This is a genomic window from Thermophilibacter gallinarum (assembly GCF_014982725.1).
GTDB lineage: Bacteria > Actinomycetota > Coriobacteriia > Coriobacteriales > Atopobiaceae > Thermophilibacter > Thermophilibacter gallinarum.
This window is the reverse complement of sequence record NZ_JADCJZ010000001.1, coordinates 1-459857: the sequence shown is the minus strand read 5'-3', so window position 1 is coordinate 459857 and position 459857 is coordinate 1. Positions and strand designations below refer to the sequence as shown.

Annotated in this window: 412 protein-coding genes, 22 tRNA genes and 1 other RNA gene (1 of these 435 running past the window's edge); 138 read left to right on the top strand and 297 right to left on the bottom strand. The window is 68.2% G+C overall.

What is annotated here, in order from left to right; translation table 11 throughout:
• The 3 genes from INF26_RS02165 to INF26_RS02155 all read right to left on the bottom strand — a co-directional run.
• Positions 1–796, bottom strand: the beginning of a protein-coding gene (locus tag INF26_RS02165) for a heavy metal translocating P-type ATPase (protein ID WP_193529085.1). 1112 nt of this gene lie to the left of the window's left edge; only the first 796 of its 1908 coding nucleotides appear in the window; the start codon lies at positions 794–796; its stop codon lies off the left edge, out of view.
• A gap of 107 nt (positions 797–903) precedes the next feature.
• The gene (locus INF26_RS02160) at positions 904–1179 is read right to left on the bottom strand and encodes a metal-sensing transcriptional repressor (protein WP_075280486.1); all 276 of its coding nucleotides are present in this window, start codon (positions 1177–1179) and stop codon (positions 904–906) included.
• A 91-nt stretch (positions 1180–1270) separates the two neighbouring features.
• Positions 1271–1642: a heavy-metal-associated domain-containing protein gene (locus INF26_RS02155; RefSeq protein ID WP_193529084.1), complete on the bottom strand. Its 372-nt coding sequence runs from the start codon at positions 1640–1642 to the stop codon at positions 1271–1273.
• A gap of 189 nt (positions 1643–1831) precedes the next feature.
• Between INF26_RS02155 and INF26_RS02150 the strand changes: the two genes are divergently transcribed.
• The gene (locus INF26_RS02150; protein WP_193529083.1) at positions 1832–2884 is read left to right on the top strand and encodes a hypothetical protein; all 1053 of its coding nucleotides are present in this window, start codon (positions 1832–1834) and stop codon (positions 2882–2884) included.
• A 194-nt stretch (positions 2885–3078) separates the two neighbouring features.
• Here the strand turns inward: INF26_RS02150 and INF26_RS02145 are convergent, their stop codons facing one another.
• Both INF26_RS02145 and INF26_RS02140 read right to left on the bottom strand, forming a co-directional pair.
• Positions 3079–4308 carry an MFS transporter gene (locus tag INF26_RS02145; protein ID WP_193529082.1) on the bottom strand — a complete coding sequence of 410 codons (1230 nt, stop codon included), beginning with the start codon at positions 4306–4308 and terminating at the stop codon, positions 3079–3081.
• Between the two features lie 69 nt (positions 4309–4377).
• A complete protein-coding gene (locus tag INF26_RS02140) occupies positions 4378–4947 on the bottom strand; it encodes a winged helix-turn-helix domain-containing protein (protein ID WP_193529081.1) in 570 nt (189 codons plus the stop codon).
• Positions 4948–5079: 132 nt separating this feature from the next.
• Between INF26_RS02140 and INF26_RS02135 the strand changes: the two genes are divergently transcribed.
• On the top strand, positions 5080–6291 hold the full coding sequence (locus tag INF26_RS02135; protein ID WP_193529080.1) for a putative ABC transporter permease: 1212 nt from the start codon (positions 5080–5082) through the stop codon (positions 6289–6291).
• Between the two features lie 158 nt (positions 6292–6449).
• Here INF26_RS02135 and lgt read toward each other — a convergent pair whose 3' ends face one another.
• From lgt to tyrS, 4 genes are all read right to left on the bottom strand, one after another.
• Entirely contained in the window at positions 6450–7265 is an 816-nt protein-coding gene (lgt, locus tag INF26_RS02130) for a prolipoprotein diacylglyceryl transferase (RefSeq protein WP_193529079.1), read from the bottom strand.
• Positions 7266–7282: 17 nt separating this feature from the next.
• Entirely contained in the window at positions 7283–7519 is a 237-nt protein-coding gene (locus INF26_RS02125; protein ID WP_087226890.1) for a NifU family protein, read from the bottom strand.
• A gap of 41 nt (positions 7520–7560) precedes the next feature.
• Entirely contained in the window at positions 7561–10086 is a 2526-nt protein-coding gene (locus INF26_RS02120; protein WP_193529078.1) for a U32 family peptidase, read from the bottom strand.
• A gap of 185 nt (positions 10087–10271) precedes the next feature.
• On the bottom strand, positions 10272–11489 hold the full coding sequence (gene tyrS / locus INF26_RS02115; RefSeq protein WP_193529077.1) for a tyrosine--tRNA ligase: 1218 nt from the start codon (positions 11487–11489) through the stop codon (positions 10272–10274).
• Positions 11490–11608: 119 nt separating this feature from the next.
• Between tyrS and INF26_RS02110 the strand changes: the two genes are divergently transcribed.
• Both INF26_RS02110 and INF26_RS02105 read left to right on the top strand, forming a co-directional pair.
• The gene (locus INF26_RS02110; RefSeq protein ID WP_193529076.1) at positions 11609–13690 is read left to right on the top strand and encodes a transglycosylase domain-containing protein; all 2082 of its coding nucleotides are present in this window, start codon (positions 11609–11611) and stop codon (positions 13688–13690) included.
• 264 nt (positions 13691–13954) lie between these two features.
• A complete protein-coding gene (locus INF26_RS02105) occupies positions 13955–15037 on the top strand; it encodes a cysteine peptidase family C39 domain-containing protein (protein ID WP_193529075.1) in 1083 nt (360 codons plus the stop codon).
• A gap of 30 nt (positions 15038–15067) precedes the next feature.
• On the opposite strand, the gene INF26_RS02100 is transcribed toward INF26_RS02105, so the two are convergent.
• The 7 genes from INF26_RS02100 to INF26_RS02070 all read right to left on the bottom strand — a co-directional run bounded on the left by INF26_RS02100 (position 15068) and on the right by INF26_RS02070 (position 24532).
• Positions 15068–15892, bottom strand: coding sequence for a MurR/RpiR family transcriptional regulator (locus tag INF26_RS02100; RefSeq protein ID WP_193529074.1), 825 nt, complete (start codon positions 15890–15892; stop codon positions 15068–15070).
• Positions 15893–15902: 10 nt separating this feature from the next.
• Positions 15903–16697, bottom strand: a complete 795-nt coding sequence (locus INF26_RS02095; RefSeq protein WP_193529073.1) for a PHP domain-containing protein — start codon at positions 16695–16697, stop codon at positions 15903–15905.
• Positions 16698–17531, bottom strand: coding sequence for an energy-coupling factor transporter transmembrane component T family protein (locus tag INF26_RS02090; protein ID WP_193529072.1), 834 nt, complete (start codon positions 17529–17531; stop codon positions 16698–16700).
• On the bottom strand, positions 17528–19264 hold the full coding sequence (locus tag INF26_RS02085) for an ABC transporter ATP-binding protein (RefSeq protein WP_193529071.1): 1737 nt from the start codon (positions 19262–19264) through the stop codon (positions 17528–17530). Before INF26_RS02085 ends, INF26_RS02090 begins: the two co-directional genes overlap by 4 nt.
• A 10-nt stretch (positions 19265–19274) precedes the next feature.
• Positions 19275–20111: a cell division protein FtsQ gene (locus tag INF26_RS02080; protein WP_193529070.1), complete on the bottom strand. Its 837-nt coding sequence runs from the start codon at positions 20109–20111 to the stop codon at positions 19275–19277.
• A gap of 347 nt (positions 20112–20458) precedes the next feature.
• The gene (locus INF26_RS02075; RefSeq protein ID WP_193529069.1) at positions 20459–22180 is read right to left on the bottom strand and encodes a phospho-sugar mutase; all 1722 of its coding nucleotides are present in this window, start codon (positions 22178–22180) and stop codon (positions 20459–20461) included.
• Positions 22181–22315: 135 nt separating this feature from the next.
• On the bottom strand, positions 22316–24532 hold the full coding sequence (locus tag INF26_RS02070) for a THUMP domain-containing protein (protein ID WP_193529068.1): 2217 nt from the start codon (positions 24530–24532) through the stop codon (positions 22316–22318).
• Positions 24533–24711: 179 nt separating this feature from the next.
• On the opposite strand from INF26_RS02070, the gene INF26_RS02065 reads away from it, so the two are divergent.
• Complete coding sequence (locus INF26_RS02065) at positions 24712–26976, top strand: KUP/HAK/KT family potassium transporter (RefSeq protein WP_193529067.1); 2265 nt, start codon at positions 24712–24714, stop codon at positions 26974–26976.
• 97 nt (positions 26977–27073) lie between these two features.
• On the opposite strand, the gene INF26_RS02060 is transcribed toward INF26_RS02065, so the two are convergent.
• From INF26_RS02060 to INF26_RS02030, 7 genes are all read right to left on the bottom strand, one after another.
• Complete coding sequence (locus INF26_RS02060) at positions 27074–28525, bottom strand: citrate synthase (protein ID WP_193529066.1); 1452 nt, start codon at positions 28523–28525, stop codon at positions 27074–27076.
• An 82-nt stretch (positions 28526–28607) separates the two neighbouring features.
• Entirely contained in the window at positions 28608–28904 is a 297-nt protein-coding gene (locus INF26_RS02055) for an ACT domain-containing protein (RefSeq protein ID WP_193529065.1), read from the bottom strand.
• A 119-nt stretch (positions 28905–29023) separates the two neighbouring features.
• Positions 29024–29524 carry a CarD family transcriptional regulator gene (locus INF26_RS02050; RefSeq protein ID WP_193529064.1) on the bottom strand — a complete coding sequence of 167 codons (501 nt, stop codon included), beginning with the start codon at positions 29522–29524 and terminating at the stop codon, positions 29024–29026.
• Positions 29525–29697: 173 nt separating this feature from the next.
• Positions 29698–30717 carry a dTDP-glucose 4,6-dehydratase gene (gene rfbB / locus INF26_RS02045; RefSeq protein WP_193529063.1) on the bottom strand — a complete coding sequence of 340 codons (1020 nt, stop codon included), beginning with the start codon at positions 30715–30717 and terminating at the stop codon, positions 29698–29700.
• A gap of 103 nt (positions 30718–30820) precedes the next feature.
• Positions 30821–31489 carry a peptidylprolyl isomerase gene (locus INF26_RS02040; RefSeq protein ID WP_193529062.1) on the bottom strand — a complete coding sequence of 223 codons (669 nt, stop codon included), beginning with the start codon at positions 31487–31489 and terminating at the stop codon, positions 30821–30823.
• Positions 31486–32805, bottom strand: a complete 1320-nt coding sequence (gene brnQ, locus INF26_RS02035; RefSeq protein ID WP_332307282.1) for a branched-chain amino acid transport system II carrier protein — start codon at positions 32803–32805, stop codon at positions 31486–31488. Before brnQ ends, INF26_RS02040 begins: the two co-directional genes overlap by 4 nt.
• Before the next feature lie 72 nt (positions 32806–32877).
• A complete protein-coding gene (locus INF26_RS02030) occupies positions 32878–34776 on the bottom strand; it encodes a subtype A tannase (protein WP_193529060.1) in 1899 nt (632 codons plus the stop codon).
• A 118-nt stretch (positions 34777–34894) separates the two neighbouring features.
• Between INF26_RS02030 and INF26_RS02025 the strand changes: the two genes are divergently transcribed.
• Positions 34895–35233: an acylphosphatase gene (locus tag INF26_RS02025; protein WP_193529059.1), complete on the top strand. Its 339-nt coding sequence runs from the start codon at positions 34895–34897 to the stop codon at positions 35231–35233.
• A 62-nt stretch (positions 35234–35295) separates the two neighbouring features.
• On the opposite strand, the gene INF26_RS02020 is transcribed toward INF26_RS02025, so the two are convergent.
• From INF26_RS02020 to rsgA, 15 genes are all read right to left on the bottom strand, one after another.
• Positions 35296–35371: transfer RNA gene (locus tag INF26_RS02020), tRNA-Phe, on the bottom strand.
• Positions 35372–35411: 40 nt separating this feature from the next.
• Positions 35412–35915, bottom strand: a complete 504-nt coding sequence (locus INF26_RS02015) for an FHA domain-containing protein (protein WP_193529058.1) — start codon at positions 35913–35915, stop codon at positions 35412–35414.
• 18 nt (positions 35916–35933) lie between these two features.
• A complete protein-coding gene (locus tag INF26_RS02010; RefSeq protein ID WP_193529057.1) occupies positions 35934–36305 on the bottom strand; it encodes a DUF192 domain-containing protein in 372 nt (123 codons plus the stop codon).
• Positions 36306–36315: 10 nt separating this feature from the next.
• Entirely contained in the window at positions 36316–36807 is a 492-nt protein-coding gene (locus INF26_RS02005) for a hypothetical protein (RefSeq protein ID WP_226371802.1), read from the bottom strand.
• Entirely contained in the window at positions 36804–38861 is a 2058-nt protein-coding gene (locus INF26_RS02000) for a hypothetical protein (RefSeq protein ID WP_193529056.1), read from the bottom strand. Before INF26_RS02000 ends, INF26_RS02005 begins: the two co-directional genes overlap by 4 nt.
• Positions 38836–39279, bottom strand: coding sequence for a pilus assembly protein (locus INF26_RS01995; protein WP_226371801.1), 444 nt, complete (start codon positions 39277–39279; stop codon positions 38836–38838). The genes INF26_RS02000 and INF26_RS01995 overlap by 26 nt, the downstream gene beginning before the upstream one ends.
• Before the next feature lie 31 nt (positions 39280–39310).
• On the bottom strand, positions 39311–39433 hold the full coding sequence (locus tag INF26_RS08550) for a hypothetical protein (protein WP_269747144.1): 123 nt from the start codon (positions 39431–39433) through the stop codon (positions 39311–39313).
• A 41-nt stretch (positions 39434–39474) separates the two neighbouring features.
• Positions 39475–39921, bottom strand: coding sequence for a hypothetical protein (locus tag INF26_RS01990; RefSeq protein ID WP_193529054.1), 447 nt, complete (start codon positions 39919–39921; stop codon positions 39475–39477).
• The gene (locus INF26_RS01985) at positions 39918–40106 is read right to left on the bottom strand and encodes a hypothetical protein (protein WP_408647509.1); all 189 of its coding nucleotides are present in this window, start codon (positions 40104–40106) and stop codon (positions 39918–39920) included. Before INF26_RS01985 ends, INF26_RS01990 begins: the two co-directional genes overlap by 4 nt.
• Positions 40107–40148: 42 nt before the next feature.
• Positions 40149–40790: a type II secretion system F family protein gene (locus INF26_RS01980; RefSeq protein WP_193529052.1), complete on the bottom strand. Its 642-nt coding sequence runs from the start codon at positions 40788–40790 to the stop codon at positions 40149–40151.
• Complete coding sequence (locus tag INF26_RS01975) at positions 40781–41719, bottom strand: type II secretion system F family protein (RefSeq protein ID WP_193529051.1); 939 nt, start codon at positions 41717–41719, stop codon at positions 40781–40783. Before INF26_RS01975 ends, INF26_RS01980 begins: the two co-directional genes overlap by 10 nt.
• On the bottom strand, positions 41686–43026 hold the full coding sequence (locus tag INF26_RS01970) for a CpaF family protein (protein WP_193529050.1): 1341 nt from the start codon (positions 43024–43026) through the stop codon (positions 41686–41688). Before INF26_RS01970 ends, INF26_RS01975 begins: the two co-directional genes overlap by 34 nt.
• On the bottom strand, positions 43027–44280 hold the full coding sequence (locus INF26_RS01965; protein ID WP_193529049.1) for a nucleotide-binding protein: 1254 nt from the start codon (positions 44278–44280) through the stop codon (positions 43027–43029).
• Positions 44277–44996 carry an SAF domain-containing protein gene (locus tag INF26_RS01960; protein WP_193529048.1) on the bottom strand — a complete coding sequence of 240 codons (720 nt, stop codon included), beginning with the start codon at positions 44994–44996 and terminating at the stop codon, positions 44277–44279. The genes INF26_RS01965 and INF26_RS01960 overlap by 4 nt, the downstream gene beginning before the upstream one ends.
• Positions 44997–45235: 239 nt before the next feature.
• Positions 45236–46372, bottom strand: a complete 1137-nt coding sequence (gene rsgA, locus INF26_RS01955) for a ribosome small subunit-dependent GTPase A (RefSeq protein WP_408647502.1) — start codon at positions 46370–46372, stop codon at positions 45236–45238.
• Positions 46373–46544: 172 nt separating this feature from the next.
• Between rsgA and INF26_RS01950 the strand changes: the two genes are divergently transcribed.
• Entirely contained in the window at positions 46545–47855 is a 1311-nt protein-coding gene (locus INF26_RS01950; RefSeq protein ID WP_193529046.1) for a GntP family permease, read from the top strand.
• A gap of 283 nt (positions 47856–48138) precedes the next feature.
• Here the strand turns inward: INF26_RS01950 and INF26_RS01945 are convergent, their stop codons facing one another.
• On the bottom strand, positions 48139–50817 hold the full coding sequence (locus INF26_RS01945) for a cation-translocating P-type ATPase (RefSeq protein ID WP_193529045.1): 2679 nt from the start codon (positions 50815–50817) through the stop codon (positions 48139–48141).
• A 286-nt stretch (positions 50818–51103) separates the two neighbouring features.
• On the opposite strand from INF26_RS01945, the gene INF26_RS01940 reads away from it, so the two are divergent.
• Both INF26_RS01940 and pyk read left to right on the top strand, forming a co-directional pair.
• Complete coding sequence (locus tag INF26_RS01940; protein ID WP_193529044.1) at positions 51104–52105, top strand: 2-hydroxyacid dehydrogenase; 1002 nt, start codon at positions 51104–51106, stop codon at positions 52103–52105.
• A 55-nt stretch (positions 52106–52160) separates the two neighbouring features.
• The gene (pyk, locus tag INF26_RS01935) at positions 52161–53612 is read left to right on the top strand and encodes a pyruvate kinase (protein WP_193529043.1); all 1452 of its coding nucleotides are present in this window, start codon (positions 52161–52163) and stop codon (positions 53610–53612) included.
• Between the two features lie 220 nt (positions 53613–53832).
• On the opposite strand, the gene INF26_RS01930 is transcribed toward pyk, so the two are convergent.
• The 6 genes from INF26_RS01930 to INF26_RS01905 all read right to left on the bottom strand — a co-directional run bounded on the left by INF26_RS01930 (position 53833) and on the right by INF26_RS01905 (position 62685).
• A complete protein-coding gene (locus INF26_RS01930) occupies positions 53833–55164 on the bottom strand; it encodes an alpha-amylase family glycosyl hydrolase (protein ID WP_193529042.1) in 1332 nt (443 codons plus the stop codon).
• A gap of 93 nt (positions 55165–55257) precedes the next feature.
• The gene (locus INF26_RS01925) at positions 55258–56214 is read right to left on the bottom strand and encodes an NAD(P)-dependent oxidoreductase (RefSeq protein ID WP_193529041.1); all 957 of its coding nucleotides are present in this window, start codon (positions 56212–56214) and stop codon (positions 55258–55260) included.
• 212 nt (positions 56215–56426) lie between these two features.
• Entirely contained in the window at positions 56427–57080 is a 654-nt protein-coding gene (locus INF26_RS01920; RefSeq protein WP_193529040.1) for a hypothetical protein, read from the bottom strand.
• Positions 57081–57196: 116 nt separating this feature from the next.
• Entirely contained in the window at positions 57197–59662 is a 2466-nt protein-coding gene (gene pheT / locus INF26_RS01915; protein WP_193529039.1) for a phenylalanine--tRNA ligase subunit beta, read from the bottom strand.
• Between the two features lie 46 nt (positions 59663–59708).
• A complete protein-coding gene (gene pheS / locus INF26_RS01910; protein ID WP_269747143.1) occupies positions 59709–60788 on the bottom strand; it encodes a phenylalanine--tRNA ligase subunit alpha in 1080 nt (359 codons plus the stop codon).
• A 574-nt stretch (positions 60789–61362) separates the two neighbouring features.
• A complete protein-coding gene (locus INF26_RS01905; RefSeq protein ID WP_193529038.1) occupies positions 61363–62685 on the bottom strand; it encodes a lipase family protein in 1323 nt (440 codons plus the stop codon).
• A gap of 144 nt (positions 62686–62829) precedes the next feature.
• Between INF26_RS01905 and INF26_RS01900 the strand changes: the two genes are divergently transcribed.
• Both INF26_RS01900 and INF26_RS01895 read left to right on the top strand, forming a co-directional pair.
• Positions 62830–63831, top strand: coding sequence for an AAA family ATPase (locus tag INF26_RS01900; RefSeq protein WP_226371799.1), 1002 nt, complete (start codon positions 62830–62832; stop codon positions 63829–63831).
• Complete coding sequence (locus INF26_RS01895) at positions 63828–66977, top strand: transglutaminaseTgpA domain-containing protein (RefSeq protein WP_193529037.1); 3150 nt, start codon at positions 63828–63830, stop codon at positions 66975–66977. The genes INF26_RS01900 and INF26_RS01895 overlap by 4 nt, the downstream gene beginning before the upstream one ends.
• 135 nt (positions 66978–67112) lie before the next feature.
• Here INF26_RS01895 and htpG read toward each other — a convergent pair whose 3' ends face one another.
• Together htpG and INF26_RS01885 are read right to left on the bottom strand one after the other, a co-directional pair.
• Positions 67113–69137 carry a molecular chaperone HtpG gene (gene htpG / locus INF26_RS01890; protein ID WP_193529036.1) on the bottom strand — a complete coding sequence of 675 codons (2025 nt, stop codon included), beginning with the start codon at positions 69135–69137 and terminating at the stop codon, positions 67113–67115.
• A gap of 76 nt (positions 69138–69213) precedes the next feature.
• Entirely contained in the window at positions 69214–70065 is an 852-nt protein-coding gene (locus tag INF26_RS01885; RefSeq protein ID WP_193529035.1) for a spermidine synthase, read from the bottom strand.
• Positions 70066–70126: 61 nt separating this feature from the next.
• Between INF26_RS01885 and yaaA the strand changes: the two genes are divergently transcribed.
• The 3 genes from yaaA to INF26_RS01870 all read left to right on the top strand — a co-directional run bounded on the left by yaaA (position 70127) and on the right by INF26_RS01870 (position 74064).
• The gene (yaaA, locus tag INF26_RS01880) at positions 70127–70903 is read left to right on the top strand and encodes a peroxide stress protein YaaA (protein ID WP_226371798.1); all 777 of its coding nucleotides are present in this window, start codon (positions 70127–70129) and stop codon (positions 70901–70903) included.
• Between the two features lie 266 nt (positions 70904–71169).
• Positions 71170–72723, top strand: coding sequence for a TerB N-terminal domain-containing protein (locus tag INF26_RS01875; protein ID WP_193529034.1), 1554 nt, complete (start codon positions 71170–71172; stop codon positions 72721–72723).
• 48 nt (positions 72724–72771) lie between these two features.
• Positions 72772–74064, top strand: a complete 1293-nt coding sequence (locus tag INF26_RS01870; RefSeq protein WP_193529033.1) for an ATP-binding protein — start codon at positions 72772–72774, stop codon at positions 74062–74064.
• Here INF26_RS01870 and INF26_RS01865 read toward each other — a convergent pair.
• From INF26_RS01865 to INF26_RS01855, 3 genes are read right to left on the bottom strand one after another with little or no spacing between them, the layout of a single operon-like run.
• The gene (locus INF26_RS01865) at positions 74061–74978 is read right to left on the bottom strand and encodes a DUF5104 domain-containing protein (RefSeq protein WP_193529032.1); all 918 of its coding nucleotides are present in this window, start codon (positions 74976–74978) and stop codon (positions 74061–74063) included. The genes INF26_RS01870 and INF26_RS01865 overlap by 4 nt on opposite strands.
• Positions 74979–75031: 53 nt before the next feature.
• Positions 75032–75526 carry a type II toxin-antitoxin system VapC family toxin gene (locus tag INF26_RS01860; protein ID WP_193529031.1) on the bottom strand — a complete coding sequence of 165 codons (495 nt, stop codon included), beginning with the start codon at positions 75524–75526 and terminating at the stop codon, positions 75032–75034.
• On the bottom strand, positions 75523–75897 hold the full coding sequence (locus INF26_RS01855) for a translation repressor RelB (protein WP_193529030.1): 375 nt from the start codon (positions 75895–75897) through the stop codon (positions 75523–75525). Before INF26_RS01855 ends, INF26_RS01860 begins: the two co-directional genes overlap by 4 nt.
• 117 nt (positions 75898–76014) lie before the next feature.
• Between INF26_RS01855 and INF26_RS01850 the strand changes: the two genes are divergently transcribed.
• Entirely contained in the window at positions 76015–78399 is a 2385-nt protein-coding gene (locus INF26_RS01850) for a DEAD/DEAH box helicase (protein ID WP_193529029.1), read from the top strand.
• Between the two features lie 70 nt (positions 78400–78469).
• On the opposite strand, the gene INF26_RS01845 is transcribed toward INF26_RS01850, so the two are convergent.
• Positions 78470–80194, bottom strand: coding sequence for an NADH-dependent [FeFe] hydrogenase, group A6 (locus INF26_RS01845; protein WP_193529028.1), 1725 nt, complete (start codon positions 80192–80194; stop codon positions 78470–78472).
• The gene (locus INF26_RS01840; protein ID WP_193529027.1) at positions 80188–82014 is read right to left on the bottom strand and encodes an NAD(P)-binding protein; all 1827 of its coding nucleotides are present in this window, start codon (positions 82012–82014) and stop codon (positions 80188–80190) included. The genes INF26_RS01845 and INF26_RS01840 overlap by 7 nt, the downstream gene beginning before the upstream one ends.
• 259 nt (positions 82015–82273) lie before the next feature.
• On the opposite strand from INF26_RS01840, the gene INF26_RS01835 reads away from it, so the two are divergent.
• Positions 82274–82852, top strand: coding sequence for a hypothetical protein (locus INF26_RS01835; RefSeq protein WP_193529026.1), 579 nt, complete (start codon positions 82274–82276; stop codon positions 82850–82852).
• Positions 82853–82907: 55 nt separating this feature from the next.
• On the opposite strand, the gene INF26_RS01830 is transcribed toward INF26_RS01835, so the two are convergent.
• From INF26_RS01830 to INF26_RS01815, 4 genes are all read right to left on the bottom strand, one after another.
• Positions 82908–85349: a homocysteine S-methyltransferase family protein gene (locus tag INF26_RS01830; protein ID WP_193529025.1), complete on the bottom strand. Its 2442-nt coding sequence runs from the start codon at positions 85347–85349 to the stop codon at positions 82908–82910.
• Positions 85350–85658: 309 nt separating this feature from the next.
• The gene (locus INF26_RS01825; RefSeq protein ID WP_193529024.1) at positions 85659–86372 is read right to left on the bottom strand and encodes a vitamin B12 dependent-methionine synthase activation domain-containing protein; all 714 of its coding nucleotides are present in this window, start codon (positions 86370–86372) and stop codon (positions 85659–85661) included.
• Positions 86373–86375: 3 nt separating this feature from the next.
• Positions 86376–87245 carry a methylenetetrahydrofolate reductase gene (locus tag INF26_RS01820; RefSeq protein ID WP_193529023.1) on the bottom strand — a complete coding sequence of 290 codons (870 nt, stop codon included), beginning with the start codon at positions 87243–87245 and terminating at the stop codon, positions 86376–86378.
• Positions 87246–87479: 234 nt separating this feature from the next.
• The gene (locus INF26_RS01815) at positions 87480–87983 is read right to left on the bottom strand and encodes a prepilin peptidase (RefSeq protein ID WP_193529022.1); all 504 of its coding nucleotides are present in this window, start codon (positions 87981–87983) and stop codon (positions 87480–87482) included.
• Positions 87984–88060: 77 nt separating this feature from the next.
• Here INF26_RS01815 and INF26_RS01810 point away from each other — a divergent pair, with 77 nt between their 5' ends.
• The 4 genes from INF26_RS01810 to epsC all read left to right on the top strand — a co-directional run bounded on the left by INF26_RS01810 (position 88061) and on the right by epsC (position 91442).
• Positions 88061–89239: a cation diffusion facilitator family transporter gene (locus tag INF26_RS01810; protein ID WP_193529021.1), complete on the top strand. Its 1179-nt coding sequence runs from the start codon at positions 88061–88063 to the stop codon at positions 89237–89239.
• Between the two features lie 11 nt (positions 89240–89250).
• Positions 89251–89685 (top strand): aminoacyl-tRNA hydrolase, encoded by a 435-nt coding sequence (gene pth2, locus INF26_RS01805; protein ID WP_193529020.1) that lies wholly within the window; start codon positions 89251–89253, stop codon positions 89683–89685.
• Positions 89686–89916: 231 nt separating this feature from the next.
• Entirely contained in the window at positions 89917–90828 is a 912-nt protein-coding gene (gene cysK, locus INF26_RS01800; RefSeq protein ID WP_193529019.1) for a cysteine synthase A, read from the top strand.
• Positions 90828–91442 (top strand): serine O-acetyltransferase EpsC, encoded by a 615-nt coding sequence (gene epsC, locus INF26_RS01795; RefSeq protein ID WP_193529018.1) that lies wholly within the window; start codon positions 90828–90830, stop codon positions 91440–91442. The genes cysK and epsC overlap by 1 nt, the downstream gene beginning before the upstream one ends.
• Positions 91443–91708: 266 nt before the next feature.
• On the opposite strand, the gene INF26_RS01790 is transcribed toward epsC, so the two are convergent.
• Genes INF26_RS01790 through INF26_RS01780 form a run of 3 tightly spaced genes read right to left on the bottom strand, consistent with a single transcriptional unit; the run spans position 91709 to position 94631 of the window.
• On the bottom strand, positions 91709–92179 hold the full coding sequence (locus INF26_RS01790) for a GNAT family N-acetyltransferase (RefSeq protein WP_193529017.1): 471 nt from the start codon (positions 92177–92179) through the stop codon (positions 91709–91711).
• Entirely contained in the window at positions 92154–93380 is a 1227-nt protein-coding gene (locus tag INF26_RS01785; RefSeq protein WP_193529016.1) for an ATP-grasp domain-containing protein, read from the bottom strand. Before INF26_RS01785 ends, INF26_RS01790 begins: the two co-directional genes overlap by 26 nt.
• A complete protein-coding gene (locus tag INF26_RS01780) occupies positions 93381–94631 on the bottom strand; it encodes an alpha/beta hydrolase-fold protein (RefSeq protein WP_193529015.1) in 1251 nt (416 codons plus the stop codon).
• Between the two features lie 190 nt (positions 94632–94821).
• Between INF26_RS01780 and INF26_RS01775 the strand changes: the two genes are divergently transcribed.
• The 3 genes from INF26_RS01775 to INF26_RS01765 are packed head-to-tail and all read left to right on the top strand — an operon-like array spanning position 94822 to position 98171.
• Positions 94822–96303, top strand: a complete 1482-nt coding sequence (locus INF26_RS01775; protein ID WP_193529014.1) for a DUF1846 domain-containing protein — start codon at positions 94822–94824, stop codon at positions 96301–96303.
• A gap of 39 nt (positions 96304–96342) precedes the next feature.
• Positions 96343–97170, top strand: coding sequence for a Cof-type HAD-IIB family hydrolase (locus INF26_RS01770; protein WP_193529013.1), 828 nt, complete (start codon positions 96343–96345; stop codon positions 97168–97170).
• Positions 97167–98171, top strand: a complete 1005-nt coding sequence (locus tag INF26_RS01765) for an asparaginase (protein WP_193529012.1) — start codon at positions 97167–97169, stop codon at positions 98169–98171. Before INF26_RS01770 ends, INF26_RS01765 begins: the two co-directional genes overlap by 4 nt.
• A gap of 3 nt (positions 98172–98174) precedes the next feature.
• Here INF26_RS01765 and INF26_RS01760 read toward each other — a convergent pair whose 3' ends face one another.
• The 6 genes from INF26_RS01760 to INF26_RS01735 all read right to left on the bottom strand — a co-directional run bounded on the left by INF26_RS01760 (position 98175) and on the right by INF26_RS01735 (position 107014).
• Positions 98175–99923, bottom strand: coding sequence for a Tat pathway signal sequence (locus INF26_RS01760; protein ID WP_226371796.1), 1749 nt, complete (start codon positions 99921–99923; stop codon positions 98175–98177).
• A 221-nt stretch (positions 99924–100144) separates the two neighbouring features.
• Positions 100145–101944: a putative ABC transporter permease subunit gene (locus tag INF26_RS01755; RefSeq protein WP_193529011.1), complete on the bottom strand. Its 1800-nt coding sequence runs from the start codon at positions 101942–101944 to the stop codon at positions 100145–100147.
• The gene (locus INF26_RS01750; RefSeq protein WP_193529010.1) at positions 101944–102696 is read right to left on the bottom strand and encodes an ABC transporter ATP-binding protein; all 753 of its coding nucleotides are present in this window, start codon (positions 102694–102696) and stop codon (positions 101944–101946) included. The genes INF26_RS01755 and INF26_RS01750 overlap by 1 nt, the downstream gene beginning before the upstream one ends.
• 156 nt (positions 102697–102852) lie before the next feature.
• Positions 102853–103821 (bottom strand): L-lactate dehydrogenase, encoded by a 969-nt coding sequence (locus INF26_RS01745; protein WP_193529009.1) that lies wholly within the window; start codon positions 103819–103821, stop codon positions 102853–102855.
• Between the two features lie 150 nt (positions 103822–103971).
• Positions 103972–105651, bottom strand: a complete 1680-nt coding sequence (ettA, locus tag INF26_RS01740) for an energy-dependent translational throttle protein EttA (protein WP_193529008.1) — start codon at positions 105649–105651, stop codon at positions 103972–103974.
• A gap of 292 nt (positions 105652–105943) precedes the next feature.
• Positions 105944–107014: a hypothetical protein gene (locus INF26_RS01735; RefSeq protein WP_193529007.1), complete on the bottom strand. Its 1071-nt coding sequence runs from the start codon at positions 107012–107014 to the stop codon at positions 105944–105946.
• A gap of 424 nt (positions 107015–107438) precedes the next feature.
• Between INF26_RS01735 and INF26_RS01730 the strand changes: the two genes are divergently transcribed.
• From INF26_RS01730 to INF26_RS01710, 5 genes are all read left to right on the top strand, one after another.
• Positions 107439–109106 carry a putative manganese-dependent inorganic diphosphatase gene (locus INF26_RS01730; RefSeq protein WP_193529006.1) on the top strand — a complete coding sequence of 556 codons (1668 nt, stop codon included), beginning with the start codon at positions 107439–107441 and terminating at the stop codon, positions 109104–109106.
• Positions 109106–109747 (top strand): 5'-deoxynucleotidase, encoded by a 642-nt coding sequence (gene yfbR / locus INF26_RS01725; protein WP_332307281.1) that lies wholly within the window; start codon positions 109106–109108, stop codon positions 109745–109747. Before INF26_RS01730 ends, yfbR begins: the two co-directional genes overlap by 1 nt.
• Before the next feature lie 21 nt (positions 109748–109768).
• A complete protein-coding gene (trmB, locus tag INF26_RS01720) occupies positions 109769–110608 on the top strand; it encodes a tRNA (guanine(46)-N(7))-methyltransferase TrmB (RefSeq protein WP_193529005.1) in 840 nt (279 codons plus the stop codon).
• A gap of 56 nt (positions 110609–110664) precedes the next feature.
• Complete coding sequence (locus tag INF26_RS01715) at positions 110665–111912, top strand: DUF3825 domain-containing protein (RefSeq protein WP_193529004.1); 1248 nt, start codon at positions 110665–110667, stop codon at positions 111910–111912.
• Between the two features lie 146 nt (positions 111913–112058).
• The gene (locus INF26_RS01710; RefSeq protein ID WP_193529003.1) at positions 112059–113273 is read left to right on the top strand and encodes an NADP-dependent isocitrate dehydrogenase; all 1215 of its coding nucleotides are present in this window, start codon (positions 112059–112061) and stop codon (positions 113271–113273) included.
• A 3-nt stretch (positions 113274–113276) separates the two neighbouring features.
• On the opposite strand, the gene INF26_RS01705 is transcribed toward INF26_RS01710, so the two are convergent.
• The gene (locus tag INF26_RS01705) at positions 113277–113984 is read right to left on the bottom strand and encodes a YdcF family protein (RefSeq protein WP_193529002.1); all 708 of its coding nucleotides are present in this window, start codon (positions 113982–113984) and stop codon (positions 113277–113279) included.
• A gap of 110 nt (positions 113985–114094) precedes the next feature.
• Between INF26_RS01705 and amrA the strand changes: the two genes are divergently transcribed.
• Together amrA and amrS are read left to right on the top strand one after the other, a co-directional pair.
• Complete coding sequence (amrA, locus tag INF26_RS01700; protein WP_193529001.1) at positions 114095–115525, top strand: AmmeMemoRadiSam system protein A; 1431 nt, start codon at positions 114095–114097, stop codon at positions 115523–115525.
• Positions 115522–116421 (top strand): AmmeMemoRadiSam system radical SAM enzyme, encoded by a 900-nt coding sequence (gene amrS / locus INF26_RS01695; protein WP_193529000.1) that lies wholly within the window; start codon positions 115522–115524, stop codon positions 116419–116421. The genes amrA and amrS overlap by 4 nt, the downstream gene beginning before the upstream one ends.
• Before the next feature lie 30 nt (positions 116422–116451).
• On the opposite strand, the gene INF26_RS01690 is transcribed toward amrS, so the two are convergent.
• Positions 116452–117873 (bottom strand): amidophosphoribosyltransferase, encoded by a 1422-nt coding sequence (locus INF26_RS01690; RefSeq protein ID WP_193528999.1) that lies wholly within the window; start codon positions 117871–117873, stop codon positions 116452–116454.
• A gap of 231 nt (positions 117874–118104) precedes the next feature.
• On the opposite strand from INF26_RS01690, the gene INF26_RS01685 reads away from it, so the two are divergent.
• Both INF26_RS01685 and INF26_RS01680 read left to right on the top strand, forming a co-directional pair.
• Positions 118105–119205, top strand: a complete 1101-nt coding sequence (locus INF26_RS01685; RefSeq protein WP_193528998.1) for a glycerol dehydrogenase — start codon at positions 118105–118107, stop codon at positions 119203–119205.
• A gap of 128 nt (positions 119206–119333) precedes the next feature.
• Positions 119334–120521 (top strand): diphosphate--fructose-6-phosphate 1-phosphotransferase, encoded by a 1188-nt coding sequence (locus INF26_RS01680; protein ID WP_193528997.1) that lies wholly within the window; start codon positions 119334–119336, stop codon positions 120519–120521.
• 17 nt (positions 120522–120538) lie between these two features.
• Here INF26_RS01680 and INF26_RS01675 read toward each other — a convergent pair whose 3' ends face one another.
• The 4 genes from INF26_RS01675 to INF26_RS01660 form a co-directional block, all read right to left on the bottom strand.
• On the bottom strand, positions 120539–120949 hold the full coding sequence (locus INF26_RS01675; protein ID WP_193528996.1) for a PaaI family thioesterase: 411 nt from the start codon (positions 120947–120949) through the stop codon (positions 120539–120541).
• The gene (locus INF26_RS01670; RefSeq protein WP_193528995.1) at positions 120946–121626 is read right to left on the bottom strand and encodes a pentapeptide repeat-containing protein; all 681 of its coding nucleotides are present in this window, start codon (positions 121624–121626) and stop codon (positions 120946–120948) included. The genes INF26_RS01675 and INF26_RS01670 overlap by 4 nt, the downstream gene beginning before the upstream one ends.
• Positions 121626–122288, bottom strand: coding sequence for a copper homeostasis protein CutC (locus INF26_RS01665; RefSeq protein WP_332307280.1), 663 nt, complete (start codon positions 122286–122288; stop codon positions 121626–121628). The genes INF26_RS01670 and INF26_RS01665 overlap by 1 nt, the downstream gene beginning before the upstream one ends.
• A 227-nt stretch (positions 122289–122515) precedes the next feature.
• Entirely contained in the window at positions 122516–122878 is a 363-nt protein-coding gene (locus INF26_RS01660) for an arsenate reductase family protein (protein WP_193528994.1), read from the bottom strand.
• 142 nt (positions 122879–123020) lie between these two features.
• On the opposite strand from INF26_RS01660, the gene INF26_RS01655 reads away from it, so the two are divergent.
• Positions 123021–123413 (top strand): (deoxy)nucleoside triphosphate pyrophosphohydrolase, encoded by a 393-nt coding sequence (locus INF26_RS01655; RefSeq protein ID WP_193528993.1) that lies wholly within the window; start codon positions 123021–123023, stop codon positions 123411–123413.
• Here INF26_RS01655 and INF26_RS01650 read toward each other — a convergent pair.
• Positions 123410–126349: a DUF3427 domain-containing protein gene (locus INF26_RS01650; protein ID WP_193528992.1), complete on the bottom strand. Its 2940-nt coding sequence runs from the start codon at positions 126347–126349 to the stop codon at positions 123410–123412. The genes INF26_RS01655 and INF26_RS01650 overlap by 4 nt on opposite strands.
• Positions 126350–126550: 201 nt before the next feature.
• Here INF26_RS01650 and INF26_RS01645 point away from each other — a divergent pair, with 201 nt between their 5' ends.
• Positions 126551–127642 carry a hypothetical protein gene (locus INF26_RS01645; protein WP_193528991.1) on the top strand — a complete coding sequence of 364 codons (1092 nt, stop codon included), beginning with the start codon at positions 126551–126553 and terminating at the stop codon, positions 127640–127642.
• A 73-nt stretch (positions 127643–127715) separates the two neighbouring features.
• Entirely contained in the window at positions 127716–128324 is a 609-nt protein-coding gene (locus INF26_RS01640) for an HAD family hydrolase (RefSeq protein WP_193528990.1), read from the top strand.
• Here INF26_RS01640 and INF26_RS01635 read toward each other — a convergent pair.
• The 3 genes from INF26_RS01635 to INF26_RS01625 all read right to left on the bottom strand — a co-directional run bounded on the left by INF26_RS01635 (position 128321) and on the right by INF26_RS01625 (position 130606).
• A complete protein-coding gene (locus INF26_RS01635; RefSeq protein WP_193528989.1) occupies positions 128321–129508 on the bottom strand; it encodes a serine/threonine protein kinase in 1188 nt (395 codons plus the stop codon). The genes INF26_RS01640 and INF26_RS01635 overlap by 4 nt on opposite strands.
• Before the next feature lie 129 nt (positions 129509–129637).
• Complete coding sequence (locus INF26_RS01630; RefSeq protein ID WP_193528988.1) at positions 129638–130057, bottom strand: XRE family transcriptional regulator; 420 nt, start codon at positions 130055–130057, stop codon at positions 129638–129640.
• 27 nt (positions 130058–130084) lie between these two features.
• The gene (locus INF26_RS01625) at positions 130085–130606 is read right to left on the bottom strand and encodes a DUF5067 domain-containing protein (protein WP_193528987.1); all 522 of its coding nucleotides are present in this window, start codon (positions 130604–130606) and stop codon (positions 130085–130087) included.
• A 147-nt stretch (positions 130607–130753) separates the two neighbouring features.
• On the opposite strand from INF26_RS01625, the gene INF26_RS01620 reads away from it, so the two are divergent.
• From INF26_RS01620 to INF26_RS01610, 3 genes are all read left to right on the top strand, one after another.
• A complete protein-coding gene (locus INF26_RS01620) occupies positions 130754–131026 on the top strand; it encodes a hypothetical protein (protein ID WP_193528986.1) in 273 nt (90 codons plus the stop codon).
• Positions 131027–131150: 124 nt separating this feature from the next.
• On the top strand, positions 131151–132353 hold the full coding sequence (locus INF26_RS01615; RefSeq protein WP_226371795.1) for a Wadjet anti-phage system protein JetD domain-containing protein: 1203 nt from the start codon (positions 131151–131153) through the stop codon (positions 132351–132353).
• A gap of 103 nt (positions 132354–132456) precedes the next feature.
• Positions 132457–132533, top strand: a tRNA-Met gene (locus INF26_RS01610).
• A 63-nt stretch (positions 132534–132596) separates the two neighbouring features.
• On the opposite strand, the gene INF26_RS01605 is transcribed toward INF26_RS01610, so the two are convergent.
• The 8 genes from INF26_RS01605 to INF26_RS01570 form a co-directional block, all read right to left on the bottom strand.
• Positions 132597–133904 carry a hypothetical protein gene (locus INF26_RS01605; RefSeq protein WP_193528985.1) on the bottom strand — a complete coding sequence of 436 codons (1308 nt, stop codon included), beginning with the start codon at positions 133902–133904 and terminating at the stop codon, positions 132597–132599.
• 172 nt (positions 133905–134076) lie between these two features.
• Positions 134077–134871 carry an HAD family hydrolase gene (locus tag INF26_RS01600; RefSeq protein ID WP_193528984.1) on the bottom strand — a complete coding sequence of 265 codons (795 nt, stop codon included), beginning with the start codon at positions 134869–134871 and terminating at the stop codon, positions 134077–134079.
• Positions 134868–135722, bottom strand: a complete 855-nt coding sequence (locus INF26_RS01595; RefSeq protein ID WP_193528983.1) for an HAD family hydrolase — start codon at positions 135720–135722, stop codon at positions 134868–134870. The genes INF26_RS01600 and INF26_RS01595 overlap by 4 nt, the downstream gene beginning before the upstream one ends.
• Positions 135723–135731: 9 nt before the next feature.
• Positions 135732–136268 carry a hypothetical protein gene (locus tag INF26_RS01590; protein ID WP_193528982.1) on the bottom strand — a complete coding sequence of 179 codons (537 nt, stop codon included), beginning with the start codon at positions 136266–136268 and terminating at the stop codon, positions 135732–135734.
• A gap of 1 nt (position 136269) precedes the next feature.
• Positions 136270–137526, bottom strand: coding sequence for a peptidase T (pepT, locus tag INF26_RS01585; RefSeq protein ID WP_332307279.1), 1257 nt, complete (start codon positions 137524–137526; stop codon positions 136270–136272).
• Between the two features lie 229 nt (positions 137527–137755).
• Positions 137756–138586, bottom strand: coding sequence for an HAD family hydrolase (locus INF26_RS01580; protein WP_193528981.1), 831 nt, complete (start codon positions 138584–138586; stop codon positions 137756–137758).
• Positions 138587–138596: 10 nt separating this feature from the next.
• Complete coding sequence (locus tag INF26_RS01575) at positions 138597–143228, bottom strand: 2-hydroxyacyl-CoA dehydratase (protein ID WP_193528980.1); 4632 nt, start codon at positions 143226–143228, stop codon at positions 138597–138599.
• Positions 143228–143893: a TetR/AcrR family transcriptional regulator gene (locus INF26_RS01570; protein ID WP_332307278.1), complete on the bottom strand. Its 666-nt coding sequence runs from the start codon at positions 143891–143893 to the stop codon at positions 143228–143230. The genes INF26_RS01575 and INF26_RS01570 overlap by 1 nt, the downstream gene beginning before the upstream one ends.
• A gap of 338 nt (positions 143894–144231) precedes the next feature.
• Here INF26_RS01570 and INF26_RS01565 point away from each other — a divergent pair, with 338 nt between their 5' ends.
• Positions 144232–145203, top strand: coding sequence for a serine hydrolase (locus INF26_RS01565; RefSeq protein WP_193528978.1), 972 nt, complete (start codon positions 144232–144234; stop codon positions 145201–145203).
• Between the two features lie 3 nt (positions 145204–145206).
• Here INF26_RS01565 and INF26_RS01560 read toward each other — a convergent pair whose 3' ends face one another.
• On the bottom strand, positions 145207–145992 hold the full coding sequence (locus INF26_RS01560) for a type III pantothenate kinase (protein WP_193528977.1): 786 nt from the start codon (positions 145990–145992) through the stop codon (positions 145207–145209).
• Between the two features lie 110 nt (positions 145993–146102).
• Between INF26_RS01560 and INF26_RS01555 the strand changes: the two genes are divergently transcribed.
• Positions 146103–147746 carry an OPT/YSL family transporter gene (locus tag INF26_RS01555; RefSeq protein ID WP_193528976.1) on the top strand — a complete coding sequence of 548 codons (1644 nt, stop codon included), beginning with the start codon at positions 146103–146105 and terminating at the stop codon, positions 147744–147746.
• 50 nt (positions 147747–147796) lie between these two features.
• Complete coding sequence (gene yihA / locus INF26_RS01550) at positions 147797–148384, top strand: ribosome biogenesis GTP-binding protein YihA/YsxC (protein ID WP_193528975.1); 588 nt, start codon at positions 147797–147799, stop codon at positions 148382–148384.
• A 216-nt stretch (positions 148385–148600) separates the two neighbouring features.
• On the opposite strand, the gene INF26_RS01545 is transcribed toward yihA, so the two are convergent.
• Positions 148601–149182: a manganese efflux pump MntP gene (locus tag INF26_RS01545; protein WP_193528974.1), complete on the bottom strand. Its 582-nt coding sequence runs from the start codon at positions 149180–149182 to the stop codon at positions 148601–148603.
• Between the two features lie 164 nt (positions 149183–149346).
• Between INF26_RS01545 and INF26_RS01540 the strand changes: the two genes are divergently transcribed.
• The 3 genes from INF26_RS01540 (at position 149347) to INF26_RS01530 (ending at position 151714) form a co-directional block, all read left to right on the top strand.
• Positions 149347–150213: a transporter substrate-binding domain-containing protein gene (locus tag INF26_RS01540; protein WP_193528973.1), complete on the top strand. Its 867-nt coding sequence runs from the start codon at positions 149347–149349 to the stop codon at positions 150211–150213.
• A 75-nt stretch (positions 150214–150288) separates the two neighbouring features.
• Positions 150289–150942: an amino acid ABC transporter permease gene (locus INF26_RS01535; protein ID WP_332307277.1), complete on the top strand. Its 654-nt coding sequence runs from the start codon at positions 150289–150291 to the stop codon at positions 150940–150942.
• Positions 150935–151714 carry an amino acid ABC transporter ATP-binding protein gene (locus tag INF26_RS01530; protein WP_193528972.1) on the top strand — a complete coding sequence of 260 codons (780 nt, stop codon included), beginning with the start codon at positions 150935–150937 and terminating at the stop codon, positions 151712–151714. The genes INF26_RS01535 and INF26_RS01530 overlap by 8 nt, the downstream gene beginning before the upstream one ends.
• A 331-nt stretch (positions 151715–152045) precedes the next feature.
• On the opposite strand, the gene INF26_RS01525 is transcribed toward INF26_RS01530, so the two are convergent.
• Together INF26_RS01525 and INF26_RS01520 are read right to left on the bottom strand one after the other, a co-directional pair.
• On the bottom strand, positions 152046–155894 hold the full coding sequence (locus INF26_RS01525) for an FtsX-like permease family protein (RefSeq protein ID WP_193528971.1): 3849 nt from the start codon (positions 155892–155894) through the stop codon (positions 152046–152048).
• Between the two features lie 3 nt (positions 155895–155897).
• Positions 155898–156599 carry an ABC transporter ATP-binding protein gene (locus INF26_RS01520; RefSeq protein ID WP_193528970.1) on the bottom strand — a complete coding sequence of 234 codons (702 nt, stop codon included), beginning with the start codon at positions 156597–156599 and terminating at the stop codon, positions 155898–155900.
• A 138-nt stretch (positions 156600–156737) separates the two neighbouring features.
• On the opposite strand from INF26_RS01520, the gene INF26_RS01515 reads away from it, so the two are divergent.
• On the top strand, positions 156738–157283 hold the full coding sequence (locus INF26_RS01515; RefSeq protein ID WP_193528969.1) for a TetR/AcrR family transcriptional regulator: 546 nt from the start codon (positions 156738–156740) through the stop codon (positions 157281–157283).
• A gap of 10 nt (positions 157284–157293) precedes the next feature.
• Here the strand turns inward: INF26_RS01515 and INF26_RS01510 are convergent, their stop codons facing one another.
• Both INF26_RS01510 and INF26_RS01505 read right to left on the bottom strand, forming a co-directional pair.
• Positions 157294–158139, bottom strand: a complete 846-nt coding sequence (locus INF26_RS01510) for a DegV family protein (protein ID WP_193528968.1) — start codon at positions 158137–158139, stop codon at positions 157294–157296.
• Between the two features lie 39 nt (positions 158140–158178).
• Positions 158179–158625 carry a MarR family winged helix-turn-helix transcriptional regulator gene (locus INF26_RS01505; RefSeq protein WP_193528967.1) on the bottom strand — a complete coding sequence of 149 codons (447 nt, stop codon included), beginning with the start codon at positions 158623–158625 and terminating at the stop codon, positions 158179–158181.
• 163 nt (positions 158626–158788) lie between these two features.
• On the opposite strand from INF26_RS01505, the gene INF26_RS01500 reads away from it, so the two are divergent.
• Entirely contained in the window at positions 158789–159934 is a 1146-nt protein-coding gene (locus tag INF26_RS01500) for an Mbeg1-like protein (RefSeq protein ID WP_193528966.1), read from the top strand.
• A gap of 66 nt (positions 159935–160000) precedes the next feature.
• Here INF26_RS01500 and INF26_RS01495 read toward each other — a convergent pair whose 3' ends face one another.
• The 3 genes from INF26_RS01495 to INF26_RS01485 all read right to left on the bottom strand — a co-directional run bounded on the left by INF26_RS01495 (position 160001) and on the right by INF26_RS01485 (position 162560).
• Positions 160001–160963: a PepSY domain-containing protein gene (locus tag INF26_RS01495; protein ID WP_193528965.1), complete on the bottom strand. Its 963-nt coding sequence runs from the start codon at positions 160961–160963 to the stop codon at positions 160001–160003.
• A 101-nt stretch (positions 160964–161064) separates the two neighbouring features.
• A complete protein-coding gene (locus INF26_RS01490; protein ID WP_193528964.1) occupies positions 161065–161823 on the bottom strand; it encodes an anti-sigma-I factor RsgI family protein in 759 nt (252 codons plus the stop codon).
• Positions 161820–162560 (bottom strand): sigma factor, encoded by a 741-nt coding sequence (locus INF26_RS01485; RefSeq protein WP_193528963.1) that lies wholly within the window; start codon positions 162558–162560, stop codon positions 161820–161822. Before INF26_RS01485 ends, INF26_RS01490 begins: the two co-directional genes overlap by 4 nt.
• A gap of 197 nt (positions 162561–162757) precedes the next feature.
• On the opposite strand from INF26_RS01485, the gene recQ reads away from it, so the two are divergent.
• Positions 162758–164626: a DNA helicase RecQ gene (gene recQ / locus INF26_RS01480; RefSeq protein ID WP_193528962.1), complete on the top strand. Its 1869-nt coding sequence runs from the start codon at positions 162758–162760 to the stop codon at positions 164624–164626.
• A gap of 243 nt (positions 164627–164869) precedes the next feature.
• Here recQ and thpR read toward each other — a convergent pair whose 3' ends face one another.
• On the bottom strand, positions 164870–165394 hold the full coding sequence (gene thpR, locus INF26_RS01475; protein WP_193528961.1) for an RNA 2',3'-cyclic phosphodiesterase: 525 nt from the start codon (positions 165392–165394) through the stop codon (positions 164870–164872).
• 74 nt (positions 165395–165468) lie between these two features.
• On the opposite strand from thpR, the gene INF26_RS01470 reads away from it, so the two are divergent.
• The gene (locus INF26_RS01470) at positions 165469–166797 is read left to right on the top strand and encodes a Y-family DNA polymerase (protein ID WP_193528960.1); all 1329 of its coding nucleotides are present in this window, start codon (positions 165469–165471) and stop codon (positions 166795–166797) included.
• Positions 166790–167122, top strand: a complete 333-nt coding sequence (locus tag INF26_RS01465) for a YolD-like family protein (RefSeq protein WP_193528959.1) — start codon at positions 166790–166792, stop codon at positions 167120–167122. Before INF26_RS01470 ends, INF26_RS01465 begins: the two co-directional genes overlap by 8 nt.
• On the opposite strand, the gene INF26_RS01460 is transcribed toward INF26_RS01465, so the two are convergent.
• Complete coding sequence (locus INF26_RS01460; protein WP_269747147.1) at positions 167119–168594, bottom strand: aminotransferase class I/II-fold pyridoxal phosphate-dependent enzyme; 1476 nt, start codon at positions 168592–168594, stop codon at positions 167119–167121. The genes INF26_RS01465 and INF26_RS01460 overlap by 4 nt on opposite strands.
• A gap of 185 nt (positions 168595–168779) precedes the next feature.
• The gene (locus tag INF26_RS01455) at positions 168780–169835 is read right to left on the bottom strand and encodes a zinc ribbon domain-containing protein (RefSeq protein ID WP_193528958.1); all 1056 of its coding nucleotides are present in this window, start codon (positions 169833–169835) and stop codon (positions 168780–168782) included.
• Positions 169836–169990: 155 nt separating this feature from the next.
• Between INF26_RS01455 and nth the strand changes: the two genes are divergently transcribed.
• Complete coding sequence (nth, locus tag INF26_RS01450; RefSeq protein ID WP_193528957.1) at positions 169991–170653, top strand: endonuclease III; 663 nt, start codon at positions 169991–169993, stop codon at positions 170651–170653.
• Positions 170654–170678: 25 nt separating this feature from the next.
• Here nth and INF26_RS01445 read toward each other — a convergent pair whose 3' ends face one another.
• Together INF26_RS01445 and INF26_RS01440 are read right to left on the bottom strand one after the other, a co-directional pair.
• Positions 170679–173192, bottom strand: coding sequence for an excinuclease ABC subunit UvrA (locus INF26_RS01445; RefSeq protein ID WP_193528956.1), 2514 nt, complete (start codon positions 173190–173192; stop codon positions 170679–170681).
• Position 173193: 1 nt separating this feature from the next.
• Entirely contained in the window at positions 173194–173613 is a 420-nt protein-coding gene (locus tag INF26_RS01440) for a peptide deformylase (protein ID WP_193528955.1), read from the bottom strand.
• 324 nt (positions 173614–173937) lie between these two features.
• On the opposite strand from INF26_RS01440, the gene INF26_RS01435 reads away from it, so the two are divergent.
• Complete coding sequence (locus INF26_RS01435; RefSeq protein WP_193528954.1) at positions 173938–174504, top strand: tRNA (cytidine(34)-2'-O)-methyltransferase; 567 nt, start codon at positions 173938–173940, stop codon at positions 174502–174504.
• A 6-nt stretch (positions 174505–174510) separates the two neighbouring features.
• Positions 174511–174951 carry an acetyltransferase gene (locus tag INF26_RS01430; protein ID WP_193528953.1) on the top strand — a complete coding sequence of 147 codons (441 nt, stop codon included), beginning with the start codon at positions 174511–174513 and terminating at the stop codon, positions 174949–174951.
• 19 nt (positions 174952–174970) lie between these two features.
• On the opposite strand, the gene INF26_RS01425 is transcribed toward INF26_RS01430, so the two are convergent.
• A complete protein-coding gene (locus INF26_RS01425; RefSeq protein ID WP_226371794.1) occupies positions 174971–175549 on the bottom strand; it encodes an alpha/beta hydrolase in 579 nt (192 codons plus the stop codon).
• A gap of 102 nt (positions 175550–175651) precedes the next feature.
• Between INF26_RS01425 and INF26_RS01420 the strand changes: the two genes are divergently transcribed.
• A complete protein-coding gene (locus tag INF26_RS01420) occupies positions 175652–175852 on the top strand; it encodes a VOC family protein (protein ID WP_332307275.1) in 201 nt (66 codons plus the stop codon).
• A gap of 62 nt (positions 175853–175914) precedes the next feature.
• Here the strand turns inward: INF26_RS01420 and INF26_RS01415 are convergent, their stop codons facing one another.
• Positions 175915–176442 (bottom strand): PTS sugar transporter subunit IIA, encoded by a 528-nt coding sequence (locus INF26_RS01415; RefSeq protein ID WP_193528951.1) that lies wholly within the window; start codon positions 176440–176442, stop codon positions 175915–175917.
• Positions 176443–176557: 115 nt separating this feature from the next.
• On the opposite strand from INF26_RS01415, the gene INF26_RS01410 reads away from it, so the two are divergent.
• Together INF26_RS01410 and INF26_RS01405 are read left to right on the top strand one after the other, a co-directional pair.
• Positions 176558–176815, top strand: a complete 258-nt coding sequence (locus INF26_RS01410; RefSeq protein ID WP_193528950.1) for a hypothetical protein — start codon at positions 176558–176560, stop codon at positions 176813–176815.
• A 57-nt stretch (positions 176816–176872) separates the two neighbouring features.
• Positions 176873–177343, top strand: coding sequence for a flavodoxin (locus INF26_RS01405; protein WP_193528949.1), 471 nt, complete (start codon positions 176873–176875; stop codon positions 177341–177343).
• An 87-nt stretch (positions 177344–177430) separates the two neighbouring features.
• Here INF26_RS01405 and INF26_RS01400 read toward each other — a convergent pair whose 3' ends face one another.
• Complete coding sequence (locus tag INF26_RS01400) at positions 177431–178972, bottom strand: helicase HerA-like domain-containing protein (protein WP_193528948.1); 1542 nt, start codon at positions 178970–178972, stop codon at positions 177431–177433.
• Between the two features lie 214 nt (positions 178973–179186).
• On the opposite strand from INF26_RS01400, the gene INF26_RS01395 reads away from it, so the two are divergent.
• Together INF26_RS01395 and INF26_RS01390 are read left to right on the top strand one after the other, a co-directional pair.
• A complete protein-coding gene (locus tag INF26_RS01395; RefSeq protein WP_193528947.1) occupies positions 179187–179474 on the top strand; it encodes a hypothetical protein in 288 nt (95 codons plus the stop codon).
• A gap of 22 nt (positions 179475–179496) precedes the next feature.
• On the top strand, positions 179497–180222 hold the full coding sequence (locus tag INF26_RS01390) for a helix-turn-helix transcriptional regulator (RefSeq protein ID WP_193528946.1): 726 nt from the start codon (positions 179497–179499) through the stop codon (positions 180220–180222).
• 38 nt (positions 180223–180260) lie between these two features.
• Here INF26_RS01390 and INF26_RS01385 read toward each other — a convergent pair whose 3' ends face one another.
• The 5 genes from INF26_RS01385 to INF26_RS01365 form a co-directional block, all read right to left on the bottom strand.
• On the bottom strand, positions 180261–180599 hold the full coding sequence (locus tag INF26_RS01385) for a type II toxin-antitoxin system RelE/ParE family toxin (protein WP_193528945.1): 339 nt from the start codon (positions 180597–180599) through the stop codon (positions 180261–180263).
• Positions 180599–180886, bottom strand: coding sequence for a type II toxin-antitoxin system Phd/YefM family antitoxin (locus INF26_RS01380; protein WP_193528944.1), 288 nt, complete (start codon positions 180884–180886; stop codon positions 180599–180601). Before INF26_RS01380 ends, INF26_RS01385 begins: the two co-directional genes overlap by 1 nt.
• A 71-nt stretch (positions 180887–180957) precedes the next feature.
• The gene (locus INF26_RS01375; protein WP_193528943.1) at positions 180958–181584 is read right to left on the bottom strand and encodes a sugar O-acetyltransferase; all 627 of its coding nucleotides are present in this window, start codon (positions 181582–181584) and stop codon (positions 180958–180960) included.
• Between the two features lie 82 nt (positions 181585–181666).
• The gene (guaA, locus tag INF26_RS01370) at positions 181667–182653 is read right to left on the bottom strand and encodes a glutamine-hydrolyzing GMP synthase (RefSeq protein WP_193528942.1); all 987 of its coding nucleotides are present in this window, start codon (positions 182651–182653) and stop codon (positions 181667–181669) included.
• Positions 182654–182739: 86 nt separating this feature from the next.
• A complete protein-coding gene (locus INF26_RS01365) occupies positions 182740–183402 on the bottom strand; it encodes a class I SAM-dependent methyltransferase (RefSeq protein ID WP_193528941.1) in 663 nt (220 codons plus the stop codon).
• 325 nt (positions 183403–183727) lie between these two features.
• Here INF26_RS01365 and INF26_RS01360 point away from each other — a divergent pair, with 325 nt between their 5' ends.
• A complete protein-coding gene (locus INF26_RS01360; RefSeq protein WP_193528940.1) occupies positions 183728–184411 on the top strand; it encodes a YoaK family protein in 684 nt (227 codons plus the stop codon).
• A 65-nt stretch (positions 184412–184476) separates the two neighbouring features.
• On the opposite strand, the gene INF26_RS01355 is transcribed toward INF26_RS01360, so the two are convergent.
• The 7 genes from INF26_RS01355 to fic form a co-directional block, all read right to left on the bottom strand.
• On the bottom strand, positions 184477–186159 hold the full coding sequence (locus tag INF26_RS01355) for an MFS transporter (RefSeq protein ID WP_226371793.1): 1683 nt from the start codon (positions 186157–186159) through the stop codon (positions 184477–184479).
• Between the two features lie 76 nt (positions 186160–186235).
• Complete coding sequence (bsh, locus tag INF26_RS01350; RefSeq protein ID WP_193528939.1) at positions 186236–187201, bottom strand: choloylglycine hydrolase; 966 nt, start codon at positions 187199–187201, stop codon at positions 186236–186238.
• Positions 187119–188027: a 4Fe-4S binding protein gene (locus INF26_RS01345; RefSeq protein WP_193528938.1), complete on the bottom strand. Its 909-nt coding sequence runs from the start codon at positions 188025–188027 to the stop codon at positions 187119–187121. The genes bsh and INF26_RS01345 overlap by 83 nt, the downstream gene beginning before the upstream one ends.
• Positions 188028–188036: 9 nt before the next feature.
• The gene (locus INF26_RS01340) at positions 188037–188732 is read right to left on the bottom strand and encodes a B3/B4 domain-containing protein (protein ID WP_193528937.1); all 696 of its coding nucleotides are present in this window, start codon (positions 188730–188732) and stop codon (positions 188037–188039) included.
• Between the two features lie 13 nt (positions 188733–188745).
• The gene (locus INF26_RS01335) at positions 188746–189243 is read right to left on the bottom strand and encodes a pyridoxamine 5'-phosphate oxidase family protein (RefSeq protein WP_226371792.1); all 498 of its coding nucleotides are present in this window, start codon (positions 189241–189243) and stop codon (positions 188746–188748) included.
• A gap of 21 nt (positions 189244–189264) precedes the next feature.
• Positions 189265–191421, bottom strand: a complete 2157-nt coding sequence (locus tag INF26_RS01330) for a Tex family protein (RefSeq protein WP_193528936.1) — start codon at positions 191419–191421, stop codon at positions 189265–189267.
• Between the two features lie 80 nt (positions 191422–191501).
• Positions 191502–192113: a protein adenylyltransferase Fic gene (fic, locus tag INF26_RS01325; RefSeq protein ID WP_193528935.1), complete on the bottom strand. Its 612-nt coding sequence runs from the start codon at positions 192111–192113 to the stop codon at positions 191502–191504.
• Between the two features lie 669 nt (positions 192114–192782).
• Here fic and INF26_RS01320 point away from each other — a divergent pair.
• The 3 genes from INF26_RS01320 (at position 192783) to INF26_RS01310 (ending at position 194950) form a co-directional block, all read left to right on the top strand.
• Positions 192783–193412, top strand: a complete 630-nt coding sequence (locus tag INF26_RS01320) for a class I SAM-dependent methyltransferase (RefSeq protein WP_193528934.1) — start codon at positions 192783–192785, stop codon at positions 193410–193412.
• Positions 193399–194004: a class I SAM-dependent methyltransferase gene (locus tag INF26_RS01315; RefSeq protein WP_193528933.1), complete on the top strand. Its 606-nt coding sequence runs from the start codon at positions 193399–193401 to the stop codon at positions 194002–194004. The genes INF26_RS01320 and INF26_RS01315 overlap by 14 nt, the downstream gene beginning before the upstream one ends.
• Positions 194005–194146: 142 nt before the next feature.
• Positions 194147–194950, top strand: a complete 804-nt coding sequence (locus tag INF26_RS01310) for a class I SAM-dependent methyltransferase (protein WP_332307274.1) — start codon at positions 194147–194149, stop codon at positions 194948–194950.
• A 154-nt stretch (positions 194951–195104) separates the two neighbouring features.
• Here INF26_RS01310 and guaA (INF26_RS01305) read toward each other — a convergent pair whose 3' ends face one another.
• Complete coding sequence (guaA, locus tag INF26_RS01305; RefSeq protein WP_193528931.1) at positions 195105–196694, bottom strand: glutamine-hydrolyzing GMP synthase; 1590 nt, start codon at positions 196692–196694, stop codon at positions 195105–195107.
• Positions 196695–196864: 170 nt separating this feature from the next.
• On the opposite strand from guaA (INF26_RS01305), the gene INF26_RS01300 reads away from it, so the two are divergent.
• A complete protein-coding gene (locus tag INF26_RS01300) occupies positions 196865–198379 on the top strand; it encodes an LCP family protein (protein WP_226371791.1) in 1515 nt (504 codons plus the stop codon).
• A gap of 203 nt (positions 198380–198582) precedes the next feature.
• Here the strand turns inward: INF26_RS01300 and ychF are convergent, their stop codons facing one another.
• Genes ychF through INF26_RS01285 form a run of 3 tightly spaced genes read right to left on the bottom strand, consistent with a single transcriptional unit; the run spans position 198583 to position 202015 of the window.
• Positions 198583–199659 carry a redox-regulated ATPase YchF gene (ychF, locus tag INF26_RS01295; protein ID WP_193528930.1) on the bottom strand — a complete coding sequence of 359 codons (1077 nt, stop codon included), beginning with the start codon at positions 199657–199659 and terminating at the stop codon, positions 198583–198585.
• A gap of 41 nt (positions 199660–199700) precedes the next feature.
• On the bottom strand, positions 199701–200975 hold the full coding sequence (locus INF26_RS01290; RefSeq protein ID WP_193528929.1) for a 4Fe-4S dicluster domain-containing protein: 1275 nt from the start codon (positions 200973–200975) through the stop codon (positions 199701–199703).
• 47 nt (positions 200976–201022) lie between these two features.
• On the bottom strand, positions 201023–202015 hold the full coding sequence (locus INF26_RS01285) for a glycosyltransferase (protein WP_193528928.1): 993 nt from the start codon (positions 202013–202015) through the stop codon (positions 201023–201025).
• An 89-nt stretch (positions 202016–202104) separates the two neighbouring features.
• Here INF26_RS01285 and INF26_RS01280 point away from each other — a divergent pair, with 89 nt between their 5' ends.
• Entirely contained in the window at positions 202105–203220 is a 1116-nt protein-coding gene (locus tag INF26_RS01280) for a glycosyltransferase (RefSeq protein WP_193528927.1), read from the top strand.
• A 1-nt stretch (position 203221) separates the two neighbouring features.
• Here the strand turns inward: INF26_RS01280 and INF26_RS01275 are convergent, their stop codons facing one another.
• The 38 genes from INF26_RS01275 to thrH all read right to left on the bottom strand — a co-directional run bounded on the left by INF26_RS01275 (position 203222) and on the right by thrH (position 226824).
• Positions 203222–204295, bottom strand: a complete 1074-nt coding sequence (locus INF26_RS01275; RefSeq protein WP_193528926.1) for a glycosyltransferase family 2 protein — start codon at positions 204293–204295, stop codon at positions 203222–203224.
• A 116-nt stretch (positions 204296–204411) separates the two neighbouring features.
• On the bottom strand, positions 204412–205209 hold the full coding sequence (locus INF26_RS01270; protein WP_193528925.1) for a hypothetical protein: 798 nt from the start codon (positions 205207–205209) through the stop codon (positions 204412–204414).
• Between the two features lie 34 nt (positions 205210–205243).
• A complete protein-coding gene (locus INF26_RS01265; protein ID WP_226371790.1) occupies positions 205244–206146 on the bottom strand; it encodes a putative manganese transporter in 903 nt (300 codons plus the stop codon).
• Positions 206147–206460: 314 nt separating this feature from the next.
• On the bottom strand, positions 206461–207255 hold the full coding sequence (gene truA, locus INF26_RS01260) for a tRNA pseudouridine(38-40) synthase TruA (RefSeq protein ID WP_193528923.1): 795 nt from the start codon (positions 207253–207255) through the stop codon (positions 206461–206463).
• Positions 207256–207314: 59 nt separating this feature from the next.
• Positions 207315–208073 carry an energy-coupling factor transporter transmembrane component T family protein gene (locus tag INF26_RS01255; RefSeq protein WP_193528922.1) on the bottom strand — a complete coding sequence of 253 codons (759 nt, stop codon included), beginning with the start codon at positions 208071–208073 and terminating at the stop codon, positions 207315–207317.
• Positions 208066–209382, bottom strand: coding sequence for an ABC transporter ATP-binding protein (locus INF26_RS01250; protein ID WP_193528921.1), 1317 nt, complete (start codon positions 209380–209382; stop codon positions 208066–208068). Before INF26_RS01250 ends, INF26_RS01255 begins: the two co-directional genes overlap by 8 nt.
• Positions 209383–209452: 70 nt before the next feature.
• Positions 209453–209980, bottom strand: coding sequence for a 50S ribosomal protein L17 (rplQ, locus tag INF26_RS01245; RefSeq protein WP_193528920.1), 528 nt, complete (start codon positions 209978–209980; stop codon positions 209453–209455).
• 27 nt (positions 209981–210007) lie between these two features.
• Positions 210008–210949, bottom strand: coding sequence for a DNA-directed RNA polymerase subunit alpha (locus tag INF26_RS01240; protein WP_193528919.1), 942 nt, complete (start codon positions 210947–210949; stop codon positions 210008–210010).
• Positions 210950–210973: 24 nt separating this feature from the next.
• Positions 210974–211567, bottom strand: a complete 594-nt coding sequence (gene rpsD, locus INF26_RS01235; protein ID WP_193528918.1) for a 30S ribosomal protein S4 — start codon at positions 211565–211567, stop codon at positions 210974–210976.
• Between the two features lie 15 nt (positions 211568–211582).
• Positions 211583–211984, bottom strand: coding sequence for a 30S ribosomal protein S11 (rpsK, locus tag INF26_RS01230; RefSeq protein WP_087218572.1), 402 nt, complete (start codon positions 211982–211984; stop codon positions 211583–211585).
• Positions 211985–211994: 10 nt separating this feature from the next.
• Positions 211995–212366 (bottom strand): 30S ribosomal protein S13, encoded by a 372-nt coding sequence (gene rpsM, locus INF26_RS01225; RefSeq protein ID WP_193528917.1) that lies wholly within the window; start codon positions 212364–212366, stop codon positions 211995–211997.
• A 15-nt stretch (positions 212367–212381) separates the two neighbouring features.
• Entirely contained in the window at positions 212382–212495 is a 114-nt protein-coding gene (gene rpmJ / locus INF26_RS01220) for a 50S ribosomal protein L36 (protein ID WP_013252436.1), read from the bottom strand.
• A gap of 87 nt (positions 212496–212582) precedes the next feature.
• Positions 212583–212801, bottom strand: a complete 219-nt coding sequence (infA, locus tag INF26_RS01215) for a translation initiation factor IF-1 (RefSeq protein WP_075575875.1) — start codon at positions 212799–212801, stop codon at positions 212583–212585.
• Between the two features lie 103 nt (positions 212802–212904).
• Positions 212905–213696, bottom strand: a complete 792-nt coding sequence (gene map / locus INF26_RS01210) for a type I methionyl aminopeptidase (protein WP_193528916.1) — start codon at positions 213694–213696, stop codon at positions 212905–212907.
• Positions 213693–214319: an adenylate kinase gene (locus tag INF26_RS01205; RefSeq protein ID WP_193528915.1), complete on the bottom strand. Its 627-nt coding sequence runs from the start codon at positions 214317–214319 to the stop codon at positions 213693–213695. Before INF26_RS01205 ends, map begins: the two co-directional genes overlap by 4 nt.
• A gap of 50 nt (positions 214320–214369) precedes the next feature.
• Positions 214370–215647, bottom strand: coding sequence for a preprotein translocase subunit SecY (secY, locus tag INF26_RS01200; protein WP_193528914.1), 1278 nt, complete (start codon positions 215645–215647; stop codon positions 214370–214372).
• Positions 215641–216090, bottom strand: coding sequence for a 50S ribosomal protein L15 (gene rplO, locus INF26_RS01195; protein WP_193528913.1), 450 nt, complete (start codon positions 216088–216090; stop codon positions 215641–215643). The genes secY and rplO overlap by 7 nt, the downstream gene beginning before the upstream one ends.
• 9 nt (positions 216091–216099) lie before the next feature.
• On the bottom strand, positions 216100–216285 hold the full coding sequence (gene rpmD / locus INF26_RS01190) for a 50S ribosomal protein L30 (RefSeq protein ID WP_193528912.1): 186 nt from the start codon (positions 216283–216285) through the stop codon (positions 216100–216102).
• A gap of 2 nt (positions 216286–216287) precedes the next feature.
• A complete protein-coding gene (gene rpsE / locus INF26_RS01185) occupies positions 216288–216809 on the bottom strand; it encodes a 30S ribosomal protein S5 (protein WP_193528911.1) in 522 nt (173 codons plus the stop codon).
• 9 nt (positions 216810–216818) lie between these two features.
• Positions 216819–217187, bottom strand: coding sequence for a 50S ribosomal protein L18 (gene rplR, locus INF26_RS01180; RefSeq protein ID WP_193528910.1), 369 nt, complete (start codon positions 217185–217187; stop codon positions 216819–216821).
• Positions 217188–217246: 59 nt separating this feature from the next.
• Entirely contained in the window at positions 217247–217783 is a 537-nt protein-coding gene (gene rplF, locus INF26_RS01175) for a 50S ribosomal protein L6 (RefSeq protein ID WP_193528909.1), read from the bottom strand.
• A 28-nt stretch (positions 217784–217811) separates the two neighbouring features.
• Positions 217812–218210 (bottom strand): 30S ribosomal protein S8, encoded by a 399-nt coding sequence (gene rpsH / locus INF26_RS01170; RefSeq protein WP_075575866.1) that lies wholly within the window; start codon positions 218208–218210, stop codon positions 217812–217814.
• A gap of 89 nt (positions 218211–218299) precedes the next feature.
• Positions 218300–218485 (bottom strand): type Z 30S ribosomal protein S14, encoded by a 186-nt coding sequence (locus INF26_RS01165; protein WP_012809232.1) that lies wholly within the window; start codon positions 218483–218485, stop codon positions 218300–218302.
• 62 nt (positions 218486–218547) lie between these two features.
• The gene (gene rplE, locus INF26_RS01160; RefSeq protein ID WP_193528908.1) at positions 218548–219105 is read right to left on the bottom strand and encodes a 50S ribosomal protein L5; all 558 of its coding nucleotides are present in this window, start codon (positions 219103–219105) and stop codon (positions 218548–218550) included.
• Positions 219106–219586: 481 nt separating this feature from the next.
• Entirely contained in the window at positions 219587–219904 is a 318-nt protein-coding gene (rplX, locus tag INF26_RS01155; protein WP_226371789.1) for a 50S ribosomal protein L24, read from the bottom strand.
• A gap of 13 nt (positions 219905–219917) precedes the next feature.
• Positions 219918–220286, bottom strand: coding sequence for a 50S ribosomal protein L14 (gene rplN / locus INF26_RS01150; RefSeq protein ID WP_075575863.1), 369 nt, complete (start codon positions 220284–220286; stop codon positions 219918–219920).
• A gap of 76 nt (positions 220287–220362) precedes the next feature.
• Entirely contained in the window at positions 220363–220629 is a 267-nt protein-coding gene (gene rpsQ / locus INF26_RS01145) for a 30S ribosomal protein S17 (RefSeq protein ID WP_087352619.1), read from the bottom strand.
• Positions 220630–220643: 14 nt separating this feature from the next.
• A complete protein-coding gene (gene rpmC, locus INF26_RS01140; protein WP_075575861.1) occupies positions 220644–220859 on the bottom strand; it encodes a 50S ribosomal protein L29 in 216 nt (71 codons plus the stop codon).
• Between the two features lie 3 nt (positions 220860–220862).
• On the bottom strand, positions 220863–221288 hold the full coding sequence (gene rplP / locus INF26_RS01135) for a 50S ribosomal protein L16 (protein WP_193528907.1): 426 nt from the start codon (positions 221286–221288) through the stop codon (positions 220863–220865).
• Entirely contained in the window at positions 221288–221998 is a 711-nt protein-coding gene (rpsC, locus tag INF26_RS01130) for a 30S ribosomal protein S3 (protein WP_193528906.1), read from the bottom strand. Before rpsC ends, rplP begins: the two co-directional genes overlap by 1 nt.
• 6 nt (positions 221999–222004) lie before the next feature.
• The gene (gene rplV, locus INF26_RS01125; RefSeq protein WP_193528905.1) at positions 222005–222364 is read right to left on the bottom strand and encodes a 50S ribosomal protein L22; all 360 of its coding nucleotides are present in this window, start codon (positions 222362–222364) and stop codon (positions 222005–222007) included.
• A 15-nt stretch (positions 222365–222379) separates the two neighbouring features.
• Positions 222380–222640 carry a 30S ribosomal protein S19 gene (gene rpsS, locus INF26_RS01120; RefSeq protein ID WP_087227318.1) on the bottom strand — a complete coding sequence of 87 codons (261 nt, stop codon included), beginning with the start codon at positions 222638–222640 and terminating at the stop codon, positions 222380–222382.
• Between the two features lie 30 nt (positions 222641–222670).
• Complete coding sequence (rplB, locus tag INF26_RS01115) at positions 222671–223507, bottom strand: 50S ribosomal protein L2 (RefSeq protein WP_087227317.1); 837 nt, start codon at positions 223505–223507, stop codon at positions 222671–222673.
• A 136-nt stretch (positions 223508–223643) separates the two neighbouring features.
• Positions 223644–223946, bottom strand: a complete 303-nt coding sequence (rplW, locus tag INF26_RS01110; protein WP_193528904.1) for a 50S ribosomal protein L23 — start codon at positions 223944–223946, stop codon at positions 223644–223646.
• Positions 223946–224572: a 50S ribosomal protein L4 gene (gene rplD / locus INF26_RS01105; protein ID WP_193528903.1), complete on the bottom strand. Its 627-nt coding sequence runs from the start codon at positions 224570–224572 to the stop codon at positions 223946–223948. The genes rplW and rplD overlap by 1 nt, the downstream gene beginning before the upstream one ends.
• 37 nt (positions 224573–224609) lie before the next feature.
• Positions 224610–225230 (bottom strand): 50S ribosomal protein L3, encoded by a 621-nt coding sequence (gene rplC, locus INF26_RS01100; protein ID WP_193528902.1) that lies wholly within the window; start codon positions 225228–225230, stop codon positions 224610–224612.
• Between the two features lie 384 nt (positions 225231–225614).
• Entirely contained in the window at positions 225615–226223 is a 609-nt protein-coding gene (locus tag INF26_RS01095) for a histidine phosphatase family protein (protein WP_193528901.1), read from the bottom strand.
• Between the two features lies 1 nt (position 226224).
• A complete protein-coding gene (gene thrH, locus INF26_RS01090; RefSeq protein ID WP_193528900.1) occupies positions 226225–226824 on the bottom strand; it encodes a bifunctional phosphoserine phosphatase/homoserine phosphotransferase ThrH in 600 nt (199 codons plus the stop codon).
• A gap of 394 nt (positions 226825–227218) precedes the next feature.
• On the opposite strand from thrH, the gene INF26_RS01085 reads away from it, so the two are divergent.
• A complete protein-coding gene (locus INF26_RS01085) occupies positions 227219–227461 on the top strand; it encodes a glutaredoxin family protein (protein ID WP_193528899.1) in 243 nt (80 codons plus the stop codon).
• Positions 227462–227542: 81 nt separating this feature from the next.
• Positions 227543–228472, top strand: a complete 930-nt coding sequence (locus tag INF26_RS01080) for a helix-turn-helix domain-containing protein (RefSeq protein WP_193528898.1) — start codon at positions 227543–227545, stop codon at positions 228470–228472.
• Between the two features lie 117 nt (positions 228473–228589).
• Here the strand turns inward: INF26_RS01080 and rpsJ are convergent, their stop codons facing one another.
• From rpsJ to INF26_RS01005, 15 genes are all read right to left on the bottom strand, one after another.
• Complete coding sequence (gene rpsJ / locus INF26_RS01075; protein ID WP_075575844.1) at positions 228590–228898, bottom strand: 30S ribosomal protein S10; 309 nt, start codon at positions 228896–228898, stop codon at positions 228590–228592.
• A gap of 40 nt (positions 228899–228938) precedes the next feature.
• Positions 228939–231035, bottom strand: a complete 2097-nt coding sequence (gene fusA / locus INF26_RS01070; protein WP_193528897.1) for an elongation factor G — start codon at positions 231033–231035, stop codon at positions 228939–228941.
• A 24-nt stretch (positions 231036–231059) separates the two neighbouring features.
• Positions 231060–231536: a 30S ribosomal protein S7 gene (gene rpsG / locus INF26_RS01065; protein WP_087227308.1), complete on the bottom strand. Its 477-nt coding sequence runs from the start codon at positions 231534–231536 to the stop codon at positions 231060–231062.
• Between the two features lie 42 nt (positions 231537–231578).
• Entirely contained in the window at positions 231579–231950 is a 372-nt protein-coding gene (gene rpsL / locus INF26_RS01060; protein ID WP_075279247.1) for a 30S ribosomal protein S12, read from the bottom strand.
• A 308-nt stretch (positions 231951–232258) separates the two neighbouring features.
• Positions 232259–233065 carry a DegV family protein gene (locus tag INF26_RS01055; RefSeq protein ID WP_193528896.1) on the bottom strand — a complete coding sequence of 269 codons (807 nt, stop codon included), beginning with the start codon at positions 233063–233065 and terminating at the stop codon, positions 232259–232261.
• A complete protein-coding gene (accD, locus tag INF26_RS01050; RefSeq protein WP_193528895.1) occupies positions 233053–234774 on the bottom strand; it encodes an acetyl-CoA carboxylase, carboxyltransferase subunit beta in 1722 nt (573 codons plus the stop codon). The genes INF26_RS01055 and accD overlap by 13 nt, the downstream gene beginning before the upstream one ends.
• Positions 234767–236104 carry an acetyl-CoA carboxylase biotin carboxylase subunit gene (accC, locus tag INF26_RS01045; RefSeq protein ID WP_193528894.1) on the bottom strand — a complete coding sequence of 446 codons (1338 nt, stop codon included), beginning with the start codon at positions 236102–236104 and terminating at the stop codon, positions 234767–234769. Before accC ends, accD begins: the two co-directional genes overlap by 8 nt.
• Before the next feature lie 47 nt (positions 236105–236151).
• On the bottom strand, positions 236152–236580 hold the full coding sequence (gene fabZ, locus INF26_RS01040; RefSeq protein ID WP_193528893.1) for a 3-hydroxyacyl-ACP dehydratase FabZ: 429 nt from the start codon (positions 236578–236580) through the stop codon (positions 236152–236154).
• 13 nt (positions 236581–236593) lie between these two features.
• Positions 236594–237067, bottom strand: coding sequence for an acetyl-CoA carboxylase biotin carboxyl carrier protein (gene accB, locus INF26_RS01035; protein ID WP_193528892.1), 474 nt, complete (start codon positions 237065–237067; stop codon positions 236594–236596).
• 2 nt (positions 237068–237069) lie between these two features.
• Positions 237070–238317, bottom strand: a complete 1248-nt coding sequence (gene fabF, locus INF26_RS01030) for a beta-ketoacyl-ACP synthase II (protein WP_193528891.1) — start codon at positions 238315–238317, stop codon at positions 237070–237072.
• 55 nt (positions 238318–238372) lie between these two features.
• Positions 238373–239143, bottom strand: a complete 771-nt coding sequence (gene fabG / locus INF26_RS01025) for a 3-oxoacyl-[acyl-carrier-protein] reductase (protein ID WP_193528890.1) — start codon at positions 239141–239143, stop codon at positions 238373–238375.
• A gap of 2 nt (positions 239144–239145) precedes the next feature.
• The gene (locus INF26_RS01020) at positions 239146–240081 is read right to left on the bottom strand and encodes an ACP S-malonyltransferase (RefSeq protein ID WP_193528889.1); all 936 of its coding nucleotides are present in this window, start codon (positions 240079–240081) and stop codon (positions 239146–239148) included.
• Complete coding sequence (fabK, locus tag INF26_RS01015) at positions 240069–241013, bottom strand: enoyl-[acyl-carrier-protein] reductase FabK (RefSeq protein ID WP_193528888.1); 945 nt, start codon at positions 241011–241013, stop codon at positions 240069–240071. The genes INF26_RS01020 and fabK overlap by 13 nt, the downstream gene beginning before the upstream one ends.
• A gap of 2 nt (positions 241014–241015) precedes the next feature.
• On the bottom strand, positions 241016–241252 hold the full coding sequence (locus tag INF26_RS01010; protein WP_193528887.1) for a phosphopantetheine-binding protein: 237 nt from the start codon (positions 241250–241252) through the stop codon (positions 241016–241018).
• Between the two features lie 69 nt (positions 241253–241321).
• Positions 241322–242278 carry a beta-ketoacyl-ACP synthase III gene (locus INF26_RS01005; RefSeq protein WP_193528886.1) on the bottom strand — a complete coding sequence of 319 codons (957 nt, stop codon included), beginning with the start codon at positions 242276–242278 and terminating at the stop codon, positions 241322–241324.
• 132 nt (positions 242279–242410) lie between these two features.
• Here INF26_RS01005 and INF26_RS01000 point away from each other — a divergent pair, with 132 nt between their 5' ends.
• Entirely contained in the window at positions 242411–243256 is an 846-nt protein-coding gene (locus INF26_RS01000; protein ID WP_193528885.1) for a biotin--[acetyl-CoA-carboxylase] ligase, read from the top strand.
• A 245-nt stretch (positions 243257–243501) separates the two neighbouring features.
• On the opposite strand, the gene INF26_RS00995 is transcribed toward INF26_RS01000, so the two are convergent.
• The 26 genes from INF26_RS00995 to tatA all read right to left on the bottom strand — a co-directional run bounded on the left by INF26_RS00995 (position 243502) and on the right by tatA (position 270321).
• Positions 243502–247923, bottom strand: a complete 4422-nt coding sequence (locus INF26_RS00995; protein ID WP_193528884.1) for a DNA-directed RNA polymerase subunit beta' — start codon at positions 247921–247923, stop codon at positions 243502–243504.
• Positions 247924–247928: 5 nt separating this feature from the next.
• Positions 247929–251447 carry a DNA-directed RNA polymerase subunit beta gene (gene rpoB / locus INF26_RS00990; protein ID WP_193528883.1) on the bottom strand — a complete coding sequence of 1173 codons (3519 nt, stop codon included), beginning with the start codon at positions 251445–251447 and terminating at the stop codon, positions 247929–247931.
• Positions 251448–251859: 412 nt separating this feature from the next.
• A complete protein-coding gene (rplL, locus tag INF26_RS00985) occupies positions 251860–252243 on the bottom strand; it encodes a 50S ribosomal protein L7/L12 (protein WP_193528882.1) in 384 nt (127 codons plus the stop codon).
• A gap of 82 nt (positions 252244–252325) precedes the next feature.
• Complete coding sequence (rplJ, locus tag INF26_RS00980) at positions 252326–252847, bottom strand: 50S ribosomal protein L10 (protein ID WP_193528881.1); 522 nt, start codon at positions 252845–252847, stop codon at positions 252326–252328.
• A gap of 269 nt (positions 252848–253116) precedes the next feature.
• Entirely contained in the window at positions 253117–253824 is a 708-nt protein-coding gene (rplA, locus tag INF26_RS00975; protein WP_193528880.1) for a 50S ribosomal protein L1, read from the bottom strand.
• An 88-nt stretch (positions 253825–253912) separates the two neighbouring features.
• Positions 253913–254341, bottom strand: coding sequence for a 50S ribosomal protein L11 (gene rplK / locus INF26_RS00970; RefSeq protein ID WP_193528879.1), 429 nt, complete (start codon positions 254339–254341; stop codon positions 253913–253915).
• A gap of 92 nt (positions 254342–254433) precedes the next feature.
• The gene (nusG, locus tag INF26_RS00965; RefSeq protein ID WP_193528878.1) at positions 254434–254982 is read right to left on the bottom strand and encodes a transcription termination/antitermination protein NusG; all 549 of its coding nucleotides are present in this window, start codon (positions 254980–254982) and stop codon (positions 254434–254436) included.
• Positions 254983–254984: 2 nt separating this feature from the next.
• Positions 254985–255350 carry a preprotein translocase subunit SecE gene (gene secE / locus INF26_RS00960; protein ID WP_193528877.1) on the bottom strand — a complete coding sequence of 122 codons (366 nt, stop codon included), beginning with the start codon at positions 255348–255350 and terminating at the stop codon, positions 254985–254987.
• A 73-nt stretch (positions 255351–255423) separates the two neighbouring features.
• A tRNA-Trp gene (locus tag INF26_RS00955) sits at positions 255424–255499 on the bottom strand.
• A gap of 18 nt (positions 255500–255517) precedes the next feature.
• Positions 255518–255667, bottom strand: coding sequence for a 50S ribosomal protein L33 (rpmG, locus tag INF26_RS00950; RefSeq protein ID WP_193528876.1), 150 nt, complete (start codon positions 255665–255667; stop codon positions 255518–255520).
• A gap of 185 nt (positions 255668–255852) precedes the next feature.
• Entirely contained in the window at positions 255853–257058 is a 1206-nt protein-coding gene (tuf, locus tag INF26_RS00945) for an elongation factor Tu (RefSeq protein ID WP_193528875.1), read from the bottom strand.
• 91 nt (positions 257059–257149) lie between these two features.
• Positions 257150–257226: transfer RNA gene (locus INF26_RS00940), tRNA-Met, on the bottom strand.
• A 25-nt stretch (positions 257227–257251) separates the two neighbouring features.
• Positions 257252–257327 (bottom strand) — tRNA-Thr (locus INF26_RS00935).
• A 3-nt stretch (positions 257328–257330) separates the two neighbouring features.
• Positions 257331–257414, bottom strand: a tRNA-Tyr gene (locus INF26_RS00930).
• 157 nt (positions 257415–257571) lie between these two features.
• A complete protein-coding gene (locus tag INF26_RS00925; RefSeq protein ID WP_193528874.1) occupies positions 257572–258063 on the bottom strand; it encodes a hypothetical protein in 492 nt (163 codons plus the stop codon).
• 56 nt (positions 258064–258119) lie between these two features.
• Positions 258120–258194: transfer RNA gene (locus INF26_RS00920), tRNA-Thr, on the bottom strand.
• Positions 258195–258370: 176 nt separating this feature from the next.
• Complete coding sequence (locus tag INF26_RS00915; RefSeq protein ID WP_193528873.1) at positions 258371–258910, bottom strand: NYN domain-containing protein; 540 nt, start codon at positions 258908–258910, stop codon at positions 258371–258373.
• On the bottom strand, positions 258903–259820 hold the full coding sequence (rlmB, locus tag INF26_RS00910) for a 23S rRNA (guanosine(2251)-2'-O)-methyltransferase RlmB (protein ID WP_193528872.1): 918 nt from the start codon (positions 259818–259820) through the stop codon (positions 258903–258905). Before rlmB ends, INF26_RS00915 begins: the two co-directional genes overlap by 8 nt.
• Before the next feature lie 6 nt (positions 259821–259826).
• Positions 259827–261305 carry a cysteine--tRNA ligase gene (cysS, locus tag INF26_RS00905; RefSeq protein ID WP_193528871.1) on the bottom strand — a complete coding sequence of 493 codons (1479 nt, stop codon included), beginning with the start codon at positions 261303–261305 and terminating at the stop codon, positions 259827–259829.
• A 65-nt stretch (positions 261306–261370) separates the two neighbouring features.
• On the bottom strand, positions 261371–261850 hold the full coding sequence (gene ispF / locus INF26_RS00900; protein WP_193528870.1) for a 2-C-methyl-D-erythritol 2,4-cyclodiphosphate synthase: 480 nt from the start codon (positions 261848–261850) through the stop codon (positions 261371–261373).
• Positions 261851–262159: 309 nt separating this feature from the next.
• A complete protein-coding gene (gene ispD / locus INF26_RS00895; RefSeq protein ID WP_193528869.1) occupies positions 262160–262930 on the bottom strand; it encodes a 2-C-methyl-D-erythritol 4-phosphate cytidylyltransferase in 771 nt (256 codons plus the stop codon).
• The gene (disA, locus tag INF26_RS00890; RefSeq protein WP_193528868.1) at positions 262930–264006 is read right to left on the bottom strand and encodes a DNA integrity scanning diadenylate cyclase DisA; all 1077 of its coding nucleotides are present in this window, start codon (positions 264004–264006) and stop codon (positions 262930–262932) included. Before disA ends, ispD begins: the two co-directional genes overlap by 1 nt.
• Before the next feature lie 149 nt (positions 264007–264155).
• Positions 264156–266741, bottom strand: a complete 2586-nt coding sequence (locus tag INF26_RS00885; protein ID WP_193528867.1) for an ATP-dependent Clp protease ATP-binding subunit — start codon at positions 266739–266741, stop codon at positions 264156–264158.
• Positions 266742–267180: 439 nt separating this feature from the next.
• The gene (gene lysS / locus INF26_RS00880; protein WP_193528866.1) at positions 267181–269388 is read right to left on the bottom strand and encodes a lysine--tRNA ligase; all 2208 of its coding nucleotides are present in this window, start codon (positions 269386–269388) and stop codon (positions 267181–267183) included.
• Positions 269389–269475: 87 nt separating this feature from the next.
• Positions 269476–269952, bottom strand: coding sequence for a transcription elongation factor GreA (greA, locus tag INF26_RS00875; protein ID WP_193528865.1), 477 nt, complete (start codon positions 269950–269952; stop codon positions 269476–269478).
• A 39-nt stretch (positions 269953–269991) separates the two neighbouring features.
• Positions 269992–270321 (bottom strand): twin-arginine translocase TatA/TatE family subunit, encoded by a 330-nt coding sequence (gene tatA, locus INF26_RS00870; RefSeq protein WP_193528864.1) that lies wholly within the window; start codon positions 270319–270321, stop codon positions 269992–269994.
• A gap of 141 nt (positions 270322–270462) precedes the next feature.
• On the opposite strand from tatA, the gene INF26_RS00865 reads away from it, so the two are divergent.
• Positions 270463–271311: a spermidine synthase gene (locus INF26_RS00865; protein ID WP_226371788.1), complete on the top strand. Its 849-nt coding sequence runs from the start codon at positions 270463–270465 to the stop codon at positions 271309–271311.
• Positions 271312–271464: 153 nt separating this feature from the next.
• Here the strand turns inward: INF26_RS00865 and INF26_RS00860 are convergent, their stop codons facing one another.
• Positions 271465–272313, bottom strand: a complete 849-nt coding sequence (locus INF26_RS00860) for an HAD family hydrolase (RefSeq protein WP_193528862.1) — start codon at positions 272311–272313, stop codon at positions 271465–271467.
• 233 nt (positions 272314–272546) lie between these two features.
• Between INF26_RS00860 and INF26_RS00855 the strand changes: the two genes are divergently transcribed.
• Positions 272547–273692: a glycerate kinase family protein gene (locus tag INF26_RS00855; protein ID WP_193528861.1), complete on the top strand. Its 1146-nt coding sequence runs from the start codon at positions 272547–272549 to the stop codon at positions 273690–273692.
• Positions 273693–273762: 70 nt separating this feature from the next.
• Here INF26_RS00855 and INF26_RS00850 read toward each other — a convergent pair.
• The 7 genes from INF26_RS00850 to INF26_RS00820 all read right to left on the bottom strand — a co-directional run bounded on the left by INF26_RS00850 (position 273763) and on the right by INF26_RS00820 (position 277958).
• Positions 273763–273839 (bottom strand) — tRNA-Pro (locus INF26_RS00850).
• Positions 273840–273854: 15 nt separating this feature from the next.
• Entirely contained in the window at positions 273855–274730 is an 876-nt protein-coding gene (locus tag INF26_RS00845) for a 4-(cytidine 5'-diphospho)-2-C-methyl-D-erythritol kinase (protein WP_332307273.1), read from the bottom strand.
• Between the two features lie 2 nt (positions 274731–274732).
• Positions 274733–275029, bottom strand: a complete 297-nt coding sequence (locus INF26_RS00840) for a Veg family protein (RefSeq protein ID WP_193528860.1) — start codon at positions 275027–275029, stop codon at positions 274733–274735.
• Positions 275030–275191: 162 nt separating this feature from the next.
• The gene (nagB, locus tag INF26_RS00835) at positions 275192–275926 is read right to left on the bottom strand and encodes a glucosamine-6-phosphate deaminase (RefSeq protein WP_193528859.1); all 735 of its coding nucleotides are present in this window, start codon (positions 275924–275926) and stop codon (positions 275192–275194) included.
• 257 nt (positions 275927–276183) lie between these two features.
• Positions 276184–276807, bottom strand: coding sequence for an RdgB/HAM1 family non-canonical purine NTP pyrophosphatase (gene rdgB / locus INF26_RS00830; protein WP_193528858.1), 624 nt, complete (start codon positions 276805–276807; stop codon positions 276184–276186).
• A 280-nt stretch (positions 276808–277087) separates the two neighbouring features.
• Entirely contained in the window at positions 277088–277828 is a 741-nt protein-coding gene (gene rph / locus INF26_RS00825; RefSeq protein ID WP_269747142.1) for a ribonuclease PH, read from the bottom strand.
• A gap of 54 nt (positions 277829–277882) precedes the next feature.
• Positions 277883–277958, bottom strand: a tRNA-Val gene (locus INF26_RS00820).
• Between the two features lie 54 nt (positions 277959–278012).
• Here INF26_RS00820 and INF26_RS00815 point away from each other — a divergent pair.
• Positions 278013–279554, top strand: coding sequence for a Mur ligase family protein (locus INF26_RS00815; protein WP_193528857.1), 1542 nt, complete (start codon positions 278013–278015; stop codon positions 279552–279554).
• Positions 279555–279562: 8 nt separating this feature from the next.
• Positions 279563–280417 (top strand): hypothetical protein, encoded by an 855-nt coding sequence (locus tag INF26_RS00810; protein ID WP_193528856.1) that lies wholly within the window; start codon positions 279563–279565, stop codon positions 280415–280417.
• A gap of 96 nt (positions 280418–280513) precedes the next feature.
• Here INF26_RS00810 and INF26_RS00805 read toward each other — a convergent pair whose 3' ends face one another.
• Positions 280514–281728: an iron-containing alcohol dehydrogenase gene (locus INF26_RS00805; RefSeq protein WP_193528855.1), complete on the bottom strand. Its 1215-nt coding sequence runs from the start codon at positions 281726–281728 to the stop codon at positions 280514–280516.
• A gap of 233 nt (positions 281729–281961) precedes the next feature.
• Between INF26_RS00805 and INF26_RS00800 the strand changes: the two genes are divergently transcribed.
• Both INF26_RS00800 and INF26_RS00795 read left to right on the top strand, forming a co-directional pair.
• Positions 281962–283035, top strand: a complete 1074-nt coding sequence (locus INF26_RS00800; protein WP_193528854.1) for a tetratricopeptide repeat protein — start codon at positions 281962–281964, stop codon at positions 283033–283035.
• Entirely contained in the window at positions 283032–283991 is a 960-nt protein-coding gene (locus tag INF26_RS00795) for a hypothetical protein (protein ID WP_193528853.1), read from the top strand. The genes INF26_RS00800 and INF26_RS00795 overlap by 4 nt, the downstream gene beginning before the upstream one ends.
• A gap of 514 nt (positions 283992–284505) precedes the next feature.
• On the opposite strand, the gene INF26_RS00790 is transcribed toward INF26_RS00795, so the two are convergent.
• Positions 284506–284581, bottom strand: a tRNA-Glu gene (locus INF26_RS00790).
• A gap of 108 nt (positions 284582–284689) precedes the next feature.
• Between INF26_RS00790 and INF26_RS00785 the strand changes: the two genes are divergently transcribed.
• Positions 284690–285289, top strand: coding sequence for a zinc ribbon domain-containing protein (locus tag INF26_RS00785; protein WP_193528852.1), 600 nt, complete (start codon positions 284690–284692; stop codon positions 285287–285289).
• Positions 285290–285343: 54 nt separating this feature from the next.
• Here the strand turns inward: INF26_RS00785 and INF26_RS00780 are convergent.
• The 5 genes from INF26_RS00780 to mfd all read right to left on the bottom strand — a co-directional run bounded on the left by INF26_RS00780 (position 285344) and on the right by mfd (position 291542).
• A tRNA-Leu gene (locus tag INF26_RS00780) sits at positions 285344–285428 on the bottom strand.
• A gap of 31 nt (positions 285429–285459) precedes the next feature.
• A complete protein-coding gene (locus tag INF26_RS00775) occupies positions 285460–286473 on the bottom strand; it encodes a Ppx/GppA phosphatase family protein (protein ID WP_193528851.1) in 1014 nt (337 codons plus the stop codon).
• 9 nt (positions 286474–286482) lie between these two features.
• Complete coding sequence (locus tag INF26_RS00770) at positions 286483–287049, bottom strand: hypothetical protein (protein WP_193528850.1); 567 nt, start codon at positions 287047–287049, stop codon at positions 286483–286485.
• A gap of 97 nt (positions 287050–287146) precedes the next feature.
• Positions 287147–287998, bottom strand: a complete 852-nt coding sequence (mazG, locus tag INF26_RS00765) for a nucleoside triphosphate pyrophosphohydrolase (protein WP_193528849.1) — start codon at positions 287996–287998, stop codon at positions 287147–287149.
• Positions 287999–288101: 103 nt separating this feature from the next.
• Complete coding sequence (mfd, locus tag INF26_RS00760) at positions 288102–291542, bottom strand: transcription-repair coupling factor (RefSeq protein ID WP_193528848.1); 3441 nt, start codon at positions 291540–291542, stop codon at positions 288102–288104.
• Between the two features lie 708 nt (positions 291543–292250).
• Between mfd and INF26_RS00755 the strand changes: the two genes are divergently transcribed.
• On the top strand, positions 292251–293126 hold the full coding sequence (locus tag INF26_RS00755) for a hypothetical protein (RefSeq protein WP_193528847.1): 876 nt from the start codon (positions 292251–292253) through the stop codon (positions 293124–293126).
• A gap of 200 nt (positions 293127–293326) precedes the next feature.
• Here the strand turns inward: INF26_RS00755 and INF26_RS00750 are convergent, their stop codons facing one another.
• The 11 genes from INF26_RS00750 to INF26_RS00700 all read right to left on the bottom strand — a co-directional run bounded on the left by INF26_RS00750 (position 293327) and on the right by INF26_RS00700 (position 311477).
• The gene (locus INF26_RS00750; protein ID WP_332307272.1) at positions 293327–296152 is read right to left on the bottom strand and encodes a 4-alpha-glucanotransferase; all 2826 of its coding nucleotides are present in this window, start codon (positions 296150–296152) and stop codon (positions 293327–293329) included.
• 475 nt (positions 296153–296627) lie between these two features.
• On the bottom strand, positions 296628–298127 hold the full coding sequence (gene glgA, locus INF26_RS00745) for a glycogen synthase GlgA (RefSeq protein WP_193528846.1): 1500 nt from the start codon (positions 298125–298127) through the stop codon (positions 296628–296630).
• Between the two features lie 14 nt (positions 298128–298141).
• Positions 298142–299233 (bottom strand): glucose-1-phosphate adenylyltransferase subunit GlgD, encoded by a 1092-nt coding sequence (gene glgD, locus INF26_RS00740; protein ID WP_193528845.1) that lies wholly within the window; start codon positions 299231–299233, stop codon positions 298142–298144.
• Between the two features lie 2 nt (positions 299234–299235).
• Positions 299236–300384: a glucose-1-phosphate adenylyltransferase gene (locus INF26_RS00735; RefSeq protein ID WP_193528844.1), complete on the bottom strand. Its 1149-nt coding sequence runs from the start codon at positions 300382–300384 to the stop codon at positions 299236–299238.
• A gap of 64 nt (positions 300385–300448) precedes the next feature.
• Positions 300449–302881 (bottom strand): glycogen/starch/alpha-glucan phosphorylase, encoded by a 2433-nt coding sequence (locus INF26_RS00730; RefSeq protein WP_193528843.1) that lies wholly within the window; start codon positions 302879–302881, stop codon positions 300449–300451.
• Between the two features lie 95 nt (positions 302882–302976).
• Complete coding sequence (gene glgB / locus INF26_RS00725) at positions 302977–305163, bottom strand: 1,4-alpha-glucan branching protein GlgB (RefSeq protein WP_193528842.1); 2187 nt, start codon at positions 305161–305163, stop codon at positions 302977–302979.
• A gap of 405 nt (positions 305164–305568) precedes the next feature.
• Positions 305569–306447: a 3-hydroxy-5-phosphonooxypentane-2,4-dione thiolase gene (lsrF, locus tag INF26_RS00720; protein ID WP_193528841.1), complete on the bottom strand. Its 879-nt coding sequence runs from the start codon at positions 306445–306447 to the stop codon at positions 305569–305571.
• 161 nt (positions 306448–306608) lie between these two features.
• Complete coding sequence (locus INF26_RS00715) at positions 306609–307736, bottom strand: substrate-binding domain-containing protein (protein ID WP_193528840.1); 1128 nt, start codon at positions 307734–307736, stop codon at positions 306609–306611.
• Positions 307737–307777: 41 nt separating this feature from the next.
• A complete protein-coding gene (locus INF26_RS00710; RefSeq protein ID WP_332307271.1) occupies positions 307778–308830 on the bottom strand; it encodes an ABC transporter permease in 1053 nt (350 codons plus the stop codon).
• Positions 308827–309861 carry an ABC transporter permease gene (locus tag INF26_RS00705; protein WP_193528839.1) on the bottom strand — a complete coding sequence of 345 codons (1035 nt, stop codon included), beginning with the start codon at positions 309859–309861 and terminating at the stop codon, positions 308827–308829. Before INF26_RS00705 ends, INF26_RS00710 begins: the two co-directional genes overlap by 4 nt.
• Before the next feature lie 59 nt (positions 309862–309920).
• Positions 309921–311477 (bottom strand): sugar ABC transporter ATP-binding protein, encoded by a 1557-nt coding sequence (locus tag INF26_RS00700; RefSeq protein ID WP_193528837.1) that lies wholly within the window; start codon positions 311475–311477, stop codon positions 309921–309923.
• Between the two features lie 341 nt (positions 311478–311818).
• Here INF26_RS00700 and INF26_RS00695 point away from each other — a divergent pair, with 341 nt between their 5' ends.
• The 4 genes from INF26_RS00695 to INF26_RS00680 are packed head-to-tail and all read left to right on the top strand — an operon-like array spanning position 311819 to position 315382.
• Positions 311819–312742: a sugar-binding transcriptional regulator gene (locus INF26_RS00695; protein WP_193528836.1), complete on the top strand. Its 924-nt coding sequence runs from the start codon at positions 311819–311821 to the stop codon at positions 312740–312742.
• A 57-nt stretch (positions 312743–312799) separates the two neighbouring features.
• Positions 312800–314371, top strand: coding sequence for an autoinducer-2 kinase (gene lsrK, locus INF26_RS00690; protein WP_193528834.1), 1572 nt, complete (start codon positions 312800–312802; stop codon positions 314369–314371).
• A gap of 51 nt (positions 314372–314422) precedes the next feature.
• Complete coding sequence (locus tag INF26_RS00685) at positions 314423–314782, top strand: cupin domain-containing protein (protein ID WP_193528833.1); 360 nt, start codon at positions 314423–314425, stop codon at positions 314780–314782.
• Positions 314783–314824: 42 nt separating this feature from the next.
• Positions 314825–315382: a DJ-1/PfpI/YhbO family deglycase/protease gene (locus tag INF26_RS00680; RefSeq protein WP_193528832.1), complete on the top strand. Its 558-nt coding sequence runs from the start codon at positions 314825–314827 to the stop codon at positions 315380–315382.
• 56 nt (positions 315383–315438) lie between these two features.
• Here INF26_RS00680 and tadA read toward each other — a convergent pair whose 3' ends face one another.
• Positions 315439–315921, bottom strand: coding sequence for a tRNA adenosine(34) deaminase TadA (gene tadA, locus INF26_RS00675; protein WP_193528831.1), 483 nt, complete (start codon positions 315919–315921; stop codon positions 315439–315441).
• 59 nt (positions 315922–315980) lie between these two features.
• On the opposite strand from tadA, the gene INF26_RS00670 reads away from it, so the two are divergent.
• The 5 genes from INF26_RS00670 (at position 315981) to INF26_RS00650 (ending at position 322285) form a co-directional block, all read left to right on the top strand.
• Positions 315981–316073: transfer RNA gene (locus tag INF26_RS00670), tRNA-Ser, on the top strand.
• Between the two features lie 25 nt (positions 316074–316098).
• Positions 316099–316665 (top strand): LemA family protein, encoded by a 567-nt coding sequence (locus INF26_RS00665; RefSeq protein ID WP_193528830.1) that lies wholly within the window; start codon positions 316099–316101, stop codon positions 316663–316665.
• 291 nt (positions 316666–316956) lie between these two features.
• Positions 316957–318831, top strand: coding sequence for a magnesium transporter (locus INF26_RS00660; RefSeq protein ID WP_193528829.1), 1875 nt, complete (start codon positions 316957–316959; stop codon positions 318829–318831).
• On the top strand, positions 318832–320082 hold the full coding sequence (locus INF26_RS00655) for an Nramp family divalent metal transporter (protein ID WP_193528828.1): 1251 nt from the start codon (positions 318832–318834) through the stop codon (positions 320080–320082). It abuts the gene before it with no gap.
• A gap of 175 nt (positions 320083–320257) precedes the next feature.
• Positions 320258–322285, top strand: a complete 2028-nt coding sequence (locus INF26_RS00650; RefSeq protein WP_193528827.1) for an FUSC family protein — start codon at positions 320258–320260, stop codon at positions 322283–322285.
• 169 nt (positions 322286–322454) lie between these two features.
• On the opposite strand, the gene INF26_RS00645 is transcribed toward INF26_RS00650, so the two are convergent.
• From INF26_RS00645 to ffs, 15 genes are all read right to left on the bottom strand, one after another.
• Positions 322455–323492, bottom strand: a complete 1038-nt coding sequence (locus tag INF26_RS00645) for an NAD(P)H-dependent glycerol-3-phosphate dehydrogenase (RefSeq protein WP_226371787.1) — start codon at positions 323490–323492, stop codon at positions 322455–322457.
• 351 nt (positions 323493–323843) lie between these two features.
• Positions 323844–325130, bottom strand: coding sequence for a PTS ascorbate transporter subunit IIC (locus INF26_RS00640; protein WP_193528826.1), 1287 nt, complete (start codon positions 325128–325130; stop codon positions 323844–323846).
• Positions 325131–325145: 15 nt separating this feature from the next.
• Positions 325146–325442, bottom strand: a complete 297-nt coding sequence (locus INF26_RS00635) for a PTS sugar transporter subunit IIB (protein ID WP_193528825.1) — start codon at positions 325440–325442, stop codon at positions 325146–325148.
• Between the two features lie 14 nt (positions 325443–325456).
• A complete protein-coding gene (locus INF26_RS00630; protein ID WP_193528824.1) occupies positions 325457–326206 on the bottom strand; it encodes a sugar isomerase domain-containing protein in 750 nt (249 codons plus the stop codon).
• Positions 326206–326937 carry an N-acetylmannosamine-6-phosphate 2-epimerase gene (locus tag INF26_RS08445; RefSeq protein WP_226371786.1) on the bottom strand — a complete coding sequence of 244 codons (732 nt, stop codon included), beginning with the start codon at positions 326935–326937 and terminating at the stop codon, positions 326206–326208. Before INF26_RS08445 ends, INF26_RS00630 begins: the two co-directional genes overlap by 1 nt.
• Complete coding sequence (locus INF26_RS08440) at positions 326924–327391, bottom strand: PTS sugar transporter subunit IIA (RefSeq protein ID WP_226371785.1); 468 nt, start codon at positions 327389–327391, stop codon at positions 326924–326926. The genes INF26_RS08445 and INF26_RS08440 overlap by 14 nt, the downstream gene beginning before the upstream one ends.
• Before the next feature lie 5 nt (positions 327392–327396).
• Positions 327397–329220, bottom strand: a complete 1824-nt coding sequence (locus INF26_RS00620) for a BglG family transcription antiterminator (protein ID WP_193528823.1) — start codon at positions 329218–329220, stop codon at positions 327397–327399.
• An 8-nt stretch (positions 329221–329228) separates the two neighbouring features.
• Entirely contained in the window at positions 329229–329963 is a 735-nt protein-coding gene (locus tag INF26_RS00615; RefSeq protein ID WP_193528822.1) for a sugar isomerase domain-containing protein, read from the bottom strand.
• 451 nt (positions 329964–330414) lie between these two features.
• The gene (locus INF26_RS00610; protein ID WP_193528821.1) at positions 330415–331293 is read right to left on the bottom strand and encodes a hypothetical protein; all 879 of its coding nucleotides are present in this window, start codon (positions 331291–331293) and stop codon (positions 330415–330417) included.
• Between the two features lie 15 nt (positions 331294–331308).
• On the bottom strand, positions 331309–331917 hold the full coding sequence (gene recR, locus INF26_RS00605; protein WP_193529413.1) for a recombination mediator RecR: 609 nt from the start codon (positions 331915–331917) through the stop codon (positions 331309–331311).
• 18 nt (positions 331918–331935) lie between these two features.
• Positions 331936–332271 (bottom strand): YbaB/EbfC family nucleoid-associated protein, encoded by a 336-nt coding sequence (locus INF26_RS00600; protein ID WP_193528820.1) that lies wholly within the window; start codon positions 332269–332271, stop codon positions 331936–331938.
• A 65-nt stretch (positions 332272–332336) separates the two neighbouring features.
• Positions 332337–334643 (bottom strand): DNA polymerase III subunit gamma/tau, encoded by a 2307-nt coding sequence (gene dnaX, locus INF26_RS00595; protein WP_193528819.1) that lies wholly within the window; start codon positions 334641–334643, stop codon positions 332337–332339.
• A gap of 252 nt (positions 334644–334895) precedes the next feature.
• Positions 334896–336596 carry a PH domain-containing protein gene (locus INF26_RS00590; protein ID WP_193528818.1) on the bottom strand — a complete coding sequence of 567 codons (1701 nt, stop codon included), beginning with the start codon at positions 336594–336596 and terminating at the stop codon, positions 334896–334898.
• Complete coding sequence (locus INF26_RS00585; RefSeq protein ID WP_193528817.1) at positions 336593–337072, bottom strand: PH domain-containing protein; 480 nt, start codon at positions 337070–337072, stop codon at positions 336593–336595. The genes INF26_RS00590 and INF26_RS00585 overlap by 4 nt, the downstream gene beginning before the upstream one ends.
• A 248-nt stretch (positions 337073–337320) precedes the next feature.
• An RNA gene (gene ffs, locus INF26_RS00580) (signal recognition particle sRNA small type) lies at positions 337321–337416 on the bottom strand.
• 89 nt (positions 337417–337505) lie between these two features.
• Here ffs and INF26_RS00575 point away from each other — a divergent pair.
• A complete protein-coding gene (locus INF26_RS00575) occupies positions 337506–339317 on the top strand; it encodes an adenine deaminase (RefSeq protein WP_193528816.1) in 1812 nt (603 codons plus the stop codon).
• A 12-nt stretch (positions 339318–339329) separates the two neighbouring features.
• On the opposite strand, the gene INF26_RS00570 is transcribed toward INF26_RS00575, so the two are convergent.
• On the bottom strand, positions 339330–339917 hold the full coding sequence (locus INF26_RS00570) for a hypothetical protein (protein WP_193528815.1): 588 nt from the start codon (positions 339915–339917) through the stop codon (positions 339330–339332).
• 426 nt (positions 339918–340343) lie between these two features.
• Here INF26_RS00570 and INF26_RS00565 point away from each other — a divergent pair, with 426 nt between their 5' ends.
• Positions 340344–341201 (top strand): alpha/beta hydrolase, encoded by an 858-nt coding sequence (locus INF26_RS00565; RefSeq protein ID WP_193528814.1) that lies wholly within the window; start codon positions 340344–340346, stop codon positions 341199–341201.
• Positions 341202–341237: 36 nt separating this feature from the next.
• A complete protein-coding gene (locus INF26_RS00560; RefSeq protein WP_193528813.1) occupies positions 341238–342104 on the top strand; it encodes an alpha/beta hydrolase in 867 nt (288 codons plus the stop codon).
• A 185-nt stretch (positions 342105–342289) separates the two neighbouring features.
• Here the strand turns inward: INF26_RS00560 and INF26_RS00555 are convergent, their stop codons facing one another.
• From INF26_RS00555 to INF26_RS00535, 5 genes are all read right to left on the bottom strand, one after another.
• On the bottom strand, positions 342290–343258 hold the full coding sequence (locus INF26_RS00555; RefSeq protein ID WP_193528812.1) for a nucleoside hydrolase: 969 nt from the start codon (positions 343256–343258) through the stop codon (positions 342290–342292).
• A complete protein-coding gene (locus INF26_RS00550) occupies positions 343255–344166 on the bottom strand; it encodes a ribokinase (RefSeq protein WP_193528811.1) in 912 nt (303 codons plus the stop codon). Before INF26_RS00550 ends, INF26_RS00555 begins: the two co-directional genes overlap by 4 nt.
• Before the next feature lie 43 nt (positions 344167–344209).
• Positions 344210–345394 carry a DUF362 domain-containing protein gene (locus INF26_RS00545; protein WP_193528810.1) on the bottom strand — a complete coding sequence of 395 codons (1185 nt, stop codon included), beginning with the start codon at positions 345392–345394 and terminating at the stop codon, positions 344210–344212.
• 144 nt (positions 345395–345538) lie between these two features.
• Positions 345539–347233: a glucose-6-phosphate isomerase gene (gene pgi, locus INF26_RS00540; RefSeq protein ID WP_193528809.1), complete on the bottom strand. Its 1695-nt coding sequence runs from the start codon at positions 347231–347233 to the stop codon at positions 345539–345541.
• 82 nt (positions 347234–347315) lie between these two features.
• Complete coding sequence (locus INF26_RS00535) at positions 347316–347870, bottom strand: hypothetical protein (protein WP_193528808.1); 555 nt, start codon at positions 347868–347870, stop codon at positions 347316–347318.
• 87 nt (positions 347871–347957) lie between these two features.
• Here INF26_RS00535 and trxA point away from each other — a divergent pair, with 87 nt between their 5' ends.
• Together trxA and INF26_RS00525 are read left to right on the top strand one after the other, a co-directional pair.
• A complete protein-coding gene (gene trxA / locus INF26_RS00530; RefSeq protein WP_193528807.1) occupies positions 347958–348275 on the top strand; it encodes a thioredoxin in 318 nt (105 codons plus the stop codon).
• 3 nt (positions 348276–348278) lie between these two features.
• Positions 348279–348986 (top strand): phosphatase PAP2 family protein, encoded by a 708-nt coding sequence (locus tag INF26_RS00525; protein WP_193528806.1) that lies wholly within the window; start codon positions 348279–348281, stop codon positions 348984–348986.
• Positions 348987–349011: 25 nt separating this feature from the next.
• On the opposite strand, the gene INF26_RS00520 is transcribed toward INF26_RS00525, so the two are convergent.
• The 5 genes from INF26_RS00520 to INF26_RS00500 form a co-directional block, all read right to left on the bottom strand.
• Positions 349012–349473: a YfcE family phosphodiesterase gene (locus tag INF26_RS00520; protein ID WP_193528805.1), complete on the bottom strand. Its 462-nt coding sequence runs from the start codon at positions 349471–349473 to the stop codon at positions 349012–349014.
• 9 nt (positions 349474–349482) lie between these two features.
• Positions 349483–350199, bottom strand: coding sequence for a LytR/AlgR family response regulator transcription factor (locus INF26_RS00515; RefSeq protein ID WP_193528804.1), 717 nt, complete (start codon positions 350197–350199; stop codon positions 349483–349485).
• 69 nt (positions 350200–350268) lie between these two features.
• Complete coding sequence (locus tag INF26_RS00510) at positions 350269–351624, bottom strand: GAF domain-containing sensor histidine kinase (protein WP_193528803.1); 1356 nt, start codon at positions 351622–351624, stop codon at positions 350269–350271.
• Positions 351624–352910: a hypothetical protein gene (locus tag INF26_RS00505; RefSeq protein WP_193528802.1), complete on the bottom strand. Its 1287-nt coding sequence runs from the start codon at positions 352908–352910 to the stop codon at positions 351624–351626. The genes INF26_RS00510 and INF26_RS00505 overlap by 1 nt, the downstream gene beginning before the upstream one ends.
• Positions 352911–352913: 3 nt before the next feature.
• Positions 352914–353471, bottom strand: coding sequence for a QueT transporter family protein (locus INF26_RS00500; RefSeq protein ID WP_193529412.1), 558 nt, complete (start codon positions 353469–353471; stop codon positions 352914–352916).
• Positions 353472–353766: 295 nt separating this feature from the next.
• Between INF26_RS00500 and INF26_RS00495 the strand changes: the two genes are divergently transcribed.
• Positions 353767–355914 (top strand): MurT ligase domain-containing protein, encoded by a 2148-nt coding sequence (locus INF26_RS00495; protein WP_193528801.1) that lies wholly within the window; start codon positions 353767–353769, stop codon positions 355912–355914.
• A 350-nt stretch (positions 355915–356264) separates the two neighbouring features.
• On the opposite strand, the gene INF26_RS00490 is transcribed toward INF26_RS00495, so the two are convergent.
• The 9 genes from INF26_RS00490 to purH all read right to left on the bottom strand — a co-directional run bounded on the left by INF26_RS00490 (position 356265) and on the right by purH (position 369220).
• Positions 356265–357701 (bottom strand): glycoside hydrolase family 1 protein, encoded by a 1437-nt coding sequence (locus INF26_RS00490; RefSeq protein WP_193528800.1) that lies wholly within the window; start codon positions 357699–357701, stop codon positions 356265–356267.
• A 34-nt stretch (positions 357702–357735) separates the two neighbouring features.
• Entirely contained in the window at positions 357736–359049 is a 1314-nt protein-coding gene (locus INF26_RS00485; protein ID WP_193528799.1) for a PTS sugar transporter subunit IIC, read from the bottom strand.
• 29 nt (positions 359050–359078) lie between these two features.
• Complete coding sequence (locus INF26_RS00480) at positions 359079–359375, bottom strand: PTS sugar transporter subunit IIB (protein WP_193528798.1); 297 nt, start codon at positions 359373–359375, stop codon at positions 359079–359081.
• Positions 359376–359430: 55 nt separating this feature from the next.
• Positions 359431–359775 (bottom strand): PTS lactose/cellobiose transporter subunit IIA, encoded by a 345-nt coding sequence (locus INF26_RS00475; RefSeq protein WP_193528797.1) that lies wholly within the window; start codon positions 359773–359775, stop codon positions 359431–359433.
• A 91-nt stretch (positions 359776–359866) separates the two neighbouring features.
• A complete protein-coding gene (locus INF26_RS00470; RefSeq protein WP_332307270.1) occupies positions 359867–361870 on the bottom strand; it encodes a BglG family transcription antiterminator in 2004 nt (667 codons plus the stop codon).
• 328 nt (positions 361871–362198) lie between these two features.
• Positions 362199–365735, bottom strand: a complete 3537-nt coding sequence (gene nifJ / locus INF26_RS00465) for a pyruvate:ferredoxin (flavodoxin) oxidoreductase (protein WP_193528796.1) — start codon at positions 365733–365735, stop codon at positions 362199–362201.
• 192 nt (positions 365736–365927) lie between these two features.
• Positions 365928–366617, bottom strand: coding sequence for a DUF6264 family protein (locus tag INF26_RS00460; RefSeq protein WP_193528795.1), 690 nt, complete (start codon positions 366615–366617; stop codon positions 365928–365930).
• Positions 366618–366653: 36 nt separating this feature from the next.
• Entirely contained in the window at positions 366654–367343 is a 690-nt protein-coding gene (locus INF26_RS00455) for a hypothetical protein (RefSeq protein ID WP_226371783.1), read from the bottom strand.
• 239 nt (positions 367344–367582) lie between these two features.
• Positions 367583–369220 (bottom strand): bifunctional phosphoribosylaminoimidazolecarboxamide formyltransferase/IMP cyclohydrolase, encoded by a 1638-nt coding sequence (purH, locus tag INF26_RS00450; RefSeq protein WP_193528794.1) that lies wholly within the window; start codon positions 369218–369220, stop codon positions 367583–367585.
• Between the two features lie 69 nt (positions 369221–369289).
• On the opposite strand from purH, the gene INF26_RS00445 reads away from it, so the two are divergent.
• From INF26_RS00445 to INF26_RS00430, 4 genes are all read left to right on the top strand, one after another.
• Entirely contained in the window at positions 369290–369940 is a 651-nt protein-coding gene (locus INF26_RS00445; protein ID WP_193528793.1) for a GNAT family N-acetyltransferase, read from the top strand.
• Positions 369912–370901, top strand: a complete 990-nt coding sequence (gluQRS, locus tag INF26_RS00440) for a tRNA glutamyl-Q(34) synthetase GluQRS (protein WP_193528792.1) — start codon at positions 369912–369914, stop codon at positions 370899–370901. Before INF26_RS00445 ends, gluQRS begins: the two co-directional genes overlap by 29 nt.
• Before the next feature lie 71 nt (positions 370902–370972).
• A tRNA-Ser gene (locus tag INF26_RS00435) sits at positions 370973–371064 on the top strand.
• Between the two features lie 127 nt (positions 371065–371191).
• Positions 371192–371268, top strand: a tRNA-Arg gene (locus INF26_RS00430).
• A gap of 40 nt (positions 371269–371308) precedes the next feature.
• Here INF26_RS00430 and INF26_RS00425 read toward each other — a convergent pair.
• Both INF26_RS00425 and serS read right to left on the bottom strand, forming a co-directional pair.
• On the bottom strand, positions 371309–371668 hold the full coding sequence (locus INF26_RS00425) for a hypothetical protein (protein ID WP_193528791.1): 360 nt from the start codon (positions 371666–371668) through the stop codon (positions 371309–371311).
• Between the two features lie 102 nt (positions 371669–371770).
• Complete coding sequence (gene serS / locus INF26_RS00420) at positions 371771–373054, bottom strand: serine--tRNA ligase (RefSeq protein WP_193528790.1); 1284 nt, start codon at positions 373052–373054, stop codon at positions 371771–371773.
• 102 nt (positions 373055–373156) lie between these two features.
• Here serS and INF26_RS00415 point away from each other — a divergent pair, with 102 nt between their 5' ends.
• Together INF26_RS00415 and INF26_RS00410 are read left to right on the top strand one after the other, a co-directional pair.
• On the top strand, positions 373157–373345 hold the full coding sequence (locus INF26_RS00415; protein WP_193528789.1) for a DUF6724 family protein: 189 nt from the start codon (positions 373157–373159) through the stop codon (positions 373343–373345).
• A 136-nt stretch (positions 373346–373481) separates the two neighbouring features.
• Entirely contained in the window at positions 373482–374591 is a 1110-nt protein-coding gene (locus INF26_RS00410; protein WP_193528788.1) for a hypothetical protein, read from the top strand.
• Positions 374592–374704: 113 nt separating this feature from the next.
• Here INF26_RS00410 and INF26_RS00405 read toward each other — a convergent pair.
• Positions 374705–374791, bottom strand: a tRNA-Leu gene (locus INF26_RS00405).
• A 143-nt stretch (positions 374792–374934) separates the two neighbouring features.
• Here INF26_RS00405 and INF26_RS00400 point away from each other — a divergent pair.
• The 6 genes from INF26_RS00400 (at position 374935) to pknB (ending at position 384398) form a co-directional block, all read left to right on the top strand.
• Positions 374935–376701, top strand: coding sequence for a serine/threonine-protein kinase (locus tag INF26_RS00400; RefSeq protein ID WP_332307269.1), 1767 nt, complete (start codon positions 374935–374937; stop codon positions 376699–376701).
• Positions 376685–377770, top strand: a complete 1086-nt coding sequence (locus tag INF26_RS00395) for an FhaA domain-containing protein (protein WP_193528787.1) — start codon at positions 376685–376687, stop codon at positions 377768–377770. The genes INF26_RS00400 and INF26_RS00395 overlap by 17 nt, the downstream gene beginning before the upstream one ends.
• Positions 377767–378180 carry an FHA domain-containing protein gene (locus INF26_RS00390; RefSeq protein WP_193528786.1) on the top strand — a complete coding sequence of 138 codons (414 nt, stop codon included), beginning with the start codon at positions 377767–377769 and terminating at the stop codon, positions 378178–378180. The genes INF26_RS00395 and INF26_RS00390 overlap by 4 nt, the downstream gene beginning before the upstream one ends.
• Positions 378177–379412 (top strand): Stp1/IreP family PP2C-type Ser/Thr phosphatase, encoded by a 1236-nt coding sequence (locus INF26_RS00385; protein ID WP_226371782.1) that lies wholly within the window; start codon positions 378177–378179, stop codon positions 379410–379412. Before INF26_RS00390 ends, INF26_RS00385 begins: the two co-directional genes overlap by 4 nt.
• A 50-nt stretch (positions 379413–379462) precedes the next feature.
• Entirely contained in the window at positions 379463–382378 is a 2916-nt protein-coding gene (locus tag INF26_RS00380; RefSeq protein WP_332307298.1) for an FtsW/RodA/SpoVE family cell cycle protein, read from the top strand.
• A 61-nt stretch (positions 382379–382439) separates the two neighbouring features.
• Positions 382440–384398, top strand: a complete 1959-nt coding sequence (gene pknB, locus INF26_RS00375; protein ID WP_193528785.1) for a Stk1 family PASTA domain-containing Ser/Thr kinase — start codon at positions 382440–382442, stop codon at positions 384396–384398.
• Positions 384399–384576: 178 nt separating this feature from the next.
• On the opposite strand, the gene INF26_RS00370 is transcribed toward pknB, so the two are convergent.
• From INF26_RS00370 to INF26_RS00305, 14 genes are all read right to left on the bottom strand, one after another.
• A tRNA-Arg gene (locus tag INF26_RS00370) sits at positions 384577–384652 on the bottom strand.
• A 50-nt stretch (positions 384653–384702) separates the two neighbouring features.
• Positions 384703–385353, bottom strand: coding sequence for a G protein-coupled receptor family protein (locus INF26_RS00365; protein ID WP_193528784.1), 651 nt, complete (start codon positions 385351–385353; stop codon positions 384703–384705).
• 8 nt (positions 385354–385361) lie between these two features.
• A complete protein-coding gene (locus INF26_RS00360; protein ID WP_193528783.1) occupies positions 385362–386246 on the bottom strand; it encodes a phosphoribosylaminoimidazolesuccinocarboxamide synthase in 885 nt (294 codons plus the stop codon).
• Positions 386247–386318: 72 nt separating this feature from the next.
• The gene (locus INF26_RS00355) at positions 386319–387842 is read right to left on the bottom strand and encodes a sensor histidine kinase (RefSeq protein ID WP_193528782.1); all 1524 of its coding nucleotides are present in this window, start codon (positions 387840–387842) and stop codon (positions 386319–386321) included.
• A gap of 15 nt (positions 387843–387857) precedes the next feature.
• On the bottom strand, positions 387858–388568 hold the full coding sequence (locus INF26_RS00350; protein WP_193528781.1) for a response regulator transcription factor: 711 nt from the start codon (positions 388566–388568) through the stop codon (positions 387858–387860).
• An 89-nt stretch (positions 388569–388657) separates the two neighbouring features.
• Positions 388658–389869 (bottom strand): twin-arginine translocation signal domain-containing protein, encoded by a 1212-nt coding sequence (locus tag INF26_RS00345; RefSeq protein ID WP_193528780.1) that lies wholly within the window; start codon positions 389867–389869, stop codon positions 388658–388660.
• Between the two features lie 2 nt (positions 389870–389871).
• The gene (locus INF26_RS00340) at positions 389872–390135 is read right to left on the bottom strand and encodes a TIGR03905 family TSCPD domain-containing protein (protein ID WP_193528779.1); all 264 of its coding nucleotides are present in this window, start codon (positions 390133–390135) and stop codon (positions 389872–389874) included.
• A 101-nt stretch (positions 390136–390236) separates the two neighbouring features.
• Entirely contained in the window at positions 390237–391583 is a 1347-nt protein-coding gene (gene purB, locus INF26_RS00335; protein ID WP_193528778.1) for an adenylosuccinate lyase, read from the bottom strand.
• 41 nt (positions 391584–391624) lie between these two features.
• Complete coding sequence (gene argH, locus INF26_RS00330) at positions 391625–393016, bottom strand: argininosuccinate lyase (RefSeq protein ID WP_193528777.1); 1392 nt, start codon at positions 393014–393016, stop codon at positions 391625–391627.
• A 97-nt stretch (positions 393017–393113) separates the two neighbouring features.
• Positions 393114–394343 (bottom strand): argininosuccinate synthase, encoded by a 1230-nt coding sequence (locus INF26_RS00325; RefSeq protein WP_193528776.1) that lies wholly within the window; start codon positions 394341–394343, stop codon positions 393114–393116.
• 663 nt (positions 394344–395006) lie between these two features.
• Positions 395007–395082: transfer RNA gene (locus tag INF26_RS00320), tRNA-Lys, on the bottom strand.
• A 14-nt stretch (positions 395083–395096) separates the two neighbouring features.
• Positions 395097–396377, bottom strand: a complete 1281-nt coding sequence (locus INF26_RS00315) for an aminopeptidase (RefSeq protein ID WP_193528775.1) — start codon at positions 396375–396377, stop codon at positions 395097–395099.
• Between the two features lie 72 nt (positions 396378–396449).
• Positions 396450–396524, bottom strand: a tRNA-Gly gene (locus tag INF26_RS00310).
• 468 nt (positions 396525–396992) lie between these two features.
• On the bottom strand, positions 396993–399089 hold the full coding sequence (locus INF26_RS00305) for a hypothetical protein (protein WP_193528774.1): 2097 nt from the start codon (positions 399087–399089) through the stop codon (positions 396993–396995).
• Positions 399090–399231: 142 nt separating this feature from the next.
• Between INF26_RS00305 and INF26_RS00300 the strand changes: the two genes are divergently transcribed.
• Positions 399232–400200, top strand: a complete 969-nt coding sequence (locus INF26_RS00300) for a helix-turn-helix transcriptional regulator (RefSeq protein ID WP_193528773.1) — start codon at positions 399232–399234, stop codon at positions 400198–400200.
• Positions 400190–401113, top strand: a complete 924-nt coding sequence (locus INF26_RS00295) for a WYL domain-containing protein (protein WP_193528772.1) — start codon at positions 400190–400192, stop codon at positions 401111–401113. The genes INF26_RS00300 and INF26_RS00295 overlap by 11 nt, the downstream gene beginning before the upstream one ends.
• A gap of 33 nt (positions 401114–401146) precedes the next feature.
• Here INF26_RS00295 and INF26_RS00290 read toward each other — a convergent pair whose 3' ends face one another.
• Positions 401147–404092 (bottom strand): helicase C-terminal domain-containing protein, encoded by a 2946-nt coding sequence (locus INF26_RS00290; protein ID WP_193528771.1) that lies wholly within the window; start codon positions 404090–404092, stop codon positions 401147–401149.
• A gap of 3 nt (positions 404093–404095) precedes the next feature.
• Positions 404096–405067: a D-alanine--D-alanine ligase family protein gene (locus tag INF26_RS00285; protein ID WP_193528770.1), complete on the bottom strand. Its 972-nt coding sequence runs from the start codon at positions 405065–405067 to the stop codon at positions 404096–404098.
• A 97-nt stretch (positions 405068–405164) separates the two neighbouring features.
• On the opposite strand from INF26_RS00285, the gene rlmN reads away from it, so the two are divergent.
• The gene (gene rlmN / locus INF26_RS00280; RefSeq protein WP_193528769.1) at positions 405165–406226 is read left to right on the top strand and encodes a 23S rRNA (adenine(2503)-C(2))-methyltransferase RlmN; all 1062 of its coding nucleotides are present in this window, start codon (positions 405165–405167) and stop codon (positions 406224–406226) included.
• 88 nt (positions 406227–406314) lie between these two features.
• On the opposite strand, the gene INF26_RS00275 is transcribed toward rlmN, so the two are convergent.
• The 9 genes from INF26_RS00275 to rpmH all read right to left on the bottom strand — a co-directional run bounded on the left by INF26_RS00275 (position 406315) and on the right by rpmH (position 411329).
• The gene (locus tag INF26_RS00275) at positions 406315–406551 is read right to left on the bottom strand and encodes a hypothetical protein (protein ID WP_193528768.1); all 237 of its coding nucleotides are present in this window, start codon (positions 406549–406551) and stop codon (positions 406315–406317) included.
• Positions 406551–407420 carry a ParB/RepB/Spo0J family partition protein gene (locus INF26_RS00270; protein ID WP_193528767.1) on the bottom strand — a complete coding sequence of 290 codons (870 nt, stop codon included), beginning with the start codon at positions 407418–407420 and terminating at the stop codon, positions 406551–406553. The genes INF26_RS00275 and INF26_RS00270 overlap by 1 nt, the downstream gene beginning before the upstream one ends.
• Positions 407413–408213, bottom strand: a complete 801-nt coding sequence (locus tag INF26_RS00265) for a ParA family protein (RefSeq protein WP_193528766.1) — start codon at positions 408211–408213, stop codon at positions 407413–407415. Before INF26_RS00265 ends, INF26_RS00270 begins: the two co-directional genes overlap by 8 nt.
• Positions 408214–408341: 128 nt before the next feature.
• On the bottom strand, positions 408342–409064 hold the full coding sequence (rsmG, locus tag INF26_RS00260) for a 16S rRNA (guanine(527)-N(7))-methyltransferase RsmG (RefSeq protein WP_193528765.1): 723 nt from the start codon (positions 409062–409064) through the stop codon (positions 408342–408344).
• Between the two features lie 106 nt (positions 409065–409170).
• Entirely contained in the window at positions 409171–409758 is a 588-nt protein-coding gene (locus INF26_RS00255) for a Jag family protein (protein ID WP_193528764.1), read from the bottom strand.
• A 74-nt stretch (positions 409759–409832) separates the two neighbouring features.
• Positions 409833–410606: a YidC/Oxa1 family membrane protein insertase gene (locus tag INF26_RS00250; RefSeq protein WP_193528763.1), complete on the bottom strand. Its 774-nt coding sequence runs from the start codon at positions 410604–410606 to the stop codon at positions 409833–409835.
• A gap of 23 nt (positions 410607–410629) precedes the next feature.
• Complete coding sequence (gene yidD, locus INF26_RS00245; RefSeq protein ID WP_193528762.1) at positions 410630–410866, bottom strand: membrane protein insertion efficiency factor YidD; 237 nt, start codon at positions 410864–410866, stop codon at positions 410630–410632.
• Positions 410867–411190 (bottom strand): ribonuclease P protein component, encoded by a 324-nt coding sequence (rnpA, locus tag INF26_RS00240; RefSeq protein ID WP_193528761.1) that lies wholly within the window; start codon positions 411188–411190, stop codon positions 410867–410869. It lies immediately after the preceding gene.
• Positions 411191–411194: 4 nt separating this feature from the next.
• A complete protein-coding gene (gene rpmH / locus INF26_RS00235) occupies positions 411195–411329 on the bottom strand; it encodes a 50S ribosomal protein L34 (protein WP_072373740.1) in 135 nt (44 codons plus the stop codon).
• A gap of 371 nt (positions 411330–411700) precedes the next feature.
• Here rpmH and INF26_RS00230 point away from each other — a divergent pair, with 371 nt between their 5' ends.
• The 7 genes from INF26_RS00230 to gyrA all read left to right on the top strand — a co-directional run bounded on the left by INF26_RS00230 (position 411701) and on the right by gyrA (position 422305).
• Positions 411701–412648, top strand: coding sequence for an ATP-binding protein (locus tag INF26_RS00230; RefSeq protein WP_193528760.1), 948 nt, complete (start codon positions 411701–411703; stop codon positions 412646–412648).
• A gap of 73 nt (positions 412649–412721) precedes the next feature.
• Complete coding sequence (gene dnaA / locus INF26_RS00225) at positions 412722–414281, top strand: chromosomal replication initiator protein DnaA (RefSeq protein ID WP_193528759.1); 1560 nt, start codon at positions 412722–412724, stop codon at positions 414279–414281.
• 236 nt (positions 414282–414517) lie between these two features.
• On the top strand, positions 414518–415618 hold the full coding sequence (dnaN, locus tag INF26_RS00220) for a DNA polymerase III subunit beta (protein WP_193528758.1): 1101 nt from the start codon (positions 414518–414520) through the stop codon (positions 415616–415618).
• Between the two features lie 7 nt (positions 415619–415625).
• Complete coding sequence (recF, locus tag INF26_RS00215) at positions 415626–416720, top strand: DNA replication/repair protein RecF (RefSeq protein ID WP_193528757.1); 1095 nt, start codon at positions 415626–415628, stop codon at positions 416718–416720.
• Positions 416713–417282, top strand: a complete 570-nt coding sequence (locus INF26_RS00210) for a hypothetical protein (protein ID WP_193528756.1) — start codon at positions 416713–416715, stop codon at positions 417280–417282. Before recF ends, INF26_RS00210 begins: the two co-directional genes overlap by 8 nt.
• A gap of 134 nt (positions 417283–417416) precedes the next feature.
• On the top strand, positions 417417–419456 hold the full coding sequence (gyrB, locus tag INF26_RS00205; protein ID WP_193528755.1) for a DNA topoisomerase (ATP-hydrolyzing) subunit B: 2040 nt from the start codon (positions 417417–417419) through the stop codon (positions 419454–419456).
• A 128-nt stretch (positions 419457–419584) separates the two neighbouring features.
• A complete protein-coding gene (gyrA, locus tag INF26_RS00200) occupies positions 419585–422305 on the top strand; it encodes a DNA gyrase subunit A (RefSeq protein ID WP_193529406.1) in 2721 nt (906 codons plus the stop codon).
• A 101-nt stretch (positions 422306–422406) separates the two neighbouring features.
• Here the strand turns inward: gyrA and INF26_RS00195 are convergent, their stop codons facing one another.
• Positions 422407–422937, bottom strand: coding sequence for a bifunctional nuclease family protein (locus INF26_RS00195; RefSeq protein ID WP_332307268.1), 531 nt, complete (start codon positions 422935–422937; stop codon positions 422407–422409).
• A 133-nt stretch (positions 422938–423070) separates the two neighbouring features.
• Here INF26_RS00195 and INF26_RS00190 point away from each other — a divergent pair.
• The 4 genes from INF26_RS00190 (at position 423071) to typA (ending at position 425851) form a co-directional block, all read left to right on the top strand.
• Positions 423071–423147, top strand: a tRNA-Ile gene (locus INF26_RS00190).
• Between the two features lie 61 nt (positions 423148–423208).
• A tRNA-Ala gene (locus tag INF26_RS00185) sits at positions 423209–423284 on the top strand.
• Between the two features lie 236 nt (positions 423285–423520).
• On the top strand, positions 423521–423943 hold the full coding sequence (locus INF26_RS00180; RefSeq protein ID WP_193528753.1) for a hypothetical protein: 423 nt from the start codon (positions 423521–423523) through the stop codon (positions 423941–423943).
• Between the two features lie 69 nt (positions 423944–424012).
• A complete protein-coding gene (gene typA, locus INF26_RS00175) occupies positions 424013–425851 on the top strand; it encodes a translational GTPase TypA (RefSeq protein WP_193528752.1) in 1839 nt (612 codons plus the stop codon).
• Positions 425852–425881: 30 nt separating this feature from the next.
• Here the strand turns inward: typA and INF26_RS00170 are convergent, their stop codons facing one another.
• Positions 425882–426610, bottom strand: a complete 729-nt coding sequence (locus INF26_RS00170; protein ID WP_332307267.1) for a trimeric intracellular cation channel family protein — start codon at positions 426608–426610, stop codon at positions 425882–425884.
• Positions 426611–426772: 162 nt separating this feature from the next.
• Between INF26_RS00170 and INF26_RS00165 the strand changes: the two genes are divergently transcribed.
• The 14 genes from INF26_RS00165 to INF26_RS00100 all read left to right on the top strand — a co-directional run bounded on the left by INF26_RS00165 (position 426773) and on the right by INF26_RS00100 (position 440949).
• Positions 426773–426863 (top strand) — tRNA-Ser (locus tag INF26_RS00165).
• 40 nt (positions 426864–426903) lie between these two features.
• Positions 426904–426993: transfer RNA gene (locus tag INF26_RS00160), tRNA-Ser, on the top strand.
• A gap of 103 nt (positions 426994–427096) precedes the next feature.
• The gene (locus INF26_RS00155) at positions 427097–428170 is read left to right on the top strand and encodes a DUF4013 domain-containing protein (RefSeq protein WP_193528750.1); all 1074 of its coding nucleotides are present in this window, start codon (positions 427097–427099) and stop codon (positions 428168–428170) included.
• 272 nt (positions 428171–428442) lie between these two features.
• On the top strand, positions 428443–428733 hold the full coding sequence (rpsF, locus tag INF26_RS00150; RefSeq protein ID WP_193528749.1) for a 30S ribosomal protein S6: 291 nt from the start codon (positions 428443–428445) through the stop codon (positions 428731–428733).
• A 42-nt stretch (positions 428734–428775) separates the two neighbouring features.
• On the top strand, positions 428776–429246 hold the full coding sequence (locus INF26_RS00145; protein ID WP_193528748.1) for a single-stranded DNA-binding protein: 471 nt from the start codon (positions 428776–428778) through the stop codon (positions 429244–429246).
• Positions 429247–429288: 42 nt separating this feature from the next.
• Positions 429289–429561 carry a 30S ribosomal protein S18 gene (rpsR, locus tag INF26_RS00140; protein WP_072373695.1) on the top strand — a complete coding sequence of 91 codons (273 nt, stop codon included), beginning with the start codon at positions 429289–429291 and terminating at the stop codon, positions 429559–429561.
• Positions 429562–429624: 63 nt separating this feature from the next.
• Positions 429625–430155 carry a 50S ribosomal protein L9 gene (gene rplI / locus INF26_RS00135; protein WP_193528747.1) on the top strand — a complete coding sequence of 177 codons (531 nt, stop codon included), beginning with the start codon at positions 429625–429627 and terminating at the stop codon, positions 430153–430155.
• Between the two features lie 499 nt (positions 430156–430654).
• Entirely contained in the window at positions 430655–432037 is a 1383-nt protein-coding gene (gene dnaB / locus INF26_RS00130) for a replicative DNA helicase (protein WP_193528746.1), read from the top strand.
• Positions 432038–432280: 243 nt separating this feature from the next.
• Complete coding sequence (locus tag INF26_RS00125) at positions 432281–433561, top strand: adenylosuccinate synthase (RefSeq protein WP_193528745.1); 1281 nt, start codon at positions 432281–432283, stop codon at positions 433559–433561.
• A 255-nt stretch (positions 433562–433816) separates the two neighbouring features.
• Entirely contained in the window at positions 433817–435106 is a 1290-nt protein-coding gene (gene purD / locus INF26_RS00120) for a phosphoribosylamine--glycine ligase (protein WP_193528744.1), read from the top strand.
• Between the two features lie 182 nt (positions 435107–435288).
• Positions 435289–436008: an NUDIX domain-containing protein gene (locus INF26_RS00115; protein ID WP_193528743.1), complete on the top strand. Its 720-nt coding sequence runs from the start codon at positions 435289–435291 to the stop codon at positions 436006–436008.
• An 8-nt stretch (positions 436009–436016) separates the two neighbouring features.
• The gene (locus INF26_RS00110) at positions 436017–437753 is read left to right on the top strand and encodes an ABC transporter ATP-binding protein (protein ID WP_193528742.1); all 1737 of its coding nucleotides are present in this window, start codon (positions 436017–436019) and stop codon (positions 437751–437753) included.
• 438 nt (positions 437754–438191) lie between these two features.
• On the top strand, positions 438192–438992 hold the full coding sequence (locus tag INF26_RS00105; protein ID WP_193528741.1) for a hypothetical protein: 801 nt from the start codon (positions 438192–438194) through the stop codon (positions 438990–438992).
• A 139-nt stretch (positions 438993–439131) separates the two neighbouring features.
• Entirely contained in the window at positions 439132–440949 is a 1818-nt protein-coding gene (locus tag INF26_RS00100; RefSeq protein ID WP_193528740.1) for a DUF6273 domain-containing protein, read from the top strand.
• A gap of 82 nt (positions 440950–441031) precedes the next feature.
• Here INF26_RS00100 and INF26_RS00095 read toward each other — a convergent pair whose 3' ends face one another.
• Positions 441032–441913 (bottom strand): bifunctional hydroxymethylpyrimidine kinase/phosphomethylpyrimidine kinase, encoded by an 882-nt coding sequence (locus tag INF26_RS00095; protein WP_193528739.1) that lies wholly within the window; start codon positions 441911–441913, stop codon positions 441032–441034.
• A 368-nt stretch (positions 441914–442281) separates the two neighbouring features.
• Here INF26_RS00095 and brnA point away from each other — a divergent pair, with 368 nt between their 5' ends.
• The 6 genes from brnA to purN all read left to right on the top strand — a co-directional run bounded on the left by brnA (position 442282) and on the right by purN (position 447449).
• Complete coding sequence (gene brnA, locus INF26_RS00090; RefSeq protein ID WP_193528738.1) at positions 442282–442614, top strand: type II toxin-antitoxin system BrnA family antitoxin; 333 nt, start codon at positions 442282–442284, stop codon at positions 442612–442614.
• A 62-nt stretch (positions 442615–442676) separates the two neighbouring features.
• Positions 442677–443138 (top strand): 5-(carboxyamino)imidazole ribonucleotide mutase, encoded by a 462-nt coding sequence (gene purE, locus INF26_RS00085; protein WP_193528737.1) that lies wholly within the window; start codon positions 442677–442679, stop codon positions 443136–443138.
• 48 nt (positions 443139–443186) lie between these two features.
• Positions 443187–444230, top strand: a complete 1044-nt coding sequence (locus INF26_RS00080; protein ID WP_193528736.1) for a class B sortase — start codon at positions 443187–443189, stop codon at positions 444228–444230.
• Positions 444231–444248: 18 nt separating this feature from the next.
• Complete coding sequence (gene purF, locus INF26_RS00075; protein WP_193528735.1) at positions 444249–445718, top strand: amidophosphoribosyltransferase; 1470 nt, start codon at positions 444249–444251, stop codon at positions 445716–445718.
• Positions 445719–445750: 32 nt separating this feature from the next.
• Positions 445751–446845, top strand: coding sequence for a phosphoribosylformylglycinamidine cyclo-ligase (gene purM / locus INF26_RS00070; protein ID WP_408647493.1), 1095 nt, complete (start codon positions 445751–445753; stop codon positions 446843–446845).
• On the top strand, positions 446835–447449 hold the full coding sequence (purN, locus tag INF26_RS00065) for a phosphoribosylglycinamide formyltransferase (RefSeq protein WP_193528734.1): 615 nt from the start codon (positions 446835–446837) through the stop codon (positions 447447–447449). Before purM ends, purN begins: the two co-directional genes overlap by 11 nt.
• A gap of 81 nt (positions 447450–447530) precedes the next feature.
• On the opposite strand, the gene rlmD is transcribed toward purN, so the two are convergent.
• Together rlmD and INF26_RS00055 are read right to left on the bottom strand one after the other, a co-directional pair.
• A complete protein-coding gene (rlmD, locus tag INF26_RS00060; RefSeq protein ID WP_193528733.1) occupies positions 447531–448697 on the bottom strand; it encodes a 23S rRNA (uracil(1939)-C(5))-methyltransferase RlmD in 1167 nt (388 codons plus the stop codon).
• 275 nt (positions 448698–448972) lie between these two features.
• Positions 448973–449941, bottom strand: coding sequence for a hypothetical protein (locus INF26_RS00055; RefSeq protein WP_193528732.1), 969 nt, complete (start codon positions 449939–449941; stop codon positions 448973–448975).
• A 203-nt stretch (positions 449942–450144) separates the two neighbouring features.
• On the opposite strand from INF26_RS00055, the gene INF26_RS00050 reads away from it, so the two are divergent.
• Together INF26_RS00050 and INF26_RS00045 are read left to right on the top strand one after the other, a co-directional pair.
• Positions 450145–451164: an SPFH domain-containing protein gene (locus INF26_RS00050; RefSeq protein ID WP_193528731.1), complete on the top strand. Its 1020-nt coding sequence runs from the start codon at positions 450145–450147 to the stop codon at positions 451162–451164.
• A 12-nt stretch (positions 451165–451176) separates the two neighbouring features.
• On the top strand, positions 451177–451365 hold the full coding sequence (locus tag INF26_RS00045; protein ID WP_193528730.1) for an Arc family DNA binding domain-containing protein: 189 nt from the start codon (positions 451177–451179) through the stop codon (positions 451363–451365).
• 40 nt (positions 451366–451405) lie between these two features.
• Here the strand turns inward: INF26_RS00045 and INF26_RS00040 are convergent, their stop codons facing one another.
• The 7 genes from INF26_RS00040 to INF26_RS08610 are packed head-to-tail and all read right to left on the bottom strand — an operon-like array spanning position 451406 to position 456222.
• Positions 451406–452479, bottom strand: coding sequence for a type IV pilus twitching motility protein PilT (locus INF26_RS00040; RefSeq protein ID WP_193528729.1), 1074 nt, complete (start codon positions 452477–452479; stop codon positions 451406–451408).
• A gap of 11 nt (positions 452480–452490) precedes the next feature.
• Positions 452491–452973, bottom strand: coding sequence for a S4A5 electrogenic sodium bicarbonate cotransporter 4 (locus INF26_RS00035; RefSeq protein WP_193528728.1), 483 nt, complete (start codon positions 452971–452973; stop codon positions 452491–452493).
• Positions 452970–453350, bottom strand: coding sequence for a hypothetical protein (locus INF26_RS00030; protein ID WP_193528727.1), 381 nt, complete (start codon positions 453348–453350; stop codon positions 452970–452972). Before INF26_RS00030 ends, INF26_RS00035 begins: the two co-directional genes overlap by 4 nt.
• Positions 453347–453865, bottom strand: a complete 519-nt coding sequence (locus tag INF26_RS00025; RefSeq protein ID WP_193528726.1) for a DUF4860 domain-containing protein — start codon at positions 453863–453865, stop codon at positions 453347–453349. Before INF26_RS00025 ends, INF26_RS00030 begins: the two co-directional genes overlap by 4 nt.
• An 8-nt stretch (positions 453866–453873) precedes the next feature.
• Positions 453874–454143: a hypothetical protein gene (locus INF26_RS00020; RefSeq protein WP_226371780.1), complete on the bottom strand. Its 270-nt coding sequence runs from the start codon at positions 454141–454143 to the stop codon at positions 453874–453876.
• Positions 454144–454188: 45 nt separating this feature from the next.
• Entirely contained in the window at positions 454189–455280 is a 1092-nt protein-coding gene (locus INF26_RS00015) for a type II secretion system F family protein (RefSeq protein ID WP_193528724.1), read from the bottom strand.
• Between the two features lie 9 nt (positions 455281–455289).
• On the bottom strand, positions 455290–456222 hold the full coding sequence (locus INF26_RS08610; RefSeq protein WP_193528723.1) for a transglutaminase-like domain-containing protein: 933 nt from the start codon (positions 456220–456222) through the stop codon (positions 455290–455292).
• A gap of 714 nt (positions 456223–456936) precedes the next feature.
• On the opposite strand from INF26_RS08610, the gene INF26_RS00005 reads away from it, so the two are divergent.
• Positions 456937–459857, top strand: a 2921-nt coding sequence (locus tag INF26_RS00005) for an Ig-like domain-containing protein (protein ID WP_193528722.1), incomplete at its 3' end; no start/stop codon positions are given.

The following is a 459857-nucleotide window of genomic DNA, read 5'->3' as shown; positions in this document are numbered from 1 at the left end:
TCACGAGATAGGTGAGAACTGCTGCCACAAGGGCGATAGCGACGATCCACACCGCCCAGCGGTCGGCGAGGTTCACGATCTTGGCCTTGCCGGCGTCGGCCGACTGCACGAGGCGAATCATCCGCTGGATGGACGAGTCCTCGCCCACGCGCGTCGCGGCCATGTCGAACGAGCCGAACTGGTTGACCGTGCCGGACGACACCTCATCCCCCGGGCCCTTGTCCACCGGCAGGCTCTCGCCGGTCATGACCGCCTGGTTGACCGAGGTCTGACCGGAGACGATGACGCCATCTACGGGCACGGCCTCCCCGGGCAGCACGCGTAGGATGTCGCCCACCTGAACGGCTTCCGCCGCGATGGTCTCCTCCGCCACGGGGCGCGGCTCGGCCCCCTCGGCGGACGCGCGGGCGATGCGCCGCGCCGTGCGCGGCGTCAGATGGACGAGCCGTTCGATGCCGGCACGGGCGCGCGCCACGGTGAGCTCCTCGAGCAGGCCGCCGAGCTGCATGATGAAGGCGACCTCGCCCGCAGCGAAGTCCTCGCCGATGAAGACGCTCGCGATGAGGGCGAGCGAGACGAGCACGTCGGCCGTGACGTCGAACTCGGTCACGAGGCCGATGACGGCCTCTAGGATGATGGGCACGCCGCACAGGATGATGGCCACCCACGCGATCGAGAACGGGAACGGCTCGACGCCCGCGAGCGAGAGCACGAGTGCCACGCCCGAGACGGCGAGAAAGGCAATGTCGCGCCTGGTTCCGCCCCACGCCAGCAGTTTCTCTAGGCCTTCGATCATGAGCGTCCCCGTCCTTCTCGCCGGCGCGTTTTGATACCTATACCCCTATGGGTATATCGCTTTGAGGAGGAGGGGTCAAGCCGAAGTTCTTTTTTTCAGCTGGGGCACTAGATCATGTTGGCGAAGCGCTCGACGGCCTTGGTGAAGTCGGCGACGGTCTTGTCCGCGTCCCCGTGCTCGATGCCGTCGCGCACGCAGTGCTGGATGTGCCCTTCGAGCACAACCTGGCCGCACCGATGCAGGGCGCTTTTCGCAGCGTTAATCTGCGAGAGGATGTCCTCGCACGGCACGTCCTCGTCTACCATGCGATCAATGGCCTGCACCTGGCCGATGATCTTGTGCAGGCGCCTGTGGAGGTTCGCCGCATCCATGCACTGCCTCATCGAGTCTCCTCCCCGCACGCGCACTGCCGCAATAGCATCCTGCCATCATAGCGCGTCGGGTGATTCAAAGGGGGGGGCGTCTCCTTTTGAATCACCCTTGGGTCACCCGGTAGCCGGCGGACTCCACGGCTGCGGCCAGCGCCGCAGGGTCGATCGGGTCCTTGGAGAGCACGCGCACGCGGTCGGGCAGGCTCGCACGCGCCCACACGCCGCCGATGTCGTCGAGAGCGGCCTCCACCGTGGCGAGGCAGTGCTCGCAGTGCATCCCCTCGACGGTGAGGTCTGCCGCGTAGGGGTAGTGCGCCTCGTTGGTGTCGGCGACCTGCGGGCGCGCGACGTGGGACCCAGCGTCCCCGCCCGAGCACCCGCAGCCGCAGCCGCCCCGGCGGAGCGTCCGCAGGTAGCGCTGCACAGCGAGAAGGACGACCGCCACCACGGCCAGGACGATAATGACGTTGATCATGGCAACCCCCTTACGAGCCCACGTTCTTCTCGCCCGCCGAATGATTCAAAAGGGGTCTGTCCTCTTTTGAATCATGTTAGACATAGTAAACTATTTTGAGGCAACTGTTAACCGCCCATAACTTTCAGACTCCCTTGCACTACGGCCGCGGGATATAATCTGTCCAACCTACGCGCAGGGGAGGGCCCTATGAACGCAGACGTCACAGGCTGGGAGCGGCTGCTCGTCCGCTGGTACTACGTCATGGGCCCGCTCCCGCGGCGCGGCTTCACCTGCATCCTCATTGTCATGGGCGAGTTCCTCTTCCTCAGCATGCTCGACGACCTCGTCTTCCACAACACCGGGCTGTACCTCGTCGGACTCTTCACCATGCTCGCCATCGTGGTCGCATTCACGGTCGCGACCAGCTACGCCATGCTTGCCTCGCGCTGCGACCTCAACAAGAAGACGTGGGGCTCTGTCGCCGCCAAGGCAGAGGCTGCGCTTCGCGAGAACCCGTCCCGCGAAAAGCCCGAGGCGCCCTTTACCGCACGGGAGGATGGGAGCGGCCTCCTGCGGGCGTCCTGGGAGATCGCCGAGCCGCTCGGCATCTCGCTGCCCGACCACCGGCGCTTCCTCCGCCGCGTGCTCGCGGTCGCTCTCGTCCTTCTCGCCGCCGTGTACGTGCCGCACTTCGTGGGGCGCGCCCAGACCATGCGACAGGAGATGGAGACCGCCGCTCAGACCACCCGTGCGCTCGAGGCCTCCTTTGCGGACGCCGGGCTGGACCCGTTCAGCATCGACCCCACCAGGGAGCACGATAAGGTCAGCTACTACGTGACCGGTGACGTCGTGGACGAGGCGGGCGAGGAGACCGGCAGCAGCATACGCGTCGACATCAACAACGACGGGCAGGTCATCGAGACCGGGTACCACCTCGCCGTCGACCCCGCACTGAGCCAGGAGGAGAACCTCGCGCAGGCCGAGAAGGACCTGGCGCTCCTGCACGACGCCCTCGCCGCGGCGGACGTCCCCGCCCTCGTCCCCGGGCTCGTCACCGCGCACGAGCTCTTCCCGGAGTTCCGGGAGGCCTTCCTTGCGGGCTCGCCGTACGAGGGCATCTCCCTCGACCACTACGACGTCGGCGAGACGGCGCTCGTCGACGGCGCCGAGGTGGCATGCTACTTCTTCACTGACGCGCAAGACGAGTGGGACGAGCACTCCGAGGCGTACCTGTGGATTCGCGTCGAGCCGGCCGACTAGCGGGACCAGGTCCTTCTCGCCAGAGGGCGCTTCCCGGTCAGGGTGTGTGCACCCCCCGTTCAGGGTATGTGCACCCCTCCCGTTCAGGGTATGTGCACCCCATCTTAGGGTATGTACACTGTTGCAGAATTGATACGGTACCATGCAATCGTGAAACCGCAGGTCAGCGCATTGGCGAGAAGTACATCATATTCTTAATCTCGTACACACCCTGTGAGGGAGCGGCGGCGGGCGCCGAGGGCAGCAAGCACGGCCGCGAGCGCGGCGAGGACCGGCCACGCACCAGCAAGCGTGAGCGCCGCCACGGCCGGCCCGCTCGCCGCCGAGCCCGCGAGGCCGCCAGCGCGCAGGGCGATTGACTGCACGGATGCCATGCCGGAGCGCTCGCGCGAGGGGACGGCGTTGTGGAGCACGGTCTGCTCGATCACGCTGCGCGCTCCGAGCGCGAGGTAGAGCGCCACGTAGACGGCCACGAACACGGGCACGCTCGCGGCGGCCGAGAAGAGCGCCAGGCAGACGATCGCCGCCGCCTGCAGCGCCAGGTAGAGCCCGCGCCGACCGTGCGCCCCGGACGCCGCGCTCCCCCAGCGCATCGCCGCCGCGCTGCCGAGCGCCGCCGCACCCATGCCCGCGCAGTTGACGAAACCGAGCAGCCACGTGCCGCCCTCGCCCACAAGGCTCTCGAAGGCGAGCTGCCAGTACGTCTCCACGACGACCATCACCACGCCCGCGGAAGCTGAGGCGGCGAGCACCAGGCGGATGTCGCCCGGCCGAGCGAGCGTCGCGCGCATGTCGGCGAGGGTGGAGCGCAACCGCTCGCACACCGGAACGCTCGAGCGCTCGTCCGGCGGGAAGAGGGCCAGGCCACCCGCCAGCGCGGCCGCCCCGGACGCAATGATGCAACCAATGAGCAGCACGTAGCTGGGGTCGAGCATAGCCAGCACGCCGCCAGCGATGGCACCCGCACCCACGCCCGCTGACTCCAGCAGCGCGAGCCTCCCGTTGAGGGCGTCGAGTGCGGCAAGCCGCCCCGCCGCCTCCGGGTGCCCCGCCACCACGCGGTCCAGCTCGACCGCCTCGAGCGTCCCCGTGCGCGCCGCGAGGGCGAGGCCGCGCAGGAGGCCCGAGACTGCCACCACGGCGAGGCTCGGGGTCGCGAGCAGCACCACGTAGGTCGCCACCTGCAGCGCCATCGAGAGCGCGAAGACCCGCCGGCGCCCCAGAACGTCCGCGGCGATCCCGCTCGGCACCTCGAGAAGGCACGTGACCACGGTCGTCACGCCCACGACGAAAGGCAGCGTCGCCAGCGTGGCGCCGCGGGCGAGCAGCATGAGCGAGAGCACCGGCGCGGCAAGCCCCGTCCCCAGATGGATCAGCAGGAACACGATCGCGTGCGAGACGGGCAGAACGCGGTTCTTCTCCATGACGAACCCCTCCCTTGTCGGGCCTTCTACGAGTTAGGTTGTGCGGATGATCGCGCGGGCGGCCGGCGCCTACTCCGGGAAGCTCCGATGCGGGTAGCAGGCCACGCTGAACTCCCAGGGCACCGTACCCTCCTGCGGCTGGTCGTACTTCTCGACAAACGCGCGCACCACGTCCTGGAACTCCCGCGCCGCGTCCTCCGTGAGGTACATCACGCCGCTGAGCAGCTCGCCGTGGGCAAGGCCCAGCTCCTTCTCGCGCTCCACCGCGTCCGACGCCGCGTAGGTGCGCAGCCCCGCGAAGACCTGCTGGTTGAGGTAGTCCACGAGGAACATCTTCTCCTCCTGGAGGTCCCCGCCCTCGTTGGCGCGCAGCGACACGTCCGTGGGCACGGCCCGCCAGTAGCGCGCGGTGATGCCGCGGATGACCTCGGTGTGGTCGAGCTCCACCAGGCCGAGCGACTCGAGCTTCTTCATGTGGTGCGTGACCGAGGAGGCGGAGATGCCCATGGCGTCGGCCAGCTGCTTGCACGTGGCCGGCTGCGCGAGGACCTGCATCTCGTGCAGCAGGCGCTGGCGCTGCGGGTTCATGTAGACGTCCAGCTGCTCGCGCGTCGTGATGTCCAGCGTCTTCTTGGCCATGGGACCTCCTTCTCTTATGGTTTCACGCTATAGTACGTTACATATTCTGTAATGTCAACAGTCCGCGTCTCCAGTTGGAAGCGAGAAGAACGGGGTACGATGGTGCCAATGCACCCAGCCCGAAGGAGCCCCATGAGCAACCACGAAGCGCCCGCACCCGCGGAGAGCCGCAAGATCTCCGTGCTTCTCAAGGTCTATGGCGTCTACTGCCTGATCACTGCCGCGGCCGTGCTCGTCCTTCTCGCGCTCATCGCGATTCCGCTCGTGCAGTACGGCGCGGACCTCTACCGTGAGCGTCACGACGTCACGCTCACGATGACGCTCGTCGCCGTCCAGCTCGTCACGATGTTCCTGGCGTCGGTCGGCTACGTCGCCTTCGGCGTGCTCGTGCTCAAGAACCGCCGCCGGCACGTGGCGCAGATCGCCTACGCGCTGCTCGGCGTGGGCATCGTCAACCTGATCCTGGAGATCATGCTCAACGGCTTCGGCGACAACCTGATCTATGACGGCGTGCGACTTGTGGTTCTTCTCGTCATCTCCGTGACCGTCGACCCCACGCTGATCTCCGAGCGCCAGCTCCAGCGCAAGCTGCGCGACATGGAGACCGAGGAGGAGGCTGAGGCGGGCACGCTCGGCCGCGCCAAGGGAGACCGCGGCTTCATCGAGCTGGACTTCTTCAACCTGTTCTGGGTCTTCGTGGTCTGCTGCGTGCTCGGACTCATCATCGAGACCGTCTACCACATGGTCGTCGTGGACCCGGGCGTCTACCAGGACCGCGCCGGCATGCTCTACGGGCCCTTCTCGCCGATCTACGGCTTTGGCGCCGTGCTCATGACCGTGGCGCTCAACCGCTTCTATCGCGCGAACCCCGTGGTCATCTTCCTGGTCTCCGCCGTGATCGGCGGCCTCTTCGAGGCGGCGGTCTCCTGGTTCATGCAGGTCGGCTTTGGCGCCGTGGCCTGGGACTACTCCGGCTCCACGATCTTCGGGCTCTTCCCGGACCCGATCGCCGCGCTCTTTGGCGGCCGCACGTCCACGCTCTTCATGTGCATGTGGGGCGCGCTCGGCTTCGTCTGGATCAAGGTCTGCCTGCCGTGGCTGCTCAAGCTCATCAACCTCATCCCCTGGCAGGCGCGCTACTCGTTCACCGCGCTCTGCGCCGTCCTCATGCTGGTGAACGGCGTCATGACGCTGCAGTCGCTTGAGTGCTGGTACCAGCGCGAGAGCGGCCTTCCGCCCAGCTCGCCGGTCGAGGAGTTCTACGCCGAGCACTACGACGACGCCTACATGGCGCACCGCTTCCAGTCCATGAGGATCACGCCCGAGGACGCCGCCCGCGGGTAGGGCGCGAGCGCGGCGTCCTTCTCACCGGACCGGTCCCGCTCCATGATTGAGTGACAAGTTCTGCGGCTCGCGGGCAACCGAGAGCGCGCATGGACGGTAAAACCTGTCAGTCAACAGAGGCCGGCGCGGTCACCGGGACACCGGACGACACGGCGGGACTAGCTCAGGTAGCCGCGCTGCGGGCGACCCAGCCGATGCGCGCCCACCAGGATCGCGATGCCGAGAAGGACGAGCGGCAGGCTCAGCAGCTGGCCCATCGTGATGGGACCGAAGAGGTAGCCGAGCTGGGCGTCCGGCACGCGGACGAACTCCACGAGAAAGCGGAAGACGCCGTAGAGCGCGAGAAACGCGCCCATGAAGGTGCCCTGCGGGCGCGGCGGCACGCGGCGCGACAGCGCGTAGAGCACCACGAAGATCACGAGGCCCTCGAGCACGGCCTCGTAGAGCTGCGAGGGATGGCGGTAGACCGCGCCGCCCGTCTCGAACATCACGCCCCAGGGCAGGTCGGTCTCCTTGCCCCAGAGCTCACCGTTCACGAAGTTGGCACAGCGGCCGAAGAACAGACCGATCGGCGCTCCGATAACGCCCAGGTCGCAGACTGATGCGATGGAGATGCCGTAGCGCCGGCACACCAGGCTGCCGCCCACGACGGCGCCTACGAGGCCGCCGTGGAAGCTCATGCCGCCGTGGTTGAGCATGAAGATCTCGAGCGGGTTCTCGAGGTAGTAGCCCGCGCCGTAGAACACCACGTAGAACAGGCGCGCGCCGATGATCACGCCGAAGACGATGCCGAGCACGATCGAGAGCAGGTCGTCGAGCGTGAGGCCGAGCCCCCAGCGCCTCTGCGTGCGCCACATGACCACGCCCGCGCAGACGAAGCCGGCGAGGTACGCCAGCGCGTACCAGCGCACGGAAATCGGGCCCAGCGAGAAGGCCACGGGATCGAGGGCGTGATAGATCTCGTTCAGCAGCACGTTCTTCTCGCCCCGCGCTAGAAGGCGGCCGGCTGGACGCGCGTCACGCCGGGGACGTGCTCCATGAGGATGCGCTCGATGCCCTCGGACATGTCGAGGGAGGAGAGCGGGCAGCCGGCACAGGCGCCCTGCATCTCCAGGGTGACGACGCCGTCGTCGGTCACGTCGATGAGGGCCACGTCGCCGCCGTCGGCCTGGAGGCTCTGGCGGATAACGTCGAGGGTTGCGTCGAGAAGCGCGCGATCAACAGCCATGGTGTTCCTTTCGCTGGGCTGGAATGGTTCCGTGAGACATCTTACCCAATGGGTGAGAAGAGATGACCTGACGTGGCGCCCTTCATGCGCGGGGCGGGACGGCGGCCGTCGCGCGCGGCCCCGAGCGCGGCGGCGACGCGGGCCACGGCGGCGGAGACCTCGTCGGCGCCCATGAGCTGGCCGTCGACGAGCAGACGGGTCACACCGGCAGCGACGAGCTCCGGGACCTGCGGGGTCGCGTCGAGCGGCTGGGCGCACCAGATGCGCGAGCGGCCGTTGACGTCCGTGCGCACGGGCAGGAGGTTGCCGTCGATGTCGCGCAGGGAGAGCGCGCGGGCGCGCTCCGGGCAGCGAGCGCAGTCGTGGCGGCAGCGGCCGAGCGCCTGCAGGACGCAGTGCTCGCTCGTCATCACGCGCTCGCGGCCCAGGACCGAGAGGCCCACGGGAACGGGCGAGGTGCGGGCGAGCGCGCAGACCTCCTCGAGCGTGAGCTCGGGCGAGAGCCAGACGCCCGCGGCACCCGCGGCGGCGAGGGCGGCGAGCGCGGATGCGTTGTGGACGGGGATGCAGGAGCGGAGCTCGGGCAGCGCACCACGCTCGGCGGCGAGGGCCAGCTCGGAGACGTTGCCCACGGCGACGGGCTCGCCCGTGTGGACCCACGGGTCCAGGCGGGCGTGGTCGGCCTCGCGGCATACCTCGTCCAGCCAGGGAATGACGCCGTCCGGCCACGAGCCCCGCGCGAGGTCGTCGGCGGACGCGTAGACGCGCGTCGCCCCGGCGGCGAGCGCGGCCTCGGCGCACTCCGGCGTCGTCACGACCACGCACACCTGGGTGTTTTGGGGGTCGTTCGGGGGGAAAACCGACGGGTGTGCATGGTCGGGCTCTCCAGCAGAGAGCGCACGATCGGCATAGGGCGCGAGCAGGGCCTCCTCCAGAAGGCGACACGCCTCGGCACGGACCTTGTGCACGGCCGAGAAGGGCATGCCGCAGCCGGCGTCGAGCGAGACGTCCCAGCCCACGGGCTCGAAGGCGCTCTGCCCCATGCGTCCCACGTGCTCCACGAGGTCCGCCTCGGCGACCGGTCGCGTGCGCGCGGCCTCCACGACGAAGCCCTCGGCGCGCGCGACCGCGGCGCCGTCGGCGCACTCCAGCTCCACCGCAAACGGCTCACCCAGGCGCGCCGTCACGCGCACGTGCACCGGCCGGCGGCGCACGACGTCCTTCTCGGCCACGCGCTCGGCCTCGTCGAGCGCCGCCTGGGAGCGAATCACGCGCACGAGCGAGCCGGCCTCCATCGGGCGGGCGGTGCGGCAGGTGATGGTCTCCCCCGCCGCCGCGTCGGCCGCCGCGTGCGCGGTCAGGAACTGCGACGGGTCGTCGACCGGGCGGATCTCCAGCAGGTCGCCGGCACCCACCGGCTCGTCGAGAAGGACCTCGACGTCGGCGCGCGTGACGCGCCGCATGCGCTCGCGACCGCCGTTGCCGCCGCCGCGCCGCACGAGCGCGTCCTCGAGCGCTCGCGACCCCACGACGCGGCCGACCAGCTCGCCGCGGTTGTTGGAGCGCTCGTAGCTCATCATGTCGTTGTCCGAGCCGCCCCAGAGGTAGCTCTCGGTGAAGTCGCGGTTGAACGCGCGGCGCAGGCGCCGGTCGCGGGCCGCGCGGGCGGCGTCGTCATCTCGGCCGTCACGCAGGGCGTCGAGCGCGCCGCGGTAGGCCGCCACCACGGAGAACACGTAGTCGGGCGCCTTCATGCGCCCCTCGACCTTGAGCGAGCCCACGCCGGCGTCGCGCATCTCGCGCACGCGGTCGACCGTGCGGTAGTCCTTCGGGCACAGCAGCCGCGTGCCGCCCACGCCGCGGCTCGTCTCGGGGATGCCCTGCGTGGCCACGCCGGGAATCTCCAGCACCTCGCCCTTCTCGTCCACCAGGTCGTACGGCAGGCGGCACGGCTGGGCGCAGAGGCCTCGGTTCGCCGAGCGGCCGCCCCGCATCGAGCTCATGAGGCACACGCCCGAGTAGCAGAAGCACAGCGCCCCGTGGCCGAAGCACTCCAGCTCCACGCCCTCCTCGGCGATGCGGGAGATCTCCGCCAGGGAGAGCTCGCGCGAGAGCGTCACGCGGTCCACGCCCCAGACGTCGCGGCACCAAGCCACGCCGCGCGCGTCATGGACGTTCGCCTGCGTGGAGACGTGGGTCTCCACTTCCGGCCACCGGCGACGGATCTCCGCCATGAGGCCCCAGTCCTGGATGATGAAGGCGTCGGCGCCGAGCCCCCAGGCGCGGCGCACGAGCTCCAGCACGCGCGGCAGCTCCTCGGAGGACACCGCCACGTTCACGGTCACGTAGACGCGCGAGCCGGCCAGGTGCGCCCGGCGGCAGGCGGCCGAGAAGGACTCGTCGTCGAAGTTCCCCGCGCCGCGGCGGGCGTTGAAGTCGCTTCCGAGGCCGCAGTAGATGGCGTCCGCCCCGGCCGCGAGCGCCGCGTTGAACGCCGCGGGCCCGCCGGCAGGCGCCAGCAGCTCGGGCACGCCGTGCCCCTCCAGGAACGTGGTCCTTCTCGCCATCTGCGCCGCCCTTCGGAACTCATGGCCTTCAAACTCTGGCGTATGCGAGAGCGCACCGTCCCCTTTGGATGTCGAGAAGGACGGCGCGCCCAATCTAGCTGTAGATATAGAACACGAAATCACCTTCGACCCCGGAGCGCTTTCGCATACGCCAGAGTTTGCGCGCAGCGGCGGGATCCGCAGTCCTAGACCAGACGCGCCCAGCGCTTCTTGCCGGACTGGACCGTCGTGCCGGCCGAGAAGAGCGACGCCTCCACGTTGTAGCACTTGGGCGCCACGGCCTCGCCGTTGATCTTGACGCCGCCGCCGTCCACGAGGCGGCGCGCCTCGCCGGCGGACTTGGCGATGCCCACCTCCACGAGGAGCTTGCCCAGGTAGACCTTGCCCTCGTCGTTGACCTCGGCCACGCTCACGGGGAACTCCGGCATGTCCTCGGGGGCCTCGGCGCGCTTGAACTGCGCGTCGAAGGCGGCGCTCGCCGCGGCGCCGGCACCCTCGCCGTGGTAGAGGTCCACGATGTTGGCGGCCAGCTCGCGCTTGAGCGCGTACGGGTCGGCGGAGCCGTCCGCGAACGCGGCGTCGATGGCGTCGAGCTTGTCCATGTCGGCCGTGGAGCACAGGCGCCAGTAGAGCGGCACCAGCTCGTCGGTGATGGACATGACCTTGCCGTACATGTCGGCCGGCTCGTCGGTGAGGCCCACGTAGTTGCCGTAGCTCTTGGACATCTTCTTGTGGCCGTCGGTGCCCACCAGAAGCGGCATCGTGAGGGCCACCTGCGGCTCCATGCCCATGGCGCGCATGAGGTCGCGGCCGGCGAGGAGGTTGAAGATCTGGTCGTTGCCGCCCATCTCGAGGTCGGCCTTGATGACCACGGAGTCGTAGGCCTGGAGCACCGGGTAGATGAACTCGTGCAGACCGATGGACTTGCCCTCGGTGTAGCGGTTGTGGAAGTCCTCGCGCTCGAGGATGCGGGCCACGTTGAACTGGCTCATGATCTTGAGCATCTCGGCGAGGTTCAGGCCCTTGAGCCACTCGCCGTTGTGCAGGACCGTGGTCTTCTCAGGGTCGAGCACCTTCATGGCCTGCTCGACGTAGGTCTGGGCGTTGGCCTCGACCTGCTCCTCGGTGAGGGGCGGGCGGGTGGAGTCACGGCCGGACGGGTCGCCGATGAGCGCCGTGCCGTTGCCGATGATGAGCGTCACGCTGTGGCCGAGGTCCTGGAACTGGCGCATCTTGCGCAGCGGCACCGCGTGGCCGAGGTGCAGGTCAGGGCTGGTGGGGTCGACGCCGAGCTTGATGTTGAGCGGCGTGCCCTTCTCGAGCTTCTTCTTGAGCTCCTCCAGCGGCACGATCTGCATCGTGCCGGACGTGATCACCTTGAGCTGTTCGTCAACTGGCAGCAAGTCTCTGTCCTCCACAGGGTCTTCGTCTCTCCAAACCGCCCGCGGGCGGCGGCATAGCAAACTAGCATAGTATAATGACGAATGACTGTGGACGGAACGTCCCGGACAAGGAGTGATAGATGGGAATCAGAACGCGTCGGGCGCGGTCGCACTCGAAGACCCACTTCGTGGGCTTCAGCCTCGCGGGAGCGCTCGGCTTCATCGCGCTTCTCTGCGTGACGCTGGCCCTCTCGCTGGGAGCGGTGGTCTCCACCTGGCTCGAGGACCTGCCCGACTACACCTCTGCCGACGCCTTCCTCGTGGCCGAGCCCACGCGCGTCTTCGACGCCGACGGCAACGAGATCGTGGCGTACTACCTGCAGAACCGTCGCTCGGTCGAGCTCGACCAGATCTCCGACTACGTCAAGAAGGGCACGATCGACACCGAGGACAAGCGCTTCTACCAGCACAACGGCGTCGACCCCGAGGGCATCGCCCGCGCGGCCGTGGGCCAGGTGTTCGGCGGCGGCGAGCAGGGCGGCGGCTCCACGATCACCCAGCAGCTCGTCCGCTGGACGGTCCTCTCCGACGAGCAGTTCGAGAACTCGCTGCGCCGCAAGGTCCGCGAGGCCTACATCGCCATCCAGATGGAGAAGACGTACACCAAGGACCAGATCCTCAGCATGTACCTCAACACCATCTACTACGGCAACGGCGCCTACGGCATCGAGGCTGCCTCGATCACCTACTTCAACAAGAGCGCCACCGACCTCACGCTGAACGAGGCCGCCACGCTCGTGGGCATCCCCAACTCCCCCACGTACTACGACCCCTTCGTCAACTACGAGAACTGCAAGAGCCGCCGCAACCTCGTCCTCTCGCGCATGCTCGAGGCCGGCGACATCAGCCAGGAGGAGTACGACACGACCGTCGCCGAGGAGATCCCGCTCAACCCCGGCGAGCTCACCGACTCCGACAGCAAGTACCCCTACTTCACCGACTACGTGCGCAACCTCCTGCTTCAGGACTTCTCGTCCGACACGATCGCCCAGGGCGGCCTCAAGGTCTACACCACGCTCGACCCCGACATGCAGAAGGCCGCCGAGAAGGCCGTCAAGAACCGCATCGAGGCAGCCAACAACGACGACGTGAACGGCGCCCTCGTCGCCATCGACAACTCAAACGGCTACATCGTGGCCATGGTGGGCGGCACGAACTACGGAAACGACGCCGAGGCCGGCCAGAGCACCATCAACCTCGCCACGAGCCGCAACCAGACCGGCTCCAGCTTCAAGGCGGTCGTGCTCATGGCCGCCCTGAACGAGGGCATGAGCCCCAACACCAAGATCAACTGCCCGTCCACGATCCAGGTCACGCCCACCTGGGCCCCGAGCAACATCTACAAGGCCAGCTACGGCGTCATCACGCTCCAGCGCGCGACCGCCGTCTCCTCCAACACCGGCTACGTCCAGGTTGCGGAGGCCATCGGCATGGACAAGGTCGCCGACATGGCGGCCAAGCTCGGCATCGACTCCCCCATCGAGCCCGGCCTGTCCTCGGCGCTGGGCACCTCGCCCATCTCCCCGCTCGAGATGGCCGAGGCCTTCTCGACGATTGCCAACGGCGGCGTGCACCGCAACCCCGTCGCCATCACCAGGATCGAGGACCGCAACGGCAACGTGGTCTACGAGCACGAGGACTCCTCCGAGCAGGTCGTCGACTCCGCCATCGCCGCCGACGCGATCGAGGTCCTGAAGACCGTCGTCACGCAGGGCAGCGCCACGAGCGTGAGGAGCTACTTCACCCACGACCAGCCAATCTTCGGCAAGACCGGAACCGCCGAGAACTGGTCCAACCTCTGGTTCTGCGGCGCCACTCCGCAGATCTCCTGCGCGGTGTGGGTCGGCAACCCCAACGCCAGCAGTAAGAGCGTCCGCTACCAGGGCGCCGTGGCGACCACCGCCAACACCGCGATTCCGATCTGGGGCAACTTCATGGATGACGCCCTCGAGGGGGTCGAGCGAGGCGACTTCCCCAAGTCCGACCACAAGGCGGAGTACAAGCCCAACAACTCCTGGACCTTCCTCGCCACCTCCAAGGGCTCGAACTCCGAGAAGGACGACGAGGAGAGGACCGAGGAGGAGGCGCCCGAGACCAACGAGCCCACGACGACAACCGAGCCGGAGACGCCGCCCGAGGAGGAGACCCCCGCCCGAGACTGAGCAGCCCGATCCCGAGCCCGAGGAGCCCCAGCCCGATCCTGATCCCGGTCCCGAGGAGCCCGAGCCCGAGCCGGAGCCCGAGCCCGAGCCCGAGCAACCCGAGGGCAACCAGAACTAGACCGCCTGACCCGGTCCAACCGCACATAGGCCCTGCTGCGCGGGCGCCGCTCCCCGATTGGGGGCGGCGCCCGCTTTCGTTGGCGGCACGCGGGGACGTATCATGCGATAAGTGGCTTTCTGCGAAACGCACGTCATGGAGGAGCTATGACCTACAACGATCACGGCGGCCGTCCCCGCCAGGACTCCGGCTCGCTCAGGGGGCCCTCACGCCCGCACGCCCAGGGCGGCCGCCCCCGCGTGACGCCCCAGGGCACCTACCACGGGCCGCGCGGGACGAGGTCGCGCGCCCAGGGCCCGCACCGCTCCTCCGGCCCGGGCTACCCGCTCCGCGCCCGCAGCATCAACTTCCAGAGCGGCCGGGCGCGGCGGCTCACCGCCAACCGCCGGCTCCTCATCCTCGCGGCCATCGCCCTTCTCGTCATCATCCTGCTCGTGGTCGGCATCTCGAGCTGCGTGAGCAGCTGCAGCTCCGGCCAGGGCGGCGAGACCAACCCCGCCGACGCCCGCGTGGCCGCCGGCGTCCCCGAGGAGCTCACGAGCTCCTTCACGACCGAGCTCAACCAGGGCGAGAAGCTCGCCCAGATCGCTGCCAACGCTGGCGCCTACGAGAACCAGGGGCTTCTCGAGCTCGCGCTCTCCGAGCCCTCCGCCATCGACTTCGTCGCCGCTTACCCGGACGCCGAGAAGGCCGCGCAGCCCTACGAGGACACCGTCGAGAAGGGCACGGTCCCGCAGCTCGTCTGCTGGGATGGCCGCTGGGGCAACGTCGACTACGCCGGCGGTCCCCTCGCGCTGACCGGCTCGGGCCCGGTTGCCCTCTCGATGGCCCACATGGCGCTCACCGGGACCGCCGACCAGACGCCCGACAAGATCGCCCAGGCCGTCACCGAGAAGGAGCTGGCGAGCGGCGACTCCTACCTGTCGGGAAGCTTCCTGACCGATTCGCTCGGCGACCTCGGCCTCGCCTGCTCCACGTACACCTCCAAGGAGGACAACCTCACCCAGGTCATAAAGGACGGCGTTTACGTGCTCATCGAGACCAAGGCCGACACCCTCTCCGCCTCCCCGCACTGGGTCATAGTCGTGGGAACCAACGCCGACGGTTCGCTCAAGGTCTACGACCCCACCTCGCCCGACGTGAGCGCACACCCCTGGGACCCCGCCACCGTGGCCTCCTGGGGCGACACGCTCTACGAGCTAAGCGCCGCGAAGGCCGACGAAGAGTAGCCTCGCGTCCGCGCGCCCTTCTCGCCGAAGCTAGCGAGGCAGACGCATCTCGTTGCGTCGCTTGAGCGCCCTGAGGTCGTCGAGACGCCGGATCGCCTCCTCGCCCATCCGTGCCGCAACGGCAACGACCAGCGCATCCACCAGAGCGACGGCACTCGTCATCGAGTGATAGTCGCATGGATCGCCGCGGTAGGCCGTCAATGTGACGTCGGCGGCTGGCTCAGACGGCAGGACGCGGCGTCCTGTGAACAGCACCGATCGGGCACCGACGTCACGGGCGTGGTCGATCGCCACCTCGACCTCAGCGGGCATGCGCTGGAATCCAAAGGCGACCAACACCGTTCTGTCGTCGGCGAGCGCGAGCCCCTCGGCAACATCCGAACCCGGGGCAAGCCGCACGACCTGCTTCCCGAACCGCATGAGCCTGAACGAGAGCAGCTCGACCAAACACGACGCGGCGCCCTTTCCCAGCAACAGGACCCTCCTCGCCGCGGCAAGCTCGTCGGCGACACGACTGAAGGCCTCCTCGTCGATCGCCTCCATCGTGTGGGCGAGGTTGGCACGCTGAACCTCGAGATAGGCGCTTGCCGAAGCGCCACCCTCGATGCTCGTCCGGATCTTCTCCGCCGGACCGAGCGTGGATGCCGCAACCGTGGACCTGAGCTCCTTGAAGTCCCTGAATCCCGCATGTCGGGCAAACCGCGAGACCGTGGCGTCGGAGATGCCCAGCCGCGCCGAGAGCTGTTGGATCGACATGACGAGAAACTCCGCCGGACACGCGGCGATGAAGTCCATGATCATGCGCTCCGCCTCGGTGTAAGAGACGTCGCCGCGGAAGAGCGAGAGCGGTGACATGCGTGCCCCCCTAGAGCGCCTGGCCGGCCAGGATCGTAGCCACGTAGTCCCCGCCGAGACGATCGATCTCCTTGAGGGCGCGCTTGAGATAGCCTGCGGTCTTCACGCGGAAGGCGGCGTCCTCGGCAAGGACGATCTCATACTCTCCCGCCTCGACCTGTTCGAAGAGGTCGTCGTAGGTCGTGCAGCGCCGCGCCATGCGCGTGACCACGCAACCATACTGGAACGCCTGGTGCGTGTCGCTGCCGGAAATCACGGGAATTCCCAGGCGCTCTCCGAGGCCGTGCGTGAGCCGCTCGGCGCGCTCGCGGTCGCGCGCGAGGTCCTTGCCGTTAAGGTCTATGAAGTCGAGGCGCGAGAGCTGCTCGTCGGCGAGCTCGGGGATGTGGCCCGGCGCGCGAAAGGGGTGTGCCGCGCCAAAGCGCAGGCCGCGACGGTGGACCTCGGCCTCGAGTTCGTCAAAGGGGAGAAAGTGTCCCTTTGCCTTGTGCGGCTCGAGCCACGCGTTCAGCTCGAGGATCTCCTCCATGGGGCCGAGCGCCAGTGTGTGACCACCCTCGGCCACGTCCGTCTCCATACCGGGAAAGACCAGCAGGCCATTCACGTCAAAGGCGTCGCCCACGCGCGAGTAGCGCGCAACGATGTCGGAGTAGACGTCGTGGAAGCCCTGCGTGTTGAAGTGCTCGGTGAGACACAGGGCGTCCAGTCCCGCCTCTATGGCCTCGTTGAAGAGCCAGTCGGTGTAGTCGGGCGAGAAGGCAAGGTACTTGGCGAGCTTCCCGTGCGTGTGAAAGTCGATGTCCATCTAGAGTCCCACAATCCTTGAAACGACGAAGCAGAGCACGACCCAGGCGACGCTCACGGCGACGAAGATCGCCTCCCGCGTCCCCGCGTGCAGCGAGGAGAGCTTGATCTTGAGCACCTTGAGGTTGGTCGCCGCATAGCGATACCCCTTGAGCTCGAGCGCCTCCACCGTGGTGCGCGAGCGCTTCGCGGTGTTGAGCATCAGCGGGTAGAACGACTGGATGATGATCTTCACCTGGTAGACGATCCAGCGAATCTTTCCCCTGAAGGTGTCGTGCGTCGGGGCACGCCCGCGCAGACGATACGACAGCAGGATGTTCTGCAGCTCCTCCATAAGAATCGGCAGCACGCGATACGCGAAGGCGATCGAGAAGGACAGGCGCTCGGGAACGCCGAACCACAGGAGGCCGTTGGAGAGCTTGTCCGGGTCGAGTCCCGAGAAGACCGTGATGCTCGCGAGCGAGCACGTAGCCACCTTGAGCGTCAACACGAGCAGCGAAAGGAGCGTGTCCATGTTGCCCTCGAAGAACAGCGACACGATGAACGTGTAGCCCGTCTGCGAGAACACACCAAGCGCAAAGACAAAAAGCACGAGCGGCGCCACGCGAGCCACACGCGTGGTGGCAACCGTCAGGACGAAGAGGCCGAGCAGCACGATAACGTCGTTCAAGAACCATGGCACGATGCCAAAGAAGAGGTACCACAGCAGCAGCACGCGCGGGTCGAGCGCCGCGATCGGCGTATCGTCGTTGCCATAGGCGTTCTTGAGCACCTGGTCGCGCAGAAAGTCAATGGAAACCTTGTCCAGCACGCTCTCGGAGATCTTCTCAATCATGCGCACATCACTTCCCCCACGTCCTTCTCGCCTTGGACGGCCTCCCACGCGGGGAAGCAGACGAGAAACTCGTCAAGTGTGTAGCAGGCGGCACGACAGTCGAGCGCCCGGCCCATCTGGAAGATCTCCGGCGGGCGGATGCCCGAGCGCTCGACCACGTCCTCGTCCATGAAGACCTCGTCTGGCGCGGCGTCTCCAATGACCTCGCCTCCGGTGAGCACGATGACGCGCTCGGCGAACTGGCAGACGAGCTGCATGTCATGCGTGGCGATGATCACGGTGTCCGTGACGCCGCGCAGGTCGGAGACCAACTTGGTAATCTCCTGGCGGGTGCCGATGTCGAGGTTGGCGGTGGGCTCGTCGAGCAGGAGGATCGGCGGGTCGAGCGCAATGCCCACGGCGAGCGACGCGCGGCGCATCTGTCCGCCCGAGAGCAGGCGACCGTCCCGCTCGGCGAACTCGGTGAGACGAAATCGCTCGAGCAGGGCCGCGGCGCGCTCTGCGGCGTCCTCAACACCGCGGGCACGCATGGCGAACTCAACGTCCGCACGAATCGAGTCCTTGATGAACATCTGCTCGGGGTTCTGGTAGACGAGGCTGATCTTGTCGGAGAGCTCGTCCGGGCCGATGTCACGCGTGCGCACGCCCTCGAGAAGGACCTCGCCCGCCTGAGGCTTTATGAGCCCGCACATGAGTTTCATGAGCGTGGACTTGCCTGCGCCGTTGGCGCCCACAAGCGCGACCTTCTCGCCGCGGTGGATGTCCAGGTCAAGTCCGTGAAACACCTGTCGGGGGGCGCCCTTGACGCTGCGGTAGCTCACGTCGACGCCCCGGAACGAGACGGCCGGCTCCGCGGTAGAGGCGGGGGCGTGCTCGCGCACGCGCGGGACGAACGGGACGCCCCAGAACGCCGTGGCGCCCTCGTCCACCGTGGTGGGAAGCACCGTGTCCTCAGGCAGCGCCCCAGCGCGGACGAGCTCGCGTGCGGCGAGCGCGATCTGAGGCGGGTGCACGTCGCTTGCCGCCAAATCGTCGATGCGACGCAGCGCCTCGTGCGCGGGGAGCTTCCAGGCGATGCCTCCGTCCACCATGAGGGCGGCGGTTGTGCAGTACTCGGCGATGAAGTCGGTGTGGTGCTCGATGACGATGATCGTCTTGCCGTACCTCTCGTTGAGCTCGCGCAGGACTCGGTAGGTCTGGTCGGCGTGATAGGGGTCGAGCTGAGCCACGGGCTCGTCGAGGACGATCACGTCGGGCTCGAGGGCAATGGCGCCCGCGAGCGCGAGCAGGTGCTTCTGACCACCGGAGAGCTGCCAGATGTAGGACTCGGCGCGATCGGCAAGACCGCAGAGCTCGAGCGCACGCATGCCGCGCTCTGCATAGTCGTCATAGGCGAAGTTCAGGCACGAGAAGGACGCCTCGTCGATGACCGTGGGACGCACGATCTGGTTCTCAAAGTCCTGATAGACGTAGCCAATGTGCTGTGCGAGCTCGCCGATCTGGGCGCCCGACACGTCAACGCCCGCCACCGTGATCTCCCCCTCGAGGTCGCCGACGATGAACTGCGGGATGAGCCCGTTCATGGTCTTGCAGAGCGTGGACTTGCCGCACCCGTTGGCACCCATGACGGCGAGAAACTCGCCCTCCGCCACGTCGAGGTTCACGTGGCGGAGGGTGGGTGCGGTCGCGCCGGGATAGGTGAAGGTAACGTCTCTGAGCGTGACTGCGGACACGTGACGCCCCCTACGCGGCCTTGATCTGGGCGTTGCGGTGGGCCCAGAAGGCGGCGACGGCGGCAACCACCGCGGCGACGGCGATGCCCGCGAAGAGCGCCGCCTCGCTCTCGGCCCAGTCGGCCTCCCACTCGATCAGGGAGAAGCCGGCCTCAGAGAGGCAGGCCACGGCGACGGCGACGGCAAAGCATGCGACGGCGCCGATCACGAGCTTGGCGGAGGGAGCCTCGGGGGCATTCTCGGGAGTGCGCGGCTTCATGCCGAGCAGCGGCTCGATCTTGCCGTAGAGGCGCGGGACGAGGAACATCGTCGGCAGCATGCAGAACAGGATGCCGGAGAAGAGCAGGTCGTTCACAAAGGCAAAGCCCTCGGTGAAGTAGACGGACTCGGGAAGGCCGGGCACCGCCTCAAACTCCTCGACGGCGAAGGCGACCTTGCAGATGTCCACGCCGGCGCTCATGGCGAGCTGGAGCGCGGTGCAGCCAAAGGACACGAGCGCGACGGTCCTCATGTTGCGCGGGTCCTTCACCAAGGTACCCGCGATATAGAGGGCGATGGTGACGGTGAGGAACTTCTCGAGCTCACCGATGCCGCCGAACTGGCCGAGCATGATCTCGGAGAACACGAGCTCACCGGTGGCGGCGCCGAGGGCGGCCGAGAGCGGATCGAAGAGCATGGCGATGGTGAGCGGGATGAACAGGAAGAACTCGACGGAGAACTCGACGATGCCAACCTGGACGGACGGAATCAGCTCGGAGATGAGCGTAGCGAGACCGTAGAGAGACATCGAGAGCACAAACGTCATGAGCTTTTGGGACTGGGTGTAGATTCCCCTCGTGGCAGACATTGGTTTCCTCTCCTTGTGCGAATCTATGCCGGCATGTCGCACGTTAGCGGGAGAAAACCCCTGTTCGCGTCAGTCGCCTGTAAGATGAAAATTAGCTTTCGTCGCTCTGCTCTATGAAATAATTCATGTCATGAGGTGAGCTCGGTCCCGATACGGGCCGCTATGCGAGAAAACCGCCCTCTCTGCGAACTTACACAGCGATTACGACACGTCTGTCCGATACGCGACTTCCGACGTTTTGGGGGCCGGAAACGTCGGAAGTCGCGTATTGCAGCAGCAGCCCCAAAGCAAGCGGCCCCGCCGAACCATGGGTCCGGCGGGGCCAGCGTCACTGATGTGTCAGCCCGCTACGACAGGATCTCCTTGGACGCGGCCTCGAGCTTGGCGCGCACGGCCTCGGACTCCTCGCGCGTGGCACCCTTGGAGAAGAGGTAGGCCTTGACCTTGGGCTCGGTGCCGGACGGGCGGAAGATGACCTTGTTGTCGTCCTCGAGGCGGAACTCGATGACGTTGGCCGGCGGCAGCACCTGCGCCGCCTCCTTCTGCAGGCCGGAGACGCGCGGCATCTCGGGGCCGACGGCGTAGTCGGTCATGCCCGTCACCTTGTAGCCGGCGATCTCTGCGGGCGGGTTCTCGCGCAGCCCGGTCATGATGGCGGCCATCTTGTCGGCGCCCGCCGCACCCGGGAAGGACGCGTTGACGGTGCCGTTCAGGTAGTAGCCGTACTTCTGGTAGAGGACGTCCATGGCCTCGTAGAGGTCCATGCCCTTCTCGGCGTAGTAGGAGGCCATCTCGACGCAGAGCATCGTGGCGACGATGGCGTCCTTGTCGCGGGCGTGCGTGCCCACGAGATAGCCGTAGGACTCCTCGAAGCCCATGAGGAAGCGGTCCTCCTCGCCCTCGTCCTTGAGCTGGTCGATCTGGTCGCCGATGTACTTGAAGCCGGTGAGCACGCGCCTCATCTCGAAGCCCCAGTCGCGCGCCAGCGCGTCCGGCATGGAGGACGAGACGATCGTGGAGACGGCCACCTTGCGCGCCACGTCCTCGCCGCGGTCGCGCGCCATCGTGGCGAGCCAGTCCATGAGCAGGACGCCCATCTCGTTGCCGGAGAGCAGCACGTAGTCGCCGTCGTGCGGGATGGCGGTGCCCATGCGGTCGGCGTCGGGGTCGGTGGCGACGACGAGGTTGGGCTTGACCTCCTCGGCGAGCTTGAGGGCCAGGTCGAGCGCCTCGCGGAACTCGGGGTTGGGGTAGGTGCAGGTCGGGAAGTTGCCGTCCGGCTCGGCCTGCTCGGGAACCACGGAGACCTTCTCGACGCCGATCTCGGCGAGGATGCGGGTCACGAGCTCCATGCCCGTGCCGTTGAGCGGCGTGTAGACCACGGAGTAGTCGTCGGACGCCTTGAAGCCGGGGACGGAGACCTTCTTGATGCTCTCGATGAAGGCGTCGAGGACCTCCTCGGGCGTCCACTCGATCAGGCCCTTCTCGAGGCCCTCGTCGAAGTCCATGACGCGCACGGCGAACGGGTCGACCTTGGCGATGTTCGCGGAGATCTCGGCCGCGGCCTCGTCGGTGATCTGGCCGCCGTTGTCGTTGTAGACCTTGTAGCCGTTGTAAGGCGCGGGGTTGTGGGAGGCCGTGAGGACGATGCCGGCGGAGGTGTGCAGGTGGCGCACCGCGAAGGAGAGCGTGGGGACCGGCTCGATGCGCGGGTAGACGTAGACGTGGATGCCGTTGGCGGCAAGGACGCCCGCCGCCACGCGCTGGAAGTCCTCGCCCTTGTTGCGGGAGTCGCGCGCAAGCGCGAGCGTGGGGTTGTCGTAGTGCGCGTTCAGGTAGTCCGCGACGCCCTGGGTGGCCTGGGCGACCACGTGGACGTTCATGCGGTTGGTGCCCACGCCGAGCGTGCCGCGCAGGCCGGCGGTGCCGAAGGCGAGGTCGCGGTAGAAGGCGTCGAAGAGCTTCTCCTCGTTGCCCTCGCGGCAGAGGTCGTCGAGCTCGATCACCAGGTCGGACTCCGTGACGTTGTCCTGCCAGGCGCTGACCTTGGCCTCGATGGATGCGTCCATTGTTCCCCCAATGCTCAGGGCGCGGACATGCCGCGCCGTGTCCACACGTATGTAGCCATAGTAGTCGCCACGGGGCCCGCCGCGTGCCTCGCCTTGTCCGATGGACGCCCCGCGTCGGCGGACGGAGCGCCTCACCTACGCGCGCTCCACCAGATAGGCGTGGTGAATCCTCCGGTTGCGCGAGAAGTCCTCGGGGATCGTCTCCTCCGTGATGTCGGTGAGGCGAACCCCGGCACGCTCGAGCTTCTCGACGTCCGGCTTGAAGCTGCGCAGGTTGCACGAGAAGATCGCGCACCCGCCGCGCACGAGCAGGCGCGACACGCCGATGACCAGCTCCGCGTGGTCGCGCTGCACGTCGAAGGAGGCCTTGCGCATGCGCGCCGAGTTGGAGAACGTGGGCACGTCGCAGAAGATCAGGTCCCAGCGGTTGCGCGTGTGACGCTGCTCGGAGACCCAGGCGAGCACGTCGGCCTGCACGAACTCGTGCTCCGGGCCGGCAAAGCCGTTGCGCGCCATGTTGCGCCGAGCCCACTCCAGGCTCGGTCGGGAGAGGTCAACGGTCGTGGTGTGCCTTGCGCCGCCGTCCGCCGCGTAGCAGGTCGCGGTGCCCGTATACGCAAAGAGGTTGAGGAAGCGCTTGGACCCCTTGGTCCGCTTCATCATCTCGCGGATGCGCGAGCGCGTCTCGCGATGGTCCAGGAAGATACCGCAGTCGTGGCGCGCGTCGAAGTTGACCTCGAAGGTGAGGCCGCCCTCGTCCACCAGGTGCGAGCCCCTCGGGAGCTCGACGCCGTCGGGCCGGCGAGAAGGACGGTCCCGCCGCGACGCCCTCTCGGACGGCCGCGCCTCGTCGGCGTACTGCGAGCCGCCGCGGGAGCGCGTCCGCACGCGGACGCTCACGTCGCCCGGCGCCACGTCGAGCACACGCGGCGCGATCGCCAGCACGTCGAGCAGGCGGCGGCGCGCGAGCTCGGGGTCCACCCCGCGCGGCGCGGCGTACTCGGAGATCTGCAGCCAGCGCCCCGGGGTCTCGGAGCCCTCGTAGAGCTCGATGGCGACGGCGTAGTCGGGCAGGTCGGCGTCGTAGACGCGGTAGCACGTCACGTCCTCGCGACGCGCCCACTTGGCACGCTGCTTGGCCACCTTCGCGAGGCGGCGGGCAAACTGGTCGGAGGCGGGCACGAGCACGCTCGCACTCCCGACGCCCGGCAGCTCCACCGAGGGTGCGGGTTCGACGGAGTCGCTCTGCTCGTAGACGCGGATGGCCGCCGGGTCGCGCCCGACGATGACCTCGGTCACGGACGCGGGATCGGAGCGCAGCGCGGCGTCCGGGGCGGCATCACGGGAGAGCACGACGAGCCTTTCCCCCGCGTGGGCCGCAAGGTCGGAGAGTGCCGCCGCCTCCGTCGCGAGCGCCGTCTCGCCCACCCACGACAGGTCCGCCACCGCAAGGTGACACGAGGGGACGGCCCCGTCGCACCCCTCCGGCTCCAGGGCGATCCCGGCGCCGCGCAGGGCCTGGCGACAGGCCGAGAGTGCGCCCGGGCGGCTGTCGTGGACGAGCAGCGAGCAGGGGTTCTTCTCGCCCGCGGCGGAACGCGCCTCAGCCTCGGCGAGAAGCGTCTGCCAGGCGTCCGCGTCATGCCCCGCCCAGCCGGCGAAGCCCCAGCGCGAGCGCAGCAGGCCCGGCGCGCGGTCGAGCGCCATGCCCGCGGCCTCCACGAGTACGCTGCCCTGGCCCGGCCAGAGCGCGGCGAGGCTCGGCGAGCCGGAGCGCGCGAGCTCAGCCCAGCCGCCGGCGGCGAGAAGGGCTGCCGCGTAGTCGGGCCGCAGCGAGCTCAGGCGAGCGTCCGGGCGCGTCGCGTAGCCGCGGTGGAAGAGCGGCTCGCCCGCGAGGTCGACCGCCAGCGTCGCGCGTCGGCCGGAGAGCCGCACGGAGACGGTCAGGTCGGCGCGGGCCGTGTCCACCACCGGTCGGGCGCCGCGTGCGGCGAGCAGGCGGTCGACGACGGCGTCCTTGGTGCGCAGGGCCACGAACTGCGTGTTGCGCAGCTGGGCGTTGGTGCCATGGGCGTCCACCGCGAAGGTGGCGCCGGGCGCGAGGTGCTCCTCCCAGGCGACTCCCGAGGCACCCTCGTAGAGCTCGTCGGCATCCGCCGCCCCCACGCGGGCGAGCACGAGCAGCACGCGCGAGGCGAGCCGCGACCATAGGCACGCCCGGTAGGCGTCGGCCAGGCCCCCGTCGAAGCTCACCTGGCCCTGCAGCGGGCGCACCCGGGGAACGCCCAGGCCCTCCAGCTCGTCCGCCAGCAGCCGCTCGAAGCCCTTGGGACACGTCGCCACAAACTCCATCGGGTCACCTCTCGCCCGTCATTCTCGGATCTGCCTAAGTCTATCCGAGCCAACCATACATACCTATCGATTTTTGCCCCAAACCGCCCGCAAACCGACGGGTGTGTATGGTTGGGCCGCCCACGCGACCGAGAAACGCTACACTTGTCGCGTCTCTACAACCCCGAGTTTGGAGTTCCATGGCAACGAAGGCCACGCCCGCTCGCAAGCGCTACACGGGCATTCCTCTTTCCGCAGCAATGATCCTCGTCACGCTGGGCGTCGTGTACGGAGACATCGGCACGAGCCCGATGTACACCCTCAAGGCGATCATCTCCGGAAACGGCGGCCTCCCCACCATGTCCCAGGACGTGGTGCTGGGCGCCCTCTCGCTCATCATCTGGACCCTCACCCTCATCACCACGGTCAAGTACGTGCTCGTGGCCATGAAGGCCGACAACCACAACGAAGGCGGCATCTTCGCCCTCTACAGCCTGGTCAAGCGCTGCGGCCGCTGGCTCATCATCCCCGCCATGATCGGCGGCGCCGCGCTTCTCGCCGACGGCATCCTCACCCCGGCCGTGACCGTCACCACCGCGATCGAGGGCCTGCGCACCGTCGACTTCATCTACTCCCTCATCGGCGACAACCAGGGCATCGTCGTCGCCATCGTGATCTGCATCCTCTGCGTGCTCTTCTTCCTCCAGAAGGCGGGCACCTCCACGATCGGCAAGCTCTTCGGCCCGGTCATGACCGCGTGGTTCGTCTTCCTCGCGGCCGCGGGTCTCATGAACATCGGCCTCGACCTGAGCGTCCTGCGCGCCTTCAACCCGGTGCGCGGCATCATGTTCCTTTTTGACGGCAACCTCAACGCCGCCGGCCTCATGGTCCTGGGCAACGTGTTCCTGTGCACCACCGGCGCCGAGGCCCTCTACTCCGACATGGGCCATGTGGGCAAGCCCAACATCTACGCCACCTGGCCGTTCGTGAAGGTCTGCCTCATCCTCAACTACCTCGGCCAGGGCGCCTGGATCATCGCCAGCTCCGGCAACGCCGAGCTCGCCGCGATCCCCGACCTCAACCCGTTCTTCCAGATGCTGCCCGAGCAGATCCGCGTCTTCGCCGTCCTGCTCTCCACCTTCGCCGCGATCATCGCCTCCCAGGCGCTCATCACCGGCTCCTACTCCATCGTCTCCGAGGCCGTGCGCCTGGACCTCATGCCGCACATGCGCATCAACTACCCCTCCGAGACCAAGGGCCAGATCTACATTCCGCTGGTCAACAGCATCATGTGGATCGGCTGCATCTGCGTCGTCCTGCTGTTCCAGACCTCGGCGCACATGGAGGCCGCCTACGGCCTGGCCATCACGGTCACCATGCTCATGACCACCGTCCTGCTGACGATGTACCTCTCCAAGGTGCGGCACAAGACCGCGCTGGCGGTCCCGTTCGCGGTCTTCTTCGGCGCCATCGAGTTCATGTTCTTCTTCTCGAGCCTCACGAAGTTCTTCCACGGCGGCTACGTCACCGTGATCATGAGCTTCGCCCTCTTCGTGGTCATGTACGTGTGGCGCCGCGGCACGGCCGTCGAGCGCACCCAGACGGTCTACCTGCCGGTGGACAAGTACCTCGACCAGATCTTCGACCTGTCGCACGACGAGGACTACCCGCTGCTCGCCGACAACCTCGTCTTCCTCACCAACGACTCGTCGTTCGACAAGCTCGACCGCGACATCCTCTACTCGATTCTGGACAAGCGCCCCAAGCGCGCCAAGGCGTACTACTTCCTCAACGTCCAGGTCACCGACGAGCCGCACACCCACGAGTTCATCGTCAACGACTTCGGCACCGACTTCCTCTTCAAGGTGCAGCTGCGCCTGGGCTTCAAGGTCAACCAGCGCATCAACACCTACCTCTACCAGATCGTCGCCGACCTCATGGAGCGCGGCCAGCTGGCCCCGCAGAACCACAAGTACTCGATCTACCGCGAGCACAGCACCGTGGGCGACTTCCGCTTCTGCCTCATCCGCAAGATGCTCTCCCCCGAGACGGACATCTCGGGCTTCGACCAGCGCATCATCGAGATCAAGTACTTCATCCGCGGCTTCTGCGGCTCGCCGGCGCGCTGGTACGGCCTCGAGAACTCGAGCGTTATCTTCGAGTACGTGCCGCTCTTCTCCAAGACCAAGCGCCAGCACAAGCTCTCCCGCCGCGCGCTCGAGGAGGTGGCGCCGCAGGTCGCCGCCAAGCTCGCCGAGAGCCGCGAGAGCGCCGAGGAGGACGAGGACATCTTCTCCGTCCAGATGCGCGACGAGCGCGAGGCTCAGGCCGAGGAGGCCATGCGCGGGCTCGTCGGCGGAGACACCGCCAGCTTCCGCCCGCTCGTCATCGACGAGGAGGACGAGGGCGACGAGGGCGAGATCGAGGACGGGGGCTCCGAGACCGTCCAGGAGGGCGAGGAGTAGACGTCCTCCTCGCCTGCCCGTCGCAGCAAGGGCCCGGTCTGCCTGAGCAGACCGGGCCTTTTTTCGCGCGGGGCGAGAAGGACGAGCGGGCGTGACCCTAGCGCTCGGCCATGGGGACGTAGTCGCCGCCGTGGGGCATGACGGAGTTGTAGGCGGGGCGGATGATGCGGCCGGCGCCGTAGAGCTCCTCCATGCGGTGGGCGGTCCAGCCGGCGAGGCGCGCCATGGCGAAGATGGCCGTGTAGAGGTCCGGCTCGATGCCGAGCATGGAGTAGATGAAGCCGGTGTAGAGGTCGATGTTGGCGCAGATGGCCTTGCCCGACCCCTTGACGTCGTGCATGACCTGCGGCCCCAGGCGCTCGATGCTCTCGATGAGGTCGAAGCGGTCGGACAGGCCCTTGTCGGCGGCCACCTTGCGCGCGTACTTCTTGACGATGACGGCGCGCGGATCGGAGAGCGTGTAGACGGCGTGGCCCAGCCCGTAGATCAGGCCGCTCTTGTCGAAGGCCTCCTTGCGGACGATCTTCTCGAGGTAGCTCGCCACCTCGTCCTCGGAGTCCCAGCGGCGGACGTGGGAGGCCACGTCGTCGATCATCTGGCTCACCTTGAAGTTGGCGCCGCCGTGCTTGGGGCCCTTGAGCGAGCCGATCGCCGCGGCGTAGGCGGAGTAGGCGTCGGTGCCCGACGACGACAGGACGCGCGTGGTGAACGTCGAGTTGTTGCCGCCGCCGTGCTCCGCGTGGAGGATGAGCATGACGTCGAGCAGCATGGCCTCCTCGTGCGTGAAGCCCTCCTCGCTCTTGAGGACGTCGAGCACGGTCTCCGCCATGGTGTAGCCCTCGCGCACAGGGGGCACCATGAGCTTCTCGTCCGCGAGCTGGGCCTTGTGCGCCGCGTGCGCCACGGCTGCCGTCCGCGGCCAGCGGCCGAGCAGCGAGAGCGCCACGTCGACCTCGTGCGTGGGCGAGGTGTCGTCCGGGTTGGGGTCGAAGGCGTAGAGCAGGAGCGTCGCACGCTGCAGCACGTTCATGATGTTGTGGCTGTAGGTGGCGCGCGGGAAGATACCGAGGTAGCCCTCGGGGAGCTGCTTGCGCGCGTCGATGCGGGCGCGGAAGTCGTCGAGCTCCTCGCGCGTGGGCAGCTTGCCGGCGATGAGCAGGTACGCGACCTCCTCGTAGCCAAAGCGGTCCTCGGCCTGGGAGTGGTCGATGAGGTCGGCGACGCGGTAGCCACGATAGATCAGGTCGCCTTCGTCGGGCTCCACGCCGTGCTCGGTCTTGTTGTAGCCGTGGACGTTGGAGATCGTGGTGAGGCCCACGAGCACGCCGGAGCCGTCGGCGTTGCGCAGGCCCCGCTTCACGTCGTACTTGGCGTAGAGCTCCGCGGGCACCACGTCCACGTCCTCGTAGCCGTGGTAGAGCCCGTCCGAGACGGGCGGCAGGCCCAGGCCCACCGACGGCATGGGATAGGCGTCGGCGACGTGGTCGAAGGCGGGGGTGTCGCGCGGGGTGAGGATGGGCCGACCGTTCGACCTGGTGATGTGAAGCATGCGTGCCTCCTCCCTCGGGCTGCGGGGCGAGGGGCGGGGCCCGACGCGCCGTCCGAGTCTGAGCTTCCCTCCGGCGCGGGGCCTAGAGGCGGTACATGTAGCGGAAGACCTTCTCGCGCTGCATCGTGATCTGGACGCCAAGACCCTCGGCAAGCTCGTCGAGGCAGTCCTTGAGTGACGAGAAGTCCGTGCCCGCGAGGTCCACGAGCATCGTCATCGTGAAGATGCCCTGCAGGATGGTCTGGGAGATGTCGAGGATGTTGGCCTCGCGCTCGCTGAGCGCGCCGGCGACGGCGGCGACGATGCCCGGGCGGTCACCGCCCAGGACGGTGATCACGGCCCTGTCGTCAGAGGTCTTCGTAGCGTCGGATATGGTCATGGCGTTCCTCGCCTCCTGTCTCGAATCCGTTCAGCCCCACCATTGTACGGGCAGGGGCAGGATTCTCACAGCACCCACACGGCAAGGAACGCAAACGGTAACCGGCGCGCGGGGCGCGGCTAGTTCTCCCCGGGCTCCTCGCCCATGCTGCGCCGGAAGAGCATCACGACGTCGTCGGGCGTGCAGTCCAGCGCGACGGCGAGCTCCGCGCACGAGCGCTCCCGGGCCTCCTTGAGAATGCGCTCGTAGGCGACGGGGGGCTTCTTGTTGCGGGCGGAGAGCTCCTCGATGCGCAAGCGGAACGTCTTCAGGACGCGAACGGAGTCCAGGCAGGTGCCCTGTCGCATCTCGGCGCGATAGTGCTCCTCCTCGAGGGAGTTGTTGCGGGCCTGGAAGCGCTCGACCTCGATGGTCGGGTAGTCGTCGATGATCTGCCGCGCCTCCTCCCGCGAGAGGACCGGGCGCAGGCGAGACTCGTTGGCGACGGGGAAGCTGATGTGAACGGGATGGCGCTTGCCGATGGGAAGCAGCTGGTAGACCGCCTGCGAGCCGGACGTCACATCCTTCACCTGGCAGACACCCTGACCGGGATGAACGAGGTAGTCCCCAACGGAATACATACGCCGCTCCTTTCACGTGAGGAAAGTATAGCACGTAAAAGGGCATATTCACGCCGTTTGCGGATAAGGTGTTGTCAAGATTGGGTCATATGTATAGCTTATTGCGTTTACCTTTTTGGCCGAAGGCTGCGTCCGCGCCCGCGAAGACGCGCACGGCGAGAAGGACGGGCGCCCTACTGCCCCCGCGCGGCGCAGGCGGCCTCGGTGGCCTCCTTGGCCGGGCGCCACCAGGCCTCGTTGTCGCGGTACCACGCGATCGTGGCCTCGAGACCGGCCTCGAAGTCGGTGTGGAGCGGCTTCCAGCCGAGCTCGCGGCGCAGCTTGGAGGGGTCGATCGCGTAGCGGCGGTCGTGGCCGGGGCGGTCGCGGACCCAGTCGAAGTCGTCCTCGGGCCGGCCCATGAGGCGCAGGATCGTTCGGAGCACCGTGAGGTTGTCCCTCTCGCCGTCGGCGCCGATGAGGTAGGTCTCGCCGCAGCGGCCGCGCGTGAGGACCTCCCACACCGCGGAGCTGTGGTCCTCGGCGTGAATCCAGTCGCGGACGTTCCTCCCGTCGCCGTAGAGCTTGGGGCGGGCGCCGCACAGGACGTTGGTGACCTGCCGCGGGATGAACTTCTCCACGTGCTGGTAGGGGCCGTAGTTGTTGGAGCAGTTGGAGATCGTGGCGCGCAGCCCGTAGGTGCGGGCCCAGGCGCGGACGAGCATGTCGGAGCTGGCCTTGGTCGAGCTGTAGGGGCTGCTCGGGCGGTACGGCGTCTCCTCGGTGATGCGCGTCGGGTCGTCGAGGGCCAGGTCGCCGTAGACCTCGTCGGTGGAGACGTGGTGGTAGCGCACGTCGTGCCTGCGGCAGGCCTCGAGCAGGCGGTAGGTGCCCACGACGTTGGTCCGCACGAAGGGCTCCGGGTCGGCGATGGAGTTGTCGTTGTGGGACTCCGCCGCGAAGTGGACGATCGCGTCGTGGCCGGGCACCAGGCGCTCCAGCAGCCCCTCGTCGCAGACGTCGCCCACCACGAGCTCCACGCGGTCCTCGGGCAGACCGGCGATGTTCTCGGGGTTGCCGGCGTAGGTGAGCTTGTCCAGCACCGTCACGTGCACGCCGGGGTGGTTGTCGACCACGTGGCGCACGAAGTTGGAGCCGACGAAGCCGCACCCGCCGGTGACGATGATGCTTCTGGGCTCGAAGGTGTCGGGCATGTCGGGCCTCCCGTCGCTCGCTCGCTGGGGCATGGCACCTACCAAGAAGTATATCCGGAGCCCCACGGCGCCCCGGCGCCGCCGCGGCGCCTCGGCGGACGTGCTAGTCCAGGATCTCGATGGTGGAGATGACCGGCTGGTCGTCCGCCGCCACCAGACCGCTCGCCTCGTCCGCCACGGGGACCTCGGCGCAGATGGCGTCGACGACCTCCATGCCCGACGTCACGTTGCCGAAGGCGGCGTATTGCCCGTCGAGCGAGGACGCCGTGTCCACGCAGACGAAGAACTGAGAGCTGGCGGAGTCGGGGTCGGACGAGCGTGCCATGGAGATCGTGCCGCGCACGTGCGGGATGCTGTTCTCCACGCCGTTGTCGGAGAACTCCCCCTTGATCGTGGCGTCCGAGCCACCCGTTCCGTCGCCTGCCGGGTCGCCGCCCTGGACCACGAAGCCCGGCACCACGCGGTGGAACGTGAGGCCGTCGTAGAACCCCTCCTCCGCCAGATGGCAGAAGTTGGAGACCGTGATCGGCGCGACGTTGGCGTTGAGCGTGACCTCGATGGTCCCGTAGCCCTCGACCTCGATGCGGGCGTGGTGCACACCCGTGGCGTAGGGGTCGTCCGGGTCAACGGCATCCTGGGCGGTCGTGGCGGCGTCCTGCGCGGCACCGTCGCCGCCAGCGGTCGACGAGCCGCAGCCCACCAGGGCGAGGGCGACGAGCAGGACGGCGAGAAGTGCGGCGGGGATCGCCCGGGGCCTCAGGGCCTCGGTCATGGCGTCTCCTTTCGGGGAGGGTCTTGTCGTTGTTCCTCGGTGCCGGCGGGACGGTCCTTCTCGCCCGACGGGGCGAGGCAGGCAGCCGCGGCGGCGAGAAGGGCGGGGACCACCCAGCCGAACCCGGCGTCGGAGAGCGGGAGCGCGCCGGTCGGCAGCCCGAGCAGCGGGAGGGCCACCTCGGCCACGCTCACCAGCGCCGTCACGGCGACGACCCAGCGCCAGACGCGCGGGCGGGAGAGCGTCCAGCGACGCAGCATGCCCAGCAGCACGAGCACGATCGCGACGGGGTACATCACGCCCAGCAGCGACCCGGAGAAGGCGAGGATGGCATCGAGCCCGAGGGTCGAGACCGCGCAGGAGAAGGCGGCGAACGCGAGGGCGCAGACGCGGTACGAGAGATGCGGGATCTCTCCCGAGAAGTACGTCCCGCAACAGCTGATGAGGCCGATGCAGACGTTCAGGCAGGCGAGCAGGAAGATGGCTGCGACGACGACGGTGCCGACGACGCCGAAATGCCCCGTCGCCGAGGCGGTGATCACCGTCGCGCCGTTGGTGGCGCCGGCGAGCGAGGCGCACTGCTCGAAGCCCACGAGCGCGAGGCCCGCGTACACGGCGACCATGAGCACGCCGGCGATCGCGCCCGCGCGGCACACCTCGCGCATGACGCCCCTGTCCTCGGTCACGCCCAGGGCGCGCACGTTCTTGGCGATGACGATGCCGAACGTGAGCGACGCGAGCAGGTCCATCGTCTGGTAGCCCGTGAGGAAGCCCTGCGTCGCCGCCCCGGCGTCGTAGGGGGCGACGGGCGCGGCGGCAGGAAGGTCGGAGGCTCCGGCGAGCGCGAGGGCGGCCGAGGCCACCACGACGACGATGAGCATGATGAGCGCGGGGCCGGTCACGCGGCCCAGCAGGCGGGTGAGCCGACCGGGGTGCATGGCCAGCACGTACGCCGCGACGAAGAACGCGGCGGAGAACGCGACGCGCCAGGTCTCGAGCGACAGGGTGGCAGGGAGCAGCGGCGCGAGCATCTCGAACGCGGTCGAGGCCGTGCGCGGGATGGCGAGGCACGGGCCGATGGCAAGGTAGACGAGCGCGACGAACGCACGCGCGAAGACCGGGTGGACCCTCGAGGCGAGCTCCCGCAGGGTTCCGGAGAGCGCCACCACGACGATGCCCAGGACGGGCAGGCCAACACCCGCCACGAGGAAGCCGAGCAGCGCCGGCACGACCTCGCTGCCCGCCTGGACCCCCAGCAGGGGCGGCAGTATGAGGTTTCCCGCCCCGAAGAACATCGAGAAGAGCGTGATGCCCACGAAGAGCGACTTTCTCGGGGAGAGTCTGGGCCCCCCCTGCCCCCGTGTCGTCCCGACCATGCGATGCGCCCCTTACGAGGAGCAGCAGGAGACGACCCAGTCGAGGAGGTTGGCCGCGGCCGAGCCGCTTCGCTCGGCGAGCACGTGGCCGCGACCCCAGACCGGGTTGTGATCGACCTCGGCGACCCCGTCGTACTTCCTCAGCGCGAACACCAGGTTCGCCGCCGCGCACAGCGAGACGTCCGTGTCGAAGAGGCCCTCGTTGACGCGCCAGTGGGGCGCTACGGTGGACTGGCCGTAGGCGTCGTAGTGGCCGCTCAGCCATGTGAGCGGCTCCATCATGGCGACGCGGCTCGCCATGTCCGTCTCGAGGGCGTCGACCTTCTCGAGGTCCTCGGCCCAGGCCGTCTCGTACTCCTCGTCCCACCCGTCGCAGGCGGCGTAGTCCTGCGCGCCGGCGGAGAGCGTCTGCGCGACGCACGAGGAGAAGTGAAGCGTGGACTCCTCGCCGATGCCGAAGAGCTGGTTCGCGCGGGAGCTGCGGTCGGGCCGGTCGAAGGGCGCGGCCTCGGGCGCGGCGGGGCGCATGTGGAGGACGAAGTCGCGCAGGCTCGAGACCGAGACGCTCGTGGAGCGGTGGTTGTAGTTGATCCACCACGAGTCCTCGTTGAGGGACGAGAAGTAGCTCTGGGCGGAGTCGTAGATCGTCGACTGGACCTGGGACACGCCGACCGGCTGCGCAGGCTCCTCGCCCGTCCCCGTCCCGTCCGCGGGCGCGTCGCCCGAGGCCCCGGGCTGGGACGCGGGGTCGGCGGCGCGTGCGGTGGCGAGGTTGGGGTCGCCGGGGAACATCGGGTTCTCGAGGCGCTGGGGCGTGTAGGTGTAGGGGAAGGCGGTGTTCTGCACAAAGTGCGTGGCCGCCTCGTCGATCTCGTCGAGAAGGGCCGCGGCATAGGAGCCCATCGTGTAGACGCCGGCCTCGGTCTCGTCGAGCGTGAGCTGAGAGTCGTCGGAGCTGCGCAGGTCCATCTCGTTGACCCAGGCGGCGTAGGCGCCGGCGAGGTCGCGAGAGAGCTCTCGGGTCCACGTCCCCTCGGCGCGCTCCCCGCCGTCCGCGTACTGGCCCTGGCACCACTCGTAGGCGGCGTCGGCCATGTCGTAGGAGGTGACGGGGCACCACGACGCGCTGCCCGCCAGGGCGTCGGAGACGGCGACGCCCGTCGCGTCGTGCGTCACGGCGCCGATCTCCTCGAGGTAGGGGTCGAAGAGGGCGGAGTCCCCGGAGGCGCCGAGGACCGCGCTCACGCCGCCGCCGGCGCCGAAGCCGAAGACGTAGACGCGGTTGGCGTCGCAGGGCAGCAGGGAGGCGTTATAGCGCAGGTAGCGGATCGCCGCCTTGAGGTCCACGACGGGCCAGGGGGCGCCGCCGGGTATGAGCGCGTCGGAGCCCGTCGCGGTGTCCACCGCGGCGGAGCGGCCACGGAAGCCCGCGTAGACGTAGACGCAGCCGCGCTCGAGGTAGGGGGCCAGCCCCTCGGATCCGTAGGCGGTCGGACTCGCCTGGGCGGAGAGCGCGCCGGAGTTGATCGGCATGAGGATGGGCGCGGTGGCGGCGGTGAAGTTCCCCACCACGGCCTTCTGGTTCACGGTGCAGGTGTACGTGTCGCCGTTCTTCTCGGCGTCGAAGTAGGCGCCGGGCACGAAGATCGCCAGGGACTCGTAGGTCTCGGTCGCGGGGGCGAGGCAGTAGGTGAGGCCAAGCTGGTAGTAGATGTCCCCCTCCTCGTCGTAGTGCCACGCCGAGGGGTCGAGCGCCAGGCTCTCGAACTCGGCGAGGTCGACGGGGGGCGTCTCCTGGGCGGCGTCGTCTGCCGGGGGCTCCGTCTCCTTCTGGGCCGGCGTGCAGCCCGCCACGCCGGCGAGCGTCCCCACGGACGCCAGAGCGAGAAACTCTCTTCGTGTGCAGCCCATCGTTCTCTCCCGTATGCGTAGGCCTGAAGGCGCGGGTACTATTGTAGCAACGGGCCACGGGAGCGCCGGGGCGCCATGGGAGCGCCACATACTTGACGGGTCGAGACGGGAGGCCGCGATGGCTGCGTTCTGGAGGAGGCGCGACGACGACGGGGCGGAGACGCCCGAGAACGCCGTGAGGCTGCGCGTGCGCTTCGTCGGCAGGGTGCAGGGCGTCGGCTTCCGCTGGACCGCGGCGATGGTCGCGCGCGGGCTCTCCGTCACCGGCTGGGTGCGGAACGAGCCCGACGGCTCCGTCACGGCCGAGGTCCAGGGCGAGCCGGAGCGCGTGGGGGCGTTCTTCTCGCGGATGCTCGAGGAGATGGGCCGGCGGGGAATGCGCCCGAGCTACTCCATCGACCAGCGCGATGAGATCGACGTGGTGCGCGGAGAGCGGGACTTCGAGGTCCGCTACTAGGGCGACGCGCCGAGAAAAACAAAGCAGGCCGGAGACACACGGCCTCCGACCTGCGAAAGTTCTGGTGGCGGGGAAGGGAGTCGAACCCCTGACACGGGGATTTTCAGTCCCCTGCTCTACCAACTGAGCTACCCAGCCATTTGGTGCGGGAATTACTATACCAAACTCGCCCCGCGTGTCAAAGACTTTTCTGGGCGCCCTTCGGTCCGGTCATGGTGAGGACGCAGCCGCAGACGTCGACGGAGTCGCCGTACGGCACGATGACGGCGCCCCGCAGGTCCCTACCGCGGTAGCGGGTCGGGTTCGTGGCGTCGAGGTCGGTCGCCTCCATGCCGTCCGGCGTGGGGACGAGCCGGAGGTGCCGGCGCGAGACCGCGGGCGAGTGGAGGACGACGTCGTTCGAGGGGTCGCGCCCGAGCGAGAGCCCCTCCGGCGGGACGCCCACCCACGCGTCCACCGAGGCCGTGCTCAGCCGCAGGCCGACCTCCTCCGGGACGCGGGCGAGCGCCTCGCCCAGCGGGACCGTGTCCTGGCCGCCCTCGTCGACGAGCGGGGGCTCCGGCAGCAGGCGATCGCGACGAGACCCGTCCCTCGTGAAGTCGTACAGGCATCCGTAGCACACGCCCATGTCCTCGTAGAGCTCCGCGCCGCAGCGCGGACAGGTCTTCTTCCGGTACTCCATCTCTCCTCTCCTCTCTGATCACGCCTCGCCCCCGGCGGCGCAGGCCCCCTCGAACCCCAGGACCAGGGAGGTGACCCGAAGGTGCTCCCCCTCCTCGACCCACGGCTCCGCCGACGCCGGCCGCTCGAGGACGCAGCACGCCCGGGGATGCGAGAGCGTCGTTCGCGGCTCGAGGGCGCGGCGCACGGCGAGCACCTTGCCCCGCTCCCCCACGAGCGCCACGTCGAGCGCATACCCCATCCCGAAGGTGTGGATCGAGCGACAGCGCACGAGCATGACGGGTGCCGCGTCGGGCCCCGTGCCGAGCAGCCCGCGAAGGCGCTCGAGCCAGGTTCCCAGGACGCGCAGCTCGTAGACGGTCCCCGGGCGCTCGTCCGACACCAGCCTCACCAAGCCCACCTCACATCACCACCCCCGGCCTGAACCGATCGACGACGAGCTCGCACTCGTGACGCAGCGCGAGGGGAGCCTCGTAGGTCACCCCCGGCATGCGCAGCAGGCGCGGCCACGGGCGATAGGTCAACGTGCACACGTAGCGCGTGAGCAGCGGCGACATGACCAGCCCGGAGGAGGTCGCCCCCATGCCGACCGCCTCGGCGCGCACCTCCACCTCGCAGCGCCCCTCCCTGCCGAGAAGCTCCTCGATCGCGGAGCGGACCTCCGCGGCGGCGCGGCCCTCGCTCTGCTCGCCGGACGGTGCCACGCCCTGCGCCACGACGGCGTCGAGGGCCACCTGGTCGAACGCCGCGCAGGCCTCCACGAAGCCCATGAGGTTGAGCACGACGAGCGCGACCACGATGACGACGGGCGTGACCACCGCGAGCTCGACCGTCATCTGGCCCTCCCGGGACGCGAGCGGCGCGAGGCAGCGCCCTCCCCCGACGCCGCTCATGACGCCGCCCCCAGGAACGAGAGGTCGACCTCGAGCGGGATCGAGACGCCCGTCCCGGGTATCTCCAGCTCCGCGATCGTGAGCGTGCCACCCTCCCCGCCCGTGAGGAGCACCCCGACGGCGCGCGCGAAGTCGTACGGCGTCGCGGCGTCCGGCAGCCGCGCCACGAGCGAGCGAACGGTGGACGTCCGCTCGAATCCGGCCCGGTCGAGGACGTCCTGGGTGTTCGTGAGGACCGGCTTTCTGAGGCGCATGTCGACGGGGTCGAACCCGAGCCCCTCCATCACCCCCTCGAGCCTCCCCTTCAGCCAGGAGCCGACGCTGCCGCCCAGGACCCCGTCGACGCCGTCGAGGAACCTCGACCCCGCGTCGGCGACGCTCCCGTACGCCGACCCGTACCCGACCAGCAGCTCGCCCCAGAGGTCGGTCACGCCGTCCAGGGCGCCCCCGATCGCGGAGTCCCCCGCCGAGACGGAGTCGAGGAAGCGCGAGAGGACGTTGTTCTCGGCGGTCGCCTCGTCCGGGGCGAGCGTCGCCGCGGCGACCGCCGACCCCGCGGGAAGCTCGGCAGACTCGAGGAACGAGGCGGTGAGCTCGGTGGGGACGACGGCACCCTCCCCGCGCGCGACCACCGCCACGCAACCCCAGGCGCCCGGCGGGCACAGCGTGGGGCGCTCCACGGAGAGCTCCTCGAGCGCGTCGGAGAAGGCGTCCTCCCCCTCCTCCGCGAGCTCCCTCGTCCTCCTCTCGGCCTCCGCGAGCTCGGCGCGGGCGGCCTCGTAGTCCTCGGACGCCTCGACGATGATCCGCCAGTGGTGCTCGAAGCCGTTCTCGATGGAGGTCGACGCGGCCGCCACGCGCCCGAGGTCCCCCACGTCCATCCGGCACTCGTCGCAGGCAGAGACCGTGCCGGCCTCGAGCTCCTGGAGCGACGCAGTCCCGGACGCCCCGCCCAGCGCGCCCGGGCAGGCGAGCGAGCAATGGAGCGTGCGGGAGCCGCCCTCGGTCGTGCAGGGCCAGTCCCGGCGCGTGTAGAGCTCGCACGCCCGGGTCTCGTCCGCGTTTCTCGGCAGGCTCGGGAGGTCGGAGACGACGGTCCCGTCGGCGAGCTCGGCCCAGGAGCCCGCACGGACCCTCTCGAGGGCGTAGGCGTAGAACGCACGCCGGCAGGCCGCGTCCGTGAGCTCCTCCGGCGTGCGCCCGTCGACGCGAGCCGAGGCGAGCCGAGCGGCGTAGTACTCGCGCGCCCGCATGAGCGCGACCCCGAAGGTCCAGCTCTCCGGAGAGGCATAGTAGGGGTTCGCGGAGCCGTCGAGGCCCGCAAGCGAGGACGCGCGCTCGTAGAGCGAGTAGGGCCGCGAGCCGCAGTCCGCCATCCAGCCGCGCAGGAGCGCGTCGTCCGCGGCGTCCTTCGCCTCCTCGGCCTCCGCAGACGCGTCCCGCATCCGCTCAGAGAGCTCCCCCATCCGCGCGTCGTCGACGTCCGCCTCGAAGGCGGAGAAATCGGACGCGGACGTCGTGGGGAACGGGAGCGCGCAGCCCGCGTAGGAGAGCCCGTCCTCGGAGTTGGCGGCGACGCACGAGGAGGAGTTCGCCACCACGAGCGCCGGGAGGGCCTTCTCGAGCCGCGCGAGGCCGTCGGCCGCCGAGCTCGCGAACGTGCGCCGCGCCTCGAGTATCCTCCCCCCGGCGGCGCACAGCTCGAGGCCCGTCGAGGTGAGCCCGGGAACGCACGACGCCACCAGGCCCCCGCCGTACACGACGACCCCCGTGAGCCCCATGCTCAGGACGCAGGCGTCCGTGACCTGGGCGATGGTGGAGAAGCGCGCCACCACGTTGGCACCCGCCATCGCCGCCGCGTCGGCCACGCGCTGGACCTCGGCCGAGCGGGCCGACACCCAGGCGGCCGAGGCGGACGCGAAGACCAGCGTCAGGCTCAGCAGGAGCGAGACCGCCGCGGCGACCGTCGTGAAGCCGCCCTCGTCGTCCCGGAACAGGGAGACCGCCTCCCGGACGGAGGGACCGCCCTCACTCCCAGATCTTGATCCACGCATCGTATCCCCCTTCGACCCATTCGGCCCGCGCCCGCCCCGAGACCTCGACCTCGAGGACGACCGACCCTTCCTCGACCCTGCCGAGCGCCGACGCGAGCACGCCGAGCACGGGCAGGGGCCGCACGCGGCCCGCTATCGACGCCGTCACGACCCCGCCGTCGTCGGGCCCCGACACCTCGACCTCCCACGAGTCGGGACCTCCCTCGTGGAACACGGAGACGTCCGGGACGGCCGCGAGGCGGCGCAGCGCGAACGCACGCAGCGACTCGCCGGACTCCCGCGAGGTGGCGGCAAGGCGGACGAGCTCGCTCGCCGTCGCCGCCATGACCGACCTCGTGTAGAGGACGCAAGCAGGCTGCACGAGCAGCGCGACCAGGACGAGCGCCACCGGCAGGAGCACGGCCGCCTCGACGCTCATCTGCCCCCTCCTGTCACCACGGCCGACCATCTCAGTACCCCAGGACGTCCTTGAGCAGGGCGACGGCCCCCTGGCCGGCACCGTGGGAGGCCGAGGCGGTCGCGAGGCCCACGAGCGCGCCGTCCCTCCCCGCATGCCACAGCAGCCCCAGCACGATGACCGCCGAGACGAGCGCGGCGAGAATGACCAGGTACTCTACTGTGGACTGGCCGAGACGCCCGAGGTCGCCCCGAGCTCCCGCACGGCGTCGTCGACGTCCATGCGCCAGACCCCCACGACGCATCCGTCGCCCTCCTCCCCGACGAGACAGATCTCCACCCAGTCGACCCCCTGCAGCACGCATCCCCATGTCCCTCCAAAGAGGTCGAGGTATCCCGCGCGCATGAGCACGCAGCCCCCTTCCTCGCGACGGTCGGCGAGAAGCTCCGACGCCTCCTCGCGCACGTCTCGGTCGCTTCGAAACCCGGTCCTCCTGAACGGGACGCCCTTCTCCTCGAGCACCCCGTCGACCTCGTCGGACCATGACGGCGTCTGGTCCTCCGCGCCCGTCCCGTCCTCGGCGGGGCGGCCCTCCCCGACGAGCGCCGCGACCCCGCAGGCGGCGACGAGCAGCACGACCGCGGGGAGGGCCCACCTTCTCACAGCGAGTTGATGCCGCTGGCGATCGCGTCCCACAGCTCCGAGACGCGGTCCCTGAACGCCAGGATGGCCACGATCGCGATGACCACGAGCACGCCGACCAGGATCGCGTACTCCGTCGTGCCCTGGCCCGACGTGTCCGCGAGCACGGACCGGACGGCCTTCGCCCTCTCCCCGAGACGACCCATTCCCATCACCTCTCCCTTCCGCCGGTCTCCCCGGCACCTCCGTCACCCAACCGCCACCGACCCCAGCAGGGGGCCGAGGATCGCAAGGAACATCGCGGGAACGATGAGCGTCCCCAGCGGGATCAGCATCTTCACCGGCACACGCTCTATCTCCTCCTCGACCTGGGCGCGCTGCTCGTCGCGGATGGCTTCGGCCTGGCGTTCGAGCGCGCCCGCCAGGGGGACGCCGAAGGCGAGCGACTCGCCGACGACCGAGGCGAAGCGTCGGAGCGCCTGGAGGCCCAGCTCGTCCGCCAGGCCCCAGAGCGCCTCCTCCCTCCCCCGGACGCCCATGCGCCAGGCGAGCATCGCCTCCGAGAACGCCCGCGCGAGCTCCCCGTCGCTCCGCGCGCAGTACAGCTCGAGGGAGGCGTCGAACGAGAGCCCGGCGGAGAGCCCGAGCGTCACGACGTCGAGAAGGGCCGGCAGCTCGGAGAGGCACGCCTCCCTCCTGCGGGCGGAGGCCTCTCCCTCGCGCGCCCTTCTCGCCCAGGGAAGCCTCATGAACAGGTCGCGTGCCGCCGCGAGGGCGGCGCCCGCCCGGCCAGACGCCGGGCGCCTCGTCCCACGTCCGCCCAGGAGCAGCGGCAGGCATCCCGCGAGAACGGACGAGCCGCCCACGAGGACGACGGCACTCACGTCCATCTCAGCACCCCTCTCATGAGACGCCTGATCAGCAACAGGGCCAGGCCGTCGAGGAGGACGGCCAGGGCGACGCATCCCGTGCCCGCCGGGGTGAGCAGCCCCTCCTGGAAGTCGGGCGAGATGAGCGCCAGCACGCAGATCATGACGACGGGCAGCAGGCACACCACCCGGACGGAGAGCCTCACCTGGGCCGTCTTGACCCCGAGCATCCGCTCGAACTCACCCTGTCGCTCCGCGAGCGCGGCCGAGCGCCTGAGCAGGTCCCGCAGGGGGCTCCCCGTCCGGTGCGAGACGACGAGCGCGGTGGCGAGAAGCCCGGCACCGGGGACGCCGAGCTCCCGTGCGAGAAGGTCGACCGCCTCCTCGGTCGAGACGCCGCAGCTCAGGCGCAGCGACATGCGCGAGAAGACGCGCGCCGCCGGCCCCCGCTCGTGCGAGCCGACGTAGGAGACCGCCTGCGCGAGCGTCTGGCCCGAGGCCAGCGCGACGGACAGCGTCCGGTAGATCCCCGGCATCGCCGCGACGACCTCACGTCGCTCGCGCTGGCCCCGTGCCGCGTCCCGGGCGACGACGGAGGCGACCATGACCACCGCGCTCGATGCCGCCGCCACCGGGGAGGCGAGGAGGAAACCCATGACCGCGGAGAGCGTCGCGACGGCACAGCCCGCCGCTGACAGGCAACACCCCGCATCCGCGTCGACGCCGTGCTCAGAGGCGCGCTCGGAGAGCTCGCACGCAGCCCTCTCGAACGGCCCGTACGCGAGAAGCCGGACGACCGGCCGTGATCGCCCCGCTCGCCCGAGGCACCTCAGGGCGGCGAAGCCCCAGTGCCCGAGGCGACGGGAGAGCGAGCCCCCTCCCTCGCCCAGGAGCACGAGCACGGCGAACCCCGAGCTCACGCCCGCGCATCCGAGAAGCAGAGCCTCCATTCCCGCACCTCCTCCGACGACAGGACCCCGTCCTCCTCGGCCCTCCGGACGAACGCGGGCTCCGCCTCGAGCGACCACGACCGCTCCGCGAGGCTGAAGCTCACCCGCTCGTCGAGCCGAGCCGAGCCATCCGAGGCCCGCGACGCCTCGGTCAGCGACGAGACGACCCTCGACCCGTCGGCAAGCCTCCTCATCACCACGATCAGGTCGATCGCGGTCGCTATCTGCTCCTCGATCAGCGCCGTGGGGAGGTCCATGCCGAAGCGCGCCATGAGCACGAGACGCATGACCGCCTCCTCCGCGCTCCCCGCGTGCAGGGTGGTGAGCGAGCCCGCATGCCCAGTGGAGAGGGCGTTGAGCATGTCGATGCACTCCCCGGAGCGGACCTCGCCCACCACGATGCGGTCCGGGCGCATCCTCAGGGCGTTCTTGACGAGGTCTCGGATCGTCACCTCACCCGACCCCTCGATCGAGCTGTCCTGCGCCTCGAGGCGCACCACGTTCGGGTGCGCGTCGAAGCGCAGCTCGGCGCTGTCCTCGATCGTCACGACCCTCTCCGTGACGGGTATCTCGCACGAGAGCGCGTTGAGCAGCGTCGTCTTCCCCGAGCCGGTCCCGCCGGCAACGGCGATCGAGCGCGAGCATCGGACCGCCCACGAGAGGAGCCGCGCGTACCATGCGGGCAGCGAACCGAGCTCGACCAGGCGGTCCAGGGTCCTGATGCGGTCCGAGAACTTCCTGATCGTCACTGCAGGCCCGTCTATCGCGACGGGCGCCGCGACGGCGTTCACGCGATCGCCGTTGGGAAGGCGCGCGCTCACGAGCGGGCTCGCACGGTCGAGCCGTCGGCCCAGCGGGGCGAGGATGCGGTCCATGACGATCATGATCTGCTCGGGGGAGTCGAAGACCACGTCCGCCGGGTGCAGCTCCCCGTCCCGCTCGAAGAAGAGGGCGGCGGTCCCGTTGATCATGACCTCGGAGACCTCGTCGTCCTCGAGGAGGGGCTGTATCGGGCCGAGGCCGCAGACCTCGTCGACGACCTGCCGCAGGAGCATCTCGCGGTCGACCCCGACCGACGCGATCGCGTCATGCGTGTTCAGGATGGCCTCGAGGACCACGAGAAGCTCGGAGCGGGCGCGCTCCGGGTCGGCCCCGGAGACCATGGCGGCTATCGTCCTGAGCCCCATGCGCTCGACGAGCTCTCCCTTCAGCCGCTCCCGAGCCCTCCTGAGCTCAACGTTCGAGGCACCGGGCACGACGCCGGCACCGCTCGCCTCGGCCGCCCTGACCAACTCGAGGACTGACATCTACCTCGCCTCCCTCCGCGACCCGAAGAGGGGCCACCGTCGCTGCTGCCGGGGGGACTCGTAGGCCCTCCGCGCCTCCTCGCACTCGGGCAGGCACCCGAGCTCGGCCATGAGCTGCGCGAGGGTAGCGGCGAGCGAGTCGGCGAACGGGTAGCCTGGCTCGCAGAGCTCCCCCACCCTGCCGGACGAGAGGTAGTCGGCAACCTCGCGGCCCCCGTCGACCACCCGATAGCAGCGCGCCGCCTCGAGGCCGGCCTCCGCGCGGCCGGAGGACAGGTCCGGACGCGCCCGCGGGTCGGCGCGGTTCTCGATCCGTGCCATCCTCGTCCTCGCGACGCCGAGCCGGATGGCGAGCCCGCTCATGCGCGCGACGGCGGAGAGCGACCCCTGCCTGCCGTCGCTCACGAGCAAAAGCCGGTCCGCACGCTGCGCCGCCTGGGCGACCGCCTCGGAGAACGTGGTCGAGGTATCCACGACGACCAGGTCGCACTCGTGCGCCGCACGCTCGATGAGCTCGCCGGCGTGAGGGGCCGCCACCTCCGCCATCTCCGGCCTCGCGCAGGGCCCCGCGAGGCTCACCCCCGGCGAGGCGGGGACGAAGACCCTCGAGAGGGCCTCCGTCGTCGCGCCGCCCCCGAGGCACGCGAGGTCCCCGCCCCCGCCCAGACCGAAGCACGAGCACGCGTTGCCACACGAGAGGTCCAGGTCCAGGAGCCGGACGCGCAGCCCCCAGCGGGCGGCGATCGCCGCCGCGCCGGCCGCGAGCGCCGTCTTTCCCACGCCGCCCCGACCCGAGCAGAACACGAGGACGGGGGCGCGGCGGGACCCCTCGCCGGGACGCACGACCTCCTGGGCCGCACCCCGGGCCCTCTCCGTCTCCGTCGGATACCCACCCGCCGCCGGGCGGGACGCGGGGACGGGCACCTCGTCGAAGTCCTCGAGGTCGAGCACGAGGTCTATCCCCGCCCGCGCGGCGCGGGAACGCAGCGAGCCCGATGCCTCTCGGACGGCGAGCACCACGCGGCGCGCATTCCCGTCGTTAGCGACCGCCGCCGCGAGGTTGACGTCCGAGACGCTCTCGTCGAGCGGGCCCACGATGACCTCGTAGGTCCCCGGCTCGGAGGTCGCCACCTGGTACCGGAGCTCGTCGGGGCCCTCGACGACCCTCACGCGCGCACCGGCGTCGAGCGAGTCGACGAGCCGCTCGACGGCCCCGCGGTCCTTCTCGGCACATGCCGCAAGCCAGCCACTCATTCGCCACCATCTCCCTCGTTGACCTCTCCCTGCCCCTCGGCGGGCACGTTCGTCGGAGTTTCCTGGACGCCCCCTTCGGACGAGATGGCGTCGCTGCCCGGCAGGGCGAGGCGCAGGCTTCCCTCCTCGCTCGCCGCGAGCATCGCCGGCACGTCCTCGGGAGACACCGCCACGGTGAGGGAACCCGAGGAGAGCACCCCCGTGCCGCCCTGCGGCGCGGAGAGGACCCTGAGGTCGCCCACCAGCAGGCGCACGGCGCCCTCGCTCACCTTGTACGCGGCAAGGACGTCGCCCGGCCCCGTCCCGGGTGGGACGCCGAGCCCGCCGTCGATCGGGACGGTGAGCGCGACCTGGTCGGCCGGGACCTCGACGACCTCCGTCTCGTCACGGAAGTTGAGCCCCGTGAGCGGGACCCCCTCGGCCACGGGCACGCTGACCTCGGTGCCGGCGACGTCGTCCAGATCCGTCACGGCACCGGCCGGTGCGAGGTCGGCAAGCCAGTCGCGCTCGACGACGTTGGTGCGGTCCACGACCTCCCCCGCCTCGATGCCGCGCGCGGCGACCACGAGCGTCACGACCTCGCCGCCGTAGCGCTCGAGCGCCTCCGTACGCTCGCGCTCGACCTCCTCCCGGACCTGCTGCCCGTACGCCAGACAGAGCGCGGTCGCGAGAAGCGCGCACGCCCCGGACGCGACGAGCCTGTAGCGACGTCTCACGGCAACCCTCCCCTCGTCCCGATGACTGCGGTAGGGGGATTCTCTCCCCGAACAAGGACGCAAGGCCGGTCGTCCGAAGAAAGTCGGACGCGAATCTGACGCAAGCTTTCACGAAACTGACCGACGCTCTTCTCGCGCCTGTTAGACGGCTATGGGCAGCGACGTCGGCAAGAACAAAGTTCGAACCGTCAGCTCACGGAATCTCCACGTGACGCCACGTCGGTGGGTTGATGTTTTATCTAGATGACCACGTCCGGGTCCAGCGTGCGGGCACTCTCGCGCATCTCGTTGGCCAGGGCAAGGTAGCCCCGGAGCCGCTCCTCGCAGAAGTCCCCCTCGGAGAATCGCGACAGAACGGCACAACCCGGTTCGTGCGTGTGCGTGCAGTCGTTGAACCGGCACTCCAGGGCCGCCTCCGCGATCTCCGGGAACGCCTTGGCGAGACCGCGCTCATGACCCACGAGCGGCAGGCTCCTGAGCCCCGGCACGTCGGCGATGACCCCGGCGCCCGGCAGGCTCACCATGACGCGCGCGACGGTGGTGTGGCGACCCGCGTCGTCCTTCTCGCGCACTTCTCCCGTGGCGAGCGCCTCGTGGCCGAGAAGGGCGTTCAGCAGCGTGGACTTGCCCGCGCCGGACTCCCCGAGGATCATGGCGCAGCTCCCGTGCGGCACGCAGGCGCGGACGTCCTCGACGCCGGCGCCCGTGGCGGACGAGGTGACGATCACGCGGACGTCCTCCCCCACGAGTCGGCGCACGCGCTCGACCTCGTGCGTGAGCTCCTCGTCCGAGCTGCGGTCCGCCTTGGTGAGCACCACCACCGGCGTGAGGCCGCAGTCGCGGGCCAGCACCAGCGAGCGGGCTACGCGCCCGAGCAGCAGCTCGCCGGCACCGAGGGGCTGCACCACGAGGATGGTGTCGACGTTGGCGGCGAGCACCTGGCGCTCGCCGCGGTTGCGGCCGCGCCAGCGCTCGAACGACGTGCGCCGCGGCAGCACGCGCTCGATGACGCCCATGTCGTGACCCGGAGCGCGGCGCACCGCCACGCAGTCGCCCACGGCGGGCAAGAGGCCCTCGTCCTTCTCGGCGTCCTGCTTCGCAAAGGAGACGGAGTGCTCGGCCCGGAAGACGTCGTCGGCGGTGACGATCAGCGGGTAGCCACGGTCCAGGCGCACCACGAATCCCAGGCCCATCTCGTCGGCGTTCTCGGCCGTGCCAAGAAACGCGTCGAAGGCGGCGCGCTGTGCGTCGTCGAGACGGAGGTCGTCGAAGGCGGGGAGGTCCCTCAGTGCGTCGATCGCGGGCAGCGTCACCTGCTGCTGGCGGCTCGACCGGCGCTTGCGCGCCGCCGCGACCCGCTGACCTCGCTTTGCCACGCACGACCTCCCGAACTCGACGTTCTTCTCGGCAATCTTACCGCAAGCCGGCCGCGCGCCGCCCGTGTCCGCCGTGTAACGCGTCGTGGACGAGCTGTTTTCGGCTCGCGCGCGCCCCGCCGGCCGCCCGTACACTGACAGGAACCTTGTGAGACCACGGATTGGAGCCCCCATGCTCGGTATCGCCGGACTCGTCCTCGCCGTCGTCGCCATCGTCGCCCTCATCTGGCGCGGGTGGCACATGGTGGTGGTCTCGCTCGTCGCCTCGCTCGTCGTCATCCTCGCCAACGGGATGGACGTCCTCCCCGCCATCAACGAGAGCTACATGGGCGACATGTCGGCGTTCGTGGGAAGCTGGTTTCTGCTCTTCGCCTTCGGGTCCGTCTTCGGGCGCGTCATGGGCGACTCCGGGGCATCGGCGGGCATCGCCAGCAGCATGCTGCGCCTCGTGGGCGAGAGGCACGCGCTGCTCGTGATCATGGTCACCGGCCTCGTGCTCTCCTACGGCGGCATCAGCGCGTTCATCATCGCGTTCTCGGTCTACCCCATCGCCGCGGAGCTCTTCGAGCGCGCGGACATCCCCAAGAAGCTCATCGTGGCAGCCATCATGGTCTGCCCCGCCACGCTCGGCATGGTCATGATGCCGGGCATCCCCTCCACGCAGAACCTCATCCCCGCGAGCTTCCTCGGGACGGACGCCTACGCGGGCGCGGCGCTCGGTGTCATCTGTTCTGTGGTGATGTTCGCGCTCTCCTACATCTACCTGCAGTGGGAGATCGGCCGTTGCCGCAGGCGCGGGGAGCGCTTCTCCCCCAGCCCCGGGGAGACGCTCTCGCGCCCGGACGACGCCAACACCCCGCCCGTCTGGGCGTGCTTCGCGCCGATCGCGCTTCTCGTGGTGCTGGTCTTCGTGCTGCAGCGTGCGATGTCGATGTCTGCCACCGACGCCGTGACCGTCTCGATGCTCGCCTCGGTGATCGCGGCGTGCCTGCTCTACCGCGGGCGGCTGGCAAACGTCAAGCGCGCCGTCGGCGAGTCCTGCACGAGCGGCCTGAGCTCGCTCGTCTCTGTTGCCGCCATCATGGGCTTCGGTGGCGTGGTGGTCGCCTCGCCCGCCTACCAGGGCATCATCGAGGCGCTCATGTCCACGAGCCTGAACCCCCTCTGGCAGGGCTTCATCACGATCTTCGCCATCGCCGGCATCACGGGCTCGGCCATCGGGGCGCTCAACATCTACCTCGGCAGCATGGCGCAGACGCTGCTTGCCACCGGGCTCGACCCGGCGATGATGCACCGTGTGCTCTGCATGGCGTCGGTGGGCCCGGCCACGCTGCTGCCCCACACCTCGGCGATGCTTGCCGCCAACCAGGCCGCCAAGACCGAAGTCCGCGATACCTATCGCTACGTGCTCGTCTCGTGCGCGCTGCTGCCGATTCTCGTGTCGCTTCTGGGCATGGCCCTCGGACTTGCCGGCGTGGCGTAGCGTCCAGGGGCGCACCGGGGCAGTTTTCCGCCCGGGCTGTGTCACTTTTCCCCTCATCTGAGTGGGTTTGCCGTGCCCAACGTGCAATCTGCACCTCTTGGGAAAACAACTTCGCTGGTAACGGCTACGACTTTGGGCGGCCCATTCCACAAGGAATAAAAACTCACTCAGACGCCGCAAATTGTGACACAGCCCGCCTCGAATTCTGCCTTGGGCACCCTTCGCGCAAAGAGGCCCCGCTCCACCGGGAGCGGGGCCTCTGGCAAAGCTTTGTCGAAGGCGTCTACTTGTCCTTCTCGACCGCGCGCATGACGGCCTTGTAGACCTCCATGATCGGGATGATCAGGAACGCCAGGCCGAGCGCCGTGAGCAGCGCCTCGGGGTTGAGGGTCATGAAGCCGAAGACCTCGGCGAGGAAGTCGACCTCGACGACGACCACGGTGAGCAGCAGCGCGAGGATCGCGGCGCCCCACAGCCACTTGTTCTGGCGCTTCATCGTGAACAGCGACGCGCGGCGGCTACGCATGTTGAAGGAGTGGAAGATCTCCACCATGGACAGCGTGATGAACGACATCGTCACGCCCTCGGGGTCAGGAATGCCGTCGAGAAGGTCGGTGATGTCAATCACGCCGTTGTTGTGGAAGTACATGCCGGCGAAGAAGGACGCGAGCACCAGGGCGGTGATCACGATGCCCTGGAAGATGATGTCGACGCCCATGCCGCCGGCGAAGACGCCGTCGGAGGCCTTGCGCGGCTTGCGCTTCATGACGTCACCCTCGGCCTCCTCCATGCCGAGCGCCAGCGCCGGGAAGCAGTCCGTGATGAGGTTGATCCAGAGCAGCTGGACCGGCTGGAAGATCGTGAAGCCGACCATCGTGGCCACGAAGACCGAGAGCACCTCGGCGATGTTGGCGGAGAGCAGGAACTGGATGACCTTGCGGATGTTGTCGTAGATGCGACGACCCTCCTCCACCGCGTTGATGATGGTGGCGAAGTTGTCGTCCGCGAGGACCATGTCGGCGACGTTCTTGGTGACGTCGGTGCCGGTGATGCCCATGCCCACGCCGATGTCGGCGCGCTTGATGGACGGGGCGTCGTTCACGCCGTCGCCGGTCATGGCGACGATGTTGCCGCGCTTCTTCCAGGCGTCGACGATGCGGGCCTTGTGCTCGGGCTGGACGCGGGCGTAGACGGAGATCTCGGTGACCTTGTTGTAGAACTCGTCGTCGGAGATCTTGTCGAGCTGGGCGCCGGTGATGGCCTGAGAGGCGTCGGACACGATGCCGAGCTCCTTGGCAATGGCGACGGCGGTGTCGATGTGGTCGCCGGTGATCATGACCGGGCGGATGCCGGCCTCCTTGGCCTCGACGATGGCCTGGGTGACCTCCGGGCGGACCGGGTCGATCATACCGGAGAGGCCGCAGAAGACGAGGTCGTGCTCGAGGGCCTCCGGGCTGCAGTCGGACGGAACCGCGTCGTAGGTGCGGCTGGCCAGAGCGAGCACGCGCAGGGCGTCGTCGGCCATGGCCTTGTTGGCGGCGAGGAGCTCGGTCTTGCGCTCGGCCGTCAGCTCGACGACCTCGTCGCCGTCGTAGATCTTGGTGCAGAGGTCGATGACCACGTCGGGCGCGCCCTTGGTGTACTGCTCGAAGGTACCGTCGGCCTCCTCGACCACCACGGACATCATCTTGCGGCCGGAGTCGAACGGGGCCTCGCCCACGCGCGGGTGCTCCACGTCCAGGCCGGTCATGCCCGCCTTGGCGGCGTCGTTGACCAGGGCGCACTCGGTGGGCTCGCCCACGGCCTCGCCCTTCTCGGCATCCCACTTGGCGTCGGAGCACAGCGCCATGCCGGCGAGGAACTTCTCCTCGGGGGCGGCGAGCTCGTGGCGGACGACCGTCATCTTGTTCTGGGTGAGGGTGCCGGTCTTGTCGGAGCAGATGATCTGCGTGCAGCCCAGGGTCTCGACGGCCGTGAGCTTGCGGATGATGGCCTGGCGCTTGGACATCTTGGTGACGCCCATGGAGAGCACGATCGTGACCACGGCCACGAGGCCCTCGGGGATGGCCGCGACGGCCAGCGACACGGCGACCATGAAGGTGTCGAGGATGAGGCTCGGGTTGGCCGCCATCTCGCCGCCGTGACGGATGAAGTCGACCGCGAAGATGACCACGCAGATCACGATGACCATGATGGTCAGGATCTTGGAGAGCTGCGCGAGCTTGATCTGGAGCGGCGTGAGCTCCTTCTTGGCGGTGGTGAGGGCGTCGGCGATCTTGCCCATCTCGGTCTTCATGCCGGTGCCGGCGACGACCGCCTTGCCGCGGCCGTATACCACGGTGGAGCCCATGTAGCACATGTTCTTGCGGTCGCCGAGGGGCACGTCGTCGGCGTCGGCGGCCAGCGCGATGGCCTCGACGTGCTTCTCCACGGGCACGGACTCGCCGGTGAGGGCGGCCTCCTCGATCTTCATCGAGGCGCTCTCCAGGACGCGGCAGTCCGCGGGCACGGAGTCGCCGGCCTCGAGAAGGACGATGTCGCCAGGGACGAGCTCGGCGGAGGGCAGGTGCACCATCTTGCCGTCGCGCATGACCTTGGACTGCGCGGCGCTCATCTCCTGCAGGGCCTCGAGCGCCTGCTCGGACTTGGCCTCCTGCACGACGCCGAGGACGGAGTTGATGATGACGACGACCATGATGATGATGACGTCGGCCCACTCGGGCTCGCCCTGCACCATGCCGGTCACGGCGGAGATGACGGCCGCCACGATTAGCATGATGACCATCGGGTCGGCCATCTGCTCGAAGAAGCGCTTCCAGAGCGGGGTCTTCTCCTCTTTGTCGAGCTCGTTGCGCCCGTACTGGGACAGGCGGCTCGAGGCCTCGGCAGAGGTGAGGCCGCTCTCCTCGTTAGAGGACAGCTCGCTCAGCACCTCGTCAGCGGACGAAAGGTACTCTTTCAACGTTTTCCCTCCTGGGTTGACGCGTTCCACCCGACAGGTTGACGCCCGATCGTAACTCCCCAGGAGGGGCAAGGGCTCGTCAAGGCTGCCGTGTCGGGCAGCTGACATAACAGTTGCCTATTGTACCCGAAATGCCGAGAGAGGCGCGTCCTTCTCGCGTTCCAGAAAAAACGCGCGAGCGCAAGCCCTTTTCGGCGGGCGCAGGGCTTACACGTGCCTTGCCTGCGCTAAACTTGGACCCGGTAGGTTTACAAGCGCGCCCCGTGCGCAGGAAAGGAAGCATCTGATGAACATTCTCTTCTTTGGTACCGCCAGCTATGACAAGGCGTCGTTCACCAAGGAGCTCGCCGACTACCCCGAGATCAAGATCGACTTCACCGAGACCAACCTCACGCCCATGACCGCCGCCCTCGCCCGCGGCTACGACGCCGTCTGCGCCTTCGTCAACGCCGACTGCGGCGCCATGACGCTCGAGATCCTCGCGGGCTTCGGCGTGAAGCTCGTCCTCATGCGCTGCGCCGGCTTCGACGCCGTCAACGTGCCCGTGGCCGAGGACCTGGGCATCCGCGTCACGCGCGTCCCCGCCTACTCGCCCGAGGCCATCGCCGAGCACGCCATGGGCCTGGCCCTCGCCGCCAACCGCCGCATCTGCAAGGGCTACATCCGCGTCCGCGAGAACGACTTCTCGCTGAACGGTCTCGTGGGCAACACCCTCTACGGCAAGACCGCCGGTATCGTCGGCACCGGCCGCATCGGCGCCGCGCTCTGCCGCATCTGCAAGGGCTTCGGCATGAAGGTCCTGGGCTCCGACCTCTACCCCAACCAGAAGCTCGTGGACGAGGGCGTCGTCGACGAGTACGTCGACTACGACGAGCTCTACCGTCGCTCCGACCTCATCTCGCTGCACGCCTTCCTCAACGAGGAGAGCCGCCACATGATCAACGACGACTCCATCGCCAAGATGAAGGACGGCGTGATCTTCGTGAACACCGGCCGCGGCGGCCTCGTGGACACCCAGGCCCTCATCCGCGGCATCCTCTCCGGCAAGATCGGCGCCGCCGGAATCGACGTCTACGACGAGGAGGGCCCGAACGTCTACCAGAACCGCGCCGGCGAGGTCATCGACTCCGTCACCGCGCGCCTGTGCTCCTTCCCCAACGTCGTCATGACGAGCCACCAGGCGTTCTTCACCCACGAGGCCCTCGGCGAGATCGCCCGCGTCACGCTCGACAACGCCCGCGCCTTCGCCAACGGCACCGACTTCGTGGACCGCAGCGTGGTCTGCTAGCGCGCCCCACGGCACGTCCCCTCGCATGTCCCGCCCCCGATAAAGAGAGGCTCACATGTCAGCTTTCAAGAAGAAGAAGACCAAGATCGTCTGCACGATGGGTCCGGCCGTCGAGGACGAGGAGGTGCTGCGCCAGCTCATCCTCCACGGCATGAACGTCGCGCGCTTCAACTTCTCCCACGGCAGCCATGAGTACCACCGCAAGAACATCGAGCGCGTGCGCAAGCTCTCCCGCGAGCTGTCCATCCCGGTGGCCATCCTGCTCGACACCAAGGGCCCCGAGGTCCGCACCGGACTTCTCAAGGACGGCGAGAAGGTCCAGCTCGAGACCGGCAAGACCTGCATCGTCACCACCGACGACGACGTGGTGGGCACCGCCGAGCGCTTCTCGCTCGACTACAAGCAGCTGCCGAGCGAGGTCGAGAAGGGCTCCGTCATCCTGATCGACGACGGCCTGATCGGCCTCGAGGTCGACCACGTCGAGGGCTCCGACATGTACTGCAAGATCACCAACGGCGGCCTGCTCGGCGAACGCAAGGGCGTGAACATTCCCAACGTCAACATCAGCCTGCCCTCCGTCACGGCGCAGGACCGAGCTGACATCATGTTTGGCTGCGAGCTGGGCATCGACGCCATCGCCGCCTCCTTCATCCGCGACGGCGCCGCCGTCAACGAGATCCGCAAGATCTGCGTCGAGATGGGCACCCCCGACGTCCTGATCTTCCCCAAGATCGAGAGCGCCCTGGGCGTCCGCAACTTCGACGAGATCCTGCACGAGGCCGACGGCATCATGGTCGCCCGCGGCGACCTGGGCGTGGAGGTCCCCGCCGCCGAGGTCCCGCACATCCAGAAGACCATCATCAAGAAGTGCAACCAGCACTACAAGCCAGTCATCACCGCCACGCAGATGCTCGACTCCATGCAGCGCAACCCGCGCCCCACGCGCGCCGAGATCACCGACGTCGCCAACGCCATCTACGACGGCACGGACTGCGTCATGCTCTCCGGCGAGACCGCGGCCGGCAAGTACCCGATCGAGGCCGTGAAGACCATGTCCGAGATCTGCAAGGAGACCGAGAAGTACCTGCCCGAGCGCAAGGAGTACCACGACCGCGGCGGCGTGCGCAACGTCAACGGCGCCACCGGCTTCGCCGCGCTCGAGATGGCCGACCGCGTGAACGCCAAGTGCATCCTCGCGCCCACCAACTCCGGCCGCTCCGCGCGCCTGATCTCCACGTTCCGTCCGAAGATGCCGCTCTACGCCACCTCCCCGCGCGAGCAGACCATCCGTCGCACCTGCTTCTACTGGGGCGTCTACGCGTACCGCACCACCGAGCAGGGCTCGCTCTCCAGCACGCTCTACGACGCGCTGACCACCGCCAAGAAGAACGGCCTGGTCGAGACCGGCGACATCGTCGTCATCACCGCCGGCGACCCACAGACCTCGCCGCGCCTGGGCGACTACACCACCTCCACCAACATGGCGATGGTGGCGCAGGTCCAGTAGCCGAGAAGAACGTCGACTCACGGGGCCCCGGGCACAGCGCCCGGGGCCCTTTTGTTTGGACGGGAGGCTCTTCTCGCCCACCACTTTGCGATTGGTAGCGTTTTGGACGCCAATTCCGTTACCAAACGCAAGGCGGCCCTGGGCACAATGCGAACGGTAACGTTTTGGACGCTAAAAACGTTACCGTTCGCAAGGAAGCCGGTGTTGCGGGCTGCCAGCCCTACCGCTCGCAGCGCCAGTAGCAGGCCGAGAAGGGCGCCAGCTCGCTGCCGCCGCCGAAGTCGTGCTCCTCGCCGGTGACGAGGTCGACGCCGCGCCCGCACTGCGCGTCGAAGTGGACGGTCGCGGGCTCCGCCGCGGTGTTGATCGCCACGATCACGCGCTCGCCCTCGCTGCGGCGCTGGAACACCAGCTGCTGCGGCTGGCACTGGAGCTGCGTGTAGTCGCCCCACACGAGCGCCTCGGACTCGGCACGCGCGGCCGCCAGCGCACTGATCCAGTCCGTGAGCTCGTTCCACTCCGGGGCGTCCAGCGCCGGGCGCAGCTCGTGGTCGCCGGGAAGCTGCTCGCCCTCGATGCCCCACTCGCTGCCGTAGTAGACCGCCGGCACGCCGCACATGGCAAACAGCAGCCCGTAGAGCGGGCGCAGGTGCCGCGCGTCGTCCAGCTTGGTGGCGATTCTCGGCACGTCGTGGTTGTCCACGAAGTCGAGCATGTGGCGGCCGGTGTAGAGGTCCCACGGGTGGCTGCCGCTCTGGCGCTCCAGCGCGTAGGCGATCTCGTGCATGTTGGCGGAGTTCATGGACGACCACAGGCCCTTGTACGCCTCGTAGTTGGTCACCGAGTCGCACAGGTCCTCGCCCATCCACTGGTTGTAGTCGCCGAACATGGTCTCGCCCACCAGCGGGAACTTCTCGCCGCGCTCGCGGCCGATCTCGTCGGCCAGGCCGCGCAGGGAGCGCAGGTAGCCCTGGTCCAGGCAGTACGCCACGTCCAGGCGCAGGCCGTCGATGTCAAACTCGCGCACCCAGCCGCGTATGACGTCGGCCAGGTAGGCGTTCAACTCGGCGTTCCAGTGGTTGAGCTTCACCAGGCTCTGCGCGCCCTCCCAGCAGCTGTAGGAGAGGCCGTCGTTGAAGCAGTTGTTGCCGTTGAAGTCAATCTCGAACCAGCCGACATACGGGCTCTCTCCGCGGCGCTCCAGCACGTCCTGAAAAGCCCAGAACCCGCGCCCCACGTGGTTGAACACGCCGTCGAGAAGGACCTTGATGCCGGCGGCGTGGCACGCGTCCACCACCGCGCGCAGGTCCTCGTTGGTGCCCAGGCGGCAGTCCACGCGCGCGTAGTCGCGCGTGTCGTAGCCGTGCGCGTCCGACTCGAAGACGGGGTTGAGCAGAAGGCACGTGACCCCAAGGCGCGCCATGTGGTCGACCCAGCCGTCGTCGATGATCTTGAGCAGCCGGTGCTCGAGCACCCCGTCGTTCTCGTGCGGGGCCCCGCAGAGGCCGAGCGGGTAGATCTGATAGACGAAGGACGGCTCGAACCAGCTCATGCGGGGGTTCCTCTCCACGGGGCCGACGGACCCGTTCATTCTACATGCGCGCCGCTCGCCTAATTTGTGCGCGGCGAGCGGTCGGCGGCCTGCTTACGCCAGGCGCAGGGCGGCGTCGACCGCGTGCGAGACCATCTCGTCCACAGCCTGTTGCGTGTAGAACGCCACGTGCTGCGTGAGCACGGTGTTGGGGAACTGCCGCAGGTAGGCCATGTCGCGGTTGGCAATGATGTCGTGCATGCGGAACGCGTGGTAGATCTCGTCCTCGCCCTCGAACACGTCCATGGCCAGCGCGCCGATCTTGCCGGACTCGATGCCCGTGATCAGCGTGCTCACGTCCATGAGGCTCGCGCGGGCGGTGTTCACCAGCACTACGCCGTCCCGCATGCGCGCGAGGGTCTCGTCGCGCACCATGTGGAAGTTGTCGGGCGTGGACGGCGCGTGGAAGGTGATGACGTCGGCGGCCGAGAAGAGCTCATCCAGGGATACGTAGTCGCCCAGCTCGCGGAACTCGTCGCGCGGGACGGGGTCGTAGCCGATCACGCGGGCGCCGAAGCCCCGCAGGCGACGGGCCACCGCCCGCCCGATGCGGCCCGTTCCCACGACTCCCACGGTGAGCGAGGAGAGCGTGCGACCCATGAGGCCCGGCAACGAGAAGTCGTTCACGTTCTGCCGGTAGACCATCTGCTTGTACTTGCGCAGCGCGACCAGCATGAGCATGAGCGTGAAGTCCGCCACGCTGTCGGGTGCGTAGCTCGTGTTGGAGACGCTGATTCCCAGACGCTCTGCGGCGGCGAGGTCGATGTGGTCGGTCCCGATGGTACGGGTGACGAGGACGCGCATCCCGTGGCCGGCGAGAAGGGCGAGAAGATTGGCGTCATAGCCGACCATGCCCTGCGTGAGAACGGCGTCGAACCCGCTCACGAGCTCGGCGTTCTCCGCCGTGAGCGGCTCGTCGCGGCAGACGAGCTCGTCGACGCCCTCGCGGGCGGTCTGCCGCGCGAACTCCGCGCGCTCGTCCGGACGCACGTCAAACGCAATGATTCTCATTGGGCCTCCATTTCTGACGGTGTTTGTATCAGTATACGAACCCAAACCCTATCGCATGCGCGGTCTCCTCTTGAGGGTTTGGGTTCAGGGACGCGCCCAAACGTCGGAAAGACAAGGGGCGATCCTGCGGTTTCTTGCTGACTGAGCGCACTCGGGGGCGAAACTTGAACCCAAACCCGCAACGGGTTTGGGTTCGACATCGAGCAGCGGCGCTACGCGCGCGAGGTGAGGCCGGCCACGATCGTGGCGTGTGCCTCCTCGCGGGCGACGTCGAAGAAGTCCGCGGTGAGCAGCTGGTAGTCGGGCGTGCCGGTCAGGTGCTCGTTTCGGTTCTTCTCGACGATGCGCGCCGCGGACTCCATGGCACCACGCACGTCGTGCGGCAGGATCGTGTACGGCGGAAACTCCGCGCACTGGGCGAGAAGCGCCTCGTTCACGCGCGGCACCATGGAGATGTCGAGCGTGCGCCCGAAGAGCGCGAAGTCCCCCTGCTTGCCGATGCGCGCCCGCTCGCCGGGCTCCATGCCGATGCTCGCCAGATAAGCGCGGGTGTGCGCGTTGTAGACGTGGTCGGCCACGAGGTGCGCCCAGGCCCCGAGCGTCATGTCCGAGACCCGGCGCTGCCGGGCGATGTAGTACTCCCAGAACTCGTCGTAGCGCGGCAGGGGGATGTGCTCGCGGATGGTGTGGTGCGTGAGCTTGTAGTCGATGCGGAACGTGATGTCCGGCACCATGTAGCCAACGTAGATGTCCGGGGCGAGGTTGCCCAAGAGGAACGCGTTGGTGTCGCGCACGCCCAGGGCGGCCGCCCCCTCCTCGCGAAGGAGCCGCTCGACGTGCGCGGTATGTATGTTCCAGCTCGGCATGAAATCATCCTAGCACGGCAGCCGCGCGGCCAGGCACCCTGCAGCGGATGCCCGGCCGCGCCTGAAGGAACCTGTCCCGTTTTCTCTGAGAGAAAAAACACGTCCCCAATTTGCGGTTAGCTGCGGACCTCGCCGCCGGTGGCCTTGCAGACCTTGGCCACGAGCTTGGCGTGCGCCTTCTCGACCTCGTCGGAGGTGAGGGTGCGGTCGGCCGCGCGGTAGGTGAGCGAGAAGGCCATGGACTTCTTGCCCCTGCCCACGCGCTCGTCGTCGCGGTAGACGTCGAAGAGGCGGACGTCGGCGAGCAGCTTGCCGCCGGCCGAGGTGATGCGCTGCATGAGGGTCTCGCAGGTGACGGACTCGTCCACGACGATGGCGAGGTCCACGTCGACGCCGGGCAGCGTGGGCACGTCCTCGTAGGGCAGCTGGTCGGCGGCCAGGCGCAAAAGCGCCGCCTGGGAGAGCTCGAAGGCCACCACCGGCGCGTCCACACCCGTCGCGCGCAGGCCGCGCGGGTGGACGTTGCCCACCCAGCCGATGACCTCGCCGCGAGCCAGGACCTCGGCGGCGCGGCCGGGCTGGAGCCACGGGTACTGCTCGGGGTCGGCCGCCTTGAAGCGGACCTTGGTCACGCGCAGGGCGTCCAGCAGCTCCTCGACCACGCCCTTGGCGTCGAAGAAGTCGTACTCGTCGAAGCGCTGGTTCCAGGCGTCGTCGGCACGCTTGCCGCACAGGACGCCGCAGACGTAGCTGGGCTCGTCGGGGAGGCTCCTGGTCTCGTGGCCAAAGAAGACGCGGCCGATCTCGTAGAGCGCGACGTTGGCGACGCCATGGTCGAGGTTGTACGCCACGGAGCGGAGCAGCCCCGGCAGCATGGAGCGGCGCATCTCGGACTGCTCGGCCACGAGCGGGCGGATGATCTTCACGGGCACGCCGCGACCCACGTCGGGGATGCCCAGGCGCGCCAGGTCGTCCGGCGCGGCGAAGTTGTACGTGGAGGTCTCGGAGAGGCCGCAGGCGCGCAGCACGGCGCCGATCTTGCGGACGCGGCGCTGCTCCACGGTGAGGCCACCGGCGTGGTTCTTGGCGGCGGGCAGGGTGGCCTCGATGTCGCCCTCGCCCCAGAGGCGCACGACCTCCTCGATGAGGTCGACCTCGCGGGTGAGGTCGGGACGGTTGGTGGGGGCGGTCACGGCCAGGGCGTCCTCGCCGGCCTTCTCCACCGCGCAGCCCAGGCGACGCAGGCGGGAGACCATGAACTCCTCGGGGATGTCGGCGCCGCCGATGAGGCGCGCGCGGCTCGGGCGCAGCGTGATCTGCGCCGGCGCGTCATCGGCCTCGCCAGGGTAGACGTCCACGATGCCGGGGCAGACCTCGGCGCCGCAGCACTCCTCGAAGAGCGCGGCCGCGATCTCGGCCACGTTGGCGCAGTTGGAGCCGTCGACCTTGCGCTCGTAGCGGATGGAAGCCTCGCTCATGAGGTCGAGGTTGCGCGAGGTGCGGGACGTGTGGCCGGACGAGAAGTTCGCGCTCTCGAGAAGGACGTCGACGGTCTCCTTCGTGATCTCGGAGTCCAGGCCGCCCATGACGCCGGCAAGCGCGATCGGGGTCACGCCGTCATCGGTGATGAGGCACATGTCGTGCGTGAGCTCGCGCTCCTGGCCGTCGAGCGTCACGAGCTTCTCGCCGTCGTGCGCAGCACGGACCACAATGTGGCGGCGTCCGTCGCGTTCGGTGAGCTTGCCCAGATCGAAGGCGTGGAGCGGCTGGCCGGTGAGGTACATCACGTAGTTGGTCACGTCGACGACGTTGTTGATCGAGCGCCCGCCGGCGGCGGCCACGCGCTGCGCGAGCCACTCGGGCGAGGGGCCGATCTTCACGTTGCGGACCACGCGCGCGGTGTAGCGCGGGCAGAGCTCGGGGTCGTCGATCGTCACGTCGACGAGGTCGGCGGCGTTCGGGCCCTGCTCGGCCTTCACGGCGGGCAGCTCGATGTGGGTGTCCTCGTCGAGGATGGCAGCGACCTCCACCGCCATGCCGGTCATGGAGAGGCAGTCGGGGCGGTTGGGCGTGATCTCGCAGTCGATCACGGTGTCGGACATGCCGAGGTAGTCAGTGAAGTCCATGCCCACCGGCGCGTCCTCGGGCAGGATCATGATGCCCTCGTGGTCTGTGCCCAGGCCCAGCTCGCGGGCCGAGCAGTTCATACCGCAGGACTCCACGCCGCGCAGCTTGCTCTTCTTGATCTTGAAGTCACCGGGCAGCACCGCGCCGATCATGGCGGTCACGATGTGGTCGCCCTCGTTGAAGTTCTGGGCGCCGCAGACGATCTGCAGGGGCACGGGGTTGCCGTCGGCATCCACGTTCTTGTCGCCCACGCTGACCTGGCAGAGCCACATGTGGTCGGAGTCGGGGTGGGGCTTCTTGCTCACGACCTGGGCCGTGACCACATGCTCGAGGTTGGCGCCGACCTTCTCGACTGCCTCGACCTCGGTGCCGGTGCGGGTGAACTCGGCCACGAGCTCGGCGGGGTCCGCCGGCACGTCGACCATGCTCTTGAGCCACTCATATGAGACGCGCATGTTCTTCTCCTTCTCGCGCGATCTGATCAGACGGTTGGGACGGACCCTAGAACTGCCTCAGGAAGCGCATGTCGCCGGTCATGAGCATGCGCAGGTCGGGCAGGTCGTAGCGCAGGGCCGCCACGCGCTCGACGCCGATGCCAAAGGCGAATCCGGTGTACTTCTCGGGGTCGATGCCGCAGAACTCGAAGACGTTGGGGTCCACCATGCCGGCGCCCAGGATCTCCAGCCAGCCGGTGTTCTTGCAGAAGCGGCAGCCCTTGCCGCCGCAGACGCCGCAGGAGACGTCGACCTCGCAGCTGGGCTCGGTGAACGGGAAGAAGTGCGGGCGGTAGCGCGTGGCGCGGTCCTTGCCGAAGATCTCGCGCGTGAAGTAGTCGAGCGTGCCCTTGAGGTCGCCGAAGGTGATGCCCTCGTCCACGACGAGGCCCTCGACCTGCGTGAACTGCGGCAGGTGGTTGGCGTCGGCCGTGTCCGGGCGGAAGACCGTGCCCGGGCAGATCATGTAGATGGGCGGCTTCTTGTTCTCCATGACGTGCACCTGGACGCCAGAGGTCTGGGTACGCAACAGGATGTCGGACTCGCCCTGGACGTTGGTCTCCTCGGCGTGGAGCATCGTGCCCGGCGCGTTGTCCACCACATAGAAGGTGTCCTTGGCGGAGCGGCTGGGGTGGTCCTCGGGGGCGTTCAGCGCGGTGAAGTTGTACCAGGTGCTCTCCACGTAGGGACCGTCCTCGACGGTGTAGCCCAGGCCGCAGAAGATGTCCTCGATCTCCTCGCGGATCTGGTTGATGAGGTGCTGGGTGCCGGAGCTCAGGCGGCGGCCCGGCAGCGTGACGTCAACGGCGTCGGCGACCATCTTCTGCTCCAACAGCGCCGCGGAGAGCTCCTCCTTGCGCGCCTTGAGCGCGGCGTCCACGGTGGCGCGGACGGTGTTGGCGAGCTGGCCCATGGCGGGACGCTCCTCGGGCGGCACCTGGCCCATCGAGCGCATGATGGCCGTGAGCTGGCCCTTCTTGCCCAGGTAGCTCACGCGCAGGGCCTCGAGGGCCTCCATGGTCTCGGCGGCGGCCAGGCCCTCCTGGAACTGGGCCTCGATCGCCTTGAGGTCGTCGGACATCGACATCGTGCAATCCCTTCTCTACTAAAAAAACCGCCCTCCGGCAGCCGTAGCTCTGCCCAAGGACGGAATGATCCGCGGTACCACCTCGGTTGGCGCGTCGGGTTGTCTCCCCCGAGCGCCCGCTCTTCTCGCCCCGTTCCGTGGGGCCGACGGCTTCCCTACTGAGCTGGCGAGAAGAACCTCGCGCCGTTCAGGTCGCGGCTGGTGGAGTGAACTCCGGGCCTCTGCCTTGGAGGGGGCTCTCAGCCGGTGACCCCCATCTCTTGTCCGCTGGCAACGCGACGCCCAGACCTCTCCGTCATCGCCTGCGGGACATGGTAGCACATTGTCAGCCGCACAGAATGGGCTCGCGGCACTCCACGGGAGGGGCTGTGTCACTTTTCCTGTCATCTGTGGGCCTCGGCGGAGAAGGCGGACCCGAGAGACTTCCCGCCTTTGATAAAACCGCAGCTCACGTTTCCCGGAAAACAGCAGCCCGACGAAACAACCTCGCTGAGGCCCACAGACGGCGCAAATAGTGACACCGCAGCCGCCGAAAACTGCCTTGGCCTACCGCACCCAGAAGCGGCACACCAAGCTAGGAGATGGCAAGGTCCTCGGGGACGGCGGCGTCCAGCCAGGCGATGTAGGAGTTAGGGTAGTGGCTGGCGAGCAGCTGCGGGACGTCGGCGGACACGCACGCCTGCGCAAACGCCAGGAGCCCGCCCGGCGAGAAGAGCTCCTCGAGGCTCCCGACCGCCGCCGTCACGTCCTTGACCAGGCCCTCCGCCTGCGCGCGGTCCTCGGCCCGCACGGGGCACTCGACGCCCATCGACGCCTCGTAGGAGGCCCGCATGGCGTCCGAGAGCGCGTCGTCGCCCGTCTGCGGCAGCCACACGTCACGACCGTAGCGCCCGTAGCCCCACGCGGCGGGCGGCAGCATGGTCACCACGTCAGAGGGGTTGAGGACGTTGAAGATGTTGTCGTAGCGCGCGGTGCGGGCGTCCGTCGCGGAGGTGCAGTTGGGCGTGGCCAGACCGTAGGCGCACACGGAGTCCGCGGACGCGATGGCATCGGCGCGCGTGCCGCTCGGGCCCACCGCGCCGTCCGCGTAGCTCGCGAGCAGCGTCGCCACCGCGGCACCGCGGCTGTGCCCGCAGAAGAGGTAGGCGCGCCCCACGCCCGGGTCCGTCTCGGCGGCGCGCGCCTCCAGGTCGGCGACGATCTCCTCGGCGGCGAGCGTGAAGCCCAGGTGATCGCCCGAGCCGGCCTCGTCGCTCGCGTCCTCGATCTTGGCGTTGGAGAGCCACTCGGACCCGTACGAGCCGCGCACCACCACGACGGTGAGCAGCCGCTCCTCCCCCGTCACTGAAGAGCGCACGTGCTTGGTCGCCACGGTGTAGGCCACCACGTCCGTCCCGTCGAGCAGGCCGAGCACCTCGTCGACGACCTCGCTGCGATAGCGGTAGGACGTCGTGGAGACCTCCTCGAAGCCCAGCTCGGCGAAGGCATGCTCCGCATACGCGGGCGACGTGGAGCCCTGCTGGTAGTAGGCGCTCTCGGCGTTTGCCACGGCGGAGAGAACGGCGCAGGCGTGCGCGAGCTCGTGGTTGTAGCTCGTGGGGTCCTGGAAGAACCAGTCGTCGTCCCAGGCGACCTTGGAGGACACCTGGTGCCCCTCGGCCGAGAAGAGCGACGCGTAGTCGATCGTCGCGGTGAAGGCGCCCGTCCTGCGCTCGGAGGTCACGCTCGGCGCCGTGACGGCGTTCGTCCCCGAGACGCGCTCGAGGTGACGGGCGTGGAGCACCGCCGCGCCGGCGAGGGTCGCGCTGTCCGCGAGGGCCACGGTGACCAGCAGGACGAGGAGCGCGCCGCGCGCACGCCCGCGTCGTCCTCGCCTCCTGTGCGGCAGCCGTAGCATCGCACCCGCTCCCTCCGTCGTTTTGGCCATGATAGCGGGACGACGCCCGCTTGGGGCGCTCTTCAGAAAAGGTGACGAAACCCTAAGGCGCGAACGGCCGCCCGGCGATGGGACTATCATGGAGCAGAGCAAGGAGGTGCGCCCATGACCCCCAACCACGCCGCCCCGGCACCCGACCACGCGACGATCGGCGTCGACGAAGCCGCGCGCCTCGGCCACGCGATGGCCGAGCAGCTGGCAGAGGCGCTCGCCACCCGCCAGGAGACCGTCGCCCTGTCCGTCATGTGCCTGCTCTCGGGCGGGCACCTGCTGCTCGAGGACGTGCCCGGCGTGGGCAAGACCACGCTGGCCCGGGCGCTCGCGCGCGTCGTCCGCGCACGCGTGACCCGCGTCCAGTTCACCCCCGACATGCTCCCGAGCGACCTCACCGGCGTGAGCGTGTGGGACCCGCAGTCCCGCGCCTTCGCCTTCCACCCCGGCCCGCTCTTCTCGGACGTGGTCCTCGCCGACGAGATCAACCGCGCCAACCCTAAGACCCAGTCAGCCCTGCTCGAGGCCATGGAGGAGCGTCGCGTCTCGGTGGACGGGACGACCTACGACCTCCCCGACCCCTACTTCGTCATGGCCACGCAGAACCCCGTGGAGATGGAGGGGACCTATCCACTGCCGGAGGCCCAGCTCGACCGCTTCATGGTGCGCACGAGCCTGGGCTACCCGGACGCCGCCGCCGAGCAGGCCATGCTCAGGGGCGCCTCGGGCGTTGACCCCGTCTCCCGCGTGAGGGCGGTCTGCGGCCTCCCCGACGTCCGCGCGTTCCGCGCGATCGCCTCCGAGGTGCACGTGAGCGAGGAGGTCGCCGCCTACGCGCTGGCCATCCTCGACGCCACGCGCCGCGCCCCGGAGGTGCGCCTCGGCGCCTCGCCGCGCGCCGGGCTGGCGCTTCTGGCCATCAGCCGAACCCATGCCCTGCTCGACGGCCGCACCGCCGTCTTCCCCGAGGACGTCCGCACGCTCGCCCCGGCCGTGCTCGCGCACCGTCTCGTGCTGCGCGACGCGGTCCCCGGGACCCCGCAGGCCGAGCAGCAGCGCGCCGTGCTCGTGCGACTGATCTCGCGGGTGAGCGCACCGGGCTCCCGTCGCGGATGAGCGCGCGGGGCGAGAAGGACGCCCGTCCCCCGGCCCTCACGGGGCGCGGGGCGGCCCAGCTCGCCCTTGCCGCCGCATGCCTTGCCGCGGGCCTCGTCGGCGGCTGGGCGGCGCCGACGGCGGCCGGCATCGCCCTTCTCGCCGCCTGCGCCACGGGGCTCGCCGAGGTGCTGCTCGCCCGGCGTACGGGCGGGCGCGGGGCGTGGTCGCGCCTCGTCGAGACGAGCGCTCGCGTCGAGTCGTGGGTCCGCGTCGACCACCGCGGCCAGGTGATCGAGAGCGTGGACGGCCCCGGCGGGCGCCGCGGTCTCTACCGACAGCAGAGCGTTCGCCTGACCTGGACCGACGCCTTCGGCTTCTGGCGCGCCACGCGCGTCGAGCCCGCGGCGCGCGAGCTGCGCGTGCCGCCCGTCGTGACCCCGGAGCTGCTGGGCGCCGTCATGGGACGGCCCGTCGCGCGACTCGCGGACCAGAGCCTCGAGATGGACCCCTCCGGCGTGCGCCCCTACGAGAAGGGCGACGGCATCCGGCAGATCTCCTGGCGCCAGACCGCCCACCACGGCGAGCTCATGTCATTCGAGCGCTCGGGCCGCGAGGCGCCGGCGGTGCTCGTGATCGCCGACACGCTCGGCGCGGGCGCGGGCGACGAGCTGGCGGCCACGACGAGCGCCCTGCTCCAGGGTCTGAGGAGGAACCCGGACGTCCTGCTGACCGACGGCACCCTCGCCCTGAGGACACCGGTCCAGCAGGAGCGCTTCTGCGCCGCCGTCGTGGGCGAGCCCGCGGGCGAGGGCCTTGCCGAGGAACGCGCGCGGGAGGCGGCGCGACTCGCCGGGGGAGGCACCGCGCGGCGGCACGTGCTGCTCGTCACCTGCGAGCCGGACGGAGAGCTGGCGCGCGCCCTGCGTCGCGGCCCGCTCGGGGGCTCCGTCACCGTCGTGCGCGCGGAGGGCCCCGCGGAGGCCGGCGCCGCGCGCGAGGGCGTGGCCAAGAAGGGCGCCGTCGTCGCGGAGGCGACACCCGCTCGGGGCGTCGGCACGCGCGGCGCGGGCGGCGTGCTCGCGGAGCTGCTGGCCCTTCTCGCCTGCGCGGCGCTGGCGCTGCTCGCCGGCGCCGCGCTCGCCGGGGTCTTCTACGAGGGCGTCTGGCAGCGGAGCGTGCCCGTGCTCCTCGTGGCGGGGACGGCGGGCGGCTCGCTCCTCGGCGCGCTGCTCCGTCGGCGCGGGGCGGGGCGCGGCGCGCGGGCGGCGCTCGTCGCGCTTCTCGCCGTCCTGCTCGTGGCTGCGGGCGCCGTCGTGGCGCTGGCGGTCTTCGACGGCCGGCACGGACCCCTGACCGAGGGCCTCCCCCAGGCGCGCACCGCGTTCGAGGCGCCGGCCGCCGCGCTCGCGCTCATCTTCGAAACGGGCGTCGAGCAGCTCGGCGGCGCGGCGTCGAGCGACGCGGACATGACCTGGGACCTGCTCGTCATCCTCATGGGCTCCGGCCTCGCCGCGCTTCTCGCCGCCCTGTCGTCCTCGCGGGCGCTTCGGCCCGCGGTCGCGCTCGTCCCGGTCGCGCTCTCCGCGGCGGGACAGTCGGTCATGGGCTCGGCGGCGCACACCGAGTGGGGATGGGCGGCCGTCGCGCTGGGGCTCTTTCTCGTCTGGCTCTCCGTGACCGCGCGCCCGCGGCCCGCGCGCGGCGCGGTCGTGGCGCTGCTCGCCCTGGTGCTGGGCTGGGGGGCGGACGCCGTGGCGCTGTCGGGAGACTTCCCCGCCTGGCCGGGCTCTGCCTCGGGCGGGACGCGCGCGGAGACGCTCGTGGACCTCTCGCGCGACCTGCAGAGCCGCTCAGGCGCGCGGGCGCTCACCTATGAGACCTCGGCCGACGAGCCTCTCTACCTGCGCATCGGCGTGCTCGACAGCTTCGATGGCGGCACGTGGCGCTTCTCCGGAGAGGACGCCGACGCCCTCGTCGACCGCTCCCCGCTCGCCCAAGCCGCCCTCTCCGACGACACCGCCGCCGGCGTTCCCTCGCCCGTCACGACCGTCGTGCGCGGCGCGGGCGGCGACGCGGCGGCCCCGCCCGGGACGGCCACGCTCTCCGCGTCCGAGGACGGCACCTGGCGCGCCGTCGGGTGCTACCTCGCGCCCGTCTCCAGCGTCGACGAGGTCGACGGGCTCCCCGCAGTGAGGTCTTCGCTCGCGCGGAGAAGCTACGTCGCCGACGCCGAGGCGCCCGCGGAGGCGCTCGAGACCCCCGAGGGAAACCTTCCCGACAGCGTGGCCCAGGTCGTGGCCGCGGCAGCCGCCGACGGCGTCGGCGGGCGCGGATTCCTCGACCAGCTCGCGACCACGCGCTGGCTCGTCGGCTTCTTCACGGACGGGAGCTTCTCGTACTCGCTCGACGCCCCGGGCGGCGGCGAGGGCAACCTCGCCGCGCTCGGTGACTTCCTCGAGTCCCGGACCGGCTACTGCACGCATTACGCCACCGCGTTCGCGCTGCTCGCACGCGAGCTCGACGTGCCGTCGCGCGTGGTGCTGGGCTACGCGCCCGGACCGGACGCGGGGGACGACGGGACCTACGAGGTCACCATGCGCCAGCTTCACGCCTGGGCCGAGGTCTGGCTCGACGGCATCGGCTGGGTGGGCGTGGACGTGACGCCCGCGTCCGGGGGCGCGGCGGCGGAGGGGGCAGACGAGCCGTCGCAGACGCCCGAGGCCGAGGCGCCGAGCGCCCCCGAGCAGACGCCCGTCGAGCCCGAGGTTGAGACCCCTCAGCAGAACGCACCCGCCACGGAGGGCGAGAGGGACGAGGGCTCGCGAATCCCCTGGCACACGCTCGCGCTCGTCGGCGTGGCGGTCGCGGCGGCAGGCGTCGGCGCGGCCATCCTCGTTCGCCGGGGCAGGGTCTTGACGTGGCGCGCGGCCTGGGCGCGCGTCTGCCGTGCGGCGCGACGCGCCGGCGTGGCCTGGGACGAGAGCGCCACCGAGGACGAGGTGTGCGAGCGGATCTGCGAGCACCTGGACGACGCCGCCCTGTCCGCCGAGGTCCGCACGATCGCCCGCAACGCCTGCCAAGAGCGCTACGGCGGCCGCCCCGCGCCCTTCAGACAACCTTCGCTGCAAGCAATCGCCCACACCCTGAGGCACCGCCGCAAGTAAGCCTTTCACGCAAAGCGTTGCAACCAAGCGAGCCCCTGCCCAGGTCCGCCGCGAGTTCTTGCCCGCATCAAAGATGCGGGCAAGCTGTCCGAGCGCCGGACCTTGGTAGGGGCCCACCCCGCATGGGGGCGATCGCTACATCAGCTCGCAGACCTGGGACGCAAAGGCCACGGGATCCTCGGGCAGGATGCCCTCGACGAGCAGCGCCTGGTTGTAGAGCAGGCCCGCGTAGAGCTTGACCTTCTCGGCGTCGCCCGCCTCCTGCGCAGCGCGGAGCTTCTCGAAGACCGGGTGCTTGGCGTTGACCTCGAGTACGCGGACGGCCTTGGGGGCGTCGCCCACCTCGGGACCAGCCGCCAGGACCTTCTCCATCTCGAGCGTGAGCGGGCCCTCGGAGGTGATCACGGCAGGAGCGCCGTCGGCAGCGAGGCGCGTGGACACCGCGACCTTCTCGACCTTGTCGCCCAGCGCGTCCTTCATGGCTCCGAACAGGCCCTCGTTTGCCTTGGTGGCCTCCTCGGCCTCCTTCTTCTCCTCGTCGCTCGCGAGGTCAAGGTCGCCGGAGTTCACGTTCTTGAGCTCGACGGTGCGGTCCTCGACCTCGGGCTCGGCGCCGTCGGCCACTGCCTTCTCGGCCGCCTCGCGGGCGGCGTCGTCGGCGTAGGTCTTGGGCAGGCCCTTGGCCGTGAAGTCGCGCATGGCCTGGAAGCAGAACTCGTCCACGTCCTGCGTGGCGAGAAGGACGTCGTAGCCCTTGGCGAGCACGGCCTCGACCACCGGCATCTTGGCCAGGCGCTCGCGGTCGTCGCCGGCGGCGTAGTAGATCGCCTTCTGGTCCGCGGGCATGGCGGCCACGTACTCCTGGAGCGTGACCATCTTCTGCTCGCGGGCGCTCCAGAACAGCAGCAGGCCGGCGAGCTCGTCCTTCTTCATGCCGTAGCTGGAGTAGATGCCGTACTTGAGGCCGCGACCGAAGTTCTCGAAGAACTTCTCGTACGCCTCGCGGCTCTGGTCGCGCATGGCCTCGAGCTCGGAGGTGATCTTCTTCTCGATGCGGCGCTCCATGGCCTGGAGCTGGCGGGTCTGCTGGAGGGTCTCGCGGGAGATGTTGAGGGAGACGTCGGAGGAGTCCACGACGCCGCGGACGAAGTTGTAGTAGTCGGGCAGCAGGTCGGCGCACTTCTCCATGATGAGGACGTTGGAGCTGTAGAGCTCGAGGCCCTTCTCGTAGTCGCGGCTGTAGAGGTCGAAGGGCGCCTGACCGGGGATGAAGAGCAGGGCGTCATACTCGAGCGTGCCCTCGGCGTGCAGGCTGAAGGTGCGCGCCGGGTCGGTCCAGTCGTGGAACGTGGACTTGTAGAACTCGGCGTACTCCTCGTCGGTGACCTCGGAGGCGCGTTTCTTCCAGATGGGGGTCATCGAGTTGATGGTCTCGAGCTCGGTGTAGTCCTCCCACTCCGGCTGGTAGTCGTCGCCGGCGTCCGCGGGCCTCTCCTTCTCGCGGCTCTTGGTCACGAGCATCTGCACGGGGTAGCGGACGTAGTTGCTGTACTTCTTGATGAGCTCGCGAAGCTTCCACTCGGAGAGGAACTCGTCGTAGTCGGCGTCCTCGGCGTTGTCCTTGAGGGTGAGGACGATCGTAGTGCCGCAGGTGGAGCGATAGGCGGGGTCGTCGGCGGAGACGGGCTCGATCGTGTAGCCCTCCACGCCGTCCGAGGTCCAGCGGTTGCACTCGTCGGAGCCGTAGGCGCGCGTGACGACGCTGACCTCCTTGGCGACCATGAAGGCGGAGTAGAAGCCCACGCCGAAGCGGCCGATGATGTCCACGGCGTCGCCCTGCGCCTCGGCGTTGGCGGCCTTGAACTCCTCGGAGCCGGAGTGGGCGATGGTGCCGAGGTTCTTCTCGAGCTCGTCGGCCGTCATGCCGATGCCGTTGTCGAAGACGGTGATGGTGCGCGCGTCCCTGTCAAAGGCGACGTTGATGGCGAGGTTGGCCTGGTCGACCTGCACGGAGCTGTCCGTGAGACTCTTGAGGTAGAGCTTGTCGATGGCGTCGGATGCATTGGACACCAGCTCGCGGAGGAAGATCTCGCGGTTGGTGTAGATGGAGTTGATCATGAGGTCGAGGAGCTTCTTGCTCTCTGTCTTGAACTTGCGCATGCGACGCTTCCCTTCCGAACGGGTTGTTGAACGTCGGGTAGTCTACCCGAATTTAGATAATCTTAGTCGCGCGCGCTTAGATATCGAACAGGGGCTCGCCGAGGAAGCTCTCGTCGAAGGGTATGGCGTCCGCGAGGTCGAGCGGTGCGTCGGAGGCGACGACGAGGTAGTTGTCCTCGCCGGAGTGGTCGGCGTCGGCCGCGGGAACCACCCTCACCTGGTCGAAGACCATGAGGGCGGTGGCCACGACCGAGCGCAGGAAGCTCACGTCGGCGCCCCCGGCACGGGAGACCACGTTCATGAGGCAGACGCCGCCCGGGACCAGCGCGCGCCGGACGAGGCGGAGCGCCTCCGCGGTGGCGAGCGAGCGCACCGGGGTCTCGCCGACGAAGGCGTCGAGGACCACGGCGTCATAGGGGCCGACCGCGCGCTCGAGGAAGCGACGGCCGTCGTCGCAGACCACGTTCAGGTCTCCGCCGCCGGCGCGGGCCAGCTCGACGGCCTCGTCGAGGAAGAACCAGCGTCTGGCCGCGCGGATGACGGCGGGGTCGATCTCCACGACGTCGGTGCGAACGCCGGGATGGCCCGCGGCGACGAGCTTGGGGAAGGCGAATCCCCCGCCCCCGACGGCGAGCAGGCGGCGCGCGTCGGGACGCAGGTCGAAGACGCGGCCGAAGGCTCGGTAGTACTCGAAGACCGGCTCCATCCTACGGGCGCCGAGGTAGGTAGCAGACTGGTAGACGCCGCCGGTGCGCAGGACGCGGACCGGGTCAGCGAAGCCGCGTCGCACGGTGTAGACGAGGGCGATGCCCGAGGAGGTGCGCACGACATGCGGGTCGAGCAACGTCGCGCGGCGGACGAGCGCCGCCGTCGCGGCCGTCGCCGCGAGGGCGAGCCGCACCGGCGTCAGGTTCCTCTCGCCAGCCATATGACCACCTCCGTCTCTCCCATGATAGTGGGCTGCTAGGATGGTCCCCGAGAGGAGCGCCATGTCACTGAGATTCATCATCTCGCCGGCAAAGAAGATGCGTGCGATGGACGCGCCGCCCTGGCCCGTGCGCGAGCCCAGGTTCCTCGCCCGAACCGCCGAGCTCATGCGCGCCGTCCAGGCACTCTCGCGCGACGAGGCGCAGGGACTCTGGGCGTGCAGCGACCGGCTGGCGGACCTCAACTACGGGCGGTTCCGGGACATGGACCTCGCGCGCGACACGACGGCGGCCGTCATCTCCTACGAGGGCATACAGTACACGCACCTAGCAGCGGAGGTCATGAGCGAGGGGGAGCTCGACTGGCTGGACGAGCACCTGCGCATTCTCTCGGGCTTCTACGGGATGTTGCGTCCGCTCGACGGCGTGGTGCCATATCGGCTCGAGATGCAGGCGCGGCTCGCCGTCGGCGACTCCAGCGACCTGTACGAGTTCTGGGGAGACACGCTGTACGAGTCGCTTGCCGCGGAGGGCTGCGACACCATCGTGAACGTCGCCTCGGTCGAGTACGCCCGTGCCGTCACGCCGTGGGCCCGACCGGGCGGCCCCCAGGTCCTGACCTGCCTCTTTGGCGTGCTGCGCGACGGTCGCCTCCGGCAGCCGGCAACCGAGGCCAAGGCGGCCCGGGGCACCTTCGTCCGCTGGTGCGCCGAGCGCCGCGTGGAGGACGTGGCCGACCTGCGCGGCTTCCACGAGCGCGGCTACGCGCTGGACGAGGCCCGCTCCGACGAGCGCATGCTCGTCTTTGCGCGAGTCCCCGTGCAAAACTGCCGCTCGTGATGAAACGGGCCGCGTCGGGCCGCAAAAGTCTCGCTCGTGATGAAGGTTTTTTGCGCCGGAAGGCCGCACTCTTGCCCGCGGGTCGCGTTTTGCCTGGTAAGAGAATAAGACTTGGAATCAGATATCGGGATGATCGCGAAAACCTTCATCACGAGCGAGACTTTTGCAGGGCGAAGGCCGTTTTTTCATCACGAGCGAGACTTCTGCAGAATCGGATTGGCACCTCGATTGACTAGTATGGACTCACGCCGGGCGCGGGAGGTGAGATGGCGAACGTCGACGCGATCATAGAGCAGATTCTCGCTGCCAGCCGCGCAAAGGGCGGCCGGGCGCTCTCGAGCGAGCGCACCTACGCCGACGAGCCCATACTCCTGCGCGGCTCGCAGCTCGCAAGCTACCTGCCCGAACCCATCCGCCAGATGCGAGCCCTCGCGCGCCGCAGCGAGACTCGGACGTGGTCGGATGCGCGGCTCTTCGTGGAGCAGGGGCATCTCATGGAGGGCTTCGAGGACGACTTCCCCTACGAAGGGGAGTTCTCCAGCTACTTCCCCACCTACGAGTCCATGACCAACCCGCAGCTGCGCGGGTACTTCACCTGGCGCGCCCGCGTGCGACGGGGGGAGGTTGAGCAGACCTCGCTCTCCTTCGCTTTCGTCTACCTCTACGAGCTGGTCAACGGCATCGGGGCGACGCCGGGCGAGGAGGCGTTCCGGGCCATCGAGTCCTTCTGGCAGGCCTATCGCGCCTTCGACCCCACGCTCGACCGCTACGTGCGCCCCTGGCTCGTGGACTACGTCGCCTATCACGGCCTGCCCGTCGCGTGGGCGAGACCCTACCTCAACAGCGCGCACGACCGATCCGTGGCCGTCCTCCGGCGGGCAGAGCAGCGTGCGCTCGAAGGGGCCCCGCCGAAGGGCCGGCGCCGCGCGCCGCGCGCCTTCGACGTCGACCCCGCCGCCGACGATGCGCTGCTCGCCGCACTTGACGCCCTCTCGACCCACCGCATCTGCGAGGGACGCCTCTACCGGGACGACCCGGACGCCGTCCGTGGCGTGACCTGCGCCGTCTTCGCCGACCTCGCGAGGCACTACGCCTCCAACCGTTCCCAGGGCCTCACGGAGAGCCTCTTCGGCACGAGGCACGCGATGCCCCACCTCATGTTCGCCTCCGCCGTCTTCTATCCCGGCGGACGTCACGCGGACTGCGTCGTCGAGCTCGACGAGACCTGTCGCTACATCTGCCAGAACGGTATCTGGACCTGCGACTCACTGCACGACGGGGGCGTCCGCAGCGCCAAGCTCGGCCAGGTCCTGCGAGCCGTCGACCGTCAGCTGCGCCTGGCCCTCGACCATCCGAACCCGCTCAAAGGGCACGCCGACCCCAAATACCTGGTCAAGATCATTGACCGTGCCATCGGTGACTACCTCGCATGGCGCTCCGCCCACGCGCCGCGCCGCATAGAGATCGACCTCTCCAAGCTTGCCGGGATCCGCTCGACGGCAGCCGAGACCCGCGAGGCCCTGCTCGTGGACGAGGAGCGCTCGCAGGACGAAGTTCCCATCGACGTTACGAAGCCGGTCGACACTCAGGATGGTCCGGCACCCGACCTCGGCCTCACGGCAGAGGAGCTCTCGCTCCTTCACGACCTGCTCGGCGGCCGTCCTCCTTCCGCGGCGGGCACGGACCTCCTCGTCGACTCGATCAACGAGAAGCTCTTCGACCTGCTCGGCGACACGGCCGTCGAGTTCGACGCAGACGGGCACCCCGCGCTCGTCGAGGACTACGTCGAGGACATCTCCGACGCCCTTCTCCCAAAGTAGAACACCTGTGCTAGAATTGCTAATCCACAGGCAACGGAGGGGGTCGACATGGGCGACGTGCGGGTACCCAAGCGCATAGCGGCGGTCATCATCAACTCGCTCAAGGGCGGCGTGGTGCCGCGCGTCGGGCTGCCGTACATCACCGTGGGCCGCGAGCGCGAGATCCAGGCGCTCCTGCACGACCTCGAGCTCGTCGCGGACGGCGGGGCGAGCTTCCGCTTCCTTGTCGGCCGCTACGGCGCCGGCAAGAGCTTCCTGCTGCAGACCATCCGCACGCACGCGATGGGCAACGACTTCGTGGTGGCAGACGCCGACCTCTCCCCCAAGCGCCGCCTCCAGGGCGGGCAGGGCCAGGGGCTCGCCACCTACCGCGAGCTCGTCCGCAACCTCTCCACCAAGACGCGGCCGGAGGGCGGCGCGCTCCAGCTCGTGCTCGACCGCTGGGTGGCGGCCCTGCGCGAGCAGCCGGATGCCGAGGCGGCCCTCGCGGCACAGCTCTCCCCCATCCAGGAGCTCGTCTGCGGCTTCGACTTCACGCAGGTCCTGCGTCTTTACTACCAGGCCAGCCTCGAGGGGAACGACGACGCTCGTGCCGGCGTGGTCAAGTGGCTGCGCGGCGAGTTCCGCACCAAGACCGAGGCCCGCACCGAGCTGGGCGTCAACGCCTGCATCACCGACGACACCTGGTACGAGTACCTCAAGCTCTTCGCGCGGTTCCTCGTCGGCGCCGGCTACAAGGGCCTCGTCGTCCTCATCGACGAGCTGGTGAACCTCTACAAGATCCCCAACGCCACCTCGCGCCAGTACAACTACGAGAAGATCCTCACCATGTACAACGACACGCTCCAGGGCAAGGCGCACCACCTGGGCATCATCATGGGCGGTACGCCGCAGTCCATCGAGGACCGCCGCCGCGGCGTCTTCTCCTACGAGGCCCTGCGCAGCCGCCTCACGCAGGGACGCTTCGCGAGCGCGGGCCTTGCCGACATGCTCGCCCCGGTCATCCACCTGGAGCCGCTCACCTACGAGGAGCTGCTCGTCCTCATCGAGAAGCTCGCCGACATCCACGCCGGCTACTTCGGCTACGAGCGCACGCTCACGGAGGAGCACCTCGTGGGCTTCCTCAAGGCGGAGTTCGGCCGCGTGGGCGCCGACACCCACCTCACGCCGCGCGAGGTCATCCGCGACTTCATCGAGCTTCTCGACATCCTGTGCCAGAACCCTGGCGCGGATGTGGACGCGCTGCTCAAGACCGACGCGTTCTCGGGGGCCGTGAGCGCGCCTGCCGTTGCTGCCGGCGCCCAGGACGTCGACGACGCCTACGCCGAGTTCACGATCTAGGCGTCGCCGTCCTCGTCCCACACCTTCTCGACGACGCCACGCTCGTCCACCACATACGCCGAGTAGACCGGCTCGTCCGGCGCGGTCGCGTTCACCTCCAGATAGCGAGGGCCCTCCCCGTCGTCGGTGAGTTCGTAGTAGATGCGTCCGTCGCCCGTCCACGACACGCAGCACGGCCGTCCAAAACGCCCCTCAAAGTCGGCGGCGGTCTTCTCACCCTCGTCGAGAAACGCGGTGGCGTCGTCAACGTCAGAGATGGCGTCCCCGGCCTCGTAGCGCAGGGGGTCGTCATTCACGAGGCGCGTCTCCCACTGGAGGGGATAGCTCAGCCGGAGGTGCAACCCCGTGCCCTCGGGCCAGTCCGTCTCGCGCGCGTCGTAGAGCATCGCCGAGTACGCGTCCTCGGACCACACGATGACGGTGGAGACGCCCACCTCGGCCTCGTCAAAGTCGTTCTCCTTCACGAGCGTCATGAAGCACCAGTAGTTCTCGCCGTCGAGGGCAAACGAGAAGTCGGTCGAGAGCTCCACGCGGCGCTTGCCGTGGTCGATCCTCTCGGACTCCTGGGGCTGGGTCACCGAGTGGGTGTCCAGATAGTCAACGTGGCCGGAGCAGCTCTCCACCAGCTTGTCGGCCTGCGCCTCGAGGTCGTCGGAGCCCGCGCGGACCTCGGGCGAGAAGAGCCCGACGATCGCGTCCCGGTCTCCCGTCTCAAGGGCGTCGAGAAGGCCCTCCGCCGCGTCGAGGCAGGCCTGTCCCCGCGGGCTCACGTACTCCTCGCCCGTCACCTGGCTTTCGACATAGCGGACGAGGGAGTCGACGCGCTCGGAGCATCCCGCACACAAGGCGACTACGGCCAGCGCGAGGGCACACGTCGCGAGCGCCCTTAAGCGAAACCCGTCTTTCGTGCTCATGACGCCTCCTTCACACGAGGTCGCATCAAGCCGCTGCGCGCGACCGATACCCTCTATTCTTGCCGAATCTCAAGCAACCTGCACATGTCCGTCACGCTGAGTGCCGCCACGGGACAGTGTCGCAGAAGCGTTTCGTCGTTGGTCACGAGATGGTCGACCTTGCCTCGCATCGCCGCTGCGATGAGGAGGTCGTCCTCGAAGTCCCCGTGCAGGGCGCGCTGCTTGGAGGCCATCCACACGTCCGTGTGGTCGAGCGGTAGGGAGCAGGCGATTTCCTGCATGTTGTTGATACAGCCCCATGCCGTGACGGTCGCTGCCTGAACGGCGGACTCGCTGAGCGAGCCAGCCGCTGCGCGCTCGGCGCGCTTGTGTTCCGCCGCAACCATGTAGTAAACGTCCTTGGCGGCTGAGACGGCGTAGGCCAAGGTCTGATCATCCTCGAGGGCACGCTCTATGAGCTGCCTGGCCGCCGCGTGACCACCTCTCCAGGGGAGATAGTAGTCAAGCCAGACATTGGTATCCAGGAGCATCGATGGCTGCGGGCTCACGAATCCAGCCCCCTCTCGCGAAGACGCTCGAGCAGGACCTGATCTCTGAGCTCGTCATAGGAGAGCTCCTCAAGGTCCTCGGGCACCGATATGCCCCGAGAGGTCAGCGAGCGCGCTACTATCTGACTTCCCTCTCGTGCCAGCGCGAGCTTGCGATCCCGCTCGACACGCGCTGCGGAAGACGACTCTGCCTGCTGGCCGGACACGAGCTCCCTGATCTTCTCGGGTTGGTCCGCCAGGCTGGAAAAACGCCCCCACATCGCACGAATGGCCTTCGTGGGCGTGAGCCCCGCCTCGGCAAGGGCCGCATCTCCCGAGACCTTGAGATTCGCATCTATACGTGCATTGATCTGCGCGAGCGTGGTATCCATTGGTCTCCTTTCCAATGTAAAGCATATGCTAGCATCTTCTGCTAGCAATAGCTAGGTTCCCTCCTTGCAATCAGAAACATTTGTTCGTATACTGACTGTCACCGAAAGGAGGTCGCCGTGGGCGTCTTCGACCGATACGCGCCGTTCGTGCAGGACTTCATCTACGCGCACGAGTGGGAGAACCTGCGCGGCGTGCAGGTGGCCGCCGGCGAGGCGATCTTCGACACGGACGACCACGTGCTGCTGTGCGCCTCAACGGCCTCCGGCAAGACCGAGGCGGCCTTCTTCCCCATCCTGACCGAGTTCTGGGAGAACCCGCCCGCCTCCGTGGGCGCCCTCTACATCGGTCCCACCAAGGCGCTCATCAACGACCAGTTCTATCGCCTCACCGACCTCTGCGAGGAGGCGGGGATCAACGTCTGGCACTGGCACGGGGACGTCTCCGCCTCTCACAAGGCCCGGCTCGTGAAGCGGCCGTCCGGCATCCTGCAGATCACGCCGGAGTCCCTCGAGGCGCTGCTCATGCGCCGGCACGCCGTGGTGTCCAAGCTCTTCTGCGACCTGCGCTACGTCGTGATCGACGAGGTCCACTCTCTGCTGCGCCAGGACCGCGGCGGCCAGTGCCTCTGCCTCATCGAGCGCCTGGCGAGAATAGCGGGCGTGCAGCCGCGGCGCATCGGCCTCTCCGCCACGATCGGCGACCCCGAGGCCGTGGGCGCGTTCCTCGCCGCCGGCACCGGCCGCGACACGATCGTCCCCCTCATCGAGGAGCCCCCGCGCACCTGGCGCCTCTCGATGGAGCACTTCTACCAGAGCGGCCCGCAAGCCGACGAGTCCGAGATTCAGACAACGGACGGAAACGTCGAGGCAGACGTCGTCGCCCTGGAGCCCGAGGAAACCTCGCCAGAGAGCCGGGGCTTATTGCCGCGCGCAGTTCCGCACGAGCCGGACGAGCCAGTGGCTCGTCCGTGCGAGCAGGACTGTTTGAGCACGGCGATAAGCCCCAGCCCTCCCGAGGCCCCCACGGACCTGGCGCCCGCGAACGCCGACCCGGGCATCGGCTACATCTTCGAGCACACTCGTGGCCGCAAGTGCCTGATCTTCTCGAACTCGCGCGAGGAGGCGGAGGAGGTCTGCACGACGCTGCGCGCCTACTGCGAGTTCAACGGGGAGCCAGACCGCTTCCTCATCCACCACGGCAACCTCTCGGCCGCCATTCGCGAGAGCGCCGAGGAGCAGATGCGCGACGACGCCTCCGACCTCTCGATCGTTGCCACCGCGACGCTCGAGCTGGGCATCGACGTGGGTCGCCTCGAGCGGGCGTTCCAGATCGACGCACCGTTCACCGTCTCGGGGTTCCTGCAGCGCATGGGTCGCACGGGCCGGCGCGAGGCCCCGCCGGAGATGTGGTTCGTCATGCGCGAGGAGCAGCCGGAGGCCCGCACGCTGCTGCCGGAGACCATTCCCTGGAAGCTGCTGCAGGGCATCGCGCTCGTCCAGCTCTACCGCGAGGAGCGCTGGGTCGAGCCGCCCAACCTCAACCGCCTGCCCTACAGCCTGCTCTGCCACCAGACGCTCGCCACGCTCGCAGGCGAGGGCGAGCTCTCCCCCGCCCAGCTCGCGAGCCGCGTGCTCACATTGACGTACTTCCATCGCGTGACGGCTGACGACTTCCGCGTCCTTCTCCGCCACCTGCTCCAGCACGACTACGTCGAGCAGACCGAGGGCGGCGGCCTCATCGTGGGACTTACGGGCGAGCGCATCACGAGCTCCTACAAGTTCTTCGCGGTCTTCCAGGAGAACGTGGAGTACACCGTGCGCTCGGGCTCCGAGGAGATCGGCACGCTCTGCGCCCCGCCCCCGCCCGGCGAGAAGGTCGCCATCGCGGGGCACGTCTGGATCGTGGACGAGGTGGACCACGAGCGACACCTGCTCTACGTCACGCAGGTCAAGGGCAGGGTCCCGGCGTACTTCGGCGACGTGGCGGGAGACATCAACACGCACATCCTCGAGCGCATGCGTCGCGTGCTCGAGGAGAGCGCACCCTACCCCTACCTGCGCGACCACGCCCGCGCCCGCCTGCGCGAGGCGCGGCGCGTGGCACGGAACTCCCGGCTCACGGCAGGACCGCTCGTCTGCCTCGGCGAGAACGACAAGGAGCAGACCATGTGGTGCCTGCTGCCGTGGCTCGGCACCTACGCGTTTCTCGCCCTGGAGCGCCTGATCAAGATCAAGTGCGCCGCGGAGCTCGGCATCAAGGGCGTCAACTCCTCGCGCCCCTATTTCATGACGTTCGTGATGGCGGCCGACGAGCAGACGTTCCTCTCGGTGGTGAAGGACGCGGCGGAGCGGCTCGAGGACCCGATGGAGCTCCTCTATCCCGCCGAGATCCCCTACTTCGAGAAGTACGACGAGCTGGTGCCCGCAGAGCTCGTGCGCAAAGGCTTCGCCGAGGGCGTCCTCGACGTCGAGGGCATGCGCGAGCGCGTGGCCGCCTGGTAGAAGGGGGCCCGAGCCGCGGGGGTGACGGCTCGGGCCCAGATGATCCAGAAGGGGTCTGTCCCCTTTTGAATCAGTGAATGCTCCAGGCGTGGTGGTCGGTGTGGAGCAGGTCCTCGGCGCGCTCGGAGAGCGGCTCGCCCAGGTAGTCCTCGTAGATCGCCTTGATCGACGGGTTCTCGTAGGAGTTGCGCAGCTCGGCGTTGTGGTCGAGGCCCCAGAGGACGTCGCCGCGCACGCCGGCGAGCTCCTCGCCGTCGTGGATGGGCTGGCCGCCGCCGCCCGCGCAGCCGCCGGGGCAGGCCATGACCTCGACGAAGTCGTACTCGACCTCGCCCGCCGCGATGGCGTCGAGCAGGTAGCCCGCGTTGGCCAGGCCGCTCACCACGGCGACGCGCACCGGGGTGCCCGCCAGGTCGTAGGTGGCCTCCTTCCAGGCGTCCAGGCCGCGGACGTCGGAGAAGGCGTCGGGCTCGGGCGTCTTGCCGGTGACCACGTGGTAGGCGGTGCGCAGCGCGGCCTCCATGACGCCGCCGGTCGCGCCGAAGATGACGGCCGCTCCCGTGGAGGTGCCCAGCGGGTCGTCGAAGTCCTCCTCGGGCAGCATCGTGGCATCGATGTGCTCGGCGCGGATCATGCGGTCGACCTCGCGCGTGGTGATGGAGACGTCGACGTCGGAATCGCCGCAGGCGTCGTTCATGACGGGGATGGCGACCTCGGCCTTCTTGGCCGTGCACGGCATGATCTCCACGCAGAAGATGTTGTGCGGGTCGATGCCCTTGAGCTCCGCGAAGTAGCTCTTGGTCACGGCGCCGAACATCTGGCCCGGCGACTTGGACGTGGAGAGCTGGTCGGTGAACTCGGGACGCACGGCCTTGACGTAGCGCACCCAGCCCGGGCAGCAGGAGGTGAACATCGGGAACGTGTTCTCCTCCTTGTGGGCGAGCTTGTGCAGGAGCTCGGTGCCCTCCTCCATGATGGTGAGGTCGGCCGAGAAGTTCGTGTCGAAGACGTAGTCTACGCCCATCTGGCGCAGCGCGGCCACGAGGCGGCCGACGGTGGCGTCCTCGCGCGCGAGGCCGAGGCTCTCGCCCCAGGCGGCGCGCACGGCCGGCGCGATCTGGACCACGACGACCTTCTCGGGGTCAGCCAGCGCGTCGAAGACCTTCTGGGTGTCGTCGCGCTCGCGCAGCGCGCCCGTCGGGCAGTGCGTGATGCACTGGCCGCAGAGCGTGCAGTCGGACTCCTGGATCGTCATGCCGCCGCGGACGTTCACGCTCGTGTGCGTGGCGCGGTTGGCGAGGTCCCAGACGCCGATGCCCTGGATCTTCTCGCACACCTGGATGCAGCGCAGGCAGTTGATGCACTTGTCGTTGTTGCGGATGAGCGGGTAGGACTTGTCCCACTCGTCGTGCATGAGGCGCTTCTCGTACGGCAGGTCGGAGATGCCCAGGTCGTTGGCGAGCGTCTGCAGCGTGCAGTTGCCGGAGCGCACGCAGCTCGTGCACTCGGAGTCATGGGTGGCGAGCAAAAGCTCCATGTTCATGCGGCGCGCCACGCGGACCTTGGGGCTGTTGGTGTGCACGACCATGCCCTCGAGCACCGTGTTGTTGCACGCGGCGACGAGCTGGTCGATGCCCTCGATCTCGACCACGCAGACGCGGCAGGCGCCGATCTCGTTGAGGTCCTTGAGATAGCAGAGCGTCGGGATCTTGATCCCTACGGTTGCGGCGGCGTCGAGGATGGAGGTGCCCTCCTCCACGGTGACGGCGCGGCCGTCGATAGTGAGGTTTACCACTGCTCGATCCTCCCTCCGCGGAACGCGCCGAAGCCGAAGTGGTCGCAGCGCAGGCAGCGGGATGCCTCCTGGTGCGCCTCCTGGTCGGTGAGGCCGTTCTCGACGATGTCGAAGTCGTTGATGCGCTCGGACGCCTCGCGCTCGCGCATCTCGCAGCGCGCGCAGGAGATCTTGCCCTTGAACTGCACGGGCGGCAGCTCCACGTCGAGCTCGATCTTGTGGTTGAAGCCGAGGTAGTTGTCGATGTTGCCGGCCGCGACCTTGCCCGCGTTGATCGCGCGGATGACGGTGGCCGGGCCGCTCTGGCAGTCGCCGCCGGAGAAGAGGCCGTCCTGGCCGGGCACGGCGCCGTCCGGGTCGGTGACGATGCGGCCCCACTTGCAGGGCACGCCCTGCTCCTCGAAGGTGGCGGAGTCGATGTCCTGGCCAATGGCCACGATCACGCGGTCGCACGGCACCACGACGTCGCCGCCCTCGGCAGCGCGCGGCGCGGGGCGGCCGCGCTTGAGGCCGCCGATGATCTGCGGCTCGACCTTGAGGCCGGCCACGTGGCCGCTCTCGTCGACGACGACCTCCTTGGGCGCGTGCAGGTCCATGACCTCGCAGCCCTCGGCCTCGGCGCCGGCGATCTCCTCGTCCTGGGCCGTCATGTCGGCCACGCGGCGACGGTACGCGATGATGACCTTCTCGGCGCCCAGGCGCACGGAGGTGCGGGCCACGTCCATGGCCACGTTGCCGCCGCCGACGACGGCGACCGTGAGGCCCTTGAAGTCGGGCGGGTTGTTGTCGCCCATGTCGCGCAGGAGCTGGACGGCGGACATAACGCCCTCGGCGTCCTCGCCCGGAAGGCCGAGCTTCTTGTCCGCGTGCGCGCCGATGGCTAGGTAGACCGCGTCGTACTCGGAGCGCAGACGGGTCATCTCGTCACCGTCGACGCTGTGGTTGAGCTCGACGTCGATGCCGCAGTCGAGGATCCACTGGATCTCGGAGTCGAGCTGCTCGCGCGGCAGGCGGTAGTTGGGGATGCCGTAGCGGAGCATGCCGCCGAGGTGCGCGCGCTGCTCGAAGATCTTGACCTTGTGGCCCATGAGCGTCAGGTAGTACGCGCACGAGATGCCGGCCGGGCCGCCGCCGATCACGGCGACGCGCTTGCCGGTGGCCGGCTTGACGACCGGGCGGTAGTCGCCGGCGTGGTCCACGGCGTAGCGCTTGAGGCCGCGGATGTTCATCGGGTCGTCCACCATGCCGCGGCGGCAGTGCATCTCGCAGGGGTGCTCGCAGACGAGGCCGCAGACCAGCGGCAGCGGGTTGTCCTTGCGGATGAGGCGCACGGCCTCGGTGTAGCGGCCGGCCTCGACGAGCGCGATGTAGCCGGGGATGTCCACGCCCGCCGGGCAGCCGGAGACGCACGGCACCGTCTGGTGCTGCGAGAAGCCGCAGGCGTGCTTGGTCACGTGGTGCTCGAAGTCGTCGCGGAAGCCGCGGATGGCCATGAGGGCCACCTCGCCGGCCTCGTAGCCGATCGCGCAGTCGCTCGACAGGTACACCGTGCGGGCGGTGGACTCGATGAGGTCGAGCGTCTCCAGCGTGGCGCGGTTGTTCAGGACGTCGTTGAACAGGTGGCGCAGCATGCGCAGGCCGTTCCTGCACGGCGTGCACTTGCCGCAGCTCTGCGTCGCGCACATGGCCACGTACGAGGCCGTGAACTCGACGGGGCACGGAGCGAGCGAGCTGACCGAGAGGCGCTTCTCGAGCATCTCGTGCATGCTCGACATGATCGCCTGGGTCTCGCTCTGCTCCATGACGTGCATTCTTGCCATAGGCCCTCTCCTTGCACTCACGGAGTTCGGTCGTCGTGGCCCCCTCGGCCACGACATAGTTGGTTTACATTACGTCGAAGATCTGACACCCGTCAGAAACATTCGGCGAGAAGGACTACCGCTCGGCAAGCGGCACGGACCTCAATCTTTGCTCACCACTGGGGCGACCAAAACCGACCAGCAGCCGGACCGTGCGCGCAAACCTGAAACGAATCTGAGAAACTGGGCGAACGCAAGCACCGTCACTAAGGAGTCACCCATGAAGAACACATCCCTCCGGGCCCTCACCTGCACGCTCTGCGCCACGCTCGCCCTCGCCGGCGGCCTGGTGCTGGGCGGCTGCTCGAACGGCCCGAGCGTCGAGGAGCTCGTCCGCGAGGACATCACCACGAACTTCGACGAGCTCAAGAACATGGACGAGGAGGCGCTCGAGGAGTACGCGGGGGCCGTCGAGGGCGCGGGCCTCGAGGCCTACGGCATCGAGAACACCGAGCTCGTGGCCGCGATGGTCGAGGGCTTCGACTACACGATCGACTCCGTCGAGGTCGACGACGAGAGCGCCGTGGCAACCGTCACCGTCACGTCCAAGTCCATGGGCGAGCTCACGAACATGGACTCCGACGCGATGGTCGAGGAGCTCATGAACGCCATCAACTCCGGCGAGCTCGACGTCAACGACGACGATGCCGTCAACGCCTGGGCCGGCGAGTACGTCATGGGCCTGGTCGCCGAGATCGAGCCCTCCGAGAAGACCATCGAGCTCGTCTACAACAAGACGGACGACGGCTGGGAGATCGACAACAGCGCCAACACCGAGATCAGCAAGATCTTCGTGTAGCCCGCGCGACGAGAGGCACGACCGAGGGGCGTCGGCTGCGGCCGGCGCCCCTTCCCTATGCGATCACCTCGCCGGCTATGCGCACGGTCTCCATCGCGTCGCGGGCGTAGAAGTCCGCCCCGACCATGCGCGCGTACTCCGGCGTGAGCACGGCCCCGCCCACGACCACCTTGCACCAGGGGGCGCGCTCGCGCAGGAGCTCGATCGTCTCGCCCATGGCCGGGACCGTCGACGTCATGAGCGCGGAGAGCCCCGCGAGCGGCGCGTGGCGCGCCACCACGGCGTCCGCCACGGCCTCCGGCGCCACGTCGCGGCCGAGGTCGACCACCTCGTAGCCGTAGTTCTCGAGCAGCATCCGCACGATGTTCTTGCCGATGTCGTGGATGTCGCCGCGCACGGTGCAGACCACCACGGGGCCCTTCTCTGTCGCGGGGGCGCCCGAGGCCGACGCGGCCTCGCGGAGCACCTCGAAGCCAGCCTTGGCCGCCTCGGCGGAGGCCATGAGCTGGGGCAGGAAGAAGCGCCCGTCCTCGAAGCGCCGGCCGACCTCGTCCAGCGCCGGCACGAGGACCTCGTTGACGGCGTACAGCGCGTCGTGGTCGAGAAGGACCTCGCGCACGGCGTCCGCCATGGGTCCGCTGCGACCGTCGAGCACCAGCGCGCGGGCGCGCTCGACCGGGTCGGCGGGGGCCGCGGCGGGCCCGTCCTTCTCGGCACGGCCGCCCTGGTCGCCCGGGACGGGGGCGGGGGCCGCGTCGCTGCGGTCGGCGTAGTGCTCCACGTAGAAGCGGGCGCTCTCGTCCTCGCCGGAGAGCACGCGCCAGGAGTCCACGACGTCCATCATGCGGCGCACGCCGGGGTTGACGATCGCGAGGTCGAGTCCGGCGCCGAGGGCCGCCGCGAGGAACGTCGCGTTGACGAGCGGGCGGAAGGGCAGGCCGAAGCTGATGTTGGAGACGCCGAGCACCGTGCGCACGCCCGGGAGCTCGGCCTTCACGAGGCGGATGGCCTCGAGGATGGCGCGTGGCGCGGTCTGGTCGGTGGAGGCCGCCATGGCGAGGCAGTCGATCGCCACGTCGCGGCGCGGGACGCCGGCGGCGTCCGTGGCGGCCACGATCTTGCGCGCCACGGCGAGGCGCCCCTCGGCGGTGGCGGGGATGCCGTCCTCGTCGAGCGTGAGGCCCACGAGCGCGCAGCCGTAGCGCGCGGCGAGCGGGACCACGGCGGCGAGCGACTCAGCCTTTCCGTTCACGGAGTTGACGAGCGCCTTGCCGGGGTAGCGACGGATCGCCGCCTCGATGACCGCGGGGTCGGAGGCGTCGATCTGCAGCGGGAGCGTGGTCACGGCCAGGAGCTCGTCGACGAGGCGGCACATGACCGCGCGCTCGTCGATCTCCGGCAGGCCGGCGTTGACGTCAAGGATCTGGGCACCTGCGCGCTCCTGCGCGATGGCCTCGGCGACCACGTGGTCGTGGTTGCCGCTGCGCAGGGCCTCCTGCATCCTGCGCTTGCCCGTGGGGTTGATGCGCTCGCCGATGACCCCCACCTCGCCCGGCGCGAGCGCCACCAGCCGCTGGGGGCCGCACACGGCGAAGCGGTCGAGGGGCACGCGACGCACGGGGGCGCGTCCGGCAAGAAGCGCCCGCTCGGCGGCGACGTGCGCCGGCGTGGTCCCGCAGCAGCCGCCCAGGACGGTGACGCCCGCATCGAGCATGGGCTCCACGGCGGCGGCGAACTCCTCGGGGCCGATGTCGTAGACCGTGACGCCGTCCTCCACGCGCGGAAGGCCCGCGTTGGGCTGCACCATGAGCGGGCAGCGGGCCCAGGGGGCCATGCGCGCCACGAGCGGCGCGACCTCGGAGGGTCCGAGCGAGCAGTTGATGCCCACCGCCGCGGCGCCGAGCGAGGAGAGCGTGAGCGCGGCGACCTCGGGGGTGGTGCCCAGGAAGGTGCGACCGTCCTCCTCGAAGGTCATGGTGACGAGGGCGGGCAGGCCCGAGTTCTCGCGCACGGCGAGCAGCGCGGCCTTGGCCTCGGCGAGGTCGGACATGGTCTCTATGACGAAGAGGTCCGCACCCGCGTCCGCGGCCGCGCGGACCTGGCGGGCGAAGAGCTCGTAGGCGTCATCGAAGGCGAGCGGTCCCATGGGCGCGAGCAGCTGACCCGTCGGACCCAGGTCGGCGGCCACGTAGCGGGGCCGCGCCGCGCGGGCGCAGGCGACGGCGGCCGAGAAGACCTCCTCCACCGTGGCGGCGTCGCCGAGCTTGGCCGCGTTGGCCCCGAAGGTGTTGGTGGTCACCACGTCGGCGCCCGCCGCGACGTAGGCGGCGTGCACCTCGGTCACGACCTCGGGGTGCGTGAGGCACAGGAGCTCCGGCATCTCCCCGGCGGCGAGGCCGCGCTCCTGGAGCTGGGTGCCCATGGCCCCGTCGAGCAGCAGGAAGGCCTCCCCCGCCAGGGCGGAGGCGAGAAGGTCGTTGTTCGCATTGTCAGGCATGGCGCTCCCGTCGTCGTTCTTCTCGCCCATCCTAGCAGGTCGAGTGTGGGGGTCCGGCGAGAAGAACGGCGTCACGCTACGTCGTCTCAGAATTCCGGACGTTCCCGCGTCTGGCGAGCTAGGCGTCTTAGAATTCCGGAGGTTCCCGCATTCAAATGGCGAGGCGTCCCAGAATCCCGGAGATTCCCGGTCGAGAGAGCGATTCCGTCCGAATAATGGCGATGTTCCCACGCTCTGAACGCCCCGGCGGCGGGAACCTCCCCTATTCCAGGACGCACAGGCGGCCGGGGACGGAAACCTCCCGAATTCCTAGACGCGGCCGCAGCCGCGACCGGAGCGCCGCAGCACGCAGAAGTCGGCGCACGGACAGGCGGCACAGCTCGGACGCTCCGCCGCGCGCGGCCCCTCGAAGAGGCCGACCACGGCAGTCACGCTCTTGGTGGGCGACATGAGCAGCTCGGCGGAGAGCGTTATCCCCAGCGCTCGCTGCGCGTCGAGGGCGGCGAGAAGCACCGGCTGCGTGGCGAGCGGCAGGTCGCCGTAGCCGGGCGAGAAGCGCGAGCCGCAGAAGAGCCCCCGGTCCGCGGCGGCCGCCACGACGCCCGCCTCGGCGGCGTCCGCCGCACGCTCGACGAGCGCGGAGCCCGCCGCGTCGAACACGACCTGCGCGACGCGGTCGGTGAACGAGAGGCGACGCAGCTCCGCGTCTATCCCCGCCCCCGCCGTCACCGCGATCACGCCCACGGCCACGGCGCCGTCGAGGTGCTCCGAGATGGACCTCCCCCGCAGCTCGAGGGCCGTCCCCCCGAGACGGACCACGGGGGCGCCGTCCTTCTCGCCCCGCCCCGCGACCTCGAAGACCCGCACAGCTCCGCGCGGCCGCGCCACGTCCAGACAGCGGGCGACCACGTCGTCAACCCGCGCGTCGAGCTCCGGCGAGAACTCCTGTCCCGCATACCCCAGGTAGCGCAGGACCTCGGCGCGGTCCACCGAGCGGATGTCGTAGGACTGGACGACGTCCACGCGCTAGGCCCCCAGATACCCGCAGGCGAGAAGCGCCTCGTGGGCGGCATGCGCCACGGCGGGCTTGTTCATGCTGTAGACGTGCAGGCCGTCGACGCCGTTGGCCGCGAGGTCGACGAGCTGCTCGCACGCGTATTCCACACCGGCGCGCGCCTGGTCGGCGGGGTCGTCGCCGGCCAGCACGAGACGCTTCACGACCTTGGCCGGGATGGACGCGCCGCAGGTGAAGGCCATGCGCTGGATCTGCTTGACGCTCGTGAACGGCATGATGCCCGCGACGATGGACAGGCGCACGCGATGGCGCAGGCACTTCTCGCGGAAGCGGTAGAAGTCCTCGTTGTCGAAGAAGAGCTGGGAGACCAGGTAGTCGGCACCAGCCTCCTGCTTCTTGTAGAGGCTCTCGAAGCTCTCCTCCTCGGTGGGGGACTCGACGTGCCCCTCGGGGTAGCAGGCGGCACCGATGCAGAGGTCGGCACCGGAGGCGCGCAGGTGCTCGATGAGGTCGGAGGCGTGCTCGAAGTCGATCGCCTCGCGCCCCGGCGCGCGGTCCCCGCGCAGGGCGAGCACGTTCTCGATGCCGGCGTCCGCGAGGCCGGACACGTAGGCGTCGACGTCGGCGCGGGTGGAGCCGAGGCAGGTGAGGTGCGCGAGCGCGGTGACGCCGAGCTCGTGCTCGATCGAGGACGCGATGGGAACGGTGTTGGCCGAGTTGCCCGACCCGCCCGCCGAGTACGTGACCGAAATCCAGTCGGGCCGGTCGGCCGCCAGCTCGGTCGCGACGGCGCGCGCCTCCTCGAGGGGGAGCTCTCCCTTCGGCGGGAAGATCTCGAAGGAGAACGTCTGGCGAGCAGCGATCTTGTCGGCAATCCTCATGGTGTCACCCAGCCCCGTGACGGCGAACGTGTCGGACCAATTGTCACACAAACGAATCGGGCGCGACGGTCGGGGGCCGTCGCGCCCGGAATGCGCCGCACGTCACCGCGCCATGGCGGGAACCCGCGACCATCCTAGATATAACCCGGCGCATCGTACGCAAATCGTAAAATGTCGCAGACGGTAGAGGCTGAACGTCAGAGGGTCGTCGCGCACGAGTGCCGGGCGGGACCCTCACAACACCCCCACGAGCACGATAAACACGGAGACGACGGCGATCGACGGGGCGAGCGGGATGCCCGGGCGCACGGGGCGGTCGGCATCGCGCAGGGCGACGGCCACCCGGTACGCGAACCACCCGGCAACCCCCACGAGACACGACAGCCCCACCGTCGCAAGCCCCAGGACCGGGCCCGTCCAGGCGCCGACAGCCGCGAGGAGCTTGACGTCCCCGCCGCCCACGCCCCGTCCTCGGCCCCCGCGGGACGAGACGAGCGCCGCGCAGAGCATGACGGCAAACACGACGACCACGCCGAGAAGCGACGAGACGAGCGCGCCAGCACCGGCGCCGCCCGCCGTCGCGCGCACGAGCGCGCGCAGGATGCCGGCCGCGGCGACGGTCGCCGCGCAGCCGTTGGGCACGATGCGGGTCCGCAGGTCAGAGACAGCGGCAACCACCAGGGCGGCGACGAGCGCCGCCAGGCAGACGAAGTCGGTCGTCGCGACGAGCCGGTCCACGGAGCCCCCTTCCGCTGCGTCCAAAGGCGTGCGGCGATTGTATACTCTTTGACTGCCCGAAAGAGAGAGGACGCGGCATGACTGGCTGGCTCGTAAGGACCTTCGTACCAAACGCGGACAACACGTCCGACGCCGCGGTGCGCACGCGCTACGGTCTTCTCGCCAGCGTCACCTGCATCGTCTGCAACGTCGCGCTCTGCCTGGGAAAGGGCATCGTGGGCCTGCTCGCCGGCTCGGTCTCCATAGTCGCCGACGCCGTCAACAACCTCTCCGACGCCTCGAGCAACGTGGTGAGCCTGCTGGGCTTCAAGCTCGCGAGCCGCCCCGCCGACGAGGAGCACCCCTACGGCCACGGCCGCTACGAGTACCTGGCCGGCCTCGTCGTCGCGGTGCTCGTGTGCGCGATCGGCATCAACCTGCTGGGCTCCTCCGTCGAGAAGATCCTCCAGCCCGAGCCCACCGAGTTCGGGCCCGCCGTGGTGGTCGTGCTCGTGGGGTCCATGCTCGTGAAGCTGTGGATGGCGTCGTTCAACCGCCGGCTCGGCCGCGCGATCGACTCCGAGACCCTCGAGGCGACGGCGGTGGACTCGAGAAACGACGTCATCTCCACGGCGGCGGTCCTCGCCTCGGCGGTGGTCTCGCAGGTGAGCGGCTTTGACCTCGACGGCTGGGCGGGCCTCGCCGTGGGGGCCTTCATCTGCTGGAGCGGCGTCGAGCTCGTGCGCGAGGCGGTGAGCCCGCTTCTGGGCCGCGTGCCCGACCCCGCCTACGTGGAGCACATCCGCGACAAGATCATGAGCTACCCCGGCGTCCTGGGAACGCACGACCTCATGGTCCACGACTACGGCCCCGGCAGGCAGTTCGCGAGCGCCCACGTGGAGATGGCCGCCGAGGGCGACCCCCTCGAGCAGCACGATCTTCTCGACAACATCGAGCAGGACTTCAAGGTGGACGAGGGCCTGGTCATGACGCTGCACTACGACCCCATCGTCACCGACGACCCCGAGGTCCGCGACATGCGCCACTGGATCGACCTCACCGTGAAGGGCATCGACGAGCGCCTCTCGATCCACGACCTGCGCTGCGTCCCCGGCCCCACGCACACCAACGTGATCTTCGACTGCGTGCGCCCCGCGGGCTTCTCGCTCTCCGCTGCCGAGCTGCGCGAGCGCATCTCCGGGCTCGTTCGCGAGCGCTACCCGCGCGCCGTCTGCAAGATAACGATCGACGACTCCTACGTCTCCTCCCGCCAGTGATCGGAGCCCCCATGCCTTCCAGCAGCTACCGCGCCAAGCAGATGATCGTCATGCGCCGCGACCTCAGGATGCGCAAGGGCAAGATCGCGGCACAGGCGGGTCACGCGTGCGTGGAGGCCGTCCTCATGGCGCTCGTGCGCGAGGGGCGCGGGGCGGACCTGCGCGCCAGCGACGGCTGGGCGTGGGTCGAGCACGCGGAGGACGACGTCACCCCGCTCACCGACTGGTTCGACGCCGGTGTCGCCAAGGTCTGCGTCTACGTGGACTCCGAGGAGGAGCTGCTCGACCTCGCGGAGCGCGGGCGCGAGCAGGGCTTTGCCGTCGCCCTGGTCCGCGACGCCGGGCACACCGAGTTCCACGGCGAGCCAACCTTCACCTGCCTCGCCTTCGAGCCCCTCCCCGCCGAGAAGATCGATCCGCTGACGGGCGAGCTTCCGCTGTACTAGGCACCGCCATCCCCCACTCTCTTAGGGTGTGTACGAAGTTTCTAAGTTGATGTTCTTCTCGTCAACGTATCTGCCTGCGGTTTTATGATTGCTAGGTACCGTATTAGTTTTGAAACAGTGTACATACCCTAAATGAGGGGGCGGCGACGTGGCGTTTGTTTCCGCTCCGTAATTCCTACTTGAGAGGTGGGTTTATCGGTGGCACGCTGGAGGCCCGGAGAAGGAGGAGCCATGCACGTCGCCCACACCGTCGAAGACCTCATCGGATCCACCCCGCTCGTCGACCTCTCGGCGCTCGCCGGGGGCGCGGCCCGCGTCCTGGGGAAGCTCGAGGCCGCCAACCCCGGCGGCTCGGCAAAGGACCGCGTGGCGCGTGCCATGGTGGACGACGCCGAGCGCACCGGCCGCCTCTCCCCCGGCGGCACCATCATCGAGCCCACGAGCGGCAACACCGGCGTGGGCCTCGCCATGGTCGCCGCCGCGCGCGGCTACCGGCTCGTCCTCACGATGCCGGACACCATGAGCGTGGAGCGTCGCGCGCTTGCCGCCGCCTATGGCGCCCGGATCGAGCTCACGCCCGGTGCCGAGGGCATGGCAGGCGCCGTCGCGCGCGCCGAGGAGCTTGCCGCCGCGACGCCCAACTCGATCATCGCCGGGCAGTTTGACAACCCCGCCAACCCGCGGGCGCACTACGAGACCACCGGACCGGAGATCTGGGCCGACACAGACGGCACCGTGGACGTGCTCGTGGCCGGCGTGGGAACGGGCGGCACGCTCTGCGGTTCAGCGCGCTATCTCAAGGAGCAGAACCCCTCGGTGCGCGCCGTCGCCGTGGAGCCCGCCGAGTCGCAGGTGCTCGCCGGCAGGGCGGCGGGCCCGCACGCCATCCAGGGCATCGGGGCCAACTTCGTGCCCGGAAACTTCGACCGCACCCTCGTGGACGAGATCATGGCCGTGAGCTCTGCCGACGCGCTCGCCACCTGGCGTCGCCTCGAGCGCGAGCTGGGCCTCCTCGTGGGCATCTCCTCGGGCGCCGCCGTCGCCGCGGCGCTGCGCCTCGCCGCGCGCCCGGAGTGCGCCGGCAGGACCGTCGTCGCCGTGCTCCCGGACACCGGCGAGCGCTACCTCTCCGTGGAGGCGTGATGGCTGGCGAGAAGATAACCTGGTCGGAGCTGCGCAGGCTCATCCGCGAGGACGCCGAGGCCGCCTTCAAGCGCGACCCCTCCGCCGGCTCGGTCGCCGACGTCACGCGCTTCTCGGTGGGATTTCGCATCGTGCGGGCCTACCGCCGCCAGCACTGGCTCTACGAGCGCGGGCACCGCACGCTCGCCCTGTGGCTCGCCAAGCGCTCGCGCATCCGCTACGGCGCGGACATCCACCCCGCCGCGAAGATCGGTCGCCGCTTCACCGTCGACCACGGGATCGGCGTGGTCATCGGCGGGACCGCGGTCATCGGCGACGACTGCCTCATGTACCAGAACGCCACGCTCGGCATGACCGGGAAGCATGGCGGCAAGCGCCACCCGACGGTGGGCGACGGCGTCCTCATCGGCGCCGGGTCCATCCTGCTCGGCGCCATTACCGTGGGCGACGGGGCCTACGTCGGGGCGGGCTCGGTCGTGGTGGACAACGTGCCCGCCAACACCACGGTCGTGGGCAACCCGGCTCGCGTCGTGCGCACGCACGTGTGCCCGCTCGTCAGCGACATGGTCCGCGTCACCGACGACTTCGGCAAGAGCTGGGTCATGGAGGCGTGAGCGCCGCCCAGGACCTTTTCTGCTTAGGATTTCAGGGTAGTTGCAGGGCAAGACAGGTCTGCTGCTTAGGCTTTTGGGGTTGTTGCACCCTGCACGGCACCCTGCGGCATCACGTTCTTCTCGCCACCTGCGGTTTATTGCTCGCACGGCGAGAAGGACGCGCCCCTGAGGCTCCGCGGACCTACAACAACCCCAGATTCTTAAGCGCGGAGACCATCGCGCCCTGCAACTACCCCAAAATCGTAAGCAGTCCGCCCAGGCGCTCGCTACAGCACCTGCTCCAGGCAGGTCTTGAGCGGGGTCATGCCCATCGCGTCGTAGAACGCGCGGGCGCCGGGGTTGCACTCCCAGACGTTGAGCGTCACGTTGTGGCAGCCCAACTCGCGCGCGAAGGCAATGACGTGCTGGTAGAGGGCGGTGGCGACGTGGCAGCCGCGATGGGCCTCGTCCACGCAGATGTCGTCGATGTAGAGGCTCACGATGGGCTGCCAGCTGTTTGACGCCCGGTAGTCCTGGACCTCGCAGAAGGCGTGCCCGAGCACGGCGCCATCGTCGTCCACGGCCACGAACACGGGATGGGCGTCGTCCTCGAACAGGGCGAGAAGCTCCTCGTCGGTGTACTTGCGCGTGCCGGAGCGGAAGATGTCCGGCCTGCCCGCCGCATGCACCTCGAGCACCTGGCTCAGCAGGCTGTGCACGCCCGCCAGGTCCCTACTCGTCGCTCGCCTGATCTCCATGACCGAAGCGCCTCCTCGCCTGAACGTAGGCCACGAACTCGTCGGCATCCTCCGAGGTCGCGAAACGCGCCGTGTACTGCTGGTTGCCCAGGTCGTCCGAGAGCGCGTCCGCCACGCGGCCGCACGAGACGATCGCGTCGCCCCAGCGCGCCAGGACGTCCTCGTGCGCGTGGACGTAGCGATGGGCGTCGCGACGCGCGGCGTAGACGCAGACGGAGGGCTCGCCGGACGGCTCACACCGCAGCTCATCGTAGCAGACCATGTCCGCCCAGGCCTGAAAGACGTCCAGGCCGTGGGCCCAGCCAACCATCTCGGGCGTGGAGCCGCCGGGCGGTCGGACGTTGACCTCGAGGCCGACGTAGTCGCCCGCGGACCCCAGGCCCGGCCGGTCCTGGGAGAGGCGGAAGAACTCGAGGTGGACGAAGCGGCTGGCAAGGCCGAAGGCGCGCGCCACCGCGCGACCCGCCCGCGCCAGCGCGGGGTCGACCTCGGGCAGCGAGCGATAGGTCAGGTCGAGCTGCCTCTGGGCGACGTCGGCCATCGAGGGCGGGAACTCCTCCTGGTTCTCGAAGAGCGGCTCACCGCGGCTGTCCAGGATGGCGTCCCAGGAGCAGATGTCCCCCTCGACGTACTGCTCGACCACGTACGGGACGTCGCCGTGGTCGGCGAGAAGGGCGCGCAGGTCGTCGTCGCTCGTGAGCAGGCGGGTCCCGCCGGACCCCACGCCCACCTCGGGCTTGGCGAACACCGGGAAGTGGCCCATCTCCCCGATGAACCAGCGCGTCTCGTCAAAGGTGGTGAGGCTGGTCTGGCGGGCGGTCGGGACGCCGGCAGCGACATAGAGCGGCTTCTGGGCCGCCTTGCTTTGCCAGACGGCGAGCTGCCCGGGACGCGGTCCGTTCGCGACGTTGAAGTCCTCGCGAAGCCGCGCGTCCTGGGCGAGCCAGAACTCGTTATTCGACTCGATCCAGTCCACCTTGCCGTACTTGAACGAGAAGAACGCGACGGCCCGGTAGACCTGGTCGTAGTCCTCCAGGCTGGAGACCCAGTAGTACTCGTCGAGAGACGAGCGGACCTCCGGGGAGAGAAGGTCGTAGGGGGTGTCGCCGATGCCGAGGACTCGCGCCCCGTCTCGCCGCAGCGCGGCGCAGAACCGCCAGTAGACCTCGGGGAACTGCGGCGAGACGAAGACGAAGTTCATTTACTTGGTGGCCTTGCCCTTGGTGGCGGGCTTGGTCGCCTTGGCCGGGGTCGCGGGCTTGGTCGCCTTGGCGGGAACGGCAGCCTTGGTGGCCTTGGCCGGGGCGGCGGGCTTCACGGCCTTGGCGGGCGTGGCCGCCTTGGTGGCCTTCGCCGGGGCAGTGGCCTTGACCGCCTTGGCGGGCGCCGCAGGCTTCTCGGCCTTGGCAGGAGTCGCGGCCTTCGCGGTCTTCTCGGCGGCCGGCTTGGCGGCGACCTTCTTCGGGGCGGCAGCAACCTTGGCAGCGGTGGCTTTGGTCGTCGTGGCAGCCTTCTTGGCGGCCGGCTTGGCAGCGGCCTTGGCCGTCGTGGCGGCCTTCTTCGGGGCGGCGGCCTTGGCCGTCGTCTTCGTGGCCGTGGCGGCCTTGGCGGCAGCCGGCTTCTTCTCGGCGGCGGCAGCCTTGGGGGCGGCGGCCTTCTTGCGCGTGGTGGCGCGCTTCTTCGCGGGCTTCTCGGCAGCCGTGGTCTTCTCGACGTCGGCGAGCACGATGGGCAGGAAGTAGCGCAGCTGCTTCTTCCACCAGAACCAGGTGTGGGCCACGTCAGCGCCCCAGTAGTCGCACCAGGCCTCGACGCCCAGGCGCGCGAGCTGCTCGTCCATCACGCGCGTGGAGCGCAGCGAGTCGGCCTCGGAGGCCTCCTGGCCGGTGCAGAACAGCAGCTGACGCTGGTTGTACACCGCCACGTAGGGGTGCTCGGGCGTCATGTTGGGCAGGAACGCGCAGGGCGTGTTCTCGTAGAGCGTGGCATCCATCCAGTCGCCGAAGTAGCGACGGGCGTCGTAGCAGCCGGAGAGGCAGACGCAGCCCTGGAACAGGTCCGGGCGGCGCAGCGCGACGATGGAGGCCTGGGTGGCGCCGGCGTCGAAGCCGAGCGCGAGCGGGCGAGCGCCGGACTTGCTGACCTTGTTGACCAGCGGCACCAGCTCGTCGACGACGTAGTGGTAGTAGCTCTCCTGGCGCGCGGCGCGCTCGGCGGGATCGCCCTGGCCGCCCCAGGACTCGTCGTCGACGGTCTCGGTGCAGAAGAGCTGGATGACGCCGGAGTCGATGTAGTCGGCCAGCTCGTCGACGACGCCGACCTCCTCGAGGCTCTCCGGCTCCTGGCCCTGCGTCGGGAAGACGACGACCGGCAGGCCCTTCTTGCCATAGGTGATGACGTGCATGTCAGCCCCCAGAATGGAGCTCGTGCACACGATGTTCTTCTTGTCCATAACTTCCCCCAAAAGTTCTCGCACCCTTATGTGCATCAGTCATGATACCGCTTGACGCCCTGAAGCGTGTTTTCCCCGCGTAAGCGTGACACAATTCGGAAATCTCCCCGGTTAGGGCCTCAATTGTTGCTGGAAGCGGGCGGTCCTCGTGCTACCCTTTCCTATCGTTGAGACTGACGAGAGGAGCCCCATGCGCATCGGCTTTGACAACGACAAGTACATCTCCCTCCAGGCGGAGAAGATCCGTGAGCGCATCGGGCAGTTCGGCGGCAAGCTCTACCTCGAGTTCGGCGGCAAGCTCTTCGACGACTACCACGCGAGCCGCGTGCTGCCCGGCTTCGAGCCCGACTCCAAGATCCGCATGCTCGAGAGCCTGGCCGACGACGTCGAGGCCATCATCGTCATCAACGCCGACAACATCGAGAACGCCAAGCGCCGCTCCGACATCGGCATCACCTACGAGGAGGACGCGCTGCGCCTCATGGACTCGTTCCGCGCGCGCGGCCTCACGGTTGGCGGCATCTGCATCACCCACTTCACCGGCCAGCCCCACGCCGAGGCCTTCCAGCGCCGCCTCGAGGGCATGGGCGTCTCGGTCTGGCGCCACTACCTGATCGACGGCTACCCCTCCGACGTCGACCACATCGTCTCCGACGAGGGCTTCGGCAAGAACGACTACATCGAGACGACCCACCCGCTCGTCGTGGTCACGGCGCCCGGCCCCGGCTCGGGCAAGCTCGCGACCTGCCTCTCCCAGCTCTACCACGAGAACAAGCGCGGCGTTCAGGCCGGCTACGCCAAGTACGAGACCTTCCCCGTGTGGAACCTCCCGCTCAAGCACCCGGTGAACATCGCCTACGAGGCCGCCACCGCCGACCTCGACGACCGCAACATCATCGACCCCTGGCACCTCGAGGCCTACGGCGACGTCACGGTCAACTACAACCGCGACGTGGAGACCTTCCCCGTGCTCAAGGCGATGATGGAGAAGATCGCCGGCGAGAGCCCCTACCAGTCCCCCACGGACATGGGCGTCAACATGGTCGGCCTGTGCATCTCCGACGACGACGCCTGCCAGGAGGCCGCGAAGAACGAGATCGTGCGCCGCTGGTTCGCCGCCGCCGAGGAGCTGCGCCGCACCGGCGAGGGCGAGGACGCGCTCGCCAAGATCGAGCTGCTCATGAGCCAGGCGGGCGTGACCTGCGACTACTCCCCCGCACACCAGAAGGCCCTCGAGAAGGAGGAGGCCACCGGCGGCCCGGCGGCCGCCATGGTGCTTCCCGACGGGGAGCTCGTGACGGGAAAGACCTCCGACCTCATGGGCGCCGCGGCGTCGCTTTTGCTCAACGCCGCCAAGCACATGGCGGGCATCCCCAAGGAGACCTACGTGGTGAGCAGCGAGGCCCTCGTGCCCATCTGCCACCTCAAGACCGACCACCTGCGCAGCCACAACCCGCGCCTGCACTCCGACGAGATGCTCATCGCGCTCTCCCTCTCCTCCGCCACCAACGACCAGGCGGAGGCGACGGTCGACGCGCTCGAGCAGCTGGCCGGCTGCGACGCGTACTTCTCGGTCATCCTCTCCGAGGCCGACAAGAGCACCTACCGCAACCTCGGCATCAACGTCTGCTGCGAGCCCAAGTACGAGCGCCGCGGCTACTACCACCGGTAGGCCTGCGCCGACCGGCGCGTCCTGCGGAGCGGAGCGCCCATGACCTACGAACTCATAGCCTTTGACATGGACGGGACGCTGCTGGACTCTAGGAAGCGGGTCCTGCCCTCGTCCACCCGCGCCCTCGAGCGCGCGGCCGAGGCCGGCAAGGTGGCCGCCATCAGCTCCGGGCGCTGCCCGCAAATGGTCGAGCTCAACCAGGAGAGCTTCGCCTCGGTCCGCTACGCGATCTGCTGCAACGGGACCGTCCTCTACGACCTCCACGAGCACCGCGTCCTCTCGGCGGCCCCCATGGACCGCGAGGCCATCGTGCGCGCCCTGGAGGCCCTGGGCGACGAGGACGCCATGATCGACGTGTTCCAGGGCTGGGGGTTCTACTGCCAGACCTCGCACGTCGAGAGCATGCCTCGCTACAACATGGGCATCTACCAGGACATGTACCGCATGACGGCACGTCAGGTGGAGGACATCCGCCCCGTGATGCTGGACCCGGGCGCCACCTACCAGAAGTTCATCTTCCACTTCACCAGCGCCGAGGCCCGCGAGCGCGTGGCGGCGCGCCTGGGGGACCTTCCGGCGGAGATCGCCCGCTCGGAGGAGTCCAGCCTCGAGTTCTCGCCCAAGGGGGTGACCAAGGCCACCGGGCTTCTCGCCCTGGCGGACCTCCTGGGCATCGACCACGCGGCGACGATCGCCGTGGGCGACGCTGACAACGACCTCGACATGCTGCGCGCCGCGGGGCTCGGCGTGGCCATGGGCAACGCCAACGACAACGCGCGCGCGGCGGCCGACGTCGTCGTCGCCGACAACGACCACGACGGCTGCGCCGAGGCGATCGAGCGCTTCCTGCTGGGCGATGCCCGATGAGCCGCGTCCTGGTCATAGCCACCGGCGGCACCATCGCCTCCACGCCCGAGCGCGACGGGTTGGCGCCCACGCTCACGGGCCGCGAGCTCGCCGAGCGCGTGCCGCTGCTGGACACCCTCTGCGAGCTGGACTTCGTTCAGCCCATGAACATCGACAGCACCAACATGCGCCCGCGCGACTGGCTTCGGATCGCCTCCGTGGTCCGCGACTCCTACGACCGCTACGACGGCTTCGTCGTCCTCCACGGCACCGACACCATGGCCTACACCGCCGCCGCCCTCTCCTACCTGGTCCAGGACAGCGAGAAGCCCATCGTGCTCACCGGCTCGCAGCAGCCCATGGCCAACCCCTTCACCGACGCCAAGCTCAACCTCTACCACAGCGTCCTCTACGCCTGCGACCCCGCCTCCTGCGACGTGAGCGTGGTCTTTGGCGGCGAGGTCATCTGCGGCACGCGCGCCCGCAAGCAGCGCACCATGAGCTTCAACGCGTTCACGAGCATGAACTTCCCGCCGCTCGCCTACGTCCGCGGCGAGCGCGTGGTCCGCGCGACCGGCGTGGCGCAGGCCGAGAAGGACGGGCGGGCGCCGCGCTTCTACGACGCGCTCGACGACCGCGTGATCGTCCTCAAGCTCACGCCGGAGCTGCGGCCGAGCATTTTCGAGCTGCTGGCCTCGGACTACGACGCCGTGATCCTGGAGACCTTCGGCATCGGCGGCATCCCGGCCTACGACGGGGCGTACCAGCGCGCCATCTACGACTGGGTCGAGTCCGGGCGCACGCTCGTCGTGACCACCCAGGTCCCCGAGGAGGGCCTCGACCTCGGCGTCTACGAGGTCGGGCGCGCCTACGCCGATCGGTGCGGCATCCTGCGCGGCGACGACATGACCACCGAGGCGCTCGTGGCCAAGACCATGTGGGCGCTCGGCCAGACCCGCGACCCCGCCGAGGTCGCACGCCTCTTCTACCAGCCCGTCAACAACGACCGTTCGGCACGCTAGCGGCTACAGCAGGTCGGCCACCGTGACGGTGGCGGCCTCCTCGGTCTTCTCGCCGCAGCGGAACGCGATCTCATCACCCGGCTGGTAGGTCACGATCTCGAGCAGGCCCGGCAGGGCGAAGTCGTAGATCGTCTCGTCGCCCTCGAGCATGACGTAGAAGTGCGAGTTGCCGTCCACCACGGCCTGCGCGATCGTGGCGATCGTGCCGGAGACCTCAACCGTGACCGAGGCGTCGGCCGCCTCCTGCTCGCTGAGCAGGCCGTCCGCCGCCAGCAGCGAGAGGTACGCCTCCTGGCACTCCTCCACCGTGGAGCCGGTGGCCACGCTCTGGTACTGCTCGATGTTGATCATCGCGAACATCTTGACCAGGCCCGCGTCGTCCTTGAGGCTCACGAAGTAGGTGGGCTGGCCGGCCACGTTGAGCAGGATCGGGTAGGTTGCCTGGTAGCGCAGGTTCTGCAGCTGGCCCTCGGCGCTCGCCATGGCCGAGGCCTCCGTCGCGCCCGCCACCGGGTAGAAGTGCGACTCGCCGGTGCGCTGGTTCACCAGGATGAAGCCCACGCTCGAGTCGTCGGCCGTCACGGAGGTCACGCCCGTGTAGAGGTAGATGTCCTCGCCCTGCGCGATATAGTTGTAGCCCAGCTGGCCGTTGGTTCCCGGCGTGGTGCACACCACGCCCTCCTGGCCGAGCCACGAGTTGAGCCAGCCGTTCGCGTACATGCCGCTCCAGTTGTACTGCTCGATCAGCAGGTCGGAGGGATAGGCGCGGTCCACCCACGTGGGGACCTCTTCCACGGCGTAGAAGTCCGTCTCGCCCGTGCAGGCGTCCACGAGCACCACGGCGTAGATGTCCGTGCCGCCAAAGGTGCCGATCGTGCGGCGCTGGACCGGGTAGACCCACCAAGGGTGGCCGTCCTCGTCCAGCTCGAAGGACTTCTGGTCGAACATGAGGCTGGGATAGGAGAGCTGCACGTGGCGGTCCACGTTGCGCGCGAGGGGCTCGGAATCGGAGTAGAGGATCGGCTCGTCCAGCCGCACGACCTTGGCCTCCTGGGTCACCATGTCCACGAGCACGTACGCCGGGATGCCGGAGTCGCGGTTGGAGAACCACTTGAAGAGGTCCGCGTAGACGAGCGGGCTCACGCGCACGGGGCGGCCCTGGTAGTTGATCTGGCTGTAGGTGTCCGCGATCTCGAACTGGCTCACGTACTCCGGGATGGAGCCCATCGCGCGGTTGCCCAGGAGGATGGCGGAGTCGCGGTCGATGACGGGGACCTCGGAGTAGTCGACCTCCTCGATGTCCTGCTCGAAGACGCCGTCGGTGGTGCTGAGCACGCTCGCGTAGCGCTCGGCGTTGCCGGGGAAGAAGGGCTGGGAGAGCAGCAGGCCCACGACGAAGCCCACGATCGGCGCCGCGGGGATGACCATGAGGCGCCGGAACAGCTTCGCGCTCTTTACGCTGCGCGCCGCCAGCACGGACAGGACCAGCAGGGCCGCGAGGCAGATTCCCACGATCCAGGTCCAGATCTGCATGCTCTGCAGGCTGAGCGAGGGGTGGAACCACCAGTAGCACGCGACGAGGGCGACCACGACCGCGATCGCGAGCACGATGAGCGCCCGCCGGCTCCACGTGGCGAGCCGGTCGAAAAGCGAGCTACCGGGGCGCGGGATGTCGCCGGGGCCACCGCCCTTCTCGCCGCCACGGCGCATCTGGTCGAACAGGTCCTTCAGGCTCGGGCCTTCGCTGGGCATCGGGGGTTCCTTCCTCGGTCGCACGACGCGGAGATTGTACCCGAAGCCACCCGAGCGCATGCACCCGGCGGGCGCGCGTCGCCCCCTCCTCTTCCGAGTGTGTACGAAGTTGCGATATTAATACGGTACCTTACGATCACGTTTCCGCAGATAGGCGAGTTGCCGAGAAGAACATCAAGGTTGATATTTCGTACACACCCGGAAGGAGGTCGGGCGACGCATCAGCGCTCGCGACGGGAGAGGCTCCTCGCGCAGGGGCCGAGCACCCACCACGCGAGCACGGCGCACTCCGCGACGAAGACCGCCAGCGCAAGGCCGAGCGCAACCGGCATCGCCAGGACCTCCCAGAGCGCGCCGGCGAGCAGCGCGAGCGCGGGCAGCGCCATCACGGCCACGCCCACGAGGAGCCCCGCGAAGACCATCAGCGTGGCACCGCCACCCTTGACGAGCTGCGCCTCGTTGTCCCACGCGAGCCGCGGGAAGAGCGCGCCGAGACCGAGCGACAGCAGGCCGAGGGTGACCGTGGCGCCCAGGTAGATGCCCACGAGATAGGCGCCCGGAGCCGCGGGGACGCCCAGCACCACCAGCGCCACCACGATGAGCACGAGCATCGGGACCGTGGAGAGCGCGAACGGCGCGACGAACTTCGCCGCCAGGTACGCGCTCCAGTTCATGGGCAGGCCGCGCATGAAGAAGAAGTCCTCGCCGTCTCGGCTCACGCCCATCGTGAACGAGTAGGCCGAGAAGCCCAGGAAGAGGCCGAAGACGAGCACGCCCACGGCACACCACGCGAGCGCGGGGCTGTCGAAGGCGAGAAGCGCGGTGAGGGAGCGGGCCATCTCGAGCAGAGCCATCGGCTCGATTCCCGCGTCGGACGCCTGCGAGACGCCCACCATGCCGCTCACCACCATGATGACCACGAAGTAGAGTGGCATGAGCAGCGAGCTCAGGACGAACTGGTTGAAGAAGACGGGCACGCGGACCATCGTCTTCCAGTCGCGGCTGAGGTTGGCGGCGAACGCGCCGCGCGTGCGCGTGGCCTGGGCGAGCTCGGCGCCCTCGACGCGGCGGCCGCGCTTCCCGCCGGCGCCCTGGAGCGCCTGGACGCCCTCGAAGTACCAGCGCCGCGCCACCGCGGAGAGCACGACTGCGTAGACGGCGACGCACGCGAGCATGCCAAGCAGCCCGCCGAGCGCGGCCGGCAGGTCGCCCTCGATGACCGGCCTTCCCAGCAGCGAGGGCGGGCACAGGATCCCCATCACGACCGCGGGGACGCCGCCCGAGAGCAGCTGCCCCGAGCCGGATGCCAGCGACGCCAGGCCGTCGCCCTGGAGCGCAAACTGGCTGCCCACGCCGATGACGAGCGCGAGCACGACGATGAGGCCGCCGAAGAGGCGCGAGAAGCGGTCCTTGTCGTGCGCGAGGCGCGAGAAGCGCATGATCGGCACGCAGACGATCACGAGCGCCAGGTTGACGGCCACGGCGCTCAGCACGAAGGCCAGCGCCATGGCGACCCACGCCCCGGGCGCGGCGCCCGCGGCGAGCAGGGAGCCCAGGCCGATCGGCAGGATAATGAGATCGCCGAGCAGCGACATCCCCAGGAAGTGGACCAGCTTGGCCCACATGACGGTGGTCGCCGAGACGGGCAGCGTGAGGTAGTAGCCGAGGTCGCGGACGAAGTAGAGGATGTTCACGGCCTGGTAGAGGCCCGTGAGCACGGTGAGCCCCACGAGGCACACCACGCAGAGGCTGAACGCCAGGTACGGCGTGACGCCGGCCTCGCCCAGCATGTAGCCCATCATGAAGAACATGGCAGCGAGCAGCAGAAACAGGAAGCCCATCGCCACCTTGCGCGCGCCGGCGCCGAGCCTGCCCCACAGCCCCTTGCGCTTCTCGGCCACGTCGTCGCCGAGCCCCATGCCGGTGCTGTCCAGGTGCTGCTCGCCCTTGCGGATGACGCGCAGCATCACGCGGAACTGGCGCCAGGAGAGACCCTGGGAGGCCGCGGCCGCGCGCGCCATCACTCGGCCTCCGCGGCGAGCGGGGACTCGTCCGAGGTGAGCTCGAGGAACATCTCCTCGAGCGAGCCGTTGCTCTTGAAGTGCTCGCGCATCTCGTCGACGGTGCCCACGAAGAGCAGCTCGCCGTGCGCGATCACGCCCACGCGATCCACGACCTTCTCGGCCACGTCGAGCACGTGGGTGGAGAAGAGCACGGTCTTGCCCGCATCCGCGTGACGGCGCATGGACTGCTTGAGCAGCCACGACGCCTTGGGGTCCAGACCGGTCATGGGCTCGTCGAGAATCCAGACGGCCGGGTCGGGCAGAAGTGCGCCCATGATCATCATCTTCTGGCGCATGCCGTGGGAGTAGGACTGGATCTGGTTGTCCAGCTCGCCCTCCATGCCGTACTCGCGCGCGAGCTCCGCGATGCGCGGGCCGCGCACGGCGTCGGGCACCTCGTAGACGTCCGCGATGAAGCGGAGGAACTCGTGCCCCTTGAGGCGCAGCAGGTGGTCGGGCGAGTCGCTCACGTAGCAGAGGTTTCGCTTGGCGGCGAGCGGGTCGGTCGCCACGTTGACTCCGTCGAGCTCGATCACGCCCGAGCTGGGCGCGAGCACGCCGGCGAGCATGTTGAGCAGCGTGGACTTGCCCGCGCCGTTGGGGCCGAGAAGACCGAAGATCTCGCCGGACTGTATCTCGAGCGTGAGGTCGCGCACCGCGTTGGTGGCGCCCCCGTCGTAGGACTTGGACACGTGGTCGATGCGGATCATGGCTCTCCTGTCGTCGCTGCCACATGGGACCGCGCAATTCTACTCCAGGAGAACCCCCCCCCCCGGCAAGATTGACGTTACGGCTTGGTCAAGAAACGGGCGGGGTCAGCTCTCGCTGTTCCCCGCCCGCGGCTCGTCGTCCTTGTCGCCCCGAGGCTACTCCTCGGCGGGCAGCGCCTTCTCGCAGTAGTCGCGGATGATCGAGCAGGACTTGCGCATGGCGCGGCGCTCGTCATACGAAAGGTCAATCTCGAGCACGGCGTCGACGCCCGTGTCACCGATGATGCAGGGCACGCCGGCCGAGATGCCGGACTCGCCGTACTCGCCGTCGAGGTGGGCGGAAAGCGGAACCACGCGCCGCTCGTTGTGCAGGATCGAGGTAACGAGGTCGGCCACCACCGAGGCGATGCCGAACTCCGTGCAGCCCTTGCCGGAGATGATCGCGGCGCCGGACTCGCGCACGCGGCGCATGACGTCGTCGAAGTCAATGGAATCCACGACGTCGTTGCGCAGGGAGAGGTACTCGCGCAGGCCGATGCCCTCGACGGAGATGCGCGAGGTGGGGATGAACATGGAGTCGCCGTGCTCGCCCATGCAGAAGGCCTGGATCTGATGGCTGGAGACGTCGATCGTCTCGGAGAGCACGCGGCGCAGGCGCGCGGAGTCGAGCGAGGTGCCGGTGCCGAAGACCTGGTTGCGGGGCAGGCCCATCTTTCGATAGAGGTACTCGACCACGATGTCGGCCGGGTTGGAGACGCTGATCAGGATGCCGTGGAAGCCGGAATCGCGCAGCGGGCCGACAATGCCGTCGAGCACCTTGATGGTGCCGTCGAGCATCTGCAGGCGGGTCTCGCCGGGACGGCGGCTGCGGCCGGCGGTGAGGATCACGAAGTGGGCGTCGCGGCAGTCGGAGTAGTCGCCCACGCGGATGGTGAAGGAGTCGCCGAGGCCGGAGGCGAGGTCGTCGAGGTCGAGGGCCTGGGCGCGCGCGGCCTCCTGGTTGACGTCGAGGAAGACGATCTCGTTCACGAGGTGCTGGAACATGAGGCACAGCGCCACGTGGCTGCCCACGCGACCAGCGCCGATGATGACGGCCTTACGGGTGCGGATGTCTTCTCCGTGCATGCGAGCTCCCATCGTCATGGCGCGCGGCGCCGTTACTCACAAAAAGGGCGTCCCCTGGGGACGCCCCTTCATTCTAACTGGTTGTGGACGTTCTGTGACGGTAATGTTTCAGATGAGAGACGCCGTTCGCCGAGAGGTGCCGCGCCGCCGCTAGTCGCGGGTGAGCTTGCGGTGGAGGCGGTGCGGCTTGGCGGCGTCCGCGCCGAGGCGCTTCTCGCGGTCGGCCTGGTAGGCCTCAAAGTTACCCTCGAACCAGTGCCAGCGGCCGGGGTTCTCGTCGTCGCCCTCCCAGGCGAGGATGTGCGTGGCCACGCGGTCGAGGAACCAGCGGTCGTGGGAGATCACCACCGAGCAGCCGGGGAACTCCTCGAGCGCCTCCTCGAGGGACTCCAGCGTCTCGACGTCGAGGTCGTTGGTCGGCTCGTCCAGGAGCAAGAGGTTGCCGCCCTGCTTGAGCGTGAGCGCGAGGTTCAGGCGGTTGCGCTCGCCGCCGGAGAGGACGCCCGCGCGCTTCTGCTGGTCGGAGCCCTTGAAGCCGAAGGCCGCTACGTAGGCGCGGCTCGGGATCTCGGTGTCGCCCACGTTGATGTAGTCGTTGCCGCCCGAGACGACCTCCCAGAGGGTCTTGTCGGCGTCGATGCCGGCGCGCATCTGGTCGACGTAGGAGAGCTGCACCGACTCGCCCACCTCGAGAGTACCGGACGTGGGCTCCTCCTGGCCGACGATCATCTTGAAGAGGGTGGACTTGCCCACGCCGTTGGGGCCGATCACGCCCACGATGCCGTTGCGCGGCAGGGAGAAGGACAGGTCGTCGATCAGCACGCGGTCACCGAAGCTCTTGCAGAGGTGCTCGGCCTCGAGCACCTTGGCGCCCAGGCGCGGGCCGACGGGGATGTGGATGTCGGTGAAGTCCACGCGCTTGGAGGCGCGGGCCTCGGCCTCCATCTGCTCGTAGCGCTCGAGGCGGGCGCGGTTCTTGGCCTGGCGCGCCTTGGGGCTGGAGCGCACCCACTCGAGCTCGGCCTTCATCTTCTTGGCGCGGCGGGCGTCCTGCTGGCTCTGGGCCTCCAGACGCGCGGCCTTCTTCTCGAGGTAGGTGGAGTAGTTGCCCTCGTAGGGATAGAGCTGGCCGCGGTCGACCTCGCAGATCCACTCGGCGACGTCGTCGAGGAAGTAGCGGTCGTGCGTGACGGCCATGACGGCGCCCGGGTAGCGGTGCAGGAACTGCTCGAGCCAGAGCACCGACTCGGCGTCCAGGTGGTTGGTGGGCTCGTCAAGGAGCAGCAGGTCGGGGGCCTCGAGCAGCAGGCGGCACAGCGCCACGCGACGACGCTCGCCGCCGGAGAGGATGTTCACGGGCGCGTCCGGGTCCGGGCACTGGAGAGCGTCCATCGCCTGCGAGAGCTGCGAGTCCAGGTCCCAGCCGTTGGCGGCGTCGATCTCGGTCTGGAGGGTGCCCATCTCCTCCATGAGGGCGTCGAAGTCGGCGTCCGGTTCGGCCATCTCGGCGCTCACCTGGTTGAAGCGCTCGATCTTGGCCAGGACGTCGCCGAAGGCCTGCTCGATGTTCTCGCGGACGGTCTTGTCCTCGTCGAGCGGGGGCTCCTGCTCGAGGATCCCGACGGTGTAGCCGGGGCTGAGCATGGCCTCGCCGTTGGAGACGTCCTCGAGACCGGCCATGACCTTGAGCAGCGTGGACTTGCCCGCGCCGTTGGGGCCCACCACGCCGATCTTGGCGCCCGGGAACACGCCGACCGTCACGTCGTCGAGGATGACCTTGTCGCCGACGGCCTTGCGGGCGCGGATCAGCTGATACACGAACTCTGCCATGGGGTTTCTCGCCTTCTCGCGGGGAACTTCGTGGCTCCATCTTACGGCATGGCAGCATCGTTCTTGCAAAATCCAGGGCCTCCCCTGAACGTGTCGGCCTTGCGGCAGAATTCCGTAGGGGCTGTGTCACTTTTTTGCTCATATGAGTAAGTCAAATCCGGAAGCCTCTTAATCCCCTAATGCTCAACTGGCATTATGCAGAGGCAGTCAGGACACCCGGTTGTCTTCCACGCGTCTCTCCACACAGGCGAGCCAAAAAGTGACACAGCCCCTGCGGAATTCTGCCGCAAGGCTATAGCACGAGACGCTCTGCACCGAGCACCCGATTCCAGAGCTCGAACTGTCTCGAACGAACCCCTGCAACGAGCCGTCGGTTGCGCTCTGAGTCGGGGCTGCCTGCCAGGCGAGGCTTCTGGCGTTGTCCCAGCGCACGCCGGATCCGGTCCACCTCTCTACAGAACGCAACATAGTTGTCGACTTGTGCGGATCCGAGCGTAATGTGCGTGAACGTGGGATCGGGTGCCATGAGGTTCCTCCGGTCCACATCCCTGTACCCGCGAACGGGTCCCTCGTGGGTCGATTTGGCATCAAAGTCAACGCCCACACGCCGTTCACGGCCAGCCCGGTCGCGTGCCACCACGAGAATGTCCGGGATGCGCGTGAGCCAGCGGGGCTCCCCACGAGTGTCGACGCCGTCATATACCCTGATCTCCTGGTTCATGCTCGTCTCCCCGAGCTTGTGGCCCCCAAGGAGGGGTGGGAGTCCTATCACCATCGCAATCCCCGCCTCGCGCGGAGACCGGGCGCGCGGGCGCACGTGTTTCAGGGCCCGTAGGGCGACGGCCCGGTTCTTTGTGCCCTCGGGAAGGCGCTCGAGGTAGGCGCGAATCCTATCGACAGTGGTCAGCGGAGTGTCGAAACCCTCGCGCTTCACGCAGCCCCCAGGCTCCCAACTATCCAATCTGAATGACGAGCAGAGCGCAAAGCCAACGTAGATGAGATGGTCGAGCTCAACTTCCCCCGCCATCTGAAGGAACACGAGCTCCGGCGAGCAAACGTGGAACTCAACCCCCCAGGCATCCGTTGGGATGAACGACCCGGGAGGCAGGTCCATCGTGCACAGGTGCGCCCGAACGGACTTCGTGTTGTGGCGGCCAGCTTCGGTCGAAACAAGAACATCCAGCCGATCATGCCCTTCCGGAAGGCAGCCCTCGAGCGCAGCATGCAGCTCTCGGACGACGTCCGCCCCCGGCACGCTCCTGGGGACAGCACTCGCCCGGCTCTGCCGAACCCCCGGCTTCCTGAGGTTTGGCACCCTGAGCATGTATGAAAGTGCGGTTTGATGAGAGATGCAGACGTCCACATCGCCTCTTTCTCGAGCTAGGTTGTACGGGGATTTTGGTTCTCACTTTCTACCCATATCGCCGAGTCCCCAGTCGCTCGATTCCCAAGGCGGATTCATCGGATGGCTGTGTCACTTTTTGGCTCGTGTGGGTGCGTCTGGAACTGCAGCCGTCCACCCTCCTCAATTCTCGCGCGTATTATCCCAGCTCATAGATCTATCAGTTTCTGAACTTTTGTTCTTTTGAGAACTCGGTCACACAAACGAGGCAAAAAGTGACACAGCGCTCAGGGAAAACTGCCCCTAGGCCAACATCTCTCTCAACGCACGCCCTCCGGCGTTCACACTGCCTGCACGAATGTTGCCGTTTGGCAGGCCGCCCCGGAAAACCCCCGTCCGGCGTGGCACAATCAGGCAAAAGAAACGCCACGCTCGAGGAGCACCCATGCCAGAGGGAATCCGCAAGATCAACGTCATCGGGCACCTGCATCCGGACACGGACAGCATCTGCTCGGCGATCGCCTATGCCCACCTCAAGAACGAGGTCGAGCACACCAACATCTTCGAGGCACGCCGCGCGGGGGCCATCAACCGCGAGACCGCGTTCGTCCTCAAGCACTTCGGCTTCGAGGAGCCCCAGCTCATCACCTCCGTCACCCCGCAGATCAAGGACACGGAAATCCAGCGCCAGGGCGGCATCGACGGCGAGATGAGCCTCTTCTCGGCCTGGAACCTCATGCGCGACACCAAGGTGGACACCCTCTGCATCACGGACGAGGAGAACAACCTCGAGGGCCTCATCGCGGTCAAGGACATCGCCAACGCCAACATGGACGTCTTCGACACGGCGGTGATCGGCGAGTCGCACACCTGCTACGCCAACATCATCGACACGCTCAAGGGCGAGATGATCCTCGGCGACCCCACCGCGCGCGTCGAGGGCGGCAACGTGCGCGTGGGCACCACGCCCGAGCTCATGGAGGACACCGTCCAGCCCGGCGACATCATCCTCACCACCAACCGCTACGAGACCCAGCAGTTCGCCGTCGAGTGCGAGGCCAGCTGCCTGATCGTCTGCTGCAGCGCGCATGTCTCGCACCGCGTGATCGCCTCCGCCGAGCGCCACGGCTGCGCCATCATCACCACGCCCTACGACACCTACGCTGCCGCGCGCCTCATCTCCATGTCCATCCCCGTGCGCGCCAAGATGCTCTCCGAGAACATCCTCAAGGTGAGCGTCAACACCGCGATTGACGACGCCCGCAAGATGATGGCGCGCTCCCGCCACCGCTTCTTCCCCGTCATCGACGAGAACAGCAAGTACGTGGGCCTCATCAGCTCGCCCAACCTGCTCTCCGCCAAGAAGAAGCACGTCATCCTCGTCGACCACAACGAGCGCTCGCAGTCCGTGGAGGGCCTCGAGCAGGCGGAGATCATGGAGATCATCGACCACCACCGCATCGGCTCCATCGAGACGAGCGGCCCGGCCTACTTCCGCAACATGCCCGTGGGGTGCACCTGCACCATCGTCAACATGATGTACCACGAGAACGGCGTCGAGGTGCCCAAGGACATCGCCGGCCTCATGCTCTCCGCGATCCTCTCCGACACGCTGGCGTTTCGCTCCCCCACCTGCACGGGCGTCGACCGCGCGGCGGCCGAGGAGCTCGCGGCCATCGCGGGCGTCGACATCGCCACGTATGCGGACGAGATGTTCGAGGCGGGCGCCGACCTCACCGGCCGCACCGCCGAGGAGGTCTTCGGCGGCGACTTCAAGGTGTTCAGCCGCGGCAACGTCAAGTTCGGCGTCGGCCAGGGCAGCTACATGACCGACCGCAGTCGTCTCGCGGCCGAGAAGCTCGTGGGTCCCTACCTCGGCGAGGCCGCCCGCGAGGAGGAGCTCCCGCTCGTCTTCTACCTGTTCACCGACGTCAAGACCTCCTCGAGCGAGATCATGTGGTACGGCGACGGTGCCGAGAGCATCGTGGCGCGCGCCTTCGACGTCGAGCCCGAGGGCGACAAGGCGCGCCTACCGGGCGTGGTGAGCCGCAAGAAGCAGGTCATCCCCGCACTCATGGCAACGCTCCAGAGCATTCAGGAGGACCAGGACTAGTGGCCGAGAAGAACCTTGCATCCTTCGACTCCGCAGAACCTGCGGAGTCCCATTTCCTCGCGATCCTCTCGCGGATGAAGTACATCGAGCGCTGGTCGCTCATGCGCAGCTCGCGTCCCGAGAACCTCTCCGAGCACTCACTCGAGGTGGCGCTCATCGCGCACATGCTGTGCGTCATCGGCAACGTGAGGTTCGGCCGGGAGCTCGACGCCGAGCGCGCCGCACTCGTGGCGCTCTACCACGACGCGTCGGAGATTATTACGGGCGACCTTCCCACGCCGGTCAAGTACCACGACGGAACCATCCGAGACGCCTACAAGGCCGTCGAGCGCAGCGCCGAGGAGCGGCTGCTCGGCTCGCTTCCCGCCGACCTGCGGCCCTCCCTCGAGGACGTGCTCTGGCCCGCCGAGGACGCGGGCGAGGACGAGGCGTACCTCCGCCGCCTGGTGAAGGCGGCCGACAAGATCTCCGCGCTCATCAAGTGCGTTGAGGAGGCGCGCTCGGGCAACACCGAGTTCGCGAGCGCCGAGGCGAGCTGCCGCGCCGCCGTGGACGAGATGGCCTCCGAGCTCCCCGAGGTCGCGGACTTCCTACGGGAGTTCCTCCCCTCCTACGGCGCCACCCTCGACGAGCTGCTGTAGCGCGAAACGGAGTCCCTCCCCATGCCCCACGCCCTTCATGCCCGCCTGCCGAAGAACTTCGTGCTCGAGGAGCGTCTCGAGCGCTACGGCAGCGTCATAGAGCTCAAGCCCGAGAACCTGCGCGGTCGTTGGGCGGAGTCCTGCGCGCCCCTCGGGGCGGCGCCCTTCTCCGAGATGAGGCTCGACCTCGGCTGTGGAAAGGGCGCCTTCGCCGTCGAGGCGGCCCGCCGGGAGCCCGACGTGCTCTTCGTCGCCATGGACTCCGAGCCCATCTGCGTGGCATACGCAGCGCAGCGCGTCTTCGAGAGCGGACTTCCCAACGTCGTCGTGGTCCCGAGCACGGGCATGCGCGTGCGCGAGTTCTTCTCGCCCGGCGAGCTCTCCGTGATCCACCTCAACTTCCCGACCCCGTTCCCGCGCAAGCGCGACGCCGGCAAGCGCATGGCCTGCATGGAGCGGCTGATGGACTTCCGCGAGGTGCTGGCCCCCTCGGGCGAGGTCCGGCTGCGCACGGACAGCCAGCCGCTCTTCGACTTCATGCTCACGCAGGTCCCGCTCGCGGGCTACGAGCTGCTCTGGGAGAGCCGCGACGCCCGCTCCGAGCGCCCCAACGACCCCGCGAGCGAGTACGAGCGGCGCCTCGGCGCGCAGGGAGCGCGGGTGCTCGCGCTCACGGCGAAGCCCGGCCCGGTCCCGGAGCGCGTGGAGCAGACCGCCGAGCTCTCGCTCGCCGCCTACCTGCCGCACGACCTGGAGACGCTCCAGGGACTTGCCTACGCTCCGCACGGCATGGAGGCCACGGTGGAGAACCTCCGCAACCGCGCCGCACGCGAGGGCCGGCAGAACGCCTCCACAATTTGAGAGTAAGGTAGGGGTCCCGCCCGCGCCGCGGGCACGCCCCCCGAAAGAGGACCCTCATGCCTAAGATCACACCGGGCAATCGCCTGTACCTGTACCAGCTGCTCTCCCGCGAGGTCGGCGTGGGGAGGCAGACGCTGCTCCCGCGCCTCGAGGAGGTGCTCGAGGCGGACGGCCTCGCGCCCCAGGATCTGGGCTGCGACGACATGCGCGGGCTCTGCGAGGAGCTCTCGGAGTTCGTCAAGCTGACGGTCTTCAAGAAGGGCTACGTCTACGGGACGGTCCTCGCCTGCGAGGAGTACGACCGGGCACTCGAGCTGCTGGGACGCGAGGAGCCCAAGGTCGCGGGTGGCAAGCCGTGGAAGCGCCGGCGCGGCGCGAAGGCGCTGAAGCCCGTGAAGCCGCGGCACGTCGAGAAGGTCGTCGAGCCGGAGCCGGAGCCTGAGCCCGAACCCGTTGTTGACGCGACGCCCGAGCCCGAGCCGGAGCCGGAGCCCGAGCCCGAGCCCGAACCCGAGCCAGAGCCGGAACCCGTGCCAGAGCCGGAACCCGTGCCCGAGCCCGAGGCTGCGCCGGAACCCTCGATCTCGCTCACCATCACCTACGTCCCGGAGCACGTCCGTGAACAGCCCGCGTCGGAGGCCTCCCCCAAGCCGGCCGCCGCCCAGAGCGACCTCCCGCAGGACTTCCATCGCGACGTCCGCTGCTCCGACGAGCAGCTCAGCACGCTCTACCAGGTCCTCCCGCCCGACGTCGACCCCATGGCGACGCTCGAGGAGGACTTCCGCGTCGCCCGCTCCACCGGATCCGTCGAGGGAACGCGCAGCAACGCGACCTTCCCGCTTCGCTACCGGCAGCCCGACGGCGTCACGCCCGTGAGGGTCTCGCTGCGCCGCTCGGCCAAGCCCGTCGCCGGGAAGCGCTGGACGCTCGTCGACGTCGATGCCGGAGAGCCGGGCGAGGTCGGCCTCGAGGGCCTCGGCGAGGCGACCGGGCCGCTCGCGCGGGCGGAGCGGCTGCTCGCCACCACCGTCCAGCTCGGGTCCTGGGACGAGGCGCTGGCCAGTCTCGCCGACAGCCTCGCCCCCGACTCCTGGGGCCCCGACCGCTGCGTCCTGCGCGGCTACCTCGCGCTCACGTTCGCGCGCGTGCAGGCCGAGGGCCTTCTCAGCGTGTCGGAGGACGGGAGCCGCGCCTGGTTCGAGACGGGAATCCTGGCCGTCGAGGGCAAGCCGCTCTACGCCAGGCTGAGCGCCTGCGACGGCGACATCCCCTGGCGCCTGGACGGCTTCTCGACCGAGCTTTAGGGCACATCGTCCTTCTCGCCAGATCGCTGCGGTGAGTCCGGGCCCTCGTGTGTCCGGCGTGTCTCAACTTGCGCACGTTTTACCGCCCCGACCCACGCACCGTGATACATTTCTCCCCGTGACCACAGCGACCCCGGGAGGCTCCCATGGCCAAGATCGAGATGAAGACCCCGCTCGTCGAGATGGACGGCGACGAGATGACGCGCATCATCTGGCAGATCATCAAGGACGAGCTCATCTGCCCCTACGTCGACCTCAAGACCGAGTACTACGACCTCGGCTTGGAGCACCGCGACGAGACCAACGACCAGGTCACCGTGGACTCCGCCGAGGCCACCAAGCGCCTGGGCGTGGCCGTCAAGTGCGCCACCATCACCCCCAACGCCGCGCGTGTGGAGGAGTACGGCCTGAAGCAGATGTGGAAGAGCCCCAACGGCACCATCCGCGCGCTGCTCGACGGCACGGTCTTCCGCGCCCCCATCGTGGTCAAGGGCATCGACCCGGTGGTGAGCTGCTGGAAGAGGCCCATCACCATCGCACGTCACGCCTATGGCGACGTCTACAAGAACTCCGAGATGCGCATCGACGCGCCCGGTAAGGTGGAGCTGGTCTACACCGCCGCCGACGGCACCGAGCACCGCGAGCTCGTCCACGTCTTTGACGGCCCCGGCGTGGTCCAGGGCCAGCACAACCTCGACGCCTCCGTCGAGAGCTTTGCCCGCAGCTGCTTCGAGTACGCGCTCTCCACGGGCCAGGACCTGTGGTTTGCCACCAAGGACACGATCTCCAAGACCTACGACCACCGCTTCAAGGACGTCTTCGCGGACATCTACGAGGCGGAGTACCGCGAGAAGTTCGAGGCGGCCGGCATCGAGTACTTCTACACGCTGATCGACGACGCCGTGGCGCGCGTGGTCAAGTCCGAGGGCGGCTTCATCTGGGCGTGCAAGAACTACGACGGCGACGTCATGAGCGACATGCTGTCCTCGGCCTTTGGCAGCCTGGCGATGATGACCTCCGTGCTCGTGAGCCCGCACGGCTACTTCGAGTACGAGGCGGCCCACGGCACCGTGCAGCGCCACTACTACAAGCACCTCAAGGGCGAGCCCACGTCCACCAACTCCGTGGCCACGATCTTTGCCTGGACCGGCGCCTTGCGCAAGCGCGGCGAGCTGGACGAGCTGCCCGAGCTCGTGGACTTTGCCAACCGCCTGGAGGCGGCCACGGTCCACACGATCGAGTCCGGCCGCATGACCGGCGACCTCGCGCGCATCACCAGCCTCCCCAACCCGGAGACGCTCGGCACGCGCGAGTTCATCCTCGCCATCCGCGAGACGCTGGACGCCGAGGCTGCAAACTAGGCGCTAGATGTTGCCGACGAGGGCGTCCTTCGCGACCGCAAAGCACTCGCGCAGCGTCGCCTGAGGAAGATAGAGCGGGTTCGTACGGGCTGCCAGGCCATACGCCTCCGGCAGCCCGTTCTCGTGCGCGATGCGCAGTGCGCGGTAGAGGTGGAAGTCGTTGGTGACCACGGCGACCGACGCGCCCGGGGCGAGAAGCCCCGCGGAGTTGCGGATGTTCTCGGCCGTGGTGGTCGAGAGCTCCTCCTTGGTGACGCGCTCAGCGTCGAGCCCCCTTCCCACCAGGTAGTCGGCCATGGCGTCCGCCTCGGTCCGCGACTCGCCGAAGCCCTGGCCGCCCGACACGATGCAGGTGGTCTCGGGGTTCTCCTCGAGATAGTCGAGCGCGGCGTCGAGGCGATACCGGAGCGTCTCCGTCGGCGTCCCGTCGGGGCGAAGCCCCGCGCCGAGCACGACCAGGCAGTCGAGCCCGGCGGGCGGGGTCGCCGCCGCGGTGGTCACGATCAGCGCGGAGAGCGCGCCCACGGCGAGAAGGCCGACCACGCAGACGGCGCATATCGCCAGCCGGGCGGGCTGGAAGCGCCATGCCGCGAGCAGCGCCGCGCCCAGGACGACCCACACGAGGAAGAAGCCGCCCGCCGGGTAGAGCGCGGCCATGAGCAGGCCGTAGGCGATCGAGAGCACGCCCAGCACCACAAGGACAACGGTCATGCGCTTCTCCCCACTCTCCGCGTCTTGACTGGGCACAATAGTACCAACTGCGCCCGGCGGGCCGCCGACCATGACGGAAGCGTCACACCGGGCATCCGGGAGGTGGTCGCATGTCCGTCGTCATCGCAGTCGCCGTTCCGCACCCGCCCCTCATCGTCCCCGGCGTGGGCCACGGCCGCGAGCGGGGAATCCAGTCGACCGTGGACGCCTACCGCGAGGTCGCGCGGCGCATAGCGGCACTTCAGCCGGACACGATCGTCATCTCCAGCCCGCACACGGCGATGTACCTCGACTACCTGCACATAGCCCCGGGACCCGGCGCCCGTGGGACGTTCACGCAGTTCGGCGACACCGCGGACGGCTCATACGTCGCCTACGACGAGGAGCTCGTCGCCGAGCTCTGCCGGCTCGCCCGCGGGGAGGACCTTCCCGCCGGGACCTCCGGGGAGCGCGAGCCCGACCTCGACTGGGGCGTGCTCGTGCCGCTCCACTTCATCCAGCTGGCCTACGACGAGCTCCGCGCCGCGGGGACCGAGACCGCGCCGTACCGCGTGGTCCGGATGGGCATCTCTGGCCTCTCCCCGCTCCAGCACTACCGCATGGGTCAGCTCGTCGCCCGCGCGGCGGGGCGCCTCGGCCGCCGCGTCGCCTACGTCGCGTCCGGAGACCTGTCGCACAAGCTCGCCGCGGACGGCCCGTACGGCTTTTCGCCCGACGGACCCGTCTTCGACCGTCTGACCTGCGACGCGTTTGAAAGCGGCGACTTCCTCGCGCTGCTCACGGCAGACCCCGGCCTCTGCGAGCGCGCCGCCGAGTGCGGCCTGCGCTCCTTCCAGATCATGGCCGGAGCCCTGGACCGCACACCCGTCGAGGCCGAGCTGCTCTCGCACGAGGGACCCTTCGGCGTGGGCTACGGCGTCGCGTGCTTCTCGCCCACGGGGCCGGCGGGCTCGGACCCCGACCGCGCCTTCGGCGAGAAGTACGAGGCGTGGCACGCGGCGGACATGGAGCGCCGCCGCGCCGGAGAGGACGACCTCGTCTCGCTCGCCCGCGCCTCGCTCGAGCACCGCGTGCGCACCGGCAGCCGCCTCCCCCTGCCGGACGGCCTCCCGACGGACCTTCTCTCCCGCCGCGCCGGCTGCTTTGTCTCGCTCACAAAGAACGGCCAGCTCAGGGGCTGCATCGGGACCATCGCGCCCACGCGGTCGAGCCTCGCGGAGGAGATCGTGGCCAACGCGGTCTCCGCCGGCCTGCACGACCCGCGCTTCCCGCCCGTCACGGCGGACGAGCTCCCCGAGCTCGTCTACGACGTCGACGTCCTCGGCGAGCCCGAGCCCGTGGATAGCCGCGAGGGGCTCGACCCGCGCCGCTACGGCGTGATCGTGAGCGCGCCGGACGGCCGCCGCGGCCTGCTGCTCCCGGACCTTGACGGCGTCGATACCGTCGACGAGCAGCTGCGCATTGCCGCGCGCAAGGGCGGCATCGCGCTCTCGGAGGAGGGCGTCGCGATAGAGCGCTTCGTCGTGGAGCGCCACAGATGAGCGCGGGCGAGAAGGACCGCGCGCCCGTTGCCGGCACCGCCACCTGCGACGTCTGCCCGCGCCGCTGCCGCCTCGCCCCCGGCGCGCTCGGCGCCTGCCGCGCCCGGCGCAACCGCGACGGCCGCGTCGTGCCGGAGGGCTACGGCCGCCTCACGTCGATCGCGCTCGACCCCATCGAGAAGAAGCCGCTCGCCCGCTTCATGCCCGGCACGTACGTGGTCTCCGTGGGCGGCTACGGCTGCAACCTTCGCTGCCCTTTCTGCCAGAACTGGGAGATCTCGCAGGCGGGCGAGAAGGACGCGCGCTGGCGCGAGGTCTCCCCCGATGAGCTGGTGGCGCTCGCGCTCGACGCGCGCGAGCGGGACGAGCGCGTCTCCGGCATCGCCTACACCTACAACGAGCCGCTCGTCACCTGGGAGTACGTCCGCGACTGCGCGCGGCTGGCACGCGAGGCGGGCCTCGTCAACGTGCTCGTGTCCAACGGGTGCGTGGAGCCGGCCGTCATCGACGAGCTCGAGGGGCTTCTCGACGCGGCGAACATCGACCTCAAGGGTTTCTCGGACGCGTTCTACGAGGCCTGCGGGGGCGCACCGGGCTCGCTCGCGTGCGCGCGCGGCACGATCGAGCACCTTGCCGCCGACCCGAGCTGCCACCTCGAGGTGACCACGCTCGTGGTGCCGGGCATGAACGACGGCGAGGACGAGATGGACGCGCTCGCGGGCTGGCTCGCGAGCCTCGACGGCGGACGTGGTCGCGAGACGATCGTGCATCACGTCACCCGCTTCTTCCCGCGCTGGCACCTCACGGACCGACCGCCCACGCCCGTCGAGGTCGTGCGGGGGCTCGCCGAGGTGTCGCGCCGACACCTCGACCACGTCTACGTGGGCAACTGCTAGCGGCGCGGGCCCGGGGCCCGCCGCCCGCACCTAGTCGCGGCCGGTCCAGCAGTAGGTGCAGATCTTCTTGCGGTCGATGCCGATGGCCTCGAGCATGCCGTCCAGGCTCTGGTACTCCAGCGAGTCGAACCCCATCTCCTCGCAGATGGAGCGCAGGAGGCAGCGGCTGCGCTCGCTGCGGCCGTCGGCGTACTCGTCGAGGTGCTTCTCGCCCTCGTCGCCCTCGAGCTCGCGAACCTTGCGGCGCGCGATGAGCTCGTACTCGGAGCGGCTGCGGGAGAACGAGAGGAACTTGCAGCCGTACATGATCGGCGGGCAGGCCGAGCGCATGTGGACCTCGGAGACGCCGGTGTCGCGCAGGAAGTCGATCGTCTCGCGCATCTGGGTGCCCCGGACGATGGAGTCGTCGACGAGCAGCAGGCGCTTGTCGCGGATGAGCTCGGGCACCGGGATCTGCTTCATCTTGGCGACGCGGTTGCGGACCTCCTGGTTGGCGGGCATGAAGGAACGCGGCCAGGTGGGCGTGTACTTCACGAAGGGGCGCGCGAGCGGCACGCCGGACTCGTTGGCGTAGCCGATGCCGTGGGGCAGGCCCGAGTCGGGCATGCCGGCCACGTAGTCGACCTCGGGGAGCAGCCCCGCCGCACGCTCGTCGCGGGCCATGATGGCGCCGTTGCGATAGCGCATGCACTCGACGTTGACGCCCTCGTAGTTGGAGTTGGGGTAGCCGTAGTAGACCCACAGGAACGCGCAGATGCGCATCTCGTCGCGCGCCGGGGAGAGGGTCTCGTAGCCGTCGGCGGTGAGCTTCACGATCTCCGCGGAGCCGAGCTCGTACTCATCCGTGTAGCCGAGCTTGCCGTAGGCGAAGGACTCGAAGGAGACGCAGTAGCCGTCGTCGTCCTTGCCGATGAGGACCGGCAGGCGGCCCATGGCGTCGCGCGCGGCGATGAGCTCGCCGGACTCGGTCATGATCAGCAGCGTGAGCGAGCCCTCGATCGAGTCCTGCGCATAGCGGATGCCCTCGACGATGTTGGCCTGGGTGTTGATGAGCGCGGCGACGAGCTCGTTGACGTTCACCTCGCCCGAGCTCTGCGCCATGAACTGGTGGCCATCCTCCTCGAAGCGCGCCACGAGCTCGTCGGTGTTGGCGATGGCACCCACCGTGGAGATGGCATAGAGACCCAGGTGGGAGCGGACGAGCAACGGCTGCGGGTCGTTGTCGGAGATGCAGCCCATGCCGCAGGTTCCGGAGAGGGCGGGCAGGTCGTGCTCAAACTTGGTGCGGAACGGCGTGTTCTCGATGGAGTGGATCTGGCGGTTGAAGCCGCCGCCCTCGCGGCAGGTGACCATGCCCGCACGGCGCGTGCCCAGGTGAGAGTGGTAGTCGACGCCAAAGAAGACGTCCAGTGCGACGTCGCGATGAGAAACCGCGCCGAAAAATGCTCCCATGCTGCCTCCCGTCCTCCGCGGTCGCACGAGCGGCCGCACGTCAGTCCAAGGGAGAATTATACGTCGAGACCCGACCCGCTCGTAGTCCCAAAGACATCCGTGTTGCTCTGTTTCGAGTTCGTGTTGATAGCCGACCACACACGACACCGCTCGCACATCGGAACTAGAATTGCGGCGAATTTGGAGCCGACTGCCAAGATGCCGACGCCACCTGAGAGAAAGAGGCCTTTCATGAAGCGTTTGCGTGCGATGCGGGAGCCCCTGAAGTATGTCCAGGGCAAGGGCGCCCTGCTCAAGTTCACCGAGGAAATGGGCTACATGGGCCATCGCTGGCTCTTCGTCTGCTCCAAGAGCGGCCACAAGGCGTGTCACGACAAGATCGAGCAGAGCTTCGAGGACGCCGGGTCTGATGACTACCGCCGCTATGAGATCTTCGGGGGCATCTCCAGCAAGAGCGAAATCGCCAAGATGCAGGCCATCGTCGAGCAGGACGAGATCGACACCGTGGTCGCCGTCGGAGGCGGCTCGGCCGTCGACACCGCCAAGGCGACCGCCTACTACACGGGCAAGCATGTCGTGATCATCCCGACCGTCGCCGCGACCGACGCCCCCTGCACCGGCCTCTCCGTCATTTACAACGATGACGGCACCTTCGACAAGTACCTCTTCTATCCCACCAACCCCGACGCCGTGATGGTTGACAGCGAGGTGATTGCCAACGCGCCCGTGAGCTTCCTGGTGGCCGGAATGGGCGACGCGCTGGGCACCTACTTTGAGGGCCGCGCCTCCATCCGCACCGAGTCTCCCAGCCTCGAGGGCACCGGCATCACCCGCGCCGGCATGGCCCTGGCGCGCCTGTGCTACGAGACCCTGCGCGATTACGGCTCTCAGGCCATCGCCGCATGCGAGAAGAACGTGGTCACTCCGGCTCTCGACGCAATCATCGAGGCCAACGTGTACCTGTCCGGCGTGGGTGCCGACAACGTCAACTGCGCGGCTGCGCACTCCTTCTACAACGGCCTCACCGCCCTCGGCGGCCACAGCGCGCCGCACGGCTGCTGCGTGGCCTTTGGCACGCTGGTCCAGCTGGTCCTCGAGGGTGTCTCGCAGGACGAGTTCGACGAGGTCCAGGACTTCTGCCTCGAGGTCGGCCTGCCCGTGACCCTGGAGGAGCTGGGCGTCACCACCGACGAGCAGATCCACACGATCGCCGAGAACGCCTGTGCCCCCGGGGAGACGATCCACAACCTGGCGGGCGACGTCACGCCCGACGAGCTGCACGCGGCCATCGTCGCCGCCGACGCCCTGGGCCGCAAGGTGCTCGGCAAGTAGCGAGCAGCAGGCAGCACAAAGAGCCACGAGAGGGCGTCCGGCACCGATGCGTGCGGGACGCCCTCTCGCAAGACGGTGGCGCGCTTGCGGTATGCTGGGTTCACAGCAGTCGCGACCAAGGAGGCGCCATGACGGCCGAGAAGTGCGTGCTGGTTGGACAGTCGGGCGGGCCCACCGCCGCCATCAACGCGAGCCTTGCGGGCGCCATCGCGGCGGCCCGTTCCCAGGGGGTCCGCGTCACGGGCATGCGCTACGGCATCCAGGGATTTCTCGCCGGCCGCACGGTCGATCTGGACGAGAAGGTCCCCGACGCGCGCAGCCTCTCGCTGCTCAAGCAGACGCCGGCGAGCTGGCTGGGCAGCTGCCGCTTCAAGCTGCCCAAGGCCACGGAGAACGAGGCCCTCTACCAGGACCTGTTCCGTCGCTTCGAGGAGGTCGGCGCGTCCTGCGTGCTCTACATCGGCGGCAACGACTCCATGGACACCATCGCCAAGCTTGGCGACTACGGCCAAAGCGTCGGCAGCGAGATCCGCTTCATGGGCATCCCCAAGACCATCGACAACGACCTCGTGGGCACCGACCACACGCCCGGCTACGGCAGCGCGGCGCGGCTCGTGGCCACCTCGATGGCCGAGCTGGCCCTCGACGCCGACGTCTACGACCTCAAGAGCGTCACCTTCGTGGAGATCATGGGCCGCGACGCCGGCTGGCTCGCCGCCTCCTCCGCGCTCGCCAGGCCCGACCTCGTGCTCCTCCCGGAGGTCCCACTCGTGGAGGACGTCCTCATGGAGCGCCTGACGCAGCTCCTCGAGCAGAAGAACACCGTCATGGTGGGCGTCAGCGAGGGTGTCCGCACGCCGGATGGCACGCTCTACTGCGAGCTCGCCGCCCCTGGCGCCGGCGTGGACGAGTTCGGCCACCTGGCGACGCTCTCCGGCACCGGTCGCTACCTCGCGTCCGTCACCAAGGAGCGCCTCGGCTGCAAGACGCGTGCTGTGGAGCTCTCCACCCTGCAGCGCTGCGCGAGCCAGGTCGTGAGCCGCACGGACCTCGACGAGGCCTACATGATCGGCGGAACGAGCGCCCGCGCCGCCCTCGACGGGGAGAGCGTCAAGATGTGCGCGCTCCAGCGCATCGCAGACGACCCCTACGAGGTGCGCACCAAGCTCATCGACGTGCTCTCGGTCGCCAACCAGGTGCGCCACGTCCCCGCGGAGTGGATCTCCGAGGACGGCATGGGCGTCACCGAGGACTTCCTGCGCTACGTCCGCCCGCTCGTGGGCGACATGCCTGAGCAGCTGCCGCCGCTGCCGTAGGGCGGCACGCGACCGCGCTACTTCTGCAGGTGCATGCAGGTCTGCGTGGCGCGGGCGACGGGCGTGCCCAGCTCGTCGGTGACCAGGCAGGTATAGAAGCCCAGCGTGCGGCCGTTCTTGTCGGCGTCCGCCGTGGCGATGAGGCGCGTACCGCGGGCCGCGCTCATGAACTCGATCGAGCTGCTCACCGAGACGGACGTGGTCTCGCCCACGTTGGACGCCACGGCGAAGGCCAGGTCGGCCACCGTGAAGATGGCGCCGCCCATCACGCCGCCCTTCTCGTTGCGGTGGCGCTCGGTGATGTCGAACTCGCAGACCGCGTGGCCGCGCGCAGCCTCAACCACGCGGCAGCCGCAGGCGTCGGTGGCGAAGTGGTCGTTGCGAAAGACGCGCTGGACCTCCTCCAGCGGGGCGTTCTCGTCGATCATGCCCAGTCCTCCTCCTTGATCTGGATGCCGAGAAGCCCGATGAGCTCGACGGCCTGGTCGGAATCTATGACGGCGCCGCGCAGCTCGCGCAGGTCGCTCGAGACGCGCAGCCCTGAGACGTCGCACGTGGAAAGGTCCACGCCGGAGAGGCTCGTGCGAAAGAACGTCGCACGAGAGAGGTCGCAGCCGTCGAGCGCCAGGTGGCGCAGGCGCGTGGCGTGGAAGCTCGCCTCGGAGAGCTTGGTCTCGCTCGCCACGAGCTGGTCGACGGCCGCCTCCGAGAAGTCCGCGTAGGCGAGCTGGCTGTCCGCCAGCGAGACTCCGGAGAGCCGGCCCTTGAGGAAGGACAGACCCGGCGCGGAGCAGCTGCGAAGGTCCACGCGGTTGAGCCAGCTGCGCCCCATGTCGCAGCGCACGAAGCGGCATCCCGAGAAGAGCACGTCGGTGAACGTGCAGTTGGAGAGGTTGGCGCGCTCGAACGTGCAGCCACGGAAGACCACGTTCTCGAAGACCGTCCCGTTTGCCGCCACGTCCGAGAGCTCCAGACCCGAGAAGGCCGTGTTGGCCACATGCGCGTCCGGCGCGGACAGGGCCGCGAGCAGCTCGTCCTCGCTCAGGTTGCAGCCGAGGTCGTCGCGGACCTGGGCGAAGCGACGCGCCCTGCGGGGCCGCGCCATTACGGGAGCCTCACGATCTTGGTGCCGTGAACCTCGCTGACCCCCAGCTCGGCGGCGATGCGCTCGGCGTTCTCCCAGGTGATGCCGCCGCCAGGCAGAATCGTGATGCGGCCGGCCGCGCGCTCGACGAAGGAGCGCAGGCGGTCGAGGTTGTCCTCGATCGGCGTGCCCGCGGGGCCGCCGTGCGTGAGGATGCGCGTCACGCCCTGCTCGGCGAGCCAGTCGATCGCGTCGAGCTGCTCGTCTGCCGGCAGCGCGTCAAAGGCCATGTGAAAGGTCACCTCGACGCCATGCCTGGGACCGAAGCCGGGAGCGTGCGCCATGTCGACGAGCTCGGACGTGAGCTCGTGGTCCAGGTGCCCGTCGCGCAGGCAGCCGAAGACCACGCCCGTCACGCCGAGGCTGGCGGCGGTGAAGAGGTCGCTCCGCATGATCTTTACCTCGTCGCGTGTGTACTCGAAGCTTCCGCCGCGCGGGCGGACCATGCACATGACGTCAAAGCCACGACGCTCGGCAAGGTGCGTCGCGGCCTCGATGACGCCGTAGCTGGGCGTGGTCCCGCCCACGGCGAGGTTGTCGCAGAGCTCGATGCGCGCCGCGCCGGCCGCGACCGCCGCCGGCACCAGCTCCATGTTCTCGGCGCAGAACTCGCGCGTCAGCATAGCCTTCTCCCCTCCCCGTTCTTTTCACTCAGTATGCCACGGACACCAGACACGATATCCTCGCGCCCCGCTTGATAAGCATGTGATAACTAGAAGGCAACTAGAATCGAGCACGCCGGGCGAGAAGAACCGCAGGCAGGAGGCTTACAAAGAAATCGGGACCCGTCCCTCGAGCCCCGATTTGTGATTCACGCGCAACTAGAAAACAAATGTTCGCCTAGCGTTCGCTACAGCAGCGCCTTCTCCCACTCGGCCTCGCGGAAGCCCACGAGCACGAAGTCCTCGCCCACGACGATCGGTCGCTTGACCAGCATCCCGTTCTCGGCGAGAAGCGCGAAGGCCTCCGCATCCGACATACCGCCGTCGAGCTGCGCCTTGATGTTGCGCTCGCGGTAGAGCATGCCGCTCGTGTTGAAGAAGCGGCGCACGGGGAGGCCGGAGCGCTCCTGCCAGACAGCGAGCTCCTCGGCCGTCGGGTTGTCCTCGACGATGTGGCGGTCGGTGTACGCAACACCATGCGCGTCCAGCCACGCCTTCGCGCGCTTGCAGGTACTGCACTTCGGATACTCAACAAACAGCACGTCAGACATGGTGGGTCCTTTCTCGCGGTTGTCGGCCTCACCAGTGTAGCAAGCACCATCTAGCAAAGGAGGCCAAACGTCTTGCATGGTGAACACAATGAGACCGTCGTCCTAATCGCATATACTTTCCTGCGGACTCAAAGGAGGCACAATGAAGACGGTGCACGTAGCGGCAGCAATTATACGGAAAGATAATAAGATTCTCGCAGCTCAGCGTGGTTATGGTGAGTTCAAAGACGGTTGGGAGTTCCCCGGAGGCAAACTCGAATCCGGCGAGACCGGCGCCCAGGCGTGCATTCGCGAAATCGACGAGGAGCTGCATGTAGCCATCGGAGACCTTGAGTACCTGTGCACTGTCGAGCACGACTACGAGTCATTCCATCTATCAATGGAGTGCTTCACCTGCAAGATCTCCTCCGGCACCATCAACGATTCCGAACACGAGAATCTCTGTTGGCTCGAATCTGACCAACTCTGGGACGTTGATTGGCTTCCTGCTGACATCCAGGTGGTCAAGGAGCTCGAAAAAGCTTTTGGTCACTAGAACTGTTGCTCGACCAAATCGATGTTGCTGGTCAGGTAGTCGTATAGATCGTGCCGAACGGGATCCATCAGCTCATAAGTAATCTCAACAGCAGCAGTGTTCGCCCCAGGCATCACGATTTCCTTGTACTCCCCTGTGGGGAACATCTCCCCCAAGAAGTAAAACTCCTTGCCGCCGTCTCCGTCGTTCTTGTTCTTGCGAACAAATAGGAAGACACGCATGCCATTGCCTGGCCACGCTCTTAGCCGTTCGATCTCGGGAGAGTCCAGATGGCGTGGCTGCTTTGATATGGCCACGAGTTCCCTGTCCGTAATGAACCTGTCCTCGTACTTCGTGCTATCTGATATGTCAGGGTCCTTCTCGTAGTTGATAAAAACCGGGAAGGTGTTGGTCGCACGATCGAACTTATAGCCACCGATATTCTGGCCGTTGACGTTCTTTTCCCAGTTGAGGAGATAGCAGACCTCCTCATAGGTGTACTTAGCATTAAGCACGAGAGCCGTATCCTTGTACGGTGCCCCATAGTTCTGCGCATGGCGAGAGATGCCAAAGTCGACGACTTCAAGTACCTGACGTTTAAACTCGGCATCCGCTAAAGAGCTCGCAAAAGCTCGAGAGAGCCTCAGATCGTCGCTTTGTCCCTCAACAAGGGGAATGAATGACCCCGAGCCAGAGAAGGAGCCAGAAAGCAAAGACACGGCAGAGCGGCGAGCCCTCTCGAGCGCCGCTGAATCATACGCACGCTCAAGCTCTTGGTCACACCAGCTAAGGGAGCCCGACACCAAGCGTTTGACGATCAGGAGGTCCTCAAGCTGTTTGCCGCTCCCAAGCTTCTGGGATAGAAACTTGAGTATGCGTTCCTGTGTGTCGTTGAACTTGACGTCATAATCAGGGTCATATTTCGAGAGGAACGAGTGATACGACCCGAACTTGTCAAAAAGACGAAGCGGATCGATGGCGTTGTTCGCGTCAAACTCCTCAAGCGCAGGAATTCTCCCAAGCATCTGCCTAAGGTCGAAGTACTCATCCTTCAACAGCCTTGTCGCGTTGAATCTTCCACCGTCGATCGCCTCATAGATGCGCGCTTCAGCAATTCGATCGAAGCTCACTGTTGAGGCTCCGGGAATGACCGTCGAGCCCTCTTTGACCAGCTTCCTCATATTGTCCTTGTTAAAGGTCCTATCACCGGAAAGCGCCACCGGCACGAAAAAGTTCTTCTGGTAGTTGCCAATAAAGTCCAGGATCAGTGCGTAGTCCTTCTGATCGTCCTTCCTCAGACCGCGCCCGAGCTGCTGAACAAAGACGATCGCCGACTCAGTGCGCCTGAGCATAATGATCTGATTGAGGCTGGGGATGTCGACGCCCTCGTTTAGGATGTCAACCGAGAAGATGTATTCGAGCTCGCCTCGCTCCAGCCTCGCAATGGCTTCATTCCTCTCCTCATCGCTGTTGGCCCCGCTCAGCGCACACGTTCTATAGCCCAGCTCATTGAAGCGCCGCGACAGCTCCGCCGCCTCATCGTTTCGGTTACAGAAGATGAGACCCCGTCGTTGGCTTTTGCCAACGGTGTACTCCTCGATCTTGGAGACGACGTGCTTGATGCGCTCATCTGAGGTCAGCTTCGAGAAAAGTGCCGGATCGTCGATATCGTCATCGTTGATCTTTAGATCTGCAATTCCGAAGTAATGAAAGGGCGCCAGCATGTCGTTCTCGAGAGCATCCTGCAAGGTAATCTGAAATGCAATAACGTGATTGAACAGGGCGAAGACGTCATAGCCATCAGTGCGGTTAGGCGTTGCCGTCATGCCCAAATAGAACGACGGCTCAAAGTACTCCATGATCCTTTGATAGCTGCTCGATCCCGTACGATGGGCCTCATCCACCACAATGTAGTCGAATGCCGAAGGGTCAAACTCTTCCAAGTGGCGAACGATCGTCGAACACATGGCAAACAGACAGGTAGGACGAACTCCTCCCTGATCGCGGCCAGGCTGATAGATGCCATACGTATAAGCATCACCCAATAGCTTGCTGTAGCTAGCAAGCGAGGCCTCCAGTATGCGTTGGCGATGTGCGAGAAACAGAACGCGCGCAGGTCTTTCCGCCTCGATATCAAAAGCCGAGAGATACGTCTTGCCTGTACCCGTCGCAGACACAAGGAGAGCGCGTCGCTCGCCACGTTCGTGCAGCTTGGATAGCGCCTCAAGCGCAAGCCTCTGCATTTTGTTGGGAGAGATTTTCGTAGAGATGCTTTCGGTCGCCCCGTCATAGGTTATGTAGGGGCGTGCCTTTGGCGGCTCGGGAGGTGTCCATGTCTCGCGATAGAGCTCGATCCATTCTGGGGTCAGGCGGATTGTCTGGGGATCTTGCCAGATTGACTCGAACTCATCCCCAAGCGAGATGAGCATATCGCCAGTTCCATAGGAGCGGAATAGTACGTTCCATTCACGGTTGCAGGTGAGCGCCATCTGGGTCAGATTGGAGCTTCCGACGATAATCGTGCTCGTCGCACCGTAGTCGAATATATACCCCTTCGCATGCAGGTTTCCCTGGTACACACGGACTTCTACGTTGTCATACTCGAGCAGCTTTCCGTAGGCATCCGGCGTATTGAACGCAAGATAGGTCGAAGTGAGGAAGCGCCCCTTGATGTTGCGGCGTTTGAGTTCAGAGAGGACTTCCACTAACGGCTGCAAGCCGCTATTTGCCACGAACGCAACACAGATGTCGAAACTATTACACTGGGAAAGCTGCTGCTTGAGGACCGTCAGAAGATTGGTGCCGGTACTCTTGTCGTTTGCTATCAAGCGAGGGCGATACTGTTCCTTAGCCTCTTGATCGGCATCGATGAATCCGGCGCGCAGCCCTCGCTCAACGTCTGCCCGCTCTGACTGAACCGTATTCGACATGTGCCGCCCGGAGAACAACTCGCCCATATGTTCGCTCCCGTTTAGATGCTTATCGCCAGGATAGCAAAGCCAGAAACGGCTCAGCAGCATAGCAGCCGACACGTCCCACCACCGTACTCCGGCAAAAGGGTCCAATGAGCGCTCCGGTGGGGGCACCGCTGACCTTCTCGCACGTTATTCGACGTCGAGCGCGCTCTATACTGGTCCCACCCCACGTTAGGAGCGCCCATGTTCAGTGACGACGAGAAGCGCGCGATTCGCCGGCTCTACCTCTGGCCCAAGCTCGGGACGTACTTCCTCTTCTCGCTCTTTCCGGGGCTCGCCGCATGGGTCGCCTGCATCGCGGTGGACGACGCCATTCTCAAGTCCCAGGGCGTCTACCTGCTGGGGCTCTACTCGCTGCTGCCCTTCGTGATCGTCTACGTGGCGCTCTGCCTCGTGTTCTCCATAGGCACGCGCGTGATGGCAAACCGACCCGCCTGGCGCTCCGTGGAGCGGAAGGTCTTCGGCGAGGCCGCGGACACTCCCCTGCCCGGAGAGCTCTACGCGGGCATCGGCACGAGCGCCGCCGGTCGCCTCATGGACTCGCGCGACGGCGGGACGCCGGCCGGCGAGGCGCTGGAGGTCGTGGGCAGCGCCCTGGGCTTCATCGGGTTCTGGCGCCTCATGCGGGCGTTCCACGAGACCGCACGGATCGCCGCAGAGAGGGGCGGCGTGCGCCTGCCGAGCCTCGGCGCCTGGCGCACGGCGATCGTGCTGGTGCCGATCCTCGTGTTCGCGGCGATATTCACCCCGCGCCTCGCCTCGTCCGCGCAGGCGGGGGCGGAGGCGCGCGCCGAGGCGGCGGAGCGCGTGTCGGCCATCGAGGCGGCGTTCGAGGACGGCGGGTGCGCCTACGTCTCGGCGGACGACCCGACCCAGCGCCAGACGTCGTACGGCTACTCCGTCTACGGTTACCTGGACGCCCTCGACGAGCCCCTGGTCTCGTACGCATGCGTCGACACGGACGCCTCGGGCGCCCTGAAGGAGATCAGCTATCACGCGGACATAGACGCGACGCTCTCGAAGGAGAAGAACCTCGCCGCCGTGCAGGCGGACTTCGACCGGCTCGCGGGCATGCTCTCCGGTCTCGGCATGCCGTCTCCGACGCTCCCCGCCGAGTTCACCGAGCAGTTCCTGGCGGGAACCTACTACGACGACGTCTCCGTGTACGAGGGCACCGAGGACGGGCTCACGGTCTACGCCCACTTCGCGACGGACCCCGAGGACGAGTTCGACGAGGACAGCGACACCTACGTCTTCCTGAGCATCGAGGTCTAGGCGCCGGCGTCTCCGCGCCTCTTCTCGCCGGCACGGCTATACTTCGGCCTAGGAGAGCGTCGAAGGGAGAAGCATGGGAAAGCCGGTACGCAACGTGATCTTTGACATGGGCAACGTGCTCATGACGTTCAACGGCCCCTACTTCGCCTCGTGCTTCACGGACACGCCCGAGGACGCCGCCCTGCTCAACGCCGCGCTCTTTGGCAGCCCGCTGTGGACCCTGCTCGACTCGGGCACCATCGGGCACGAGACCATGACGCGCTACGCCGAGCACCACCTGCCCGAGCGCCTGCACCCCAACCTGCATGAGTGCCTCGCGCACTGGCCGGAGCGCTCGGAGGCCATCTCCGACGTCAACGAGCTCGGCATCCGCCTCAAGGAGGAGGGCTTTGGCGTCTACGTGCTCTCCAACGCCTCCACCCGCATCATGGAGCAGCTCGGCCACGCGCCCGTCATCCCCTACGTCGACGGCGTGGTGGTCTCCGCCAACGAGCGCATGATGAAGCCGGATCCGTCGATCTACCAGCTGCTCTGCGAGCGCTACGACCTGGACCCGGCGGAGTGCCTCTTCGTAGACGACAACGAGGACAACTGCATCGGCGCCCGCGTCGCGGGCATGCACGCGTACCACTTCACGGGTGATGTCGCCGAGCTAGAGGCGGCCGTCAGGCAGCTGGTCTAGACTCCCGCCGCCATCGCCGCGACGACCCACGCCGCAAACACGACGAGAAGCACGAGCAGCCCCCGGAGCGCCTCCTGGCGCACGGTGAGTCGTGCGAGCGCGGGCACCCTCCGGCGCAGCGGCCGGCGGTCGAGCAGCAGGTAGGAGACGACGAGGATGACCGGCATCGCGAAGGCCAGGTAGGCGTAGAGGAGATACCACGTGGGCCAGGTGGCGAGTTCGGCGTTGGGGTAGAGCATCGCCCCCACACAGCCGATCAGCAGCAGCGCGCAGGCGGCCGCCACGAGCACGTTCCATGCGACGCCCACCCAGCCCGGGACGCGCGAGAGCCACGCGAGGGGGCTCGTGCCCGACGCCTCGAACGTGGGCGGCTCGGCTTCCCGGTCCTTCTCGCCCAGCGCGGCGAGCAGGGCCTCCTTGAATGCCCGGGCGGACGGGAGGCGACGCGCGGGGTCGAGCTCGGCGGCGTGGGCGATGACGTCGCGCAGGCCCTCGGGCACGCCGTCCGCCGCAAAGCCTCGCTCGCGGTCCGCGGCCGCGGGGTCGCGGCCCGCGAGGCAGAAGAAGAGCAGCATGCCCAGGGCGTAGACGTCGCTCGTAACGTCGGTCTGGCCAAAGCCGAACTGCTCGGGCGGGGCGTAGGCGCGCGTGCCGAAGTGGGTGGTGTCCTGCTCGCCGCCCTCGCGCCAGGTGCGCGCGATGCCAAGGTCGATAAGGGTGACGCCGGCGGCCGAGACCATGACGTTGCCCGGCTTGAGGTCGCGGTGGATGACGGGCGGGTCGAGGAGCTCGTGGAGCTCGCTCACCGCGTCGCAGAGGTCGGGGAATACGCGACGCACGAGGTCGAGGCGGTCGGTCGCAGCCGCCGCGGCATCTGCGAGCGTCTCGCCGGCGACGTGCTCCATGACCACGACGAGGCGCTCGTCCTGGCGGTGGCACTCGACGATGCGGGGCAGATGGGGAAGCCGCACCCCGTCGCGCTGAGCGGCAAAGATCCGCTCGTACGCGCCGCCCAGCCCGGGGGCGAGGTACTTGCGCACGAAGGGGCCCAGCTCGGCGCCGTTCTCGCCCACGAAGTAGACGCGCTGCGTGGTCTCGAGGCGGCCGTCCTTGAGGGTCGCGTCCACGCGATAGCAGCCGTCGCGGTCGAGCGCGGAGAGGTAGTTTGAGAGCTCATCTTCCATGCGCCCATCCTAGCAGAGGGCCACTTCGCGACCTCGCGAAAAAGTACCCAGACAACGGCGATTCGGGAGACGCCAACTGGGACGACGTCGCCACGGGCACGTTGTCTGGGTACTTTTGGGCGGCCCTCGCTAGCAGATGGTCTCCTCGCCGAAGCGGTAGAGCTCCTCGTTAACCTTCTGGAGCGAGCAGCCGCGGTCGATGCAGAAGATGATGATCGCGTCGCGGCGGTCCTTGCAGTAGAGCTCGCTCACGCCGGCGGCCGTCAGCGCGCGGTTGGTCTCGCGCAGCGTGAGGGCCATGGCGAAGGCGATCTGCAGCACCTTGTCGCGGCTCGGGTGGCGCGTGCCCTGGAAGATCTGGTAGCCGAACGTGTCGTTCAGGTTGGCCATGCGCACCACGCGGGAGCGCTCGAGGCCCTTCTCGTCCAGCAGCTGCTGCAGGTACTCGGCAAGGCTCAGGGCGCGCGGCTCGTGCTCCTCGAGGTACTTGTCCAGGTCAGACGCAGAGAGGAGCTCGTCGAGCAGCTCCTCGGTCAGCGGTTCGCTCATGCGGGCCCCTCCCCTCTTCCATCTGCGCTATGCCACCGAGAAGGTGGCCTCAGCCAGCATCGTATCATCGAACGAGAAGAGCTCCTCGACCTCGACGGTGACGTCGGACTCGTCGGTCAGCGCGTAGGCGATGCGGGCCGTGGTGGTGGCACCGGGCTTGATCTCAGCCATGTAGCCGTTGCCGAGGTCATCCGTGGTGATGGCGCGCTCGAGCTCGACACCGTTCTGGAACGCCTTCTGGGAGCACGCGACGGCGAACGAGGTCGCCTCGTCGGAGTTGTTGGTGAACGAGAAGTCGACGATCATCGCGGGGTTGCCCTCGTAGTCCTCCGTCATCGCGGAGCCGTCGATCGTCACGGCATACTCGGCATCCGAGGCCTCGGGCTCGGCCTGCTCGGGCTCGGCCTCCTGCTCGACGGGAGCCTCGTCGGTGTCCGCGGGCGCCCCGCCGCCGCATCCGACCAGCGCGCACGGCGTCGCCAGGGCCGCGACCATCAGCGCGGCCACGACGATCCTCTTGCCCATGAGAGCGTTCTTCCTCACTGTCATCACCCGGTCCTTCGTGTGTCCTTCAGCCAACAGGTAGCTGAAGACTAGCAACGCGGCCGGCGGGTTTCATTAGCTCGCAGCTAATGAATCGCGCCGGCGGGGTCGCGATAATTCGAGCCACAGTCTCACCGAAGGAAAGGAACGGATATGGCAGACACCAACAAGCCCACGTCAACCGCGGCGATCGTCGGTCTGGTGCTGGGAATCCTGGCGATCGTGACCTCGTGGATCCCCATCGTCAACAACCTCTCGTTCATGATCGGCGCCATCGGCCTGGTCTTCTCGATCGTGGGCGTGATCGGCACCGTGCGCGGCACCAAGGGTGGCAAGGGCCTCGCGATCGCGGCGCTCGTCGTGAACGTGCTCTCGCTCGTGATCGTGCTCGGGCTGCAGAGCGCGTGGAGCGCGGCGCTGTCGTAGCGGTGAGGCGTCGCGGGCGCTTCTCGCTGCGGCACCTGCAACGACCCCGTTTTCCTAAGCAAGGGCGTCGGGGGGCGGCGCGCGTACGGTATGCTGTGGGGGCAACCAAGAGACAAGGACCCCCATGGCACGTCGACTCACCGAGCAGGAGCACGCCACCGTGCTCGAGCTCGCCAAGATCCTGAGCAAGCAGCTCCCCCCGCAGTTCCGCAGCGTCTCCGGCGGCATAGCCAGCGGCCTCGTGCGCCTGCGCAAGGTGCCGATCGACCCGGCGGACGTGACCGCGGTGCTCGAGAAGTACGACGCGGACGAGACGGTGCTCGCCTCCCTTCTCGAGGTCGGCGTTCTCCAGCAGGCGGACGACGGCTACCTGCTGCGCGTCCCCCGCGGGGACGACGCGGCCGAGAGCGCCGCGCCCCAGGCGCTCACCCGCACCGAGCGGCCCCGCCCGCCGGCGCGCCGTCCCGAGCGCAGCCTCGCCGGGCTGGACACCGTGCGCAAGCAGACGCCCGAGCTCAACGACGTGCGGCGCCGGATCATCGGCCTCGACCCGCGCCTGTGGATCAACGGCTGGCTGCTCAGCACCCCCGACGCCTTCGTCCGCTACGAGCGCGAGCTGCGCGCCCTCGACGGTGCGCTCGCGGGTGGCGCCACGCTCGGCGACGGCACGCTCAGCCTGCGCGAGCTCTCCTACCAGCTCTTCGGCGACGAGAAGTTCCTCGGCGTCGAGTCCGACGGCCGCAAGCTCCTGCACCTCATGGGGCTCACCGACGTCGTCCGCACCCGCCCGCAGGTCAAGCTCGAGCTGCTGCACCACATCCCCAAGCACCACCGTCACCTGCGCCTCGTGGTCTCCGAGAACCTGGACCCCTGGGTCAACATGAGAAACGCGCTGTTCCTCGACGGCCGCAAGAAGATCCTGGGCGAGCGGGTGCACGGCGTGGTCTTTGGCAACGGCTACCTGGTGGACGACCCCCACAAGCTGCCCGACCTTCTCGACAGCCTGGGCGCCGAGGACGTGCGCGTGCTCTACTGGGGCGACATCGACCGCGCGGGCCTCTCCATCCTGGCGCGCCTGAGCGAGCTGGCACGCGGCCGCTTCTCGGTGGAGCCGTTCGCCCCGGCGTACCGGAAGATGCTCCGCCGCGCCATGCGCCGCTTCCCCGACCCGCTGGAGAACGAGGAGACCGACCAGCGAGGCGTGCGGGTCGAGGGCCTCGAGCTGCTGGAGCCGGTCCTCTGCGACCGGGAGATGGACTACCTGCGCGCCGTCGTGGAGGGCGCGCGCCTCATCCCGCAGGAGATCCTCACGGCCGGGGACCTGTAGGACCCGTCCCGATTGTGGAGAGTCGTACACAATCGGGAAAACCCTTGCTGGCGAGAAGGACGACGCGTATAGTTATTCCTTGCACATGCGAGGTGCACCGCATTGCGGGGTGGAGCAGTCTGGTAGCTCGTCGGGCTCATAACCCGAAGGTCGTAGGTTCAAATCCTGCCCCCGCGACCATACAAAGTCAGCCCGGAGGTCATATGGCCTCCGGGCTTTTTCGTTAGCGGCGTGAGCCCGCCCCTAGCCCGAGACCTCCGTCGCCACCCAGTCCCAGGTCCGGCGGCGCCGGTCCCAGCGCAGACGCGCCCGCACCGTGAGCTCCTGGTCGGGACGCAGGCCCAGCTCGGAGACCATGCGCGTGGGCACGAGCACGTTCCCCACGAAGGCCGCGCCGCCGCGGGCGACCCGCAGGGCGCCGCTCGTGCGCTTCTCCACGTCCGCGGGATGCGGCGGGACCACGCGCTCGACGCTGTCCGCGACGAAGCCCCAGCTGCCCTCGTCGCCCTTCTCGCCCTCGCGGAAGCTCGCCGCGGCGACGCCGCTCACCACCGAGAGGTCCTCGATCCCGTGCCTCGTCACCATGCGCTCCGGCACCAGGACGTCGTTCGCGGCGGACGTGCCGCCCGGCAGGCGCACGAAGCCGTAGCCGCTCACGCGCTCGAGGCGCCCCTCGAAGCGGCGGACGAACGTCGCGCGCACGGCGGGGTCGGCGCACGGCACGGGCTCACCCAGCACGGAGCGCCCGTCCGGCGAGAGCACCGCTTCGTAGACCTCGTGGGTCCTGAGCTCCCCCGCCAGCCGCGCATCGCGCACCACGCTGCGCTCGATGCTCACGGACGGGCCGCTGTACTCGCGCGCCGCGCTGCGCCGGTAGGCCGTGATGCCCACGGCGCCGCGACGGGGACTCGCCCACTCCACGTAGAACGGCGTGCGCGGGAGCCCCGCGAGGGCGTCCGCGGACGCGCCGTTCTTCTCGCCCGGCGCCTCCCAGCTGCCATGACGCAGGTCCTCCGCCAGGACGAACGGCTCTGGGCCGCACCACGCCACCAGCGCGTCCAAGTCCTCCGACGAGCCACCGAAGGCCGAGAGGAACGGTCGCAGCAGCGGCTCCGCCTCCGACGTGGAGAGCACGAGCCGCCCGTCGGCCGACCGCGGGGAGCCGGCAGAGAGCCACTCAGCGTCCGGCTCCAGGCGCACGGCCTCGCGCAGCGCGTCGAGGAGGCAGCGCAGGCCGTCCTCGTCATGCGCGCGCCGCAGGTCCCAGGCGGCGTCGGTCAGGCGTCGCAGGAGGTTCTTGTAGAGGACCTCGTTGCCCTTCTCGGGAAGCGAGAGCCCCGCAAGCTCGCGCAGGGCGGTGGCAAGGGCGGCGGGGTCTCCCCCGTCACGGCGCACGAGGTCGCAGAGCACCCAGGAGTGGGCGCGCGCCAGGCGCTCGTCGTCCGGGTGCCGCTCACGCTCGCGGCGGGCGAGGGCGAGCGCCTCGTCCAGACGCCCTCCCTTGCGCAGGGAGGATATGATCCCGCTCGCGCGGGCGACCTCGTCCGCCATCCGGCTCCCTTCGGCTCGTCCCCCTACCATGATGGCGCAACCTCCGGCGAGAGAAGCGGTCCCATGTACCGGTTTCGGCCACAGGCGGGCGTCGGAGGCGGTACACAGGCCGGGATTTCACAGCAGAACCGGTACACGGGCCGGATTCTCTCGGCCCGGGCCGCCCGCGTCGCTACAGCGTCTCCAGCAGCTCGCGCATCGTGGCCTGGACGGCGTGCTCGGCGTTGGAGCCGATCACGTGCTGGGCCACCTGCTTCACGGCATAGCGGGCGTTGGCCATTACGTAGGGGTGCCCCACGAAGCGCAGCATCGCATAGTCGTTCATGGAGTCGCCGAAGGCCATGACCTCGTCGCGCTCGATGCCCCAGTAGCGCATGACCTGCGCGAGGCCCGTCGCCTTGCTCACGTGGCGCGGCGTGACGTCGATCCAGCGCGAGCCGCTCGGCAGGAACGTGAACCACTCGGAGAGCTCGCGCTCGAGCACGTAGGCCATGTCCATGATCTGCTCGGGACGGTCGCAGCAGATGGCGGCCTTGATGATGCTCACGTCAGGCGAGGGCGGGTCGAAGACGCAGATGGCGTCCGGGAGGTCCTTGTCCAGCTCGCGGAGGTAGCGGCTCTGGTCGTTGAGCAGGTAGGCGTGGCCGGCGTCGTAGAGCGCGAGGTGCAGGCAGTCGAACATCTGGCACGTCTCGAAGAGACGCATCACGGAGAGCGTCGAGAAGACCTCGCGGTCCAGCAGGCGACCGTCCGCGTAGACCTGCGTGCCGAGCGAGGCCACGTAGTCCATCTCGTCCGCAACCGGCTCGAAGAACCAGCGCAGCGTGTCGTAGCGCCGACCGGAGCTGGCCACGAAGCGCACGCCCTTCTCGGCGAGCCGGTGGATCAGGTCGAAGGTCTCCTCGGGGACCTGCGAGTTCTCGTCGAGCAGGGTGCCGTCCATGTCCGTCGCTATGAGCTTGATCACCGGAACTCCTCCCTCAGAAAGGCGGGCAGCTCGCCCGCCCGCGTCGCGCGCGCCACCTCGAGCAGCGCGTCGGCCATGCCCTCGTCTGCGCTCGCGCCCACCCGATAGCGGGCCACCCGCTTCACCTCGTCGGTAGCGTTGGCGACCGCGACCGCGTAGGGCACCTTGCGCATGATCTCCAGGTCGTTCTCTGCGTCGCCGAAGACGGCGACCTCGTCCACCCCCAGGCCCAGGGAGTCGAGAAGGACGTCGAGCCCCGCGCCCTTGGACACGCCGGCGGGCAGGATGTCGAACCAGCTGGGCACCGGCGAGACGATGTCCACGTCGGGCGCGACCTCGGCGACCACCGCCCGGCAGCGGTCCATGCGCTCGGGGCCGCCCGGGCACGCGATCGTCGCGGCGATGAAGGGGACGTCGGGGACCTCGTCGACGACCGTGCCCACGAACGCGGAGCGCCGCTCGAAGGGGGCGATCTCCTCCTTGGTGGCGCGGACGCAGAAGGCCGGGTTGGTGAGGTCGGTCTCGTTGGGGTAGCAGACGACGAACATGCCCCTCTCGGCGTCCAGGGCGCCCGCGATGCGCACGAGGGCGTCGTGGCTGATCAGCGTCGTCTGGACGTAGCTGCCGCGCGCGCGGATGCGCTTGCCGTTGGAGAAGATGCCGGTCATGAAGCAGTCCTCGTCACCGCCGAAGAAGCGGGTGATCTCCACGGTGTCGCGACCCGTGGCCGGCCCGAAGAGCACGCCGGCGTCCAGGACCTCATGGATGGCGTCGACGGTGCGCGGCGAGACGAGCGTCTGGCCAAAGGGCAGCAGGGTGTTGTCCATGTCGGAGAGGACGAGCTTGATCAAGGGATCCTCCTAGAGCGCCTGCGGGAGCAGGTCGAAGCGGTCGATGCTCATGATTATCTGCTCCACGTCGACGATGCCGTGCAGCGTCACCACGCGCCGGCCGCCCACCCACACGGCGAGGCTGCGGAAGCCGGACTCCATGCGCATGCCCCGCCACTCGAGGCGGTCGATGTCGTCGTAGCGGACCCAGACGCGCGGGCCGACCAGCGGGGTCACCACCATGCAGTCGCCGAAGGTGGACACGCGGTAGCGGCACAGGAAGCACCACAGCACGAAGCAGGTGACCAGGAAGGCGTCGGTGAAGACGAGGGGGAGCTCCGCGTCGGCCACGAAGACGTCCGCCTCGCAGAGCCAGGCGAGGGCCAGCCCCAGCACGGCCACGAACGTCATGGCCAGCACGAGCGAGCGCCTGAACGGGGCCGAGACGACGTAGGTGTCGTGGTGGCTGTGGTGGCGCTCGGTGATGCGAACGTTGCCGGCGTGCTCGAGCACGAGCGCGACCAGCGGAACCAGCACCGCGACGACGACGAGAAGGGCGTCTCCCAAGCTACGCCCCCATCCCGGCGTCGTCAGCGGCGAACTTGGCCACGAGCCGCTCGAGCAGGTCGACCGTGAGCTCCAGGCTGCGCACGGGGACGAACTCGCGCACGGAGTGGGCGTTGTAGCCGCCGGTGGCGATGTTGGGGCAGGGCAGACCGCGGAAGGTGAGCTGGGCGCCGTCGGTGCCGCCGCGCGCGGGCACGAGCACGGGCTCGATGCCCACCTCGCGGTTTGCCTCGAGGGCGTAGTCGATGAGGCGCTGGTCCTCCGGGCCGAACTTCTCGGCCATGTTGCGGTACTGCTCGCGGAAGCTCACCGTGACCGTGCCCTCGCCGTAGCGGTCGTTGAGGAAGGCGGCGATTGCCCGGAAGGTCTCCTTGCGGGCGTCGAAGTCCGCGGCGTCGAAGTCGCGCAGGATGTAGGAGAGCGTGACGTCGGAGGCGGTGCCCTCGATGTCGGTGGGGTGATAGAAGCCCTCGCGCCCCTCCGTGTGCTCGGGGCGCTCGAAAGCGGGGACGAGCTGCTGGAACTCGGAGGCCACCGTGATGGCGTTGACCATGACGTCCTTGGCGCTGCCCGGGTGGACCATCACGCCGCGCACGACGACCGTGGCCTCGCAGGCCGAGAAGCACTCGTAGTTGAACTCGCCGAGGGCCTCGCCGTCCACGGTGTAGCCCCAGCGCGCGCCGAGGGCCTCGATGTCGAGCAGCTCCGCGCCGTGGCCGATCTCCTCGTCGGGGACGAAGGCGACCTTGATCGCGGGGTGCGGCAGCTCGGGGTTGGCCACGAGGCGGGCGAGAAGCGCGCAGATCTCCGCCACGCCGGCCTTGTCGTCGGCAGAGAGGAGCGTGGTTCCGTCGGAGCAGACGATGTCCTGGCCGACGAACTGCGCGAGGTCGGGCACCTGGTCAGGCGTGGTCTGGACGGGCTCGCCGTCCACGATACCGGCCACGAGCGGGCCGCCCTCGTAGTGGACCACGTGCGGGCGCACGCCGGCGGCAGGGGCGTCGGGCGAGGAGTCGATGTGGGCGCAGAGCAGAAGCGCCGGGCACTTCTCGGCACCGGCGGAGGCAGGCAGGGCGCCCGTGACGTAGGCGTGTTCGTCAACGGCAACGTCGACGCAGCCGATCTCGCGGAGCTCGTCGCCCAGGTAGCGCGCCATCTCGTGCTGGCGCGGGGTGGACGGGGTCACGTCCATGTTGTCGGGATCGGACTGCGAGTCCACCTGCACGTAGCGCATGAAGCGCTCGAGAACGTCTGACACGGCTGCCTCCTTGGACGGGATTTCTCGCCTGCTAGTCTATCGCAGCGCGGGGCGGTCCGTGTCAGCCGATTGTATGGGCTCGCGGGCGAGAAAAGCGGGCGCGTGTACCGGTCTCAGCGTCTGGCGCGGAGAAATCGCGGCCCGTGTACCGGTTTTGAGATTTCCGACCGGTACACGGGACGGCTTTTCTCGACAGGGCAACGCGCGGACGAGAAAAGCGGGCACGCCCCTAGCCCGGAAGCGCGGCGAGGATCGGCTCGAGGTAGCGCGCAACGCCGGCGCGCTCGCAGCGGTCCGTCACGTGGTCCGCGGCGGCGACGGCCTCGGGCGAGGCGTTGCCCATGGCCACGCCGTCGCCGGCGGCCTCGAGCATGGCGACGTCGTTGCCCGAGTCGCCGAAGGCGATGGCGTCGGCCGGGTCGACACCCAGAAGCTCACAAACGCGCCGCAGGCCAGAGCCCTTGTTCGTGCCCGCACGGGTGAACTCGACGTTGCAGGGCAGCGACGAGACGCTCGTGAGCTCCTCATGGGCGCGCGCGACGGCCCAGACGTCGTCCTTGCCCGCGTCGTCCAGGTAGAAGACGTTGACGCGGCAGACGTCGCCCAGCGAGTCGATGAGCGCGTCGGTGGTGCCGGGACAGCGCGTGCGCAGCCCCTTCACCATCTTCCTGAGGGCCTCGGTCACGTCCATCTCGTCGAGGACGTGCCAGCGGTCCTCGGCCGTGAAGACGCCCGCCTCGGTGAAGAGGTCGAAGGAGACGGGCAGCGCGCGCAGGTCGTCGTAGAGGGAGCGCACCGCGTCCGCGGCGATCACGCTCGCGCTCACGACCTCGCCCGCGCCCAGGTCGTGGACAAGCGCGCCCCCGCCGCAGACCGCGTAGCGCACGCTGGGGTGGGAGGCCAGCTCGGGGGGCAGCCCGGCGAGGTTGCGGCCGGTGCAGGGCACGACCTGGACGCCCTTCTCGAGCGCCAGGTCGAGCATGCGGAGGTTATCCGCCGGCACCGTCTTGTCGGGCGCGACGAACGTGTCGTCCATGTCGAGGAAGACCGCCCTGAGCATGCCGCCTCCCCTAGTCGACGCCGGCGTGGGAGCGGATCTCCGCCAGGCGCGCGCGCTGGTCGGCCGAGAGCGGGATGCCGTAGTCCTCGCCGTACGTCGGGTCGTCGGGGTTCTCCAGGCGGAAGCCGCCGCGATTGTTGCGGTAGTTCTCCTTGGCCACCGAGATCATGAGCTTGATGCGGTTGAGCTGGTTGACCTCGGAGGCACCGGGGTCGTAGTCCACGGCCACGATGTTGCTCTCCGGGTGCATCTGGCGCAGGCGCTTGATGACGGACTTGCCCACGACGTGATTGGGCAGGCACGCGAACGGCGAGCAGCACACGATGTTGGGCGTGCCGGTCTCGATGAGGTCGCACATCTCGGCCGTGAGCAGCCAGCCCTCGCCCATCGTGTTGCACAGCGACAGCACCTGCTCGGCCTTGGCCGCCAGCTCGAAGATGTCCGGATAGGGCTGGAAGCGCGTGGTCTTGGCCAGCATCTTGTTGATGGGCTCGCGGAAGCCCTCGACCAGCTTGATGCCCGCCATGTGCGAGAGGCGGCTCGTGGCCTTGGTGCCGAGCTCGGCGTTGGTGTTGATCGCGTTGGTCATGCCGAAGAGGAAGAAGTCCACCAGACCCGGAACGTTGGCCTCGCAGCCCTCCTGCTCGATGACCTTGACCACCTGGTTGTTGGCCGTGGGGTGGAACTTGACGAGGATCTCGCCGACCACGCCCACGCGCGGCTTGGAGCGGTCGTTCACGAGCGGCAGCGCCTCGAAGGCGTCGACGGTGCGCTGGCAGAGGTCGTAGAAGCGCTTGCGGCCGCCGCCCACGATCACGCCCTTGGCGTCGGCCATCATGCGGTCGTAGAGCGCGTCCGCCGCACCGGCCTCGGCCTCGTAGGGGCGCACGCGGTAGAGCAGCTGCATGATGAGGTCGCCGTAGAGCAGGGCGTAGACGGCCTTGACGAGCAGGCCGGGGTCCTTGAGGACGTTGAAGCCGGGGTTCTTCTCGTCCAGGCCGGAGGCCGCGGTGAGGCTGATCACCGGGATCTCCGGGTGGCCGGAGTCCTTGAGGGCCTTGCGAATGAGGGCGATGTAGTTGGTGGCGCGGCAGCCGCCGCCGGTCTGGGTGATGACCACGGCCAGGCGCGACAGGTCGTACTTGCCGGAGAGCACGGCCTCCATGATCTGGCCCGTGACCAGGATCGAGGGATAGCAGATGTCGTTGTTGACGTACTTGAGGCCGGCCTCCACGGCGCCCTGGTCCACGGAGGGCAGCAGCACCACGTTGTAGCCGGAGCTCTTGAACAGCTCCTCGATGAGGTCGAAGTGGATCGGCGCCATCTGCGGCACGAGGATCGTGTAGCCCGCCTTCTGCATCTCCTCGGTGTAGCGGACCTTCTCGAAGGCCGCGCTGGCGGCCTCGCGGTAGACCGGCACGCGGCCATCCTGCGTGGCGCGGGCGCGTTCGAGCGAGCCGTCGGCGTTGTGGACGCCCACGGGCTCGACCTCGCGGATCTCACCGCGGCTGGCCTCGCGGCGCAGCTCCTCGCGCTGCTCCTTCAGCGCGGCCATGAGCGAGCGGATGCGGATGCGGGCGGCGCCCAGGTTGGAGACCTGGTCGATCTTGAGGACGGTGTAGATCTTGCCGGAGGCCTCGAGGATCTCCTGGACCTGGTCGGTGGTCAGGGCGTCGAGGCCGCAGCCGAACGAGAAGAGCTGGATGAGGTCCAGGTCGTTGCGGGAGGCCACGAAGCGCGCCGCGCGGTAGAGGCGGCTGTGGAACATCCACTGGTCGATGACGCGGATGGGGCGCTCGGGCCTCATCTTGTGCGCGACGGAGTCCTCGGTGAGCACGGCGAAGCCGAAGGAGTGCACGAGCTCGGGGATCGCGTGGTTGATCTCGGGATCGTTGTGGTAGGGGCGGCCGGCGAGCACGATGCCGTGGGCGTCGTGCTCCTCGATCCAGCGCAGGGCCTCGTCGCCGGCGCGGTGCATGGCGTCCTTGAACGCGAGGTCCGCGTCCCAGGCGGCGTTGACGGCCTCGTCGACCTCGGCGCGGGTGATGTGGGCACCGCGCACGCGACCGCGGCCGGCCGCCGCGTCCTTCTCGCGCTGCTCGGAGACCAGCTCGTAGAGGCGGCGCTTGAGCTCCTTCTTCTTGTCGTAGGGGATGAACGGGGCGAGGAACTCGATCTTGGAGTCGCCGCCCAGCTCGTCGACGTTGAGGCCGAGCGCCTGCGGGTAGCTCATGACGATCGGGCAGTTGTAGTGGTTCGTGGCGCCCTCGTCCTCCTGGCGCTCCCAGCGGATGCAGGGCATCCAGATGAAGTCCGGGTCCTTGTCGATGAGGTTCATGATGTGGCCGTGGGAGAGCTTGGCCGGGTAGCACACGCTCTCGGACGGCATGGACTCGATGCCGGCGTCGTAGGTCTTGGCCGAGGTCTGGTCCGAGAGCACCACCGAGAAGCCCAGCTTGGTGAAGAACGCGTGCCAGAACGGGTAGTTCTCGTACATGTTGAGGGCGCGCGGGATGCCCACGGTGCCGCGCGGCGCGTCCTCGGGGTCGAGCACCGGGCGGTCGAAGAGCAGCTTGTTCTTGAACTCGAAGAGGTTGGGCGCCTCGTTCTTCTTGGCCTTGGAGCCGCCGGCGCCCTTCTCGCAGCGGTTGCCCGTGATGAAGCGGCGGCCGCCGCCGAAGTCGTTAATCGTGAGCAGGCAGTTGTTGGAGCAGCGGCCGCAGTGGACGTTGGTGTGCTTGACCTGGAGGTTGTCGATCTCCTCACGGCTGAGCAGCCGGGAGGTGCCGTACGCGCCGGCGCGGTCGCGGGCGAGAAGGGCCGCGCCGTAGGCGCCCATGCAGCCCGCGATGTCCGGGCGGATGACGTCGCGACCGGTGAGGACCTCGAAGGCGCGCAGGGTGGCGTCGGACATGAAGGTGCCGCCCTGGACGACGCACCACTGGCCGATCTCGTCGAAGTCGCGCAGCTTGATGACCTTGAAGAGGGCGTTCTTGATGACGGAGTAGGAGAGGCCCGCGGCCACGTCGCCGATCGTCGCGCCCTCCTTCTGCGCCTGCTTGACGCGGGAGTTCATGAAGACGGTGCAGCGGCTGCCCAGGTCGACGGGGCTCTTGGCGCCCACGGCCGCCTGCGCGAACTCCTGGACCGACATGTTCATGGACACGGCGAAGCTCTCGATGAAGGAGCCGCAGCCCGAGGAGCACGCCTCGTTGAGCATGATGTGCTCGATGACGCCGTCCTTGACCTGCAGGCACTTCATGTCCTGGCCGCCGATGTCGAGGATGAACTGGACGTCCGGAACGAAGGCCTTGGCGCCGCGCAGGTGCGCGACGGTCTCGATCTCGCCGGAGTCGGCGCGTAGGGCCTCGATGAGGATCTGCTCGCCATAGCCGGTGGTGGTCACGTGGCCAATCGTGCAGCCCTCGGGCAGGCGGTCGTAGATGCCGTCCATGATGTGGCGGGCGGTGCCGAGCACGTCGCCGTTGTTGTTGCCGTACCAGGTGTAGAGGAGCTCGCCGGACTCGCCGACCACGGCGCACTTCATGGTGGTGGAGCCGGCGTCGATGCCGATGAAGACGCGGCCGCGGTACGTGGCGAGGTCGCCCTTGGGGACCACCTGCTTGTCGTGGCGCTCCTTGAACTCCCGGTAGTCGTCCTCGGACTCGAAGAGCGGCTCGAGGCGCGCGACCTCGGAGCCCTGGACGTCCTTGAGCTCCTCGAGGAGGCGGATCACCTCGTCGAAGGTGACGTACTTCTCGGACTCGCCGGCGAGCGCCGCGCCTGTGGCAACGAAGAGATGGGCGTTCTCGGGGACGATGATGTGCTCGTCGTCGAGGTTGAGCGTGAGGTAGAAGCGCTTGCGGAGCTCCGAGAGGTACTGGAGCGGGCCGCCGAGAAACGCGACGTGGCCGCGGATGGGGTGGCCGCACGCGAGGCCCGAGACCGTCTGGTTGGCCACGGCCTGGAAGATGGAGGCCGCGATGTCAGCAGGCTTGGCGCCCTCGTTGAGCAGCGGCTGGACGTCGGACTTGGCGAAGACGCCGCAGCGGGACGCGATCGGGTGGATCTGCGTGGCATCCTTGGCGAGCTCGTTCAGGCCGGAGGCGTCGGTGTGGAGCAGGGAGGCCATCTGGTCGATGAAGGCGCCCGTGCCGCCGGCGCAGGTGCCGTTCATGCGCTGCTCGATGCCGTTGTCGAAGTAGATGATCTTGGCGTCCTCGCCGCCGAGCTCGATGGCGCAGTCGGTCTGGGGGATGAGCGTCTCGACGGCGCGCTTGGAGGCGATGACCTCCTGGACGAACTCCAGGCCCAGCCAGTTGGCGAGCAGCATGCCGCCGGAGCCGGTGATCGAGACGCGCATGGGCGCCGAGCCGATCACCTTGCGGGCGCGGGCGAAGAGCTCCTTCGCCGTGGCGCGGATGTCGGTGTGGTGGCGTTCGTAGTTGGCGTAGACGAGGTTGTCGTTGTCGTCGATGACGGCGAGCTTCACCGTGGTGGAGCCCACGTCGATGCCCAGGCGCAGGTGCGCGTGGCTGAAGTCGGTGGGGCGCGCCGGGGAGAGCTCGGCGCCGTCCGCCTTGAGCTCGAGCGGCTTGCGCGCGCTCTTCTCGGCCTGGATGGAGTCTGCGGTCTTGGTCATCAGTTGTCCTCCTCGGAGCACATCGCGGCAAGGGCGAAGCTGGGCAGGTCAAGGTCGATCGGGTTGTCGTAGAGGTCGCCGGGGCGCACGAACATGAGCGCGGTCATGAGGCGGGCCATGATGCCCACGCTCTCGCGCATGCCGCCGTCCAGCCAGCGCAGCAGCACGCCCACCTCGGCGGAGATGGCGAAGGTGAGGTAGTAGTCGAAGAGCGGCCCGAGGGCGCGCAGGTTGAGCCCGTCGAGGGCGCGCGGCCCCACGACCTCGTAGACGAGCTTCTTGATGCGCCCGGCGAAGGCCGGGTCGCCGCCCTCGCCCAGCAGCGGGCGCAGGTAGTCGCCGCGATCGCGCACGCAGGTGAGGAGCTCGGTCGCCCCGGGCGCGGGAAGCCCGCGGTCGAGGGCGGCGCGCAGGTCGTCCAGGCGGCAGGAGGCCAGGCGCGCGAGCGGGGCGCGGAGCTCCGCCAGGGTGTCCTCCTCGATCTGGTTCACGAGGTCGGGGATGTCGCGGAAGTGCGAGTAGAACGTGCGGCGCGTGACGCCCGCCCGCTCGGTCACCGCGGTCACGGTGACGCGGGACAGGTCGCCCGCCTCGACGATCTCCCGGGCGAGCGCCGCGCGGAGGGCCTGGCGGGTGCGGATGCTGCGCCTATCGGTGCTGAGCACGCATTCCTGCATGAGTGCCTTTCGACGTTATTTCACAGCGTGCGTAGTATTGCACAACCTGTGCAGAAACTGGGGCTGGCACAACATCTACACGGCTCCCGAGCACCTCCCCCGCCCCCGTCTCCCCCTCTCCCCCTCTCCCCCTCTCCCCCTCAGGGTATGTACACTGTTGCGAGATTGATGTTCTTCTCGCCAGCGCGCTGACCTGCGTATTTATGATCGCATGGTACCGTATTAATTTCGCAACAGTGTACATACCAGGAGGAGGGCGGGCGGTCACCGAGAAGAGCGCGCCGGACCGACGCCCGTGTGCGACAATGTGAGCGTCTGGAGGTCCCATGAGGAAGCGCATCGCCATAGCGCTGCTCGTCGTCGCGCTCGTCGCCGTTGGCGTCGTCGCCGGCGTCACTCTGCTCCCCCGCCTCACGGCGGACCTCGAGCCCGCCGAGGTCGAGGAGCCGGCCGATCTCCCGGAGGAGGAGTCGGAGGAGCAGGAGGCCCTCTCCGACAAGCCGGCCCAGCCCGTGACCATGGCGGAGGCGCCCACGCGCACCTCGACGACGGACGCCGGCCTCACCGTCACGGCACCTGAGGCGTTTCTCGGCTCCGCCGAGCTTGCCGCCGTCGAGGACGAGGTCGCTGCCCTCGAGGAGGACGGCTTCACCGTGAGCGTGGTGCTACTGGACCTGGAGACGCGCCGGGGCGTGACCTACAACGCCGACGCGGCCATGTACCCCGCGAGTTCGATCAAGGCAGCTTTCTGCACCTGGCTCTACGAGGCCAAGGGCGGCGCCGGCAAGCTGTCCTCCGAGGTCGCCGACGCGATCATCAACTCCGACAACGAGGCCTACGACAAGCTCACCGACACCTACGGCTACGAGGCCTTCGAGTCCTGGTACAAGGACGTGAGCGGCTTCGCCTTCGAGCGCCCGCGCGTGCACTACATCTATCCCCACGTGACGGCGGGCTCGCTCGCCTCGGTCTGGGAGGAGATCTACGACTTCGGGACCTCGGACGAGAAGGGCGCGGACGAGCTCGCCGGCTACCTCGCGCAGACGACCGTCTCGCCCATTGCGGAGGTGCTGCGGGGCGACGTCGAGGTGTGGAGCAAGGCAGGCTGGTACCCCACGGACAAGTGGGACATCCCCGCGTCCAACGACGCCGGCGTGGTTTTCTCGGACACCGGGGCCTACGTCATGGTGGTCATGACCGACATGAGCTCCAACCTCGGTGCGCTCGAGCCGCTGGTCTCCGCGCTCGACGCGGCCCACACGCTGATGTGCGGGGACACGGTCGCGTACTACGAGTAGGCCTCAGCCGCGCTGGTTGGTGAGCCAGAGGGCGTGGAGGCCGCGCAGCGTGAGGGTCTCGTCGACCTGCGTCTCGTGAGCCAGGAGTGCCGCCATCGCCCGGGCACCGTCGCCGGTGAGGACGATCGCCGCGTCCTCGCCGAGCTCGCGGGCGATCTCGTCGAGAAGACCGTCGATGCGGGCGACCTCGCCGAGCACCACGCCCGACTGCATCGCCGAGCGCGTGTTGCGGCCGATCACGGAGGCGGGGGCGCGCAGCTCGATCATGGGCAGGCGCGCCGCGGCGGCGGCGAGCGAGCGGGCGCCCAGCGCCACGCCCGGGGCGATGATGCCGCCCACGAAGGTCCCCTCCGCGTCCACCACCTCGAAGTTCGTCGTGGTCCCCAGGTCGACGACCACGACGGGGGCGTCGTAGGTCTCGCGGGCGGCGATGACGTCGGCCACGCGGTCGGCGCCGACCTCGGAGGGGTCGTCGTAGCGCATGCGGATGCCGGTCTTGAGCCCGGGCCCGACCACGAGCGGGCGCGTCTCGCACGCGGAGGCGAGCGCCTGGCGCCAGGCGTCGGTGTGCGTGGGGACGACGCAGCCGAGAATGGCGCCCTGCAGCTCCTCGACGCCGAGCATGCCCAGGATCTCGTCGAGCCGCAGCCAGGCCTCGTCGGCGGTGAGGCGCTCCGGCGTCGTGAGCTCGAAGGTGCCCGAGAGCTCCTCGCCCGAGAAGAGCCCGAGCCTCGTGACGGTGTTGCCCACGTCGACGGCAAGCACGTTCTTCTCGGCGCTCTGTGTCATGGGTCCTCCAAAATACTCGGGCACGCGGGCCGGCTCTCGCCCTATACTCTAGCAGTCCGTAGTAACCCGACTTCCCGCCAAGGGGGAGCGGATATACGAAGGAGAACCTAATGAGCGAGTCTGGCGATCGCGCCTCCTGGCGCGCGCAGCTGAGCCCCGTGGGCATCGTCATCGGCTGCGTCGGCTGCGTCATCATCACCGCGTCATCGGTCTACACCGCCCTCAAGATGGGCGCGCTGCCGTGGCCCACGATCTTCACCTCCATCGTCGCGCTGTTTTTGCTGAGGGCCTTCGGGCACCGCAGCCTCAACGAGGCCAACGTCACGCAGATCGTGATGTCGGCCGGCTCCATGGTGGCGGGCGGCCTGGCGTTCACGATCCCCGGCATCTGGATGCTCGGGCTGGCCGACGAGGTCAGCTGGGCGGAAATGCTCTTCGTGGCGCTCGCCGGCACGCTGCTGGGCCTGGTCTGCACCGCGGCGATCCGCCGGCGCTTCGTCGACGAGTCGGACCTGGAGTACCCCATCGGCACCGCCGCGGCCGAGACCCTCATGGCCACCAAGACGGGCGGGGTCACCGGCAGACGGCTCTTTGGCTCCATGGGCCTGGCGGGCCTGTGGTGCGTGGCGCGCGACGCGCTGGGCCTGATGCCCTCGCTCGTGGCGCAGCTCCCCATCCCCGGCGTGAGCTTTGCGATCTACAACTCCCCGCAGATGCTCTCCGTGGGCTTCCTCGTGGGCGGCTTCGCGGTGGCGTTCTGGTTCCTCGGCGCGCTCGTCGGCAACTTCGGCATCATCGTGGGCGGCAGCTCCGTCGGTCTCTGGGACGTGACCACGGCGCAGGGCATCGTGTCCAGCCTGGGCATGGGCCTCATGATGGGCTCCGGCGCGGGCGTCGTGCTGAAGGACATCCTGCCGCACGCGGCGCGGCTCCTTCGCGGGCGCGGGACGCGCGACGGCGAGAAGGGCCGGCGCAGCCGCCTCGAGGTCGGCACGCTCGCCCTCATGGTGGCCGCCGCCGCGCTGCTCGTGTGCATCGGGCTCGGGCTGGGCCCGGTCGTCGCCGTGGTCGTGGTCCTTCTCGCCTTCGTGACCACGATCATGAGCGCGCAGTCCGTGGGCCAGACCGGCATCGACCCGATGGAGATCTTCGGCCTCATCGTGCTTCTCGCCGTGGCGGCGTTCTCTGACGCGAGCCAGGTGCAGCTCTTCTACGTGGCGGGCGTGGTGGCCGTGGCCTGCGGCCTGGCCGGTGACGTCATGAGCGACTTCAAGACCGGCGCGATCATCGGCACGAGCCCGCGTGCCATGTGGGTCGGCCAGGCGATCGGCGCGCTTCTGGGCACCGTGGTCTCCGTGGCGGTGCTCGTCACGCTGTTCTCCGCGTACGGGCCGGGGGCCTTCGGCTCCGGGCAGATGTTCGTCTCCGCGCAGGCGAGCGTCGTGGCGACGATGGTCTCGGGCATCCCGAGCGTGCCGGGCTTTGTGGTCGGGCTTCTGGGCGGCGTCGCCCTCTACTGGGCGGGGCTGCCGGCGATGATGTTCGGCCTGGGCGTCTACCTGCCGTTCTACATGTCGCTCACCGCGGCGCTCGGCGCGGGCGTGCGATGGGTCTACGAGCGCGTCTGCACGGCGCGCGGCGTGGAGGACTCCGAGGAGAAGGGCGTGGTCCTGGCGTCCGGCGTGCTCGGCGGCGAGTCCATCGTGGGCGTGGTGATCGCCCTGGCGAGCGTGGTGGCCGGCCTCGCGGGATAGGGCCGCCCTTACGGATACAATGGGGACCCACCCAGACGCGAAGGGACGCCATGGCCGGCATCAACTACCAGACCGCGCGCTTCGAGGCCTCCTACGGCACCGTGGCGCAGCTCCCCGCCTCCACCACCCCCGAGGTGGCGGTGGCCGGGCGCTCCAACGTGGGCAAGTCCTCGCTGCTCAACAAGCTCTTCGGGCGCAAGGGGCTCGTGAAGGTCTCCGCCACGCCGGGCAAGACCGCCAACATCAACTTCTTCGAGGTGGACGGCATCCGCTTCGTGGACCTGCCGGGCTACGGCTTTGCCAAGGTGTCCCAGAAGGAGAAGCAGCGCTGGGCTGACCTCATCTCCGGCTACTTTGCACAGGAGCGCAGCTTCAACCTGGTGATCGCCCTCGTGGACATCCGACACGACGCGCAACGCCTGGACCACGAGATGGTCGCCTTCCTGCAGGAGAGCGGCCTGCCCTTCGTGGTGGCGCTCACCAAGGCGGACAAGCTCGGCCGCTCCAAGCAGGCGCAGCAGGCGGCCGCCATCGCGCGCCAGCTGGGCATTGACCGCGACCAGGTGGTGGTCACGTCCTCCGAGACGGGCCTGGGCGTCGACGAGCTGCGCCGCCGCATCGCCGAGGCGTGCCTGTAGCGGTCCGACAGGACCTGAAGGCATTATTTCGCTCGTCCTGTGTCACTTTTTCGCCCGTCTGAGTGGATGCGCGCTTTCAAATCGTGCAATTCACTGTTTTATGTCCTGCTCACCTGCGGAAACGCCGGCGGCTCGGTGTTGATTCGCCGAATTGCTCGACTTTATTACTCAGAAGAGCCGAAAAGTGACACAGGACCCGCCGCAATCTGCCTTCGCTCAGGGCGCGAGCACGCCCAGGTGCTCCAGCAGCACCTTGAAGCCGATCAGGATGAGCACGACGCCGCCCACGACGCTCGCGGGCCTCTCGTAGCGAGCGCCGAAGAAATGCCCCACCGCCACGCCGACGAGCGACAGCGCGAACGTGATCGCGCCGATGAGCGAGACGGACGCCACGATGTCCACGTTGAGCGCGGCGAAGGAGATGCCCGCGGCCAGGGCGTCGATCGAGGTCGCCACCGCCAGGATGAGGAACTCGCGCAGGTCGATGGCGCTCGTGTCCTCGCACTCGCACCCGTCTTCCGCATCCTCGTGGAGCGCCTCCCACAGCATCTTGCCGCCGATGAACGCGAGCAACAGGAACGCCACCCAGTGGTCGACCGGCCCGATCAGCCATATGAACTGGCTGCCGAGCGCCCAGCCGACGAGCGGCATGAGCGCCTGGAAGCCGCCGAAGAAGAGCGCGAGCACCGCCGCCGTGCGCAGGTTGAGCCGGCGCATCCCCAGCCCGCGGCAGATCGACACGGCAAACGCGTCCATCGAAAGCCCCACGGCTATGAGCAGCAGCTCGACGAGCCCCATGTCGTTCCTCTCCCCCGTTCCACGTGAGGCCGCATGGTACCACAGCCCCTCTGTTTCCAGCGTGAAAACCGCCTTGCACTCCACCAGACTAAAGCGTATATTCTGCCCTACGCTTTAGTAGAGTAAAGTGCCCGACCGAGAAGGGCCTCGTGAAAGGAACCGTCATGCTCGACAGAAGGTCGTTCGTCCTCACCTCGCTCGCAACCGCCGGCCTCGCCGCCACCACGCTCGTCGGCTGCGGCGGAGCCCCCGCCGCCGGCGAGGACGCCGATCCCAGCACCGACGAGACCACGGCCGGCACCGGCGCCGTCGACACCGGCACCCTCATCGTTGGCTTCGACTCCTCCTACCCGCCCTACGGCTACGTCGGCGACGACGGCGAGTACACCGGCTTCGACCTCGAGCTCGCCCAGGAGGTCGCGTCGCGCAACGACTGGGAGGTCCAGCTCGAGCCCATCGACTGGGACGCCAAGGACACCATGCTCGACAGCGGCGCCATCAACTGCATCTGGAACGGCTTCACGATGGAGGGTCGCGAGGACGACTACACCTTCTCCGAGCCGTATATGATCAACGGCCAGGTCGTCGTCGTGCGTGCCGACTCCGGCATCGCGAGCTTCGACGACCTCGCGGGCAAGACAGTGATCACGCAGGTCGACTCCGCCGCCTACAACGTGCTCGCCGGCGAGGACGCCACGCAGGCCGAGCTCGCCGCCACCTTCGACAGCCTCGAGACCATCGGCGAGTACAACACCGCCTTCATGCAGCTCGAGTCCGGCGCCGTGGACGCCGTGGCCTGCGACCTCTCCATCGCCGCCTACCAGCTCGCCGCCAAGCCCGACGCCTACGTCCAGCTCGACGAGTTCCTCTCCGAGGAGCACTACGCCGTCGGCTTCAAGAAGGGCGACGACGCCACCGCCGACGTGGTCAACGAGACCCTGCGCGCCATGGACGAGGACGGCTTCGTCGCCGAGCTCTGCGACAAGTACGCCGCTGACGGCATCTCCTACGACAACTGGTGCCTGGAGTAGCCCAGACCAGCCGTTTCTCCCAATGAGTCAAAAGGGGACTGCCCCCTTTTGACTCATTTCCATGAAGGGAACACCGTGGACCTCCTCACCATGACCGGCATGCTCTCCGAGGGCTTCCTCGTGAGCCTCCAGATCTTCGCGTTCACCCTGCTGGGGTCACTGCCGCTCGGCATGCTCGTGGCCTTCGCGCGCATGAGCCGCTTCAAGCCGCTCGCGCTTCTCGCCCGCCTGTACATCTCCATCATGCGCGGCACCCCGCTCATGCTGCAGATGTTCGCCATCTACTTCGTGCCGTACTACGTCTTTGGCATCCGGCTCACCACGGACAGCAAGTGGTATGCCACGATCGTGGCCTTCGTCGTCAACTACGCGGCCTACTTCGCGGAGATCTACCGCTCCGGCATCCAGTCCATCCCGCGCGGCCAGCACGAGGCAGCCCAGGTCCTGGGCTACTCGCGCGCGCAGACCTTCTGCCGCATCGTGCTGCCGCAGGTGGTCAAGCGCATCATGCCGTCCATGACCAACGAGGTCATCACGCTGGTCAAGGACACCTCGCTCGCCTTCTCCATCGGCGTCATCGAGATGTTCACCGTAGCCAAGCAGCTCGTGGCGAGCCAGGTGAGCATGGCGCCCTTCGCCATCGCCGCCGCGTTCTACTGGGTCTTCAACCTGCTCATCGACTTCGTCGCCGGGCGCATCGAGAGAAAGCTGAGCTACTACCATGACTAGCGAAAGCACTGCCGAGAAGGGCGCCCAGCCCGTCGTCTCCCTCGCGCACGCGCGCAAGGGCTTCGGCGACGTGGAGGTCCTGCACGACATCTCGCTCTCCGTCGCTCCCGGCGAGGTCGTGGCCATCATCGGCCCGTCCGGAGGCGGCAAGTCCACGCTGCTGCGCTGCCTCACGCTGCTCGAGCGCCTGGACGGCGGCGACCTCTCCTACGAAGACGTGGTGGTGGCCCGCGACGGCGCGTATGGCGACAAGAACGTCCTGGCCGCGGCGCGCGCCCGATTTGGCCTCGTGTTCCAGAACTACAACCTGTTCCCTCACTTCTCGGTGCTGCGCAACGTGATGGACGCGCCCGTGTGCGTGCAGAAGCGCGACCGTGCCGAGGCCGAGGCCGAGGCCCGGGCGTTTCTCGCCAAGATGGGGCTCGCCGGCAACGAGGACAAGGTTCCCTGCCAGCTCTCCGGCGGCCAGCAGCAGCGCGCGAGCATCGCCCGCGCCCTGGCCCTGCACCCCGACATCGTCTACTTCGACGAGCCCACGAGCGCCCTCGACCCCGAGCTCACGGCCGAGGTCCTGCGCGTCATCAAGGAGCTCGCCGCCGAGAACATGACGCTCGTGATCGTGACGCACGAGATGGGCTTCGCGCGCGAGGTCGCGGACCGCGTGATCTTCATGGACGGCGGCGTCATCGTGGAGGAGGGCCCGGCCGAGCAGGTCATCGACCACCCGCGCGAGGAGCGCACCCGCGCCTTCCTCGCCCAGCGCGAGGGATAGGAAGGGGCCTCCCGCCGCTCCGCCCTGCCCAAAATAGGGTTTGGGTTCGAAATCAGAGGGTCTGCCAAGTACCGTTTTGCAGAATCGCAGGTCAAATGGCTGCGCTGTTGAGCGGCCTCCATTTTTCGAACCCAAACCGTTTTCGGGTTTGGGTTCGATTTTCCGGACATCAGAACATATCAAGATAGAAACGACCGATCTGCCTGCGGGTTCTCTTCGCGACATACCCGCAGATTCCATTTTCTGAACCCAAACCCGTTTTGGGGACAATCCGAGGGGCCGTTCGAGACGTCAGGGGCACCGAAAGGCCGGCGGATCTCGCCCGCCCCGCCTACTCCGCGGACTTGAGGGCGCCGACCATGTCAACGCGGTCGAGCGCGCGGTTGGTGATGAGGTTCACCACGATCGTGAAGCCAAAGGCCATGACGGCGGCGATCAGGTACGTGAGCGGGTCCACCACCACGTCGAAGTAGAGCGACGGCATGCGCAGAATCCAGGTGAGGCTGCGCGCCAGGGCGTAGCCCAGCGGAATGCCGATCACCACGCCAATCCCGGTGAGGATGAGCGTCTCGGTGTTGATGTAGCGGTGGACCTCGGGTCGCTTGAAGCCCAGGACCTTGAGGGTGGCGAGCTCGCGCTCGCGCTCGGAGATGTTGGTGTTGGACAGCGTGAAGACCACGGTGAACGAGAGCGCCGCCGCCAGGACGATGACCACGTATACCACGGTGTTGATCAGCGTGAACGCGCTGGAGAAGTCGTTCACGAGCTTCTGGGTGGAGACTACGGAGAGATAACGCCCGTCCTCGGAGAGCCGCTCCGAGAGCGCGACCTGCTCGTCCGCGTCACCCGTCAGGTGGGCGAGAAGACCGTTGGGCTCGAGCTCCTCCCCGAACGCCCCCTCATAGGCCGTCTCGGTCATGTAGAGGGTGTTGCCGAGGTAGTTGAGGACAATCGCGCCCGGATCGGCCGTGCCCTCGGCGAGCGTGGAGTCCTGCAGGCCCAGCTCGTCGCCCACGACGACGCCCATGACCTGCTCCGCGTTCTTGGTGATGGCGACCTGCGCCTCGTCCAGGGAGACCGCGGAGCCGTCGTCGGCGGCAAGGCGCACGTAGCCCTCCAGGCTCTCCCCCTCCGGCACCACCACGAGCTGCACGGTCTCCTTGTCGTCGCCGTAGCTCACGGTGAGGTTGTCGATGTAGACGCGCACGAGGTCAGAGACGCCCGCGTCAGCGGCGAGGTCGTCGGCGACGGAGTCCAGGTCGTCGGCAGAGGTCACCGCCATGAGGTCGTAGCCGACCACGCCCGCGTCGCCGTACTGGCGCGGCGAGAGCGAGAGCACCGTGTCGCGGATGCCGAACCCCGTGATGAGCAGCGCCACGCAGCCCGCCACGCCGAGCGTGGTCATGAGGAAGCGCTGCTTGTAGCGGAAGAGGTTACGTGCCGTGACCTTGTTCAGGAAGCTCATGCGCCGCCAGACGGGCCCGATGTGCTCGAGGAAGATCCGCGAGCCGGCCTTGGGGGCCTTGGGCAGCATGAGGGAGGCGGGCGTCTCGCGCAGCTCGTGGCGGCAGGTGAGCGCTGTCGCGCCCACGATGCCGGCCGTGAAGAGCAGGAGCGAGACCACCGAGTACACCGCGTCGAAGCCGTAGACGAAGCCCGGCAGCGCGTACATGGTCGAGAAGATCGTGAAGATGATGGCCGGGAGCACGATGAAGCCGAGCAGCGTGCCCACGAGCCAGCCGAGCACGCACGCCGCCAGCGCATAGAGCACGTACTTGGAGAGGATGCGTCCGCTGCCGTAGCCGAGCGCCTTGTAGACGCCGATGAGCCCGCGTTCCTCCTCGACCATGCGCGTCATCGTGGTGAGACTGATCAGCACCGCCACCACGAAGAAGACGATCGGCAGCACCGTGCCGATGGCCTCGATCGAGGAGGCGTCGGAGTCCACGCTCGCGTAGCTCGAGAGACTCGAGCGGTCCTGCACGTACCACGTGGCGTCGGGGAGGTCCGCGATCTCCTCGCGCGCGTCGGCGATCTCTGCCAGAGCGTCGTCACGCTCCTGCTCGAAGGTCGCGCGCCCCTCGTCGAGCTCCCTCTGGCCGTCGGCGATCTCAGCGAGCGCATCATCGAGCTGACGCTGGGCGTCCGCAAGCTGCTCCAGAGCATCCGCACGCTGGCGGTCGAGCTCGGCCTGTCCCTCAGCGAGCTGGGCGCGACCGTCGGCAATCTGCGCGGCGCTCTGGTCGAGAAGGGCGCGGGCGCTCTCGAGCTGGGTCCGCCCGTCGGAAAGCTCCTGCCAGCCCTGGTCGATGAGCGCCTGCTGGCGGTCAAACTCAGCCTCGGCGGCACCCCTCGCCTGCTCGACGGCGGCCTCAAGCTGCGGGAGCGCCGCCTCAGCCTGCGCGAGGCCGGCAGCCGCCTGGACCCGTCCGCTCACGAGCTGCGCCGGGTCGACGGCGGACAGGGACGTCGACAGGGTCTCGATCGACTTCTGGTACCCTCCGAGCGTCGAGAGCATGCCCTGGAGCCCCTGCTGCTGGGCGAGAAGCCCCGCGAGGTCGGGGCTCTCGGGGTCCGTCGCCTGGAGCTCCTCTATCTGCCTCGTCACCTCTTCGAGGCTGCTCTCGGCCTCCGAGACCCGCTCCGCCAGACCCTGAGACACGACGCCGAGGGCGTTCGTGGCACCCGCGATCGCCGACTCGAGCTGCGCCGTCGCCTCCTCAGCCGCTTCCGCGTCGCCTGCCTCCACGGCCTGAACCGCCGTCCAGGCGTCACGCACCTGCCGGGCGGACTCGGCGAGCCCGGGGTCGCTCATGCCCGCCGCCTGCAGCCCGGACGCCAGCGCGTCGAGGCCGTCGGCGAGAGCACCGACCTTCTCGTCGATGCCGGCGATCGTCCCCGGCAGCGTGTCCACGGCCGCCTGCGCCTCGTCGCGCCGCGCCTCGAGGTCTCCGATCGTCATGCCGGAGTCCTCGTCGATCACGATCTCGTCGATGTTGCCTCGCGCGGCGTCGAGGGCCGCCTGGCCGTCGCGGAGCTGCTGCTCGGCTCCCGGAAGCGCGGCCTCATACGCGGCGAGACCCTCCCGATACTCCGCGAGCCCCGCCTCGTACTCCGCCGCGCCGTCCTCGAGCTCGCGGCGGCTCTCGTCGATCGTGGCCTGGGCGTCGTCGAGCTGCGCCATCGCGTCCGCGCGCTGCTCGTCCAGCTCGCGCTGGCCATCGGCCACCTCGGCGCGCCCCTCGTCGAGCTCCCGCTGCGCGTCGTCGAGCTCGGCCTCGGCGTCGGCCAGCTCGTCGAGCGCTTCGGCCTCCGCCTCGTCTACCTCTTCGTTCGCGTCGGAGCGAATCTGGTCGCCGCGGGCGCGCTCGCGCTCGGCGCGCGCGTCCTCGACGCTCTGGAACACCTCGTCGACGATCTCCTCGTACTCGGCCGAGTAGCACAGCGGCGCCTCCGCGCCGTCGACCATGACGTACGCCACGGTATAGACGTCCGGGTCGATGACCTCGTCGGCCACCACGAAGAACGAGTACTGCGAGCCGCCGCTCGAGCGGAACGACATCGTGCCCTCGCCCGCGTTGATCTCCATCGGGTCGAGCACCGAGCCCACGATCGTGTACTCGCCGCGCTCGAAGACCTCGGTCGAGCCGGAGTCCAGCGCGTCGAGGCCATCGTCCTTCTCGGCGTCGTCGTCCTGGTCGTCGTCACCGTGGAAGCTCACCGAGTCCCCGATCGAGAGCCCGGAGTCCTTGAGGTAGCGCTGGGTGACGGCCACCTCGCCCGCCGCCTCCGGCAGACGCCCCTCCAGCACGAGCGGCTCGTTCAGGCCGCTCGACGAGAGCGCCTTGACGTCGACCTTCTCGGACGCGGAGCCCACCGTCGTGTAGGCGGTCTCGGACCAGCCGCCCTCCGCGGTCTCGACGCCGTCGAGCGCGGCGAGCGCGGCCACGTCCTCGTCCGTGAGGCCGAGCGTGGACTGAACGCGCACGTCGAAGAGACTCTGCTCGTCAAAGAAGCGGTCCGCCGAGTTGCGCAGGTCGACGCAGGCGGCGCGCAGGCCCACGAGCATCGTCACGCCGAGCGCCGTGATCGTGGTCAGCGCCACGAAGCGCTTGAGGCTCCCGCTCACCGTACGCAGGATGCCCCTGGCAAAGGCTGACGTGTCGCGACGGGCTGCCATGCGCTACCACTCGATCTCCGCGATCGGCTTGGGCTCGGGGTTCCTGGTCATGGCGGTGACGCGCCCGCTCTTGAAGCGGATGAGGCGGTCGGCCATGTCGGCGAGCGCCGCGTTGTGCGTGACGATCACAACCGTGATGCCCTCCAAGCGGCACATGTCCTGCAGGAGCTGCAGGATCTGCTTGCCCGTCTGGTAGTCGAGCGCGCCGGTGGGCTCGTCGCACAGCAGCAGCTTGGGGTTCTTGGCCAGGGCGCGCGCGATGGATACGCGCTGCTGCTCGCCGCCGGAGAGCTGCGCCGGGAAGTTGGCCAGGCGCGCGGACAGCCCCACCTTGGCGAGCGTCTCCTCGGGGTCGAGCGAGTCCGGGCAGATCTGCGTGGCAAGCTCGACGTTCTCGAGCGCCGTGAGGTTGGGCACGAGGTTGTAGAACTGGAAGACGAAGCCCACGTCCGCGCGCCGGTACAGGACGAGGTCGTCCTCGCCCGCGTGGCTGATGTCGCGGCCGTCCACGCGCACGACCCCCGAGGAGGCGCTGTCCATTCCGCCCAGGATGTTGAGTGCGGTGGTCTTGCCCGCGCCGGACTGGCCGAGGATGACGGCAAGCTCGCCCTTCTCGACCTCGAAGGTCGCCCCATCCAAGGCGTTTATCTTGGCGTCGCCCTCGCCGTAGGTGCGCACGACGTCGGTGAACTCGATGTAAGCCATCCCAGCTCCGATTGCTCGACAGCGTGTTGTCTAATCGAAGTATACTGGGGTCGGCGGGCGAGAAGAACCAGCGCTCGACAAGCGCGCCTCAAGTGTCGCGCCCTTCTCGTCGCCGCCACAAAGCCTAAGGGGGCCGCCATGAAGAAGCAGCCGCAGGTCACCGAGCAGACGCGAGCCAACCTCCGCCAGGCGTTCTGGGAGCTCTACGCCGAGAGGCCCGTCGAGCGGATATCGGTGCGCGAGATCACCGACCGCGCCGGCTATAACCGCGCGACCTTCTACCTCTACTACCACGACGTCTACGAGCTGCTCGAGGAGATTGAGGACACGGTGCTCGGCAACATCGAGCGGCTCGTGCAGGGACGCCTGCTCCAGGGCGACACGCTCGACTTCTCGCAGCACATGGGCCTCATCCTGCGCCTCGCGCAGCGCTCGCGCGACTACACGCGCGTCCTTCTCGGACCGCACGGCGACCCCGCGTTCTCCGACCGCCTCAAGCAGATCATCAGCCCGCTCGTGGACCGCTTCTTCCTGCCCGAGGCGGGGCTGGACGAAGGGGCGAGCGGCATCGTGCGCGAGTTCTACCTCTCCGGCATCCTCGCGATCATCCGCACCTGGACGGCCGACGACGACCCCATGCCCATAGACCAGCTCATCCAGCTCGTCATGCGCATCGTGCAGTGAGCCGAATCACCTAGTTCTTGCGGAAGAAGGCGAGCGCGATGGCGCCCGGGCCCACGTGCGTGCCGATCGTGGCGCCCACGGAGCAGATGGGCAGGTCCTCCTCGGCGACCTTGTCCTCCCAGATGGCGCGGTTGTCGTCGAGGTACTTCTTCAGGAGCTTCTGCGAGAGGCCCGTGTAGCCGAGCAGGACCGGCATGGTGAAGTCGATGCCGTACTTCTCGACCTGCTGGTGCAGCTGGTTGCGGCCGTTCTTGGAGCCGCGAGCCTTGCCGAGCATCACGACCTCGCCGTCCTCCACGCCCACGACGGGCTTGATGGAGAGCACCTCGCCGACCATGCCCACGCTCTTGGGGATGCGACCGCCGCGGCGCAGGTACTCCAGCGTGTCGAGAAGCGCGAGCAGGCAGACGCGGTCGGCCGCCGCGGCGACCCTCTCGGCGATCTCCGCAGTGCCAAGCCCCTCGTCGACGAGGCGCAGCGCGTACTGCACGAGGATCGTCTGGCCGATGGTCACGTTCTTGCCGTCGACGACGTGGACCTCGGGGTAGTCGGCGGCCGCGGTCACGGCGCTCTGGTAGGTGCCGGAGAGCTTGGAGGAGAGCGTGATCACCACGGCCTCGTCGCCCGCCGCGCGGACCCGCTCGAAGGCCTCCTGGTAGGCGAAGGGCGTGGCCTGGCTCGTCTTGGGGAGCTCGTCGCTCTCGATGAGGAGCTCGTAGAAGCGGTCGTTGGTGAGGTCGACGCCATCGGCGTAGGTGGTGTCGCCGAAGGTGATGCCGAGCGGCAGCACCGTGAGGCGCGGGTCGGCCTGCCCGGGGAGGTCGATGCCGGAGTCGGTGATGATGCGAACAGCCATGGGTCTTCCCTTCTTTCGCCCAGCCGGGCTCGGGCGCGGCTAGCGGCCGAAGGTCCTGAGCTTCTCGAGGATGTGGTTGAGCGAATCGTACATCTGCATGCGCTGACGCAGGGCGAGCTCCCCGCCGGCCTCGTCGAGGACTCGGTGAATGATGTCGTCGAGCGGACGCGCGGCCTCGTAGCCCTTCTCGGTGAGGCGGATGGGGGCGCGGTAGCGAGAGGCCTCCTCGTCGGAGCCCCCCACCTCGACGAAGCCCTCCTCGGCGAGGTGCGCCACGGTGCGCGAAACGGCGGCGCGGCTCACGTCCACCATCCGGGCGAGCTCGGCGGCGGTGAGGCCGTCGGGATGCCGGACGAGGTAGTAGAGGCACATCACGTCCGCGCCGCGAAAGCCCAGGCGGTGCGCCTCGGCGTTCTTGATGCGCTGGATCTCCTTGTTCAGGGCGCTGATGATGCCCACGAAGTCCTCGAAGCGGGTCTCTTCCACGGCACGCCCTCCTCCTCGCTTGTTGACAGGTCAACAGTACCGACGGGGTTGTTACCCTGTCAACATTCGCCCGCACTCACCACGGTTCCGTCACGCCGTTCGCGCGTCCCGGTCTTCGCGCCCGCGCATTCGGGTATCTCAAAGGAAGCGAGAAAGGCGACGCATGGACCTCTTCGATTATCTGGAAACGGCTCTCGACGACTTTGACGAACGCCCGCTGGGCCCGGTGGACTCGGCGGCGCTCTCCCAGTTCTGCATGGTGCGCGGCGAGGGCGTCATCCCCGCCGCGCTGTGGCGCGGGAGCGCCGTGGAGCGCCTGCGCGCCTGGGCCAGCCGTCCGGCGCGCTTCTCCGACCTGCTGCAGGCCGAGCGTTTTGACGGGCTCTTCTGCGGCCTCGCCCCCGAGGGCGTGAAGCGCGAGCTGGCGGCGCTCGTGGCGAGTCCGCGCTTCCGCGACCTCGAGCTCCGGGACTACGCCTCCTGCTTCGACGAGGCGGAGCGCGTGCAGTTCTCGGCGACCACCTTTGTGTGGCGCTCCCCCGCCGGGCACGACCGCGACTTCGCCTACATCGGCTTTCGCGGCACCGACGACACCTTCACCGGCTGGCGCGAGAACTTCGACATGGCCGTGGACCCGCCGGTGCCGGCGCAGCGCATGGCGGCGGACTACCTGGCCTCCGTGGCCCGTTATCTGCCGCGACGCCTCTACGTGGGCGGACACTCCAAGGGCGGCAACCTCGCCACGTACGCGGCGCTGCGCGCGCCCGAGGATGTTCGCGCGCGCATCGAGTGCGTCTTTGACCACGACGGCCCCGGCTTCAAGTCCGGGTTCCTTGGCGAGAAGGACTTCGAGTGCGTGCGCGGTCTCATCCATCGCACCGTCCCCGAGGAGTCCGTGGTGGGCATGCTCATGGACACGCCCATCGAGCCGCACGTGGTCCGCAGCTCCGCGCGCGGCGCCGAGCAGCACAGCGTCTTCACCTGGGAGGTCAACGGCGATGACTTTGTCTACGTCGACGAGCTCTCGCCCTCGGCGGTGTTCACGCACGAGCTCATGGACGACTGGCTCGCGTCGCTCACGCCCGAGGAGACGCCCCGCGTGGTAGACGCGCTCTTCCGCGCACTCGAGGCGTCCGGCGCGCCGAGCATGGGCGCCGTGATCTTCAGCGGGGCAGACATGCCCGCGCTGATCGGCGAGGCCGCGCGCAACCTCGACCAGGAGTCGCGCGACGCGCTCTCGCCGGCGCTCGGCAAGCTCGCGGCCTCGGCCGCGCGGGCGGGGGCCAAGGGGCTTTCGGAGCTGTTCTAGGGGCGAGAGCAAGAAGGGCGGAGCAGGAGCGCTCCGCCCTTCCGATGAGGACGTATGGGCCGTCAGTTAGTCGTCGTCCCAGTCGTCATCGTCGTCGTCCCAGTCATCGTCACGATCGTCGTCGCGGTCGTCGTCATCGTCGTGATCGTCATCCCAGTCGTCGCGATCGTCGTCACGGTCGTCGTCCCAGTCGTCGCGGTCATCGTCCCAGTCGTCGCGGTCGTCGTCCCAGTCGTCGGCGTCATCCCAGTCGTCGTCACGGTCGTAGCGGTCGTCATGCCAATCGTCCCAGTCGTCGCGGTCGTCCCAGTCGTCGTTCCCGTCGATGTCGGCCTCGAGGACCTTGCCAGTCCTCGCGTCGACTTCGTATTCGTACTCGACGCCGCCCGACGTGAACTCGAGCTCGTAGACGCCGTCATCGAGCTCGTACTCGTGGTCGTTGAACGACGCCTCGCTCAGACCAAGCTGGGCGAGCACGATGTCCTTCGCGGCATCGAGGCCAATGTAGCCGCGGTCATCGAGCTGCTCGGGAGCAACGGAGAGCGTGTCGGACTGCAGACCAAAGCCGCTAACGGTCGAGCGAACGTCGCTCTCGATGCCCGTAAGGAAGTCATCCCCGGGATACTCCGATCCCTGTTCGAGCTTGACGACGATGTTGCGGTCGTGGCCGTCGATCGTCTGGTTGAAGTGCCCAGATTCATAAATCTCGGTCACGAGCTCGGACACGACCTCGCGGCACTCCCTGCCTTCGAACCCGCTGTAGCCGTCCGCGATGCCCCTGCCCTCGTCGTTGACGCCCTCGACCTCGGTCACGAGGCCGCGCTCGTCATACTCGACCTCAATCTCGGGGTTGACGCTCAGAAGCAGGACGCCCGCCGCCCTCGTCGAGGCGGTCTCCGCAGACGCTCCCGCCGGGGTGCTCTGGGCGGTTCCCAAAGCCGCTCCGCACCCTCCCAGGGTTGCCACTAGAGCGGCGCCGACGGCCGCGGTCGCGATGATGCCCCTCATCTTCAGGCTCGTGGTCTTCATGATGTCCTCCTTGGTGGTTGAGCCCTTTTCTTGCCGTACGGTGAGAGAATGCGCGGGTGCCTTTTCGAAAGCGGGGTCACACTAAAACTTTTTTCTCCCGGCTAGTCGTCATCGTCGTCCTCGTCGTCCCAATCGTCATCGTCGTCATCCCAGTCGTCGTCATCCCAGTCGTCCCAGTCATCATCGTCATCGTCGGAAACGACCTGTTCTGGCGCAGGGTCGGACTCTACTGGCACAGGCTGCTCGGAAGGGACCTCCACAGCCGGCGTGGCGGCATTGTCCTCGCCCGTATCGGACTCGGGAACAACCGGCTGCTCAAGGTGCACCTCGAGCTCGATGATGAGACGGTCCTCCGTCGCGATGCGCCACTCCTCGTCGTCGGACTCAACCGTAATCTGAATCGTCCCGCCGGGCACGAGGTAGCCCTGCTCCTTTGCGCGCACCGCCAGATCGTCCGACACCTCGTCAATCGTGCGCCCGTAGTACGAGAAGCCCTCGACGAGCTTCTCGCCATCCTCGTTGTCCCCTTCGAGCCCGACCACGCGGTCAAAGTGGTTGACGTCGATGTCGACCTCGGGGTTGATGCTCATGTGGACCGTACCGATGGGCGTCTGCCATACCGCAAAGCCGCCGATGACAAGTGCGCACAGGCACGCGGCCGCCGCAAGCGCCGCAGCAAGGCCCCGCCGCGCCCTTCTCGGCCTTGTCTGCTCGAACGACAGGACTGCGGCATCGAAGGTCACAACGTCATCGAGCCTTTGTCCCACCTCGTATCCGAGGTTGGGCACGCGGACGAATCTCCCCCGCTCGTCCAGAACCACGGCATAGGCCGGATGGCACTCCATGACGAGGTAGCTCATCGCCCATCACCCCCTGCCGGGACGATCCTTCGGAGGTGCCCGCGAATGATCTCGAACCCATTTGTAAAGGCGAGAAGAACGGCCACGAGGTAACGGCGATGGCGCTCGATCGTCTTTCTCTCCACCCCCGCGCCGCGGGCGAGCTCCGCCATGGGCAGCTTCTTCGTCTGCAGCAGGCGGTCGAGCAGCTCCGGGTTCTTGCGCGCACAGTCAAGCACGCGCTGGCACGCTTCGAGCGTGCGCTGCTGCTTGGGACAGTTCTCGGAAACGTCGAGGAAGGTCAGGCCGAAGGACTCGAGCTCCGCGGCAAACTGGGCGATCTCCTGACGGGATGCCTCCCGCATCTGGCGCTCGTCAAGCTCGTCTCGCTCGGAGGCGATCGTCTCCACGAGCGCGCGCTCATCCCCCTCGCCGCCGTCAGGGCGCCTCTCGTCAAGGGAGATGACGTCGGCATGGCGACGCTCCCTGCGCGCAAAGTCCAAGAGACGATGGCGCATGCTCATGGACGCGAACGCCAGGAACGCCCCGCGCGCCCGGTCGTACGAGAGCACCGCCTCGTGGAATGCAAACATGGCAATCCCCAGCTCGTCGTCTCTTCCCTGCTGCGGCGACCGACCCATGAACTTGGCGGTCTCCGCCTTGATGAACGGGAGATAGTCGCGCACCAGGTCATCCGCACAACGGGGATCCCGCTTTGCGGCAAGGACCCGAGCCACCAGATCCCTGTCCCGTTTCATCGTGTCCTCCATGTGAAAGAATGCGCACGACATGCCCCGGTTTCGGGGTAGCGGCAAAAGTTGTCCGAGCATCTCAGGTTACCGGCACGAAACGGCCCGAATGTAAGCCATGCGTAAGCAACGGCGAGAGGCGTGCCGTTCCGCGAAAAGCGCACAATGGGGAGGCAAGAAGAACCGTCCGCTCGAGGGAGGCGCGCATGCCCACGCCGCTCGACATACTGCACGAGACCTTTGGCTACTCGGAGTTTCGTCCGCACCAGGCGGAGATCGTGGACGCCGCGCTCTCGGGCCGCGACGTGCTGGCCGTCATGCCCACCTCCGCAGGCAAGTCGATCTGCTACCAGGTGCCGGCGCTTGCGCTCGACGGCCTCACGATCGTGGTCTCACCGCTCATCTCGCTCATGGCCGACCAGGTGGGCGCACTACGCCAGATGGGCGTGGCCGCGAGCTACCTCAACTCCACCCTCGCCGCGCCCGAGCGCGCGAGCGTGCTCCACGGCGTCGCCTCCGGCGCGCTGCGCCTGCTCTACGTGGCGCCCGAGCGCCTCGACGACCCCGCCTTCGTGGAGACGGTGACCGCGCGCGGCGTGAGCCTGCTCGCCGTGGACGAGGCACACTGCATCTCGCAGTGGGGCAACGACTTTAGGCCCAGCTACCAGCGAATCATTGACTTCCTGGAGGCCCTTCCCGTGCGGCCGCCGGTGATGGCGCTCACGGCCACCGCCACCCGTGCCGTGCGCAGGGACATCCGCGAGGCGCTGGCCCTGCGCAACCCGCTCGTGGTTCTCGCCAGCTTTGACCGTCCCAACCTCTTCTTCTCCGTGGAGCGCCCACGCGGACGTGCCGAGAAGGACCGTGCGCTCGTGGCCTTCTGCCGCGAGCGGGCCGAGCGCTCGGGCATCGTCTACTGCTCGAGCCGGCGCGCCGTCGAGGAGGTCTGCGAGCTGCTGCGCGACGAGGGGCTGGCCGCCACGCGCTATCACGCGGGGCTCGCGGCCGGCGAGCGCGAGCGCAACCAGGACGACTTCCTCTACGACCGTGCCCGCGTGATGGTGGCGACTAACGCCTTCGGCATGGGCATCGACAAGTCCAACGTGAGCTACGTGGTCCACTACAACCTGCCGCTCAGCCTGGAGAACTACTACCAGGAGGCGGGGCGCGCCGGCCGCGACGGCACGCGCGCCGACTGTCTCCTGCTCTACTCCCCCGGCGACGTCCACACGGCGGAGTTCCTGCTCTCCCGCAGCGAGCCGCGCGAGGGCCTCTCGCCCGAGCAGGTGGCGCTTCTCGCCGAGCGCGACGCCGAGCGCCTGCGCCAGATGGTCTTCTACGCCACCACCACGGAGTGCCTGCGCGCCCACATCCTGCGCTACTTTGGCGAGGAGGCACCCGCGTACTGCGGGGGCTGCGGCAACTGCCTCGCAGACTTCGAGGAGACCGACGTCACCGAGGACGCCCTCAAGGTCGTGAGCTGCGTGGCGCGCATCGCCCAGCGCGGGCGCAGCGCCGGTGCCGGCATGGTCGTGGACGTGCTGCGCGGCTCGCGCGGCGAGAAGGTCCGGCAGCGTGGCTTTGACACGCTCTCCACCTACGGCATCATGGCGGACGCTTCCGCGGCGCACGTGCGCGCCGTAATCGACGAGCTGGTCTTCCGCGACGTGCTCGCGCGCGTGGGCGGCGACTACCCCACTCTAGCGCTCACCGCGAGCTCGGGCGCGTTCCTGCGGCGAGAGGTGCCCTGGGACGAGCCCTTCGTCCTCAAGGTGGCGCGTGGCAAACCCAAGGTCGAGCGCGTGCCCGCGGCACCCGCGAAGGCGCGCGCGGCGAGCGACGTCAGCGAGCTGGACGCCACCGGCCAGGAGCTCTACGTGCGCCTGGCGGCCCTGCGCGGCGAGCTCGCGCGCGAGCAGAACGTCCCGGCATACATCGTCTTCTCCAACGCGTCGCTGGTAGACATGTGTGCCAAGAGGCCGCGCACGCACGATGAGTTCCTCGGCGTCTCCGGCGTGGGCGCCAAGAAGGCCGAGCTCTACGCCGACGCGTTCCTCACCGAGATCAACCGGTGAGACAAAGGGGACAGGTTCATTTGTCTCACAGCCCCTGAAATAAGCTCCGAGGCATTTTTTCTCTGTCGCTGTGTCACTTTTCCCCTCTGGTGTGCGAGCTGTCGCGACCCCTCGCAGATTCACGCGATTATGGGCGGCTCTCAACTGGTCTTTTGCGGACGAGCGAAGGCCCTGGACATGAAGCGACTCCTCCAGGCCACACAGACGGCGGGAAAAGTGACACCAGGCCGTTCAATTTCTGCCTTAGAGTTCCACAGAATGGAGCGACTTATAGCGGGCGCCGTCGGGCTCGAGGATGCTGCGGAAGAGCGTGACGTCGCGCGCCTCGTCGGGTAGCGGGAAGGCGAGGTCTCCCAGCTCTCCGCGGGGCACGCGAGCGCGGCGCGCGAGCGTGACGTGCGGCAGGAAGTCCTTCTCGTCGTACGTCAGGCCGCGCGCCGCGAGCTCCTCGCGCACGCGCCGGGCGAGAAGGTCCAGCTCCTCGGAGCGCCGAATCCCCAGCCAGAGCGTGGCGGCACGGCCGCGGCCGAACGTGCCGAGACCCTCCGCCGCCAGCTCGACCGGGCCCACGCCGGCGCACGCCGCCTCGAGCGCGTCCATCGCGGCGCGTGCCCCCGCCTCGTCCACCTCGCCGAGAAACGCCAGCGTGAGGTGGTGGTCTCCCTCCGCCACGAAGCGCCCTTCGCAGACGGCGGCCAGCTGCCGCGACAGCGCGGCGACCTCGTCCGCGAACGCCTCCGGCAGCTCCAGCGCGACGAACGCCCGCATGGCCCCTCCTCGAATCTGTCCCGCTCCTCGGCTATGATGGTCCCATCATAGAACAAGCGTTTGGAATCGGGGACATGGACCGCGCCTACCTCTGCATAGACCTCAAGTGCTTCTACGCCTCCGTGGAGTGCGTGGACCGCGGGCGCGACCCGTTCGAGCACCGGCTCGTGGTGGCCGACCCCTCGCGCGGCCGCAAGACCATCTGCCTCGCCATCTCCCCGGCCATGAAGGAGCTCGGCGTGCGCAACCGCTGCCGCGTCTTCGAGATCCCTGACGGCATCGACTACGAGATGGCCCGGCCGCGCATGCGGCGCTACATGGAGGTCTCCGCGGACATCTATGCTCGCTACCTGCGGTACTTCTCGCCCGAGGACATCCACGTCTACTCGGTGGACGAGGTGTTCATCGACGTGACGCCCTACCTCGCGCTCTACGGCAAGACGCCGCGCGAGCTGGCCGTGGAGCTCGTCGACATGGTCCGGCGCGAGACGGGCATCTGCGCGACGGCCGGCATCGGGACCAACCTGTTTCTGGCCAAGGTCGCACTGGACGTCACGGCCAAGCACGCGCCCGACAACATCGGGGAGCTGGACGAGGAGCGCTACAAGTGCCTCATCTGGCCCCACCGGCCCATCACGGACATCTGGGGCATCGGCCCCGGGATCGCGCGGCGCCTGGCCCAGATGGGCGCGCATGACATGGGCGGCGTGGCGCTGCTGAGCGAGCAGGCGCTCTACGACGAGTTTGGCGTCAACGCGGAGCTGCTCATCGACCACGCGTGGGGCGTCGAGCCCTGCACGATGGCCCAGATCCACGCCTACCGGCCCAAGGCGCACTCGATGGGCTCGGGGCAGGTCCTCATGCGCGACTACAGCTTCGAGGAGGCGCGCGTGGTCCTGCGCGAGATGGTGGACAACCTCGCGCTCGAGCTCGTGGACAAGGGGCTGGTCTGCGGACACATTGCGCTCTTCGTGGGCTACGCGCACGAGCGGGGCCCGGCGGGCGAGAAGGGCGCGGCTCCGGAGACCTTCACGGGCGAGCACGGCACGCGCGTGGTGGGCCGTCGCGGCGAGGGCGCCAACGCCTCGCGCAAGCTTGCCGAAGCCACGAGCTCGCGCGCCGCGCTCACCGCGGCGTTTCTCGCGCTCTACGCGGAGATCGTGGATCCCAACCGCGCGGTGCGCCGCGTGAACATCGCCGTGGGCGAGCTCGTGCCCGAGGAGTACGTGGAGCTCACGCTCTTCAGCGACCCTGCGGCGGACACGGCCGAGAAGAGCCTCGCGCGCGCCGAGATGGCCGTGAAGCGGCGCTTTGGCAAGAACGCGCTGCTGCGCGGCACCAGCTACCGTCCGGCCGCAACCGGGCGCGAGCGCAACGAGCAGGTGGGAGGGCACCATGAGTAGGGCCGAGGAGCCGCGTCGCCATGCCGAACGCGCGGCGCAGTTCATGCCGTTCGCGGCGCTCACCGGCTACTACGACCTCGTACGGGAACGCGAGCGCGTGAGCGAGCCGCGGCGCGAGCCTTCCGAGGAGGAGGCCGCGCGCATCTCGGCCGAGCTCGCCGCCGTGCGCAAGGGGCAGCTCGTCCGCGTGACGCACTACGAGCGCGACGCCTACGTCACGACCGAGGGCATCGTGACCAGCGTGGATCCCGCGGCGCGCGAGCTCGCGGTCGTACGGCGCAGGATCGCCTTCGACGACGTCTGGCGCGTGGAGCCGCTCGCCTAGCCCTGGCGGTAGTGGGCGAAGAAGTCCGCGAGGTCGGTCATGGCCTCGCGCAGGACGCCCATGCGCGGCAGGTAGACGATGCGGAAGTGGTCGGGCTTGGGCCAGTTGAAGCCGCCGCCGCGCGTGATGAGGATGTGCTTCTCGTGCAGCAGGTCGAGGGCGAACTGCTCGTCGTCGGTGATGTTGAACTTCTTCACGTCGATCTTGGGGAAGATGTAGAACGCGGCCTTGGGCTTCACAGCCGTGATGCCGTCGATGTCGTTGAGGGCCTCGTAGACGAAGTTACGCTGGTCGTAGATGCGGCCGCCGGGCTCCACGTAGCGCTCCACGCTCTGGTAGCCGCCGAGGGCCGTCTGCACGATGGACTGCGCCGGCACGTTGGAGCACAGGCGCATGTTGGAGAGCATGTTGATGCCGTAGATGAAGTCCTTCATGCAGCGCTTGTTGCCCGAGAGGATCATCCAGCCGATGCGGTAGCCGGCGACCATGTGGCTCTTGGAGAGGCCCGAGAACGTAACGCACGGCAGGTCGGGCGCGAGCGAGGCGATGGAAATGTGCTGGTAGCCGTCCATGCACAGGCGGTCGTAGATCTCGTCCGAGAAGATCATGAGCTGGTGGCGACGGGCGATCTCCACGATCTGCTCGAGCACCTCGCGCGGGTAGACGGCGCCGGTGGGGTTGTTGGGGTTGATGATCACGAGAGCCTTGGTGTTGCTCGTGATCTTGGACTCCATGTCCGCGAGGTCGGGGGTCCACTCGGCGTCCTCGTCGCAGAGGTAGTGCACGGGCGTGCCGCCGGCGAGCGTGGCGCAGGCCGTCCACAGCGGGTAGTCCGGCGCGGGGATGAGGATCTCGTCGCCGGTGTTGAGCAGCACGTTCATGCAGAGCTGGATGAGCTCCGAGACGCCGTTGCCTGTGTAGATGTGCTCCATGCTCACGTTGGGCAGGTGCTTGAGCTGGGCGTACTGCATGATGGCCTTGCGGGCGGAGAAGAGGCCTCGCGAGTCGGAGTAGCCCTCGCAGTCGGGCAGCTGCTGACGCATGTCGTGGACGACCTCGTCCGGGGTGCGGAAGCCGAAGGGCGCGGGGTTGCCGATGTTGAGCTTGAGGATGCGCAGGCCCTCGTTCTCCATGCGGGCCGCCTCGTCGGCGACGGGACCGCGGACGTCGTAGAGGACGTTGTCGAGCTTGCTGGACTTCTTGAACTCTCTCATGGTGACGCTCCTGTTCTCGGAGGTGCGGGCGGCGGGCTTCTGGGAGGCGGTCTCAGGCCGCGCGGAAGCTCGCGCGCCCTCCCCCGTGGCCAGCCAGGCCCCGTCGACGTCGAGAAGCGCAGCGAGCAGGGCGACCACGTTCGCGCGCGGAACGACCTTGCCGCTCACGTACTGGCTGACCTGGCTCTTCCCGAGCTTCTCGCCGCGCGCCGACGCCCCGTGGACGAGGTCGGCCTGCTTGAGGCCCCTCTCTGCCATGGCCTGTCGGAGCCGGTCCGCGAAGGTCTCGTTGGTCACTGCGCCTCCCGAAGTTCAATTTCAGACGTTAAATTGAACTCGACGGCTCGTGAGTTCAATTTCAGTCACTGTAGCACATCATCAAATTGAACTCTAGGCAGAGCACGCGACCGGCTCATCCTTCTCGCGCCCGCGAGCGTGAGACGTCACTCGAAGTAGAGGCTGATGCTGACCTCGGTGTCGCCCGAGCTGTACCGGGTGAGGTCGAGATGGGCACCGCCGTCATAGTAGACGTACAGGGAGTCGTACGTCGCGTCCGCGTAGACGCTCGTGCGGCACTCGTCCTCGGAGACGCCCTGCAGGGCGCAGAACTCGTCCACGAGCTCGGAGGACGTGCCGGTGACGGAGTCGACGTCGCCGGTCGACGAGAGCGCCTCGGCCATCTCCGCAAGGACGGCGGGGAAGTCCTCGACCTCGGCGTCCGTCTCGAAGACAAACGCCGCCGAGACGAGCTCGGTGTCCTCCGGAAGGTCTGCGAGGGAGTTGACGCAGTCGGCCGCGTAGCCGTCCTCGTCCCAGTCGAAGGCGAAGTCGTCGGATTCGAGGTAGAGCGTGAGCATGACCTCGTCGTCCGACCCCGCGACGGGGAACGCCTTGTCCACCTCGCCGGAGAGGCTCAGGTAGAGTGAGTCTGAGGTGCCCCCGTAGGAGAAGGCGGTCGACCCGTCGATCGAGAGGCCGTGCTCCTTGAGGGAGGCCTCGACGCTCGCGAGGTCCTGGCCGTAGAGCCCCTCGTCGAAGACGGTGCCGACGACGCTTCCGGCGGGCTCTGCGTCGGACTCGGCGCCGGGAGCGGAATCGTCAGGGACGTCCTGCGCGACGTCGCCCTGCACCGGACCGGCCAGCCCGACCGAGAGCTTCTCGCCGGAAGAGGGCGACCCGCCCAGGAACAGGAAGGCCGCCGCCGCGACGGCCACGAGCGCGACGACCCCGATGACGATGCCGACCACCGCGCCCGTGCCAAGCCCCTTGGAGCCCTTGCCGCCGTCCTGGACGGGGCCCTGCCCCGAGCCGTCGGGCCACTCCTGGGGAGGCATCCCGGGTGCCGGGGGCCCGACCTTCTCGGGCGCCGCGCTCGGCTGCGGCTCGGGCGACGCACTCGGCCGCGGCTCGTTCGGTTGGTCCGTCACCAGACGCGTCCCGCACTCAGTGCAGAACTTGGCGCCGTCCGCGTTTCTCGTGCCGCACTCGGGACAGAACATGGCAGCTCCCCTCGGTCGCCCTTCTCGCCGGAGCGTGCGCCGGCTCAGCTCCTGACGCTACCACACGCCTCGCGTCGCCGCTGCTCGATGCGGCCTTTTCTCCCCCGACCGGTCGCCCTATCATCGTCAGGGGACACCGAGCCGAGGGGGCAAGCATGCCAAGAGAGACCAAGCAGGCCAAGATCGACCGCGCCGTCGAGGTGTGCCGACGCCTTGACGAGAAGTACGGCCCGGTCGAGTGCTTCCTCGACCACGCGAACCCGTTTCGCCTGACGATCGCGGTCCTGCTCTCGGCACAGACCACGGACGCGCAGGTCAACAAGGTGACGCCCGCGCTCTTCGAGCGCTTCCCCACGCCGGAGGCCATGGCCGCCGCCTCGCCCGAGGAGGTCGCCGAGCACATCCACAGCCTGGGGTTCTACAAGTCCAAGGCCAGGCACTGCGTCGAGTGCGCGCAGATGATCGTCTCGGAGTTCGGCGGCGAGGTGCCGCACACGATGGAGGAGCTCACACGCCTGCCCGGCGTGGGGCGCAAGACGGCCAACATCGTGATGAACGTGGGCTTTGGCATCGTGGAGGGCATCGCGGTGGACACGCACGTCAACCGCATCGCGCACCGGCTCGCGCTCTCGCCCAAGAAGCACGAGAAGGAGCCGCTCAAGACCGAGCAGGACCTGCTACGCCTTTTGCCGCGCGAGCTCTGGGGTCCGGTGAACCACCAGTGGATCAAGCACGGTCGCGACACGTGCGTGGCGCGCGGCCCCAAGTGCGACGGCTGCGTCCTCGAGGACATCTGCCCCAGCGCCCACCGCTGCTGAGACAAAGGGGACAGGTTCATTTGTCTCACAGATAGCGGCCGGTGATGCTGTCGGGGCAGGCGGCGACCTCCTCGGGCGTGCCGGCACAGACGATGCGGCCGCCCTCCTCGCCGCCGCCGGGGCCCATGTCGATCACGTAGTCCGCGTTGCGGATGACGTCGAGGTCATGCTCGATCACGATGACGGTGGCGCCCGCCTCCACGAGTCGCTGGAACACCGCGAGCAGCGTCTGAACGTCGAGCGGGTGCAGGCCGATCGTGGGCTCGTCGAAGACGAAGACGGCGTCGTCCTGTGCGCGACCCATCTCGCTCGCGAGCTTGAGGCGCTGGGCCTCGCCGCCCGAGAGCGCCGGTGTGGCCTCGCCGAGCGTGAGGTACCCCAGCCCCAGGTCGTGCAGCACCTGCAGTCGCGCGGCAACGCGCCGCAGGTCAGAGCATGCGTCGAGCGCCTCATCCACGGAGAGCGCCATGAGCTGCGGGAGCGTGAGGCCCGTGTCCGCCGGCTCGCCCTTGCGAGGGCGGTGCACGGCGTCCGCCGCCGGGGCGTAGCGCGAGCCGCGGCAGTCCGGGCAGGGGATGTCCACGTCCGGAAGGAACTGCACGTCGAGCGATATCTCCCCCGTGCCGTCGCAGGTGGGGCAGCGCAGGCGCCCGGTGTTGTACGAGAAGTCCCCGGCCTTGTAGCCGGCGGCACGCGCCTCGTCGGTGCGGGCGTAGGCGCGCCGCAGCTCGTCGTGGACGCCCGCGTAGGTGGCCACGGTGGAGCGCACGTTGATGCCGATCGGCGTGGCGTCGATGAGGTTCGCGCGCCGCACGCCCTCGGCGTCCACCCAGCGCACGTGCGCGGGCAGCGCCTCCCCCGCCGCCGCGGCAGCAAGCGCCGGCACCAGCGTCTCCAGCACGAGCGTCGTCTTGCCCGAGCCCGAGACGCCCGTCACCACCACGAGCCGCCCGCGCGGCACCTCAACGTGGAGCGGACGCACCGTGTGCAGCGCCTCGGTCTCCATCGAGATGGTGCCCAGGTCGAACATCTCCTCGGCGCCCGCGCGCGGCCGCGAAAGCACGTCCTTCTCGCCCGTGAGGAAGCCGCCGACGCGCGAGGCCGGGTCGGCGGCCACCTCGGCGACGCTTCCCTGGCAGATTACGCGCCCGCCGTCCGCGCCCGCGCCGGGGCCCAGCTCGATGAGGTGGTCCGCCTCGACGAGGATGCGCGCGTCGTGGTCGACCATCACGACGGAGTTGCCGTCGGCCAGGAGGTCGCGCATGACGCCGAGAAGGCCGTCCACGTTGGCGGGGTGCAATCCGATGGACGGCTCGTCGAGCACGTAGAGCACGCCCGTCGTACGGTTGCGCACGGCACGGGCCAGCTGCACGCGCTGGCGCTCGCCCGTGGAGAGCGTGGCCGCCGCGCGGTCGAGCGAGAGATAGCTGAGCCCCAGGTCCAGCAGGCGCCGAGCCGTGTGCTGGAAGGACTCGCAGATGCTCTCCGCCATGGGCCGAACGTCGTCCGGCAGGCCCGCGGACACCGCGGCGACCCACGTCACCAGCTCGCCGAGCGTCATGGCCGTGGCGTCGGCAAGGCCGATCCCCGCCACGCGCGGGGCGCGCGCCGCCTCGGAGAGCCGGGTGCCGCCGCAGTCGGGGCAGGGCCCCTCCGTGAGGAAGCGACTCACGCGCTTCAGCCCTTTCTCGTCCTTGACCTTGGCGAGCGCGTTCTCCACGGTGTAGACCGCGTTGAAGTAGGTGAAGTCCAGCTCGGCGAAGTCGTCGCCCTTCTTGGGGTGATAGAGGATGTGCTTCTTGACGGCGGGGCCATGGAAGACGATGTCGCGCTCCTCGGGCGTGAGCTCGCAAAACGGCACGTTGGTACGCACGCCCATGGCGCCGCAGACCTGCTTCATGAGGTCCCACATGAGGCTACCCCAGGGCAGCACCGCGCCGTCGTCGATGGAGATGGACTCGTCCGGCACGAGCGAGGCTTCGTTGACCGTGCGCACGACGCCCGTGCCCTCGCAGGTGGGGCATGCGCCGGTGCTGTTGAACGCAAGGTCCTCGGCGCCGGGACCAAAGAACTTCTCGCCGCAGGCGGAGCAGGTGATGGGCTGGTCCGTCGCCACCGCCATCGAGGGCGGGGCGTAGGCGCCGCAGTGCGGGCAGCGGTGGCTGGCAACGCGCGAGAAGAGCAGGCGCAGGCTGTTGAGCAGCTCGGACATGGTGCCGAAGGTGCTGCGCACGCCCGGCACCGCCGGACGCTGGTGGAGCGCCAGCGCAGCCGGCACGTAGCGGACGTCGTCCACAGCGGCATGGCTCGCCTGCGTCATGCGGCGGCGTGTGTAGGTGGAGAGCGACTCCAGGTAGCGACGGCTGCCCTCGGCGTAGAGCACGCCGAGCGCGAGCGAGCTCTTTCCGGAGCCGGAGACCCCGGCCACGCCGACGAGCTCGTTCAGCGGGATGTCGACGTCGACACCCTTGAGGTTGTGCACGCGAGCGCCGCGCACCTCGATGTGGTCGGGCGCCGGCACGCCGTCGCGCGCGGTCATGCTAGACCAGCTTGCCCTTGCAGTGGTCGACCATGTGCTGGATCATCTGCGCCGTCCAGCCCATGTAGTCGCGGCGACGGGCCTTGAGCTCACCGTCGACGAGCTCGTCGAAGGAGACCTTGATCTTGGCGAAGCGCGTCACGCGCACCGGCTCCTCGTGGGTGAGGCAGCTCTCCTCGACCTTGGCGCCACCGAGGGCCATGAGGATCTTGGGGTTGTACATGACGTGGACGCCGCCCTTGTCGTCCTGGTAGGCGATGACGGCCTTGGTCACGCCGATCTGGTTGGCGGCGAGGCACACGGCGTCGTCGATGGAAGCGAGGGTGTCGACGAGGTCCTGCGCCAGGCCGGCATCCTCGGCGGTGGCGGGCTCGCAGGGGGTGGAGAGGACGGCCTCGTCGTGGACCAGTTCCTTGATCATGGGGTTCCCTTCGGGTCGAACATGCGGTACCCGACCAGTATAACCGCCCCCAACGACTGCAAAACAGGCGCTCGTGATGAATGGCGTCGCTTTCCCGTGCAAAACGGGCGCTCGTGATGAAGGAATTGGGGCCCGTTTGAACGTCTGACAAGACGCGCGCGACGTTTTCCCTGTTGGCTCAGGCCCACAGGGTGGCCTCGTGCCGAAAGATGCTCGCAATCCTTCATCACGAGCGCCCGTTTTGCAGACCAGACGCCCCGCTTTCATCACGAGCGACACTTCTGCACAATATGAGGCGCGATCATCGTCGGCAAGGGGGGCTGCGTGTTCAACGTCGTGCTGGTGGCGCCGGAGATTCCGGCCAACACCGGGAACATAGGGCGCACCTGCGTGGTCACGGGCTCGCGCCTGCACCTCGTGGGGCCGCTCGGCTTCTCGCTGGACGAGAAGAGCCTGCATCGCGCGGGGCTCGGCTACTGGGAGAGCCTAGACGTCACGGTCCACGAGAGCTGGGGCGCGTTCCTCGAGGCGGCAGGCCCCGAGACCCGCCTGCACCTCCTCACCAAGAAGGCGCGGCGCACCTATGCCGAGGCGCGCTACGTCGACGGCGACTACCTCGTCTTTGGCTGCGAGAGCGCGGGGCTTCCGGAGGAGCTGCTCGCCGCGCGCGCCGACCTCTGCGAGCGCATCCCCATGCTGCCGGATGCCGCCTCGCTCGAAAACGCCTCGACCTGGGGCTCGTCAAGCAGCCATGACGCCCTCCTGGCCCAGGACGTCTGCGGCAACTTCGTGAACCCGGAGGACTACCGCATCAGCGCGCTCAACCTCTCCAACGCCGCGGCCATCGTGCTCTACGAGGCGCTTCGCCAGACCGGCTTCAAGGGAATGTGAGATCTCATGACAGACCTGACCGTTGTTTCCGACCGCACCCCGGAGCTCGTCGAGCGACTCGTGGGCGTATGGGAGCGCTCCGTGCGCGCCACCCACACCTTCCTGTCCGAGGCGGAGATCGCCAAGATCAAGCCCTTCGTCCCGCAGGCGATCGCGGGTGTGGAGACGCTCGTCGTGGCCGAGAAGGACGACGAGCCCCTGGGCTTCATGGGCGTGCAGGACGGTCGGCTCGAGATGCTCTTCCTCGACCCGGATGCCCGCGGGCAGGGCCTCGGTCGCCGGCTCCTCGAGCGCGGCATCGAGCGGCTCGACGTGAGAGAGCTCACCGTCAACGAGCAGAACCCGCAGGCCGTGGGCTTCTACGAGCACCTGGGCTTCAAGACGTACCGTCGCACCGAGCTCGACGAGGAGGGCCGCCCCTACCCGCTGCTCTACATGCGTCTGTAAATCGGGGACAGTCCCCAATCTACAGAACGGCGTCGTCGAGGGCGGCAAGCCCTGCGGCAAGGCGCTCGGTCACGTGCTGCATGTGATTACCGGGACCAAGCGTCACGTCCACCGTGCAGCCGCGGCCGCGCAAGATGTCCGCGCAGGCAGCGAGGTCCTCCTCCACATGGCGAAACGGCAGGCCGGCGCGCTTCTCCTTCTTCCCCACCGAGAAGTACGCGTAGCGCCCGGCGCAGTCCGGCGCGTTTTCGCGGAGCCAGTCGACCCAGCCTTCGTACCAGACCGACCCCGAGAGGCACGCGCAGGCCGCAAGGCGCGGCTCCCGCACGAACGCGTAGAGCGCGAAGAGCCCGCCGAGCGAGTAGCCACAGACGGCATGGGGCCCGGGCGCCTGGTCGAGCGCATCGGCGAGCAAGGCGAGCGTTCCGTCCGCGCGCCCGCCGAAGTCCTTCTCGCCCGGGCGAAGCGCGGGGGCGGGCCACGGCGTGAGCGCATCGCCCCACTCAGCGACCGGTACGCTCACCACGCGCGAGCGAAGCCCCTCCGCAGCTGCCGCCACGTCGAGGGGGTGCTCCGGCGAATCAATGACGTAGATCATGTGACCTCCCTCGTAGATTCTCGCACGAACGCACGCGAAGCGACCCGGACCGTCCGCCGAGGTCCGGAAATGAACCGGCGGGCGCCTTCGCACAAGGAGGGCGTGACGCCCGCGCCGAGCCACTATGCCTGGCTCGCCAAGACCACGGACGACGTGAAGGCCTTCTACGACGCCGCGCTCCAGGGCGGCACGGACAACGGCGCGCCCGGCCCGCGCGACTACGAGCCCGGCTACTACGCCTGCTTCGTGCTGGACCCCGAGGGCAACAACATCGAGGCCGTGCTCCACGGCTACGAGGGGTAGGCACAAGAAAGGGGCGGCGACCAGACGGCCGCCGCCCCGCTCAGAGCGATGCGCGAGAAGAACTAGAACGTCACCTTGAGGACGGGCGCGCCGGCCTCGACCTTCTCGCTGTAACCAGCCGTGAGCTCGACATCCGCCAGCTCGTCGGAGTTGGAGATGGCGAGAACCACGCAGTCCTGGTAGCCTGCCTCGGAGATGACCTTGCGGTCCATCTTGATGAGCGGCTGGCCCGCCACCACGCGGTCGCCCTCGGACACGAAGGTGGTGAAGCCCTTGCCCTTGAGGTTGACGGTGTTCACGCCCACGTGGACGAGCACCTCGGCGCCGCCGTCGGACTTGATGCTCACGGCGTGGCTCATCGCGCTGGCGACCCAGCCGCTCGCCGGCGCGTACACGACGTCGCCGTCCGGCCAGAGCGCGCAGCCCTTGCCCAGGACCTCGGTGCTGAAGACCTTGTCGGGGACGTCGGTCATGCGGATGACGCGACCGGAGACCGGGGCGTAGCCGATGCCCGGCTGGGCATCGATCTGGAGGCTCTCGGGGGCCTCGACCGGGGCGTCCTTCTTGGTGAACTTGTCAAAGATTGCCATTGCGCGTGGCTCCTCTCGTTCCGTTCCGATCTTTGTCCGCGCCGATTGTATAATACTGGAATCGTTCTCATCTTGTTGTGGTAGGATGACGCCACGCGACCATCGGAGGTTCTCCATGGATATTCTATCCATCGTGCTTGGCGTGATTGCCCTCGTCACCGCGTTTACGCCGTTCATCTGGCTGCAGGTCGTCGGGGGCTGCGTGGGCATCGCCGGAATCGTGCTGGCGCGCCGCGCGAAGCGGGCGGACTACCGCAAGAGCCTCACCACCGCGATCGGCATGCTCTGCTCCGTCACGGGAGCGCTCCTGTGCTTCGTGGCGCCGGTTCTCTCGCTGTTCAGCAACGTCGCGTTGTTCTTCATGACTCGGTAGCGCTCTTTTGGGTATCCTAATTGGTGACGCTACGTCACCAATTGGAAGGAGCCCGTCATGAGCACGCTCGTCGCCTACTTCTCCGCAACCGGAACCACCGCACGCGCCGCCAGGGCCCTCGCCGAGGCCGTGGGCGCGGACCTCTTCGAGATCGCCCCCGAGCAGCCCTACTCCCCTGCCGACCTCAACTGGAACGACAAGGACAGCCGCAGCTCGCGTGAGATGTCGGACGAGACGTGCCGTCCGGCCGTCGCGGGAGACGCGCCCGACATGAGCCGCTACGACACCGTGTTTCTCGGCTTCCCGATCTGGTGGTACGTGGAGCCGCGCATCGTCGACACCTTCCTGGAGGCGCACGACTTCGCCGGCAAGACCGTCGTCCCGTTTGCCACGAGCGGCGGCTCCGGCCTGGGCCGCGCGCCGCAGCGCATGGCCACGCTTGCGCCGGGCGCCACGGTCACGGAGGGTCGCCTGCTCAACGGCCGCTTGGACGCGGACGACCTGCGCGCCTGGGCACGCAGCCTGTAGCCCACCGCAGACGCCGATGACGAGAAAAGCCCGCCGGGGCCGAGCGGCCTCGACGGGCTTGTTTCGGGCAGGCGCACACGCCCGCGACTAACGGCGACGACCACCGAAGAGGTTGCGGGTGATCTGACGCGTGGCCTCGCGGCCGAAGGTGTTGAAGATCGTGCCGGCGACCTTGCCGATGCCCTTGATGAACTGGTCCTGCTGCTTCTGGCGAGCCTTCTCGGCGGCCTTCTCGGCCCTGGCCTCGGCCTTGGCCTTCTCCTTCTCGAGCTTGGCCTTCTCCTTCTCCAGCTCCGCACGCTCCTCCTCGAGCTTCTTGGCCTCCTCGTCCTGCTTGGCGACCTCGTCCAGCTGCTCGAAGGCGCTCTCGCGGTCCACGGCCTCGCCGTACTTCTTCATGAGGTCGGCCTGGGCGTCGAGCGCGGCCTTGAGGTCGGACTCGGGCGCCGCGGCCATGAGGCACTGCGGCGGCAGGATCTTGGCGCGCTCCACGATCTCGGGCTGGCCGTCGTCGTTGAGGAACGAGACGAGCGCCTCACCGGTGCCGAGCTCCAGGATCGCGTCCTCGCTCTTGAACGCCGGGTTCTCGCGGAACGACTGCGCGGCGGCGCGCACGGCCTTCTGCTCGGCCGGCGTGTAGGCGCGCAGGCCGTGCTGCACGCGGTTGGAGAGCTGGGCGAGCACCTCGTCGGGGATGTCGCTCGGGCTCTGGGTGATGAAGTAGACGCCCACGCCCTTGGAGCGGATGAGCTTGACCACCTGGACGATCTTGTCCAGGAGCTCGCTCGGCATGTCGTTGAAGAGCAGGTGCGCCTCGTCGAAGAAGAAGACGAACTTGGGCTTCTCGAGGTCGCCCTCCTCCGGCAGCGTGTCAAAGAGCTCCGAGAGCATCCACAGCAGGAACATCGCGTAGATCTGCGGGCTCTGGATGAGCTTGGCGGCGTTGAGGACGTTCACGTAGCCGTGGCCGTTGGAGTCACGCGCGAACCACTCGGAGAGGTCGAGGTCCGGCTCGCCGAAGAAGACGTCGCCGCCCTGGTCCTCGACGGAGATGAGCTGGCGCAGGATCGCGCCCACGGACTGGCTGGAGACCTTGCCGTAGGTGGTCTCGTACTCCTTGGCGTTCTCGGCCACGTAGTTGAGCATCGAGCGCAGGTCCTTGAGGTCAATGAGCAGGAGGTTCTTGTCGTCCGCGATGCGGAAGACGATGTCGAGCACGCCCTCCTGGACCTCGGTGAGCTCGAGCAGGCGCGAAAGCAGCGTGGGGCCCATGTCGGAGACCGTGATGCGCACCGGGATGCCCTGGCCGCCGAGCATGTCCCAGAAGCGGCACGGGCAGCCCTCGTAGGTGAAGCCCTCGAGGCCGAACTTCTTGATGCGCTTCTGCATGTCCTCCGTGTCTTCGCCGGGGGAGCACATGCCGGTGATGTCGCCCTTGACGTCGGCCATGAAGACGGGGACGCCCGCCTTGGAGAAGCCCTCGGCCATGACCTTGAGCGTCACGGTCTTGCCCGTGCCGGACGCGCCGGCGATGAGGCCGTGACGGTTGGCCTGGTCGAGCAGCAGGCTGACGGGCTTGTTGTCGGGCTCGGCACCCACGCCCATCCAGATGGCGTTGTCCTTGAACATGAGTCCCCCTTGCGTAAGGTTTGGAAAGCTGAATATCCGCAGCTAAGAATACCAGCCGAGAAGGACCTTCTCGCTGAACCTCAACAAGCGATTGACAACTTTGTCAGATGACGGAATCGGCTTGGCGCAATTGACTTGGCGCTGGTCAGCCCAACCCTTGAAAACCGGTTGAATCTCGGGTCAAATGGAAGGGACCACGAGGGGGGTGAGCGCCATGACGCTGCACGATGACACAACCGCGGAGGGCGCGCCTTTCGCTACCAAAACGCTCATGCCCCTCATGAACACGCCGTTCGCCCCCGGCACGCATCTGCAGGCCATCGAGGCCATGACGCCGGGCGCCCAGTGCGACATCGCCCAGGCCGAGTACCTCTACTTCAGCGGTCAGCCCGAACGGGCGCGCGGCCGCAGCGCCCTACCTCGACTCTCAGGATGTCACCGCCCGGCTTTCCGCCTGCCTGATCTGCGCCTACTCAAACCTGCATCTCGGACAGGCACATGAGGCCAAGGCCCTGCTGGACCAGATGAACGCCATCCTCAGCAAGGCAAGCGAGCGCTCGCCGCAGCTCGGCGTCGCGTCCGCCTTCGCCTCCGCGACCGCCGCCGTCCTGCTCCACCCGCCGCTCCCCCAGGAGCTTCCCGACACCGATGAGCTTCTGCCGCTTCTGCCCCAGGGCCTGCGCACCTTTGCGCTCTATGTGCAGGCGCATCTGCTCTACCTCAAGGGAGAGTACGCGATCAGCGCCGGCATCGTAGAGGCGACGCTGCTCATGGGCGCCACAGCCTACCCCATTCCGGCCATCTACCTGCACCTCGTCGCCGTCATGGACTACATGAGCCTGAAGGACGTCGAGAAGGCGCGCGAGCACCTCCTCGCCGCATGGGAGCTCGCCCGCCCGGACGACCTCATCGAGGCCTTCGGCGAGCACCACGGGCTTCTCGGCGGCATGCTGGAGTCGGTCATCAAGCCCGAGTGGCCGGACGACTTCAAGCGCATCATCGACATCACCTACCGCTTCTCCGCCGGATGGCGCCGCGTTCACAACCCCGTCACCGGCAACGAGGTTGCAGACGACCTCACCACCACCGAATTCAGCACGGCGATGCTCGCCGCGCGCGGCTGGACCAACCAGGAGATCGCCGACCACCTGAGCGTCTCGGTCAACACGGTGAAGCGCCACCTCGCGCACGCCATGGGCAAGCTCGGCGTGACGAACCGCAAGGAGCTGCAGCGCTACATGCTTCGCTAGCGAGAAGAGCGTCGGGGCGGTGTTTGCAATCGGGCCCCCTATGCCTCGTCTTTGGGCAGCAGCCGCTCGTAATCTCGGCTCTTGTAGAAGAAGCCGACCACGATAATCCTTCTGAGCTCGTCGTCCACCCGATAGAAAACGAGGTACTCCCCCACCACGAGCATGCGGTAGCCGCGCTGCGCGAGAGCGGGGCTGCCGGGAACGACACCAAGCTTCGGGAACGACGACAGAAACGTCATCGCCCGCTCGAATCGGTCGAGAAGGCGCAGCGCGGGGCCACTGCTGCCCGATACGTCCCTCAGGTAGAGAACTATGTCTCGCAGCTGGTCCTCTGCCGTTTGCGCACGCAGAACCTCATAGGGTTCCTCGACGGACATCAGGCGACTCGCTCGTCGTCGGATCCGGCGAGCTCGGCGCGGAGGGCGTCGAGCGTCTGGCTCATGGGGGCGATGCGCCCCTCCTCCACGTCACGCTCCGCAGCGGCGAGAGACGCGAGCAGCTCGCGCTCCGCCATGAGAGCGTTGTACTCCTCTATACCCATGAGTACGGTGTCACCGCGACCGTTGACCGTGATTATGGTCGGACGACGCTCGCTTCTGCAGGTTCGGGAAATCTCGGCGTAGTGGTTGCGTAGGTCGGAGGACGGCCTGATGTCGGGTGCCATGCTGACTCCTCTCTCACAAGGTAGTCAAATCATATCATGATTATGATATGTCTCGGACATGGCCAGGGCATTTACTCGCCGAGCCAGCGCTCCTCGACGGGCTTGTCATGGTCGTAGAAGCGCTGGTCCCGCTCGTCGATCTCGCGCAGCACGCGACACGGGTTGCCCGCGGCCACCACGCCGGCAGGCACGTCTCGCGTGACCACGCTGCCCGCGCCTACAACCGAACCCTCGCCCACCGTCACGCCCGCCAGCACCACGCACCCGGCGCCGAGCCAAGCGCCCCGGCAGATGCGGACGGGCTTGTTGTACTGAAGGCCCTTCGCGCGCAGGCGCGGCGAGACGGGATGGGACGCTGTGCAGATGGTGACGTTGGGGCCGATCATGACGTCGTCCTCTATGAAGATGTCCGCGTCGTCCACCAGCGTGAGGCCCATGTTGGCGTAGACGTTATTGCCCAGGTGCAGGTTCGCGCCGCCCCAGTTGGCGTGAAACGGAGGCTCGATCATGCAGCCCTCGCCCGCCTCGGCGACGAGCTGGCGCAGCAGCGCATCGCGCTCCTCCGAGCTGCTGAACGGCAGCGCGTTGTAGGCGTCCAGCACGTCGCGGCAGCGCTCCTGCTCGGCGAAGAGCTCCGGGCTGTTGCAGGCGTAGAGCCGGCCGTCGGCCATGCGCTGCCGAACTTCCGTAAGGTCCATCGAGCCTCCGCCCTTCTCGCCAGACAAACGGGCGCCCCGCGGCTCACAAGCGGCGGGGCGCCCGGCATATTAGTTTAAATACTTATTCCCACTCGATCGTGCCGACGGGCTTGGGAGTGAGGTCGTACGTCACGCGGCAGATGCCCGGCACCTCGGTGAGGATGCGGTCGGTGATCTTCTTGAGCAGCGCCCAGTCCAGCTCGGGCACCGTGGCGGTCATGGCGTCGACGGTGTTGACGGCGCGGATGATGGCCGGCCAGTCGTAGGCGCGCTTGCCGTCGCGCACGCCGGTCGCGCGCATGTCGGGCACCACGACGAAGTACTGCCACACCTTGCCGGCGAGTCCGGCCTCCGCGAACTCCTCGCGCAGGATGGCGTCGGCCTCGCGCAGCGCCTCCAGTCGGTCACGCGTGATGGCGCCGAGGCAGCGAACGCCCAGGCCCGGGCCCGGGAACGGCTGGCGCTCGACCATGCCCTCGGGCAGGCCAAGGGCGCGACCCACCACGCGGACCTCGTCCTTGAAGAGCAGGCGCACGGGCTCGACGAGCTCGAACTGCAGGTCGTCGGGCAGGCCGCCCACGTTGTGGTGGGCCTTCACGCCGTCGGACTCGACGATGTCGGGGTAGATGGTGCCCTGTGCCAGGAAGTCGACGTCGTCGGCGACCTTGCGAGCCTCCTCCTCGAAGACGCGGATGAACTCGGCGCCGATGATCTTGCGCTTGCGCTCGGGCTCGGCCACGCCGGCCAGCAGATCGAGGAAGCGGTCCGTGGCGTCCACATAGACGAGGTTGGCGTCCATCTGGTTCTGGAAGACGTCGACGACCTGCTCGGACTCGCCCTTGCGCATGAGGCCGTGGTTCACGTGCACGCAGATGAGCTGCTTGCCGATGGCCTTGATCAGCAGCGCGGCAACAACGGAGGAGTCGACGCCGCCGGAGAGGGCGAGCAGGACCTTCTTGTCGACGACCTGCGCACGGACGGCCTCGACCTGCTCGTCGATGAATGCCTGCGCGAGCTCGGGGGTGGTGATGCGCGCCATGTCGTCAGGGCGCTTGTTCGGGAGGTCCATGCCAGCTCCTTTGAACGGGGAATCGATACCCCCGATTCTAGCGTGAGCTGGGTGGTGGGACGATGACGTCGTAGCGAACCCCGATTCTAGCGTGAGCTGGGCGGCGGGACGATGACGTCGTAGCGAACGGCCTTTCCCATGAGCGAGTGGCTCGGCTTGGCACCGGCGAGCCACGGGCCCTTGGGTGGCCGCTTGATCACGACCTTACGGGGTCGCGCGGCGAGCGCGGCGGCAAGCAGCCCCTCCTCGTCCTCGCATGGGCGCTCCAAGTGGTGCAGCAGCTGGAACTTCTTCTTCACCGCGGCGCTCTTGGTACGCTCGGGGAACATAGGGTCCAGGAACACCACGTCGGGCGAGAAGCCCAGCTCTCGCAAACCGGCAACGGAGTCGCCCTCCACGAGCGTCATGCGCGCGACAATGTCTGCGAGCTGCGAATCGTTTGCCGCTCGATCGAGCGCGTCGCTCAGGAGCGCCGCTATCACCGGATCCCTCTCGAACATGGTCACCGTGAAGCCCGCCGCGGCCAGAAGCAGCGAGTCCTCGCCCAGCCCCGCCGTGGCGTCGACGGCGGTCGGCGTCGCGACGCCCCGCGTGCGGGCAGCGCGAACCAGGAGCTCGCGCCCGATCCGGTCGGCGCGCAGGCGCGGCAGCAGGCGCGAGAAGTCCGCTCGCAGCACCATGCCGTCGCCGACGAGCGCCAGACCCTCGTCGTCACGCCGCAGCTCGAGCCCCTCGGCAGCTTCGCCCATGCCAGCCCCCGTCGTCAGAGTTCCAAAACGGCCTCTCGTGCAACATTGTCGCAATTCCAAATCCAAAACGGCCGCTCGTGCAACATGATTTCTCGCCAGTTTTTGGCTCACGGCAAAGCGCTCTCGGAAAACCCTTGCTCGCAGTATCAATTGTCTATCCGAATTCGCCCGAGGGCGCGAAACGATGTTGCACGAGCGGCCATTTTGGTTCGAGACTGTCAAAAATGTCGCACGAGCGTCGGTTTTGCGATCCCGAGGACATCGCGTGCGCCCGTGCCCTAGGATGAAGCTCGGTTGTTTCGAGGCTCGAGCGAAGGGACGTCAGATGGAGAGAGCGGAGGCGGCCGTCACACCCAAGGTTCCCGTGAGGCTGGGACTCACCGTCATCTGCGCGGGCGGCTTCATGGACGCGTACTCCTACCTGCTTCACGGCCAGGTCTTCGCCACGGGGCAGACGGGCAACATCGTGCTCCTGTGCATGAACCTCGCCGAGGGCGCGTGGCTCGGGGTGCTTCGCTACCTCGTCTCGATCTTCGCCTTCGTGCTGGGCATCATGCTCTCCCGCCACGTGCTCGTGCGCGTGCACGGGCGGGCGACGGGCCGCATGCAGCGTTGGGTCGCCGTCTTCGAGGCCCTCGCGTTCGCGCTCATCGCGCTGCTTCCCTCGTGGACGCCGGACCTGATGGTGAACAGCGCGATCTCGTTCTGCGCCGCGATCTCCTACGAGAACTTCCGGCAGTTCGGCACCAAGTCCGCCTACGCGAGCGTCTTCTGCACGGGCAATCTCCGCTCCCTCGGGGAGACCCTCTACGACGGGATCTTCGAGGGCGACCAGCACGAGCTGCACCGCTCCGCCCGCTACGCGGCGCTGATCGGGTCCTTCTGCGTGGGCGCCGTCATCTGCAAGCTGCTCATCGACCTGGTCGGCCAGTACGCCTGCCTGGCGATAAGCGCCCTTCTCCTGCTGTCGCTCCGCTTCATCACGCTCGACGACCAGCCGTCTTCGTAGCGTCGACACGCGACGCGCCCCCGTTGCCGGGGGCGCGCGTCGGGGGGATCGTGATGGGACCGGGGCTAGTCCCTCGGGGACGCGCCGGCAACGTGGTCGGGGCCGCTCGGGTCGGGTGCCGACTGGCTCCCCTTGTCGAACGTCTTGATCGCGGGGGTCGTCAGGAGGCCGAGCAGGACGATCGCGCCTCCCACGGCATAGGCGATGCGCGTGGACTGGGAGCGGGCATGGGCGTCGATCCTCACGAGCTCGCTGCGCTCGGAGGAGGTCATCGGAATCCCGGAGATCTGCTCCTCGAACTCCTTGTCGCTCCCCAGGTTCACGTTCATACCCGAGAGCTGCTCGCTCACCTGACGAGAGACGAGCATGTCGGAGGCGGCGCCGGAGCGCACCGTGTTGGTGATGCCGAAGAGCAGCACCGCGCCGAGAAGTGCCACGCCGAGCGCCTGGCCGACGTTGCGCATCGTGCTCTGGATTCCGCCGGACTGCGAGGCGTCGCGCTCGGGGAGCGCGAGGGCGACGACGTTGCTCGCGTGCGAGGACACCGTGCCGGCGCCCACGCCGGCGAGGAACGCGCCCAGGTAGACACCCGGTGCGAACGCGCCGTTCATGGTGACCGACAGCATCATGACACCCAGGGCGGCCGCCATGGCGACGTAGCCCGCCTGGATGACGTAGCGAGGGTTGGCATGGGGAAGGAGCTTGGGGATGCCGAGGGCGAGCGCGAACGTCGGGACGCCCGTCACTATTGAGATCACCCCCACCTCGATCGGCGACCAGCCGGCAACGAGCTGCAGATAGGGAGCCATGAGGATAGACTGCGCGCCCATGAAGAAGAAGGTGATCGCGTTGGCGGCGAGACCGGCGAGCACCTGGGGCGTCTCAAGGAACGAGCTCGGCAGCAGCGCGACCCCGTGCTTATGCTCGACCCTGCGCTCGACCCTCACGAGCACCGCGAGCACCACGAGGCCGAGGGCGACCGCCGGGAGTGCCGGTGATATGCCGAAGACCGTGAAGGGGCACCCCTCGAACGGGGTCACGAGGCCCCAGGACGAGACGCTCGAGAGCCCGACAAGCACGAGGAAGAGGCCGAGGGCGGCGAGCACGACGCCGATGCCGTCGAAGTGGAGGTTCTCCTCGGGCTCCGTGACGCGCGGAAGGCGCAGCGAGAGCATCGAGACAGTGAAGAAGTAGGCCGCGAGCAGCAGGAACGTGGGACGCATGCCCGCCGTCTCCATGACGACGCCCAGGATGAGCGGCAGGACCGCGGAGAGGCCGGACGCCGCACCCACGCAGCCGAAGGCCACCATGCGGTCATGGCCTCGGTACAGGAGCGGGACCAGACCGAGGATCGACGGCACGAGCAGGCTCGCCCCGAGACCGACGAGCACGCGGCCGACCCAGATGAACACGGTCATGTTGGGCGAGAGCGCGAGAACGACCTCGCCCGCCGCGCAGACGAGCGCGCCGAGCCGGAACGTCCGCACCCACCCGAAGAGGGTGCCTAGCAGGCCGCCGGCGATCATGAAGGCGCCGCCGACGAGCGGGTAGATCATGTTGGCGAGCTGGATCTCTGAGGTCGTCGCGCCCAGGTCGTGCGTGAGCGCCGAGGCGGCGAGCGACAGGGCGCCGTTGTCGCCGGTGGTGCCCATCTGCGCGAGGATGAGGATGACGATGGGAAGAACCAGGAAGTGCCCCTTTGACACAGGCGCTCCCACCCTCCCCATGCTGATGGAGGGACTGCTCATTTCTCTTCTCCTTCTTGTCTGTCGAGGCGTCGCGGGGCCGGGGCGCGCCCTCTGGCCCCGCGGCGCAGGGAGGGGGCTACGCGGCCGCCGGGACGATGACGGGCTCCGTCGCGCTCAGGTCGCAGGACGCGAGCGGATAGGCGCGGATGGACAGGTCGTCGTAGGCGGCGTGGTAGTAGGTGAGGCTCGAGGCCGAGAAGCAGCTCGTGTAGAGCGTTCGCTCGAAGGCGCCGTCGCCCATGCGCGCGCACCCGTCCGGCACGAAGACCGAACCCAGGGTGCGGAAGAGGCGCGTGACGTTCTCGCGCTCCCCCTTCTGCACGGGGTAGTGGGTGTTCACGAACGCCGCCTTGACGAAGCGCGACGGCCCGCTGTAGTCGCCGGGCATGCCCTGCAGGCCCATGCCGGACCCGAACGGGGCGAGCGTCGCGTCGCCCCAGGCCGCCGGCGCGGGCTCGCTCTCGGTCACGGTGAGGTAGTTGCGCAGGTTGACGCGCTGCCACTCGAAGGTGGGCTCGTTGGTAAGGACGTCGACGTCGTTCTCGTACACGTGCACGCCGTCCTCCAGACACTCCACGACGATGCTGCCGGTCCTGTCGCCGATGAGCCAGTGAAGGCTCGCCACGGGCAGCTGCTCGTTGACCGGACGGGCGACGATGGTGACGCCCCGCAGGGCCTCGCGAACCCCGTCGACCGTCGAGAAGTTCCGTGCCACCCAGAAGGGGAACTCGTATGCGGCGACGTTCACGCCACCCGGGGAGGGCTCGTTCGCGTAGCGGTTGCTCTGGGGGAAGTTGAGCCCGGCGACGGCCAGGCCGGCGTCGTTCCCGCAGTCGAAGTAGAGCGGCAGATCGCCCACGAGGATGCCCATGCCGATGACCGCGTGACCGCGGCCGGCGTCGTCAGGGCGCGGGAACGCGGCGCTCGCCCGTGCGGCCGGGGGCGTCATCACCACGCGCTCACCGTAGCCCTGGGTCCAGTCCAGGTTGCGACCAAAGTACATGGCGCCGTCGGCGTCGGTAAAGCGGATGCCCGTGCACATGGGGCGACCCCTTCCTCGTCCGGGCGTCTCGGTGCTCGGACACGTGGGAGATAGATGGCTCTTTCGTACCCCACGGGGGCCGTGCCGCGAAGGCGGCGCGAGCCGCAGCGAGCGCGGGGCCGCCCCCTATCCGTCGGGCGCCCGCCGAGCACGCCGCCACGCAGCGGAAGCAGGAGACGCAGCGACCGGCCTCCGTCCTCGCGGGCTCGTCCGGGTCGATGGCGCCCGTGGGGCACTGTCCGGCGCACGCCCCGCAGGAGACGCAGCGGGTCGCGTCCGTCTCGGGGTGGAACGGGACGCCGCCGAACTCCCGGTAGGGACGATTCCCGGGCACGTCCGAGAGCTCGGCGGAGCGGGCATCCGGCGCAGCGGAGAGCCTGGCCAGCGCCACGCGCGCGAGCTCGTCGACGACCGCAAGGTCCTTCTCGTCCGGCCGGCCCTCGGCCACGTTGGTCATGAGGGAGTGGTGCGCGACCACGGCCGCGGCGGCAACGGGCACGAAGCCTCGCTCGCGCACGGCGTCGGCGAGCTCCAGCAGCGTGTCGTCGATGGCGCGGTTACCGTACGTGACGAGAAGGACCGCGGGGGTGTCCCGGCCCTCGCAGAGCGCGATGCGCTCGAGCATGGGCGCCGGGACGCGCCCGCCATAGGAGGGCACGGCGAAGACCGCGAGGTCATGCTCCCCGAACGCCGGGGGAACGGAGCCGCGGGGCGTGACGTCCGTCGCCTCCGCGGGCAGGCCGCACCTCTCGACAAGCCGCTCGGCGACCAGACGGGTCGTGCCGGCACCGGTGAAGTAGAGTGCCTTGACCGCCGTGACCCTCATTTCGACCTCCTATGCCCGGGGCCCCGCCGCGCTGAACAGGTGCGTCTCCGCAGACGCCCCGCACTCGTCGCGGAGCGTCGCGACGAGCTCCTCGCACGCGGCCCTGACCTCGTCATCATTGACCCCCGTGAAGCCGTCGATCGGAAACGCGATGCGCGTCGTCGAGGGCTCCACCTTGCCGTTCTCGCTCTGGCGCCAGGTCCAGCGGCGCGTGTGCACCAGGTTGTCAACCGCATAGACGAGCTCGCCCGGTGCGAGCGTGACATCCGGCTCCGACTCGCCCAGCGCCACGAAGACGTCGTCCGGGCGAGAAAAGCGCAGCTCGAGCACGTCCTTCTCGCCCAGCGCATGAGCGCCAAGCGGCAGGCCGTACTTGATGGAGATGGCGTTGCCCAGGTCCACGACCGAGTTCACGCGCCAGAGACCCTTGCCCTTGGCGATGCGCCTGAGCAGGGCGATGTTTGATGAGGGGTAGCGGCTGGGGCTCATGCCCAGCTCGTGGAATGCCTCGCGGTAGGGCTGGACGCGCGGGTCCTCGCTGGCGTGGGCGCCCTCGAGGCGGCGCTCGGCGTCGCGGACCGCCTTGTCGAGCAGCGCGTCCACCGCAGGGTGCTCCCCCGTTCCGTCGACGCCCTCCGCGAGCACCACGCCCACGCAGAGCGCCGGCAGCCTCCCAAACACCTCGTCGTCTATCGAGAAGAACATCGCGCCCGCCCCATTAAAGCCGCTGCTTTGCCGCGAGCTCGTCGACATCAATCCGGAAGATCGCAACGCGCTCCACTGCCTCATCCGAGAACGAAAACTTGCCAGAGGAATCGCGCGGGGCATCGGGTGCCATGTGGCGCATGATCAGTTCAAGCGCGCGCCTCTTCTCATCCACGTTGGCCACGGGCGATATGAGCCCGGATCCCATGATGCTCTGATAGGAGAACGAGTAGGCGCACGCGTAGCCCCCCGTGATCACGCCCAGCTCGACGTCCATCTCGATCGCGACCCTCGGCCCACGCGAGAAGGCCTCAGCCTTGCGCCCCTCGCTGGCGGAGTGCAGATAGAGAACGAGACGCCCGCCAACCCACTCATACCCAAAGTTCAGGGGGACGACAAACACCCCGTCCTCGTCAACCGCACCGACCCTCACGGTATGGCACCGCTCGATGAGCGCACGGACCTCTGCGGGATCGGTGATCTGGCGATTTGCGCGCCTCATAGGCCTCATCTTATCTCCTCGCGCCGCCGCCTACTTGCCCTGCACCATGGTAAGCGAGATCTTGCCGCGGTCGCGGTCCACGCGCTCGACCCAGACCCTCACGGTGTCCCCCACCGCCACGACGTCGCTCGGGTGCTTGACGAAACGGTTGGCTAGCTTGGAGATGTGCACGAGGCCGTCCTGGTGCACGCCCACGTCCACGAAGGCGCCGAAATCCACGACGTTGCGCACCGTGCCCGTGAGCTCCATGCCGGGCTGGAGGTCGTCGATCGAGAGCGCGGCGCGGCTGAAGACGGGCTCCGGGGCGTCGTCGCGCGGGTCGCGCCCCGGCTTCTTGAGCTCGGCCGCGATGTCGATCAGCGTGAGCACGCCGCAGCCCAGCTCGCCCGCGAGCGTGGCCACGCTGCCCACGCGCTTCTCGATGTCGGGCACGCCGCCGCGCGTGAGCTCGTCCGAGCCCACGCCCGCGCGCTCGAGCAGCGCCGTGGCCACATCGTAGCTCTCCGGGTGCACGGCCGTGGCATCGAGCGGGTTCTTGCCGCCGGTGATGCGCAGGAAGCCCGCCGCGTTCTGGAATGCCTTGGGACCGAGCTGGGGGACCTTCGTGAGCTCGCGGCGGTCGGTGAAGGCGCCATGCTCCTCTCGGTAGGCCACGATGTTCTTGGCCACAGCCGAGGTGATGCCGGAGACGTAGCCCAGAAGGCTCGCGCTGGCGGTGTTCACATCCACGCCCACGCGGTTGACCACGTCCTCCACTACGTATCCCAGGGTGCGCGCGAGTTCTGTCTGGTCGAGGTCGTGCTGGTACTGCCCCACGCCGATGGACTGGGGCGGGATCTTCACGAGCTCGGCGAGCGGGTCCTGCAGGCGCCGGCCCAGGCTCATGGCGCCGCGCGTGGTGACGTCGAGGTCCGGGTACTCCCGACTCGCGAGCTCGGAGGCCGAGTAGACCGAGGCACCCGCCTCGTTGACAATCGTGTAGCGCAGGTCCGGCGCGGACTCGGCGATAAACTCGGACACGACTTCCTCGGTCTCGCGGCTGGCCGTGCCGTTGCCGATGACGATGGTGTTGATCGCGTACTTCTCGGCAAGGCGCCTGAGCTCGCGCTTGGTGCCCGCGACGTCGTGGCGCGGCTTGGTGGGATAGACCACGCCGTGGTCGAGCAGCTTGCCCGTCTCGTCCAGCACCGCCACCTTGCAGCCGGTACGGTAGCCCGGGTCGAGCGAGATGAGGCGGGCGCCGCGCACCGGGCGGGCCGAGAGCAGGCTCTCGAGGTTCTTGGCAAAGACCTTGATGGCGTCCGTCTGGGCGCGCACGGTGAGCTTGGCGCGGACCTCGCGCTCGAGCGAGGGCGCCATCAGGCGCTTGTAGCCGTCCGCGACGGCCGCCTCAAAGACGGGCGCGAAGACGCCCTGGCGGCGCGGCCAGCGCTCACCGAGCCGCGCCACCGCGGCGGCCTCGTCCACGCGGACGCGCACGCGGAGCTTCTCCTCGCGCTCGCCGCGGTCGATGGCGAGCACGCGGTGGTTGGGGATCTTGGCCGCGGGCTCGGCGTAGTCGTAGTACGGCTCGTAGGGAGTCTTCTCGTCCGCGTTCACCGCAACCGAGACGATGTCCGCCGTGGCCTCCGTGAAGGCGCGCAGGTCGGCCACGTTCTCGGCGTCCTCCGCCACGACCTCGGCCACGATGTCCGCCGCGCCGGCGAGCGCCTTCTCCGGCGTGTCGAAGCCGGCCTCGGCAGCCTCCGGCGTCACGAAGCGCGCCGCCTCGTCGAGCGCGGAGCCCTTGGCCGCCACCTGCATGAAGATCATGTTGGCAAGTGGCTCCAGGCCGGCCTCGCGCGCCTTCTGTGCGCGCGTCATGCGCTTCTTGCGGTAGGGCTTGTAGAGGTCCTCCACGCGCTGGAGCTGCGTGGCGGCGTGGATCTCCGCCTCGAGCTCGGGCGTGAGCTTGCCCTGGGCGTCGATGAGGACAAGGACGTCCTGCTTGCGCTTCTCGAGGTTGCGCAGGTAGGCAAGGCGCTCGTCGAGGGCGCGCAGGGCGACGTCGTCCATGCCGCCCGTGGCCTCCTTGCGGTAGCGCGCGATGAAGGGGATGGTGTTGCCCTCGTCGATGAGCTTTACGGCGGCGCGGGCGGCCTCCGGCTTGAGGTTGAGCTCGCTAGCGAGCGTGGCGATAAGGTCCATGTGACTCCCCTGAGCTTCGTTCGTGCAAGAGCCACCTAGCATAGCCGAACCGCGCAAAAGGGACAGGTGCTTTTGCACGCCTAGCCGTCGAGCTCGTCCATGGAATACGTCGCATACCCCTCGTAGCGATAGCTGGCGTCGATGCCCTTCATGTAGACCTGTCGGTCGGCGACTGCGTCCGTCAGCGCCTCATAAAGCAGGAACTTTATCTCCCTATCGCGCACGGGGCTCCGCTCCATGGCAAGCAGGTAGTCTTCCCGGTCCACCCGGTTCCAGTCGACGACCACGCCAAGCTCACTTTTGAGCATGCAGTCGAGCCAGATGCGAGCGCTCCTTCCGTTGCCCTCCCGGAAGGGATGGGCAACGTTCATCTCCACGTACTTCTCGACAATCTGGTCAAACGTGGACTGAGGCATCTTGTCGATTGCCCTGAGGGCCGAGCCCAGATACATCACGGACGCAAAGCGAAAGTTGCCCTTGGAGATGTTCACCGTACGCGGCTCGCCGGCAAACTCGTAGACGTCCTGGAACAGGTAGCTGTGAATCTTGGCGAGCCCGGCAAAGGTCCCGACCTCAAAGGTGCCGAGAAGCCCCGTGTCGTACAGCTCGAGGGCACGGAGCTTGGTCAGGCGCTCCTCCTCACGGGCGAGCTCGACGTCACTGACAATCCCGAGCTTGTTCTCAAGGGTCATCGAGCACACCTCCAAGGCCGCACGCTGCGAATGCTTTCGTCTATTGTACCGTGCGGGCATGGCGAGAAGAACAGGCCGGCTACTCCCACTCAATGACTAATCCAGTCCGAGTACTGTCGATGCGTGTCGTGTCGTACCGCCTAAGGGCTGACTCGTGCGCAATTTGGGCGAATCAGGCCCTTGATTCGCGATTTCGGGAATGACTCAATTGATTCGCAAAACCGCAGGTTGCTCCTTTAATCACTCCCTGATTTCCGCCGGGGTTCGTAGCGGGTGGCGTGAAAAGGGGTGATTCAAAGGGTCGGAGAGATGCCTATAGCGCAATCATCTGGTATTGGCGCGGTGAGGGACTTCTCGCCTCCATCAGTCTAAATCGTCAAGCTCCGAAAGACGTCGAGCTAGAGAAAAGGACCTATTTCCCGTCATGGATTGGGTTTACCAGCATGACTAGAGCCCTGGTGTAATTGGCTGGATCACCGTTCCGGGAACCGGTATCGACCTACCTGTCCGCCAAGCTCCTTCTTCAGCTCCAGCCTAGCATCTGACTCGCGCCGTTATAAGCGAAAACCGAAGAGATGCGTCTTAGCCAAGAAACTAAGGTTAGCCTTATCTTACTGCATGATTCGCGTGTTATAGTTAGATGGCTCTAACTATTTGGGGGCGATAGCCATGCACGAACGCAAGGGCTTCTGGGACAAGAATGCCGGTCGGTACGACCGCTTCATGCGGAACGACCGGGCGGCGTATGAGAAGATGTATGGGCTGATCCGGCCGGTGGTGAAAGCAAAAACCGTGCTGGAGGTTGCCACCGGCACGGGGCTTATCGCAAAGAGCATCGTGAATGCGGCGGCGCACATCGAGGCTACGGACGCCTCTGCAAAGATGACCCTTGAAGCAGAGCGGGGCAATCAATCCGCGAAGCTGCACTTTTCCGTACAAGATATGTTCCGCCTGCCCTATGCACAGAAGTCCTTCGAAGTGGTGATCGCGTCCAACGCGCTTCACATAGTGCCGCATCCGGAAAAGGCCCTGCAAGAAATCAGGCGGGTGCTGAAGGACGACGGCGTGCTCATCGCGCCAACCTTCACCCACGCGGGGAACTCGATTTCCGGCAAGGCAAAAGCCTTTTTCATGAGCATGGCGGGATTTCCCCTCCACAGCAGGTGGACAAGCGAGGAATACCTGCGTTTCCTGCGTCAAAACGGCTGGGCGGTGCAGAAAAGCGCGGTGCTGAAGGCCTCGTTCCCGTTGACCTATGCGGAATGCACGAAATCGGAGGGGCCAGATGTCGTTCTTTGAAAACACCCGCAAGCCCGTGGGCCTCGGCGGAAAACTTATGGTTGCCATGATGAATCTGGGCCACAGCCCTGTGGCGCGGTGGGGACTTCGATTTCTACGGCTTGCGCCAAACGCCAAGGTGCTGGATTGCGGCTGCGGCGGCGGGGCAAACATAAAACGGCTGCTGAAAAAATGCCCGCATGGCGTCGTCAAGGGCATCGACTATTCGCCCGTCAGCGTGGAGAAGGCCAGGAAGCTCAACCGAACCGCAATTCAGGAGGGGCGTTGCGCCGTTCTGCAAGGCAGCGTGGCGGATATGGCGTTTGAGGATAGCTACTTCGATGCCGCCACGGCCTTTGAGACCGTCTATTTCTGGCCTGATTTACCCCGATGCTTCCGTGAGGTCCGGCGGACGCTGAAGCCGGGCGGGACAATTCTTATCTGCAACGAGAGCAATGGCGATACGGACAAGGACGAGAGGTGGACGCAGATCATCGGCGGCATGACCATCTACAAGGACATTGAATTAAAGGCGTGCCTGGAGCAGGCGGGCTTTCACGAGGTGCAGATACGCAAAAAGAAAAAGTGGCTCTGCGTCACGGCACGGAAGTAAGGGCATCAAGCACGGGCATTTTCGCATCCATCCTGCACATGACGTTAGGCATGACGGCCATAGCGGCTGTGCCGGCGGCAATCATGACAGTTTTTATTCACTGAGGAAGAAACCTATGAAATGCATAATTGAGAAAAACACCGTGCAGGAGACGCTGATCCTCCCGCTGTATTCCCGGAAGCTGTGTACGGAGCTGTACCCGAACCTTTACAGGGATGAAGCAGCGGTTCGCCTGCTCGACCAGATCGACTACGACTTTTCAGAGGCAGAGAAAAACTCCCGCAGCCTGATGCAGCGCTTTGGTGCGCTGGAGGTGGCCATGCGGCAGAGTGATCTTGCTTTCGAGGTGCGGGATTACCTGAAAGGCCACCCCAATGCGGCGGTGGTCAATCTGGGCTGTGGGCTGGACAACACCGGCAGAACCTGCGACAACGGTAGATGCAAGATCTACAATCTGGACTTCCCGGATGTGATTGCCTTGCGGCAGCAGCTACTGCCCGCCGGGAATCGAGAACAAAATATCCCCTGCGACCTGAAAGACACCGCATGGTTTAGCAAAATCGATGCCTCCGGCGGGGCGGTGTTCTTTGCCTCCGGGGTGTTCTATTACTTTCTGACCCAGCAGGTCCGGGAACTGGTGCGGGGGATGGCAGACGCTTTCCCCGGCGGTGTGCTGGTCTTTGATGCTGCCAATCGGACGGCAGTAAAGATGATCGCAAAAACATGGCTTAAGACTGCAAAAATCAAGGATGTGGGGGCATATTTTGCGGTTTCGGATGCCGCCAAGGAAATCGGCACGTGGAACAGCCGTCTGCAGGTCACAAGTCGCGGCTATATGCTGGGTTACAACGATTTGAGAGACCCTTCTGTCAGCGGCTTTTTCCGGTTTCTCGCAAGGGTCGGTGACAACGGGATGAAAATGCAAATCGTGAAAATAAGATTTTGAGAGGCAAAAATGAAACGCATTCACTTTGACGTTGAAGAAGACGGCTTTTACGGCGCATATTGGGCGTGCTAGGACACACATACAGCAGCGGGCACGGATTCGATTGAAACCGTGCCCGCTATCTGATACTATATTATTTTATCGAACGTCTGTTCTATTCCCACTCGATCGTGGCGGGAGGCTTGGGCGTGACGTCGTACACCACGCGGTTCACGCCGGGGACCTCGGCCACGATGCGGCTGGAGATCTTGCCCAGCACGTCGTAGGGCAGCTTCGCCCAGTCCGCGGTCATCGCGTCGCTCGACTCCACCGCGCGCACAATCACCGGGCGCGCGTAGGTGCGCTCGTCGCCCATGACGCCCACGGAGCGGATGTCGGGCAGGACGGCAAAGTACTGCCAGCAGCTGTGCTCGGAGTTGCGCTCCCCGGTCTCCTCGAAGAGGCGCTCGTTGTAGGCGTCGAGCTCCTCGCGCACGATGGCGTCGGCGCTCTTGAGGACCTCGAGCTTCTCGGAGGTCACCTCGCCGATGATGCGGATCGCCAGGCCCGGGCCCGGGAACGGCTGACGGTAGACCATGCGGTCCGGCAGGCCGAGCGCCACGCCCAGCTCGCGCACCTCGTCCTTGAAGAAGTGGTCGAGCGGCTCGATGAGGTCGAAGTGCACGCCCTCGGGGAACGGGATCAGGTTGTGGTGGCTCTTGATCGTGGAGGCCTTGCCGCCGGTCTTGCGCGCGCCGGACTCGATGATGTCGGGGTAGATGGTGCCCTGCGCGAGCATCTCCACGCCGCCGATGCGCTGGGCCTCGTCGAAGAAGACCTTCCAGAACTCGGAGCCGATGCGACGGCGCTTCTCCTCCGGCTCGGTCACGCCAGCGAGCAGGCGCTCGTAGCGCTGCTCGGCGTGCACGTGCACGAGCGGCACCTGGAACTGGTCGCGGAAGACCTCCTCGACCATCTCGGGCTCGCCCTTGCGGAGCATCCCGTGGTTCACGAAGACGCAGGTCAGCTGGTCGCCGATCGCACGGTGCACGAGCGCGGCCACCACGGAGGAGTCCACGCCGCCGGAGAGGCCCAGGATCACCTTGCGGTCCCCCACCAGCGCGCGGATCTCCGCGACCTTCTCGTCGATGATGTTGTCCATGGTCCACGTGGCCTCGAGCCCGCAGACGCCAAAGAGGAAGTTCTCCAGCAGCGTGCGGCCGTGCTCGGTGTGGCGCACCTCCGGGTGGAACTGGGTCGAGAAGAGCTTGCGCTCGGCGCACTCCATGGACGCCACCGGGCACACGTCCGTGTGCGACGTGACGACGAAGCCCTCGGGCACGCGGCTCACGGCGTCACGGTGGCTCATCCACACGGTCTGCTCCTCGGGCGTGCCCGCGAACAGCGCGGACTCGCCGTCGCGCACGATGGTCGCCGGGCCGTACTCGCCCACCTCGGAGTGCGCGACCTCGCCGCCCAGCGCCACGGCCATGGTCTGGTGGCCGTAGCAGAAGCCCAGCACCGGCAGGCCGAGCTCGAAGATCGCGGAATCAACGGTCGGCGCGTCCTCGGCGTACACGCTCGCCGGGCCGCCGGAGAGGATCAGCGCGGAGGGGCCCATGGCGGCGAGCTCGTCCGCGGGGATGTCGCACGGCACGATCTCCGAATAGACGTGCAGGTCGCGCACGCGACGCGCGATCAGCTGCCCGTACTGGGCGCCGAAGTCCAGAACCGCCACGAACTGCCTGGGCGTAGCCTCGCTCATAGGTGTCTTCTCCCTTTGTTGGTGCCGATCATCATCAAACAGTGACAGTTTATAGAGAATAGCGCGATTTTTGGGTACTTACACTCAGGCAACATCTCGCTTGCCTATCATTGACAGGTCCGACCGTCCTTCTGACGGGGCATTGCCCCGAAAGGCATTAGGGAGGCCCCTTGGCCGAAAGAAAGACCCATCGTCGCATGACAAGCGCCGAGCAGGTCCGACTCTCGCAGAGCCGACACGGCGCCGGAATGTCCTCGCAGGCTCCCAGCACGAGCCGTCGCTCCTCCTCTTCTTCCCCGCGCCACGCAGCCAGCCGCGCGGAGGGCATCGGGTCCTACACCACCCGTCGCAGGAAGAAGCGTCGCGGGCGCGTGCTGCGCGTCCTTCTCGTCACGCTCCTCGTCGCCTTCGTCGGCGTGGGCGTCGCCGCTGCCGCCTACATAATCCGCATCAACGGCGCCCTCAGCCAGAACGTCCCCGACGAGCTCAAGGCGCAGCTCACCGAGCCTGTTAAGCCGCAGGACCCCTTCTACATGCTGCTCCTGGGCGTCGACAAGAGCGAGGGGCGCGCCGAGTCCTGGGGCTCCGACGCCTCCAACTTCCGCTCCGACACGATCATCCTCGCCCGCGTCGACGCGCCGGCGCAGAAGGTCACGCTCATCTCCATCCCGCGTGACACCATGGTCGACATGGGCGTCAACGGTGAGCGCAAGATCAACGACGCCTACTCGATCGGCCAGGGCGCCTACATGATGGAGGTCGTCGAGGACTTTGCCGGCGTGGAGATCTCCGCCTACGCCGAGATCGACTTCGAGCAGCTCATCTCCATCGTCGACACCATCGGCGGCATCGACGTCACCCTCCCGGTCGACGTCGTTGACGAGCGCTACGCCCACATCAACCTCGAGGCGGGCGAGCACCACCTCGACGGCGAGACCGCCCTCGCGCTCGCGCGCTCGCGTCACGCCTATGACGCCTACGGCGGCGGCGACTTCTACCGCGCCGCCAACCAGCGCATGATCATCGGCGCCATCGTGAAGAAGATCCTGAAGCTCGACCCGGTCACCATGGCCAATACCGTCTCCACGCTCGCCGAGAGCGTCACGGTCTACCCCCTGAGCGTCACCGACATCGTGAGCCTCGCGATGCAGTTCCAGGACTTCGACGTGGACAGCGGCTTCTACTCCGGCCAGACGCCCACCGACTCCCAGTACATCAACGACCTCTGGTACGAGATCCCCATCGAGTCCTCCTGGATGGAGATGATGGAGCGCGTCGACGCCGGCCTGCCCCCGTACGAGGACGAGAGCCAGGACCTCACCGCGGGCGTCGCCGGCTCCATCGGCGTCAGCTCCTCGTCCCAGGCCGAGGACGACGCCGCGAACTCCACCGACAAGCCGACCTTCTCCGGCAGGGTGCTCGTCCTCAACGGCACCGAGGTGAGCGGCCTCGCGGCGAGCAAGTCCACCGAGCTCGAGGGCGCGGGCTTCTCCCCCTACGCCGACAGCGACGAGTCCATGGACCACACCGCCTCGTGGGTCTACTACAACGGTGGCTCCCGCTCCGCGGCGCTCGGCGTGGCACAGACGCTCGGCATCAGCGAGGGCAACGTCGCGGAGAACACCGAGGGGTACTCCACGGACTACGACGTCGTCGTGGTGCTGGGCACCGACCAGGCGGAGTAGCGCGACGGGAGCAGGGGAGACACGCCGGGCGTCGCAGCTTGCTTAGGAATTCGAGGTAAGTGTAGTCTCCACCGCGTTCCGGGACTGCGGGGGACTGCGGACGTTTTCTCGTACATCCTAAACGCCGTAGCCCAGCGCCTCGCGGTGCTCGTCGGGCGTGAGCCAGCCCAGGGCCTGCGAGCGGCGCCCCCGCGCTCCCAGCCCTACACGTTGAAGCGGAAGTGCATGATATCGCCGTCCTGGACGACGTAGTCCTTGCCCTCGATGCGGAGCTTGCCGGCGTTCTTGCAGCCTGCCTCGCCGCCGAGCGCGACGTAGTCCTCGTAGCTGGCGACCTCGGCCTTGATGAAGCCGCGCTCGAAGTCCGAGTGGATCACGCCCGCCGCCTCGGGGGCCTTGGCGCCCACGCGCACGGTCCAGGCCTTGACCTCCATCTCGCCGGCCGTGAAGTAGCTCTGGAGGCCCAGCAGGCGGTACGCCGCCTGTGCGAGCGTCTCCAGGCCGCTCTTCTCGAGGCCCAGGTCGGCCAGATACTCGGCCGCCTCCTCGGGCTCGAGCTCGGAGAGCTCGGCCTCCACCTTGGCGCAGATGGGAATCGGCGTCACGCCGTCGATGGGAGCGAGCTCCTCGCCCAGCTGGTCCTCGTCGACGTTAGCCACGTAGAGGATCGGCTTCATGGTGAGGAGGAAGAGACCCTTGGTCTCGGCGCGCTCCTCGTCGGTCATTTCCATCGTCGCGGCGCGGTTGCCCTCGTTCAGCCAGTCGAGCAGGCGGCGCGCCACGTCGGCCTTGGCGGCGAGCTCCTTGTCGCGCTTGGCGTCCTTCTCCAGGCGCGGGAGCTGCTTCTCCAGACTCTGGATGTCCGCGAGGATGAGCTCGGTCATGATGGTGTCCGCGTCGCCCGCGGGGTCAACGAACTCGCCCACGCGACCGACCTCGCGCATGACGTTGGGGTCGGAGAAGTAGCGGACGACCTCGCAGATGGCGTCGGTCTCGCGGATGTTGGCCAGGAACTGGTTGCCCAGGCCCTCGCCCTCGTTGGCGCCCTTCACCAGGCCGGCGATGTCGACGAACTCCACCGTCGCGGGCACGATGCGCCCGGGGTTCACGATCTCGGCGAGCCTGCCGAGGCGCTCGTCGGGCACGTCCACGATGCCCACGTTGGGGTCGATGGTCGCGAAGGGGTAGTTGGCCGCGAGGCCGCCCTTCTTGGTGAGCGCGGTGAAAAGGGTCGACTTGCCCACGTTGGGCAGACCCACGATGCCGATGGAAAGCGACACGTTCTTCTCCTTACCTCAGACGAGTGACGGCAGGCGCCCCGTCACCCCTGGTCGTCCAGCTTCTCCAGGGCGTCGGCCATGCGGTTCAGCTGCTTCTTGCCCTTCTCCACGTACTCGCCCGCCTTGGCCTTGGCGGCGGCCTTCTTTCGGGCGACCTCCTCGGCGACCTTGTCCGGGACCACGAGCTCGCTCGTGTCCATGGGCCCCATGGAGAGCGCCCCGTCCTCGCAGGCCGTCACGCAGGCCCCGCAGCTCACGCAGTAGGCGCTCTGCACGCTCACCTGACCGTCGCGGTCGAGGTCGATGGCGTGGAGCGAGCAGGTCTTGGCGCAGTCGCCGCACATCGTGCAGAGGGAGTGGTCGCACACGGGGACCTCGAGCTTCACGAACTCCGCCAGGCCCTCGTCGTGCTGGAGCGCGCCCATCATGAGCTTGCGCCCCTGCGTCAGGAGGCGCGGGTGGTTGTTGGAGGACTTGGAGCCCACGGCGTTCTCCAGCTCCTTCTGGAGTCGGTTCAGGCGCTGCGAGTGGTCGGAGATCTTCTGCGCCACCGCCTTGGCGCCGGCGAGCGCCGGGTTGGTGCGCGTGACCAGGCGCTCGACCGAGGTCACGGCCCCGCTCACGAACTGGCTGCGCTTGTAGGCGCGCGTGTACTCGTGGGTCATCTCCGACTCGTCGACCTCGAGGCCGAGCGCGGCGTCGGCCCACTCCTCCGCCGTGGCAATGGCGTCGACGTAGGTCTGCTCGCCCGTGGTCGTACGACAGCGGTCGCAGATGCCCACGGGCAGGTAGACGCTGATGTTGTCATAGTCCGCGAGCAGGGAGAACCAGAGGTCGCGCGAGACGGCCCCCACGCAGGCGAGAACCACCTCGTTGCCCTTGGGCAGTCGCTTGAGGGCGCGCGTGCACGTCACGTAGCACTGCTCGTAGGAGGAGGCCACGCGGGCGATCTGGTCGTAGACCTGGCGCGGCATGTGCCGGCGGGTGGAGAACGTGTCGGTCGGGCAGACGGCGGCGCACAGGCCGCACTTGCGGCAGTCCTCCGTGACCGCGACGGTCTTCTCGTGGATCGTGATCGCGTGCGTGGGACACACGTCGAGACAGCGCGAGCACACGTCCGTGCGCCCGGAGGAGACGCGCAGGCAGCGGCCCGAGTTGGCGAAGGGCTTCTCCTTGTAGTCGGCGGGGTTGAAGACCTTGCGCTCGCCCTCCTCGTCCATGAGGGAGCCCACCATCTGGTTGGGCATCTCCTTGAGGGAGCGCCAATCGCTCTGGAGGTCTATGAGCTCATCGAGAAAATCTCTCTTCTCGGCCACGCGGTCCGTCCTCTCCTCGTGTCACGGCTTATCATTGTACGTCCGCGCTACTCGAGCGGAGGCATCGGCTTCCAGCTGGTGTCGTGCAGAATCCTGCGTGCGTCACGCTGGCCGGCGACGAGCCGACGCATGCCCGAGACCAGGTGCGCGCGGTCAACCACGGCGATTCTAATCAGCTCCTTGGCAAAGGTTAGCGCCGTGCCGAGAGCAAAACCCAACGGGCTGTACTCCCCATGAAGCCTGAAGTAGCGGGCCAGGTAGCCACGGTTACGTGTGATGTAGTAGCGGGTCATGTCGGAGGTGGAGTTGAGCTGACGAATGGATCCCACCGCCTGGTTTGCCACCTCGCGGCGGCGGGAAAGGACATAGTCGGGGACGTAGTAGACGGGCGTGACCTTGCTCGCCAGGTAACCGTAAAGCGCGTCATCGAGGTAGATGAAGAAGCGGGCGTCGGGCAGACCGATCTTCTCGACAACGCCGCGCGAGAAGAACCCACCTTCGAAGCAGAGCGCATTGGCGAGCTTGTAGCGCTCCCCCGGGCGCCACGAATCGCGCGAGAGCGGGTTGTAGATCGCGAGTCGCGGCCAAAAGCGATGCTGCCAGAAGAAGTGGCCGCCGTCGAAGTCGCGGCGCTGGCCCATGACGGCCTCGGCCTCGCCGCTCCAGCGAGCAAGCGTCTCCAGGCCACCCGGCTCCACGGCAACATCGTCATCCATGACCCAGAACCACTCGGCGCCCAGGTCAAAGGCGCGTCGAACACCCTCGGAGAAACCGCCTGACCCGCCGGTGTTGGTCTCCATGCCAATATAGGCGGTGCGCGAGGTGCCTCCCATTGCGTCGGGGTCGTCCTCGTCGACACCCCAGCGGACGTCAGAGCGCTTCGCGAAGTCGGCCACGATGCGGGCGGTCTCCACGGAGTTCTCGTTGTCCACCACCACCACACGCCAGGGCGCCACGGTGAGACCAAGCACAGAATCAAGGAGTCCGGCGAGAAGCTCTTGTCGCTTGTAGGTGACGATGACGATTGCAGCCCGCCTCATGCTTCCCCTCCCCCGTTACAGCCCGGGCTCCGATCCAGTCCTTAGTATTATAGGGTACGTCACAGGGGATCCCCGACCCAGGGAGGGTCATGAGCGCCATAAACCCATCCGTCAGCCATGAGCTGGTGTCCGTAGTCATCCCAATCTACAACGCGGAGGGAACACTCGACGAGTGTCTGGCCAGCATTGAGGCACAGACGCACCGCGAGCTCGAGGTGATTTGCGTAAACGACGGGTCGACCGATGCTTCGGCGGAGATCGTCCGCGGGCATGCGGCGCACGACGACCGCATCGTCGTGGTTGAAAAGCCCAACGAAGGCTACGGGGCTTCGTGCAACCGAGGCATTGCCACCGCACGGGGCACGTGGGTCGCAATCGTGGAGCCGGACGACGCGCTTCCCCCGACGGCCTACGAGGACCTGCTCGCCTGTGCGGACGCCGCGGGGGGCAGTACGGCAGTGGACGTGGTGCGCGGCGCCTACTGGCGCACGTTCCCGGATGAGGGGGGCAACGAGATTCGCGTAAGCTGTCCCTACCGCGGGCGCGTGAATCCGCAACGGCAGCCCTTCTCGATCGGCGACGGCGTGGAGCTCCTGCGCCACCATCCCGCGATCTGGGCGGGCTGCTACCGGCGAGCATACCTCGTCGAGCAGGGCATCCGCTTCCCCGAGGTCCCGGGTGCCGGCTGGGCCGATAATCCCTTCCTCGCCGAGACGCTCTTCCGCACCGGGCGAATCGCCTACACCGACGACTGCGTCTACGTCTACCGGGAGCGAGACCTCCGTGAGGCGGAATCGCTTGCCGAACGCGCTCCGCTCACGCCGCTCGAGCGTTGGAACGACATGATGGATGTCGCAAAGTCCGCAGGGATCACCGACCGCCGCGTGCTCTCTGCCCTCGCCCTGCGCGGCGTGAACTATGCCCTCATCACGCTCGAGGGAGCCGGGGAGGACACCCCCGGCGTGAGCGGGCTCCTGGAACGGTCGATGGGGAGACTCGACCCTGATCTGGTCTTTTCCGAGCCGGGAATCTCATCCGCGGGCCGAGCCCTCTTCGCACGGGTGCGCGGCATCGACGAGCCGCGCGGGGGCGGCATCGCCCACCTCTCCTATCTCATGCGCGAGGGGCTGTACCGCATGCGCACAAACGGTCTGGCCTTCTCGGTCAGGACGGCGCTGAGCCGTCGCGGGAGCAGGCTCGTCTGAGCTAGACGTATGCGTCCGGCATGACCCAGACCGCGTGGTCGCCACCGAAGAGCGAGAGGAGCCGTGCCTGGGCGCAGACGAGCGGGGTGTTGCGGCTCCTGATCGGCACGGTCATGGAGCGGGCGGCCGGCCCCCTCGGGTGCCCCAGGCTCGCGGCGAGCTGGGCGTGGTCGGTGCCGATCATGTGCGAGACGATCCTGCGCTGCTCCGCGGCGGGCAGCGGGCTCCCCTTCCCGCACACGCCCTCGATGCAGGCGACCAGACGCTCCATGTAGCGGCTCTGGAGCATCTCCATGCTCGCGGCGTCGCCCTCGAGGCCCCAGTGGCGATAGAGGGCAAGGAGGTTCTCGCGCTCGGACTCGAGGCGACGGTAGCTCTCGACGACCGAGGTGGCGCGGGGCCGCTCCGCGACGCGACGTCCCACCCGGTAGGACACGCCCTCCAGGACGCCCACGCGCTCGACGTCCGCCAGGTACTCGAGCACGAAGGGGTGGTCGGTGGGGCTGCCCGCCTGGAAGGCGAGCCCAAGCCGCCCGATGCGCTCGCGGTCGAAGAGCTTGGCACTCGCGGGCAGGAGCTGACCGGAATCGAAGAGCCTCCAAGCGGCGGCGCGGAAGTCGTGCTGGGTGAGGAAGACCGTCTCGTCGCCGGAGAGCTCGGTCTCCGAAACGCGGCCCGCGCCGCTGGCGAGGCTCAGCCCGATGCCGCCCACCACGAGCTCGAGGGAGCGCGTCTCGGCAAGGTCGACGAGGCCGGCGAGGGCCCCCGCGGCAAGCCAGCCGTCCGCGTCCATGACCAGGACGTAGCTGCCGCGTGCCCGCTCGAGGGCGACGTCGAGGGCCGCCTGGCGACCGCAGCGGTCCGCTCGAACGAGGTCGATGCGCAGGTCGCGCTCCGCCATCGCCTCGACCTGACGCACCGTGGCGTCCTCGGACCCGGCGTCGACCACGATGAGCTCGAGGTCCCTCAGGGACTGGTTCTGGACGCTCTCGACGGCGCGACGCACGGACCCCTCGGCGTCATGGGACACCATGAGCACCGAGACGACCGGGGTTGTTGACACGCCGTGGGCCATTCCGTCCCTTCCGTCACACGGAAACGCACACGAGGGAACGACTCCTAGGTTATCAGCGTCGGGTGACGCCCGACGCGTCGCAGAAAAACGACAGAGAAGCGGGGGCGGAGATGGCGCTAGGCGGCGACGAAGCGACCTATGGCGACGTTGAGCTGCGTCTTGTCCAGCGTCTGACGACCGGTCTCGGCCGCGGCGCCGTCCTCGTTGGTCGCCACCTCGGCGACGAGCGCGGCGTCGGAGACGGCGAGGTTGGCCGTCCCGACCGCGGCGAGCCGCTCGGCGAACGCGAGCAGCCCGGCGGCGTCCATGTTCGTCCTGATCTTCGAGAGGAACCCGGAGGCGCTGCGGACGAGGTTGTCCGAGCCCGACCCGGCGAGCTGTGCCGCCTCCTCGATCACGTCGCCCGTCGCGAGGACGACGCTGTCGAAGCTCACGCCCGCGGCGAGGCCGAGCTGGAGCACGCAGGCGGCGCAGCCCTGCGACGAGAAGAGCTCCGCGAGGGTCGTGGGCGTCTCGTCAACCGTGAGCGCGAGGTCGGCAGGGACGTTCACGAGAGCCGCGGTGCCCTGCGTGGCGTTCACCGACAGGATGCGCGCCGCCGTGAGGGTGCCGCCCGTCTCGTCCAGGCTTTCGGCGGTGAGCAGGAGCGTGACGCTGATGTCATCCTCCGAGACGGCGTAGCCGCCCGACGGTCCCGCCTCGTCGTACTGGGCGAGCGTGGTCACGGCGTCCGACAGGGAGCTGTCGCCCAGGCGGCTCTCGAGGCTCGCCCGGTTCCAGGCGAGGTACACCACGACAGCCGTGGCTGCGAGGGCGGCGACGGCGACGATGGCGCCGATGAGGTTGCGGTGGGCGCTCGGCACCGGGACGTCCGTGCGCTCGAAGCGCTCGCGATTTCTCACAATGAGGCTCATGCGGCCCTCCGCTCTCCGCTCTCCTGAAAGACGCTTAGAACAGGATACCCAAACCTCCCACGGCGAGGCCAGTCGCAACGGCCACGGCGTAGACGAAGGCGGTGACCGCGGCGTTCTGGCGGGCGTCCGCGTTGGTCCGCCAGAGCACGAGAAGGCCCATGCCGCCGGACGCGAGGAGCCCCGCGACCATGGGGCCGGCGGCGAGCACGCCGTCGAGGTAGAGCTCCGTTATCGCCACGCTCGCCGCGCAGTTGGGCACGAGGCCCACGAGGGCCGCCACGAAGGTGGCCCTGACGGGGTGGTTGGCGAGGAGCGCGCCCAGGGCGTCCTGCCCCACGTATTCGATCACGAGACCGAAGGCGAACGTGACGACGAGTATGAAGAGCGTCACCTGCACCGTGTGGACGAGCGCGGAGCGCACGATGCCCCAGCTCCCGTGGTCGTGGTGCCCGTGGCCGTCGTCGGCCTCGTCGCAGTGGCAGTGCTCCCGCTCGCAGAGCTCGTGGATGTGGAGCCTGCCGTCGCCGGACCGCCTCCAGGCGCGGAGCGTCGCGTCGACCGCGAGGCCCACGACGACGCCCACGACGACCTTGAGCGCCACGATCCCCGCCAGCTCGTCCAGGGGCGCCTGGTGTGCGAGAAACACCGGGATCATCTCGTCGGACGTGGAGAGTATCACGGCGACCAGCGTTCCGACCGTGACCACGCGACCCGCGTAGAGCGTCGCCGCCATCGCCGAGAAGCCGCACTGTGGGAGCGCCCCGAGCACGCCCCCGACGACCGGTCCCGCCTTGCCCGAGCGCTCTACCGCCGCGCGGACGCGCTCGCTCGCGGAGTGCTCGATCGCCTCCATGGCAAGGTAGGTGACAAAGAGCAGCGGCACCAGTCCGAGCGTGTCCAGCACGCTGTGCTCGAGCTCGTGAAGCAGCAGTTCCAAGATCATGCCTCCGAAGAAGGGAAGAGTTAGCCGGGGTTATTCTACCCGCTGCGGCGGCGCGGCCGTCCCGGAATTGGCGGGGTTCTCCGCACTGGCGGCACGGTCGTCCCGGAATCGGCGGAGTTCTCCGCCCGACAGGTTTTCTTGTCCCGAAAATGGCAATGTTCTCCCTGCTGGGAGCCATTCGGCTGGGGAACCTCCTGCTTTCCGGGACGAGAAGAGCGCGCGACCGGAGAACCCCGCCAATTCCGGGACAAGGTGAGCTCACATCCGGAGAACCCCGCCGTTTTCAGGACGACCGCGGATCGGCGGCCTCACTCCCAGGGGACGAGGGCCCCCTCGGGATAGCTCACCCCGACGAAGGTGAGCCCCTTCGCGGGGGCGCAGGGCCCGGCGGCGGTGCGGTCGCATGCCGCCAGCACCTCGGCCATCCACTCCGGCCGATGGTGGCCGCGCCCCACCTCCACGAGCGAGCCGGCGATCGTGCGCACCATGTTGTGCAGGAAGGCGTTGCCCGTGACGTCTATCGCAACAAGCTCCTCCCCCGCCTCGGTGACGCGACTCACGTCGAGCTGCCCCACGTAGCGGCAGGTGGGCTTCCCCTCGGCGGAGCTCGCCTTGCAGAAGCTCTTGAAGTCGTGCTCGCCCAGCAGCGGGCGGGCGGCGGCCGCCATGGCCTCCACGTCCAGCTCGCCGCGATACCACCAGCTGTGGTCCCACGCGAGCACCGGGCGCGCCTGCGATGCGGCGATGCGATAGCGATAGCTGCGGCTCAGGGCGTCGAAGCGCGCCGAGAAGCCCTCGGGCGCGCGATAGAGCCCCTGGACCGAGAGGTCGTCCGGCGTGAGGGCGACGAGGCTGCGCATGAGCCGCCCCCCCGACAGCCCCAGCTCCCCCTCGCTCACGGGAACGCTCACGTACTGGGAGAGGGCGTGGACGCCCGCGTCGGTCCTTCCGGCGCAGACGAGCTCGCACGGTCGGCGCAGCGTGGTCTCGAGGGCGCGTCGCAGCTCTCCGGCGACGGTGCGCACGCCCGGCTGCTCAGCGAAGCCGGCGAAGTCCGCGCCGCGGTAGCCGAGCCGTATAACCAGCGTTCCGACTTCGGACATGATTCTCCCTTCGATGGGACCTAGGGTAGCACGCGGTGGGCGGGGCCTCGCACGGGGGGTCAGAGCGCGACGGCGACCCCGGCCCAGAGTGCGCCGAGGGCGAGCGCCGCCCAGTCCCCCGGCGCCAGCGGTCCGAGAAGCGCCGTCTGCTCGCCCGTGTAGCAGCGGTCGCACATGGCGTCGGCCAGCTCGTCTGCGCGGCGGAAGAGGCCCACCACGAGCGGGACCAGCACCTGGCCCCATCCTCGGAGCCGCCTCAGGACGCCGCCCTCGTCGAGCCGTGCACCGCGGGCGCGCTGGGCGCAGCGTATGCGCTCGACCTCCTCGACGGTGAGCGGGATGAAGCGCAGCGCGACCGAGGCGGACATGGCGATGGCACCCACCGGCACGCCCACCCTTGAGAGCGGCGCCATGAGGGAGGCGAGCCCGTCGGCGATGGCCGGCGGCGGCGTCGTGGACGAGAAGGACAGCGCGAACCCCACGACCAGCGCGATCCGGCACACCACCGCGGCGCTTCTCGCCAGCCCGGCGGTCGACAGCCCCGGCTGCCCCACGAGGACGACTGCGTTCGAGAGCACGGAGAGGCAGAGGACGACCGCCGCCGGCCTGAGCCCGAGAAGGACGGTCTGCGGCGAGGTCCTGCTCGCCACGAGCGCCGCGACGAGCCCTGCTCCGGCCACCAGCAGCCCCCAGGGCGTGCCCGCCGCGAACGTTCCGACGGTGGCGATCAGGAGCAGCACGAGCTTTGCCCGCGGGTCGAGGCGGTGCATGAGAGTGCTCCCGGGCGCGTAGGCGCCCGGCACGAGAACCTTACGCATGGGCGCCCGCCTCCCTGACGCGACCGGCCTCGAGCCGGACCACGGCGGACGCGAGCGGCAGCCACTCGTCGGGGTCGTGCGTGATGAGAAGCACGCTCGCACCGTCGCCCACCAGGCGGAGGACCAGGTCGCGCAGCGCGCGGCGGGAGGGGGCGTCCAGACCCGCCGTGGGCTCGTCGAGCACATACGCCCCCGGACGTGACGCGACCACGCCGGCGAGCGCCACGCGCCGCATCTGACCGCCCGAGAGCTCGAACGGGGACCGGTCGTAGAGCTCCTCCCCTATGCCCAGCAGCGCGGCGGCATCCCGGGCCATGGAGAGCGCCTCGTCCTCGGGGACGCCCCGGACGCGGGGCCCGTATGCGATGTCGTCGAGGACGGTGTCGCAGAAGAGCTGGTCCTCGGGCCGCTGGAACGCGAGACCGACATCCCCCGCGCGCACGGGCCGCCCGTCCAGGGTGACCGTCCCCGCGTCCGGCGCAAGGACGCCCGTCAGGACGCGGGCGAGGGTGGTCTTTCCCCCCCCGGAGGGCCCCAGGAGCAGGGTCAGGCCCCTCGCGTCGAGCGACACGTCGTCCAGTGCGACATGCGTACCATACACAGCCGTCAGGTTCGACCCCCTGAGGGAGCTCGTTTCCCGGGATGTGTATGGTTGCGCGGGGGACTCCGGGGGCTCCGACGGCGCCCCTCCCTCGAAGACGTGCCCGTCCCTCATGCAAAGCGTGCGATCGGGTGCGGCCATCGGTCTGTGCGATATCTCGAGCACGCCCACGCCCCTCGCCGATGCCTCGCCGACGATTCTTGTCACGCGGGCGCGCGTAGGCTGGTCGAGCATCGACGTCGCCTCGTCGAGCACCAGGTAGCGGGGGCGCATCGCGAGCACGCCCGCAAGGACCACGAGCTGCTGCTGCCCGCCGGAGAGCTCCGAGGTCATACGGTCGCGCAGTGCCTCGATGCCGCAGGCAGAGAGCGCCTCGTCCACGCGGGCAAGCACCTCTGCGCGCGGGAGCCCGAGGTTCCTCGGCCCAAAGGCGACCTCGTCGGACACCACCGCGCTGACGATCTGATTGCGCGGGTCCTGACGCACGTAGCCCACCAGACGCGCCAGGCCATCCGTCTCCCCGTCGACCCTGACGGCGCCCGACGAGGGTCTCAGGGACCCGTTGAGCAGGCGCGCGAGCGTCGACTTGCCGGAGCCATTGAGACCGAGAAGGGCGACGCGCTCCCCGGACGCAACGTCGAGCGAGACATGGTCGACCACGTTGCGCGTCCCATCGAACGAGAAGCACGCGTCGCGGACCTCGATCATGTCCCACCCCCTTCAAGAAAAAGGCCCCGGCACGCGGCCGGGGCCCGAACAACCAGTGAGAGGTCCGAGGCTACTCGGCCTTCTCCTCCTCGGCGGGAGCCTCCTCAGCGGCGGTCTCCTCGACCTCGGCGACCTCCTCGGCGACCGGCTCCTCGGCCTTGGGCTCCTCGACGGGGGCCTCCTCGACCTTGGTGACCTTGGCCTTCGGGGCGGCCTTCTTGGCCTTGGGCTGGACCGGCTCGGTCACGAGCTCCATGATGACGATCTCGGCACTGTCACCCTTGCGGGGGCCGAGCTTCATGATGCGGGTGTAGCCGCCGTTGCGGTCGGCCCACATGCCCTGCTGGGCCTTCTCGAAGACCTCGCGGACGATGTCCTTGTCGCCGACGGTGGCGATGGCCAGACGGCGGCTGGCGACGTCGCCCTTCTTGGCCCAGGTGATGACGTGGTCGACGTCGGCACGGATGGCCTTGGCGCGGACGTCGATCGTCTTGATGCGGTCGTTCTCAAACAGGGCGCGAACCAGGCTGCGCTTCATGGCCTTGGTGTGGCTGGCGTCGGTGCCGAGCTTCATGCCCCTCTTCTTGTTGTGTCGCATTTCTCGATACTCCTAAATCCGGCGCGCCTAGGCCTTGAGGGACAGGCCCATGGTCTCGAGCTTGTCCTTGACTTCCTCGATGGACTTGACGCCAAAGTTTCTGATGTTGAGAAGGTCGTTCTCGGAGAACTCCACGAGCTGGCGGACCGAGTGGATGCCGGCGCGCTTGAGGCAGTTGTAGGAGCGGACGGAGAGGTCCAGGTCCTCGATCTGCTTGTCAAGCTCGACGTTGTCCTCGACGGCGCCCGTCGCGAAGATGGAGGCGTCCTCGACGGGCTCGTCCTCCTCGGCCAGGCCCATGAACGCAGTCATGTGCTGGTTGATGATGTTGGCGGCCTCGACGACGGCGTCGCGCGGGGAGATGGAGCCGTTGGTCTCCACCTCGAGAACGAGACGGTCGTAGTCGGTGTGACGGCCGACGCGGCAGGCCTCGACGGCCTTGGCGCAGCGGCGCACGGGCGAGTAGAGCGAGTCGACGTGGATGATCCCGATCGGGTCGTTCTCGCGCTCGTTGTCCTCGCCGGAGACGTAGCCGCGGCCCACGCCGATGCGCATGCGCATGGTCAGGTGGGCGCCGGCACCGAGGGTGCAGACCACGTGCTCGGGGTTGACGAGCTCGAACTCCGCGGGGACCTCGAAGTCGCCGCCGGTGACCGTGGCGGGACCGTCGATGGAGATGGACGCCTCGGCCTCGTCGCCGGTGCCCATGGAGCGGAACACCAGGCCCTTGACGTTGAGGACGATATCGGTGACGTCCTCGTAGACGCCCTCGACGGTGGTGAACTCGTGCTGGATGCCATCGATCTGGATGGCCTCCACGGCAGCACCCGAGAGCGACGACAGGAGCACGCGGCGCAGGGAGTTGCCGAGCGTGTCACCGTAGCCGCGCTCGAGCGGCTCGGCGCTCACGCGGGCGAGGTTCTCGTTGATCTCCTCGACCGACACCTGGGGTCGAATGAATTCGGACATTGCTACCTCCAAATCTGGTCGGGCCTACTTGGAGTAGAGCTCGACGATCAGCTGCGCGTCGATGTCGAGGTCGATCTGATCGCGCGTGGGGAGCTGGAGGACGGTGCCCTTGAGCTTCTCGATGTCCACCTCGAGCCAGGCCGGCACGGCCATGTGCTCGGAGGAGATGAGGGCCTCCTTGATGGGGAGAAGGTCACGGGCCTTCTCGGCGACGGCGATGACGTCGCCGGCCTTCACCTGGTAGGAGGGGATGTCGACGCGCTTGCCGTTCACGGTGATGTGGCCGTGACGGACGGTCTGACGGGCCTCCTTGCGGGTGCGGGCGAAGCCGAGACGGAAGACGACGTTGTCGAGACGGCACTCAAGCAGGGTCATCAGGTTGTCACCGGTGATGCCCTCGCGCTTGAGGGCGCGGACGTAGTAGCCGTGGAACTGCTTCTCGAGAACGCCGTAGATGAACTTGGCCTTCTGCTTCTCGCGGAGCTGGATGCCGTACTCGCTCTCCTGGCGACGACGACGCTTGGGCTCGCGGTTAGAGGTCTTGTTGATGCCCATCACAACGGGGTCGATGCCGAGCTGACGGCACCTCTTGAGGACGGGAGTCCTATCGATAGCCATTGATATTCCTCCTAGCTACACGCGGCGACGCTTGCTCAGACGGCAACCGTTGTGCGCGATGGGGGTCTTGTCCTGGATGCCCGAAACCTCGAGGCCGGCGGCCTGGAGGGAACGGATGGCGGTCTCGCGGCCGGAGCCGGGGCCCTTGACGAACACGGCGACCTTGTGCAGGCCGTGCTCCATGGCCGCCTTGGCAGCGGCCTCGGCGGCGAGCTGGGCGGCGAACGGCGTGGACTTACGGGAGCCCTTGAAGCCGACGGTGCCGCCGGACTGCCAGGAGATCACGTTGCCCTGCGGGTCGGTGATCGAGACGATCGTGTTGTTGAACGTGCTCTTGATGTGGGCCTGGCCCACGGCGATGTTCTTGCGCTCGGAGCGGCGGACGCGCGTGGTGCGAGCGTTCTTCTTCTGCGGCATTGTCTACTCCCTAGCCCCTCTTCTTGGCACCGATCTGACGCTTCTTACCCTTGCGGGTGCGAGCGTTGGTGTGGGTGCGCTGACCGTGGACAGGAAGGCCCTTGCGGTGACGGAGGCCGCGGTAGCAGCCGATCTCCATCATGCGGGCGGTGTTCTGACGCACCTCGCGGCGAAGGTCGCCCTCGGTGGTGTAGTTCGCGTCGATGAAGTCACGGATCTTGGTGACCTCGTCCTCGGTGAGGTCCTTGACGCGGGTATCGGGGTTGACACCAACCTCCGCGCAGATCTTGGTGGCGCGGGTCTGGCCGATGCCGTAGATGTAGGTGAGTCCGACCTCAACGCGCTTGTCGCGCGGCAGGTCGACGCCGTTGATACGGGCCAACTTGGAGCTCCTTCCTTAGCCCTGACGCTGCTTGTGGCGCGGGTTCTCGCAGATGACGTAAACCTTGCCATGGCGACGGATGATCTTGCACTTGTCGCACATCTTCTTGACCGAAGGACGTACCTTCATGCGTCTTCCTTCCGGTAGTGCTGCTTGCGTTCCTATCTACACGCCCAGCCGCTGGCGAGAATATCCGAGACTGTGTGGGTGCTTCGCCTACTTGTAGCGGTAGGTGATGCGCCCCCTGGTGAGGTCGTACGGGGAGATCTCCACGACGACCTTGTCGCCCGGGAGGATGCGGATGTAGTTCATCCGGATCTTGCCCGAAATGGTGCAGAGAATGGTCTTTCCGTTCTCGAGCTCAACGTTGAACATGGCGTTGGGCAGCGGCTCGACGACCTTGCCCTCCAGCTCGATTGCGTCCTGCTTGCTCAAATTGACTACCTCTCCACTCCGACAGCGACCAAATATCATACCTAAAATCCACGAGCGTTCCACACAGCACTTCTCGCGCTGCATGAGACGCACACAAGAGACGCTATGCGCTCGCGCCTCCCTGCATCGGGCACCACGGGCCCTCGTCGTCCTGGGTGAGGATCACGGGGCCGTCCTCGGTGATGGCGACCGTGTTCTCGTAGTGCGCGGCGGGCTTGCCGTCGTCGGTCACGACGGTCCACCCGTTGCCGAGCGTGTGGCACTCGTAGGTGCCGAGCGTGATCATGGGCTCGATGGCGATGACCATGCCCGCCTGGAGCTTGATGCCGCGACCGCGCTTGCCGTAGTTGCGCACCTCGGGCTCCTCGTGCATGACGGAGCCGACGCCGTGACCCACGTAGTCGCGGACCACGCCGTAGCCGTTGCCCTCGGCGAGCTCCTGGACCGCGGCGCCGATGTCACCCAGGCGGTTGCCGGGGACGGCCTGCTCGATGGCGGCCTTGAGGCAGTCGCGCGTGCACTCGCAGAGCGCCCGCCACTCCTCGGAGGGCGTGCCGACGTAGAACGTCCAGGCGTTGTCACCGACCCAGCCCTGGTAGGTGGCGCCGGTGTCGATGGAGACGATGTCCCCCTCCTGGAGGATCACCGAGCTGGACGGGATGCCGTGGACGATCTGCTCGTTGACCGAGGAGCAGATGCTGCCCGGGAAGCCGCCGTAGCCCTTGAAGGTCGGCGTGGCGCCGTGGAGCCTGATGAACCCCTCGACGACCTGGTCGATCTCCATCGTCGTCGCGCCGGGGCGCACGAGGGCCCCGGCACGACGAAGGGCCGCCTTGGACAGAGCCCCGGCGGCCTTCATCTGCTCGATCTGTTCTGGAGTCTTGATCTTGATCATAGACCGAGAAGGACCTTGACGTCGGCGTAGACCTCGTCGACGGGACGGTCCCCGTCAACCTCCTTCAGGATGGAGTGGCCGCGGTAGTACTCGACGAGCGGCGCGGTCTGGGACTTGTAGACGTCGAGGCGGTGCTGGATCGTCTCGGGCTTGTCGTCATCACGCTGGTACATCTCGCCGCCGCAGCGCGGGCAGGTGTCCACGCCGGCCGGCGCGGTGTAGCCGCAGGAGCGGCAGGTGCGACGGGAGCTCAGGCGCTCGACGATGACGCTGGGCTCGACGGCCACGAGAAGCGCGGCGTCGAGCGTGCGGCCCATGGCGGCGAGCTCGGAGTCGAGGGTGACCGCCTGGGCGGTGTTGCGCGGGAAGCCGTCGAGGATGAAGCCCTTCTGGGCGTCGTCGGCCTCGAGGCGCTCCTTGACGAGGTCGATGACCAGCTCGTCGGGAACGAGCTTGCCCTCGTCCATGTAGCCCTTGGCCTTCTTGCCGAGCTTGGAGCCCTCCTTGATGGCGGCGCGAAGCAGGTCGCCGGTGGAGATGTGGGCAATGCCGTACTCGGCCACGAGCTTCTGGGCCTGGGTACCCTTGCCTGCGCCGGGGGCGCCGAGAAGAACGATGTTCATGATGCGGACCGCCTTTCCTAGCTGCTTTCCCTACCTGCCGACGACGTGCCCTACTTGAAGAACCCGTCGTAGTTGTGCATCTTGAGCTGGCTCTCGATGGAGGAGAGCGTGTCCATGGCGACGCCGACCATGATCAGGACGGAGGTGCCGCCGAACGACTGGACGAGCGAGTTGCCCGTGAACCAGAAGATGATCGTGGGGACCACGGCCAGGACGGCCATGAAGAGGGCGCCCGGGAGCGTTACGTGGTCGATGGCGCTCTTGATGTAGGCCGCGGTGGCGGCGCCCGGACGGACGCCGGGGATGAAGCCGCCCTGCTTGCGGAGCTGGTCGGCCGTCTCCGTGGGGTTGAAGACCATCGACGAGTAGAAGTACGCGAAGGCCACGATCAGCAGCACGGAAAGCACCCAGTTGATCCAGCCCGAGGAGAGGGCGTTGGCGAACGCCTGGACCCACTCGACGCTCGGGAAGAAGACCGCCAGCTGGGCCGGCAGGTACAGGATCGCGGAGGCGAAGATGATCGGCACGACGCCCGCGGTGTTGACCTTGATCGGCAGGTAGGTGGACTGGCCACCCATCATGCGACGGCCCACGACGCGCTTGGCGTACTGGATCGGGATACGGCGCTGACCGCGCTCCACGAAGACGATCAGCGGGATGATGGCGATGATGACCACCATGGTCACCACGGTGAGCACCACGTTGCCGGTGCCGGTGATCGAGGAGATCAGCGAGGTGGGCACGCCGGACATGATGTTGCAGAAGATGATCAGCGACATGCCGTTGCCGACGCCGTTCTGGGTGATGATCTCGCCGAGCCACATGATGACGATGGCGCCCACGAGCATCGTGAAGACGATCATGACGTCAAGCAGCGCCTCGGGCACGCCGGCCGCGGACAGGTTGACGCCGTAGCTCCTGAACATGAACAGGTAGCCGATGGCGTTGAGCAGGGCGAGACCGATCGTGAGGTACCGCGTGTACTGCGTGATCCTGCGCTGACCGGCCTCGCCCTCGCGGGCAAGTTCGCCAAGGGAGGGAATCACGGCCTGGAGCAGCTGGAAGATGATCTGCGCCGTGATGTAGGGCATGATTCCCAGGCTGAAGACGGACATGCGGGAGAGTGCTCCACCCGAGAACAGGTTGAGCACCGCCATCGCACCGCTCTCGGACAGGCCGGCCTGGTAGGCGCCGAGCAGGTCCTGGAACGGGGCACCCGGAACGGGCAGGTACGCGCCGAAACGGTACAGCAGCAGAATGCCTGCCGTGAGGAGCAGCTTGTTCCTGAGCTCCGGGACGCGGAACGCGTTGGCGATTCCCTTTAGCACGCCTGCTCGACCTTTCCTCCGGCCGCCTCGATCTTGGCCTGGGCAGAGGCGGAGACCTTGTCCACCTTGACGGTGAGCTTCTTGGTGAGCTCGCCGTCGCCGAGGACCTTCACGGGAACATAGTTGTGCTTGATGACGCCCTTGGCAACCAGGGTATCGGCGTCGACGGTCTCACCGTCGGCGAACAGCGCGTCGAGACGGGCGACGTTCACCGGGGCGTACTCGACGCGGTTGTGGTTCTTGAAGCCGGGGAGCTTGGGGAGGCGCATCGCGAGCGGCTGCTGGCCGCCCTCGAAGCCCTTGCCCTTGCCGCCGCCGGAGCGGGAGAGCTGGCCCTTGGTGCCGCGACCAGCGGTGGTGCCGTGACCGGACGAGTTGCCGCGACCGATCCGCTTGCGGTTCTTGCGCGAGCCCTCAGCGGGACGCAGATCGTTGAGCTGCATGAGTGACTCCTAGTTCTCTTCCACTTCGACAAGGTGCTTGACCTTGAAGATCATTCCACGGATGCTCGGGTTGTCCGGCTGCTCCACGACGTCACCGATCTTGCGGAGGCCGAGGGCGCGGCAGGTGGCCGTCTGGTCCTTCTTGACGGAGGCGACGGCGCTCCTGACGAGCTTGATCTTGAGGGACTGAGCCATCGTTAGTTCTCCTTCCCGGCGAACATCTCGCTGACCGTGATGCCGCGACGCTCGGCGGTCTCGGCGGGGCTGGAGAGCTCCTTGAGGCCCTCGGCGGCGGCCTTGATGATGTTCATGGCGTTGCTGGTGCCGAGGGACTTGGAGAGCACGTTGGTGATGCCCGCGAGCTCGAAGAGCGGACGGACGGGGCCGCCCGCGATGACGCCGGTACCCTCGATGGCCGGCTTGATCAGCACGTGGCCGGCGCCGTAGTGGCCCTCGACGGCGTGCGGGATGGTGCCCGCCTCGGTGACGGGAACGTGGAACATGTTCTTCTTGGCGTCCTCGACGCCCTTGGAAATGGCCAGGGGCACCTCGGCGGACTTGCCCATGCCGAGGCCGACGTTGCCCTTGCCGTCACCCACGGCCACGAGGGCCACGAGGGACATGCGACGGCCGCCCTTGACGGTCTTGGAGACACGGTGGATGAAGACGACGCGCTCCTGAAGATCCGTGTCCTGCTGGCGCTTGCGATCTCGTGCCATTGAATCCTCCTAGAACTTCAGGCCCGCGTTGCGGGCACCGTCTGCCAGAGCCTTGACACGGCCGTGATAGATACGGCCACCGCGGTCGAACGTGACCTCGGTGACGCCCTTCTCCAGGGCGCGCTTGCCCACGAGCTCGCCGACGAACTCAGCGGCCTCCTTGTTGGAGCCGAGCTTGCCCGTGGCGCGGAACTCGGGGTCGAGGGTCGAGGCAGAGCAGATGGTCTTGCCGTCGGCGTCATCGATGACCTGGGCATAGATGTGAGCGTTGGTACGGTGCACGCTGAGGCGCGGACGCTCAGCGGTGCCGAAGATCTTGGCGCGGACGCGGCGCTCGCGGCGCTTGAGACCGGCCTTCTTCGCCTGCTGCTTGTTCATTCCTTCTCCTTAGACGTGCCATCACCTGACGGGGTGATGGTCTTTTATAAGCCTCGAGGCTACTTGGCGGCCTTGCCGAGCTTCCTGCGGATGTGCTCGCCCTCGTAGTGGATGCCCTTGCCCTTGTACGGCTCGGGCGGGCGCTTCATGCGGATCTCAGCGGCGACCTGGCCGACCTGCTCCTTGGAGATGCCCTTCACCGTGATGTGGGTGTTGTCGGGAACCTCGAAGGTGATGTTCTCGGGGGCCGGGTAGAGCACCGGGTGAGAGTAGCCGAGGGAGAGGTCGAGGTCCTTGCCCTTGAGCGTAGCGCGGTAGCCGACGCCGGTGAGCTCGAGCTTCTTCTCGAAGCCCTCGGACACGCCGACGACCATGTTGTGCAGGAGGGTACGGGTGAGACCCTGCTGCGCGTTGGAGGCGGTGGACTCATCCACGCGGACGACGAGAAGCTCCTCGCCCTCCTGCTTGATCTCCACGAGGTCGGAGAAGGTGCGGGTGAGCTCGCCCTTGCCACCCTTGACGGTGACGGTGGCGCCGTTGACTGTCACAGTGACTCCGGCCGGAACCTGGACAGGCTGCTTACCAATTCGAGACACGGCTGTCTCCTTTCATTCCTGCCGAGAGTTACCAGACGTAGGCGATGACCTCGCCGCCGATGCCCTGCTTGCGGGCGTCGCGGTCGCACATCATGCCCTTGGAGGTGGAGATGACGGCGGTGCCGAGACCGCCGAGCACGCGCGGAAGCTTGTCCGCGGTGGAGTAGATGCGCAGGCCAGGCTTGGAGATGCGACGGATGCCGCGAATCACCTTGGCGTGGCGGGCGCCGTACTTGAGGGTGATGTGGAGGGTCTTCTGCGGGGTCGTGTCCTCGACCTCATAACCCGCGATGTAGCCCTCCTCGCAGATGACGCGGGCAACCTCGACGAGCACCTTGGTCGAGGGCATGGACACCTCGGCCTTGTTGGCTGCGTTCGCGTTGCGGATGCGCGTCAGCATGTCGGAAATGGGATCAGTGATCTTCATGGATCATTCTCCTTCGGTAATGATGAACCTGAGTGCCCGGTTCGCACGCACCCGTGGCGCGCGCGCCTGGGCGCCAGAGCCCTGCCGTCCTACCAGCTGGCCTTGCGGACGCCAGGAAGCTCGCCCTTGCTCGCAAGCTCGCGGAAGCACACGCGGCAGAGGCCGAACTTGCGATAGACGGAGTGGGGACGCCCACAGCGCTGGCAACGGTTCTGCGTACGGGTCGAGTACTTCGGCTCGCGCGACGCCTTGACGATCATCGATGTCTTAGCCACAAATCCTCCTTCAGTGCAATCCCGACGCCCCGTTCGCGCGGGGCGTCTTGTTGATATACGACCTACTCAGCCTTGAACGGGAAGTGGAAGGCCTTGAGAAGCGCCTTGCCCTCGTCGTCGGTCTGGGCGGTGGTCACGATGGTGATGTCCATGCCGCGGGTGTGATCGATCTTGTCGAAGTCGATCTCCGGGAAGATGAGCTGCTCGGTGACGCCCATGGAGAAGTTGCCACGGCCGTCGAAGCTCTTCGGGGAGATGCCGCGGAAGTCGCGGATGCGCGGGATGGCGATGGAGATCAGGCGATCGAGGAACTCCCACATGCGGTCGCCGCGGAGGGTGACCTTGGCGCCGATCGGCATGCCGGCGCGCAGGTGGAAGGTGGCGATGGACTTGCGGGCGTGGGTGATCAGCGGCTGCTGGCCGGTGATGGCGCGCAGGTCGGCGACGGCGCCGTCGATGGCCTTGGCGTCCGTGGCGGCCTCGCCGACGCCCATGTTCACCACGATCTTCTCGATCTTGGGAATCTGGTTGACGTTCTTGTAGCCGAACTGCTTCTGGAGCTCGTCACGCACGGTGGCGAAATACTGCTCCTTGAGACGCGGGACGTACTTGTCTGCCATGTTCGCTCCTTAGATCCTGGGGTTCTCAGCACGGGGTTTCCAACCTCGTACCTCCCTGCCTTGGCGGGGCCGGGAGCCTTGTCATGCGCCCGAGGCAGAATCCTCCCTACCTACAGACGCAAGGAAACATATTACGCCCTTTCTCCACAAAAGGGAACGACGAACTCGGCGGCACCGTTCCTGCACATTCGAGCGCACGGTCCTTCTCGCCACCGCGCTCCCGATGACCGGTTAGGAATTGGCGCCCATCCCCCTCCGGAAACGTTTCCGGGTTAGTAATCCTGGCGTGTCCCCGTTTTTCTCGCCGCCCAGACGGGGACGCGCCCGTTTTCCTAACGAGAAAGACCAGTGCGGCGACAAGAACGAGCCTGACCCCGCGCGTCAACGCAGAGAGGCCCCCGGTTCATCGGAGAGAAGTTCCGCGCAGCGCACTTCTCGGAGATGAACCGGGGGCCTCCCGGATGGCACTCAGGTCAGGCTCTTAGAACTGGGCGCCGCACTTCTTGCAGACGCGGACCTTGTCGCCCTTGTCGTTGACGTCGTGGCCGACGCGCGCGGGCTTGCCGCACTTGGGGCAGACCAGCATGACGTTGGACACGTCGATGGCCGCCTCCTTCTCGACGAAGCCACCCTGCTGGTTCTGGGCGGTCGGGCGGACGGCCTTCTTGACGACGGCGACGCCCTCGACGATGACCTTGCCCTCGGCGGGAAGGGCGCGGATGACCTGGCCCTCCTTGCCCTTGTCCTTACCGGAGAGGACGACGACCTTGTCGCCCGTCTTCACGTTCATCTTCGCCATATTCACTCACTCCCTAGAGCGTCTCAGGCGCGAGCGAGACGATCTTCATGTACTTGTGGTCGCGGAGCTCACGAGCGACGGGCCCGAAGATACGGGTGCCCTTGGGCTCGCCCTCCTTGTCGACCAGGACGCAGGCGTTCTGGTCGAACTTGATGTAGCTGCCGTCCTTGCGGCGGGTCTCCTTGGTGGTGCGCACGATGACGCAGCGGACGATGTCGCCCTTCTTCACCGAGCCGCCCGGGGTGGCCTCCTGAACGGCGCCGATGATGACGTCGGCAAGGCCGGCGTAGCGACGCTTGGAGCCACCGAGGACCTTGACGCACTTCACGCGCCGAGCGCCGCTGTTGTCAGCGACGTTGAGCATGGTCTCCATCTGAATCATTGGTGTTCCTCCGAACGTGTGCCTCCCAGAGGTGCGCCCACACGCGCGACGCACTTGGGGAGCTTGTCACTGATACTTACTTAGCGCGCTCGACGATCTCCACGAGACGCCAACGCTTGGTCTTGGAGAGCGGACGCGTCTCCATGACGGTCACGAGGTCGCCGATGCCGCACTCGTTCTTCTCGTCGTGGGCGTGGAGCTTCTTCGAGATGGTCATCATCTTGCCGTACTTGGGGTGACGCTTGCGGTAGTCGATCTTCACCGTGATGGACTTGTCGCCAGAGATGGAGACGACCGTCCCGGTGACGACCTTGCGCGCGTTCCTCTTCTCGGTCTCAGCCATAGTCATTCTCCTGGTTAGTTCTGGGCAGCGGACTTCTCCGCGGCGATCTGACGGGCGCGCTGCTCGGTGAGGACGCGCGCGATGTCCTTCTTCACGGTCTTGACGCGAGCCGTGTTGTCGAGCTGGCTCGTGGCCATCTGGAAGCGGAGGTTGAAGAGCTCAGCGCGGCCCTCCTCCAGCTTCTTGGCGAGCTCGTCGTCGCTCATGGCCTGGATGTCCTTGTACTTCATTGACTATTCCTCCCCGTCCTTGTCGGTGCGGGCGACGATCTTGGTCTTGATGGGCAGCTTGTGCTGGGCCAGACGGAGAGCCTCGCGAGCGACCTCATCGGACACGCCGTCGATCTCGAACATGATGCGGCCCGGCTTGACGACGGCCACCCACTCCTCGGGATTGCCCTTGCCGGAGCCCATGCGGGTCTCGGCCGGCTTCTTGGTGATCGGCTTGTCGGGGAAGATCGTGATCCAGACCTTGCCGCCACGCTTCATGTAGCGGGTCATGGCGACACGGCAGGCCTCGATCTGGCGGTTGGTGATCCAGTGGGCCTCGAGGGCCTGGATGCCGTAGGAGCCGAAGTTCAGCTTGGTGTTGCCCTTGGCGTGGCCCTTCATGGAGCCGCGCTGGACCTTGCGGTGCAGGACGCGCTTAGGTGCGAGCATTAGCGAGCCCTCCTCTCGTTACGACCGCGGCGAGGACGCGAGGAGCCCTCGAGGGCCGGGCGCGGGGTGGCCTGGCCGGGCAGCTTCTCGCCGAGGTAGATCCAAACCTTGACGCCGCAGGCACCCATGGTGGTGCGGGCGGTGGACTGGCCGTAGTCGATCACGGCGCGCAGGGTGTGCAGGGGCACGCGACCCTCGCGGTACCACTCGCGACGGCCCATCTCGGCACCGTTGAGGCGGCCGGAGCACTGGATGCGGATGCCCTTGGCGCCGGCCTTGCGGGCGGACTGGACGGCCTTGCGCATGGCGCGACGGAAGGCGACGCGCTGCTCGAGCTGCTCGGCGATGGACTGGGCGACGAGGTTGGCGTCGAGCTCGGGGCGCTTGATCTCGACGACGTCCACGTTGACCATGCCCTTGGCGACACCGGCGACCTTCTCGAGGTCGGCGCGCAGGACGTCGATGTCGGCGCCCTTCTTGCCGATGACGATGCCCGGGCGGGCGGTGTAGATGGTGACCTTCACCTTGTCGCCGGCGCGCTCGATGTCCACGCGGGACAGGGCGGCCTTGGCGAGGCGCTTCTCGAGGTAGCTGCGGATGGCGAGGTCGTTGCCGAGGGTCTCGGCGTAGTTCTTATCGGCGTACCAGCGGGAACGCCACTCCTCGGTGATGCCGAGACGGAAGCCGGTAGGCTGAACCTTGTGACCCATGCTCGCTTACGCCTCCTTTCGAGGAGCGACGACGACGGTGATGTGGCTCATGCGCTTGTTGATGCGGGAGGCAGAGCCCTTGGCGCGCGGACGGATGCGCTTGAGGGTGGGGCCCTCGTCAACGTAGGCAAGCTTGACGAAGAGGTTCTCGGCGCGCATGCCGTTGTTGTTCTCGGCGTTGGCGATCGCGGAGCGCAGGACCTTGGCCACGTCGACGGAGGCGGCGCGGGTCGAGAACTGCAGGACCTCGAGGGCCTTCTCAACGGGGAGGTTGCGGATCAGCGAGACGACGGCGCGGGCCTTGCGCGGCGCGATGCGCACGTACTTGGCCGTGGCGCGAACCTCGTTGGTGTTGTTCTGAGGCATCTAGCTCCTACCTCCCTAGTTGGCCTTGTGGCCACGGAACGTGCGGGTGGGGGCGAACTCGCCCAGCTTGTGCCCGACCATGGACTCGGTGACGTACACAGGCACGTGCTTGCGGCCGTCGTGGACGGCGATCGTGTGACCGACCATCTCGGGGAAGATGGTCGAGGAGCGCGACCAGGTCTTGATGACCTCCTTGGTGCCGGCCTCGTTCTGAGCGGCGACACGCGCGAGGAGGCGAGTCTCCACGAACGGGCCCTTCTTGAGACTTCTGCTCATGCTTTCTATCTCCTACTACTCGTGTTCCGACTACTTGGACTTGCGGCGACGGATGATGAGGCGGTTGGAGGCCTTCTTCGGGTCGCGCGTCTTGTAACCCTTCGTCGGCTTGCCCCAGGGCGTCACGGACGGACGGCCGGAGGTGTGGTTCTTGCCCTCGCCGCCGCCGTGCGGGTGGTCGACCGGGTTCATGACCGTACCACGGACGGTCGGGCGGACGCCGGCCCAGCGGCTGCGGCCGGCCTTGCCGACGACGATGTTGGAGTGCTCGGCGTTGCCGACCTCACCGATCGTGGCGCGGCAGGTGAGCAGCACGCGGCGAAGCTCGGAGGAGGGCATGCGGAGGACGGCGTAGCCGTTGTCCTTGCCCATGAGCTGGACGGAGGTGCCGGCGGCACGGGCCATGGCCGCGCCCTTGCCGGGCTGGAACTCGACGGCGTGGACGAGCGTGCCGACCGGAATCTCGGAGAGCGGCATGCAGTTGCCCGGCTTGATGTCGATGTCCTTGGTGCCGGAGACGACGGTGTCGCCCACGTGCAGACCCTCGGGGCACAGGATGTAGGCCTTGGCGCCGTCGACGTAGTGGAGCAGCGCGATGCGGGCGGAGCGGTTCGGGTCGTACTCGATCGTGGCGACCTTGGCCGGGACGTCGTCCTTGCGGCGCTTGAAGTCGATCTTGCGGTACTGACGCTTGTGGCCGCCGCCCTGGTGACGGGTGGTGATGCGGCCGTTGTTGTTGCGGCCGGCCTTCTTGGGCAGGGGCTCGAGAAGCGACTTCTCGGGCGTGGTGCAGGTGATCTCGGCGAAGTCCGAGACCGTCTGGAAACGCCTGCCGGCGCTCGTGGGCTTGAGGTGCTTGACTGCCATGTAAAACCTTTCCCTTCTGTTCCGTTGGCCGGCCCGCTCAGGGAGTGGCGGACCGACACCGGATTACCACGGTACCGCGCGTATCCATCCTGCGCGGCATGCTGCCCGAGCCCCAAGCGGGGCCCGGGCGGAAGCGCTACTCAGCGGCCTGCTGGTTGCCGAAGATCTCGATCGTCTCGCCGGCGGCGAGGGTCACGACGGCCTTCTTCCAGGAGCGCGTGGTACCAGGGGTCTGGTAGCGGACGCGCTTCTTCTTGCCGGAGACGTTGAGCGTGTTGACCTTGACCACGTGGACGCCGAAGAGCTTCTCCACGGCGCTGGCGATCTCCTCCTTGGGGGCGGACTTGGCCACCTCGAAGGTGTACTTGCCCTGCTCCATGAGGTCGAAGGAACGCTCGGAGACGATCGGGCGGATGATCACGTCGTAGGCGGAGTTCATTATGCGAGCACCTCCCCGAACTGATTCGCGATGTCGGCGGTCATGACGAGCGCGCCGTTGTCGATGAGGGTGCGCGTGGTGGCCTCGGAGACGCCGATGACGTTGACGCCGGCGAGGTTGCGGAACGAGAGGTAGGTGTTGACGTCATCGTCGGGGACGACGATGGTCACGCGCTTGTCGCCGATGCCGAGGGCGCCGAGAAGGGCCTTGGCCTGCTTCGTGGACGGCTTCTCGAAGGAGAGGGCGTCGACGAGCACGAGCTCCTGGTCGGCAACCTTGCCGGAGAGCACGGAGCGCATGGCGAGCTTCACCATCTTGTTGTTGATGCGCTTGTTGTGGGTGCGCGGGGTGGGACCGAAGACGACGCCGCCGCCGGTCCACTGCGCGGCGCGGGTGGAACCCTGGCGAGCGCGGCCGGTGCCCTTCTGACGGTAGGGCTTGGCGCCGCCGCCAGAGACGTCGTGACGGTTCTTCACGGCGTGGGTGCCCTGACGAGCGCAGCTGTCCTGGCAGACCACGACCTGGTGGATGACGGGGATGTTCGGCTCGATGCCGAAGACGTCGGCGGAGAGCTCGGCCTGGCCGACCTCAGCCCCCTCGACGTTCTTGATTGCGTACTTGGACATTCTGTCCTCCTTGTTAGCCTAAGAGATTTCCTGGCACTTAGGCCATGCGGACCTGGACGAGAGCGTTCTTGCCGCCGGGGACAGCGCCCTTGACGAGCATGAGGTTCTGCTCGGCGTCGATGCGGACGAGCTTGAGGTTCTTGACCGTCACGCGCTCGTCGCCCATGTGGCCGTACATGTGCAGGCCCTTGCGGACGCGCGCGGGGTAGGCGCACTGGCCGATGGAGCCCGGGCGGCGCTGGTTGCGGGAGCCGTGGGTCATGGGGCCGCGGGAGAAGTTCCAGCGCTTGATGGTGCCCTGGAAGCCCTTGCCCTTGGAGGTGCCGATGACGTCGACGGACTTGACGTCGGCGAAGTCGGCGACGGTGACCACGTCACCGGTCTTGTGCTCCTCGCCGTTCTCGACGCGGACCTCGCGGAGGTAGCGCATCGGCTCGACGCCGGCGGCCTTGAAGTGGCCGGCCATGGGCTTGTTGACGTGCTTGTCGGAGATGTCTCCGAAGCCGATCTGGACGGCGTCGTAGCCGTCGGTCGCCTTCGTCTTGACCTGCGAGACAGTGCAGGGGCCAGCCTGGATGACGGTGACGGGCACGACGTTGTCGTTCTCGTCCCAGATCTGCGTCATCCCAAGCTTGCGGCCAAGGATCGTGCTGACCATACGCTTTCCTAACCCTCGGTGGTCATGGGATCTGTCGGGCGCCCCTTGCGCCCGTCCCCAGCGGACCACGTCCTGTATCTGCTGCTCAAAGGGTATTTCATGGCCTCTCGGCACAGCTGTCCCCTTTTGTGCAGCCCGTCTAGTCTACACGCGCCAGCGCGGCTGCACAATGTCTCCATACATTTTTTAGGTGCGCTGAGCTGCGGCGGCACGTTCCGCGCTCCCGGGCGTATCCATGGGGTGTGGCGACGCGTGCCGGGCGGGTTAGAACGACCACATCGTCCCCGTCCGCGCCGCCGTTTGGGTTAAAACGACCGCATCGTCCCCCTCCGAGATGCGCTTCGGACGGGGACGATGCGTTATTTCTAACCCGGGCGCGGGGCGTCACGCCTCCTGGTTCACGATCTTCTCGCACGCGAAGGTGAGCGCCTCGGGGTCGAACTCGTAGACCAGCACGCAGCAGTTACCGAGACGCACATCCTGGGGACAGCGCGCGAGCCCCTCCCAGGCGAGCTTGAACTGCAGCGTGGCGGATCCGTGACAGACCGCCAGCGCGCAGTCGACGCCCGGCGCGCTCATGACATCGGTCATGGCGGCGACGACACGCTTTCGCAGGGCGACGCTCCCCTCCCCGCCGTACGGGACGAGCGACTCGCCCGGGTCCCACAGCTCCGTCGGCACGTCCGCCTGCGGCCCGCCCTCGAACACGCCGTAGCTGCGCTCCATGAGGCCGTCCATGGGCTCCACGGGCGGCAGGTCCTTCTCGCCCGCGGCGCGCAGCTCCTCGCGCACCACCTCGAGCGTCGAGACCGCCCGGCCGAGCGGCGAGGTGCACATCCGGTCGAAGCGAACGCCCCGTGCGGCGAGCCAGCGCCCCGCGCCGCGCGCCTGCTCGACGCCCAGCTCGGTGAGCGGCGAGTCGCAGCGTCCCTGGACCCGCTTCTGCAGGTTGAACTCGGTCTGGCCGTGGCGGAGCACGTAGAGCGTCGACATGCTAGAGCGCCTCCGTCACGGCAGCGAGAAGGTCCGCGTACTCGGTGAACGCCGGAAGGTCGGGGTTGTCCGCCTGGATCTGCGGCGTGCTGCGGAAAAGGAAGCCCGCCTTGCTCGCGCGGATCATCGCGAGGTCGTTGAAGGAGTCGCCAGCGGCGATGGTGTCAAAGCCGCAGCTCTGGAGCGCACGGACGGTCGTGAGCTTGGAGTTCTCGCAGCGCATGCGGTGGGCGAGGATCTCGCCGGACGGGGCCACCTCGAGCGAGTTGCACAGCAGCGTGGGCCAGCCCAGCTTGGCCATGAGCGGGCGCGCGAACTCCTCGAACGTGTCGGAGAGAATCACGACCTGTGTGCGCTCGCGCAGCGCGTCCAGGAACTCGCGCGCGCCGGGCAGCGGGTCGATACGAGCGATGACCTCCTGGATCTGGGGCAGCCCCAGCCCATGCTCGCGCAGCGTGGCGATGCGGAAGGCCATGAGCTTGTCGTAGTCCGGCTCGTCGCGCGTGGTGCGGGAGAGCTCCGGGATGCCGGACTCTTCGGAGAACGCGATCCAGATCTCCGGGACGAGCACGCCCTCAAGGTCGAGGCAGACGATGTTCATGGATGCTCCTTCGTCGAGCCGTCTTCTTCTCGCCATCATACACAGCAATGGTTTCGGTTTCGCAACGGGCGGCGGACGGCGTCGAATTGTCCAAAACGGCCGCTCGTGCTGCGTCGGACCCTGTTTGGGAATCAAAACGCCCGCTCGTGTAGCGCAGATTTCCCAAATTTTGTCGCCCGCGACGCCGGCTGTTCAAATTTGCCCAGTTGAGCATATGCATTATTAAATCGTTTTGCTGGCTTGGGACAAAACCACGCTACACGAGTCGACGTTTTGATTTTGAAATCGGAGTTATGTTGCACGAAAGCCGGTTTTATCCATCCGAAGGCGCGGAGGGACCACCGCGGGGTACAAGTCCCTGAAGAATGCCCCGCCGTCGACCGAAAGGACGCCCATGGCACGTCGCTACGAGCTCTTCATCATGCCTGCCTGCCCCTACTGCCAGAAGGTCCTGCGCTTCATGGAGCGCTGCAGCATCGAGATGCCCCTGCGCGACATCACCTGCGACCCTGACGCCCGCGAGGAGCTCGTTCGCGCGGGCGGCAAGCCGCAGGTCCCCTGCCTGTTCATCGACGGCGTCCCGCTGTACGAGTCGGACGACATCATCGCCCGTCTTTCCAAGGGTTTTGAGAACTAGCAGCTCAGCGCATCTGTACATCACATTTGACAGACGCATAGCTCGAGGCCGGGTACACTCTCGCCAACGAAGGGGGGCGCCATGGACGTAGGCTCAAGCATCCGGGAGCTCAGGCAGGCCCGGGGCTTCACGCAGGAAGAACTCGCTGCGGCGCTGTTCGTGAGCAGGCAGACCATCTCGCACTGGGAGTCCGGTAGGACGACGCCGGACGCGCAGTCGCTGCTCCTGATGAGCGCGCTCTTCGATGTCACGATTGACGAGCTGGTCAGAGGGGACGTCGAGACGGTGGTCGCGGTCGAGGCCCAGGAACGGAGAAGGGCGCGCGTGAGCTATGCGGCCGCGTCGGGCATCGGGATGGTCGGCGCCGCGGTCGTGGCGCCGGCGCTCGTGGCTGAGCTCGGGGCACTCGGCGGGGCGCTCTCGCTGGCGCCGGTCGTGACGGCACTCGCCGTCGCAGGCGTCTCACGAGCGCGCGCAGCCGGCAGCGCCTCTCTGCACGTGCTGCGAGGGGCGCTGGGGAGCAACGTCGAGCTGCGACTCCACACAGAGGGCAGCCTGCATGATCTTATGGTCACGGTTCTGGACGAGAAGAACGAGCAGCCCTGCCTCATTCGCCATACCGCCAGCGTGCCGCGCGGGGAGCGCTGGAAGATCGAGGACGCCTCCGGCGCGAGGGTCGCGCGAGTGGCGTATCGCCTCATCATGACGGGCGCGCCGCTCCCCTCGCTCGAGGCGAAGATCGACGGCGTCGGCACCGTAACAATGCGTAAGAGTCTGCGCATGCGCGCGGGCATTGCGGAGGTTTGGGAGCTCGAGGGCTGCGACGTCAGCGTGGAGGGCGACTGGCTGGGCGAGAAGGTCGAGCTCGCGCAGGCCAACCGCCCCATAGCGTCTGTCGAGTTCAATGGGCAGGACGCACGCCTGCGCGTGCCGCACGGACGCCACGTCCTTCTCGCCCTCACCCTCACGTTCCTTTTGGTCCTCGTCCGCGGCGAGGAGCAGAGCATCTGACGGCAACTCAAGGCTGTATACGCGTGGAGCCCCCGCCGTTCCTAAGCAAGAGTTCTGAGCGCGAAGCGCGAACACTCTTGCGTGGAACGACGGGGGCTCCCCCTTGAGCGTTAGGACTTAGAGCTTGATCTCGATGTCCACGCCGGCCGGGAGGTCGAGACGCATGAGCGAGTCAACCGTGGCGGCAGCCGGGTCGAGGATGTCGATGAGGCGCTTGTGGGTGCGCATCTCGAACTGCTCGCGGGAGTCCTTGTCCTTGTGCGGCGAGCGGATGACCGTGTAGAGGTTGCGCTCGGTGGGCAGGGGGATGGGGCCGGACACGCGGGCGCCCGTCTTCTGGGCGGTGTCGACGATGAGCTTCGCGGACTGATCAACGACCTCGTGGTCGTAGCCCTTGAGGCGAATCCTGATCTTCTGGCTTGACACTGTGTACCTCCAAATGAGCTAGGGCTCGGTGGTCGTTGACTTAGGAAGCGGTTCCGCCGTTCTTGGCGACGATCTCGTCACGGATGTTCTTCGGGACGGGCTCGTAGGAGTCGAACTGCATGGTGTAGCTCGCGCGACCCTGCGTCTGGGAGCGGAGATCGGTGGCGTAGCCGAACATCTCGCCCAGGGGCACCTTGGCGCGGATGACCTTGGTGTCGCGGCGGTCCTCCATGCCCTCGATCTTGCCGCGGCGGGAGGAGAGGTTGCCCATGACGTCGCCCATGTACTGCTCGGGCGTCTCGACCTCGACCTCCTCGATCGGCTCAAGAAGGACCGGGTCGGACTTCTTCAGGGCGTCCTTGATCGCCATGGAGCCGGCGATCTTGAAGGCGGCCTCAGAGGAGTCGACCTCGTGGTAGGAGCCGTCGATGAGCTTGACCTTGATGTCGACGACCGGGTAGCCGGCGATGACGCCGCTCTCGAGCGCCTCCTGGATGCCCTTGTCGATGGAGGGGATGTACTCCTTCGGGATGACGCCACCGACGATGGCGTTCTCGAACTCGTAGCCCTTGCCCTCCTCGTTGGGCTCCATGTCGATGATCGCGTGGCCGTACTGGCCGCGGCCGCCGGACTGGCGGACGAACTTGCCCTCGGCGTGCATGACGGCCTTGCCGGCGGTCTCACGGTAGGCGACCTGCGGCTTGCCGACGTTGCAGTCGACCTTGAACTCGCGGCGCAGGCGGTCGACGATGATCTCCAGGTGCAGCTCGCCCATGCCGGAGATGATGGTCTGACCGGTCTCGTGATCGGTGTGGACCTGGAAGGTCGGGTCCTCCTCGGCGAGCTTGGCCAGGCCCACGGACATCTTGTCCTGCTCGGCCTTGGTCTTGGGCTCGACGGCAACGGAGATGACCGGGGTCGCGAACTCGATGGACTCGAGGATGACCGGGTGCTTCTCGTCGCAGAGGGTCTCGCCGGTGGTGGTGTTCTTGAGGCCGACGCAGGCGACGATGTCGCCGGCGGAGCACTCGTCGCGGTCGACGCGCTCGTTGGCGTTCATCTCGAGGATGCGGCCGAGGCGCTCGCGGTTGTCCTTGACCGAGTTGTAGACGTAGGAGCCCGCCTCCGCCTGACCGGAGTACACGCGGATGTAGGTGAGCTTGCCGACGTAGGGGTCGGTCATGATCTTGAAGGCGAGGGCCGCGAAGGGCTCCTTGGGGTCGGCGTGACGGACCTCGGGCTCACCCTTGAGGTTGGTGCCGTCGATCTCGGTGACGTCGAGCGGGCTCGGCAGGTAGTCCACGACGGCGTCGAGAAGCTCCTGGATGCCCTTGTTCTTGTAGGCGGAGCCGACGAAGACGAGGTTGAGCTCGCCGTCGATGACGCCCTTGCGGAGAGCCGCCTTGAGGGTGTCGACGTCGATCTCGGCCTCCTCGAGCACGGCCTCCATGATCTCGTCGGAGAAGTTGGAGGCGGCGTCGAGAAGCTCCTCGCGCTTCTCCTGGGCGAGGTCCATGAACTCGTCGGGGATGGCGTCCATGGCCTCGGGGTAGATCATGCCCTTGGCGTCCTCCTTGAAGTCCCACGCGGTCATGGTGACCAGGTCGACGAGACCCCAGAAGTTGGACTCGGAGCCCATGGGGATCTGAGCCGCCACGGCGTTGGCGTGCAGACGGTCCTTCATGGTCTCGATGGCGTGGAAGAAGTCGGCGCCCACGCGGTCGTACTTGTTGATGAAGGCGATGCGGGGAACACCGTAGGTCGTGGCCTGGCGCCAGACGGTCTCGGACTGCGGCTGGACGCCGGCGACGGCGTCGAAGACCGCGACGGCACCGTCGAGGACGCGCAGGCAACGCTCGACCTCGGACGTGAAGTCGACGTGGCCCGGGGTGTCGATGATCTGGATGACGTGGTCCTTCCAGAAGCACGTGGTGGCCGCGGAGGTGATGGTCACGCCGCGCTCCTGCTCCTGGACCATCCAGTCCATGGTGGCGGCACCGTCGTGGACCTCGCCGATCTTGTGGGTCTTGCCCGTGTAGTAGAGGATGCGCTCCGTCGTGGTGGTCTTACCGGCGTCGATGTGGGCCATGATGCCGATGTTGCGGAGGTCCTCGAGCTTGTACTTAACCTTTGCCATGTGGCTTCTCCTCGGTCTCGCGGACTAGAAGCGGTAGTGAGAGAAGGCGCGGTTGGCCTCGGCCATCTTGAAGAGGTCCTCGCGCTTCTTGATAGAGGCGCCGACGCCGTTGGAGGCGTCGAGGATCTCGTTGGCAAGACGCTCGGCCATCGTCTTCTCCTTGCGGGCACGCGAGAAGTTGACGATCCAGCGGATGGCAAGGGTGGTGGCACGACGGGAGTTGACCTCCATCGGCACCTGGTAGGTGGCGCCGCCCACGCGCTTGGGCTTGACCTCGAGGGTCGGGCGGACGTTGTCCATGGCCTTCTTGAAGACGGTGAGGGCGTCCTCGCCGCTCTTCTCGGCGACGATGTCGAAGGCACCGTAGACGATGCGCTCGGCGGTGGACTTCTTGCCGTCGAGAAGGACCTTGTTGATGAGCTGGGTCACGAGACGGTTGTTGTAAACGGCGTCAGGCTGGACCTCACGACGGTGGTTCTTGGCTGCTGCACGACGCGGCATGGTGTATCTCCTTCAGTGAGTGCGATCAGGTACGCGGCGGGACTACTTGGGGCGCTTGGTGCCGTAGCGAGAACGGGCCTTCTGGCGGTTCTGGACGGCGGCGCAGTCGTAGGCGCCACGGATGATCTTGTAGCGGACACCGGGGAGGTCACGCACGCGGCCGCCGCGGATGAGGACGATCGAGTGCTCCTGGAGGTTGTGGCCCTCGCCGGGGATGTAGGCCGTGACCTCGATGCCGTTCACGAGGCGCACACGGGCGACCTTACGAAGGGCGGAGTTCGGCTTCTTCGGCGTGGTGGTGAAGACGCGGGTGCAGACGCCACGCTTCTGGGGGTTGTGCTGCAGGGCGGCGTTCTTGGACTTGGCCTTGACGCTCATGCGGCCCTTGCGGACGAGCTGGTTGATAGTAGGCAAAGCTCTCTCCTTCTATACTATCGACAACGTGCCTGTTGTAACCCGTATTCAAGGGCTGAGCAGCACCTCTGCCCCGGATTGACGCGAGGATGAACTTTACGCGCGCCCGCTCCAGTTGTCAAAACGCCACGGGGCCGGGCGTATCCATTCTTCACCGTACGTCCACGCACGGCCGCGGTTCTTCTCGCCGCGCGCGCCCACGTTCTTCTCGCCCCCTTCGAACGAGTGACAGGTTTTACGCCTCGCGAGCGCAAAACGACTCGGATGGGGCGTAAAACCTGTCAGTACGTACTGGGTGATGCGGGCGGCTACGCCCAGGAGAGCGCCACGGCGCCGATCCCGAGGTGCTTGGCGAGCACCGGGCCGCCGTCCTTGACGCGGATGTGGGCCTCGGGGAAGGCGCGCCGGGCGGCGAGAAGGACCTCGCGCGCCTCGACCCCGCGCTCCCCGAAGTGCGAGACGAGCAGCTCCGACGCGCCCTCGGGCGCGCGGGAGACGAGCGCCTCGGCCATGCCGCGGGCGCCCCGGCCGTCGTCGAGCTTGACGATGGCGCCCTCGGAGAGCGTCATCACGGGATAGCGGTTGAGCTTGGTGGCCACCGCGCGACGGATCGCGCCGAGGCGGCCGCTGCGGGAGAGGGCGACCATGTCGGGGACGCTGAAGACGATGCGCGTGGAGGCGCGCAGCGCCGAGAGCTCGTCGACGATCTGGGCGACGGAGCTGCCCGCGTTGGCGAGCGCCCGGGCGCGTCGGACGAGAAACTCGAGCGCGCCGGCCGTGCCCCAGGAGTCGAGCAGCGTCACGCGGGCGTCGCCGAGAGCCTCGGCGGCCTGCTCGGCGCTGCGGAACGTGCCCGAGAGGCGCGCGGAGATCGTGAGGCAGAGGACCTCGTCGCCGGCGTCGAGGTGGCGGCGGAACGCGGCCTCGAAGGCCGAGGGGCGGACGGCCTCGGTGCTCACGATGACGTCGCGGCCATAGCTGCCGTTCTCCCCCATGAAGCCCTCCGCGTGGCGCACGCCGCCGGACACGTAGCCCATCGGCAGCACGTCGACGCCGAGCTCGGCGGCCTCGTTGCGGGTGAGGCCGCAGGTGGAGTCGGTGACTAGAGCGAGCATGTGCGGTCGCCTCCCATCGCGCGGAACTTGTCGTAGCGGCGTGCCACGAGCTCGTCGGGCGAGAGGCCTCCCAGCTCGTCGAGGGCGAGCTCGACCTCGCGCACGAGGTCGTGGGCGATCTCGGTGTGCGTGAGGCCGAGGTCGGCCACCACGCCGTCGATCAACCCCAGGCGCGAGAGGTCCTCGGCCGTGACGTGCAGGGCCGCGGCCGCCTCGTCGGCGCGCTTGGTGTCCTTCCAGAGGATCGAGGCGCAGCCCTCGGGGCTCACCACGGAGTACGCGGCGCTGCCGAGCATGTAGACGCGGTCGGCCACGGCGAGCGCCAGCGCGCCGCCCGAGCCACCCTCGCCCACCACGACGCTCACGACGGGCGTCTTGAGGCCGCTCATGGCCACGAGGTTGGTGGCGATGGCCTCGCCCTGGCCGCGCTCCTCGGCGCCGATGCCGCAGTAGGCGCCGGAGGTGTCCACGAGGCAGACGACAGGCCGGCCGAACTTCTCGGCCTGCCGCATGAGGCGCAGGGCCTTGCGATAGCCCTCGGGGTGCGCCATGCCGAAGTTGCGGCGCACGCGCTCCTTGGTAGAGTTGCCGCGCTCGATGGCGACCACGGTCATGACGCGCTCGCCCTTCCAGGCGATGCCGGCCACGATGGCGGCGTCGTCGGCGTAGAGGCGGTCGCCGTGGAGCTCGACGAAGCCGTCCCAGCCGCGCTCGATCAGCTCGAGGGCGGTGGCGCGCTCCGTGGAGCGGGTGAGCTTGACGATGTCGTAGGCGCTCTCGGGCGCGGGGGTGCGCTTGGGGCGCGCGCCGCGCCCGCGGCGGGGCTCCTCGTGGGCGAGCGCGTGCGGCGCGCCCGGCCCCGGCACCTTGCCCTCGTGGAGGGCGAGAAGCTCGGCGATGGTGGCGACCATGTCCTTGCGCTCGACGATGAGGTCGCAGAAGCCGTGCTCGAGCAGGAACTCGGAGCGCTGGAAGCCGGCGGGCAGGCGCTTGTGCGTGGTCTGCTCGATCACGCGCGGGCCCGCGAAGGCCACGAGCGCGCCCGGCTCGGCGAGGATGACGTCGCCCTCCATGGCGAAGCTCGCGGTGACGCCGCCGGTGGTGGGGTCGGTGAGCACGGTCAGGTAGGGCAGGCCGGCCTCGCCGTGACGACGCACCGCCGCGGAGACCTTGGCCATCTGCATGAGCGACGTGGTGCCCTCCTGCATGCGGGCGCCGCCGGAGACCGTGAAGCCCACGACCGGCAGGCCGAGCTCGGTGGCGCGCTCGAAGGTCCGCGTGATCTTCTCGCCGACGACGGAGCCCATCGAGCCCATCATGAAGTCGGCACTCATGAAGAACAGGGCGCAGTCGTGGCCGCCGACCTTGCCGCGGCCGCAGACCACGGCGTCGTTCTCGTGGCTCTTCTCGCGGGCGTCCGCGAGCTTCTCGGCGTAGCCGGGGAACTCGAGGAAGTCCGTGGCGGCGAGCTCGCGGTCCCATTCCTCGAAGGTGCCGGCGTCGACGGTCATGCGCATGCGCTTGCGACCGGAGACGCGCAGATGGCGTCCGCAGCGCGGGCACACGTCGAGGTTCTCGGCCAGCTTGGCCTGGTCGATCACGCGACGGCAGCCGGGGCACTTGATCAGCACGTGGCGCTCGGGGAACTCCGCGGCGACCTCGGTCACCGGGCCCTCGAGGGCGTTGACGCTCTTCTCGCGCTTACTCATAGAGGTGCTCCATCAGGTTGGTGTGGTAGTTGCCGGACACGAACTCGGGGTTGGCGAGGATGTCCAGGTGCAGCTCGCTGTTCTCGGCCACGCCCTCGATGACCAGCTCGCCGAGGGCGGAGCGCATCTTGCGGATGGCCTCCTCGCGCGTGGACGAGCAGACGATGAGCTTGCCGAGCAGGGAGTCGTAGTAGGGAGGCACGACGGCACCCACGTAGAGCGCGGAGTCAAAGCGCACCTGCGGGCCGCCGGGGACGTGCAGCATCGTGACCTCGCCGCAGGACGGCAGGAACTCGGGGGTCTCGGCGTTGATGCGGCACTCGATGGCGTGCCCGTGCGCGTTGAGGTTCTCCTGCGAGAAGGGCAGCTCGGCGCCAGCCGCCACGCGCAGCTGCCACTTGACGAGGTCCACGCCGCTCACGAACTCCGTGACCGGGTGCTCGACCTGCAGGCGCGTGTTCATCTCCATGAAGTAGAACTCGCCGTCGTCGGCGAAGAGGAACTCGATCGTGCCCACGCCCACGTAGCCCACGGCGCGCGTGAGGTCGCGGGCGGCCTTGTGCATGCGCTCGCGGACGCCGGGGTGGGCGTCCAGGCACGGCGCCGGGCTCTCCTCGATCAGCTTCTGGTTGCGGCGCTGGACGGAGCACTCGCGCTCGCCGAGCGAGACCACGTTGCCGTGGGCGTCGGCCAGGACCTGCACCTCCACGTGGTGCGCGGGCGAGACGAACTTCTCCATGTAGCACTCGCCGTCACCGAAGGCCGCCTCGGCCTCGGCGTGCGCCTCGGTGAAGGCCTTGCCGGCGCTGGCGGGGTCCTCGACCTTGCGGATGCCGCGACCGCCGCCGCCCGAGCGCGCCTTGATGAGCACGGGGCAGCCGATCCGGGCGGCCTCGCGCTCGGCCTCCTCGGCGCTCGCGAGCAGGTCGCAGCCCGGGACGATGGGCACGCCGGCCTCGCGGGCGGTGCGGCGCGCGTTGTCCTTGTCGCCCATGCGGTCGATGACGTCCGGGTCCGGGCCGATGAAGACGAGGCCGCACTCCTGGCACTCGCGGGCGAAGTGCGAGTTCTCCGAGAAGAACCCGTAGCCCGGGTGGATGGCCTTGGCGCCGGACTGCAGCGCCACCGTGATGATGGCGTCCTCGTTGAGGTAGGAGTCCGCGGGGCGCGGGCCGCCGATGCAGTAGGCCTCGTCGGCGAGGGCCACGTGCAGGGCCTCGGCGTCGGCCGTGGAGTAGATCGCCACGGTCTTGACGCCCATCTCCTTGCAGGCTCGGATCACGCGGACCGCGATCTCCCCGCGGTTCGCGATGAGGATCTTGTCGAACATCGTCGCCTCCTGGCGCGTTATGACTTGCTGGTCTGGGGCGCTTCTCGCTAGGCCTTGCTGGCGGGCATGAGTGCGAAGGACATCTCCGCCTTGCAGCACAGCTCGCCGTCCACGCGCGCCTCGCCGGAGGCGAAGCGGAAGGGGCCGCGGCTGCGCGTGATGCGACAGGTGAGCTCCACGGTGTCGCCGGGGCGCACCGGGCGCTTGAAGCGGACCTTGTCCAGTCCCGTGTAGAGCGGGGTCGCGCCCTGGGCGGCGAGGTCGTCGGCGAGAAGCACGCAGCAGTTCTGGGCGAGCATCTCGCACTGGATGACGCCGGGGACGATGGGGTTGCCGGGATAGTGGCCCTGGACGAAGAACTCGTCGCCGGTGATGGTGACGCGCCCGTGGGCCTCCCCGTCCACGACCTCGGCCTCGTCGAGCAGAAGCATCGGCTCGCGATGCGGCAGCAGGCCCTTGAGCTCCTCCTTGTTCATGCGGCGCCCTCCCCTAGTAGATCTTCATGAGACAGCAGCCGTACTCGACGAGGTCGCCGTCCTTCACGCAGATGTCCACGATCTCGCCGTCGGCCTCGGCGGTGACCTCGTTCATGACCTTCATGGCCTCGATCACGCAGAGGGTCTCGCCCTTCTTGACCTTGGAGCCCACGTGCACGAAGGGCTCGGCGCCGGGGGCGGGAGCGGCGTAGAAGACGCCGACCATGGGGGCGCGGACGGCCGTGGTGTGGGCCATGTCGAGAGCCTCGTCGCCGGGCTCCGCCGGGGCGGGGGCCGGTGCGGGAGCCGGGACCGTTGCGGGCGCGGGGGCGCTCACGGGCGCCGCCGGCACGGGGGCCGGGGTGGCCGGCGCGGCGAACCCGCGCTCGAGCTCGACGGCAGAGCCGTCACCCTCCTCGACGCGCACGCGGGTGAGTCCGCGACTCTCCATGATGTCCGCGATCTGGGCGATCTTCTCGGAGTCCATGTCTACTCCCTTCCGGCCGCGCGCAGCGCGATGGCCGCGTTGTGGCCGCCGAAGCCGAGGTTGGTGGAGAGCGCCCACGTAAGCTCGCAGCTCACGGCCTCGTTGGGCGTATAGTCCAGGTCGCACTCCGGGTCGGGGGTGCGGTAGTTGATTGTGGGCGGCACCACGCCGTTCTCGAGCGCCAGGGCGCAGGCCATGACCTCCACGGCGCCCGTGGCGCCGATCATGTGGCCGGTCATCGACTTGGTGGACGAGACGTGCGCGGCGCGCGCGTTCTCCTCGCCCAGCGCCTGCTTGAAGCCCTTGGTCTCCGAGGAGTCGTTGAGCTTGGTGGAGGTGCCGTGGGCGTTGATGTAGAGGCCCTCCTCGGGCTTCACGCCGCCCTCCTCGACGGCCAGGCGAATGGCGCGGGTGATGCCGGCGGCCTCGGGGTCGGGGCTGGTGATGTGGTGGGCGTCGTCGGTGTTGCCGTAGCCCACGACCTCGGCGTAGATGTGGGCGCCGCGCGCGACGGCGTGCTCCCACTCCTCGAGGACAAGCACGCAGGCGCCCTCGCCCATGACGAAGCCGTCGCGGTCGGCGTCGAACGGGCGGCAGGCCGTGTCGGGGTCGGGGTTGGTGGTGAGGGCGCGGCAGCTCGTGAAGCCGGCGATGGATTCGGGCATGATGGCCGCCTCGGCGCCGCCGGCGAGGATGGCGTCGGCGTAGCCGTGCTTGACCGCGCGGAAGGCCTCGCCCACGGCGTGGGCGGAGGTGGCGCAGGCGGTCACGACGGGCAGCGTGGGGCCGTAGGCCTTGTGACGGATGGCGATGTTGCCGGCGGCCATGTTGGGAATCATGGCGGCGATCATGAACGGGGAGGCGCGGCGCGGGCCGCGGTCGGAGATGGTGTGGACGTTGTCCGCGAACGTGTTGATGCCGCCCACGCCGGAGCCGACGTAGACGCCCAGGCGCTCGTGGTCGACCGCGCCCTCGGCGTCGAGCCCGGCGTCGGCCATGGCCTCGTCGGAGGCGACGAGCGCGTACTGCGCGAAGAGGTCCAGGTGCGCGGCCTCCTGCCTGCCGAGAAGCGCGGCGCCGTCGAAGCCCTTCACCTCGGCGGCCACCTTGACCTTGAAGGCCTCGGTGTCGAAGTGGGTGATGGGGCCGATGCCGCAGCGGCCGGCCACCATTCCCTCCCAGGTCTCCTTGGCGGTGTTGCCGAGCGGCGAGACCGCGCCGATGCCGGTGATTGCAACCCTGTGTTCCATCTCAACTCCCAACGGATCATAAGTGGGTCAGAAGGAGGCCGTTCCCCTTTGACCTTTACATCGCCATGCCGCCGTCGACGCGGATGACCTCGCCGGTCACGTAGGACGCGGCGTCGCTCACCAGGAAGCGGGTGACGGCCGCGACCTCGTCCGCGCTGGCAAGGCGGCCGAGCGGGATCTGCTTCTCGTAGCTCTCGACCACGCCCTCGGAGAGCACGGCCGTCATGTCGGTCTCCACGAAGCCGGGCGCGATCGCGTTCACCGTGACGCCGCGCGGCGCGAGCTCGCGCGCCAGCGACTTGGTGAGGCCGATCAGGCCGGCCTTGGAGGCGGCGTAGTTGGCCTGGCCGGCGTTGCCCATGAGGCCCACGACGGAGGCCATGTTCACGATGCGACCGCCGCGCTGGCGCATGAAGGCGCGCGTGAGGGCGCGGGCGGTGTGGAAGGCGCCCTTGAGGTTGACGTCGATCACGCGGGAGAAGTCCTCGTCGCTCATGCGCACGAGCAGGCCGTCACGGGTGACGCCCGCGTTGTTGACGAGAGCCCAGACGCTCCCGAAGTCGGCGAGGACCGCATCGACGGTGGCCTTGACGGCCTCGGGGTCGGAGACGTCGCAGCGATAGGCGCGCGCGGTGGCGCCGGCGGCCTCGCAGGCGGCGACGGCCTCGGCGGCCGCGGCCTCGTTGCCCGCGTAGACGAGCGCGAGGTCAAAGCCGTCGGCGGCGAGCCCCTCGGCGATGGCGCGGCCGATGCCGCGGGAGGCGCCGGTCACGAGGGCCACGCGGCGCTCGGCGTCGCGCTCGATGGCCCCGGTCTTCTCTGCCATGGCTACTCCCCCTTCTCCGCCAGCGCGGCGAGGACCGCCTCGAGCTGCTCGACGGTCTCGCACGGCAGCGCCGTGACGCCCTCGAGCGTGCGGGAGACGAGACCCGTCAGGGTCTTGCCGGGGCCCACCTCGACGAAGGTGTCGACGCCGTCGGAGGCCATGTTCTGTAGGGTGCGGACCCACTGGACGGGGTTGGCCACCTGGCTGGAGAGCAGCGCCACGCGCCCGGCCTCGTCGGCCGGGTAGGCCTCTCCCGTGCGGTTGGCCAGCACGGGGACGGACGGCTGCGCCGGGGCGTGGCCGCCGGCGAGGTAGGCGGCGAGGCCCTTCTCGGCGTCGGCCATGAACGGGCTGTGGAAGGCGCCCGAGACGGCGACCTTCATCGCGCGACCCTTGGCCTCCTTGACGAGAAGGTCGAGCCTCTCGCAGGCCTCCTCGGTGCCCGCGACGACGGTCTGCAGCGGGCTGTTGTAGTTCACGGGCCAGGCCTCCCCCGCCTCGGCGGCGAGGCGCTCGACGGTCTCGGCGTCGAGCTTCACGACGGCGCGCATGGCGCCGGGGTTCTTCTCGGCGGCGTCGGCCATGAGCTCGGCGCGGTGGCACACGAGCTCGAAGCCCTGCTCGTCGGTGTAGGCGCCGGCGAAGGTGAGCGCGGCGACCTCGCCGAGCGAGAAGCCCGCCACCACGTCCGGCGTCACGCCGCGCGCGGCGAGCGCGCGGGCGCACGCGAGGTCGGCGGCGAAGACGCAGGGCTGCGTGTTGATGGTCTGCGCCAGCTCCTCCTTGGTGCCGGAAAGGCACTGCTCGGTGGTGCCGGGGCGCACGGCGTCGGCGACGTCGAAGACGGCCTTGGCCGCGGGCTCGGACTCGATCAGGTCCGCGCACATGCCGGGGTGCTGGGCGCCCTGGCCGGCGAAGAGGAAGGCTACTTTACCCATTGCATCGCTCCAGCCAGGACCTTCTCGGCCCCGTTCACGAGGTCGTCGACGATCTCAAGGGCGCTCTGGCGCTCGGAGACCATGCCGGCGATCTGACCGCAGAGGAAGCTTCCGTTCTCGTAGTCGCCCTCCTTGGCGGCCTTGCGCAGGGCGCCGGTGCCGAAGGCGTTGAGCTCCTCCTCGGGCGCGCCCGAGGACTCCATCTGGGCGTACTTGTTGGAGAACGGGTTCTTGAGAGCACGGACCGGGTGTCCGGTCGAGCGGCCCGTGGCGCGCGTGGCGATGTCGTTGGCCTTGAGGACCATCTCCTTGTACTTGTCGGAGACGGTGCACTCGTCGGCCACGAGGAAGCGCGTCCCCACCTGGACCCCCACGGCGCCGAGCATGAGGGCGGCGGCGACCCCGCGCCCGTCGGCGATGCCGCCGGCGGCGATGACGGGGATCTTCACGGCGTCGACGACCTGCGGCACGAGGGCCATGGTCGTGGTCTCGCCGATGTGCCCGCCGGACTCGGTGCCCTCGGCCACGACGGCCACGGCGCCCGCTCGCTGGACGAGCTTGGCCATGGCCACGGAGGCGACGACGGGGATGACCTTGATGCCCGCGGCGTTCCAGGCCTTCATGTACTTGGTGGGATTGCCGGCGCCGGTCACGACCACGGGGACGTGCTCGTCGATGACGACCTGGGCCACTTCCTCCGCGAACGGGCTCATGAGCATCACGTTCACGCCGAAGGGCTTGTCGGTCTTCTCGCGGAGCTCGTGGATCTGGTCACGCAGCCAGTCGGCGTTGGCGTTCATGGCCGCGATGATGCCGAGGCCGCCGGCCTCGGAGACCGCCGCGGCGAGGCTCGCGTCGGCGATCCAGGCCATGCCGCCCTGGAACACGGGCTTCTCGATGCCGAGAAGGTCACAGATGGGGGTGCGCAGCATGACTAGTTCTCCAGGAGGGACTCGACCATGGAGACGAACTCGCCGATGGTGGCGGGGTTGGACTCGGCGTCGATCTCGATGCCGAACTCGTCCTCGCACGCCATGACGGCCTCGACGGTGGCGAGGCTGTCGAGACCGACCTCGGAGAGCTTGGTCTCGGCGGTCAGCTCGACGTCGTCAAGGCCGGCCTGCTCGCGGACGATGGCGCACACGCGGTCGAAGGTGGTCTGGTCTGCCATTGTTGGTACTCCTTTTTCTCCATGCGCCCGTCGGGCGCTCCAATGGACGGTTGGCCGGGGCGGGCCGCGCTACCAGCGCAGCAGGCACGCCCCCGTGTCGAGGCCCGCGCCGAAGCCGACGAGGGCGACGAGCTGGCCGCGCTCGAGGGAGCCCGAGCGGGCGAGGCGGTCGAGCGCGAGCGGGATGCAGGCGCTCGAGATGTTGCCGGTCTCGGCGAGGGCGCGCGCCACCTTGGCGTCGTCGATGCCCAGACGGCTCACGGCCGACGAGAGGATGCGCTCGTTGGCCTGGTGGAAGACAAAGTGATCGACGTCGTCGACGGAGACGCCGGCCTCCTCGCAGAGCTCGGTGACGGAGGTCACGATCGCGTTCACGCCGAACTTGAAGACGCGGCGGCCCTCCATCGCGAGGTGCGGCTCGGGGCGGTCGGTCTTGTCGTAGGGGGAGGTGCCGGGGACTCCGGGGACGTGGAGCACCTCGACGGTGGGATCGGTGGTGAGACGGACGGAGAGCGGGTTCTCCCCGCCGGCGCCGAGCACGGCGGCCGCGGCTCCGTCGCCGAAGAGGACGCACGTGGCACGGTCGGACCAGTCCACGAGGCGGCTGACCTTCTCGGCCGCGACCACGAGCACGCGCTCCGCGCGGCCCCGGGACAGATAGCCGTCCGCCACGTCCATCGCGAAGACGAAGCCCGCGCACGCGGCGGAGACGTCGAAGGCGGGGCAGGAGGCGCCGAGAAGCTCCGCGACGGCGCAGGCCTCGGCGGGCATGAGGTGGTCGCCGCTCGTGGTGGAGCAGACGATGAGGTCGAGCTGGTCGGGCGTCACGCCGGCGGCCTCGAGGGCGACACGGCTGGCGGCGACGGCAAGGTCGTCCAGAGTCTCGGTGGTGCACAGGCGGCGCTCCGAGATGCCGGTGCGCTGGGAGATCCACTCGTCAGAGGTGTCGAGGAACTCGGAGAGCTCGTCGTTGGTGACCGCACGCTCGGGCAGAGCGGAGCCGGTACCCAGTACGCAGAACCCCATGTCGCCTCCCGTCTTGGTTCGTGGTTGGCGCCAAATTGTTAACGCGTCAACATCTCTTTGGTAGGCTAGCAAAAGACGCGAAGCTGAACGCGGTCTTATGCCGGTTGGGCGATTTTGCCATGAGGTCTACACATGGGTAACGTTAACATGCTCCGTGACGGACCCACCCCCGACGAACAGGTCGGCATGACGGCAAAGCAGCTACTCACAGTACTCGAGGAGACCGGCTCCACCAACGACGACGCGCTCGGGCTCGGGCGTGCCGGGGCGCCGCACGGCACGGCCGTCGCCGCGCGGCGCCAGACGGCGGGGCGCGGGCGCCGGGGCCACGTGTGGGAGTCTCCCGCCGGCAACCTCTACCTCTCCGTGGTGCTGCGCCCCGCCGTGGCGCCGACGCGCCTCCCGGGCCTGGCGGCGGTCTGCGGGCTCGGGGCGGCCGACGTGCTGCGGGAGGCGCGGCTCAAGTGGCCCAACGACCTTCTCGCCCGCGGGCGCAAGCTCGCCGGGGCCCTCGTGGAGGCGGCGCGCGACGACGCCGGCGACACGTTCGCCGTCTGCGGGATCGGCGTGAACGTGGTGAGCGCGCCGCGCGACCTGGGCGCGATCTCCCTCGCGGAGCTGGGCGAGGCACCGTCCTTCTCGCCCCTGGCGAAGTCCCTGCGCGACGCGGTCGTCGGCCGGGTCGACGCCTGGGCGGCAGCGGGCGGCGACCGACCGCTCGACGGCGTCCGAGACGACTACCTGTCCCGCCTCGCCTGGCTGGGCGAGAAGGTCCGCGTGCTCGCCGCCGAGGACGGCTCCGAGCTGGCACGCGGCACGTTCGAGACCGTCGACCCCTGGGGCCGCGCCGTCGTCGACGGCATCGCCTACGCCGCCGAGCAGGCCTCCCTGCGTCCCCTCGATCCCGTCCCTCCGACTAGCCTTCCGATCCAGCCTTCCGGCCCATCCTTCCGGGTGTGTACACAGTTAAATAATTGATTGGGTACCATGCAATCGAATAGTCGCAGGTAGATGTCTTGTGGCATTCTGCATCAACTTTACAACTTCGTACACACCCGGAGAAGGGGCTTCCCAGGAGGGATTTCGACCGAGAAACCCCCGGTCGGCGACCCTCGTCCCATACGCACGGACCGCCCGCCCTTCTCGACCGGCGACTTCTGAGCGAAGCTCAGTGAGCCGGTGAGAAGGGCGGGCGGTCCCTCAGGTGCGTATGGAACGAGCGCCTACTCCTCGCTCTCCTGGCGGACCACCTGCGAGAGGAGGTCGTCGAGGGAGCCGAGGTCCTCGTTGATGACGTCCGAGCCCTCGTTCGACGCGTCGGTGCCGCCGATCAGCTCGTCGTCGTCGAAGTGGTGCGTGGCCGGGGCGGCCGTGCCGAGCATGATGTCGGCGTCGGCGTCGGGCGAGAAGACCATGTTCAGGAGCTGGGACAGGTCCTCGCTGTCGGCCTCGTCCTCGTCGGGCTCGAGGATGTAGAGCAGGCCGCGGGCCTCGAGGCCGTCGCGGAGCTCCTCGATCGCCTTGGCACCGATGCCGTCGATGCGCAGGAGGTCGTCCTCGGTCTTGCCGATGAGGTCGCCGACGGTCTCGATGCCGACCTCGCTGAACTTGTTGGTCCAGCGCTGCGACACACCGAGGTCGTCGAAGAGGTAGAGCTTGGCATCCTCGCTGGAGAGCGTGCGGCCGTTCTTGGAGTACACGCCGCCGAAGCCGAAGTCGTCGCCGACCCAGTCGAGCTGCTTGGGCAGCTTCTCCTCGATGCCCTTGAGCTCGTCGGGCGCCCACTCGGGCAGGCTCTTGGCGAGCGGCGAGGTGGGACCGTCGATCTTCGTGCCGTGGTAGGTGAGCTCGACGTCATTGTACGCCGAGAGGCCCGTGCCGGCCGGGATCTGCTTGCCGACGATGACGTTGGGCTTGAGGTCGAGCAGGTGGTCCACATCGCCCTCGATAGCGGCCTCGGTGAGGACGCCGGCGGTGCGGATGAACGACGCGCTGGAGAGCCAGGAGTCGATGGAGCTGGCCACCTTGAGGGTGCCCAGGATCACGGGCTCGGCCTCGGGCGGCGTGCCGCCGGCGAGCGCGACGTTGCGCACGGTGTCGGCGAAGACGTAGCGGTCGACGTACTGGCCCAGCAGGTACTGGGAGTCGCCGGGGTTGGTGACCTGGACGCGACGCAGCATCTGGCGCGCGATGACCTCGATGTGCTTGTCGTTGAGGTCGACGCCCTGGGAGGTGTAGACGTCCTTCACGGACTCCACGAAGGTGTGCATCGTGGACTCGATGTCGGTGAGCTTGCGCAGCTTGCGGAAGTTCACGAAGCCGCGGGTGATCTGGTCGCCGGCGCGGACCTCGACGCCGTCCTCGACGCCCGGCATGAAGCGCACGGACGCGGGGACGCGCCACTCCTCGATGGTGCGGGTGGCGTCCTCGGAGTCAACGATACGCAGCAGGTACTCGGCCTGCTCGGGGGTGATGCGCAGGGTGCCGGAGACCGGCGCGAGGTCGGCCTCGCGGCCGAGGATCTTCTCGTTGACGTTGCCGACGACGTCGAACATGCGGGCGACCGTGGGGAGGCCCTGCGTGATGTCGTCAGCGCCCGCGACGCCGCCGGAGTGGATCGTACGCATCGTGAGCTGGGTGCCCGGCTCGCCGATGGACTGGGCGGCGATGACGCCGACGGCGGTGCCGATGTTGACCGGACGACGCGTGGAAAGGTCCCAGCCGTAGCACTTCTGGCAGACGCCGTACTTGGACTTGCAGGTGAGCAGCGCGCGGAGCTCGACCTTCTTGAGGCCGTGCTCGACCAGCATCTCCAGGTCGTCGCGGGAGGTGATGTAGCCGTCACGCGCGATGAGCACCTCGCCGGTGGCGGGGTCGCAGATGTCGTTCAGGGCGCAGCGGCCGATGAGGTCGGTGTCGACGCTCGTGGCACCCGGCTTGATCAGCGGGTAGGTGACGCCCTCGTCGGTGCCGCAGTCCTCCTCGCGGACGATGACGTCCTGGGCCACGTCGACGAGACGACGGGTCAGGTAGCCGGAGTCGGAGGTGTGGGAGGCGGTGTCGACGAGGCCCTTACGAGCGCCGTAGGTGGAGATGAAGTACTCCAGCGGCTCGAGGCCCTCGCGGAAGTTGGCCTTGATCGGCAGGTCGATCGTGTCACCGGACATGTCGGCCATGAGGCCGCGCATGCCGGCGAGCTGACGGAGCTGCGTCTTGGAGCCACGGGCACCGGAGTCGGCCATCATGTAGATCGGGTTGTCCTCGGCGAAGCCGGCGAGCATCTCGGTGGCGAGAAGGTCGGTGCACTCGGTCCACGCGTTGACGACCTCGGTGTGACGCTCCACGTCGGACAGGAAGCCGTCCTCGTAGTACTCGTTGATCTCGTCGACGCGCTCCTGCGCCTCCTCGAGGATCTGCGGCTTGTCGGCCGGGATCGTGGCGTCCCAGACCGAGACCGTGAGGCCCGCGAGCGTGGCGTAGTGGAAGCCGGTCTCCTTGATGGCGTCGAGGATGGGCTCGACCTCGGCCAGCGGGTAGCGGTCGCAGCAGTCGTTGACCAGGGCGCCGATGTCGCTCTTCACCATCTTGTAGTTGATGAAGGGGTAGTCGGCGGGCAGGCACTGGCGGTTGAAGACGATGCGGCCGATGGTGGTCTCGAAGCGCGCGGTGTGCTCGGTGACGTCGAGGTCCTCGAACGTGCCGCGGGCGGTCATGACGCGGAAGAGCTTGCGGCCGTCCTCCTCGCAGTTAGCGTCGGCGGCGCTCACGCGCACGACGACGGGCTGCTGGAGGTCGAGGTCGTGGTTCATGTCGATGGCGAGAAGCGCGTCATCGAAGTCGGCGAAGACCGGGGTGTCGTCGGTCTTCCCGCCCACCTCGGTCGTGAGGTAGTAGGAGCCGAAGACCATGTCCTGCGACGGCACGGTGAGCACCTTGCCCGAGGCGGGCGAGCGCAGGTTGTTGGACGACAGCATGAGGACGCGGGCCTCGGTCTGGGCCTGCGTGGAGAGCGGCACGTGGACCGACATCTGGTCGCCGTCGAAGTCCGCATTGAAGGGGGCGCACACCAGCGGGTGCAGGTGGATGGCCTTGCCCTCCACGAGGACCGGCTCGAAGGCCTGGATGGACAGGCGGTGCAGCGTGGGGGCGCGGTTGAGAAGGACCAGGCGATCCTGGATCACCTCGTCGAGGACGTCCCACACGGCCGGGAGCTGGCGGTCGATCGCGCGCTTGGCGCCCTTGATGTTCTCGACCTTGCCGAGCTCGACCAGGCGGCGCATCACGAACGGCTTGAAGAGCTCGAGCGCCATCTGGGAGGGCAGGCCGCACTGGTGCAGCTTGAGCTTGGGGTCGACGACGATGACCGAGCGGCCGGAGTAGTCGACGCGCTTGCCGAGCAGGTTCTGGCGGAAGCGGCCCTGCTTGCCCTTGAGGGCCTCGGCGAGCGACTTGAGCGGGCGCCCGCCACGGCCGGTGACGGGACGACCGCGACGGCCGTTGTCAAAGAGCGCGTCCACGGACTCCTGGAGCATGCGCTTCTCGTTGTTGACGATGATCGCCGGGGCGTCGAGGTCGAGCAGGCGCTTGAGGCGGTTGTTGCGGTTGATCACGCGACGGTAGAGGTCGTTGAGGTCGGACGCCGCGAAGCGGCCGCCGTCGAGCTGCACCATCGGGCGCAGGTCGGGCGGGATGACCGGGATGACGTCGAGGATCATGTTGGCCGGGTCGTTGCCGCCCTTGAGGAAGGCGTCGACGATCTCCAGGCGCTTGATGGCCTTCTCGCGCTTCTGCTTCTGAGCGGTGTCGGAGGCGATGACCTGGCGGAGCTCGGTGGCCTCGGCCTCGAGGTCGATGCCGCGGAGCAGGTCGCGCACGGCCTCGGCGCCCATGCCGCCCTTGAAGTAGATGCCGTAGTAGCGCTTGAGCTCCGAGAAGAGACCCTCGTCGGAGATCAGCTCGCGCTCCTCGAGCTGCATGAACTTCTCGTAGGCCTCGGTGCGGAGGCGCTTCTCGTCCTCGTACTCGGCCTCGAGGTCGGCGATGCCGGCGCGGATCTCCTCCTCGGAGAGCGGCTCGATGTCGCCGAACTCGTCCTCGCCGCCCTCGCCCTGCTCGCGCAGGCGGGCGATCTGGTCGTCGCGCTCGGCGTCGAGCTCCTCGAGGTCGGCGTCCAGCTCCTCCTTGAGGTCGGCCGCGTCGGCCTCGCGGGCCTCGGCGTCGACCTTGGTGACGATGTAGCTGGCGAAGTAGAGGACCTTCTCGAGGTCCTTGCTCTTGATGTCAAGCAGGCGCGCGAGCGGGAAGCTCGACGGGCTCTTGAAGTACCAGATGTGGCTCACGGGGGCCGCGAGCTCGATGTGGCCCATGCGCTCGCGGCGCACCTTGGCCGTGGTCACCTCGACGCCGCAGCGCTCGCAGACGATGCCGCGGAAGCGGATGCCCTTGTACTTGCCGCAGGCGCACTCCCAGTCCTTGGTGGGGCCGAAGATCTTCTCGCAGAACAGGCCGTCCTTCTCGGGCTTGAGCGTGCGGTAGTTGATCGTCTCGGGCTTCTTCACCTCGCCGTGCGACCAGCTGCGGATGCGGTCTGCAGAGGCAAGGGAGATCTTGATGGCGTCAAAGTCGGTGGTGTCGAAATCAGCCACAGTCGCTACTCCTTATCGCTGGTCGCGTCGCCGACGAGGGCGGACTCGGCGTCGTTCATGTTGCGGGCGAGGTCATCGACGAGCTCGTCGACGGCCGTCATGTCCGCGAAGACGTCCACGGCGTCCTCGGCCTCGGCGGCCTTCTCCTGCTCCGCGCGCTCGGCGCGCTTCTGGTAGGAGATCGGCTCGATGTCCAGGGCCAGGGAGCGGATCTCCTTGACGAGGACCTTGAAGGACTCGGGGATGCCGGCCGCGGGGACGTTCTCGCCCTTGACGATGGACTCGTAGGTCTTGACGCGGCCGTTGGTGTCGTCGGACTTGACGGTGAGGATCTCCTGGAGGACGTTGGCCGCGCCGTAGGCGTAGAGGGCCCACACCTCCATCTCGCCGAAGCGCTGGCCGCCGAACTGGGCCTTGCCGCCGAGCGGCTGCTGGGTGACGAGGCTGTAGGGGCCGGTCGAGCGCGCGTGGATCTTGTCGTCGACCATGTGGCCGAGCTTCAGGATGTAGCTCGTGCCCACGGTGATCGGGCTCTTGAAGGCCTCGCCGGTGCGACCGTCGTAGAGCGTGGTCTTGCCGAGGTCGTTGAGCTGCGGGACGAACTCCTCGCGCATGTGGTCGCCGTACTCGAGCTTGGCCTTGTTCATCATGTTGATGTTGGTGCGGCGCAGGACCTCGGCGACCTCCTCGTCCGTGGCGCCGTCGAAGACGGGCGTGGCCACGGGGATGGGTCCGGGGACGTACTTCTTGGAGTTCGCGGACTCGTCGTCCCAGCCGTGGGAGGCGCCCCAGCCGAGATGGCACTCGAGGAGCTGGCCCACGTTCATACGGGACGGGACGCCCAGCGGGTCGAGAAGGACGTCGACGGGCGTGCCGTCGGCCATGTAGGGCATGTCCTCCACGGGCAGGACGTTGCAGACGACGCCCTTGTTGCCGTGACGACCGGCGATCTTGTCGCCCTGCTGGATCTTGCGGCGCTGGGCCACGAAGACGCGGACGAGCTCGTTGACTCCCGGCGGGAGATCGTCGCCGGCCTCGCGGCTGAAGCGGACGACGTCGACGACGCGGCCGTAGGCGCCGTGCGGCATCTTGAGGGAGGTGTCGCGGACGTCGTGGGCCTTGGCGCCGAAGATGGCGCGCAGGAGGCGCTCCTCGGCGGTGAGGGCCGTCTCGCCCTTGGGCGTGACCTTGCCGACGAGGATGTCGCCGGGGCCGACCTCGGCGCCGATGCGGATGATGCCGTCATCGTCGAGGTTGGCGAGCATGTCCTCGGAGAGGTTCGGGATCTCGCGGGTGATCTCCTCGGAGCCGAGCTTCGTGTCACGGGCGTCGATCTCGTGGCGGGAGATGCTCACGGACGTGAGCAGGTCCTCCTGGACGACGCGCTCGGAGACGATGATGCCGTCCTCGTAGTTGAAGCCCTCCCACGGCATGTAGGCCACGGTGAGGTTGGCGCCCAGGGCGAGCTCGCAGTGGTCGATCGAGGTGCCGTCGGCGAGCGGCTGGCCGGCCTCGACCTTCTCGCCCGCGGAGACGATCGGGCGGTGGTTGATGCAGGTGGACTGGTTGGAGCGCTCGTACTTGGGGAGGTCGTAGCGCTCGGAGCCGTGCTCGTCGGAGTAGACGACCACGTGGGCGGCGTCGACCTCGGTGACGGTGCCGGCGTGCGCGGCGCGGATGAGCTCGCCGGAGTCGAGCGCGGCGCGCTCCTCCATGCCGGTGCCCACGAACGGCGCGTGCGCCTTGATCAGGGGCACGGCCTGACGCTGCATGTTGGCGCCCATGAGGGTACGCTTGGCGTCGTCGTGCTCGAGGAACGGGATGAGGTTGGCCGCCACGGAGAGCAGCTGGCGCGGAGAGACGTCCATGTAGTCGACGTCCTCGACGGCCACCTGGGCGGGGGCGCCGAAGGAGCCGTCGAAGTCGCGGGTGCGGGCGATGATGCGCTCCGGGCGCACGACCTTGCCCTTGGAGTCGACGTCGACGAACTCGCCGGTCTTGGGGTCGTACGGCGTGTTGGCAGGAGCGATGTTGTGGGACTCCTCCTCGTCGGCGGTCATCCAGTCGATCTGGTCGGTGACCTTGCCGTCGACCACGCGACGGTACGGGGCCTCAATGAAGCCGTACTCGTTGACGTGGGCGTAGAGGGCAAGCGAGCCGATGAGGCCGATGTTGGGACCCTCGGGGGTCTCGATCGGGCACATGCGAGAGTAGTGCGAGTTGTGGACGTCGCGGACGGCCGTGGGCACGTTGGTGCGGCGGCTGGAGCCGGACTTGTGGCCGGCGAGGCCGCCCGGGCCGAGCGCGGAGAGACGGCGCTTGTGCGTGAGGCCGGAGAGCGGGTTGGCCTGATCCATGAACTGCGAGAGCTGCGAGGAGCCGAAGAACTCCTTGATGGCCGCCACGATCGGGCGGATGTTGATCAGGCTCTGCGGCGTGATGTCGTCGGCATCCTGGGAGGCCATGCGCTCGCGGACCACGCGCTCCATGCGGCTCATGCCGATGCGGAACTGGTTCTGGACGAGCTCGCCCACGGTGCGGACGCGGCGGTTGCCGAAGTGGTCGATGTCGTCGACGCGCTTGGTCTCGTCACCCTCGTGGAGGGCGAGGAGGTAGCGGATGGCCTCGACGATGTCCTCGTTGGTGAGCACGCGGCTCTCGGCGTCGGCGGAGAGCTCGAGCTTCTTGTTCACCTTGTAGCGGCCGACGCGTGCCAGGTCGTAGCGCTGAGCGTTGAAGTACAGGCCCTCGAGCAGCAGTCGGCCGGCGTCCGCCGTGGCGGGCTCGCCGGGGCGCTGGCGCTGGTAGATCTCGCGGAGGGCGGCCTCGCGGGTGGTGGAGGCGTCACGCTCGAGGGTGTTGCGCACGACGTCCGTGTCGCCGAAGAGGGCGTAGAAGTCCTCGTCGCTCTCGGCGATGCCGAGGGCGCGCAGGAACACCATCGCGGACTGACGACGCTTGCGGTCGATGGAGACCACGAGGTGGCCGCGCTTGTCGACCTCGAACTCGAGCCACGCGCCGCGGGCGGGGATGAACTGGGCCTTGTGCACGCGCACACCGTTGTCCATCTCGGTGGAGAAGTACACGCCCGGGGAGCGGACGAGCTGGGAGACGACCACGCGCTCGGTGCCGTTGATGATGAAGGTGCCGCGGTCGGTCATGAGCGGGAAGTCGCCCATGAACACGAGCTGCTCCTTCATCTCGCCCGTCTCCTTGTTGACGAAGCGCACGTCAACGAAGAGGGGAGCCTGGTAGGAGATATCCTTGGCGCAGCACTCGGCGATGGTGTGCGCCGGGTCGCCAAACTGGTGGTCGCCGAAGACGACCTCCATGGTGTGCGCGGAGTTCTCGATCGGGGAGAACTCAGCGAAGGACTCGGCAAGGCCCTCGCCCATGAAGCGCTCGAAGGACTCCTTCTGAACGTCGATCAGGTTGGGGAGCTCCATCGCGGGAGCAATCTTGCTAAAGGTCTTGCGTCCGGTCGTGCCCTGTGGTTTGGTAAGAGCAGTCTTTGCGGTAGACACCAGGCTTTTCCTCCTTCTAAAAGGGTGGAAGGCGGCAATTGTCGCAACGTAATAATCTACCGAAACGCACCTGGCCGGTCAACGAAAACCCTTGACTTGCGCCCCTGTTTTTAGTAGCTGGTTCTTCTCGCCAAATCTACCTGCGGAAACGTACTTCTCGTCCCACCCTGTTGTGGAGGTTCGGTGACGCCGTCGAGAAGAACGGCCCCCTCGCGTGCAAAACCGGCCCCGTGTACCGGTTTTGGGCCCTTTCGCTGAGAAAACCCGTCCCGTGTACCGGTCTTGCCCCAGCCGACCGGTACACGGGACGGGTTTCCTGCGCGCGTGGACAGACGGCGCATACGAAAAAGGGGCCGGACCCGCAGGTCCGACCCCTTGTCTGCGCGTTGCGCGTAACCCGAGGTAAGGAGACTTACTTGAGGGTGACGGTGGCGCCGGCCTCCTCGAGCTGCTTCTTGGCGGCCTCGGCGTCCTCCTTCTTGGCGCCCTCGAGGACGGCCTTGGGGGCACCCTCGACGACCTCCTTGGCCTCCTTGAGGCCGAGGTTGGTCAGAGCGCGGACGACCTTGATGACGGCGATCTTGTTGTCGCCGAAGCCCTCGAGCACGACGTCGAAGTTGGTCTTCTCCTCCTCCTCGGCGGCAGCGCCGGCAGCCGGAGCGGCGGCGACGGCGGCGACGGGGGCGGCGGCGGAGACGCCGAAGGTCTCCTCGATGGCCTTGACGAGCTCGGAAGCCTCGAGCAGGGTCATCTCCTTGAGGGCGTCAATGATCTCCTCGGTGGTAAGCTTAGCCATTTCTCAATCCTTTCGGTCCCGCGCGACGTGCGCGGATTTGCGTTTGCGGGTGCGGGCAGGCGGACGCCTCCCCGGTTGGCTGCTAGGCAGCCTGCTTCTGCTCGGACACGGCGTTGATGCCACGGGCGAGGCCGGAGGGCACGCCGTTGATGCAGACGGCGATGTCGCGGGCGAAGCCGCTGATGAGACCAGCGACCTGAGCCATGAGCTGCTCGCGGTTGGGCAGGTCGGCGTAGGCCTTGGCCTCGTCGGCCGTGAGGGCCTTGCCGTCGGCGATGGCACCGATGAAGTTCATCTTCTTGAGCTTCTCGGACTGCTCCTTGATCACCTTGGCGGGCTCCACGGGATCCTCGCCGTAGAAGACGTAGGCGCAGGTGCCGGCGAGCATGTCGTCGATGTTGGGGAGTCCGGCGTTCTCAAGAGCGATCTTGACGATGTTGTTCTTGTACACCTTCATCTCGGCACCGGCGGCGCGCAGGGCGCGACGGACCTCCTGGGTCTCCTTGACGGAGAGGCCACGGTAGTCGACCACGAACAGGCCGCCGGCGTTCTCGATGGAACCGGAGACCTTCTCGAGCATCTCGACATTGGACTTGGATGGCATGTTGTTACACCTCCTCTTGCTGCGGTCGGGCATGCCGCCGACGGGCGGGCCTTCCGCATGAGAAGACCCCGCTTTCGGCGTTGCCAAAGCGGGGTCCTCGAGGATGCTTATCTCTGAGACCACCTCGGCAGGCGGGTTTCCCCTTTGAGCCTTGCGGCACCGGCTGTCTTTGGCAGCGGACATGCAGTGAAACAGGCGCGAGACGGGCATCTCGCACGGGACATTGTGTCACGCGGCGAGAAGCCCGTCAAGCTGACGGGAAATACGCGCTAGTCCTCCATGAAGTTGCGCGTGCGGGCGGGGTCGACCTTGATGCCAGGGCCCATCGTGGTGGAGACGACGACGGACTTGACGTACTTGCCCTTGGCGCTGGACGGCTTCACGCGGATGAGCTCGGTGAGCAGCGCACCGTAGTTCTCGACGAGCTTCTCGGTGTCGAAGGAAACCTTGCCCATGGGGACGTGGCAGATGCCGTAGCGGTCGGCGCGGTACTCGACGCGGCCGGCCTTGAGCTCGCTGACCATCTTGGCGACGTCCATGGTGACGGTGCCGAGCTTGGGGTTGGGCATGAGGCCGCGGGGGCCGAGGATCTTGCCGATGCGGCCGACCTTGCCCATCATGTTGGGCGTGGCGATGGCGGCGTCGAAGTTGATCTCGCCGGCCTGGATCTGGGCAACGAGGTCGTCGGAGCCCACGACGTCGGCGCCGGCGGCCTCGGCCTCGCGGGCCTTCTCGCCCTCGGCGAAGACGGCGACGCGCACGCTCTTGCCGGTGCCGTGGGGCAGGGAGATGGAGCCGCGGACGTTCTGGTCGGCCTTGCGGGTGTCGACGCCGAGACGGACGTGGACCTCGACGGTCTCGTCGAACTTGGCGGGAGCGAGCTCCTTGGCGAGCTCCATGGCGGCCTTCGGCGCGTAGAGCTTGGTGCTCTCAACCTTGGCGGCAGCGGCCTTGTAGTTCTTTCCGTGCTTGGGCATGTTGCGAACCTCCTGTGGTCAGCGGGCGTTTGCGCCCTCCCACATCGTGTGCCGGGAGGGACCGTCCCCCTCGGCGCTTAGACGCTTGCTACTCGGCGATGGTCACGCCCATGGAGCGGGCGGTGCCGGCGACGATCTTCTTGGCGGCCTCGATGTCGTTGGCGTTGAGGTCCGGCATCTTGATCTCGGCGATCTTGGTGAGCTGCTCCTGGGAGAGCTGGCCGACCTTGTCGCGCTGGGGGACGCCGGAGCCGCCCTTGAGGCCCAGCTCTTTCTTGATGAGCTCGGCAGCAGGCGGGGTCTTGCAGACGAAGTCGAAGGAGCGGTCCTCGTAGACCGAGATCTCGACGGGGATGATGTCGCCGGCCTTGTCCTGCGTGGCGGCGTTGAACGCCTGGCAGAACTGCATGATGTTGACCTGGGCGGCACCGAGGGCGGGACCGACGGGAGGCGCGGGGTTGGCGCCGCCGGCCGGGATCTGGAGCTTGATGAAGTTGACGACCTTCTTCTTGGCCATGGTTCTTCTCCTTGAGGGGTTCCTTGCTTGCTATGTCTGCGCCGCGCCCGAGAAGCAATCCTCACCGATACGGGCGGGCGGAGGCTCCTTCCTTACGCGATTGCGGTGACCTGCTCGAGCGTGAGCTCGACCGGGGTCTCGCGACCGAAGATCATGAGCATGACCTTGACCTTGCCGGCCTCGGGCATGACCTCAGAGACCTGGCCGTCGAAGTCCGCGAGCGGCCCGGAGACCACGCGGACGGACTGGCCGACCTCGAGCGAGGTGGAGGTGCGCTTGGGCACCGCGGGGGTGGTGCCGCGGGCGCCGGTGCGGCGCATGATCTTATCGAACTCGCTGCGACGCAGCGGGGACGGCTTGCCGTCGGGGCCGACGAAGCCCGTGACGCCCGGCGTGTTGCGGACGAAGGACCAGGTGTCGTCGTTGCCCTCCATGCGGACCAGGACGTAGCTCGGCAGGACCTTGGACTCCTTGGTCTCGCGCTTGCCGCCGTCCTTGATCTCCGTGACCTCCTCGGTCGGGATCTGGATGTCCACGATCTGGTCGGAGAGGCCGTAGGTCTCGATGCGGTGCTCGAGGTCGGCCTTGACCTTGTTCTCGTAGCCCGAGTAGGTGTGAATCACGTACCAGCGCTTAGCCATGTCTACCCCCTGAGGCCCGTGTAGCCCACGAGCACGGCGACGATGCCGGAGTCAACGAGCCAGATGATCACGCCGAAGATGATGAGCATGACGATGATGGCGGAGGAGTAGCTCTTGAGCTCCTCCTTCGACGGCCAGACGACGCGCCTCATCTCGGAGCGGACCTCGCCGAGATAGTTGAGAAGGCGACGGAAGACGCCGAGCTTCTTGTCCGACTTCTTCTCGGGCTTCTTCTCGGTCTTGGCGACTGCCTTCGCGGGCTTGCCCGAGGCCTCGGGCGCAGAGGTGGCCTGGGCGGCCTCGACGCGGGCGCGCTCCTCGGCCCGTGCCTTGCGGACGCTCCTCTTGTTGCGGTCCTTGTTGGCCATCGATCTGACTCCCTCGAAGACGTTCCTTACATGGAAACCGGCTAACCCCGAAGGGAAAGCCGGTGGTGAAATCTGGCAGGCCAGGAAGGACTCGAACCCTCAACAAACGGTTTTGGAGACCGCCGCTCTACCATTGGAGCTACTGGCCTGTTTGGAAAGCCCACCTGCTAGCGGGTCTCCCGGTGCAGCGTGTGCTTCTTGCACCACGGGCAGTACTTCTTCAACTCCATGCGATCGGGGTTGTTGGACTTGTTCTTGTCCGTGGTGTAGTTGCGGCGCTTGCACTCGGTGCAGGCGAGAGTAACCAGAGTACGCATGAATCCTCCTGAATGAATGTGACGCGGTGGTAAACACTACCATCGGACCTTTGATCTTGTCAAGGCAACGCTCTTCTCGGCTCTTCAATCACAAAATGCACAGAGCCGAGAAGGACGGTGCCTCGCAGGGCCGAAAAAGGGCCCGGCACTGGGTGCCGGGCCCCTTGGGTTCGAGTGAGTGGAGACTACTCGAGGATGGTGGAGATACGGCCGTCGCCGACGGTGTGGCCGCCCTCGCGGATGGCGAACTTGTCGCCCTGCTCCATGGCGATCTCGTGGATGAGCTCGCAGGTGACGGTCACGTGGTCACCCGGCATGGCCATCTCGACCTTGGTGCCGTTGGAGTCGGTGAGCTCGGAGATGTCACCGGTGATGTCCGTGGTGCGGAAGTAGAACTGCGGACGGTAGCCGGCGAAGAACGGGGTGTGACGGCCGCCCTCCTCCTTGGTGAGAACGTAGATCTCACCGGTGAACTTCTTGTGCGGGGTGACGGTGCCGGGCTTGCAGATGACCTGGCCGCGCTCGATGTCCTCGCGCTTGATGCCGCGCAGGAGGATGCCGACGTTGTCGCCAGCCTCGCAGTAGTCCATGGTCTTGCGGAACATCTCGATGCCGGTGGCAACGGAGGTCTGCTTCTCGCGGATGCCGATGATCTCGACCGGCTCGTTGAGCTTCAGGGCGCCGCGCTCGACACGGCCGGTGGCGACGGTGCCGCGGCCGGAGATGGTCATGACGTCCTCGATGGCCATCAGGAACGGCTTGTCGTTGTCACGCGGCGGCGTCGGGATGTAGGAGTCGACGGCGTGCATGAGCTCGATGATGGAGTCGACCCACTTCTGCTCGCCGTTGAGGGCGCCGAGGCCGGAGCCGCGGATGATCGGCAGGTCGTCACCGGGGAAGCCGTACTCGGAGAGGAGGTCACGGGTCTCCATCTCGACGAGGTCGATGAGCTCGTCGTCGTCAACCATGTCGCACTTGTTCAGGAAGACGATGATGTAGGGGACGCCGACCTGACGGGCGAGCAGGATGTGCTCGCGGGTCTGGGCCATGGGGCCGTCGGTGGCGGCGATGACGAGGATGGCGCCGTCCATCTGAGCCGCACCGGAGATCATGTTCTTGATGTAGTCAGCGTGGCCCGGGCAGTCGACGTGGGCGTAGTGACGCTCCCAGGTCTCGTACTCGATGTGGGCAACGTTGATGGTGATGCCGCGCTGACGCTCCTCGGGAGCCTTGTCGATGTTCTCGAAGGCGGTGTAGTCAGCCTTGCAGCCCTCGGTCTCGGAGAGGACCTTGGTGATGGCCGCGGTCGTGGTGGTCTTGCCGTGGTCGACGTGACCGATGGTACCGATGTTTACGTGGGGCTTGGAACGATCAAACTTCTCCTTGGCCATTGCCATCCTCCTTCTGGAACCGACCTCGCGGCCAATCCTCTAAAACTGCAACACTTATGCCAAGCGGCGCCGAGGCGCCGCCATGGAACTCTGGTACCGGTGACTGGACTCGAACCAGTGACATCGCGGGTATGAGCCGCGTGCTCTAACCAACTGAGCTACACCGGCAGGTGCGTGCGCTGAAAGGCGGAAATGGAGCCCGCGACCGGATTTGAACCGGTGACCTCTTCGTTACCAACGAAGTGCTCTACCGACTGAGCTACACGGGCGGATGGTGGGGATGCTTGGACTCGAACCAAGGAACCCAGAGGGAGCGGATTTACAGTCCGCCGCAGTTGCCGCTGTGCCACATCCCCATTCCGTTTTCAGCCACTCACGAGGCACGTTCTCCCTCGCAAGCGGAAGATAGATTACGACGTGGCAAAAAACTTGTCAACGTATACCCCGCTGCCGGGCGTATCTATTGTCACGAGGCGCACACATCCGCAGGTCAGCGCCACCACCGTTTGTCTGTCAGCCACGTGCAAGCGGATACGCCATACCAAACGATTCGTAAAGGTCCGCAAAGCCGAGTCCCTTGCGGTCGCGGCGACGATACCACGTTGCGTAGGTGTTCCAATCCGGCACCAGCACGTGGTTGCAGAGCAGGATCCACGCCGGAATGAACGCTATGAAAGCAAGAGCGGCAACCCCGGCCCATGCAATTGCCTTGAGCTCCGCCTCCATCTGGAGCGGCAGCGCTAGCACGACAGCGAGCACCACCAGCGCAGCGACCACATAGCCCGCCATCCCAAGCAGCTGCAGCCTCTTTGCGCTCTGGTAGCCGGCGAGGATGCGCCTCAGCAGTGGCTCGTGCACCCCGACAAACGTCCTGGACGCATACGCAAGCATCTCGTTGCGCTCTATGGCTGAGACGGCCACCCCAGCCGCCGTGACAACTTCAGAGAACCCGTCCGGCGTTCGCAGCGGGGCATCTGACGCCCACTCGCTGAAATCGTCTGCCATCCCGCCCCCCTCTAAGGATAAGAGCCGCGACCGTGAAGTCGCAGCCCCTGAGCTCCTGGAGCCGGCAGAGGGAGTCGAACCCCCAACCCACGGTTTACAAAACCGTTGCTCTGCCATTGAGCCATGCCGGCGTGTTCGTTCATGATAGCGGGTCCGGCGGACGGCGAGAAGTGCGTTCTTCTCGCTGCCTCGTGGAACGGTGACAGGTTTTCCCGCTCGCGCGGCCCGATCCGGGGTCGCAAGCCGCAAAAGTAGTCAGTCAGGAGGGTCAGAAGGACGTGAGACAAATGTACCTGTCCCCTTTGTCTCACCCGCGCAGGAGGCGCCAGAGCTTCTCGCGGGCTGCCGGGTCGATGCGGTCTTCGAGGCGCATGTGCTGGGTCTGGCGCTCGGCGTTGGCCTGGCGGTACTCGACGTCCAGCGCGTCCATGTTGGTCACGAGCACGTCGCTCGAGACGCGCGTCACGGGGATGCCGCCCACCGTGGCCCTGATGGTGTTGTCCGAGGTGACCACCGTCACGGCCTGCGGGGCGAGGCGCGCCTCGGTGACTAGGCGCTCGATCACGGTGTCGGCGGACTCGCCGGCGGGCGAGAAGACCAGGCGCACGCCGGCCTTGGAGAGGTCGGGGCGCTCCGGTGAGACGTTGCCCGCCGCGTCGAAGACGATCACGGGCTCGTAGCGGCCCTTGGCATAGGCGGCCACGTCGGCGACGAGCAGGTCGCGCGCCTGCTCGAAGGGGTCGCCCTCGGCGGTCTCGTCCATGCGGGCGAGGTAGCGCTCGGACTTGTAGATGACGTTGTAGCCGTCAACCACGAGCAGCTCGCGCGGGGCGGCAGCCCTAGGCATCGGCCTCGCCGCCACACTCGACGCGCCGCAGCCACTCGTAGCAGAGCACGGTCGTTGCCTGGGCGACGTTGAGCGACTCCACGCGCCCGCGCTGCGGCAGACGGCAGGAGAAGTCGCACTTCTCGGCCACCAGGCGCGAGATGCCCTCACCCTCGGAGCCCATGACCAGGGCCAGGCGCCCGCCCATGGGAGCGTGCCAGACGTCCTCGGTCGCGTGCTCGGTGGCCGCACAGGCCCAGAAGCCGGCGGCCTGGAGCTCCTCGATCACGCGCGCGAGGTTGGGGACCTGCGCGATGGGCAGGTGCATGACGGCACCCGCGGAGGTCTTGTACGCGCCCACGCCCACGGAGGCGGCGCGTGCCTTGGCCACGACGACGCCCGCCGCGCCCACGACCTCTGCCGTGCGCACGATGGCACCGAAGTTGCCCTGGTCGGTCACGTGGTCGAGCACGACGACGAGGGCGTCGCCCTCCCCCGCCGCGGCGATCACGTCGGAGAGCTCAGCGTACTCGAAAGGTCGGGTCCGCACGACGATGCCCTGGTGGGCGCCATGGCTGGAGAGCGCGTCCAGGCGGGCGCGCGGCACGCGCTCGACGGGGACGCCGGCCTCGTCGAGCCGGGCGGCGATCTTCTCGAGCGCCTGGTCGCGCTCACCGGAGCGCTCCTGAACGAGCGCCGAGCGCAGCGGCATCCCGCAGGCCAGCGCCTCCTCGACGGCACGCCGGCCCTCGATGAGGTCGGAGCGATCGCGCTGCTGCGGCCCGCGGCGCGCCGCGCCCGGGACCGGACGGGTGCCGCGGCCCTTCTCGCCGTGCTGCCCCTTGCCGGAGGCGGGACGGAAGGGACGGCCGCCCTTGCCCTTGCCGCCGCGAACGTCGCGACCGGGCGTGCGGGACTGGTTCTTTGCCATGGTCGCCTACTCCTTGCGGTGCAGGCGGGCGCCGGCGGCGGTGTCCTCGACCACGAGGCCGAGCGCGGTGATGCCGTCGCGGATGGCGTCGGCGACACCCCAGTTCTTCTCTGCACGGGCCTGCTGGCGTGCGGCGAGAAGAACCTCGGCCGCCTCGGCGGCAGAGGAGCCCTCGTAGCCGGCCTGGTCACGCGCGAGGTCCACGAGGCCGGCGGGCAGGTCGTCCTCGCCCGTGGAGCGGGAGAGGTTGATGCCCATGACGTCCGCGAGCTCGGTGAGCATGTCGGCAGCGCGCAGGCAGACGGCCGTAGAGGTGTCGTCGGCGGCGTCGGCCAGGTAGGTGTTGGCCGCGGTCACGAGCGAGAAGATCGCAGCGAGGCCGCCGGCGGTGTTGAAGTCGTCGTCCATCTGGCGGCAGAACTCCTCGCGCGCGGCGTCGATCTGCGCGCCGAGGGTGCGGTCAGCGTCGTTGAGCTCGCCGTCCTGCGGGGAGCGCTCCGCCGCCCAGCGGAGGTTGCGCACGCAGGTCTCCAGGCGCTCGAGCGTGCCGGCCACGCCCTCGAGGCGCTCGAAGGAGAAGTCGAGCGGCGCGCGATAGTGGGTCTGAAGCATGAGCAGTCGCACGGCGTCCGCAGGGTACTTGTCGAGCACCTCCTTGAGCGTGTAGAAGTTGCCGAGGCTCTTGGACATCTTCTCGCCGTCGACGCGGAGCATCCCGGTGTGCATCCAGGTGTTGGCGAGCGCGGCGTCCCAGGCGCACATGGCCTGGGCGGTCTCGTTCTCGTGGTGCGGGAAGATGAGGTCGGCGCCGCCGCCGTGGATGTCGATCGGAGTGCCCAGGTAGCGGTGGATCATCGCGCAGCACTCGGTGTGCCAGCCGGGGCGGCCGTCGCCCCAGGGGCTGGGCCAGCTGGGCTCGCCGGGCTTGGCGGCCTTCCAGAGGGCAAAGTCGAAGGGGTCGCGCTTCTCGTCGTTGACCTCCACGCGCTCGCCGGCGCGCATCTGGTCGAGGCTGCGGCCGGAGAGGATGCCGTAGTTGTGGTCGGCGCGCACAGAGAAGTAGACGTCGCCGGAGGGCACGGGATAGGCCACGCCGCGCTCGATGAGCAGGGAGATCATCTCCTGCATGGCCTCGATCTCGTGCGTGGCGCGCGGGCGGATGTCCGGGTCGAGCACGCCGAAGCGGTGCATCTGCTCGATGAAGGCCGCCGAGCACTCCTCGGCGACCTCGGCGGCACTGCGCCCGGTCTCGTTGGCGCGGTTGATGATCTTGTCGTCCACGTCGGTGAGGTTCTGGGCAAAGGTGACCTGATAGCCCTTGTACATGAGGTAGCGACGGATCACGTCGAACGCGAGGAACGTGCGCGCGTTGCCGATGTGAATCTGGTCGTAGACGGTGGGGCCGCAGACGTACATGCGGATCTTGCCGGGCTCGATGGGGACGAGCTCCTCCTTCTTGTGCGTCTGGCTGTTGTAGACGAGCATGCGTGCTCCTTGCGGTTGGCTGTCTTGCGTTGGACCAGTATAGCGCCGGCGGGCGAGAAGGGCCGCTACTCGATGCTCTCGAGCAGGGCGACGGCCCAGGCGGCGATGCCCTCCTCGCGGCCCACGAAGCCGAGGTGCTCGGTCGTGGTGGCCTTGACGCCGACGGCGTCGACGGGGATGCCGAGCGCATCCGCCATGTTGGCGCGCATCTCTTCGCGGTAGGGGGCGAGCTTGGGGGCCTGCGCCGCGATGGTGCAGTCAACGTCGGCGACGCGCCAGCCGCGGGAACGGGCGAGATCGGTCACGTGGCGCATCAGGACCAGGGAGTCCGCGCCCTCGTAGGCTGGGTCGGTGTCCGGGAAGAGCTTGCCGATGTCGCCGGCGCGCAACGCCCCAAGCACGGCGTCCATGAGGGCGTGCGCGACCACGTCTGCGTCCGAGTGCCCGGCGAGACCGCGCTCGCACGGTACGTCGACGCCGCCCAAAATCAGACGCCGCCCCTCGGCGAACGCGTGCACGTCAAACCCATGTCCGATGCGAAGCATGTTCGGCCCCTCTCCGTTGGGTGGGGTTCCAACGTAGCACATGCCAGGCACGCGATTACGGTTGCCGGGGCGCAGGCGCTTAGGAAATCGGAGTTGTTGTGCCTCGGCGCGCTTGGGATGCTTAGAATTTGGGAGTTGTTGAACCCTCCACGTCCTTCTCGGCGCGCCGGACGGCGATAAGGACGCGTGTCAACTGGGGTTTCTTCGTGGCATGCCCGCCGAGAAGAACCGTCAACCTGCAACAACCCCAATTTCCTAAGCGAGCCGTGACCGCGGGGCTACAACAACCCCGATTTCTTAAGCAGCCGCTCAGCCCAGCAGGCGCCGCTCGAGGGTGGCCTCGGCGAGGGCGAGGTCCTCGGGCAGCGTGACCTTGATGTTGTCGCGCGTGGACTCCACGACGCGGACGCGCCCGCCCATGCGCTCCACGAGGGAGGCGTCGTCGGTGCCGAGGTACTCGTCGCGGGCCGCCGCCTTGTGCGCGGCGAGAAGGGCGCGGCGACGGAAGACCTGGGGGGTCTGCGCCGCCCAATAGAACGAGCGGTCGGGCGTGGCCACGATCTTCTCGCCCTCCACGAGCTTGAGCGTGTCCGTGCAGCGAGAGGCGAGGATGGCGCCGGCCAGTGCCTCGTCCGCGCGGACGGCGGCGATGCAGGCCTCGACCTGCTCCACCTCGACGAGGGGGCGAGCCGCGTCGTGGACCGCAACGAATTCGAGGTCGCGGGGGGCGACGGAGAGGCCCGAGAGCACCGACCCCTGGCGCGTCTCCCCGGAGGGCGCGAGCACGACGGGCTTGGCCAGGGAGAGTCGCGAGAGCACGTCCTCCTCGACCTGCCGCGCCCTGTCCGGGGCGCACACGACCACGAGACGGGCGACGGACGGGCAGCGGTCGAGGGCGGCGACGGACCAGCACATGAGCGGCATCCCCGCAAGGTCGACGAACTGCTTGCCGCGGGGGTCGCCGAAGCGCTCGCCGGATCCGCCGGCGACGACGATCGCGCAGGTGTCGGCGCCGAGCGCGGCCTCCCCCACCCGCTCGGGGCAGGCGCACGCGCTCAGGTCGGGCGTCCGCGCGCCCATCACTCGCCCTTGTCCCACATTCGGTGGAGGCTGTTGGCGAGGACACCGGGGTTCTTGACGCCGATCTCGCCGAGGCGCGACGGGTCGTCGTCGACGGCCTCGAGGACCTCCTGGAGCGAGCCGTACTCGTCGACGATCTTGTCGGCCATGCCGTCGCGCACCACCGGCACGCGCGAGAGCGTGCGCAGGCCGAGCGGGGTCATGATGGAGTCCTCGCCGCGCTCGTCGTCGTAGCCGAGCAGCCTGGCCACGAACTTGGCGGAGCGCAGCTGGGTGTTCACGGTATCGTGCAGCTGCCGGCGGATGACGCGCGCCGTCTCCTCAGAGGAGTCCGCCGCGTAGTCGCGGATCATGAGGAGGTAGGCCTCGTCCAGGCCGGCCAGGTACTCCTCGCCCTGCATCCGCGCGACCTTGCCCTCGCTGCCGAGCTGTTCGATGCAAGATCCCAGCTCGTCGCCGGCGGACTGCAGGACCTCGAAGAGGTAGAAGACGCTCGTGAGGTCGCCCAGGGTGACGCAGTTGTCCAGCTCGAGGCTCGTGAGGCGCAGGAGGCTGCGGTCGAGCTGGTTGCGCGTGTTCTGCATGGCGACCGTGAGCTGGTTCACGGTCGTGAGCAGGTCGCTCACGCTCTTGAGCTCGAAGCCCCTGCCGTCGACGTAGACGTTGACCACCGAGCGACGGGCGGAGACCGAGATGACCGTGGCCTTGGTGAGCAGGCTCATGCGGGCGGCCGTGCGGTGACGCATGCCCGTCTCGGAGGTGGGCAGCGATGGGTCCGGGTTCAAGTGGTAGTTGGCGCGCAGGATCTTGGTGAGGTCGCGGTCGACGACCACGGCGCCGTCCATCTTGCACAGCTCGAAGAGGCGGTTCGCGGTGAACGAGACGTCGAGCTTGAAGCCGTCGTCGCCGGCGGCGAGGACGTTCTCCGAGTCGCCCACGCAGATGAGGGCGCCCAGGTGGCCCGCCAGGATCATGTCCAGGGCCGTGCGCAGCGGCGTCCCCGGCGCGGTCTTCCTGATCGCGTCGTCGAAGCGCTGCTCGTGCTCGGTTGCTGGGTCGAGCTGGGTGACGTCCACGTGCGCCCCTCTCTGTCGGCGGTCGATTACGAGTATAGCGCCGGCGCCCGCCGCCCACGTCCTCGGCGGTCAAGCCCCGGCGCTCGGACAGCTTGCCGCAGAGGGCGCGGCAAGAACTCGCGGCGGGACTTGACCGCTGAGCCCGTGGGCTACTCCCCCGCGCTCAGCAGGCCGCCGGCACCGGTCGCCCCGCGCGAGGGCTCGGGAAGCGAGCCGAGAAGGTCGGGCGAGCCCATGGTCTCGCGGCGACGCGGCGCGGGGATCTCGCCGACCGCGTGCTCAAAGACGAGCTCGCCGTCCTTCTCGTCCACGCGGATGATCTCGCCGGCGCGCCACAGACCCTGGAGCAGCTCCTCGGAGAGCGGGTCCTCGATGAGCGTCTGGATGGCGCGGCGCAGCGGGCGCGCGCCGTAGACCGGGTCGGCGCCCCTCTTTGCGACGAGGTCGCGGGCGGCGTCCGTGAGCTCGATGGACATCCCCTCGGCGATGAGGCGCTCGCGCAGGTCGGCCACCATGAGGTCGACGATGTCACGCAGCTGCTCGGGGGTGAGCGACCTGAAGACCACGACCTCGTCCACGCGATTGAGGAACTCGGGGCGGAAGTGCTTCTTCAGCTCGGACATGACGCGGCTCTCGATCTCCTTGTCGGAGAGGCCGTTCGCGCCCTGGGCCGAGAAGCCCATCGTGGTGGTCTGGGCGATGTCGCGGGCGCCGATGTTGGACGTCATGATGATGACGGTGTTGGAGAAGTCGACGTGACGGCCCTGGCCGTCGGTGAGGCGGCCCTCCTCCAGGATCTGGAGCAGGACGTTGAACACGTCGGGGTGCGCCTTCTCGACCTCGTCGAAGAGGACGACCGAGTAGGGGCGCCGGCGCACGGCCTTGGTGAGCTCGCCGCCCTCGTCGTAGCCCACGTATCCCGGAGGGGCGCCGACGAGCTTGGAGACGGTGTGCTTCTCCATGAACTCGGACATGTCGAAGGAGATGAGCGCCTCCTCGGAGCCGAAGAGGAACTCGGCGAGTGCCTTGGCGAGCTCGGTCTTGCCCACGCCGGAGGGGCCGAGGAAGATGAACGAGCCGCCGGGGCGGCGCGGGTCCTTGAGGGGGCTGCGGCTGCGGCGGATGGCCTTGGCGACCTTGGTGACCGCCTCGTCCTGGCCGACGACGCGCTGGTGGAGCACGTCCTCGCAGCGCAGGAGCTTGGAGGCCTCCGCCTCGGTGAGGCTGGAGACGGGCACGCCGGTCATGGCCGAGACCACGTCGGCGATGTCCTGCTCGTCGACCGTGACCACGTTGGCGGCGAGCTCCTCGCGCCAGGCGGCCTCGAGCTCGTCGCGGCGGGCGACGAGGGACTTCTCCTCGTCGCGCAGGCGCGCGGCGTCCTCGAACTCCTGGGCGGCGGCGGCCGCGGACTTCTCCTCGCGCACGCGGGCGAGGTCGGCGTCCACCTGGGCGATCTCGGGCGGGAGCGCCATCTTGTGGACGCGCGTGCGGGCACCAGCCTCGTCGAGCACGTCGATCGCCTTGTCGGGCAGGAAGCGGTCCTGGACGTAGCGGTCCGAGAGCGAGACCGCGGCCTGGATGGCGGCGTCGGTGTAGCGGACGTGATGGTGGCGCTCGTAGCGGTCCTTCAGGCCCTCGATGATGCGGACGGTGTCCTCGGGGCTGGGCTCGCCGATGTTGACCGGCTGGAAGCGGCGCTCGAAGGCGGAGTCCTTCTCGACGTGCTTGCGGTACTCGTCGGCGGTGGTGGCGCCGATGACCTGGATCTCGCCGCGCGAGAGGGGCGGCTTGAGGATCGAGGCGGCGTCGATCGAGCCCTCCGCGGAGCCCGCGCCTATGACGGTGTGGATCTCGTCGATGAACAGGATGTCCTCGTCGGAGGCCTCGAGCTCGGCGACGACCTTCTTCATGCGCTCCTCGAACTCGCCGCGGTACTTGGAGCCGGCGACGAGGCTCGCGAGGTCGAGCGTCCAGATCTGCTTGCCGCGCAGGATGTCGGGCACGTTGCCGGAGGCGATGAGCTGCGCGAGCCCCTCGACGATCGCCGTCTTGCCGACGCCCGGGTCGCCGAGGATGAGCGGGTTGTTCTTCTGGCGGCGCGCGAGGACCTGCATGACGCGCTCGATCTCGCGGTCGCGGCCGATCACCGGGTCGAGCTTGCCGTCCGTAGCCAGCTTGGTGAGGTTGCGGCCGTACTGCTCGAGGACCGAGCCCTCCTCGCCCTGCTGCTGGGGCCCGCCGAAGCCGGCCATGCGCACGTCGGCCGTCGCCGCCTCGCGCGGGGCGCCCTCGGGGCTCTTGCCGGCGAGCTCGTTCACCGCGTTGCGCACGGCGTCGCCGGAGATGCCCATCTGGCGCAGCGCGTCCATCGCGCGCCCGTTGCCCTCGGCGACGATGCCGAGCAGCAGGTGCTCGGTGGCGATGTAGGTCTGGCCGTGCGCCATCGTCTCGCGGTACGCGCCCTCGAGCACGCGCTTGGCGCGGGGCGTGAACGGGATGTGCCCGCCGGGCACGGGCTCGCCGTCCTGCGTGGTGAGGCTCTGCACGGTGGAGAGCGCCTCCTCGTAGGTGACGTCGAGCTTGGCGAGCGCCTGGGCGGCGACGCCCTCCCCCTCCTTGATGAGCGCGAGCAGCAGGTGCTCGGTGCCCACGTACATCTGGCCGAGGCCGCGCGCCTCGTCCTGGGCGAGGTTCATCACCTTGCGGGCCCTGTCGGTGAACTTCTCAAACATACGTGCATCCTTCCGCACGGCAGCTTCACGGTACTAGTTTGTACCCACGGCGCCGCCCGCGCAAACGCGCTAAGCGACGCCGCGTATCTCGCCCTGCGGGCGGCCGTCCCGGAATCGGCGGCCTTCTCCGACGGGGCGAGAAGCGCGTCCCGGAATTGGCGGGGTTCTCGTCATGAGGGCGCTTCTCGTCCCAGAATCGGCGGGGTTCCGCAGCCCGGAGGCGATCGCGTTCCAAAAGTGGCGACGTTCCCCGTCCCAGGGGGTCGCCGATGCGAGAACCCCAGCGATTCTGGGACAGCACCCCGAGAAGGTCGGCGATTCCGGGACGCCGGGGCGGCAGGACCGGAGAACGTCCCGGATTTTGGGACGCGCGCTCGGGGCGGCCGGGGAACGTCGGCGATTCCGGGACGCCGGCTCCGCCCCCGGCGCTCCCGGGCGGCTACTTCCCGAACGTGTCGCGGTCGGGGGCGATGGCCTTCATCGCGTCGATCGTGCGCGAGAAGAGCTCGTCGAGCTCCCAGCCACAGAGCTCGGCGCCCTTGCGGATGACGTCGCGGTTGCAGCCGGCGGCGAAGCGCTTGTCCTTGAACTTCTTCTTGAGCGACTTCACCTCGAAGTCCATGACGGACTTGCTCGGGCGCATGATCACGGCCGCGCCGATGAGGCCCGTGAGCTCGTCCACGGCAAAGAGGACCTTCTCCATGGGAAGCTCGGGGGCGGGCAGCTCGGGGTTGTTGTCGGAGTTGTGCGACTGGATGGCGCGCACAAGCTCGGCGCTGCCGCCCGCGGCCTCGAGAAGCTCCGCGGCGTAGACCGTGTGGTTGGCCGGGTCGTCGGCGTGCTCCTCCCAGTCGAGGTCGTGCAGGATGCCCACGACCTCCCAGAAGTCGGCGTTGTCGGGATCCATCTCCTCGGCGAAGACGCGCATCACGCCGCCGACGGTCTGGCCGTGCTCGATGTGGAACTCCTCGTGGTTGTGCTCGGCGAGAAGTGCGAGCGCGGCGTCGCGGTCGATGCCGGCGACAAGCGCCGCCGGGGCCTCCGCCGCCGCGGCCGTGACCTTCTCGCTGTCGGCGGCGATGTCGTCCACGGACGCCGCAGCGTTGTCGGTCACGGCACCGGCGACCTGGGCCTGGATGTCGGCCTTGGTGATCGCCTCGGGCTTCATCGCCGGGAAGAGCAGCACGTCGCGGATGGCCGGCTGGTTGCAGAACAGCATGACCATGCGGTCGATGCCGTAGCCGATGCCACCCGCCGGCGGCATGCCGTACTCGAGGGCGCGCACGTAGTCGTAGTCGTAGCCCATGGCCTCGTCGTCGCCCATGCCCTTGGCCGCGACCTGCTCGGCGAAGCGGCCGGCCTGGTCGACGGGGTCGTTGAGCTCGGAGAAGGCGTTGGCGTACTCGTGGCCGGCGATGACCAGCTCAAAGCGGTCGGTGAGGCGCGGGTCCTCGGCCTTGCGCTTGGAGAGCGGGGAGACCTCCTCCGGGTAGTCGCACACGAACGTGGGGTTGACGATGGTCTTCTCGCCCAGCTCGTCGTAGAGCTCAAAGAGGAGCTTGCCGGCACCCCAGTTGGACTGGGTCTCGATGCCGTGCTTCTCGCAGAGCTCGCGGAGGCGCTCGATGGGGGTGTCCATGTCAACGTGCTCGCCCACGCACTCGGAGGCGATCTCGGAGAGCGGGCGGCTCGCCCAGATGCCGGACATGTCGATCTCCTGGCCCTGGTAGGTGATGATCTCGTGGCCCTCCTCGCAGCCGCAGACCTCGCGGGCGATGGTCTTGAACAGGCCCTCGGACAGGCGCTTCATGCCCTCGAGGTCGGAGTAGGCGCAGTAGGCCTCCATCGAGGTGAACTCGGGGTTGTGCGTGAGGTCCATGCCCTCGTTGCGGAAGTTGCGGCCGATCTCGAAGACGCGCTCCAGACCGCCCACGATGAGGCGCTTGAGCGGCAGCTCGGTGGCGATGCGCAGGTAGAAGTCGCGGTCGAGCGCGTTGAAGTGCGTCACGAAGGGCTTGGCGTTGGCGCCGCCGAGGATGGCGTGCATCATCGGCGTCTCGACCTCCATGTAGCCGTCGGCCTCCATGTAGCGGCGGATGAGGGAGACGATCTGGCTGCGCTTGCGGAAGACGTCGCGGACCTCGGGGTTCATGATGAGGTCGACGTAGCGCTGGCGGTAGCGGACCTCGCGGTCGGTGAGGCCGTGGAACTTCTCGGGCAAGGGGCGGAGCGACTTGGAGAGCACGGTGAGCGACGTGGGCGAGACGGAGAGCTGGCCGCGGCGCGTGCGCAGCACCGTGCCCGTGGCGCCCAGGATGTCGCCGAGGTCGAGGTTGGAGAGCAGCGACCAGCCCTCGTCGCCGAGCACGTCGTGGCGACAGAAGAGCTGGATGGACCCGCTCACGTCCTCGAGCACGACGAAGGCGGCCTTGCCCTGCTTGCGCAGCGCCCGGATGCGACCGGCGACGCTCACCACGTCCTCGGTGTCGGTTCCATCCGCGAGCCCGGCGTACTTCTCGTCAAGCTCGCCGGCGTGGGCCGTGACCTCGGACGCGATGGGATAGGGGTTCACGCCGGCGTCGATGAGGGCCTGACGGCGCGCGCGGCGCATCGTGCGCTCGTCGGTGGTGGTGGCGTTCTCGGCCATGGGGGTCCTTTCGGGTTTCAGATAGATACGCCCCGCACCTGCGATCTCGCAGACACGGGGCGCTCGCTTGCTCGGTGGGAAGTAGCTCTAGCGGGAGATCCCCGTGATGGTGTACTTCCTGGTCTTGCCGGACGGGGTGACGACCTCGATCTTGTCGCCCTTCTTGTGGCCCACAAGGGCGCTGCCCACCGGGGACTCGACGGAGATGCGGTGCTCGAGCGAGTTGGTCTCGGTCGTGCCCACGATGCTGAAGGTGGACTTCTTGCCCTTGCCGTCCTTGAGCTCCACCGTGGTGCCGATGGAGACGGTCATGGCGTGGCCCTGGTCCTCGACGACCGTGGCCACGGAGAGGATCTGGCGAATCTCGTTGATGCGGGACTCGTTCTTGGACTGCTCCTCCTTGGCGGCGTCGTACTCGGAGTTCTCCGAGAGGTCGCCGAAGCCGCGGGCCTCCTTGATACGCTCGACGATCTCGTCGTGCTTCTCGCCCTCGCGATACTCGAGCTCGTCGACGAGCTTCTGACGCCCCTCGGCGGTGAGCTCGATCTTCTTGGCGTTATCCATGTGCGATGACTCCTGCCTGCCGTGTGCCGCTAGTTGCGCTTAGTTGAGCTTGTTGCCGCACTTGGAGCAGAAGGCAGCGCCGGCCGCGTTCTTGGCGCCGCACTGGGAGCAGAAGACGGCGTCGGAGGCGGCAGCCTCGGGGGCGTCGGCGTCATCGTCGTCCTCGATGACCTCGACGTCGTCGTGGGACTCGATGGGCGAGCCGGCCTCGTCGGACTTGTCCTCGGAGCCCTCCTCCATGCCCTCGCGGACGTTCTTCACGGTCTTGCCGAGGGCGGAGCCGATCTTGGGCAGGTTCTTGGGCCCAAAGATGACGAGCACGACGACGACGATGAGAAGCAGCTCAATGGGGCCCATACCAAAAATCATGTGAAGTGTCCTTCCGATGCGATGTCACAGGCGGGCGCTAGGCCCAATACAGCATCAGCTAGTATAGCCGAGGTTACGTGCTACTCACAATCTCTAAAACGCGAGAAGCCCGGGTTTCTCGCGCGCCACTTGGGAGGCCCCTTGAGAGAGATCCTGATCGCCCTTGCCGTGCTGACCGTCGTGTGCACGGTGTTTCTCGCCGCGATGCCGTGGCTCCTGCGTAAGCGCAACGTGGAGATGCGCCGGACCAAGTTCGGTGTGACGCTGGTCTTTGACGCGGAGAACGCCGACGGCACGCCCGTGCGCCTGATCAACGTCAACGGCACCTTCCAGAGCGGCTGCTACGTGCCCGAGGACCTGCGCTTCCAGCTGGCCTGCGAGTACCACCGCGAGATGGCCCGCGTGATCGAGGACCTGGTCGCCGAGCGCGGGCGCACGGCCGAGAGCCCGCTGCGCGTGCTGGTCATGGGCGGGGGCGGCTACTCGCTGCCCAAGTACCTGGCGGCGTACGTGCCGGAGGCCCGCGTGGACGTGGTGGAGATCGACCCCGCGATGACCGAGCTGGCGCGCGAGTTCTTCTTCCTCGACGAGTGCCTGAAGAAGACGGGGGCCGAGAAGGACGGGCGCCTGCGCCTGGTCAACGACGACGCGTGGGCCTTCGTGCGCGCCGCCGCCGAGCCCTATGACGTGATCGTGAACGACGCCTTCTCCGGCAACCGACCGCTCGGGCCGCTCACGGGCGCCGAGGGCGCGCGGGTGGTGCGCGAGCACCTCGCCGCGGACGGCGTCTACCTCGCCAACGTGCGCTGCGCCTGCGAGGGGCGTCGCGCGCGGGCTCTGGACGAGGTCGTGGACGCGTTTGGTCACGAGTTCGCGCACGTGGGCTACGTCGCCGAGTGGCCTGACGAGCCGCACAAGCCCGGCAACAACGTGCTGCTGGCGACGAGCGCCCGGGGCGTCATGCCGCGCGCCGCGCGCGTGGTGCGGTAGCGGGCAGACGGTTCTTCTCGCCCGGATCCGGGCCCGGGCCGGCCACGCTGACAGGTTTTGCGGCTCGCGGGCGGCGGATCGGTCGCACGAGCGGCAAATCCTGTCACCGGACGGGACGCGGGAGCGCGGGCGCGACGCGCGGCGAGAAGGGCCTCAGCGCAGCGGTCCCTCGCGGCGGACGGTGCGCAGGATGTGACGGGGCACCGCGTGCAGCGCGCAGCTGCCGATGACGGTCCCGGCGGCGCGCTTTGCCTCGGCGCTCGCGCCGCGCGTGGCGTAGGCGTGCGAGAAGCGCTCGAGCATGGCCAGGTCGTTGCCGCCGTCCCCGTACACGGCCACCTCGTCCTCGGCGATCCCCAGCTCGCCGGCCAGCCACGCCACGGCCTCGCCCTTGTTGACGCACGCGTCGGTGAGCTCGAAGAGGACGCCGTCGAAGGAGGCGTTCACGAAGGAGCCGGCATGCTCGTCGACGAACGCCTCGAGGTCGCGGCGTAGGCCCTCGTCGGTGACGCGGAAGTTCACCTTGCAGATGTCCTGCCCGAGCACGTCGGCGTTGGTCTGGTCGAGAAGCTCCACCTCGCCGAACCCGGTCTTGCGGAAGCGCCGGCGCATGAGCACGCCGACCGGACCGCGCGCGCCGACGTAGCTCGCGTTGCGCTGTTCCGTCGTGCCGCGCACGTAGGTGCGGTCGCGCCCCACGCAGATGAAGCAGACCTGCGGGAAGGCGACGAGCAGCTCCTCCAGCGCGGCCGGGTCCACGGCAACGTGGCGCAGCACCTCGCCGCCTGGGCCCACGATGTGCGCGCCGTTGGCGCCGATCGACTCGACCGGGAGCCCCGCGAACCCCATGTCCGCCGGCCGTCGCACGCAGCGGCCCGTCGCCAGCGCCACGTGGCGTCCGGCGTCGAGCGCGGCGCGCAGCCGGCGCAGGATGCCGCCGTCGGTCTCGTGGATGAGGTTGAGGAGCGTCCCGTCGAGGTCGCTCGCGAAGAGCTTGATCAATGCCGCCGTCCTTCTCGTCGTCTCACGGCGACAGTATAGGGCGTGGCGGCCCGGTCGGGATGCCGCCGCGGGGGCGCGCTCTCGCATAAGTCAGAGTTCGTTTTCGACCCTCAAGCCCGTGAGCTGGTGAAACCGAGTTTTGGTCGGTTTTGAACTTCGGGATATGTGCGAGCGCTCGCGGGGTGCGGCGGCGGGACCCTACAATGAGGGAAACATCGCGGGAGGGAGCCAGCATGAAGCGCGCGCCGAGGTTCGTCTTCGCGTCCGACTCGCTCAAGGGGACGCTGTCCTCGGCGGACACGGCGCGCCTGCTCGGGGCCGCCGCCGAGCGGCACTTCCCCGGCTGCTCCTGGACGGCGGTCCCCATGGCCGACGGCGGCGAGGGGACGGTCGACGCGCTCGTCGCCGCCTGCGGGGGCGAGAAGGTCGGCGCGCTCGTCGCCGACCCGCTTGGCCGTCCGGTCGAGGCCTCCTACGCACTGCTGCCGGGCGGCCGCGCCGTCATCGAGATGGCCGCCGCGTCCGGTCTCCCCCTGCTCGCGCCCGAGGAGCGCGACCCGCTCGCCACGAGCACCTACGGCACCGGCCAGCTCGTCTCCGACGCCCTCGCCCACGGCGCGCGGGACGTGACCATCGCGCTGGGTGGCAGCGCCACCAACGACGGCGGCATGGGCCTCGCGCGGGCACTCGGCGCGCGCCTGCTCGACGCGGACGGCCAGGAGCTTGCCGGACGGGGCTCTGACCTGGAGCGCGTTGCCTCCGTTGACCTCTCCGGGCTGAGCCCGGCGCTCGCGGGGGCACGCTTCCGCATGATGTGCGACGTCGACAACCCGCTCGTGGGGCCCGAGGGCGCGAGCTTCGTGTTCGGCCCCCAGAAGGGCGCCTCGCCCGAGGTCGTGCGCCGGCTCGACGACGGCATGAGGAACTGGGCGCGCGTGCTGGAGGAGACGCTCGGCCGCGGCTTCGACGTGCCGGGCGCCGGAGCGGCGGGCGGCCTCGGCGCCGCGTGCCTCGCGCTTCTCGACGCCGAGGCCGTGAGCGGCGTGGCGCGCGTTCTCGAGCTCACGGGCTTCGACGCCCTTCTCGCCGACACGGACCTCTGCGTCACGGGCGAGGGGCACGCCGACGCGCAGACCGCGCGCGGCAAGGTCGTCTCCGGGGTGGCGGCGGCATGCGCGCGACGCCGCGTGCCCTGCGTCGCCGTGGTGGGCGGCATGAGCGCGGACGCCGCGGAGGTGCCCGGGCTCTCGGCGATGGTGCCCACGGCGATTGACGCGATGCCGCTCGAGGAGGCGCTCGGGCATGCCGAGGAGCTCTACGCGCTGGCCGCCGAGCGGCTTTTCTCGCTTCTTGAGCTGGGAGTCTCGCTCACGGGCTAGTCGCAGGCATCAGAGCAGCAGCGACGAGAAAGGGGCCGCCGGCGCACTGCCGACGGCCCCTGAACGTACGTGGTCGGGTTGACTGGATTTGAACCAGCGACCTCTCGGTCCCGAACCGAGCGCTCTACCAAGCTGAGCCACAACCCGTAGCGGTGGGATATTCTAGCAGACTTTCGACGCGGAACCAAGGGTTTTTGTCGACCAGGCTCGCCATCCGCGCGAGGCGGCCTCCGCAGCCACGGCATCCGCCGCCTCGGGGCCCTCGCATAGCGCGAACGAGCAGGTGCCCGAACCCGTGACCTGGGCCGCGAGCACGCCGGGGCGCTCGCGCAGCCACGTCTCGACCTCGCCGGCCTCCGGGCACAGCGCGCACGCGACCGGGGCGAGGTTGTTTGCCAGGCTCGCCGCCACGCCCGCACGGTCGCCGGCCTCGAGGGCGCGGCACAGCGCGTCGCAGCCGGCCGGCTCCGCACCCGAGCGGTCGAACTCCGCGTACGCCGCCGGAGTCGATCCGCCCTCGGCCCGCGGCATCACCAGGACGAGGGGCGCCTCGAAGCCGGGGAACGTCCGCTCGAGCACGTCCCCCGCCCCGCCGAGGAGCGCAGGGCGAGGGTCGAGGAAGAAGGCCACGTCCGCGCCCACGCGGCGGGCCACGTCGACGACGCGCGGGTCGAGCGCGTCCACGCCCCAGCGGGCGGCGAGGGCGCGCAGCGCGGCACCGGCGTCGGCGGAGGAGCCGCCGAGCCCGGCGCTGCCGGGGATGCGCCTCGTGACGCTCACGCGCACGTCGGGCTTCTCGCCCAGCGCCTCGGCGAGCATCGTCGCGGCGCGCCAGACGCCGCTCTTCTCCACGGGTATGGAGAGCGCGGGCGAGAAGCTCACCGAGAGCTCCGGGGCGTCCTCGACGACGACGTCGTCAAAGAGCGCCACCGGGACCATGAGCGAATCCACGCGGTGGTAGCCCCGATCGTCGGTCTCGTGATGGACGCCGAGGTAGAGGTTGACCTTGCAGGGGGCCGAGACGGCCGTGACGCGCACGGCTACTCCGTGATCGTCTCGGCGAAGTCGAAGAGACGCTCGCCGGACTCCGTGTCGTAGAGCTCCACCGTGCCGGTGAGGACGTCGACGTACTGGTAGGACTGGCGCGCGGTGCGGCCGCGACGCTCCTCGACCTCGACGACGAAGAGGGACGGGTGGGCGTGGACGAGCGTGCCGGTGCGCTCGACGATGCGCGAGCGGCCCATGTTGGCCTTGACCTTGAGGCGCTTGCCCTCGAGCGAGCTCAGGTGCTCGCGAATCTCGTCGACCCGGTTGACGGGCGGGATGTCGTTCTCCATGTGGTCCTCCGTCTGACAGAGGCAAAAGCCAAAAATTCCGGAAGCATTATCTTACGGCGCCGGACGCGCAAGCGCAAATTGGTTCAACCGTTGTGACGCGAGACATAAAATGGGGGCGAGAAGAACGCTCTTCTCGCCCCCGGACGCTAGCCGTTGGTCGCGCTACTCGGCGGGGCAGAGGGCCAGGGCCTCCTCGTCGGCGACGACGACGCAGTTGGTGTGGAGCTGCAGGATCGACGCGGGGCAGCTCGGGGTGACCGGACCGAAGCACATGTCGTGGACGGCCTGGGCCTTGGCCGCGCCGTTGGCCACGACGAGGATCATGCGGGCGTACATGATCGTCTGGACGCCCATCGTGTAGGCCTGGCGCGGGACGTCCTCCTCGCGCTCGAACAGGCGGCTGTTGGCCTTGATCGTGGACTCGGTGAGGTCGACGCAGTGCGTGCCCTTGGAGAAGTGGTCGTCGGGCTCGTTGAAGCCGATGTGGCCGTTGTTGCCGATGCCCAGGAGCTGCAGGTCGGGATAGCCGGCCGCGGCGACGATGCGATCGTACTCGGAGCAGGCGGCCTCGGCGTCGGGGTTGGCGCCGTCAGGCACGTGGGTGTTGGCCTGGTCGATGTTGATGTGGTCGAAGAAGTTCTCGCGCATGAAGTAGTGGTAGCTCTGCGGGTCGTCGTGGCTGAGACCGCGATACTCGTCGAGGTTGTAGGTGGAGACCTGCGAGAAGTCGCAGTCGCCCTTGTCGCACCACTTGGCGAGCTGATGGTAGGTGCCGATCGGCGTGGAGCCGGTCGCGAGGCCCAGGACGCAGTTGGGCTTCAGGATCACCTGCGCGGAGATGATGTTGGCGGCCTTGCGGCTCATGTCGTCATAGTCTTTGGCGCGGAGGATCTTCATGGCGTTTCCCTTCATAGTCCGGCAGGCGGCTCCTGCCGTGCGGCCCCATCGGCCGCGGCCAATGTGACTGCGACCACCAGGGCGAGGTCGCCAAGAGCTATGAGAACTCGCCGCCGCGTCGGGGCCCCTGCCCGTCCATGGCAGCCTGGGGCACGCCCCAGACGCACCTATCATGCTACGAACTCGCCCCGCCCGCCACGATGATTTGGCGAGCGGGGCAAAAGCGCTGGGAGCGGATGGAGGGACCGAAGCCGGGCCTAGAGCTTCGTGGAGAGGTCCTCGAGGGCGTGGAAGCGGTGCGAGATGGCGTTCTTCTCGTCAGGGGTGAGCTCGGCCATGGTCTTGCCGGGGGTGTCGTTTGGCAGGAAGAGCGGGTCGTAGCCGAAGCCGCCGTCGCCGCGCGGCTCGAAGCCCACGAGGCCCTCGCAGTCGCCGTCGCCGCGCAGGACCTCGTCGCCGCGCACGAGCGCCACGCTGGAGTGGAAGCGCGCGGTGCGCTCTGCCTCGGGGACGCCCGCCATCTGCGCCATGAGCTTCTCGTTGTTGGCGGCGTCGTTGCCGTGCTCGCCGGCCCAGCGAGCGGAGAAGATTCCGGGGGCGCCGCCGAGCGCGTCCACACAGAGGCCCGAGTCGTCGGCCACGGCCATGGGTAGCCCCGTCTCGGCCTGGGCGGCGCGGGCCTTGATCAGGGCGTTGTCGAAGAAGGTGCCCCCGTCCTCCACGGGGTCGGGAAAGTCGCCCAGCTCGCCGAGGGCCACGAAGCGCGCGCCCGGCATGGCCGGCGCGAGGATGGCCTCGATCTCGGTGACCTTGTGCGCGTTGCCCGTGGCCACCACCACGGTCTTGGCAGGATCCAGCTCGTTAACCTCGATACCCTTCATTTTGGCCTCTCCTTAGGCGTGCAAAAGTGCGACTCGTGATGAGAAAACGCGCTCGTATTCGCAAAACCCTCGCTCGTGATGAATAAGTATGGCCCCTAGAGGCCACTCGTGGACCCCAAGATCAGCCTATGTCAAAGAAATCCCAGTTCGCAGAATTGAAACTATTCGCCAGCGTCAAAATGTTTCATCACGAGCGGGAGTTTTGCATGAAAGCCACGAATCCTTCATCACGAGCGACACTTTTGCATCCACCTGGGCCCTTTTTGAGCGCGAAGCCCGCCTACTCGTGCGAGCCAAAGCCCGTCACGTGACTCTGGAGTTCCGTCAGGCGGGCGACGCCGGTCTGGCAGAGGTCGAGCAGGGCGTCGAGCTGGGCGCGGTCGAGCGTGGAGCGCTCGCCGGTGCCCTGGACCTCCGCGATGCGGCCGTCGCCCGTCCCCACGAGGTTGAAGTCCACCTCGGCGTGGGAGTCCTCGGAGTAGTCGAGGTCGAGCAGAGCCCGGCCGTCCACGAACCCCGCGGAGACCGCGGCGACCTGCCCCGTGAGCGGCAGGCGCGGGAGCCTGCCCGCGTCCACGAGGCCCATGAGTGCCTGATGGAGCGCCACCCACGCACCCGTGATCGAGGCCGTGCGCGTGCCGCCGTCGGCCTGGATCACGTCACAGTCCAGCGTGATCGTGATCTCGCCCAGGCGATCGAGGCGCGTGACGGAGCGCAGGCTGCGGCCGATGAGGCGCTCAATCTCCATGGAGCGGCCCTTGCGGCCGCGGTACTCGCGTGGCGTGCGCCGGTTGCCCGCGGCGGGGAGCATCGCGTACTCGGCGGTCACCCAGCCGGCATGCGCGTTCTTTCGCCAGCCGGGAACGCCCTCCTCAACAGATGCGGTGCAGAGCACGCGCGTGTCGCCGAACTCCGCGAGGCAGGACCCGGCCGCGTTCTTCATGACGCCCGGGGTGAGCGTGACGGGACGAAGCTCGTCGGCGGCGCGCCCGTTGGCGCGCATGAGGGTGGAGTCGGTCATGTGTCCTCCCGAAAGAGGCCCCCGCCGCAAAAGCGGGCGAGGGCCGATGTGTGCTGGTGGGCGATGACGGGTTCGAACCGCCGACCTTGTGCGTGTAAGGCACCTGCGCTAGCCGCTGCGCCAATCGCCCGGGTGGTTGCAGTCTAGCATACGGCACGCTCGCGCCTGCCCTATACTAGGTCCCATGGATACTACGACTCTCGCCTCGCTGGCCGCGCTCCTTGAGGAGCAGGGCCTGCTCGCAGGCACCCACAACCTCACGGCCGAGGCGGGCGCGACGCCCGTGACCGGCGCCGACTGCGACTCCCGCGTCGTCCGCGCGGGGCACGTCTTCGTGTGCAAGGGGGCGGCCTTCAGGCCCGCATACCTCACGAGCGCGCTCGAGGCGGGCGCGGTGGCCTACCTCTGCGACGAGGCCCACGCCGCCGAGCTCGCCGAGGTCGCGCCGGACGCCCCCGCCCTCGTCGCCAGCAACCTGCGCCGCGCGATGGCGCTCGTCTCCGCGGAGGCCTTCGGCCACCCTGACCGTGACGTCCGCGTCGTCGGCATCACGGGCACCAAGGGCAAGTCCACGGTCTCCTACATGCTGCGCGCCGTGCTCGACGGCGACAGGCCCGGCTCCGGGACGGCCGTCATCGGCTCGATCGACACCTACGACGGCGTCGAGGACTTCGAGAGCCACAACACCACCCCCGAGTCGCCCGACCTCTGGCGCCACGTCGCCAACGCGCGCACCGCCGGCCTCCCGTTCCTGGACATGGAGGTCTCGAGCCAGGGCCTCAAGTACGACCGTGTGCTCGGGCTCACGCTGGACGTGGCCTGCTTCCTCAACATCGGGCGCGACCACATCTCCCCCGTCGAGCACCCCGACTTCGAGGACTACTTCGAGAGCAAGCTCCGCATCTTCGAGCAGGCCCGGAGCGCCGTGGTGAACCTCGACTGCGACCAGGCCGACGTCGTGCTCGAGCGCGCCCAGGCCGCCGAGTCCTGCGACCGCATCCTGCGCTTCTCCGCCGAAGGGCGCGACGGCGCCGACGTCTGGGCGAGCGAGGTCCGCTCCGAGCTCGGCCGCGTGAGCTTCGTCGCGCACACCCCAAGCTGGGAGGGCCCGGTCACGCTGGCCATGCCCGGCCTCTTCAACGTCGACAACGCGCTGGCCACGATAGCCATCTGCGAGCTGCTGGGCGTCGGTGCCGAGAAGATCGTGCCCGCGCTCGCCCATGCCACGGTCCCCGGGCGTATGGAGCTTCTCGGCGAGCCGGGCTCGCGCGTGATGGCCCTCGTCGACTATGCGCACAACAAGCTTTCCTACCAGCGCTTCTTCCCCTCCGTGAAGAAGGAGTTCCCCGGCTATCGCATCATCGCGCTCTTCGGCGCGCCGGGCGGCAAGGCATACGAGCGCCGGACCGAGCTCCCGCAGGAGGCCGCCAAGTGGTCCGACTACCTCATCTACACCGAGGAGGACCCCGCGCACGACCCCGTCGAGGAGATCTGCGCCCAGATGGCCGCCGCCACGCCCGAGGGCGTTCCCTACGAGGTGATCTGCGACCGCGAGGAGGCCGTGCGCCGCAGCGTCGAGCTCGCCTACGAGGGCGAGGGCCCGGCCATCGTCTGCCTGCTCGCGAAGGGTGACGAGACGCGCCAGCACGTCGGCGACGAGTTCCTCCCCTGCCGCACCGACGGCGAGATCTTCCTCGAGGCGGTCGCCGCTCGCACGGGCGCGTAGCGGGCCCGATGGGCGCGCCCCTCGTCATCGGCATCTCGGGCGGCGCGCGCGACCGCGAGGTCGCCTCGGCGCTGCTGCGCACCATCCTGGACGACGAGAGGCCCTACGAGCGCGCGGCGCTTGTCGGCGGGCGCGAGCTCTTTGACGGCGTCGAATGGTCCCGCCATCCAGACAGGGTCTCTGAGCTGCAACGCATTGACGACCATCTTCGCCATGCGGGCGAGAAGGACCTCGCCTACGCGATCGTCGAGCTGGACGAGGCCGAGCGCGGCGCTGTCCGCACCGACCTCCTCTGCGTGATCGGGGCCGGGGGCGCGGGCACGGTGACCACGGCCGACGGGCGGTCGTTGAGCTTCTCCGCGCGCGGCTCCCTCGCGGACGTGGGCGTCGGGCGCACCGAGTCCCACTATGGCTACGTGCAGTTCCTCGCCCACACGCCCAGCCGCGAGATGACGCTGGCCGTCCCGCTGACCGGGCGCTTCAACCTGGGCCCCGCGCTCGCCGTCGTGACGGTCTGCGAGCTGTTGGACATCACGGCCGGACAGATCGGCATCGGGCTGCTCGGCGCCCGCGCCTCGGGCCACGGCGAGCTGCTCGCCGCCCCGGACCGGGGCGTCTACGCCCTCGTCGAGGAGAGCGGCGAGGCACGAGACGCGGAGCTGCTCCTGTCCGCCGCCCGCGAGGACTACGCGACGATGCGCGTCGAGGCGGCGCGGGGCCCGGCCGCCGTCGCACCCGCGGTCGAGCGCGCCTACGGGCGCGCCGGGGACGCGCCGACGCTGCTCGTCCTTCTCGGTGCCCCGGGCGACAAGCTCGAGGACGCCTTCCAGGCCGCGGTCCGCGCGCACGCCCGCCTTCTCTAAGACGGCAAGACGCCCGAGACCCCGGGCCCGCGCGCACAAAAAGGGGCCGGACCCGAAGGCCCGACCCCTGAGTCGCGCGATTGTCCGTTACCCGGATTAGAAGTCCACGTCGACGTCGTTGTAGACGCACTCGAGGAGCTTCTCCATCTCCTCGGGCGTGGGCTGGCGCGGGTTGGAGCCGGTGCAGGCGTCGCCGATGGCGTCGACGGCGATGCGGCTCTTCTTCTCCTCGAACTCGGCGTAGTCGATGACGGACTCGTCGGCCTTGACGCCGCCCTTGCCGTAGTTCTTGATGCCCTGCGGGATGTCGATCTTGTCGTTCAGGTCGCGGATCATCTGAACGAGCGCGGCGACGAGCTCGTCCTCGGTCTCGCCGGCGAGGTGGAAGACCTCCTTGGCGATGTAGGCGTAGCGGCTCTTGGCGCGGGCGTCCTTGGAGTTGAACTGGATGACCTTGCCGAGGTACATGGCGTTGGCGCAGCCGTGGATGATGTGGTCGCCGGTGAAGGCGGCGCCGGTCTTGTGCGCCATGGAGTGCACGATGCCGAGGAGGCCCGAGGAGAAGGCGATGCCGGCGATGCACTGGGCGTCGTGCATGTGCTGACGGGCCTCCTTGTCGCCCTGGTAGGACTTGGGCAGCCACTCGACGATCTCACGCATGGCGTAGAGGGCGTTGGCGTCGGTGTAGGCGGAGCCGGCGGTGGAGACGTAGGCCTCGATGGAGTGGGTCAGGGCATCCATGCCGGTGTGAGCGCAGAGCTTGGCGGGCATGGTGTAGGTGAGCTCGGGGTCGACGATGGCCACGTCGGGCGTGATCTCAAAGTCGGCGATCGGGAACTTGATGCCCTTGGAGTAGTCGGTGATGATCGAGAACGCGGTGACCTCGGTCGCGGTGCCGGAGGTGGAGGAGATGGCGCAGAAGTGGGCCTTGGTGCGGAGCTTGGGCAGGCCGAAGACCTTGCACATGTCCTCGAAGGTGGTCTCGGGGTACTCGTACTTGATCCACATGGCCTTGGCCGCGTCGATGGGCGAGCCGCCGCCGAGGGCGATGATCCAGTCGGGCTGGAACTCGGACATCACGGCAGCGCCGTTCATGACGGTCTCGACGGACGGGTCGGACTCGACGCCCTCGATGAGCTTGACCTCGAAGCCGGCCTCCTTGAGGTCGTTCTCGACGTCCTGCAGGAAGCCGCCGCGACGCATGGAGCCGCCGCCGGTGACGATGACCGCGCGCTCGCCCTTGAGGTTCTTGACCTCGTGGCGCGCGCCCTCGCCGAAGTACAGGTCACGCGGGTTGGTGAAACGTCCCATAACACTCCTCCAATTCCTTTGCCGCCGCCACCGCGACGGATCAAACGGGGGACCATCTCCCCCGATTTGCACCTTGCGAGAAGTACCTGTCCGGGTCGTCGAAGACACGGCGGCTCGGCCGGGAACAAGTATAGCGAAATCCGTTGGCAACACTGTGGGTTTCCGGACCGGCCGGCGAGCGGCGGCGAGCGGCGAAGCGCCCGGCTGAGCTAGGATGGTGGGAAGGAGGCGAGATGGCACACGATTCCCGAAGAGACGACTATCTGCGCATGAGCCTGCGCTACGCGCTGTCGCTCGACGAGAGCGACCCGGGGGCGGCCGCGCGCGCCTTCGCCACGTTCGGCCGGCGGCTCGCGCAGGATCGCGACTCGCTGCCCCAGACGGACGCCGACCGCGCCTTCCACCTGGTCGCGCGCGCGACCGAGGTCCTCGACTACCGCCTGCCCTTCGCGGGCGACGCCCAGGTCGAGGCGCTCTCCGCCCAGGCGCGCGCCCTGCTCGACGAGGCCATCTCGCTCGATCCCAGCTGCCATGACGCCGTGCGCATGAGGATGTCCTGCGAGACCGGCTCCTACGAGGCGCGCTGGCGCTTCCTGTCCGAGCGCGCCGAGAAGGTCCGGGCGTCGTGCGAGGCGGAGCGCGACCAGCTCTGCGGGCTGCTCGACGCGGCGCGCCGGCCGCTCGCGGCGAGCCTTGCCATGCGCCCGTGGTGGCGCTGGATGGCGGAGATGGCGGAGTGCGCGCTGATCTGCGGGCGCAACCGGGAGAGCGTCCGGGTGGCCCGACAGCTGCTCGAGGCAGACCCCGGCGACCTCTCCGACGTGCGCTTCACGCTCGCGTACGCCCTGGCCAAGCTCGAGGACGAGAAGGGCCTCGCCGAGCTGGCTGCCAACTACCCGGACCCCAACGGGCTCGGGCACCCCGACGACGCGTGGGTCATGCTCGCCCAGATCGCGCTCGCACACGGGCGCTGGGACCTCCGCACGGCACGAGAGCTCGTGGAGCGCCTGCTCGCCTCCTACCCCGGCAGCGCCGGCGTAATGGTCCGCCAGATGGAGATCGCCGACGGGCGCTTCGCCCGCGTCCGCGTGGAGGAGTACAGCGAGGACGAGATGGTCCTGGCCCTGAGCGAGGGCGTCGTCCTGCTGCAGGAGGGCGTCGAGCGCTCCGGCCGGGGCGTGCTGGGCGCATGGCTCGCCCGCACGGTCAGCGAGCTGCGGCCGCGCGAGGTCGAGGAGTTCATGCGGGCGACCGGCGGGGAGGCGGCGGGCACCGGCGCGGGCGCCCCCGGTGGGGAGGTGTCATGAACGCCTGGGAGGAGCTGGTGGCGCGCTGCGCCATGCGCAGGAACGAGAAGATCGGCCCGCTCTCCGACGAGGCGTACGCGGAGCTCGTCCTCGCCGTGCGGCAGAACCCCGCCGACTTTGCCGACGAGCCGCCCGAGCAGGCACTTCTCGCGGTCGCGCGCGCGCTCGACGCATATCGGGCGGGCGGGCGGGACGACGACCTTCTCGACGACGCCGCGTTCGAGGCGGAGCGCGCCCGCCGGCTGGGCCTGCTGCGCGCGGCCTGCCGACAGGCCCTCGAGCTGGACGAGCGCTGCCTGGACGCACGCCTCATCGATCTTCTCGCCGGCGAGCTCGAGGCGGACCCGCTGACCCAGGGCCTGCTCGACCTGGAGCATGAGTTCGCGGGCGCGCCGGTTCCCGAGGGCGACGCCTGGGAGGACGTCTTCTATCGGCCTCACCTGCGGCTGCGTGCCGCGGTGGCACGGACCTGCCTGGACGCCGCGCGCCCGCGCATGGCGGCGTCCGCCGCGGCCTCGCTGCTTGACGCCGCGCCCGAGGACCAGCTAGGCGCCCGCCACACGTACATGCTCGCCTGCGCGCGGCTCGAGGACGAGCCCGGGCTCGGGGCGCTGGAGGCGCGCTTCTCGGGGCGGGAGAGCGCCTGGTCGCACCTCGCGCGCGTGCTGCTGCTCTACAAGCTCGACCGGCTGACGGCGGCCCGGCGCGCCCTGCGCGGGTTCGAAAGCCTGTGCGAGGGCGGTGCCTACGCGCTGCTGAGGCCCACGTTCGTCGAGCTCTACCTGCCCGACCGCCCCGAGGCCGCGGCCTGCGGCTTCGAGGAGTCCCTCATGGCCGTGCGCGAGGCGGAGCCCATCATCGCCGACGTGCCGGAGTTCGTGGCCTGGTGCCAGGGGCACGACTGGCTCGTGGCGTCGGCGCGGGCGTTCGCGGAGCGGCGCGACCTGGACTGGTAGCGCGCGACCGGGCGCGAGGCTCTTCTCGACCGCACGTTCTTCTCGGCGGCGTAGGCCCTCTCGAGGCGCGCGTCCCGGAATTGGCGATGTTCCCGCTTTGGCGAGAAGCCCTGTCCGAGAATCCGGGAGGTTCCCGCCCCGGAGGGGTTTCTCGTCCGAGAATCGCGTGGTTTCTCAGGTTGTCGGTCGTCCCACCGTGGGAATCCCCCGGATTCTGGGACGGATGCGCGCCCGCTCCAGGGAACCTCCCGAGTTTTGGGACGCCTCTCCCCCTTGGGCGGGGAACCTCGCCGATTCCCGGACGCCCCTCGTGACCGCCGGGAGAACAGCACGGATTCTGGGACAGCCCTGGTCCGGCGCTCCTAAATTAACGGACAAAATTCGATTTCGTTTTGTATATTCCCAGTTGAGTTTTTCGCGTTTGTAGAATTTTGCCCGTTAATTTCGGAGCAGCAGCGCGCCGCGGCAAGAGAAACGGGCCCGCCCGGAGTCCCGGACGAGCCCGCAAGCGTCGTGGTGCCCCCAACGGGAGTCGAACCCGTGTCGTCGCCTTGAAAGGGCGATGTCCTAGGCCACTAGACGATGGGGACGCAGAGGCCAGTATACCAAAGGCCGAATGGGGCGCACGGTAGGGCGCGTTGCCGTAGAATCGAGGCTGCGACGCCCACCGTCGCTGGACGACCCGGCTAGGAGGCCCCATGTTCTGCCCCAACTGCGGAAGGCAGCTTCCCGACGACGCCAAGTTCTGCTCCGAGTGCGGCACGCCGCTGACGGCGATCGAGCCCGCGGCGGAGACGAGCGACGCCGGCGCCGACCAGAGCGCCATCGAGCCCGCCGCGCAGGCCGCTCCCCCGATGGGCTGGTTCAAGTTCATCATCTGGGTGCAGCTGTTCATCTCCGCGCTCTCGCTGGCGGCGGCCGGCATCATGCTCCTCACGGGCACCGCCTACGTCGTCGATGGCATCAGCTACGCCGGCCTCGTCTATGACCTCATAGACGGGCTCCGCGTCATAGACCTCGTCTTTGGGGCCGCCTTCGTCGCCCTCGCGGTCTTCGCGCTCTACGTGCGCCAGCGGCTCGCGGGCTTCAAGAAGGGCGCCCCCAGGCTCTACCTGACGCTCCTGGGCGTGAACATCGCCGTGCAGTTCCTCTACGCGTTCGCCATGTCCATCGCCGTGGGCGTGGAGCTCGCCGACGTCGTCACCGTCTCCGAGCTCGCGCAGGTCATCACCAGCCTCGTGATGATCATCGTGAACAAGTACTACTTCGCGCGCCGCGAGCACCTGTTCACGAACTAGGCGCGCGGCGAGAAGAACGCCCGGGCGGCGGCTGCCACCCGGGCGCGTCGATGCTGGTAGGGGCGGTGGGACTCGAACCCACAATCCTTGCGGCCGAAGATTTTAAGTCTCCTGCGTATGCCAGTTCCGCCACGCCCCCCGCTCGCGCCGCGTCGCGGCGCACGTCTATCCTAGCGCAGCGGGCGCATCGCCGGGACCCAGCCCACGGGGGACCCCGTGCCGCGCAGGGCGGCGTCGGCGACGGTCGCCAGGCCGAAGAGCAGGTCGGACTCGCTCACGGTGAGCTCCGAGAAGCCCGTCTGGCGCATGAGCTCGCCCACGGCCACGGCACCGCCCACAATCACGGCCGCGCGCTTGGGCTGGATGCCGGGAAGGGCGGCGCGCTCCTCCACGGTGAGGGCGGCGAGGCGCTCCTCCAGCCGCTCGAGCGTCTCGCGGGAGAGCGTCGCCAGGTGGACCTGGGAGGGGTCGTACGGCACGAGGGCCTTCTCGACGGCCACGAGCGTGGTGACGGTGCCGCCGGTGACCACGAGCGTGGCCGGCGCGTCCGGGGCAGCGCAAGCGGCGTCCGCCGAGAGGAGCGCGCCCTCGCGCACGGCCGGGCCGAACGCCGCGGCGGCGAACTCGTGCGCGGCGGCCAGCGCCTCCGGGGCGTCGGGGCCGGACGGCGTGAGGAACTTCTCGGTCACGCGGCGGCAACCGACATCGATGGAGCGAACGAAGCGCAGGTCGAGCGTACCGTCGTCGCGCACGCGGCCGCAGGCGAGCTCCGTGGAGCCGCCGCCGTTGTCCGCCACGAGGATGGTCCGCCCGGGGAAGTCGCGCACCACGCCGAGAAAGGTCAGCGCGCCCTCGACCTGGCCGGGGATGACCAGGGGCTCGAGGCCCAGCGCGGTCAGCTGGCCCACGAGCGCCGAGGAGTTCTCGGCATCGCGCGCCGCGCTCGTGAGGGTGCAGCACGCGGCGGTGGCGCCGGCCTCGCGCGCGGACGCCACGTAGCCGCGCACGCAGGCGATCACGCGCGCCATGGCCTCCTCGTTCAGCCGCCCGGTGGCGTCCACGTCCTGCCCCAGGTTGCAGATCTCGGAGTGCTTGGCGAGGCGGACGACCCGCCCGTCCTCCACGTCCGCCACGGCGAGACGGGCGGTGACCGTCCCGATGTCGATGCAGGCGAGCCTGGTCATGCGTCCTCCCTACGACTGGGCCTTGTACTGGAAGAGGAAGTCGGTGACGCGCAGGTACCAGGGGGTTTCCGACTCCCCGTCCTGCTCGTCGGCGGAGGCGTCGTCCTCCGCGTCGAGCCCCTCGACCACGATGCGCGTCTCGCCGGACTCGACGTAGCCGCGCTCGCGGGCCTCGTCCTTGATGCCGTCCTCGGTCATGAGGCTGTTGATGTCGCCCTCGAGCTCGGCGCTCTCCTCGTCGGTCTGGACCCGCTGCTCCAGGAGCATCCCGTTGTCACGCCAGGCCTGGTAGAGGCTCCTGAACGGGCCGTAGAGCGCGACGATCACGAAGACGGCGACCACGACCGCGACGAGCGGGGCACGATGGCGGGAGGCGAAGTCCCGCGCGGCGTCCGGGGTGAGGCGGGGGGCCGACGAGCCCCCGTCGCGCGTCGAGCCCTGCCCGGATCGCGCGGCGCGCGCGGCGGCGGCCGTCGGGCGGGCGGGCGCAGGCGTCTTCTTGGCGGTCTTGGGGACAGCCTTCTTGGCCGCCTTCGGCCGCTTGGTGGGGCGGCTCTTGGTCTTCTCGTCGCTCATGCCGTTGCTTCGTCTCTGGTTCGTTGTGGCTGGGCAGGCGCCGGGCGCGGCCCGGCTCCCCCTGTTATAGCAGACGCCGGCGCGGGCGCGGGCCTCGTCAGCGCTTCTCCTCTGCCTTCGCACGGTCCCAGAGCTCGTTCAGGCGCTCGGTTCCCAGCTCGTCGAGGTCGAGTCCCTCGGCCCGGGCGAGGTCCTCCATGCGCGACCAGCGGGCCCTGAACTTGCGGTTGGAGGCCGCGAGCGCCTCCTCGGCGTCGATCCCCTCGCGCCGGGCGACGTTGACCAGCGCGAACAGCAGGTCGCCGAACTCGAGGGCGCGCGCGTCGGAGCCGGGCGCCTCGCGCTCGAACTCGGCGCGCTCCTCGGCGACCTTGTCCCAGATGTCGGCGACGGTCTCCCACTCGAAGCCAGCCTTGGCGGCGCGCTTGGAGATCTTCTGCGCCTGCATGAGGGCCGGCAGGCTGCGCGGGACGGAGTCGAGAAGGCCCTGCGGCGCGTCCTTCTCGCCCTGCGCGGCGCGCTCGGCGGCCTTGACGTCGTCCCAGATGTCCTGCACCTCCCCGCCGTCACCGGCCGCCGCGTGCTCGCCAAAGACATGGGGGTGACGGCGGACGAGCTTCTCGTTGAGGCCGTGGACCACGTCGTCAATCGTGAAGGCGCCCTCGTCCGCGGCGATCTGCGCGTGAAGGACCACCTGCTCCAGGACGTCGCCGAGCTCCTCGATCAGGTGCTCGCGGTCGTTGGCCTCGATGGCCTCCACGGCCTCGTAGGCCTCCTCGACCATGTTCTTGGTGATCGAGCGGTGCGTCTGCTCGCGGTCCCAGGGGCAGCCGTCCGGCTGGCGCAGCCGCCACATCGTGCGCACGAGGCGGTCGAACTCGGGGTGCTCAGCCGGCACGCCGGGACGGGCGGCGGTCTCGGCGTCCACGCGGTCGGCGGTCTGGGACATCTCCGCTCCTCTCTGTTAATTGGGGACTGTCCCCAATTAACAGACGACAGGTTCTTCTCGCCTGCGATTCTACCGCGCGGACAGCGAGAAGAACGTGCGCTCGCTACTCCTCCTCGACCTCGTCGTCGCCACCGATCTCCTCGAGCACGCCGAGCGCGGCCGGCATGACCTCTTCCTGCGTGCGGTGGAAGGGGTAGGCCACCTTCTTGGTCTTGGGGTAGACCACGCCGCCGCGCTCCTTGAGGCGCAGTGCCGTCTGCCGCGAGACCTCGACGCCCTGGTAGACCAAACGGCCGTTGGCCAGGCTCACGCTCTGGCACCCCAGGCGCTGGGCGCGGATGCGCACGCGGGCGCGGTCGAAGAGGTTGCGCCCGGCGAGCGGCAGCGCGCCGAAGTCCTTCTCGCACTCCTGCTGGAGCGCGTCCACCTCGGCCAGGTCCACGGCAGCCGCCAGGCGGCGGTACACGAGCACGCGCTTGTCCACGTCGGGCAGGTACTCCTCGGCCAGGAAGAAGTCCGCCGGCAGGTTGATCGTGACCTCGGCCTGCTCCACGTCGCGCGTCTCGCCGCGCGCCTCGGCCACGGCCTCGCCGAGCATCTGCGTGAAGAGGTCAAAGCCCACGCTGGAGAGGTTGCCGTGCTGCTCGGCGCCCATGAGCGAGCCCGCGCCGCGGATCTCCAGGTCGCGCATCGCGATCTTCATGCCGCTGCCCAGGTCCTGGTACTCGTTGATTGCCGTGAGGCGGTCGGTTGCCTCGGGCGTGAGAGGCTGCTCCGCCGGGAACATGAAGTAGGCAAAGGCCTGCGTGCGGCCGCGGCCGACACGGCCCTTGAGCTGGTAGAGCTGAGCCAGGCCCAGACGCTGGGAGTCCTCGATGATGAGCGTGTTGGTGTGCGGGTTGTCGATGCCGCTCTCGATGATCGTGGTGGCCACGAGCACGTCGACCTCGTGCTCCTGGAACTGCAGCATCACGTCCTCGACCTCGCGGGCGCTCATCTTGCCGTGCGCCACGCCGATGCGGGCCTCGGGCGCGGCCTCGCGCACGCGCTCCACGGCGTCGTCGATCGTGTGGACGCGGTTGCTCACGTAGTAGACCTGACCGCGCCGCGCCAGCTCCTCACGGATCGCCGCGCTCACGACGTCCGGATCCCACTCGCCCACCGTGACCTTGACGGGCAGGCGCCCGGGCGGCGGCGTCATGATGAGGCTCATGTCGCGCACCCCGCTCATGGCCATCTGCATGGTACGCGGGATGGGCGTCGCGGAGAGCGTGAGCACGTCGACCTGCTCACGCATGTTCTTGAGCTGCTCCTTGTGCTGCACGCCAAAGCGCTGCTCCTCATCGATGATAACGAGACCCAGGTCGTAGGGGTTGACGTCGGCCGAGAGCAGCCGGTGCGTGCCGATGAGCACGTCCACGCTGCCGTCCGCGAAGCCCTCGAGCGCCTTGCGCTGCCGTGCCGGCGTCACAAAGCGGGAGAGCACGGCCACCTTGAGGTCAAAGGGCGCGAACCGCGAGAAGAACGTCTCGAAGTGCTGCTGCGCCAGGATGGTGGTGGGGCAGAGCACCATGACCTGCTTGGCGTCCTGGCAGCACTTGAACGCCGCGCGTAGGGCGACCTCCGTCTTGCCGAAGCCCACGTCGCCGCAGAGCAGGCGGTCCATCGGGCGGCGCGCCTCCATGTCGGCCTTGATGTCGGCGATCGAGGCGCGCTGGTCGGCCGTGAGCTCGTAGGGGAAGCTCGCCTCCATCTCCTCCTGCGCCGGGGTGTCGGCCGAGAAGGCGTAGCCGGGCACGGAGCTACGCCGCGTGTAGAGGTCCACCAGGTCGAAGGCGAGCTTCTTGGCGGAGCGGCGCGCCTTGCCCGTTGCGCGGGACCAGTCCGCGGTGTTGAGCCGCGTGAGCCGCGGCGAGCTGCCGTCGGGCCCGACGTAGCGCGTGATGCGGTCAACCTGCTCGAGCGGCACGAAGAGCTTGTCCTCGCCGGCGTACTCCAGCAGGAAGTAGTCGCGCTCGCGCCCGGCGACCTCCTGGCGCACGATGTCAGCGAACAGGGCGATGCCGTGCGTGGCGTGGACGACGTAGTCGCCGGGCTTGAACGGGAAAGTCACGCTCGTGGGGTCCACGCGGCGGGCGCGGCGGCGCGCCTTGGCCGTGCGGGCCGCGAGGTCCGAGACCGAGAGCACGGCCAGGTGCGCGCCGGGGATCACGATGCCGGCCGGGACGGGTGCGTCGGTAAAGGTGACGCGGCCGCGGTCCAGAGGAGGTACCTGCGGGTCGTTGTTCTCGGCAGCTGTGCCGAGCGACTCCACGAAGGGGATGCTCTCGTCCGAGAGGCGCAGCTCGAGCGACTCGCGGGCGCCGCGGTCGGGCACCGCGAAGATGACGGCGCAGCGGTCGTCGACGAGCTGGCGGACGCGGCCCATGAGCTTGGCGTCCGAGCCCGCGATGCCGGGCTGGCGCACCTCGAGGTCAGCCGTGGAGGTCCCGGCTCCGGCGCGCAGCATGGACGAGAAGGACAGGCGCTGCTGGCTGCCAAAGTCCATCTCGCGCGGGGAGGTGTAGAGGCCGTCGAGCGAGACGCGGGCGGCGTTGGCGGCGGCGGTGAGCTCGTCGGTGGCGCGCATGCAGTCGTCGAAGAGGGCGCGCGGCTCGGCCAGAACCACGAGGGCGTCCTGGGAGATGTGCTCAAGCGGGCTGGCCGTCGTGCCGTAGAGCTGCGGGAGGTAGCGCTCGAGCGCGGGCGCGGCGGCGCGCTGTCGAATGAGCTCCAGGTCAGCGGCGGTCTTGGTGCTCTCCTGGGCTGCCTTGAAGAGGGCGCGCTCGGCTCGCGCGACGGTCTCGTCCGTGAGCGCGAGCTCGCGGCAGGGCACGACCGTCACCTCGCGGAGCTCGCCGATCGTCTGGCCGGTGGAGGGGACCATGCGGCGCACGCGGTCGATCTCGTCACCGAAGAACTCGATGCGCACCGGGCTCGTGGCCTGCGCGGGGAAGACGTCGACGGCGTCCCCGTGCACGTGGAAGGTGCCGGGCGCGTCCACCTCGCCGACGTCGTCGTAGCCCATGCCCACGAGCAGCGCCGGCACGTCCTCGAAGGGGACCTCATCGCCCACCGCGAAGGTGCTCGAGGCGAAGTAGCCCGAGCCCACGGGGGGCACGCGACGCAGGAGCGCGTGGGCGGACGCCACGATCACGCAGCGCTCGCCGGCGGCCAGGCGCGCCACCGAGCGGCAGCGCGCGCCGATGGCGGCGTCGTCGGGGGTGGTGTCCGCCCAGGGACGGTCGCGTCGCTCGGGATAGCGGCCCACGGCGTCCTGTCCGAGCCACGCGGCGAGCGAGCGGGCCGTGCGGTCGGCCGCCTCCTCGCCGGAGACGACGAGCAGACAGGGCCTCGGGCTTCTCGCCCAGAGCGCGGCCAGCACGAGCGGGCGCGCGGACTGTGCCACGGAGAGGCTGACGTCGTCGCCGGCGTCGAGCGCGCGGACGAGCGGCGCGAGCTCCGGGGCGGCGGCCAGTTGGCGAGAAACGCGGTCGATGAGCATGGGCTGCCTTTGCATGACGAGTGGCCGGCGTCCGGGAGGGCGTCGGCTGCGACGGGTGGTTCTTCTCGCCCATTGTAGCGGGTGCGCACGGCCCGGCCCACCTCGTCCAGCGGTGTAAAACGACCGCATCGTCCCCGTTCCCGTCGGCGTTTGGGTTAAAACCACCTCATCGTCCCTCCTGAGCCGCGCCATAAAAGAGGGACGATGAGGTGGTTTAAACCGGCACGGTGAGAAAAACAAGGGCGGCCCGGCGGACTCGACGCATTCGTACAAGACGGTACGCCTTGGTCGCGTCCTTCCGCGGCCCGAGCCAGCGCACTCGCAAGCTCGGACTCAAACGGCATCAGCTTCTCGGCAGGCGGCATCGCCCATCGCGGTGCCCAATGAGGGACGACAGCATTCACCTGCCGTTACTTGAATCTGAGAAGATTCGCGTCAGCTACGCGTCAGACTCATGCAAGCGACCTTCGCTACGCTGTTCCCATGAGCGTCCTACTCTCACATACCACCGCACTCGAGGCACTCCGCATCTGGGGCTTACCGCCGGACAGAAGACGAGCGGAGCTGGTCACGCCCGACATCCCGAGCGAGCTGCCCGGCTCAAGAGAGCTTGCCTCCCGTCGAGAGATCGACCCCTTCCTGTGTCGGCTCAGCCTTCCGCTCCACCTGCTCGCATCCACTGGACGTGGGAGGCGCCGAAGCGAGAGCATGCACGCCCATCTCCAGCGCAGCCCCCTGCCGACCGGCTCGATCCTGCGCCTCTCCGAGGATGTGCTCTGCGTCTCCCCCGAACATCTCTGCGTGCAGATGGCGCCGCGTCTCACGCAGCTCGAGCTCATAGTCCTTCTCTCTGAGCTGCTCGGCCTCTACGCCATCTGTCCCGCAACCGAGGACGGAATGCTCCAGCGGGACGTCCCCATCATGACGCCCGACAGCCTTCTCGAGCACCTCGAGCTCCTGGGGCCCTGTCATGGAGTGGGAAAGGTGCGACGGGCCCTTGAGATGGCATGTGTCCGTTCCGGCTCGCCGCGCGAGACCAAACTCTCGCTGCGCCTGGCGCTCAAGCCCGCGCTTGGCGGCTACCACCTCAACGTCCTCTCTATGAACGAATCCATTGAGGTACGTCGCATCGGAAACAGAATGCGCCGCGGCGTGCGCAGGCCCGACATCCTGATCGCTGGGCCCAAGATTTCGGGTATGCCACGGAAGGTCGTGGCGGTCGAGTATAACGGGCGTCGCCACGACGAGCCGGCCCGTCTGGCGCAGGACGCCGTTCGCTCCAACGAGCTCAAGGCCATCGACATCATTGAGTTCATCGTGAGGCGCGAGCAATACAGCGACCTCGACTACATGGATGGGCTCGTCGCCGTCATCCGAGAGAAGCTCGGCCTGCCGCGCGTGAGCGTAGACCCCGCCGAGCGACGCTGGCGCCGCTGCCAGCGTCTGCGGCTGTACCACGAGCTGGAGCTCATTGACGGCACCAGCTGGAACGGCCTCGAGCGAGAGAAGGCACCCGCCACACCCGAGACGCCCGCGGAAGAGGACGACTGGAACGTTGTGCCCGTTGACGCATATGGGATGTGAGGCCTCGCACGTCGCCGGTTAAAACGGCCTCATTGTCCCCGTTCTTCTCGTCATTCGGGTTAAAAACAACGGGTCGTCCCCCTTTACAAGTACCTCGAAAGGGGGACGACCCGGTAGTTTTAACCCAAGCGCGGCCGGAGGGAGGGACGATAAGGTCGTTTTAACCCACCCAGCGGGTCGGCGGCGGGCGAGAAGGACCGCTAGCCCAGGATCCTGCCGCTGCGCTCGGCCAGGTCCGCGAGGCGCCCGGCAGCGGCAGCGACGGCGGCATCGTCCGCGACCCAGGTCCAGTTGCCCGAGGCCACGCCCGGCACGTTCATGCGCGCCTCGTCGCCCAGGCCCAGGACGTCCTGGAGCGGGACGATCGCGACGTCGGCGTCGGAGGCGAGCACGCGCCGCATGATGTCGTCGGCGAGCTCGACCGCCTCCTCGCGGTCGACGCCGAAGCGCGTCTCGCAGAAGCCCGCCAGCGTCTGGTTGTCGTGCGTGCCCGTGTAGGCGACAGTCTCGGGGCGCGGCTCGTAGCCCTCGCGCACGTCGCCGTCCGAGAACTGCGCGACGTCCATGCCCGGGAAGCCCGTCGTGGTCATGAGCGCGCGCACGGCGGGCGTGATCGCGCCGAGGTCCTCGGCGATGAACGGCAGCGGGCCGAACTGGTTGCGCGCGGCCTCGAAGAGCTCGATGCCCGGGCCGAAGGCGTAGGCACCCTCGCTCGCACCCTTGCCCGCCGGGATCGCGTAGTAGGACGAGAAGCCGATGAAGTGGTCGAGGCGCACCACGTCGTAGAGCGCCAGCGCGCGACCGAAGCGACGCAGCCACCAGCTGAAGTTCTGCTCGCGCAGGATGTCCCAGCGGAAGGCCGGGTTGCCCCAGTTCTGGCCGTCGGGCGAGAAGGCGTCCGCGGGCGCGCCGGCCGTCCGGTGCGGGTAGCCATGCTCGTCGAGGTCGAAGATGTCCGGCTCGCTCCAGACGTCGGAGGAGTCCGCCGAGACGAACATCGGCATGTCGCCGATGATGCTCACGCCGCGCGCGTGGGCGTACTCGAGCAGGTCGTCCCACTCGCGCTGGAACTCGTACTGCAGGCGGCGCTCCGCCTCGACCGCCTGGCGCAGCTTCGGGTCCTCGGCCAGGTGCGGGGAGTAGGTGCGGTAGCGCTCGGGCCACTCCTGCCAGGGCGCCTCGTCGAAGAGCTTCTTCGCGGCGCGGAAGGTCGCGTACGGGGTCAGCCAGTAGTCGTTCTCGTCACAGAAGCTCAGGTAGTCAGGGTCGTTGCCCAGCTGCTCGAGCTTCGCGAGCGTCTCGTCCTCGGGCTGCTCCAAGAGGCCGAGGTTGCCTGCGAAGGCACCGAGGCCCGCGTACGGCGAGCCGTAGGCGTCGCACGGGTTGACGGGCAGCACCTGCCAGTACTTCTGCCCGCCCGCGGCGAGCCAGTCGACGAAGCGTCTCGCGGGCGCGCCCAGCGTGCCGGGCCAGCCGCCGTTGGGGACGGAGGTGATGTGGCACAGCACGCCCATGCCCCGCTCGAGCGTCGCCTGGAGGCGCTCCGGCTCGTGGAAGTGGAGCACCGCGGTGCCGAGCGGCCAGAGGAAGACCTCGGCCTGGCCGTGGCTCACGCGCGGGGCGGTGCCGGACACGACGTCGGTCACCTGCAGCCCGCCCACGGGCACCCGGACGGTGCGCGCGTCGGAGAGGCTCGCGTTGACGAGCACGCAGACGTCGCCGGGGCCGGCCGAGCCGGAGCCCCTGGCGGCGGTGGACGCAGCCGCGCGACGCCAGAAGCCGAAGGCGTCGTCGCCCGACGAGAAGGGCTCGAACTCGCCGTCGACCAGGACGTACGAGAGAGTCTTGCGAATGGCGATGGCGTTGCGGTAGATGGCGGTGCAGTCGGCGCGCCCGCCGTCCCACGGGAAGCTCGCGCGGTTGTACGGGTCGCGGAAGCCCTCGACGCCGCGCTCGTCGCCGTAGTAGACGCACGGCACGCCGGGCAGCGTCATCTGCAGCAGCGCGGCCACCCACAGGCGCGCCTTCGCGAGGCCGGCCTGGTCGTCCGTGAGCCGGTACGTCGCGCGCTCCTCCTCGGAGAGCGAGTCCGGGTCGGGGGCGCCGCCGAGCACCGTGAAGAGGCGCTCGCGGTCGTGGCTGCCCAGCAGGTTGAGCGCCGAGTAGAAGTTGTCGCGCGGGTAGTTCTCGCGCAGCTCCTCGAGGCGCGCCGCCAGCTCGCCGGCGCCGATGTCGCGCCTGATGAAGGCGAGGAGCGCCGTGCGCACGGGGTAGTTCATCGTCGCGTCGAGCTCCGCGCCCTGGAAGTACTGGCGGAGCTTGCCGTACGCCATCTTGTGGGAGGCGTCCTCCCAGACCTCGCCGATCAGCACGCCGTCGGGCTTCTCGGCGAGAAGGGCGCGCTTAATCTGGGCGATGAACTCGTCGGTGAGCTCGTCGGCGACGTCGAGGCGCCAGCCGCGTGCGCCCTGGCGCAGCCAGTGGCGGATCACGCCGGAGCGCCCGCACACGAGCTCGTGGAAGGCGTCGCAGTCGGAGCGGATCGACGGGAGGTTCTGGTCGCCCCACCAGCCGGCGTAGGTCCCGTCGTCGTTGAAGGTGAACCAGTCGCGATACGGCGAGGCGTCGCCCTGCCAGGCGCCGGGCTCGGCGTAGGTCCCAAAGCGGTTGAGGTAGCGGGAGTCGGCGCCCACGTGGTTGAACACGCCGTCGAGAATGACGGAGATGCCGTGCTCGGCCGCGTCCACGCACAGGGCCCGGAAGCTCCTCTCGTCTCCGAGCAGCGGGTCGATGCGCAGGTAGTCGGCCGTGTCGTAGCGGTGGTTGCTCGCCGCCTCAAAGATGGGGTTCAGGTAGAGCGCCGTGACGCCCAGGTCCTCCAGATAGTCGAGCCTCTCGCGGATGCCCTCGAGCGTCCCGCCATAGAAGTCCCAGCACGCCACGCTGCCGTCCTCGCGGCGTCGGTAGGTCGGCGGCGTGTCCCAGTCCTCGAGCACCTCGCGGTCCGGCCCGCCCTTGCGGCGCACGGCCAGGGCCGCCTCGGCGCGCGCGCCAGTCCTCCCCCCGCGCGAAGCGGTCGGGGAAAATCTGGTAGACGACGCCCTCGCGATACCACCGCGGCTGCTGGGCACGCGGCGAGAAGACCGTGATCTGGAACGAGGGCGGGTCGCCGTAGGCGAAGGCGCCCTCGCCGGTGGTCCAGCCGGGGCGCGCGCCGTAGCGCCACACCGAGCCGTCGCTCGCCTCGATGTCGAAGCTGTACCAGACCACGCCCGTCTCGGCCGGCCGGTAGGTGGCCGAGAAGCGCAGGACGCCCGCGTGCTCGGCGCCGCGCATCTCGATGAGCTCCTCCCCGCGGGCGTCGCTCCAGAGCCTCAGCGTGCAGAAGGTGACGTCGTCCTCCCACACGTCTATGCTCAGCGAAACGGTGCCGCCCAGCTGGACGGCACCGAATGGGGTTCTGTACTCACGCTCTGACGTTACGTGGCGAGCCTTCAAGCGCTACCTGTCTCTCCGCTTGTTGTACCGAATGATCTCCGGATGGAGGTCATGGTAGATGTCCATGTAGTCGTTCGCGGCGCGACGCCAGCTGAAGTCGGTCGCCATCGCCTGGAGCTGTAGCTTATGCCAATTCTCGGGCTCAGTCCAGAAGATCTCGCAGGCGCCGAGCAGGGTGTCGGCCATCTCGTCGGCGTTCATGTTGGCGAACGAGAAGCCCGTGCCCTCGCCGGTGTACTTGTTGTACGGGGCAACGGAGTCGCGCAGGCCGCCGGTCTCGCGCACCACGGGCAGGGTGCCGTAGCGCATGGCGATCATCTGCGACAGGCCGCAGGGCTCGAACTCGGACGGCATGAGCAGGATGTCGCCGCCGGCGTACATGCGGTGGGAGAGCGCGTTGTCGAAGGCGATGCGCGCGCACATCTGGTCGCCGTACTTGGCGTCGAAGTAGCGGAAGGCGTCCTCGTGGTCCTTGTCGCCGGTGCCGAGGATGGCGACCTGAACGCCGCGCTGCATGAGGTGCTCCATCGCGTAGCGCACCAGGCCCAGGCCCTTCTGGTCCGTGAGGCGGCCGATGGAGACCACGAGCGGGCGCTCAGGATCCTGCGCCAGGCCGAGCTCCTCCTGGAGGGCGCGCTTGCACTCGGCCTTGCCCTCGAGGTCCTTCTCGGTGTAGTTTGCCGGGATCATCGGGTCCGTGGCGGGGTTCCAGATGCCCTGGTCGATGCCGTTGAGGATGCCGCGGAGCACGCTCTGGCGGCGGCGGAAGACGTCGTCGAGGCCCTCGCCGTAGAAGGGCATCTGCAGCTCGTAGGCGTAGCTCGGGCTCACCGTGGTGAGGAAGTCCGCGTAGCAGAGCGCGCCCTTCATGTAGTTGATGGAGTCACGGTCGCAGTAGAGCTGGTCACGCGCAGCGGGGATGTGGCCGAGGCCGAGCACCTCGTCGAGGACCTTGTCGCTGTACTGGCCCTGGAACTTGACGTTGTGGACCGTGTAGACGGTCTTGACGTTGGCGCACTGCGGGATCTGCTGGTAGAACTCGCGCAGGAACACGCAGCACAGGGCCGTCTGCCAGTCATTGCAGTGCAGGACGTCGCACTCGAGCTCCGGCACCTTGGCGATGGCCTCGCAGATCGCCTTGGAGAAGAAGGCAAAGCGCTCGCCGTCGTCGAAGTAGCCGTAGAGGCCGTCGCGCTTGAAGTATGCCTCGTTGTCCACGAAGTAGAAGTCGAGGTCCTGCAGGCTGAGCTTCTCGATGCCGCAGTACTCGTTGCGCCAGGCGAGCGGCACGTAGAAGTCGGCCACGTGCTTCATCTGGTCCTTGTACTCCTGCGGGATGCTCGCGTACTTGGGCAGGATCACCGCGACGCGGGCCCCGGCGTGCTTGAGCGCGCGCGGGAGCGACCCGGCGACGTCACCCAGTCCGCCCGTCTTGGCGAACGGCACGGCCTCGGAGGAGGCGAAGAGGACCCTGAGCTTGCGGCGCTTAGCTGAATTGGGCATGGCTCCCCCTCACCCTACGAAGCCTTCTCGGTGACGAGGATGTCCTCGGGGGTGCCGCGCAGCTCGGTGCCTGCCGGCACCACGTTGCCGCGGTCCACGATGGCGTTCTCAACGCGCGCGCCGCTCTTGACCACGCAGCCCTGCATCACGATGGAGTTGCGCACCGTGGCGCCGGCCTCGATGATCACGTTGCGGCCCAGGATGGAGTCGCTCACGCTGCCGTAGATGCGGTCGCCGGAGGACGCCGCGGAGTTGAGCACGCGGGAGCCCACCTCGAACTTGGCGGGAGGCGTGTCGTGCGTCTTTGTCTTGACCGTGCGGTCGGCGGGGAACAGCTCGGCGGAGACGCGCGGATCGAGGACGTCCATGTTGGCACGGAAGTAGGTGCGCTTGTTGAAGATCGGCGCGACGTAGCCGTCGAAGTCGTAGGTGCGCACGTCGACGCGGCCGAAGTCGCCGGCCATGGCCTCGAAGATGTCGAGGTAGTCGGTCGGGGCGTACCAGTCGAACATGTCGAGCAGCAGCGGGCGGTTGATCACGAAGCAGTCGAGGAACATCGTGTCGCCGAAGTTGACGCCCTGGCGCACGCCCTGGACGCGACCGTCGATGACATCGAAGGACGTCACGTCCGAGTCCTTCTCGGAGGCCGTCTTGGTGAGGACCGTGATGTCCGCGCCGGAGGCCTTGTGGGCCTCGTAGACCTGGTCGAGGTCGATGTTGAAGACAAAGTTGGCCGTCGAGAAGATCACGGCGTCGGCCGTGGAGCGCGTGAAGTACGCCTTGTTGTGCACGAGGTCGCGCAGCAGGAAGCGGGCGCCGGTGCGGGAGGTGCCGAACGCGGAGCCGGGCAGGATGAACAGGCCGCCGTTCTTGCGGTCGAGGTCCCAGTCCTTGCCGGAGCCCACGTGGTCGATGATCGAGCGGTAGTTGTACGGCATGACCATGCCGACCGTGCGGATCCCGCAGTTCACGAGGTTGGACAGGGCAAAGTCAACGAGGCGGTAGCGGCCGAAGTAGGGCAGCGACGCCACGGGCCTGCTCTCGGTGAGCGGGCTCGACTCCTTGGCGGAGTAGTTGCAGGTGATGAGGCCGATGACCTTCTCCATGACTAGTTCTCCCCCTTTCCGACGACGACGTCGTTGCCGATGACGGCGGTGTCCTTGGTGGTGTCGACGCTGCCGACGCTGACGTTCTCCTCGACGACGGCGTTCTCGCCGAGAATGGCGCGGATGACGGTGGCGCCGTTCTTGACCTTGGCACCGGGCAGCAGCACCGAGTCGATGACGGTGGCGCGCTCGCCAACGTAGGCGTCGGTCGAGAGAATCGAGTGCTTGACGGTGCCGTAGACCTGGCAGCCGTTGGCCACGAGGGCGTCGTCGATCGTGCCGTCCTTGCCCACGAACGCCGGCGGGCGCGTGGAGGCGTTGCTCATGATCGGGAACGTGGTGCTGAAGATGTCGAACGCCGGGTTGGGCCCGAGCAGGTCCATGCTCGTCTCGTGGTAGCTCGAGATGGTGCCGACGTCACGCCAGAAGCCCTCGAACTTGTAGGTGAACAGGCGCTTGCCCTGGTCCAGCAGCTTGGGGATGATGTTGCCGCCGAAGTCGTGGGCGGAGGTCTGGTCGAGCGCGTCCTCCTTGAGGGTCTCGACGAGAAGGTCGGCGTTGAAGATGTAAATGCCCATGGACGCGAGGTTCGAGTCGGGCTTCTTGGGCTTCTCGGTGAACTTGGTGATGCGGCCGTCGGGGTCGGCGGTCAGGATGCCGAAGCGGGAGGCCTCCTCCCAGGGCACCGGCATGACGGCGATCGTGAGGTCGGCGTTGTTCTTCTTGTGAGTGGCCAGCATGTCCGCGTAGTCCATGCGGTAGAGCTGGTCGCCGGAGAGGATGAGCACGTACTCGGGGTCGTTGGTCTCGATGTAGCCGAGGTTCTGCGTCACGGCGTCCGCCGTGCCCTCGTACCAGGCGCCGCCGGTCTGAGTGGCGAAGGGGGGCAGGATGGCGACGCCACCACCGCGCTCGTCGAGGTTCCACGCCTCGCCGGTCCCGATGTAGCTGTGCAGCAGGTACGGACGGTACTGCGTGAGCACGCCGACCGTGTTGATGCCCGAGTTCGCGCAGTTCGACAGTGCGAAGTCGATGATGCGGAACTTGCCGCCGAACGACACGGCAGGCTTTGCCACGTTGCTCGTCAGCGCACCGAGTCGACTGCCCTGTCCTCCGGCGAGGAGCATCGCGATGCACTCTTTCTTGCTCATACCCCCACTCCTTTCGACGAACAAAACTCACGCGGGGGCGCGGGACCCCCGAAATGTCCTGCCTCTAAATGTGCCAGATGTCTTCCATATACTCACGAATGGTTCGGTCTGAGGAGAAGTATCCGGCCTTGGCGGTATTGTGGAGCGCCGAACGGTTCCATGCGCGGCGGTCGGCGTAGGCTCCGGTGAGCTCGTCGAAGGCCTGGACGTAGGCGTGGAAGTCGCGCAGGACCAGATCCGGGTCGTTGTCCACCATGAGGTAGTCGTGGATGCTCTCGAAGTTGCCCGAGAGGCGCGCGAGCGTGCCGTCGGTGAGCATGTCGACGATGCGGCCGAGGCGGTCGCGGTCGCCGTTGTACATGTCCCAGGCGTAGTAGCGCCCGGACGCGCGCAGGGCCTCGACCTCGTCGGCGTGCAGGCCGAAGATCTTGATGTTCTCGGGGCCCACGAGCTCGGAGATCTCCACGTTGGAGCCGTCGAGGGTGCCCAGGGTGATCGCCGCGTTCATCATGAGCTTCATGTTGGAGGTGCCGGAGGCCTCGGCGCCGGCCACGCTGATCTGCTCGGAGATCTCGGCCGCCGAGTAGATGAGCTGCGCGTTGGAGACGGCGAAGTTGGGCACGAAGGCGACCTTGATCTTGTCGTTGACGCGCTCGTCGTTGTTGATGACGTCGGCCACGGAGTTGATCAGGCGGATGACCTCCTTGGCGAAGGTGTAGCTCTGGGCCGCCTTGCCGGAGAAGATGAAGGCCGTCGGGCGCGGGCTGTAGCTCGGGTCGTTGAGCATGCGGTTGTAGACGTCGAGCACCTTGAAGACGTTGAGGAGCTGGCGCTTGTAGGCGTGGAAGCGCTTGACCTGCACGTCGAAGACCATGTTGGTGTCGAGCTCGACGCCCGAGGTCTCCTTGATGTAGGCGGCCAGGCGCTCCTTGTCGGCCTTCTTGGCGAGCTCCATGCCGTCGAGGAAGCTGGCGTCCTGCTCGAACGGGATGAGCTTCTCGAGCTCCATGGCGTCATCGAGCCAACCGTCACCGATGGCCTCGGTGATGAGCTTGGAGTAGGAGGGGTTGGCCTCGCACAGGAAGCGACGGTGCGTGACGCCGTTGGTCTTGTTGTTGAAGCGGTGCGGCATCATCTCGTAGAACTCGTGGAACACGGTGTCCTTGAGGATCTGCGTGTGCAGCGCGGAGACGCCGTTGATGGAGTGCGAGAAGATGATCGAGAGGTTGGCCATGCGCACCTGGCCGTCCCAGAGGATCGCGGTGTTGCGCAGGACGTCGGTCCAGTTGCCCTCGTTGGGCGAGAGGTGCTGCGAGAGGTTCTCGCGATAGCGACGGTCGATCTCGTCGATGAACATGTAGAGGCGCGGCAGCAGGTTGCGGAAGGTGTTGATGGGCCACTTCTCAAGCGCCTCGGGCATGACCGTGTGGTTGGTGAAGGAGATGGTCTCCTTGGCGACCTTGTAGGCGAGGTCGAAGTCCAGGCCCTTCTCGTCGACGAGCAGGCGCATGAGCTCCGGGCCGCACATGGCGGGGTGGGTGTCGTTGGTGTGGACGCACACGTGCTCGCCGAGGTGCTCCCAGTCGGGGCCGAACTCGCGCTCGTAGGTGCGCAGGATCGTCTGCAGGCCGGCGGAGACGAAGAGGTACTCCTGCTTCAGGCGCAGCATGCGGCCGTGCTCGCCGGCGTCGTTGGGATAGAGGATCGTGGAGATGGCCTCGACGTCGGAGCGGAACTTGTTGGCGCGGGCGTAGTCGCCGGCGTTGAAGGCGTCCAGGTCGAAGTCCTCGGTGTAGGGCTCGGCCGACCACAGGCGGAGCTTGTTCACGACCTTGCCGCCGTAGCCGACGATGGGCACGTCATACGGGACGGCGCGGACGAGCTCGCCGCCCTCCTGGGTGAACCAGAACTTGCCGTCCTCCTCGTGGCGGACGACCTGGCCGCCGAAGCGGACGAGCACGGAGGAGCCGTCCTTGCGGGTCTCCCACGGGAAGCCGTTGGCCAGCCAGTTGTCCGTGCGCTCGACCTGACGGCCGCCCTCGATGTACTGGCGGAAGAGGCCGTAGCGGTAGCGCATGCCGTTGCCGTAGCCGGCCATGCCCTCGTGGGCCATGGAGTCGAGGAAGCACGCGGCCAGGCGGCCCAGGCCGCCGTTGCCGAGGCCGGGGTCGGCCTCCTGGCGGCAGAGGTCCTCGAGCGAGGCGCCCATCTGCTTGACGCCGTTGGCGACGAGGTCGCGGACGCCGAAGTTGATCAGGTAGTTGTCGAGCAGCGGGCCGAGAAGGAACTCGAGGGAGAAGTAGTAGACCTTCTTGGTGCCCTTGGGGTGGGACTCCGGGAAGATGGCGCGGCCCTTGTTGGCGATGAGCTCCGCGAGGGCGTAGTAGCGCTCCTGCTGGGGCAGCTCCTCGAAGGGGGTCCCGAAGCGGGAGAGGCACGCCTCTCGGTACTGCTCGATGAAGTCCTGCTCGCTCTCGAAGATCTTGGTGGTAGTCAAAACAGCTCCTTGGGTCGGACGACAAGAACACAGGCCCTCGGACGCGGGGCGTCGGGGGGCCGCTTGTTAGGGGCCGCTCGCGCGGCCCCCTAAGCTTACTCCGTTGCGGCCTTCTTCTTGGCGGAAGGCTTCTTTTCTGACGCCCCCTTTACGGCGGCCTTCTTGGCGGCCGGCTTGGAGGCGGCCTTCTTGGCGGCGGGCGTCTTCTTGGCCTTGGCCGCCGGCTTGGCGTCCTTCTCGGCCGCCGCCGTCTTCTTGGCCGCCGGCTTCTTGGCGGCGGGCTTGGCGTCGGTCTTCTTGGCCGGGCGGCGCTGCGCGCCCATGCGCTTGAGGATCATGCCGCCGAGCGGCGGGATGCGCACGACGACGGACTGCTCGCGGCCGTTCCAGGGCTCGTCCTGGCACTTGATCTTGCCGGTGTTGACGACGCCGGAGCCGCCGAAGCGCTCGTTGTCGGTGTTGAAGAGCTCCTCGTAGACGCCCCACTCGGGGACGCCCAGGCGGAAGTCCTCGCGGGCGTTGACGTCGAAGTTGATGAGGACGACCAGGTCCTCCTTGGGGTCGGCGCCCTTGCGGACGAAGCTGATGATGGACTGGTCGGCGTTGTCGGCGTCGATCCACTCGAAGCCGTCCTGCGAGAAGGCGCGCTGCCAGAGCGTGGGGTGCTCGTTGTAGAAGCGGTTGAGGTGACGGATGAAGCGCTGCTGGTGGCGGTGGGTGTCGTACTGCTCTGCGAGGAAGTACTGGATGCCCTCGTAGTAGCGCCACTCGATGAACTGGGCGATCTCGTTGCCCATGAAGTTGAGCTTACCGCCGGGGTGCGTCATCTGGTAGAACGCGAGCGCCCTCATGCCGGCGAACTGGCGCCAGTAGTCACCGGGCATGCGCGTGATGAGCGAGCACTTGCCGTTGACGACCTCGTCGTGGGAGAGCGGCAGGATGAAGTTCTCGTTGAACTGGTACATGGACGAGAACGTGAGCATGCGGTAGTTGCCCGGGCGCCACGGGAAGTCGGTCTGCATGTAGTGCAGTGTGTCGTTCATCCAGCCCATGTCCCACTTGAAGTGGAAGCCCAGGCCGCCGTCCTCGGGCGGGTAGGTCACGAGCGGCCAGGCGGTGGACTCCTCGGCGATCATCATGACGTCGGGGTGCTCCTTGCCCATGACCGTGTTGGTCTGGCGGATGAAGGCGGAGGCGTCGAGGTCCTCCTCGGTGCCCTTCTCGTTGAAGCGCTTCTGGCCGGGGTCGTCGATGCCGAAGTTCATGTAGAGCATCGAGGAGACGCCGTCCATGCGGATGCCGTCGGCGTGGAAGAGGTTGGCCCAGAACAGGGCGTTGGAGACGAGGAAGCTGCGGACCTCGCCGCGACCGTAGTGGAACTGGTGGGTGTTCCAGTTGGGGTGGATCTTGTGCTCGTAGAGCATCTCACCGTTGAAGTTGGCGAGACCCTCGGCGTTGGCGCAGAAGCCGCCGCAGACCCAGTCGAAGATCACGCCGATGCCGGCCTCGTGGCAGGCGTCGATGAAGTGCATGAACTGCCGGGGGTTGCCGTAGCGCGCCGTGGCGGCGTAGTAGCCGGTGGGCTGGTAGCCCCAGGAGCCGTCGAACGGGTGCTCGTTGACGGGCATGATCTCTATGTGGGAGTAGCCCATCTCCTTGACGTAGGCTACGAGCTCGTCCGCGAGGTCGTCGTAGCTGTAGACCACGCCGCGCTGCGCGGGGAACGGGTCGCCGGGACCGGGGTAGGTGCCGTCCGGACGAGGCTCGCCCTGCGGCTCGTCGCCGTGGCGCTTCCAGCTGCCCAGGTGCACCTCGAAGATGTTGAGCGGCTCGGCGAACATGTCGCGGCCGGAGCGCTTCTCGAGGTAGCCGCCGTCCTTCCAGGCATAGCCGTCGAGGTCGAAGGTGCGCGACGCGGTGCCGGGGACCTTCTCGGCGTAGAAGCCGTACGGGTCGGCCTTGTAGAGCTTGCGGCCGTCGTTGCACTCGATCAGGTACTTGTAGAGCGCGCCCTCCTCGACGCCCGCGACGAAGCCCTGCCAGACGCCGCCGGTCTCGGACACGGAGAGCGGGGTCGCCCCCTCGTCCCAGCCGTTGAAGTCGCCGATGACGTGGACGCTTCTCACGTCGGGCGCCCACACGGCGAAGTGGTAGCCGTGCGTGCCGTCGTCCGTGACGGCGGGGTGCGCGCCCAGCTTCTCGTAGCTCCGGTACCACTCGCCGCGAGCGAAGAGGAACAGGTCGTCATTGCTCAGGTAGAGGGTGCTGTCAGGGGATTCCATGTCTCACTCCTCGAAGGTCCGGCACAAGACAACACTTATTCTGAACGTTGCGTCAACGTTTCGTCCACAGAAAAACCGCGAGTGCGCGCGGACCGTCGGCAGGGCGGATGGGGGCCGCACGTCCTTCTCGCCGTGCGGGAAGGCGGTTAGAAACAACGCGTCGTCCCCGTCCGCAAGGTCGCCCGGGTTAGAAATACCGGCTCGTCCCCCTTCCTGAGGCAGTTCCAAGGGGGACGAGCCGGTCGTTTTAACCCGCGCGGCGAGAAGAACAGGGACGATGCGGTCGTTTTAACCGCGCGGCACGCGGGGCGAGAAAGACGAGCGCCCGGGTCGCGGGGGGCGACCCGGGCGTTGGGGGAGGGGGCTTGAGCCGGGTCGTCCCGGCTCAGGAAACCTGAGGTTGGGCTAGTGCGTCATGTCCTGGAAGAACTCCCAGGCCTCGGCGTCCGTGGCGCCCTCGTGCACGATCTTGCGGACGGCCTGGGCCATCTCGAGCGGGTGCGTGCTCTGGAAGATGTTGCGGCCCATGTCGACGCCGCGCGCGCCCTTGCGCATGACGTCGTAGGCCATGGCGAGCGCGTCGCGCTCGGGGAGCTTCTTGCCGCCGGCGACGACGATGGGCACGGGGCAGGCCGCCACGACCTCCTCGAAGTCCTCGCAGTCGTAGGTCTTCACGATCTGGACGCCCATCTCGGCGATGATGCGGGTGGCGAGCTTGAAGTAGCGGGCGGTGCGCTCCATGTCCTTGCCCACGGCGCAGACGCCGAGGGTGGGAATGGAGTAGCGGAAGCCGGCGTTGACGAGGTAGCTGATGTTGTCGATGCTCTCGAGCTGGCCGTCGGCGCCGATGAAGACCTGGGCGGCCATGCAGTCCGCGTTCATGCGGATTGCCTCCTCGATGTCAACGGAGATGACCTCGTGGGAGAGGTCGTCCTGGAGCATGGAGGAGCCGGAGGAGCAGCGCAGGGCGACGGACTTGGTGATCTCGGGCGGAACGCAGGAGCGGATGGCGCCGCGCGTGCCCATGAAGCAGTCGACGTACGGGGCGAGCTGCGGGAGCAGCAGGTCCAGGCGCTCCAGGCCGGCCGTGGAGCCCATGAAGTAGCCGTGGTCGAAGGCGAACATGACGGTGTTGCCGCTCTTGGGGTCGAAGATGTTCGACAGGTGCTTCTTCATGCCCCAGTCAAGGCTGTTGGCACCCTTGACGTAGAAGCCCTCGCAGTTGGCGAAGGGAGTGTCAACGTGGTAGTCCTTCGCAACCTTGACGCCATCGAGGTCTGCCATGTCTGTCCTTTCTCTTGTCCTGTAAGGAGGGGTCGGGCTCGTCCCGGCGCCCGGAAGGGGCCCGACCTCTCCGCACACGACGCGACGTCCCGCGGCGCAGAGTATACCCGCGCCGGCGGCTCCACGGGGAGTTGCCGCCGGCGCGGGAAAGGAGAAACGACTTAGAAGTTGTAGTCGTTCATGTTCTCCGAGGTGAAGATCAGGCGCTCGGGGAGCAGCACGACGCCGTTGTTCTCCTCAGCCGTCTCGACGCCCTCGGCGATGGAGTCGTTGGCCTCGACGGTGACGTCGCCGATCTCCGGGATGGAGATGGTGTCGCCGACCTTGACCGTGTTGCCAGCGGCGATGTAGGCGGCGCAGTAGCAGCCCATGGCGCCCTGGACGGCGCAGTCCCACAGACCCCAGTTGTAGATGGTGCCGTTCTCGCAGTAGGCCTTGACGGACTGCGGGGAGGCGAAGCCGGTGATCGTGATGTCGTCCTGCGTGAGGCCACGGTTCTCGGCAGCCTGGAGCTGGCCCGGGAGAGCGGTGGAGTCGTTGCAGATGATCAGGTCGATCTCAGGGAAGGCGTCGAGGATGGCCTCGCCGGTCGTGATGGCGAGCTCGGCGTCCTGGTTGGAGTAGTAGTTCTCGTGGACGTTCTCCCAGTTGGGATACTGCTCCGCGATCTTGGCCTGAGCGGCCTCGTACCAGGAGTTCTGGTCGGTGACGGTGGCCTGGGAGTAGTGCCAGACGTAGGTGACCGGGTCGTTGGCCGGGTCGATGCCGCGCTGCTCGAGGCCGGCGACGGACATCTCGATCAGCATGTCGGCGAGGATGTCGGGCGTGCCCTGGGACACCATGAGGGTGCGGTCCTCGGGGTTGGCGTCGGAGTCCCACGTGGCGACGACGACGCCGGCGGCCGCGGCCTCCTTGAGGGCGTCGGAGACGCCGGAGGCGTCGACGGTGGAGATGCAGATGGCGTCAGCGCCGTTGGCGACGGCCTGGTTGATGACGGAGACCTGCGCGGTGACGGAGGCCTCGGCGTCGCCGATGTAGTCGACCGTCATGCCCCACTTGCCGGCGTACTCCTGGGCGCCGTCGTTGGCGGACTCGAAGAACGCGTTGCCGGTGACCTTGGGGATGAAGGCAACGGTCAGGCCCTCGACGGAGCCGCCCTCGGCGGCGTCGTCACCAGCGGGCTCCTCGGCATCCCCGCCACCGCCGCCGCAGCCGACGAGCCCGAGGCCCGCGACGGTCGCGCCAGCGCCGGCGACCTTCAGGAAGTTGCGACGAGTCATCTCTTTCATGGTACTTCCTCCTTCTTACGTGCCTTGCTAACGTACTTCCCTTACTTGCTTACCGAACGTGCCTTATCGCTGCCCTTCCCCGGAAGCAGCGACCGAAGCCAGGGTCCGAACCCGCCCACACCGGCTGCGGAGCGGCCGACGATGACGGCCACCAGCAGGATGCCGACGGGGATGTCCAGGTACTGGGTGCTGATCTTGAAGCACAGGGGCAGGCCGAAGCGCAGGAACGCGATCAGGAACGACGCGAGCGCCGTGCCGACGATCGAACCCTTGCCGCCCGTGGAGAGCGTGCCGCCGAGGACGACGGCGGTGATGATGTCCATCGTGAGGTCGCCGCCGAGGTCGGAGCGGGAGGTGCCGAGGTAGGCCGTGGTCACCGTGCCGGCGATCGCCGCGGCGATGGCGGACAGGATGTAGGTGGACATGATCACGCGGCGCGTGTTGATGCCGGAGTACTCGGCCGCGCTCTGGTTCACGCCCGTGAGGAAGATCTTGCGGCCGTACTTGGTCTTGTGGAGCAGGATGAACGCGACCACGAGCATGAGCGCGTAGATGAAGATCTGGATGGGGATGACGCCGCCCACGTCATAGGTTCCGACGAAGCGGAAGTCCTCCGGGAAGCCGCTGATGCCGAGGTAGCTCTCGGTCTTTGAGAGCGTGGAGACGAGCAGGGCCATGCCCGAGAACAGGAAGCTGCCGCCCAGCGTGACGACCATCGCCTGCACCCGGCAGTACGCGATCAGGAACCCCGAGAGCGCGCCGCACAGGGTCACGAGCACGAAGGCGAGGCCCACGGCGCCCCAGATCGGCAGGCCGAAGTCCTGCCAGGCGACGCCGATCGTGATCGACGTGAGGCCCACGAGGGAGGACACCTGGATGTCGATGCCGCCGGTGACCATGATCAGCGTCACGAAGAGCGAGAGCATGAAGGTGGGCAGGTTGTCGTTGATGCTCGTGAAGAGCAGCGCCGGGCGGAGGAACCGGTCGTTGGCCATGCCGAAGACCACGAACTCGAGGACGAGCAGCGCGATCAGGATGGTGTTCCAGCTCGCCTGGCCGTGCGTGGCGTAGAAGCCCTTGATCTTCTCGATCACTTGGCATCACCGCCCTTCTCGGCACCCGCGTCCGCGGCGTCGTCCTGGGACACGCGCGCCATGAGGCGCGCCCGCCGGTTCTTGACCATGGAGCGGTGCTGGATCAGGGCGTCGGCGACCACGATGACGATCAGGATGACGCCGGTGATCGCGTTGTCGTAGTTGGACGAGAAGCCCATGAAGACGAGCAGGTAGCTGATCGACGCCATGATGACGGCGCCGATGGCGGAGCCGAGGACCGTGCCCACGCCGCCGAGCAGCGAGACGCCGCCCAGGACGCACGCCGCGATGGCCTTCATCTCGTAGCCGTCGCCGGACTGCGGGGTGACGAAGCCGATGCGGCTGGCGAAGATGATGCCGGCGATGGCGGCCATGACGCCGCAGATCACGTAGGCGAGGACCTTGGTCTGGAGCGTGGGCAGGCCGACGAGGGTGGCGCCCTGGTCGTTGTCGCCCACGGCCTGGAAGTAGCGGCCGCGGCGCGTGCGGGTGAGCAGGAAGTGGATGCCCACCACCGCGAGGATGGTGACGCAGTAGTAGACCGTGAGGTCGCCGACCGCCGTCACCGACGAGAAGTCCTTGAACTCCTTGGGGAGGTTCTCGACCCAGGCGCCGTTGGTGTAGACGTACATGATGCCGCGCAGGATGCCGTTCACGCCGAGCGTGAAGATCAGCGCCGGCGCGCCCATGACGGCCACGCCCCAGGCGTTGACCAGGCCGATCACCGCGCCGATCAGCAGGCCCACGAGGACGGCGAGCATGAGCGGCTGCCCGTCGCGCAGCATCGAGCCCACGACCGCGGCGACCAGGCCGAGGTTGGAGCCGATGGAGACGTCCAGGTTACCGGTGAACAGCGTGAACGCCATGCCCACCGCAACGAGCGTGTACACGACCGACGTGTTGAAGCACGCCGCGATGTTGCTCGGCGAGAGGAACGACGGGTTGATGATGCCCACGATCACGAAGAGCGCGATCAGGAACAGCAGGCTCGTCAGGCCTCGTGCGTGGAGGAGCTTCTTCACGATCTGCACGGCTCACACCCCCTCTCGAGAACGGTCGACATTCATGGGGAAACGCGGGTGGGTCGATCTCATGCGCTCCTCGCCTCCCCGGTGACGCCGAAGGAGGCGGACATGAGGTTGTCCTGGGTGATCTGGTCGCCGACGAACTCGCCGTTGATGCGGCCCTGGAACATCGTCAGGGCGCGGTCGGCGAGCTCCACGACCTCCTCCATGTCGGAGGAGATGAGCAGAATCGAGACGCCGGTCTCGCGGAGCTGCTGCAGGACGGCGTAGACGTCGCCGCGGGCGGCGGCGTCGATGCCGCGGGTGGGCTCGTCGAGGATGACCAGGCGCGGGTTGGTGGCGAAGGCGCGCCCGATGACGATTTTCTGCTGGTTGCCGCCGGAGAGGCCGCCGACCTCCTGCGTGAGGCCGGTCACCTTGGTGCGGAAGTTGTCGACGTAGTGCTGGCTGACGCGCTCCGCCTCCTTGCGGCCGAGGATGAACTTGCCCAGCCCGTGCGCGAGCAGCGCGCTCGTGGTGTTCTCCTCGACGTCGCGGATGCGGAAGAGACCGTCGCGGAAGCGGTCCTCGGGGACGTAATTGACGCCCTCGCCGATGACGGCGGTGGTGGAGAGGCCGGTGATGTCCTTGCCGTCGAGAAGGACCTTCCCGCCGAGGACCTTGTCACGCCCGAAGATCGTCGTGGCCATCTCCGTGCGGCCGGCGCCGATGACGCCCGCGAGACCCACGATCTCGCCGGGATAGACCTTGAGGTTGACGTCGGCGAAGCCGTAGCCGCTGAAGTTCTGGAGCTCGAGCACGGGCTTGGCCGTGTAGTCGATCTCGCGCTTCTGGGCGGCGGCGGCCTCTTTGACCGAGCCCGCGTTGGGGGGCAGCAGGCCCTTCACGAGGTCCTCGCGGGTGAAGTCCTTCGTGGAGCCCTGCATGGTGACGATGCCGTCGCGCAGGATGGAGACGCTCGTGGCGATCTGGAAGACCTCCGCGAGGCGGTGCGTGATGTAGATGATGCCGATGTTCTTCTCGCGCAGGCCTTCGATGACCCTGAAGAGGGCGTTCACCTCGTCGAAGGTGAGGGCGGAGGTGGGCTCGTCGAGGATGAGCACCTCGGAGTGGCGCATCATGCCGCGCAGGATCTCGACCATGCCCTGCTCGGCGATGGAGAGCGTGGAGGCCTTGCGGTCGGGGTCGAGGTGCCAGCCGATCTGGTCCATGACCTCCATGAGCTCGCGGTCGAGGTCGGCCTGGCGGGCGTTGAAGCCGATGGTCACGTTCTCGCGCACCGTCATGTTGGGGAAGAGCATGGGCTCTTGCGGCACCATGTAGATGCTGTGCTCGAGGGCGACCTTGGGGTTGGAGACGTCGACCTTCTCGTTGTCGATGTAGACCTCGCCGCTGTCGGGGCCGTAGATGCCCATGACGATCTTCATGAGCGTGGACTTGCCGGCGCCGTTGCCGCCGATGAGGGCGAGAACCTCGCCGGGGCGCAGGTCCAGGCTGATGCCCTTGAGCACGTGGTTGGTCCCGAACGACTTGTGGATGTCGCGGACGGAGAGAAGGACGTCCTTCTTCTTGGAGACCTGGGGTTGAGCCTCCTGAGCGATCTTGCTGGGCTCGTTTGCCATGGGCACTATGTCTCCCCTCCTCACAGACGGACGCATGAGACAGCAACGCTGTTATAGGTGACGATATCCATACGCCCGCCCCACCCATAGCGCACGGGGGGCGAGCGGTAACGTGCGTGCGGTGAACGGTTCATTTTTGCTCAGTGGTCGGGCATTTGTTCAGCATTGTGCGCGTCGTTTCACACATTTCGAGAACGCCTGCTCTACTCGCCAATCCAAAGCAACCCTTTACCGTTTTCTCGTCCATCCCCATTGACACGGCTGTATGCTCGCGGTATATCCAAATCGTACTTTTGTATTGATGTATGACAAATGTCCATCCTATCCACAAAGGAGACGGGATGAGCGAAGCCGGGTACCCGCTGGTCCTCAAGGCCGCGTGGTACTACTACATGGAGGGCTACACCCAGCAGCAGATCTCGGGCATGCTGGGCGTCTCGCGCGCGAAGGTCATCCGCCTTCTGGAGGAGGCCCGCGAGCAGGGGGTCATCCAGTTCATCTTCCGCCAGGACGACGCCGAGCGCATGCAGGTCGAGCGCCAGATCATCGAGCGCTTCGGCCTGGACGACGCCTTCATCATCCCGACGCCGGCCGCGGGCTCGGACGTGCGCGACAGCCTCGCGCGGGCCGCGGCGATGTACGTCACCGACCACCTGCGCCCCGACGGCTACCTCAACATCGGATACGGCGACACGATGAGCCTCGTGCTCAACCACCTGGCGAGCGGTCGCGGCAGCTCCCTCAACATCGTGAGCCTCACCGGCGGCGTGAGCTACTACCTGCCCAAGATCTCCTCCGAGGTCTTTGGGCTGCGCCTGTACCTCACGCCCGCCCCCCTCGTGGTCTCCTCCCCCGAGCTGCGCGACGCGCTTCTCGACGAGCCGACAATCCGCGACGTCTACCGCATGACGGAGTACGCCGACATGAGCATCGTCGGCATCGGCGGCGGGGACGAGAACGCCACGATCCAGCGAAACGGCATCCTGGGCAAGAACGAGCTCGCCCTGCTCAAGATGAAGGGGGCCGTGGGCGACATCCTCACGCACTTCGTGGACGCCGACGGCGAGCCCATAGACACCACCATAGAGAGCCGCATCGTGAGCACGAGCCTCGACAATCTGCGCAGGATGCGCAACGTCGTGGGCGTGGCGGCAGGCGGCGAGAAGGTCGCGGCCATCCGCGCGGTCCTCGGCGCCGGATACCTCAACGTGCTCATCACCGACGGGGACACGGCACGGAAGCTGCTCGCGTACGACGGGGCCTGACGGCCGGCGACGAGCGGCAAGGCTATGACGGAAACGGACCGAAGGCAGGAGGCCGAAATGAGCGAAACCGAGAAGTACCTGCTCGCCATGGACGCGGGCACCGGAAGCGTGCGCGCCGTGATCTTTGCCGTCGACGGCACGCAGGTCGGCGTGGTCCAGAAGGAGTGGACGCACCGCGAGGACCCGCGCTGGCCGGGCAGCATGGACTTTGACTGGGGGCACAACTGGGAGCTCGCGAGCAGCTGCGTGCGCGAGGTCCTGGCCAAGACCGGCGTGGCGCCCGAGGCCATCGCCGCGGTCTCCACGACCTGCATGCGCGAGGGCATCCTCCTCTACGACGCCGAGGGCAATGAGATCTGGGCCTGCGCCAACGTGGACGCCCGCTCCGACGACGAGGTGGGCCAGCTCATCGCCATGAACCCGGACCTCGAGCGCGAGATCTACCTCGAGAGCGGCCAGACCTACGCGCTGGGCGCCCTGCCGCGCCTGCTGTGGGTCAAGAACAAGATGCCGGAGGTCTACGAGAGGACCGCGCGCATCGGCATGTTCAACGACTGGCTCATCTACAAGCTCACGGGCGACCTGGCCGTCGAGCCCTCGAACGGCTCCACGACCGGCATCATGGACCTCAAGAGGCGCGACTGGGACCCCTCGATCGCCGAGCGCTGCGGCCTGCGCACCGACATCTTCGGGCCCGTCCGCGAGTGCGGCGAGGTCGCCGGCTCCGTGAACGCGCGCGGCGCGGCCGATACCGGGCTCGCCGAGGGCACGCCGGTCGTCGTCGGCGGCGGCGACTGCCAGCTCGGCATGATCGGCGTCGGCGCGGTGCTCCCCGGCGAGGCGGCGGTCTTCGGCGGCAGCTTCTGGCAGTACGAGTTCAACACCGACTCCGGTGCCACCGACCCGGGCTGCCGCGTGCGCGTCAACTGCGCCGCCGCCCCCGGCACCTGGCAGTACGAGGCCCTCGCCTTCAAGCCGGGCCTGGTCATGCGCTGGTTCCGCGACGGCTTCTGCCAGGCGGAGAAGGCCGAGGCGGACGCCACCGGCCGCGACGTCTACGACGTGATGAACGAGCGCGCCGAGAAGGTCCCCGCGGGCAGCCACGGCATGGTCTGCTGCTTCTCCGACGTCATGAACTACATCCACTGGACGCACGCGGCGCCCACCTTCACCAACTTCGAGCTCGACCCCGAGCGCTTTGACAAGTACACGTTCTACCGGGCGATCCTGGAGAACACGGCCCTTCTCGTCCGCGGGCACATCGAGCTCGTGCGCGAGGCCACCGGCAACGAGCCCGAGGAGCTGGTCTTCGCGGGCGGCGCGGCCAAGAGCCCGCTGTGGGCGCAGATCCTGGCCGACGTCACCGGCAAGCGCGTCAAGGTCCCCGAGGTCAAGGAGGCCACGGCGCTCGGCGCGGCCGTGCTTGCGGGCTACGGGGTCGGCCTGTACCCGAGCATCTCCGAGGGCGCGCGCCAGGTGGTGCGCTGGGACCGCACCTTCGAGCCCAACCCCGACAACAAGGACGTCTACGAGCAGCTCTACCGGCTGTGGCGCGAGGTCTACGCCAAGCAGTTCGAGCTCTCCGAGGCGGGCGTCACCAAGAGCATGTGGAGGGCCCCCGGCCTGTAGGCCCGGCCCCGTGGTTTTTCTCGACAACGATTTCACAGAGAGGACAGGAACATGGCAGAGAGCTTCGTGGTGAACGAGAACGACTTCGAGTATCGCTTCGGCGACTCGGGCCCCAAGTACCTGATGAAGGGCCCGCGCATGAACTTCGCCCTGGTGCAGTTCCAGCCCGGCCAGGACTTCCAGGCGCACTACCACAACGTCATGGAGGAGAACTTCTTCGTGCTCGAGGGCCAGGTCGACGTCGTGGTCGACGGCGTGGTCCACTCGCTCAAGGAGGGCGACCTCATCCACGTCGGCCCGGGCGAGGTCCACTACGTCAAGAACGCGTACGACAAGCCGGTGAAGATGGTCTCGACGCTGGCCCCCTACCAGGAGGTCGACAAGGTCGAGGTCGAGAACCCCGTCTACTGACGAACGAGGAAGGTCCCTTTTCATCATTTCGAGAGGAGCAACATGGCTGCAGAGCTTGAGGGCAAGAGGGTCCTCATCATCGCGGGCAACTGGGGCGTCGAGCAGGTCGAGCTCATGACGCCGCTCGAGGCGCTGCGGGAGGACGGCGCCACCGTCGACTTTGCCGCGACCGAGGCGGCCCCGGTCGAGTGCTTCACCGAGGACCGCTACCCCGGCAAGGTGATCGAGCCCGACCTGGCCTACCGCGACGCCAAGGTCGAGGACTACGACCTGCTGGTCATTCCGGGCGGCACCTGCAACATGGACCGCCTGCGCATCGACGACGCGGCGATCTGCCTCGCCCAGGGCTTCGCGCGCGCCGGCAAGACCATCGCCGCGATCTGCCACGGGCCGTGGCTCCTCGTGAACGCCGGGCTCGTCGAGGGGCGCACGCTCACGAGCTGCCCGTTCATCGTCCAGGACCTCAAGAACGCCGGCGGCACCTACCTTGACCAGGAGCTCGTCGTGGAGGAGAAGGACGGCTGGAAGCTCGTCAGCTCCCGCCTCCCGTGCGACCTGGACGCCTTCGTCGGCGGCATCAAGGACGCCCTGACCGCGTAGGCGGGCGCAGCGGACGACCATAGGCGCGCCGAGGGTGCCGAGCGCCCCCCGGCGCGCTACCTTTTGGCGCGGCGCGCCCGGAAGAAGTCGCGCAGCAGCGTGGCCGCCTCGTCCGCGAGCACGCCGGACGTGACCTCGAACTCGTGGTTGAGCCGCTCGTCGTGGCTCACGTCGTAGAGCGTGCCCACCGCACCGCCCTTGGGGTCGGCGGCGCCGTACACGCAGCGGTCCACGCGCGCGTTCACCATGAGGCCCGCGCACATGAGGCACGGCTCCAGCGTCACGTAGACCGTGCAGCCCGTGAGCCGCCAGCGCCCCAGCGCCCGGGCGGCGGCCACCATGGCCGCGAACTCGGCGTGGGCCGACGGGTCGGCGTCGGTCTCGCGACGGTTGTGGGCGCGGGCGACGACCTCGCCGTCGCAGACCACCACCGCTCCGATGGGCACCTCGCCCTCCGCGGCGGCGATCTCCGCCTCCTCGAGCGCCAGGCGCATGTACCGCTCGTCGTCCTTCTCGGCGACGCCGTTGTTCTCGGCCAACGATTCCTCCCGAGCCTCGCGTGGTTTACATGGGGTAGGATACTAGTGCTTGCGCACTCGGAGGAGTGGCAGAGCGGTTGAATGCAGCGGTCTTGAAAACCGTCGAGCGGGCAACCCCCGTTCCGAGGGTTCGAATCCCTCCTCCTCCGCCATTTGCGCCTCTTGAAGGGAGCGGGCGTGGACCCCATCGTCGTGATCCTCTTGGTCGGGCTGCTGCTCATCGCCGTCGTCATGGTCTACACCCGCACCTACCTCAACATCATCGGAGCGGACAACAAGTGCGAGGACGCCTGGAAGGTCGTCGAGCGCCAGCTCGCGGCCCGCGACGAGCTGGTCCGCACGCTCGAGGCGCGGCTCGGCGAGCACGGCGCCGCAAGCTCCGACATACTCGCCGCGGTCTCGACGGCGCGCGCAGCCGTGGTCGAGGCCAAGAAGCCCGCCGACAAGCTCGCCGCCTCGGAGGCGCTCACCGTGGCGCTGCGCGACGTCTTTGCCGTCGCCGAGCGCTCCGCGACGCTCATGACCAGGCCCGAGCTGGTCGAGCTCATGTCCGGAATCGCCGAGGCCGAGAACACGCTGGCGCACGCCCGCAAGGGCTACGACGCCCGGGTCCGCGAGTACAACAGCCTGGTCACGACCTTCCCCGGCAGCAAGATCGGCGGCATGCGCTACCGTCCGCGCATGAGCCTGGAGTCCGGGCGCCATGGTCGCACGGAGCAGGAGCTCCCCTGGGCGAGGTTCTAGGGGCGCGTCCTTCTCGCCGTGCGCGACACGCGGGTTAAAACGACCGCATCGTCCCCCTTCGCTGCCGCGATTCAACGCGGACGATGAGGTGGTTTTAACCCAGAAGCCCGCCGAAACGGGGACGATGACGTTGTTCTAACCCGGGCGGCGCACGCCGCGCGCTTGGGCTACAATACAGCCGACAAATCCACCTAGGAGAAAGGTCCGCATGAAACCTCGACCTCACAGTCGATGACCTGCGGCGTGCTCCCGCGAGCGGGCGCGCCGACGCGACGCACGTAAGGAGCACGAATGATCTACCTGTCCCAACTCCTGGGCAACCCCGTTCTTGACGCCGACGGCGAGAAGGTCGGCACGGTCTCCGACCTGGGCATCGCCACGGGCGAGGTCTTCCCCCGCATCACGAGCCTGGCCTTCATGGGCCCCGGCCGCACACCCATCATGATCTCCTGGCGCAAGTACGTGGACACCTACGACGAGTCCGAGGTCCGCCTCAAGGTCACGTCCACCGACCTGCGCTTCTCGTACCTGCAGCCGGACGAGGTCCTGCTCGCCCGCGACATCCTGAACAAGCAGATCGTGGACACCCACGGCATGCGCGTCGTGCGCGTGAACGACCTCAAGCTCTCGGACACGAGCTCGACCCAGCTGCGCCTGCTGGGCGCGGAGGTGGGCGCGCGCGGCCTCCTGCGCAGCCTGCACCCCGCCCTCGAGCGTGTGGCGCTGCGCCTGGCCAAGACCTTCGGCCACCCCCTGCCCGAGAAGATCATCGCGTGGAGCTACATGGACCTGGTCGAGCGCGACCTCTCCAACGTCAAGCTCTCCGTCTCCCACAAGACGCTCGACGACATGCACCCCGCCGACATCGCGGACATCATCGAGCGGCTGGACCCGCGCCTGCGCGGCCAGGTCTTCGCCCAGCTTGACGACGAGCAGCGCGCCGGCGCGATGGCGGAGTTCGACGACGACGCTATGGCCGCCGAGCTCATGGGCACGATGAACGAGACCGACGCCTCGCGCATCCTCTCCGAGATGGACCCGGACGACGCCGCTGAGCTCGTCTCCGAGCTCGACTACGACAAGGCCGAGAAGCTCCTGCGCCTGATGGGCGTCCAGGAGCAGCGCGCGATCCGCCAGCTGCTCGGCTACCGCGAGAACACCGCGGGCCGCATCATGACCTCCGAGGTGGCGACCGTCGCCGAGGACGCCACCGTGGCCGACGCCGTGGAGATGCTGCGCGGCCTGGACGAGGACTTCGAGTCCGTGCGCTACGTCTACCTCGTGGACGGGGAGCGCAAGCTCACCGGCGTCGTCACGCTGAACGCGCTGATCGTGGCCGCGCCCGAGACGCGCCTGGCCGAGCTCGCCACCGCCGACCTCGTGACCGCGAGCCCCGAGGACGACCAGGAGGACGTGGCCGAGGACATCGCCAAGTACAACCTGCTGGCCATGCCCGTCGTGAACGACGAGGGGCGCCTCTTGGGCATCGTCACCGTCGACGACGCGCTCGACGTCCTAGAGGAGGAGCACGCCGAGGACCTGCGCGTCGCCGGCGGCTCCGCGGACGGCGAGGACTCCGGGCACGCGAGCACGCTCATCTGGCTCGTGCGCCGCAACGTGTGGGTGGTCCTGTGGGCGCTCGGCGTGGTGGCGCTGGCGCTGGCCGTGGGCGGCCATCTCACGCTGGCCGAGACGCTCACCATAGCGATTCCGCTCGCCGTGGCGCTCGTGCTCGCGGACGACTCCATCTCCTACGTGACCAACTTCTTCCTTGAGAACGACCCCGACGACGAGGACTCGCCCTCCATGCTGGGCTTCACGTTCAAGGGCGTAGGCATGGGAGTGGCGCTGGCGGTCCTTCTCGCCCTTATCGTGATCGCGCTCATGAACGTGATCATGTCGCCGGCGGTTCCGACGGCGGGGCTCTTCGAAGGCAGCCTTGGCGACGCCCTGGTGACCGGAGGCTTCGCCGCGGCGGCGAGCATCTTCGTATCCTTCGCGCTTACCCCGGTCTACCTGGGCGTCCTTCGCGCGCGCGACGAGGCCAACAAGGAGACGTCGGGCTTTACGCTGTCCGTCGTCGCCATGGTGATGGCCGTCGCGGTCTTCACGGGCGCGGCGATCGCGCTCGCCGGCCCCGGCGGCATGGTGGGGTCGGGGTTCTAGATGCCGCAGGACGAGAAGAACGCGCGCACGCGGCTCGAGCCGCGCCGCATCCTCGCCGCGATGGGCCCCGGCATGGTGGCCGCGCTCGCGGGCGCGGACGCCGGCGGCGTGGCGACCTACTCCAACGCCGGCGCGCTCTTTGGCTTCATGCAGCTCTGGACCGTGCCGGTGATGTGCTTCCTGCTCATCGTGGCGCAGGAGACCGCGGCGCGCATGGGCTGCGTCACGGGCAAGGGCCTCGCCTCGCTCATCCGCGAGCAGTTCGGCGTGCGTCTCTCCGCGCTGGCCATGGCCGCCCTTCTCGTCTCCAACACCACGGTCACGCTCTCGGAGTTCGCGGGCATCGCGTCCGCCCTCGCGCTCTTCGACGTGCCGGTCTACGTGAGCGTGCCGGTCGCGGCGCTCGCCATCTGGCTGCTCACGATGAGCGGGTCGTACCGTCGCATCGAGAAGGTCCTTCTCGCCGTCGCGTGCGTCTTCGTGACCTACATCGTGGCCGGGGTCATGGTGGGCCCGGACTGGGGCGACGCCCTTCTGCACACCGTGGTCCCGCACGTGGAGGCCACGCCGCGCTATCTCTCGCTCTTGGTGGCGAGCGTGGGCACGGCCATCGCGCCCTGGATGCTCTTCCTGGCGCAGTCCAACGTGGTCGAGAAGAACGCCCACGCCGAGGACCTCCCCTACCAGCGCGTCGACACCGTGACGGGCGCCGTGGCGGCGAGCGTCATCTCCTGGTTCATCATCCTCACCACCGGCGCCGTGCTGCATCCCGCCGGCGTGGTGGTGAACGGCGCCGAGGAGGCGGCGACCGCGCTGGCCCCGCTCGTGGGCGACTATGCCGAGCTGCTCTTCGGCGCGGGCCTCACCGGGGCGTCGTTCCTGGCGGCGTGCGTGCTGCCCGGCATCACCTCGAGCGCGATCTGCGAGGCCTTCGGCTGGGAGCGCGGCGCGGACCGCAGCTGGGCGGAGGCGCCCGTCTACCGCGGCATCATCACCGCCGTCATCGCCGTCTCCGCGCTGGTGGTCATGCTCCCCGACGTCAACCTCTTTGGCATCATGATGGTGGCGCAGGTCATCAACGGCGTGCTGCTGCCCGTCATCCTCGTCTTCATGGTGCTCATCGCCAGCGACAAGCACGTCATGGGCCGCTTTGCCAACGGGCGCGGCTGGAACGCGCTCACGTGGTTCACGATCGCGGCGGTGACGATCCTCACCGTGATCATGTTCGTCATGCAGGCCATGGGCGTGTAGGGCGGCGGCGCCCGGGGCGGCGAGAAAACGCGCCCCGTGTACCGGTTTCTGCGAGAAAAGCGGGCTCGTGTACCGGTTTTGACGCGTCCGGCGCGCGCGAACCGATACACAGGACAGCTTTTCTCGGCAGGGTGTCGGCGAGGTCACGCAGCGGGCGGACACGTACAATGGACGCATGGCACGCGAGAAGATCAGAGGGTGGGTCTGCGACCGGTGCGCCCAGCTCGTGGGCACGCTGCCCGTCATCGCGTTCTTCATAGCCCTGTTCTGGATCGTCCACCTGGGGTTCGGCGAGCAGTACCTGCTAGCGGTCTCGCCGTTCACCACGCTGTTCGAGACGCGCCTCGAGAAGTACAACCCGCCGACGCAGTACGCGCGCTTCTTCCTGGTGAGCGCCTTCGCGCTCCTGGGGGCGCGGCTGGCCGTGACCAACGTCGCCCTGTGCGTGGCGGTGAACCTGGCCATGCCGTTCGCCCTCGTGTTCATGCGCTCGTCGCAGCTCAACCCGCGCCGGTACTTCCCGTACACGATGCTCTTCGCCTTCCTGCAGATGCGGCCCGCCAACCTGGTGAGCGACTTCTGGACGCAGGCGGCGGTGCTCGCCGCGTGCTGCGTCACGCTCACGGCGGCGCTCATGCTCGCCGGCGCCGCGGGCAGCCGGGCCCGCGAGGCCCGCGCGCGCCTGCACTCCTGCGTGCGCCGCCTGGCGGACGACCTGGCGCGCATGGCCGCCTCCGGCATCGACGACGAGCTCCGCGCCGAGCTGCTGGCCCTGCGCCGGGAGTTCGCGGCACTCGCCTACTCCGCGCGCGAGGACTCGACGGCGCCGCCGCGCACCGTGAACCTGCTCGACATGCTCGCCACGCTCGCGCAGCGCACGGCCTATCTCACGGGCAACTTCGACTGGAGCGACCGGCACCGCGCGGAGCACGCCGCCCTTCTCGCCCAGCTGGCGCAGCTCACGCGCGAGCTCGACGCCGCGATCGACGCCACCGCCGACCCCACGCGCCGAGCCGCGCTTGCCGACCGCGCCCGCGCGCTCCTCGACGCCCTGGACGTGGACGAGCCGCGCTTCCGCATCTTCTGCCGTGGCTACCTCAACCTGCTCGTGCTGATCCTGCGCACGGCCGCCGACCCCCACCAGCGCGTCTGGCACATGTCCGCCGGCAGCGCCGTGCGGACCGCGCTCTTCCGCAAGCGGCTGACGCTGGACTCGTTCGAGACGCGCTTCTCGGTCCGCTGCGGCATCGTGCTGGCCGTGAGCTGCAGCGTGAACCTGCTGCTGCCGGTCGACCACCTCTACTGGTACGTGCTCCACGCCTATCTGCTGCTGCAGCCCTTCCCCGACGAGAGCTCCCACCGCATGCGCACCCGCATGGTCGGCACGGCGCTGGGCTGCGTCTTCGTCCACCTGCTGGCGCTGCTCAACCTCGGCTGGGCGGGCATCATGGTGGTGGGCATGCTGCTCGTGGCGCCGCTCTATGCCGCGACGCCCGGCACGGTGACCTCGGCGTTCTTTGCCACGGCCTACGCGGTCACCATGGCGTCGGCCTCCATCGACGACGGCTACGCCACCACGATGCGCCTCGTCTCGCTCGCGCTGGCGGTGGTCACCGTCGCCCTGGTCAACCGGCTGGTGCTGCCCATGTCCGACCGACGTCTCTTTGCGGCAGACGTGCGTCAGATGTTCCCGATGGTGGCGAGCTCGTGGGACCTCGTCCGCACGACGCTGGACGAGCGCGTCGACACCGTGGTCTCCTCCGAGCGCCTGCTCCACTTCCAGATGATCCACACGCAGGCGAACGCCCTGCTCGACTCCATTTCCGCCGACGGCGAGAGGAACGCGGAGATCGCCGAGGTGGCGCGCTACCGCGACGCCGCCGACCGCATGCTCTTCTGCCTGTGGGAGATCATGTGCGAGCTGGAGCAGCTGGAGCTTCTGGTGCGCCTCGGCAGCGTGCGGGAGGAGGAGCGCCCGACGTTCGAGAAGATCGTGCGCCTCGCGCGCGGGAACTGCGACCCCGAGCGCTTCGGGACGGGCGTGGACGCGGCGGAGGGCCTGGTCATGGGCCTGGCGGACCCCGACCTGCGCTACGTGCTGCAGCAGTACGTCGACCGTGCGGGCGAGCTGCGCCTGGCCGTCGACGACGCGCGCGGCGCCCTGGTGCGCCGCCCGAGCTACCTGAGCGAGGTGCGCAGGTAGCGGAGGGGCCGCCAGTTTCACGGAGCGAACTCCGACATATGTACGAGCGCTCCTGACGGAGAGCTGCTTTCGGTTCATATACGACCAGGTAAACAGCTCGCGCCGCCCTTCTCGACTGACGAGAAGGGCGGCGCGCTCGTACATACGCCAGAGTTTGCGCCGAGTGGCGCTAGTCCTCGTAGGCGGCGGGGCCCTCGGCCTTGAGCTCGCGACCCATCAGCAGCGCGGTGGCGTCCTCGGGGGCAACCTCGCCGGAGACGACGCGGTCGACCATCTCGCAGATCGGCATCTCCACGCGCAGACGCTGGGAGAGCTCGAGAACGGCGGGCAGCGCGTTCAGGCCCTCGATCACGGCGCCGACCTTCTTCACGGCCTCGTCGACCGGCATGCCCGAGCCGATCATCTTGCCGCAGCGGAGGTTGCGGCTGTGCAGGCTGCCGGCCGTGACCACGAGGTCGCCGGTACAGGCCAGGCCGAAGAAGGTCTCGGGGTCGCAGCCGAAGGCGGTGCCCAGGCGGCGCATCTCGGCGATGCCGCGCGTGATGAGCGCCGCGGAGGAGTTGTCGCCAAAGCCCAGGCCGCGGGCGATGCCGCACGCGAGGGCGATCACGTTCTTGATGGCGCCGCAGAGCTCCACGCCGCGCACGTCGTCGCTGGTGTAGACGCGCAGGACGTCGCCGGAGAAGAGCCGCTGGACGAGAAGCGCGGCGTCCTTGTCGTCGCTGGCCGCCACGATGCACGTGGGCATGTCGAAGGCGACCTCCTCGGCGTGGCTCGGGCCGGAGAGGGCAACGACCGCCGGAGTCAGCTCCGGGCGCACCTTGGAGAGCTCGTTGGCGATGACCTCAGTCATCGTATCCATCGTGCCCTCCTCGAGGCCCTTCGTCGCGCAGACGAGGATCGTCTTGGGCCCGAGGAACGGCGCGGCCTGGGCGGCCATGCTGCGCACGAAGCGCGAGGAGGTCACGAAGACGACGACGTCCTTGTCGGCGCACGCCTCCTCGACGCTGGTGGTGAGGGCGATGTCGGCGGGAAGCTCGGGGTCATTGGGCAGCGGGATCACGCGCGTCTCGCGCAGGCGCTCGACGGTCTGCTCGGACTCGGACCATACGGTGACCTCGTGTCCCTCGCGCGAGAAGAGACGCGCGAGCGCCAGGCCCCAGGCGCCGCTTCCGATCACGCCGACGCGGGCATGCTGCATGTTCATACGTTCCCCCAAGCTGGTAGACGCAGGCGCTTCGTTCGCAAGATTATGGCACGGGAGGCGGCCGCGCCTGACGCCGGCATTACATCTCCGCGGAAAGAGCGCGGACGCGGGGCGGGTTAGAAAAACGCCCTCGTCCCCGTTCTTCTCGGCGCGTGGGTTAGAAACAACGCGTCGTCCCCCTCCGTGGACGAGTTTGAAGGGGGACGACGCGGTATTCCTAACCCGATCGGCAGCGGGAACGAGGACGATGCGGTAGTTCTAACCCGGCGAGCGAAACCCCATGAAAAGAGGCGCCGCCGGCCCGAGCCCGGCGACGCCTCGAGAGAGGGGGCGACCCCTATGCCCTTGCTCCTAGCCGAAGAGCCTGAAGATCTGCTGGAACGGCCACGTGAACACGGAGTAGTCGAAATCGTTGGACCAGCGGGCGAAGTCCGCGATGGTCGTGGGCAGGCAGCCGACGGTGAGGGCCTGGCCGAAGCTCAGGAGCAGGCCGGCGACCACGCCCGCGAGAATCGCTCCACGCCAACCGCCCGTGGAGTTGCCGAAGACGCCTGCCGGGCCGCCACCGAAGAAGCAGGTGATGACGGGCGGGGTCAGGGAGTAGAAGCCAACGGCGCCAAAGATGACCACGCAGAGAATGACGGTAGCGAGGCAGCTCAGGAAGCCGATCATGACGGCGGTGGGAGCGAAGTTGAAGACAATCGGGCAATCGAGAGCGGGAACCGCGTTGGGAACGAGCTTCTCGGAGATGCCCTTGAAGGCCTCGGTGATCTCCGCGACCATCATGGAGACGCCGGTCAGGACGATGGTGATGCCAACGCCAAACTGGACGCCCTGGGTGATGGCGTAGAGGTAGGCCGCGGTGCCGCCGCTCATGTTCTCCTCGACCCAAGCAGGACCGGCGAGAGAGACGCCGATGACGTAGAGCAGCGTCATGACGATGGCGGTCGAGACGGTGATGTCCTTCAGGAACGTGAGCTTGTCCGGGATGTGAAGGTCCTCGGAGGTCTCCTGCTCGTGGGACTTGAAGAGCTTGCCCACCAGGGCGCCCGCGATCGCGCCGAACGAGGTGGTGTGGCCGTAGGCCAGCTCGTCAGTCCCGGTCACCTTGCGCATGAAGGGCTGGACGAGCGCCGGGGAGAGCGTGCAGTAGACGCCGAGCATGATGCCGCCCACGATGATGAACATGGGGACGGACGGGTTGGCGATGACCTCGACGGCAAGCGCGAGATACACGAACGTGATGTAGTAGGTCTGGTGAACCGTCAGGTAGACGTACTTGAACGGCGTGAAGCGAGCGAGAATCAGGTTCACCACAAAGCCCACGACCATGATGAGGGCGATCGTGGACGCCCACTCGGCGGCAAACGGGTCGGTGCCCATGCCGGGAGCGGTGGCCTCGATGTTGAAGATCTTGTTCAGGATGTCGGAGATCGGCATAACGATCCCGGAGAGGATCGAGGTGCCCTGGGAGAGGATGAGGTATCCGATTCCCGTCTTGAGCGTGCCGGTGACCACGTCCTGGAAGGGCTTGCGCTGCAGCACGAGGCCGAGCAGCGCGATGAGGCCGAGCAGGATGAAGGGCTGGTTGAAGATGTACGTTACGATGAAGTCGACAACTGGCTGGATGGCTTCCACTGATATCACCTCTTCTTAGATGAGTCCGGCTTCGGTCAGGTAGGCGCCGACCTTGTCGCGCAGCTCCTGCTTGTCCATCAGGTTCTTGATGGTGATGACGTGGGGGCAGAACTTGCGTGCGTCATCGGCAAAGCTGTCGAAGGTCACGACGAGGTCGCACCTCGTGCCCTTGGCCCGCGACAGGCTCGTGTTCTCGACCTTGACCGAGAACGGCAGGTCGAACGACTTGAAGGCGTCCGCGATGTTCATTCTGAGCAGGGTGGACGTCCCCACGCCGGCGCCACAGACCGTCAGTACCTTCAGCTCTTGCATCCGTGCCTCCTCTCTCACAGGTTCCTCATGCGGCGGCGGTACTTCTCAACGAGAGCCTGGTTGTGCTCTCGAACGTCAGAGCGCTCGTACTCGAGGTGACCGTTGTAGTAGACGTCGGGGGTGACGCCGCGCTCCAGCAGCAGCTCGCAGGTCTGGGCGAGAAGACCGGCGAGCATGTAGACCACCGGTATCGTCGACGTGGCGCCAACCTTGACCTCGAGCCCCTCGAGCTCGATGGCCGCGTCGCCAATCAGCGAGCAGTTGTCGATCACGATGTCGGCGATGTCCTTGAGCTTCTTCCCGCTCGAGTGCTGCGTGGTCAGCGTGTCCGCATACACCACGTTCGTGAACGCGATCACCGGGACGCCCGCCGCCTTGGCGGCCAGCGCGACGTCGACGGTCGCGGCGTTGTTGCCGGAGTTGGAGAAGCACACCATCACATCAGGCGGCCTGACCTCGTTGTAGGAGACGATGACCTGGCCGATGCCCTCGACCTTCTCGAGATAGCTCGTCTTGGTGATCTCGTTGATGCCGGCGACGGCGGACTCGAAGATCGCGTGCACGTTGGCAAGCGTCGCAGAGCGCCAGAAGCAGTCCTCGGTCACGAGGCTCGAGTGCCCCGAGCCGAAGAGGTGGATGATGCCGTCCTTCTCGGTGGCGTCGGCGAGGACCTCCGCCGCGCGCATGATGTTGTCACCCTGGGTGTCGTAGGCCTTCTGCACGACCTCGTTCATGGTCTCGAAGTAACGCTGCCAAGCACGCATCACTGCTCCCCTCCCTCGCTCGCATCCATGAGGATGGTCTTGACGATCTTCCTGGGCTCGGTGATCGAGGTGCCGATGACCACGCAGTCGGCACCCGCATCGAGACAGCGGCGCATCTTGTGGCCGTCGGTGATGCGCCCCTCGGCCACCACGTGCTCCACGCCAGCGGCGCGCAGCTCGGAGATGATCTCGTAGTCGGGGTCGGGGCTCGGCAGCGTGCCGAAGGCAATGGGGTTCTTGGAATACGGGGTATAGCCAGAGAGCGTGGTGCCCACGAAGTCGGCGCCCGCCTCCCAAGCGGCCACACCCTCCTCGACCGTCGAGATGTCGGCGACGACCGGCAGGTCGGGGTACTTCTCCTTGATGGCCGCGAGGAACTCCGCGAGGGTCAGCTCGTCATAGCGCGGACGACGGGTTCCGTCCACTGCGATGGCGTCGGCACCGGCGGCGACCAGGGCGTCCACCTCGGCCATGGTGGGGGTGATGCGGAAGTCCTTGGAGCCGAGCTCCTTGTAGATCTTCTTGATGCCGATGACCGGGACCTCAGGTCCGACCGCCTCCTTAACCGCGGACACGTTCTCGAGATTCGTGCGCACGGCGGCGGCGCCACCCGCCATGACGCTGCGTGCCACGCAGGCCATGGCAACGGGCTCGGCCATCAGCTCGTTGATGTCCTCGCCGGCGTAGCAGGAGACGATGAGCCCTCCCTTCACCACGTCAAGCAACCGCATGGTCAACACGCTCCTCTCTCATCTCTGCCGGTAGGTCCGCGACGCTCCTCGCCTGTTCGAGAAGCGCGATGTTGCCCTCCGTCCCAAGGAAGCCGGCGACCTCCTGGAAGAGTCCGAGATGTTCCTCGTCGGTGACCGCGGCGATGGCGAAGACGACGTACACGGGGTCGTTGTCCGGGTTGCCAAAGCAGACCCCGCCCGGGAAGGTCGCCACGGCGATGCCGTTTCTGGCGACGCTTCCCTTCGGGCGCGCGTGCGCGAGAGCGACCCCGGGGGTCACCACGATGTAGGGACCCAGCTCACGTACCGTGTCCACCATGTCCTGGACATACGACGGGTCGCATACCCCCTCTCTCACGAGAAGGTCGCCTGCCTGGCGCACGGCCTCCTCCCAGGTGCGGGCCTCCTGCCCGAGGGCGATGCCGCCCGCGCCTATGTAGCTGCCAATAGACATCTCGTTTACGCACCTCCCATGACTTCCCTGATCTCACTTGCATTCCTGGCTGTGCACAGGGTCTGGACGTCGACCCTGTCAAAGAGCTCGAGAAGGTCCCTGAGGGCACGGATGTGGGACCAGTTGTCAGTTGCGGCGAGACAGAACACCAGATGAATCGGGTCATAGTCCGCACGGCCAGACTCAACGCCCTCGGGAAGGACCGCGAGCGTCATCGCAAGGCGGTTCACGCTGCGCCCCGCGCGTCCGTGGACGAGGGCGACGCCGGGCATGAAGGCGAAGCAGGTCCCCTCGCGGCGCATGTCCGCGAGAGCCTGGTCCACGAAGTCGTCGTCCACGTCGCCGGCGGAGACCAGCGGCGCGCACGCCGTCCGGATGGCCTCCTCGTAGCCGGAGGCGTCCACGGGACAGAGGATCTTCTCCGGACCGAGCAGCTCCGCCAGGGAGGGCTGGATGCGCTCGGCATGGACCACGAGGCCGTGCGCCGTGAACGCGCGCTCCATATCGCCGAGAAGTCCCTCAGGGTCGAGGATCGTGCAGTGCCGCTGGACGACCCCCATGATCTTCTCGAGAAGCACGTCGTCCGTGCGGCCTATCGCAGCCCTTCTCGCCATGCGCTCGATCGACGCGCAGAAGTAGAGCGCGAGATAGGCGACGTCCCCCTCGGAGACCTCGCCGAGAAGGCCGCCTTCCTCATGGGAGACGATGTCCTCGAGGGCCTCGAAGCACATCGGGTGCGAGGCCCGCGCGTCCTCGACGTCGGGAGAGAGCGTGACGATGCCGTGGCGCAGGCGGAAAACCATGGGACCGAGGTGGTTCTGGAGCGACTCGATGAGTTCCTGGTCGGCGGAGAAGCTCTCCCCCAGTCGCTCCTCCATCGAGCGGACGATGCGGTCGAGCAGCATCTGCACGCCGATCCAGTCCTCACGAAGGTAGGGCTCGGGGGTGACGAAGCGGGCGCCGAGAAGAACCATGGCAAGATAGTCAACCTCGCCGGTCGGCAGAGGGGCGCCACCGGTTCGCGCCATCTCGTCGGCAATCTGCACCGCATAGACGTACTCGCGGGAAGAGACGACGGACGCAAGGTCAGGGATCTGGTCGCTCTCCACGCACGAGGAGTCTATCCGCATGCGCATGACAGCAAGCGTGTAGACGATCATTCGGAGCGAATCGAACGCCAGCCAGTGGCCGAAGTCACCTGACTCGAGGCTCATCACGACTCCGAGCAGCTCTCTCGCGGAGTCCACGACGCCCAGGGCCTTGAACCACCGGGCTGCGGCACTCCAGGCGAAGGCCCGTTCGTCGTGGACGCAGGCAAAGTCGAGGTTGCGCTCAATCACCTGGACGGCAAGCCTGCGCACGGCGAACTCGCTTCCCGCGAGGCGCCTACCCTTGCTCGAGAGCGACTCGAGGCGCAGGCCGGAGGCAGACAGCTCGCTCTTGAGCAACGTGACGTCGCGGTCGATGATGCTGCGGCTCACGCCGAGACGGTCGGCGATCTGCTGGCTCGTCAGATGCGCGGCACCCGAGGTGAGGAAGAGCATGAACTCCACGTCGCGGCGCTCCGTCGGAGACAGCACGAAGTCAACGGGGTCCAGATCATCAATGGCTCCTGACACCGAGAAGACCTGGCCAGCGTCAGGGAAGCGCACGACACCCTTGTCGAGTATGGGCGCGGCAAGGCCGAGCCGGCGACAGAAGGCGTCAAGGCCGTCGAGCTCATACCGGACGAGCCTCGGGCTGATGCCGAGCTCCCTCGAGAGGTGCTCGAGGCTCGCATGGCCGTCGGCAATGAGAATGCTCACGATATGTGCTGCGCGGCTGTTCACGGTGCCCCCTACAGGCTCCTGACCCGAGCCGAATACCGTCTGACCAGGTCTGCGTTGTGTTCGGACGACCCTTCGCAGTTGCCGCTCAGGAACACCTCAGGCTCGCGTCCGGCGGCGCGCAGACGTTCGCAGGCGGAGAGCATGACGAGATTGGCAATGAGGAGCGTGGCGATGCTCGAGGTCGGACCGGCCTTGGTCCCGTCTGTGCGCACCGGAACGCTCGCATCGCCTACGGCGACGTGGTTGTCGACGCAGACGTCACAGACGTCGGGGAGGTGCAGGCCGAGCGGGTGCCGGCTGGGCTTCTCGCGGTAGGCGAAGGAGGAGATGCCTATGACAGCGGCGCCCTTCTCGGCAGCCGCCTGGGCCATCTCTATCGCAAGGGAGTTGATGCCGCTTGTGGACGCGACGAGCAGGCAGTCGTTCGGGCCGATCGGATAGCGCTCCGCTATGAGGGTCGCATAGCCGCTCTTTCGCTCGAGCAGGCTGCTCTTTGCCGCCCCCTCGTGGAGCATCGTCGAGGTGTCGAACATCGGGCAGACCGGGGCGAGGCCGCCGGCGCGATAGAAAAGCTCCTCCTCGACCATGTGGGAGTGACCGCAGCCAAAGACGTAGAGCATCCCGTCATGAGAAAGGGAGGAGGCGAGCAGCTCGCCTGCCCGGTCTATGGCCTCGCGCTCGTCAGAGACGATGGCTGACAGGACGTCCTCGACTGCATTCAAATACAGGTCCGCGAATCCCATCCGTGCCTCCCATGACTCGAAATAACATCACGTTTTGAATCGATATAACGAGCAGCACGCTATCCGCGGCTTGGCCTCCCTTTTTGGCTGCCAAGTCATGGCAGAACTGAAACAAACGAACCTATGGTGAAACGCATGCCATTTTCCGCATACTCACAGTTTGCCGAGAGGCCGTCTAGGATGCAACACGATGTTCTTCCATCGAATTGCTACAAAATATGCAGCAAGCACTCAGATGCGTTCGGATCTCATGTCGCTAGTACGTTTTCTATTTTTATTAATATCAGGGACGGGTTAGAAAAGTGCCCTCGTCCCCGTCCTTCTCGCCGCGCGGGTTAGAAACAACGCGTCGTCCCCCTCCGCGGACGCGTTTGGAGGGGGACGATGCGGTATTCCTAACCCGATCGGCCGCGGGAACGGGGACGACGCGGTATTTCTAACCCGGAGGCGTCTACGCCAGCGCGACGTCGGTCGTGGACCCGTCGGCGCCCGTCACGCGGAGCGTGGTCCCGTCGAGCTCGACGGACGCGATGTCCCCGGAGCCCTGCACCGGGTTGCCGTCGGAGCCGACGACGTAGGTGATGCCCTGCGTGTGGCCGCCGACGACGTAGCACGGCACGTCCCAGCCGCCGTCGCGGTTCTCGGGCGCCAGCAGCGTGTCTCCGGTGCGCACCAGCGCGACCGGCGTTCCCTCGAGCGCAACGAGCGCCTCGCCGGCGGAGTTGACGAGGCTCCAGGCGCCGTCGTCTCCCTGGTGCAGCGAGTACGTCTCGCCGGCGTAGCTCACGGTCCCGTCGACGCCCGCCTGCTCGTGGCCGGCGTCGTGCTCGGCCTGCTCCTCCTGCGCGGCGAGCTCGTCGTCGCTGGGGCGCAGGGTCTGCTCCTGCTTGGTGGCCTCCTCGGTCGCGGGAGGGAACAGCAGCGCGTTGATCAGGCTCCCGACGGCAAAGACCACCGCGACCACTAGGATGCCGGCGATGACGAGAAGGACGATGTTGCGGACGCTCCGCTCCGGGCCGCCCTGCGGGGCGCGGGCCTCGGGGTGGCGCTTGGCGTAGCGCCTCTCGGCGTTCTGTCGGGCGCGGTCCGCGGCCTCGGCGGCGTTCTTTCGCGTGGTCACGCGCGCGCCCTGCCCAGCGCCGATCGTCGAGATCTCGCTGGAGTCGCTGGCCAAGCCCTGAGAGCCCTGGCGCGCCGCGCGCCGCGCGCCGGTCCGCGCGTGGCTGGCGTGCGCCGAGCCTCCGGCGGCGGCGTGGCTTCCCCGCCCCGCTGGCGCGGCGTGGCTCGCGTGGTGCGCCGGGCGCACGTTCTTCTCGTCCCTTGCTGCCATAGCGTCCCCCGATCGCTAGACCTCGCGGCGCTCCTCGATGGCGCGCCCGAGGGTGATTTCGTCCGCATATTCCAGGTCCCCGCCCACGGGCAGGCCGCTCGCCAGGCGAGAGACGCGCACGCCCAGCGGATGGATGACGCGCGCGAGGTAGGTCGCCGTGGTCTCGCCCTCGACGTCCGGGTTGGTGGCGAGGATGACCTCGGTGACGCTGCCGTCGGCAAGGCGCGCCAGCAGCTCGCGCACGTGGAGCTGCTCGGGCCCGATCTTGTCCATGGGGCTGATGACGCCGCCGAGCACGTGATAGAGCCCGTGGTAGCTGCCCGTGCGCTCGATGGCGCTCACGTCGCGCGGCTCGGAGACCACGCAGATGCGCTCGCGATCGCGCGATCCGTCGGCGCAGACGTCGCAGGTCTCGCGCGTGGCATAGCTGAAGCACACCGGGCAGAAGTGCACCTGCTGCTTGACCTCGAGGATCGCGGCGGCGAGGCGACGCGCCTCCTCGGCGTCGGCCTCGAGCAGGTGGTAGGCGATGCGCTGGGCCGACTTGGGGCCGATGCCCGGCAGCCTGCCCAGCTCGTCCAGCAGCCGCTGGAGCGCGCGGCCGTCGTTTATGGTGGCGTCCATGGACACGGCAGGCACGTCCTAGAACAGGCCCGGGATGCTCATGCCGCCCGTCACGGCGCCGAGCTGCTGGCTGGCCATCTGCTCGGCGGAGTCCAGGACGTCGTTCACGGCGGCGAGGATCATGTCCTGCAGCATCTCGACGTCCTCGGGGTCGACGGCGCCCGGGTCGATCGTGAGCGAGGTCAGGCGCAGGTCGCCGGTGGCCGTGACCTTGACGGCGCCGCCGCCCGCGCTCGCGGAGACCTCGGTCTCGGCCGCCTTCTGCTGGGCGGCCAGGAGCTGCTCCTGCATCTTGCGGGCCTGGGCCATCATCTGGTTGCGGTTCATGCCGCCCATGTTGAATCCCTTGGACATGCCGTGTTTCCTTTCTTCGCTATCGCTCGCCGCGGTTCCGCGGGCGAGAGGTACGGTGAATGGTGCTACTCGTCATCTTCCTCGTCGTCGACGGGTTCGTCGGTGAAGCCGGCGTCCTCCTCGTAGTCCCGCTCCCTGGAGAGCTCGGCCGCGGCCTCCTCGTCAGAGGTGGGGTTCGAGGGCTCCACGCTCACCGAGAGGGGCTGGCCGAAGGCGGCGCTGAGCTGGGCCGCGATGGCGGCGAACTCGGGCGAGAGCTCCTCGGTGCCGGCCGGGGCGGCGGGGGCACCCCCGCCCGCTCCGCGCTCGGCTGACGCCTCGCTCACTTCGTGAGTCGCAGCGGGGGTGCCCCCGTCGCCCCGGCCGTTCACGGTTGACTCGACCGAGTTCGCCGGCGTCGGTATCGCTGCGGGCGCCGCCGCGGCCGGCGGCTCGTTGACGGGAGGCTCCTCGTCCTGGGCGAACGAGGCCACGTCGGCGTCGGTGTAGGGGACGGGCTCGGGCTCGGGGGCGGGGGCGTCCCAGGGCATGGGGTAGGTCGGCTCGGCCGGGGCCGGCGTCGGGGCCGGCTCCGCGACGGGCGCCTCGGGCGCAGGCGCGGGCTCTGCGGGCGCGGGCGTCGGGGCAGGGGCCTCGACCGGAGGCGCGACGGGTGCCGGGGCGGGCTGCGCCTGGGCCTCGGCACGGGAGATCGCCTGGCTCGCGAGGCTGGACTCGACGTAGACGACCTGTCGCGGCCCGAAGGCTGCCGACACGACGGGGTCCACGCTCGCGCGGACGTCCGAGCGCTCGAGCATCCTCGCCGCGAAGTGCGAGCCCTTGGGCAGGGACACGGTGAGGCGCGCACCGTCGTCGGAGACGGCGGTCGACGAGAGGAGCAGCGAGCCCTTGGCCGGAACCTGCCTCACGAGCTGGTCGACGACCTGCTTCCAGGCCCGCTGGAGGTTGCCGTTGCTGAGGCCCGCGGACGCGCCGGCGGACCCAGGCGCTCCGTTCTTCTCGCCCGCGCCCGAGAGTTTGGGTTCGGAAACCGGGGCAGGAGCAGGAGCCGGCTGCGGCGCAGCTTCCGGAGCGACGCTCTGAGCTGCGGGGGCGTTGACGCCGGCCGAGGCAGGGGCTTGGGCGGTGAACCCAAACCCGTTTTGAGTTTGGGTTCGTGGCTCGGAGACGGCGGGCTGCGGCTCTGGGGCGGGGGCGGCAGGGCGGGCGCCGGGGGTGGCGAGGATGGCCACCTGGCGCTCGAGGTCGCCCACGCGCTCGGCGAGGGCCTCGAGGGTGAGGTCCGTCTCGGGGCGCGCCACGCGGGTGAGCGCGATCTCCAGAACAAGCCGCTGGTTGGTGGCCGTGCGCATCTCGCTCGAGGCATCACCGAGGACCGTGAGCACGCGCGCCACGCGGTCCGCCGAGCCGAAGGCGGCAGCCTCCGCGCGCAGGGCCGCGAGCTCCTCGCCGCGCGCCGCCACGACGTCGTCCGCATCCGGCGCCACCGCCACCACGTAGACGTCGCGCACGTGGGCGGCCAGCTCGCGCGTGAAGCGCAGCAGGTCGCGGCCCTCGTCCGCGAGCGTCGCGACCTCGGCGAAGAGCGCGGCGGCATCGCGGCGGGCCATCGCCTCGGCGACCTTGCCCAGCACGGAGCCGGACACCTCGCCGAGCAGGTCCTGGGTCGCCTCCAGCCCGATGTCGCCCGCGCCGAAGACGGAGAGCTGCTCCAGCGAGGTCAGCGCGTCGCGCATGCCGCCGCGCGCGTGGCGCACGATCAGCTCGAGCGCGGCCGCGTCATAGGTGAAGCCCTCCTGGCCGCAGACGTAGGCCAGGTGCGCCTGCATCTCGTCGTTGCCGATGGCATGGAAGTCGAAGCGCTGCACGCGCGAGAGGATCGTGGGGAGAATCTTCTGCGGGTCGGTGGTGCACATGACGAAGACCACGTGCTCGGGGGGTTCCTCGAGCGTCTTGAGCAGCGCGTTGAACGCCGCCGGGGTGAGCATGTGGACCTCGTCGATGATGTAGACCTTCGCGCGGCCCATGACCGGCGCGTAGCTCACGCGGCCGATGATCTCCTCGCGGACGTTATCGACGCCGGTGCGCGAGGCGGCGTCCAGCTCGATGACGTCCGGGTGCTCGCCGGACGCGATGAGGCGGCACTGCTCGCAGCTGCCGTCGGGCAACGCGGCCGGGCCCTTCTCGCACATGAGCGCCTTGGCCAGGATGCGGGCCATGGTGGTCTTGCCGGTGCCGCGCGGCCCGCAGAAGAGGTAGGCGTGGCTGGTGCGCCCCTCGAGCACGGCGCGCTTGAGGGTCTCGACCACGTGCGACTGGCCCACGACCTGCTCGAACGTCTGCGGGCGGTATTTGGTGTAGAGCGATTCCATGCGGCCTCCGGGCACGTCGGCTTCCGAGGTTCCAGTATACCCGCGGGGAGGCCGGAGCACGCGACGGCCACAGGTTCTTCTCGCCCGGCGCGCAAGGGTTAGAAATACCGCGTCGTCCCCGTCCGAGCGGCCGGGCGGGTTAAAACCACCTCATCGTCCCCCTTTCCGGAGGCGTTTCGATGAGGACGATGAGGTCGTTTTAACCCAAACGCCGAGAAGGGCGGGGACGATGCGTTGTTTCTAACCCAGGCCTCACCCGCGCGGGCGGAACCAGGCGAGAAGGGCGTCGGCGTCGTCCGCGGGAACGTCACGCAGCTCCAGGCCCTCCGCGTCGCTCGCCGCGGTCCGCGCGGAGAGCGTGGCCACGCCGGCACGACGCTGGAACGGGCTCGCCGAGACCTGCATCCGCTGCAGGTGTGAGCGCGGCGCGATCGTAGTCCGGCGCGTGAAGCCTCCGGAAACCAGCACCAGCTCACGAGCCGTATGCCCGTAGCGGGCGCCCCGCCAGGCGAGAAGGGCGTCGACGACGAGGCCCGCCAGTAGCACCACGCTCAGCAGCACCGCTGCCACGAGCAGGGGGCCCAGCAGCCATCCTGCGCTCGCGAGCAGGCCGGAGAGGCCGAACAGCCAGTGCACGCCGAAGAAGATCGCCGTCGCGAAAGGCCACCAGATCGCGGCGCGCACCACGGCGCGCCGGCACGCAACCGGGCCAAGGCGCCGCAGCTCCACCTGGCCGACCACGCCGGCGTAGGCCGGCAGGACCTCGGCGAGAAGGGCGTCGAGCTCGCCCATGCGCACAAAGGGGTGGAGCAGCACGCTGCCCGAGGGCTCGCCGTCCGCCTCGCCCGGGGCCGAGACCACCTGCACGTACACCTCCGCGTAGCCGACGAGCTGGCGGATGATCCCCTGCCGCACGACCACGTGCTGGACGCGATCCACGGCCACCGTTCGGGACGAGCGCGAGAGCAGGCCGTGCTCCACGACGACGCGGTCCGCGTAGCGCTCCACCCGATACCCTGCATAGCGCACGAGGCCGAGCACAAACGAGACGGCGGCGCCCAGCACGATGGCGGCCAGCACGAAGGCGGCCACCGCCGGCACGAGCACTGGCAGCGCGGTCGCCACCAGCTCGTCGCCGGTGCCCGCCAGGTCGAGGACGCCCCACTCGATGAGCTGGTTCAGACCGTTGACCAGAAGGACGACGAGCGCCACCGCCTGGCTCGCGGCGCTCGTCTGGGACGCCGCGGCGAGCAGGAGCTGGCGTCCCGCGAGCTCGAAGGTGGCGAGCGGTCGCTCGTCGGGCACGCCGTCGTCAGACGCGGCGGGCGCGCCGTCCTTCTCGCCCGCTGGCGAGCCGGCCGCCCGCTTGCGGCGGAAGAGCTCCGCACGGAGCGCCTCCGCCTCGCCGGCGCGCAGGCCCCGCATCCGGGCGGCGTCGCCCTCGGCCGCGGCGGCGCCCGTGTCGAGGTCGAGCGTCATGAGACCAAAGAGCCGGTCGAGCAGCTCGGAACTCATGTCTGCCGTGTGAATGTGCTCGTAGGGTATCGTGAGCTGGCGTTTGTTCAGAAGGCCCCAGCGCATGACGACGCCCTCGTCCGTGAGCTCCCAGGTGCGGACGCGCCAGACGACGAGGCTCAGCGCCAGACACGCCGCGAAGATCCCCGCCGCGGCGAGCACGAGGGTGGCGAGCGTGGGGAGATCGCCCGCGAAGAAGTCACCCGCGAGGCCAAACGCCATGAGCACGACCAGGCCGGAGGCCATCTTGAGCGCCTCGACCACCACGGAGAGCGGGTTGGCGCGGTGCTCGCCCGGCGACACCGCCGCCACTCCGCCATCGCGCTCGAGGAGCGAGCGCTCCGGGACGGCAAGGCGCTCGACCTCGCGTTCGAGGTCCTTTCCGCCGGACGGCGCACCCGGCGCCGGGGGCCGACCGTCCTTCTCGCCCGGGGTCACACGTCCTCCTTCGCGAGGCGCGCGAGCTCGGCCACGCGGTCGCGCAGCGCGGCGGCGTCGGCCTCCGCGAGGCCGGGGATCTCGAAGCTCTCGCCCGCGGTGGAGATGGTCACCGTGGCCAGGCCGTTCGCACGCAGGATGGGGCCCTGCTTGGTCTGCACATGCTGGACGCGCACGAGCGGCACGATCACGCGCTTCTTCACAAAGACGCCGTGGTAGAGGTCCACGTCGGTGGGCGTGACGTCGTAGCGCCAGGTGGCCATCTCAACGCGCGGGGAGATCAGCAGGTCGCCCACGCAGACGAGCTCGATTGCGCCGGCCACCAGATAGACCCAGAAGACGTCGCCGCCCAGGTGGCGCACGATCGCCCAGGCCACCACGGCCAGCACGGCCACCACCGCAATGCCGATCACGTCGGAGACGTACCAAACGCGCAGCATGCGCGAGTCAAGACGGTGCGAGGGCAGGTCGCTCACGATGGCTCCTTCGGTCCGGGGGACTGCGCCATTATCGCACGTACGACGCGGTCCTTCTCGCCGAGCCATCGGGGTTAGAAATACCGCGTCGTCCCCGTCCGAGCGGCCGGGCGGGTTAAAACCACCTCATCGTCCCCCTTTCCGGAGGCGTTTCGATGAGGACGATGAGGTCGTTTTAACCCAGGCGCCGAGAAGGGCGGGGACGATGCGGTCGTTTTAACCCGGGACCTCGCGGCAGCAAAAAAGCGCGCTCGGTGGGAACGGGTGCCCGCCAGAGGCCCCTTATGGCTGCTGCCTCCCGGCCCTGACCAGGTTCGAGGTGTTGCGTCACCCGAACCCACCGAACGCGCTCGCGGAACACTTTAGCAAAGTCGGCGCCCGTGCGTCGCGCTCGCGCTACCCTTGTCCAAACGTCGCCCACAAGGAGGTCGCCATGATCAACCGCTTCTGCAGGATGCCGCTCTGGGAGTGCAACGAGGACCTCGTGCGCGTGGCGCAGGGCGAGAAGCCCGCCGACCTCGTAATCCGCCACGCCAACCTCGTGAGCGTGACCACCCACGAGATCCTGCCGGACACCGACATCGCCGTGGCCTGCGGGCGCGTGGCCTACCTCGGCCTGGGCGAGCACACGGCGGAGCACTGCATCGGTCCGGACACGCTGGTCGTCGACGCCTCCGGGCTCTACGCCGCGCCGGGCCTCATGGACAGCCACATCCACGTGGAGAGCGCGATGATCGGCGTGGCCGAGTACGCCCGCGCCGTGGTCCCGCACGGCACGACCGGCATCTTCTGCGACCCGCACGAGGTGGGCAACGTCGCCGGCATGCCCGGCGTGCGCGCGATGTTCGAGGACGCGCGGCGCGTGCCGCTCAAGGCCATGATGACGCCGCCGTCGTGCGTGCCGGCGGTGACAGGCGTGGAGGACACGGGCGCCGAGGTCACGGCCGCGGACATCGCGGACAGCATGACCTGGGACAACGTGGTCGCGCTCGGCGAGATGATGAACTTCCCCGGCATCCTGGCGGGCGAGCAGAACACCCTCGACGAGGTGCGCGAGACGCTGCGCGCCGACCGCGTGATCACCGGGCACTTCCCCTCGCCGGACCGCGACCGCGGCCTCAGCGCCTACGTGGCCTCAGGCATCTCCTCCTGCCACGAGTCCGGCAGCTTCGACGAGGTGCTCGCCAAGCTGCGCATGGGCATGTGGGTGCAGCTGCGCCAGGGCTCGGCGTGGCTCAACCTCCCCGGCTACCTGCCGCAGCTCGTGGCGAGCGGCGTTGACACGCGCCACTGCCTGCTGTGCTCCGACGACAACCACCCGCACACGCTCGTGGACGAGGGCCACATGGACCGCATCCTGCGCGAGTGCGTGCACCTGGGCCTGGACCCGGTCACCGCCCTGCAGATGGCGACGATCAACTGCGCGGAGTACTTCGGGCTCGGGAACGACATGGGCTCCGTCACGCCGGGCAAGTGCGCCGACATCGTGCTTCTCGACGACCTGGAGGGCTTCTTCGCGCGCAAGGTCTTCATCGACGGCGAGCTGGTGGCCGAGGACGGCCGCGCGTGCTTCGAGGTGGAGCCCTACGCCTGGCCCGACTTCATGACCCACACGATGAACCTGGGCCTCACGCCCACGCCCGAGACCTTCCGCATCCCCGTCGACCTGCCCGACGGCACGGCCCGCGTGCGCTCGATGGCCATCGAGCCCGGCGACACGATCACGCGCAACGCGGTCGTGGAGGTGCCGGTGGCGGGCGGCGCGCTCCAGGCCGACCCCGCGCACGACGTCCTCAAGGTTGCCGTCTTCGACCGTCACCACGGCGCGGCGGGCACGCACGCCTTCGGCTTCGTGACCGGCTTCGGGATCCACGGCGCGCTCGCGCAGACCGTGAGCCACGACGCGCACAACCTGCTCGTCATGGGCGACAACGACGAGGACATGGCGCTCGCGGCGCGCACGCTCGCGGAGTGCGGCGGCGGCGAGGTCGCGGTCGCGGACGGCAAGGTGCTCGCGCTCGTGGAGCTGCCGGTCTGCGGCCTCATGAGCACCGAGCGCGTCGAGGTCGTGGCCGAGAAGGTCGCGGCGGCGAGAAGGGCCTGGGAGCAGATGGGCTGCACGATGCCCTCGCCGTTCATGACGATGGGCGTGATGTCGCTCGCGTGCGTTCCGGAGCTGCGCCTCACCAACCGCGGTTACGTGAACTGCCTCACCTTCGAGATGGAGCCGCTGCTGGCGGAGTAGCGCGCCGGGGCGCTAGGTCCCGCGGCGCTCCTCGAGGAAGCGGCCGAGCTCGCGGAAGCGGCCCTCGCTCAGCGCGACGCGGGGGACGTAGACGTAGCGCTTGTCGCCGAAACCGGCCAGGATGCAGTCGCTGTTGCGGTAAACCGTCCGCAGCTCGGAGAGGTCGTAGCTGCCGATGGGGCCCTGCTCGTTCTCCAGGTGGACGGCGTCCTCGGTGACGGCGACGTGGCGGCGCTCGCCGCCCGCGGCGGGCGCGAGCGTGGACTGCCGCGCGTAGCCGCGCAGGCACCGGTCCCAGTTGCCCGTGAGGACGATGCATCCCATGGCGAGCGCGAAGCAGACGTACAGGGGCACGCTGTTGCCCCGGGCAAAGACCGCACAGAGCACGATGCCCAGGAGCGGCACGGCCGAGACGAGCTTGAGCGCCAGCGGCGCGCGGGGGGCGAGCATCTCGGCGGCTCGGGCGAAGTTGAGCTCGCCGTAGTCGAAGGACGCCGAGAAGAGCGTGTACCCGTACTTGGAGTCGTCAAAGCGGAACGGCTCGACGCCCTTCTCGCCGTCGCGGCGCCGGGCCGCGGACTTCGCGCTCTTCTTTGCCATGAGATCTCCTCTCTCGCGCTCACCCGACAAATCGTAGCGCATGTGAAGGGCGCAAGGCTTGTGGAGGGCGTGTTGGCGAGTTGTGCTCGGCCGGTGAAACAGACCGTTCGCCGGCGCGTCGTGGCGGCGACGCCGCCCATGGGAAATGATACTCACCGTGCAGGGAGCGAGCGCCCGACGAGACAATCGCGTGCGCACGCACTGTAAAGCGCATAGCTTGGCAGCTGCCGAAGTGGAGGCCCGCAGGGAGCGATCCCGTGGGCCTCCGTCCATTTGGGCGGCACGGGGCAGATTCCGATCCGGACGTGCCCCGCGAACCCAAACCCTCCGGATGCGGACCCGACTGAGCCCGAGCGCGCGGCAGAGCGGGCGTCGGTGGCGCGCTATACTGGTCCGCGTTCCTCTCGCCGGACCAAAGGAGCCCCCATGGCCCTCATCAGCGTTGACTACTTCTCCTCCTCCCTCATGCGCACCACCACGCTCGAGGTCATCCTGCCCGTCGACGACCAGGGTGCGGCCTACGCCGCGGACTCCGCGATGCGCCACGCCGGCGGCACCCTCGAGGCGGAGATGCGCGCCTGGGAGCAGGCCCCCTACCCGCCCAGGAAGGCACCGTTCAAGACGCTCTTCCTGCTGCACGGCATCTCGGGCAACCACGCGGACTGGATCAGCGAGACCCGCATCCGCAGCTGGGCCGAGAGCCACGGGATCGCCGTGGTCATGCCCTCCGGCTACAACGCGTTCTACCTGGACCAGCCCGAGGTCCACAACTACTACGGGCGCTTCGTGGGCCAGGAGCTCGTGGAGGTGGCGCGCCGGATGTTCCCGCTCTCCACGCGCCGCGAGGACACCTTCATCGGCGGCATCTCGATGGGCGCCTACGGCGCGCTGCGCAACGGCCTCAAGTACTGCGAGACGTTCGGCGCGATCGTGTCGCTGTCCTCGGCGATGATCATCAACAACTTCGACCAGGTCATCTCCTCCGACGGCCTGTTCTTCCTCTCGCGCGACTTCCTCGAACACACCTTCGGCGACCTCTCCCACGTGCGCGACTCCGACAAGGACCCCGCGCGCCTGGCCGCCGATCTCGTCTACTGCGACCGCCCGCGCCCGCGCATCTTCATGACCTGCGGCGACCAGGACCCGCTCGCCGAGGCCAACCGGATGCTTGCGGGCCGCATGCGCGACACCGGCCTTGACGTCACCTATGATGAGATGCATGGCGGGCACGACTGGGACTTCTGGAACGCCGCGCTGCCCAAGGCGCTGAACTGGCTCCTGTAGCGCGAGATCCGCGAACCCCTCGGGAGGGATGCGAGAATGGCACTGCTCAGGGTCGACTTCTACTCCCACTACCTTGAGCGCAACGTGGTGCTCACGGTCGTCATACCTGCGGACAAGATGGACGGCAACAAGCTGGCCAAGAAGCGGCGCGGGCCGTACCGCACGGTCTACCTGCTGCACGGCCTCTTCGGCCAGGACGTCGACTGGATCGACCGCACGCACGTCGTGGAGACGGCGGAGGCCCGCGACATCGCGCTCGTCATGCCCTCCGGCGAAGACGGCCTCTACCTCAACAAGCCCGAGATAAACGAGTGGCACGGCAAGTTCATCAGCGAGGAGCTGGTGGACTTCACGCGTCGCCTCTTCCCGCTGTCCACCAAGCGCGAAGACACGGCGCTGGCCGGCATCTCGATCGGCGCGTACACGGCGCTGATCAACGGCCTGCTGCGGCCGGACCGCTTCGGCTCGATCATCATCCTCTCGGGGGCGTTCATGCGCGACCGCGTGCTCGAGGCTGTGGAGAGCCGCTCGCCGCGCAAGCGCAAGTACTACGAGCGCTTCTTCGGTGACATCGACACGGTCATCGGCTCCGACAAGGACTACGTGGCGCTGATCGACAAGTTCCGTCAGGACCCCGAGCTGCCCAAGCCGCGCTTCTACGCCGCGTGCGGTCTGCACGACAGTCTCTGCGAAAACAACCGCGACCTCGTGCGGCTGCTGCGCGACGCCGACTTTGACGTCACCTACTGGGAGCCGGACATCGGCGCGCACGAGTGGCCGTTCTGGAACGCGTGGATCGACTGCGCGCTGGACTGGTACGCACCCGGCCCGATGCAGCCGAGCTCGGCGGACGTGGACTACACGGCGCTGACCAAGCTCCGCCCACCCGAGCAGCAGGGCTGACGGAACGCTTTGCCGGCATGCGAGCGGCGCGGAGGGAAGCCTCCGCGCCACTTTTCATCGAGTCTGTACTTTTTGGCGGAAACACGAAATACAGACTCGATGCGTGCGCTCTCTACCAGCGCATTTATCGTGAGAGATTGAGTCTGTACTCAGCTCTCCCGGGCAAAAGTACAGACTCGGCGCTCTCAGGCCAGCGCCCGGGCCACGCGGGCGCGGAACTCGCCCAGGAAGCGCGGGACGTCGACGGTGAGCGCGACCTCGCAGGTCTTCTCCTCGTCGCGCAGACGGTCGGGATCGCAGACGGTGCGCCCGCGCGTCGGCCCCTCGAGGTCCACGCGCAGGTTCGTCGGCAGACGGCCCACAAGCGAGGGGTCGATCGCCGCCGCCACGGCGAGCGGGTCGTGCAGCGCGCAGCCTCCCATCAGCGGGTTGTTCTCCTCGTAGACGGAGATGTAGTGGTCGGTCACGTCGGCGAGGAAGATCCCCGCGGGCGTGCCCAGCTCGCGCCAGGCGGCCGTGTCGTCGCGCGCGAGCACCGCCTGATGCGTCACGTCGAGGCCGACCATCCGGGTGCGTAGCCCGCCGCGCAGCACCGCGTCCGCGGCGGCGGGGTCGTTCGCGACGTTGGCCTCGGCGCAGGGCGTCACGTTGCCCGGCACGGCGAGCGCCCCGCCCATGAAGGTCACGCGACCGAGCGCGTCGGCCAGGCCGGGGATGCTCGTGAGCATGTGGGCGAGGTTGGTGAGCGGCCCGGTGGGAACGTAGACGAGCTCCGCGCCGTCCCCCTCCGCGCGGCGGAGCTCGTCGCGCAGGAAGGCCACGCCGTCGCCCGGCGCGCAGCGGCACCGACCGGAGACCGGCTGGTCGCCGAGCCCGTTCTCGCCGTGGATGCGCCGCACGGCCGCCGGCGGCGCAAACGGGGACGTCGCGGCGAGGGCGCGGTCGGCCCCGGCGAGGACCGGGACCTCCGGGTGGCCCAGCAGTTCGAGCAGCGCGCACGTGTTGCGCACCGCCGTGCGCATGGTCACGTTGCCGTAGGTGCAGACGACGCCGACGAGCTCGACCTCGGGGCTGCCCAGCGCATAGGCGAGCGCCAGCGCGTCGTCGACGCCCGTGTCCAGGTCCAGGACCAGCCTCTTGCGCCCGTCGCTCATCGCAGGGCCTCCACTTCCGCCGCGGTGGGTATGGACGGCTGGGCCCCGAGGCGGCTCACGGCTATGCCGGAGGCCAATGCGCCCCAGCTCATAGACTCGGCAAGCGAGAAGGACCGCGCGAGCCCGGCCGCGAGCGCCCCGATGAAGGTGTCTCCGGCGCCCGTGGTGTCCACGACGGTCGCGGGAGCGGCCGGCATGCGGATGGTCTCGCCGTCGGCACCCAGGGCGAAGGAGCCCGCGGCGCCGAGCGTGATCACCACCGCCCCCGCTCCCAGCTCGCGCAGACGGCGCGCGGCGGCGAGGCACGTGGCGTCGTCCACGGGCAGCACGCCGCACATGACCTGGCACTCGGTCTCGTTCAGACAGACGAGGTCGACGCACGGCCAGAGGTCGTCCGGCACGGGACGGGCTGGCGCGGGGTTGTAGATCGTGTAGAGGCCGAGCTCTCGGGCGGCGCGCAGGGCGGCCTCCGTGGCGAGGGGGTCGCACTCCCCCTGGGTCACGAAGACGTCGTCCTTCTCGCCAATGCGCCGCAGGTCGGCGACCACATCGTCGGCCGTGAGGACGTGGTTTGCGCCCGCGTGCAGGACGATGCGGTTCTCGCCGTCCGTGCGGAGGATGACGGCGACGCCCGTGGTCTCGCCCGCGACGCGCCGGACGAGCGAGACGTCCGCCCCCGCCGCCGCAAGGCCGGCCGTGAGCTCCTCGCCGAAGCCGTCGGCGCCCACCGCGGCGACCATGCGGACGTCGGCGCCCAGCCGCGCCGCGGCGACGGCCTGGTTGGCCCCCTTGCCGCCCGCGGCCGTTATGAAGCCGGAACCCGCCAGCGTCTCCCCGGCGGCCGGCACGCGCGGCGCGTCGACGGACAGGTCCATGTTCACGCTTCCGAAGACGATGACCTTGGGCATGGCTGCCTCCTGTCGTCGGCGGCGAGAGGGACGGCGGACTGCGCTACTTGACCTCGATGAGCTCGTAGTGGCTCGTGCCCAGCCCGATCTTCTCGCCGTGCTCGATCATGGAGCGCCAGTTGGTGTCCGGGTGCGTGAGGTTGAAGTGGTCGTGCTGGCAGCGCTCGGGGATGCCGCCCTCGGCCTCGAGCTTGGCGCGCATGTCCGTGAGCTCGGAGTTGGCCAGCGCGGGCGCGGCCAGCGCCATATCGATCGCGGCCTGGTCGATGGCCACGGGGTCGAAGCTCGCGAACATGCCGAGGTCGGGCACGATGGGCGTGTCGTTCTCGGGGTGACAGTCGCAGTTGGGGCTGATGTCCGTGGCGATGGAGATGTGGAAGCTCGGGCGGTCCTGCACCACGGCCTGCGTGTACTCGGCGATCTTGCAGTTGAGCACGTCGACGGCGGCGTCCGAGCCGGGCACGACGGCGTCCTGGTTGCAGGCGCCGATGCAGCGTCCGCAGCCCACGCAGCGGTCGTGGTCGATGTGCGCCACGGGCACGGTGACGGTCTTGCCGCTCGGCAGCTCGCGCTCGCGCGTCTCGTCAAAGCTGATAGCGCCATGCGCGCAGATGCGCTCGCACGCGTGGCAGCCGATGCACCGCTCGGTCTTGACGTTGGGCTTGCCGGCGGCGTGCTGCTCCATCTTGCCCGCGCGGCTGCCGCCGCCCATGCCGAGGTTCTTCATGCAGCCGCCAAAGCCGGCCTGCTCGTGGCCCTTGAAGTGCGTGAGGGAAATCACGATGTCCGCGTCCATGAGGGCCCGGCCGATCTTGGCCTCCTTCACGTACTCGCCGCCTCGAACGGGGACGAGCGCCTCGTCGGTGCCCTTGAGGCCGTCGGCGATGATCACCTGGCAGCCGGTGGCGTAGGGCGTGAAGCCGTTCTGGTACGCGCAGTCGATGTGCTCGAGAGCGTTCTTGCGGCTGCCCACGTAAAGCGTGTTGCAGTCCGTGAGGAAAGGCTTGCCGCCCAGCTCCTTGACCACGTCGGCCACGGCGCGGGCGTAGTTGGGGCGCAGGAAGCTGAGGTTGCCCAGCTCGCCGAAGTGAATCTTGATGGCGACGAACTTGTTCTCGAAGTCTATCTGGCCGATGCCCGCGCGCTTGATGAGGCGCTTGAGCTTGTCGAGCTGGCTCTCCTTGGCGTACGTGCGCAGGTTGGTGTAGTAGACCTTCGCGGTGTCCATGCGACCCCTCTCGTTGAATTCCCTCGCAGAAATTGTACGCCGTCTCCGCGAATCGGGGACTGTCCCCAATTCACAGAGAGGGGCCGCCGGGCGAGAAGAACCCGGCGGCCCGAAACGTGCGAAAGTGCCTGTCCCCTTTGCACGCTACTTGCGGTGAGCGCGGTAGTAGGCGATGAGCGCCTGGGTGCTCGCGTCCTGCTCGGCAAGCGCCGCGTCGTCGTGGAAGGCGGGCGTGATCTGCTTGGCGAGCTGCTTGCCCAGCTCGACGCCCCACTGGTCGTAGGAGTCCAGGCCCCAGACCGTGCCCTCGACGAACGTGATGTGCTCGTAGAGCGCGATGAGCTCGCCGAGCGCGTGCGGCGTCAGGTCAACGCCGAAGATCGAGGTGGTCGGGCGGTTGCCGTCGAAGCAGCGGGCCGGCACCATCCACTCGGCCGTGCCCTCGGCGCGGACCTCGTCGGCGGTCTTGCCGAAGGCGAGCGCCTTGGTCTGCGCCAGGAAGTTGCCGAGGAAGAGCTCGTGGACGTCCTGCTCGCCGTCCTTGGCGGGGTTGGGCGTGTTCACGAAGGCGATGAAGTCCGCCGGGATCATGCGGGTGCCCTGGTGGATAAGCTGGTAGAAGGCGTGCTGTCCGTTGGTGCCCGGCTCACCCCAGAAGATCTCGCCGGTGGCGGAGGTCACGGGGCTGCCGTCCCAGCGCACGCTCTTGCCGTTGGACTCCATCGTGAGCTGCTGGAGGTAGGCCGGGAAGCGATGCAGGTACTGGTTGTACGGCAGCACGGCGTGGCTCTCGGCGCCCCAGAAGTTGACGTACCAGACGTTGAGGAGGCCGAGAAGGGCCACCACGTTCTGCTCGAGCGGGGTCTCGGCGAAGTAGCGGTCCAGGTCGTGGAAGCCCTTGAGGAAGCACTCGAAGCGCTCGGGGCCGAAGGCGACGATCAGCGAGAGGCCCACGGCGGAGTCGACGGAGTAGCGACCGCCGACCCAGTTCCAGAAGCCGAAGGCGTTCTCGGGGTCGATGCCGAAGTCGGCGACCAGGTCGAGCGCCGTGGAGACCGCCACGAAGTGCTTGCGGATCGCCTCGGCGTCCTGCTCGGCGGAGCCGTCGATCGCGCCCTGCGCGCGCAGGGTCTCGAGCAGCCAGGTCTTGGCCTCGCGCGCGTTGGTGAGGGTCTCCAGCGTGGTGAAGGTCTTGGAGACGATGATCACGAGCGTGGTCTCGGGGTCGAGGCCCTTGACCTTCTCGGCCATGTCGTTGGGGTCGATGTTGGAGACGTAGCGGCAGTCGATGCCGGCGTCGGCGTAGGGCTTGAGGGCCTCGTAGACCATGACCGGGCCGAGGTCGGAGCCGCCGATGCCGATGGACATCACGTGCTCGATGCGCTTGCCCGTGACGCCCTTCCACTCTCCGGAGCGCACGCGCTCAGCGAAGGCGTACATGCGGTCGAGCACCTCGCGGACGTCGGCCACGCAGTCCTGGCCGTCCACGACCAGCGAGCCGGCGTCCTCCGCCGGGCGGCGCAGCGCCGTGTGGAGGACGGCGCGGTCCTCGGTGGTGTTGATGTGCTCGCCGGCGAACATGGCGTCGCGGCGCTCCTCCAAGCCCACGGCCCGTCCGAGGTCGCAGAGCAGCGACAGGGTCTTCTCGTCCACGAGGTTCTTGGAGAGGTCGAAGTGGAGGTCGTCCATGTCGAAGGAGAGGCGCCCCACGCGCTCCGGGTCGGAGGCGAAGGCCTCCTTGAGCGAGAAGCCCGAGCTCACGAGCTCGTCATGGTGGGCCTTGAGCGCGGACCAGGCGGGCGTGGTCGTGGCGTCGACGGGCGTGGAGATGGTGGACATGGGCGGCTCCTTCCGCGGGTGCGACAGATACCTAGATGATAGCCCCGCGCCAGGCGTCCGGAGGCGCCGCGGGGGACAAAGCCTAGAACGGCTCGCCGAGCGGCGGGATCTGCTTGAGACGCGCCCACATGACCTGCTTCTCGTGGGCGTCTCCGAGGGCGGCGGCAAAGCCCCCCAGGTTGAGGACGCGCATACCGCAGACGCGCGCCACGATGCCGGCTGCGAGCATCGCCTCGTCCAGGCGCTCGAGGGCGGCGAGGTCGTCGGCGTAGGCCTCGCGCAGCGCCGCGGCGGCGGCCTCGTCGCAGCAGACGAGCGTGGCGGGGTCGAGCGCGGTCACCGCCTCGCGCAGGAGCGCGGCGTCGAGCGGGTCGCCGGACGCGTCGGCGGTGAGCAGGGTGGCCCAGTCCTCGGGCGCGTAACCCAGCCGCTCGAGCGACGCCCTGAGGGCGGTGCCGTCGGCGCCGGAGAACGCGGGCTCGCCGGCCCGCTCCGCCTCGGAGAGCTCGCCCTTGGCGAGAAGGACGGAGGAGAACGCGTTGCCCCCGGCGCGCACCCCGCGCGCCGCGAGGGAGTCCAGCTCCGCCGCGGCCTTGTCGACGTACGCGCGCCTGCGCGCATCCCGCTCGCTCGCCATGCGACCTCCCGTCCGTCCGGCTGATAAGAACAGTGTAGTTCGGGGTATAACCCCCAACAAGAACCGACCGACCCAAGGAGGTCTCCCATGTCCCAGGCAATCACCGGCGCCGAGTTCGACGCGGTCGTCGCCAGCTCCGACAAGCCCGTGCTCGTGGACTTCTGGGCGTCATGGTGCGGCCCGTGCCGCGCGCTCGGCCCCGTCGTCGACCAGATCTCGCAGGAGATGGCCGACCGGCTGACGGTCTACAAGTGCAACGTCGACGAGGAGTCCGGCCTCGCGGAGCGCTTCCGGATCGTCTCCATCCCCACGCTCATCCTCTTCAAGGGCGGCGTGCCCGTCCACACCATGGTCGGCAACATGCCCAAGGCCTCCCTCGTCTCCGAGCTCGAGGCCAACCTCTAGGCCATGGGCCGTCGCGAGGAGCTTGCCCGGGGCGCACGCGAGACCACGCGCGGCGCCCTGGGCCTTTTCAGGGACAACCGCCGCGTGGTGGTTCTTCTCGCTGCCGCGCTGATCTTCGTGTGGCTGCTCGGCGAGGTCGCGAGCGGCGAGATCATGCGCCTCGACACCCTTGCCTACCAGGTGTTCGTTGAGACGCTGCGCTCCGACGCGCTCACGCCCTTCATGGAGGCGTTCACGTCGCTCGCCTCGGTCGTGGTGCTCGCGGTCATGGCAGCCGTGATCGCCGCGCTCGCCCCGGGCAAGGCGCCGGGCTGGTGCGTGGCGGTCAACCTCGTGTGCGTGGTCGTGCTGAACACCGTCCTCAAGGTCATCGTTCAGCGCCCGCGACCGGCCGGCTTTCGCCTCATCTCCGAGTCCGGCTACAGCTTCCCCTCCGGCCACTCGATGGTGGCGATGGCGTTCTTCGGGCTGCTGATCTGGATGGTCTGGCGCTACCACCGCCGCGACGTCATGCGCGTGGTGTGGTGCGTCTGCTTTGGCCTGGTCATCGCGATGGTGGGCATAAGCCGCATCTACCTGGGCGTCCATTACGCCTCTGACGTGCTCGCCGGCTTCTGCGTGAGCCTCATCTGGCTGATCTTCTACACGCGCGTGATCGCGCCGGCCTTCGTGGCCGTGGACGCGCCGCGGGACCCGGACGCGATTTCCTAACCCAGGCGAGAAGGACGCCGGCCCGCTACCCCAGCGTGACGATCTCGGCGTCAACCACCTGGCCGTCGTCGACGTAGATCCGGCCCATGCTCGGCCGCGACCGGCGCGGGTAGGTGGGGCTGCCGGGGTTCATCACCAGCGTGCCCGTCCACTCGTCGCGCTCGATGACCGGCGTGTGCGTGTGGCCGAAGATCGCGATGTCGCACATCTGCAGGTTGAGGCGTCGCCGGTAGTGGGCGAGCTGCCACTTGAGGTCGCCGCCGACGAACACTACACGGTCCTTCACCATGGGGCCGTAGTCGTACGCCCAGTCGTTGTTGCCGAGGCACAGCCTCACCGGCGCGATGGTCTCGAGCGTGCGCAGGTCGGAGGGCGAGCAGATGTCGCCGGCGTGCACGATGACGTCCGCTCCCGCGAGCTCGTTCAGGAGCTCCGGGGCGAGAAACCCGTGCGTATCGGAGATGACGTCGAAGCGCTTGACGGCCAACGCGCGCCCCTAGAGGCCGAGCGCGCGCTTGAGCGCGACCACGCGGCGGCGGGAGACGGAGATCTTCTTCCCCTCGATGCCGTTGACGCCCAGCTGGAGGATGCCGGAGGAGATGACCTCGACGTCCTCAACGTACTCGAGGTTCACGATGTAGCCGCGGTGGACGCGGAAGAAGCCGTGCGGGGCGAGCTTCTGCTCGAGCTTGGCCAGCGAGATCGTGGAGAGGAACCGGTCCGTGTCGGTGTAGATGCAGGAGTAGTCGTCCTTGGCCTCGATGTAGCGGATCTGGTCGATGGGGACGAGCACCTTGCGCCCGCTCTTGACCACCGGGATGCGCTCCACGGAGGAGTGGCTCTGCTGCTGCGGCTTGACGCGGGCCTGGACCTTGTCGAGCGCCTGGCCCAGACGCTCCGGGTCCACGGGCTTCATCAGGTAGTCGATGGCGTCGACCTCGAACGCCTCGAGGGCGTACTCGCTGTAGGCCGTGACAAAGACGACGGCGGGCGGGTTCTTCAGGCGGTGAAGGGCCTCGGCGAGCTGCATGCCGGAGGTCTTGGGCATCTGGATGTCCAGGAACATGACGTCGGACTTGGCCTCCATCAGCTTCTCCACCGCCTCGCGGGCGCTGGAGGCCTCGGTGATGGCCTCAACGCGACCCGTCTCCTCGAGCAGGTAGCGCAGCTCGGAGCGTGCGGGGGCCTCGTCGTCAACAATCATCGCGCGCATGTGCAGATCCCTTCGTGTCCTTCTCGCCTGTCAGAGCGGCGGTCCTCCCGTCGTCCGGCAGGGTCTATCTTACTCGCCCTTGCGCCTCAGCTCCACGAGTCTCAACCGCGCACCCGCAAGGCGCAGGGTGACGCAGGTGCCCTCGCCCGGCTTGGACACAATCTCCACGCCGGAGCCGACGCCATAGAAGCGCTCGATGCGCTCGGCGACGTTGCGCAGGGCCATGCCCGTCCCGCGGGAGGACGAGGACGGACCGGCGTCCCGGGCCGACGCGAGCAGTCGGTCGGCGACCGCCTTGTCCATCCCGAGCCCGTCGTCGGCGACGGCAATAAGGATATCATCTCCGTCGGTCGCCACCTGCACGTCAATCGAGAGCGCGCCGTCGTCGCGCATGGCGTGGCGCACGGCGTTCTCCACGATGGGCTGCACGAGGAACGACGGGACGGGAAGCTCGCCGCAGCCCTCCTCCACGTGCTCGGTCTCCACGATGCGGTCCTCGCCGAAGCGGGCCTTCTCGATCTTGAGGTAGCGGCGCGTCTGCTCGAGCTCCTGTGAGAGCGGGATGAGCGTCTTCTCGGAGCTCTCGAGCGTGCGGCGATAGAAGGTCGAGAACTCGCGGAGCAGGTCGCGTGCCTTGGTGGGGTTGGTCCGCGTGAACGAGGCGATGGTGTTGAGCGTGTTGAAGAGGAAGTGCGGGTTGATCTGGGCCTGGAGCGCCTTGACCTCGGCACGGGCCGTGAGCTCGGCCTGGCGGTCGAGCTCGATGGAGGAGAGCTGCGTGGAGAGCAGCGACCCCAGGCCCTCGGCGATGGCGAGCTGCGTGCGGTCGATGTCGAGGCCGCGACGGTAGTAGAGCTTGATCGTGCCCACGGCGCGGTCCTGCACCAGCAGGGGCACGATGATGCCGAAGGCGTGCCCGGCGCGGCGGTTGCCGATCGAGAAGCGCCGCACGTCCTGGCTCTCCTGGTCGACCGAGACGAACGTCTCCATGCGGCGGCTCTCCAGGACCTCGAGCGTGGGCTTCGCGTTCTTGGTCCCGGGGACGAACGGGGTGTCGAGGGCGCCCTCGAGCGCGAGCACCGTCTCGGTGTCGGTGATGGCGATGCCCACGGCGCTCGTCTCCGGCAGCAGCAGCGCGCAGATGGCGCGGGCGTTCTCCTCGGTGAGGCCGCCGTGGAGGTGCGCGAGCGTGCCCGTTGCCACGCGCAGCGTGCGCTCGGTCGCCTCGGAGCGCGTGTCGTCCGGCGACAGGTTGATAGCCCCTCCCAGCACGATGACGGCCGCGAAGCCGCAGCCCGCCAGCATCGCCGCGGCGAGAAGACCGTCGTTCACGCTGTAGACGAGCGCCGCCGCGAGCACGAGCGCGAACACCACGAGGGACCCGCCGGCCAACCAGCCGGAGAGTCGGGCACTCGGCCTCGCCATCACGCACCTCCCTGCATCGGGAAGGCCCCCGTGTCGCCGAGCGGGTCGGCGGCCGGGGCGGGGACCGGCGCGGGCGCGGGATGCGCCACCTCGCCGGTGCGCAGGATCGCGGCGGCTATCACGCGGTCGTCCCACAGCGCGGACACGATCGAGGGCCACATCATGGCGAACGAGAGGTAGCGCGAGCAGGCGGCACGCGCGAACTTGTCCGCGTCGTGCCGGCCCTTCGTGAGGATGCGCAGGTAGGCAAGGCGGTCGGGCCCCGTCAGCAGGCGGCGCAGCGCCGTGCGGAACACGCGGCGGCGGACGTCCGGCGAGAGCCAGGGCGCCGGGTAGGGCATGAGGGACTCGAGGGTGATGGTGCGCAGGTCGCGGCGGGCGTTCATGGCGTCAAGCTTGCGGTACTCGTAGAGCCAGCGGTGGACGTCCTGCATGAACAGCGACGGCGCGCCCGCCATCTCCTCGGGCGGGCGGGCCTGGACGTACCACTCGTTGTCAAACCACACGTCCATGCCGTTGGCGCGCAGGTCGAGGACGTAGTCGAGGTCCTCGCCGCGCGTGATGTAGGGGTCGAAGGGCACCTTCGAGAAGGCGGCGGCGTGCAGCGCGCAGCACCCGCCGCAGAGGTGGTTGGAGCGCGTGATGCGGGAGGCCGACGTCTGGGCGCGCTCCATGACGAGGTTGAAGTCCGCGGCCTTGGACCAGTACTTCTCGCTCCACGCCTCGGACGGCTCCGCGTAGGGGCTGCCGAGGGCGTCCACGAAGAAGCCGCTCTTGGCCAGCACCTGCAGGTTCTGGCGCGTGAGCGAGCCCAGGCCCCACACGGCCCTGGTGAGGAACTCCTCGTCCAGGGCGACCTTGTCGTCGTCGAGAAACACCACCACGTCGTGGCCCAGAACGGCGGCCACCGCCAGGCCCATATTCCGGATGGCGCCGTAGCCGCGCAGCGAGACCGTCTCCCCCGTCACGTGGTGCGCCATCCTGCCGACGGCGCGCTCGACGTGCGCCGCCTCCTGGGAGCCGACGATGAGGGGGTTGAGGTCGGCGTGGGCGCGGCAGATGGAGCTCACCCGGGCGCGGGCGGACTCCTCGCAGCTCTTGGGCGCCACTACGAGCACGATCACGCGCAGGACGCCGCTCACCCTCTCCAGCGAGCTCAGGCAGTTCTCGAGCTCGGGCAGGGGCTTGTCGATGGGCGTGGTGTAGTCATAGACGCCGCGCTCGCCGAGGGCCCCGGGCCTGACGACCCGGTCCCAGTAGGTGGGGATGACGACGACGGGATTCAAGCACTAGCCCCTCTCGGTGCGCCCGGCATCGTCCTGCGCGAGGGCGCGCGGCAGCGTGGTGCGGCCGAGCGCCCGGAACAGCGGCAGCCCCAGCGCGTAGACGACCACCGCCTCGCCGATTCCGGTGGCGAGGAGGCCGAAGGCGTACATCGCGGGGTAGGCGCCGTCGAGGGCGATGTCGGTGAACGGGATGACGTAGAAGCCAATGCCCTGCAGCATGAGCGGCAGGTAGGCGGGGACGATGATCGCGTTGGCGATCACCGGGCCGAGAAGCGCGAGCGCCGGCCGGCGGCGGTTGTGCCACGTGAACCAGGCGCCGAGCGCCGTCGCCAGCGTGCCGAAGACGACGTCGAGCATGCCGAGCATGCCCGTGCCGGAGAGCACGATGTTGGCGAGGTTGGCGATCGCGCAGCCCAGCGCGAGCCCGGGCACGGCGTCCGAGGTGAGCAGCGCCAGCGCGCACACCGCCTCCGAGACGCGGAACTGCACCGGGCCCCAGGCGAGGCTGCCGAGGAACAGCAGGGCGACGAGGGTGAGGGCGGCGTAGACGGCGGCGATCATGCCCACGCGCGCCACGCGGCGGGCGTGGGCGACGGACGGGTCGGTCGGGTGCGTGAGGGTGTTGTGCTGCTCCATGGTTCTCTCTTCTCTTTCGGAGGGCTTTGCTGGATGCCCGCGCGCGGGCATGACGAACCCACGACGAGCGGGATCCCGGTGGAAAGCACTCCAAAAGAAGCATCCCCGTGGGCACGACAGAACTGATACTAGCAGAGTTGTACCCCATGGTCGCAGCGTGGGGCGCCGCTGCGGGGCGCTATAGTAGTGCTGCTACCCGACGCCTCGCAGAAGGAGACCCATGAAGCCGCGTGTGAGACTCGCCCGCCTTGCCGGCGCGCTCGCCCACTGGGGCACGGTGCACCTCGCGCACAAGGGGGGCGGCAACATCCCCGGCGCCGTCGCGCTGCGGGTCGACCCGGGCGTCGTGGGCGAGCTCTCGCGCGGGCTCTCCCCGCGCGTCGTGGTGACCGGTACCAACGGCAAGACGACCACCACCGGTCTTCTCGCCGACGCACTCTCCTCGGGCGGCGCCGACGTGGTCTGCAACCGGGCGGGCAACAACATGGAGTCCGGCATCGCCGCGGCGCTCGTCATGGCGGGCGAGAAGGACGGCGCGCGGGCGGGCTGCTTCGAGTGCGACGAGCTCTACACCGTACGCGTGCTCCCCGCGATGCGCCCGGACGCGCTCGTGCTGCTCAACCTCTTCCGCGACCAGCTGGACCGCTACGGCGAGATCGACCACACGCAGGACGTGATCGCCGAGGCCCTGCGCCGCTCGCCCGAGACGGCGCTCGTGTTCAACGCCGACGACCCGCTGTGCGCCGCGATCGCCGACCGCGTGGACAACGCCGGGCTGCCCTTCGGCATCGACGAGCCCACGGACCTGGAGGCGGACCGCATCTCCGACAGCCGCTTCTGCGCGCGCTGCAACACGGGGCTGGAGTACGAGTACGTGCATTACGGCCAGCTGGGCTCCTACCGCTGCCCGGAGTGCGGCTGGGAGCGCCCGAGGCTCGCCTTCGCAGCCGTCAACCTACAGCTGACCTGCGGCGGGTTTGAGTTCGACGTGGAGGACCGCCGCGGCGCCGAGGTGGTGCGCCACCACGTGCGCACGCGCTACAGCGGCCTCTACATGGTCTACAACGTGATGGCGGCGCTCGCGGGATGCCTCGTCGCCGGCGGGGACGCCGCGCGCTTCCAAGAGGTGCTCGACTCCTACGAGCCCGCGAGCGGGCGCGGCAAGGTCTTCTCGTTCGGCGACGGACGCGAGGTCGCCTCCAACCTGGCAAAGAACCCGACGGGCTTCAACCGCATGATCCAGCAGGTGCGCGCCGAGGACGGTCGCTACCTCGCGCTCTTCCTGAACGACAACGACGCGGACGGCCACGACGTCTCCTGGATCTGGGACATCGACCTCGAGCGCCTGCGCGACCTCTCCGACCTGCGGCTGGTTTGCGTGGGCGGCACCCGGCGCGAGGACATGGCGGTGCGCGTGAAGTACGCCGAGCTGGGCGCGCCGATCGTGCTCGTGGACGACGTGGAGGGCGCCCTGGGGCTGCTGCCCGCGGGCGAGAAGCTCCATGTGATCGCCAACTACACGGCATTCCCGCCCGTGGTCGCCGACCTCGAGCGCCTCTGCAAGTTGGAGACAGCCCCCGAGGCACACACCCCGCCCACGGCGGCGGCGGAAAGCGCTCGCCCGGCGCCCGTGGCGCTCGACCGGCCGCTGCGCGTCGTGCACCTCTACCCCGACGCCCTCAACCTCTACGGCGACGGCGGCAACATCGCCTCGCTCTCCAAGCGCTGCGCCTGGCGCGGCATCCCCTGCCAGGTCAACCAGGTCCTCATGGGACAGGAGCTCGATCTCGCCGACGCCGACGTCGTCCTGCTCGGCGGCGGCGCCGACCGCGACCAGCTGGCGGTGTGCCACGAGCTCCAGGGCCAGCGCGAGAAGCTCGCCGCCTACGTCGCCGACGGCGGTGTCCTTCTCGCCATCTGCGGCGGCTACCAGCTGCTCGGCCACTCCTACATGATGGGCGAGAAGCAGGTCGAGGGCCTGCACATACTGGACCTGGAGACCGTCGCCGGCGAGACCCGCCTGATCGGGAACGTAGCCATCGAGTCCCCCGTGTGCGACGCCCCGGTCGTCGGCTTTGAGAACCACGCGGGCCGGACGCTCCTGGGCGCGAGCGAGAAGCCCCTCGGGCGCGCGCTGGTCGCCGGCACCGGCAACAACGGCGAGGACGGCGGCGAGGGCGTGCTGCACGACGGCGTCGTGGGCACGTACCTGCACGGCCCGATCCTGCCCAAGAACCCAGGCGTCACGGACTGGCTGATCGCGCGGGCGCTCGAGCGCCGCGGCGTCGACGTCACGCTCGCGCCGCTCGACGACGCGCTGGAGACGGCCGCGCACGACGTCGCGCTGCGCATCGCCACGCGCGGCTAGGGAATCGCAGCCCCGTCCCATCCGCGCCGTTCTTCTCGCCGTGTCGCGCACCGCTCCGCCCGCCGCGGATTAGAAATACCTCATCGTCCCCGTTCTTCTCGGTCGATGGGTTAAAACGACCTCATCGTCCCCCTCGAGCTGCATCCACAGAGGGGGACGATGAGGTGGATTTAACCCGAACGAGCCCACGGAGGGGGACGACGCGGTGGTTTTAACCCGCGCAGCAAATCGGAGGGGGTGACGCCGCACTTCTGTCCCAGGCGTGCCCACAGCAAGCGGTTCGCCGAGAAGAACGGCGGGCCGACACCCGTAGATGCCGGCCCGCCGCCGATACCGCGCTTTGCCCCAGCCTACGCGAGGCCGTTGCGCGCGATCACGTCCCGGTACCAGAAGAAGCTGTCCTTGCGGGAGCGCGCGAGCGTGCCCGTCCCGTCGTCGTGCTTGTCGACGTAGATGAAGCCGTAGCGCTTCTTCATCTCGCCCGTCGACGTGGAGACCATGTCAATGGCCCCCCACGGGAAGAAGCCGATCACGTTGGAGCCGTCGTCGATGGCGCCGGCGACTGCCTCCAGGTGACGCTCGAGGTAGGCGATGCGGTAGTCGTCGTGGATCGAGCCGTCCTCCTCGACGGTGTCCGCGGCGCCGAGGCCGTTCTCCGCGATGACGATGGGGACCCCGTAGCGGTCGTTCACGGCGTTGATCGCATAGCGAAGCCCGTCCGGGTCGATCTGCCAGCCCCAGTCGCTCGTCTCGAGGTACTCGTTTCTGTTGCCGAACGAGAAGTTCCCGCCGACCGCAGCGCCCTCCCCCACGTGGGTCGTCAGGCACACGGTCATGTAGTAGCTCATGGAGTAGTAGTCGACGGCGCCGCGCCGCAGCTCCTCCAGGTCGCCCGGCTCCATCCTGACCTCGATGCCGTTCCTGCGGAAGTGGGCGAGCGCGTAGCCCGGGTACTCGCCGCGGACCTGCACGTCGGAGCAGAAGAAGCTGGACATGCGCATCTTGCTCTGCGCGAGAAGCACGTCCTTGGGGTCGGTCGTCAGCGGGTACATGGGCACGAAGGAGCTCATGCATCCGATGCGGAGCTCAGGGTAGCGCTCGTGGGCGTAGGCGACCACGCGGGCGCTGGCAACGAACTGGTGGTGGAGCGCCTGGAAGCGCACGCTCGGCTCGTCGGGGGCGCGCGAAACGTTGCCGCGGTACCCGCGGACCGTGCTCACGCCAAAGACGCAGCCCATCGAGCTCACCGAGGTGTTGATCTCGTTGAACGTCATCCACCAGCGGACGCGCGCGGCGAAGCGCTCGAAGAGCGTGTGGCAGTAGCGCTCGAACAGGCCGATCACCTCGCGGCCGTACCAGCCGTTGTAGCGCTCGACCAGCGCATAGGGCATGTCGTAGTGGGAGAGCGTGATCACGGGCTCGATGCCGTGCTCGAGACAGGCGTCCACGACGTGGTCGTAGAACGCGAGGCCGGCCTCGTTGGGCTCCTCCTCCATGCCCGTCGGGTAGATGCGCGACCATGCCACCGAGAAGCGATAGGCCTTGAGCCCCATCTCGCCGAGAAGGGCTATGTCCTCGGCATAGCGGTGATAGTGGTCGATCGCCTCGTGGTTCGGGTAGGTCTTCCCCTCCTCGAAGGTGGGCGTGATCAGACGCGGCTCGGTGTTGGAGCCGGCGGTGCACATGTCGGGCACCGTCGGCCCCTTTCCGTCCGCATCCCACGCGCCCTCGATCTGGTTCGCGGCGGTGCCGGCGCCCCAGAGGAAGCCCTCGGGAAATGCGGTCATGGTCAGTCCTCCGTCCTTCTCGTCAGAGTCGGCTCTAGGCGGCCTGGACCTCGGCCTCGGCCTTGACCGCGGCCTCCTTCTCGCAGAGCTGGCGGTCGTAGACCTTGAAGAACGGGTAGTAGATCACGAAGCTGATCACGAACACGAGCGGCGCGATGAGGAGGTTCTGCCACGCGAGCGACGGCATGAAGCTCTGGAGGACGACCGGGAGCGTGGTCATGATCAGGATGTAGCCCGGCTGGAAGAAGCCGACCATGTAGCCTGCGTAGACCACGAGCATGCACACGGCGACGTTCAGGATGAACGGGATGATCAGGACCGGGTTGTACATGATGGGGGCGCCGAAGGCGATGGGCTCGTTGAGGTTGAAGAGCACGGGCACGATGCCGGCCTTGCTCACGGCGCGGAGCTGCTCGGACTTGGCGCGCAGCATCATGACGGTGAGCGACAGGACGTTACCGGAGCCACCGCAGCAGTTGAGGACGCCCCAGATGGCGATGGGGGCGAAGACGGGGTCGAGGCCCTGGGCGACGAGCTCGGCGTTGGTCTGGTAGTAGGTCAGCAGGGGAGCCATGATGACCGGGTAGACGGCGATGGTGCCGTGGATGCCGAAGCCCCAGAGGAGCTGGCTGATGATGGCCAGGACGATGAGGCCGGGCACGCTGGTGAGCGGCGCGAGCGGGATGGAGATGAGGCCGGTGATGGCGCCGGGAAGCTGCGTCGTGAGGACCATCTCGCAGAGCGTGTTGATGCCGTGCCAGAGGAAGATGTTGATGACGAGCGGCACGAGCGAGGCGAACGCGTCCGAGAGGAACTGCGGGACGGCCTCGGGCATCTTGATGGCGATGTGGTGCTCCTGGCAGAACTTCATGATGCGCACCGCGACGAGCGGGATGATGAGCGCGGTGAAGAGGCCGGAGCCGCCGAGCCAGGTGGTGTTGAGAGCGCTCATGGTGGAGCCGTCCTCGAGCGTCACGCTCTGGACCGGGGAGGCCACCATGAGGAAGAGGATGAGCGTCACCACGCCGGAGGCGAGGTTGGACGTCATGCCGAGGTTGCGGGAGTAGACGTAGCCCACGGCGAAGGACACGACGACGGAGAGGATGCCCATCGTCATGTTGTACGGCGTGGTGAGCCACTGGTAGAGCGTGTCGGTCGTCTCGAGGACGCCCGCCAGGTTGAGCAGGGTCGCCAGGATCGTGAAGATCGCGCCGGCGAGAATGACGCCCATGGCGGACATCATGCCGCTGCTGATGGCGTTCAGGGCCTTGTTGGACTGGAGCTTGCCGCCCCAGGCCTGCAGCTTCTGCATGAACGCGGACTCATACAGCTTCTCGAACGCTGCCATGTGAGACCTCCTTGTGGTGTTCGTCCTGGCTATTCGCCCAGGAGCTGGTTGATGAGCTTGAAGATGTTGGGGCAGTTGGCCATGCCGTAGTCGGCGGGCGGGATGACCGCGGTGGGCAGGCCGCTGCCCGTGGCGACGTTGTCGCGCTGGTAGGACATCTGCGGCCCAAGGAGGATGCAGTCGTAGTGGTCGCACATCTCCTTGTAGGTGTTCACGCTCGTCGCGGCGATCTCGAAGGGAATGCCCTCGGCCTCGGCGTGCTTCTCGAGCTTCTTCATGAGCACGCTCGTGGACATGCCCATGGCGCAGACCAGCAGTACCTTCATTCTGGTCTCCCCTTTCCTTTGTCTCGGGGCGCGGGCCGGGTCCCGCGTCCGCGCCTTACTTGTCCTGCTTGTTCCTGTGCAGCTCGATGAGCTCGGCGACGAGCTCCTGGGCGAGCATGGCGCACATCAGGTGATCCTGGGCGTGCACGAGCAGCACGTCGACCGGCAGATGGTTGCCGTTCGCCTCGTTGACAAGAAGGGCGGTCTGCTGGTCGTGGGCGCGAATGCCCGCGGCCTTGGACTGCTCCATGTACTCGTCGGCCTGCTCGAAGTTGCCCGCCTTTGCCTCGGCGAGCGCCTGGAAGGCGAGGCTGCGCGCCTCGCCGGCGGAGGCGATCAGCCCGAACGACACCATCTCGGGATCGTCGGGGACCTCGACGCCGTTGAACGTCTCTCCCATGTGTTTCACCTCCCACGTTCTATCTTTTGCCTTTGGCGGCCGGGCCGCCCTTGCTATGACGCCGCTGCCCGGTCGCGCCGGGCGCGGAAGGTCACCGTCTCTGGTCGCGTCCCCTCGCCTCGGGAGCCTCTCCCCCGGCGGCAACGTCCTCCGGGCTCTGCTTGAGGGAGCCGCACGCTGCCTCGCCGACGAGCTCGATCAGCGTGCCCCAGTCCTGCGCGCCCACCAGGCGGGCCATGCCCTCCCTGCTCACGAAGAGGTCGGCGAGGGCGCTGAAGAGCGATCCCGTCCTCTCGTCGGCCTCCTGCGGGACCGCGATGAGGAAGACCGCCCTGACCTCGTGCCCGTACTCGTCCCAGACGACGCTCTCGTCAAGGAGCCCCACGCAGATGACGATCTGCTCGCTCGCCGCCTCCAGCGGGTGCGGCATGGCAACGAGGTTGCCGAAGGAGGTCGCCGCGCGACGCTCGCGCTCCCACACGAGCTCCTCGAAGCGCGGGGATACCGCACGCCTCGCAGAGACCTCGGCGCAGAGGCGGCAGAGCACCGACTCCTTGTCCTTCTCGACAAGGTGGGGGAAGAAGAGCTCGCGGTCGAAGAGGGACAGCACGCCCCGCGGCGAGTTGTGGGCGAGCAGCTCCCGCACGCCCGCGATCTCGTGCTCGTCCAGGAAGTAGGTGACCTCGCGAACGGGGACGGGCAGGGCGCGGCCCAAGGGGACCGTGGTGAAGACGTAGTCGATGTCGCGGAAGTCTATCTCGTCTACCTGCGACGCGTTGCACGTGACGATCTTGTCCAGATAGCTGCCGAACTCCCGGCGATAGCGGTACTCGAGCAGTCGGGCGCTGCCGGCCCCGGACGCGCAGACCACGAGGATGTTCTTCTTGGGCGCGGCCTCCTTCTGACGCTCCAGCGCGAGGGCGAAGGAGAGCGCGATGTAGCCGATCTCGTCCTCCGAGAGCGCGGCCCCATAGCGGTTGGCCAGCACGACCGAGGACTCCGAGGCGAGCGAGTAGGCCAGCGGGTAGCAGGCCTTGACCTCGGAGAGCAGTGGGTTCTTGAGCTTCATGCGATGCTGGAGCCGCACGGCGAGCGGCATGACGTGGCGTGCCAGGTTCATGCGCAGCTCAAGGTCACCGCGGAAGTCAAAGCGGAAGGAGTCCCACACCACCTCGAGCATCCGCGAGACCACGTCCCACGCCTCGTCGGTGATGACCAGGCGCTCCGCCTCGGGGGCGGCATCGTCGGCGGCCAGCGCGTCCACGATCATCTGCTTCCCCGCAAGATGAATCGCGATGTAGGCGACCTCCTCCTCGGGGAGCTCCTGCCCCAGCTCGTCCCCGATCCTGCCGGCGATCACGCGCGCGGCCGCGAGCTCCGGGGTGTTCTGCATCTGGTCGAGGCTGCTGGCGTCCATGGGCACGTAGCATCCCTCGCGCATGCGCACGAGGGCGATGGCTATGTGCACGAGGAGGTTCTGGTAGGCGAAGGCGTTGATCACGAGCCCGGCGTCGGCAACAGCCTCCTCCACGAAGCCCGAGACGGTGTCCAGCAGCTCGGCGATCGCCCCGCTCGCGAGGTCGTCGCGTCGCTCCTCCACCACGAGATTCGCGAGGCAGAGGCGTCGCGCGAGCTCGGGACCCTCGACGCGGATGCCGTAGCGCGGACGGCGCACCACGGTGAGGCCGAAGGGCTCGATGATCTTCTCGACCTCTCGAAGGTCGGCGGATATGCGCGTGCGGGACACGAACAGGACGGAGGACAGGTCGTCGATGGTGACCCAGCCGCCGCGGGAGAGAAGGTCGTTCACCAGGTAACGGACGCGCCCATCCGCATCCTCCGGAACGACGGGCTTGAGCATGCCCGAGCCGGGCGAGCACCAGGCGCGCAGGCGCTCCTCGTCCTCGGTCTCCGCGACGTAGCCCGCGACGGAGCGGCGGAACTCGATCCGCCCGAGCCCGTCGGCAAGGCGGTTGGCCCGCGCGATCCGCGCGCGCAGCGTACGCGGCCGCACGCCCAGGTGGGCGGCAAGCTCGTCGATGCCCACGCCCTCGTGGTCGAGGACGTACTTCATGAGTTTCTGTGCGTTTGTCACCGTATGCGCCTCCATATCCAAGCATATGGGAGCGCCCACAGGGTCTCCATATCCTGCGATGCCGCCGCCGCGGCAGGTACCGCGCGCAATGTGGGGCGCGCTGCCACGAGCTGGCGTAGTTAAAACGACCTCGTCGTCCCCGTCCTTCTCGGCGTTTGGGTTAAAACGACCTCATCGTCCCCCTTCCCGAGACCGCTTCGAGGGGGACGATGCGTTGTTTCTAACCCGCCCCGTCGCCCGGCGAGAAGAACGGCGGGACGAGACACAAAACGGCCCCCGGCGCGATGCCGGGGGCCGCAGCTTGCGCGATCAGCTCAGCGTGAGGAGCTTACGCCTCGGCGTAGAGGTCCTTGAGCTTGAGCAGGTGCGCGTAGCGAGCCATGGCGGCCTCCTCGTTCTCCGCGAAGAGCTCCTTGGCGCGCTCGGGGAAGGAGCGGGTGAGCGAGGCGTAGCGGGCCTCGTTCATCAGGAAGTCCTGGTACCCGCCCTGCGGCTCCTTGGAGTCGAGCGTGAACTTCTTGCCCGTGGGGGCAGCCGGGTTGAAGCGGAAGAGGTTCCAGTACCCGCAGTCCACGGCCTTCTTCATCTCGGCCTGGCAGTTCTGCATGCCGCCCTTCTTGATGGAGTGCATCTCGCAGGGGCTGTAGCCGATGATGAGCGACGGGCCGTCGTAGGACACGGCCTCGTGGATGGCCTTGAGCGTCTGGTTCATGTTGGCGCCCATGGCAACCTGAGCCACGTAGACGTAGCCGTAGGACATGGCGATCTCGGCGAGGCTCTTCTTCTTGGTCACCTTGCCGGCTGCGGCGAACTGCGCCACCTGGCCGATGTTGGAGGCCTTGGAGGCCTGGCCGCCGGTGTTGGAGTAGACCTCGGTGTCAAAGACGAAGACGTTCACGTTGTTGCCGGAGGCGAGGACGTGATCGAGGCCGCCGAAGCCGATGTCATACGCCCAGCCGTCGCCGCCGAAGATCCAGAAGGCCTTCTTGGTGAGGTAGGCCTTGTCGGCGAGGACCGCCTTGGCCGTCTCGCAGTCGCTCTTCTCGAGCTCGGCGATGTAGGCGGCGGCAGCGGTCTTGCTGCCCTCGGTGTCCTTGCGGTTGGCGAGCCAGGCGGTCGCAGCCTCCTTCAGGGCGTCGGAAGCCTTGTCGCACTGGAGGATCTTTTCGGTCTCGGCGACGATCTTCTCCTGGACGGCGTCGTAGCCAAGGGCGAGACCCAGGCCGTGCTCGGCGTTGTCCTCGAAGAGGGAGTTGTTCCACGCCGGGCCGTGGCCGCACTCGTTGACCGTGAAGGGCGAGGTGGCGGCGGGGTTGCCCCAGATGGAGGAGCAGCCGGTGGCGTTGGAGATGAACATGCGGTCACCGCAGACCTGCGTGACGAGGCGCGCGTAGGCGGTCTCGGCGCAGCCGGCGCAGGAGCCGGAGAACTCGAGGTACGGCTTGGCGAACTGGCTGCCCTTGACGTTGGCGGCCACGAGCTCCTTCTTCTCGGAGACCTTGTTCACCGCGTAGTCCCACACCGGAGCCTGGTCGAGCTCGGACTCCTGCGGCACCATCGTGAGGGCGCCCTTCGGGCAGACCTTGACGCAGTTGGTGCAGCCCATGCAGTCGAGCGGGCTGACGGCCATGGTGAAGGTGAGGCCGGAGTTCTTGGGAACCATGACGTCGATGCGGCGCATCTCCTCGGGAGCGGCGGCCTGCTCGTCGGCGTTCATGACGATCGGGCGGATCGTGGCGTGCGGGCACACGAAGGAGCACTGGTTGCACTGGATGCACTTGGACTCGTCCCAGTGCGGGACCATGACGGCGACGCCGCGCTTCTCGTACGCGGAGGCACCGAGCTCCCACTGGCCGTCGGCAACGTCGACGAACTTGGAGACGGGCAGCGAGTCGCCGTCCATGCGGTTGATCGGCTCCATGAGCTCGCGGACCTGCTTGACGATGGCCTCGCGACCCTCGAGGGTGAGCTCGACCTTCTCGTCCTCGGCGTTGGCCCAGTCGGCGGGCACCTCGAACTTGCGGTAGGCGGTGGCGCCGGCGTCGATGGCCTTCCAGTTGGCCTCGACGATGTTCTGGCCCTTCTTGGCGTAGGACTTCTCGGCGGCGTCCTTCATGTACTGGATGGCGTCCTCGGCGGGAAGAACCTGAGCCAGCGAGAAGAACGCGGACTGCAGCACCGTGTTGGTGCGCTTGCCCATGCCGACCTTCTCGGCGAGGTCGATGGCGTCGATCAGGTAGACGTTGATGTTGTTCTTGGCGATGTAGCGCTTGGCCACGGCCGGCAGGTGGGAGGCGAACTCCTCGTCGGACCACTGGCAGTTCACCAGGAACGTGCCGCCCGGCTTGACGTCGCGCACCATCGGGAAGCCCTTGATGATGTAGGACGGGTTGTGGCAGGCGACGAAGTTGGCCTTGTTGATGTAGTACGGCGAGCGGATCGGGGAGTCACCGAAGCGCAGGTGCGAGATCGTGACGCCGCCGGTCTTCTTGGAGTCGTACTGGAAGTAGGCCTGGACGTACTTGTCGGTGTGGTCGCCGATGATCTTGATCGAGTTCTTGTTGGCGCCGACGGTGCCGTCGCCGCCGAGGCCCCAGAACTTGCACTCGATCGTGGACGGGTCCGCCGTGTTGGGGGCGTCCGGGTCCATGGGGAGGGAGAGGTTGGTGACGTCGTCCACGATGCCGATGGTGAACTCGCGGGCGGGGGCGTCCTTCTCGAGCTCCTTGTAGACGGCGAAGGCGGCTGCGGGCGGCTCGTCCTTGGAGCCGAGGCCGTAGCGGCCGCCGACGACGGTGATCTCGGTCTTGCCGGTCTCGTAGAGGGCGCTGACGACGTCCTGGTAGAGGGGCTCGCCGATGGAGCCGGGCTCCTTGGTGCGGTCGAGCACGGCGATCTTCTTGACGGTGGCAGGCAGCGCGGCCACGAAGTCCTCGACGGACCACGGGCGGTACAGGCGGACCTTCACGAGGCCGACCTTCTCGCCGTGGGCGTTGAGGTAGTCGATGACCTCCTCGAGAGTGTCGCAGAAGGAGCCCATGCAGACGACCACGCGGTCGGCGTCATCGGCGCCGTAGTAGTCGAAGAGGTGATAGCTCGTGCCGAGCTTCTCGTTGATCTTGTCCATGTAGGACTGGACCACGGCGGGAAGCGCGTCGTAGGCCTTGTTGCAGGCCTCGCGGTGCTGGAAGAAGATGTCGCCGTTCTCGTGGGAGCCGCGGGCGTGCGGGTGCTCCGGGTTGAGGGCGTGGTCGCGGAACGCCTGGACGGCGTCCATGTCGAGCATGTCCTTGAGATCGTCGAAGTCCCAGACCGCGACCTTCTGGATCTCGTGGGAGGTGCGGAAGCCGTCGAAGAAGTTCAGGAACGGCACCTTGCCCTCGATGGCCGCGAGGTGGGCCACCGGCGCGAGGTCCATGACCTCCTGGACGTTGCCCTCGGCGAGCATGGCGAAGCCGGTCTGACGGCAGGCCATGACGTCGGAGTGGTCGCCGAAGATGTTGAGGGCGTGGGAGGCCACGGTACGGGCGGACACGTGGAAGACGCCCGGAAGGCCCTCGCCGGCGATCTTGTACATGTTGGGGATCATGAGGAGCAGGCCCTGCGACGCCGTGTAGGTCGTCGTGAGGGCGCCGGCGCCGAGCGAGCCGTGAACGGTGCCCGCGGCGCCCGCCTCGGACTCCATCTCGACGACCTTGACCGGGGTGCCGAAGACGTTCTTCATGCCCTGAGCGGCCCACTGGTCGACGTGGTCGGCCATGGGGCTGGACGGGGTGATCGGGTAGATGCCCGCCACCTCGGTGAACGCATACGAGACGTACGCCGCCGCCTCGTTGCCGTCCATGGACTTAAACTTGCGAGCCATATCCTCTCCTTCGTAGCGATTCCAACGAATCCCTCGTGGGCGGACCCGCCCCGTCACAGGCGCATGACGGAACAGGGCCGTGGCCCATTCACACACATAGTACTACCCAAAAAGAGCGAGACGGGCGAGAAGAGCGGTGAGCGCTCGGAGAACGCGCGGCGGCGGCGCGCGGCGCGTCGCCCTGGCCGCACCCTAGCCGCGCATCCCCTTGCCGAAGAGGGCCCGCTCCACGTAGGGGAGGCCGTTTGCCGTGGTGTAGGGGTTGTCGGGGCTCATGTAGTGGCGCATGCGGACCGAGCGCGCGAAGTACAGCGTCCAGAAGATCGTCCACATGAGGGCCAGGATCACCAGCGTCCAGTGCGAGCCCGCCTGCCACGAGTAGGAGTATCCGTACGAGGAGTCGGAGCCGAGCATGCCGACGTGCGTCGAGTAGTAGACGTGGACCCCCTCCATGATGAGGAACACGGCGAGGTTGCCGACGATGGCGATGATGCCGGCGATCTGGAAGTTGCGCAGGAAGGACGGGTGGCGCTGCACGAGCTGGACCATGGCGACGATGATAACCACGGCGTAGGCGACGAGCGTCGCGAGCGCGATCCACTCGGACGCGGCCTGGGCGAGCCCGAAGACGCCGAGGCCGCTGGTCATGACGCTCTCGAGCGCGTCCTCCAGCGCGGACGGGAAGTCCGAGAGCAGGGCGAAGGTCTGGATCGCCTGCAGGACGATGAAGGTGAGAAGCCCGCCGCCGATGCGCCCCCAGTCGGCCGGGGCCTGCTCCGCGGGCGGGGTCGGGACCGGCGGGCGCTGCTGCGCCTGGGGCTGGGGCTGCGACGGGGAGGGTATGTCGGGTCGGGGCGGGGTGCTCTGGGTGTTCTGGTCCATGTCCGACCTCCCTTTTGGGTTCGTGTGGTTCTCCCTTTATACCCGACGCGCGCCGGCCTGCTGCCGACGGGTCGTCTCGAGCAGGCGAGCGTACCCGTCCGCCAGGCGGCGGGCATGCGGCCCGGCCGCGTCGGAGGCGGGCACCACGCCGTGCTCGTCCGAGACGAGGAGCAGCTCGTCATGGTCCTTGTCGCCGTTCATGACGCGGCGGGCGAGGTCGACCTCCCGGGAGACGGGGACGCCCGTGGTCTTGGCGAGGTCCGCGACTAGGCTCGCGGCGCCCGAGAGGGGCTGGTCGATGGGGCAGCCCGCCACGAGGACGTCGCCCCGGACGACCCACAGGGTCTCCGGCGCCACGCCGGTCTCGGCCGCCTCGCGTGCGGCGAGCTGCGCACGCTCCGCGAGGGCCGAGGAGGTGGTCACCGCCAGCGGCTCGTAGGGGCCCACGGTCATGGCAGCACGCCCGGCCTCGTCGAGGACGAGCATGAGGACGCCGTCGGGATGCCGCGCGGCGCCGTCGGCGAGCGTCCACTCGATGTGCTGCTTCGCCCAGGCGACGAGCTGCTTCGACACGGGCCCGCCCGCGACGAGCCGGCGCCCGAGCGCGCGCAGGTGGCGGTTCTCGAGCGGCAGCGCGCGGCCGGCGAGCCGCCAGCGGCACACGAGCGCCGGCCTGCCCAGCGCGAAGCCGTCCATCTGCGAGCCGTCGTTCTTCTCGTCCGTCATGCGTCCTCCCCTCCGCAGACCACCCATTCTACGCCGACGGCGGGCGTGCGGCGAAGCCACGCCGACGATCTGTTCCGTCGCCCCCCTGGCGGTGACGGGTTTTACGTCCCGCGACGGCCGAATCCTGCGCCCGGCGCGCAAAAGTCGTCACCGTCTGGTCGTGACGGCGAATGAGACGCGACGCGCCCCGGCGGGCGCGGGGCCGGCCGGGGCGCGAAGACGGGCGAGAAGTGCGGGCCCTAGTGGCGGAAGTGGCGGTTGCCGGTGAAGACCATCGCGATGCCGTGCTCGTTGCAGGCCTCGATGGACTCGTCGTCGCGCTTGGAGCCACCGGGCTGGATGATGCAGGTCACGCCGTGCTCGGCGAGCACGTCCACGTTGTCGCGGAACGGGAAGAAGGCGTCGGACGCGCAGGCGTAGCCGCCCTTCTCGACGCCCATGCGCTCGCAGGCCTCGTCGGCGCGCTCGCAGGCGAGCAGCGCGGAGTCGACGCGGTTGGGCTGGCCCGGGCCCATGCCGATGCCGGCCTTGCCCTTGGAGACCAGGATCGCGTTGGACTTGACGCCCTTGCAGACGCGCCAGGCAAACATGAGCTCGTCCATCTCCTCCGGCGTGGGCTTGCGCTCCGTCGGGCAGGTGAAGGTCGCCGGGTCCTCGGAGACGGAGTCGACGTTCTGCAGCAGCACGCCGCCGTCGATGGAGCGCAGCTCGTACTCGGCGTGGGCGCCCACGCCGCCGGTGGCAAGCACGCGCAGGTTGGGGCGCTTGGCCATGCGCTCGATCGCCTCGGGGGTGTAGCTCGGGGCGATGATGACCTCGACGAACTGGCCGTTCTCGTCGAAGGCGTGCTCCACGAGCTCGAAGGGCACCTCGCGGTTGCAGGCGATGATACCGCCGAAGGCGCTCTTGGGGTCGCACGCGAAGGCGCGGTCGTAGGCGGTAGTGACGTCGTCGGCCACGGCGGAGCCGCAGGGGTTCTGGTGCTTGAGGATCACACAGGCCGGGCCGTCGAACTCGCGCACGAGGTTCCAGGCGGCGTCCGCGTCCAGGTAGTTGTTGTAGGAGAGCGGCTTGCCCTGGAGCTGCTCGGCGCCCACGAGCGGGTACTCGGAGGAGCCCAGCTCGGCGAAGTCGTCCGCAAAGCGGTAGACGGCGGCCGTCTGCTGGGGGTTCTCGCCGTAGCGCAGGTCGTCGACTTTCTCCAGGTAGACACCCAGCTCGTCCGGGGTGGCGGGGGCGTCCTCGGCGTCCTCGAGCTCCTCGGGGAAGTCCTCGTCGTAGCGGTCCGCCAGCCAGTTGGCGATGGCAGCGTCGTAGCAGGCCGTGGTCTCGTAGACCTTGAGCTGCAGGTAGCGACGCAGCTCGAGCGTGGTGCAGCCGCCCGTGGCGCGCATGGTGTCCAGGACCTCGTCGTAGTCGTCCGGGTCGGAGACCACGGTCACGGAGTCGGCGTTCTTGGCCGCGGAGCGCAGCATGGAGGGGCCGCCGATGTCGATGTGCTCGATGGCGTCGTCGAAGGTGACCTCGGGGTTGGCCACGGTCTTCTCGAACTCGTAGAGGTTCACGACCACGAGGTCGATCATGCCGATGCCGTGCTCGGCCGCCTCGGCCATGTGGGACGGGTTGTCGCGGCGGGCGAGCAGGCCGCCGTGGACCTTGGGGTGCAGCGTCTTGACGCGGCCGTCCATCATCTCGGGGAAGCCCGTGTACTGCTCGATGGGAACGACGCGGACGCCGGCCTCCTCGAGCACGCGCGCGGTGCCGCCGGTGGAGATCACCTCGACGCCGAACTCGTCCTCGAGCGCCTTGACGAAGTCGACGACGCCCGTCTTGTCCGTGACGGAGACGAGCGCCCGCTTGATGGGAGTGTCTGCCATGGCCCCTCCTTGGGTTTGACGACGACATGTTGTACCGTCGTGTCTACGATACCGCAGCTGGAGGACAACATGACGGAGACTGAAAAGTTGACGTGGCGCGCCTTCGCGCCGGAGGACTTCGAGGCGGCCGCGCGCCTGCTCGGCCGCACCTGGCTCCCCGAGTTCGACGAGGCGGCGCAGCGCGCGGCGAGCCAGATCGAGCTCGCCCACTACCTCGCGCAGGCCACGTGGTCGCTCGTCGCGGAGCACGACGGGGAGGTCCTGGGCGTGGTCCTTCTCGCCGAGCGGGGTCGCGAGGTCGTCGGCGCCGACGGCTGGTCCGAGCTGGAGGCCCGTCTGACCAGGGCCGCCGAGAAGGACGAGGCGCTCGCCGAGGCGGTGCGGACCGAGATGGGCGGCGTCCGCGAGGAGGCGGAGCTCGAACGCGAGTACGCCGCCGGGGGCCCCGCTGGCGCCGACGCCGCGGTGAAGCTGCTGATCGTCTCCCCGGACGCCAAGGGCATGGGGCTCGGCGGGCGGCTCTTCTCGGCCGCGCTCGAGCACCTGCGCGAGGCGGGCGCCGCTGGCTACCACCTGCTCACCGACGACAGCTGCGACGTCGGCTTCTACGAGCACAAGGGGCTCACCCAGGCCATGCGCCGACGCTCGCGCGCGTACTGGCCGGGCGTCGACCCCGAGACGGACGAGTTCTATGTCTACGTCTACGAGCAGCTCCTGTAGCAGCCCCGCGGTGCGCGGAAGGTTTGCGCCGACCCCCTCGGGGCGCATGCACCTGGGCAACGCCTTCGCCGCGCTCGTGGCCTGGCTCTCCGCACGCGCCGCCGGGGGCGAGATGGTGATGCGCGTCGAGGACCTGGACCCGCGGGCCGCCAGCCGCGAGCGCGCGGAGCTCCTGATGGACGACCTGCGCTGGCTGGGCCTCGACTGGGACGAGGGGCCCTTCTGGCAGAGCGAGCGCGGCGAGCTCTACGACGAGGCCATCGCCCGCCTTGGAGCGGCCGGCCTCACCTACCCCTGCTTCTGCTCGCGCGCGGAGCTGCACGCGGCCAGCGCGCCGCACGCCTCCGACGGCACGCCCGTCTACGCGGGGACGTGCCGCGGCCTCCCGGCGGACGAGGTCGCGCGGCGCTCCGCCGAGCGCCCGCCCGCGACGCGCCTGCGCGTGCCGGACGCGGACGACCCCGCCGGGACGATCGAGTTCAGCGACCTCGCCTACGGGCCGCGCCGCGAGGTGCTCGCGCGCGAGTGCGGCGACTTCCTCGTGCGTCGCAGCGACGGCGTGGTGGCCTACCAGCTCGCCGTCGTGGTGGACGACGCCCTCATGGGCGTCACGCAGGTGGTGAGGGGGCGCGACCTCCTTGGCTCGTGCGCGCGCCAGATCTACCTGGGCGGACTTCTCGGCCACGCGGCGCCGCAGTACGGGCACGTGCCTTTGCTCGCCGCGCCGGACGGCCGACGCCTCTCAAAGCGCGAGAAGGACCTCGACCTCGGCTTCATTCGCGGAAGCGGGGTGCCGGCAGAGCGCGTCGTGGGACTGCTCGCCTCGGCGGCGGGCCTCGCCGAGCCCGGATGGGAGGGGCGCCCGCGCGAGCTGCTCGACGGCTTCTCCTGGCCCCGCCTGCGCCGCGACGACATCGCCGTGGACGAGGCGTTTCTCGACGCGCTCTTCTCGCGGGCGTAGCGCCGGCAGCCGCGAGCCGGAGATGTTGTGGGCGCCGCCGTTGTGCGGTATGATGCACAGGCACCGCTCACGGAGAGCTGACCGAGAGGCCGAAGGTGCTCGCCTGCTAAGCGAGTATAGGATGCAAATCCTATCTGGGGTTCGAATCCCCAGCTCTCCGCCAGAACGCACTGGGCCCGCCCCGCCACCGCGCGCGGCGGGCCTTTTTGTGCGCCGGCACCACAACTCCGACACTTTTCCCTTTTTCCCTTGACTTCCCTCTGGCACCGTGGCAGTATTACCAACTGCACGCGGCGTTACCTCAGCTGGATAGAGGACCTGACTACGAATCAGGGCGTCATAGGTTCGAATCCTATACGCCGCACCACGCAAGTTAAGGGGCTCCTTCGGGAGCCCCTTTTGCTTACTCAGGGCTGCTGGTGCGCCGGACGGTACTGGATGTCGCCCTTCTCGCCGATCCCCACGAACGAGTACGCGACGCCGAGGCGATCGCACAGGTCCATGAGGTCGACGATGTCACGGTCCTCCGAGGCAAGGTAGTCGGCGACCGAGGCGACCCCCTCCTCCGCCATGGCACCGAGCAGCCCCGGGACCGCCTCCGGGGCGAAGAGGACGCGCAGGCTGTGCTCGCTCTCGCCATACACGGCGACCGCGGACGGCCCCTCGCGGAGCTCGCGCACCTCCAGCTGGCCGTCATCGCCCTGAACGAGGCTGACCGTCCTCACGTCCCCCGCGCTCTCAAAGCGCGCGACCTCCTGCACCCTCATCACGCTCTCCTCTCCCGAGAATCCGCCTGACGAGAGTAAACCATATTCGTATGATGCGAACAAGTGTTCTACCGTTTGCCCCCGCGGGCTCTCGGCGAGCGGCTACTCGGGCCTGATGACCTCGACGCCGCCCATGTAGGGCCGCAGCGCCTCGGGCACGGTGATGGAGCCATCCGCGTTCTGGTAGTTCTCCATGATCGCGGCCATCGTGCGACCCACCGCCAGGCCGGAGCCGTTGAGCGTGTGCACGTAGCGCGTGCCCTTGAACTCCGCCGGGTCCTTGTAGCGGATGTTGGCGCGACGGGCCTGGAAGTCCCAGCAGTTGGAGCAGGAGGAGATCTCCTTGTAGGCGTTGTAGCTGGGCAGCCACACCTCGAGGTCGTAGCACTTGCAGGCCGAGAAGCCCAGGTCGCCCGTGCACAGGCTCACCACGTGGTAGGGCAGGCCCAGCTCCTGCAGGCAGGCCTCGGCCTCGGCGACCATGCTCTCCAGTTGGTTCATCGAGTCCTCGGGCTTGGCGAACTTGACCATCTCGACCTTGTCGAACTGGTGCACGCGAATGATGCCGCGCGTGTCGCGGCCGGCCGAGCCCGCCTCCTCGCGGAAGCACGGCGTGAAGGCGGTGTACCACAGCGGCAGCTGAGCGGCGTCGAGCACCTCGTCGCGGTGAATGTTGGTGAGCATGACCTCCGCGGTGGGGATGAGGTAGAGGTCGGGGTTCACGTGGTACAGGTCGTCCTCGAACTTGGGCAGCTGGCCCGTGCCGAAGAGCGTCTCCTTGTTGGTGATGACCGGGGACCAGAACTCCTTGAAGCCCGCCGCGGCGTGCTTCTCGAGGAAGTAGTTGATCAGGGCGCGCTCCATGCGGGCGCCCATGCCGCCCAGCAGGTAGAAGCGGGCGCCGGCGAGCTTCACGCCGCGGTCGAAGTCGATCATGCCCGTGGCGGGGCCCAGGTCCCAGTGCGCCTTGGGCTCGAAGTCGAACTCGCGCGGGGTGCCCCAGCGGCGGACCTCGGGGTTGTCGGAGTCGTCGCGACCGTAGGGCGTGCTCGCGTCGGGGATGTTGGGGATGGCGGCGACCAGGTCGAAGAGGGCGCGCTCTACCTCGTCGCGCTTGTCGTCGAGCTCGGCGATGCGCTCCTTGTTGGCGGCGACCTTGGCCTTTGCGGCCTCGGCCTCGTCGCGCTTGCCCTCGCGCATGAGCTGGCCGATCTCCTTGGAGACGGCGTTGCGCTCGGCCTGCAGCGCCTCGACCTCGACGATCACGGAGCGGCGCTGCTCGTCCAGCTCGAAGAACTTCTCGCGGTCCCAGTGCGCGTTCTGGCGGGACGCGCAGGCCTTGTCAACTGCGTCGGGGTTCTCGCGGACGAACTTGATGTCGAGCATCTTCACTCCTGCCTCTGGTTGCCTGTTGCCGCGGGCGCTCGCCCGGCAGCGCTCCAAGTATATACTTGTGCGCACGGAAAACGACGCCCCCGGGAGGCACCCATGCAGGCAATCGCTGATTTCTTCACGTGGCTGTTCAACGACAAGGTCGGCGTCATCTGCCTGATAGCGGGCGGCGCCGTGCTCTGCCTGATCATCGCCCTGCTCATGGAGCGCAAGACCAAGCGACGCTACTTCAATCACGAGAAGACCGAGGGCGACTGGGACCTCTTCGGCGACGACGAGGAGTAGCCCGCGGCGCGTCGCCGAGCCGTCAGATTAACGGACAAAATTCGAGTTTCTCGAATTTGAATCCTGTGAATATATAAGAGTCAATCGAATTTTGCCCGTTAATTTTGCGGCGGGCGGCCGAGAAGGACGGAGGGGCATGCGACTCACGGTGGACAGGCTATCCGCGTTGCGCGCGCTGCGCGCCTGGCGCCGCGCGGGCCGTCCGCTCCCCGAGACCCGCTGCGACCTGCCCGCGCCGGACCCCAGCCCCCAGCAGCGCTGGACGAGGCGCGCCCTCCCACTCGAGCGCCTCGCTCTCGACGAGCCGCCGACCGATGACCGCCCGCTCGAGATCGTTGTCCCCAGCCCTGCCGACCGCCCCAAGGGGTCGTTCTTCTCGTGCGCGGTCCGCTCGAGCCTCCCCTCCGGCTCGTTCGTGTGCCTCGGGGACGGCCTGTTCGTACCCTGCCCGGAGCTGCTCTTCCTCGAACTCGCCGAGGTCATGGACCCCAAGGTGCTCGCCCTTCTCGGCTATGAGCTCTGCGGCACGTTCTCGCGAGACCCCCGCGACCCGCGCGGCGGCGATCCCGTCTACGGCATTCCCCCCGTGACGAGCGTCGAGAAGATCGCGGCGTACCTCGACTCCCTGGGCTGGCGACGCTCGGCGCTCCTCGCCAGGCGCGCGCTGCGCCGAGTGGCTGACAACGCATGGTCTCCGCCCGAGGCCGTCATCGCGCTCATGGCGCGGCTTCCCGTGAACGACCTCGGCTACGAGCTGGGCGAGGTTGCGCTCAACGTTCGGCACGGCACCTCGCCCGAGCTGGTGGCGCTGGGGTGCCGGGACTCCCGCGTGCCCGACATTGAAGTCGTGGGCACGCGCATCGGCTTCAACTACGACAGCCGCCTCCACCTCGACCTCGAGTCGGTGGCGAGCGCGGCGCGCGACGGAGACGCCCGTGCCGCCATGCGCGCGGTGCGGGGGAAGCACCACGACGACATCAAGCGCAACCGCGAGCTCGCCGCCCAGGGGCGGATCATCCTCCCCGTGACGACGGAGGACCTCTACGAGCCCGGCGGCCTGGACGCGGTGATGGTCGAGGCGGCCATGACGATTCGCGAGTTCGACGGCGGCCACGCCCTCCAGAACGTCATGCTCGCGATGCTCTCGGCGCCCGAGCGGCAGCAGCTGCTCCGGCTGCTTCTCCCGCCGCGACAGATTAACGGACAAAATTCGAGTTTCTCGAATTTAAATCCTGCTGATATATAACGGTTAATCGAATTTTGCCCGTTAATTTGCGGGCGTCCGGCACCGAGAAGGTCGACGCGCCCGCGGCGCATACAAAAGGGCCCCGGCGTCACCGCCGAGGCCCCGTGCGTTCATGGTGCGGGCGAAAGGACTTGAACCTTCATGGAGTTGCCCCCATACGGACCTGAACCGTACGCGTCTGCCAATTCCGCCACGCCCGCGTGCTGGGATATCGTAGCGCATCGCCCGTCCGCTGCCAAGTCTTTTCTCGCGGCGGCGCGGGCGGCGGTTTTCCCTCCGCACGCGCAAGCGCTAGAATAGTGCCCACACGGCCACACGCAGCTTAAACGAACAAGGAGGAGCCGTGAGCGACACGCCCACCCGGGTGCGCGCGAGCAGCACCCCCCTGACGCCGGCGGACACCCCGCACGAAGAGGTTCTTCTCGGCAGATACCGCGTGATCGAGCGCCGCGGCGACGGTGGCTTCGGCACCGTCTGCACCTGCTGGGACAAGCGGCTCCAGCGGCGCGTGGCGATCAAGCGCATGCCGCTCGCCGACTGGGGCACCACCGCCGAGGAGGCGCTCGCGGAGGCCCGCACGGCCTGCATGCTAAGCCACCCCAACATCGTCACCGTCTTCGACTTCGAGTCGGACGGGATCTTCGCCTACCTGGTCATGGAGTACGTGGACGGCCTGAACCTCGCCGAGCTGCTCGGCCGGGTTGAGGGTGGCCGCCTCACGCCCGAGGAGTGCGCGCACGTGCTCCAGAGCGTGGCCCGCGCGCTCGCCTTCGCGCATGAGAACCGCGTGCTGCACCTGGACATCAAGCCGACCAACATCATGATCGACCGGCAGGGCACCGTGAAGCTCGCCGACTTCGGCATGTCCACACTCGCCTCGGCCGCCGGCTACGGCGACGCGCGCGGTGGCACGGTGGGATACATGCCGCCCGAGCAGATCGAGGGCGCCTTGGTGGACGAGCGCACGGACGTGTTCTCCCTCGCCGTGGTGGTGTGGCAGGCCCTCACCGGGGACGACCCGTTCCTGGCGAGAAGCGCAGAGGACTCCCTGCGCCGCATCCAGCGCGGCCCGGGCAGGCTCGCGCGCCTCTGCCCCGAGCTGGGCCCGGACGCCGAGTCCGCCCTCGTCGCCGAGCTCTCCCCCTCCCCGGCGCAGCGCGACGCCGACGTCCTCGAGTTCGTGGACGCCCTGCTCCCCTGCCTGGGCGACCCCGCCGAGGGCGCGGAGTCGCTCGAGTCGCTCGTGTCCCAGGCCGAGGAGGACGACGACACCCGACCCCCCGCCATCCGACGGCCGCGCCGGCCCCTGCGGCTCCCCGAAGGCCTGCTGCCCCGGATGCTCACCGCGCTCGTCGCCTTCTCCGCGCTGCGACTGACGCTGCCCCACGTGGCCGGGCTCGCCGCCGAGCCCGCCCTCGCCGCGGGCGTGCTGCTCGCCGCCTGCGCCCTTGCCGCGATCTGGCCCCCGGCCGCCGCGCCGCTCTCCGCCGTCGCCACGGCCGCCGCGCTCGCGAGCGGGTCGGGCGGCGAGGCGCTCCCCGTCTTTCTCGCCGTGCTCCTGGTGGTGTCGGTCGTGGCCTGGTGGGCGCTCGCGGGCCGCTTCGAGCGGCTCTCCTCGCTCGCCCTGCTCCTGCCCTGGTGCCTGCCGTCCCCGGTCGCCGGCGCGGCGCTCTCCGGCTACGCGCTCGAGACGCTGCCGGCCGCGGTCACGTCGGCGCTGGGGTATCTCTCCGGCGCACTCTTCCACGCAGCGGCAGCGTCGTCCTTCTCGGCAGCCCCGCTCTCCGATGCCCTTGTCGCGGAGCTGACCTCGCCGGCGTTCTGGCTGCTGCTCGCCGGCTCTCTGGCCTGCGGAATCGTTGCCTCGGCCCTCACCGGGCGCGGCTCCGTCGCCTCCGGCGTCCTCGGGCAGCTCCTGGGCCTCGGCTGCCTCCTAGCGTGCTGCGTTCTCGCAGCTAGCGTGGAGAATACCAGTATATGGCCCGCCCTCGACTGGCCGAGTGTTGTGCTTGCGGTACTCTTAGGTGTGCTTTTGTGCGTTGCGACTGTCCTGAGGGGCCCTCTCTACGAGGACCAAGAAGGCGAGGGTACTGATGAGTTTTCTGAGTGACTTCGAGGCGCGCATCGGATCGGTCTTCGGTGCGGCACCCCAGGGCTACACGGAGCCCTTCTCGTTCAAGAAGCTCGCCAAGCGCGCCGTGCGCGAGATGGAGAACGAGACGTACGAGATCGACGGCGTGGACACCGCACCCGCCCTCTACACCGTCCTGGTCTCCGCCACCGACGACTCTCTCATGCGCCCGCTCTACGAGCAGATCACCTACGAGACGGCCTCCTTCGTGACGGCCCGGGCACAGGAGAAGGGCTACGCCTTCGTGGGCAGCCCCCTCGTGCGCTTCATGGTCGACCCGGCGCTCAAGTCCGGCAAGTTCGCCGTCTTCGCGGAGAACGTCGACGCGGGCACCCTCGCGCGCCTGCGCGAGGAGGAGCGCGCGTTCCTCGCCGGCAACTCCAGCGCCGGGGGCGCGGCCGCCCAGGTCCACCCGCGCGGCGAGAAGCGCCCCGCGCCCGCCGCCGTCCCCGCGCCCGAGCCGGCGCGCGTCCCCCTGGACGGCCTCGACGTCGAACCGCTCCCGGTCGCCTCGGCCTCCGAGTCCACCCCCATGCCCGTCACCCCGGTCGCGCCGCCGGCGCCGATGGTCGCGCCGGGCGAGGGCCCCGGCGCCATCCCCGTCCCGCAGACCCAGCGCCGCAGCGTCCCGCTCGTGGACGCGCGCGCCGTCGCTGCTGGCATGGGCATGAGCGCCGTCGCGGCCGGCGCCGTCGCGGCGGCTGCCCAGCCGGGCGCCGGCTCCCCCGCCACCGACGCGAGCTCCATGCCGGTCGGCGCCACCTGCCTGCTCATCGACCGCCAGACCGGGCGTACCTACACCGGCAAGGCCCCCGCGACCGTCGTCGGCCGCGAGCGCTCCCAGGCCGGCATCGTCCTGCGCGACCCCAACGTGTCCCGCCGCCACGCGGAGCTCACCTTCGACGGGCGCGACTGGCACATCTCCGACCTCGGCTCGACCAACGGAACGCTGGTCAACGACGTCGATATCCGCGAGTGCGTCCTGCGCGACGGCGACCTCGTCACCCTCGGCCTCACCAACCTCGAGTTCCGGGAGAACCCGCGATGATCGACCTCGTGCTGTTCGCGGGGCGCGTCCTTCTCGTCGTCGTCCTCTACGTCTTCCTCTTCGCCGTCATGCGCACGGGCGTCGGCCTGGTGCGCGGCCAGCGTCGAGACTCGGCCATCTGGGCCGTCGACGTCGAGAAGGGTGTCCGCTCGCTCCGCGGCCTGCACGTCGACATCCTGGGGCCGGTCGTCATCGGCCGCTCCCCCTCCTCCGACATCGTCATAGACGAGCCCTACGTCTCCTCGAACCACGCGCGCCTGACCCTGCAGGGTCCCGCCCTCGTGCTCGAGGACCTCGGCTCCACCAACGGAACGCTGGTCAACGGCCGCGTCATCGACCAGCCCGTCACCCTGCGCGAGGACGACGAGGTGCAGGTGGGTGACACCATCATGCGGGTGAGCCGCGGATGACGACGGCAGACGCCCAGATCACCGCCCCGCAGGAGCCCACGAACGCCCCCGGCCGCGCCGAGATGGCCGTCGAGGGGAGGGCCGGGGCGGACGCCGTCTTTGGCTCCAACGAGTTCATCTCCTGGGGGGCGCGCTCGGACGTCGGTCTCGTGCGCGGCCACAACGAGGACTCCTTCCTGCTCCAGGCGCCGCTCTTCGTGGTGTCGGACGGCATGGGCGGGCACGCCGCCGGCGAGGTGGCGAGCTCCATAGCCGTGGAGACCGTGGGCAGGGAGGCCCCGGCCACGGCCGACGACGTCCTTCTCGGCGCCGCCGTCGAGTCCGCCAACAGAAACGTCATCGAGGCCGCGGAGCAGGGCATCGGCAAGCCCGGCATGGGCTGCACCGCCACCGCGGTGATCATCGAGAAGAACCTGCTCGCCGTCGCCCACGTGGGCGACTCGCGCGCCTACGTGCTGCGCGAGGGGACCCTCGTGCGCATCACTCACGACCACTCCTACGTCGAGGAGCTGGTGGACTCCGGCCAGATCACCGCCGACGAGGCCCGCACCCACCCCTCGCGCTCCATCATCACCCGCGCCCTGGGCTCGGACCCGGACATGTACGCCGACCACTTCTCCCTCGAGGTCAACGACGGAGACCGCATCATCCTGTGCTCCGACGGCCTCTCCTCCATGGTCCCCGACAGCGAGATCGAGTCCCTGGCGGTCTCGAGCGCCACGCCCAAGCAGGCGGCCGACAACCTCGTCGCCGCGGCGCTCACCGCGGGCGGCGCCGACAACGTGACCGTGGTCGTGGTCGACATCCTGAACGACGGCCAGGCCGAGGAGGCGCGCCGCCGCCTGTTCCAAGGCGCCGCGAGCATCGCGTGCATCATCCTGGCGACGCTCGCGGTGGTCGCCCTCGTCGCGCTGACCTTCATCCGCAGCGAGTGGTACCTCGGCGTCAACGGCACCACCGTGGGCCTCTACCGCGGCATGAACGCCGAGTTCCTCGGCATTCCGCTCGGCGAGCTCGTGAGCACGAGCGCCGTCGAGCTCACCGACCTCCCCGCCGCCGTCCGGGACCAGCTCGAGGACGGCATCCGCGTGGAGAACGAGGAGGCGGGCCGCGCGGTCATCGACTCCTACCACCAGCAGATAACCGCCGAGAAGGACCGCGCCGCCCAGACCGCCGAGACGGCGCGCTCCGAGACCGAGGCGGACGGCCAGGACGGGGGTGAGCAGCAGTGAGAAAGGTTCGTCGCCCGGGCGCGCGCTCGCGCTCCGAGGTCGAGGCCTCGGTGCTGGCCGCACCGGCCCCCGTCCCGCACGACCGCCAGCGCGGCCACAGCCGGCGCAACACGGAGCTCTTCCTGCTCTGCCTCGCCGCCGTGCCCGTCATACTCCTCTACGCCATGTACGTGCTCAACTCCAACGTGCAGCTCAGCGTCTCGACGCTCGGCGTGCCGCTGGGGCTGTTCGCCGCCTTCGCGGCCGCGCACGTCGCCATACGCTTCCTCGCGCCGGGGGCCGACTCGGCAATCCTGCCCATCGTCTTCGTCCTCTCGGGCACGGGCATCACCTTCCTCACCCGGCTTGCCCCCGAGTCCGCCGTCAGCCAGGTGGTGTGGCTCTTCCTCTCCGTCGCGGCCATGGTCGCGATCCTCGCCGTCGTCCGGGATCTGGACTCCCTCGCCGACTACAAGTACACGCTCGGCCTCGCCGGCGTGGCTCTTCTCGTGCTCCCCATGCTCGTGGGCACCGAGCAGAACGGCTCGAAGCTCTGGATCTACATCGGCGGCTTCAGCTTCCAGCCCGGCGAGTTCGCCAAGATCCTGATCACGCTCTTCCTCGCCTTCTACCTGGCCACCAACCGCGAGGCGCTCTCCGCCTCCATGCGGCGCGTGGGCCCGTTCTCCCTCCCGCGCCTGCGGATGCTCCTCCCGCTGCTCGTGATGTGGGGCATCAGCCTGCTCGTCGTGGTCTTCGAGCGGGACCTGGGAAGCGCCCTGCTCTTCTTCGCGTTCTTCGTGATCATGATCTACGTGGCCACCGGCCGCGTGAGCTACGTCGTGGTGAGCCTGCTGCTGCTCGCCCTGGGCGGCATCGCCTGCTACCTCCTGTTCGGCCACGTGCGCAACCGCGTCGACATCTGGATCGACCCGTGGTCGGCGGCCAGCAGCGGTGGGTACCAGATCGTCCAGGGCCTCTACTCGCTCGCCGACGGCGGGCTCTCCGGCGTCGGCATCGGCAACGGCCTCGCCACCACGATCCCGTTCGTCCAGAGCGACTTCATCTTCGCCGCCATCGGCGAGGAGATGGGTCTTCTCGGCGGCTCCGCCGTCCTTCTGCTCTTCCTCCTGTTCTGCGTGCGCGGGCTCGCGACCGCGGCGCGGGCCAAGTCCGACTGCTCGGCGTTCGCCGCCGTGGGCCTCACCTGCGCGATATCCGTCCAGGCCTTCGTGATCGTCGGCGGCGTGACCAAGTTCCTGCCGCTCACGGGAGTGACGCTCCCCTTCATGAGCCAGGGCGGCACGTCCCTTCTCGCCAGCTTCCTGATCGTGGGCCTGCTCCTGCGGGCGGGCGACGAGGGCACCGGCAGGGAGACGCAGCTCAGGAGCGCCATCGAGCGCGGCAGCGAGCGGCGCGACCCGGTCCTCTCGTTCACGGGCCAGGTCCGGGGCCCCTCGGGCGCGCATGCCGCCTCCGTGGTCCACGGCAGCCACGCGCGCGGGAGCTTCGGCCTCACGACCGAGGAGTCGGGCGTCCTCGGGCGCGTCGCGCTGGGCAAGCGCCTCACCTCACTGATCAGCGTCTTCGCGCTGCTCTTTGCCGCGCTCATCGCCAACCTCACCTACGTTCAGCAGATTGACGCCGCGCGCATCCAGAACCTGCCCGGCAACAACCACACGATCGCGAGAAGCGCGTACGTCCAGCGCGGCGCGATCATCACCTCGGACGGCGTGACGCTCGCGGAGAGCACCCAGCAGTCCGACGGGACCTACGTGCGCTCCTACCCGCAGGGCACCCTCGCGCGCCACACCGTCGGCTACATCTCCACCCAGTACGGTTCGGACGGCGTCGAGTCGACCATGAACGAGACCCTCACCGGACGCAAGGACTACTCCAACTGGAGGAGCGCCCTCTACTCGCTCGCGGGCGTGTCCCAGCCGGGCTCGACCGTCCAGCTGACCATCAACTCGCAGATCCAGCGCGCCGTCGAGCGGGCGCTCGAGGGCTACACGGGCGCGATCGTGGTTCTCGACCCGTCCACCGGCGCCGTCCTCGCCAAGGCGTCCTCCCCGACCTACTCGGCCGACGACCTCGGCTCCGTCATCACGGGCGGCGGCAGCGAGCTCGTCGACCGCACCACCGACTCGCTCTACGCGCCCGGCTCGACCTTCAAGGCCGTCACGCTCGCCGCGGCGCTCGACTCCGGCACGACCTCCCTCGACGACACCCTCGACGCCCCCGCCTCGATCGAGGTCGGCGGGGCCGAGGTCACCAACATCCACGACGTCGACTACGGCACCGTCACCGTCGAGGACGCGTTCGCCGTCTCCTCCAACACCGCGTTCGCCCAGATCGGCACCGCGGTGGGCTCGGAGCGGCTCGTGAGCTACGCGACCGCCTTCGGCTACGGCCAGCAGATCGGCCAGGACTTCCCGTGCGTCGCCTCCCTCATGCCCGTCGCCTCGGAGATGACGGAGTGGGAGACGGCGTGGGCCGCCTGCGGCCAGCCCGTCGGCCAGCACGAGAGCCCGGCCGGCCCCCAGACCACCGTCATGCAGAACGCCGTGGTCGCCCAGACCATCGCCAACGGCGGCGTCGCGATGAACCCCTACGTGGTGGGCCACGTGCTCTCCCCGGAGGGCGTCGAGACCTCCTCGACCGCCGCCCGCTCGCTCGGGCAGGCGATCTCCGCCACGACCGCCGACCAGCTGAAGCAGGCGATGCTCCAGGTCGTCGAGAGCGGCACGGGCACGGCGGCCCAGGTCTCGGGCGTCCGCGTCGCCGGCAAGACCGGCACGGCGGAGGTCGAGAACGGCAATGTGAACTCGCTCTTCATCGGATTCGCCCCCTACGACGAGCCGACCCTGGCCATCTCCGTCTGCGTGGAGGGCCGCGGGTCCAACGTCGAGGGAATCGCCGCCGGCATCGCCGGCGAGGTGATCTCGGAGACGCTGCAGATCCAGGCGTCGGGGGCGGCACGCTGATGAGGTGCACGACGACGAGACGACAGGACGCGGCCAGCACCCGCGTGGGATAGGAGAGACGATGGCAGAGACGAAGCTCGGCGGACGGTACCAGGTCCAGGACAGAATCGGAACCGGCGGCATGGCCACGGTCTACCGCGGTCTCGACGAGGTGCTCGGGCGCACGGTGGCGATCAAGACGATGCTGCCGCAGTACGCCAACGACCCGTCCTTCGCCGCCCGCTTCAAGCAGGAGGCGCAGGCGGCGGCCGCGCTCCAGAGCCCCTACATCGTGAGCGTCTACGACTGGGGCAAGGACGCGGACACCTACTACATCGTCATGGAGTACCTGCGCGGCACCGACCTCAAGACCGGCATCCGCAAGCACGGCGCGCTCGACTGCAAGAAGGTCGCGCAGATCGGCTCGCAGATCGCGCAGGCGCTCTCGGTGGCGCACAAGCACGACATCATCCACCGCGACATCAAGCCGCAGAACATCATGGTGCAGCCCGACGGCAACATCAAGGTGATGGACTTCGGCATCGCCCGCGCCAAGAACAGCCATCTCACGCAGGACAACTCCGTCCTGGGCACCGCCCACTACGTCTCCCCCGAGCAGACCCAGGGCAAGGAGCTCGGCCCCACCACCGACATCTACTCGCTGGGCATCGTCATGTACGAGGCGGCCACCGGGCAGGTCCCCTTCCAGGGCGACGACGCCATCTCCGTCGCGCTCAAGCAGGTGAACGAGCAGCCCAAGCCGCCCAGCCAGCTCAACCCGAACGTGGACCCGCAGCTCGAGGCGATTATCCTCAAGTGCATGCAGAAGAACCCCGCCGACCGCTTCCAGACGGCCGACGAGCTGTCGCGCACGCTGCGCGACTACCTCGCGGGGCGCATGCAGGCCGTGAACACCGCCACCTCCGTGCTGCCCGCCGCCGCCACGAGCAAGCTCGAGCGCGGCGCAACGCCGATGGTGGGCGGGACGGCCACGATGCCGCGGGTCGAGCGCACCGGCCGCTTCCGCCAGAGCGCCACGCAGCAGGCCGCCGAGGCCGAGGCGGAGCGCCAGCGCAAGCACAAGCGCAACGTCATTCTCGCCGCCGCGGGCGGAATCGTGGCCGCGGTGCTGGTCATCGTGGCGCTGGTGAGCCTGCTGGGCTCCGGCACCGCCATGAGGAACGTCCCCAACCTCAGCAACCTCACCGTCGAGCAGGCCGTCGAGGCCATCGAGAAGGAGGGCTTCGAGGCCGGCGAGCCCCAGTACGTCTACGACGACAACGTCCCCGAGGGCCGCGTCGTCGAGCAGGACCCCGAGCCCAACCGGCAGATGCCCGAGGGCAGCGTCATCAACTTCAAGGTGTCCAACGGCCCCACCCCCGTCGAGGAGGTCGAGGTCCCCGACCTGCGCGGCATGACGGCCGACGAGGCCGAGGAGGAGCTCAGCAAGCACAAGCTCCTCGGCAAGCGCGGTGACGACGTCGAGAGCGACGACTACGAGGAGGGCGAGGTCGCCGAGCAGGACCTCGAGCCCGGCTCCACCGCCAACGCGGGCGATACTGTCACCTACCACGTCTCCGCCGGCAGCAGCCAGGTCGTGGTCCCCGAGCTCTCCAACGCCACCGAGAGCGAGTACACCTCGCGCCTCAAGGACCTGGGTCTTGTGGCCGATGTGCGCTACACCTCCGACAACTCTGTGGCCTCTGGCTACGTGATCTATACGACCCCCGGCATGGGCTCGACGGTGGACAAGGGCTCCACGGTCACCGTCTTCGTCTCCTCCGGCCGCGAGGAGGTCAAGGTCCCCAACGTGGTCGGCGAGGTCGCGACCACCGCGCAGGCGCGTCTCGAGGGGGCCAACTTCGTCGTCAACATCAGCGGCCCCACGGACGGCATCGTCATCGAGCAGTCCGTGACCGGCTCCGCCCCGTACGGCGCCACGATCACGCTCACCACGGAGGCGCAGGAGCCGGAGACCCCCAGCGGCAACGGTGACCACGGCGGCTCGATCGGCAACGGCGCCACGCCGGAGGGCCAGTAGCGGCGGCGCGCGTTAGAAATACCGGCGCGTCCCCGTCCTTCTCGCCGTTTTGGTTAGTTTTACCGGCGCGTCCCCCTCGGAACGGCTCCGAAGAGGGGGGCGCGCCGGTATTTTTAACCAGCCGCGCAGACAGAAAAGCAGGCCGCCGGGCGGGAAACCCGACGGCCTGCGTCTTTCCTGGTGCCCCCGGGCCGATTCGAACGGCCGACACCCGCTTTAGGAGAGCGGTGCTCTATCCCCTGAGCTACGAAGGCATGGGTGCCATTCTAGCACGCGCGGCACGGGGCCGCGCGGCGCCGCGGCGTTACTTCTTGCCCTTGCGGGCGTCCTTCGCCGCCTTCTCCGCGATCTGACGGGCGCGCTCCTCCTCCAGGAGGTCGGCGAGCTTCTTGTCGGTCAGGCCGTTGACGCGCGCTTGGACCTGCTTGCGGAACGGGCGGCGCTTGACGAAGTCGTAGATGATGGCGGCGATGATGCACACGTAGGCACCGACGAGGGTGCCCATGGAGAGCGCGCCCTGCCAGGTGCTCATGTTGGTGGTCTCGCCGTAGAGGTAGACGCACACCAGCGAGATGACGGCGAGCACCATGCCGACGCCCACCATGATCCAGAAGACGCGCTCGGTGCGACGGTAGTCCGGCATGCTGCGCAGGACGAGGTCGTAGGCGCGGTTGCGAAGGTCGCTCTCCTCGCGCTCCTTGCGCTTGCGCTCGCGCTTCTCCTCCTTGGACTCGTTCTTGTCGCCGAAGATGCCCGGCTTGGACGAGGAGGCGGAGCCGGTCCGGACGGACGCGGCGGCCTCGCGGGCGGGCTTGGCCTTGGCGGCGGAGCTTCGCGAGAAGCCCTTCTTCTCGTCGCTCTCGGCGGCGACGGCCTCGGCCTCCTTCTTGGGGCGGCCGACGGCGTTGCCCTCGGCCTCGCGGCGGGCCCCCTCGATGGTGTCGCGCAGTGACATGACGCTCCTTACTTGGTGCGGGCAGGCACGAAGGCGCTGCCGGTGATGATCTGATAGGCCTCCTGATAGCGCTTGGAGGTGCCCTCGATGACCTCGGCCGGGATGCGCGGCGGCTCGCCGGTCATGTCCCAGTTGGCGCGCAGCCAGTCGCGGACGTACTGCTTGTCGTAGCTCGGCTGGACCTTGCCCTCCTCGTAGGAGTCGGCCGGCCAGAAGCGGCTGGAGTCGGGCGTGAGGCACTCGTCGATCAGCGTGAGCCTGCCGTCGATGAAGCCGAACTCGAACTTGGTGTCGGCGATGATGATGCCCTGCTCGGCGGCGTAGTCGGCCGCGGCCTTGTAGATCGAGAGGGACGCGTCGCGCAGCTGTGCCGCCACGTCCTCGCCCACGATCTCGCAGCAGCGCTCGAAGGAGATGTTCTCGTCGTGGTCGCCGAGCTCGGCCTTGGTTGACGGGGTGAAGATCGGCTCGGGGAGCTTGGAGGCCTCGGTCAGGCCGTCGGGCAGCTTGATGCCGCAGACGGTGCCGTCCTCGTCGTAGGTCTTCTTGCCGGAGCCGGTGAGGTAACCGCGGACGATGCACTCGATGGGCACGGTCTGGGCCTTCTTGACCAGCATGGAGCGGCCGGCGAGGTAGTCGGCGTAGGGCTTGAACTCCTCGGGCAGGTCGGCCACGTCGCAGGAGATCATGTGGTTGGGGATGAGGTCGGCGAAGCGCTCGAACCAGAACGCGGAGATGCGCGTGAGGATCTCGCCCTTGTGCGGGATCTCGTCGGGGAGGATGAAGTCGTAGGCGCTGATGCGGTCCGACGCGACCATGAGCAGGCTGTCGCCGCAGTCGTAGATGTCGCGCACCTTGCCGTGCGAGTCCGGACGGAGCTCCATCTCAGCCATTTCGGCCACCTTTCCTAGGCGTTTCACTCAATCTCCTAGTATACGTCACCGGAGGGCGACATCCTCGCGCGGCTACCGGTCCTGCTGCTTGCGCTGGCCACGCAGGGGGATGCGCAGCGTGAAGGTGGTGCCGCGGCCGAGCTCGGACTCGACGAGGATCGTGCCGTTGTGCCGGTCCACGATCTCCTTGGTGATCGCAAGGCCCACGCCGAGGCCGCCGGAGACGCGCTCGCGGCTGACGTCGGAGCGCCAGAAGCGCGCGAAGGTCTGCGGTATGTCCTCCTTGGCGATGCCGATGCCCGTGTCCTGGACGCCCACGAGGAAGTCGGAGCGGTCCTGGCGCAGCGAGACCTTCACCCAGCCGTCGGCGTTGGTGTAGCGCAGGGCGTTGCTCATGAGGTTCACGATGGCCTCTCGCAGGAGGTCGGGGTCGACGTCGGCGTAGAGCTCGTGATGGGGCGTCTCGTCAACGAAGCGCAGGTGGAGGCCGCGCTCGTGGAAGAGCTGGTGCTGGGAGGAGACGAGGCTCTTCACGAGGTAGACCAGGTCGGTGCGCTCCACCTTGAGCTCCGTCGTGCCGTTCTCCAGCCGCGAGAGCTTGAGCATCGCGTCGATCAGCCGCGAGAGGCGCCGGACCTCGCCGGCCACGACCTCGAGATGCTCGTCGTCGGCGGGGAGCACGCCGTCCTGCATCGCCTCGACGGTGGCCTGCATCGCCATGAGCGGCGTGCGCAGCTCGTGGGCGACGTCGCCGGTGAGGCGGTGCTCGAGCTTGAGGTCGCGCTCGATCGTGCCCGCCATGTCGTCGAACGTCTCGCCGAGCTGGCCGACCTCGTCGGTGCCCGTCACGCCGGAGCGCGCGGTGAGGTCGCCGTTCCTGATCTGCTTGGCGGTGGAGGTGATGCGCTGGATGGGGTGGGCGACGGAGCGCGAGACGAAGTAGCCGATCACGCAGGCGAGAATGGCCGCGATGGCGGCGGCGGTGGCGATGGCGCCGTAGGAGTTGGCGCGAAACGCCGTGTCCGCCTTGGTGAGCAGGGCCTCCGAGCCGAGCGCCCAGAGGCGCACGTAGCCCACGACGTCGCCCGACGGGGAGGTGATGTCCGCGCTCACCATCGCGCCCTCGGACGCGGGCGCCGTCGCGGGGGTCTGCGGGGCGACGCGCCCGTCTATGGCATGGGTGGTCGAGGCCGCCCACGTGTCGTCGTAGAGAACGTCCCCGTCGACGGTGACGACCTGGACCACGATCTCCGACGAGATGGCGGACGCGGAGCCGGCGACGGAGGCGACCTCCTCGTCCAGCTCGCCCGTGCGCGCGTACGCGTCTGAGATGACGCCGGCCGTCGAGTCCGCCACGGCCTGCATGTTCTGCCGCGTGTAGGCCATGAACTGGCCCTCCCACACGACGGCGAGGACGATCGCGAGCACGGCCGCCGTCATGATGGCGGTGAGCGCGAAGGCGAAGGTGAGGCGCGTCGCGAAGGGACGGCCCCGCTTGGGACGCGGCTTTATGGTGTTCCAGGAGGCCGACGACGAGGCTGGCGAGGGCGAGTCCTCGTGACGGGCCCGCTCGCCGGTGACGAAGCGTGCCGACATGGCGCGTGGCCCGGCCTACTCGGCGGACTTCTCGGGCGCCTCGAAGCGGTAGCCCACCCCGTGCACGGTATAGAGCCAGCGCGGGTTGCGCGGGTCGTCGCCGAGCTTGGCGCGGAGGTTCTTCACGTGGGAGTCGATCGTGCGCTCGTAGCCCTCGAAGTCGTAGCCGAGGACCTTCTCCACCAGCTCCATGCGGGTGTAGACGCGGCCCGGATAGCGCGCGAGGGTGGTGAGCAGCTTGAACTCGGAGGCGGTGAGGTCGACCTCCTTGCCCTCCACGAGCACCTTGTGGCCGGAGATGTCGATCACGAGGTCGCCGAAGTCCAGCGTCTCGAGCGCGGGCTCGGCCTCGGTGTGGGCGCGACGCAGCAGCGCGCGGACGCGGGCCACGAGCTCGCGCGGCGAGAAGGGCTTGATCAGGTAGTCGTCGGCGCCGAGCTCCAGGCCGATGATGCGGTCCTCAACCTCGCCCTTGGCGGTGAGCATGATGATGGGCACGTTGGAGGTCTCGCGGATGGCGCGGCACACGCGCTCGCCGGAAAGCTTGGGGAGCATCAGGTCGAGGATGACGAGATCGAAGGTGTGCTTCTCGAACTCCTCGACCGCGCTCTGCCCGTCACCGACGCCGCGCACGATGTAGTTCTCGCGCTCGAGGTAGGCGGCGACGGCGTCGCGGATCGCCTTCTCGTCCTCGACCAACAGGATTTTCTTCTCGTCCGAAGCCATCGTGGGGCCTCCCTGGTCTGCTCTCGAGTTACCAAATCGGGCTCGTAGGTGTCATTAGTGTACCCCACGCGGGGAGAAACGTTGCGACCTTACAGGCGGAAGGTGCGGACGGCGACGGAAGCGGGGTAGCCCGTGTCCGCGTCCTTGACGGTCGCGTAGGTCACGAACGTGTCGCACTCGCCGGCGCGGGCGGGGAACTCGCCGTAGTCGACGGAGCGGTCCGAGGCGGAGAGCACCGAGTACTGCCGTTTGGCCAGGTCGATAACGAAGTACGAGGACGTCCCCTTGATCACGACCACGTCGCCCTTGCCGCAGCCCCCCTCCGACGGCTCGCGGTTGAGGCGGAAGAAGCCGCCGTCGGCCGTACCGATGTAGGTGCCCATCTGGCCGAGGAGGCCGCCCGTGCTGTAGCTCGCCTCAACCGAGACGAGAAACCGCTCGCCCACGCGGGTGGCGCGGAACGGTCGCACGTTCTGGGGCATGACGAGCTGGTCGAGGCGGGTCTCCAGGTCGTCCGAGAGGGAGTAGGCCGTCACCCCGTAGAACACGCCCTCGTCGGCGCGGACGCGCGGCGTGAGAACGACGGCGTCGCCCGAGACGGTGGGCGCGGTGGCGAACCGGCCCGGGGACTCGACGACGGGCTGCGCCTCGGCGCCTCCCTCGTGCCAGAGGTAGCAGAACGAGCTCTCCGCGGTTCTCGACCCGCTGGTCGAGGGCTGCACCTGCCAGATGACCGAGCGGCCGGTCACGGCGAAGGGCGCGGGGTCGAAGTCGGCGTCCCCCTCCCAGAGCGCGGTGGGCGACGAGGTGAGCGCGCCTCCCGAGAAGGGCGCGGCGTAGAGCGTCCACGCGCGGGTCTGGAGGTCCAGCTCGGTCCAGGCGTAGAGGTAGTCGGAGCAGCGGACGTCGTAGATGACGGTCGTGGTGTCATGGCCGACCGGCTCGGAGACGACCTCGCTGAGCGCGCCCGAGGCGAGCGAGAGCGCCGAGGCGACCACCATGGGCGTGGCGGAGGCCCCGGCCGTGGTCACGGGGATCCAGGTGCCCTCCGCGGGGTGCAGCACGTTGGAGAGCGGCAGTCTCCAGGACGCCTCCTCCACGAGCTCGGCGTCGACAGACTCGAACGACTCGAGGATGTCCTCGGCGGAGTCCTCGTCGACGACCACGGGGTCGGAGTTGACCTCGTCCCCCGTGTGCGAGCAGCCCGAGAGCGCCCCCGCGGCCACCACGGCGACGGCGGAGCCGGCTGCGGCGGCCTTGAGGAACGAGCGCCTCGTGGGCTTGGGGCGTGGCAGGCGCATGGCTAGGCGGTGGCCTGCGCGGCGGCCTCGGTGAGGGCACGCGCGAGCTGGTCGGCGCAGGAGGTGGGGCGAGGCCCGCAGGTGTTGCCCGCGAGGATGCCCGTGATCTCGTCGACGGTGTGGCCGGCCACGAGCTTGCTCACGGCCTTGAGGTTGCCGTTGCAGCCGCCCTCGAAGGAGACCTGCTCGATGGTCGTGCCGTCGTCGGAAAGGTCGATGTGGATGGCGCGCGAGCAGACGCCGCGCGGGGTGTAGTCGAAGTGCATCGTTCTTCTCCTCCCGTGCAAAAGGGACAGTCACTTTTGCACGCTCTCTGATGCCTGTCGCCGATGTGCAAAAGTGACTGTCCCTTTTGCACGGTGCGCGGTTAGTCGAAGCTCAGCTGCTCCAGGCGGTCGAAGACCACGCCGGCGCGCGTGAGGAAGGCGCGCGGGTCGAAGATCTCGTCCAGCTCCGCGGCCGGGACGGTGCAGCGCGCATCGGCCTCGAGCTTCTCGCGGAACGTGGTGCCGCCAGCGCACTGCTGGACCTCGCGCCACGTGGCCATGGCGTTCTCCTGCACGATGGCGTAGGCCTCCTCGCGGGTGATGCCCGTCTCCACGAGGGCGAGAAGGACCTTGGACGAGAAGATCAGGCCTCGCGTCTTGTTGAGGTTGGCGAGCATCTGCGCCGGGTAGAGGATGAGGCCGTCCACGATGCGCGTGAGGCACTGGAACATGTGGTCAAGGGCGATGAAGCTGTCGGCCTGCGCCACGCGCTCGGCGGAGCTGTGGCTGATGTCGCGCTCGTGCCAGAGCGCCACGTTGTCGAAGGCCACCTGGGCGTTGGCCTTCACCACGCGGGAGAGGCCGCAGACCTTCTCCACCGTGATGGGGTTGCGCTTGTGCGGCATGGCCGAGCTGCCCTTCTGGCCCTTGCGGAACGGCTCCTCGGCCTCGAGGGTGTCGGTCTTCTGGAGGTTGCGGATCTCCGTGGCGATGCGCTCGCAGGTGGCGGCGGTGGTGGCCAGGACGCCGGCGAGGTAGGCGTGGTGGTCACGGGAGATGACCTGCGTGGACAGCGGGTCGTGAACCAGACCCAGGTGCTCGCAGACGTACTCCTCGACGAACGGGTCGATGGAGGAGTAGGTGCCCACCGCGCCGGAGATGGCGCCGAAGGCCACGTTGGCGCGGGCGTCCTTGAGGCGGTCGTAGTCGCGCTTGAGCTCCCAGGCCCAGCTGCCGAACTTCATGCCGAAGGTCATGGGCTCGGCGTGGATGCCGTGGGTGCGGCCCACGCAGAGGGTGTCGCGCTCCTCGAAGGCGCGACGCTTGCAGATCTCGCCGAGCTTCCTGCAGTCCTCGATGAGGATGTCGGTGGCCTGGACGAGCTGGTAGCAGAGGGCGGTGTCGCCGAGGTCGGAGGACGTCATGCCAAAGTGGACCCAGCGCGACGGCTTGGGCTCGCCCTCGGGGACGTCGCGGTCGATGTACTCGCCCATGTTGGTGAGGAAGGCGATGACGTCGTGGTTGGTCACGGCCTCGATGGCGTCGACCTCGTCCTTGTTGAAGTCCGCGTGCTCGCGGATCCAGGCGGCCTCCTCGCGCGTGATGCCGACCTTGCCCATCTCGGCGTGCGCCTCGCAGGCCAGCACCTCGATCTCCTGCCAGATGCGGTACTTGTTCTCCAGGGAGAAGATGTGGCCCATCTCGGGACGGGTGTAGCGGTCGATCATGCGGGGCCTCCTCGGCGTCTTGCGCGGCTGACCCCTCGATTCTACCGCAGGGCGCCCTCGTCCTTCTCGAGCGCGGCGCGCGCCTCGCCCATCTGCACGACAACAGCGTCGTGGCCGGTGCCGCCGTAGGTCACGCGCGCGTTGGCGATGCCGGCGGGGTCCAGGTCCCGCGCGATGTCCGCCTCGAAGAGCGGGCTCGCCGAGGCGAACTCCTCGGGCGTGAGGTCCTCGAGGCCCTTGCCGTGCTTCTCGCAGTAGAGCACGAGCTCGCCCACCACGCGGTGCGCCTCGCGGAACGGCATGCCCTTCTTGGCCAGGTAGTCGGCCACGTCCGTGGCGGCCGAGAAGCCCGTGCCCGCCTGCGCGAGCATGACGTCGGCGTTGACGGTCCAGGTCTCCACCATGCCCGCGGCGATCTCCATGCAGTCGGAGAGCGTGCGCGCTGCGTCGAGCGGGCCCTCCTTGCACTCCTGGAGGTCCTTGTTGTAGGCCAGCGGCAGCGACTTCATGGTGGTGAGCAGCGCCATCAGGTCGCCGTAGACGCGGCCGGTCTTGCCGCGCGTGAGCTCGGCGAAGTCGGGGTTCTTCTTCTGCGGCATGATCGAGGAGCCGGTGGAGTATTCGTCCGAGAGCGTGATGAAGCCAAACTCCGTGGAGCTCCACAGCACGATCTCCTCGCACAGGCGCGAGAGGTGCATCATGCCCACGGCGCAGGCATACTCGAGGTCGAGCAGGTAGTCGCGGTCGGAGACGGCGTCGAGCGAGTTGGGGATCGTGCGCGAGAAGCCCAGGAGCTCCGTGGTGCGCTCGCGGTTCAGCGGGTAGGTGGTGCCGGCGAGTGCGGCGGCCCCGAGCGGGTTGGCGTCCGCGGCGTCGCGCGCGGCGGCGAGGCGCGTGAAGTCGCGCGTGAACATCCAGAAGTACGCGAGCAGGTGGTGGGAGAGCAGTACCGGCTGCGCGTGCTGGAGGTGCGTGTAGCCGGGCATCACGACGTCGAGGTTCTTCTCGGCCACGTCGAGAAGGACGCGGCGCAGCTCGACGTTTCCGGCCATGAGCTCCTCGCAGAGGTCCTTGGCGAGCAGGCGGATGTCGGTGGCGACCTGGTCGTTGCGGGAGCGCCCGGTGTGCAGGCGCCCGCCGGCGGCGCCGATCGCGCGGGTGAGCGCGCCCTCCACCGCCATGTGGACGTCCTCGTCGTTGACGTCCCAGGCGAAGGTGTCGGCGTCGATCTGCGCGGCGATGTCGGCGAGGCCCGCGTCGATCGCGGCCTGGTCCTCGGCAGAGATGATGCCCTGCTCGGCGAGCATGCGCGCATGCGCGCGGCTGCCGGCGATGTCGTGGGCCGCCATGTTCTTGTCGACCTCGAGGCTCGCGCCGAACTCCTGCGTGAACTGGTCCACGCCCTTCTCGAACCTGCCACCCCACAGCGCCATCATGGCTCCTTCCTCGGGTTGCTTGGTGACTAGCTTAGCAAGACGGCCGGCCGGGAGCCCTCCCAGCCGGCCGTTTCTCGTGAAACGTACCGAGCGCCTAGTGGACGGGCTGGAGGCCGGAGCCGGGGCCCTGGACCTTGGACCAGGTCTTGGACTGCAGGCCGTGGAGCTCGATGAAGCCGCGCGCCGCGGTGTGGTCGAAGGAGTCGCCCTCGTCGTAGGTCGCGAGGTTGTAGTCGTAGAGGCTGTAGGGGCTACGCACGCCGTCGACGAACAGGCCGCCCTTGCACAGGATGATGCGGACGTCACCGGTGACGAACTTCTGCGTGTAGGCGTTGTAGGCGTCGATGGCCATGCGGTTCTGGCTGAACCACAGGCCGCGGTACACGGTCGAGGCCCACTCGACGTCCATCTTGGCCTTCTGCTTGAGGGTCTCGGCGTCGAGGCAGAGCTGCTCGAGGGTCTGGTGCGCCTGGATGAGCAGCAGCGCCGCCGGGCACTCGTAGCACTCGCGGCTCTTGATGCCCACGACGCGGTCCTCGATCATGTCGATGCGGCCGTAGCCGTTGCGGCCGGCGATCTCGTTGGCCTTGATGATGAGGGAGAGCAGGTCCATCTTCTCGCCGTTGAGCGCGGTGGGGATGCCCTCCTCGAAGGAGATCACGACCTCCTCCGGCTCGGCGGGGCAGTCCTCGAGGTTGTTGGTCATCGTCCAGATGTCCGCGGGCGGCTTGTTCCAGGTGTCCTCGAGCACGCCGCACTCGATCGCGCGACCCCAGAGGTTGTCGTCGATGGAGTAGGGCTTCTTCTTGGTGGTGGGCACGGGCACGCCGTTGGCCTCGGCCCACTCCATCTCGGAGTCACGCGTGGTGAGGTCCCACACGCGCACGGGCGCGATGATCTCCAGCTCGGGATCGAGCGCGCGGATGCAGGTCTCAAAGCGGACCTGGTCGTTGCCCTTGCCCGTGCAGCCGTGGGCGATGTACTTGGCGCCGTACTGGTGCGCGATATCCACGAGGTGCTTGGAGATCAGCGGGCGGGACAGCGCGGAGAGCAGCGGGTAGACGCCCTCGTACTTGCCGTTGGCCCAGAGCGCCTTGGAGAGGATCTTCTCGGCGTACTCGGCGCGCATGTCGATGGCCTCGGAGGCGATGGCGCCCATGTCCAGCGCCTTCTGCTTGATCCAGGAGAGGTCCTTCTCGTCCTGGCCCACGTTGCCGCAGATGGCGATGACGTCGAGGTTCTTCTCGACCTGCAGCCACTTGACGATGACGGACGTGTCCAGTCCGCCGGAGTACGCGAGGACGACCTTTTCCTTCTCTGCCATGATGCTCCCTTTCTGTGGGTGGGTTACCTGCTGGGTGTGCTGCCTACGAAAAAGCCCCGACGTCGCGGGGCGCTGGGCTGGCTGGCGATAAGAACCGGCATGCTTGAGCGACGCGCGACATCTAGGGCGTGATTCGTCGGTTCTGGCGTCGGGATGCGAGGAGGGCGGCACACACGGGTGCGCTGGAAACGTTCTTCAACGTTGGCCTCCTCAGTAGTTGAGCGGGCGCGGGCTATTGGCCCGCGGCTGTCTGACGTGCTGAGTGTAGGTCCTGGGCGTGAGGGCGGCGAGAAGCGACTTCGTCTTGAAACATTGGCGCGGATTCGACGTGTCTCTGGCTTGCTCAAGCCCCCTTCGGAGGGTTTGGGTTCGAGAATCAGGCGAAAAGTCTGTTGAATCCTCTATTTTCGCAGCTAGTTGTGTCGTGCGAGTTTTTATGCCGTCGCGAGGGGGTGTTTTCTGAACCCAAACCGTTTTCGGGTTTGGGTTCGATTTTTCGGACAATCAGCCGCATGTTCTTTTGAACCATGCATCTACCTGCGGTTTCTCGGGCGGTCTGCTCGGCCCGCCGGCAATCGTGAACCCAAACCCTCGACGGGCCGGGGACGGGCGACACAAAAGAGGGCCGGGCGTCGAGAAGGACGTCCGGCCCGGGCCGTGCGATGGTGCGCCCTCAGGGGTTCGAACCCTGGACCTTGGGATTAAAAGTCCCCTGCTCTGCCAGCTGAGCTAAGGGCGCGCGGGTCGATTTTACTACTCCCAGGCCCACTGCCCGTTCACGAACACGGGGACCTCGGTGCCGTCGGCGCAGATGCCGGTGATGGTCATGTCGTCGGTGCCGATCATGAAGTCGACGTGCGCCGCGCTCTGGTTGACGCCGTGCGCGAGCAGCGTCTCCTTGTCCATCTTCACGCCGCCGGCGACGCACTCGGGAAATCCCATGCCCAGCGCCAGGTGGCAGCTCGCGTTCTCGTCGTAGAGGGTGTCGTAGAAGAGGGTGTCGCTCTGACGGATGGGCGTGTTCTTGGAGACGAGCGCGCACTCGCCGAGGCGGCGCGACCCCTCGTCCGTCTCGATGATGTGACGCAGGACCTCGCGCCCCTGCTCGGCGCCGAAGTCCACCACCTCGCCGCCCTCGAAGCGCAGCCAAAAGTCGCGCACGACCTGGCCGGTGTGGACGAGCGGCAGCGCCGAGCGCACCACGCCGTCGGCGCGCAGGCGGTCCGGGGAGGTGAAGACCTCCTCGGTGGGGATGTTGGGGAAGAAGGTCACGCCGTCCTGCGTGCGACCCGCGCCGCCGTCCCAGACGTGGCCCTCGGTCAGGCCGACGGTGAGATCGGTGCCGTTGGAGGCCTCGTAGCGCAGAGCGTCGAAGCGGTGCTCGTTGAGGAAGCGCTTGGTCTTCTCGAAGGAGGCGTTGTGCGTCTCCCAGGCGCTCTCCGGGTCCTCGCCGTCCGCGCGGGAGACCTCGAGAATGAGGAGCCACAGACGGTAGAGCGCCTCGGCCGGGGAGAGCTCGGGGAACACCTCGCTCGCCCACGCCTGGACCGGCACGCCGGCAATGCACCAGGCGTTGCGGCCGAAGTCCATTCCGTCACGGAACGAGCGGCACTCGGTGTTGCGGGCGCGCGACGCGGCCGCCGGCTTGGCGGGGTCGATGCCGCGCAGGATGGAGGGGTCCTGGCCCTCCAGGAACAAGAACGCCGCACCGGCCTCGGCGAGCGAGTTGAGCTGCTCGACCTTCCAGGACGGGGTGTGCTCGAAGGCCTCGAGCGGGCAGTTCTCGTAGGTCAGGCGCGTGACCTCGTCGTCCGCCCAGATCACGGTCACGTGCGAGGCGCCGTTGCGGTACGCGGCGCGCACCACGCGACGGGCGAAGTCGGCGCGCTCGACGGGCGCCTCGAGCACAAGCTCCTGGCCGCGCTGCAGGGCCACGCCCTTGCGGACGAGCAGGGCGGCGTAAAGGTCGAGCTGCTCGGAGAGCCGCTCCGTGGCGATGCGGCACTCCTCGTCGGTCATGGGGATGTCTGCCATGGTCTTCCTTCCTCGGCCCGCGGGCGGGCGGCGGCAACAAAAAAGGGCCCCGGCGTGGGGCCCCGGCTGTTCTGGAGCGGGCAACGGGACTCGAACCCGCGAATGTCAGCTTGGGAAGCTGATGCCTTACCACTTGGCGATGCCCGCGATCACACGCCAGACGCTCCGGCGCATGGAGAAGTATACCCTGCCGCGACGCCGGCGGGCAAGGCGCGCCGAAAGCACACGCGGCGGGCGGCGAGGTGACGTGGAGAGTCCGTGGCGGCGGACGGTCCCGACGTCGGGCGGGTGACCCGGCGTCGATTTCTGACCGAGCCCCCTGCCGGCGGCGACGCGCTCGCACGGGGCGCCGGGGCAGCTTCGTGGCAGCGGGCGGCAAGCGAGCGTCACAGTGGGGGAAGCCGCGCCGCGTAACGTGAGGCCTCCCATCCCCGAGAGGACAGGAGGCCCGATGTCAGAGAGAGCACTCGGCGCGACGGCGCGCACGGCGAGAAGAACGGGGTCCCCGCGCTCCTCTCCGAGGGGAGGCGACCTGCCCCGCGGTCGGAGCAACCCCGCCGTGGGACACGCCGGACGAGCGCGACGGCCCTGGCGCGCGGCCGTCGCCTAGGGGCGCTACGAGCGGCGGATCATCTCCGTGACGAGCGCCGCGACCTGGGCGGCCTTGTCGCCGTTGACGTTGTCCTCGACGTCGTCCGCGGTGCGCGAGAGCGCGGGCAGGCCGTTGGGGCCGAGGCCCATGAGCGTCACGGAGCGCAGCGACGAGCGCATGGCGGGCGTGGCGTCCGTGTCCTCCCAGTCGTGGGGCTCCTGGGCGAGCTCCACGTGGAGGTCGGAGGCGACGCCGGAGAGGAGGCGGACCATCCTGCGGTCGGCACGGCGGGTCTCCTCGAGGCCCTCGGTCTTGAGGGCGGTGAGGTGGCCGGCGCCCACGCAGGAGAGGTTGACCACGAAGCAGCCCCTGATGTCGGAGCGATGGCGCGCGAGGAACGCGCGCATGCCGGCGTTGCCGAGGGAGGAGCCGCCCAGGGCGACGAACCAGATGTCGTGCGCGAGGAGCGCGTCGTCGCCGAGGGTGAGGACGGCGTCGCGCAGCTCCTCCTCGCTCGGCTCGTCCTCGGCGGGCTGCTCGTCGGCGACGGACTCGTCGTCCTCGACGAGGCGCAGGCCGGCGCGCGGGGCGGCGCCGCCGCGCCAGGTGCCGTCGTCCTCGGGGGCGTCGCCATCCGGCTCGGCGTCGGCGTCGGAGGACGGCCTGCCGCGGAACCTGCCGAGGAGGGAGCGGAGGCCGCGCTTGGGTTTCTCGCCCGCACGGGCGACGTCCTCGGGCGTGATCGTGTCGACGGGAACGGCGGGGGCGGGAGCCTCGGCCGGCTCGGCAGCCGCGCCGTGCACGGCCCCTCCCGGGGCCTGGACGCGCGTGGCCTGGGGGTCGGTGGCGAAGGGGTCGGCCTCGTTCTCGGACGGGTCGGGGAGGTCGAAGAGCGAGGCGCGGCGGGCGACGCTCGAGAGCTGCGGGCGATAGCTGGTCTTGCCCCACTCGGGGTCGCTCGGGGCGTCGGGGCGCTCGACGGGCGCGGAGGGACGCGTGGCGTCGGGGTCGAAGTCCTCGACCAGCTCGGAGAGGCCGGCGTCGTCCTTGGGGCCGACGCCCTCACCGCCCTCGTCCATGACCGAGAAGCGGCCGGTCGACATCAGGTCCTCGCGCGTGGTCTCCGCGTCGGCGGCGACGTCGAACGCCATCGTGGCGGCGGGCTCCGGCGCGGCGGGGACGACGTACTCGATCTCGCAGCTCTCGGGAAGGATGCCGAGCGAGCGGAGCACCTCCTCGCCGTGGCGGGTACCCAGCACGGGCTCGTCGGCGGCAGGGGCGACGACGGGCGCGGCGGCGTCCGTTTCGACGGCACCGGCCTCCTCGGACGGCGCCCCGTTCTCGTCGGCCTCCGGCTGCTCGGGCTTCGCGACCTCGCGCGCACGGGGCTCGGCGCCGCTCGGGCGCACGTTCTCGAGGATGCCGAGAAGGGCGGCCACGCCGGACTTGTTGTCGTTGGCGCCCTCGGTACAGGGGGCCATGCGCTCCGCGATCGAGCCCACCGCGAGCACGGCCGCGGGGACCGCCGCGAGGATGCCCACGACCCAGAAGAGGACGCGGAACGCGCCCGGCAGGAAGCCGAGGATCTGGATGAAGGCGCAGGCCGCCACGCCCAGCGCGCACGGGACCGTGAGGCGGCTCGCGAGCGTGAGGTACGGGGCGACGGGGGACGTGTAGAGGGGGTTCTCGTGCGGGGAGTCGTAGTGGGCCACCACGACGATGGTCCTGCTCCCCTTGGTCACGAGCGGGCCCGTGGCGCGGTGGACGGCCACGACGTTCTGGCTCTGGGCGCGCGGGCCGAAGGAGATCGAGAAGCGGTGCCCGAAGAGGCGGGCGACGGAGACGGCCGCCGGGGCGACGGCAAGAAGGAACCCGATCAGCGTGAGCGGGAGGACGCCCACCCCCACGAGCACGATGCCGACGAGCGACGCGATGGCGAGAATCGCCGGCGTGAGGCCGGAGACCACGGGCTCGTCGAACTCCTCCGTGCTCACCTCGACGTCGTGCTGGGCCATGAGGTCGGAGATGACCTCGGCCGCCTGGAGCTCCTCCTGGCTGTTTGCGGGGGAGATGTCGATCCTGCTGTTCAGGAAGTCAAGATAGTCGTGCGTCATGGCCATGCGAAGCATCCTTCTGACAAGTTCCGCGAACATCGCCGCGAGGCCTGCATACAATCAAAAGAGTATACGTCTTGTCCTCGCGTTACGCAGGAAAGACAACAAAGGCTCAATGAACGGGAACGTCTGACGGGCAGGAGGTTTCGTGAGGCTCACGCACGACGACGAGCGGGCGAGAAGGATCTGCTCGCTCGCACTCGACTTCATGAACGCACGCTCGCCGCTCCCCACCTCGGCGATCGCCCGCGCCCACTACCCCGACCTGCGGGAGGACGCCTTCCGCAAGGCCTTCTCGCGCGACCGCGCCATGCTCGAGGCCTGCGGGGTCTCGCTCGTCGAGCGGCGGCAGGGCGGCGGCGAGGCCCTCTGGGAGGCGGACGTCGAGCGCTCGTTCGCCCAGGGCGCCGAGCTCGCGCCGGCGGGCGCCGCCGCGCTCGAGCTCGCCTGCCGCCCCCTCGCGCAGGACCCCTCCTTCCCGCCTGCGCGGGAGCTGCGCCTGGCGTTGGCCAAGGTCGCGCGCGCCTTCGCGGAGACCCTGGCGGTCGGCGACGCGGTGGGGGCGGGCGCGCGGCGGGAGGTCGCGACCCTGCGCGGCTGCCTGACGGGGCGCCGTGCCGCCCGCGTCACCTACGTGGACGCGAGCGGGCACGAGTCGGAGCGCCTCATCGCCCCCTATGCCTTCTTCGGCCTCCGCGGCGTCCTCTACCTCGTGGCGGGTCTTCTCGACGAGAGCGGCAACGAGGTGGCGGACCACGTCCGCACCTACCGCGTCGACCGGTTCCGACGCGTGCGTGAGGAGCCCGGCGCCTCCTTCGAGCTGCCCACCGACTTCTCCGTCGACGACTGGCGGCGCCTCCCCTTCCAGCTGGGGCCGACGACCTTCGAGGCCGTCTTCCGCGTCGAGGCCGGGCGCGAGGAGGACGTACGTCGCGCGGTCGACCGCCAGGGTCGTCTTGAGCGGCGCGGCTCAGACCTGGTCCTTCTCGTCCCGGGAAGCGACGTTGAGGCCGCGGCGAGCTGGGCCGTGGCCATGGGGGTCCGCCCGGTCGGGCCCGAGGAGCTCGTGGGCGCGTGGAGACGCGTCCTGGAGGGGGCGATGCGCGATGGCAGCTAGACGTGAGGGCGCCGGCCGCCCCGGCGCGCTCGACGAGGCGCGCGAGCTCGTCGCGCTCGTCGCCAGCCTCTCGGAGGCCGGCGACGCCCTGAGCGCGGACGCGGTCGCCGAGCGGCTGGGCACGGACGCGGAGCACGCCGAGAAGCTCGTGGGGCTCGTCCTCTCCTCGACGCTCGTGGGCGGGACGGGCCTGCCCCTCGCCGACGAGGGGGGAGCGCTCACCCTCGTCGACTCCGGCGGGGTGCGCGGCAGGCGCCTGCGCCTCACCCGCGACGAGACGCTCGCCCTCGCGGCCGCGCTCGAGCGCCTGGGCGTCCCGGAGGACGACCCGCTCCGTGCTCGGCTCGAGTCGTCGCTCTCCGCCGAGCCCGTGGACGAGGGCCTGGTGCGGCGCCTCATGGCCGGCGAGGGCGGAGGGGACGGCGTCGCCGACGCCCTCGAGGCCTGTGCCCGGGCGCGCGCGGCGAGAAGGGCCCTGCGCTTCTCGTACCGAAAGGCCGCTGATACGCAGGCCGAGCGGCGGCGCGTGCTCGTGACCGGCCTTCGAAGCGAGGACGGGGCCTGGTACCTCGACGCCTTCGACCTCGACCGCGACGACGCGAGGACCTTCCGCGTCGATCGGATGGCGGAGGCGGAACTCTCCGAGCGCGTCGAGCCGCCCGCCGCGGCACCGCCCGAAGAGCCGCGCACGGTCACGCTCTCGTTCTCGGAGCCCCGCTACCTCACCCTGCTGCCCTGGCACGACCTTCGGGTGACGAGCGCCCCGGGCGCGCGGCCCGTGGTCGCAGAGACGCCCTACTACGGCGGGGAGTGGCTCGTGAGGATGCTGGCGGCCTGCGGCGGCACCGCGCGCTGCGACGACCCATCGCTCGAGGCCCAGGTCGAGAGGTACGCGCGCGAGCAGCTCTCCTAGCGGCGCCCGTCCTTCTCGCCGCGCGTCGCTCCGCTACTCGTGGCTCGCGCGCCACATCCTCAGGTAGCGCCCGACGTTGCCGGACTCGAGCTGCGAGACGTTGCCCGACGGCAGCGACCTCACGAAGAGGCTCCCGTAGCGCTTGGTGGCCACGCGGGAGTCCGCCAGCACCAGCACGCCGGTGTCCGACGCGCTGCGGATCAGGCGGCCGGCGGCCTGCTTCACCGAGATTACGGCCTCGGGCAGCGAGTAGCGCCACCACGCGCGCTCCTCGCGCAGGTCGCGCTCGCGGACGAGCGGCTCAGTGGGGCTCGCAAAAGGAAGCTTGGGGATCACCACGCAGCGCAGGGTGTCCCCCGCCGCGTCGAAGCCCTCCCAGAACGAGCGGAGCGCCATGAGCGAGAGGGTCTTCTCGGCCATGAAGCGCGTGCGCAGCCGCCGCGGCGAGGACCCGCGCTCCTGGCAGGCGAGCTCCAGCCCCTCGGCGGCGAGCCGATCGCGCAGGCCCTCGTAGACGCGCTCCATCTCGCGCCTGTTGGTGAACAGCGTGAGCACCGAGCCCCCCATAGCCACGTGCACGTCGAAGAGCAGGTCCTCCAGGGCCTCGAGGTAGCCCCGCTCGCTCGGCGCGGGCAGGTCGCGCGCCACCACCACGGACATGTGCGCGTCGTAGTCGAAGCTCGAGTCCAGGCGCACGTCGCGATGCGACCCCTCCGGCAGCTCGGCGAGGCCCACGGCGCGGTCGAAGTGCGAGAAGTCGTCCCCGACGGCGATCGTCGCCGACGTGAAGACCACGCTCTGCGTCTCGGGCAGCCAGCGCCGCGCGATCTCCGCTCCCACGTCGAGCTTCTCGGCCACCAGCCGCTCGGAGGCGATTCGCTTGCGGGACTTGGAGAGCTGCGCGGAGTAGACGTAGCTCTCGTCGGTGCCGTCGCAGACGAGGCGTATGCCGGCGAGAAGGTCGCGCAGGTAGCGGGTCCTCTCGGCAAGGTCGCCCGCCGCCTGCGGGGCCTGCGGCTCCAGCGCCGCCTCCGCGTCGACGAGGGCGCGCACGGACTCGTCCAGCGCGTCGGTCGCCACCGACGCGGCGTCCCGCACGGCGGCCCACCCGGCCCCCTCGCGCACCTGCGCGTCGATCCAGAGCGTCAGCGTGTCGTAGCCCCCGTCGCCGCGCGCCTCGCCCGCGAGGGCGTGCACGGCCTCGAACAGGTCGGCGACGGCAACCGACGAGCGCGCCACCGAGGCGGCCGCCTTGGTGAGCAGCCCCACCATCAGCGTCGAGCCCTCGAGTGGCATCGCCTGCGTCAGGGCGGCGTGCAGGGCCCCGGAGCGCGTGCCGCCGATCGCCTCGAACACGGCCTTGGCCTCGCTCCCGGACACCTCGACCGCCCACTGGCGGCGCGCCTCGGCCTCGAAGGCGTGGGCCTCGTCGACCACCCAGTGGCGGATCGGGGGCAGGATGCGCCCCTCGGCCTCCACGTCGCGCAGGAGCAGGGAGTGGTTCGTCACGACCACGTCGGAGCACGAGGCGCGCCGGCGGGCGCCGTGAAGCATGCAGGTCCCGGGGTAGTACGGGCAGCGCCCGCGCTGGCACTCGCTCGAGGTGGTGGTGAGCATCTCGCGCGGGACGTAGCGCCAGCGGATGCCCAGGGCGTCGAGGTCGCCCTCCGGCGACTGGCAGGCGAACGCGTAGGTCACGGCTATGGCCGTGAGCATGTCGCAGCCCACGGCGTTGTCGGAGCGGCCGTCGTGCGGGACCGCCCCGAGCGGGAGCTCCTCGGTCGTCGCGCGGTCGAGCCGCCGCAGGCAGGGATAGTGGTCGTAGCCCTTCAGGCTCGTGAACGTGAGGCCCCCGGGCAGCGCCGCGGCGAGGGCCGGCAGCTCATGGCTCACGAGCTGGTCGGTCAGGGCGTTCGTCTTGGTCGCCACGCCCACGCTCACGTGGTTGCGCTGCGCGAACAGGACCTCGGGCAGCAGGTACGCCACGGACTTGCCCACGCCGGTCCCCGCCTCTATGGCGCGGTGGGTCGACGTCGCGAGCGCCTCGGTGACCTCGGCCGCCATCGCCGCCTGCTCGGGCCGGTGCTCGGCGTGCTCGTACATGCGCGAGACCACGCCCCCGCGGCCGAACTCGGCCGCGACCTCGTCCGCCGTGGGCGCCTCCAGCCGGTCGAGCTGGGCCGCGTCCGCCCGCGCGTCCCGCCCCAGGCCCCGCACGAGGTCGCCGCGGTGCGCGCGCAGCGAGAAGGGCTCGGGGTCGACCTCAGCCGCGCCGATCCCGGAGAGGTACGAGAGCACCGGTCGGAACGGCCAGTCCACCTCGGGGTGCATCGACGCCAGGCGGGCGAGAAGACCGGCAGGCAGGTCCGAGAGGGCGGTCAGCAGGATGCGCCACATGCCGCAGAGCGCGTCGACGTCGTCCTCGGCACGGTGCGTCACGGAGGCGCACCCGAAGGCCTCGGCCATGTCGGCGAGGCGGTGCGACGACAGCCGCGGCAGTGCGATGCGCGAGAGCGCGAGGGTGTCGATCCAGGTGTCGCTCACCCGGGCACCGCCCGGGACCGCTTCGACGAACGTGCGGTCGAAGATCGCGTTGTGCGCGAGCACGGGGCTGCCGGCGACGAAGTCCGCGAGCGCGGCGACTGCCTCCCGGGCGTCCGGCGCCCCGGCGACGTCCACGCTGCGTATGCCCGTGAGCCGCTCGATCTCCTTGGGGATGGGCATACCCGGGTCGACGAAGGTCTGGAAGCGGCCGACCACCTCGCGCCCGCAGAGGCGCGCGGCGGAGATCTCGATGAGCTCGCAGTCCTTGAACGAGAGGCCCGTGGTCTCCGTGTCGAGCACCACCACGTCCTCCTCGAGCGGCCCGAAGTCGAGCCCCCGGGCCCGTTCGGCGAGGCTCAGGTAGCGATCTCGCACGTCGGCGGGCGTGCCGGGCAGGAGGAGCTCGCCCACCGTGGCGGCGCTGCCCTCCGCCATGCGCTAGCCGCGCCTCTCGGCGCCCTCGAGCGCGTACTCGACGAAGCGCGTGCAGAGCTCGGGGAACTCGATGCCGCCGTGGCGGGCGGAGTCCGGCAGCAGGCTCTCGGCCGTCATGCCGGGGATGGTGTTGGTCTCCAGGATCACGGGTGTGCCGTCCGCGCGGACGATGAAGTCGCTGCGCGAGCAGCCGCGGCAGCCCAGCGCGCGGTGCGCGCGGACGGCGAGCTCCTGGGAACGCTTGTAGACGCCGGGCTCCAGACGCGCGGGGATGACGTGGTGCATCGCGGAGGGCTCGTACTTGACCTTGAGGTCGTAGAACTCCGAGCCCGTCACGATCTCGACGATGGGGAGGGCGTGGGCCTCCTCGCCGTTGCCGAGGACGGGCACGGTGATCTCCGTGCCCTCGACGCAGCTCTCCACCAGCACGCGGCCGCCGGCGCCCGCGGCGAGCCGCGCGGCGTCGGCGAGCTGGCCGCGCTCGGTGACGCGGGTGATGCCGTAGCTCGACCCGTTGGCGGCGGGCTTCACGAAGAGCGGCAGCCCCAGGCGCTCGACGAGCGCGTCGGCGGCCTTCTCGCTCAGCGGCTCGTCACCGGGCAGGTCGACGCCCTCGGGGACGGGGATGCCGGCGTCCTGGAACACCGCCTTGGCAAGCTGCTTCTCCGAGGCGACGGCAGAGGCGGCGACGCCGGAGAAGGTGTACGGGATGTGCAGGACCTCCAGGAGCCCCTGAACGCAGCCGTCCTCTCCGTAGACGCCGTGCAGCGCCACGAACGCGACGTCGTAGGACCCCGCGACGAGCCGCGCCACGAAGTCGTGCGCGGCGAGGTCGAGCAGGTCGACGCTCTGGAAGCCGGCCTCGCGGAGGGCCGCCTGGCACTCCGTGGCCGAGCTCAGCGAGATCTCCCGCTCGTCCGACCAACCGCCGCCAATGACCACGACGCGCTTGCCCAACAGCTGCTCTCTGTCCATCGGTGTCCCTTCGCCCCGGCGCGCATGCGCTAGACTCTCTGAGTGTTCACCCGAAGAGGATACTCCAACGGACGCGTCGCAGAGGACAGGGGCAGAGATGGGCACCAACGCAGACACCGAGAAGGACGCGAGAAGAGACGTCCACTCCCTCACGCGCGGCGAGCTCACGGAGCTCCTCGCCGGGCTCGGCCAGCCGGGCTTCCGCGCCAAGCAGGTCGAGGAGTGGGTGTGGTCCAAGAACGCCCGCTCGTGGGACGAGATGACCAACCTCCCCAAGGCTCTGCGCGAGCAGCTCGCCGAGCGGCTCACCCTGGGCGCCGTCGAGGAGGTCGCGCGCCAGGCCTCGTCGGACGGCAGCCGAAAGTACCTGCTTCGCCTCTCCGACGGCGTGTGCGTCGAGTGCGTGGGCATGCCGAGCGGCAGCCGCCTCGCCGTCTGCGCCTCCACGCAGGCGGGCTGCGCCATGGGCTGCGCCTTCTGCGCGACGGGCGGCGCGGGCCTCACGCGCTCGCTCACCGACGCCGAGATCTACGAGCAGGTCATGCACGTGCGCGACGACTTCGGCGAGCGCGTCACGAGCGTGGTCCTCATGGGCCAGGGCGAGCCCTTCATGAACTACGACGCCACGCTGGCGGCCCTGAGGCGTCTGAACTCCCCCGAGGGCGCCGGCATCGGCGCGCGCCATCTCACGGTCTCCACCTGCGGCGTGATTCCCCAGATCATGCGCTTCGCGAACGAGCCCGAGCAGTTCACGCTCGCCGTCTCCCTGCACTCCGCCGTCCAGAAGACGAGAAACGCCCTCATGCCCGGCGTCCGCAAGTACTCGCTCGTGAACCTCTACAACGCCATGGGCGAGTACGTCGACAAGACCGGGCGGCGCCCGACCTACGAGTACGCGCTCATCGGCGGCGTGAACGACACCGATGCCGAGCTCCAGGCGCTCTGCGACTTCTGCGAGGGGACGCTCGCCCACGTGAACCTCATCCAGCTGAACGAGGTCGAGGGGTCCAAGCTGCGCCCGAGCACGCCCGCCCGAGCCGAGGACTTTGTGCGGCGTCTCGCGTCGGTCGGCGTGGAGGCCACGGTGAGGAACTCCCGCGGGGCCGACATCGACGCCGCGTGCGGCCAGCTCAAACAGCGCGTCGAGCGCGGCAGGTAGCCCCTGCGACATCCCTGGCGAGAAGAGCGCCCCGGACCCGCAGGGAGTCCGGGGCGTATTCGTGTCTTTCTTGACTAGAACATACGTTCTAATATCCGAGCTGCTCCCAGTCGGAGATGGTCCTCTCCCGGTTGGGAAGACCGTCTTCCTCGACGAGCTGATCCCTATCGATCGCTCTGCTCACCTTGTCTGCGGCGTCGCGGACGCCTGACGCGCACTCTCTGAGCGACTCCTTCGCCGCGTCAGAGAGCAGGAACCTATAGGCGACCACGCCAGCCGCCGCGGCAATTGTTGCGAGCAGTAGTGTCCCCCCGATTCTCCTCATCAGTCGGACCACGACCTCGGGCCGGCGAGAAGCTCCACGATGTGGGCCAGCTCCTCCTCGTCGCTGAACTCGATCTCGACCTTGTTCTTGCCGCGCACACTCCTGACCTTAACGTTGGTGTCCAGGGCAAGGCGCATCTGACGGGCGGCTCGCTTGAACGACTGGGGCATCGGCGTACGCACTGCCCGCTCCGTGTGCTCACTGACAGAAAACAGCGGTGCGAGACTTTCTGTCTGACGGACCGACAGACGCTCCTCGACGACCTTCTTGGCAAGCCTGATGCGCCCGTCCTCGCTCGGCACGGCAAGGATCGCCCGGGCATGCCCTGCTGACAGACTCCCGTCGTCGACGAGCTCCTGCACCTCCTTGGGGAGGTCGAGCAGGCGAATGGTGTTGGTGATCGCCGAGCGGGACTTGGACAACGCCTTCGCGAGCTCCTCCTGCGTCAGACCCTTCTCCTTGATCAGCTGTCGATAGCCCCTCGCCTCCTCGAGCGGCGTGAGGTCGGAGCGCTGGAGGTTCTCAATGAGGGCGAGCTTGAAGACATCCTCGTCGGAGATGTCGCGAATGACGACCGGGACCTCCGTCAGACCGGCGGCTCGAGCCGCCTGGTACCTGCGCTCGCCTGCGACGATCTCGTATCCAGTGCCCTTCTTGCGAACGAGGATGGGCTGCAGGATGCCGTTCTGCTTGATGGAGTCGGTCAGCTCTGCGAGGTCCTCCGGCTTGAAGCGCTTTCTCGGCTGTCCCTTGTTCGGCTTTACACGGTCGATGGGAAGGGTCGAATCCGGGCGCATCCCAGCAGTCTCGGCGTCGGCCTCGCCGACGAGAAGCCCGAGACCCTTACCAAGCCCTGTTTTCTTAGCCACGAGCAACCACCTCTTTCGCCAGCTTCATGTATGCCAGAGATCCCTTGCTCACACGTGCGTACTTCACGACGGGAAGACCGTGGCTCGGCGCCTCGGACAGCTTCACGTTCCTCGGGATGATCGTGTTGAACATCTTCTTTCCGAAGTAACCCTTGACCTCCTCGACCACCTGGTTTGAGAGCGTCGTTCTGCTGTCGTACATCGTCATGAGCACACCAAAGATGTCGAGGTCAGGGTTCATGCGGCGCTTCACCATCTCCATCGACTCGAGGAGCTTTGCAACTCCCTCAAGTGCGTAGTACTCGCATTGGATGGGAATGAGCAGCGAGTTTGCCGCGATAAGTGCGTTGATGGTCAGAAGGCCAAGTGAGGGGGGACAGTCGATGAACACGTAGTCGAACTCGTCCTTCACCTTTGCGAGGGCATCCTTGAGGACAGACTCGCGAGCCATCGCAGTCACAAGCTCGATTTCTGCAGTCGCCAGCTGGATGGTTGCCGGGACGATGAAGACATTGGGCTCGCAGGTCTCCAAGATCACGTCCTCGATGGGATAATCGTGCAGAATCACGTCATAGACGTCGTGTTCGAGCTCTTCCTTCTCGATGCCGTAGCCACTCGTCGAGTTCCCCTGAGGGTCAAAGTCGACAACAAGTACCTTCTTCTTGTTCTCTCCCAACGTCGCAGAGAGATTGATGACCGTCGTCGACTTTCCAACGCCACCCTTCTGGTTGATGACAGCTATCACCTTGCTGTCGCGCTGGGGAAGTCCTCGCTTGGTATCTTTGTAGCTCATTTGACCTCCGTTTCACAGCCAAGCTCTAGTCAGCATGATACGAGAATGTTCCACGTGAAACATCCACATCTTTTCTCAATTTTGTTTTGCTCTCTGTTTTACGTCAAAACGGGCTGTTTCACGTGAAACTACTTCAGACCAAGTGGACTGTTCTTAGCCATGCCTACCTTGCGCGGCAGCTTAATCTTGCTCTTTCTGACACGCCTATACAGAAGGATCTCACGATGTCCAAGATCTCGTGGAAGCTCAAAGGTTTCACGTGAAACAAGGGCAAGTCCGCAAATCTCAGCGGCACGCTCTGCCTCGAGGAGCTCGCTGTCCTCAGGACGGCCCTTCTCGACAACAAGCATGCCGTTTTGCTTCAGAAAGGGAGTAGCGTATTCGATGAGCACGTTCGTCTGTGCAACAGCGCGCGCGAAGACGTAGTCCTGTGAACCAGGGATCATACGAGCAAGATCCTCGAGACGCGAGTGCTTTGTCGAAACCCCTGTCAGTCTGAGCTGTCGAGCAAACTCTTCGACCGCTGCAACCTTCTTTCCGACAGAGTCGACGAGAAGTGCCTGGGCACCAGTGAGCACTGCGACGGGGACGCCAGGAAAGCCGGCACCCGTTCCCATATCGAGGAAGCTATCCTCAGGTCTGATGGTTATCTCATCACAGGAAAGCGGCAGCAGTGAGTCGACGAGGTGCAGTGTCACGGCCTCGACAGGGTCTGAGATGCGCGTCAGATTAACGACCTTGTTCTTCTCGATGACTAGATCGAGATAGGACACGAGCAGATTACCCTGCTCCTCGGAACAGGGGATGCCATAGGTGGCGAGCTCCTTGCGTAGTTGCAGAACAAGATCCATGTCGGTCACACTCTCTGACAGAAACCAGTGTCTCAAAAGGAATTGTCACAGAAATGGGGAGGGCACTCAACATGCCCTCCCCATCGATTCGTATATGGATGCAAGCCTAGCGAACCGCCGTGATGACGACCCTGCGCTCGGGCTCCTCACCCTCGGAGTGCGTGGTCACACCCTCGTCACCGACGAGCGCCAGATGGACGATGCGACGCTCGTAGGCGTTCATCGGAGACAGCGTGACCTTCCCGCCACGCTCCTTGGCGCGAGCGGCGGAGCTGCGCGCCATGTCCTCAAGCTTCTTGCGACGGCGGGACTTGTAGCCCTCGATGTCGACGACGATGGGATAGTAGAACTTGATGCGGCTGCTCATGAGAGACGTCAGCACCATCTGAAGCGCGTCGAGCGTGCGACCGTGGCGTCCGATGAGGACGGCGAGGTCACCGCCGTTCACGTCGAGAATGAGCTCACCATTCTCGCCGTCGTACTCGTCGATGGAGCAGGAGTCCTCGCCGAAGAGGGAGAGGATCCCCTTGAGATAGCCGACGGCAAGGTCCGCGATGCGATCCATCTCGTCGTCGCTCAGCTCCTCGCCAGCCTCGAATCGGCTGCGGATGTCAGAGAAGTCGTCCTCGACGACGGTAGGGGCGCTCTGCTCCTCCGTCTCCTCAAGGATCTGAGTCTCTGTGTCCTCGGCCATGTCCGCCTCCTGTGAAAACAGATAAATCAGTGAATTAGAAATCTACTATCACAACAGTTGTTGGTCTGTTGTCGCTAGTTCTTCTTGTGCGGACGCGGCTTCTTCTCGCGACGCACGACGTCAACCTCGATCGGCCTGCTGGCCGCCTCGGCCTCCGCCTCCGCCTCCGCCTTCGCCTTCTCGACGACGCGCTGCGTGATCACCTTCTGCTGGACGACCTGCCAGAGGGAGGAGGTCACGTAGTAGAGCAGGACGGCGGCGGGCACGCCCCAGCCGAAGACGAGCATCATGACGGACATGACCGCACCCATCGTCATGGTCTGGGAGCGCTGGGAGGCGTCCTGCATGGAGGTGTTGAGCACCATGGGGATGAAAGTCAGGACGCCAAAGAGAGCGACGAGGATGAGGTAAGGCGCCGCGGCCGCCCAGTTCCCGGACTCCACCATCTGGGAGCAGGAGACCGAGATGGACGGGAGGATGCTGAAGAAGCTCGCGTTGGCGTCGAGCTGGGAGATGTCGCGGGCAACCGAGAAGAGGCCGAAGAAGACAGGCATCTGCAGGATGATGGGGAGGCAGCCGCCGAGCGGGTTGAACTTCATGTCGGCGTAGACCTTGCGCAGCTCCTCGGCCTGGCGGGTCGGGTCGTCCGCGTAGCGCTCCTGGATCTCCTTCAGCTTGGGCTGCATGACCTGCATGCGAGCCGTGGACTTCGTGGAGTGGGCCATGAGCGGCGTGAGGATGAGGCGGATGATCACCGTCAGGACGATGACCGCGAGACCCCAGTCCCCGACGAACCCCTCGATGCCCGAGAGGACGGACGTAAGAAAGCTAATAAACCATTCCCACATGGTTCCTCCGTGGCCCGTCTCCCTCAGGGGACGGGGTCATAACCTCCGGCGTGAAGGGGGTGACACCTGAGAATCCTGCGAAACGCAAGCGCTCCCCCTCGAACAAGCCCGTACTTCTCGATGGCGCGATAGGCATACTCGGAACACGTGGGCGAGTAGATGCACCGTGCGGGAAGCTGCGGGGAGATTCGCCTCTGATAGAAACGAATCAGGGCGCGGGCACCCCGTGCGGGGAGCGCGCCCAGAGTACCGGGAACCATCTATGCGTCGACCTTCTTGAGGAGCTTCCTCAGGGAGGCGGCGACCTCCTGCGGGTTGCTGTCGTGCGTCTCGTTCGTGGAGAAGAGAATCACGTCGCGGCCTGCGACGGGAAGACCCTCCAGCCGAGCGGCCTCGCGCAGCACGCGCTTGCACCTGTTGCGGTACACCGCGTTGCCGAGCCGCTTGGCGGCGACGAAGGCGACCCTGCCGGGCCTTCCGTCCCCCGTCGCGACCGAGCGGACGCGAACGAGGCGGTCTCCCGACCGTCTCCCCCGCGAGAAGACCCGCTCGAAGTCCCCCCTGGACTTGATGGTCCCCTTCACGGCACTAGACGGTGAGGCGCTTGCGACCCTTCGCACGACGGCGGGCGAGAACCGCGCGGCCGCCCTTGGTGGCCATGCGGGCACGGAAGCCGTGGGTGGTGGCGCGCTTGCGCTTGTTGGGCTGGTACGTACGCTTCATTTCTATTCCTCCCGATTGGGTATGAACGTCCAGATAGAGCAATAAGCTCAGAGATTGTAAAGGTCTCGCGCGGGCGCTGTCAATTTTCACGACAGAATATCTTCACGATTGCTCCGCAGGTAGAGAGCACAGGAAGGCCCATGCGGCGCTTCTCGGCCGCTCGTGAAATCCCGATTTCACGAAACCGAAGAATGGATTCATTCTTCCAAATCGAGAAACCACGTCGTTTCAATGCTATGATTTTTCAGAATTTCCTCCCGTGTCAGACGAGTTATCAACAAGTTTTTATCGCCTGTTGAAAAGTTTCATTCGAATAGAATTCTCAGCGAAAAGTTTTCTACAGGTGACGAACGGTTGTCGAAAGGTAAGCAGTGCCGCAGGACTTCTATCCATTCGTCGAGAACGGCGAGACGGACGTCACGGACGGGCGCACGGGCTCCATCCAGGTCGAGCATCCCGCGCGCGTGGCCGTCTACGACGACGCCTCGGCGGCTCCGCGCGTGGTCGTCATAGAGCCCCAGGACGTGCGCTCCTACCTCGAGGAGATAACGGCGACCGTGACCAGGCTCGCCCGCGAGCAGGGCGGCGCCATACCCTTCATGGTCATACGCGAGATCGTGGAGAACTTCATCCACGCCTACTTCCAGGCCCCCACGATCTCGATCCTCGACAACGGCAACACCATCCGCTTCTCCGACCAGGGCCCGGGGATACGCGAGAAGGGCCTGGCCCTCGAGTTCGGCACCTCCTCGGCGACCGAGGAGATGAAGCGCTACATCCGCGGGGTGGGGAGCGGCCTTCCCTACGTCCAGCAGTACATGGAGGACAAGGGCGGGAGCCTCGAGGTCGAGGACAACATAGCCGGCGGCACCGTCGTCACGCTCTCGACGAGGCCCGCGGACGAGGCCCGCGGCATATCCGGCGCCGAGCGCCTCGGCGCGCAGGAGGCACCCGCGGCCGTGGCCGCACCCGCGTGGCAGGGAGCGCCATCGCAGACCTACTGGACGCACTCGCAGCAGCAGACCTGGCCCGCAGCAGTCCCGCCGCAACCCTGGCCCGCGACGGCCCCACAGCAGCCGGCGTACGCCCACGCACCCGCCGCGCCTCAGATGCCCGCGATCGAGCTCGACGAGCGCTCGTCCAACGCCGTCTCCCTCATCGCCGCGCGCGGCAGCGCCGGCCCGTCCGACCTCACGCGAGCCTTCGGCTCGTCAGGTCCCACGTGGTCGCGGGTACTCTCCAACCTCGCCGCGCAGGGCATCGTGACCAAGGTCGGGCAGAAGTATCAGCTCACCGGGATTGGACGCACGCTCGTCTAGGTTCTCCGGGCCAAGTTATCTACAATCGCTATACTATGCGTCGCTGTTTTCAACAATCGGGAATGCGACACATATGGAACTCTCTCTGGAATCAGACGCCGAGGCTCTGTGGCAGGACACCCTTGACCTGCTCGCCGCGCGGGACCTCCCCGAGTCGACGCTCGCCATGCTCAGGAACTGCACACCCACGAGCATGGAGGGGGGCACGCTGCGCCTCGAGACCCCGATGAGGCTCGTGCTCAAGACCGTCTCGAAGAACGCCTCAATCATCGAGGAGTGCCTCTCGCAGGCAGCCTTCGAGCCCATACGCCTCGACCTCGAGTTCGCGCCCGCGCAGGCGCGGCCCGCCGCGGCCCCCACCTCCTCCATGTCCCGCGAGGAGGCGGACAGCTGGGCGGCCGCCACCGGCGACGGACACGTCGCCACCTGGAGCGGCCCGACCACGCGCGTCATCGCCGAGGACACCTGGGAGGAGAACAGCGGCGAGGAGGCCCGCGCGGCCGCCGCGATGCGCCGCAGGAACAACCCGCTCGTCGAGGACATCTCCCAGACGACCTCCAAGCTCACCTTCGACCGCTTCGTCCGCGGCGAGGAGAACGACATCGCCTACCAGGCCGCCCTCCAGGTGGCCAACGGCATGAACAGCACCTACAACCCGCTGTTCATCTACGGCAAGAGCGGCCTCGGCAAGACCCACCTGCTGCGCGCCATCCAGAACTACGTGGCAAAGAACGACCCGTCGCGCCTGTGCGTCTACCGCGACGCGTCCTCCTTCATAACCGACTACACCGAGGCCATGCGCCACTCCGAGCGCTCGGCGGCCGCGGCACTCAGGCAGAGCTATGCCGACGTCGACGTCCTCATCATCGACGACGTCCAGAAGATGTCCGGCAAGGCCGGCACGCTCGGCTTCTTCTTCGACACCTTCAACGAGCTCATCGCCAACGGCAAGCAGATCGTGCTCGCCGCCGACCGGACCCCGGCACAGCTCGGCATGGGCAAGGACGGGTTCGACGAGCGCATCACGAGCCGCCTCTCCGCCGGCTTCACCACGCCCATCCAGGTCCCGAGCTACGAGCTCAAGCTCCGCCTCATCGAGACCTTCTGCGAGCGCATGCGCGACGACGCCGTGCGCGAGAACGTGGCCGGCCTGACGGGCACCGTCCCGCCCGAGGCCCGCAGCTACATGGCCGAGCGCGCGGGCAACAACATCCGCGTCATCGAGGGCTTCTGCCAGCGCTGCCTCTTCGCCGCCACCACCGCGGAGCGCAGGGGCTCCTCCATAACGAAGGAGGAGATCGAGACCGTGGCCAAGGAGTGCTGGCCCAGCTCCGGGCGAGCCGTCTCTATCGAGGACGTGCAGCGCGCGGTCGAGAAGTTCTATGACATCGACCACTCGAGCCTCGTGGGCAACAAGCGCCACAAGGGGCTCATGGAGGCGCGCCACGTGGCCATCTGGCTCTCACGCGAGCTCTGCGACCGCACGCTCGCGGACATCGGCAAGCACTTCGGCGGGCGCAGCCACGCCACCGTCATGCACAGCATCAGCGTCGTGGACGAGGCCAAGCGGGAGGACAAGACCTTCTACGACCGTCTCATGCAGATCCGCGAGTCGATCACCGGAAACGTCTGACGCTGTAGACCGTCTGTGGGAACGTTGTAGAAAGGGGGTGAAAAGGAGGGAATCGATGTCGAACGTTTTTCTCGCCGTCTCTCCGATGTCGGTAGCTGTTGAATTCCAAGCCCCGTCACATGACGAGAAGAACTACCTCTGACCTCGCGGGTCTCGACTTTTCTTCTTTTCTGCAGACTCTTTTACTACTACTGTTCTTATTCTTTTTAATAAGTACCTAGAAGAAGGGGCACCCGATGAAGTTCACAGTCAGCCAGTCCTCCCTGATGAAGGCCCTCACCGTCGTGTCGAAGGGCATGGGGACCAACTCGACGCTGCCCATACTCTCCGGAATCTATCTCCGCGCGGCGGAGGGGACCCTTGAGCTCCAGACGAACAACCTCACGATCTCCATCCGCCACCTCGTCCCGGCCAACGTGGAGGAGGAGGGCGAGACCGTGGTCTCCGGCAAGGTGCTCCTCAACATCGCCAAGACGCTTCCGGACGCGGCCGTGACGTTCGAGACCGAGGGCCGCATGGTCACGATCTCCTGCGTGAAGTCCACGTTCCGCCTCAACACGCTCTCGGCGGCCGACTGGTCGTCCTTCCCCGAGGTCGAGGCCCAGCGCACGATCGAGCTGCCGAGCGAGCTGCTCGCCCGCATGGTCGACAAGGTCTACCGCGTCACCTCGAAGGAGCCGACGCGCCAGTACCTGCAGGGAATCCAGCTCACGGTCGAGGACAACACGATCCGGCTCGTGGCCACCGACTCCTTCCGCCTGGCGGTCTGCGACTCCTCCGTCGAGGCCGCTCCCGAGGAGCCCTTCTGCTCGGTCATCAACGGTGCCGTCTTCCACGACGTCCTCGCCATGCCCTCCATGACCGACACCCTGTCGATCGGGACGAGCGAGAACCAGGTCGTCTTCACGTTCGGGACGACGACGTTCGTGACGCGCCAGCTCGAGGGCAACTTCCCCTCCTACCGTCAGCTCCTTCCCCAGTCCTGCGCGACCGCGGCGACCCTCAACGTCGAGGAGTTCTCCTCGGCGCTCAAGCGCGTCTCCGTCATCGCGCAGCAGAAGGCGACGATCCGCTTTGACGTCGACGCCGACGGGGGCCTCATCCGCCTCTCCGCGAGCTCCCCGGACCAGGGGGACTCCTCCGAGACGATCTCGTGCGAGGTGGAGGGGCAGACGCTCTCGATCGGCCTCAACTACCACTACGTCTTCGACTGCGTGAACGCCGTCTCCGACGCGAGCGAGGTGCGCCTGGAGCTCCAGAGCGCCAACCAGCCGAGCATCTTCAAGTGCAACGGCAAGATCAACTACCTCTACCTGCTCATGCCGATGCGCCTCTAGGTGTTCGATGGGGCTTCTCGTCACGCACCTGTCCCTCGCGGACTTCAGGAACTTCGAGCGCCTGGAGCTCGAGCCGTCGCCGACCGTGACCGTGCTCGTGGGGCACAACGCCGTGGGCAAGACCAACACGGTCGAGGCGCTGCAGCTGCTCACCGCGGGCACGTCCTTCCGCCGGCCCTCCCCGCGCGAGCTCGTGCGCGAGGGGGAGCGCTCGGCGCGCCTGGACGCGCGGCTCGAGGGTGACGGGCGCGTCATAGAGCTTCGCTGCGACGTGACGACCGAGCCCTCCGCGCGGCGCTTCTCGCGCAACGGCAAGCGGTGCCAGGCCGCGGACATGCCCGGCGACCTCATGTCGGTGCTCTTCTCGCCGGACGACCTGTCCCTGGTCAAGGGCTCGGCGCGCCTGAGGCGAGACGAGCTGGACGCCTTCGGGCGCCAGGCGAACCGCGGCTACGCCAACGTGCTCGCCGCCTACCAGCGCTCCGTCGAGCAAAGGAACCGCCTGCTGAGGGACGAGTACCCCGACCCCTCCCTGCTCGACGCCTGGGACGCGTCGGTGTCCCTGGGCGGGGCGACGCTCCTGGCGGCGCGCCTCAGGATGTTCACCCGCCTGGCGGAGAAGGTCTCGCGCGCCTACGAGGCGATCGCCGGCGGGGAGAGCCTCTCGTGCGCCTACCGGTGCACCCTCGGGGAGGGCTGCGAGGGCATGGGCCGAGAAGAGCTGCGCGAGCTGCTCCTCGAGCGGCTGGCCGCGAACAGGCCCGAGGACCTGCGGCGCCAGCAGACCTGCGTCGGGCCGCACCGGGACGACGTCACCTTCACGGTGGGCGGCCGCGACGCGCGGACCTACGCCTCGCAGGGACAGCAGCGCTCCGTGGTGCTCGCGCTCAAGATGGCGGAGGTGGAGCTCGCCGGGGAGATCCTGGGGAGCCGCCCCGTGCTTCTGCTCGACGACGTCATGAGCGAGCTCGACGAGCGGCGCCGCGCCGCGGCGGTCGAGTTCGTGGGGGGCGGCATACAGACGCTGATAACGACGACGAACCTCGGGTACTTCTCGCCCGAGCTCCTCGCCGCCGCCGAGGTGGTGAGGTTCGGTGAGTGAGAGAGACCGAGACGCCCGCGCGGCGAGAAGCGAGATAGAGCGGGAGACCGTCCGGCGCGAGCGCGCCGCGGAGAGCCTCGCCGACCTGCTCGGGGACGTCGCCGCGAACGAGGACATGGGCGATGGCCTGCGCTCCACGTGGAACGTCGGCAGGGCGTGGTTCTCGGTCAACGGGGACTACGAGCGAGCCCACACCGTGGGGACCTACGTCGACGACCGCCGAGCGGGCGTCGACCCGGTGCTCGTGGTCTACGTGGACAGCAAGGCGAGCGAGGTCGACCTCATGGCCCGCCGGGAGATCTACCCCGCGCGGCTCGCGACCTGCGGCCTACGCTTCTCCGAGGTCCGCTTCAAGCTCTCCAGGCAGCGCTACCTGGACCGGCGCGCGGACGCCTCCCGACCGGTGGCGGCCCCGAAGGCCGCGCGACCCCTCCCGGAGCTCACCGCGGAGGAGGAGCGCCGCGTGGACGAGCTCTGCGCGGGGCTTCCCGAGCAGCTGCGCGACAGCGTCTCTCGGGCGATGAGAGTGTCCTACCAAGCACAGAAGCAAGAACATAGCTAATTTGTTGAGAAGGGCCTTAGAAGCTCTCTCACAGCCTCACAACCGCTATCATTGCTTGGGTTATGCCTGTTTTGGTATCAGCCCGAGCAAGACAGACGCCTTTTGGGACAAACCATCGGCGAGAGGATGTGAGCGTGGCAAAGAAGAACGACTACGGCGGGGATTCCATCAAGATCCTCGAGGGCCTCGAGGCGGTGCGCAAGCGCCCCGGCATGTACATCGGCACGACGTCCGCGTCCGGCCTGCACCACCTCGTGTGGGAGATCGTGGACAACTCCGTCGACGAGGCCATGGCCGGCTTCTGCTCCAAGATCAAGGTGACCGTCCACCCGGACAACTCCATCACCGTCGACGACAACGGCCGCGGCATCCCCGTGGAGAAGCACCCCGTCAAGAAGATCCCGACCCTCGAGGTCGTCCTCACGATCCTGCACGCCGGCGGCAAGTTCGACAACAACGCCTACAAGGTCTCCGGCGGCCTGCACGGCGTCGGCGTCTCCGTCGTCAACGCCCTCTCCAAGAAGCTCGTCGCCCAGGTCAAGCGCGACGGCAAGATCTACGAGATGGTCTTCGAGCGCGGCAAGACCGTGCAGAAGATGAAGGTCGTGGGCAGCTCCAAGGCCACGGGCACCTCCATCACGTTCTGGCCCGACGAGGAGATCTTCGAGACCACCACCTACAGCTACGACACCCTGCACGACCACCTGCAGGAGACGGCGTTCCTCAACAAGAATCTCAAGATCACGCTGGTCGACGAGCGCGAGCTCACCCCGCGCACCGACGAGTTCTGCTACGCCGGCGGCATCATCGACTTCGTGAAGTTCCTCAACGCCGAGAAGGACATCCTGCCCGGCCTCTCCCGCCCGATCTACATCGAGGGTCGCTCCGCCGCGGACGCCCCCGAGGCGCAGACCGGCGAGGTCGAGGTGTCCATGCAGTGGAACACCGGCTACTCGGAGCACACCCTCTCCTTCGCCAACGACATCTACACCGAGGAGGGCGGCATGCACCTCGAGGGCTTCCGCACGGCCCTCACCAAGGTGATCAATGACTACGGTCGCGCCAAGAACATCATCAAGGAGAAGGACGCCAACCTCACCGGCGACGACATCCGCGAGGGCCTCACGGCGGTCATCTCCGTCAAGCTGCCCGACCCGCAGTTCGAGGGTCAGACCAAGGCCAAGCTCGGCAGCTCCTACATGCGCACGCTCGTGAACCGCGTGGTGTCTCAGGGCATGGCCGAGTACCTCGAGGAGCACCCCAACCAGGCCAAGGAGATCCTCAAGAAGGCCTCCCAGGCCGCCAAGGGCCGCCTCGCCGCGCAGAAGGCGCGTCAGGCCACACGCCGAAAGAGCCTGCTCGAGAGCGCGGCGCTGCCCGGCAAGCTGGCCGACTGCTCCGTGCGCGACCCCGAGATGACCGAGCTCTTCATCGTGGAGGGCGACTCCGCAGGCGGCTCGGCCAAGGACGGGCGCCGCCGCGACATCCAGGCCATCCTGCCCCTGCGCGGCAAGATCCTGAACGTCGAGCGCGTGCAGGACCACCGCGCCTTCTCCTCCGACACCATTCAGGCGCTCATCACCGCCATCGGCACCGGCGTGACCACCGGCTCCGGCGAGGGCGGCGACTTCGACATCTCCAAGGCCCGCTACCACAAGATCATCATCATGACGGACGCCGACGTCGACGGCGCGCACATCCGCATCCTGCTGATGACCTTCTTCTACAAGTACATGCGCCCGCTCATCGACGCCGGCTACGTCTACATCGCCACGCCGCCGATCTTCGGCATCAAGGTGCGCAACAAGATCCACTACGTCTACCCGGACGGCAAGACGCCCGAGGACGAGATCTTGAACCGCTCCATCCGCGAGCTCGGCCTCAACCCCAACGAAGAGGACGAGTCCGACGCCAAGTCCCAGGCCGCGATCAAGGGCTCGGGACGCCGCCGCAAGGGCTACTCCGTCCAGCGCTACAAGGGCCTGGGCGAGATGGACCCCAAGCAGCTGGCCTCCACGACGATGGACCCCAAGACCCGCATCCTCCAGCGCGTGAGCATCGAGGACGCCGCCATGGCCGACCGCGCCGTCCGCGAGCTCATGGGCAACCAGGTCGAGTACCGCCGCGACTACATCGAGAAGCACGCCCACGACGCCCGCTTCCTCGACGCGTAACCACCCCGACGGGGTGTGGAAAAGGGACAGTCACTTTTCCACACCGAGAGCATGTGGAAAAGTGACTGTCCCTTTTCCACACCAGAGAAAGGCCACACGTGGCAGACGAGAAGAACAACAGCGCTGAGATGCCCGAGGACCTGCGCCGGCTGCTCGCCCGCGCCGAGTCCGACGAGGGCTCCGACGTCTACGTCGAGGACGACACCGACGACGAGGAGGACGTCGACGACGACGAGCTCGAGGAGAGCTTCGGCGCCAACTCCCGCGGCACCGACGCCGGCGAGACGGACATCAACGGCGGCCAGCTCCAGGTCAGCGAGTTCGGCCAGGAGATGAAGCAGTCCTTCATCGAGTACTCCATGTCCGTCATCACCGCCCGCGCCCTGCCGGACGTGCGCGACGGCCTGAAGCCCGTCCACCGCCGCATCCTCTACGCGATGAACGAGTCCGGCATCTTCCCCAACCGCCCGCACAAGAAGAGCGCGTGGACGGTCGGCGAGGTCATCGGCAAGTACCACCCGCACGGAGACTCCGCGGTCTACGACACGATGGTTCGTCTCGCCCAGTGGTTCTCCATGCGCACGCCGCTGATCGACGGCCACGGCAACTTCGGCAACATCGACGGCGACGGCGCCGCGGCCATGCGTTACACCGAGAGCCGTCTGGCCAAGCCCGCCATGGAGCTCCTGCGCGACCTCCAGAAGGACACCGTCGACTGGCAGCCCAACTACGACGAGTCGCTCGCCGAGCCCGTGGTCCTGCCAGCGCGCTTCCCCAACCTGCTGGTCAACGGCTCCTCGGGCATCGCCGTCGGCATGGCCACCAACATCCCGCCGCACAACCTCGCCGAGACCGTCGAGGCCACCTGCGCCTTCATCGACAACCCCGACATCACGGTCGACGAGCTCATGCAGGTCATGCCCGGCCCCGACTTCCCGACGGGCGCCGTCATCATGGGCTCCGACGGCATCCGCCAGGCATACGAGACCGGCCGCGGCTCCATCACGATCCGCGCCAAGGCGCACGTCGAGTCCACCAAGACCGGCCGCAGCCGCCTCGTCTTCACCGAGATCCCCTACCAGGTGAGCAAGGGCACGCTGCAGGAGAAGATCGCCCAGCTCGTCAACGAGAAGCGCATCGACGGCATCTCCGACATGCGCGACGAGTCCACGCAGAAGGGCATCCGCCTCGTCATCGAGCTCAAGAAGGGCGTGGTGCCGGAGGTCGTCCTCAACAACCTCTACAAGTTCACCGCGCTGCAGACCACCTTCGGCGTGAACAACCTCGCCCTCGTGGACGGCGTGCCCAAGTGCCTCTCGCTGCCCGAGATCCTGCGCCACTACGTCGACCACCAGGTCGACGTCGTCACCCGCCGCACCCGCTACGACCTCAAGAAGGCCCAGGCCCGCGCGCACATCCTCGAGGGCTACCTCCTGGCGCTCGACAACATCGACGAGGTCATCCACATCATCCGCTCCTCGCAGACCGACACCGAGGCCTCGCAGCGCCTGATCGAGCGCTTCGGGTTCTCGCCCGAGCAGACCCAGGCCATCCTCGAGATGCGCCTGCGCCGCCTCACCGGCCTCGAGCGCGACAAGATCGAGGAGGAGCTCGCGGGCCTGCGCCAGGCGATCGCCTACTACGAGGACCTTCTCGCCCACGAGGAGAAGATCCTCGGCGTGATCAAGGACGAGATGCGCGAGATCGCCGCCAAGTTCGGCGACAAGCGCCGCACGGAGATCGGCGGCGCCGTGAAGAGCCTCGACGTCGAGGACCTCATCGCCGACGAGGACATGGTCGTCACGATCACCCACACCGGCTACATCAAGCGCATCCCGGTCGCCACCTACCGCTCGCAGAAGCGCGGCGGCAAGGGCGTCCAGGGCCTCAGCCTCAAGGACAACGACTTCGTCGAGGACCTCTTCGTCGCGAGCACCCACGACTACGTACTCTTCTTCACCAACTTCGGCAAAGTCTACCGCCTCAAGGTCCACGAGCTGCCCATCGGCAGCCGCCACGCGCGCGGCTCGGCCATCGTGAACGTGCTCTCCCTCGCCGAGGGCGAGCGCACCAAGGCCGTCATCACCTGCCGCGAGTTCCCGGAGAGCGAGTACCTCATGTTCGCCACCGCCTCCGGCATGGTCAAGAAGACGGCCATGAGCGAGTACGACAAGAGCCGCCGCGACGGCATCATCGCCATCAACCTGCGCGAGGGCGACGAGCTCGTGAACGTGCGGCGCGTGCGCGAGGGCGACAAGGTCATGCTCGTCTCGACGGACGGCAAGGCCATTCTCTTCGATGAGTCCGAGGTCCGCTCGATGGGCCGCAACACCTCCGGCGTCCGCGGCATCACGCTCAAGGGCAACGCCCGCATGCTCGGCATGGAGATCACCAACGGCAACGGCGACCTGTTCGTCATCACCGAGAACGGCTACGGCAAGCGCACGCCCGTCTCCGAGTACCCGGAGCACCGCCGCGGCGGCCAGGGCGTCTACACGATCGCGATGACGGCCAAGAAGGGCAACCTCGTGGCCTGCCGCGTCGTGGGCCCGCAGCACGAGCTCATGATCGTCTCCGAGGAGGGCGTGGTCATCCGCGTCAAGGCCAACGACGTCAGCCGACTCGGCCGCTCCACGCAGGGCGTCAAGGTCATGAACATGGTGAGCGGCGACCACGTGAGCGCCGTGGCGCGCATGGTGGCCCGCAAGAAGAAGGCGCCGAAGCGCGACGAGAACCAGGGCGTGCTCGACCTGGCCGCCGCCGGCGCGAGCGACGCCGGCGAGCCCGACTCCGTCGACATCGGCGGCGACGAGGACATGGACGACACCCTCCTCGACGACGAGGAGTAGCGTCCGCACGGCGACAAGAACGGGCGCCCGCGAGGCCGACACAGCCTCGCGGGCGCCCCTTTTCTGTAGGTTGGGGACAGTCCCCAGCTTACAGGCGCGTCCTACTCGCTCTTCTCGTCGTGCGTGACGTTGAAGTCCTCGGGCGAGAGGTTCTCCACGAAGGCGTGGAACTCCTCGAGCTCCGCGGCCTGCTCGTCCTTCTCGACGCCCTGGAAGTCGGGCAGCGCGGCGGTGGCGAGCACCGACTCGTCCGCGTAGACGGGGACGCCCGTGCGAACCGCCAGGGCCACCGCGTCGGAGGGCCGCGCGTCCACGAAGACGCGCTCGCCGTCCTCGCGGACGAGCTCGAGCTGCGCGAAGAAGGTCGTGCCCTGCACGGCCATGACGCGGACGCTCGCGCAGTGCGCGCCGAGCGCGGAGAGCGTCGAGGCCAGGAGGTCGTGCGTCATCGGGCGGCCTCCGGAGCGCTCGCGGGCACCCATGGATATGGCCGTGGCCTCGACCTGCCCGATGCGGATGGGCAGCCTGAGCGAGCTCTCGCCCATGGGCTCGCGCGTGCGCAGCAGGAGCAGGGACGCAACCGGGCCCCCGCCCACCACGACGCTCTCTATGTCCATCCTTCTCAGCGGCACGCTTCCTCCGTTTCCTTGCTCGCCTATCCTACCCATTGTGGGTCGCTTCGCAACAGTTCCCCCGCGGCCGACAAGAAATTGCAAAAAAGCGTTGACCCCGTCTCGCGAGCCGTGTAATATATCTCCTTGCGTTGGGCCTGTAGCTCAGTTGGTCAGAGCGTCCGGCTGATAACCGGGAGGTCACAAGTTCGAACCTTGTCAGGCCCACCACTTCCTGACAATAGTCGCCCCAGCGTTAGCCGAGTCGCCGCTGGGGCGATTATTCTTTTCCGGGGACGTAGCTCAGCCGGGAGAGCGCGGGCTTTGCAAGCCTGAGGTCGTGGGTTCGATCCCCATCGTCTCCACCAGAAGGACGCGGGTCGTCGGGCTTCTCGCCCGGCGGCCCTTTTTTCTGGCGCCGGGCCGACCTGGCGCCGAGCCGACCAATTAACGGACAAAATTCGAATTCGTCGAAAAAACCAACTGCGGATATACATATAGAAATCGAATTTTGCCCGTTAATCGGAGGTGGGCGCGCCGAGCCGGGCACCCACCGTCGGCTGCGGTATCATCTCAGCAGCACATCAGCGCGCGAGGAGGGCACATGGCCGAGAAGAACGAGCTGCTCGACGGGGTATCCCCCGAGACGGACGAGCTTGCGAGCACCCTCATGGGCGACGCGCTCGACCTTCTCGCCGCGGGCGACCCGTTCTGCGTCCTTCTCGCCGTGCAGGACGCCTCCGGCGAGGTGACGAGCTTCGAGTTCTCCGACGACGGCGCGGAGGCCTGCCTGGACGCAGCCCGCGCCAAGGTGGGGCAGGTCGCGGGCGCCCGGCGTTACGCGATCGCCTACGAGGGCGCCGTCGAGGCCGCAGACGACGGATTCGCCGACGCGCTGCTCCTCGAGTTCGGCGAGCGCGGCTGGCGCTCCTACTCCGCCTACTCGCTCGTGGACGGCGCCGGCTCAGGTGATGGTTTCACGTGGACCGACCCCGCGCCGGCCGGAGAGGTGCCCCCGCTGCTGTAAAGTACCGTATGGCGAAAATACGGAACCGCCGGCCGAGAAGAGCCGGCTGAGCAGAGGCGAGAGGGACCCATGCGCCAGGAGAACATCAGGAACATCGCGATCATCGCGCACGTCGACCATGGCAAGACCACGCTGGTGGACCAGATGCTCAAGGCCACCGACGCCTTCCGCGAGAACCAGCAGGTGCAGGAGCGCGTGCTGGACTCCAACGACCAGGAGCGCGAGCGCGGCATCACGATCCTGGCCAAGAACATCTCGATCGAGTATCAGGGCGTGAAGATCAACGTCATCGACACCCCGGGCCACGCCGACTTTGGCGGCGAGGTCGAGCGCGTGCTGCGCATGGCCGACGGCGCGCTGCTGCTCGTGGACGCCGCCGAGGGCCCCATGCCCCAGACGCGCTTCGTCCTGCGCCACGCCATCGACGCCGGGCTCGCCATCATGATCGTGGTCAACAAGATCGACAAGCCCGCGGCCGAGCCCGAGCGCGCCGTCAACACCTCGCTCGACCTCATGGCCGACCTCGGCGCCACCGACGAGCAGCTCGAGTTCGCCATGGAGCACGTGATCTACGCCTCCGCCGTGAACGGCTTCGCGCGCCTGGACCCCGCCGACGACAACGCCGACATGACCCCCATGCTGGACATGATCGTGAACGACCTGCCCGCGCCCGAGGTGGACGTGGACGGCCCGCTCGCCATGCAGTGCGTGACGATCGACCACTCCGAGTACGTGGGCCGCATCGGCATCGGCCGCATCTACTCCGGCACGATCCACGCCGGCGACAAGATCCTCGTGGTGAAAAACGACGGCTCCCGCGCCATGAGCCAGGTCAAGCAGCTCTTCACCTTCGACTACCTGGGCCGCAAGGAGTGCGCCGAGGCTCAGGCCGGCGACATCGCCGCCGTCGTGGGCATCGACTCCACCGACATCGGCGACGTCTACACCGACCCCGACAACCCCGTCGAGCTGGAGCCCATCGAGATCGACCCGCCGACGCTCTCCGTCGTCTTCGAGCCGTCGACCAGCCCGCTCGTGGGCCGCGAGGGCGACATCGTGGGCGGCCGCCAGCTCAAGGAGCGCCTCATGCAGGAGCGCGAGAACAACGTGACCATGCGCATCGAGGAGCTCCCCGACAAGACCGGCGTCGAGGTCGCCGGCCGCGGCATCCTGCACCTCTCCGTCCTCATGGAGACCATGCGTCGCGAGGGCTTCGAGTTCCAGGTGGGCCGCCCGCGCGTGCTCTTCAAGAAGGACGCCAACGGCCAGATGACCGAGCCCGTCGAGCAGGCCGTCGTCGAGTGCCCCGGCGAGTACTCCGGCAAGGTCATTGAGGTCTTCGGCAACGCCGGCGGCACCATGACGAGCATGGACTCCGGCACCACCCAGACCCACCTCGAGTTCAAGATCCCCACCCGCGGCATCATGGGCCTCAAGAACCGCATCCTGAACGTCACCCACGGCGAGGCCGTCTTCTACCACACGTTCCTCGAGTACGGCCCCTTCGCCGGCGAGATCGGCGTCCGCCAGAACGGCGCGATGATCTCCATGAGCACCGAGAAGGCCGTGGCCTACGCGCTCGGGACGCTGCAGGAGCGCGGCGCGCTGTTCGTGGGCCCCGGCGACGAGTGCTACGAGGGCATGCTCGTGGGCGAGCGCTCCAAGCCCGGCGACATGGTCGTCAACATCGCGCGTACCAAGAGCCTGGGCAACCAGCGCTCCTCCACCGCCGACATCGCCGTGCAGCTCACGCCGCCGCGCACGTTCACGCTCGAGGAGGCGCTCGAGTACATCATGGACGACGAGCTCGTGGAGGTCACGCCCAAGAGCGTCCGCATGCGCAAGCGCCTGCTCTCGGAGATCGAGCGCCGCAAGTGGGCCGTCCGCAACGGCAAGGTCAAGAAGTAGCGAGAAGGACCTCGGGGCCCTTCTCGCCCGCTAGCGCCGCCGAGCGCGGCGCCGGGTGATCCGCACGATGCGCGCCGCGCGCCGGACGGGCTCGCTCACGCGCGGGCCGAGGTCGACGTCGGCCGGGGTCTGCACGTCGAAGCGCAGCGACCAGCGGCGCAGGCCGATCGTCACGGCGATGCACAGAAGTCCCGCCCACAGCTTGCTCACCGAGAAGAGGACCACCGCCGCGTAGTAGGCGGCGCTGCCCGCGAGCGCGCAGACGGCGTAGAGGTTGGAGCGCTGGAAGATGCGCGGCACCTCGCCGAGGAAGACGTCGCGCAGCATACCGCCGCCGACGCCCGTCATGATGCCCATGAGCAGGCACGACGCGGGAAGGAGGCCGTAGACTAGGGCCTTGTCGGTGCCGACGAGCGCGAAGAGCGCCACGGCGGCGATGTCCAGCCACTCCAGCAGACTGCCGGCCCGGTCGAGCGGACGCGGGAAGAGGAAGGCGACAAGCGCCGTGGCCGCACTCGCGGGTATGGCGAACGGCGAGTCCAGCATGTAGACGCTGCCGACCTGCATCATGACGTCGCGGATGAGGCCGCCGCCCAGGCCGCACAGCAGCGCCAGGCCCACGAACCCGACGGCGTCGAGGTGGCGCGCGCGGGCGACGGCGACGCCGCCGGCGGAGCCCACGATCACGGACGCGAGGTCGACCCACGTGGGCAGCGAGACGGCGGCAAGCTCCGGGTAGGTTGTGAACAGCTCTGGCACGGACGCTCCTTCGGTGTTTCGGCCCACCCATTGTGGCGCATCGGACGCCCGCCGGAGGCGAGAAACCCGTGCGCCCGACGTTCTTCTCGCCTCGCGCCCCCGGTAAAGTTCTTCTCGCCAGCCGGCGAAACATACGCTATACTGTCCGCTGCACCATCTCATGGAGAGTTGTCCGAGTGGCCGAAGGAGCACGATTGGAAATCGTGTAGGCGCCTAAAGCGTCTCCAGGGTTCAAATCCCTGACTCTCCGCCAGAGCTTTCACGTGGCCCCGCAAGGGGCCACGTCACCCTTCGGAGGGGTGGCAGAGTGGTTGAATGCGGCGGTCTCGAAAACCGTTTACCCCTTCGGGGGTACGAGGGTTCGAATCCCTCCTCCTCCGCCAGAGCACGTCAGACCGGTCCCTCGGGGCCGGTTTTTTGTTGCCGCGACGCATGGCCGATCGCTGGGGTACCCTACAGACAGGTGACTTCACGAAGGGAATCAGGATGAACGACGCCGACCTCGAGGGCTTCCGCCCCGACCACTACTTCTCCCGCGCCTGGGCGCTCCTCACGCGCGACCGGGGCTGGATCAAGCCCGTGCTCGTCATGTCCGCCGCGGCGCTCGTGCCCGTGGTGGGCATGCTGGGCATCCTCGGCTACATCGTCGAATGGGCCCGCCTCACGGCGTGGGGCGTCAACTCCTCCCCCAAGCAGCGCAACGTCCAGGTGGGCGGCTGCATCGCGAGCGGCGCGCGGGCCTTCGTGGTGATGCTCGTCTGGGGCATCTGCTGGGGCGTCGTCGGCGGCCTGCTCGTCATGGTCCCGCTGCTCGGCGGCCTGCTCTCCTTCGCCTGGACCATCGTCAACCTCTTCGTGAGCCTCGTGATCATGATCGCCGTCCTGCGCGCGACCATCTACCAGAAGATCGTCGCCGGCCTGCGCGTGACCAGAGTCTGGAGGATGGCCACGCACGACCTCGGCGGCGTCATGCGCGTCTTTGGCCTGCAGGTCGCCGGCGGGGCGCTCATCGCCCTCGCGGCGGCGGTCGTGACCCTCGTCGCGCTCATGAGCGCGCTCCCGTCGCTCGTCTACTACTCCTCGTATCTCTACGACTACGGCTCCGTCATGGCCGAGTCGCTCCAGGCCTCCATCGCCCTCGAGCTCCTGGCGTCGCTCCTCGGTGCGGCGCTCCCCGCGCTCCTCGTGCTCTACGTCCTGGGCACCCCGGCGACGATCGTGCTGGCCATGCTCGTCTACACCGCGCTCGCGCTGTGGATGCGCCAGTTCGACGTCCCCTCGTGGGGCCGCGAGGAGGACCCGCTGCCGTTCGAGACGCGCGGCTCCTCGGACTGGGCGGCGGACACGCTGCCGCCCGTCGTCCCCCCGACGGCCGACGCGCCCGCGGCGGACGACGCTCCTGCCGAGAGGCCCGCCCCGGCCCCTGCGGACGAGCCCTCGCCCGCGCCCGACGCCGAGGAGGCCCCCGCCGGACAGGACGAGTCCCCGGTCGCCCCCGCCGACCCCGAGCCGCCTTCGGGTGACGGCCCCTCCGAGACCCAGGACACCCCCTTCGAGTAGCCCTCCTTGTGGAGAACCTATGTGCGACGCCCTTCTCGCCCGCCCGGCGGGAAGGGCGTCTGACGTCATCTGCCTCGGCTTTGTGAGCTGCGTGGCAGATAGCGGAAAGCGAACGTCAGATTGGCGTCACCTCCCCCGGCTACCATCGCAGCAACGGGACGCGTGGAGAGTTTTGGCAGGTAGGCATTATGTGCTATGATGCTTCGCCGAACCTTTCCTGCTCCGGGCGCGCCTTCAGGTCCCGGAGCCATTAGCCCAGAGGAGGTGAACACATGAAGGCCTATGAACTGCTGTATTTTGTCGACCCCACGTGCAACGAGGAGACTCGCGCCGCCGTCATGAAGCGCATCGAGGTTGCGCTCGGCGAGACCGGCAAGGTCGACAGCGTCGAGGACTGGGGCAAGCGCAAGCTCGCCTTTGAGGTCGACGACCTGACGGAGGGCGACTACACCCTCATCAACTTCCACGCAGATCCCACGGTGATCGCCGAGCTCGACCGAGTTCTGCGCATCAACGACGCCGTGAAGCGCCACATGGTGGTGCGTCGCGTCGACAAGGACTAGGCATGGAGGTAGCGGGTACGCGCCCGCAGGAGGGAGCGAGACATGAGCATCAACAGGGTCAACATCTCGGGCAACCTCACCAGGGACCCCGAGCTGCGCTCGACGGCGGGCGGCATGCCGATCCTCGCGTTCGGCGTCGCCGTGAACGACCGTCGCCGCAACCCGCAGACCGGTGAGTGGGAGGACGTTCCCAACTTCGTCGACTGCGTCGTCTTCGGTGCCCGCGCCGAGGCGCTCTCCCGCTTCCTCTCCAAGGGGTCGAAGGTTGCCATCGAGGGCAAGCTTCGGTACAGCTCCTGGGAGGCAAAGGACGGCTCGAAGCGCAGCAAGCTCGAGGTCATCGTCGACGAGGTGGAGTTCCTCTCCTCGAGGAACCAGCAGGGAGGCGGAGCGCCCATGCAGCAGGCTGGGCCCTCCTACGCCGCCCCCGCCGCCGCGCCGCAGCAGAGCTACTCCGCGCCCGTCCAGACCCCGCCGTCGGCTGACGTCTACGACGAGGACATCCCGTTCTAACCACCGGCGGCCCCGCGCCGCCAACAGAAAGGCAAACAAGACATGGCTCAGCAGAAGCAGGATTTTCAGCGCCAGCCGCGTCGCAAGTACTGCCAGTTCTGCAAGGAGGAGACCGAGTACATCGACTACAAGGATGTGCAGCTTCTCCGCAAGTACATGACCGACCGCGGCAAGATCAAGCCGCGCCGCGTCACTGGCGCCTGCACGCAGCACCAGCACGACATCGCGCTTGCGATCAAGCGCGCCCGTGAGATGGCGCTTCTGCCCTACACCGTTCCCGTGGTCTCCAGCCGCGGCGGCCGCAACCGCGGCTAGCGGCGGGGGCACGACCTAGGCAACACGAGCGGTCGGGAGACCGACCGACCTAAGGAGTGTCACATGAAAGTCATCCTTTTGGGTGAGCTCCGGGGCAAGGGCGGCGAGGGCGACATCGTTGACGTCGCCCAGGGCTACGCGGAGAACTTCCTGTTCCCCAACAAGATCGCCCAGCCCGCCACCCCGGGCAACATCAAGCAGCTCGAGGAGCGCCGTCACAACATCGAGAAGCGCGAGGCGGAGCGCATCGCCAACGCCGAGGCCGTCAAGGCCGCCCTCGATGGCAAGTCGGTGACCGTCGACGCCAAGATCGGCGAGGAGGGCCAGCTCTTCGGCTCCGTCACCCCCGCCCAGATCGCCGAGGCCATCCAGGCCCAGCTCGGCATCGAGGTCGACCGCAAGCGCGTCGGCCGCGGCAACAACATCAAGACCTCCGGCAAGCACGCCGTCGAGGTCAACCTCTACCGTGAGATCACGGCCACGGTCAACGTGCTCGTGGGCGTCACGGAGGAGGAGCCGGCCGCCGACGAGGCCCCGGCCGAGGCGGTCGTCGAGGAGACCGTCGAGGTCGAGGCCGAGGAGAGCGCCGAGTAGTTTCGGCACTTTTCGACGCCGTGTTTTTCTGAACTGCGGGTTTCTACAATATCCGCAGGTCAGCGAAACGTAAGAAAACGCCCCGGGCAGCACGTCGTTGCCCGGGGCGTTTTGTGGTTCTTATCGGTAATACCAGTCTCTACCTGCGGTTTTGCAAACGGACGGACAACTCCGCAGGTAGCTGGGCAGTGACCCGGAAGCGCTCCGTCGACGTGTCGAAATGTCGAAAACTCGTCGGAAACGTGCCCAAAATGGCGAGAAAAAAATTGTTGAAAACGTTGAAACGGTACATATCGCCCGCTCGCGCCGCATGGGTTTCCGTCTTGTGCTGTAGAAGAGCGCCCGCGGCCAAAATCACCCCTTGACAGCCGCCCGCGCGCGTGCGCCCGAGCGCCTGTTCCCCTTGGCCGAAACCGCCGGTTGTTCGTCGCATGCGGCGTGAGGACCCCATCGCTCGCGTTAGAATGGTCGGACGCAGAAAGAGGAGGAGTGCCCGCGCATGAGCGACTACGACGTGAACCCCACCAGGATGACGGTCGACACCGGTGCGGCCATGCCGCAGGACGTCGAGGCGGAGGCCTCGGTCCTCTCGGCGATGATGGTCTCGGCGGACGCCCTCCAGGAGTGCCTGATCGACCTCGAGCCCGACGACTTCTACCTCCCCTCCAACCGCACCGTCTTCGTGGCCATGCGGGAGATGTTCGACAAGAACCTCCCCGTGGACACCATCTCGCTCGCCGACTACCTCAAGAGCACCGGCGACCTGGAGCGCGTGGGCGGCCGCAGCTTCCTTCTGGGCCTGGGCAACAACTCGCTCGCGCTCGTGGGCTGGCGGCGCCACGTGGAGATGCTCCACCGCGACACCACGCTGCGCCGCATGATCAATGCCTCCGCCCAGATCACCGCGCTCGCCTTCGACGCGCCCGAGGACACCAAGGAGGTCGTGGACCGCGCCGAGCGCCTGCTGCTGGACGTCACCAACCGCGACGTGCGCTCGAGCGAGCAGTCCCTCGAGGAGATTATGGGCGACCTCTACGAGGAGCTCGGCACCAACGCCGCCGACAAGGACCACATGCTCGGCGTCAAGACGGGCTTCCCCAAGATCGACGAGTGCCTGCTCGGCCTGCGCCCCGGCCAGATGGTGGTCATCGGCGCGCGCCCGGGCGTGGGCAAGACGTCGTTCGCGCTCAACCTCATGACCAACGCGGCCTTCGCCGGCGCGAGCGTGGCCATGTTCTCGCTCGAGATGTCCAAGGTGGAGATCGCGCAGCGCCTGCTCGCCGCCAACGCCCGCGTGGGCCTGCAGGAGATCCGCGCCGCGCGCATCCGCAACGAGCAGTGGCCGCAGATCCTCCAGGCAACCAACGACCTCTCCCAGCTCGACGTCGTGATCGACGACACCCCCGGCACCACGGTGACGGAGATCCGCGCCAAGGCCCGCCGCATCCTGCACGGCAAGAAGCTCGGCCTCGTTATCATCGACTACCTGCAGCTCATCTCCCCGCCCGCCGGCCAGCGCCGCGCGGACAGCCGTGCCACCGAGGTCTCCGAGATGAGCCGCGGCATCAAGATCATGGCCAAGGACCTGGGCGTCCCGGTCGTCGCGCTCTCTCAGCTCAACCGTACCGTCGAGAACCGCACCGGCAAGCGCCCGCAGCTGTCCGACCTGCGCGAGTCCGGCTCCATCGAGCAGGACGCCGACATCGTCGCCCTGCTCGACCGCTCGATGAGCGAGGACGAGGCCGCCCGCGACGACCGTCCGGCCATGAACGAGACCACGTTCATCATCGCCAAGAACCGCTCCGGCGCGCTCGCGGACATCCCGCTCACCTTCCTGCCGGGCTCCACCAAGTTCGTCGAGGTCGACGCCTTCCACGATTAGGGGTTTTGGCCGAGGTCTCGTCGAGTCTGTAGTTTTTTGGGGACCAGCCGAGTACAGACTCGATGTCGGGCAACGAATCAGCAGGTCAACGCGTTGCGCGTCGAGTCTGTACTGTGTTGATGCCCGTAAAACTACAGACTCGGTGATGAGTGTCGACTAACGAGACAAGCGAACCCGTCCCCTCCGTATGTCCGTCTGCCCTATAATGTAGATTCGTATGTGAATCGCGACGAAAGGGCGCACATGTCGGCATCGGTGCTCGTGGGAACTCAGTGGGGCGACGAGGGAAAGGGCAAGGTCACCGACCTCATCTCCGGCGACTTTGACGTGGTCTGCCGCTACGCCGGCGGAGCCAACGCCGGCCACACGGTCATAGCAAACGGCAAGAAGCTGGCGCTTCACCAGGTCCCCTCCGGCGTCATGTACGAGGGCACCTACCCCGTGATCGGCAACGGCTGCATCGTGGACCCGGAGATCCTCCTCTCCGAGATTGACATGCTCGCCGAGCAGGGAATCTCCGCAGAGCGCCTCAAGATCTCCGGCAACGCGCACATCGTCATGCCCTACCACAAGGACCTCGACGGCGCGCACGAGAAGAAGCTCGGCAAGAACCTCATCGGCACCACCAAGCGCGGCGTCGGCCCCTGCTACATGGACAAGATGAACCGCACCGGCCTGCGCATCCAGGACATGCTGGACGAGAAGATCTTCCGCCAGAAGCTCGAGAGCGCGCTCGCCTACACCAACCCGATCCTCGAGAAGGTCTACGAGCTGCCCACCTACACTGTTGAGCAGATCTGCGAGACCTACCTCCCGTACGCCGAGCGCATCCGCCCCTACATCGTGGAGAGCAGCCTCTTCCTCAACGAGCAGATCGAGGGCGGCAAGAACATCCTCTTCGAGGGCGCCCAGGCCACGATGCTGGACATCGACCACGGCACCTACCCGTTCGTGACCAGTTCCAACTGCACCGCCGGCGGCGCCGTCACCGGCTCGGGCGTCGGCCCCACCAACATCGACCGCGTCCTCGGCGTGGCCAAGGCCTACCTCACCCGCGTCGGCTCGGGCCCGTTCCCCACGGAGCTCTTTGACGAGATCGGCGACAAGCTCGGCGAGGTCGGCCACGAGTACGGCGTGACCACCGGCCGCAAGCGCCGCTGCGGCTGGTACGACGCCGTCGTCGTCAACTACGCCGCCCGCGTCAACGGCCTCACTGACCTGGCTATCACCAAGCTCGACGTCCTCGGCTGCCTGGACGAGATTAAGGTCTGCGTGGCCTACGAGTGCGACGGCGTGGAGTACCACACCGTCCCCGAGCACCAGAGCGTCTTCTACCACGCCAAGCCGGTCTACGAGACCCTGCCCGGCTGGAAGTGCGACATCTCCGGCATCCGCAACTTCTACCAGCTCCCGCGCGAGGCCAAGGACTACATCGACTTCCTCGAGCAGCTCGCCGGCGTGCGCGTCTCCATCATCACCGTCGGCCCGGACCGCGAGCAGACCATCGACCGCTACTGGCACTAGGCGTCCCTTTTTCGGGTTTGGGTTCGAAAATCGGGTGTCCGGCGAGTAGCGGCGAACAAAACCGCAGGATTCCATCGCCCGGCCGCCTGAAACCGAACCCAAACCCGATTCGAGTTTGGGTTCGAAAAACGGGACAAAGGCCCGCGCGGCGAGAGAAACCGCAGGATTCGCTTTCCCGCGACCGCGCGACCGAACCCAAACCCTAAATGACGGAGCGTGAGGGCCCCGCGAGGGGCCACGACAAGGAGGGTTCCCATGGGCAAGACCGTTGACATCCTGCTGCTCGGCTCCGGCGGGCGCGAGCACGCGCTTCTCGCCAAGCTCGCCGAGTCGCCGCGCGCGGGCAAGCTCTACGTCGCCCCGGGCAACGGCGGCATGGACGTCATGGCCGAGAAGGTCGAGGGCCTCGACGCCGAGTCCCCGGTCGCGGTGGCCGAGTGGGCGCGCGCCCACGAGATCGGCCTCGTGGTCATCGGCCCGGAGGCCCCGCTCGTGGCGGGCGTCGCCGACGCCGTGCGCTCCGCGGGCATCGCGTGCTTCGGCCCCAACGGCGACGCGGCCCAGATGGAGGGCTCCAAGAAGTTCGCCAAGCAGGTCATGAGCCGCGCCGGCGTCCCCACCGCCGCCTACCGCTCCTTCACCGACGAGGAGTCCTGCGCCGACTACGTCCGCCGCGTCGGCGCCCCCATCGTGGTCAAGGCCGACGGCCTGGCCGCGGGCAAGGGCGTGATCGTGGCCAAGACCCTGGACGAGGCCCTGGCCGGCGTCCATGAGTGCTTCTCGGGCGCGTTCGGCGAGGCCGGCGCCACCGTCGTCGTGGAGGAGACCCTCGATGGCCCCGAGTGCTCGCTGCTCGCCCTCACCGACGGCAAGACCGTGGTGCCGCTCGCCACCGCGCAGGACCACAAGCGCGCGCTCGACGGCGACAAGGGCCCCAACACCGGCGGCATGGGCGTCTACTCGCCCGTCCCCGAGCACCTCGTCTCGGCTGAGCAGCTCGCCGCGATGGTGGACGTTGAGCGCAAGGTCGTGGCCGAGCTCGCCGAGGAGGGCATCACCTACTCCGGCTGCCTCTACGGCGGCTTCATGCTCACGTCCGAGGGCCCCAAGGTCCTCGAGTTCAACGCCCGCTTCGGCGACCCGGAGACTCAGGTCGTGCTGCCGCGCCTCAAGGGCGACCTCGTGGAGCTCTTCCTCGCGTGTGATAACGGCACGCTCTCCGAGGACATGGTCTCCTGGGACGACGACTGGGCCGTCTCGGTGGTGCTCACCTCCGCCGGCTACCCCGGCGCGTACGAGAAGGGCAAGGTCATCACCGGCATCGAGCGCGCCGAGGAGCTCCCCGGCGTGACCGTCTACCACGCCGGCACCGCGCTCGCCGCGGACGGCTCGCTCGTCACCGCCGGTGGCCGCGTGCTTGACGTCACCGCCGTGGCGCCCACCTTCGAGGAGGCCCGCGCGCAGGCCTACGCCGCCTGCGAGCTCATCGACTTCGAGGGCAAGACCTACCGCACCGACATCGGCGCCCGCGCGGTCAGGCGATAGCGTCCGCGTCGCCGCACGGGAGGGCAACCGCGTCGCAGGCGGCCGCTCGTGAATTCACGAGCGGCCGTTTTTAACGCAAAAGCGAGAAGAACCAGCCCTCGTGAATTCACGAGGGCCCATCAGCGACACGCCGCTTGCCCTATCATGGGGGTTCGGAAGCAGCTAGCACCCAAGGAGGACATATGTCCGACACCGATAAGAACCAGCAGCAGGCGGCCATCGACGACATGCGCGCCTCGGTCGCGGCGTTCACCTACGACGGCGACCGCACCTCCCCCGCCGACCACCGCTCAGGCGCGCCGGAGGCCCGCGATCTCGTGCTCGGCGACGACGACCCGCGCGACGCCGCGCTCGCCGAGCGCCCGCTCACCGAGGACGTCGCCTGGACCGGCCGCATCTTCAACGTCGACCGCCTGCGCGTCGAGCTCCCCGACGGCCGCGTGGCCATCCGCGACGTGGTGCGCCATCCCGGCGCCGTCGCCGTCGTCGCGCTCACCGACGACGGCCGCATCTGCCTGGTGCGCCAGTACCGCACGGCGCTGGGACGCGTGACCGTGGAGCTGCCGGCCGGCAAGCTCGCTCCCGGCGAGGACCCGCTCGAGTGCGCCAGCCGCGAGCTCCTGGAGGAGACCGGCATGTCCGCCGAGAAGATCGCGTTTCTCACCACAATTGCCACCTCCGACGGCTTCACCGACGAGCTCATCCACATCTACATGGCCACCGGCCTTGACTTCACGCGCTCCGACCCCGACGCGGACGAGTTCATCAACGTGGACCTCGTCCCGCTCGGCGAGCTCGTGGACGCGGTCCTCGACGGCCGCATCGAGGACGCAAAGACCGTGGTGGGCGCGCTCATCTGCGACTCCGTCATGCACCGACTGACGCCGGCGCCGGAGGAGTAGCCCGCCCCATGTTCAAGCGCTTCCTCACCTACTACAAGGGCCAGCTGCACCTCTTCGTCACCGACATCGTCGCCGCCGTCACGGTGGCCGCCGTGGACCTGGCCTTCCCGCAGATCCTGCGCGGCCTGGCGGGCGGCCTGTTCACCGAGGGCCCGGACGCCATCCTCGGCGTTCTCGCCTACATCGCCGTCGGCCTCGTGGCCATGTACGCGCTGCGCTTCGTCTGCCGCTACTTCGTCATCTACTGGGGCCACGTCATGGGCGCGCGCATGGAGAGCCGCATGCGCGAGGACCTCTTCGACGCCTACGTGCGCCAGAGCTTCTCGTTCTTCGACCGCAGCCGCTCCGGTGACCTCATGAGCCGCCTGGTCTCGGACCTCTTCGACATCTCCGAGGCCGCCCACCACGGCCCCGAGTTCCTGCTGATCGGCATCGTCGAGATCGTCGGCAGCTTCGTGATCCTCCTCACGATCAACGTGCCGCTCACGGCCGCGCTCGCCCTCATCGCGTGCCTGCTCGTGGCCTACAACGTGTGGGCCAACGTCCGCATGCGCGCGGTCTACACCGAGAACCGCGTGCGCATCTCCGGCGTGAACTCGCGCCTGGAGGACGCGCTCGGCGGCATGCGCGTGGTCAAGGGCTTCGCGGCGGAGGAGCAGGAGAGCGAGAAGTTCCGCGCGAGCAACGACGCCTACCTCGAGTCCAAGACGCGCATGTACCGCGCCATGGGCCGCTACCAGGCCGCCATTGCCGTCATGATGGGCGCGCTCAACACCGTCGTGGTGGTCCTCGGCGGCTGGCTCATCGCACGCGGCCAGATGGAGGCGGCCGACCTCGCCACCTATGCGCTCTACATCTCGCTGTTCACCGCGCCGATCACGCAGATCCTGGACTTCACGGAGACCTTCCAGAAGGCCATCGCCGGCTTCCGCCGCTTCTGCGAGGTGCTCGACGAGCAGCCGCAGATCCAGGACCGCCCCGGCGCCCGCCCGCTGCGCGTGAGCGAGGGAGCCATCCGCTACGAGGACGTCCACTTCGCCTACGAGGACGCGCCCGGCGAGAAGGACGACGAGGTCATCCGCGGCCTCACGCTGGACATCCGCCCCGGCGAGACCATCGCGCTCGTGGGCCCGTCGGGCGGCGGCAAGTCCACCACGTGCGCGCTCTTGCCCCGCTTCTACGACGTGGACGCCGGCTCCATCACGATCGACGGCCAGGACGTGCGCGACGTCACGCAGAAGAGCCTGCGCGAGGCGATCGGCCTGGTGCAGCAGGACGTCTACCTCTTCGACGGCACCATCGCCGAGAACATCGCCTACGGCTGCCCGGACGCCACCGCGGCCGAGATCCGCCTCGCCGCCCGCCGCGCCAACATTGCCGAGTTCGTCGAGAGCCTGCCCGACGGCTACGAGACGCAGGTCGGCGAGCGCGGCAGCCACCTCTCCGGCGGCCAGAAGCAGCGCATCGCCATCGCGCGCGTGTTCCTCAAGAACCCGCCGATCCTGATCTTCGACGAGGCCACGTCCGCGCTGGACAACGAGTCCGAGCAGGCCGTCCAGGAGTCGCTCGACGAGCTCGCGCGCGGCCGCACCACGCTCGTGATCGCGCACCGCCTCTCCACGATCCGCCGCGCGGACGAGATCGTCACCATCGAGGGCGGCCGCGTGGTGGAGCGCGGCACCCACGAGGAGCTTCTCGCCCGCGGCGGCACCTACGCGCGCTATTACCAGATGCAGTTCGCCTAACCGCGCGCCCGCGCGCCGCGACCGTCCCGGAATCGCCGGGTTTCTCGCCAGGCGAGAAGGACGTGTCCCGGAATCGGCGACCTTCTCCGCGCGCCTTCGCTTGCTGTCCCGGAATCGCCGGGATTCCGCAGCTGCGATGCGCTTCCGGCGGAGAACCCCGCCGATTCCCGGACGAGAAGGACCTTCCGCTGCGGAACCCCGCCAATTCCGGGACGCGCGTCGCGCCCGCCCGCGGAACCTCCCGGATTCCGGGACGCCCCCGCCGTCCGCCCGCGGAACCCCGCCGATTCCCGGACGTTACGCACCCGCGGCGGCCACCCGCCCCGCGCGGCGAGAAGGACGGTCCCCTTGTGGACGTTTCCGGCAGGTCAGCCGGCCCGTCGCGCGCCGCGGTATACTGGCGCACAGCTGGTTCGTGGTTCGTCAGGAAGGCCGGGAATGTTCAAGTGGAAGGCGAGTCCCCGCGTGCAGCGCGGCGCCCTCTCGGCCGACGAGGCCGAGGAGCTGTTCTCGACCGTCGACCACAGCGGCCACTCCGACGAGGAGCGTGCCCGTCGCCAGCGCGCGCATCGCAAGGAGAAGGGCGTCGCCGTCGACGTGGACCCGCTCTCCGGCGACGACCCCTCCGGCTCGGACGTGGGCAAGGTCATCACCCGCACCACCGTCGCCTTCGTGCTCGTCCTGCTCGTGCTCGTGGTGGGCGGCCAGCTCGTCTTTGGCTTCATCCGCCGCGCCAGCACGGCCAACCTTGCCGACACTGCGAGCGTGCGCACCGTCGCCGATGCCCTGCGCCTGGGCATCGAGTGGGGCGACGGCTTCACGCAGTACCCCGAGGAGTTCACCGTCCAGGAGGCGGACGAGAACACCGGCCGGATCGAGGTGAGCGTCGTCGACACACGCTCGGCCAACACCCTGGAGTGCTTCTCGTCCTCGCAGGTCCAGGCCACGGCGCTCGCGGTCAACGCGCTGCTCAACCCCAACATCGACACCGTGGTCTACCACGTGAGCGTCCACGTCGACGAGGAGGGCGAGCTGCAGCACTCCACCCTCTTCGGCTTCCTCAACCCCACCGGCGACGTGGCGTCGTTCATGACGTTCGTCTGGCAGAAGACGCAGTCCGCGACGGGCGTCAACTTCTCGTGTACCATCACCGGAATCGACGAGACGCTCCAGAGCGAGCTCCGCGACCAGGTGACCACGTCGTTTACGCCGGTCCGCGCCCTCCCCGAGGACGAGTAGCGCCCGCGCGCCCGCCCGTTGCGCCCCACTTGCCGCGAAGTTGGCAGCTCAGGCGGCATGAACGCCCCGTTCGGGGGCGCTTCATGGTACCTTGTGTGATGCTCAGCTGACATTTTCCTGAATGTCGAGAGGACCTGTCATGAAATGCAAGAACTGCGGCGAGGAGCTCCCCGAGCGCGCTCGGTTCTGTTATGCCTGCGGGACCCCCGTCGAGGACGTGCCCGCGCCCAAGCGCCTGGAGGAGCCGCTCGCGGCCGGTGCCGTGCCCCTCGTCCCGCTCGCGCCGCCGCCCCGTGCCTACCGCATGGAGTCCCGGGCCGCCCGCGCCGCCGCCCGCGGCGACCGGAGGCTGGCCCGCGCCGTCACGCGCGCGCTGGGGACGGACGCCGACGAGCAGAAGAAAGACGCGGAGCCCAAGAAGGACGAGCTCGGCGAGAAGGACGCCGCGACAGAGGCGGCGGTCGAGGAGACGGCTGCCGAGAAGGACGTCGCGGTCGAGGCCGAGCCAACGGTCGAGAAGGACGTGACGTCCGAGGTCGAGGAGGACGTGACGACGGAGGCCGAGGAGACCGCCGAGCAGGCGCCCGAGGCCGAGGAGGACGTCGAGGCCGCGGAGGACGCGCCGGAGGAGGCCGTCGAGGAGGAGCCGGGGCCCGAGGGGGCGGACGAGGCCGAGGAGGCCGCCGTCGCCGAGGACGCGCCGGAGCCCGAGGGGGCCGACGAGCCCGAGGAGGAGCCCGAGGCCGAGGCCACGGAGCCCGAGGCCGACGCTGCTGAGGAGGACGTCGCCGACGACGAGCCCGCCGGGCCCGAGCCCGCCGCCGAGCCCGAGCCCGACGCCGCCGAGCCCGAGCCCTCCGCCGCCGAGAAGACCGCCGCCGGCGCCACCGCGCTTCTCCACCGCATCTCCGAGGCCGCCTCGGAGGACGTGATCCCCGCGGCCAAGCGCGGGCTCTCCGCCACCAAGGACACCCTCTCCACCGCCGGCGAGGACCTCTCCGCCGTGGGCGGCAGGCTCTCCGAGTACGTCAAGGAGATGCAGGGGCCGCGGCCCGTGATCATCGGCATCGCCGTCGTCGCGCTCGCCGTCGCGATCGGCGCGCTCGTGTGGTTCGGGACCAGCCCGCTGGGCCCGTTCGCCCCGCGCGACGAGAACGTGCCCGTTGTGCAGCCGCCCTCGGACGGAAGCATCCCGCCGCTCGAGGACGACAGCGAGGAGGCCGAGGAGCCCGCCGAGGAGGAGCCCTCCGAGCTCGCGCCCCGCGCGAGCGTGGCCGAGTACAGCTGGGACGAGCTCTCGCAGGTCTCCGCGCTCATAGCCGCCGCGCCCTCCGACGAGGAGGCCGTCGCGATCGCGACCGAGTACCACCTCTGCACCGATGACGGCAAGCTCGACGGCACGCAGACCAAGGAGCTCGAGCTCACCGACGGGACCAAGGTCACCGTGGCCGTCGCCGGCTTCCGCCACGACGAGAAGGCCGACGGGTCGGGCGTGGCGGGCGTCACGTTTGTGACCCTGGGCTCGATCGGCAAGCAGGCCTACAACCCCTCGGGCGACGTGACCGCCTGGGAGGACTCGCCGCTGCGCTCGTGGATGAACCAGAGCCTCATGGGCGAGCTGCCCGAGGGCCTCGCGGACCTCATCGTCCCCGTCACCAAGGCGACCGGCACCCCCTCGGGCGACCTCAGCGAGACGTCCGACTCCATGTGGCTGCTGTCGGCGACCGAGCTGGCGGGCCTGGCGACCAACGGCGAGGAGGGCAGCCAGTACCAGCTCTTCTCCGACCAGGGCGTCGAGGGCCAGTCCTCGGTCCTGAAGCTGTGCGACGACTACTGGTGGCTGCGCGGCCTCACGTCCGACGGGCAGTGGCAGCGGACCGTGGACAAGGACGGCTCGCCGTCCAGCGGCCGCAACTCGCTCTACGAGTTCGACGTCGTGGCCGGCTTCTGCCTCTGACGCAACCCGACCAGACATGACAGGGGACGGGGCGCGCATCGTCGCCCCGTCCCCCTGCTTTTCTCGGTCCTTTTCTGTCGCCCTAGGCGAGAAGCGCCGTCACGTCCCCGAGCACGCTCTCGAAGCTCACGCCGCGCACCTCGTAGTCGGGCTGCTCGGGCGTGATCTGCATGGCGTGGCGCACGAGCTCGCTCGCGAAGTTCACGGAGGACAGCAGGCTCTCGCCGGCGTAGACGGCCGCGACGAGGCCGGACGCAAAGAGGTCGCCGGTCCCGTGCAGCATGTAGGGCAGAAGCTCGCCGGAGACCTCCTCGGGCGCGCCGTCGCCGTCGGCCACGGCCACGTAGTTGCGGATGATCTTCTCGCCCTCGTGGACCACGCCCTTGAGGACCACCGACTTGGCGCCCATGGCGAGAAGCGCGTCGGTCACGCGGCGCACGTAGGCCTCGTCCACGTCCTGGCCCTCGTAGGGGATGCCAGTGATGATGGAGGCCTCGGTGAGGTTGGGCGTGAGCACGTCGGCGCCGTCCACCAAGCCCTTCATGGCGTCGCAGAGCTCGTCGGTGTAGGTGAGGTACTTCTCGCCGCCGTCGCCCATGACCGGGTCCACGAGGCGCAGCGCGCCGGGGTGCTCGCGGTAGAGGCGGGTGATGGCGTCGACCTGCTCGGGCGCACCCAGAAAGCCGGAGTAGACGCCGTCGAGCTGGATGCCCTCGGCGACCCAGGCGTCGAGGTACTCGGTCAGCATGGGCGTGGTGTCGTGCATGTAGAACTCGGGGAAGCGCGTGTGCGCCGAGAAGAGCGAGGTCGGGACCGGGCACACGTCGATGCCGGCGGCCGAGAGCACGGGGATGGCCACCCCGAGCGAGCACTTGCCGTAGCCGCACAGGTCGTGGACGGCCGCGACGCGCGGCAGGTAGCCGCCCTCGCGCTGGTAGAGGTGCAGATTGCTGGCGTTGTTCATGGGATTCTCCTTTGTCCGCGGACTGATGGACCAGCGTACAAGGGCACAGCATAGCCCTTTTGGGCGTCCCGTGGAGGCCCGTAACCTGACGGTAGCCTGCGGGTCGTCCAGCACGGCGCTCGACCTGCGGCGGGCGGGTCTCGCGTCAGCCTGCGGAAAGCCACCGGTCAGCGTGCGGGAAGCGTCACCCGCTACGCTCCTCCCAGAGGGCTCGGACACACAAAGGTATTGAATCCATACCGATTCAATACCTCTACTAGGGAGGAGGTACGGTGAGGACGCGAGAGTTCGAGTGGGACCCGGAGAAGAGCAGGGCGTGACGCGGATCATCTCGGTCCGGCGCTCGAGAAGGAAGGAGAGGGGGGACTATGATTCGCTCGCGTGACGGGAAGAAGGCCATAACCGAGGAGGAGTTCGACGAGATGTTCGACAACGGCGAGGACATCGACGAGTTTCTCGACTACGACAGCGCGCGCCTGGTCGAGCCCGATCCCGACGAGGTGTTCGCCACCACCCTCACCAGGAAGGTCAACCTCGACCTGCCCGTCGACATGATCGAGCAGATCGATGTCCAGGCGCGCCGCTGCGGCCAGCCGCGCCAGAGCCTCCTGCGCACCTGGGTCTGGGAGCGGCTGCGCGAGGAGCAGGAGCGCGACCTGCGCCTCGGCGTGCCCCCGACTTCCGAGAAAGGGCGCAAGTAGGCGGCCCTTCTCGGCCGCTTTGTCCCTATACTAGGGGCGTATGCAACGACAGAGGAGGCATCATGGCAGACCAGCCGCTCGTGGGTATCATCATGGGTTCCAAGTCCGACATGCCCGTCATGGAGGCGTGCACCGCGCAGCTCGAGGAGCTGGGCGTCCCGTACGAGTTGGTCATTGCCAGCGCGCACCGCAACCCCGACAAGGTCCACGAGTGGGCCGGCTCCGCAGCCGACCGCGGCCTCAAGGTGATCATCGCCGCCGCCGGCAAGGCGGCGCACCTCGGCGGCGTCGTTGCCGCCTTCACGCCGCTGCCCATCATCGGCGTCCCCATGAAGACCTCCGACCTCGGCGGCATGGACTCGCTGCTCTCCATGGTGCAGATGCCCTCCGGCGTGCCGGTGGCCTGCGTCGCCATCAACGGCGCCAAGAACGCGGCCATCTACGCCACGCAGATCCTCGGCGCCACCATGCCCGAGTACCGCGAGAAGATCGCCGAGTTCAAGCGCCAGATGGCGGAGGCCTAGGCCCGGCCCGCGGGCCCGGCGCGCCGCGGCGAGAAGAACGGAGGGGCCATGGCCTCGCACTTCAAACAGCCTGAGGGGAAGGGCGGCGCCCGCCGCGCCCCCGCCGCCCGGACGGGCGGCAACCCGCGCGCCGGCCTGCGCACCCGCAAGGGCGGCGACGAGTCCTACCACGCCCCGGAGGGCAACCCCCACGCGGCCTCCACGCCCCACAGCGCAGAGGCGCGCTACATCCCCGTCGTCTCCGGGGCCGACGAGCGCGGCTCGGGCCGCCGCGGGCGCCACAGCGCCCACTTCGTGGAGACCGACCCCTACGACCTCTCCGGACGCCGCAGCAAGGACCCCAGGAAGCGCGTCGGCCGCATCGTCTCCGTCGTGCTGTTCGTGGTGGGCGCCGGCCTGCTCCTCGCCGCGGCGGGCATCTGGATCTACAACCAGTGGCAGTACCACCAGCAGGACGTCCTCAACGAGGAGCTGGCCACCTACGCCGACGTCTCCGACAACGGCACCACCGCGCCCTCGGTTGACTGGGAGGCGCTGAAGGCCGTGAACGACGACGTCGTGGGCTGGGTCCAGATCCCGCGGACCGTGGTCAGCTTCCCCGTCTACCAGGCTGAGGACAACGAGAAGTACATCCGTACGGGCGCCGACGGCAGCTACGCCGTGGGCGGCCTGATCTTCATGGACTACGCCAACACCGCGCCGGGCATGGTCGACGGGCAGACGCTCATCTACGGCCACCACATGCGCAACGGCTCCATGTTCAAGGCGGTCTCGGACCTGGCCAACCAGGAGATGTTCGACAAGGTGCCGAACGTCTGGTACGTGACCGAGGAGGCCACCTACGACCTCGTGCCGCTGCTCGTCTACCAGACCGACGGCAGCGACGAGAACGCCCGGAAGCTCACCTTCGAGTCGGACGACGAGCTGCGCGCCTACCTCACCGACCTTCTCGGCAGGGCCGTGGCCAAGAACCCGGACGCCGAGGCGCTCATCTCCGGCGCGTCGCACGTGCTCACGCTCTGCACCTGCAACTACGACTACGGCGACGACGGCCGCACGCTGCTCGTCTGCGTGCCCAAGGCCGGCGCGTAGGACGCCGGGGAGGGTCGGATGGACGAGAAGATCCACGAGGAGTGCGGCGTCTTCGGCGTGTGGGCGCCCGGGCGAGACGTGGCGCGCCTCACGTACTTCGCGCTGCGGGCGCTGCAGCACCGCGGGCAGGAGTCGGCCGGCATCGCGGTGGGCAACGGGAGCACCGTGCTCGTGCGCAAGGACCTCGGCCTGGTCACGCAGGTCTTCACCGACTCCGACCTCTCGGCCATGCCGGGCAAGGTCGCCTGCGGGCACTGCCGCTACGGGACCGCCGGCGCCAAGGGCTGGGAGTCCGCGCAGCCGCACCTCTCCGTCGTCGACGACGTGGTCCTCGCGCTGGCGCATAACGGGACGCTGGTGAACTTCGAGGCGCTGCGCCGCGAGCTCATCGAGATGGGCATCCCGTTCCGCTCCAACACCGACTCCGAGGTGGCGGCCAAGCTCATCGGCTACTTCACCCAGCGCGCGGGTCGGCTGCGCTCCGGCATCGCGCACACGATGCGCATGCTCGAGGGCGGCTACGCGATGGTGCTCGTGCGCGAGAACGCGCTCTACGCCTTCCGCGACCCGCACGGCATCCGGCCGCTCGTGCTCGGGCGGCTCGGCGACGACGGCTGGGTCGTGGCGAGCGAGACCTGCGCGCTCGACATCGTCGGCGCCACGCTCGTGCGCGAGATCGAGCCCGGGGAGATCGTGCGCGTCTCCGACGACGGCATCCGCTCCGAGCGCGGTCGCGTGCCGGGGGCGCGCGCCAACTGCATCTTCGAGCACGTGTACTTCTCGCGACCCGACTCGGTGGTGCGGGGGTCGAGCTTCTACCTGATGCGCCACAACATGGGGCGGCGGCTCGCGCGCGAGACGCCCGTCGACGCCGACCTCGTGATCTCCGTGCCGGACTCCGGGACGCCGGCAGCCGAGGGCTTTGCCCAGGAGCTGGGGATTCCCTTCGGGACCGGGCTCATCAAGAACCGCTACGTGGCGCGCACCTTCATCCAGCCCACGCAGGAGCTGCGACAGATGGGCGTGCGCCTCAAGCTCAACGCGCTGCCCGACGTGGTGCGCGGCAAGCGCCTCGTGATGGTGGACGACTCCATCGTGCGCGGCACCACGAGCCGCCAGATCGTGCGCATGCTCAAGGCAGCCGGCGCGACCGAGGTCCACGTGCGGTCGGCGTCGCCGATGGTCGCCTGGCCGTGCTTCTACGGCATCGACACAGGAAGCCAGGACCAGCTCATCGCCGCTCAGATGTCGCTCGACGAGATTCGCGCCCACATCGAGGCGGACTCGGTGGGGTTCCTCTCCGTCGAGGGGCTTCTCGCCTGCGTGCCGGAGGACGGCTACTGCACGGCGTGCTTCACCGGCGACTACCCCGTGGAGATCCCGCGCTCCTGGTGGGAGGAACGGTTCCTGCCGGGGCGCGAGCCCAACAACCTGGAGGCCGCCTCGGAGGCGTCGCGCACGCCGCTCGCCGAGGTTCCCGTAGAATGACGAAGAAGGAAGACCGCCCGTCAGGAAGGACCATGATGGCCGAGAACACCAAGCACGTGAGCTACGCCGACGCCGGCGTCGACACCGCCGAGGGCGCCCGCGCCGTGGACGCGATCAAGGCCGCCGTGGCCGCGACCAACCGACCCGAGGTCATCGGCGGGCTGGGCGGCTTCGGCTCGTGCTTCTCGGCCGCCGCGCTGAAGGACATGGAGGAGCCGATCCTGGTCTCCGGCACCGACGGCGTGGGCACCAAGCTCGCGATCGCGCAGCTGCTCGACCGCCACGAGACGGTGGGCGAGGACCTGGTGGCCATGTGCGTGGACGACATCGTCCCGATGGGTGCCGAGCCGCTGTTCTTCCTGGACTACGTCGCGATTGGCAAGCTGCGTGCCGAGCACGTCGCCAAGATCGTGGGCGGCATCGCCGAGGGCTGCCGCAAGTCTGGCTGCGCGCTCGTGGGCGGCGAGATGGCCGAGCACCCCGGCGTCATGGCTGCCGACGACTACGACCTCGCCGGCTTCGTGGTGGGCGTCGTGGACCGCCCCAAGCTGCTTGGTCCCGAGCTCGTCCGCGTGGGCGACGTGATCCTGGGCATCCCGAGCTCCGGCATCCACTCCAACGGCTACTCGCTCGTGCGCAAGGTCGCGATCGAGGGGCGCAGCGTTGAGGAGCTGGAGACGCCGCTTCCTGAGCTGGGCGGCGAGTCGCTCGCCGACGCCGTGATGCGCCCGACGAGGATTTACGCGGGCCAGCTGCTGGCCGCGCTGCGCGCCGGTGCGCCCGTGCACGCGATGGCGCACATCACCGGCGGCGGCATCACCGAGAACCTCGACCGCGCGATGCCCGAGGGCGTCGACGCGCTGGTCTACCGCGGCGGCGAGGACGGCCCCGCCTGGGATGTGCCGCCCGTGATCTCCTACATGGTGCGCGCGGCCGGGCTCACGACCGAGGAGGCCTACCGCACGTTCAACATGGGCGTGGGCATGAGCGTGATCTGCGCGCCCGAGGACGTGGAGCGCGCGCGCGAGCTGCTCGCCGAGCAGGGGCTCGAGACCTTCGTCATGGGCGAGTGCGTGGCCGGCGAGGCGGGCGCCAAGGGCAAGGTGGTGTACGACGATGAGCGTTAAGATCGGCGTCCTCATCTCCGGCAGCGGGACCAACCTGCAGGCCATCATCGACCGCATCGCCGACGGCTCGCTCGACGCCTCGATCGAGCTCGTGGTGAGCTCGCGGCCGAGCGCCTTCGGCCTCAAGCGCGCCGAGGCCGCCGGGCTGCAGACGCTCACGCTCTCCAAGGAGATCTACGCCGATCCGGAGAATGCGGACGAGATCATCGCCGCCGAGCTCACGCGTCGCGGCGTGGACTATGTCATCATGGCCGGCTACATGCGCAAGGTGAACGACCCGATCCTGGCGGCGTTCCCCAACCGCGTGGTCAACCTTCACCCGGCGCTGCTGCCGAGCTTCCCCGGCGCCCACGCCATCGACGACGCGTACGCGCGCGGCGTGAAGGTCACGGGCGTGACGGTGCACTTTGCGAACGCCGACTACGACGCCGGCCCGATCATCGCGCAGCGCGCGCTCGCGGTCGAGGAGGGCTGGACGGTCGACGAGCTCGAGGAGCACATCCACGAGATCGAGCACGAGCTGTACCCCGAGGTCGTGGGGATGCTCGCCGCCGGGCGCGTCCACGTGCGCGAGGACCTGACGGTGGCGATCGACCCGGCCTAGCGGCCGACCCAGGTATTCGACAGGAGGGATCCGCCCGTGAGGGCGGGTCCCTCCTGCGTTCTCGGTCGGGTCGCGGGCCGCTCAGCGGCGCTCGAGCGTGACGACGGACTCCACGTGCTTGGTGTGGGGGAACATGTCGACGGGGGCGACGCGGGTCAGGCGGTAGCCGCGCTCGCGGAGGACCTCGAGGTCGCGCGCCTGCGTGACGACGTTGCAGCTCACGTAGACGATGCGCCGCGGCCTGAGCGCGGCGGCGCCGGCGAGGAACTCGGGTGTGCTGCCCGCGCGCGGCGGGTCCATGATGACGGTGTCGAAGTGCTGGCCGCGACCCTCGCGCTCCATCCAGGACGTGGCGTCGGCGGCCACGAAGCGACATCGGTCGGCGACGCCGTTCGCCTCGGCGTTGCGCCGGGCGCAGGCCACGGCGGACGACACCTGCTCCACGCCGGTGACCTGCAGCTCGTTCGAGCGAGCGGCGGCGCAGATGCCGATGGTGCCGGTGCCGCAGTAGGCGTCGAGGACGTGGCCGGAGGACCCGGCCCCCTCGAGCGCGAGCTCGTAGAGCACCTCGGTCTGAGCGGGGTTCGTCTGGTAGAAGCTGGTCGGGCCGATCTCGAAGCGGCAGCCGAGCAGCTCGTCGTGCATGACACCGGGACCGAAGAGCGTGCGGCTTCGACGCCCGAGGATTGCGTTGGTACGCCGGTCGTTGACGTTGAGGACGATGCTCGTGACATCGGGGCATGCGGCGCGGAGCTCGTCGACCACGCGACGCTCGTCGCGAAGCTCCGCCACGCGGGTGACCAGCGTGAGCAGAACGTCATCGGTCTTCCACCCGCAGCGGACCACGGCATGGCGGAGCACGCCGGTCCCACGGTCCTCGTCGTAGGGCGGGATGTGGAGGCGCTCGGCGACGCGAGCGACCATGTTCAGGATGGCGCGGGCGCGCGGGTCCTCAACGAGGCATTCGTCGCAGGGCACGATGCGGTGGGTGCCCGCGGCGTAGAAGCCGCAGTGCACGCGGCCGCCACGTGCGTGGGCGAACGGGGTCGCGGCCTTGTGCCGGTAGCGCACGGGCTCGTCCATGCCCCGGATGTCCTCGAGGCTCGCGCCGTCGGCGGAGGCCATGTCCCCGAGCAGGTCGAGGACCTGCTCCTGCTTGCGACGCAGCTGTATGGGGTAGGGAACGGCGAGCCACTCGCAGCCGCCGCAGTCCCAGGAGATCGGGCAGGTATAGGTCTTGTATCCCATGGGGCCTCCTTCGCAGCAAGCATACCCGACCGAGGCGGCGCGCGCCCCTTCCAACAGGCTCCGGGTCGTTCGTAGGACCCTCCGCCCGTTGAAAGCGTCGCGCGCCGCGGCCTCCGGGACCAATTTGGGTCTTCGGCTCATCGAGTCTGTACTTTTTCGGCGTACCTTGAAGTACAGACTCGATTTTTGAGACAGAAACCGCTGGTAGGAGAGCTGCTCATCGAGTCTGTACTACGCGATAGCGCCAAAAACTACAGACTCGATGAATCGAGGGCTCAAAACAGGCGGCTTGTGGGGGAAAGAAGGGTGTCGTAGAGGGCCATCTGTGCCTGCCGCTCCTCAGGCGAGTACTCGGGCTGGACGAGCCCGAGCCTCTTCCGAAGCATCCAGGTGAAGTTCTCGAACTTCGCGAAGGTGTCTATCTGGCCATAGGTCGCCGATACGGTCTTGATCCCCATGGCCTCTATCGCGTTTCTTCGTGCCTGCGTGTGGTCGAGACGATATTGACCGGTATGGAACCTGCGGCTGTCGTATTCGAGGTCCGTGCCGAACTCGGGCAGGTAGAGGTCGCCCTTGAGAAAGCGGGAGCCGAGGAGCTCCTGTATCCGCTCGTCGATCTCGATCCTCTGATTGGCGTGCATGACGAAGGGACCCATCCCTCCCAGGCTCGGCGGCATCCCGTATCCCATCCCGAGGAAGACCTCCATCGGCGACGCCAGACCGTCGATGACATATGCGAGCGCCTCGCGAGCCCGTCGCACGCCCCGGGTCCCCGGAGGGAGGCGGTCAACATAGGCCCGAAGGCTCTCCACCGTGGTGAGCTGTCCCCGCTCGCCGACGTAGTCGCGGCCGTCGTCGCCAATGGAGAAGGTGGAACAGAGATAGCATCCGATGCGCACGGTTTCGATGAAGGGCTCGGACGCGGCCATCTGTGCGTAGGTGAGCTCGGGCGAGGCTATCGTGTTGTCTCCCGAGAGGCGGCAGAGGGAGCCCTCCGGCAGGGGGCGGCTTATCACGTGGGCCACGGCGCCGTCCATCCTATGCCCCAGCCGGCGATCGGGAACGAGCAGGTGCAGCGGCCGCCGCTCGTTCGGGCCGAACGGCAGCGACTCCGCCCGCACCTCCCGAAGCCCGGCGGTCGCCCGTGCAATGGCGGCGCTGCCGGCGGGTTCCGGGAGCGCTTCGTCCGCGGTCTTGGTGAGCCAGTAGCGAAGTGAAGAGTCGAACCCGACGCTCAGTCCCATGAGGCACCTCCCCAATCGAAGAGCCCCACATCTTACGAGGCGCAACTTACCGCTAGCTGCCACATGCGCGCTCGCCCGGCACATGGCGCCGTTCGCCGCCGTCTCGACGGATTCTCCATTTGCGCAGAAACCAATGTGATATCACAATGACCTCAGTCGAGGCGGCCACCCCGGGCCCGCACGACACCAGGAAAGGAACTGCAATGACTGTAGAGAAGCAGGCCCGCGCCGGATCGGGCTGGCCCATGCTCTTCGTCACCCTCGTCGCGTATGCCGCCTCCATCTGGGGCATAGTCCAGGGCATCATCATCCTCGCCACCGCGGAGGACGCCGGCGTGCCCGCCCCCGTCACCGGCCCCGGGCTGCTCGTGGGCGGCATCGTGCTGCTCATCGTGGCCATCATCGTCACCTGCGGATTCTTCTCGCTGCAGCCGGGGCAGGCCCGCGTGCTCGTGCTCTTTGGCAACTACGTGGGCACCGTCCGCGAGTCCGGCTTCTACTGGGTCAACCCCTTCTACTCCCACAGCCTGGGCTCGGACGGCACCGGTGCCTCCATCGACGTCAGCCTGGAGGAGGGCACCCCGTCCGTGAAGGCCGCCGCGGCCGCCAAGACGCTCTCCACCAAGGTCTCCCTGCGCGCCCGCACCCTCAACGGCGACCGCCTCAAGGTCAACGACAAGATGGGCAACCCCATCGAGATCGCGACCGTCGTGGTCTGGCACGTGGCCGACACCGCCAAGGCCCTCTTCGACGTCGACCACTACCCCAGCTACGTTGCCATGCAGACCGAGACGGCCCTGCGCCACGTGGCCAGCGTCTACGCCTACGACCACATGGAGGACGACGACGCCTCCAACAGCTCCATCACGCTGCGCTCCAACATCGAGGAGGTCTCCGAGACCCTCAAGCAGGAGCTCGATCGTCGCCTCGCCCCGGCCGGCGTCTCCGTCGACGACGCCCGCCTCACGCACCTCGCCTACGCGCCGGAGATCGCCCAGGCGATGCTGCGCCGTCAGCAGGCCGAGGCCATCATCGCCGCGCGCAAGAAGATCGTCGAGGGCGCCGTCTCCATGGTGGACATGGCCCTCAAGGAGCTCTCCGACGGCGGCGTCGTGGAGTTCGACGAGGACCGCAAGGCCGTGATGGCGTCCAACCTCATGGTCGTCCTCTGCGGCGAGTCCGAGGCCCAGCCCGTCCTCAATACCGGCTCCCTCTACCAGTAGGGGCGCGAACCCGTGGCCGCGCGCAAGCAATACCCGCTCCGCATAGACCCCGAGGTCTGGGCCGCGGTCGAGCGCTGGGCCGCGGACGAGATGCGCAGCGCCAACGGCCAGGTCGAGTGGATCCTGCGCGACGCCCTGCGCCGCGCAGGCCGGCTCCCCAAGAGGGGCAAAGCCGAGAAGGACGACAAGCCCGAGAAGTGAGACGGGGCGGGGAGCCAGGCTCCCCGCCCCGTGCCGTTGCCTAGAGGCCCGCCGCCGTCAGGCGCCGCTCGAGCGCCTCCTGGTGCACCGCGTACTGCAGCGCGACGTCGCGCGCCACGCGCCCGGACTCCACGAGCGCGAACAGGCTCTGGTCCATCGTCCGCATGCCCAGGTCCCCGCGCGCCGCGATCGCTGAGTCGATCTGGTGCGTCTTCTCCTCGCGGATGAGGTTGCGGATCGCGGGCGTGCTCACCATGATCTCCCAGGCGGGCGTCACGCCGCCGTCGACCGTCGGCACGAGCTGCTGGCTCACGATGGCCTGCAGCACCATGGCCAGCTGCAGGCGGATCTGCCGCTGCTGGCTCGCGGGGAACGCGTCCACGATGCGGTCCACGGTGCCCGCCGCGCCCGTCGTGTGCAGCGTGGAGAAGATGAGCTGCGCGGTCTCGGCCGCGGTCACGGCGGTGGAGATCGTCTCGGCGTCGCGCATCTCGCCGAGCAGGATGACGTCGGGCGCCTCGCGCATCGCGGAGCGCAGCGCCTCGTCGTAGGTGGCCACGTCGGTCGGAACCTCGCGCTGCGTGACGATGCACGTCCCGTGCCGGTGCACGAACTCGATGGGGTCCTCCATCGTGATCACGTGGCCGGAGCGCCCGTGGTTCATGCGGTCGACGATGCACGCCAGCGTGGTGGACTTGCCGGCGCCCGCCGGACCGGTCACGAGCACGAGGCCCTTCTGCAGCTCGGCGGTGCGCAGCACCTCCTCGGGGATGCCGAACTCCCCGGGGTTGGGCAGCCCGAAGGGGATCACGCGCACTACGGCGGAGACCGAGCCGCGCTGGCGGAACACGTTCGCGCGGAAGCGGCCCACGCCGGGCAGGGCAAACGAGAAGTCCAGGTCGTGGTTGCCCTGCTCCTCGATCCAGTCGGTCCGGCGCCCCGCGGCCGAGAGGATCGCGCGCACGGCGGCCTCGGTGTCGGCCGGCATGAGCGGCTCGTCGCCCAGGCGGACCTGCCGCCCGGCCGCGCGGTACGTCACGGGGAGGCCGGCGATGAAGAACACGTCGGACGCCCGCTCGTCGACCATCTCCTTGAGAAAGCCCGTCAGATCCATGATGCCTCCCGTCACTTCTGGCCCGTCCACAGGACGTCGCCGGTGTCCTCGTCCCAGAGCGTGGTCGCCCGCCAGGACCCCACGCTCACCTCTCCGTTCTCGCCGATGGCGAGAACGACGTCAAGGCAGCGCCCGCTCCCGGACTCGATGTGCGCGCTGAGCTGCCCCTCGTTGATGGTTGCCGTCACGGCCGGCCCGCCCTCGGCGGAGCAGGCGACGAGAAGGTCGTCCAGCCGCGCCCCCACCCCGTCCGCGCCGCCCTCGTCGGCGACGGCGCGCACGCGCGCGAGGAGCTCCTGCCCCACGGCCTCGTTGGCGTAGTCGTCGGCGGTGAAGGCCGCCTGCCGCTCCGCGAGCGCCATGCTGGCGCGCGCCGTCGTCACGGCGAGCACGGCCATGACGGCAAGGCACAGCGCCACAACCAGTGCGAACAGGCTGACCGGGCCCATGCGGACCCCGCCGCCCGAGGCCTGCGCCCCGCGGGCCCGGCTCATGACGCACCACCTCCCGCACGCGCGGTCTCCAGCCGGTAGACCTCGGCGCCCTCGGCGTCGCTCACGGTGATGACGGCGCGCAGCAGCCCCGCGACTTCGTCGTCGCCCGTGACGTCGACGCGCACGCTCAGCGCCCCGACCTCGCGCTCGCCGGCGGCGTCCTCCCCCTCGGCGGCAAAGACCTCGGCCGCGTCGCGCGCGGCCACCACGGCGCGCGTGAGCTCCTCGGCCCGCGCCCCCTCGAGGCCCGCCCGCGAGAAGAGCGCGGCGAACACCGCCACGCAGCCCGCGACCACGGCGAGCAGCAGGCACGCCTCCACGAGGAAGGCCGTCCCGCGCCAGGGCGCCGCCGGGCGCATCGCCTCGCGCCCGCTCATGACGCCACCCCCTCGACCTGGGAGCGGAGCGCCGCCCGCGCGGTCCCCGCGTCGCAGCTCACCGTCAGCATCCCGTCGTCCAGCTCAAGCGAGAAGGACCCGGCCTCGGCGAGCCACGTCGCCCCGTCGGTCTCGTAGGGTGCGCCCGCGACGGCATACTGCTCCACGAGCCAGCCGTCGCACAGGAAGAAGCGCGTCTCGTATGTGCCGGTCTCCAGTCGCTCCACGAGCACGAGTGCGTCGCCCTCGGGCCCCTCGCCGCGCTCCACGGAGCCGGGGGCGTCGGTCGCCCGCGCGGCGTTCACGATCACTCCGAGCGGCGAGCGCGCGCCCGCCGCGCCGACGGAGCGCTCGTTGAGGCGCTGGTAGACCTGCGTGCCAAAGGCGACGCTGCCCAGCAGCGCCAGGAGGAACAGGGCGAGAAGCGCCACGGCGAAGACGTGGGTCGAGCGCCCGCCGCGCTCGGCGCCGCGCGCCGCGCGCGCCTCGCCGATGGCGTCGAGCAGCTGGTCCATGCGCGCGCTCATCGCGGCGTCACCACCACGCTCGGCGTGACGTTGGACGCGTACGCCTCGTAGATGACCACGTAGTCGTCATGGTTGACCGTGAGCCCGTAGTGCTGCTCCAGGTGGCGCAGCGTGTGGGGGTAGGAGCCCTCGATGGCGCAGCACTGCGCCGCCGCGCGCAGGACGGCGTCGCGCACGCTCGCCGCCCCCTGCTCGCGCAGGGCGCCCGCGACCGCGGGCCCCGCCGCGGCCACCAGCGCGCCCGCGACGGCAACCGCTGCCAGCACCCACGGCCACCTGCGCCGTTCGCGTCTGTCCCTGCGGGCGCCCACCTAGCCCACCGACCCCATGATGCCGATGAGGGGAAGCATCACCGAGACGAGCGTCGCGCCCACGGCCACGGTGAGAAACGCCGCCAGCGCGGGCTCGGTCGCGTCGATGACGCGGTCCACGCGCGCGACGGCGTCATCGAAGCACGCCTCGGAGAGCCGCTCGAGCACGGCGTCGGTCGACCCGGCGCGCGAGCCGATGGAGAGCATGCGCGCCTGCGTGGGCTCGAGCACCTCGCTCTCCGCGATCGCCTGCGCGAGCCCCAGCCCGCGGCTCACGTCGGTCATGGCGGCGAGCACGGGCTCCAGCTCGGAGCGCAGCCCCTCGCTCTCCACGGTGCGAAGCGCCTCCTCCATCGCGGCGTCCTCGTTGGATCCGGCGGCCAGGCAGGTGGAGAGCGTCCCCAGGAAGCGCGACAGCGCGAGCTGGCGCATGGCGTCACTCGTGAGCGGCAGCCGCTCCAGCAGGCGCACGATCGCCGCCTGTCCACGGACGCTCCTGCTCGCGGCCACGCCGACGAGCGCGGCGGCCGTCGCGAGAACCACCACGACCAGCGCGACCCAGCCCACGGCGATCGACGCGCTCACCGCCAGGCCCGAGCCCGCCGTGAGCGAGCCGGCCATGTCCTCGTAGACGCCGATGAAGACCGGCAGGATGACGGCCACGGTGAAGACCAGCACCACGCTCATCACGCACAGCAGCGCGGCGGGGTAGCCCACGGCCGTGCGGAGCTTCTCCATGACGCGGGCCTCCTCGGCGTAGTAGCCCGCCAGCCCGCGCAGCGCCCGCTCGGTGCGCCCGGCGCGCTCGGCCGCCGCCAGCGTGGACACGGCGTGCGCCGGGAAGCGCCCGCCCGCCGCCATCGCGGCCGACAGTGCCTCGCCGCCGGCGACGCTCCCGTACAGCTCGTCGCACACCGGCGCGATCGGCGTGCCCGCGGCGCCCTCGCCGAGAAGCCCCAGCCCCTCGTCGAGCTGGATCCCTGCCGCGAGCATGGCCGCCAGGCCCTCGCAGAACGCCGCGACCTCGCTCGCCGGCAGCGTCCCCGCCCCGCGTCCCTCGCGCCCCGTCGGGCTCTTCAGGCTCTCGCTCATCCCCGCTCCTTAGTAGACGTACCGGTCGGTGTACGACGTGCCGTCGCCCACTGTGTCCCCGGCGCCGGCCGCGGCGAACGTGAGGTCCACGCGCGACCACTCGCCCTCGCGCACGGAGAACTCGACGCTCGTCCAGCTCCCATTAATGTAGACCAGGTTCCACGCGTGATAGACCCCGTCCGGCGACACGTAGCCGGTGACCACCTTGCACGGGATCCCCAGGCTCCGCAGCATCGCCGCGGAGAGGGACGCGTAGTCAAAGCAGATGCCCGTTCCCGAGGCGAGCGTCTCGTCCGGGCTGGGCACGTAGCCGCTCGTGCCCGAGAGCTCGGCGGCCTTGTCGTAGTCGTAGGTGATGTTGCTGGCGACCCAGATGCAGACGTCGCGCATCACGTCGCCCTCGTTCTCGGCGCCCGCGGCGAGCTCGCGCGCCTTGGCCACGGCCGCGCTCGAGTCGTCGTAGTCGCAGAAGAGATTGGGCCGCAGGTACGGCGCGAACTCGCTCTCCAGCTCCACGTCCGCACCCACGGAGTAGACCTCCACGTAGTTGTTGCCGCTCGTGTTCTGCATCACGCGCACGCGGTAGGCGCCGTCGCCCATGTTGAGGGGCACCACGATCGGCGAGCCGTCCGAGGGCAGGTCGTAGTTGTAGCTCATCTCCCCGCAGACCACCTGCAGCTTGAGGCGGGCGTCGGAGGTGGCCGACGCCGCGACGTAGCCCTCCGAGGCATGGGAGAGGTCCACCACCGGCTCGGCCGCGGAGACGGCGTCCGCCGAGAAGGGCGAGAGGAGCGCGGCGGTGGGCATCGTCCACGCCGGGCCGCTCGTGGTGCCGGGGTCGAACCCGCCCGCGCTACCCGACGACCCCCCGGAGCATGCCGCCAGCGAGAGCGCGCAGGTCAGCGCGATGGCGGCGACACCTCTTTTCCGGGGGAAACGCACGGCAGCCTCCTGTTTCGGCCAATGACGCCATTATAGGGGAGGGGTCCGCCGTCCGCCCCACGCTCGCCCGAGCGCCGCCCCGCCGACAGAAACCCAAGCTCGTGAATTCACGAGCGCCGTTCCGGGCACCGTTTCCGCCCAAAACCCGCCTCTCGTGAATTCACGAGCGCCAACTTCCCGCACGCCAACGCGTACAAATATAGATGCGCTCCCGCCCAGCGAGAAAAAATCGGCAGAACCGGAGATTTTTTCGACCCAACTCGCCTACCGCAAGTGCCAACGCCGCCCCTCAGAAGGGCTCGTCTCCCCAACATGTGCTTTCTGAAAGCCGCTCACCCACAAAATCTGGCCTCTGGGCATCACCCATTAGTTCAGCCAAGAGAATAATGGGGCGGTTTGGAAACCTGAACTCGCGGCAACAAAATGTGTTAACGAAACTCTCAAGTCCGGCTAGAGAGAGCATTTGTTCGAAAAATGCGCAGGTGAATGCAAAGTGATAAAAAACTGTCAAATTGCTGCAACATAAAAATAGATATCGTCAGACACAATGTTAACGTTAAACCTAGCAGCACAGGCCATAAAATGAGCCAGCGAGCGCCGCGTAATGTGTGCTAACGTCTCGAGTATCTAGCCTAGGGACAGCTGCCTCTAGAGCGGATGCACAAGCAAATGGGCGTCTTCGGGAGGCGCCCCGGCACTGAAGAGGTGGTTTGTATGAGTGAGGGACGCGAGGGCAGGAACCTGAAGCGTCGCGAGGCGATGAAGAAGTGGAAGGCCGTGCTCGCGGTCTTCCTGAGCGTCGTCCTCGTGCTGCAGTCCTCCAACATCCAGGCGCTCGCTGACGTCATCGTCGGCGACGGCGAGAGCGGTCGCGAGGAGATCGTTCTGGACAAGCCGGCCGAGGAGACCGAGCCGTCCGAGTCGACCGACGAGCAAAAGGACACCCCCCCGGTTTCTGAGCCCAAGGAGGCGGAGGAGCCCGCGGAGCCGACCGAGCCCGCCACCCCCGAGGAGCCGACGGAGCAGAAGGACGAGCCGGCCGAGAAGACCGAGCCCGTCGAGAAGGCCGAGGAGACCAAGCCGGTCGAGACGACCGAGCCGTCCAAGGAGACGAGCAACTCCACCGCCGACGAGCAGTCCTCTCCCGAGACCGAGGACACCACGGCAACCCTCAAGTTCGACGTGACCGGCGCCACGCTGACCTACAACCAGGACGGCGAGAAGAACGTCACCGCCGACACGGCTGACAAGACCGCCAAGGTCGAGACCACCCAGGACTTCAAGTTCACGGTTACTCCCGATGACGGGCAGCAGATTGCCTCCGTCAAGGCCGTGACTTCCGACAGCGCCGAGTCCGACGTCGCCGCCAACGACAGCGGCGTGTACACCCTCGCCGCCGCCAACGTGACCGACGGCACCACGATCAAGGTCACCACCGAGGCCGTCCCCGAGGCGGAGACCCCGGTCGAGGAGGAGACGACCGAGACCGACACCACCGTCACCGACGAAACGACCGTCGAGGATGAAGAGACCGCTCCCGAGACCACGCCCAACTCGGTCCAGAGCGTCGACAACAGCATTTCGCTGATGGCCGCCACGGGTAATGGCATTCTGGACGGTAGCGGAACCGAGTGGGATCCCTACGAGGTTACCGCCGGCTCGAGCGTGACGATTACCGAAGACTACAAGAGCGACAGAGCGAAGTGGTCGATTTCGGATGGAACTCAATACGGCAGGCTGTCGAATACGAGTATCGGCAGCGAAGGTCGGTGGACTTGGGATGGCTACCAAGAGGGCGAGGATGCCCGTGCGACACTGACTATTAATGACGGCGTAAGAGTCGGTGCTGAGATTACTGTTCGTTTTGGCTATAGCGGCGCCTGGACTGGTAACAATTACGAGTACACCTACTTCGAGGTCGTTGCTGAGCCTGTTGCTGCTACCGGTATCGAAGTGACCATCGAAAAGGACACGATCACCTCCGGAGATTCCACCCAGGCTCATGCGACCCTCACGCCGTCCGACGCCAACGAGAAGGTGACGTGGTCTTCGAGCGATACCTCAGTTGCTACCGTTGACCAGAGCGGAAGGGTCACTGGCAAGGGGTTCGGCGGCACCGCCACCATTACGGCGCGTACCGCAAGTGGCCTCAGCGGCAGCGTGAGGATCACCGTCCGCCGCAACACGAGTGGGGACGTGAGGCAGAAGGCGTACTTCTATCTCGTGTATCCGGGGGTTACTCCCGGAGAGGGCGCAGCGTATCAGGCTGGCGACTGGCTCTATGGCGGCGAGGGCGTGATTATCGCTCCTCGAGCAAGCGCAGAGCTTAACGGTACGATCATTTCCGCGGGTCTTAGTTCGATGATTGAAGATGCCGGCGATTACTATAAGGACAAGACGATTACCGTCAACGGCAAAACGTATAAGTTCGATACCGAGGGAACCGGTGCGGACGGCACGTTCAGCATCGTCTGGGATAAGGCGATTGTGGCTGCCGGCTCCAACAACAGTCATAAGTGGGACGGCGAAAACGGTCAGGTTGTGTATCTTACGAATACACATGACTGGCATGTTGATGGACGCCTTGTTCTTCACGATACCAAGTACGTGAACGCAGCATTTTATGTAAAGGACCCTGGTCAGTCGGGCATCCAGCTTGTGGATGGTGGCCTGGGAAGCCAGCTCGTGGAAATCGGCAAGGATGTCCAGGTCCCCGATATGTCGGAGACCAAGGAATATGGTGGAGTTACGTTCACCTTTGACGGTTGGTATAAGAGCTACAACCGCGAAACCGGCGAGATGTCGGATAAGGCGACCGCTGCCGACTTCAAGAACCTTCAGGCAGATGTTACGTTCTACGCAAAGTACGTAACCGAGGTGACGTACACCTACAGTGCAACCAAAGGCGGTTCTGTGACTCGTCCCAGCGAGTCTCTTGACCCCGAGTCGGGTACGGCCCAGGGTTCAACTGCAGGAGACCCCCAGAAGGGTTATGCCTTCGACGGTTGGTATGTCGGTAACGTCAAGATTACCGAGAGCAACGCTGCTCAGTACAACGTCAAGCTATCGAACGACGGCAAGACGCTGACGCCTCAGAAGAACGATTCGAATATCTACGAGGGCGGAACGTTCCAGGCTCGCTACACGCAGGTTAAGTTCGACGGTTCGACCATCACGATTGTCGTGTATAAGAATGGCGAGCAGATCAGTGTCGATGGGAATATCGAGCCTTCGAAATGGGGCGACCGGACCGAGGACATTATTTTCACGCCTACAGAGGATGGCCTGAGCTACACGGTCGATTACGTCTATGAGGAGCGTGACTGTGCCGACTTCCTGCTTGGCGTGAATGTTCCCGACGGTTATACGGCGAAAATCACCGCTCCGCAGGCAGGGGCTACGACCGGGGACGCCGAGTTTTCTGCAAAGGACACGTCGGACGGCGCTGGTAAGAGCTGGGAGCTCGACAACGTCCCCGGTGGTTCGGAAGTCAGGGTTGATCTAACACCCAACACCGACACCAAGTACACGGTCGAGTACTACTACCAGGTTGACGGCCAGTACCCCGTCTCCGCCGACGACTCCGTGACCCGCGGCGGCACCACCGACACGGCCTGCGCCGTGACCGACGGGGA

Bases quoted from the DNA above. Each gene is read 5' to 3' on its own strand.
- nth (WP_193528957.1), top strand. From the start codon at position 169,991: ATGCCAAGAGAGACCAAGCAGGCCAAGATCGACCGCGCCGTCGAGGTG.
- INF26_RS01670 (WP_193528995.1), bottom strand. From the start codon at position 121,626: ATGGCGCGGCCCCGCAGGGCGCGTCGCTTCGCCCAGGTCCGCGACGAC.
- INF26_RS01545 (WP_193528974.1), bottom strand. From the start codon at position 149,182: ATGGGGCTCGTCGAGCTGCTGCTCATAGCCGTGGGGCTTTCGATGGAC.
- INF26_RS01445 (WP_193528956.1), bottom strand. From the start codon at position 173,192: ATGACCGCGCGCGACGGCGTGCCGGCGCCCGACCACATCGAGGTGCGC.
- argH (WP_193528777.1), bottom strand. From the start codon at position 393,016: ATGGCGCTGTGGGGTGGCAGGTTCGAGAAGGGCGTGGACCAGTTCACG.
- INF26_RS01685 (WP_193528998.1), top strand. From the start codon at position 118,105: ATGAAGCGTTTGCGTGCGATGCGGGAGCCCCTGAAGTATGTCCAGGGC.
- rpsC (WP_193528906.1), bottom strand. From the start codon at position 221,998: ATGGGTCACAAGGTTCAGCCTACCGGCTTCCGTCTCGGCATCACCGAG.
- purD (WP_193528744.1), top strand. From the start codon at position 433,817: ATGGGCAAGACCGTTGACATCCTGCTGCTCGGCTCCGGCGGGCGCGAG.
- INF26_RS01000 (WP_193528885.1), top strand. From the start codon at position 242,411: ATGGGTAACGTTAACATGCTCCGTGACGGACCCACCCCCGACGAACAG.
- INF26_RS01635 (WP_193528989.1), bottom strand. From the start codon at position 129,508: ATGGAAGATGAGCTCTCAAACTACCTCTCCGCGCTCGACCGCGACGGC.
- rplC (WP_193528902.1), bottom strand. From the start codon at position 225,230: ATGGTCAGCACGATCCTTGGCCGCAAGCTTGGGATGACGCAGATCTGG.
- rplD (WP_193528903.1), bottom strand. From the start codon at position 224,572: ATGTCCAAGTACGCAATCAAGAACGTCGAGGGGGCTGAGGTCGGCCAG.
- INF26_RS01580 (WP_193528981.1), bottom strand. From the start codon at position 138,586: ATGCTCAGGGCGGTCTTCCTCGACATGGACGACACGTTCGTCGCGCCC.
- yidD (WP_193528762.1), bottom strand. From the start codon at position 410,866: ATGGTTCCCGGTACTCTGGGCGCGCTCCCCGCACGGGGTGCCCGCGCC.
- INF26_RS01365 (WP_193528941.1), bottom strand. From the start codon at position 183,402: ATGGGCGAAGCTGCCGAGGGGCTCGAGCTGCGGCGTGACGACGAGGGT.
- INF26_RS01755 (WP_193529011.1), bottom strand. From the start codon at position 101,944: ATGGCGCGCGCGGCCGCGGCCTCCCAGGGTCTCTCCTGGCGCCAGTTC.
- INF26_RS02150 (WP_193529083.1), top strand. From the start codon at position 1,832: ATGAACGCAGACGTCACAGGCTGGGAGCGGCTGCTCGTCCGCTGGTAC.
- INF26_RS00410 (WP_193528788.1), top strand. From the start codon at position 373,482: ATGCGACTCACGGTGGACAGGCTATCCGCGTTGCGCGCGCTGCGCGCC.
- INF26_RS00115 (WP_193528743.1), top strand. From the start codon at position 435,289: ATGTCCGACACCGATAAGAACCAGCAGCAGGCGGCCATCGACGACATG.
- pheS (WP_269747143.1), bottom strand. From the start codon at position 60,788: ATGTCGATGTCCGACGACCTCAAGGCGATCGAGGCCCAGTTCCAGGAG.
- INF26_RS00460 (WP_193528795.1), bottom strand. From the start codon at position 366,617: ATGGACCAGAACACCCAGAGCACCCCGCCCCGACCCGACATACCCTCC.
- INF26_RS01335 (WP_226371792.1), bottom strand. From the start codon at position 189,243: ATGAGGCCTATGAGGCGCGCAAATCGCCAGATCACCGATCCCGCAGAG.
- INF26_RS01575 (WP_193528980.1), bottom strand. From the start codon at position 143,228: ATGACCAAGACCGCAGACTCCATCCAGGCCGAGAAGAGCGCGCGCAAG.
- INF26_RS01620 (WP_193528986.1), top strand. From the start codon at position 130,754: ATGGCAGACACCAACAAGCCCACGTCAACCGCGGCGATCGTCGGTCTG.
- nagB (WP_193528859.1), bottom strand. From the start codon at position 275,926: ATGAAGATCCTCCGCGCCAAAGACTATGACGACATGAGCCGCAAGGCC.
- INF26_RS00425 (WP_193528791.1), bottom strand. From the start codon at position 371,668: ATGAGGGTGCAGGAGGTCGCGCGCTTTGAGAGCGCGGGGGACGTGAGG.
- purB (WP_193528778.1), bottom strand. From the start codon at position 391,583: ATGATCGACCGCTACACCCGTCCCGAGATGGGCCACATCTTCTCCCTG.
- INF26_RS00080 (WP_193528736.1), top strand. From the start codon at position 443,187: ATGGCCTCGCACTTCAAACAGCCTGAGGGGAAGGGCGGCGCCCGCCGC.
- INF26_RS01340 (WP_193528937.1), bottom strand. From the start codon at position 188,732: ATGTTCTTCTCGATAGACGACGAGGTGTTTGGGAGGCTGCCGGCGCTC.
- accD (WP_193528895.1), bottom strand. From the start codon at position 234,774: ATGAGTAAGCGCGAGAAGAGCGTCAACGCCCTCGAGGGCCCGGTGACC.
- rplK (WP_193528879.1), bottom strand. From the start codon at position 254,341: ATGGCCAAGAAGAAGGTCGTCAACTTCATCAAGCTCCAGATCCCGGCC.
- INF26_RS01425 (WP_226371794.1), bottom strand. From the start codon at position 175,549: ATGATCTACGTCATTGATTCGCCGGAGCACCCCCTCGACGTGGCGGCA.
- INF26_RS01360 (WP_193528940.1), top strand. From the start codon at position 183,728: ATGGAGAGAGCGGAGGCGGCCGTCACACCCAAGGTTCCCGTGAGGCTG.
- INF26_RS00630 (WP_193528824.1), bottom strand. From the start codon at position 326,206: ATGCGTGCTTGGCAGCGTTACTTCGAGACCATGAACGAGGTCGTGCAG.
- INF26_RS01765 (WP_193529012.1), top strand. From the start codon at position 97,167: ATGAGCCGCGTCCTGGTCATAGCCACCGGCGGCACCATCGCCTCCACG.
- map (WP_193528916.1), bottom strand. From the start codon at position 213,696: ATGATCAAGATCAAGACTCCAGAACAGATCGAGCAGATGAAGGCCGCC.
- INF26_RS00885 (WP_193528867.1), bottom strand. From the start codon at position 266,741: ATGTTTGAGAAGTTCACCGACAGGGCCCGCAAGGTGATGAACCTCGCC.
- purH (WP_193528794.1), bottom strand. From the start codon at position 369,220: ATGGCAGACACTCCCATCAAGCGGGCGCTCGTCTCCGTCACGGACAAG.
- INF26_RS02055 (WP_193529065.1), bottom strand. From the start codon at position 28,904: ATGACCATATCCGACGCTACGAAGACCTCTGACGACAGGGCCGTGATC.
- cysK (WP_193529019.1), top strand. From the start codon at position 89,917: ATGCACGTCGCCCACACCGTCGAAGACCTCATCGGATCCACCCCGCTC.
- glgD (WP_193528845.1), bottom strand. From the start codon at position 299,233: ATGGAGAAGGTCATCGGCCTCATCACCTGCAACTACTCCGCCAAGGAG.
- INF26_RS00355 (WP_193528782.1), bottom strand. From the start codon at position 387,842: ATGTCGGCACGCTTCGTCACCGGCGAGCGGGCCCGTCACGAGGACTCG.
- INF26_RS02000 (WP_193529056.1), bottom strand. From the start codon at position 38,861: ATGCGTGGATCAAGATCTGGGAGTGAGGGCGGTCCCTCCGTCCGGGAG.
- nusG (WP_193528878.1), bottom strand. From the start codon at position 254,982: ATGGCTAAGCGCTGGTACGTGATTCACACCTACTCGGGCTACGAGAAC.
- fabZ (WP_193528893.1), bottom strand. From the start codon at position 236,580: ATGAACAAGGAGGAGCTCAAGGGCCTGCTGCCGCATCGCGAGCCGATG.
- INF26_RS01530 (WP_193528972.1), top strand. From the start codon at position 150,935: ATGACTAGCGAAAGCACTGCCGAGAAGGGCGCCCAGCCCGTCGTCTCC.
- INF26_RS01275 (WP_193528926.1), bottom strand. From the start codon at position 204,295: ATGGCCCACGGCGTGTCAACAACCCCGGTCGTCTCGGTGCTCATGGTG.
- INF26_RS00650 (WP_193528827.1), top strand. From the start codon at position 320,258: ATGGCACGCGAGAAGATCAGAGGGTGGGTCTGCGACCGGTGCGCCCAG.
- INF26_RS00915 (WP_193528873.1), bottom strand. From the start codon at position 258,910: ATGCCTAGGGCTGCCGCCCCGCGCGAGCTGCTCGTGGTTGACGGCTAC.
- secE (WP_193528877.1), bottom strand. From the start codon at position 255,350: ATGGCCAACAAGGACCGCAACAAGAGGAGCGTCCGCAAGGCACGGGCC.
- mazG (WP_193528849.1), bottom strand. From the start codon at position 287,998: ATGTCCCAGACCGCCGACCGCGTGGACGCCGAGACCGCCGCCCGTCCC.
- INF26_RS01625 (WP_193528987.1), bottom strand. From the start codon at position 130,606: ATGACAGTGAGGAAGAACGCTCTCATGGGCAAGAGGATCGTCGTGGCC.
- INF26_RS01430 (WP_193528953.1), top strand. From the start codon at position 174,511: ATGACAGACCTGACCGTTGTTTCCGACCGCACCCCGGAGCTCGTCGAG.
- INF26_RS01660 (WP_193528994.1), bottom strand. From the start codon at position 122,878: ATGTCTGACGTGCTGTTTGTTGAGTATCCGAAGTGCAGTACCTGCAAG.
- INF26_RS01705 (WP_193529002.1), bottom strand. From the start codon at position 113,984: ATGACCGTTGTCCTTGTGGTGCTGGGCGTGCTCTCGATCGCCTACGGC.
- rplX (WP_226371789.1), bottom strand. From the start codon at position 219,904: ATGGCGAAGATGAACGTGAAGACGGGCGACAAGGTCGTCGTCCTCTCC.
- INF26_RS00775 (WP_193528851.1), bottom strand. From the start codon at position 286,473: ATGACCAGGCTCGCCTGCATCGACATCGGGACGGTCACCGCCCGTCTC.
- INF26_RS00685 (WP_193528833.1), top strand. From the start codon at position 314,423: ATGGCAGAGAGCTTCGTGGTGAACGAGAACGACTTCGAGTATCGCTTC.
- dnaN (WP_193528758.1), top strand. From the start codon at position 414,518: ATGAAGTTCACAGTCAGCCAGTCCTCCCTGATGAAGGCCCTCACCGTC.
- rplW (WP_193528904.1), bottom strand. From the start codon at position 223,946: ATGAACTCCGCCTACGACGTGATCATCCGCCCGATCGTCTCCGAGCGT.
- rplV (WP_193528905.1), bottom strand. From the start codon at position 222,364: ATGCCTCAGAACAACACCAACGAGGTTCGCGCCACGGCCAAGTACGTG.
- rlmB (WP_193528872.1), bottom strand. From the start codon at position 259,820: ATGGCAAAGAACCAGTCCCGCACGCCCGGTCGCGACGTTCGCGGCGGC.
- INF26_RS02125 (WP_087226890.1), bottom strand. From the start codon at position 7,519: ATGGCTGTTGATCGCGCGCTTCTCGACGCAACCCTCGACGTTATCCGC.
- rplA (WP_193528880.1), bottom strand. From the start codon at position 253,824: ATGCCCAAGCACGGAAAGAACTACAAGGCCGCTGCCGCCAAGGTTGAG.
- INF26_RS01540 (WP_193528973.1), top strand. From the start codon at position 149,347: ATGCTCGACAGAAGGTCGTTCGTCCTCACCTCGCTCGCAACCGCCGGC.
- INF26_RS01010 (WP_193528887.1), bottom strand. From the start codon at position 241,252: ATGGCAGACCAGACCACCTTCGACCGCGTGTGCGCCATCGTCCGCGAG.
- INF26_RS01085 (WP_193528899.1), top strand. From the start codon at position 227,219: ATGGCACGTCGCTACGAGCTCTTCATCATGCCTGCCTGCCCCTACTGC.
- INF26_RS01750 (WP_193529010.1), bottom strand. From the start codon at position 102,696: ATGATCCGCATCGACCACGTGTCCAAGTCCTACGACGGGGGCGCCACC.
- INF26_RS01745 (WP_193529009.1), bottom strand. From the start codon at position 103,821: ATGCACGGAGAAGACATCCGCACCCGTAAGGCCGTCATCATCGGCGCT.
- INF26_RS01835 (WP_193529026.1), top strand. From the start codon at position 82,274: ATGAAGAACACATCCCTCCGGGCCCTCACCTGCACGCTCTGCGCCACG.
- INF26_RS01775 (WP_193529014.1), top strand. From the start codon at position 94,822: ATGCGCATCGGCTTTGACAACGACAAGTACATCTCCCTCCAGGCGGAG.
- INF26_RS02095 (WP_193529073.1), bottom strand. From the start codon at position 16,697: ATGGACATCGACTTTCACACGCACGGGAAGCTCGCCAAGTACCTTGCC.
- rplJ (WP_193528881.1), bottom strand. From the start codon at position 252,847: ATGCCATCCAAGTCCAATGTCGAGATGCTCGAGAAGGTCTCCGGTTCC.
- INF26_RS01555 (WP_193528976.1), top strand. From the start codon at position 146,103: ATGAGCGAGTCTGGCGATCGCGCCTCCTGGCGCGCGCAGCTGAGCCCC.
- INF26_RS01870 (WP_193529033.1), top strand. From the start codon at position 72,772: ATGGGCGACGTGCGGGTACCCAAGCGCATAGCGGCGGTCATCATCAAC.
- INF26_RS00040 (WP_193528729.1), bottom strand. From the start codon at position 452,479: ATGGATCTGACGGGCTTTCTCAAGGAGATGGTCGACGAGCGGGCGTCC.
- INF26_RS02160 (WP_075280486.1), bottom strand. From the start codon at position 1,179: ATGAGGCAGTGCATGGATGCGGCGAACCTCCACAGGCGCCTGCACAAG.
- INF26_RS00255 (WP_193528764.1), bottom strand. From the start codon at position 409,758: ATGGCCGAGGACACAGAGACTCAGATCCTTGAGGAGACGGAGGAGCAG.
- INF26_RS01400 (WP_193528948.1), bottom strand. From the start codon at position 178,972: ATGTTCAAGGACAACGCCATCTGGATGGGCGTGGGTGCCGAGCCCGAC.
- pgi (WP_193528809.1), bottom strand. From the start codon at position 347,233: ATGTCCACCATCTCCACGCCCGTCGACGCCACGACCACGCCCGCCTGG.
- yaaA (WP_226371798.1), top strand. From the start codon at position 70,127: ATGTCACTGAGATTCATCATCTCGCCGGCAAAGAAGATGCGTGCGATG.
- recR (WP_193529413.1), bottom strand. From the start codon at position 331,917: ATGGACGCCACCATAAACGACGGCCGCGCGCTCCAGCGGCTGCTGGAC.
- pheT (WP_193529039.1), bottom strand. From the start codon at position 59,662: ATGCGCGTCTCATATGAGTGGCTCAAGAGCATGGTCGACGTGCCGGCG.
- INF26_RS00025 (WP_193528726.1), bottom strand. From the start codon at position 453,865: ATGGACCAGCTGCTCGACGCCATCGGCGAGGCGCGCGCGGCGCGCGGC.
- INF26_RS01415 (WP_193528951.1), bottom strand. From the start codon at position 176,442: ATGGCAATCTTTGACAAGTTCACCAAGAAGGACGCCCCGGTCGAGGCC.
- INF26_RS00715 (WP_193528840.1), bottom strand. From the start codon at position 307,736: ATGAAAGAGATGACTCGTCGCAACTTCCTGAAGGTCGCCGGCGCTGGC.
- INF26_RS00455 (WP_226371783.1), bottom strand. From the start codon at position 367,343: ATGACGGACGAGAAGAACGACGGCTCGCAGATGGACGGCTTCGCGCTG.
- INF26_RS00350 (WP_193528781.1), bottom strand. From the start codon at position 388,568: ATGGCTTCGGACGAGAAGAAAATCCTGTTGGTCGAGGACGAGAAGGCG.
- INF26_RS00795 (WP_193528853.1), top strand. From the start codon at position 283,032: ATGAACGCCTGGGAGGAGCTGGTGGCGCGCTGCGCCATGCGCAGGAAC.
- INF26_RS00510 (WP_193528803.1), bottom strand. From the start codon at position 351,624: ATGGCGAGGCCGAGTGCCCGACTCTCCGGCTGGTTGGCCGGCGGGTCC.
- INF26_RS01320 (WP_193528934.1), top strand. From the start codon at position 192,783: ATGCACGAACGCAAGGGCTTCTGGGACAAGAATGCCGGTCGGTACGAC.
- INF26_RS08440 (WP_226371785.1), bottom strand. From the start codon at position 327,391: ATGTCTATTGGCAGCTACATAGGCGCGGGCGGCATCGCCCTCGGGCAG.
- INF26_RS02060 (WP_193529066.1), bottom strand. From the start codon at position 28,525: ATGCTTCACATCACCAGGTCGAACGGTCGGCCCATCCTCACCCCGCGC.
- rplI (WP_193528747.1), top strand. From the start codon at position 429,625: ATGAAAGTCATCCTTTTGGGTGAGCTCCGGGGCAAGGGCGGCGAGGGC.
- fusA (WP_193528897.1), bottom strand. From the start codon at position 231,035: ATGGCAAAGGTTAAGTACAAGCTCGAGGACCTCCGCAACATCGGCATC.
- INF26_RS00485 (WP_193528799.1), bottom strand. From the start codon at position 359,049: ATGGCAGCGTTCGAGAAGCTGTATGAGTCCGCGTTCATGCAGAAGCTG.
- INF26_RS01500 (WP_193528966.1), top strand. From the start codon at position 158,789: ATGGACCTCTTCGATTATCTGGAAACGGCTCTCGACGACTTTGACGAA.
- INF26_RS01270 (WP_193528925.1), bottom strand. From the start codon at position 205,209: ATGAGCCTCATTGTGAGAAATCGCGAGCGCTTCGAGCGCACGGACGTC.
- INF26_RS00275 (WP_193528768.1), bottom strand. From the start codon at position 406,551: ATGAGGAGAATCGGGGGGACACTACTGCTCGCAACAATTGCCGCGGCG.
- INF26_RS00445 (WP_193528793.1), top strand. From the start codon at position 369,290: ATGACGGAGACTGAAAAGTTGACGTGGCGCGCCTTCGCGCCGGAGGAC.
- thrH (WP_193528900.1), bottom strand. From the start codon at position 226,824: ATGAACATCGTCTGCCTCGACCTTGAGGGCGTGCTCGTCCCGGAGATC.
- purE (WP_193528737.1), top strand. From the start codon at position 442,677: ATGGCAGACCAGCCGCTCGTGGGTATCATCATGGGTTCCAAGTCCGAC.
- fabG (WP_193528890.1), bottom strand. From the start codon at position 239,143: ATGGCAGAGAAGACCGGGGCCATCGAGCGCGACGCCGAGCGCCGCGTG.
- INF26_RS02105 (WP_193529075.1), top strand. From the start codon at position 13,955: ATGACCTACAACGATCACGGCGGCCGTCCCCGCCAGGACTCCGGCTCG.
- INF26_RS01975 (WP_193529051.1), bottom strand. From the start codon at position 41,719: ATGGAGGCTCTGCTTCTCGGATGCGCGGGCGTGAGCTCGGGGTTCGCC.
- rfbB (WP_193529063.1), bottom strand. From the start codon at position 30,717: ATGCCCGACACCTTCGAGCCCAGAAGCATCATCGTCACCGGCGGGTGC.
- INF26_RS00925 (WP_193528874.1), bottom strand. From the start codon at position 258,063: ATGGCAGACGATTTCAGCGAGTGGGCGTCAGATGCCCCGCTGCGAACG.
- INF26_RS00700 (WP_193528837.1), bottom strand. From the start codon at position 311,477: ATGGCAAACGAGCCCAGCAAGATCGCTCAGGAGGCTCAACCCCAGGTC.
- INF26_RS02015 (WP_193529058.1), bottom strand. From the start codon at position 35,915: ATGGAGTACCGGAAGAAGACCTGTCCGCGCTGCGGCGCGGAGCTCTAC.
- dnaX (WP_193528819.1), bottom strand. From the start codon at position 334,643: ATGGAATCGCTCTACACCAAATACCGCCCGCAGACGTTCGAGCAGGTC.
- INF26_RS01865 (WP_193529032.1), bottom strand. From the start codon at position 74,978: ATGAGCACGAAAGACGGGTTTCGCTTAAGGGCGCTCGCGACGTGTGCC.
- amrS (WP_193529000.1), top strand. From the start codon at position 115,522: ATGAGCGCGGGCGAGAAGGACCGCGCGCCCGTTGCCGGCACCGCCACC.
- INF26_RS00655 (WP_193528828.1), top strand. From the start codon at position 318,832: ATGCCGCAGGACGAGAAGAACGCGCGCACGCGGCTCGAGCCGCGCCGC.
- INF26_RS01640 (WP_193528990.1), top strand. From the start codon at position 127,716: ATGGGAAAGCCGGTACGCAACGTGATCTTTGACATGGGCAACGTGCTC.
- INF26_RS00145 (WP_193528748.1), top strand. From the start codon at position 428,776: ATGAGCATCAACAGGGTCAACATCTCGGGCAACCTCACCAGGGACCCC.
- rplP (WP_193528907.1), bottom strand. From the start codon at position 221,288: ATGCTCGCACCTAAGCGCGTCCTGCACCGCAAGGTCCAGCGCGGCTCC.
- INF26_RS01785 (WP_193529016.1), bottom strand. From the start codon at position 93,380: ATGAACTTCGTCTTCGTCTCGCCGCAGTTCCCCGAGGTCTACTGGCGG.
- truA (WP_193528923.1), bottom strand. From the start codon at position 207,255: ATGTCCGAAGTCGGAACGCTGGTTATACGGCTCGGCTACCGCGGCGCG.
- INF26_RS00250 (WP_193528763.1), bottom strand. From the start codon at position 410,606: ATGTGGGAATGGTTTATTAGCTTTCTTACGTCCGTCCTCTCGGGCATC.
- INF26_RS00050 (WP_193528731.1), top strand. From the start codon at position 450,145: ATGACTGTAGAGAAGCAGGCCCGCGCCGGATCGGGCTGGCCCATGCTC.
- glgA (WP_193528846.1), bottom strand. From the start codon at position 298,127: ATGCCCAATTCAGCTAAGCGCCGCAAGCTCAGGGTCCTCTTCGCCTCC.
- mfd (WP_193528848.1), bottom strand. From the start codon at position 291,542: ATGCTCATCGACCGCGTTTCTCGCCAACTGGCCGCCGCCCCGGAGCTC.
- INF26_RS02155 (WP_193529084.1), bottom strand. From the start codon at position 1,642: ATGATCAACGTCATTATCGTCCTGGCCGTGGTGGCGGTCGTCCTTCTC.
- rplR (WP_193528910.1), bottom strand. From the start codon at position 217,187: ATGAACAAGCAGCAGGCGAAGAAGGCCGGTCTCAAGCGCCGCGAGCGC.
- INF26_RS00395 (WP_193528787.1), top strand. From the start codon at position 376,685: ATGAGTTTTCTGAGTGACTTCGAGGCGCGCATCGGATCGGTCTTCGGT.
- INF26_RS01375 (WP_193528943.1), bottom strand. From the start codon at position 181,584: ATGGACCTTACGGAAGTTCGGCAGCGCATGGCCGACGGCCGGCTCTAC.
- INF26_RS01565 (WP_193528978.1), top strand. From the start codon at position 144,232: ATGAGGAAGCGCATCGCCATAGCGCTGCTCGTCGTCGCGCTCGTCGCC.
- rpmG (WP_193528876.1), bottom strand. From the start codon at position 255,667: ATGCGTACTCTGGTTACTCTCGCCTGCACCGAGTGCAAGCGCCGCAAC.
- INF26_RS01630 (WP_193528988.1), bottom strand. From the start codon at position 130,057: ATGAGCGAACCGCTGACCGAGGAGCTGCTCGACGAGCTCCTCTCTGCG.
- INF26_RS00735 (WP_193528844.1), bottom strand. From the start codon at position 300,384: ATGAGCAAGAAAGAGTGCATCGCGATGCTCCTCGCCGGAGGACAGGGC.
- tatA (WP_193528864.1), bottom strand. From the start codon at position 270,321: ATGATTTTTGGTATGGGCCCCATTGAGCTGCTTCTCATCGTCGTCGTC.
- rpsF (WP_193528749.1), top strand. From the start codon at position 428,443: ATGAAGGCCTATGAACTGCTGTATTTTGTCGACCCCACGTGCAACGAG.
- INF26_RS00840 (WP_193528860.1), bottom strand. From the start codon at position 275,029: ATGGAGAACGACATCCCGCCCGTCAACCGGGTCGACGAGATTCGCGAG.
- INF26_RS00555 (WP_193528812.1), bottom strand. From the start codon at position 343,258: ATGAGCGACGGGCGCAAGAGGCTGGTCCTGGACCTGGACACGGGCGTC.
- rpsK (WP_087218572.1), bottom strand. From the start codon at position 211,984: ATGCCGCAGAAGAAGAACGCTCGCACCACGCGCGTCCGCCGCTCCGAG.
- serS (WP_193528790.1), bottom strand. From the start codon at position 373,054: ATGCTCGACATCAAGTTCGTCCGCGAGAACCCCGACGCAGTTGACAAG.
- INF26_RS01285 (WP_193528928.1), bottom strand. From the start codon at position 202,015: ATGAGGCGGGCTGCAATCGTCATCGTCACCTACAAGCGACAAGAGCTT.
- INF26_RS01470 (WP_193528960.1), top strand. From the start codon at position 165,469: ATGGACCGCGCCTACCTCTGCATAGACCTCAAGTGCTTCTACGCCTCC.
- INF26_RS00015 (WP_193528724.1), bottom strand. From the start codon at position 455,280: ATGAGCGAGAGCCTGAAGAGCCCGACGGGGCGCGAGGGACGCGGGGCG.
- ispD (WP_193528869.1), bottom strand. From the start codon at position 262,930: ATGGGCGCGCGGACGCCCGACCTGAGCGCGTGCGCCTGCCCCGAGCGG.
- INF26_RS01930 (WP_193529042.1), bottom strand. From the start codon at position 55,164: ATGAGCTGGTTCGAGCCGTCCTTCGTCTATCAGATCTACCCGCTCGGC.
- rpsQ (WP_087352619.1), bottom strand. From the start codon at position 220,629: ATGGCTGAGACCGAGAAGAGGAACGCGCGCAAGGTCGTCACCGGGACG.
- INF26_RS01520 (WP_193528970.1), bottom strand. From the start codon at position 156,599: ATGGCTTACATCGAGTTCACCGACGTCGTGCGCACCTACGGCGAGGGC.
- INF26_RS00770 (WP_193528850.1), bottom strand. From the start codon at position 287,049: ATGAGCGACGAGAAGACCAAGAGCCGCCCCACCAAGCGGCCGAAGGCG.
- INF26_RS02050 (WP_193529064.1), bottom strand. From the start codon at position 29,524: ATGTATTCCGTTGGGGACTACCTCGTTCATCCCGGTCAGGGTGTCTGC.
- INF26_RS00095 (WP_193528739.1), bottom strand. From the start codon at position 441,913: ATGAACAACGCCAGCAATCTGCACCTCTACCAGCGCGAGGGCGGCTAC.
- htpG (WP_193529036.1), bottom strand. From the start codon at position 69,137: ATGCGCAAGTTCAAGACAGAGAGCAAGAAGCTCCTCGACCTCATGATC.
- rpmD (WP_193528912.1), bottom strand. From the start codon at position 216,285: ATGGCTCAGTCCCTCAAGATCAAGCTCGTCAGGAGCGCCGTCGCCTCC.
- INF26_RS01965 (WP_193529049.1), bottom strand. From the start codon at position 44,280: ATGAGTGGCTGGCTTGCGGCATGTGCCGAGAAGGACCGCGGGGCCGTC.
- INF26_RS08445 (WP_226371786.1), bottom strand. From the start codon at position 326,937: ATGCGGTTGCTTGACGTGGTGAAGGGAGGGCTCATCGTCTCCTGCTAC.
- INF26_RS01925 (WP_193529041.1), bottom strand. From the start codon at position 56,214: ATGAGAATCATTGCGTTTGACGTGCGTCCGGACGAGCGCGCGGAGTTC.
- INF26_RS01510 (WP_193528968.1), bottom strand. From the start codon at position 158,139: ATGGCTGTTCGCATCATCACCGACTCCGGCATCGACCTCCCCGGGCAG.
- INF26_RS01410 (WP_193528950.1), top strand. From the start codon at position 176,558: ATGGATATTCTATCCATCGTGCTTGGCGTGATTGCCCTCGTCACCGCG.
- rplQ (WP_193528920.1), bottom strand. From the start codon at position 209,980: ATGCGACACAACAAGAAGAGGGGCATGAAGCTCGGCACCGACGCCAGC.
- rpsH (WP_075575866.1), bottom strand. From the start codon at position 218,210: ATGAAGATCACTGATCCCATTTCCGACATGCTGACGCGCATCCGCAAC.
- purF (WP_193528735.1), top strand. From the start codon at position 444,249: ATGGACGAGAAGATCCACGAGGAGTGCGGCGTCTTCGGCGTGTGGGCG.
- INF26_RS01055 (WP_193528896.1), bottom strand. From the start codon at position 233,065: ATGCTCGCTCTAGTCACCGACTCCACCTGCGGCCTCACCCGCAACGAG.
- INF26_RS01875 (WP_193529034.1), top strand. From the start codon at position 71,170: ATGGCGAACGTCGACGCGATCATAGAGCAGATTCTCGCTGCCAGCCGC.
- INF26_RS00500 (WP_193529412.1), bottom strand. From the start codon at position 353,471: ATGATCGCCGCCGTCTACGCCGCCCTCACCCTCGTCGCCCTGCTGTTC.
- INF26_RS00560 (WP_193528813.1), top strand. From the start codon at position 341,238: ATGGCACTGCTCAGGGTCGACTTCTACTCCCACTACCTTGAGCGCAAC.
- tuf (WP_193528875.1), bottom strand. From the start codon at position 257,058: ATGGCCAAGGAGAAGTTTGATCGTTCCAAGCCCCACGTAAACATCGGT.
- rplN (WP_075575863.1), bottom strand. From the start codon at position 220,286: ATGATTCAGATGGAGACCATGCTCAACGTCGCTGACAACAGCGGCGCT.
- rplL (WP_193528882.1), bottom strand. From the start codon at position 252,243: ATGGCTAAGCTTACCACCGAGGAGATCATTGACGCCCTCAAGGAGATG.
- INF26_RS02075 (WP_193529069.1), bottom strand. From the start codon at position 22,180: ATGGACGCATCCATCGAGGCCAAGGTCAGCGCCTGGCAGGACAACGTC.
- nifJ (WP_193528796.1), bottom strand. From the start codon at position 365,735: ATGGCTCGCAAGTTTAAGTCCATGGACGGCAACGAGGCGGCGGCGTAC.
- epsC (WP_193529018.1), top strand. From the start codon at position 90,828: ATGGCTGGCGAGAAGATAACCTGGTCGGAGCTGCGCAGGCTCATCCGC.
- INF26_RS02100 (WP_193529074.1), bottom strand. From the start codon at position 15,892: ATGTCACCGCTCTCGCTCTTCCGCGGCGACGTCTCTTACACCGAGGCG.
- INF26_RS00265 (WP_193528766.1), bottom strand. From the start codon at position 408,213: ATGAGCTACAAAGATACCAAGCGAGGACTTCCCCAGCGCGACAGCAAG.
- INF26_RS02120 (WP_193529078.1), bottom strand. From the start codon at position 10,086: ATGGCGAGAAGGACCACGTTCCTGGAGGGGCACGGCGTGCCCGAGCTG.
- INF26_RS00285 (WP_193528770.1), bottom strand. From the start codon at position 405,067: ATGGACAGAGAGCAGCTGTTGGGCAAGCGCGTCGTGGTCATTGGCGGC.
- rlmN (WP_193528769.1), top strand. From the start codon at position 405,165: ATGGGCACCAACGCAGACACCGAGAAGGACGCGAGAAGAGACGTCCAC.
- ispF (WP_193528870.1), bottom strand. From the start codon at position 261,850: ATGCTTCGCATCGGACATGGGTTTGACGTGCACGCGTTCGCCGAGGGG.
- INF26_RS01250 (WP_193528921.1), bottom strand. From the start codon at position 209,382: ATGATCGAGGTCCGCGACGCGTGCTTCTCGTTCGATGGGACGCGCAAC.
- INF26_RS01240 (WP_193528919.1), bottom strand. From the start codon at position 210,949: ATGTCCGAATTCATTCGACCCCAGGTGTCGGTCGAGGAGATCAACGAG.
- INF26_RS01760 (WP_226371796.1), bottom strand. From the start codon at position 99,923: ATGCCCAGCGAAGGCCCGAGCCTGAAGGACCTGTTCGACCAGATGCGC.
- INF26_RS01645 (WP_193528991.1), top strand. From the start codon at position 126,551: ATGTTCAGTGACGACGAGAAGCGCGCGATTCGCCGGCTCTACCTCTGG.
- rpmJ (WP_013252436.1), bottom strand. From the start codon at position 212,495: ATGAAGGTACGTCCTTCGGTCAAGAAGATGTGCGACAAGTGCAAGATC.
- INF26_RS00645 (WP_226371787.1), bottom strand. From the start codon at position 323,492: ATGAACATGCAGCATGCCCGCGTCGGCGTGATCGGAAGCGGCGCCTGG.
- rlmD (WP_193528733.1), bottom strand. From the start codon at position 448,697: ATGGGATACAAGACCTATACCTGCCCGATCTCCTGGGACTGCGGCGGC.
- INF26_RS01650 (WP_193528992.1), bottom strand. From the start codon at position 126,349: ATGGGCGAGTTGTTCTCCGGGCGGCACATGTCGAATACGGTTCAGTCA.
- rplE (WP_193528908.1), bottom strand. From the start codon at position 219,105: ATGGCAGACAAGTACGTCCCGCGTCTCAAGGAGCAGTATTTCGCCACC.
- INF26_RS01005 (WP_193528886.1), bottom strand. From the start codon at position 242,278: ATGGGGTTCTGCGTACTGGGTACCGGCTCCGCTCTGCCCGAGCGTGCG.
- rph (WP_269747142.1), bottom strand. From the start codon at position 277,828: ATGACCGACTCCACCCTCATGCGCGCCAACGGGCGCGCCGCCGACGAG.
- INF26_RS00475 (WP_193528797.1), bottom strand. From the start codon at position 359,775: ATGGGAGAGACGTTCAACGGCGTCGAGGTCCCCGACGATCCCGAGATG.
- INF26_RS01710 (WP_193529003.1), top strand. From the start codon at position 112,059: ATGGCCAAGATCGAGATGAAGACCCCGCTCGTCGAGATGGACGGCGAC.
- INF26_RS01205 (WP_193528915.1), bottom strand. From the start codon at position 214,319: ATGAACATCGTTCTTCTCGGCGCCCCCGGCGCAGGCAAGGGTACCCAG.
- gyrA (WP_193529406.1), top strand. From the start codon at position 419,585: ATGCCCGAGGACCTGCGCCGGCTGCTCGCCCGCGCCGAGTCCGACGAG.
- INF26_RS00525 (WP_193528806.1), top strand. From the start codon at position 348,279: ATGGGCCGTCGCGAGGAGCTTGCCCGGGGCGCACGCGAGACCACGCGC.
- brnA (WP_193528738.1), top strand. From the start codon at position 442,282: ATGATTCGCTCGCGTGACGGGAAGAAGGCCATAACCGAGGAGGAGTTC.
- INF26_RS01830 (WP_193529025.1), bottom strand. From the start codon at position 85,349: ATGCCTGACAATGCGAACAACGACCTTCTCGCCTCCGCCCTGGCGGGG.
- INF26_RS01525 (WP_193528971.1), bottom strand. From the start codon at position 155,894: ATGGCAGCCCGTCGCGACACGTCAGCCTTTGCCAGGGGCATCCTGCGT.
- guaA (WP_193528931.1), bottom strand. From the start codon at position 196,694: ATGAGCGAGGCTACGCCCAGGCAGTTCGTGGCGGTTCTGGACTTCGGC.
- INF26_RS02080 (WP_193529070.1), bottom strand. From the start codon at position 20,111: ATGTCTGCCACGAGGGGAATCTACACCCAGTCCCAAAAGCTCATGACG.
- recF (WP_193528757.1), top strand. From the start codon at position 415,626: ATGGGGCTTCTCGTCACGCACCTGTCCCTCGCGGACTTCAGGAACTTC.
- INF26_RS01985 (WP_408647509.1), bottom strand. From the start codon at position 40,106: ATGGGTCGTCTCGGGGAGAGGGCGAAGGCCGTCCGGTCCGTGCTCGCG.
- purN (WP_193528734.1), top strand. From the start codon at position 446,835: ATGAGCGTTAAGATCGGCGTCCTCATCTCCGGCAGCGGGACCAACCTG.
- INF26_RS00810 (WP_193528856.1), top strand. From the start codon at position 279,563: ATGGGCGCGCCCCTCGTCATCGGCATCTCGGGCGGCGCGCGCGACCGC.
- lysS (WP_193528866.1), bottom strand. From the start codon at position 269,388: ATGGCCGAGAACGCCACCACCACCGACGAGCGCACGATGCGCCGCGCG.
- INF26_RS00345 (WP_193528780.1), bottom strand. From the start codon at position 389,869: ATGCGCCTGCCACGCCCCAAGCCCACGAGGCGCTCGTTCCTCAAGGCC.
- INF26_RS00575 (WP_193528816.1), top strand. From the start codon at position 337,506: ATGATCAACCGCTTCTGCAGGATGCCGCTCTGGGAGTGCAACGAGGAC.
- rpsS (WP_087227318.1), bottom strand. From the start codon at position 222,640: ATGAGCAGAAGTCTCAAGAAGGGCCCGTTCGTGGAGACTCGCCTCCTC.
- INF26_RS01255 (WP_193528922.1), bottom strand. From the start codon at position 208,073: ATGCGTAAGGTTCTCGTGCCGGGCGCCTACGCGCCCGGGAGCACTCTC.
- INF26_RS00535 (WP_193528808.1), bottom strand. From the start codon at position 347,870: ATGGCGAGCGAGCGGGATGCGCGCAGGCGCGCGTACGTCGACAAGGCC.
- INF26_RS01605 (WP_193528985.1), bottom strand. From the start codon at position 133,904: ATGGCGGACGAGGTCGCCCGCGCGAGCGGGATCATATCCTCCCTGCGC.
- INF26_RS01495 (WP_193528965.1), bottom strand. From the start codon at position 160,963: ATGAAGACCACGAGCCTGAAGATGAGGGGCATCATCGCGACCGCGGCC.
- INF26_RS00610 (WP_193528821.1), bottom strand. From the start codon at position 331,293: ATGGCAGCAAGGGACGAGAAGAACGTGCGCCCGGCGCACCACGCGAGC.
- INF26_RS00385 (WP_226371782.1), top strand. From the start codon at position 378,177: ATGACGACGGCAGACGCCCAGATCACCGCCCCGCAGGAGCCCACGAAC.
- INF26_RS02040 (WP_193529062.1), bottom strand. From the start codon at position 31,489: ATGACCGAGGCCCTGAGGCCCCGGGCGATCCCCGCCGCACTTCTCGCC.
- INF26_RS00035 (WP_193528728.1), bottom strand. From the start codon at position 452,973: ATGAGCCGGGCCCGCGGGGCGCAGGCCTCGGGCGGCGGGGTCCGCATG.
- INF26_RS01950 (WP_193529046.1), top strand. From the start codon at position 46,545: ATGCTCGGTATCGCCGGACTCGTCCTCGCCGTCGTCGCCATCGTCGCC.
- INF26_RS00415 (WP_193528789.1), top strand. From the start codon at position 373,157: ATGCAGGCAATCGCTGATTTCTTCACGTGGCTGTTCAACGACAAGGTC.
- INF26_RS01440 (WP_193528955.1), bottom strand. From the start codon at position 173,613: ATGATCAAGGAACTGGTCCACGACGAGGCCGTCCTCTCCACCCCCTGC.
- INF26_RS01855 (WP_193529030.1), bottom strand. From the start codon at position 75,897: ATGGATACCACGCTCGCGCAGATCAATGCACGTATAGATGCGAATCTC.
- accC (WP_193528894.1), bottom strand. From the start codon at position 236,104: ATGTTCGACAAGATCCTCATCGCGAACCGCGGGGAGATCGCGGTCCGC.
- INF26_RS00290 (WP_193528771.1), bottom strand. From the start codon at position 404,092: ATGGCGGAGGGCAGCGCCGCCACGGTGGGCGAGCTCCTCCTGCCCGGC.
- INF26_RS01655 (WP_193528993.1), top strand. From the start codon at position 123,021: ATGAAGACGGTGCACGTAGCGGCAGCAATTATACGGAAAGATAATAAG.
- INF26_RS00125 (WP_193528745.1), top strand. From the start codon at position 432,281: ATGTCGGCATCGGTGCTCGTGGGAACTCAGTGGGGCGACGAGGGAAAG.
- INF26_RS01390 (WP_193528946.1), top strand. From the start codon at position 179,497: ATGAACGCCATCCTCAGCAAGGCAAGCGAGCGCTCGCCGCAGCTCGGC.
- INF26_RS01515 (WP_193528969.1), top strand. From the start codon at position 156,738: ATGAAGAAGCAGCCGCAGGTCACCGAGCAGACGCGAGCCAACCTCCGC.
- gluQRS (WP_193528792.1), top strand. From the start codon at position 369,912: ATGTCTACGTCTACGAGCAGCTCCTGTAGCAGCCCCGCGGTGCGCGGA.
- fic (WP_193528935.1), bottom strand. From the start codon at position 192,113: ATGACCCTTGAGAACAAGCTCGGGATTGTCAGTGACGTCGAGCTCGCC.
- INF26_RS01560 (WP_193528977.1), bottom strand. From the start codon at position 145,992: ATGACACAGAGCGCCGAGAAGAACGTGCTTGCCGTCGACGTGGGCAAC.
- INF26_RS00325 (WP_193528776.1), bottom strand. From the start codon at position 394,343: ATGGCAGAGAAGGAAAAGGTCGTCCTCGCGTACTCCGGCGGACTGGAC.
- INF26_RS00305 (WP_193528774.1), bottom strand. From the start codon at position 399,089: ATGGCCATGACGCACGACTATCTTGACTTCCTGAACAGCAGGATCGAC.
- INF26_RS00030 (WP_193528727.1), bottom strand. From the start codon at position 453,350: ATGAGCGGGCGCGAGGCGATGCGCCCGGCGGCGCCCTGGCGCGGGACG.
- INF26_RS00545 (WP_193528810.1), bottom strand. From the start codon at position 345,394: ATGGACACCGCGAAGGTCTACTACACCAACCTGCGCACGTACGCCAAG.
- INF26_RS01905 (WP_193529038.1), bottom strand. From the start codon at position 62,685: ATGCTACGGCTGCCGCACAGGAGGCGAGGACGACGCGGGCGTGCGCGC.
- rpsD (WP_193528918.1), bottom strand. From the start codon at position 211,567: ATGGCTATCGATAGGACTCCCGTCCTCAAGAGGTGCCGTCAGCTCGGC.
- INF26_RS01345 (WP_193528938.1), bottom strand. From the start codon at position 188,027: ATGAGGGTCACGGCGGTCAAGGCACTCTACTTCACCGGTGCCGGCACG.
- amrA (WP_193529001.1), top strand. From the start codon at position 114,095: ATGTCCGTCGTCATCGCAGTCGCCGTTCCGCACCCGCCCCTCATCGTC.
- INF26_RS00550 (WP_193528811.1), bottom strand. From the start codon at position 344,166: ATGCCCAAGGTCATCGTCTTCGGAAGCGTGAACATGGACCTGTCCGTC.
- INF26_RS00600 (WP_193528820.1), bottom strand. From the start codon at position 332,271: ATGTCCAAGGGATTCAACATGGGCGGCATGAACCGCAACCAGATGATG.
- INF26_RS00565 (WP_193528814.1), top strand. From the start codon at position 340,344: ATGGCCCTCATCAGCGTTGACTACTTCTCCTCCTCCCTCATGCGCACC.
- bsh (WP_193528939.1), bottom strand. From the start codon at position 187,201: ATGTGCACGGGCATCCGCTTTACCGACGCCGACGGCGCCATGTACTTT.
- INF26_RS01455 (WP_193528958.1), bottom strand. From the start codon at position 169,835: ATGTTCTGTCCCGAGTGCGGCACGAGAAACGCGGACGGCGCCAAGTTC.
- INF26_RS00360 (WP_193528783.1), bottom strand. From the start codon at position 386,246: ATGGCTGAGATGGAGCTCCGTCCGGACTCGCACGGCAAGGTGCGCGAC.
- INF26_RS00635 (WP_193528825.1), bottom strand. From the start codon at position 325,442: ATGCAAGAGCTGAAGGTACTGACGGTCTGTGGCGCCGGCGTGGGGACG.
- INF26_RS01980 (WP_193529052.1), bottom strand. From the start codon at position 40,790: ATGGACGTGAGTGCCGTCGTCCTCGTGGGCGGCTCGTCCGTTCTCGCG.
- INF26_RS00365 (WP_193528784.1), bottom strand. From the start codon at position 385,353: ATGTCACTGCGCGACACCATCGAGGGGGCCCGCCGCGAGGCCGAGGGC.
- INF26_RS00660 (WP_193528829.1), top strand. From the start codon at position 316,957: ATGATCTACCTGTCCCAACTCCTGGGCAACCCCGTTCTTGACGCCGAC.
- INF26_RS02065 (WP_193529067.1), top strand. From the start codon at position 24,712: ATGGCAACGAAGGCCACGCCCGCTCGCAAGCGCTACACGGGCATTCCT.
- INF26_RS01465 (WP_193528959.1), top strand. From the start codon at position 166,790: ATGAGTAGGGCCGAGGAGCCGCGTCGCCATGCCGAACGCGCGGCGCAG.
- INF26_RS01715 (WP_193529004.1), top strand. From the start codon at position 110,665: ATGCCTAAGATCACACCGGGCAATCGCCTGTACCTGTACCAGCTGCTC.
- rplO (WP_193528913.1), bottom strand. From the start codon at position 216,090: ATGCAGCTCAACGATCTGCGTCCCGCTGAGGGCTCGCGCAAGAACCGC.
- INF26_RS01315 (WP_193528933.1), top strand. From the start codon at position 193,399: ATGTCGTTCTTTGAAAACACCCGCAAGCCCGTGGGCCTCGGCGGAAAA.
- INF26_RS01770 (WP_193529013.1), top strand. From the start codon at position 96,343: ATGACCTACGAACTCATAGCCTTTGACATGGACGGGACGCTGCTGGAC.
- INF26_RS01885 (WP_193529035.1), bottom strand. From the start codon at position 70,065: ATGGCTGGCGAGAGGAACCTGACGCCGGTGCGGCTCGCCCTCGCGGCG.
- accB (WP_193528892.1), bottom strand. From the start codon at position 237,067: ATGGACTCCGAGAAGATCGCCCAGATCGCGGACATCATGGAGAGTCGC.
- INF26_RS01395 (WP_193528947.1), top strand. From the start codon at position 179,187: ATGACGCTGCACGATGACACAACCGCGGAGGGCGCGCCTTTCGCTACC.
- rsmG (WP_193528765.1), bottom strand. From the start codon at position 409,064: ATGGATCTTGTTCTGCAACTACGCAAGGAGCTCGCCACCTATGGCATC.
- INF26_RS00515 (WP_193528804.1), bottom strand. From the start codon at position 350,199: ATGCGCGCGATGATTGTTGACGACGAGGCCCCCGCACGCTCCGAGCTG.
- INF26_RS00480 (WP_193528798.1), bottom strand. From the start codon at position 359,375: ATGAAGGTACTGCTGGTCTGCGCCATGGGCATGTCCACGAGCGTGCTC.
- rplB (WP_087227317.1), bottom strand. From the start codon at position 223,507: ATGGCAGTCAAGCACCTCAAGCCCACGAGCGCCGGCAGGCGTTTCCAG.
- INF26_RS01810 (WP_193529021.1), top strand. From the start codon at position 88,061: ATGACTGGCTGGCTCGTAAGGACCTTCGTACCAAACGCGGACAACACG.
- INF26_RS02110 (WP_193529076.1), top strand. From the start codon at position 11,609: ATGGGAATCAGAACGCGTCGGGCGCGGTCGCACTCGAAGACCCACTTC.
- INF26_RS00055 (WP_193528732.1), bottom strand. From the start codon at position 449,941: ATGGGACTGAGCGTCGGGTTCGACTCTTCACTTCGCTACTGGCTCACC.
- INF26_RS00495 (WP_193528801.1), top strand. From the start codon at position 353,767: ATGAAGCCGCGTGTGAGACTCGCCCGCCTTGCCGGCGCGCTCGCCCAC.
- INF26_RS01940 (WP_193529044.1), top strand. From the start codon at position 51,104: ATGAACATTCTCTTCTTTGGTACCGCCAGCTATGACAAGGCGTCGTTC.
- INF26_RS01405 (WP_193528949.1), top strand. From the start codon at position 176,873: ATGAGCACGCTCGTCGCCTACTTCTCCGCAACCGGAACCACCGCACGC.
- rpsG (WP_087227308.1), bottom strand. From the start codon at position 231,536: ATGCCGCGTCGTGCAGCAGCCAAGAACCACCGTCGTGAGGTCCAGCCT.
- glgB (WP_193528842.1), bottom strand. From the start codon at position 305,163: ATGGAATCCCCTGACAGCACCCTCTACCTGAGCAATGACGACCTGTTC.
- INF26_RS02005 (WP_226371802.1), bottom strand. From the start codon at position 36,807: ATGAGCGGCGTCGGGGGAGGGCGCTGCCTCGCGCCGCTCGCGTCCCGG.
- INF26_RS01665 (WP_332307280.1), bottom strand. From the start codon at position 122,288: ATGCTGACGCGCGAGTTCTGCGCCGAGAACATGGAGCTGGTGCCGGCG.
- INF26_RS01020 (WP_193528889.1), bottom strand. From the start codon at position 240,081: ATGGGTAAAGTAGCCTTCCTCTTCGCCGGCCAGGGCGCCCAGCACCCC.
- trxA (WP_193528807.1), top strand. From the start codon at position 347,958: ATGTCCCAGGCAATCACCGGCGCCGAGTTCGACGCGGTCGTCGCCAGC.
- INF26_RS02030 (WP_193529060.1), bottom strand. From the start codon at position 34,776: ATGGGCTGCACACGAAGAGAGTTTCTCGCTCTGGCGTCCGTGGGGACG.
- guaA (WP_193528942.1), bottom strand. From the start codon at position 182,653: ATGGACCTCCCGAACAAGCGCCCTGACGACATGGCGCGCATCACCACC.
- INF26_RS01095 (WP_193528901.1), bottom strand. From the start codon at position 226,223: ATGTCGACGCTCTACGTGCTCCGCCACGGCCAGACCGAGTTCAACCTG.
- dnaB (WP_193528746.1), top strand. From the start codon at position 430,655: ATGAGCGACTACGACGTGAACCCCACCAGGATGACGGTCGACACCGGT.
- INF26_RS02070 (WP_193529068.1), bottom strand. From the start codon at position 24,532: ATGGAGTTTGTGGCGACGTGTCCCAAGGGCTTCGAGCGGCTGCTGGCG.
- cysS (WP_193528871.1), bottom strand. From the start codon at position 261,305: ATGCTCGTCTACAACAGCCAGACGCACAAGAAGGAGGAGCTCGTCCCC.
- purM (WP_408647493.1), top strand. From the start codon at position 445,751: ATGATGGCCGAGAACACCAAGCACGTGAGCTACGCCGACGCCGGCGTC.
- INF26_RS00105 (WP_193528741.1), top strand. From the start codon at position 438,192: ATGTTCAAGTGGAAGGCGAGTCCCCGCGTGCAGCGCGGCGCCCTCTCG.
- INF26_RS02145 (WP_193529082.1), bottom strand. From the start codon at position 4,308: ATGGAGAAGAACCGCGTTCTGCCCGTCTCGCACGCGATCGTGTTCCTG.
- INF26_RS01080 (WP_193528898.1), top strand. From the start codon at position 227,543: ATGGACGTAGGCTCAAGCATCCGGGAGCTCAGGCAGGCCCGGGGCTTC.
- INF26_RS00315 (WP_193528775.1), bottom strand. From the start codon at position 396,377: ATGGCAGACATCCCCATGACCGACGAGGAGTGCCGCATCGCCACGGAG.
- INF26_RS01680 (WP_193528997.1), top strand. From the start codon at position 119,334: ATGACGGCCGAGAAGTGCGTGCTGGTTGGACAGTCGGGCGGGCCCACC.
- INF26_RS01460 (WP_269747147.1), bottom strand. From the start codon at position 168,594: ATGGCAGAGAGGGGCCTCAAGCAGGCCGACCTCGTCCACGGGGCGTCG.
- rdgB (WP_193528858.1), bottom strand. From the start codon at position 276,807: ATGAAGGGTATCGAGGTTAACGAGCTGGATCCTGCCAAGACCGTGGTG.
- INF26_RS00110 (WP_193528742.1), top strand. From the start codon at position 436,017: ATGTTCAAGCGCTTCCTCACCTACTACAAGGGCCAGCTGCACCTCTTC.
- INF26_RS01690 (WP_193528999.1), bottom strand. From the start codon at position 117,873: ATGGGAGCATTTTTCGGCGCGGTTTCTCATCGCGACGTCGCACTGGAC.
- rpmH (WP_072373740.1), bottom strand. From the start codon at position 411,329: ATGAAGCGTACGTACCAGCCCAACAAGCGCAAGCGCGCCACCACCCAC.
- rpsR (WP_072373695.1), top strand. From the start codon at position 429,289: ATGGCTCAGCAGAAGCAGGATTTTCAGCGCCAGCCGCGTCGCAAGTAC.
- lsrF (WP_193528841.1), bottom strand. From the start codon at position 306,447: ATGGCAGACCTCGATGGCGTCAAGGTTGCGAAGGACTACCACGTTGAC.
- recQ (WP_193528962.1), top strand. From the start codon at position 162,758: ATGCCCACGCCGCTCGACATACTGCACGAGACCTTTGGCTACTCGGAG.
- INF26_RS01355 (WP_226371793.1), bottom strand. From the start codon at position 186,159: ATGAGCAGTCCCTCCATCAGCATGGGGAGGGTGGGAGCGCCTGTGTCA.
- fabK (WP_193528888.1), bottom strand. From the start codon at position 241,013: ATGCTGCGCACCCCCATCTGTGACCTTCTCGGCATCGAGAAGCCCGTG.
- typA (WP_193528752.1), top strand. From the start codon at position 424,013: ATGCGCCAGGAGAACATCAGGAACATCGCGATCATCGCGCACGTCGAC.
- INF26_RS01920 (WP_193529040.1), bottom strand. From the start codon at position 57,080: ATGCCGAGCTGGAACATACATACCGCGCACGTCGAGCGGCTCCTTCGC.
- INF26_RS01895 (WP_193529037.1), top strand. From the start codon at position 63,828: ATGAGCGCGCGGGGCGAGAAGGACGCCCGTCCCCCGGCCCTCACGGGG.
- INF26_RS01485 (WP_193528963.1), bottom strand. From the start codon at position 162,560: ATGAAACGGGACAGGGATCTGGTGGCTCGGGTCCTTGCCGCAAAGCGG.
- INF26_RS00570 (WP_193528815.1), bottom strand. From the start codon at position 339,917: ATGGCAAAGAAGAGCGCGAAGTCCGCGGCCCGGCGCCGCGACGGCGAG.
- INF26_RS01385 (WP_193528945.1), bottom strand. From the start codon at position 180,599: ATGTCCGTCGAGGAACCCTATGAGGTTCTGCGTGCGCAAACGGCAGAG.
- INF26_RS00295 (WP_193528772.1), top strand. From the start codon at position 400,190: ATGGCAGCTAGACGTGAGGGCGCCGGCCGCCCCGGCGCGCTCGACGAG.
- INF26_RS00800 (WP_193528854.1), top strand. From the start codon at position 281,962: ATGGCACACGATTCCCGAAGAGACGACTATCTGCGCATGAGCCTGCGC.
- pknB (WP_193528785.1), top strand. From the start codon at position 382,440: ATGGCAGAGACGAAGCTCGGCGGACGGTACCAGGTCCAGGACAGAATC.
- dnaA (WP_193528759.1), top strand. From the start codon at position 412,722: ATGGAACTCTCTCTGGAATCAGACGCCGAGGCTCTGTGGCAGGACACC.
- trmB (WP_193529005.1), top strand. From the start codon at position 109,769: ATGCCCCACGCCCTTCATGCCCGCCTGCCGAAGAACTTCGTGCTCGAG.
- INF26_RS01730 (WP_193529006.1), top strand. From the start codon at position 107,439: ATGCCAGAGGGAATCCGCAAGATCAACGTCATCGGGCACCTGCATCCG.
- INF26_RS01675 (WP_193528996.1), bottom strand. From the start codon at position 120,949: ATGATCGACGAGAACGCCCCGCTGGAGGAGGTCCAGCGCGTCTTTCGC.
- INF26_RS01820 (WP_193529023.1), bottom strand. From the start codon at position 87,245: ATGAGGATTGCCGACAAGATCGCTGCTCGCCAGACGTTCTCCTTCGAG.
- ettA (WP_193529008.1), bottom strand. From the start codon at position 105,651: ATGGCAGAGTTCGTGTATCAGCTGATCCGCGCCCGCAAGGCCGTCGGC.
- INF26_RS00340 (WP_193528779.1), bottom strand. From the start codon at position 390,135: ATGCACTTCGACTACACCCCGCGCGGCGTCTGCTCGCGCGCCATCCAC.
- INF26_RS01615 (WP_226371795.1), top strand. From the start codon at position 131,151: ATGGCACGTCGACTCACCGAGCAGGAGCACGCCACCGTGCTCGAGCTC.
- INF26_RS02135 (WP_193529080.1), top strand. From the start codon at position 5,080: ATGAGCAACCACGAAGCGCCCGCACCCGCGGAGAGCCGCAAGATCTCC.
- INF26_RS02025 (WP_193529059.1), top strand. From the start codon at position 34,895: ATGGCTGCGTTCTGGAGGAGGCGCGACGACGACGGGGCGGAGACGCCC.
- INF26_RS00755 (WP_193528847.1), top strand. From the start codon at position 292,251: ATGCACGCCCATCTCCAGCGCAGCCCCCTGCCGACCGGCTCGATCCTG.
- INF26_RS01790 (WP_193529017.1), bottom strand. From the start codon at position 92,179: ATGGAGATCAGGCGAGCGACGAGTAGGGACCTGGCGGGCGTGCACAGC.
- INF26_RS00695 (WP_193528836.1), top strand. From the start codon at position 311,819: ATGAGCGAAGCCGGGTACCCGCTGGTCCTCAAGGCCGCGTGGTACTAC.
- fabF (WP_193528891.1), bottom strand. From the start codon at position 238,317: ATGGAACACAGGGTTGCAATCACCGGCATCGGCGCGGTCTCGCCGCTC.
- INF26_RS00815 (WP_193528857.1), top strand. From the start codon at position 278,013: ATGGATACTACGACTCTCGCCTCGCTGGCCGCGCTCCTTGAGGAGCAG.
- rpsE (WP_193528911.1), bottom strand. From the start codon at position 216,809: ATGGCACGAGATCGCAAGCGCCAGCAGGACACGGATCTTCAGGAGCGC.
- INF26_RS01380 (WP_193528944.1), bottom strand. From the start codon at position 180,886: ATGGCACCCGACATCAGGCCGTCCTCCGACCTACGCAACCACTACGCC.
- INF26_RS02090 (WP_193529072.1), bottom strand. From the start codon at position 17,531: ATGATTGAGAAGATCTCCGAGAGCGTGCTGGACAAGGTTTCCATTGAC.
- INF26_RS00390 (WP_193528786.1), top strand. From the start codon at position 377,767: ATGATCGACCTCGTGCTGTTCGCGGGGCGCGTCCTTCTCGTCGTCGTC.
- INF26_RS00785 (WP_193528852.1), top strand. From the start codon at position 284,690: ATGTTCTGCCCCAACTGCGGAAGGCAGCTTCCCGACGACGCCAAGTTC.
- INF26_RS00615 (WP_193528822.1), bottom strand. From the start codon at position 329,963: ATGGGATTCGCGGACCTGTATTTGAATGCAGTCGAGGACGTCCTGTCA.
- thpR (WP_193528961.1), bottom strand. From the start codon at position 165,394: ATGCGGGCGTTCGTCGCGCTGGAGCTGCCGGAGGCGTTCGCGGACGAG.
- INF26_RS01900 (WP_226371799.1), top strand. From the start codon at position 62,830: ATGACCCCCAACCACGCCGCCCCGGCACCCGACCACGCGACGATCGGC.
- INF26_RS00155 (WP_193528750.1), top strand. From the start codon at position 427,097: ATGAACGACGCCGACCTCGAGGGCTTCCGCCCCGACCACTACTTCTCC.
- INF26_RS01330 (WP_193528936.1), bottom strand. From the start codon at position 191,421: ATGGACCTTATCGCCACGCTCGCTAGCGAGCTCAACCTCAAGCCGGAG.
- INF26_RS01780 (WP_193529015.1), bottom strand. From the start codon at position 94,631: ATGGACAAGAAGAACATCGTGTGCACGAGCTCCATTCTGGGGGCTGAC.
- INF26_RS00180 (WP_193528753.1), top strand. From the start codon at position 423,521: ATGGCCGAGAAGAACGAGCTGCTCGACGGGGTATCCCCCGAGACGGAC.
- lsrK (WP_193528834.1), top strand. From the start codon at position 312,800: ATGAGCGAAACCGAGAAGTACCTGCTCGCCATGGACGCGGGCACCGGA.
- INF26_RS00490 (WP_193528800.1), bottom strand. From the start codon at position 357,701: ATGACCGCATTTCCCGAGGGCTTCCTCTGGGGCGCCGGCACCGCCGCG.
- INF26_RS00805 (WP_193528855.1), bottom strand. From the start codon at position 281,728: ATGGGACGTTTCACCAACCCGCGTGACCTGTACTTCGGCGAGGGCGCG.
- pth2 (WP_193529020.1), top strand. From the start codon at position 89,251: ATGCCTTCCAGCAGCTACCGCGCCAAGCAGATGATCGTCATGCGCCGC.
- rpmC (WP_075575861.1), bottom strand. From the start codon at position 220,859: ATGAAGTACAAGGACATCCAGGCCATGAGCGACGACGAGCTCGCCAAG.
- greA (WP_193528865.1), bottom strand. From the start codon at position 269,952: ATGGATAACGCCAAGAAGATCGAGCTCACCGCCGAGGGGCGTCAGAAG.
- INF26_RS00680 (WP_193528832.1), top strand. From the start codon at position 314,825: ATGGCTGCAGAGCTTGAGGGCAAGAGGGTCCTCATCATCGCGGGCAAC.
- INF26_RS00100 (WP_193528740.1), top strand. From the start codon at position 439,132: ATGAAATGCAAGAACTGCGGCGAGGAGCTCCCCGAGCGCGCTCGGTTC.
- INF26_RS01280 (WP_193528927.1), top strand. From the start codon at position 202,105: ATGAGCGCCATAAACCCATCCGTCAGCCATGAGCTGGTGTCCGTAGTC.
- INF26_RS01970 (WP_193529050.1), bottom strand. From the start codon at position 43,026: ATGTCAGTCCTCGAGTTGGTCAGGGCGGCCGAGGCGAGCGGTGCCGGC.
- yihA (WP_193528975.1), top strand. From the start codon at position 147,797: ATGGCCGGCATCAACTACCAGACCGCGCGCTTCGAGGCCTCCTACGGC.
- INF26_RS01840 (WP_193529027.1), bottom strand. From the start codon at position 82,014: ATGGCAAGAATGCACGTCATGGAGCAGAGCGAGACCCAGGCGATCATG.
- INF26_RS00855 (WP_193528861.1), top strand. From the start codon at position 272,547: ATGAAGCGCGCGCCGAGGTTCGTCTTCGCGTCCGACTCGCTCAAGGGG.
- INF26_RS01490 (WP_193528964.1), bottom strand. From the start codon at position 161,823: ATGAGCTACCTCGTCATGGAGTGCCATCCGGCCTATGCCGTGGTTCTG.
- INF26_RS01995 (WP_226371801.1), bottom strand. From the start codon at position 39,279: ATGAGCGTCGAGGCGGCCGTGCTCCTGCCGGTGGCGCTCGTCCTGGTC.
- pyk (WP_193529043.1), top strand. From the start codon at position 52,161: ATGTCAGCTTTCAAGAAGAAGAAGACCAAGATCGTCTGCACGATGGGT.
- INF26_RS02140 (WP_193529081.1), bottom strand. From the start codon at position 4,947: ATGGCCAAGAAGACGCTGGACATCACGACGCGCGAGCAGCTGGACGTC.